The sequence below is a fragment of the Cohnella boryungensis genome (assembly GCF_042651945.1).
GTDB lineage: Bacteria > Bacillota > Bacilli > Paenibacillales > Paenibacillaceae > Cohnella > Cohnella boryungensis.
Map to the genome: position 1 here is coordinate 1 of NZ_JBHSED010000040.1, position 460,442 is coordinate 460,442.

Annotated in this window: 463 protein-coding genes, 4 tRNA genes, 1 other RNA gene, 4 pseudogenes, 1 riboswitch and 2 other annotated features (1 of these 475 running past the window's edge); of the genes and pseudogenes, 382 read left to right on the forward strand and 90 right to left on the reverse strand. The window is 55.1% G+C overall.

All coding sequences use genetic code 11. The features are described 5' to 3' along the window. The coding region (locus tag ACFO1S_RS18610; protein WP_378127327.1) for a spore germination protein at window positions 1–774 on the reverse strand (774 nt) is incomplete at its 3' end. A gap of 169 nt (window positions 775–943) precedes the next feature. On the opposite strand from ACFO1S_RS18610, the gene mobB reads away from it, so the two are divergent. Next, window positions 944–1,474, forward strand: coding sequence for a molybdopterin-guanine dinucleotide biosynthesis protein B (gene mobB / locus ACFO1S_RS18615; RefSeq protein WP_204601076.1), 531 nt, complete (start codon window positions 944–946; stop codon window positions 1,472–1,474). Continuing rightward, window positions 1,474–3,744 (forward strand): ATP-dependent helicase, encoded by a 2,271-nt coding sequence (locus ACFO1S_RS18620; RefSeq protein ID WP_204601514.1) that lies wholly within the window; start codon window positions 1,474–1,476, stop codon window positions 3,742–3,744. Before mobB ends, ACFO1S_RS18620 begins: the two co-directional genes overlap by 1 nt. Here the strand turns inward: ACFO1S_RS18620 and ACFO1S_RS18625 are convergent. From ACFO1S_RS18625 to ACFO1S_RS18635, 3 genes are read right to left on the reverse strand one after another with little or no spacing between them, the layout of a single operon-like run. Then, window positions 3,723–4,505: an ABC transporter permease gene (locus tag ACFO1S_RS18625; RefSeq protein WP_204601077.1), complete on the reverse strand. Its 783-nt coding sequence runs from the start codon at window positions 4,503–4,505 to the stop codon at window positions 3,723–3,725. The two genes, ACFO1S_RS18620 and ACFO1S_RS18625, sit on opposite strands and share 22 nt — an antisense overlap. Window positions 4,506–4,508: 3 nt before the next feature. Continuing rightward, window positions 4,509–5,312 (reverse strand): ABC transporter permease, encoded by an 804-nt coding sequence (locus tag ACFO1S_RS18630; RefSeq protein WP_204601078.1) that lies wholly within the window; start codon window positions 5,310–5,312, stop codon window positions 4,509–4,511. Continuing rightward, complete coding sequence (locus ACFO1S_RS18635; protein ID WP_378127328.1) at window positions 5,309–6,133, reverse strand: ABC transporter ATP-binding protein; 825 nt, start codon at window positions 6,131–6,133, stop codon at window positions 5,309–5,311. Before ACFO1S_RS18635 ends, ACFO1S_RS18630 begins: the two co-directional genes overlap by 4 nt. 1,124 nt (window positions 6,134–7,257) lie before the next feature. Here ACFO1S_RS18635 and ACFO1S_RS18640 point away from each other — a divergent pair. The 6 genes from ACFO1S_RS18640 (at window position 7,258) to ACFO1S_RS18665 (ending at window position 15,155) form a co-directional block, all read left to right on the forward strand. Then, window positions 7,258–9,108 carry a cache domain-containing sensor histidine kinase gene (locus ACFO1S_RS18640; protein WP_204601080.1) on the forward strand — a complete coding sequence of 617 codons (1,851 nt, stop codon included), beginning with the start codon at window positions 7,258–7,260 and terminating at the stop codon, window positions 9,106–9,108. Further along, window positions 9,105–10,736, forward strand: a complete 1,632-nt coding sequence (locus tag ACFO1S_RS18645; protein WP_204601081.1) for a helix-turn-helix domain-containing protein — start codon at window positions 9,105–9,107, stop codon at window positions 10,734–10,736. Before ACFO1S_RS18640 ends, ACFO1S_RS18645 begins: the two co-directional genes overlap by 4 nt. A gap of 12 nt (window positions 10,737–10,748) precedes the next feature. Then, the gene (gene nagZ, locus ACFO1S_RS18650; protein ID WP_204601082.1) at window positions 10,749–12,341 is read left to right on the forward strand and encodes a beta-N-acetylhexosaminidase; all 1,593 of its coding nucleotides are present in this window, start codon (window positions 10,749–10,751) and stop codon (window positions 12,339–12,341) included. A 98-nt stretch (window positions 12,342–12,439) separates the two neighbouring features. Further along, entirely contained in the window at window positions 12,440–13,681 is a 1,242-nt protein-coding gene (locus ACFO1S_RS18655) for a CapA family protein (RefSeq protein WP_204601083.1), read from the forward strand. A 61-nt stretch (window positions 13,682–13,742) separates the two neighbouring features. Next, window positions 13,743–14,498 (forward strand): glycerophosphodiester phosphodiesterase, encoded by a 756-nt coding sequence (locus ACFO1S_RS18660; RefSeq protein ID WP_204601084.1) that lies wholly within the window; start codon window positions 13,743–13,745, stop codon window positions 14,496–14,498. A gap of 3 nt (window positions 14,499–14,501) precedes the next feature. Next, window positions 14,502–15,155 carry a fumarylacetoacetate hydrolase family protein gene (locus ACFO1S_RS18665; RefSeq protein ID WP_204601085.1) on the forward strand — a complete coding sequence of 218 codons (654 nt, stop codon included), beginning with the start codon at window positions 14,502–14,504 and terminating at the stop codon, window positions 15,153–15,155. A 70-nt stretch (window positions 15,156–15,225) separates the two neighbouring features. On the opposite strand, the gene ACFO1S_RS18670 is transcribed toward ACFO1S_RS18665, so the two are convergent. From ACFO1S_RS18670 to ACFO1S_RS18680, 3 genes are all read right to left on the reverse strand, one after another. Continuing rightward, window positions 15,226–16,353 carry an HD domain-containing phosphohydrolase gene (locus ACFO1S_RS18670; protein WP_204601086.1) on the reverse strand — a complete coding sequence of 376 codons (1,128 nt, stop codon included), beginning with the start codon at window positions 16,351–16,353 and terminating at the stop codon, window positions 15,226–15,228. A 188-nt stretch (window positions 16,354–16,541) separates the two neighbouring features. Next, complete coding sequence (locus tag ACFO1S_RS18675) at window positions 16,542–17,105, reverse strand: TetR/AcrR family transcriptional regulator (RefSeq protein ID WP_204601087.1); 564 nt, start codon at window positions 17,103–17,105, stop codon at window positions 16,542–16,544. After that, a complete protein-coding gene (locus tag ACFO1S_RS18680) occupies window positions 17,102–17,821 on the reverse strand; it encodes an MBL fold metallo-hydrolase (RefSeq protein ID WP_204601088.1) in 720 nt (239 codons plus the stop codon). The genes ACFO1S_RS18675 and ACFO1S_RS18680 overlap by 4 nt, the downstream gene beginning before the upstream one ends. Before the next feature lie 180 nt (window positions 17,822–18,001). Between ACFO1S_RS18680 and ACFO1S_RS18685 the strand changes: the two genes are divergently transcribed. From ACFO1S_RS18685 to ACFO1S_RS18700, 4 genes are all read left to right on the forward strand, one after another. Next, window positions 18,002–19,399, forward strand: coding sequence for an extracellular solute-binding protein (locus ACFO1S_RS18685; RefSeq protein ID WP_378127330.1), 1,398 nt, complete (start codon window positions 18,002–18,004; stop codon window positions 19,397–19,399). A gap of 75 nt (window positions 19,400–19,474) precedes the next feature. Next, window positions 19,475–20,356, forward strand: a complete 882-nt coding sequence (locus ACFO1S_RS18690) for a carbohydrate ABC transporter permease (protein WP_204601089.1) — start codon at window positions 19,475–19,477, stop codon at window positions 20,354–20,356. Further along, window positions 20,356–21,186: a carbohydrate ABC transporter permease gene (locus tag ACFO1S_RS18695; protein WP_204601090.1), complete on the forward strand. Its 831-nt coding sequence runs from the start codon at window positions 20,356–20,358 to the stop codon at window positions 21,184–21,186. The genes ACFO1S_RS18690 and ACFO1S_RS18695 overlap by 1 nt, the downstream gene beginning before the upstream one ends. A gap of 134 nt (window positions 21,187–21,320) precedes the next feature. Further along, a complete protein-coding gene (locus ACFO1S_RS18700; protein ID WP_204601091.1) occupies window positions 21,321–21,824 on the forward strand; it encodes a DNA-deoxyinosine glycosylase in 504 nt (167 codons plus the stop codon). A 132-nt stretch (window positions 21,825–21,956) separates the two neighbouring features. Here ACFO1S_RS18700 and pepF read toward each other — a convergent pair whose 3' ends face one another. The 3 genes from pepF to ACFO1S_RS18715 all read right to left on the reverse strand — a co-directional run bounded on the left by pepF (window position 21,957) and on the right by ACFO1S_RS18715 (window position 24,452). Continuing rightward, on the reverse strand, window positions 21,957–23,750 hold the full coding sequence (gene pepF / locus ACFO1S_RS18705) for an oligoendopeptidase F (protein WP_204601516.1): 1,794 nt from the start codon (window positions 23,748–23,750) through the stop codon (window positions 21,957–21,959). A gap of 240 nt (window positions 23,751–23,990) precedes the next feature. Further along, window positions 23,991–24,170 (reverse strand): hypothetical protein, encoded by a 180-nt coding sequence (locus ACFO1S_RS18710; protein ID WP_204601092.1) that lies wholly within the window; start codon window positions 24,168–24,170, stop codon window positions 23,991–23,993. Window positions 24,171–24,218: 48 nt separating this feature from the next. Next, window positions 24,219–24,452 (reverse strand): hypothetical protein, encoded by a 234-nt coding sequence (locus tag ACFO1S_RS18715; protein ID WP_204601093.1) that lies wholly within the window; start codon window positions 24,450–24,452, stop codon window positions 24,219–24,221. Window positions 24,453–24,657: 205 nt separating this feature from the next. Between ACFO1S_RS18715 and ACFO1S_RS18720 the strand changes: the two genes are divergently transcribed. From ACFO1S_RS18720 to ACFO1S_RS18730, 3 genes are all read left to right on the forward strand, one after another. Then, the gene (locus tag ACFO1S_RS18720; protein WP_204601094.1) at window positions 24,658–25,374 is read left to right on the forward strand and encodes a class I SAM-dependent methyltransferase; all 717 of its coding nucleotides are present in this window, start codon (window positions 24,658–24,660) and stop codon (window positions 25,372–25,374) included. A gap of 99 nt (window positions 25,375–25,473) precedes the next feature. After that, complete coding sequence (locus ACFO1S_RS18725) at window positions 25,474–25,671, forward strand: cold shock domain-containing protein (protein WP_204601095.1); 198 nt, start codon at window positions 25,474–25,476, stop codon at window positions 25,669–25,671. Between the two features lie 169 nt (window positions 25,672–25,840). Beyond that, on the forward strand, window positions 25,841–26,584 hold the full coding sequence (locus ACFO1S_RS18730; RefSeq protein WP_204601096.1) for a YebC/PmpR family DNA-binding transcriptional regulator: 744 nt from the start codon (window positions 25,841–25,843) through the stop codon (window positions 26,582–26,584). A 111-nt stretch (window positions 26,585–26,695) separates the two neighbouring features. Here ACFO1S_RS18730 and mnmA read toward each other — a convergent pair whose 3' ends face one another. Further along, complete coding sequence (mnmA, locus tag ACFO1S_RS18735) at window positions 26,696–27,853, reverse strand: tRNA 2-thiouridine(34) synthase MnmA (protein ID WP_204601097.1); 1,158 nt, start codon at window positions 27,851–27,853, stop codon at window positions 26,696–26,698. A gap of 248 nt (window positions 27,854–28,101) precedes the next feature. On the opposite strand from mnmA, the gene cymR reads away from it, so the two are divergent. The 15 genes from cymR (at window position 28,102) to ACFO1S_RS18810 (ending at window position 44,360) form a co-directional block, all read left to right on the forward strand. Beyond that, complete coding sequence (gene cymR, locus ACFO1S_RS18740) at window positions 28,102–28,521, forward strand: cysteine metabolism transcriptional regulator CymR (RefSeq protein WP_204601517.1); 420 nt, start codon at window positions 28,102–28,104, stop codon at window positions 28,519–28,521. A gap of 15 nt (window positions 28,522–28,536) precedes the next feature. After that, window positions 28,537–29,682, forward strand: a complete 1,146-nt coding sequence (locus tag ACFO1S_RS18745) for a cysteine desulfurase family protein (protein ID WP_204601098.1) — start codon at window positions 28,537–28,539, stop codon at window positions 29,680–29,682. A 33-nt stretch (window positions 29,683–29,715) separates the two neighbouring features. After that, window positions 29,716–30,267, forward strand: coding sequence for a PRC-barrel domain-containing protein (locus ACFO1S_RS18750; protein WP_204601099.1), 552 nt, complete (start codon window positions 29,716–29,718; stop codon window positions 30,265–30,267). Next, the gene (locus ACFO1S_RS18755; RefSeq protein ID WP_204601100.1) at window positions 30,264–30,470 is read left to right on the forward strand and encodes a hypothetical protein; all 207 of its coding nucleotides are present in this window, start codon (window positions 30,264–30,266) and stop codon (window positions 30,468–30,470) included. Before ACFO1S_RS18750 ends, ACFO1S_RS18755 begins: the two co-directional genes overlap by 4 nt. Before the next feature lie 154 nt (window positions 30,471–30,624). Beyond that, window positions 30,625–31,695 (forward strand): AI-2E family transporter, encoded by a 1,071-nt coding sequence (locus tag ACFO1S_RS18760; protein ID WP_204601101.1) that lies wholly within the window; start codon window positions 30,625–30,627, stop codon window positions 31,693–31,695. A gap of 354 nt (window positions 31,696–32,049) precedes the next feature. Then, complete coding sequence (gene alaS, locus ACFO1S_RS18765; RefSeq protein WP_378127488.1) at window positions 32,050–34,677, forward strand: alanine--tRNA ligase; 2,628 nt, start codon at window positions 32,050–32,052, stop codon at window positions 34,675–34,677. Window positions 34,678–34,736: 59 nt separating this feature from the next. Next, window positions 34,737–35,033, forward strand: coding sequence for an IreB family regulatory phosphoprotein (locus ACFO1S_RS18770; protein ID WP_378127333.1), 297 nt, complete (start codon window positions 34,737–34,739; stop codon window positions 35,031–35,033). Between the two features lie 2 nt (window positions 35,034–35,035). Further along, entirely contained in the window at window positions 35,036–35,449 is a 414-nt protein-coding gene (ruvX, locus tag ACFO1S_RS18775; protein WP_204601103.1) for a Holliday junction resolvase RuvX, read from the forward strand. 10 nt (window positions 35,450–35,459) lie between these two features. Continuing rightward, entirely contained in the window at window positions 35,460–35,765 is a 306-nt protein-coding gene (locus ACFO1S_RS18780) for a DUF1292 domain-containing protein (RefSeq protein WP_204601104.1), read from the forward strand. A gap of 41 nt (window positions 35,766–35,806) precedes the next feature. Continuing rightward, on the forward strand, window positions 35,807–36,106 hold the full coding sequence (locus tag ACFO1S_RS18785) for a DUF1292 domain-containing protein (protein ID WP_204601105.1): 300 nt from the start codon (window positions 35,807–35,809) through the stop codon (window positions 36,104–36,106). 63 nt (window positions 36,107–36,169) lie between these two features. Next, a complete protein-coding gene (gene mltG, locus ACFO1S_RS18790; RefSeq protein WP_378127336.1) occupies window positions 36,170–37,477 on the forward strand; it encodes an endolytic transglycosylase MltG in 1,308 nt (435 codons plus the stop codon). 231 nt (window positions 37,478–37,708) lie between these two features. Then, window positions 37,709–38,533, forward strand: coding sequence for a peptidase U32 family protein (locus ACFO1S_RS18795; RefSeq protein WP_378127338.1), 825 nt, complete (start codon window positions 37,709–37,711; stop codon window positions 38,531–38,533). A gap of 19 nt (window positions 38,534–38,552) precedes the next feature. Next, on the forward strand, window positions 38,553–39,809 hold the full coding sequence (locus ACFO1S_RS18800) for a peptidase U32 family protein (protein ID WP_204601107.1): 1,257 nt from the start codon (window positions 38,553–38,555) through the stop codon (window positions 39,807–39,809). Between the two features lie 199 nt (window positions 39,810–40,008). Next, window positions 40,009–42,123 (forward strand): methyl-accepting chemotaxis protein, encoded by a 2,115-nt coding sequence (locus tag ACFO1S_RS18805; RefSeq protein ID WP_378127340.1) that lies wholly within the window; start codon window positions 40,009–40,011, stop codon window positions 42,121–42,123. Window positions 42,124–42,524: 401 nt separating this feature from the next. Further along, the gene (locus tag ACFO1S_RS18810) at window positions 42,525–44,360 is read left to right on the forward strand and encodes a peptidoglycan D,D-transpeptidase FtsI family protein (protein ID WP_204601108.1); all 1,836 of its coding nucleotides are present in this window, start codon (window positions 42,525–42,527) and stop codon (window positions 44,358–44,360) included. On the opposite strand, the gene ACFO1S_RS18815 is transcribed toward ACFO1S_RS18810, so the two are convergent. Further along, window positions 44,293–45,438, reverse strand: coding sequence for an AI-2E family transporter (locus ACFO1S_RS18815; RefSeq protein WP_204601109.1), 1,146 nt, complete (start codon window positions 45,436–45,438; stop codon window positions 44,293–44,295). The two genes, ACFO1S_RS18810 and ACFO1S_RS18815, sit on opposite strands and share 68 nt — an antisense overlap. 177 nt (window positions 45,439–45,615) lie before the next feature. Here ACFO1S_RS18815 and ACFO1S_RS18820 point away from each other — a divergent pair, with 177 nt between their 5' ends. Further along, complete coding sequence (locus ACFO1S_RS18820; protein ID WP_204601110.1) at window positions 45,616–47,073, forward strand: polysaccharide deacetylase family protein; 1,458 nt, start codon at window positions 45,616–45,618, stop codon at window positions 47,071–47,073. Between the two features lie 1,091 nt (window positions 47,074–48,164). On the opposite strand, the gene ilvD is transcribed toward ACFO1S_RS18820, so the two are convergent. Together ilvD and ACFO1S_RS18830 are read right to left on the reverse strand one after the other, a co-directional pair. After that, the gene (gene ilvD / locus ACFO1S_RS18825; RefSeq protein WP_204601111.1) at window positions 48,165–49,835 is read right to left on the reverse strand and encodes a dihydroxy-acid dehydratase; all 1,671 of its coding nucleotides are present in this window, start codon (window positions 49,833–49,835) and stop codon (window positions 48,165–48,167) included. 190 nt (window positions 49,836–50,025) lie between these two features. After that, complete coding sequence (locus ACFO1S_RS18830; RefSeq protein ID WP_204601112.1) at window positions 50,026–50,688, reverse strand: 3'-5' exonuclease; 663 nt, start codon at window positions 50,686–50,688, stop codon at window positions 50,026–50,028. Between the two features lie 203 nt (window positions 50,689–50,891). Between ACFO1S_RS18830 and ACFO1S_RS18835 the strand changes: the two genes are divergently transcribed. The 3 genes from ACFO1S_RS18835 to ACFO1S_RS18845 all read left to right on the forward strand — a co-directional run bounded on the left by ACFO1S_RS18835 (window position 50,892) and on the right by ACFO1S_RS18845 (window position 54,071). Further along, window positions 50,892–52,337, forward strand: a complete 1,446-nt coding sequence (locus ACFO1S_RS18835) for a type I restriction-modification system subunit M (RefSeq protein ID WP_204601113.1) — start codon at window positions 50,892–50,894, stop codon at window positions 52,335–52,337. Then, window positions 52,327–53,562 (forward strand): restriction endonuclease subunit S, encoded by a 1,236-nt coding sequence (locus ACFO1S_RS18840; protein WP_204601114.1) that lies wholly within the window; start codon window positions 52,327–52,329, stop codon window positions 53,560–53,562. The genes ACFO1S_RS18835 and ACFO1S_RS18840 overlap by 11 nt, the downstream gene beginning before the upstream one ends. A gap of 62 nt (window positions 53,563–53,624) precedes the next feature. Continuing rightward, window positions 53,625–54,071 (forward strand): tellurite resistance TerB family protein, encoded by a 447-nt coding sequence (locus ACFO1S_RS18845; protein ID WP_204601115.1) that lies wholly within the window; start codon window positions 53,625–53,627, stop codon window positions 54,069–54,071. 118 nt (window positions 54,072–54,189) lie between these two features. Here the strand turns inward: ACFO1S_RS18845 and sigK are convergent, their stop codons facing one another. After that, window positions 54,190–54,891 carry an RNA polymerase sporulation sigma factor SigK gene (sigK, locus tag ACFO1S_RS18850; RefSeq protein ID WP_204601116.1) on the reverse strand — a complete coding sequence of 234 codons (702 nt, stop codon included), beginning with the start codon at window positions 54,889–54,891 and terminating at the stop codon, window positions 54,190–54,192. Between the two features lie 180 nt (window positions 54,892–55,071). On the opposite strand from sigK, the gene spoVAC reads away from it, so the two are divergent. The 17 genes from spoVAC to ACFO1S_RS18935 all read left to right on the forward strand — a co-directional run bounded on the left by spoVAC (window position 55,072) and on the right by ACFO1S_RS18935 (window position 71,005). Beyond that, window positions 55,072–55,584 carry a stage V sporulation protein AC gene (gene spoVAC / locus ACFO1S_RS18855; RefSeq protein WP_204601117.1) on the forward strand — a complete coding sequence of 171 codons (513 nt, stop codon included), beginning with the start codon at window positions 55,072–55,074 and terminating at the stop codon, window positions 55,582–55,584. Beyond that, the gene (gene spoVAD, locus ACFO1S_RS18860; RefSeq protein WP_378127342.1) at window positions 55,568–56,608 is read left to right on the forward strand and encodes a stage V sporulation protein AD; all 1,041 of its coding nucleotides are present in this window, start codon (window positions 55,568–55,570) and stop codon (window positions 56,606–56,608) included. The genes spoVAC and spoVAD overlap by 17 nt, the downstream gene beginning before the upstream one ends. Continuing rightward, a complete protein-coding gene (gene spoVAE / locus ACFO1S_RS18865; protein ID WP_204601118.1) occupies window positions 56,605–56,955 on the forward strand; it encodes a stage V sporulation protein AE in 351 nt (116 codons plus the stop codon). Before spoVAD ends, spoVAE begins: the two co-directional genes overlap by 4 nt. 182 nt (window positions 56,956–57,137) lie before the next feature. Continuing rightward, the gene (locus ACFO1S_RS18870) at window positions 57,138–58,091 is read left to right on the forward strand and encodes an AAA family ATPase (RefSeq protein ID WP_204601119.1); all 954 of its coding nucleotides are present in this window, start codon (window positions 57,138–57,140) and stop codon (window positions 58,089–58,091) included. 2 nt (window positions 58,092–58,093) lie between these two features. After that, entirely contained in the window at window positions 58,094–59,335 is a 1,242-nt protein-coding gene (locus ACFO1S_RS18875; RefSeq protein WP_204601120.1) for a DUF58 domain-containing protein, read from the forward strand. Then, window positions 59,332–61,554: a transglutaminase TgpA family protein gene (locus tag ACFO1S_RS18880; protein ID WP_204601121.1), complete on the forward strand. Its 2,223-nt coding sequence runs from the start codon at window positions 59,332–59,334 to the stop codon at window positions 61,552–61,554. Before ACFO1S_RS18875 ends, ACFO1S_RS18880 begins: the two co-directional genes overlap by 4 nt. Window positions 61,555–61,698: 144 nt before the next feature. Beyond that, window positions 61,699–62,244 (forward strand): YqeG family HAD IIIA-type phosphatase, encoded by a 546-nt coding sequence (locus tag ACFO1S_RS18885; protein WP_204601122.1) that lies wholly within the window; start codon window positions 61,699–61,701, stop codon window positions 62,242–62,244. Continuing rightward, complete coding sequence (yqeH, locus tag ACFO1S_RS18890; RefSeq protein ID WP_204601123.1) at window positions 62,225–63,343, forward strand: ribosome biogenesis GTPase YqeH; 1,119 nt, start codon at window positions 62,225–62,227, stop codon at window positions 63,341–63,343. The genes ACFO1S_RS18885 and yqeH overlap by 20 nt, the downstream gene beginning before the upstream one ends. Before the next feature lie 42 nt (window positions 63,344–63,385). Beyond that, window positions 63,386–64,231: a shikimate dehydrogenase gene (gene aroE / locus ACFO1S_RS18895; protein WP_204601124.1), complete on the forward strand. Its 846-nt coding sequence runs from the start codon at window positions 63,386–63,388 to the stop codon at window positions 64,229–64,231. A gap of 107 nt (window positions 64,232–64,338) precedes the next feature. Further along, window positions 64,339–64,632 (forward strand): ribosome assembly RNA-binding protein YhbY, encoded by a 294-nt coding sequence (yhbY, locus tag ACFO1S_RS18900; protein ID WP_204601125.1) that lies wholly within the window; start codon window positions 64,339–64,341, stop codon window positions 64,630–64,632. Window positions 64,633–64,655: 23 nt separating this feature from the next. Next, a complete protein-coding gene (gene nadD / locus ACFO1S_RS18905; protein WP_204601126.1) occupies window positions 64,656–65,243 on the forward strand; it encodes a nicotinate (nicotinamide) nucleotide adenylyltransferase in 588 nt (195 codons plus the stop codon). Next, window positions 65,233–65,814, forward strand: a complete 582-nt coding sequence (yqeK, locus tag ACFO1S_RS18910; protein ID WP_204601522.1) for a bis(5'-nucleosyl)-tetraphosphatase (symmetrical) YqeK — start codon at window positions 65,233–65,235, stop codon at window positions 65,812–65,814. Before nadD ends, yqeK begins: the two co-directional genes overlap by 11 nt. 3 nt (window positions 65,815–65,817) lie before the next feature. Continuing rightward, window positions 65,818–66,162: a ribosome silencing factor gene (gene rsfS / locus ACFO1S_RS18915; RefSeq protein WP_204601127.1), complete on the forward strand. Its 345-nt coding sequence runs from the start codon at window positions 65,818–65,820 to the stop codon at window positions 66,160–66,162. Continuing rightward, the gene (locus ACFO1S_RS18920) at window positions 66,159–67,100 is read left to right on the forward strand and encodes a CvfB family protein (RefSeq protein ID WP_204601128.1); all 942 of its coding nucleotides are present in this window, start codon (window positions 66,159–66,161) and stop codon (window positions 67,098–67,100) included. The genes rsfS and ACFO1S_RS18920 overlap by 4 nt, the downstream gene beginning before the upstream one ends. A gap of 150 nt (window positions 67,101–67,250) precedes the next feature. Beyond that, window positions 67,251–68,039, forward strand: a complete 789-nt coding sequence (locus tag ACFO1S_RS18925; protein WP_204601129.1) for a class I SAM-dependent DNA methyltransferase — start codon at window positions 67,251–67,253, stop codon at window positions 68,037–68,039. A 210-nt stretch (window positions 68,040–68,249) separates the two neighbouring features. Then, entirely contained in the window at window positions 68,250–69,860 is a 1,611-nt protein-coding gene (locus ACFO1S_RS18930; RefSeq protein WP_204601130.1) for a helix-turn-helix domain-containing protein, read from the forward strand. A gap of 125 nt (window positions 69,861–69,985) precedes the next feature. Further along, window positions 69,986–71,005, forward strand: coding sequence for an ABC transporter substrate-binding protein (locus ACFO1S_RS18935; RefSeq protein WP_204601131.1), 1,020 nt, complete (start codon window positions 69,986–69,988; stop codon window positions 71,003–71,005). Window positions 71,006–71,115: 110 nt separating this feature from the next. Here ACFO1S_RS18935 and ACFO1S_RS18940 read toward each other — a convergent pair whose 3' ends face one another. After that, window positions 71,116–73,344, reverse strand: coding sequence for an MMPL family transporter (locus tag ACFO1S_RS18940; protein ID WP_204601523.1), 2,229 nt, complete (start codon window positions 73,342–73,344; stop codon window positions 71,116–71,118). A 142-nt stretch (window positions 73,345–73,486) separates the two neighbouring features. Here ACFO1S_RS18940 and ACFO1S_RS18945 point away from each other — a divergent pair, with 142 nt between their 5' ends. From ACFO1S_RS18945 to ACFO1S_RS18955, 3 genes are all read left to right on the forward strand, one after another. Further along, the gene (locus tag ACFO1S_RS18945; RefSeq protein WP_204601132.1) at window positions 73,487–74,110 is read left to right on the forward strand and encodes a TetR/AcrR family transcriptional regulator; all 624 of its coding nucleotides are present in this window, start codon (window positions 73,487–73,489) and stop codon (window positions 74,108–74,110) included. 78 nt (window positions 74,111–74,188) lie between these two features. Beyond that, window positions 74,189–74,432: a binding site (T-box leader), on the forward strand. A gap of 67 nt (window positions 74,433–74,499) precedes the next feature. Continuing rightward, window positions 74,500–76,935, forward strand: coding sequence for a leucine--tRNA ligase (gene leuS, locus ACFO1S_RS18950; RefSeq protein WP_204601133.1), 2,436 nt, complete (start codon window positions 74,500–74,502; stop codon window positions 76,933–76,935). A 170-nt stretch (window positions 76,936–77,105) separates the two neighbouring features. Beyond that, a complete protein-coding gene (locus ACFO1S_RS18955) occupies window positions 77,106–77,777 on the forward strand; it encodes a hypothetical protein (RefSeq protein ID WP_204601134.1) in 672 nt (223 codons plus the stop codon). Between the two features lie 362 nt (window positions 77,778–78,139). Here ACFO1S_RS18955 and comER read toward each other — a convergent pair whose 3' ends face one another. Continuing rightward, a complete protein-coding gene (comER, locus tag ACFO1S_RS18960) occupies window positions 78,140–78,973 on the reverse strand; it encodes a late competence protein ComER (RefSeq protein WP_204601135.1) in 834 nt (277 codons plus the stop codon). 115 nt (window positions 78,974–79,088) lie between these two features. Here comER and ACFO1S_RS18965 point away from each other — a divergent pair, with 115 nt between their 5' ends. From ACFO1S_RS18965 to ACFO1S_RS18980, 4 genes are all read left to right on the forward strand, one after another. Beyond that, a complete protein-coding gene (locus ACFO1S_RS18965) occupies window positions 79,089–79,727 on the forward strand; it encodes a ComEA family DNA-binding protein (RefSeq protein ID WP_204601136.1) in 639 nt (212 codons plus the stop codon). A gap of 92 nt (window positions 79,728–79,819) precedes the next feature. After that, on the forward strand, window positions 79,820–81,109 hold the full coding sequence (locus ACFO1S_RS18970) for a homocysteine synthase (protein WP_204601137.1): 1,290 nt from the start codon (window positions 79,820–79,822) through the stop codon (window positions 81,107–81,109). 30 nt (window positions 81,110–81,139) lie between these two features. After that, window positions 81,140–81,661 carry a deoxycytidylate deaminase gene (locus tag ACFO1S_RS18975; RefSeq protein WP_204601138.1) on the forward strand — a complete coding sequence of 174 codons (522 nt, stop codon included), beginning with the start codon at window positions 81,140–81,142 and terminating at the stop codon, window positions 81,659–81,661. 204 nt (window positions 81,662–81,865) lie between these two features. Further along, window positions 81,866–84,454 (forward strand): DNA internalization-related competence protein ComEC/Rec2, encoded by a 2,589-nt coding sequence (locus tag ACFO1S_RS18980; RefSeq protein WP_204601139.1) that lies wholly within the window; start codon window positions 81,866–81,868, stop codon window positions 84,452–84,454. A 90-nt stretch (window positions 84,455–84,544) separates the two neighbouring features. Here ACFO1S_RS18980 and ACFO1S_RS18985 read toward each other — a convergent pair whose 3' ends face one another. Continuing rightward, window positions 84,545–86,014 (reverse strand): hypothetical protein, encoded by a 1,470-nt coding sequence (locus tag ACFO1S_RS18985; protein ID WP_204601140.1) that lies wholly within the window; start codon window positions 86,012–86,014, stop codon window positions 84,545–84,547. Further along, window positions 86,011–86,544 carry an RNA polymerase sigma factor gene (locus ACFO1S_RS18990; RefSeq protein WP_204601141.1) on the reverse strand — a complete coding sequence of 178 codons (534 nt, stop codon included), beginning with the start codon at window positions 86,542–86,544 and terminating at the stop codon, window positions 86,011–86,013. The genes ACFO1S_RS18985 and ACFO1S_RS18990 overlap by 4 nt, the downstream gene beginning before the upstream one ends. Window positions 86,545–86,741: 197 nt before the next feature. On the opposite strand from ACFO1S_RS18990, the gene ACFO1S_RS18995 reads away from it, so the two are divergent. Then, window positions 86,742–87,290 carry an RNA polymerase sigma factor gene (locus ACFO1S_RS18995; protein WP_204601142.1) on the forward strand — a complete coding sequence of 183 codons (549 nt, stop codon included), beginning with the start codon at window positions 86,742–86,744 and terminating at the stop codon, window positions 87,288–87,290. A 14-nt stretch (window positions 87,291–87,304) separates the two neighbouring features. After that, complete coding sequence (locus ACFO1S_RS19000) at window positions 87,305–88,180, forward strand: anti-sigma factor family protein (protein ID WP_378127490.1); 876 nt, start codon at window positions 87,305–87,307, stop codon at window positions 88,178–88,180. Here the strand turns inward: ACFO1S_RS19000 and ACFO1S_RS19005 are convergent. After that, a complete protein-coding gene (locus tag ACFO1S_RS19005; RefSeq protein ID WP_204601144.1) occupies window positions 88,160–88,336 on the reverse strand; it encodes a hypothetical protein in 177 nt (58 codons plus the stop codon). The genes ACFO1S_RS19000 and ACFO1S_RS19005 overlap by 21 nt on opposite strands. Window positions 88,337–88,403: 67 nt before the next feature. On the opposite strand from ACFO1S_RS19005, the gene holA reads away from it, so the two are divergent. After that, window positions 88,404–89,435, forward strand: a complete 1,032-nt coding sequence (holA, locus tag ACFO1S_RS19010) for a DNA polymerase III subunit delta (RefSeq protein ID WP_204601145.1) — start codon at window positions 88,404–88,406, stop codon at window positions 89,433–89,435. Between the two features lie 126 nt (window positions 89,436–89,561). Here the strand turns inward: holA and rpsT are convergent, their stop codons facing one another. Beyond that, complete coding sequence (gene rpsT, locus ACFO1S_RS19015; protein ID WP_204601146.1) at window positions 89,562–89,834, reverse strand: 30S ribosomal protein S20; 273 nt, start codon at window positions 89,832–89,834, stop codon at window positions 89,562–89,564. A 130-nt stretch (window positions 89,835–89,964) separates the two neighbouring features. On the opposite strand from rpsT, the gene gpr reads away from it, so the two are divergent. The 5 genes from gpr to lepA all read left to right on the forward strand — a co-directional run bounded on the left by gpr (window position 89,965) and on the right by lepA (window position 97,087). Continuing rightward, window positions 89,965–90,969 (forward strand): GPR endopeptidase, encoded by a 1,005-nt coding sequence (gpr, locus tag ACFO1S_RS19020; protein ID WP_204601147.1) that lies wholly within the window; start codon window positions 89,965–89,967, stop codon window positions 90,967–90,969. Window positions 90,970–91,143: 174 nt separating this feature from the next. Then, window positions 91,144–92,355 carry a stage II sporulation protein P gene (gene spoIIP / locus ACFO1S_RS19025; RefSeq protein ID WP_204601148.1) on the forward strand — a complete coding sequence of 404 codons (1,212 nt, stop codon included), beginning with the start codon at window positions 91,144–91,146 and terminating at the stop codon, window positions 92,353–92,355. A 15-nt stretch (window positions 92,356–92,370) separates the two neighbouring features. After that, window positions 92,371–92,757, forward strand: a complete 387-nt coding sequence (locus ACFO1S_RS19030) for a hypothetical protein (protein ID WP_204601149.1) — start codon at window positions 92,371–92,373, stop codon at window positions 92,755–92,757. A 451-nt stretch (window positions 92,758–93,208) separates the two neighbouring features. Beyond that, entirely contained in the window at window positions 93,209–95,164 is a 1,956-nt protein-coding gene (locus tag ACFO1S_RS19035; protein ID WP_204601150.1) for an endonuclease MutS2, read from the forward strand. Window positions 95,165–95,269: 105 nt separating this feature from the next. Next, the gene (lepA, locus tag ACFO1S_RS19040) at window positions 95,270–97,087 is read left to right on the forward strand and encodes a translation elongation factor 4 (RefSeq protein WP_204601151.1); all 1,818 of its coding nucleotides are present in this window, start codon (window positions 95,270–95,272) and stop codon (window positions 97,085–97,087) included. A 105-nt stretch (window positions 97,088–97,192) separates the two neighbouring features. Here lepA and ACFO1S_RS19045 read toward each other — a convergent pair whose 3' ends face one another. Next, a complete protein-coding gene (locus tag ACFO1S_RS19045; protein WP_378127353.1) occupies window positions 97,193–97,558 on the reverse strand; it encodes a tyrosine-type recombinase/integrase in 366 nt (121 codons plus the stop codon). Between the two features lie 29 nt (window positions 97,559–97,587). Beyond that, on the reverse strand, window positions 97,588–97,893 hold the full coding sequence (locus tag ACFO1S_RS19050; protein ID WP_378127354.1) for a tyrosine-type recombinase/integrase: 306 nt from the start codon (window positions 97,891–97,893) through the stop codon (window positions 97,588–97,590). 212 nt (window positions 97,894–98,105) lie between these two features. On the opposite strand from ACFO1S_RS19050, the gene ACFO1S_RS19055 reads away from it, so the two are divergent. Beyond that, window positions 98,106–98,363, forward strand: a complete 258-nt coding sequence (locus tag ACFO1S_RS19055; RefSeq protein WP_204601154.1) for a hypothetical protein — start codon at window positions 98,106–98,108, stop codon at window positions 98,361–98,363. Between the two features lie 44 nt (window positions 98,364–98,407). On the opposite strand, the gene ACFO1S_RS19060 is transcribed toward ACFO1S_RS19055, so the two are convergent. Continuing rightward, window positions 98,408–98,752, reverse strand: coding sequence for a hypothetical protein (locus tag ACFO1S_RS19060; RefSeq protein ID WP_204601155.1), 345 nt, complete (start codon window positions 98,750–98,752; stop codon window positions 98,408–98,410). A gap of 244 nt (window positions 98,753–98,996) precedes the next feature. Between ACFO1S_RS19060 and ACFO1S_RS19065 the strand changes: the two genes are divergently transcribed. Together ACFO1S_RS19065 and ACFO1S_RS19070 are read left to right on the forward strand one after the other, a co-directional pair. Further along, entirely contained in the window at window positions 98,997–99,974 is a 978-nt protein-coding gene (locus tag ACFO1S_RS19065) for a hypothetical protein (RefSeq protein ID WP_204601156.1), read from the forward strand. Window positions 99,975–100,593: 619 nt separating this feature from the next. Further along, on the forward strand, window positions 100,594–100,839 hold the full coding sequence (locus tag ACFO1S_RS19070) for a spore germination protein (RefSeq protein WP_378127357.1): 246 nt from the start codon (window positions 100,594–100,596) through the stop codon (window positions 100,837–100,839). A 155-nt stretch (window positions 100,840–100,994) separates the two neighbouring features. Here ACFO1S_RS19070 and ACFO1S_RS19075 read toward each other — a convergent pair whose 3' ends face one another. Further along, window positions 100,995–101,216, reverse strand: coding sequence for a hypothetical protein (locus ACFO1S_RS19075; RefSeq protein ID WP_204601158.1), 222 nt, complete (start codon window positions 101,214–101,216; stop codon window positions 100,995–100,997). Between the two features lie 42 nt (window positions 101,217–101,258). After that, window positions 101,259–101,426: a hypothetical protein gene (locus ACFO1S_RS19080; RefSeq protein ID WP_204601159.1), complete on the reverse strand. Its 168-nt coding sequence runs from the start codon at window positions 101,424–101,426 to the stop codon at window positions 101,259–101,261. 704 nt (window positions 101,427–102,130) lie between these two features. Here ACFO1S_RS19080 and hemW point away from each other — a divergent pair. The 13 genes from hemW to ACFO1S_RS19145 all read left to right on the forward strand — a co-directional run bounded on the left by hemW (window position 102,131) and on the right by ACFO1S_RS19145 (window position 114,469). Further along, a complete protein-coding gene (hemW, locus tag ACFO1S_RS19085; RefSeq protein ID WP_204601160.1) occupies window positions 102,131–103,318 on the forward strand; it encodes a radical SAM family heme chaperone HemW in 1,188 nt (395 codons plus the stop codon). 77 nt (window positions 103,319–103,395) lie between these two features. Beyond that, complete coding sequence (locus ACFO1S_RS19090; RefSeq protein WP_204601161.1) at window positions 103,396–103,896, forward strand: N-acetyltransferase; 501 nt, start codon at window positions 103,396–103,398, stop codon at window positions 103,894–103,896. Between the two features lie 137 nt (window positions 103,897–104,033). Then, window positions 104,034–105,059 (forward strand): heat-inducible transcriptional repressor HrcA, encoded by a 1,026-nt coding sequence (gene hrcA / locus ACFO1S_RS19095; protein ID WP_204601162.1) that lies wholly within the window; start codon window positions 104,034–104,036, stop codon window positions 105,057–105,059. A gap of 49 nt (window positions 105,060–105,108) precedes the next feature. Further along, entirely contained in the window at window positions 105,109–105,693 is a 585-nt protein-coding gene (grpE, locus tag ACFO1S_RS19100) for a nucleotide exchange factor GrpE (protein ID WP_204601163.1), read from the forward strand. A 65-nt stretch (window positions 105,694–105,758) separates the two neighbouring features. After that, entirely contained in the window at window positions 105,759–107,606 is a 1,848-nt protein-coding gene (gene dnaK, locus ACFO1S_RS19105; RefSeq protein WP_204601164.1) for a molecular chaperone DnaK, read from the forward strand. Between the two features lie 88 nt (window positions 107,607–107,694). Continuing rightward, entirely contained in the window at window positions 107,695–108,813 is a 1,119-nt protein-coding gene (gene dnaJ / locus ACFO1S_RS19110) for a molecular chaperone DnaJ (RefSeq protein WP_204601165.1), read from the forward strand. Between the two features lie 244 nt (window positions 108,814–109,057). Next, window positions 109,058–109,201, forward strand: coding sequence for a YfhD family protein (locus ACFO1S_RS19115; RefSeq protein ID WP_204601166.1), 144 nt, complete (start codon window positions 109,058–109,060; stop codon window positions 109,199–109,201). Then, complete coding sequence (locus tag ACFO1S_RS19120) at window positions 109,198–109,560, forward strand: hypothetical protein (RefSeq protein WP_204601167.1); 363 nt, start codon at window positions 109,198–109,200, stop codon at window positions 109,558–109,560. Before ACFO1S_RS19115 ends, ACFO1S_RS19120 begins: the two co-directional genes overlap by 4 nt. 489 nt (window positions 109,561–110,049) lie before the next feature. After that, entirely contained in the window at window positions 110,050–111,042 is a 993-nt protein-coding gene (gene prmA / locus ACFO1S_RS19125) for a 50S ribosomal protein L11 methyltransferase (RefSeq protein WP_204601168.1), read from the forward strand. After that, window positions 111,039–111,701, forward strand: a complete 663-nt coding sequence (locus ACFO1S_RS19130) for a site-2 protease family protein (protein WP_378127364.1) — start codon at window positions 111,039–111,041, stop codon at window positions 111,699–111,701. The genes prmA and ACFO1S_RS19130 overlap by 4 nt, the downstream gene beginning before the upstream one ends. A gap of 80 nt (window positions 111,702–111,781) precedes the next feature. Next, on the forward strand, window positions 111,782–112,561 hold the full coding sequence (locus ACFO1S_RS19135) for a 16S rRNA (uracil(1498)-N(3))-methyltransferase (RefSeq protein ID WP_204601169.1): 780 nt from the start codon (window positions 111,782–111,784) through the stop codon (window positions 112,559–112,561). 2 nt (window positions 112,562–112,563) lie between these two features. After that, complete coding sequence (mtaB, locus tag ACFO1S_RS19140) at window positions 112,564–113,913, forward strand: tRNA (N(6)-L-threonylcarbamoyladenosine(37)-C(2))-methylthiotransferase MtaB (RefSeq protein ID WP_204601170.1); 1,350 nt, start codon at window positions 112,564–112,566, stop codon at window positions 113,911–113,913. A gap of 124 nt (window positions 113,914–114,037) precedes the next feature. Continuing rightward, a complete protein-coding gene (locus tag ACFO1S_RS19145; protein WP_204601171.1) occupies window positions 114,038–114,469 on the forward strand; it encodes an NUDIX hydrolase in 432 nt (143 codons plus the stop codon). On the opposite strand, the gene ACFO1S_RS19150 is transcribed toward ACFO1S_RS19145, so the two are convergent. Beyond that, a complete protein-coding gene (locus ACFO1S_RS19150; RefSeq protein ID WP_204601172.1) occupies window positions 114,466–115,440 on the reverse strand; it encodes a Na/Pi cotransporter family protein in 975 nt (324 codons plus the stop codon). The two genes, ACFO1S_RS19145 and ACFO1S_RS19150, sit on opposite strands and share 4 nt — an antisense overlap. Window positions 115,441–115,512: 72 nt before the next feature. Here ACFO1S_RS19150 and ACFO1S_RS19155 point away from each other — a divergent pair, with 72 nt between their 5' ends. The 32 genes from ACFO1S_RS19155 to rnpB all read left to right on the forward strand — a co-directional run bounded on the left by ACFO1S_RS19155 (window position 115,513) and on the right by rnpB (window position 151,132). Next, window positions 115,513–116,904 carry a class I SAM-dependent rRNA methyltransferase gene (locus tag ACFO1S_RS19155; RefSeq protein ID WP_204601173.1) on the forward strand — a complete coding sequence of 464 codons (1,392 nt, stop codon included), beginning with the start codon at window positions 115,513–115,515 and terminating at the stop codon, window positions 116,902–116,904. 136 nt (window positions 116,905–117,040) lie between these two features. Further along, complete coding sequence (locus ACFO1S_RS19160) at window positions 117,041–117,262, forward strand: hypothetical protein (protein ID WP_204601174.1); 222 nt, start codon at window positions 117,041–117,043, stop codon at window positions 117,260–117,262. A gap of 944 nt (window positions 117,263–118,206) precedes the next feature. Continuing rightward, window positions 118,207–121,746 carry a helicase-exonuclease AddAB subunit AddB gene (addB, locus tag ACFO1S_RS19165; protein WP_204601175.1) on the forward strand — a complete coding sequence of 1,180 codons (3,540 nt, stop codon included), beginning with the start codon at window positions 118,207–118,209 and terminating at the stop codon, window positions 121,744–121,746. Then, window positions 121,743–125,666, forward strand: coding sequence for a UvrD-helicase domain-containing protein (locus tag ACFO1S_RS19170; RefSeq protein ID WP_204601176.1), 3,924 nt, complete (start codon window positions 121,743–121,745; stop codon window positions 125,664–125,666). The genes addB and ACFO1S_RS19170 overlap by 4 nt, the downstream gene beginning before the upstream one ends. Before the next feature lie 70 nt (window positions 125,667–125,736). Then, window positions 125,737–126,375, forward strand: a complete 639-nt coding sequence (locus ACFO1S_RS19175) for a hypothetical protein (RefSeq protein WP_204601177.1) — start codon at window positions 125,737–125,739, stop codon at window positions 126,373–126,375. 128 nt (window positions 126,376–126,503) lie between these two features. After that, a complete protein-coding gene (locus ACFO1S_RS19180) occupies window positions 126,504–126,923 on the forward strand; it encodes a hypothetical protein (protein WP_378127366.1) in 420 nt (139 codons plus the stop codon). Window positions 126,924–127,029: 106 nt separating this feature from the next. After that, entirely contained in the window at window positions 127,030–127,401 is a 372-nt protein-coding gene (locus ACFO1S_RS19185; protein WP_378127367.1) for a histidine triad nucleotide-binding protein, read from the forward strand. Between the two features lie 146 nt (window positions 127,402–127,547). Further along, a complete protein-coding gene (gene rpsU, locus ACFO1S_RS19190; RefSeq protein WP_094041673.1) occupies window positions 127,548–127,721 on the forward strand; it encodes a 30S ribosomal protein S21 in 174 nt (57 codons plus the stop codon). Between the two features lie 15 nt (window positions 127,722–127,736). Further along, window positions 127,737–128,180 (forward strand): GatB/YqeY domain-containing protein, encoded by a 444-nt coding sequence (locus ACFO1S_RS19195; RefSeq protein ID WP_204601178.1) that lies wholly within the window; start codon window positions 127,737–127,739, stop codon window positions 128,178–128,180. 135 nt (window positions 128,181–128,315) lie between these two features. Further along, window positions 128,316–129,722: an NfeD family protein gene (locus ACFO1S_RS19200; RefSeq protein ID WP_204601179.1), complete on the forward strand. Its 1,407-nt coding sequence runs from the start codon at window positions 128,316–128,318 to the stop codon at window positions 129,720–129,722. A 58-nt stretch (window positions 129,723–129,780) separates the two neighbouring features. Then, on the forward strand, window positions 129,781–130,779 hold the full coding sequence (gene floA, locus ACFO1S_RS19205; protein WP_204601180.1) for a flotillin-like protein FloA: 999 nt from the start codon (window positions 129,781–129,783) through the stop codon (window positions 130,777–130,779). Between the two features lie 33 nt (window positions 130,780–130,812). Continuing rightward, window positions 130,813–131,292, forward strand: a complete 480-nt coding sequence (locus ACFO1S_RS19210) for a hypothetical protein (RefSeq protein WP_204601181.1) — start codon at window positions 130,813–130,815, stop codon at window positions 131,290–131,292. Window positions 131,293–131,466: 174 nt separating this feature from the next. Continuing rightward, entirely contained in the window at window positions 131,467–131,763 is a 297-nt protein-coding gene (yqfC, locus tag ACFO1S_RS19215) for a sporulation protein YqfC (protein ID WP_204601182.1), read from the forward strand. A gap of 131 nt (window positions 131,764–131,894) precedes the next feature. Further along, complete coding sequence (yqfD, locus tag ACFO1S_RS19220; protein WP_204601183.1) at window positions 131,895–133,073, forward strand: sporulation protein YqfD; 1,179 nt, start codon at window positions 131,895–131,897, stop codon at window positions 133,071–133,073. A 29-nt stretch (window positions 133,074–133,102) separates the two neighbouring features. Further along, window positions 133,103–134,068 (forward strand): PhoH family protein, encoded by a 966-nt coding sequence (locus ACFO1S_RS19225; protein ID WP_204601184.1) that lies wholly within the window; start codon window positions 133,103–133,105, stop codon window positions 134,066–134,068. 22 nt (window positions 134,069–134,090) lie between these two features. Beyond that, the gene (locus ACFO1S_RS19230; protein ID WP_204601185.1) at window positions 134,091–136,355 is read left to right on the forward strand and encodes an HD family phosphohydrolase; all 2,265 of its coding nucleotides are present in this window, start codon (window positions 134,091–134,093) and stop codon (window positions 136,353–136,355) included. Further along, entirely contained in the window at window positions 136,352–136,888 is a 537-nt protein-coding gene (ybeY, locus tag ACFO1S_RS19235; protein ID WP_204601186.1) for an rRNA maturation RNase YbeY, read from the forward strand. Before ACFO1S_RS19230 ends, ybeY begins: the two co-directional genes overlap by 4 nt. Next, window positions 136,885–137,259 carry a diacylglycerol kinase family protein gene (locus ACFO1S_RS19240; protein WP_378127372.1) on the forward strand — a complete coding sequence of 125 codons (375 nt, stop codon included), beginning with the start codon at window positions 136,885–136,887 and terminating at the stop codon, window positions 137,257–137,259. Before ybeY ends, ACFO1S_RS19240 begins: the two co-directional genes overlap by 4 nt. 27 nt (window positions 137,260–137,286) lie before the next feature. Then, window positions 137,287–137,712: a cytidine deaminase gene (locus tag ACFO1S_RS19245; protein ID WP_204601187.1), complete on the forward strand. Its 426-nt coding sequence runs from the start codon at window positions 137,287–137,289 to the stop codon at window positions 137,710–137,712. A gap of 24 nt (window positions 137,713–137,736) precedes the next feature. Then, window positions 137,737–138,639: a GTPase Era gene (gene era / locus ACFO1S_RS19250; RefSeq protein ID WP_204601188.1), complete on the forward strand. Its 903-nt coding sequence runs from the start codon at window positions 137,737–137,739 to the stop codon at window positions 138,637–138,639. Window positions 138,640–138,757: 118 nt separating this feature from the next. After that, window positions 138,758–138,907 (forward strand): YqzL family protein, encoded by a 150-nt coding sequence (locus tag ACFO1S_RS19255; protein WP_204601189.1) that lies wholly within the window; start codon window positions 138,758–138,760, stop codon window positions 138,905–138,907. A 6-nt stretch (window positions 138,908–138,913) separates the two neighbouring features. Next, window positions 138,914–139,753 carry a DNA repair protein RecO gene (recO, locus tag ACFO1S_RS19260; protein WP_204601190.1) on the forward strand — a complete coding sequence of 280 codons (840 nt, stop codon included), beginning with the start codon at window positions 138,914–138,916 and terminating at the stop codon, window positions 139,751–139,753. A gap of 340 nt (window positions 139,754–140,093) precedes the next feature. After that, window positions 140,094–140,981, forward strand: a complete 888-nt coding sequence (gene glyQ / locus ACFO1S_RS19265; protein WP_204601191.1) for a glycine--tRNA ligase subunit alpha — start codon at window positions 140,094–140,096, stop codon at window positions 140,979–140,981. Next, entirely contained in the window at window positions 140,974–143,055 is a 2,082-nt protein-coding gene (gene glyS, locus ACFO1S_RS19270) for a glycine--tRNA ligase subunit beta (protein ID WP_204601192.1), read from the forward strand. Before glyQ ends, glyS begins: the two co-directional genes overlap by 8 nt. Window positions 143,056–143,100: 45 nt before the next feature. Beyond that, entirely contained in the window at window positions 143,101–143,907 is an 807-nt protein-coding gene (locus tag ACFO1S_RS19275; protein ID WP_204601193.1) for a pyruvate, water dikinase regulatory protein, read from the forward strand. A 298-nt stretch (window positions 143,908–144,205) separates the two neighbouring features. Then, window positions 144,206–144,676, forward strand: coding sequence for a YaiI/YqxD family protein (locus ACFO1S_RS19280; RefSeq protein WP_378127376.1), 471 nt, complete (start codon window positions 144,206–144,208; stop codon window positions 144,674–144,676). 93 nt (window positions 144,677–144,769) lie between these two features. Then, the gene (gene dnaG / locus ACFO1S_RS19285) at window positions 144,770–146,593 is read left to right on the forward strand and encodes a DNA primase (RefSeq protein ID WP_204601195.1); all 1,824 of its coding nucleotides are present in this window, start codon (window positions 144,770–144,772) and stop codon (window positions 146,591–146,593) included. 31 nt (window positions 146,594–146,624) lie between these two features. Further along, window positions 146,625–147,752 carry an RNA polymerase sigma factor RpoD gene (rpoD, locus tag ACFO1S_RS19290; protein WP_204601196.1) on the forward strand — a complete coding sequence of 376 codons (1,128 nt, stop codon included), beginning with the start codon at window positions 146,625–146,627 and terminating at the stop codon, window positions 147,750–147,752. Window positions 147,753–147,834: 82 nt separating this feature from the next. Beyond that, window positions 147,835–148,668, forward strand: a complete 834-nt coding sequence (locus tag ACFO1S_RS19295) for a hypothetical protein (RefSeq protein ID WP_204601197.1) — start codon at window positions 147,835–147,837, stop codon at window positions 148,666–148,668. Between the two features lie 3 nt (window positions 148,669–148,671). After that, a complete protein-coding gene (locus ACFO1S_RS19300; protein WP_204601198.1) occupies window positions 148,672–149,484 on the forward strand; it encodes a tRNA (adenine(22)-N(1))-methyltransferase in 813 nt (270 codons plus the stop codon). After that, window positions 149,451–150,566, forward strand: a complete 1,116-nt coding sequence (locus tag ACFO1S_RS19305) for a Nif3-like dinuclear metal center hexameric protein (RefSeq protein WP_204601199.1) — start codon at window positions 149,451–149,453, stop codon at window positions 150,564–150,566. Before ACFO1S_RS19300 ends, ACFO1S_RS19305 begins: the two co-directional genes overlap by 34 nt. Before the next feature lie 151 nt (window positions 150,567–150,717). Beyond that, window positions 150,718–151,132: RNase P RNA component class A (gene rnpB, locus ACFO1S_RS19310), an RNA gene on the forward strand. A 91-nt stretch (window positions 151,133–151,223) separates the two neighbouring features. On the opposite strand, the gene ACFO1S_RS19315 is transcribed toward rnpB, so the two are convergent. After that, window positions 151,224–153,116 (reverse strand): S8 family peptidase, encoded by a 1,893-nt coding sequence (locus tag ACFO1S_RS19315; protein WP_378127378.1) that lies wholly within the window; start codon window positions 153,114–153,116, stop codon window positions 151,224–151,226. 225 nt (window positions 153,117–153,341) lie between these two features. Between ACFO1S_RS19315 and ACFO1S_RS19320 the strand changes: the two genes are divergently transcribed. From ACFO1S_RS19320 to ACFO1S_RS19370, 11 genes are all read left to right on the forward strand, one after another. After that, window positions 153,342–153,845: a YpuI family protein gene (locus ACFO1S_RS19320; RefSeq protein ID WP_204601200.1), complete on the forward strand. Its 504-nt coding sequence runs from the start codon at window positions 153,342–153,344 to the stop codon at window positions 153,843–153,845. A gap of 82 nt (window positions 153,846–153,927) precedes the next feature. Next, window positions 153,928–154,140 carry a DUF1540 domain-containing protein gene (locus ACFO1S_RS19325; RefSeq protein WP_204601201.1) on the forward strand — a complete coding sequence of 71 codons (213 nt, stop codon included), beginning with the start codon at window positions 153,928–153,930 and terminating at the stop codon, window positions 154,138–154,140. 105 nt (window positions 154,141–154,245) lie between these two features. Beyond that, entirely contained in the window at window positions 154,246–154,926 is a 681-nt protein-coding gene (locus ACFO1S_RS19330) for a lytic transglycosylase domain-containing protein (RefSeq protein WP_378127379.1), read from the forward strand. 117 nt (window positions 154,927–155,043) lie between these two features. Further along, a complete protein-coding gene (locus ACFO1S_RS19335; RefSeq protein ID WP_204601202.1) occupies window positions 155,044–156,216 on the forward strand; it encodes a cysteine desulfurase family protein in 1,173 nt (390 codons plus the stop codon). 2 nt (window positions 156,217–156,218) lie between these two features. Continuing rightward, window positions 156,219–157,448 carry a tRNA uracil 4-sulfurtransferase ThiI gene (gene thiI, locus ACFO1S_RS19340; protein WP_204601203.1) on the forward strand — a complete coding sequence of 410 codons (1,230 nt, stop codon included), beginning with the start codon at window positions 156,219–156,221 and terminating at the stop codon, window positions 157,446–157,448. 115 nt (window positions 157,449–157,563) lie between these two features. Further along, on the forward strand, window positions 157,564–158,226 hold the full coding sequence (locus ACFO1S_RS19345) for a TerC family protein (RefSeq protein ID WP_204601204.1): 663 nt from the start codon (window positions 157,564–157,566) through the stop codon (window positions 158,224–158,226). 145 nt (window positions 158,227–158,371) lie between these two features. Beyond that, window positions 158,372–158,857 (forward strand): hypothetical protein, encoded by a 486-nt coding sequence (locus tag ACFO1S_RS19350; RefSeq protein ID WP_204601205.1) that lies wholly within the window; start codon window positions 158,372–158,374, stop codon window positions 158,855–158,857. Between the two features lie 228 nt (window positions 158,858–159,085). Further along, a complete protein-coding gene (gene typA, locus ACFO1S_RS19355; RefSeq protein ID WP_204601206.1) occupies window positions 159,086–160,927 on the forward strand; it encodes a translational GTPase TypA in 1,842 nt (613 codons plus the stop codon). Window positions 160,928–160,960: 33 nt separating this feature from the next. Next, a complete protein-coding gene (locus tag ACFO1S_RS19360; protein WP_204601207.1) occupies window positions 160,961–161,263 on the forward strand; it encodes a YlaH-like family protein in 303 nt (100 codons plus the stop codon). 42 nt (window positions 161,264–161,305) lie between these two features. Beyond that, on the forward strand, window positions 161,306–161,608 hold the full coding sequence (locus ACFO1S_RS19365; RefSeq protein WP_204601208.1) for a hypothetical protein: 303 nt from the start codon (window positions 161,306–161,308) through the stop codon (window positions 161,606–161,608). 2 nt (window positions 161,609–161,610) lie between these two features. After that, on the forward strand, window positions 161,611–162,714 hold the full coding sequence (locus ACFO1S_RS19370; protein WP_204601209.1) for an LCP family protein: 1,104 nt from the start codon (window positions 161,611–161,613) through the stop codon (window positions 162,712–162,714). A gap of 183 nt (window positions 162,715–162,897) precedes the next feature. Here ACFO1S_RS19370 and ACFO1S_RS19375 read toward each other — a convergent pair whose 3' ends face one another. Together ACFO1S_RS19375 and ACFO1S_RS19380 are read right to left on the reverse strand one after the other, a co-directional pair. Further along, entirely contained in the window at window positions 162,898–163,932 is a 1,035-nt protein-coding gene (locus ACFO1S_RS19375; RefSeq protein WP_204601210.1) for an anthranilate phosphoribosyltransferase, read from the reverse strand. Beyond that, complete coding sequence (locus ACFO1S_RS19380) at window positions 163,929–164,555, reverse strand: ANTAR domain-containing response regulator (protein ID WP_204601211.1); 627 nt, start codon at window positions 164,553–164,555, stop codon at window positions 163,929–163,931. The genes ACFO1S_RS19375 and ACFO1S_RS19380 overlap by 4 nt, the downstream gene beginning before the upstream one ends. A 318-nt stretch (window positions 164,556–164,873) precedes the next feature. Here ACFO1S_RS19380 and nirB point away from each other — a divergent pair, with 318 nt between their 5' ends. The 5 genes from nirB to ACFO1S_RS19405 all read left to right on the forward strand — a co-directional run bounded on the left by nirB (window position 164,874) and on the right by ACFO1S_RS19405 (window position 169,636). Beyond that, window positions 164,874–167,309, forward strand: a complete 2,436-nt coding sequence (nirB, locus tag ACFO1S_RS19385; RefSeq protein ID WP_204601212.1) for a nitrite reductase large subunit NirB — start codon at window positions 164,874–164,876, stop codon at window positions 167,307–167,309. 33 nt (window positions 167,310–167,342) lie between these two features. Further along, window positions 167,343–167,654, forward strand: a complete 312-nt coding sequence (nirD, locus tag ACFO1S_RS19390; protein ID WP_204601213.1) for a nitrite reductase small subunit NirD — start codon at window positions 167,343–167,345, stop codon at window positions 167,652–167,654. Window positions 167,655–167,672: 18 nt separating this feature from the next. Further along, window positions 167,673–168,530, forward strand: a complete 858-nt coding sequence (locus ACFO1S_RS19395; protein ID WP_204601214.1) for a formate/nitrite transporter family protein — start codon at window positions 167,673–167,675, stop codon at window positions 168,528–168,530. After that, the gene (cobA, locus tag ACFO1S_RS19400) at window positions 168,530–169,294 is read left to right on the forward strand and encodes a uroporphyrinogen-III C-methyltransferase (RefSeq protein ID WP_204601530.1); all 765 of its coding nucleotides are present in this window, start codon (window positions 168,530–168,532) and stop codon (window positions 169,292–169,294) included. Before ACFO1S_RS19395 ends, cobA begins: the two co-directional genes overlap by 1 nt. A 99-nt stretch (window positions 169,295–169,393) precedes the next feature. Next, window positions 169,394–169,636, forward strand: coding sequence for a hypothetical protein (locus tag ACFO1S_RS19405; protein ID WP_204601215.1), 243 nt, complete (start codon window positions 169,394–169,396; stop codon window positions 169,634–169,636). Here ACFO1S_RS19405 and ACFO1S_RS19410 read toward each other — a convergent pair. Next, window positions 169,629–170,189: a YhcN/YlaJ family sporulation lipoprotein gene (locus ACFO1S_RS19410; protein ID WP_378127383.1), complete on the reverse strand. Its 561-nt coding sequence runs from the start codon at window positions 170,187–170,189 to the stop codon at window positions 169,629–169,631. The two genes, ACFO1S_RS19405 and ACFO1S_RS19410, sit on opposite strands and share 8 nt — an antisense overlap. A 200-nt stretch (window positions 170,190–170,389) precedes the next feature. Between ACFO1S_RS19410 and ACFO1S_RS19415 the strand changes: the two genes are divergently transcribed. Then, complete coding sequence (locus tag ACFO1S_RS19415; protein WP_204601216.1) at window positions 170,390–171,721, forward strand: PhoH family protein; 1,332 nt, start codon at window positions 170,390–170,392, stop codon at window positions 171,719–171,721. On the opposite strand, the gene ACFO1S_RS19420 is transcribed toward ACFO1S_RS19415, so the two are convergent. Continuing rightward, the gene (locus ACFO1S_RS19420; protein ID WP_204601217.1) at window positions 171,705–172,235 is read right to left on the reverse strand and encodes a hypothetical protein; all 531 of its coding nucleotides are present in this window, start codon (window positions 172,233–172,235) and stop codon (window positions 171,705–171,707) included. The genes ACFO1S_RS19415 and ACFO1S_RS19420 overlap by 17 nt on opposite strands. Window positions 172,236–172,377: 142 nt before the next feature. Between ACFO1S_RS19420 and ACFO1S_RS19425 the strand changes: the two genes are divergently transcribed. Next, window positions 172,378–173,682: an extracellular solute-binding protein gene (locus ACFO1S_RS19425; protein WP_204601218.1), complete on the forward strand. Its 1,305-nt coding sequence runs from the start codon at window positions 172,378–172,380 to the stop codon at window positions 173,680–173,682. A gap of 13 nt (window positions 173,683–173,695) precedes the next feature. Here the strand turns inward: ACFO1S_RS19425 and ACFO1S_RS19430 are convergent, their stop codons facing one another. Next, window positions 173,696–174,781: a coiled-coil domain-containing protein gene (locus ACFO1S_RS19430; protein WP_204601219.1), complete on the reverse strand. Its 1,086-nt coding sequence runs from the start codon at window positions 174,779–174,781 to the stop codon at window positions 173,696–173,698. A 78-nt stretch (window positions 174,782–174,859) separates the two neighbouring features. Between ACFO1S_RS19430 and ACFO1S_RS19435 the strand changes: the two genes are divergently transcribed. Continuing rightward, on the forward strand, window positions 174,860–176,053 hold the full coding sequence (locus ACFO1S_RS19435) for a class I SAM-dependent methyltransferase (protein ID WP_204601220.1): 1,194 nt from the start codon (window positions 174,860–174,862) through the stop codon (window positions 176,051–176,053). 78 nt (window positions 176,054–176,131) lie between these two features. Here ACFO1S_RS19435 and ACFO1S_RS19440 read toward each other — a convergent pair whose 3' ends face one another. Next, the gene (locus ACFO1S_RS19440; RefSeq protein WP_204601221.1) at window positions 176,132–176,368 is read right to left on the reverse strand and encodes a DUF2626 family protein; all 237 of its coding nucleotides are present in this window, start codon (window positions 176,366–176,368) and stop codon (window positions 176,132–176,134) included. A gap of 310 nt (window positions 176,369–176,678) precedes the next feature. On the opposite strand from ACFO1S_RS19440, the gene ACFO1S_RS19445 reads away from it, so the two are divergent. The 28 genes from ACFO1S_RS19445 (at window position 176,679) to sigG (ending at window position 208,155) form a co-directional block, all read left to right on the forward strand. After that, window positions 176,679–177,320 (forward strand): RsfA family transcriptional regulator, encoded by a 642-nt coding sequence (locus ACFO1S_RS19445; protein ID WP_204601222.1) that lies wholly within the window; start codon window positions 176,679–176,681, stop codon window positions 177,318–177,320. 83 nt (window positions 177,321–177,403) lie between these two features. Then, entirely contained in the window at window positions 177,404–178,324 is a 921-nt protein-coding gene (locus tag ACFO1S_RS19450; RefSeq protein WP_204601223.1) for a ketopantoate reductase family protein, read from the forward strand. A 20-nt stretch (window positions 178,325–178,344) separates the two neighbouring features. Further along, window positions 178,345–178,740 carry a DUF3397 domain-containing protein gene (locus ACFO1S_RS19455; RefSeq protein WP_204601224.1) on the forward strand — a complete coding sequence of 132 codons (396 nt, stop codon included), beginning with the start codon at window positions 178,345–178,347 and terminating at the stop codon, window positions 178,738–178,740. A gap of 157 nt (window positions 178,741–178,897) precedes the next feature. Continuing rightward, a complete protein-coding gene (gene bshC / locus ACFO1S_RS19460) occupies window positions 178,898–180,541 on the forward strand; it encodes a bacillithiol biosynthesis cysteine-adding enzyme BshC (RefSeq protein WP_204601225.1) in 1,644 nt (547 codons plus the stop codon). Window positions 180,542–180,571: 30 nt separating this feature from the next. Next, window positions 180,572–181,834: an adenosylhomocysteinase gene (locus tag ACFO1S_RS19465; RefSeq protein WP_204601532.1), complete on the forward strand. Its 1,263-nt coding sequence runs from the start codon at window positions 180,572–180,574 to the stop codon at window positions 181,832–181,834. 116 nt (window positions 181,835–181,950) lie between these two features. Next, a complete protein-coding gene (locus tag ACFO1S_RS19470) occupies window positions 181,951–182,712 on the forward strand; it encodes a MerR family transcriptional regulator (RefSeq protein WP_204601226.1) in 762 nt (253 codons plus the stop codon). Between the two features lie 65 nt (window positions 182,713–182,777). Beyond that, window positions 182,778–183,512 carry an ABC transporter ATP-binding protein gene (locus ACFO1S_RS19475; protein ID WP_204601227.1) on the forward strand — a complete coding sequence of 245 codons (735 nt, stop codon included), beginning with the start codon at window positions 182,778–182,780 and terminating at the stop codon, window positions 183,510–183,512. Continuing rightward, complete coding sequence (locus ACFO1S_RS19480; protein ID WP_204601228.1) at window positions 183,499–184,242, forward strand: ABC transporter permease; 744 nt, start codon at window positions 183,499–183,501, stop codon at window positions 184,240–184,242. Before ACFO1S_RS19475 ends, ACFO1S_RS19480 begins: the two co-directional genes overlap by 14 nt. A 72-nt stretch (window positions 184,243–184,314) precedes the next feature. Beyond that, window positions 184,315–185,460 (forward strand): DUF4349 domain-containing protein, encoded by a 1,146-nt coding sequence (locus tag ACFO1S_RS19485; RefSeq protein ID WP_204601229.1) that lies wholly within the window; start codon window positions 184,315–184,317, stop codon window positions 185,458–185,460. A 127-nt stretch (window positions 185,461–185,587) separates the two neighbouring features. Then, window positions 185,588–186,025, forward strand: a complete 438-nt coding sequence (mraZ, locus tag ACFO1S_RS19490) for a division/cell wall cluster transcriptional repressor MraZ (protein WP_204601230.1) — start codon at window positions 185,588–185,590, stop codon at window positions 186,023–186,025. A 74-nt stretch (window positions 186,026–186,099) separates the two neighbouring features. Next, the gene (rsmH, locus tag ACFO1S_RS19495; RefSeq protein ID WP_204601231.1) at window positions 186,100–187,056 is read left to right on the forward strand and encodes a 16S rRNA (cytosine(1402)-N(4))-methyltransferase RsmH; all 957 of its coding nucleotides are present in this window, start codon (window positions 186,100–186,102) and stop codon (window positions 187,054–187,056) included. 45 nt (window positions 187,057–187,101) lie between these two features. Next, on the forward strand, window positions 187,102–187,524 hold the full coding sequence (gene ftsL, locus ACFO1S_RS19500; protein WP_204601232.1) for a cell division protein FtsL: 423 nt from the start codon (window positions 187,102–187,104) through the stop codon (window positions 187,522–187,524). Window positions 187,525–187,537: 13 nt separating this feature from the next. Further along, window positions 187,538–189,811 carry a penicillin-binding transpeptidase domain-containing protein gene (locus ACFO1S_RS19505; RefSeq protein ID WP_204601233.1) on the forward strand — a complete coding sequence of 758 codons (2,274 nt, stop codon included), beginning with the start codon at window positions 187,538–187,540 and terminating at the stop codon, window positions 189,809–189,811. Window positions 189,812–189,899: 88 nt separating this feature from the next. After that, window positions 189,900–191,828: a stage V sporulation protein D gene (locus ACFO1S_RS19510; RefSeq protein ID WP_204601234.1), complete on the forward strand. Its 1,929-nt coding sequence runs from the start codon at window positions 189,900–189,902 to the stop codon at window positions 191,826–191,828. Window positions 191,829–191,915: 87 nt separating this feature from the next. Next, the gene (locus ACFO1S_RS19515; RefSeq protein WP_204601235.1) at window positions 191,916–193,403 is read left to right on the forward strand and encodes a UDP-N-acetylmuramoyl-L-alanyl-D-glutamate--2,6-diaminopimelate ligase; all 1,488 of its coding nucleotides are present in this window, start codon (window positions 191,916–191,918) and stop codon (window positions 193,401–193,403) included. Further along, the gene (locus tag ACFO1S_RS19520) at window positions 193,400–194,806 is read left to right on the forward strand and encodes a UDP-N-acetylmuramoyl-tripeptide--D-alanyl-D-alanine ligase (protein WP_204601236.1); all 1,407 of its coding nucleotides are present in this window, start codon (window positions 193,400–193,402) and stop codon (window positions 194,804–194,806) included. Before ACFO1S_RS19515 ends, ACFO1S_RS19520 begins: the two co-directional genes overlap by 4 nt. 4 nt (window positions 194,807–194,810) lie before the next feature. Beyond that, entirely contained in the window at window positions 194,811–195,773 is a 963-nt protein-coding gene (gene mraY, locus ACFO1S_RS19525) for a phospho-N-acetylmuramoyl-pentapeptide-transferase (protein ID WP_204601237.1), read from the forward strand. Between the two features lie 30 nt (window positions 195,774–195,803). Next, window positions 195,804–197,243 carry a UDP-N-acetylmuramoyl-L-alanine--D-glutamate ligase gene (gene murD, locus ACFO1S_RS19530; RefSeq protein ID WP_204601238.1) on the forward strand — a complete coding sequence of 480 codons (1,440 nt, stop codon included), beginning with the start codon at window positions 195,804–195,806 and terminating at the stop codon, window positions 197,241–197,243. 45 nt (window positions 197,244–197,288) lie between these two features. After that, window positions 197,289–198,386 (forward strand): stage V sporulation protein E, encoded by a 1,098-nt coding sequence (gene spoVE / locus ACFO1S_RS19535; RefSeq protein ID WP_204601239.1) that lies wholly within the window; start codon window positions 197,289–197,291, stop codon window positions 198,384–198,386. Window positions 198,387–198,391: 5 nt separating this feature from the next. Continuing rightward, the gene (gene murG, locus ACFO1S_RS19540) at window positions 198,392–199,501 is read left to right on the forward strand and encodes an undecaprenyldiphospho-muramoylpentapeptide beta-N-acetylglucosaminyltransferase (RefSeq protein WP_204601240.1); all 1,110 of its coding nucleotides are present in this window, start codon (window positions 198,392–198,394) and stop codon (window positions 199,499–199,501) included. A 148-nt stretch (window positions 199,502–199,649) separates the two neighbouring features. Beyond that, the gene (gene murB / locus ACFO1S_RS19545; protein WP_204601241.1) at window positions 199,650–200,555 is read left to right on the forward strand and encodes a UDP-N-acetylmuramate dehydrogenase; all 906 of its coding nucleotides are present in this window, start codon (window positions 199,650–199,652) and stop codon (window positions 200,553–200,555) included. A gap of 16 nt (window positions 200,556–200,571) precedes the next feature. Beyond that, window positions 200,572–201,846: a UDP-N-acetylglucosamine 1-carboxyvinyltransferase gene (gene murA, locus ACFO1S_RS19550; protein WP_204601242.1), complete on the forward strand. Its 1,275-nt coding sequence runs from the start codon at window positions 200,572–200,574 to the stop codon at window positions 201,844–201,846. 99 nt (window positions 201,847–201,945) lie between these two features. Continuing rightward, window positions 201,946–202,695, forward strand: a complete 750-nt coding sequence (locus ACFO1S_RS19555) for a cell division protein FtsQ/DivIB (protein WP_204601243.1) — start codon at window positions 201,946–201,948, stop codon at window positions 202,693–202,695. Between the two features lie 224 nt (window positions 202,696–202,919). After that, window positions 202,920–204,173: a cell division protein FtsA gene (gene ftsA / locus ACFO1S_RS19560; RefSeq protein ID WP_204601244.1), complete on the forward strand. Its 1,254-nt coding sequence runs from the start codon at window positions 202,920–202,922 to the stop codon at window positions 204,171–204,173. 53 nt (window positions 204,174–204,226) lie between these two features. Next, on the forward strand, window positions 204,227–205,360 hold the full coding sequence (gene ftsZ / locus ACFO1S_RS19565; protein WP_204601245.1) for a cell division protein FtsZ: 1,134 nt from the start codon (window positions 204,227–204,229) through the stop codon (window positions 205,358–205,360). 213 nt (window positions 205,361–205,573) lie between these two features. Next, entirely contained in the window at window positions 205,574–206,539 is a 966-nt protein-coding gene (gene spoIIGA, locus ACFO1S_RS19570; RefSeq protein WP_204601246.1) for a sigma-E processing peptidase SpoIIGA, read from the forward strand. Window positions 206,540–206,555: 16 nt separating this feature from the next. Beyond that, window positions 206,556–207,278, forward strand: a complete 723-nt coding sequence (gene sigE, locus ACFO1S_RS19575; RefSeq protein WP_169279871.1) for an RNA polymerase sporulation sigma factor SigE — start codon at window positions 206,556–206,558, stop codon at window positions 207,276–207,278. Window positions 207,279–207,372: 94 nt separating this feature from the next. Then, window positions 207,373–208,155, forward strand: a complete 783-nt coding sequence (gene sigG, locus ACFO1S_RS19580; protein WP_204601247.1) for an RNA polymerase sporulation sigma factor SigG — start codon at window positions 207,373–207,375, stop codon at window positions 208,153–208,155. A 530-nt stretch (window positions 208,156–208,685) separates the two neighbouring features. Here sigG and ACFO1S_RS19585 read toward each other — a convergent pair. Then, complete coding sequence (locus ACFO1S_RS19585) at window positions 208,686–209,603, reverse strand: transposase (RefSeq protein ID WP_204601248.1); 918 nt, start codon at window positions 209,601–209,603, stop codon at window positions 208,686–208,688. A 308-nt stretch (window positions 209,604–209,911) separates the two neighbouring features. Here ACFO1S_RS19585 and ACFO1S_RS19590 point away from each other — a divergent pair, with 308 nt between their 5' ends. The 9 genes from ACFO1S_RS19590 (at window position 209,912) to ACFO1S_RS19630 (ending at window position 217,981) form a co-directional block, all read left to right on the forward strand. Next, window positions 209,912–210,190 (forward strand): YlmC/YmxH family sporulation protein, encoded by a 279-nt coding sequence (locus tag ACFO1S_RS19590; RefSeq protein WP_204601249.1) that lies wholly within the window; start codon window positions 209,912–209,914, stop codon window positions 210,188–210,190. Window positions 210,191–210,248: 58 nt separating this feature from the next. Next, a complete protein-coding gene (gene pgeF / locus ACFO1S_RS19595; protein ID WP_378127392.1) occupies window positions 210,249–211,091 on the forward strand; it encodes a peptidoglycan editing factor PgeF in 843 nt (280 codons plus the stop codon). Between the two features lie 7 nt (window positions 211,092–211,098). After that, complete coding sequence (locus tag ACFO1S_RS19600; protein ID WP_204601251.1) at window positions 211,099–211,797, forward strand: YggS family pyridoxal phosphate-dependent enzyme; 699 nt, start codon at window positions 211,099–211,101, stop codon at window positions 211,795–211,797. 2 nt (window positions 211,798–211,799) lie between these two features. Continuing rightward, window positions 211,800–212,255: a cell division protein SepF gene (locus ACFO1S_RS19605; protein ID WP_204601252.1), complete on the forward strand. Its 456-nt coding sequence runs from the start codon at window positions 211,800–211,802 to the stop codon at window positions 212,253–212,255. A 7-nt stretch (window positions 212,256–212,262) separates the two neighbouring features. Next, window positions 212,263–212,529 (forward strand): YggT family protein, encoded by a 267-nt coding sequence (locus ACFO1S_RS19610; RefSeq protein ID WP_204601253.1) that lies wholly within the window; start codon window positions 212,263–212,265, stop codon window positions 212,527–212,529. Between the two features lie 15 nt (window positions 212,530–212,544). After that, on the forward strand, window positions 212,545–213,330 hold the full coding sequence (locus ACFO1S_RS19615; RefSeq protein ID WP_204601254.1) for a YlmH family RNA-binding protein: 786 nt from the start codon (window positions 212,545–212,547) through the stop codon (window positions 213,328–213,330). Between the two features lie 106 nt (window positions 213,331–213,436). Continuing rightward, entirely contained in the window at window positions 213,437–213,922 is a 486-nt protein-coding gene (locus ACFO1S_RS19620) for a DivIVA domain-containing protein (RefSeq protein ID WP_204601255.1), read from the forward strand. A gap of 67 nt (window positions 213,923–213,989) precedes the next feature. Further along, window positions 213,990–214,290: a binding site (T-box leader), on the forward strand. Window positions 214,291–214,333: 43 nt separating this feature from the next. After that, window positions 214,334–217,426: an isoleucine--tRNA ligase gene (gene ileS / locus ACFO1S_RS19625; protein WP_204601256.1), complete on the forward strand. Its 3,093-nt coding sequence runs from the start codon at window positions 214,334–214,336 to the stop codon at window positions 217,424–217,426. Window positions 217,427–217,573: 147 nt separating this feature from the next. Next, complete coding sequence (locus ACFO1S_RS19630) at window positions 217,574–217,981, forward strand: DUF5665 domain-containing protein (protein ID WP_378127395.1); 408 nt, start codon at window positions 217,574–217,576, stop codon at window positions 217,979–217,981. Window positions 217,982–217,996: 15 nt separating this feature from the next. Here the strand turns inward: ACFO1S_RS19630 and ACFO1S_RS19635 are convergent, their stop codons facing one another. After that, window positions 217,997–218,719 (reverse strand): TraR/DksA C4-type zinc finger protein, encoded by a 723-nt coding sequence (locus ACFO1S_RS19635; RefSeq protein WP_204601257.1) that lies wholly within the window; start codon window positions 218,717–218,719, stop codon window positions 217,997–217,999. Window positions 218,720–218,906: 187 nt separating this feature from the next. Here ACFO1S_RS19635 and lspA point away from each other — a divergent pair, with 187 nt between their 5' ends. From lspA to ACFO1S_RS19695, 12 genes are all read left to right on the forward strand, one after another. Next, window positions 218,907–219,449: a signal peptidase II gene (lspA, locus tag ACFO1S_RS19640; protein ID WP_204601258.1), complete on the forward strand. Its 543-nt coding sequence runs from the start codon at window positions 218,907–218,909 to the stop codon at window positions 219,447–219,449. Beyond that, window positions 219,430–220,392 carry an RluA family pseudouridine synthase gene (locus ACFO1S_RS19645; RefSeq protein WP_204601534.1) on the forward strand — a complete coding sequence of 321 codons (963 nt, stop codon included), beginning with the start codon at window positions 219,430–219,432 and terminating at the stop codon, window positions 220,390–220,392. The genes lspA and ACFO1S_RS19645 overlap by 20 nt, the downstream gene beginning before the upstream one ends. 133 nt (window positions 220,393–220,525) lie before the next feature. Further along, window positions 220,526–221,779, forward strand: a complete 1,254-nt coding sequence (locus tag ACFO1S_RS19650) for an LL-diaminopimelate aminotransferase (RefSeq protein WP_204601259.1) — start codon at window positions 220,526–220,528, stop codon at window positions 221,777–221,779. Window positions 221,780–222,083: 304 nt separating this feature from the next. Then, window positions 222,084–222,623, forward strand: a complete 540-nt coding sequence (gene pyrR, locus ACFO1S_RS19655; protein ID WP_378127492.1) for a bifunctional pyr operon transcriptional regulator/uracil phosphoribosyltransferase PyrR — start codon at window positions 222,084–222,086, stop codon at window positions 222,621–222,623. 37 nt (window positions 222,624–222,660) lie between these two features. Continuing rightward, window positions 222,661–223,965, forward strand: coding sequence for a dihydroorotase (locus ACFO1S_RS19660; protein ID WP_204601260.1), 1,305 nt, complete (start codon window positions 222,661–222,663; stop codon window positions 223,963–223,965). A 12-nt stretch (window positions 223,966–223,977) separates the two neighbouring features. Beyond that, entirely contained in the window at window positions 223,978–225,123 is a 1,146-nt protein-coding gene (carA, locus tag ACFO1S_RS19665; RefSeq protein WP_204601261.1) for a glutamine-hydrolyzing carbamoyl-phosphate synthase small subunit, read from the forward strand. After that, complete coding sequence (carB, locus tag ACFO1S_RS19670; protein ID WP_204601262.1) at window positions 225,110–228,328, forward strand: carbamoyl-phosphate synthase large subunit; 3,219 nt, start codon at window positions 225,110–225,112, stop codon at window positions 228,326–228,328. Before carA ends, carB begins: the two co-directional genes overlap by 14 nt. Before the next feature lie 86 nt (window positions 228,329–228,414). Beyond that, entirely contained in the window at window positions 228,415–229,149 is a 735-nt protein-coding gene (gene pyrF, locus ACFO1S_RS19675; protein WP_378127493.1) for an orotidine-5'-phosphate decarboxylase, read from the forward strand. Then, a complete protein-coding gene (gene pyrE / locus ACFO1S_RS19680) occupies window positions 229,146–229,793 on the forward strand; it encodes an orotate phosphoribosyltransferase (protein ID WP_378127398.1) in 648 nt (215 codons plus the stop codon). Before pyrF ends, pyrE begins: the two co-directional genes overlap by 4 nt. A 666-nt stretch (window positions 229,794–230,459) precedes the next feature. Next, entirely contained in the window at window positions 230,460–231,398 is a 939-nt protein-coding gene (locus ACFO1S_RS19685; RefSeq protein WP_378127399.1) for an ABC transporter ATP-binding protein, read from the forward strand. 1 nt (window position 231,399) lies between these two features. Then, the gene (locus ACFO1S_RS19690; RefSeq protein WP_378127401.1) at window positions 231,400–232,515 is read left to right on the forward strand and encodes an ABC transporter permease; all 1,116 of its coding nucleotides are present in this window, start codon (window positions 231,400–231,402) and stop codon (window positions 232,513–232,515) included. A 161-nt stretch (window positions 232,516–232,676) separates the two neighbouring features. Beyond that, a complete protein-coding gene (locus tag ACFO1S_RS19695; RefSeq protein WP_204601264.1) occupies window positions 232,677–232,919 on the forward strand; it encodes a hypothetical protein in 243 nt (80 codons plus the stop codon). A 422-nt stretch (window positions 232,920–233,341) separates the two neighbouring features. Here ACFO1S_RS19695 and nagZ (ACFO1S_RS19700) read toward each other — a convergent pair whose 3' ends face one another. Together nagZ (ACFO1S_RS19700) and ACFO1S_RS19705 are read right to left on the reverse strand one after the other, a co-directional pair. Further along, window positions 233,342–234,634 carry a beta-N-acetylhexosaminidase gene (nagZ, locus tag ACFO1S_RS19700; RefSeq protein WP_204601265.1) on the reverse strand — a complete coding sequence of 431 codons (1,293 nt, stop codon included), beginning with the start codon at window positions 234,632–234,634 and terminating at the stop codon, window positions 233,342–233,344. Window positions 234,635–234,705: 71 nt separating this feature from the next. Continuing rightward, entirely contained in the window at window positions 234,706–236,358 is a 1,653-nt protein-coding gene (locus ACFO1S_RS19705) for a glutamine--tRNA ligase/YqeY domain fusion protein (RefSeq protein ID WP_204601266.1), read from the reverse strand. A 233-nt stretch (window positions 236,359–236,591) separates the two neighbouring features. Between ACFO1S_RS19705 and ACFO1S_RS19710 the strand changes: the two genes are divergently transcribed. From ACFO1S_RS19710 to ACFO1S_RS19770, 13 genes are all read left to right on the forward strand, one after another. Further along, entirely contained in the window at window positions 236,592–237,392 is an 801-nt protein-coding gene (locus ACFO1S_RS19710) for an ABC transporter ATP-binding protein (RefSeq protein WP_204601267.1), read from the forward strand. Continuing rightward, window positions 237,349–238,461 carry an efflux RND transporter periplasmic adaptor subunit gene (locus tag ACFO1S_RS19715; protein WP_204601268.1) on the forward strand — a complete coding sequence of 371 codons (1,113 nt, stop codon included), beginning with the start codon at window positions 237,349–237,351 and terminating at the stop codon, window positions 238,459–238,461. The genes ACFO1S_RS19710 and ACFO1S_RS19715 overlap by 44 nt, the downstream gene beginning before the upstream one ends. Window positions 238,462–238,464: 3 nt before the next feature. Next, a complete protein-coding gene (locus ACFO1S_RS19720; RefSeq protein WP_204601269.1) occupies window positions 238,465–241,326 on the forward strand; it encodes an ABC transporter permease in 2,862 nt (953 codons plus the stop codon). 4 nt (window positions 241,327–241,330) lie between these two features. After that, the gene (locus ACFO1S_RS19725) at window positions 241,331–242,218 is read left to right on the forward strand and encodes an ABC transporter ATP-binding protein (RefSeq protein WP_204601270.1); all 888 of its coding nucleotides are present in this window, start codon (window positions 241,331–241,333) and stop codon (window positions 242,216–242,218) included. Next, window positions 242,215–243,777 carry an extracellular solute-binding protein gene (locus ACFO1S_RS19730; RefSeq protein WP_204601271.1) on the forward strand — a complete coding sequence of 521 codons (1,563 nt, stop codon included), beginning with the start codon at window positions 242,215–242,217 and terminating at the stop codon, window positions 243,775–243,777. Before ACFO1S_RS19725 ends, ACFO1S_RS19730 begins: the two co-directional genes overlap by 4 nt. A 151-nt stretch (window positions 243,778–243,928) precedes the next feature. Next, entirely contained in the window at window positions 243,929–244,093 is a 165-nt protein-coding gene (locus ACFO1S_RS19735; RefSeq protein WP_204601272.1) for a hypothetical protein, read from the forward strand. Window positions 244,094–244,177: 84 nt separating this feature from the next. Next, window positions 244,178–244,333, forward strand: a complete 156-nt coding sequence (locus tag ACFO1S_RS19740) for a YycC family protein (protein WP_204601273.1) — start codon at window positions 244,178–244,180, stop codon at window positions 244,331–244,333. Window positions 244,334–244,397: 64 nt separating this feature from the next. Continuing rightward, window positions 244,398–244,474, forward strand: a tRNA-Met gene (locus tag ACFO1S_RS19745). A gap of 30 nt (window positions 244,475–244,504) precedes the next feature. Further along, window positions 244,505–244,581, forward strand: a tRNA-Ile gene (locus ACFO1S_RS19750). A gap of 55 nt (window positions 244,582–244,636) precedes the next feature. Further along, window positions 244,637–244,725, forward strand: a tRNA-Leu gene (locus ACFO1S_RS19755). Window positions 244,726–245,245: 520 nt separating this feature from the next. Further along, the gene (locus ACFO1S_RS19760; protein WP_204601274.1) at window positions 245,246–246,325 is read left to right on the forward strand and encodes an acyltransferase family protein; all 1,080 of its coding nucleotides are present in this window, start codon (window positions 245,246–245,248) and stop codon (window positions 246,323–246,325) included. Window positions 246,326–246,895: 570 nt separating this feature from the next. Next, entirely contained in the window at window positions 246,896–248,266 is a 1,371-nt protein-coding gene (locus ACFO1S_RS19765; protein WP_204601275.1) for a cohesin domain-containing protein, read from the forward strand. A 119-nt stretch (window positions 248,267–248,385) separates the two neighbouring features. Further along, window positions 248,386–249,093 carry a uracil-DNA glycosylase gene (locus ACFO1S_RS19770; RefSeq protein ID WP_204601276.1) on the forward strand — a complete coding sequence of 236 codons (708 nt, stop codon included), beginning with the start codon at window positions 248,386–248,388 and terminating at the stop codon, window positions 249,091–249,093. Between the two features lie 68 nt (window positions 249,094–249,161). Here ACFO1S_RS19770 and ACFO1S_RS19775 read toward each other — a convergent pair whose 3' ends face one another. The 5 genes from ACFO1S_RS19775 to ACFO1S_RS19795 form a co-directional block, all read right to left on the reverse strand. Beyond that, window positions 249,162–250,052: an S-layer homology domain-containing protein gene (locus ACFO1S_RS19775; protein ID WP_204601277.1), complete on the reverse strand. Its 891-nt coding sequence runs from the start codon at window positions 250,050–250,052 to the stop codon at window positions 249,162–249,164. Between the two features lie 157 nt (window positions 250,053–250,209). Continuing rightward, entirely contained in the window at window positions 250,210–250,302 is a 93-nt protein-coding gene (gene yjcZ / locus ACFO1S_RS19780; protein ID WP_204601278.1) for a sporulation protein YjcZ, read from the reverse strand. Between the two features lie 138 nt (window positions 250,303–250,440). After that, window positions 250,441–250,593 (reverse strand): hypothetical protein, encoded by a 153-nt coding sequence (locus ACFO1S_RS19785; RefSeq protein ID WP_378127406.1) that lies wholly within the window; start codon window positions 250,591–250,593, stop codon window positions 250,441–250,443. 290 nt (window positions 250,594–250,883) lie between these two features. Further along, complete coding sequence (locus ACFO1S_RS19790; protein ID WP_204601280.1) at window positions 250,884–251,096, reverse strand: DUF3006 domain-containing protein; 213 nt, start codon at window positions 251,094–251,096, stop codon at window positions 250,884–250,886. Continuing rightward, complete coding sequence (locus ACFO1S_RS19795; RefSeq protein ID WP_378127408.1) at window positions 251,097–252,095, reverse strand: MBL fold metallo-hydrolase; 999 nt, start codon at window positions 252,093–252,095, stop codon at window positions 251,097–251,099. A 187-nt stretch (window positions 252,096–252,282) separates the two neighbouring features. Between ACFO1S_RS19795 and ACFO1S_RS19800 the strand changes: the two genes are divergently transcribed. Then, window positions 252,283–252,411 carry a hypothetical protein gene (locus tag ACFO1S_RS19800; protein WP_378127410.1) on the forward strand — a complete coding sequence of 43 codons (129 nt, stop codon included), beginning with the start codon at window positions 252,283–252,285 and terminating at the stop codon, window positions 252,409–252,411. Between the two features lie 540 nt (window positions 252,412–252,951). On the opposite strand, the gene ACFO1S_RS19805 is transcribed toward ACFO1S_RS19800, so the two are convergent. Then, a complete protein-coding gene (locus tag ACFO1S_RS19805) occupies window positions 252,952–253,515 on the reverse strand; it encodes a DUF4352 domain-containing protein (RefSeq protein WP_204601282.1) in 564 nt (187 codons plus the stop codon). 244 nt (window positions 253,516–253,759) lie between these two features. Between ACFO1S_RS19805 and ACFO1S_RS19810 the strand changes: the two genes are divergently transcribed. The 3 genes from ACFO1S_RS19810 to ACFO1S_RS19820 all read left to right on the forward strand — a co-directional run bounded on the left by ACFO1S_RS19810 (window position 253,760) and on the right by ACFO1S_RS19820 (window position 257,158). Continuing rightward, window positions 253,760–254,767, forward strand: coding sequence for a hypothetical protein (locus ACFO1S_RS19810; protein WP_204601283.1), 1,008 nt, complete (start codon window positions 253,760–253,762; stop codon window positions 254,765–254,767). Continuing rightward, the gene (locus tag ACFO1S_RS19815) at window positions 254,764–255,900 is read left to right on the forward strand and encodes an MBOAT family O-acyltransferase (RefSeq protein ID WP_378127411.1); all 1,137 of its coding nucleotides are present in this window, start codon (window positions 254,764–254,766) and stop codon (window positions 255,898–255,900) included. Before ACFO1S_RS19810 ends, ACFO1S_RS19815 begins: the two co-directional genes overlap by 4 nt. Before the next feature lie 412 nt (window positions 255,901–256,312). Continuing rightward, window positions 256,313–257,158, forward strand: a complete 846-nt coding sequence (locus ACFO1S_RS19820; protein ID WP_204601285.1) for a hypothetical protein — start codon at window positions 256,313–256,315, stop codon at window positions 257,156–257,158. Window positions 257,159–257,386: 228 nt separating this feature from the next. Here ACFO1S_RS19820 and ACFO1S_RS19825 read toward each other — a convergent pair whose 3' ends face one another. The 4 genes from ACFO1S_RS19825 to ACFO1S_RS19840 are packed head-to-tail and all read right to left on the reverse strand — an operon-like array spanning window position 257,387 to window position 259,110. Beyond that, window positions 257,387–257,530, reverse strand: a complete 144-nt coding sequence (locus ACFO1S_RS19825; RefSeq protein WP_204601286.1) for an XkdX family protein — start codon at window positions 257,528–257,530, stop codon at window positions 257,387–257,389. Continuing rightward, window positions 257,531–257,866, reverse strand: coding sequence for a hypothetical protein (locus tag ACFO1S_RS19830; RefSeq protein ID WP_204601287.1), 336 nt, complete (start codon window positions 257,864–257,866; stop codon window positions 257,531–257,533). It lies immediately after the preceding gene. Between the two features lies 1 nt (window position 257,867). Further along, window positions 257,868–258,656: a hypothetical protein gene (locus ACFO1S_RS19835; protein WP_204601288.1), complete on the reverse strand. Its 789-nt coding sequence runs from the start codon at window positions 258,654–258,656 to the stop codon at window positions 257,868–257,870. Between the two features lies 1 nt (window position 258,657). Continuing rightward, entirely contained in the window at window positions 258,658–259,110 is a 453-nt protein-coding gene (locus ACFO1S_RS19840) for a hypothetical protein (protein ID WP_204601289.1), read from the reverse strand. Between the two features lie 355 nt (window positions 259,111–259,465). Between ACFO1S_RS19840 and ACFO1S_RS19845 the strand changes: the two are divergent. Then, window positions 259,466–259,747 (forward strand): annotated as a pseudogene (locus tag ACFO1S_RS19845) (putative phage abortive infection protein); the annotation flags it as partial. Between the two features lie 156 nt (window positions 259,748–259,903). Beyond that, on the forward strand, window positions 259,904–260,383 hold the full coding sequence (locus ACFO1S_RS19850) for a hypothetical protein (RefSeq protein WP_204601290.1): 480 nt from the start codon (window positions 259,904–259,906) through the stop codon (window positions 260,381–260,383). A 530-nt stretch (window positions 260,384–260,913) separates the two neighbouring features. Here ACFO1S_RS19850 and ACFO1S_RS19855 read toward each other — a convergent pair. The 5 genes and pseudogenes from ACFO1S_RS19855 to ACFO1S_RS19875 all read right to left on the reverse strand — a co-directional run bounded on the left by ACFO1S_RS19855 (window position 260,914) and on the right by ACFO1S_RS19875 (window position 262,666). After that, window positions 260,914–261,159, reverse strand: coding sequence for a DUF2642 domain-containing protein (locus ACFO1S_RS19855; protein ID WP_204601291.1), 246 nt, complete (start codon window positions 261,157–261,159; stop codon window positions 260,914–260,916). Window positions 261,160–261,762: 603 nt separating this feature from the next. Then, window positions 261,763–261,912: a hypothetical protein gene (locus tag ACFO1S_RS19860; protein WP_204601292.1), complete on the reverse strand. Its 150-nt coding sequence runs from the start codon at window positions 261,910–261,912 to the stop codon at window positions 261,763–261,765. 26 nt (window positions 261,913–261,938) lie between these two features. After that, a complete protein-coding gene (locus tag ACFO1S_RS19865) occupies window positions 261,939–262,091 on the reverse strand; it encodes a hypothetical protein (protein WP_378127414.1) in 153 nt (50 codons plus the stop codon). A 206-nt stretch (window positions 262,092–262,297) separates the two neighbouring features. Then, window positions 262,298–262,414, reverse strand: a pseudogene (locus tag ACFO1S_RS19870) (DUF4177 domain-containing protein); the annotation flags it as partial. A gap of 176 nt (window positions 262,415–262,590) precedes the next feature. Beyond that, window positions 262,591–262,666, reverse strand: a tRNA-Val gene (locus ACFO1S_RS19875). Window positions 262,667–262,782: 116 nt separating this feature from the next. On the opposite strand from ACFO1S_RS19875, the gene ACFO1S_RS19880 reads away from it, so the two are divergent. Continuing rightward, window positions 262,783–263,058, forward strand: coding sequence for a hypothetical protein (locus tag ACFO1S_RS19880; protein WP_204601293.1), 276 nt, complete (start codon window positions 262,783–262,785; stop codon window positions 263,056–263,058). A gap of 213 nt (window positions 263,059–263,271) precedes the next feature. On the opposite strand, the gene ACFO1S_RS19885 is transcribed toward ACFO1S_RS19880, so the two are convergent. Then, window positions 263,272–264,021 (reverse strand): MBL fold metallo-hydrolase, encoded by a 750-nt coding sequence (locus tag ACFO1S_RS19885; protein ID WP_378127416.1) that lies wholly within the window; start codon window positions 264,019–264,021, stop codon window positions 263,272–263,274. A gap of 185 nt (window positions 264,022–264,206) precedes the next feature. Here ACFO1S_RS19885 and ACFO1S_RS19890 point away from each other — a divergent pair, with 185 nt between their 5' ends. The 3 genes from ACFO1S_RS19890 to ACFO1S_RS19900 all read left to right on the forward strand — a co-directional run bounded on the left by ACFO1S_RS19890 (window position 264,207) and on the right by ACFO1S_RS19900 (window position 265,589). Next, entirely contained in the window at window positions 264,207–264,407 is a 201-nt protein-coding gene (locus ACFO1S_RS19890) for a hypothetical protein (RefSeq protein ID WP_204601542.1), read from the forward strand. Window positions 264,408–264,602: 195 nt separating this feature from the next. Beyond that, window positions 264,603–265,175: a hypothetical protein gene (locus ACFO1S_RS19895; protein WP_204601294.1), complete on the forward strand. Its 573-nt coding sequence runs from the start codon at window positions 264,603–264,605 to the stop codon at window positions 265,173–265,175. A gap of 117 nt (window positions 265,176–265,292) precedes the next feature. Beyond that, window positions 265,293–265,589, forward strand: a complete 297-nt coding sequence (locus ACFO1S_RS19900; RefSeq protein ID WP_204601295.1) for a DUF1292 domain-containing protein — start codon at window positions 265,293–265,295, stop codon at window positions 265,587–265,589. 94 nt (window positions 265,590–265,683) lie between these two features. On the opposite strand, the gene ACFO1S_RS19905 is transcribed toward ACFO1S_RS19900, so the two are convergent. After that, window positions 265,684–266,103 (reverse strand): DUF1885 family protein, encoded by a 420-nt coding sequence (locus ACFO1S_RS19905; protein WP_204601296.1) that lies wholly within the window; start codon window positions 266,101–266,103, stop codon window positions 265,684–265,686. 128 nt (window positions 266,104–266,231) lie between these two features. Next, window positions 266,232–267,704: an aminotransferase class I/II-fold pyridoxal phosphate-dependent enzyme gene (locus tag ACFO1S_RS19910; RefSeq protein ID WP_204601297.1), complete on the reverse strand. Its 1,473-nt coding sequence runs from the start codon at window positions 267,702–267,704 to the stop codon at window positions 266,232–266,234. 229 nt (window positions 267,705–267,933) lie between these two features. Between ACFO1S_RS19910 and ACFO1S_RS19915 the strand changes: the two genes are divergently transcribed. Further along, window positions 267,934–269,106, forward strand: a complete 1,173-nt coding sequence (locus ACFO1S_RS19915; RefSeq protein WP_204601298.1) for an MFS transporter — start codon at window positions 267,934–267,936, stop codon at window positions 269,104–269,106. A 352-nt stretch (window positions 269,107–269,458) separates the two neighbouring features. Continuing rightward, window positions 269,459–272,476 (forward strand): efflux RND transporter permease subunit, encoded by a 3,018-nt coding sequence (locus tag ACFO1S_RS19920; RefSeq protein ID WP_204601299.1) that lies wholly within the window; start codon window positions 269,459–269,461, stop codon window positions 272,474–272,476. Between the two features lie 105 nt (window positions 272,477–272,581). Here ACFO1S_RS19920 and ACFO1S_RS19925 read toward each other — a convergent pair whose 3' ends face one another. The 3 genes from ACFO1S_RS19925 to ACFO1S_RS19935 are packed head-to-tail and all read right to left on the reverse strand — an operon-like array spanning window position 272,582 to window position 275,062. Beyond that, the gene (locus tag ACFO1S_RS19925; RefSeq protein ID WP_204601300.1) at window positions 272,582–273,226 is read right to left on the reverse strand and encodes a YktB family protein; all 645 of its coding nucleotides are present in this window, start codon (window positions 273,224–273,226) and stop codon (window positions 272,582–272,584) included. A gap of 19 nt (window positions 273,227–273,245) precedes the next feature. Then, the gene (locus tag ACFO1S_RS19930; RefSeq protein ID WP_204601301.1) at window positions 273,246–273,911 is read right to left on the reverse strand and encodes a response regulator; all 666 of its coding nucleotides are present in this window, start codon (window positions 273,909–273,911) and stop codon (window positions 273,246–273,248) included. Beyond that, complete coding sequence (locus ACFO1S_RS19935) at window positions 273,908–275,062, reverse strand: sensor histidine kinase (protein WP_204601302.1); 1,155 nt, start codon at window positions 275,060–275,062, stop codon at window positions 273,908–273,910. Before ACFO1S_RS19935 ends, ACFO1S_RS19930 begins: the two co-directional genes overlap by 4 nt. Window positions 275,063–275,224: 162 nt before the next feature. On the opposite strand from ACFO1S_RS19935, the gene ACFO1S_RS19940 reads away from it, so the two are divergent. The 4 genes from ACFO1S_RS19940 (at window position 275,225) to ACFO1S_RS19955 (ending at window position 279,268) form a co-directional block, all read left to right on the forward strand. Then, window positions 275,225–276,169: an ABC transporter ATP-binding protein gene (locus ACFO1S_RS19940; RefSeq protein ID WP_204601303.1), complete on the forward strand. Its 945-nt coding sequence runs from the start codon at window positions 275,225–275,227 to the stop codon at window positions 276,167–276,169. Between the two features lie 31 nt (window positions 276,170–276,200). Beyond that, the gene (locus ACFO1S_RS19945) at window positions 276,201–277,331 is read left to right on the forward strand and encodes an ABC transporter permease (RefSeq protein WP_204601304.1); all 1,131 of its coding nucleotides are present in this window, start codon (window positions 276,201–276,203) and stop codon (window positions 277,329–277,331) included. Beyond that, window positions 277,328–278,482 carry an ABC transporter permease gene (locus ACFO1S_RS19950; RefSeq protein ID WP_204601305.1) on the forward strand — a complete coding sequence of 385 codons (1,155 nt, stop codon included), beginning with the start codon at window positions 277,328–277,330 and terminating at the stop codon, window positions 278,480–278,482. The genes ACFO1S_RS19945 and ACFO1S_RS19950 overlap by 4 nt, the downstream gene beginning before the upstream one ends. Window positions 278,483–278,668: 186 nt before the next feature. Next, the gene (locus tag ACFO1S_RS19955; protein ID WP_204601306.1) at window positions 278,669–279,268 is read left to right on the forward strand and encodes a hypothetical protein; all 600 of its coding nucleotides are present in this window, start codon (window positions 278,669–278,671) and stop codon (window positions 279,266–279,268) included. 107 nt (window positions 279,269–279,375) lie between these two features. Here the strand turns inward: ACFO1S_RS19955 and ACFO1S_RS19960 are convergent, their stop codons facing one another. Beyond that, window positions 279,376–279,909 carry a YceI family protein gene (locus tag ACFO1S_RS19960; protein WP_378127419.1) on the reverse strand — a complete coding sequence of 178 codons (534 nt, stop codon included), beginning with the start codon at window positions 279,907–279,909 and terminating at the stop codon, window positions 279,376–279,378. Between the two features lie 166 nt (window positions 279,910–280,075). Between ACFO1S_RS19960 and gndA the strand changes: the two genes are divergently transcribed. Then, on the forward strand, window positions 280,076–281,491 hold the full coding sequence (gene gndA, locus ACFO1S_RS19965; RefSeq protein WP_204601307.1) for an NADP-dependent phosphogluconate dehydrogenase: 1,416 nt from the start codon (window positions 280,076–280,078) through the stop codon (window positions 281,489–281,491). 3 nt (window positions 281,492–281,494) lie between these two features. On the opposite strand, the gene ACFO1S_RS19970 is transcribed toward gndA, so the two are convergent. After that, window positions 281,495–281,776: a hypothetical protein gene (locus ACFO1S_RS19970; protein ID WP_378127421.1), complete on the reverse strand. Its 282-nt coding sequence runs from the start codon at window positions 281,774–281,776 to the stop codon at window positions 281,495–281,497. 126 nt (window positions 281,777–281,902) lie between these two features. Here ACFO1S_RS19970 and ACFO1S_RS19975 point away from each other — a divergent pair, with 126 nt between their 5' ends. Continuing rightward, window positions 281,903–282,436, forward strand: coding sequence for a shikimate kinase (locus ACFO1S_RS19975; protein WP_378127423.1), 534 nt, complete (start codon window positions 281,903–281,905; stop codon window positions 282,434–282,436). Here ACFO1S_RS19975 and ACFO1S_RS19980 read toward each other — a convergent pair. After that, window positions 282,433–282,738 carry a rhodanese-like domain-containing protein gene (locus ACFO1S_RS19980; protein WP_204601310.1) on the reverse strand — a complete coding sequence of 102 codons (306 nt, stop codon included), beginning with the start codon at window positions 282,736–282,738 and terminating at the stop codon, window positions 282,433–282,435. The genes ACFO1S_RS19975 and ACFO1S_RS19980 overlap by 4 nt on opposite strands. Window positions 282,739–282,819: 81 nt before the next feature. Between ACFO1S_RS19980 and ACFO1S_RS19985 the strand changes: the two genes are divergently transcribed. The 6 genes from ACFO1S_RS19985 to ptsP all read left to right on the forward strand — a co-directional run bounded on the left by ACFO1S_RS19985 (window position 282,820) and on the right by ptsP (window position 289,080). After that, a complete protein-coding gene (locus ACFO1S_RS19985; protein ID WP_204601311.1) occupies window positions 282,820–283,203 on the forward strand; it encodes a fluoride efflux transporter FluC in 384 nt (127 codons plus the stop codon). Continuing rightward, window positions 283,203–283,583, forward strand: a complete 381-nt coding sequence (locus ACFO1S_RS19990) for a fluoride efflux transporter FluC (RefSeq protein WP_204601312.1) — start codon at window positions 283,203–283,205, stop codon at window positions 283,581–283,583. The genes ACFO1S_RS19985 and ACFO1S_RS19990 overlap by 1 nt, the downstream gene beginning before the upstream one ends. Window positions 283,584–283,608: 25 nt before the next feature. Next, the gene (gene aroA / locus ACFO1S_RS19995) at window positions 283,609–284,901 is read left to right on the forward strand and encodes a 3-phosphoshikimate 1-carboxyvinyltransferase (protein ID WP_204601313.1); all 1,293 of its coding nucleotides are present in this window, start codon (window positions 283,609–283,611) and stop codon (window positions 284,899–284,901) included. Between the two features lie 45 nt (window positions 284,902–284,946). After that, window positions 284,947–285,375, forward strand: a complete 429-nt coding sequence (locus ACFO1S_RS20000) for a CoA-binding protein (RefSeq protein WP_204601314.1) — start codon at window positions 284,947–284,949, stop codon at window positions 285,373–285,375. Between the two features lie 109 nt (window positions 285,376–285,484). After that, window positions 285,485–287,329, forward strand: a complete 1,845-nt coding sequence (locus tag ACFO1S_RS20005) for a glucose PTS transporter subunit IIA (RefSeq protein WP_378127494.1) — start codon at window positions 285,485–285,487, stop codon at window positions 287,327–287,329. Continuing rightward, window positions 287,326–289,080 (forward strand): phosphoenolpyruvate--protein phosphotransferase, encoded by a 1,755-nt coding sequence (gene ptsP, locus ACFO1S_RS20010; protein WP_204601316.1) that lies wholly within the window; start codon window positions 287,326–287,328, stop codon window positions 289,078–289,080. The genes ACFO1S_RS20005 and ptsP overlap by 4 nt, the downstream gene beginning before the upstream one ends. A gap of 73 nt (window positions 289,081–289,153) precedes the next feature. Here ptsP and ACFO1S_RS20015 read toward each other — a convergent pair whose 3' ends face one another. Continuing rightward, window positions 289,154–289,675, reverse strand: coding sequence for a type 1 glutamine amidotransferase domain-containing protein (locus ACFO1S_RS20015; protein ID WP_204601544.1), 522 nt, complete (start codon window positions 289,673–289,675; stop codon window positions 289,154–289,156). A gap of 106 nt (window positions 289,676–289,781) precedes the next feature. Between ACFO1S_RS20015 and ACFO1S_RS20020 the strand changes: the two genes are divergently transcribed. From ACFO1S_RS20020 to ACFO1S_RS20040, 5 genes are all read left to right on the forward strand, one after another. Further along, window positions 289,782–290,195: a VanZ family protein gene (locus ACFO1S_RS20020; protein WP_204601317.1), complete on the forward strand. Its 414-nt coding sequence runs from the start codon at window positions 289,782–289,784 to the stop codon at window positions 290,193–290,195. A gap of 121 nt (window positions 290,196–290,316) precedes the next feature. Then, window positions 290,317–290,676, forward strand: coding sequence for a TraR/DksA C4-type zinc finger protein (locus ACFO1S_RS20025; RefSeq protein ID WP_378127427.1), 360 nt, complete (start codon window positions 290,317–290,319; stop codon window positions 290,674–290,676). A 98-nt stretch (window positions 290,677–290,774) separates the two neighbouring features. After that, window positions 290,775–291,134, forward strand: a complete 360-nt coding sequence (ytxJ, locus tag ACFO1S_RS20030; protein WP_204601319.1) for a bacillithiol system redox-active protein YtxJ — start codon at window positions 290,775–290,777, stop codon at window positions 291,132–291,134. 131 nt (window positions 291,135–291,265) lie between these two features. Further along, window positions 291,266–292,279 (forward strand): catabolite control protein A, encoded by a 1,014-nt coding sequence (ccpA, locus tag ACFO1S_RS20035; RefSeq protein WP_204601320.1) that lies wholly within the window; start codon window positions 291,266–291,268, stop codon window positions 292,277–292,279. Window positions 292,280–292,372: 93 nt separating this feature from the next. Continuing rightward, window positions 292,373–293,074 (forward strand): 5'-methylthioadenosine/adenosylhomocysteine nucleosidase, encoded by a 702-nt coding sequence (locus ACFO1S_RS20040; RefSeq protein WP_204601321.1) that lies wholly within the window; start codon window positions 292,373–292,375, stop codon window positions 293,072–293,074. 209 nt (window positions 293,075–293,283) lie between these two features. Here ACFO1S_RS20040 and ACFO1S_RS20045 read toward each other — a convergent pair whose 3' ends face one another. After that, on the reverse strand, window positions 293,284–294,477 hold the full coding sequence (locus ACFO1S_RS20045; protein WP_204601545.1) for an acetoin utilization protein AcuC: 1,194 nt from the start codon (window positions 294,475–294,477) through the stop codon (window positions 293,284–293,286). 18 nt (window positions 294,478–294,495) lie between these two features. Beyond that, window positions 294,496–295,128: a GNAT family N-acetyltransferase gene (locus tag ACFO1S_RS20050; RefSeq protein WP_204601322.1), complete on the reverse strand. Its 633-nt coding sequence runs from the start codon at window positions 295,126–295,128 to the stop codon at window positions 294,496–294,498. Between the two features lie 243 nt (window positions 295,129–295,371). Here ACFO1S_RS20050 and acsA point away from each other — a divergent pair, with 243 nt between their 5' ends. Further along, window positions 295,372–297,096 (forward strand): acetate--CoA ligase, encoded by a 1,725-nt coding sequence (gene acsA / locus ACFO1S_RS20055; protein WP_204601323.1) that lies wholly within the window; start codon window positions 295,372–295,374, stop codon window positions 297,094–297,096. 60 nt (window positions 297,097–297,156) lie between these two features. On the opposite strand, the gene ACFO1S_RS20060 is transcribed toward acsA, so the two are convergent. The 7 genes from ACFO1S_RS20060 to ACFO1S_RS20090 form a co-directional block, all read right to left on the reverse strand. Continuing rightward, a complete protein-coding gene (locus ACFO1S_RS20060; RefSeq protein WP_204601324.1) occupies window positions 297,157–300,285 on the reverse strand; it encodes a transglycosylase domain-containing protein in 3,129 nt (1,042 codons plus the stop codon). Window positions 300,286–300,607: 322 nt separating this feature from the next. Then, window positions 300,608–301,111: a ferritin gene (locus tag ACFO1S_RS20065; protein WP_378127495.1), complete on the reverse strand. Its 504-nt coding sequence runs from the start codon at window positions 301,109–301,111 to the stop codon at window positions 300,608–300,610. Between the two features lie 69 nt (window positions 301,112–301,180). After that, a complete protein-coding gene (locus ACFO1S_RS20070) occupies window positions 301,181–301,405 on the reverse strand; it encodes a DUF1450 domain-containing protein (protein ID WP_204601326.1) in 225 nt (74 codons plus the stop codon). A gap of 192 nt (window positions 301,406–301,597) precedes the next feature. Continuing rightward, window positions 301,598–302,791 (reverse strand): tyrosine-type recombinase/integrase, encoded by a 1,194-nt coding sequence (locus ACFO1S_RS20075; protein ID WP_465251302.1) that lies wholly within the window; start codon window positions 302,789–302,791, stop codon window positions 301,598–301,600. Between the two features lie 194 nt (window positions 302,792–302,985). Further along, entirely contained in the window at window positions 302,986–303,408 is a 423-nt protein-coding gene (locus ACFO1S_RS20080) for an ImmA/IrrE family metallo-endopeptidase (protein ID WP_378127430.1), read from the reverse strand. A gap of 16 nt (window positions 303,409–303,424) precedes the next feature. Beyond that, window positions 303,425–303,862 carry a helix-turn-helix domain-containing protein gene (locus ACFO1S_RS20085; protein WP_204601328.1) on the reverse strand — a complete coding sequence of 146 codons (438 nt, stop codon included), beginning with the start codon at window positions 303,860–303,862 and terminating at the stop codon, window positions 303,425–303,427. 608 nt (window positions 303,863–304,470) lie between these two features. After that, window positions 304,471–304,626 carry a hypothetical protein gene (locus ACFO1S_RS20090; RefSeq protein ID WP_204601329.1) on the reverse strand — a complete coding sequence of 52 codons (156 nt, stop codon included), beginning with the start codon at window positions 304,624–304,626 and terminating at the stop codon, window positions 304,471–304,473. 94 nt (window positions 304,627–304,720) lie between these two features. Here ACFO1S_RS20090 and ACFO1S_RS20095 point away from each other — a divergent pair, with 94 nt between their 5' ends. From ACFO1S_RS20095 to ACFO1S_RS20215, 25 genes are all read left to right on the forward strand, one after another. After that, window positions 304,721–304,993, forward strand: a complete 273-nt coding sequence (locus ACFO1S_RS20095; protein ID WP_204601330.1) for a hypothetical protein — start codon at window positions 304,721–304,723, stop codon at window positions 304,991–304,993. A 79-nt stretch (window positions 304,994–305,072) separates the two neighbouring features. Beyond that, the gene (locus ACFO1S_RS20100) at window positions 305,073–305,279 is read left to right on the forward strand and encodes a hypothetical protein (RefSeq protein ID WP_204601331.1); all 207 of its coding nucleotides are present in this window, start codon (window positions 305,073–305,075) and stop codon (window positions 305,277–305,279) included. 32 nt (window positions 305,280–305,311) lie between these two features. Then, the gene (locus tag ACFO1S_RS20105) at window positions 305,312–305,530 is read left to right on the forward strand and encodes an ABC transporter ATP-binding protein (RefSeq protein WP_204601332.1); all 219 of its coding nucleotides are present in this window, start codon (window positions 305,312–305,314) and stop codon (window positions 305,528–305,530) included. A 12-nt stretch (window positions 305,531–305,542) separates the two neighbouring features. After that, entirely contained in the window at window positions 305,543–305,797 is a 255-nt protein-coding gene (locus ACFO1S_RS20110; RefSeq protein WP_204601333.1) for a hypothetical protein, read from the forward strand. Continuing rightward, window positions 305,794–306,552, forward strand: a complete 759-nt coding sequence (yyaC, locus tag ACFO1S_RS20115; RefSeq protein ID WP_378127434.1) for a spore protease YyaC — start codon at window positions 305,794–305,796, stop codon at window positions 306,550–306,552. Before ACFO1S_RS20110 ends, yyaC begins: the two co-directional genes overlap by 4 nt. A gap of 456 nt (window positions 306,553–307,008) precedes the next feature. Further along, window positions 307,009–307,338, forward strand: coding sequence for a hypothetical protein (locus ACFO1S_RS20120; RefSeq protein ID WP_204601334.1), 330 nt, complete (start codon window positions 307,009–307,011; stop codon window positions 307,336–307,338). Between the two features lies 1 nt (window position 307,339). After that, window positions 307,340–308,329 carry a hypothetical protein gene (locus tag ACFO1S_RS20125; protein WP_204601335.1) on the forward strand — a complete coding sequence of 330 codons (990 nt, stop codon included), beginning with the start codon at window positions 307,340–307,342 and terminating at the stop codon, window positions 308,327–308,329. After that, window positions 308,330–309,520 (forward strand): metallophosphoesterase family protein, encoded by a 1,191-nt coding sequence (locus ACFO1S_RS20130; protein WP_204601336.1) that lies wholly within the window; start codon window positions 308,330–308,332, stop codon window positions 309,518–309,520. A 181-nt stretch (window positions 309,521–309,701) separates the two neighbouring features. Beyond that, complete coding sequence (locus ACFO1S_RS20135) at window positions 309,702–312,236, forward strand: sbcc family protein (protein ID WP_204601337.1); 2,535 nt, start codon at window positions 309,702–309,704, stop codon at window positions 312,234–312,236. Window positions 312,237–312,455: 219 nt separating this feature from the next. After that, window positions 312,456–312,668, forward strand: coding sequence for a hypothetical protein (locus tag ACFO1S_RS20140; protein WP_204601565.1), 213 nt, complete (start codon window positions 312,456–312,458; stop codon window positions 312,666–312,668). After that, the gene (locus ACFO1S_RS20145) at window positions 312,665–312,931 is read left to right on the forward strand and encodes a hypothetical protein (RefSeq protein ID WP_378127437.1); all 267 of its coding nucleotides are present in this window, start codon (window positions 312,665–312,667) and stop codon (window positions 312,929–312,931) included. Before ACFO1S_RS20140 ends, ACFO1S_RS20145 begins: the two co-directional genes overlap by 4 nt. Beyond that, a complete protein-coding gene (locus ACFO1S_RS20150) occupies window positions 312,928–313,080 on the forward strand; it encodes a DUF6906 family protein (protein WP_378127439.1) in 153 nt (50 codons plus the stop codon). Before ACFO1S_RS20145 ends, ACFO1S_RS20150 begins: the two co-directional genes overlap by 4 nt. 11 nt (window positions 313,081–313,091) lie before the next feature. Further along, the gene (locus tag ACFO1S_RS20155) at window positions 313,092–314,048 is read left to right on the forward strand and encodes a hypothetical protein (protein ID WP_204601339.1); all 957 of its coding nucleotides are present in this window, start codon (window positions 313,092–313,094) and stop codon (window positions 314,046–314,048) included. Next, window positions 314,035–314,385 carry a hypothetical protein gene (locus ACFO1S_RS20160; RefSeq protein ID WP_204601340.1) on the forward strand — a complete coding sequence of 117 codons (351 nt, stop codon included), beginning with the start codon at window positions 314,035–314,037 and terminating at the stop codon, window positions 314,383–314,385. The genes ACFO1S_RS20155 and ACFO1S_RS20160 overlap by 14 nt, the downstream gene beginning before the upstream one ends. Further along, window positions 314,382–315,851 carry a replicative DNA helicase gene (dnaB, locus tag ACFO1S_RS20165; protein ID WP_204601341.1) on the forward strand — a complete coding sequence of 490 codons (1,470 nt, stop codon included), beginning with the start codon at window positions 314,382–314,384 and terminating at the stop codon, window positions 315,849–315,851. The genes ACFO1S_RS20160 and dnaB overlap by 4 nt, the downstream gene beginning before the upstream one ends. Before the next feature lie 127 nt (window positions 315,852–315,978). Then, a complete protein-coding gene (locus ACFO1S_RS20170; RefSeq protein ID WP_204601342.1) occupies window positions 315,979–316,395 on the forward strand; it encodes a RusA family crossover junction endodeoxyribonuclease in 417 nt (138 codons plus the stop codon). 5 nt (window positions 316,396–316,400) lie between these two features. Next, window positions 316,401–317,420 (forward strand): hypothetical protein, encoded by a 1,020-nt coding sequence (locus ACFO1S_RS20175; protein WP_204601343.1) that lies wholly within the window; start codon window positions 316,401–316,403, stop codon window positions 317,418–317,420. Window positions 317,421–317,434: 14 nt separating this feature from the next. Beyond that, window positions 317,435–318,712 (forward strand): hypothetical protein, encoded by a 1,278-nt coding sequence (locus tag ACFO1S_RS20180; protein ID WP_204601344.1) that lies wholly within the window; start codon window positions 317,435–317,437, stop codon window positions 318,710–318,712. 447 nt (window positions 318,713–319,159) lie between these two features. Further along, window positions 319,160–319,456 (forward strand): hypothetical protein, encoded by a 297-nt coding sequence (locus ACFO1S_RS20185; protein WP_204601345.1) that lies wholly within the window; start codon window positions 319,160–319,162, stop codon window positions 319,454–319,456. A 10-nt stretch (window positions 319,457–319,466) separates the two neighbouring features. Further along, window positions 319,467–319,706 (forward strand): hypothetical protein, encoded by a 240-nt coding sequence (locus ACFO1S_RS20190; RefSeq protein WP_204601346.1) that lies wholly within the window; start codon window positions 319,467–319,469, stop codon window positions 319,704–319,706. 2 nt (window positions 319,707–319,708) lie between these two features. Next, window positions 319,709–319,939 (forward strand): hypothetical protein, encoded by a 231-nt coding sequence (locus ACFO1S_RS20195; protein WP_204601347.1) that lies wholly within the window; start codon window positions 319,709–319,711, stop codon window positions 319,937–319,939. Beyond that, entirely contained in the window at window positions 319,936–320,415 is a 480-nt protein-coding gene (locus tag ACFO1S_RS20200; protein WP_204601348.1) for a DUF1643 domain-containing protein, read from the forward strand. Before ACFO1S_RS20195 ends, ACFO1S_RS20200 begins: the two co-directional genes overlap by 4 nt. Window positions 320,416–320,419: 4 nt before the next feature. Then, window positions 320,420–321,139, forward strand: a complete 720-nt coding sequence (locus ACFO1S_RS20205) for an ASCH domain-containing protein (protein ID WP_378127442.1) — start codon at window positions 320,420–320,422, stop codon at window positions 321,137–321,139. Next, the gene (locus tag ACFO1S_RS20210) at window positions 321,136–321,531 is read left to right on the forward strand and encodes a LexA family protein (RefSeq protein ID WP_204601349.1); all 396 of its coding nucleotides are present in this window, start codon (window positions 321,136–321,138) and stop codon (window positions 321,529–321,531) included. Before ACFO1S_RS20205 ends, ACFO1S_RS20210 begins: the two co-directional genes overlap by 4 nt. A 100-nt stretch (window positions 321,532–321,631) precedes the next feature. Next, the gene (locus ACFO1S_RS20215; protein WP_378127443.1) at window positions 321,632–322,114 is read left to right on the forward strand and encodes a hypothetical protein; all 483 of its coding nucleotides are present in this window, start codon (window positions 321,632–321,634) and stop codon (window positions 322,112–322,114) included. A 59-nt stretch (window positions 322,115–322,173) separates the two neighbouring features. On the opposite strand, the gene ACFO1S_RS20220 is transcribed toward ACFO1S_RS20215, so the two are convergent. The 3 genes from ACFO1S_RS20220 to ACFO1S_RS20230 all read right to left on the reverse strand — a co-directional run bounded on the left by ACFO1S_RS20220 (window position 322,174) and on the right by ACFO1S_RS20230 (window position 323,808). Next, on the reverse strand, window positions 322,174–323,211 hold the full coding sequence (locus ACFO1S_RS20220) for a restriction endonuclease (protein ID WP_204601351.1): 1,038 nt from the start codon (window positions 323,209–323,211) through the stop codon (window positions 322,174–322,176). A gap of 252 nt (window positions 323,212–323,463) precedes the next feature. Further along, on the reverse strand, window positions 323,464–323,598 hold the full coding sequence (locus tag ACFO1S_RS20225) for a zinc ribbon-containing protein (protein ID WP_204601352.1): 135 nt from the start codon (window positions 323,596–323,598) through the stop codon (window positions 323,464–323,466). 27 nt (window positions 323,599–323,625) lie between these two features. Further along, window positions 323,626–323,808, reverse strand: coding sequence for a hypothetical protein (locus tag ACFO1S_RS20230; protein ID WP_204601353.1), 183 nt, complete (start codon window positions 323,806–323,808; stop codon window positions 323,626–323,628). Between the two features lie 88 nt (window positions 323,809–323,896). On the opposite strand from ACFO1S_RS20230, the gene ACFO1S_RS20235 reads away from it, so the two are divergent. The 4 genes from ACFO1S_RS20235 to ACFO1S_RS20250 all read left to right on the forward strand — a co-directional run bounded on the left by ACFO1S_RS20235 (window position 323,897) and on the right by ACFO1S_RS20250 (window position 326,706). Further along, on the forward strand, window positions 323,897–324,175 hold the full coding sequence (locus ACFO1S_RS20235; RefSeq protein WP_204601354.1) for a hypothetical protein: 279 nt from the start codon (window positions 323,897–323,899) through the stop codon (window positions 324,173–324,175). Window positions 324,176–324,363: 188 nt separating this feature from the next. Further along, window positions 324,364–325,026 carry a MarR family transcriptional regulator gene (locus tag ACFO1S_RS20240; protein ID WP_204601355.1) on the forward strand — a complete coding sequence of 221 codons (663 nt, stop codon included), beginning with the start codon at window positions 324,364–324,366 and terminating at the stop codon, window positions 325,024–325,026. Between the two features lie 47 nt (window positions 325,027–325,073). After that, a complete protein-coding gene (locus ACFO1S_RS20245) occupies window positions 325,074–326,366 on the forward strand; it encodes a site-specific DNA-methyltransferase (RefSeq protein ID WP_204601356.1) in 1,293 nt (430 codons plus the stop codon). A 130-nt stretch (window positions 326,367–326,496) separates the two neighbouring features. Next, complete coding sequence (locus tag ACFO1S_RS20250; protein WP_204601357.1) at window positions 326,497–326,706, forward strand: hypothetical protein; 210 nt, start codon at window positions 326,497–326,499, stop codon at window positions 326,704–326,706. Here the strand turns inward: ACFO1S_RS20250 and ACFO1S_RS20255 are convergent. After that, window positions 326,703–327,278, reverse strand: a complete 576-nt coding sequence (locus tag ACFO1S_RS20255) for a hypothetical protein (RefSeq protein ID WP_204601358.1) — start codon at window positions 327,276–327,278, stop codon at window positions 326,703–326,705. The two genes, ACFO1S_RS20250 and ACFO1S_RS20255, sit on opposite strands and share 4 nt — an antisense overlap. Before the next feature lie 69 nt (window positions 327,279–327,347). Between ACFO1S_RS20255 and ACFO1S_RS20260 the strand changes: the two genes are divergently transcribed. The 37 genes from ACFO1S_RS20260 (at window position 327,348) to ACFO1S_RS20440 (ending at window position 354,830) form a co-directional block, all read left to right on the forward strand. Next, a complete protein-coding gene (locus ACFO1S_RS20260; RefSeq protein ID WP_204601359.1) occupies window positions 327,348–328,250 on the forward strand; it encodes a phage terminase small subunit-related protein in 903 nt (300 codons plus the stop codon). Next, window positions 328,243–329,661 carry a DEAD/DEAH box helicase family protein gene (locus ACFO1S_RS20265; RefSeq protein ID WP_204601360.1) on the forward strand — a complete coding sequence of 473 codons (1,419 nt, stop codon included), beginning with the start codon at window positions 328,243–328,245 and terminating at the stop codon, window positions 329,659–329,661. The genes ACFO1S_RS20260 and ACFO1S_RS20265 overlap by 8 nt, the downstream gene beginning before the upstream one ends. 24 nt (window positions 329,662–329,685) lie before the next feature. Continuing rightward, window positions 329,686–331,185: a phage portal protein gene (locus ACFO1S_RS20270; RefSeq protein ID WP_204601361.1), complete on the forward strand. Its 1,500-nt coding sequence runs from the start codon at window positions 329,686–329,688 to the stop codon at window positions 331,183–331,185. Continuing rightward, the gene (locus ACFO1S_RS20275; RefSeq protein WP_204601362.1) at window positions 331,182–332,825 is read left to right on the forward strand and encodes a minor capsid protein; all 1,644 of its coding nucleotides are present in this window, start codon (window positions 331,182–331,184) and stop codon (window positions 332,823–332,825) included. Before ACFO1S_RS20270 ends, ACFO1S_RS20275 begins: the two co-directional genes overlap by 4 nt. After that, entirely contained in the window at window positions 332,822–332,977 is a 156-nt protein-coding gene (locus tag ACFO1S_RS20280) for a hypothetical protein (RefSeq protein WP_204601363.1), read from the forward strand. The genes ACFO1S_RS20275 and ACFO1S_RS20280 overlap by 4 nt, the downstream gene beginning before the upstream one ends. A gap of 147 nt (window positions 332,978–333,124) precedes the next feature. Further along, window positions 333,125–333,754: a phage scaffolding protein gene (locus ACFO1S_RS20285; RefSeq protein WP_204601364.1), complete on the forward strand. Its 630-nt coding sequence runs from the start codon at window positions 333,125–333,127 to the stop codon at window positions 333,752–333,754. 6 nt (window positions 333,755–333,760) lie between these two features. Further along, window positions 333,761–334,120 (forward strand): hypothetical protein, encoded by a 360-nt coding sequence (locus ACFO1S_RS20290; protein ID WP_204601365.1) that lies wholly within the window; start codon window positions 333,761–333,763, stop codon window positions 334,118–334,120. Between the two features lie 24 nt (window positions 334,121–334,144). Further along, complete coding sequence (locus ACFO1S_RS20295) at window positions 334,145–335,197, forward strand: major capsid protein (protein ID WP_204601366.1); 1,053 nt, start codon at window positions 334,145–334,147, stop codon at window positions 335,195–335,197. 49 nt (window positions 335,198–335,246) lie between these two features. Further along, entirely contained in the window at window positions 335,247–335,531 is a 285-nt protein-coding gene (locus ACFO1S_RS20300) for a hypothetical protein (protein WP_204601367.1), read from the forward strand. A gap of 5 nt (window positions 335,532–335,536) precedes the next feature. Next, entirely contained in the window at window positions 335,537–335,932 is a 396-nt protein-coding gene (locus ACFO1S_RS20305; protein ID WP_378127446.1) for a DNA-packaging protein, read from the forward strand. Continuing rightward, window positions 335,929–336,300 (forward strand): DUF6093 family protein, encoded by a 372-nt coding sequence (locus tag ACFO1S_RS20310; RefSeq protein WP_204601368.1) that lies wholly within the window; start codon window positions 335,929–335,931, stop codon window positions 336,298–336,300. Before ACFO1S_RS20305 ends, ACFO1S_RS20310 begins: the two co-directional genes overlap by 4 nt. Beyond that, window positions 336,300–336,626, forward strand: coding sequence for a hypothetical protein (locus ACFO1S_RS20315; RefSeq protein ID WP_204601369.1), 327 nt, complete (start codon window positions 336,300–336,302; stop codon window positions 336,624–336,626). The genes ACFO1S_RS20310 and ACFO1S_RS20315 overlap by 1 nt, the downstream gene beginning before the upstream one ends. Next, the gene (locus tag ACFO1S_RS20320; RefSeq protein WP_204601370.1) at window positions 336,619–337,110 is read left to right on the forward strand and encodes an HK97 gp10 family phage protein; all 492 of its coding nucleotides are present in this window, start codon (window positions 336,619–336,621) and stop codon (window positions 337,108–337,110) included. The genes ACFO1S_RS20315 and ACFO1S_RS20320 overlap by 8 nt, the downstream gene beginning before the upstream one ends. Before the next feature lie 5 nt (window positions 337,111–337,115). Further along, window positions 337,116–337,553, forward strand: a complete 438-nt coding sequence (locus ACFO1S_RS20325) for a phage tail terminator family protein (protein ID WP_378127449.1) — start codon at window positions 337,116–337,118, stop codon at window positions 337,551–337,553. Continuing rightward, window positions 337,543–337,728, forward strand: a complete 186-nt coding sequence (locus tag ACFO1S_RS20330; protein WP_204601371.1) for a hypothetical protein — start codon at window positions 337,543–337,545, stop codon at window positions 337,726–337,728. Before ACFO1S_RS20325 ends, ACFO1S_RS20330 begins: the two co-directional genes overlap by 11 nt. A 2-nt stretch (window positions 337,729–337,730) precedes the next feature. After that, on the forward strand, window positions 337,731–339,047 hold the full coding sequence (locus ACFO1S_RS20335; RefSeq protein ID WP_204601372.1) for a phage tail sheath family protein: 1,317 nt from the start codon (window positions 337,731–337,733) through the stop codon (window positions 339,045–339,047). A gap of 13 nt (window positions 339,048–339,060) precedes the next feature. Next, on the forward strand, window positions 339,061–339,528 hold the full coding sequence (locus tag ACFO1S_RS20340) for a phage tail tube protein (protein WP_204601373.1): 468 nt from the start codon (window positions 339,061–339,063) through the stop codon (window positions 339,526–339,528). Between the two features lie 31 nt (window positions 339,529–339,559). Beyond that, a complete protein-coding gene (locus ACFO1S_RS20345; protein WP_204601374.1) occupies window positions 339,560–339,967 on the forward strand; it encodes a phage tail assembly chaperone in 408 nt (135 codons plus the stop codon). 222 nt (window positions 339,968–340,189) lie between these two features. Continuing rightward, the gene (locus ACFO1S_RS20350; protein WP_378127452.1) at window positions 340,190–340,546 is read left to right on the forward strand and encodes a hypothetical protein; all 357 of its coding nucleotides are present in this window, start codon (window positions 340,190–340,192) and stop codon (window positions 340,544–340,546) included. A 57-nt stretch (window positions 340,547–340,603) separates the two neighbouring features. Continuing rightward, window positions 340,604–342,718: a tape measure protein gene (locus ACFO1S_RS20355; RefSeq protein ID WP_204601375.1), complete on the forward strand. Its 2,115-nt coding sequence runs from the start codon at window positions 340,604–340,606 to the stop codon at window positions 342,716–342,718. Continuing rightward, complete coding sequence (locus ACFO1S_RS20360; protein WP_204601376.1) at window positions 342,718–343,458, forward strand: LysM peptidoglycan-binding domain-containing protein; 741 nt, start codon at window positions 342,718–342,720, stop codon at window positions 343,456–343,458. The genes ACFO1S_RS20355 and ACFO1S_RS20360 overlap by 1 nt, the downstream gene beginning before the upstream one ends. Before the next feature lie 11 nt (window positions 343,459–343,469). Further along, window positions 343,470–344,438 (forward strand): XkdQ/YqbQ family protein, encoded by a 969-nt coding sequence (locus ACFO1S_RS20365; RefSeq protein WP_204601377.1) that lies wholly within the window; start codon window positions 343,470–343,472, stop codon window positions 344,436–344,438. Next, window positions 344,435–344,743: a DUF2577 domain-containing protein gene (locus ACFO1S_RS20370; RefSeq protein WP_204601378.1), complete on the forward strand. Its 309-nt coding sequence runs from the start codon at window positions 344,435–344,437 to the stop codon at window positions 344,741–344,743. The genes ACFO1S_RS20365 and ACFO1S_RS20370 overlap by 4 nt, the downstream gene beginning before the upstream one ends. Beyond that, window positions 344,740–345,141 carry a DUF2634 domain-containing protein gene (locus ACFO1S_RS20375; protein ID WP_204601379.1) on the forward strand — a complete coding sequence of 134 codons (402 nt, stop codon included), beginning with the start codon at window positions 344,740–344,742 and terminating at the stop codon, window positions 345,139–345,141. The genes ACFO1S_RS20370 and ACFO1S_RS20375 overlap by 4 nt, the downstream gene beginning before the upstream one ends. Continuing rightward, window positions 345,134–346,216 (forward strand): baseplate J/gp47 family protein, encoded by a 1,083-nt coding sequence (locus ACFO1S_RS20380; RefSeq protein ID WP_204601380.1) that lies wholly within the window; start codon window positions 345,134–345,136, stop codon window positions 346,214–346,216. The genes ACFO1S_RS20375 and ACFO1S_RS20380 overlap by 8 nt, the downstream gene beginning before the upstream one ends. After that, window positions 346,206–346,796, forward strand: a complete 591-nt coding sequence (locus ACFO1S_RS20385) for a putative phage tail protein (protein WP_204601381.1) — start codon at window positions 346,206–346,208, stop codon at window positions 346,794–346,796. Before ACFO1S_RS20380 ends, ACFO1S_RS20385 begins: the two co-directional genes overlap by 11 nt. After that, window positions 346,793–347,077 carry a ketopantoate hydroxymethyltransferase gene (locus ACFO1S_RS20390; protein WP_204601382.1) on the forward strand — a complete coding sequence of 95 codons (285 nt, stop codon included), beginning with the start codon at window positions 346,793–346,795 and terminating at the stop codon, window positions 347,075–347,077. Before ACFO1S_RS20385 ends, ACFO1S_RS20390 begins: the two co-directional genes overlap by 4 nt. Window positions 347,078–347,080: 3 nt before the next feature. Further along, on the forward strand, window positions 347,081–348,448 hold the full coding sequence (locus ACFO1S_RS20395; RefSeq protein ID WP_204601383.1) for a right-handed parallel beta-helix repeat-containing protein: 1,368 nt from the start codon (window positions 347,081–347,083) through the stop codon (window positions 348,446–348,448). 12 nt (window positions 348,449–348,460) lie between these two features. After that, window positions 348,461–348,856, forward strand: coding sequence for a hypothetical protein (locus ACFO1S_RS20400; protein WP_204601384.1), 396 nt, complete (start codon window positions 348,461–348,463; stop codon window positions 348,854–348,856). A gap of 1 nt (window position 348,857) precedes the next feature. Then, window positions 348,858–348,977 (forward strand): CD1375 family protein, encoded by a 120-nt coding sequence (locus tag ACFO1S_RS20405; protein ID WP_378127455.1) that lies wholly within the window; start codon window positions 348,858–348,860, stop codon window positions 348,975–348,977. Between the two features lie 34 nt (window positions 348,978–349,011). Further along, the gene (locus ACFO1S_RS20410; protein WP_378127456.1) at window positions 349,012–349,272 is read left to right on the forward strand and encodes a hemolysin XhlA family protein; all 261 of its coding nucleotides are present in this window, start codon (window positions 349,012–349,014) and stop codon (window positions 349,270–349,272) included. A gap of 4 nt (window positions 349,273–349,276) precedes the next feature. After that, window positions 349,277–349,546 (forward strand): phage holin family protein, encoded by a 270-nt coding sequence (locus tag ACFO1S_RS20415; RefSeq protein WP_204601386.1) that lies wholly within the window; start codon window positions 349,277–349,279, stop codon window positions 349,544–349,546. Further along, a complete protein-coding gene (locus ACFO1S_RS20420) occupies window positions 349,543–350,349 on the forward strand; it encodes a C39 family peptidase (RefSeq protein ID WP_204601387.1) in 807 nt (268 codons plus the stop codon). The genes ACFO1S_RS20415 and ACFO1S_RS20420 overlap by 4 nt, the downstream gene beginning before the upstream one ends. A gap of 138 nt (window positions 350,350–350,487) precedes the next feature. Next, complete coding sequence (locus tag ACFO1S_RS20425; RefSeq protein ID WP_204601388.1) at window positions 350,488–351,696, forward strand: hypothetical protein; 1,209 nt, start codon at window positions 350,488–350,490, stop codon at window positions 351,694–351,696. A gap of 604 nt (window positions 351,697–352,300) precedes the next feature. Continuing rightward, window positions 352,301–352,606 carry a transcriptional regulator gene (locus ACFO1S_RS20430; protein ID WP_378127458.1) on the forward strand — a complete coding sequence of 102 codons (306 nt, stop codon included), beginning with the start codon at window positions 352,301–352,303 and terminating at the stop codon, window positions 352,604–352,606. Next, entirely contained in the window at window positions 352,603–353,118 is a 516-nt protein-coding gene (locus ACFO1S_RS20435) for an ImmA/IrrE family metallo-endopeptidase (protein ID WP_204601391.1), read from the forward strand. The genes ACFO1S_RS20430 and ACFO1S_RS20435 overlap by 4 nt, the downstream gene beginning before the upstream one ends. A gap of 974 nt (window positions 353,119–354,092) precedes the next feature. Further along, the gene (locus tag ACFO1S_RS20440) at window positions 354,093–354,830 is read left to right on the forward strand and encodes a restriction endonuclease (protein WP_204601392.1); all 738 of its coding nucleotides are present in this window, start codon (window positions 354,093–354,095) and stop codon (window positions 354,828–354,830) included. Window positions 354,831–354,918: 88 nt separating this feature from the next. Here the strand turns inward: ACFO1S_RS20440 and ACFO1S_RS20445 are convergent, their stop codons facing one another. Beyond that, window positions 354,919–355,629 (reverse strand): hypothetical protein, encoded by a 711-nt coding sequence (locus ACFO1S_RS20445; RefSeq protein WP_204601393.1) that lies wholly within the window; start codon window positions 355,627–355,629, stop codon window positions 354,919–354,921. Between the two features lie 110 nt (window positions 355,630–355,739). Between ACFO1S_RS20445 and ACFO1S_RS20450 the strand changes: the two genes are divergently transcribed. After that, on the forward strand, window positions 355,740–355,937 hold the full coding sequence (locus ACFO1S_RS20450) for a hypothetical protein (protein ID WP_204601394.1): 198 nt from the start codon (window positions 355,740–355,742) through the stop codon (window positions 355,935–355,937). Between the two features lie 8 nt (window positions 355,938–355,945). On the opposite strand, the pseudogene ACFO1S_RS28725 reads toward ACFO1S_RS20450, so the two are convergent. From ACFO1S_RS28725 to rpsD, 3 genes and pseudogenes are all read right to left on the reverse strand, one after another. Beyond that, window positions 355,946–356,068, reverse strand: a pseudogene (locus tag ACFO1S_RS28725) (excalibur calcium-binding domain-containing protein); the annotation flags it as partial. Window positions 356,069–356,143: 75 nt separating this feature from the next. Continuing rightward, window positions 356,144–356,604, reverse strand: a pseudogene (locus ACFO1S_RS20460) (excalibur calcium-binding domain-containing protein); the annotation flags it as partial. A gap of 307 nt (window positions 356,605–356,911) precedes the next feature. Further along, complete coding sequence (gene rpsD / locus ACFO1S_RS20465) at window positions 356,912–357,511, reverse strand: 30S ribosomal protein S4 (RefSeq protein ID WP_204601396.1); 600 nt, start codon at window positions 357,509–357,511, stop codon at window positions 356,912–356,914. Window positions 357,512–357,845: 334 nt separating this feature from the next. On the opposite strand from rpsD, the gene ACFO1S_RS20470 reads away from it, so the two are divergent. From ACFO1S_RS20470 to ACFO1S_RS20490, 5 genes are all read left to right on the forward strand, one after another. Further along, entirely contained in the window at window positions 357,846–359,834 is a 1,989-nt protein-coding gene (locus ACFO1S_RS20470; RefSeq protein ID WP_204601397.1) for a diguanylate cyclase domain-containing protein, read from the forward strand. 218 nt (window positions 359,835–360,052) lie between these two features. Further along, window positions 360,053–360,763: a hypothetical protein gene (locus ACFO1S_RS20475; RefSeq protein ID WP_204601398.1), complete on the forward strand. Its 711-nt coding sequence runs from the start codon at window positions 360,053–360,055 to the stop codon at window positions 360,761–360,763. Between the two features lie 50 nt (window positions 360,764–360,813). Continuing rightward, the gene (locus tag ACFO1S_RS20480) at window positions 360,814–361,929 is read left to right on the forward strand and encodes an aminopeptidase (protein ID WP_204601399.1); all 1,116 of its coding nucleotides are present in this window, start codon (window positions 360,814–360,816) and stop codon (window positions 361,927–361,929) included. Window positions 361,930–362,013: 84 nt separating this feature from the next. Further along, window positions 362,014–362,253 carry an HPr family phosphocarrier protein gene (locus ACFO1S_RS20485; protein WP_204601400.1) on the forward strand — a complete coding sequence of 80 codons (240 nt, stop codon included), beginning with the start codon at window positions 362,014–362,016 and terminating at the stop codon, window positions 362,251–362,253. Window positions 362,254–362,491: 238 nt separating this feature from the next. After that, window positions 362,492–362,782, forward strand: coding sequence for an Fpa/YlaN family protein (locus ACFO1S_RS20490; protein ID WP_204601401.1), 291 nt, complete (start codon window positions 362,492–362,494; stop codon window positions 362,780–362,782). 93 nt (window positions 362,783–362,875) lie between these two features. On the opposite strand, the gene cax is transcribed toward ACFO1S_RS20490, so the two are convergent. After that, the gene (gene cax, locus ACFO1S_RS20495; RefSeq protein ID WP_204601402.1) at window positions 362,876–363,937 is read right to left on the reverse strand and encodes a calcium/proton exchanger; all 1,062 of its coding nucleotides are present in this window, start codon (window positions 363,935–363,937) and stop codon (window positions 362,876–362,878) included. A 185-nt stretch (window positions 363,938–364,122) separates the two neighbouring features. Here cax and ACFO1S_RS20500 point away from each other — a divergent pair, with 185 nt between their 5' ends. Continuing rightward, window positions 364,123–364,500 carry an Asp23/Gls24 family envelope stress response protein gene (locus ACFO1S_RS20500; RefSeq protein WP_204601403.1) on the forward strand — a complete coding sequence of 126 codons (378 nt, stop codon included), beginning with the start codon at window positions 364,123–364,125 and terminating at the stop codon, window positions 364,498–364,500. A 71-nt stretch (window positions 364,501–364,571) separates the two neighbouring features. On the opposite strand, the gene ftsW is transcribed toward ACFO1S_RS20500, so the two are convergent. Both ftsW and ACFO1S_RS20510 read right to left on the reverse strand, forming a co-directional pair. After that, window positions 364,572–365,765, reverse strand: coding sequence for a putative lipid II flippase FtsW (gene ftsW / locus ACFO1S_RS20505; RefSeq protein ID WP_204601404.1), 1,194 nt, complete (start codon window positions 365,763–365,765; stop codon window positions 364,572–364,574). A gap of 19 nt (window positions 365,766–365,784) precedes the next feature. Continuing rightward, complete coding sequence (locus tag ACFO1S_RS20510) at window positions 365,785–366,129, reverse strand: YugN family protein (protein WP_204601405.1); 345 nt, start codon at window positions 366,127–366,129, stop codon at window positions 365,785–365,787. A 294-nt stretch (window positions 366,130–366,423) separates the two neighbouring features. Between ACFO1S_RS20510 and ACFO1S_RS20515 the strand changes: the two genes are divergently transcribed. The 11 genes from ACFO1S_RS20515 to ACFO1S_RS20565 all read left to right on the forward strand — a co-directional run bounded on the left by ACFO1S_RS20515 (window position 366,424) and on the right by ACFO1S_RS20565 (window position 378,030). Then, window positions 366,424–367,554: an amidohydrolase gene (locus ACFO1S_RS20515; RefSeq protein ID WP_204601552.1), complete on the forward strand. Its 1,131-nt coding sequence runs from the start codon at window positions 366,424–366,426 to the stop codon at window positions 367,552–367,554. A 357-nt stretch (window positions 367,555–367,911) separates the two neighbouring features. Further along, complete coding sequence (locus ACFO1S_RS20520; protein WP_204601406.1) at window positions 367,912–369,594, forward strand: DNA repair helicase XPB; 1,683 nt, start codon at window positions 367,912–367,914, stop codon at window positions 369,592–369,594. Further along, the gene (locus ACFO1S_RS20525; protein ID WP_204601407.1) at window positions 369,591–371,531 is read left to right on the forward strand and encodes a helicase-associated domain-containing protein; all 1,941 of its coding nucleotides are present in this window, start codon (window positions 369,591–369,593) and stop codon (window positions 371,529–371,531) included. The genes ACFO1S_RS20520 and ACFO1S_RS20525 overlap by 4 nt, the downstream gene beginning before the upstream one ends. Window positions 371,532–371,596: 65 nt before the next feature. Next, complete coding sequence (locus ACFO1S_RS20530; protein ID WP_204601408.1) at window positions 371,597–372,088, forward strand: YlbF/YmcA family competence regulator; 492 nt, start codon at window positions 371,597–371,599, stop codon at window positions 372,086–372,088. A gap of 29 nt (window positions 372,089–372,117) precedes the next feature. Beyond that, the gene (locus ACFO1S_RS20535; protein ID WP_204601409.1) at window positions 372,118–372,381 is read left to right on the forward strand and encodes a YlbG family protein; all 264 of its coding nucleotides are present in this window, start codon (window positions 372,118–372,120) and stop codon (window positions 372,379–372,381) included. A gap of 226 nt (window positions 372,382–372,607) precedes the next feature. Then, the gene (locus tag ACFO1S_RS20540; protein WP_378127460.1) at window positions 372,608–373,696 is read left to right on the forward strand and encodes an ABC transporter substrate-binding protein; all 1,089 of its coding nucleotides are present in this window, start codon (window positions 372,608–372,610) and stop codon (window positions 373,694–373,696) included. Window positions 373,697–373,766: 70 nt separating this feature from the next. Beyond that, on the forward strand, window positions 373,767–374,693 hold the full coding sequence (locus tag ACFO1S_RS20545; RefSeq protein WP_204601410.1) for an ABC transporter permease: 927 nt from the start codon (window positions 373,767–373,769) through the stop codon (window positions 374,691–374,693). Beyond that, window positions 374,693–375,487, forward strand: coding sequence for an ABC transporter ATP-binding protein (locus ACFO1S_RS20550; RefSeq protein ID WP_204601411.1), 795 nt, complete (start codon window positions 374,693–374,695; stop codon window positions 375,485–375,487). The genes ACFO1S_RS20545 and ACFO1S_RS20550 overlap by 1 nt, the downstream gene beginning before the upstream one ends. 254 nt (window positions 375,488–375,741) lie before the next feature. Next, window positions 375,742–376,179, forward strand: coding sequence for a hypothetical protein (locus ACFO1S_RS20555; protein ID WP_204601412.1), 438 nt, complete (start codon window positions 375,742–375,744; stop codon window positions 376,177–376,179). A gap of 113 nt (window positions 376,180–376,292) precedes the next feature. Then, the gene (locus tag ACFO1S_RS20560) at window positions 376,293–377,195 is read left to right on the forward strand and encodes a LysR family transcriptional regulator (RefSeq protein WP_204601554.1); all 903 of its coding nucleotides are present in this window, start codon (window positions 376,293–376,295) and stop codon (window positions 377,193–377,195) included. Continuing rightward, on the forward strand, window positions 377,188–378,030 hold the full coding sequence (locus tag ACFO1S_RS20565) for a PHP domain-containing protein (RefSeq protein ID WP_204601413.1): 843 nt from the start codon (window positions 377,188–377,190) through the stop codon (window positions 378,028–378,030). Before ACFO1S_RS20560 ends, ACFO1S_RS20565 begins: the two co-directional genes overlap by 8 nt. A gap of 80 nt (window positions 378,031–378,110) precedes the next feature. Here ACFO1S_RS20565 and ACFO1S_RS20570 read toward each other — a convergent pair whose 3' ends face one another. Further along, window positions 378,111–379,862, reverse strand: coding sequence for an Rqc2 family fibronectin-binding protein (locus ACFO1S_RS20570; protein WP_204601414.1), 1,752 nt, complete (start codon window positions 379,860–379,862; stop codon window positions 378,111–378,113). A gap of 170 nt (window positions 379,863–380,032) precedes the next feature. Between ACFO1S_RS20570 and ACFO1S_RS20575 the strand changes: the two genes are divergently transcribed. The 18 genes from ACFO1S_RS20575 to spoVM all read left to right on the forward strand — a co-directional run bounded on the left by ACFO1S_RS20575 (window position 380,033) and on the right by spoVM (window position 401,341). After that, window positions 380,033–382,855 carry a calcium-translocating P-type ATPase, SERCA-type gene (locus ACFO1S_RS20575; RefSeq protein WP_204601415.1) on the forward strand — a complete coding sequence of 941 codons (2,823 nt, stop codon included), beginning with the start codon at window positions 380,033–380,035 and terminating at the stop codon, window positions 382,853–382,855. Between the two features lie 152 nt (window positions 382,856–383,007). Beyond that, window positions 383,008–384,168, forward strand: coding sequence for a phosphoribosylglycinamide formyltransferase 2 (gene purT / locus ACFO1S_RS20580; RefSeq protein ID WP_204601416.1), 1,161 nt, complete (start codon window positions 383,008–383,010; stop codon window positions 384,166–384,168). A gap of 126 nt (window positions 384,169–384,294) precedes the next feature. Beyond that, complete coding sequence (gene dapF / locus ACFO1S_RS20585) at window positions 384,295–385,128, forward strand: diaminopimelate epimerase (RefSeq protein WP_204601417.1); 834 nt, start codon at window positions 384,295–384,297, stop codon at window positions 385,126–385,128. A gap of 299 nt (window positions 385,129–385,427) precedes the next feature. Continuing rightward, window positions 385,428–387,308, forward strand: coding sequence for a bifunctional homocysteine S-methyltransferase/methylenetetrahydrofolate reductase (locus ACFO1S_RS20590; RefSeq protein WP_204601418.1), 1,881 nt, complete (start codon window positions 385,428–385,430; stop codon window positions 387,306–387,308). A 186-nt stretch (window positions 387,309–387,494) separates the two neighbouring features. After that, window positions 387,495–387,755, forward strand: coding sequence for an extracellular matrix/biofilm regulator RemA (remA, locus tag ACFO1S_RS20595; RefSeq protein ID WP_027084220.1), 261 nt, complete (start codon window positions 387,495–387,497; stop codon window positions 387,753–387,755). Between the two features lie 13 nt (window positions 387,756–387,768). Then, window positions 387,769–388,395, forward strand: coding sequence for a guanylate kinase (gene gmk / locus ACFO1S_RS20600; protein ID WP_204601419.1), 627 nt, complete (start codon window positions 387,769–387,771; stop codon window positions 388,393–388,395). Between the two features lie 14 nt (window positions 388,396–388,409). Further along, on the forward strand, window positions 388,410–388,628 hold the full coding sequence (gene rpoZ / locus ACFO1S_RS20605) for a DNA-directed RNA polymerase subunit omega (RefSeq protein ID WP_204601420.1): 219 nt from the start codon (window positions 388,410–388,412) through the stop codon (window positions 388,626–388,628). A gap of 186 nt (window positions 388,629–388,814) precedes the next feature. After that, a complete protein-coding gene (gene coaBC / locus ACFO1S_RS20610; RefSeq protein ID WP_204601421.1) occupies window positions 388,815–390,044 on the forward strand; it encodes a bifunctional phosphopantothenoylcysteine decarboxylase/phosphopantothenate--cysteine ligase CoaBC in 1,230 nt (409 codons plus the stop codon). Further along, window positions 390,041–392,536 (forward strand): primosomal protein N', encoded by a 2,496-nt coding sequence (gene priA / locus ACFO1S_RS20615; RefSeq protein WP_204601422.1) that lies wholly within the window; start codon window positions 390,041–390,043, stop codon window positions 392,534–392,536. Before coaBC ends, priA begins: the two co-directional genes overlap by 4 nt. Window positions 392,537–392,566: 30 nt before the next feature. Next, window positions 392,567–393,058, forward strand: coding sequence for a peptide deformylase (gene def, locus ACFO1S_RS20620; protein ID WP_204601423.1), 492 nt, complete (start codon window positions 392,567–392,569; stop codon window positions 393,056–393,058). A gap of 2 nt (window positions 393,059–393,060) precedes the next feature. Next, window positions 393,061–394,014: a methionyl-tRNA formyltransferase gene (gene fmt / locus ACFO1S_RS20625; protein ID WP_204601424.1), complete on the forward strand. Its 954-nt coding sequence runs from the start codon at window positions 393,061–393,063 to the stop codon at window positions 394,012–394,014. Window positions 394,015–394,173: 159 nt separating this feature from the next. Further along, window positions 394,174–395,574, forward strand: a complete 1,401-nt coding sequence (gene rsmB / locus ACFO1S_RS20630; RefSeq protein ID WP_378127463.1) for a 16S rRNA (cytosine(967)-C(5))-methyltransferase RsmB — start codon at window positions 394,174–394,176, stop codon at window positions 395,572–395,574. Between the two features lie 35 nt (window positions 395,575–395,609). Next, complete coding sequence (gene rlmN, locus ACFO1S_RS20635; RefSeq protein ID WP_378127465.1) at window positions 395,610–396,668, forward strand: dual-specificity RNA methyltransferase RlmN; 1,059 nt, start codon at window positions 395,610–395,612, stop codon at window positions 396,666–396,668. Window positions 396,669–396,674: 6 nt separating this feature from the next. After that, window positions 396,675–397,442: a Stp1/IreP family PP2C-type Ser/Thr phosphatase gene (locus tag ACFO1S_RS20640; protein WP_204601426.1), complete on the forward strand. Its 768-nt coding sequence runs from the start codon at window positions 396,675–396,677 to the stop codon at window positions 397,440–397,442. After that, the gene (pknB, locus tag ACFO1S_RS20645) at window positions 397,439–399,526 is read left to right on the forward strand and encodes a Stk1 family PASTA domain-containing Ser/Thr kinase (RefSeq protein WP_204601427.1); all 2,088 of its coding nucleotides are present in this window, start codon (window positions 397,439–397,441) and stop codon (window positions 399,524–399,526) included. Before ACFO1S_RS20640 ends, pknB begins: the two co-directional genes overlap by 4 nt. Before the next feature lie 57 nt (window positions 399,527–399,583). Continuing rightward, on the forward strand, window positions 399,584–400,489 hold the full coding sequence (rsgA, locus tag ACFO1S_RS20650) for a ribosome small subunit-dependent GTPase A (protein ID WP_204601428.1): 906 nt from the start codon (window positions 399,584–399,586) through the stop codon (window positions 400,487–400,489). 1 nt (window position 400,490) lies between these two features. Then, window positions 400,491–401,135 (forward strand): ribulose-phosphate 3-epimerase, encoded by a 645-nt coding sequence (rpe, locus tag ACFO1S_RS20655; RefSeq protein ID WP_204601429.1) that lies wholly within the window; start codon window positions 400,491–400,493, stop codon window positions 401,133–401,135. A 125-nt stretch (window positions 401,136–401,260) separates the two neighbouring features. Further along, window positions 401,261–401,341, forward strand: coding sequence for a stage V sporulation protein SpoVM (gene spoVM / locus ACFO1S_RS20660; RefSeq protein WP_041064529.1), 81 nt, complete (start codon window positions 401,261–401,263; stop codon window positions 401,339–401,341). 111 nt (window positions 401,342–401,452) lie between these two features. Here spoVM and ACFO1S_RS20665 read toward each other — a convergent pair whose 3' ends face one another. Beyond that, the gene (locus ACFO1S_RS20665) at window positions 401,453–402,733 is read right to left on the reverse strand and encodes an MFS transporter (RefSeq protein ID WP_378127468.1); all 1,281 of its coding nucleotides are present in this window, start codon (window positions 402,731–402,733) and stop codon (window positions 401,453–401,455) included. A gap of 207 nt (window positions 402,734–402,940) precedes the next feature. Between ACFO1S_RS20665 and ACFO1S_RS20670 the strand changes: the two genes are divergently transcribed. The 15 genes from ACFO1S_RS20670 (at window position 402,941) to ACFO1S_RS20740 (ending at window position 416,242) form a co-directional block, all read left to right on the forward strand. Beyond that, complete coding sequence (locus ACFO1S_RS20670) at window positions 402,941–403,531, forward strand: hypothetical protein (RefSeq protein WP_204601430.1); 591 nt, start codon at window positions 402,941–402,943, stop codon at window positions 403,529–403,531. Window positions 403,532–403,649: 118 nt separating this feature from the next. Then, window positions 403,650–403,913, forward strand: coding sequence for an acyl carrier protein (locus ACFO1S_RS20675; RefSeq protein ID WP_204601431.1), 264 nt, complete (start codon window positions 403,650–403,652; stop codon window positions 403,911–403,913). Beyond that, window positions 403,910–404,170 (forward strand): hypothetical protein, encoded by a 261-nt coding sequence (locus ACFO1S_RS20680; protein WP_204601432.1) that lies wholly within the window; start codon window positions 403,910–403,912, stop codon window positions 404,168–404,170. The genes ACFO1S_RS20675 and ACFO1S_RS20680 overlap by 4 nt, the downstream gene beginning before the upstream one ends. Then, the gene (locus ACFO1S_RS20685; RefSeq protein ID WP_204601433.1) at window positions 404,163–405,335 is read left to right on the forward strand and encodes a beta-ketoacyl-[acyl-carrier-protein] synthase family protein; all 1,173 of its coding nucleotides are present in this window, start codon (window positions 404,163–404,165) and stop codon (window positions 405,333–405,335) included. Before ACFO1S_RS20680 ends, ACFO1S_RS20685 begins: the two co-directional genes overlap by 8 nt. Before the next feature lie 4 nt (window positions 405,336–405,339). Further along, window positions 405,340–406,155: a hypothetical protein gene (locus tag ACFO1S_RS20690; protein WP_204601434.1), complete on the forward strand. Its 816-nt coding sequence runs from the start codon at window positions 405,340–405,342 to the stop codon at window positions 406,153–406,155. Then, entirely contained in the window at window positions 406,133–407,509 is a 1,377-nt protein-coding gene (locus ACFO1S_RS20695) for a class I adenylate-forming enzyme family protein (RefSeq protein WP_204601435.1), read from the forward strand. Before ACFO1S_RS20690 ends, ACFO1S_RS20695 begins: the two co-directional genes overlap by 23 nt. After that, window positions 407,506–408,846, forward strand: coding sequence for a sulfotransferase (locus ACFO1S_RS20700; protein WP_204601436.1), 1,341 nt, complete (start codon window positions 407,506–407,508; stop codon window positions 408,844–408,846). Before ACFO1S_RS20695 ends, ACFO1S_RS20700 begins: the two co-directional genes overlap by 4 nt. 4 nt (window positions 408,847–408,850) lie before the next feature. Beyond that, window positions 408,851–411,208 (forward strand): PEP/pyruvate-binding domain-containing protein, encoded by a 2,358-nt coding sequence (locus ACFO1S_RS20705; protein ID WP_204601437.1) that lies wholly within the window; start codon window positions 408,851–408,853, stop codon window positions 411,206–411,208. Next, window positions 411,205–411,816, forward strand: coding sequence for a gamma-glutamyl-gamma-aminobutyrate hydrolase family protein (locus tag ACFO1S_RS20710; protein WP_204601438.1), 612 nt, complete (start codon window positions 411,205–411,207; stop codon window positions 411,814–411,816). Before ACFO1S_RS20705 ends, ACFO1S_RS20710 begins: the two co-directional genes overlap by 4 nt. Window positions 411,817–411,861: 45 nt before the next feature. Further along, window positions 411,862–412,629, forward strand: a complete 768-nt coding sequence (locus ACFO1S_RS20715; protein ID WP_204601439.1) for a class I SAM-dependent methyltransferase — start codon at window positions 411,862–411,864, stop codon at window positions 412,627–412,629. A gap of 5 nt (window positions 412,630–412,634) precedes the next feature. Beyond that, window positions 412,635–413,366 (forward strand): phosphocholine cytidylyltransferase family protein, encoded by a 732-nt coding sequence (locus ACFO1S_RS20720; protein ID WP_204601440.1) that lies wholly within the window; start codon window positions 412,635–412,637, stop codon window positions 413,364–413,366. Window positions 413,367–413,387: 21 nt separating this feature from the next. After that, window positions 413,388–414,416, forward strand: a complete 1,029-nt coding sequence (locus ACFO1S_RS20725) for a hypothetical protein (protein WP_204601441.1) — start codon at window positions 413,388–413,390, stop codon at window positions 414,414–414,416. A 35-nt stretch (window positions 414,417–414,451) separates the two neighbouring features. After that, entirely contained in the window at window positions 414,452–414,961 is a 510-nt protein-coding gene (locus ACFO1S_RS20730; protein WP_204601442.1) for an adenylyl-sulfate kinase, read from the forward strand. Between the two features lie 201 nt (window positions 414,962–415,162). Then, entirely contained in the window at window positions 415,163–415,948 is a 786-nt protein-coding gene (locus tag ACFO1S_RS20735) for a helix-turn-helix transcriptional regulator (RefSeq protein ID WP_204601443.1), read from the forward strand. A gap of 21 nt (window positions 415,949–415,969) precedes the next feature. Further along, complete coding sequence (locus ACFO1S_RS20740) at window positions 415,970–416,242, forward strand: phosphopantetheine-binding protein (RefSeq protein ID WP_204601444.1); 273 nt, start codon at window positions 415,970–415,972, stop codon at window positions 416,240–416,242. Window positions 416,243–416,342: 100 nt separating this feature from the next. Here ACFO1S_RS20740 and rpmB read toward each other — a convergent pair whose 3' ends face one another. After that, complete coding sequence (gene rpmB, locus ACFO1S_RS20745; protein WP_204601445.1) at window positions 416,343–416,531, reverse strand: 50S ribosomal protein L28; 189 nt, start codon at window positions 416,529–416,531, stop codon at window positions 416,343–416,345. Between the two features lie 212 nt (window positions 416,532–416,743). Between rpmB and ACFO1S_RS20750 the strand changes: the two genes are divergently transcribed. The 14 genes from ACFO1S_RS20750 (at window position 416,744) to ACFO1S_RS20815 (ending at window position 431,936) form a co-directional block, all read left to right on the forward strand. Beyond that, on the forward strand, window positions 416,744–417,103 hold the full coding sequence (locus ACFO1S_RS20750; RefSeq protein ID WP_204601446.1) for an Asp23/Gls24 family envelope stress response protein: 360 nt from the start codon (window positions 416,744–416,746) through the stop codon (window positions 417,101–417,103). A gap of 24 nt (window positions 417,104–417,127) precedes the next feature. Then, entirely contained in the window at window positions 417,128–418,939 is a 1,812-nt protein-coding gene (locus ACFO1S_RS20755; protein ID WP_204601447.1) for a DAK2 domain-containing protein, read from the forward strand. A gap of 31 nt (window positions 418,940–418,970) precedes the next feature. Then, window positions 418,971–419,828: a DegV family protein gene (locus ACFO1S_RS20760; RefSeq protein ID WP_204601448.1), complete on the forward strand. Its 858-nt coding sequence runs from the start codon at window positions 418,971–418,973 to the stop codon at window positions 419,826–419,828. Then, entirely contained in the window at window positions 419,779–421,911 is a 2,133-nt protein-coding gene (recG, locus tag ACFO1S_RS20765) for an ATP-dependent DNA helicase RecG (protein WP_204601449.1), read from the forward strand. Before ACFO1S_RS20760 ends, recG begins: the two co-directional genes overlap by 50 nt. A gap of 138 nt (window positions 421,912–422,049) precedes the next feature. Further along, window positions 422,050–422,286 (forward strand): stage VI sporulation protein F, encoded by a 237-nt coding sequence (locus ACFO1S_RS20770; RefSeq protein ID WP_204601557.1) that lies wholly within the window; start codon window positions 422,050–422,052, stop codon window positions 422,284–422,286. Window positions 422,287–422,458: 172 nt separating this feature from the next. Then, a complete protein-coding gene (locus tag ACFO1S_RS20775) occupies window positions 422,459–422,899 on the forward strand; it encodes a hypothetical protein (protein ID WP_204601450.1) in 441 nt (146 codons plus the stop codon). Window positions 422,900–423,057: 158 nt separating this feature from the next. Beyond that, on the forward strand, window positions 423,058–424,149 hold the full coding sequence (locus ACFO1S_RS20780) for a glycosyltransferase (RefSeq protein ID WP_204601451.1): 1,092 nt from the start codon (window positions 423,058–423,060) through the stop codon (window positions 424,147–424,149). Further along, entirely contained in the window at window positions 424,146–426,392 is a 2,247-nt protein-coding gene (locus tag ACFO1S_RS20785; protein WP_204601452.1) for a methyltransferase domain-containing protein, read from the forward strand. The genes ACFO1S_RS20780 and ACFO1S_RS20785 overlap by 4 nt, the downstream gene beginning before the upstream one ends. Further along, window positions 426,385–427,146 (forward strand): class I SAM-dependent methyltransferase, encoded by a 762-nt coding sequence (locus ACFO1S_RS20790; protein ID WP_204601453.1) that lies wholly within the window; start codon window positions 426,385–426,387, stop codon window positions 427,144–427,146. Before ACFO1S_RS20785 ends, ACFO1S_RS20790 begins: the two co-directional genes overlap by 8 nt. Window positions 427,147–427,161: 15 nt before the next feature. After that, window positions 427,162–428,646, forward strand: a complete 1,485-nt coding sequence (locus ACFO1S_RS20795; RefSeq protein ID WP_204601454.1) for a glycosyltransferase — start codon at window positions 427,162–427,164, stop codon at window positions 428,644–428,646. Between the two features lie 57 nt (window positions 428,647–428,703). Beyond that, window positions 428,704–428,818: riboswitch (TPP riboswitch) on the forward strand. Window positions 428,819–428,930: 112 nt separating this feature from the next. Then, entirely contained in the window at window positions 428,931–430,010 is a 1,080-nt protein-coding gene (locus ACFO1S_RS20800; RefSeq protein WP_204601455.1) for an ABC transporter substrate-binding protein, read from the forward strand. Window positions 430,011–430,031: 21 nt separating this feature from the next. After that, the gene (locus ACFO1S_RS20805; protein WP_204601456.1) at window positions 430,032–430,334 is read left to right on the forward strand and encodes a thiamine-binding protein; all 303 of its coding nucleotides are present in this window, start codon (window positions 430,032–430,034) and stop codon (window positions 430,332–430,334) included. Further along, window positions 430,324–431,109 (forward strand): ABC transporter permease, encoded by a 786-nt coding sequence (locus ACFO1S_RS20810; protein WP_204601457.1) that lies wholly within the window; start codon window positions 430,324–430,326, stop codon window positions 431,107–431,109. The genes ACFO1S_RS20805 and ACFO1S_RS20810 overlap by 11 nt, the downstream gene beginning before the upstream one ends. Next, window positions 431,106–431,936 carry an ABC transporter ATP-binding protein gene (locus tag ACFO1S_RS20815; protein ID WP_204601458.1) on the forward strand — a complete coding sequence of 277 codons (831 nt, stop codon included), beginning with the start codon at window positions 431,106–431,108 and terminating at the stop codon, window positions 431,934–431,936. The genes ACFO1S_RS20810 and ACFO1S_RS20815 overlap by 4 nt, the downstream gene beginning before the upstream one ends. 96 nt (window positions 431,937–432,032) lie before the next feature. Here the strand turns inward: ACFO1S_RS20815 and ACFO1S_RS20820 are convergent, their stop codons facing one another. Next, a complete protein-coding gene (locus ACFO1S_RS20820; RefSeq protein ID WP_204601459.1) occupies window positions 432,033–432,221 on the reverse strand; it encodes a hypothetical protein in 189 nt (62 codons plus the stop codon). A gap of 152 nt (window positions 432,222–432,373) precedes the next feature. On the opposite strand from ACFO1S_RS20820, the gene ACFO1S_RS20825 reads away from it, so the two are divergent. Beyond that, complete coding sequence (locus tag ACFO1S_RS20825; protein ID WP_204601460.1) at window positions 432,374–432,742, forward strand: 4-fold beta flower protein; 369 nt, start codon at window positions 432,374–432,376, stop codon at window positions 432,740–432,742. Between the two features lie 1,315 nt (window positions 432,743–434,057). Here ACFO1S_RS20825 and ACFO1S_RS20830 read toward each other — a convergent pair. Then, window positions 434,058–434,375, reverse strand: coding sequence for a hypothetical protein (locus ACFO1S_RS20830; protein WP_204601461.1), 318 nt, complete (start codon window positions 434,373–434,375; stop codon window positions 434,058–434,060). Between the two features lie 251 nt (window positions 434,376–434,626). Here ACFO1S_RS20830 and rsmD point away from each other — a divergent pair, with 251 nt between their 5' ends. The 5 genes from rsmD to ACFO1S_RS20855 all read left to right on the forward strand — a co-directional run bounded on the left by rsmD (window position 434,627) and on the right by ACFO1S_RS20855 (window position 437,173). Beyond that, a complete protein-coding gene (rsmD, locus tag ACFO1S_RS20835; RefSeq protein ID WP_204601558.1) occupies window positions 434,627–435,241 on the forward strand; it encodes a 16S rRNA (guanine(966)-N(2))-methyltransferase RsmD in 615 nt (204 codons plus the stop codon). Continuing rightward, window positions 435,234–435,761: a pantetheine-phosphate adenylyltransferase gene (gene coaD, locus ACFO1S_RS20840; RefSeq protein ID WP_204601462.1), complete on the forward strand. Its 528-nt coding sequence runs from the start codon at window positions 435,234–435,236 to the stop codon at window positions 435,759–435,761. Before rsmD ends, coaD begins: the two co-directional genes overlap by 8 nt. Before the next feature lie 235 nt (window positions 435,762–435,996). Continuing rightward, window positions 435,997–436,716: a collagen-like protein gene (locus ACFO1S_RS20845; RefSeq protein ID WP_204601463.1), complete on the forward strand. Its 720-nt coding sequence runs from the start codon at window positions 435,997–435,999 to the stop codon at window positions 436,714–436,716. Continuing rightward, window positions 436,694–436,897, forward strand: a complete 204-nt coding sequence (locus ACFO1S_RS20850) for a hypothetical protein (protein WP_204601464.1) — start codon at window positions 436,694–436,696, stop codon at window positions 436,895–436,897. The genes ACFO1S_RS20845 and ACFO1S_RS20850 overlap by 23 nt, the downstream gene beginning before the upstream one ends. Window positions 436,898–436,924: 27 nt before the next feature. Next, entirely contained in the window at window positions 436,925–437,173 is a 249-nt protein-coding gene (locus ACFO1S_RS20855) for a hypothetical protein (RefSeq protein WP_204601465.1), read from the forward strand. Here the strand turns inward: ACFO1S_RS20855 and ACFO1S_RS20860 are convergent. Next, the gene (locus tag ACFO1S_RS20860; RefSeq protein WP_204601466.1) at window positions 437,118–438,371 is read right to left on the reverse strand and encodes a nucleoside recognition domain-containing protein; all 1,254 of its coding nucleotides are present in this window, start codon (window positions 438,369–438,371) and stop codon (window positions 437,118–437,120) included. The two genes, ACFO1S_RS20855 and ACFO1S_RS20860, sit on opposite strands and share 56 nt — an antisense overlap. Before the next feature lie 107 nt (window positions 438,372–438,478). After that, window positions 438,479–439,714 carry a nucleotidyltransferase gene (locus tag ACFO1S_RS20865; protein WP_204601467.1) on the reverse strand — a complete coding sequence of 412 codons (1,236 nt, stop codon included), beginning with the start codon at window positions 439,712–439,714 and terminating at the stop codon, window positions 438,479–438,481. 149 nt (window positions 439,715–439,863) lie between these two features. On the opposite strand from ACFO1S_RS20865, the gene ACFO1S_RS20870 reads away from it, so the two are divergent. From ACFO1S_RS20870 to ACFO1S_RS20965, 20 genes are all read left to right on the forward strand, one after another. Next, the gene (locus ACFO1S_RS20870) at window positions 439,864–440,382 is read left to right on the forward strand and encodes a YceD family protein (protein WP_204601468.1); all 519 of its coding nucleotides are present in this window, start codon (window positions 439,864–439,866) and stop codon (window positions 440,380–440,382) included. Window positions 440,383–440,430: 48 nt separating this feature from the next. Then, on the forward strand, window positions 440,431–440,604 hold the full coding sequence (rpmF, locus tag ACFO1S_RS20875; RefSeq protein ID WP_204601469.1) for a 50S ribosomal protein L32: 174 nt from the start codon (window positions 440,431–440,433) through the stop codon (window positions 440,602–440,604). Between the two features lie 193 nt (window positions 440,605–440,797). Continuing rightward, window positions 440,798–441,367 (forward strand): transcription factor FapR, encoded by a 570-nt coding sequence (gene fapR, locus ACFO1S_RS20880; RefSeq protein ID WP_204601470.1) that lies wholly within the window; start codon window positions 440,798–440,800, stop codon window positions 441,365–441,367. A 21-nt stretch (window positions 441,368–441,388) separates the two neighbouring features. After that, entirely contained in the window at window positions 441,389–442,378 is a 990-nt protein-coding gene (gene plsX / locus ACFO1S_RS20885) for a phosphate acyltransferase PlsX (protein WP_204601471.1), read from the forward strand. 10 nt (window positions 442,379–442,388) lie between these two features. Then, the gene (locus ACFO1S_RS20890) at window positions 442,389–443,375 is read left to right on the forward strand and encodes a beta-ketoacyl-ACP synthase III (RefSeq protein WP_378127480.1); all 987 of its coding nucleotides are present in this window, start codon (window positions 442,389–442,391) and stop codon (window positions 443,373–443,375) included. Window positions 443,376–443,408: 33 nt separating this feature from the next. Beyond that, window positions 443,409–444,332 (forward strand): ACP S-malonyltransferase, encoded by a 924-nt coding sequence (gene fabD / locus ACFO1S_RS20895; RefSeq protein ID WP_204601472.1) that lies wholly within the window; start codon window positions 443,409–443,411, stop codon window positions 444,330–444,332. A 46-nt stretch (window positions 444,333–444,378) separates the two neighbouring features. Then, entirely contained in the window at window positions 444,379–445,125 is a 747-nt protein-coding gene (gene fabG, locus ACFO1S_RS20900) for a 3-oxoacyl-[acyl-carrier-protein] reductase (protein WP_204601560.1), read from the forward strand. Between the two features lie 126 nt (window positions 445,126–445,251). Continuing rightward, window positions 445,252–445,485, forward strand: coding sequence for an acyl carrier protein (locus ACFO1S_RS20905; RefSeq protein ID WP_094050752.1), 234 nt, complete (start codon window positions 445,252–445,254; stop codon window positions 445,483–445,485). 99 nt (window positions 445,486–445,584) lie between these two features. Next, window positions 445,585–446,826, forward strand: coding sequence for a beta-ketoacyl-ACP synthase II (gene fabF / locus ACFO1S_RS20910; RefSeq protein WP_204601473.1), 1,242 nt, complete (start codon window positions 445,585–445,587; stop codon window positions 446,824–446,826). A gap of 103 nt (window positions 446,827–446,929) precedes the next feature. Next, a complete protein-coding gene (gene rnc / locus ACFO1S_RS20915; RefSeq protein WP_204601474.1) occupies window positions 446,930–447,631 on the forward strand; it encodes a ribonuclease III in 702 nt (233 codons plus the stop codon). 36 nt (window positions 447,632–447,667) lie between these two features. Further along, a complete protein-coding gene (smc, locus tag ACFO1S_RS20920; protein WP_204601475.1) occupies window positions 447,668–451,237 on the forward strand; it encodes a chromosome segregation protein SMC in 3,570 nt (1,189 codons plus the stop codon). Window positions 451,238–451,296: 59 nt separating this feature from the next. Beyond that, a complete protein-coding gene (gene ftsY / locus ACFO1S_RS20925) occupies window positions 451,297–452,301 on the forward strand; it encodes a signal recognition particle-docking protein FtsY (protein WP_204601476.1) in 1,005 nt (334 codons plus the stop codon). A gap of 171 nt (window positions 452,302–452,472) precedes the next feature. Continuing rightward, a complete protein-coding gene (locus ACFO1S_RS20930; RefSeq protein ID WP_204601477.1) occupies window positions 452,473–453,168 on the forward strand; it encodes a response regulator transcription factor in 696 nt (231 codons plus the stop codon). 3 nt (window positions 453,169–453,171) lie between these two features. After that, entirely contained in the window at window positions 453,172–454,416 is a 1,245-nt protein-coding gene (locus tag ACFO1S_RS20935; RefSeq protein ID WP_204601478.1) for a HAMP domain-containing sensor histidine kinase, read from the forward strand. Window positions 454,417–454,521: 105 nt separating this feature from the next. Beyond that, on the forward strand, window positions 454,522–455,208 hold the full coding sequence (locus tag ACFO1S_RS20940; protein ID WP_204601479.1) for an ABC transporter ATP-binding protein: 687 nt from the start codon (window positions 454,522–454,524) through the stop codon (window positions 455,206–455,208). Further along, window positions 455,205–457,859, forward strand: a complete 2,655-nt coding sequence (locus ACFO1S_RS20945; RefSeq protein ID WP_204601480.1) for an ABC transporter permease — start codon at window positions 455,205–455,207, stop codon at window positions 457,857–457,859. The genes ACFO1S_RS20940 and ACFO1S_RS20945 overlap by 4 nt, the downstream gene beginning before the upstream one ends. Before the next feature lie 216 nt (window positions 457,860–458,075). Beyond that, a complete protein-coding gene (ylxM, locus tag ACFO1S_RS20950) occupies window positions 458,076–458,426 on the forward strand; it encodes a YlxM family DNA-binding protein (RefSeq protein WP_204601561.1) in 351 nt (116 codons plus the stop codon). A gap of 71 nt (window positions 458,427–458,497) precedes the next feature. Then, entirely contained in the window at window positions 458,498–459,883 is a 1,386-nt protein-coding gene (gene ffh, locus ACFO1S_RS20955; RefSeq protein ID WP_204601481.1) for a signal recognition particle protein, read from the forward strand. A 52-nt stretch (window positions 459,884–459,935) separates the two neighbouring features. Next, window positions 459,936–460,208: a 30S ribosomal protein S16 gene (gene rpsP, locus ACFO1S_RS20960; protein ID WP_169279707.1), complete on the forward strand. Its 273-nt coding sequence runs from the start codon at window positions 459,936–459,938 to the stop codon at window positions 460,206–460,208. Window positions 460,209–460,234: 26 nt separating this feature from the next. After that, window positions 460,235–460,442, forward strand: partial view of a KH domain-containing protein gene (locus ACFO1S_RS20965; protein WP_204601482.1) — the 5' portion only. Its footprint extends 26 nt past the window's final position; the window shows 208 of its 234 coding nt (coding positions 1–208); the start codon lies at window positions 460,235–460,237; its stop codon lies beyond the right edge, outside the window.

Genomic DNA, 460,442 nt, shown 5'->3' on the forward strand with positions numbered 1-460,442 from the left:
CAAGGAGCGATTCGCTGGAAATTTCAAAAGTTCCTTTCCAGCCCCTCGGGGACTGGAAACTGACTTAAAGATGCTTTCAAAAGATACTATACGAGGAGAGTAGGAGGATTCCTGAATAAACTCTTCAATATAGCCGCTCTCCAATATGCCGTCGATCGAGATCCGTTCCAATCTTCGCCGTACCTCCTCCACCAGAGACGGCTCGGCAATCCCGTTGATGTACATGATGGCGACATTCGTCAGCGTTACCGAGCCGATCCGCCTTCCCTCCAGCCAAAGGCGCGAATCTTTGATCTTGCGGCGAATGAGCGCGGTATTCGTGCGGATATTTTCCGTGAATGCCTCCATGGGACCGCGCACGACGTTCTGCGAGGTCGGCTCTCCTACGTTGCGGTCCTTCCAGCCTTCCGCTCCGATGGATAGGCATTCGCGGCAATCCTCCAGCAAGAAGATGGCTTTGCCTGAGATTAATTGGCTGAAGAGCTGCTCCTTGTCCCCGAACATCTTCACATCGCCGGCGGCCAAGACGGACGCCTTGATCATGGCGAGGCGATCGCCGTCGGCTTCCTTGCGGGATTGCTGAAAGCTCAGCGTCGTATGCAGTATGACGCGCGAATCCGTTAATCCGTCTATGTAGATCAGAGCGCCGTTCCAGCCTTGGCCGCCTGTCATTTCCTTGATCATCAAGTCCTCGCTGCCGCCCATCGTGCTTTTGATCATTTCCAGATTCGCCTTCAGACTCAGCTCTAATCCGGTGTTCTTCGATGCTTGCATGGCAATTCTCCCCAACCTGTAATCATGACGTTAGCGTATCCAAATGTGAGCTTAATATGCCCGCTATAAGCCCGTGCGGAGGGCAGATTCGAATTGCCCTGCCCGAGGAAGGGGGGTACAATGGCTATTGGAGAGTAAGGACGGATCGCATTTGCAAGGAGGAATGGATATGGATGTGCTGCAGGTTGTCGGATACAAGAATGCCGGCAAAACAACGCTGGTGTGCGAGCTGCTCCGTCATTATAATGCCCAAGGACGCAGGTCGGGGACGATCAAGCACGATGCGCACGCCTTCGAGCCGGACGTTCCGGGGACGGATACGTGGCAGCATCGCCGCGCCGGGGCGGCGGCCACGGCGATTACTTCCCCGGAGAGAACGGCATGGACGATGGAGCGGCCTTCCACGCTGGATGAACTGTTGTCCGACATGGAGCGGCATTCGTTGGACATCGTTATCGTGGAGGGCTTTAAGCAGGAGCGACATAACAAGATTGTTCTGCTTAGAGGAGAAGACGACGCAGAGCTTCTGCGGTTGAGCCATGTGATTGCCGCCGCGGTGCGAACGCCAAGCGAGGAAATCGAAAGACTGGCGGCGAGTCTGGGAGTCCCGCTGTTCGTAACGGGCGAATATAATTGGTCGGCTCTTCTGGCCAAGCTGCCGGGCTTGTCGCATCGAACAACGGGGACGGTAGGAAGTTGATGAGGCAGAACGCTTCCGGCCGCGAATCCCAGTCATCGGCAGGAAGTGCCGGAACGGCCTTGAACGAAGCCCAGAACCAGGCCGCTACGCATGGCGAAGGTCCACTGCTGCTGCTGGCTTCGCCGGGATCGGGAAAGACGACCACGATGCTGATGCGCATCGGCTATCTCATCGAAGAGAAGGGCGTTCAGGCGTCGCGAATCAAAGCCGTTACCTTCAGCAAAGCTTCGGCGGAGGATATGATGTCTCGCTTCGCAAGATTGTTCCCGGCGTTGGCGGAAGGGCAGCGGGCTCCCGATTTTTCCACCATTCATAGTCTTGCTTTCGGAATTGTCCGGGAGCATTTCCGCAGCCGAGGAATCGTCTATCGCTTGATCGAAGGCCGATCCGATTCCGCTCGGGACGGGCAGACGCTTAACGAACCGCGCAACGAGCCGAGCAAGACGATCATCCTCCGGGATCTGTACCGGCGCCTTCAAGGGGAATATCCGCCGGACGACCGACTGGAGGAGCTTACGCGTTATATCGGCTTCGTGAAGAACAAGCTGGTTCCCCTTGATCGGCTGTCGGAAGTCCGCTGCGACGTTCCGAATGCGGAGGCTCTGTTCCGGGAGTATGAGCGCTACAAGCTGTCGGGAACGGATGCGCTGCTGATCGATTATGACGACATGCTGACGATTGCCCACGCGGCGCTTGCCGAGGACCCTTCGCTGCGAATGAAGGTTCAGAAGCGTTACGATTACGTGATGACAGACGAGAGCCAGGATACTTCGTTAGTCCAGCATGCCATTCTGGAGCATCTCGTTCAAGGGCACGGCAATCTATGGGTGGTGGCGGACGACGATCAAAGCATCTATGGCTGGAGAGCCGCCGAGCCGGGCTATCTGCTGGATTTCAAGCGGAAATATCCCGCTGCGAGGCTGCTGAAGCTGGAGCGCAATTACCGATCCACCCGGAGCATCGTAGACGTTGCGAACCGCTTCATCAAGCGGAATAAAAATCGCTACGACAAGAACATGTTCACCGAGCGTCCGGATGGCGATCCGATTACGATCACGGTGCTGCCGGATTATACCTTCCAGGCGAAATATATCGTGGAAAAAATAATCGACAAGGGCCGACTCGGAGAGACCGCGATCTTGTATCGCAACAACAGCTCCTCCATCCTGCTGATGAACGCGCTGGATCGGGCAGGAATCCCCTTCCGCATTAAAGACGGAGATGCGCGTTTTTTCTCCCATTGGATCGTGGAGGATCTGCTGAACTTCATGCGTCTGACCTTTAATGACCGGCGGGCGGACGTTCTGGAGAAAATCCATCTGAAATTCAACGGTTACGTATCCAAGCGGCAAATGGCCCAATTGCTGGAGCTGGAGGCGGATAGGGAAGACTCCGTATTCGACCGGCTGCTGAAGCACGTACCGCTGCAGGATTATCAAGTGAAGCCGCTCGGGGCATCCAGGGATATTTTCCGCCAAATGAGCGGAGCCCCGCCCCGGGAAGCGATCCGGATCGTCAGAGACAGACTCGGCTATGACAAGGCGATTGAGAAGACGTGCGAGCGGATGGGCTATCGCAAGGAGGCGCTTGTCGGTATTCTGAACGCCTTGGAGGAAATCGCCGAGCCGTTGGAGACGATGGAGCAGTTTGCCGCCCGGCTGAAATACCTGGAGGCGCGAATGCGGCAATCGGGAGCGAACAAGGACGTTGAAGCCGTGACCCTGTCGACCCTGCACAGCTCAAAGGGGCTGGAGTTCTCTCGCGTCTATATGGTCGATCTGGTAGAAGGCATTCTGCCCTCAGCGGATGACGCGCGCAGGTTCGATAAGGGCGACTCGGCGGAGATGGAAGAAGCGGCGAGGCTGTTCTATGTCGGGATGACTAGGGCAAAGGAGGAGCTGGAGCTGCTTGCATACGGGAGAAAAGAAGGAGAAGCGGTGCAGCTTTCCCGCTTCGTCTCGGAGGTGCGGGAGCTGCAGCGGCCCCATGCGGATCAGCCGAGCGGGAAGGCGCATTCGACTCTCCAGCCCCCTCCGACCCCCGTCGCCGCCGGAAATCCGAATGCCATACGCAATCCCGAAGCGTTAATCGTAGGCGCGCGCGTAAGGCATCCCGTATTTGGAGACGGAGAGATCATACTGAAGATCGGAGACAGCGTCGAGATTCGGTTCGGACAGGAGACCAAAAGACTGTCCGCGAACATCTGCGTTCAGAGAGGACTTCTGGAGCCGTCGCCGACCGTCCGCGCTCAGGAGCCGGTCGATCGGTAGCGGCGAACGCCGAATTGCCAGAACAGCAGGCACGGGACGAGGAACAGGCAGCCGGCCAGCGGCATCAGCATGTACAGGAAGCCGGGCCCTTCGCTCCGGTCCAGAATGTACTGCAGCGGCAAGTAATTGACGCAGCCGAACGGAATGACGTAGGTGAAAAATCGCGTCACCCATTTCTGATAAATGTTAAGCGGATACTGCGCCATTTCCCTTCCGCCGTCGGTGAAGATGCTGGACACCTCCAGCCCTTGAACCGTCCAGAAGCACATTGCGGCCATCAGGATGAAGATGCCGGCGAAGATCATCGTGCCGCTGACGATCATGAAGAGCAAGGTTGCCGCCTTCATCAGCGTCCAGTGCGCCTCGACCTGGGCGACGGCCCATACGAGAACGATCAGGCTTTGAAGCAGCCTGCCGATTCGCGTAAACTCGAATTTCGAGCCGAGCACTTGCAGGACGGTGCTTCTCGGACGCACGAGCAGACGATCGAACTCGCCGCTCACGACCAGGCCCGAGAACATGTCGAACCCCCTCGCCAGACACTCCGCGATGGCGAATGCCATATGGATAACGCCGAAGACGAGCGCAACCTCGAAAAACTCCCAGCCCCTGATCTGACCGAAGCGCTCGAACAGAAAATACAGGCCCGCAAATACGGAAAAAGGAATGAAAAATTGCCCGAAGGAGAGCAGCCAGAAAGAAGCGCGGTATTGCATCTGGGCTTTGAATAGAATCCATAAATATTTGCCGAACAAGCGCATGCGTTAACCTCCCTGAACGACGACCCTGCGCAGAGCCCGGGACATCGTGAATCTGCCTAGGATGACAAGCGCCGCGAGCCAGATCAGCTGAACGGGAATCGTCAGCAGGGCTTCGTTCGCGGCGATGTGGCCGGAATAGACGCGGAACGGAAAATCCGCGGAGAGCCGGAACGGCAGCGCGTAGACGATGGATTGAAGCCAATCGGGCATCAGCGGAATCGGGATGACCATACCGGCCAGAAACTCGCCGGCGACCCCGAACATGAGAAGAGAGCCGGCGGGAGACAGGGTCACGAAGGTGGAAATGTAGATGAGCATGGAAATGGCGACAAGGATCAGCAAGCCGAGCGCCAGCGCGATCAGGAACAGCCCGGCGGCAGCGGGATTGTGCGGCAGCGGGAGGCGGTAGGGCTCGGGCAGGCACAAGGCGACCGCGAGGATCGGCAAGCAGCGCAGCGCCGCGCTGGACAGCCGCTGCGCGAGCAGCTTGGCATACCAGAGGGCGTATATTCCGCTGGGGCGGCACAGCTCGTAGGCAATATTGCCCGTTGTAATCAGCTGGAACAGCTCGTTATCGCGAAACCAGAGCATGATCAGGGCGAGAAAGGCTTGCTGGAGCCAGACATAGGTGACAAGCTGCGATAAGGAGATTGGAGGATTGACCAGCCCGTGGCTGTAGAAGGCCTCATAGACCATGATCAGGATGAACCCCCAGAAAAACTGCGTGGCAACCCCCGCCAAGGCGGCAGACCTGTATTGAAAGCCCATGGCAAGGCGCAGACGGAAAACCGACAGGTAGCCTCTCATGTAATATCGAACTCCTTGTACATCTTGACGAGCGCGTCTTCGATGGGCGAGCCGCCTTGGGCGATTCCGCCTTCGGCATTCGCGTATTTGTCCCGCATTGCGCCCAGCTCTCCGTCATAGAGCAATCGTCCTTTGCCGATCAGAAGAATTCTTTGCGCGAGAGCTTCGATGTCGCTCATGTCGTGCGTCGTGAGGATGACGGTGACGCCCTTTTCCTTATTGATCGTCGCAATGAATTGTCTGACGGCGATCTTCGATACGGCGTCGAGGCCGATCGTCGGCTCGTCGAGGAAGAGTATGGCGGGACCGTGCAGGAGAGAGGCGGCAATTTCGCAGCGCATGCGCTGCCCGAGGCTGAGCTGGCGAACCGGGATGCGAATGATTTCCCCAAGATCGAGCGTTTCCGTCAGCAGCTTGAGATTTTTTCTGTACTCCGTCTCCGGCACATCGTAGATGTCCCGCAGAAGGTCGAACGAATCGATCACGGGCACATCCCACCATAGCTGCGACCGTTGGCCGAACACAACGCCAATATTCCGGACGTATTTGACCCGATCGAGCCAGGGCGTGTAGCCCATAATCTCGCACGTTCCGCTGTCCGGGACGAGAATGCCGCTCATGACTTTGATCGTCGTCGATTTGCCGGCGCCGTTAGGCCCGATGTATCCGACAATCTCCCCGGGCTTGATCGTAAACGAAACCTCGCTGAGCGCGGCCACTTCCTCGTATTCTCTTCGAAACAGCGACTTCATCGCGCTCCCGAGCCCCGAATTGCGCTTGGCTACCTTGAAGCTTTTGCTGATACCGCTTACGGTGATCACGGATATTGTCCTCCTAATTGAAATAAACAGAAAGGAAGAGAATGGTATCATTGCGGTAAAAGCGTTGTCAAGCCCCAAATTTGCAAGCTGTCATTGTGCTGTGATCATGTCACCCTATAACTGTTCTGAGATAATGCCACCATGGGACAGGTGACAGTGACATTGAGCAGAGCGGAATTGAAGAAGGTTTTTGTGGTGGAGAAGATCATTAGCGGACAGATGACGAATGCGGAAGGAGCAGCGGCACACGGAGCAGGTGAGGAGAAGAGTAGTGCTGCAAAGTCGAACTAACGGCCAGCACGGAGCAGGTGAGGAGAAGAATAGTGCTGCAAAGTCGAACTAACGGCCGGCACGGAGCAGGTGAGGAGAGGAGAGGAATAGTGCTGCAAAGTCGAACTAACGACCAGCACGGAGCAGGTGAGGAGAAGAGTAGTGCTGCAAAGTCGAACTAACGGCCAGCACGGAGCAGGTGAGGAGAGGAATAGTGCTGCAAAGTCGAACTAACGGCCAGCACGGAGCAGGTGAGGAGAAGAGTAGTGCTGCAAAGTCGAACTAACGGCCAGCACGGAGCAGGTGAGGAGAGGAATAGTGCTGCAAAGTCGAACTATCGGCCAGCACGGAGCAGATGAGGAGAGGAATAGTGCTGCAAAGTGGAACTAACGGCCAGCACGGAGCAGGTGAGGAGAAGAGTAGTGCTGCAAAGTGGAACTAACGGCCAGCACGGAGCAGGTATCCAGCATCCCACAAGCAAGAGCCATTCCCATGGTATCCTGTATTCTCAACATAATCGCTATGTCGATGCGTTCTGATGAGTCGCCTCGGCACCACTTGAACATGACATTTTCTCAGACGTTTGACAGCCCCAAATTTGCAAGCTCCCCTCTGGCAATCCGATTAGCCGGTATCCCTTTCGTTCAGGCGCTTTCACGGAACTCCCGACCTTCTCCCAAGCGCGCTCCCCGAAATTGTATATTTTTATCCCTCGATGATGGAAATGGCAACTTATCGCCCCGCGATCTCCTCTTTTATAATGAAAAGGTAGGATCGGCGCTTGCCGACCGATTCCGTTCCGTCTCCTGCTATAATGGAAGAATGATGATATCCGAGAGGACGGACGCCGAAAAATGAGTCTGAGCAAACGCATATTCGCCGCATTTTTCGCATTTATTATTTTGCCCTTGTTCGCATTGGGAACGATTGCTTATTTGGTATCCCAGAAGGTGACTCAGGAGAAATACGCGGAGCAGACGGAGCTTACGCTCAAGGCGATCGGACGGAATATCAACAACATGATCAAGGAAGCCAACTATTTCTCGGACTTCTGGGTCACGATGGAGGACAGCGTCGAGGTGGCCGAGCAGTCCATCGACGACGCCAACGCGGGAAGCGGGGAGGTTGCGAACGATGCGACGAGGGGCTCAGAGTCTTATTTTCAGCTGCTGGAGAAGGAGAAGCTCCGTCAGCGCGTGCTGCTGACCTACCCCGGCATTAATTCCGTCACGCTCTATCGCAACGACGACAAGCAGGTGAACGTCAATTTCTCCAAGGATACGCCGATTGCCCGAGGAGATCTGGAAGGCCATCCAATCTACCAGGAAGTGCTGCGGAAGAACGGCGCGCCCGTATGGATCGGGCCCAATGAGGACCCGAAGCTGACCGGGGAGAACAACCTGTTCACGCAAATCCGGGTTCTGCTGGATATCGATACGCTGAAAAGCAAAGGCATATTGGTCACCCGGTTTCAGATGAGCGAATTGAACCGGATATTCAGCTTCTATAACAGCCAGGGAAAGATCGACCGCCGTTTTCTCATCGTGGCGGGCAACGGAAACATCGTGTACGACAACAGCCAGCCGGCCGAAGGCAGGCGAATCGGAGACTACCTGGATACGGACAAAGGGATCGATATGGCCAGCGCGTCGGCGCAGAGCAGAACGATTGCTTTCGATGGGCATAAAAGCCTGGTATCCGTTCAGGATTTGCAGCTGCAGCGGCTGGGCGTCGGAGATTGGAAGCTGGTCATGGTCACCTCCTGGCAGTATTTGTCCGGGGATTCGGCGCTTGTGTTGCGCTGGATGATCGCGCTGACGTCCGTCTCGCTGCTGCTGGCGCTTGTATTTAACCTCATGTTTGTCCGCAGAACGGTCATTTTTATCGTGCGCGTCGTGAGGGCGATGCGGCAGGTGGAGCGGGGCGATTTGTCCACTCGGGTCGCGGTTGTCGGCAACGATGAGACGACTGCGCTCTCCCGAGGCTTCAACAGTCTGGTCAGGCGGGTATCGGAGCTGCTGGAGGACGTGAAGGAGGAGCAGTCGCGCAAGCGCAAGGCCGAGATGATGCTGCTGCAAGCGCAGATCAAGCCGCATTTCCTGTTCAATGCGCTGGAGTCGATCAATATACTGGCCGTACAGAATGAAGGTCGCAAAGTCAGCAAGATGGTGCAGCGGCTGGCGAACATTTTTCGCATTAGCATCCAGCAGAAGGAAGAGATTACGATCGAGCAGGAGCTGGAGCACCTGATGAGCTATTTGGAAATTCAGAAATATCGGTTCGAGGAGCTGTTCGAGTATACGATCGACGTTCCCAAGGAGCTGATGAGCCGAACGATTCTGAAGCTGACGCTGCAGCCGCTTGTAGAGAACAGCATCCAGCACGGGTTTGAGGGCATCGCGTATATGGGGAGGATCGAGATCAAAGCCGTTCAGGAGGATTCCGATCTTGCTTTCTACATAGCCGATAACGGCATCGGCATCCCGGAGCATCGGCTGCTCGGCCTGGCGAAAAGCGGAATCGCCGCCTTGCACGAGGAATCGCCGGAAACCGGAGAGCGGCGCGGGCTCGGCGTAGGGAATGTCGCGGATCGGCTGCGCATTCATTATGGGAGCGGCTATGGCTTGATGCTGTGCAGCGCGCCGGGGCACGGCACGATCATTAAATGCTTGATTCCGATGGAGATGAGAGGTGACTCCGCATGAGGCTCAAGGCTTTGCTGATCGACGACGAGGTCAATATCCTGAAAAATCTTCAGTCGGTGGTGCCCTGGGAGGAGCTGAATATCGAGCTGATCGGCACGGCCCGCAACGGGGAGCAAGCGCTGGAGCTGGCCAGATCCGGGAAGCCGGAGCTCATTCTGTGCGACATCCGGATGCCGGTCATGGACGGGATCGCCTTCCTCGGCGCGCTCCGGGAGTTCGATACGCTGGCCGAAGTCATCATGATGACCGGATATCAGGACTTCAAGTACGTCCGATCCGTCATCCGCTATGAAGTGAAGGACTACATTCTGAAGCCGATCGATTACGAGGAATTGATCGAAACCATTCGCCGGCTGGCCGATGGCGTCAGGGAGCGGAATCGGGAAGAGCGCTCCATCCAGCAGGAGTGGCAGCGGGTCTTCCATCTGGCGTACGAGAAGGTGCTGTACGATCAGATTATCGATCTGAGCGGGGCGGCCAGCAGGCCCTTCCTCCAGCTGGGAGAACTGGGAGGAGAGAATCTGGCCTTCGCTATGATGCTTGTTGACGTCGAGGATTATTCCAAGCGCGAGCGGGCATGGGAGGACAAGGAACGAAAGCTGTGGAACTTCGCCATTCATAACATTTTACAGGAGAACCTGGCCTCCTTCGGCGTGTCCCATTCCGTCATTCAGGTTCGCCGCGGGGAATGGTGCGTGCTGATCGAGAGAAGCCCGCCGGAGCTGTACGAGCGTCAGCAGTGTCAGTCCTGGGCGGAAAAGCTGCGGCTGGCGGTTCAAAGTTACTTGAAGCTGAGCATAAGAGTTGCGCTGCATCCGACGGAGGTTTCGTTGAAGCAGCTGTCCAAGACGTACAAAAGCTTGCAGCGCTCGCTGTATCTCGTGACCCCCTCCAATGCAGGCATCATCGTATCCGAGAGAGCCAGAGGCAATTTCGATACGTCCCAGCAGCTGTGGGATACGATCGAGGAGATGGTGACGGGCTTGAAGCGCTGCGACCGGAGGCGCACCGAGACGGCGCTGAAGGAGCTGAATGAAAGCTTCCGGGCGCTTCCGGAAAATTCGTTCGAGCGGGTGGCCCCGATTGCGCATTATCTGTGCATCCATCTGCTTCGCGAGATGAGAAGCATGGACGTGATGAGCCGGGAAGAGGAGCTTGGGATCTGGCGCGAGATCGACCGGCATCAGGGAATTCGAGAGACGCTTCATGTGGTCAACCGGCTAGTGGACCAGTCGATGGAGAGTGTTATGAAAAAGAAGACGAGCGACGTCCTGATGCTGTCGGCAAGCGATTATATTGAAAGAAATCTGTCGGCGGAGCTGAGCATCGATGCGCTTGCCGAGTATCTCGGCATCAGCGGAAGCTACTTCAGCTTGCTGTTCAAGCAGCACTTCGGAGAGACGTTCGTCGAGTACGTAACGAAGCAGCGCATGGACATGGCAAGGTCGCTGCTTGCGCTTACCGACAAGAGCGTCACCCAGGTCGGGCAGATGGTCGGTTACGCGGAAAGGCGCTATTTTACGAGAGTGTTCAGCAAATACACCGGAATGCTCCCCTCGGAATACCGGGAAAGGCAGCAGGCGAAGTCGGAGGCTACGGCCCCGGCCTGGACGAATCAAGAAGGCTGAGGAGAGAACGCGATGAAGGCGAGCAAGAGCTTCGAGCAGCTAACGTTGAAGGAAAGGATCGGACAGCTGTTTATGTGCGGCTTCGACGGCATGGAGCCTTCGGAAGACATTGTGAGGCTGATCGAGGAGTATAGTCTGGGCGGCATTGTTTATTTCCGGCGCAATGTGGCGAATGCGCGGCAGGTAGAACGGCTGTCCGGGCAACTGCAAGCCGTCTCTGCAAGCCCGCTGTTTATTGCAATCGATCAGGAGGGAGGCATGGTTGTACGGCTGGAGGAGGGCGTGACGGTAATGCCGGGAGCGATGGCCCAAGGCGCCGCCGACGACGAGGAGCTCAGCTGCGAGGCTGCCAGACTGTCGGGAGCGGAATTGCGCGCGATCGGCATCAATATGAATTTTGCGCCTTGCCTTGATGTCAACAACAACCCCGCCAATCCGGTCATCGGCGTGCGCTCGTTCGGAGAAGACCCGGCCAAAGTGGCGCAGCTGGGCGCTGCCGCGATTCGGGGGTACAGAGCCGGAGGCGTCGCGGCCGTAGCCAAGCATTTCCCCGGACATGGCGATACGTCGGCAGATTCCCATTACGAGCTGCCGCTTGTTCCGCATGATCGCAGCCGGCTGGAGGAGGTGGAGCTGCTGCCGTTCCGCCATGCGATCGAGCAGCAAGCGGATGCGCTGATGACGGCTCACGTCGTGTTTCCGGCCTTCGAGCCCGACAACACTCCGGCAACGCTATCGCAACGGATTTTGACGGGCTTGCTTCGCAGCCGCCTCGGGTTTCAGGGCGTCATCGTGACCGACTGCCTGGAGATGAAGGCGATCGCCGAGACGATCGGGGTCGCTCGCGGCGCCGTCGAAGCGATTAAGGCCGGCGCGGATCTGGTGCTGGTCAGCCATCGTCTGCATCGGCAGAAGGCCGCGCTTGAGGCGGTTATGGAGGCGGTTCTGGCCGGGGAGCTGTCGGAGGCGCGCATTGACGAGGCGGCACGCAGAATATGGGAGCTGAAGCAAGCGCGGGGGCTGTTCGGGAACGAACGGCCGGCTGCGGAGCGCGCGCAGGCAGAGGCCGTAAGGGCGGAGCTGTGCGAGCGGGCGATTACGATTGTCAGGGGCGAGAAGCATCTCCCGCTAGATCCTCGCAACAAGATCGTCGCGGTCTGGACGGAGCCGCGAGAGCGAACCGAGGTCATTGAGGTCATCGCGCAGGAATGGACTCTGGGGGCCGCCCTTGCGAAGCGGGGCTACACGGTCGAGGAAATCCGGATCGGCACCGATCCGTCCGCAGAGGAAGCGGCGGCGGTGAAGGCCGCGGCGGGGACCGGAAGCCAGGTGGTGTTCGCCTCATATGACGCGGCTTTCTCCGCTTCGCAAGCTGCGCTCATTCGCGAGCTGAATGCCGATCAGAAGCTGCCGCTGATTTGGGCGGCGACCCGTACGCCTTACGATCTGCTCTCGGTGCCCGATGCCCCAGTCTATCTGTGCGCGTACGAGAATAAGCCCGCGATGATGACCGCCCTGGCCGCACTGCTGTCCGGCAAGCTAAGGGCGCAAGCCAGGCAGCCGATCACGATTGGTCCGCATGCGCGTGCATCCGCAAAAGGCTGACAGCAGGTGAAGAACGATTTTGTTCCTTTTTCAAGGGACAAAATCGTTTTTTTATGATCCATGTTGTATAATACGGGCAGAGAAAGGAGGGAGTTAAGGTGACTTATTCGCGAACGCGAACGCATCAAGACAGGAAAACGAAGCGGCGAGGGAAGACCCGCTTGCTGCTTGTCGTGAACGGCATCTTGCTGTGTTGTATCGCCTTTGTCGTCTTTCTGGTCTGGAAGGCCAATGACGATTCGGCGAACAACGCGGGTTCCTCCCCTTCGGGCCAGGTCAGAGACTGGGAATCCGGCGCTCCCGAGCCCTCGGCACAGTCCGCGGAATCACAGGCGGGCAATGAGGCTGAGGAAGAGACGCCTTCTCCGGAGGCAAGCGCCGGGACGGAAGCCGACGGAGATACCGTTACGCTCGCCTTGGTCGGAGATATACTGCCTGCGGCGCGCGTGCTGGAACTGATGAAGATCAATGGTTACGATTATCCTTTCCGGAAGGCGAAGCCGTTGCTGGAAGCCGCCGATATTACGGCCGGCAATCTGGAGGCTCCCATTACGAAGAGAGGAACTCCGGCGGAGGACAAACAATATGTGTTCCGGGGAAGCTCCGATGCGTTGCCGGCACTCAAGGAGGCCGGATTCGATTTTCTGTCGTTGGCCAACAACCATACGCTCGATTACGGCTGGGAAGGCTTGAGCGATACGATGGACGCGCTGAGAGACGCCGGACTGAAGCATGCGGGCTCGGGCAACGACGACAAGGAGGCTTTCGAACCGGCTTACATAGAGAGCAAGGGGTTAACCGTCGCTTTCGTCAGCGTGACCCGGGTCGTACCCGTCGTCGCCTGGAAGGCGGACAAAAACCATCCGGGCGTGGCGGAGGCGTACTCGCCGGATCGGGCGGTCGCTTCGATCAAGGAGGCGAAGAAAAACGCCGACATCGTAGTCGTCATGGTGCACTGGGGCAAGGAGCGGGAGAGTATGCCGGTTCCTCATCAGAAGGATCTTGCGTATCGCTTCGTGGATGCGGGAGCGGATCTGGTTATCGGCAGTCACCCCCATGTGCTGCAAGGCTTCGAGAGCTACAAGAACAAGTGGATCGCTTACAGCCTCGGTAATTTCGTATTCTCGTCGACGACGGTTCAAGCTTCGGAGACGGGCGTGCTGAACGCCGAATGCTCCAAAGACGGGAGCTGCTCCCTGAAATTTAACCCGATGTTCGCGACCAGCTCCCAGCCTGCTCCGATGGAGGATGCCGAAGGCAAGGCGTTGTTGAAGCGGCTCTCTTCGTTATCCTTCGGCGCTATTGTGAAGGAGGACGGAACGATTGTGGCACGGAATTAAGAGCTTTACCAAAGGGCTGCGGAATTTGCCGTTCCGATTTCACTTGTTTGGAGGACACATCATGGATCAACAATCGAAAGCTTCCTTGCATCCTTGCGTGGCGCACCGGGGATTCTCGGGCAAGGCTCCGGAGAACACGATGGCCGCCTTCCGGATGGCGCTAGACATGCCGCAGGTCAACTGGATGGAGCTGGACGTTCACCTCTCCAAGGATGATGTGCCGGTCGTCATTCACGACGGCCTTCTCGACAGGACGACCAGCGCGAAAGGCCGCGTTGTCGATTACAGCGCAGAGGAGCTGGGAAGGCTGGACGCGGGGAGCTGGTTCGACGCCTCCTATGCTTCGGAAGGCGTTCCCACGCTCGACGACGTGCTTGCCCTGGCTTCGGGACGATGCAAGCTGAATATTGAGCTGAAGGGAGACGACGCGGATTTCGACCGCCTGGCGCTGCGGGCGGTCGAAACGATCCGCTCCCACGGAGGAGAGAACGAGCATGTGATTACATCGTTCCATCCGAATATTTTGCGCGCGGTCCGCAAGCACTCCCCCGCGATAAGAATCGGATTGATTATCGACGAGCGGCCGGACACCCTGGTGGAGCAATTGATTGAGCTGGATTGCTCCTATCTGTCGATCGGCTTTCGGCATATCAACGAAAAGCTGCTGCGGCAAACGGCCGACGCGGCGATTGAAACGATGGCCTGGACGGTCAATTCCGCTTCGGACTTAAGAAGGCTCGCTTCCCGGCCCGAGGCCTTTCAGCTCTGCACGAACTATCCCGACCGGTGGCTCGGGGCGATTGAGGAGGGGCGATAACGAATGGGAGAGAATAAGGAGCTTGCGCTTTCTAGCATTCGCAATATTTATTGCGTTGGGCGGAATTATCGGCTGCATGCGGCGGAATTGGGCAATGCGGTTCCCGACAGCCCGATGATCTTCACGAAGCCCAGCCATTCGGCTATCCCGATGGACGGCGGCAGTTTGTCGCTCCCAAGCGGGCGGGGAAGCGTTCATTATGAAGCCGAGCTCGTCTTTGCCGTCGGCAGGCCGTACGAAGCCGGCATTCGCTGCGACGAGCTGTTTACGGCCTATACGGTAGGCCTTGATCTGACGCTCCGGGACGTACAGGATCGCTTGAAGGAGAAGGGGCATCCCTGGCTGGCCGCCAAAGGCTTTCGCAATTCAGCCGCCCTCGGACGTTGGCTTGCATACCCTGGAAGCGCGGCAATCGATGCGGGAGCGTTCGGTTTGCAGCTGAACGGGCAGGAGGTTCAACGAGGACGTACGGGAGATATGGTGTTCGGCTTGCAGCAGCTCGCCGATTTCGTCGCCGAAGCTTACGGGCTGGGCGCAGGAGACTTGCTTTTCACGGGCACCCCGGCAGGCGTCGGCGCGCTGAGCGAGGGGGACCTCCTTGAGGTCGACTGGGAAGGCGCGAGCCTGGGCAAGCTGACGGCAACGTTCGGCAGATAAGCCTATCGAGATCAAGAGTGGAGCTGACGGAGCGCGAGTGCGCGCGGTTGGCTCCTTTTTTGCTGGAAGGCTATACGGAGTCGTCCTCGAAATCCAAGAGGCTGTCCCGGATGGCGATAAGCTTGGGCAGCTGGCCGAAAAACACTTCCACGACGGCCGGGTCGAAATGACGGCCGCTTTGTTCGCGGAAGAAGCTCTCGATCTTCTCAAGCGGCCATGCGGCTTTGTACACCCGCTCCGTGCTTAACGCGTCGAAGACGTCGGCCACTGCGGTAATTCGGCCGTAAATATGGATGTCCTCGCCCTTCCGGCCATTGGGGTATCCGGTGCCGTCCCACTTTTCATGGTGCTGCTCCGCGACAATCGAGGCGGCATGAAGCAGCTCCCGTTTAGAGCCTCTAAGTAGACGATGTCCGATTGCGGTGTGGGATTTAATGATTTCGTATTCCTCCGGCGTCAGCTTGCCCGGTTTGTTGAGGACGGCGTCGGGGATGGCGACCTTGCCGATGTCGTGCATGGGAGAAGCGGTTCGGAGCAGTTCGGAGTCGGCAGCGCTCATCCCGAGCGCAATTGCCAGCACATAGGAATATTCGGCTACTCTCTTGACGTGGTTGGCGGTTTCTTGAGAGCGGATTTCTCCGACTTCGCCCATCTTGGAAATAATCTCGCGCTGCGTATCGATGATTTCCTGATGCAGCATGACGGATTCGAGGGACTTGCCGGCGTAGGAAGCGGCCAGGGAGAGCAGCTCCAGATCGCGAGGGGTGAAATGTCCGATAGCGGTCAATTTGTTGATCGCTTGATAGGCGCCGATCATATGGCCGTCGTTGTTGCGGAAGGGCACCGTGATGATCGATTTGGTGCGGTAGCCGGTTTTGCGGTCATTTTCGGCGTTGTGTCTGTCATCTTCATAGGCGTCCTTGATAATGATCGGCTCGCCGGAGACGATTGAGCTGCCGACGAATCCGGTTCCATAGGGAATGCGAATTTCATCCACGCCATGCGCGACGGTCGTATACAGCTGATGGTTTTGTTCGTCGATCAGCCACACCGTGCATCTGTCGGCCACAATCATTTCCCGGCCCATATCGGCCATGTGCACGAGCACGTCGTTCAGATTCCGCTCGTTCGCGATTTTTGCGGTATAGTCGAAGATGATCCGCAACAGATGCTCTGGGGTCAATTCCTGTTTAGACATGCCTGCACGCTCCTTAACCAGTCCTTACGATAATTCGTGAGAATCCTGTCGATTCCTGCAAGAGCGCAAAAAAACAGCAGCTTCCGCAAAGAAGTGCTGTCCGAGCCAATCCGATTAAGTTGAAAACCTAATGTCGGCAATGCTTCCGTGCTTGCGGCAGAGCTTGCTTTGCCGCAAGGCACAGGCGGCTACTTGCGAAGAGCGCTTAATCCATCGATATAGCAGGCGATGGATTTCGACAGGCTTTCGCGCACGTTTTCCGCCAATTGAAAGCCGCCTGCCGATTCGAGAGCGGCAAATCCGTGCACCATGCTGCGCAGGCCGCGAACGGCATGGACGCGCTCCTCCTCCGGGATGCCGAGCGGCTGCATGAGGCGGAAGAACAGCTCAAGGATCAGTTCGGCGGCCTGCGCGAACCTCTCCGGCTTAGGCGATGCAACGCGGTTCATCGCCTCATACAAGCCGGGATGCTGCCGAGCGAATGCCATGAAGCATTGGCCGACCTCGATCAAGGCGGGCTTGCCGGCTTGACCGATGGCTGCGTCGCATAGCCGATCCTTCAATCGCTCGATGGCGAAGGAAGCCAATTGCTGGCGGAGATCGGGCAGGCCTTCCACATGATTGTATAGGGAAGGGGTTTTGATACCAAGACGGCCGGCTACGCTTCCCAGCGTAATCTGGTCCCAGCCCTGCAGGTCGGCGATCTCCGCTGCCGCGGCGACTACAGTCTCGGGTTTGATGCCATTCCTCATCCGATTCTCCTCCGATGGCCGCGGCGGGCTTCCTCGATCGCCAGGCTCATGGGCATGGCCGGCTGAATGAGCGCAGGACCATGACCAACGGCGAGTACGTTGGGCTGAAGCCGCAGCAGCTTTTCCGCGCTTTCGAGAGCGGTAGGTACATGCCAGGTCGCCAGCGCAGGGAAGGGAAACCGCCATCTCAAGTGTCCGGATACCGCGAGTCCTCCCTTGGTCTGGAACGCGTCTCCGGCGATTAAAGCGTTGCTTGCGGTTTCCAGAAAGCAGAAATGGCCGGGCGTGTGTCCAGGGGAGGCAATGGCGAGCAGCGGCCCGATTCGTTCCTGATCCTCGAACAGAAAATCGGGCTCGAAGGGCGCTTGCTTGGGCAGGCTGCCTCTAGGCGCACGCTGAGCCTCGTGAGGCAGCAATGAACGATCTCCCTTTAGCAGCAAGGAGTCCCTGCGGGAAATTCCGACCTGCGCCCCGGGAAACTTGGACTTTAAGTAGGGAACTGCGCCGATATGATCCTCATGGGCATGCGTGAGCAGGATTCGCTTCAAGGGCTTGCCCGTTTCTTCTATAGCGGCATGAATTTTTTTGGCGACAAAAGGCATGCAGGCATCGATCAACGTCACCCCGTCTGCCTCCTCGACAAGATAGCAGTTCAGCGGAAAAAATTTCGGCATAAAGATCAGCTGGGTAACGCAGCCCCAGGTCGTTTTGCTCATGCGGCAGGCTCCTTTCAATTAAAACTAATCTATTTCGTATTATAACTAATCTAATTAGTTTAAGCAACTCAAGATAATCTTATCCCTCGGTTAGCCGTTTGACTCCCTTACAGCAAGGGAAATTGATTCTACAATAAGGCTGTAGCTTATAATCATATTCCTTATGGGAGGGTCCTAAGAGTGAAGAAGAAACTGATTACCGCGGCTGCTTCGGTTCTCATGCTGTCCTCGATCCTGACCGCATGCGGCGGCAACAACAAAAACAGCGCGTCGCCATCCCCCAGCCAGAGTCCAAGCGCAACGGCAACGGAAAGCGCAAGTCCGAGCGATTCTCCATCCCCGGCCGCCGTCGAGAGATTCGACGTTTCCCTGCGGCACATTCAGATCGGCGAACTGCAGAAGTTCCGCAAAGCGATTCTGGACGAGGTGGTCAAGAAGTCGGAAGAGGAGGTTCCCGGAGCCAACTTCGAGATGGACGCCGTCGAAGACAGCTTTAACCGTTGGACCAAGCTTCCTGCCGAGATGGCAGCCGGCAATCCGCCGAAAATTTTCGACCTGTTCGGCGGTCCCGGCGATGGACAGAAATTCGCACGCGCCAACAAGCTGCTTGACCTGACTCCGATCCTTGCGGAGCTGGGATTGACGGACAAATTCACGGATTATTCCACATTCGTTGTAGACGGCAAGGTGTACGGACTGCCGATCGGCGCCGGCTCCGAAGGCTGGTTCTATAATGCCGAGCTGCTTGAGTCGAACGGCATTGCGGTGCCGAAGACGCTGGAGGAGCTGGAGGCGGCATTCGAGACGCTGAAGGGCAAAGGCATTACGCCGATCGCGATGGGCTCGCAAGCGGCATGGGTGCCGTTCATGCTGCTCAATACGCTGATTCCGCGGTACGCCGGCGAAGATATTCAGGCTGGCGTAGCCAACGGTTCCCGCAAAATGACGGAGCCGGAGGTCGTGGCCGCTCTGGCGAAATATGAGGAATGGGTGAAGAAGGGCTACTTTACGAAAGGCGAGCTGGGAATTGACTATGCCGGTCAAACGAATGAGTTCATCGCGGGCAAAGCCGGATTTCTGTTTGACGGGACGTGGAGAATCTCCACCTTTAACGCGGACGGCGTAGGAGGCGCGCTTAACGGCAAGGTCGGCTATTTCGCGATGCCTGCGGTAACGGGCGGCAAAGGCGATCAAACGGCGGTCAACTACAACCAGAACAACGGCTACGGCTTCTCCGCCGATGTCAACGACAACGAGAAGGCTGCCATTAAAGCGTTCATCAAAAACCTGTACACGGAAGAATATCAAATTCGCGGCTTCAAGGAGGACGGAGTGCTGCCTTCGATGAAGGTGGACGCAGCCCAATTGTCCTCCGACAATCCGGTCATGACGCAGGTGCTGGCCACGAATGCCGCGGCCGGCAAAGTGTTCCCGCATTTCGATTCGCTGGTTCCCGGAACGGTTAACGGAGAGTTCGAGAAGCAGATTCAGAATCTGATCGCCGGCAAATCCTCCCCGCAGAAAGCGGCCGAAGAGATCCAGAAGGCGATGGATGCGGAGCTTGCAGCAATGAAATAAGCTTACGAAAAGCCGGACGAAGAGGCGCCGTCCGTCCATACGGGCGGCGCCTCCCTCGTCCAGGGTGGGGGAACCATGAACAAAACGCTGCGAAATCCTTATGTATACCTGCTTTTCGTGCTTCCGACGATCGCATTGTACAGCTTGTTTTTTGTCTACCCGGTACTGCAATCGGTATTTTACGGGCTGACGGATTGGGATGGGTTATCGCCGGCGCGATACACCGGTTTCGGCAATTTCGAGAAAGCCTTTAACGACGAGGACTTCTGGATTTCTGTGAAGAACAACATGTATTTCATATTGTTTTCGGTATTCGTGCAGGTGCCGTTGATTATTGCGTTCTCGCTGTTAATCAGCGGAGTGAAGCGTCTGCAGGGCTTCTATAAGACGACGGTATTCATGCCGTCCATTCTTTCGACCTCGATAATCGGCATTTTATGGGGCTTCATGTATCACCCCAGCATTGGCTTGTTCAACAGCTTCCTCGGCTGGTTCGGGCTTGAACCGATCTACTGGCTGTCCGATACCAAATGGGCGATGCTGTCCATCCTGATTACGAACGCCTGGCAGTGGATGGGCTTCTATATCGTGCTGGTGCTTGCGGCTATTCTGGCCATTCCCAAGGAAATCAACGAAGCGGCGGAGATCGACGGAGCTACGGGCTTCCAGAGGGCATACCGAATCACGACGCCGCTCATTATGCCTGTTATATCAGTTGTCATCATGCTGTCGATCGCGGGAGCTATGAGGGTCGTAGATATCGTGCTTGTCATGACGAACGGCGGCCCGGCGGGCGCGACGGAGGTTATGGCCTCCTATATGGTCAATAAAGCGATTCGCTTCGGGCAATACGGCTACGGCACCGCGCTCTCCATCATGATCTTCATTATCGCCTTGCTTCTGACGGCGATCTACCAAATCGTCTTTGCCAGAAGACAGGAAAGGATCGAGTACTGATGCCGAGATTCGTCCGCAAAATGTTGCCTCATCTGGTGTTGCTCGTCTATGTCTTCATCATTTTGTTTCCGTTCGTGTTCGTGCTGTTCTCCTCGTTGAAGGAGACGAACGATCAGATTGTGAATGCGCCGTTCGGCTTTCCGGTGCAGCTGGCGTTCGACAATTTCGCGGATGCGTGGAGCCAGGCGAAGATCAGCCGTTATTTTTTCAACAGCGCGTATTTGTCCGTCGCCGCCGCCGTGTCGGCTATTCTGCTCGCATCGGCTACCGCCTACGCCCTCTCGCGGATGAGGATGGACAAGATCAGCAAGATCATTTACCAATTCGTGCTGCTCGGCATGCTTATCCCAGGGAACGTGCTGTTTATCGCCCAATACATTTTAATTCAGAAGATGCGCCTTCTGGACACGCATTGGGCGTTGTATCTGCCCTATACGGCGGGGGCGCTGCCCTTCAGCGTGCTGCTGATCGTCGCTTTCATGCGGGCGATTCCGCATGAGTTGGAGGAGGCAGCAGTCATGGACGGACTCGGCGTCATCCGCTCGTTCTTCCGAATCATCCTTCCCTTGGCGCTCCCCGCGTTGGTGACCGTCTTCATCATCAATCTGCTCGGCAATTGGAACGAATACCTGCTTTCGAATTTTTTTATCAGCAGCGACAAGCTCAAAACGTTGCCAACAGGCATGGTCGGCTTCCGGGATGCCTTTCAGACGAACTATCCGCTTGTGTTCACGGGAGTCATTATCAGCGTGCTGCCTATTCTGGTCGTGTATGCCTTCCTGCAGCGTACAATCATCGAAGGCTTGACGGCGGGCGGAGTGAAAGGCTGAGGCGAGTTGGCTGAATAAGAGCAGGTCAAGAGGCGCAAATTCCTTTAGGAGGAGTTTGCGCTTTTGAGCTGGAGAGGCTTATGATTGAAGCAGGAGCCATATAAGGAAATCCGCCGGGAAGAGGAGGTCGCCGCTTGAACGTACAATCGTTTCCGCCCATCATCGACGAGAATTCCCGCATCCTGATACTGGGCAGCATGCCTGGCGCGGCTTCCCTGCGCGCTCATCGCTACTATTGGAATCCCCGCAACTATATGTGGAGAATTCTGTATGCGCTGTTCGGCGACGGAGGGCTTCCCGAGGAGGATTATGACAGCCGAATCTCGTTTGCCTTAAGCCAGGGGATTGCCCTGTGGGACGTCATTGCAAGCTGCGAACGGAAGGGGAGCCTGGACAGCGAGATCAAGCAGGCTGTGCCGAACGATCTTCCCGGTCTGCTGGTCCGATATCCGGGCATCGAGACGCTCGTATGCAACGGCTCGAAATCGTTCTCGGAGCTGACGAAGCATTTCGGAGAGCATTCGGAGATTCGAAAGCGTACGCTGCTGCGGCTGCCCTCCACAAGTCCGATTCCGACGAGGGATTATCGGGGGCTGGAGGATCGGCTGGAGGCGTGGAGCAGGATAAAGTCGTGTTGATTGCTCAGGAAGAGGGGGCGTTCAGGGGGGGCGATGGGGTCTCTGTCGCGCAAATAGAAGCGGTGCAGGAATCATCCCGCACCGCTTCTTCTTTTTGTTTGTTGTAGCGCCATTCCATTAAGATCAGATAGGTTAGCCTTTCGTCAGTTGCTCCATCTGCTCGATCAGGCCTTCGAAGACGCTCATCGCTTGGCGGATCGGCTCCGGCGAAGACATGTCGACGCCGGCTTTTTTGAGAATGTTGATCGAGTAGTCCTTGCCGCCGCTCTTCAGGAAGCCTAGATAACGATCGACCGCGGGCTCGCCCTCGTCCAGAATCTGCTTCGCGAAGCTTGTGGCGGCCGAGAAGCCCGTCGCGTATTTGTAGACGTAGAAGCTCGTGTAGAAATGAGGAATCCGCGCCCACTCCATCTCGATCTCCTTGTCTACGACCATATCTTTTCCGTAATATTTCACGTTCAGATCATAATAGATGGAGCTGAACTCTTGCGGCGTCAGCGCCTCGCCCTGTTCGGCCTTCTCGTGAATGATCTTCTCGAACTCGGCGAACATAGTCTGGCGGAATACGGTGGTCCGGAACTGATCCGCGTAGTAGGTCAGCAGATACATTTTTTCCTTCACGTCCGTCGACTTCTCCAGCAGATAGTTCATCAGCAGCGCCTCATTCAACGTAGACGCCACCTCCGCGAGGAAAATCGTGTACTGCGCGTCCCGATACTCGTTGCTTTCATCCGAATAGTAGGAATGCAGCGCATGACCCATCTCGTGAGTCAGGGTAAACATGCTGTTCAGATTGTCGTTATGGTTGAGCAGGACATAAGGGTGGGTGCCGTATGCGCCCCAGCTGTATGCGCCGCTTCGTTTGCCTTCGTTCTCATAGATGTCGATCCAGCCGCCGTCGAAGCCTTCCTGGAGAACCTTGCGGTAAGCGTCCCCGAGCGGAGACAGACTGTCGTAGACGGTTTTTTTCGCTTCCTCGTAGGTGATGTTCATATCGAATTCCTCGACAAGCGGAGCGAACAGATCGTACATATGCAATTCGTCCAGCTTCAGCAGCTTCTTGCGCAGATCCATATAGCGGTGCATGAGCGGAAGAAACTCGTGAATCGTCGCAATCAGGTTATCGTATACCGACTGGGGAATGTTGTCGCCGAAGAGCGACATTTCCAGAGCGGAAGGATAACGGCGGGCCTTGGCGTAGAACAGATTTTTCGTAACGTTCGCATTTAAGGTAGAAGCCAGCGTATTGCGCCATTTGCCGTACGTGTCGTACATCGCCTTGAACGCGTCGCGGCGGACTTCCTGGTTTTTGCTTTCCAGAAATTGAATGTAGCGGCCATGCGTCAGCTCGACCTCTTCGCCTTGTTCGTTCTTAACCTTCGGAAACTTCAGGTCGGCGTTGTTGAGCATGCTGAAGATCGTGCCCGGCGCCTGGGAGACGTTCCCGACCTGGGCGAGCAGCGCTTCCTCGCTCTTGGAGAGCGTGTGCGGCTTCTGGCGAAGCATCTCCTCCAGCGTACGCTTATACTTGGCGAGCGCCGGATCGGCGATCAAGCCGGTTAATTGCGCCTCCGACAAGCTCAGAATTTCCGGCGTAATGAAGGAGGTCGCTTCGCCGACCTCCACGCTCAGCTTTTTCGATTTATCGGACAGGGCCTGATATTTGGACTCCGCGGTATCCTCATGATGGCGCATGTTGGCGTAGACGTACAGACGCTCGGTAAGCAACGAAATCTCGTCGTCGAGGTCAAAGCAGCGGGCGATGGAAGCCGCGTCCTGAAGCTTGCCTTGATATGCGGCGATCTCGCCGCTCAGCTTCTTGACTTGACTGAATTCGCGGTCCCAGGCTTCCTGGTTGGAGTAGAGGTCTTCGAGCTTCCAGCGGTGCTCCTGAGGAACATCTTTTCTCTTGGCAACTTGGTTCATGGACTTGTTCAGCCTCCTGGATAAAGGATCATGGCCGAACGCCGCTTCTTCCCGCAGGAGAGAGAACGGCGCGGCGGAGAGTGCGTGAGCGTTAACCGATGCGGACAGGCATAGAAGGGACAGCGCGGCCGCAGAGGCGGCGTAAGGCAGGACGGACTTCTTCATGGAACGCCTCCGGCACAGGAATAAGTTACCGAAGTAGTATGTCCCTGCCTGCCGGCATTATCAGAACGGGATCGATCAAGTCCCCATCTTGAAGAACGTATAGACGATCAGGAAAAAGGCGAACAGAAGAAGCACGATCGAGATCAGGGCCATCGGACGCTTCATGGGCGTGGGAATACGCTCTCGCATCATGATCAGCACGGCGGCCAGACAGAAAGAAGAGATGATAAAGATAAGACTGGCTTCGGTATTCATTCGTTTCGGGCTCCTTTGGTTTTTAGCGGTGAGCTTGCGGAAAAGCCATCAAATGCTTTTCAGCTTCTCCATGGCGGCCCGAAGGCCCTCCTCGCCATCGGGAAAATCCTCGGGCAGAAAGCGCTTCTCGGCCCAATTCATCAGCTCGGGACGACTCAGAAACTTGTGGCAGGTTTCGCCCCATTGCTCGGATATTTCGCGGACGACAAGCGTTTTGCCTTGAACTTCCACAATCAGCATATTGTAATTGTCATGCTTGTAGACGGTATGTTTAGCGAACATAGGGATCTCCTGATCTTGGGCAGCGATTGCCGTTTTTCTCATCATAGAAGAGATGAAGGGAGAAATCAACGTATGGCGGGAAATACCGGTTGACAGACTTGCGCCGATATGGGAATCTACTATGAAATTCGCTAAGCGAATTGGGCAAGAGCAGAGATGAGATGAGTCGAGACCAGAAGGATGAGCCGAGAGGAGAGTTCAAAAAATGAATAAAGAAAACGCGTTGCCCGAATATCCGCAGCTGGGGGTCGCCACGACCTGCCGATCGTTCGACGAATATTGCGCCATGTTTAACGTGGAGCCCTCCCACTGGGCGGGGCCTGTGCTGGACGTCGCCGGAGGAGCCTCTTCCTTCACGGCGCAGCTTCGGGCCAGAGGGGTAGCGGCTATGGCGGCGGACCCCTTCTATGAAGGGTTAACCGACGAAGCGATTGCGGCCGGCTATCGGGAGATCGATACGTCCGCTGCCAAAATCGCGGCGATGTCGGGCATGTACGATTGGAGCTACTACGGTTCTCCGGAGCAGCAGAGGCTGATCCGGGAGCAATCGATGGCGCTGTTCGCCGAGGACTGTCGCAAGGACGACGCGGGCAGCCGTTACTTCGCGGCATCGCTCCCGAATCTTCCATTCGAGAGCGACAAGTTCGAACGGGTCGTGTGCAGCCACTTTTTATTTCTTTACGGCGAAGCCCTGGGCAAGTCCTTCCATGCGGCCGCATTACCCGAGTTGATTCGCGTGCTTCGGCCGGGAGGAGAGCTGCGCGTGTATCCGCTGGTGACCCTGAAGTGGGAGAAGCCGGCTTATCTCTCCGAGCTTCTGAGCGAGCTTGAAGGCGTCGCAACCTGGGAATTGCTGCCGACGGGTCTGCCCTTCCTTCCGATTCCGAGTCCCTTGCTGCGCCTGCAAAAAATCGCATTTTAGCGCTTCGTCGCCGCAACGGTATATCTTGCAAAAAAGGGTAAATTCGGTTATGATATTCGTATTCGCCGACTTACGGCGAGATTTTAGGAGGTTTTTCATTTGAGAGGAACAGTTAAATGGTTTAACGCAGAAAAAGGTTACGGATTTATCTCCATCGAAGACGGCAACGATGTATTCGTTCACTTCTCGGCAATCCAAGGCGAAGGCTTCAAGACTTTGGAAGAAGGCCAAGACGTAGAATTCGAAATTACTGAAGGCAATCGCGGTCCTCAAGCATCCAACGTGGTTAAACTGTAAGTCGCGCGCAGCGCAGACTTATTCTCATATCACGCCAGCAACAGCCCTCCCGGCGGAAGCGCCGGGAGGGTTGTTTTGTCGGCGGCTCCCTTTGACCGTATAGGCGGGAAAGTGGTACACTTATTGGGAGTTTTTATTGCTACTAATCGTCTCTCGGGGGTACGAGGTTATGCCAAAATTCAAGCTTTTTGCCGGTCGCAAAGGAAAAGCGGACCAAGCCAAAAATAATCGTTTCGTCAAGCTGGCGCGGGAAATATACGTGCAGGCGCGCCGGGGCGGACCCAATCCGGAAGCTAATTACGGACTCAGAAGCGCTATTGCCAACGCACGGGCCATTCAAATGCCGGCCGATAATATCGACCGGGCGATCAAGAAAGCTTCCGGAGCGGCGGACGGCGAGGAATACGAGGACGTTCTATATGAAGGGTACGGCCCTGGAGGGGTCGCCATTATGGTGAAGTGTCTGACCGACAATCGCAACCGCACCGCTGCCGATGTGCGCTCCATCTTCGGGAAGCGCGGGGGAAATCTCGGCGAGTCCGGCTGCGTCTCGTATATGTTCGATCAGAAGGGGCTGCTGGTCATTGTGCGCGACGACGATACGCCCGATGAAGACAGCTTCATGATGGAAGCGCTGGAAGCCGGAGCGGAGGATGTCGTCAGCACGGAGGAGAGCTTCGAGGTGTTGACCGAGCCGGGAGAATTCGAAGCCGTCAAGGCCAAGCTGGAAGAGGCGGGCTACACGTTCGAAACCGCCAGCGTCCGCTGGCTGCCGCAAAACACGGTCGCAGCCGAGGGCGAGAACGCGGAGAAGCTGCTCAAGATGATGGACGCCTTCGAGGATAACGACGACGTTCAGGACGTGTACCATAACTTCGAGATCAGCGACGATGAGATGAATCGTCTGGGATAAGCTTTGCGGAGGCCGGGAGGCCTCCTTTTTTGCGCTCAGACGAGTGAAAAAAATACCGCCGATCCGTGAGGATGGCGGTATTTGCTTATTTATCGAAAGGACAGGGCAAGCTCACTTCGCCTCGGCAGGCTGGAGCATGCGGACCTTGTCGATGGTGCCGCCGCCAAGGCAGGCGTCTCCGTCGTAGAATACGACGGCCTGGCCCGGCGTAATGGCCTTCTGCGGGACATCGAAGTCCACGAGGTACGTGCCGTCGCCTTGCGGAGTAATCGTCACGCCCTGATCGGGCTGCCGATAACGGAACTTGGCCGTGCAGCGCACCGGACCCGCCGGCTGCTCGGGGCTGATCCAATTGACCCCGGCAGCGGTCAAGCCGACGGAGTAGAGGCTCGGATGGGCATCGCCTTGGACAACGTACAGCGTGTTGCTCGCCAGGTCCTTGCCCGCTACGAACCAAGGCTCGCCGTTGCCGGAGCCGCCGATGCCCAAGCCTTGCCGCTGGCCGAGGGTGTAATACATCAATCCGTCATGCCGGCCTTTCGCCTCGCCGGAGACCAGATCGACCATTACTCCCGGCTTGGCCGGCAGGTATTGGCTCAGAAACTCCTTGAAATTGCGTTCGCCGATGAAGCATACGCCGGTGCTGTCCTTCTTCTTGGCCGTCGCCAGACCGAATTCCTCGGCGATTCTGCGCACCTCGGGCTTCTGCAGATGGCCGATCGGAAACATCGCCCGCGCAAGCTGGGCTTGATTGAGCGCATGAAGGAAGTAGGTTTGATCCTTGTTCGTATCTACGCCGCGAAGCAGCTCGTACTTGCCGTCTCTGAGCTCCAGACGCGCATAGTGCCCCGTGGCGATCGCGTCCGCGCCCAATTCGAGCGCCTTCTGCAGGAACTCCCCGAATTTGATCTCGCGGTTGCACATGACGTCGGGATTGGGCGTACGTCCCCTGCGATATTCTTCAAGGAAATATTCGAATACCTTATCGTAATATTCCTTCTCGAAATTAACGGTATAGTAAGGGATTCCGATCTGATTGCATACGCGGCGCACGTCCTCGGCATCTTCCTCTGCCGTGCAGACGCCGAATTCATCGGTATCGTCCCAGTTTTTCATGAATACTCCGATCACGTCGAAGCCTTGCCTCTTCAGCAGCAGCGCCGTCACCGAGGAGTCGACTCCGCCGGACATGCCGACGACGACGCGCACCTTGGACGGTTCGGGAAAACGCGCTGCGAGAGACGCCGTATAAGCTTCCAGATGGTTCATGCGATTTGATCTCTCCTTGCGGCTAGCGATTTCGATCTCTCTATATTAGCACAAGCCCGGCTTTTCTCCTACCGGACGAGGCGGTTCATGAATATACCACGTTTTTTTTGCCCACAAAGAGAGTAGTTGTGTTACCATATAATTATTATGGGGATACCCTCATTTATTTGTCGTTGTTCATCCCTGATGACTGTGCAAACAGAAGAAAGCGACTAAAACGCTGACGTTCATGAAAGCAGGTGTTCTATTTGAAAATTTCGACGAAAGGCCGCTACGGCTTGACGATCATGATGGAACTCGCGGCTAAATTCGGCGAAGGGCCGATTTCGTTAAAAAGCATCGCAGAGAAAAACAGTCTGTCCGAGCACTATCTGGAGCAATTGATCGCTCCGCTGCGCAACGCAGGCCTGGTGAAAAGCGTAAGGGGAGCCTACGGCGGTTATATTCTATCGAAGGACCCGGAAACGATCTCCTCGGGAGATGTGATTCGCATTCTCGAAGGGCCGATCAGCCCCGTGGATTTCACGGAGGAGGACGATCCGGCCAAGCGCGATCTGTGGCTTCGCATCCGCGACAGCATCGCCGAGGTATTGGATTCGACGACGCTGCACGATCTGATCTCGTTCAAGGGCGAGGACAAGCTCAATAACTACATGTTCTACATTTAAAAGAAGGTGCGTGGCTTGAGCTTAATCTATTTTGACCATTCCGCGACGACTCCGATGCATCCGGCGGCGATTCAGGCTTACATCGACGCGGCCTCGGCGGGTCCGAGCAATCCTTCCAGCCTGCACGCGCCAGGGAGAGCGGCCAGAGAGCGGATCAGCCGGGCAAGAGATTTGTTCGCCGATCTGCTGAAGGCCTCTCCCGCAGAGCTTGTATTCACGGGAAGCGGCACCGAGAGCGACAATTCGGCTTTGTTTGGCGCGGCTCTGGCCCAGCGCAAGCGGGGCCGGAACGGAGTCGTGACGACGGCGGTCGAGCATCACGCCGTGCTTAACGCCTGCCGCCGGCTGGAGGAGCAGGGCTTCGATCTGACGGTGCTGCCGGTCGACGAATTCGGCCGGGTCAGACCGGAGGAGGCCCGCGCCGCGATTGGCGAGACAACGGCGGTCGTCAGCGTAATGGCAGCCAATAACGAGACGGGAACGCTGCAGCCCTATGCGGAGATCGGGGAATGGGCCCGTCGGCACGGCGCGCTTATGCATGTCGATGCGGTTCAGGCGATCGGCTATGAGAGCTTCGACCTCAAGGAGCTCCCGATCGATCTGCTAAGCGTGTCCGCCCACAAGGTGAACGGCCCTCAAGGCGTCGGCTTGCTGTACGTCCGCAAGGGAATTCCGTTCGTTCCGCTGCTTCTCGGCGGCTCGCAGGAGCGCAGTCGCAGAGCCGGAACCGAGAACGTCGCGGGAATTGCGGCGTTCGCCGCAGCCGCGGAGATCGCTTATGCGGAGCGGCAGAGCCGTTGGACGCATGCCGAGGGCATGAGGAACGAAACGTTAGACCAACTGACTCGACAACTGGGCCCTGATCGCTTCATCGTTAACGGCCATCCTGATCATCGGCTTCCCCATGTCTTGAATGCCAGCTTTCCCGGCATCTCCTCCGAAAGCATGCTGATGAACCTGGACCTTGCGGGAGTCGCCGCATCCGGCGGATCCGCCTGCAATTCAGGCTCACTGAAACCCTCCCACGTGTTGACGGCAATGAACCTTTCAGCGGATAGAATCGCCACAGCGGTACGTTTTAGCTTCGGTTTGGGCAATACTAAAGAGGAAGCCGAAAAAATGGCGAAAATTATTGCAACTATTTCAGCCCGTTATGCGTAATACATAACATGGAGCTGAAGTCAGGAGCCCGCGATGTTTCAAGTGGAGCGACTTCTAGGTTTGCCAGTACTGCTGGAAAGCGGCAAAAGCGTCGGCAAAGTCAAGGATTTCTGGTTCGACGAGTTTTGGCGAATCGTCGGAATCGTCTTGGACAGACATTCCAGATCCGGATTGTGGCGCAAGTCGCCCAAGATTGTTTACTGGGACGACATCGTTCATCTCGGGGAGGATGTCTTGCTGATCCGCGAAGATTCGGTTATTGTCGCCAAGGATACCCGCGAATTGCTGAGAACTTTCCATACCGGCGTTGTCCGGCTGAAGGAGATTCCGGTCTATACGGTTGACGGTCAATATTTGGGCAAGGTATCGGACGTTTATTTTAAGCCGACTGAGGGTACACAGATATTAGGATACGAGTTGACGGACGGTTTTCTCGCGGATGTATTCGAGGGAAGGCGGAAGCTATTCCTGCCGGAAGCCCTGGAGAATATTACTCTGGGCGAGGACGCCATCCTTGTACCCGCTTCTTATGAGCGGATACTTACGAGAGAACCTACGTGGAAAGTGACGGGTGAAGACGGATGATGAGATGTCCGAATTGCAGTTCCAAAGACATCGGTAAGATCGGTTCCCATCAATTCTATTGCTGGAGCTGCTTTATCGAGCTGACGGTGAATGGCGAGAAAATGTCGGTCTATCAAGTGGAGGAAGACGGTACGCTCAGCTCGCTGGACGATCTGTTTTTCGACGAGCCGATTCCGGCGCACATTCATGCCAACGGCATTTAACGCAATGCAGACGAGAACGTTCCGGTCTCTGTGGAGACCGGGACGTTTTTTTGTTCCTCCGTGGTTTACGGCTCGGGACAAGTACATATAATAACAGAGAATGACCCCCCAGGAGCGGGGCGGGAACTAGCGAGATCAGAAAGGGGAGAGGGAGATGGAGCGCTTTGCCCGAAGCCGACTGTTTACGGCGCTCGTCTATACGATCCTGGTGCTGATCGTGCTGTTTCTGATCGTGCTCGTACGTCCGATGCTCTTCTCCGTCTATGATTTCCTTAAGGCGGTGCTGGCTCCTTTTCTCGTAGCCATGATCATCTCGTACACCTTGAATCCAATCGTCAATCTGCTGCATGATCGCAAGGTTCCCAGACCGGCGGCGGTGCTGCTCATCTATGCCGTATTTATTTCGGTTTCGATCGTTATTCTGATGAATGTGATCCCGATGTTCATGAACCAGGTGGAGGAGCTTAACGAGCATATGCCGGATCTGACGATGCGCGCGCAAGGGCTCGTCGATCATTTCAATAACAACAATGTTCTGCCCGAAGCGGTCAGAGACGGAATCAATCGCTCCATCAGCACGATGGAAAAGCAAGTCGAGCAGCGGATCGCGAATTTTCTCAACAATATCGGCTCGGTCGTGAACGTGCTGTTTATCGCGATGATCGTCCCTTTTCTGGCTTTCTACATGATGAAGGATCTGGATGTATTCGAACGGGCCGCGCTCCAATACGTTCCGAGGGCCAGACGTAAGCATGCAGTGAGACTGCTGAAGGATATCGACGCCGCATTGGGCAGCTATATCCGGGGCCAATTAATCGTGTCTCTATGCATCGGGGTGCTGGCCTATATCGGTTACTTGCTGATCGGAATGCCTTATCCGCTGCTGATGGCGGGCTTTGTCTCGCTCTTCGATATTATTCCGTATCTGGGGCCGTTCTTCGGGGCGCTTCCGGCATTGATCATGGCCACTACGATCTCCTGGAAAATGGTGCTGATGGTCATCGTCGTGAATATGATCTGCCAGAACCTGGAGAGCAATGTGATCAGTCCCCAGGTGGTCGGCAAATCGATGAAAATGCATCCTCTGACCATTATTCTCGTGCTCCTGATCGGCGGGGAGCTGGCGGGCATCGTGGGCATGATTCTGGCTGTGCCGTTCTACGCCGCGATGAAGGTCGTCGTACAGCATGTATCCGCCTACTACATCCATAGAAAAACCGTTTGACAGCTTGGAAAGTCGTTGTCTATAATTTATACGATATGGAGATATGCGAACACGTTGACGGAACATAAGTACTTCGCAGTCCGCATCGCCAGAGAGAAGATTTCATGCTCAAGGAAGCCGAAGCTCGGCCGACTCGGCATGGCTGGAAAAATCTTCGTTGCGAAGGGCGCAGGAAGCTCGTTTCGGAGTGCGGATTCAAGTCCGCCGGTCAGGGCCGTTATCCCCTTCAAGAGGAGATCGTTGCCGCAAGGCGGCGATAACCAGGGTGGTACCGCGAATAGCTTCGTCCCTGATTTCAGGGGCGTTTTTTTATTTTTTTCGAGGATAATCGAGGAGGATTCCGTTATGAAACCGATGAAAGCAGCAGAAATCCGCAGCAAGTGGCTGGCGTTCTTCGCCGGCAAAGGTCACAAGATCGAGCCGAGCTCTCCGCTCGTTCCCCACAATGATCCCTCCCTGTTATGGATCAATGCCGGAATGGCTCCTCTCAAGGCCTATTTCGACGGACGGGTCATTCCCGAGAATCCGAGAATCGCCAATTCGCAGAAATGCATTCGCACGAACGATATCGAGAACGTCGGGAAGACGCGTCGGCACCATACGTTCTTCGAGATGCTCGGAAACTTCTCCATCGGCGATTACTTCAAGGAGGAAGCGATCGAATGGGCTTGGGAGTTTCTGACGGGACCCGAATGGATCGGCTTCGATCCCGAGCGGCTGTCCGTCACCGTCTACCCGGAGGATGAGGAAGCCTATCGCTTCTGGAACGAGAAGATCGGCCTGCCCGCAGAGCGGATCGTGAAGCTGGAGGACAACTTCTGGGACATCGGCGAAGGCCCATGCGGACCGTGCACGGAAATTTTCTACGATCGCGGCGATAAATACGGCGATCTGTCCGATCCCGAATGCACGCCGGGAGGAGAGAACGAGCGGTTCCTGGAAGTATGGAACCTGGTGTTCTCCCAGTTCAATCATAACAAAGACGGCAGCTATACCCCGCTGCCGAACAAAAACATCGATACCGGAGCGGGACTGGAGCGCTTTGCCTCCATCCTCCAGGATGTAGACTCCAATTTCGATACCGATCTGTTCATTCCGATCATCGAACGCGCCAGCGCGATTGCCGGCGTCCGCTACAAGAGCAGCGAGGAGAGCGATGTCGCGCTTAAGGTTATTGCCGATCATATCCGTACGGTAGCTTTCTCCGTAGGCGACGGCGTGCTGCCTTCCAATGAAGGCCGCGGCTACATCATTCGGCGCTTGCTTCGCCGGGCGGTACGCTACGGCAAGGTGCTGGGCATCGATCGTCCGTTCCTGTGGGAGCTGACGCCTACCGTAGGCGAGATTATGGGCAGCTACTATCCGGAAGTGCTGGAGAAGCGCGAGTTCATCGAGAAGGTTATCCGCACGGAGGAAGAAAGATTCCATGAGACGCTGTCCGACGGTCTGGCGATTCTCGCCGATCTATGCGCCAAAGCCCGCGCTGAAGGCAATTCGGTCATCTCCGGTCCGGACGCGTTCAAACTATACGATACGTACGGCTTTCCGTTCGATCTGACGGAGGACTACGCGACGGAGCAAGGCATGACGGTCGATCGCGAAGGCTTCGACGCGTCGATGCAGGAGCAGCGCGACCGGGCTCGCGCCGCGCGTCAGGAGACGGACAGCATGAAGGTGCAGGGCGGGCCGCTGGCCGAATACACGGAGAAAAGCGAATTCGTCGGCTATGACGCGCTGACTTCCGAGGCTCGCGTTCAGGCCATTGTGGCCGACAACCAATTCGTCGATATCGCCGGAGTCGACCAACGGGTGCTCGTCGTTCTGGACCGCACGCCTTTCTACGCGGAAAGCGGCGGACAGGTGAGCGACAGAGGCGTTCTGTTCGCAGCCGGCGTCCATGCGGAGGTTACGGGCTTAAGCAAAGCGCCGCACGGACAGTCGGTTCATCAGGTAGTCGTAACCAGCGGCGTCTTGAAGGTAGGCGACACGGTGACGGCTTCCGTCAACGCTTCCGAGCGGGGAGACATCATTCGCAACCATACGGCGACTCACTTGCTGCACAAGGCGCTTAAGGAGGTGCTCGGCGAGCACGTCAATCAGGCAGGCTCCCTGGTCGATCCCGAGCGGCTGCGCTTCGACTTCTCGCATTTCGGCGCGATTACGGCCGAAGAGCTGGCCGATATCGAACGCCGCGTCAACGAGCAAATCTGGATCGGCACCGAGCTGGACATCAGCTTCAAGCCGATCGCCGAAGCCAAAGCAATGGGCGCGATGGCTCTGTTCGGAGAGAAGTACGGAGATATCGTTCGCGTCGTGAAAGTCGGCAATTACAGCCTTGAGCTGTGCGGAGGCTGCCACGTCAAGAATACTTCGCAGATCGGATTGTTCAAGCTGGTCAGCGAAGGCGGCATCGGTTCCGGCGTTCGTCGGATCGAGGCGGTGACGGGGCGCCGCGCTTACGGATTCCTGGACGAACAATTGAGCCTTCTTAAGGGAGCGGCTGCGTTGCTGAAATGTAACGTGGGCGATGTGCCGAAGCGCGTCGAGGCGATGCAGGGCGAGGTGCGTCAGCTGCAGAGGGACAACGAATCGCTGCAAGGCAAGCTGAGTCGTCTCGAAGCGGCGGAGCTGGTATCGGCGGCCAAACAAGTCGGCAGCGTCACGCTGTTGGCCTCGCAGGTCAATGCAAGCGGCATGGACGCGCTGCGCGGCGTCGCGGACGAGCTCAAGCTCAAGCTGGGCTCTGCGGTGCTGGTGCTGGGCTCTCCGGCCGAGGATAAGGTGAATCTGGTCGTGGCCGTCACGCCGGATTTGGTGAAGCAAGGCCTGCATGCGGGCAAGCTGATCAAGGAGATCGCGGCCATCTGCGGCGGAGGCGGAGGCGGAAAGCCGGAGCTGGCCCAAGCGGGAGGCAAGGACCCGTCCAAGCTGGCTGAAGCTCTGGCCGCGGCGGAGGGCTTCGTTGCCGCCCAGATTTCCTAACCACGAATTTCCTGTCCAACCGAGATTGTGTTATGATGAAGATAAGTGCTTAGTTAGTCATGGAAAGCGAGGTGCTGGAGATGGGCACGTCGGATAAAAATCATTTCGATCAGACCGTTAAATTCGATGTCGTAGCGGATCCGCACGAGGTGTCGTCCCGGGATATTCTTTTCACGGTTCATGATTCCCTCGTCGAGAAAGAGTACAATCCGATCAATCAAATTGTCGGGTACTTGCTGTCGGGAGATCCCGCTTTTATTCCGCGTCATAACAACGCGCGCAGCTTGATTCGCAAGAAGGAGCGCGACGAATTGATCGAAGAGCTCGTTCGCTTCTATCTTCAGCAGAACCGTTAACGATGCGGGTGCTGGGACTGGATTACGGAGAGAGAAGAATCGGGGTCGCCATGAGCGACCTCTTCGGCTGGACCGCGCAAGGGGTCGAGGTGATCGATCGCAAGCTCGTGGCCGACCCCATGGCGCGCATTGCCGAGCTGGTCCGCTCGAACGAGGTGGAAAGCCTCGTCGTTGGGCTGCCCAAGAATATGAACGGAACGATCGGGCCGAGTGGGGAAAATTGCATCGCATTCGCGGAGTCCTTAAGGCAAACACTAGGGCTGCCCGTGCAGCTCTGGGATGAAAGGCTGACAACGGTATCCGCGGAGCGAACGCTGCTCGAAGCCGATGTCAGCCGACGCAAGCGCAAACAAGTCGTCGATAAGATGGCGGCGGCGATTCTGCTGCAGAGCTATCTGGATTCGATAAGGAAATGAGGGATTGTCCATGACGGATGTGCATCATAACGAAGAAGAAGCGGAATTGATTTATATTACGGACGAAGAAGGCAATGACGAGCCCTTCGAAGTGATTATGCGCTTTGAGCTGGACGACGGCACGGACCGAAAATACATGATGGTCGTTCCGGCGGAGGAAGACAGCGAGGAAGAGCAGGAAGTGTTCGCGTTCCGCTATGACGAGGAAGACGGAGAGATCAAGCTGTATCCGATCGAAGACCCGGCCGAGTGGGATATGGTGGAGGAAACCTTCAACACCTTGATCGGCGAATTCGGCGAAGCCGAAGACAAATAAGCGACGTGCAGCCGTCGAGCGAACACTCGGGGGGATGAACCATGACTGACAACAACGCGGCTTCCGCTTTAAGGCAACGCTACGGCGACAGCGTAGAGCTGTCCGACGAGAACGGAAGCACCGCAACGTATCAGATCGCTGCCGAAATCACTCTGGGCGCGAACAGGTACGCCATTCTTCAGACCTCCCAGATGCAACGCGAGGACGAGATCGAGGTCTTCCGAATTCTGGAGGGAGCCGGCGGGGAATTCGAGCTGGAATCGGTCGCTGACGAAGAAGAGTGGGAGCTCGTCGAAGAAGCCTTCGACGACCTGCAATTCGGCGACGAAGAGCAGCCATGATGACCATCGAGGAGCGGGCGACCGCTCTTTTTGCCGATGAGACGGTGCTGGAGGGGAATAAGCTTGAGCAGAGATGACGAACCGACAACGGGGTGGCGCTCCGTTTACGGGGATACAATACAGAACGAACAAGGAAAAGCGTCCGGAGAAAGGGAGACGGCTGCCGCGACCGAAACGGGCAGGCTGTCCTCGTTGTCTCGAATGCAGTCCAGGAGGGGCGATTCTCCTCGTAAAGAACCGCAGACAAGGGATAGCGCGCAGCAGGACCCATCCGTCCGCACGATTTCGGTGCCGGCGGATCGGCGGCGCAAGCCTAAGGTCGTGCTCTGGTCCTTCTTGATTGCGCTCGGATTGGTATTCGCGATGGCGGGCGGTGTGCTCTTCTACCTGTGGAACGGCCTGCGTCCGACCGCAGCGTCCGACACGCCGGTTAAAGTCACGATCAGCTCCGGTATGCGCGCCCAGAAGGTAGCCGAAATGCTGGAGGAAAATGGACTTATACGCGATGCGTTTCTTTTTAGCGGCTGGCTGAAGCTTCAAGGGGAAGGCTCGCGCTTTCAGGCCGGGGATTATGAGCTGACGAGAGGGATGACTCGCGAGGAGATCGTCGCCAAGCTTAACGAAGGCGATATTGTCGCAGCAGCTACGATCAAATTTACGATTCCGGAAGGCTTCACCGTTCAGCAGATCGCCGATCGGCTTGCCGAGAAGGCCGGCGTGGACAAAACGAAGTTTCTGGAAGCGGCGAACAACCCGGCTCTGTGGACCGGGTCGGCTTGGACGAAAAGCTTGCCGACGGATAAGAACCTGCGTTTCCCGCTGGAGGGTTACTTATTCCCGGATACGTACGAGATGAAGTCGGGCAGCACGGAGATCGAAATTATCAATCGAATGCTGTCCGAGCTTGACCGTAAGCTGGATCAACTGCCGGAGGACTGGCTGGGCACGCTTGAGGATCGCGGGCTTACCGTTCACCAGCTGCTTACAATCGCATCTCTGGTGGAACGCGAGGTTGTCGCGGATGAAGAGCGGCCAATCGTTGCCAGCGTCATTCAGAATCGGATTCGCAAAAAAATGCCGATGCAGATTGATGCGACGATCCAATATTTGCTCGATAAGCAGAAGGAACGGTTGATGGAATCCGATCTGAAGGTCAACAGTCCGTACAACACGTACCAGAATCCGGGCTTGCCGCCGGGGCCGATCGCAAGCCCCAGCTTGAAATCGATCGAGGCCGCGCTCTATCCCGAGCAGACGGATTATCTGTATTACGTAACGAAGAAGGATGGCACGAATACGCATCTGTTCGCGGAGACCTACAAGCAGCATCAGAAGAACATTAAGCTCAGCGAACAGAACAAAACCGAATAATCGGTTTCCAATTTACGCACTCGTCTGAGTGCGCGCCGACCCGGCAAGATTGTCCCTGCCTCCATTACAAGGAGTCCGGGCAAGCTTGCCGGGTCGAAGACTTCCCGGAGGTGCATTCCAATTTCAGCCGTCATACCCGAATTACTCGTATCTGCCGGATCGATCGGGCAGATTGAACGCTTTATTACCGCCGGCGCATCGGCGATTCTAATCGGCGAAGCGCGATATGGCATGAGACAGCCGGCGGATATCGAACAGCAGGATTTGCCGGAAGCGATTCAAGCGGCTCATCGACTGGGCGCCAAAGCCTATGTGAATATGAACAAGCTGTTTCGCAATCACGAGCTGGCCGGGATGCCGGAATATCTGCTGGCGCTTCAAGCCGCAGGAGCGGACGCCGTCGTCTTCGGAGATCCGGCCGTACTGATGAATGCAAGACAGCACGCGCCGCAGCTTAACCTGTTCTGGAACGCGGAGATGACCGGAACGAATTCCTCCTCCTCTTCCTATTGGGGAAGACGCGGGGCGACACGCGCCGTTATCGCGCGTGAGCTGAACGAAGAGGAAATCGCCGACTTGAAGAGCCGAGCGAACATGGAGATACAGGTGCAGGTTCACGGTATGACGAACATCTACCATTCACACCGCAACCTCTTGCAGAGCTATATGGAGCATCTGGGTCGGGAGGCGACGCTGATTCGCAAGGGACCGGACAAAGGCTTGTTTCTGGTGGAGGCGGAGCGGCCGGACGAGAAATTTCCTGTCTATGAGGACGATAACGGCACTCACGTGATGAGCCCAGGCGATATATGCCTGCTTGAAGCGCTCCCAGAGCTTATTCGCGCGGGAGTCGACAGCTTGTATGTCGAATCGCTGCTCAAGACGGACGAGTACAATGAGACGGTGCTTAGAAGCTATCGCAAAGCGCTCGACAAATGGCGGAGCGACGAGAAGGCCTATGCCTTCGAGCAGCAGTGGCTGACGGATATTCAGAAGCAACAAAGCCCGGATAGAGAGCTCGGGTTCGGATTTTTGTATAAGGAACAGGTTTACTGAGAAGGAGGATGAGCCAGGGATGAGCGAGACCGCTGTGCAAGCAAAGCCGCGTTACTCCGGGAAGAGGAATCGGCTGGCGAAGCCCGAGCTGCTGGCGCCGGCCGGAAACCTGGAGAAGCTGAAGTTTGCCGTCCATTACGGCGCGGATGCCGTGTATATCGGAGGTCAGAAATACGGCCTGCGATCGAATGCGGACAACTTCAGCTTCGAGGAAATGCGCGAGGGCGTTGAATTCGCCGCTCGCTACGGAGCCAAGGTGTTCGTCGCGACGAATATTTACGCTCACCAGGAGGACTTGGACGGAGTCGCCGATTATTTGAAGCAATTGGAGAACGCGGGAATTGCCGCTATTATTGCCGCGGATCCGGCGATTGTGGAAACGGCGCAGAAGCATGCTCCCAAGCTGGAGGTTCACCTGAGCACCCAGCAATCCACTATGAACTGGCAGGCGGTGCAGTTCTGGAAGGAGGAAGGGCTGCCGCGCGTCGTTCTGGCGAGAGAGACGACGATGGAGGAAATTGCCGAGATCAAGTCCCATATGGATGTCGAGCTTGAGGTATTCATTCACGGAGCGATGTGCTCCTCGGTATCGGGGCGCTGCGTGTTGTCCAACCATTTTACGGACCGGGATTCCAATCGGGGAGGCTGCTGCCAATCCTGCAGGTGGAAGTACGATCTGCATGCGGACGAGGAATCCGTGATGGAACAAGGGCAGAATCCTTTTACGATGGGCTCCAAGGATCTGTGCATGATCCAGCACATACCGGATTTGATCGATGCGGGAGTCGACAGCTTCAAGATCGAGGGACGCATGAAAAGCATTCACTACGTCGCTTCCGTTGTGAACGCGTATCGCCAGGCGATCGACGCTTATATGGCAAATCCGGAGGGCTACGAGCTTCGTTCGGACTGGGTCGATGAAATCGGCAAGGCGGCTAACCGTCCGCTGAATACGGGGTTTTTCTACACGACGCCGGGAGCGCAGGAGCATATCTATGAGCCGGAAGAGAAGCCGGCGCCCTACGATTTTGCCGCGGTCGTGACGGATTACGACGAGTCGTCCGGCATCGCCACGGTTCAGCAGCGCAGCCCATTTCGTCCGGGTATGGAAGTGGAGTTCATCGGTCCGGGGGGCAGAGCGTTCGTTCAGACCGTCGGGGAGCTGGCGGATGAAGAAGGCAATTCGCTTACGGTAGCCCGGCATCCGCTGCAAAAGATTCGCCTGAAAACGGATCGTCCAGTTGCCGCGCTCGATATCATGCGTAAAAGATTGTAAGAAATTGTTAGGAATAAACAAAAATATTTTCAAAGCGTTGACGAAATAAAAGGAAATATCGACGGACATGTCGAAATTGTCATACCAAGGTAAACATTGCCACGTAAGCGGCCGATAATTACTTTGTTGACATCTCGGCATGTCTTTTTCATTTGCCGCCAGGTCAGTCGTCACTACATAGTTGGAGGAGTAATCGCAGATGAAACAATCGTGGCGTGAGAAAATGGGCGCAGTGGATTGGAAAAAAGCTTCTAGCTCCGTGAGCGGATTAACCAAGCGGGTTGGAGGACAGTTCAAGGGAACGAAATTCGAGAATCCGATTCGTTCCGTCGGCATGAAGCTGTTTTTGCTTATTTTCTGCAGTATTTTAGCCTGCGTAATGTCTTTGGGCTGGTTTTCCTACTCGAAATCAAGCTCTATCATTCAAAAGAAGGTCGCGGATTCAAGCAGCCAGACCGCCGAGCAGACCGCGGGCAAGATCGCCCTTCTGCTGGAAGGCTACGAGCGCCAATCGCTTCAATTTATTACGGATTCTACTTTTATTAACCTGCTAAGCACGCTTTCAATCAGCAAAGATGATTATGAAACGTTCGATACCGCCAGACAGCTGACGGAGAAAATGAGCAGCGTGGCGATGGCCGACTCCAGCTACGAGTCGATCTCGCTCATTCCGATGGATGAGAATGGGCAGTTCATGACGACCGGCGGCTCGGTCGATAAGGCCAAGGTTGGAGAACAGCCTTTCCTGAAGACGATCGCGGAAGGGAACGGCAAAGCGATCTGGGTGCCTACGCTCGCCACGGGCCTTGACGGCAACCGGACTTCGCCGACTTTCGCACTGGGACGGATTCTGAACCAGGGCAAGCCTTACCTGCTCATTCTGGAAATCAAGATCAAGACGTTGGAAGACCAGATGAAAACGGTGGACTTCGGGGAAGGCAGCTCGGCTTATATCGTCTCCAACGACGGCACGATTGTATTCGGGGCCAATGCGGAGAAGATGGGAACGAAGTATGAGTATGAATTGCCTGGAGAAGAAGCCTCTACGACGATTACGATAGACGGCACGAAGACGCTCTCCTCCGCGGGAGTGATGAAGAACAACGAGTGGAAGGTTCTCGGGAATATTCCGGTATCCGCCCTCGTCAAAGACGCCAAGGCGATCAGCAACCTGACGTGGCTGATGTCCCTGATTGCGGCGCTCATTGCGGCAGGGATCGGAATGATCGTCATGCTGTCGGTCGGACGTCCGCTGTCCCAGCTTCGCACGCTGATGAACGAAGGGGAGCGCGGAAATCTGACGGTTCGCTCTACGATCCGGAAGAAGGACGAGATCGGGCAGGTTTCCGACAGCTTCAACCGCATGATGGAAGAAATCACCACGCTCGTGCGGCAGACGAACTTGTCCGCTCAGGAAGTGCTGGATACGGCGACTTCGCTGTCCGACGCTTCGCGCAAAACGGCCGGAGCGGCCAAAGAGATCGCCGTCGCGACGGAAGAGATCGCGAACGGAGCGACGAATCTGGCCATGGAATCCGAGAAGGGCTCCGATCTGACCATTCAAATCGGTACTCAGGTTCAAACGGTCATCGATTCCAACGTTGAGATGGGGCAATCCGCCAACGAAGTAGAGGAAGCGGGCCGGATGGGTTCGGTGTACATGGGAAGCCTGATTGACAAGACAGGCCAAACGGAAGAAATGACCCGTTCGATGGTCGAGAAGGTCGACAAGCTGAAGGACAGCACCCGTTCCATCCGTAAAATTCTCGACGTTCTCGGCAGCATGACCAAGCAAACGAATATTTTGTCTCTCAATGCTACGATCGAGGCGGCAAGAGCGGGAGCCGCAGGCAAAGGCTTCATGGTCGTTGCCGACGAAATCCGCAAGCTGGCGGACCAATCCCGTGATTCCATCGGAGTCGTAGGCGGCATCGTCGAGAACATTCAACGGGAGATCGACGAGACGGTCGGCGTGCTGTCGGATGCGTATCCGATCTTCCAGGAGCAGATTGAATCCGTACGGGAAGCCAATGAAATTTTCGTTACCGTTCAGGACAACATGGGCGGATTTATCCGGCGGCTGGAATCGGCAACATCGTCCGTGCGTCAGCTGGAGGATGCGCAAAATACGTTGTCTCTGGCCATGAGCAATGTCAGCGCGGTTGCGGAAGAATCCTCGGCAACCTCGGAAGAAGTGGCTTCGCTAAGCAACGAACAGCTCAACATCAGCGACGGCTTGGTGCAATTGTCCAATCGCCTGGAGGCGGTATCGGGCAAGCTCCGCGAATCTTTAAGCCGGTTTACGGTATCTTAACGAACAATAAGCAAACGGCAGGCAGGGAGCTTTCCCTGCCTGCTTTTTTTACCATATCAGAAAGTATAAGGTTTAGGATTTCTTATCCCATCCGATAGCGCGATACAAAACGTCTGTCACCTTGCCAAGGCCGGCGAAGCCGTTTTTACTTGCGATACAGACTTTATAAGTTTGACGCTTATTCCATCCCTGTATCGTCCCCGCAAAGCTTCTCCGGCTGTCAGAGGACGCCGAAGGCGTTTTTGCTTGAACTATCAGAAAGTATAAGCTTTAGACTCCTTATCCCAACTGATAGCGCGATACAAAACTTCTGCCGCCGTACCCAAGGACGGCGGAGCCGTTTTTACTTGATTGGGCAAATTATGGGAACAATGAGGGGAGGAACGGGAAGGAGCGACAAGATGAAGCCATTGGGATCGGGAAGAGGGTTTCGCGTATTGCTGCTGCTGGCTGCGCTGCTTGGGCTGGAAGGTGCGCGATTGGCGTGTCTGCAGTTCGGTCTGGGAGGGGCGCAGACGGCAAGCGGTTCGCTCAGCCGGAGCGCCGTGCTCCAGCACTCGGATGCTTTGCTCCTGGACAGCGGCAGAGGCCAATTCCGCGACCGCAGAGGGCGGCTCATCACCGGTAGGATCGTGCAAGGCTTGGCTGCATTTCCGGATAACGGTCTGCCGCGCGGTGCAGAGAGCGACGTGCGCAGCGTGGCGAATGCATTGGGCGTGGAGACGCGCCGACTGGATGGCTGGCTGACGGAGCTCCGTGAACCGACGGTGTGGAAGGATACGGCCTCCGGGCGGGCTTACTCGCTGACGTCCGGTCAGATTCAAACGGTGCAGAGGGCCCGACTGCTGGGCGTATCGGTGCTGCCCTATATCAACCGATATCCGACGGATTTCGCTCCCCTTCATGCGATCGGTTACTTGTCGCAGCATCCCGAACGCGTCAAGCGCATTTATAGCCGCGACATCGCCATCGGGCGAAAGAAGGCGACGGTATTGACCGGCGGAGCGGGGCTGGAGAAGTCGCTAGACCGCTTCCTTCAAGGGCAGGCGGCAACGCTCGTCAAGCAGGTCACGGATGCGTCGAGAAGACCGCTTGAGGGGCTTGGCCTAAGATTGACAGTCCCCAACAATCCTCATTTCCCGCTGCAAGTAACGACCACGCTGGATCTGGATATGCAAAGCGCTGCGGAGAAAGCGATGCGCAAATACGGCATTCGGAAAGGTGCGGTCGTCGTATTGGATGCAGCCAATGCGGACATTCTGGCCATGGTGTCCTTGCCTGCGCTTGATCCGTATCGGATTGGAGCACCGGATACGGACGAACGAAATCATGCGCTGACAGTTGCCCCTCCGGGCTCGGTCTTCAAGACGGTTACGCTGGCTGCAGCGCTTGAGTCGGGGGTTACCGATTGGAAGGAGACGTTTTATTGCGACGGCAAATACGGCAAGTATGGCTTGAAATGCTGGAAGAAGGGCGGTCATGGACATTTGACGCTGGAGCAAGCCTACGCTGAGTCCTGCAACGTCGCGTTCGCAGGCTTGGCGGAGAGGCTTGATCCGGCATGGCTACAGATTACGGCTGAGCGCCTTGGCTTCGGCAGAATGGTCGGCTGGCATACAGACTCTTTCGTTGACAAGAACCCTCTTAGGCTGCTTGGAGAGGAGGAGGCCGGAACGATATTCTTGAACAAGCGAATCGCGGAGGACGGCGGGGCGAGGACGGGAACCGGCATCGGGCAGCGGGATGTGCGGGTTACGCCGCTGCAGGCGGCAAACATGGCGGTGGCGATCGTGCACGACGGTCACGTCCTTGCTCCCCGAATCGTCAAGGAAATCCGTTATGCGGACGGAGGGCTGATGGCTTCATTTGAAACGCAGTCAGCGCCCTCCAAGCACGGTCGCATTGAGCCCGAGACCGCTGCGGCGCTGCGCCGGGGCATGCGCTCCGTCGTTCTGCACGGTACGGCCGAGCATGCGTTGAAGAACGCCGGATGGCCGCTTGCCGGCAAGTCCGGCACAGCCGAATTAAGCGGCAAGCAAAAAGCCCGCAACGACCAATGGTTTGTCGGTTACGGGCCTGTGACGGAAAGGCCGCGCTATGCGATCGCAGTGCTGATCGAGGACCAGCCTGCAGGCTTGCGCAATCGCGGCGCAACGGTATTCGGAACGATTATGGACGAGCTTCGCCTTCTGGAGAGCTCGCGTCCGCAGGCTGGGGAGCGAACGGGTGCATCGTAAATTCGTCTCTCGGGAGGCGAATCCACTTATGGAAGTAGCCTTGATCGTACAGCGCTTTAAGCAGGATCATAAGAATCGGCGCGAGAATAAGTCCTGCAACGCCGAACAGCGACAAGGAAATCATCATGAAGGCCAGCATCGTAAAGGCGGATACGCCGACCGTCTGACCGGTGATTCTTGGCTCCAGAAATTGACGGGTCAACGTGACAACCAGAAGGAGCGCGGTCAGCCAGACGGCCAGCACCGTATCTCCGGTAATGAACAAATAGATAATCCAGGGAATAAACAGCGTGTTGACGCCCAGCAGCGGAAGCACGTCGAAAATGCCGGCCAGCAGCGCGATAGAGAAAGCGTTGTTCACGCCAAGGCAAAGCAACGCAACGAAGATAACGAGAAAGGTAATGCTAATTAGCTTGCCTTGCGCTTTAAGATAGGCGCCTATGCCTCTGAACACGTTGTTTCGCAAGAAGTCGAAGGCGATTTTCAGCGTCTTCGGCGCTCTGTCTTTGCCGAGCTTCTTCCAGGTCTCGATCTCCAGGCTTAAGAAATAAGCGAGAATTATAGCGATCGAGAAATTCAAAATGAACGAAGAGAACGAGCTAAGGAAGCCTACGAGCCATTTCAGGAAGTTCCCGGCCCACTGCGCGCCCAGATCCGTGACGTAAGCGGTCGCCTGGCGAAGCTTCTCGGCAAGGTCGGGAGGAAGCGCTTCGACTTGATTTTGCAGGTTGCTTGTGATGGAGCCTACCTGGCTTTCCAGCATCTTCTGGTATTTGGGCAGATCGTCTGCGAGCTGCGTGATCTGTATCGTGAAGATATAGCCAAGCCCGAAGAAGGCGGCCAGAATGATGAGGGTGAAGAAGAGGATGCTGATCCCCGTAGCGATCGATTTTGGAAGCCCCATGCGGTTGAGCAATCGGGCGAGCGGTTCAATGATCCAGAAAATCAGGAAAGACAGGAATACCGGGGTCGCAAGGTTGTACAAATAACTGAATACATACATCGTCAGCCAGACGGTGAGGAAGATTACGCCGATATCGAAAGCGGTCCTCCAATATTTCTGATACAAAGAAAACATCGGTTAGCCATCCTTTTCTGGACATGTTATTTGATCCATCCCATATATTGTTTATTGTACACGATAACAAAAAAGATGCCTAGAAGAATGCCTATTTTCCGGCTCGTATGTTAGAATAGAGGGCAGGCATTTGAACCGTTCTCATAATTAAAACGCATTCAAGATGGTGGGGAAGGCATGGAGCTCATTCTTTGGCTCGGTTTTTATTTTTTGACTTTTTATGCGATTTTGCCGGCGGTCGTCAGCCGAATTTTCGGCTTCAGGGTATTTATGAAAGGCAAGTCGGCCGATGCCGTGGCCTTGACGTTCGACGACGGACCCGATCCCGAATATACGCCGCAGCTTCTTGATCTGTTGAAGAGCCATGGAGCCAAAGGCACGTTTTTCCTCGTAGGCGAGAACGCGGAGAAGCACCCCGAGCTCGTCGCGAGAATTCATCGGGAGGGGCACGTTCTGGGCATCCACAACTACGTCCATCATATGAACTGGTTTCTGCGCCCTAGCACGGTGAAGCGGCAAATTCGCCAGACGTCGGATCTGATCGAGAGCATTACGGGAGAGAAGCCGATGTACTACCGGCCTCCCTGGGGAATCGTGAACGTCTTCGACTATTCCAAGCTGGGACATCTGCAGATTGTACTCTGGACCTCGCTGTTCGGCGATTGGAGAAAACGGATTGGGGCAGACAGGCTGTATCGCCGAATGAAGCAGAAGCTGAAGCCCGGGCAAGTCTTCCTGCTCCACGATTGCGGAAGCACGTTCGGCGCCGATCGCGACGCCCCGGCGAATACGATTTCCGCGCTCTCCAGAATATTGGACGATGGCCGCAAGCGGGCATACCGGTTTATCGGAATCGACGAGATGATCGCCATTACGGAGCAGGCCAAGCGGAAAAAGAAGAAGAAGGATGCGAATTTGAGAGAGAACGGCGAGCGCGGCCGCAAAGCGTCCATCGGTCCGTTCAAGAAGCTTGTCGTCGGCCTGTGGATGGCATGGGAGAAGCTGTTTCACGTGTTGTTCCGGCTGCATCCGGTCGGAGACGCGCATTTCTTCAATTATCGCATTCGCAAGTACGCCGGCCCTTCGCTGAAGCTTCGGGACAATTATGAGCTGCATTCGGGCGATCGCATCATGGAGATTCATTTCGAGAATCAGATGCTGTACGAGATAGGCATGAAATCGAAGACGTCGCTGCAGCTGGCGATCCGCATCATTCGCGAGATCGAGAGAGTGCTGCCGGATATGGCGAGGGAGCTGTCTACCGCCCCGCACGGAGACCAAGTGAAGGCGCTCTACGGGGTGTCGATGATTCATCGGGGCTCGGAAAGCCTCGGCTTTGAGACCTTCGATCTGCCCAAAGGCTTGTTCAGCCGGATGACGAATATGTATCTTCGCTTCATGATTCGAATTATCCATCCGTCCGGTCGGCAACGAGTTCGGGAGCATGCCGATTCGCTGAATCCGCGCATGCTGATCATGGAGAGAGAGACGTTATTGAAGTGGGCGGACGATTCCCGACCGACGCGCAGAGTGGGACGGGATCGCGCAGGCAAACAATCGCAATCCCCTGCTTCGGAGGAGCATTCCGAAGCCGCAGCGGAATACGATGATACGTCGTTCGGCAGGCTTGTCTAGCCGGCAGGGATACGAGTTGGAAGAGCATGGATAAAGGCGCCGGGAGGTTGTTCCCGGCGCCTTTATTTGTCGTGTGCGCCCGGCATGGGCGATAACTAGGTGGCGAAAGTCCACTACAGGCTTGGCAGTAGGAGCTGTTAGCTGAAGGCAAGGGAGTCGGCCGTGAGACCGAATCTGAAGGAAGCTGAGGCAAACCCTCGGTCTGACGAACAGATAATCACATAGAAGGCATGGTGAGACGGACGAGCTTGCACACCAAAGCAATTTCAATACTGCCCGAATCTCATCATGTAGATGTGGCAGATGGATGAAGGGAAAGTTATCGCTCTTATCCGGGGAGGTCTCGCAGACTTGGAGTAGGATAAAATCCGTAAGACGGAGTAAAGCTTGCTGGAAGAAGTCAGCAGAGGCCATAGTACACGAGCTGCGACAGCGGAGAGCGGAAAGGCTGAACAATCGTAAGTCTCGAGTACAGACTGAAAGGTGAGTCGATGCGATTAAAGCAGAATACCGAAAGGGCTGCCGGCAATGGGATAGCTTGGAACGCGACGAAACTAATGCCCGCCCACGCCCCTCACTCTCGCGCGTTAGTTCGCTTTTACATAACTAATGCCCGCTCACGCCCCTCTCTCGCGCGCATTAGTTCACTTTTACATAACTAATGTCCGCTCACGCACCTCACTCTCATGCGTTAGTTCGCTTTTACATAACTATTGTCCGCTCACGCCCCTCACTCTCGCACGTTAGTTCGCTTTTACATAACTAATGCCCGCTCACTCTCCCCAAACTCGCGGACTAGTGCGCTTCTACATAAGGTTGCAGGAGCGCGGAGCATCGAAGCTCGGGAAGGAAGAGAAAGAGACGCAGCAGACGACCTGATGGAACGCATACTGAACAGAGACAATCTGAACCGAGCGTACAAGCACAACCACGGATGAGAGTGTACATCTGGAAACAGTACAAAATCCGCCACGGACCCAAGGACGGCAAAGCCGGTTTTACTCGGCGGCAGGAACCTCCCTCTGCATAAGAAGAGGCTGCAACAAAGGTCAGACAAGACCTTTCGTTGCAGCCTCTGGGATCAGATAGGCTTAGAACTTCATAACTCCGCCTTGGCTTGCATTGGTGACCATTGCGGAATAACGGGCCAGGTAGCCGCGTTTGATCTTCGGTTCGAAGCCTTTCCATTCGGAGCGACGGCGTTCCAACTCCTCATCGCTGACTTCGAGCTTGATCGTACGATTGTTCATATCCAGTTCGATCATATCGCCATCGTGAACGAATGCGATCGGTCCGCCTTCCGCCGCTTCAGGCGAAATGTGGCCAATGGCGATTCCGCGGGAGGCTCCCGAGAAACGGCCGTCGGTAATCAAGCCGACCTTGGTGCCCAGCCCCATCCCGACGATCTGGGAGGTCGGCGCGAGCATCTCCGGCATGCCGGGTCCGCCCTTAGGCCCTTCGTAACGAATGACGACAACATGACCTTCCTTGACTTTGCCTTCCGCGAGTCCTTGCAGCACCTCGTCCTGGGAGTCGAAGCAGATTGCAGGTCCCCGATGATATCCGCCGACGGATTTGTCGACTGCGCCTACTTTAATGATCGAGCCGCCTGGAGCCAGGTTGCCGAACAGTACGGACAGACCGCCTTCCTTGGTGTGCGGATCGTCAATCGGACGAATAACGGAATGGTCGGTAATCGTCGCGTCGGCGACGTTCTCGCGAAGCGTCTTCGCGGAGACGGTCAGCACTTCGCCGTTTAATGCGCCTTCCTTCTTGAACAGCTCGTTGATAATCGCGCTTACGCCGCCCGCATTGTGCAAATCTTCAATGTGGTGATCGGAAGCGGGAGCCAGCTTGGACAAATAAGGCACGCGCTTGGCGACTTCGTTGATTCGTTCGATCGGATATTCAATGCCGGCTTCGTGAGCCAGGGCCAGCGTGTGCAGAACCGTATTCGTGGAGCCGCCCATCGCCATGTCGAGCGCGAAGGCGTTGTCGATGGAATCGAGCGTAACGATATCCCGCGGCTTGATGTCCTTCTTGATCAGCTCCATAAGCTGAGTGGCGGATTTCCGGACGAAATCGCGCCGCTCGGGAGCGACGGCAAGAATCGTGCCGTTGCCGGGAAGGGCCAAGCCGAGCACTTCGGCGAGGCAGTTCATGGAGTTGGCCGTGAACATGCCGGAGCAGGAGCCGCAAGTCGGGCAGCCGTATTGTTCGAGCTCGGTCAGGCTTTTCTCGTCGATCTTGCCTGTCATATAAGCGCCGACGCCTTCGAATACGGACGTGAGCGAGATCGCGCGGCCATCGCTTGTACGGCCGGCTTTCATCGGTCCGCCGCTGACGAAGATCGTCGGAATGTTGACGCGCAGGGCGGCCATCATCATGCCTGGCGTAATCTTGTCGCAGTTCGGAATGCAGACCATGCCGTCGAACCAGTGGGCGTTTACGACCGTCTCTACGGAGTCGGCGATAATCTCCCGGCTTGCCAGAGAGTAACGCATGCCGATGTGGCCCATCGCGATGCCGTCATCTACGCCGATGGTATTGAATTCGAAAGGAACGCCGCCCGCTTCGCGAATCGCGTCCTTGACGATTTTGCCGAATTCCTGCAGATGGATATGTCCGGGAACGATATCAATGTAAGAATTGCAGACTGCAATGAACGGTTTGCCGAAATCCTCTTCTTTAACGCCGGCTGCGCGCAGCAAGCTGCGGTGCGGTGCGCGGTCGAAGCCTTTGGTGATCATGTCTGAGCGCATTTTTTTATTTGCCAACTGTAGCCCCTCGCTTTCGGTTAAACCGGAATGTCATATGCTTGATTTTAGCACAGATGCGGACGGCTTGACCAGAACGGCTTGGCATCCAAAGTCTGTGCGGCGTTGAACAGCGCGGCCCGGCAAGACAGGCAGGTGCGCTTCCAAAAAAGGTAGCCCCGGCGTCTGGCCGAGGCTACTTGCTTGAATCCGTGAAGAGATTGGCCAGTCCTGCGAACGGCAGATTCTCGTAATGCTCCGTCTTGTAGACGACTTCGCTTTCGATCTGCGTTTCATCGCTGAGCTTGTTGCGCCGGAACTGAAATTGATCGAATAGCTTCACGAGAATGCGGGCTGTGTTGATCGCATCGTCCATGGCGCGGTGATGCGTGCCGTTGAACGGAATCTCCAGCATCTCCAGAGCGGGCTTGAGCCCCATTTGCTGGTGTTTCTCCAGCTTATACACTTTGGAGAGCATTTTCTGCAGGTTGTTATGGTTGATAATCCAGTCGGTGGAAATCTGCTGCTGCCTGCACTCCTGAACAAGCTGCCGCTGATCGTCGGGTCCCCAGGCGCATAGAAAATATTCTTCAGGCCCGATCCACTCGATGAAGCTGCGGACGACTTCCGGAAGTGCGCCGGCTTCGTTGACGTCCTCTTGTTTAATGCCCGTGAATTCAGTAGTGTCGACCGTCAATTGAGGCACGATGACGGGCTTGACGAACGCTTGAAAAGTTTCAAGGATTTGCGGCTCGCCGTCGGCCAGGCCGACTTTGGCGGCTCCGATCTCGATGATCTCGGCAATCTGGCCTTTCTTGCGTCGGACGGTCATCTCCAGATCATAGACGATAATGGTCACTTCATGCACCTCTAGAACGTGGCAATAATAATTGTCGTACCTTTGTTATTATAGACCTCCTCTTGGCATTTGTCAGTCTGGAAAATAAATGCCCGCTCCGGCGGCACGAAGGAAGGGCAGGGAATCCGGCGGCATTGTCGAATTGTACGAAAGGAGTTGCGAGAACGGCGAACGGTTCTGAACAAACGGAGGACAAGCGGAACATGACCAAGGGAACAGGACTTGCAGGCATGGAAAGCAAGCTGTGGATGGCGGCGGACAAGCTGCGCGGCAGTATTGCGCCTACCCGCTACAAGGATATCGTGTTGGGTATTCTTTTCTTGAAATATATATCCGATCGTGAAAAGAGAGATGAGAACAAACGGCCGAAGTCGTTTCGGGTGCCGGAGGAAGCGCGATGGACGTATATTATGGAGCGAGCGGACACGGCCGAGATCGGCTTCACGCTGGATGAGGCTTTCCGCGCAATTGAGCGGGGCAACAAGCGGTTGTCCGGCGTTCTGCCCATTCGGTATTCAGGTGAAGAACTGGACCCGCGTAGAATCGGCGAGGTTGTCGCGGTAATAGACAGCTTCGACACGCTGACGATCGAGGAGGACGCGTTGGGACGGGTATATGAATATTTCCTGGGAAAGTTCGCATCGCTCCTTGGCCAGGGTGACGGAGAGTTCTATACCCCGGACGGCGTGGTCAAGCTGCTCGTCGAGATGATCGGGCCCGTCTCCGGGACGCTCTACGACCCTTGCTGCGGCAGCGGGGGAATGCTCGTTCAGGCGAGCCGGGCGGTTCAGGCGCAAAGCGGACGTATCTCGAATCTGTCGGTATTCGGACAGGAGATGAATGCGGCTACGAGAAGACTTGCCATCATGAACCTGACGGTGAGAGGGGTGGAAGCGGATTTAGGGCGAACCAACGGAGATACGCTCCGCGCCGATCAATTCATGGACCGAAAGTTCGATAATATTCTGGCCAACCCTCCGTTTAACGTCAGCGATTGGGGACAGGAGAGCCTTCTGGAGGACCCGCGCTGGCAATGGGGGGTGCCGGCGAAGGGGAACGCCAACTATGCCTGGTTGTCCCATACGTTGGCCAAGCTCGCTCCCTCGGGCGTGGCCGGGATCGTGCTGGCCAACGGCTCGCTTACTTCGCGCATATCGGGAGAGGGCGATCTCCGCCGGGAGATGATCGAGCGGGATAAGGTGGACTGCATTGTGTCGCTGCCCGATAAGCTCTTCTATACGACCGGCATCCCGGTCAGCCTGTGGTTATTCCGCAACGGAAAGCGCCGGAAGGGAGAGGTGCTGTTCCTGGACGCCCGCAGCCGAGGAACAATGGTCAACCGCAAGCTGCGGGAGCTGGAAGAGACGGACATCGGCGAAATTGCAGGCGCTTATCACCGGTGGCTGGCCGATTGCAAATATCAAGATAAAGCCGGCTGGTGCAAGTCGGCAAGTATCGCGGACATTCGGGAGAGAGACTATCTGCTTACGCCCGCGCGCTATGTCGGCGTGAAGGAGACGGAGGAGGGAGAGCCCTTCGGGGAGAAGATGGACAAGCTGGTGGCGGAGCTGGCCGAGCTGATGAGCCAAACTCCGATATTGGATGAGCGAATCAAGAAAAGTCTGAGGGCAATCGGCTATGAGCTATGAGCGCAGAAGGCTTGGCGATGTGGCGCTTAAGATCGGCAGCGGGGCGACGCCGGCAGGCGGAGAACGGGTTTACCGCCGGACTGGCGTAGCGCTGATTCGAAGCATGAACGTGCGGGATTATCGCTTTACGCAGGAGGGGCTGGTTTACCTGGATGCGGAGCAGGCCGGCAAGCTTCGCAAAGCCGAGGCGTTGCCCCGGGATGTGCTGCTTAATCTGACCGGAGATTCCGTGGCCAGATGCTGCATGCTTGGGGCAGAAGAGCTGCCCGCTCGCGTGAGCCAGCATGTCGCCTTCATTCGCGTCAAGCCGGACAAGGCCGATCCGGCATATGTAATGTACGCTTTGCTTCATCCCGGTACGAAGGAGGAATTGCTTTCCCTGGCATCGCAAGGAGGCACTCGCAAAGCGCTGACGACAAGAATGCTCGAGAATGTGGAGCTGCCGCTGCCCGCGCTGCCTCTTCAACGGCAAATCGCCAACGTGCTTTCCTCCTTCGATGAGAAAATTCGGCATATTGCCCAGATGAACGAGAAGCTGGAGCAATTGGTCCGGGTCGTATATGCGCAGTGGTTCGGCTCGTTCGATTATCCGAACGCAAAGGGGAAGCCTTACAGATCCAGCGGGGGCAGCATGATCTACTCCGAGGAGCTGGAGAAGGAGATTCCCGAAGGCTGGATAGCGGGCCGACTTGGGGATATCGCCGCTGTCGATAAAGGCAAACGCCCCCTCCGTCAAAGCCCCGTCAAAACAGAGAAATATCGCTATCCTCTCGTCGCTTCGGGCAGCTCCAGAGCGTTTGTTGACGAGGCGCTGTATCGGGAGCCTGTCCTGGTCGTGGGCCGCGCCGGGACGCTGGGGGTCATCCAGCGGTGCGCCGAAGCCTGCTGGCCGTCCGACAATACGCTTGTCGTGCAGAGCGATCGGTACGAGTATGCTTACCAATTGCTGAAGGACATCGATTATGCCGGTCTTAACCGTGGATCGACGCAGCCGCTGATTGCGGGATCGGATCTGAAGCGGACGCCTGTAGCGCTGCCGCCCCCCGATATCGCGGAGAAATTCGAGCGAATGGCCGGAGACTGGCTGGCCGCTTGCGAGCGGAACAACAAGGAGGCCGCCGCACTGGCGGCCGCAAGGGACGCGCTGCTGCCCAAGCTGCTGTCCGGAGAAATCGATGCCGGTACGCCGGGGCGGGCGAGGGTGTCGAATTTGATCGAGACATAGCGATAAGGTACAATAAAACCATCACAAAAACTATTGATTCATTATGATGGAGGAATGGGAAGATGAGCACTTTTTCGCAAAAGCTGGCTTCTATGCGCCAAGGTCTGAAGGACCAGGTAACGAAATTCAAAAACAAGGATTTCATGGACGCCGTCGTGGCGGGCTGTGCTATCGTCGCCGCGGCTGACGGCAAAATCGACAGCTCGGAGAAGCAAAAGATGGCCGGTTATATTAACCATAACGAAGAGCTGAAAGTGTTCGACATGTCCAAAGTCATCGAGCGTTTCAACCACTTTACGAGCAATTTCGATTTCGACGCCATGATTGGCAAAGCGGAAGCGATGAAGCCCATCATTAAATTCAAAGACAAGCCGGACGTCGCAAGGGTCATTGTCAGCGTATGCTGCGCGATCGGCGCTGCCGACGGCGACTTCGACGAGCAGGAGAAAGCCGTCGTCCGGGAAATTTGCCGGGCCGTAAACCTGACTCCATCGGATTTCGGTCTGTAGCACGCAAGCGGGTTACGAGATATCCATTAAAAATTGAGCTTTATCAATCCGAGCATGCGGTCGAGGACGACCCGCATGCTTTTTTGCATGGCGCTAGCCTTTCGCAAGGCGCGCGGAATCAGCGCTTCGCCTTATAAAACTCATGGTACAGCTTCATTAAAGCCCGCTTTTCAATGCGCGACACGTAAGATCGGGATATGCCCAGCTCGCGCGCGATTTCTCGCTGCGTTCGTTCGTCTCCGCCGCCGTCTAGGCCGAACCTTCCCCTAATCACCTCTTGCTCGCGATCGTCCAAGATGTCCAGATTGCGGTAGATTTTGCTTTTCTCAATTTTGAGCTCCACCTTGTCGACGACCTCGTCGACCTCTGTGCCGAGAATATCCTGAAGGGTGATTTCATTCCCCTCTTTATCCGTTCCGATCGGATCGTGCAGGGAGACATCCTTTCTCGTTTTTTTCAACGAACGCAGATGCATCAGAATTTCGTTCTCGATACAACGGGCCGCGAATGTCGCTAGCTTCGTCCCCTTGTTCGGCTGAAAACTCTCGATGGCTTTAATGAGACCGATCGTCCCGATAGAGATCAGGTCTTCCAGGTCCTCTCCGGTGTTGTCGAATTTCTTGACGATGTGGGCGACAAGCCGCAGGTTATGTTCGATAAGCAGGTTGCGGGAAACGGGGTTCCCCTCCGCGAGCCGCGACAGATGCAGCGCCTCTTCCTCATCGGTCAGAGGCTGCGGGAAAGCGTTGTTCTTTACATAGGAAACAAGCAGGGACAGCTGCTTCAGGAACAGGGCAATCGAGGTGATAAATGCGGGCACGGGAAGGCCACCTCCGTATTCGGGTTCGGCTTGCGCCAGAGAAGCATTACCATTGTATGTAGGTTTTCGCCCAACCGTGCCTGTTCGAACGGATTAAAGTCATTTTGTCGAATGATAAAGCCCGACTGCGGGAAATAATGAAGAGACCATGCTTCGCGATTTTCCATGGAGGTGTTAGAGATGGCTGTAAAAAGCGGCGGACGCGGTCAGGGGTCTTACAAGCCTGTATCGATGTCGTCCAAGGAGTATCAGGCGTTCGCCAAGGCGCGCGAGCCTTCCCGTTCGGTCTGGACGAATTGCTTGAAGGCTTTTCTGGTGGGGGGAATCATTTGCACGATCGGGCAAGGCGTCACCCAGTTTTTTATTACGGTGTTCCATATGTCTTCCAAGGACGCGAGCAACCCGACCGTGGCGGTTATGATTTTGCTGGCGGTAATTCTGACAAGCTTCGGGGTCTACGATAAAATTGCGCAGTGGGCGGGAGCGGGCAGCGCCGTGCCGGTAACGGGCTTCGCCAACTCGATGTGCTCGGCCGCCATCGAGCATCGCAGCGAAGGGCTCGTATTGGGCGTAGGCTCGAACATGTTCAAGCTGGCGGGCTCCGTTATCGTATTCGGGGTTGTCGCTTCCTTTATCGTGGGGATCGTCTACTGGGTGTTCGGAATCGGGGCGTGGCATGATACTACAGGGTAGAAGGTCATGGGTTTATGAGCAGCCGCCCGTCATAGTCGCAACCGGCACCGTTGTCGGGCCGGACGAAGGCCAGGGACCGCTGGCTTCCGATTTCGATCTGGTTCATCCCGATCTGGAGATGGGCCAGCCTTCCTGGGAGAAATCCGAGAGGTTGCTTATGGAGCAAGCTACGGAAATTGCGCTTGAGCATGCAAAGCTTTCCAAAGACAAGCTGAATTTTTTTGTCGGCGGAGATTTGATGAATCAGATTATCAGCACCTCCTTCGCGGTTCGTGCGCTGGAAGCTCCCTACATCGGCATGTTCGGGGCCTGCTCCACCTCGATGGAATCGCTGGCCGTCGCCTCCCTTATGATCGCTTCGGGCGCGGCGGACTATGCGATGGCGGGCACCTGCAGCCATAACTGCACGGTGGAGAAGCAGTTCCGCTATCCGACGGAATACGGCTCCCAGAAGCCGCCGACGGCCCAATATACAGTGACGGGGGCGGGAGCGTCCATCGTCGCCCGCAGCGGCGAAGGACCGGTTATTACCGCAGCCACAATCGGCAAAGTGATGGATTTGGGCATCAAGGACCCGTTCAACATGGGAGCCGCGATGGCGCCGGCGGCCGTGGATACGATTCAGGGCCATTTTCAGGATACGGGAAGAACGCCGGGCTATTACGATCTGATCGTGACCGGGGATTTGGCCGGCGTCGGCCATCCGCTCGCGCTAGAAATGCTGGGCCGCAACGGCGTCCCGATGGAGCAGACGACCTTCCGCGACTGCGGATTGATGATCTACGACGTAGAGAAGCAGAAGGTACAGGCGGGCGGCAGCGGATGCGGATGCTCTGCGGTCGTCACTTACGGACATCTGCTGAAGCGAATCCATAAAGGCGAGCTGGGGCGAATTCTTGTCGTCGCCACCGGAGCGTTGCTAAGTCCGCTGTCCTACCAGCAGGGAGAAAGCATTCCTTGCGTAGCCCATGCGGTCGCGATCGAAGCGGGGCATTCGAAGCGGCAAGGGGGTGCAAACAGATGATCTATTTATGGGCGTTTGTCGTCGGCGGAGGCATCTGCGTCGTCGGCCAGCTGCTGTTCGATGTCGCCAAGCTGACGCCGGCGCATACGATGTCGCTGCTGGTCGTAACGGGGGCGCTTCTGGACGCGGTTGGCTGGTATGATCCGCTTGTCGATTTCGCCGGCGCGGGAGCCACCGTACCGATTACAAGTTTTGGCAACGCATTGGTGCACGGGGCGTTGACCGAGCTGCAGGAGGTCGGCTGGATCGGCGTCATTACGGGCATATTCAGCATTACAAGCGCAGGCATATCCGCTGCCATCGTGTTTTCCTTTCTGGCCGCGCTGGTCGTCAAGCCGAAGGGCTAGACCCGCAGCAGCGCCGGCTCCATACGGTCGCCAACAGCCAAACAGCCAGTCCCGAAGGGGATTGGCTGTTTCTCTATTGTTTTTTGGAAGAAACTAAAATTTACGGTGCAATCCAAATTCCGGTATAATGGGAATGACACCATAAAAATGACATCAAAGTAGAGTCCATAGGAGGATTAGAAATGGATCAACATACCGCGATGCAGCTTTTGGATCAAATCAAGTTCAACATGGAATCCTGCATTTACGGCAAACGGGAAGAAATCGCTTCCATGCTAACGGCAATGCTTGCAGGCGGGCATGTGTTGATCGAGGACGTGCCGGGCACCGGCAAAACGCAAATGGTTAAGGCGTTGGCCTTGTCCATTGGCGGCGTATTTCATCGCATTCAATGCAATCCGGACTTGTTGCCGACCGATATTACCGGCGTATCGATCTATCATCCGAAATTGGAAGAATTCGTATTCAGGCCGGGACCTATCATGGCGAACCTTCTGCTGACGGACGAGATCAACCGGGCGACGACCAAAACCCAATCGGCGCTTCTGGAGGCCATGGAGGAAAGAAGAGTGTCCGTGGACGGGGAGACGCATAATCTGCCTCATCCCTTTATGCTGTTCGCCACTCAGAACCCGATTGAATTCGAGGGCACGTACAGCTTGCCGGAGGCGCAATTGGACCGCTTCCTGATGAAAATCAAGCTCGGCTATCCGGATGAAGCTTCCGAGAAGCGACTTGTGCTGGAGCCGGGAGCCAACCGGTCGGCCGAATCGTTAAAGGCGGTGGCGACGGTGGAGGATGTCGCCCAGATGCAAAAGCTGGCGGAAGGCGTACATCTGGAGTCTACGGTGGCCGATTATTTAGTTGCGCTGATTCGCGGCACGCGCCAGCACGGCTCCGTGCTGCTCGGCGCCAGTCCGCGTGCGGCGGTGGCGCTGACCTCCGCGGCCAAAGCCTACGCCTTCCTGAATCATCGGGGCTTCGTTCTGCCCGACGACGTGAAGGCGATGGCAGGCCTGGTGCTGGGGCATCGTCTTCATCTGAAGTCGGAAGCGCGCATGCAGGGCGTAACGGCCGCGCAAGTGCTGCAGGACGTTCTTCGCACGCTTCCCGTTCCCGTAGGGATGGAGCGCTGATCATGGCGCGGCTGCATGTTCCCCGCGCTTGGTGGTTAAGCGCGATCCTGTACGTTACCGCACTCTTTTATCTGCTTTTCCAGGGCGGCAAAACCTCGCTCATGCTGTTCGTAATATTAAATGCGCTAGGCGTTTACTTGATGCTGGGGCGCTGGAGCGGCATTGGCGGGGTGCAAGGTTTTCGCGTGACGGAGACGGGGGAAGGACATTCGGCGTTCATGACCGCAGGCATGCGCCTTAGAGTGAAGCTCCGCATGCAGATTCCGGGTTACTGGCCGCTTCCTTATGTGATTGTGCGGGAGAAGCTGATTCGATCTACCGGCGGAGAAGCCCAGCTATACGAAATGTCCTTCGTGCCCGATTATCGTCGCAGGGGAGAAGTGCAATTCGAGACGGCGCCTCTGCGGCGGGGCCGGTATCAATTCCAGCAGACCGATTGCTCGACGCGCGATATCTTCGGCTTGTTCGAGCATCGGGGCTCCTTCCAGCAGCCTCTGCATGTTCAGGTGCTGCCCCGAACGATAGCCCTGAAGGACTGGAGACTGTTCCGGCGCTCGCAGCGGGGCGTATTCCATCACACGTTCACCTCCTTATGGGCAAGAGAAACCACGCAGATCGACGGGGTGCGCGAATATATCCACGGGGATCGTCTTTCGAGAATTCATTGGAACGCGACGGCGAAGACGGGACAGTGGAAGTCGAAGGAGTTCGAGCGCGAGGCGCTCCCGAGAATCGTATTTGTGCTGGACCGGAACAGTTCGGCCTATCTGCACCCGGATCAATTCGAGTTGGCGGTGTCGGTCGCGGCCTCGATGCTCGAATTGACGATTGCCAAAGGAATGCCGATTGGTTTCGTTTCCGCAGGAGAGAAAACGAACTGGTTCGGCGAGGGACGAGCTCCCGTGTCCCGAAGCGAGGTGCTGCAGCATCTGGTCGACGTTGAAGCCGACGGGAAGCAGCCGCTGGGAGACATTCTCTGTCAGACGGCCGAGCGCTACGAGCCCGGCGTTCACGTCGTTGTCATCGGCTCGTCGGCGGACGATCAGACGGCTTCGGCCATGAGCGCGCTGGAAGGCAAGCGGATGGTTCCGAGCTTCGTTCATATCGGTCATGAGCGACTCTCGTCGGAAGCCTCGGCGAAGCTGCGCCATTGGCAGCTGCTGTGCCAATCGAAGCAGTGGGAGTACGTGAGCGTATCCGAGCTGGAGAAGCTTCCCCATGCGCTAGGGGAGGTGTCGGCATGATCGGGCTGCTGAAGGGCCGGCTGTGGCGGCACATCGTGCTGGAGAGACTGCATCGGCTGCTGGCGATTGTCGTTGTGCTTCAATTGATTCAATGCTTCTCCGAATATTGGTGGGAAGAAACCTACGCCATCGTTTACGGCACCTTGGCGGTTACCGCGGCAGCGGAGCTGCTTCTCTCGCGAATGCTATGGCTCAGGCTGCTTCTTCAGGCAGGGGCGGCAGCGGGAGTGATCGTATGGAAGGCTCCCGTCGAATGGCAGGGATGGCCGGAATCCTGGCGCTCCTGGGGGCAGTGGGGAGATTTTGTTACCGGGCATGCGGTGCAGTTCAGCCCCTTCTTCGAGCTGGCGGCAGGCGCCGTATTGGCCGTGCACGTGCTGGCATGGATCGGAGCGAGCAGGGCCGGAGCGGTGGCGGTCATCGTAACGACGATTGGCGGAATGGCGATTGCGGATTCCTTTTTTCCATTGGAATTATGGCACAATATTGCCTGGATTGTAACGGCCGGACTGGTATGGCTGGTCGTGCTTCATTTGCGTCAGCTGCAGTCGAGGCATCCCGACAGCTGGGAGGCGTTGGCCGAGAGGCCGCTGGATATCGCTTTTCCCGCCGTAGTGATCATTACGCTCGTGCTGCTTACGGGAATATTCATGCCCAGGGCTCCGGTCATTCTGGAAGATCCCTACACGATCTGGACGGAGGCGCAGGGGCGGGAAGTTCCCGTATTCTCCGGAGAAGGCGGCGTGCAGAAGGTCAGCGCGTCGGGAAGCAGCGGATCGTCCCTGTCCGGCTACAGCCGGGATGATCGCAAGATCGGCGGTGGATTCCAGTTCGATTATTCCCCCGTGATGACCATTTCGACTTCCCAAAGCAGCTATTGGAGGGGAGAAACGAAATCCGTCTATACCGGAAAAGGCTGGGGAGACCTGAAAGGCTCTCGGCTTGTGCAAGCTACGATAGGCCAGAACGCCGAGCCGCTCGAGCTTGATCCGCCGCGCGACAAGAACGTTCGGACGATCGAGGTCGTTCAGACGGTGACTGTAGAGCGCAAGGATAGACTGCCGGTGCTGTTTGCCGCAGGACCTGCGACCTCTATTACGGAGCTGCGAAGCGATAACAATGCCGGCTTGAGATGGGACGCCCGCGAGTGGGAGCTTCGCTGGGGCAAAACGGCGCGGGTTCAGAAATATTCGGTCATATCCGAGGTTGCCATTCTGGACGAAGAGGCGCTTCGCAAGATCGACACGGCCGAGGAGAGCAGCATCGATCTGACGCCTTATTTGCAGCTGCCGGACAGCCTGCCGAAGCGGGTAAGCGATCTTGCGGCTGAGCAAACGACCGGGTTGACAAGCGATTACGATCGCGCGAAGAAGCTGGAGCAATATTTGAAGCAAACCTATGCCTACACGAACACGCCGGATTTAACCCGTCAAACCGACCGGGCCAACGGGGATATCGTGGACGCCTTTTTGTTCGAGATTCAGGAGGGCTATTGCGATTATTTCTCGACCTCGTTCGTCGTCATGGCTCGCTCGATCGGACTGCCGACCCGCTGGGTCAAAGGGTATGCTACCGGATACGACGCCAGCGCGGCGGAGCGAGCCCGCTTCGGCGGACCCGAGCAAATTCCCGATCCGTCGGGAGCGGGAACGTATACGGTTCGCAACGCGGACGCGCACTCGTGGGCGGAGGTTTATTTTGAGGGCTACGGCTGGATTCCGTTCGAGCCGACCTCCGGCTTTACCGTACCTCAGCCCCGTCCTGCCAACGAGCCGTTGGAGCTGAATACGAACAGCCCTGCGGAGACGGCTTCCATGGAAGCCGAGACAGAGGCTGCCGGCGGCAATTGGCTGACGATCGCAGTGATCGCGGGCGTTGCTCTGGTCGCGGCAGGCGCTGCGGTGTTCTTCGCAAGAAGCCATCAAGCGAGGCGGCTGTGGAGCCATATCCGCAATAGAGGCGCTACGCCGAATCAGCGCGTCGTCAGAGAGATGGAGCGTTTGCTGTCCTTCCTGCAACGAAAGGGCTTGCGCAGGGAGCCGCATGAAACGATCCGGGAAAACTTCGGGCGGCTGGGACACAAATTCGCGTCCCTGCGAAGCGAATTCGATGGAGCATTAACCTCGTTCGAACGGGCCCGTTACGGGAATGATTCGAGGGAGACCGATCTGCTGAATAGCTTCAACGAAGCGGCGGAAAAAATCCGCAGATCGTTATAGGAAGCCGTAGTGCCGGATTGATCGTAGAATAACTGGGGAAAGCGCGGAATTTTTCCGAGCTTTCCTGTTTTTTTGCAAGGTACAATGGGGTATGGTATATTTTGAGGAAGATTAGCCCTTTAGAGACAGGAGCAATTATTGAAGATGTTCAAGCGTTTGCTGCCCGATCAGATCGTCAACACGGTATTCGACATCGATCTGAATGAATTGCATTCCCAAGGCGTCCGCGGCATCATCACGGATCTTGACAATACGCTAGTCAGCGCCCACACCCCGCTTGCGACTCCCCAACTGCTCGGTTGGCTGGATTTGGTCAAGGAGCGGGGATTTCAGGTTGTTATTCTTTCCAATAATAACAAGACGCGCGTCAGCAAATTCGCCGAGCCTCTCGGCATTCCTTACATCCCTGCGGCCAAGAAGCCGGCGGGAGGAGCGTTCCAGCGCGCCCTGAGGCTGATGGACATCGCTCCTAAGCAAGCGGTGGTGGTCGGCGATCAGATGCTGACCGATATATTCGGAGGAAGACGGGCTGGCTTGCATACCATTCTTGTTACGCCCATCGCTCCATCCGAGGAAGGATGGACAACAAGAATGAATCGCAGAATCGAGAAGATCGCCCTGGCCAACCTGCGGAAGAAAGGCCTATGGCCGCTGAAAGGAGGGGATTCGCATGACCATCGCTCCTCTTAAACCGCGTTGCGCCGGCTGCGGAATTTCCCTGCAAAGCGACGACCAGAAGAAGCCGGGGTATGTCCCGGCTTCGTCGCTTGATAAGGAAGAGGCCGTCTGTCAGCGCTGCTTCAGAATTAAGAATTATAACGAGAGCTCATCGATTACGGTCAATCAGGACGAATTTCTGAAGCTGCTTGGAGGCATCGCCTCGACGAACAGCCTGGTCGTTCATATTGTCGATTTGTTCGATTTTCAAGGCAGCTTGATTTCCGGACTGCAGCGCTTTGTGGGGAACAACCCGGTGCTGCTGGTCGTCAATAAAATCGATTTGCTGCCTCCGGTGACGAACTGGAATCGGTTGCGGAATTGGGTGCAGAAGCAAGCGCGCGAGGAAGGGCTTAAGGTCGTGGACGTCGTGCTGTGCAGCGCGCGCCGCAATATCGGCTTCGACCGGGTGGTCGAGGCGCTGAACGGTTATCGCCAAGGACGGGATGTATATGTCGTTGGCGCTACCAATGTAGGCAAGAGCACGCTGATCAACCGTCTGATCTCCGATTACAGCGATCTGAAGCGAGAGCTGACCGTATCCCGCTATCCGGGGACGACGCTTGACGCGGTGCATATTCCTCTTGATGACGGGAAGAGCATCATCGACACGCCGGGAATCGTCTATGCTTGGCGGATGTCGGAGATCGTAGCGCGCCAGGATCTGGCGGCTCTCCTTCCGGATAAGCCGCTTAAGCCGATGACCTATCAGCTGAATGCCCGGCAAACGCTGTTTATCGGCGCGTTGGCGAGATTCGATTTCGTGGAAGGGGAGCGTCAATCGTTCACGGTGAACGTATCGACCGGATTGTCCATCCACCGAACGAAGCTGGAGCGCGCGGACGAGCTGTATACGCAGCATCGCGGCGAGATGCTCAGCCCTCCGCGCGCGGAGGATCTGAACGATTTTCCCGAGTGGACCCGGCATCGGCTGAAGATTGCGCCGAATTCGAATCAGGATATTTTTATATCGGGATTGGGCTGGATTCAGGCCAACGGGAAGACGGGGGCGCTTGTCGACATTCATGCCCCGAAAGGGATTAAAGTGATGCTGAGAGACAGCATCCTATAGCCGTCGGTCTCTTATTCGCGGGAGAGGGGAAGCTAGGAACAGATGGATAGCTACACACTGCTGTACGGAGTCATCGGCGATCCCGTACGCCATTCCAAATCGCCCATCATGCTCAATGAGGCGTTCAGGGTGACACGCATTAACGGCGCTTACGCCGCTTTTCATGTTGTACCGGGATCGCTGGAGCAGGCAATTGCCGGTGTTCGGGGCCTTGGCTTCAGAGGCCTGAACGTCACGATCCCCCACAAGATTGAGGTCATGCGTTATCTTGACGAGGTTAGCGAAGGCGCGCGGGCGGCGGGAGCGGTCAATACGATCGTGAACGACAACGGCCGTCTGATTGGTTATAATACCGACGGGATCGGGTATGTTCGATCTCTCAAGGAAGAGGTCGAGCCGGAGCTGGCGGGCAAGACGATCGTGGTGCTGGGGGCCGGAGGCGCGGCAAGAGGGATTTTGTGGGCGCTCGCACAGGAGAACCCGGCGAGAATCCTCGTCGCGAACCGCACGGAAGCCAAAGCTGCCGAGCTCGCGGCTTCGTTCCCGCCGGAGCTGCGCATCTCTGCCGCTTCCTGGAGCAGCCTGCGCGACGTATGCTCCAGCGCCGATGTGGTAGTGAACACAACGTCCGTGGGTATGTTTCCCAACGTGGACGAGACGCCAATCGATCCCGAGTGGCTCAAGCCCGGGTCGGTGGCCAGCGACCTGATCTATAACCCGCTGAAGACGGCCTTTCTCCAGGAAGCGGAGAAGAGAGGCTGCCGTATTCACGGAGGGTTGGGCATGTTCATCTACCAAGGAGCATACGCCTTCGAATACTGGACCGGGCAGGCCGCTCCGGTCGACGAGATGCGCGAAGCGGTCTTGGAATCGTTAGGTCGTTCATAACGCGGAATGGATCGCAGCCTTCTCTGCCCGGCAGAGAGGATAGAGCAGTCTCGCAGCTTCAAAGAGCAGGCGGCGAGTCTACTACAATAAGGAAAGCAGGAGAAACTATGCTAACAGGGAAACAGAAGCGCTATCTTCGTTCGTTGGCGCACCACTTGACGCCGATTTTCCAAGTCGGCAAAGGCGGCACGAACGACAATCTGGTTCGCCATATCGAAGAGGCGATTGAAGTGCGCGAGCTGATCAAAATATCGGTGCTGAACAACAACGATGAGGATCCGCGCGAGATCGGAGCCGAACTGGCCGAGAAATCGCGATGCGAGCTCGTGCAGGTCATTGGCAAGACGATCGTGCTGTACAAGGAATCCGTCGATCACAAGGAGATCGTGCTTCCTAAATAAAGACGGCAGGGGGCGGGCACAGCATGCGCAAAATCGGATTGCTCGGAGGAACGTTCGATCCTGTCCACTACGGTCATCTGCTCGCCGCGCAGGTTGCGTTGGACGGATGCGGCCTGGACGAGGTGTGGTTCATTCCTACGAATGTGCCTCCTCACAAGCCTCAGCCCGGCGCGAGCTCGTCTCATAGAGCGACGATGCTGCAGCTTGCCTTAGCCGGCAATCCGGGTTTTCGAATCGAGGATATCGAGCTGCAGAAGGACGGAACCTCCTACACGATCGAGACCGTAACCGGCTTGCAGCATTCGTATCCCGAGCTGAGCTTTCTGTGGATTCTAGGCTCGGATATGATTCAGGATTTGCCGAACTGGCGGGAGATCGAGCAGCTCGCCGAGCGAATTTCCTTCATCGGACTGGAGAGGCCGGATCAGCCGAGCGACGAATCCCGTCTGCCCGACTTTATCCGCAGCCGACTGACGAGGGCGTCTATGCCTCCGATGGGCTTGTCTTCGACCGCCATCCGGCGCGCCCTCAAGACGGGACGTTCCGTTCGTTACATGCTGCCGGATCCGGTCATCGATTACATTCAAAGGAATGGCCTATATGAATCTTGACAAGCTGCGGGAAGCGACCCGCGGGCAGATGCCCGAAAAAAGATGGAAGCACACGCTGGGAGTCGTCGACACCGCCATTCAGCTGGCGAAGCGATATGACGGTGACCCGGAGAAGGCCGAGCTGGCAGCTCTGCTTCACGATTATTCCAAAGCGTGGGCGATCGGCCGGATGGAAGCCGTTATCCGCGAGCAGCAATTGCCCGCCGAGCTTCTGCTTCACGACAAGGAGCTGTGGCATGCGCATGTCGGCGCATGGGCGGTACAGACGGAGCACGGCATCGACGACGAGGAAGTGCTGGATGCGATCCGGTATCATACTTCGGGCCGGGAGGGCATGACCAAGCTGGAGAAAATCGTCTGTCTGGCCGATTACATCGAGCCGGGACGGGATTTTCCCGGAGTCGAGCAATTGCGCAAGCGGGCGAAGCACAGTCTGGAGGAGGCGCTGCTTGAGGCTTTCGATTCGACGATAGCGGTGCTTATAGAGCGAAGAAAACGTATTTTTCCGCTTACGGTAATGGCTAGGAACGATCTGATCGCACAGGTCAACTTGATGAAAGATGGAGGCTGAGACATGGCAGGCAACTCGCAACAACTATTGAAGACAGTCATTCACGCGGCGGAGGAGAAGAAAGCGCACGATCTCGTCGCCTTGAATTTACAGGGCATCTCGCTGGTGGCGGATTATTTCGTAATCTGCCACGGCAATTCGGATACGCAGGTGCTGTCGATCGCGACGGAAATTCGCAAAAACGCGGAGATGGCCGGCCACCGGGTTCGCCTGGAAGGCATGGATACGGCGCGTTGGGTGCTTGTGGACATGGGAGATGTGGTGGCTCATATTTTCCATAAGGACGAACGGGAATATTACCATCTCGAACGTCTCTGGTCCGACGCCAAAGCCGTGGAGACGGTATGAATCTGACCGCTGGAACCATACAGCACTTGTATGTTCGAAGAGAGGTATCCCCGTACGGCTGGTTTCTCGGCTTCGGCCGGGAGGACGGCCCGGAAGTGCTGCTTCCTTATGGAGAAACAGGGGGAGAACGTCTGGAGGTCGATTCCGAGGCTGACGTGTTTCTGTTCCATGACGACAAGGAGCGGATTACCGCTACGCTGCGCAAGCCGCTGATTACGCTAGGAGAAATGGCGAGGCTGGTAGTGGCGGATTTTCATCCGAGCTTCGGTTTTTTTCTGGAAATGGGAATCGGCCGCCAGCTGCTGCTGCCGCTGAAATCCTTTCCCGCGGAGCGGAAAAACGTTTGGCCGCAGCAGGGGGACGAGCTGTACGTCATCATGAAGCAGGACAAGGAAGGGCGGATGCTGGCGCGGCTGGCGAAGATCGACGATTTCGCGCCTCTCGTGTTCCGCGCGCCCTCCTCCTGGATGAACCAGTGGCAAGAGGGCTGGGTCACGGACGTGTTCCGGGACGGCGTATTCACGCTGGTGGAAGGCGGCGTTCTCGGCTTCGGAGCGCTTGGTTACATCAACGACGCCTCCATGGTCCACCCGCTCAGAATCGGCCAGAAGTTCAAGGCTCGCGTCACGCAGGTGCGCGAGGACGGTCGGGTATCGCTTAGCATTCGCGCAAGCAAGGAAGCCGGCCGGGTGGAGGATGCCGATCGCATTCTCGCTTTCCTCAGGGAGCGGCCGGGCGGCGCGATGCCGTATTCGGACCAGACAAGCGCCGAAGACATTCAGAGGCGCTTCCAGCTGAGCAAGTCCGCCTTCAAGCGGGCGCTCGGAAAGCTGATGAAAGAAGGGCTCATTACGCAGAAGGGCAACTGGACGCATTTGAAATCGGCGGAGGACGAGGCTGGAGATTCTTCCGTTTCCGCTACAGGGGAGTCGGAGTGAAACGCTCCGGCTTCCGTTTTATTTAACGATCAGATAGGAAAAGTTTCAGACTGTCTTATTCCTTAGCTGATCGCGCGATACAAAACGTGTGCCGCCGTACCCAAGGACGGCGAAGCCGTTTTTACTTGTATGGAGACAGGGGGGACCGGAATGCGTGCTTACCATCAATTCGCATCCGTATATGATCGCTTAATGGAGGAGATGCCCTATCCCGAGTGGTTGGGCTTCGCCCGCAAGTGCTGGGAGCGCTACGGCATTCCGAAGAAGGTAGTGGATCTGGGCTGCGGAACGGGCAATCTGACGATCCCCCTGGCCCGTTCGGGCTTTAGCGTGTATGGGCTGGACATTTCCTCCGAAATGCTGTCCGTAGCTCGCAGCAAGTGGGAAGGCTTGGGCAATCGGGCCGCTTACCGCGACGAGCCCGGGACCGTTCGATGGCTGCAGCAGGACATGCGGGAGTGGGAGCTGCCTTACGGAGTGGACGCTGTCATCAGCTTCTGCGATTGCCTGAACTACTTGACGGAGCCGGAGGATGTGACCGCAACGCTCCGCCGGACGTATCAAGGTCTGGAGTCGGGCGGACTATTTCTGTTCGATGTCCATTCTCCTAAGCAGCTGGAACGGTATGCGGAGGAGCAGCCGTTCGTCTACGACGAGCCCGACGTGGCTTACCTGTGGACCAGCGATTACGACGAGGAACGCCGGGAGATCGAGCACTCTCTGACCTTCTTCATTCGCGAAGAAACTTCTTCCAGAGGCAGCGGAGCATTGTACAGCCGCTTCGAGGAATCGCATGTACAGAGGGCGTATGACCCGCAATGGATTTCCGGACAGCTGAAAGCCATAGGCTTCGAACTGCTGCATCTTGTCGCCGATTTCGGCTGGAACAGTCCCGACGAAGAGTCGGAAAGATTGTTTTTCGTTGCGCGGAAGCCGTGAGGGCTCCGCCATAACATCCATTCAAACCACTTTGCTATAGAGTGGTTTTTTAGTTTTGGCGGAAATAGCCAAGGGGAGCAGGGGGATTCCGATGGGGGATATTCGAATATAAGTTGTGCATTCTTCCGTATTCGGGATAAAATCGGAACAAAAGCAATCGGCGGACATACCGGAGGGTATGAGCGCTAAGGGATTGCAGGGAGTGAAGCCATGCTTGCCATGACGGTTCTGAATCGTTTTTTATACCAGCTTAATCGGCTTCGACTCGTTCAATATCATAGCGGAGACGATGCTGGCGACCCATCCGGAGAGGGGCATACGGTTCTATTCGTAACGGAAGGGCGCGGAGATATTCATATCGACGGCGAGACGCATCCCTTGGAAGTCGGACACGTTTACTGTGCAGCCCCGGGACATCTATTGCAATTTCGCAATATACCAGAGCATTCGCTAGTCCGCGCCTACCGGATAGAATTTGAACGGTTCGGCTTAATGGAGCATTCCTCCGTTCACCGGTTGTTCCGTAAGCCGGGCTTTCATCTGGAATCCGGGGAAATTCGCGTCGCCGAACCGCATCGTGCCATGGCGCTGGCCGAAGAAATGATGAGCCTCAGCGTCGAGGAAGCGAGTCTGTTGGAAAATCGGTTCAGACAGCTGTTGGAAGAGCTGCTCGGACGAAAATCCGGGCAGGCCGACGGGCGGACGCCAACGAAAATTCAAGAAGCTATCTTGTATATGAAGGAACATTATTCCGGCAAAATCACACGGGATTTAATGGCCGGCATGTTGAAATTAAATCCCGAATATTTCTCGACGCTGTTCAAGAAGGAAACGGACGTCGGGTTCTCGGAATATTTGAACCGGCTTCGCGTCGAAAAAGCTAAGGAGCTGCTTTTTTTGTCTACGCGAGGCGTACACGAAGTTGCGCTTGAGGTCGGGTATACGGACGGTTTTTACTTCAGTCGTAAATTCAAGGAGCTTGCCGGAGAAACGCCGACCGCGTTCGCAGGACGGGAGAAAAGGATTGTCGCCTTGCAGCACTTGGGACATTTGCTTGCTCTGGGCGTAAAGCCGGTCGGCGCAGCACCGACTTATTTGACGAGATGGGGGATCGCGAACGACCGAATGACGGATATCGCTTGGATTAGCGAACAATTTCGGCTTGAAGATATCGCCGCGCTCAGGCCAGATCTGATCATTGTCCATCATCTGATCGACGATGAACAGCTCGAACGTCTTTCGTCTGTCGCCAGAACGGTTGTCGTTCCTTATAACAAGAGCAGTCCGCTGGCGCTTTTTTCATTATTTTCCGAGTTGCTCGGCAAGAAGAAGGAAGCGTCCGTATTTATGGAACGATTCAATCGCAAGGCGGAGAAAGCCAGACGGAGACTGGCCGACGCTATCCGCGCGGATCAGACGGTTGCCTATTACGAGATTTGGAAAGACCGCATTTGGCTTATGAGCGAAGCGAACGGCAGAGGCGTGGCCAACCTATATCATGCGCTGGGACTGGAGCCGCCTGCGGCTCTGAAAAGAGATGTTCTTGATCCGGGTATTCCGCTCAGTATAAGTATCGAAGAGCTTCCCGGCTATGCGGCCGATCATATGCTAGTCGGTGTTTATCGCAGCGAACAAGAAGCGGCATCCGATTCCGGTTGGTTCGAACAACTTCAGCAAAGCTGCGAATGGCGCGGGCTTCCGGCCGTCCTTCATGGTCGGGCGCGTTTTGTCGATCTGCATGCATTAGCGCCAAGCGATATGCTGTCGCTCTTTCACCAACTGGATTTGCAGGTCGATAGTCTGCTTACGCCAATCAAATAAAAGTACAAATCAAAACCCTATATTCTGAAATGGACGGTAGGGTAGCACAGTGCTACTCTTATATTTGATAATGATAATCATTATTATCATCAATTGAATCGACATTATGGATAGGGGTTATTGACATGAAGGTAGAGGTAGTCAGATCTAGAGCAATCGGTTTAATGATTTTTGCGCTGGTATTGGTTTTGATCGTGTCAGGCTGCGGCAACGGCGGCGGCAGCGGATCGGTCGGATCATCGAATAACGAAGGAACAGCGTCGGCTTCGATCGCAGGTGAAACGGAAGCTCCCGATAGCGGGCCGGCCACCAGAATATATAAAGCTTTGAATGGCGATATTGAAGTTCCAGCAAATCCTAAGCATGTCGCATCGCTCGTATTCGTAGGCGAACTACTGGCACTCGGGGTAAAGCCAATTGGAACCGGCCAAGCGTTCCTGGAAAAGGGATTGTTTGTCGAGGAGCTGAAAGGCGCCCAGCCGATCGGGGATGAACCTTCTCCCGAAAAGGTATTGGCGCTGCAGCCGGATCTCATTATCGTCCATAATTTCGTGAAGGACGAGATCGTAGAGCAATTGACGAAGATCGCGCCGACGGTTGTTATGCCCTTCAATGACAGAGGACCTATAGAGCGGCTGCGCATGTTTGCGGAGCTTCTCGGCAAGGAGAAAGAGGCAGAGCAATTTATTCAGAAATATGAGGCGAAGGCCGCTGAAGCAAAGAAGAGTCTGGAAGGAACAATCAAGCAGGGAGAAACGGTCGCCTATTACGAAATTTGGGGTAAAAGCCTCTGGGTGATGAGCGAAGCGAACGGACGTGGCGTGTACAATTTGTACAATTCATTAGGACTTGAGGCGCCGGAAAAGGTGAAGACGGATGTCATTGCAGCCGGAAAAGGCATCGATATCTCGCTTGAAGTTCTTCCCGACTATGCGGCGGATCACATGTTCGTTGGCGTCTACGCAGGGGACGGAGGCGATAAGCGAGCGGAGGAAATATTTGCAGGCGCATTGTGGCAGGGGCTTCCCGCGTTCAAAAACAAGCAGGTGTACGTCGTTGACATCGACCAGTTTGCCGCTAGCGATATTAACGCGTTGTATAAACAGCTGGATTTGCAATTGGACATCTTAAAAGGAGCGCAGTAGCCTATTTAGGATCGTATAATTCAGAGATGAAGTAGGATCATAACCACCGGAGCTTGAAAGCAGGCTGCCTCGAATGCGAGCTTGATCGCAATCGAGGCAGCCTGCTTGATTTATTTTATGGAAGAAGACTCGGCCTTAGCTTCGCTGACCGGCACGTACTTGCCCGGCCAGAACGCCCAGCGTCCGAGCAGAAGCGTAATGGCCGGCACGAGAAAAGGACGGACGACGAACGTATCGAGCAGGACGCCAATCGCGGTTATTGTACCGAACTGCACCAGCACTTGAATCGGCAGCGTTGCGAGTACGGCGAATGTACCGGCTAGTATTAGGCCTGCCGAGGTAATGACAGAGCCCGTCTCTCCGACCCCTTCGCGGATCGCTTGCTTGAGAGGCATGTGCTTACGCTTCTGCCAGATGCTTGAGATCATGAAGATGTTATAGTCCTCGCCCAGCGCGACCAGGAATACGAAGGAGTAGAGCGGAATGGCGCCTTGAATTGCCTCCGCGCCCATTCCGTAATGAACGATTATCCATCCGAGCCCCAGCGCCGAAAAGAAGGAAAGGATGACGGTAAGCACCAAGTACGCGGTCGCGACGACGGAACGCAAGTAAGCCAGCAGGAGCAGCGTAATCAAGCCGATGACGATCGGGATAACGAGTTTCGTGTCCCGCTCGCCGGTCACTTTCGTATCGTATTGCTGGGCCGTTTGCCCGCCGATCCAGACGCGTTCGGACACATTGTTCACTCCGGCCTCTGTCAGTGCCCGTTCGGCGACTGTCCGCAAGTCCGGGATATGGCCCATAGCCTCCATAGAATACGGATTCAGATCGAATTGTACGTCGTAAGCGACGATCTGCGGGTTCTCTTTGCCGTTCTGCGGCTCGGATACGACATCGAGATAGGGCAGGTCCGAGAGCGTTTGGCCAAGGTCGACCGTCTGTCCTTGCGTATCGACGATTACTTTGACGGGAGCCAGCTCGCCCGGAGTGAACTGTTCCCCGATTGTAGCGAAGCCCTCTCGGGATTCCATTTCCTTCGGAAAAGACGACAAGATATCATAGGTGAATTTGACCTGCGTGGACAAGCTGGCCAGTCCCCCGAGCAGAACGATGCAGATGCCCAGAATCCACCAAGGCTTGCTGACGACCATCCTTCCCGTCCAATTGCCGGGCTCTTTAGGCGCGGCCGGCATCGGTTTTCCTTTGCGGGCAGCCCGCTCCCGCATCATCTCAGGCGTTCTCGGCACGAAAGGATAGAAAGACGCCCGGCCGAATATTGCCAGCAACGCGGGGACAAGCGTCAGGCTGGCAATTCCCATGATCAAAATGGCAATACTGAACGGAGCTGCGAATCGATGATATGCGCCATATTCGGCGACAAGCAGGGCGAGCAGCGACAGCACGACAGTCAAGCCGCTCATGGCAATCGCGCCCGATGACCCGGTGATTGCCTTGAACAAGGCTTTGCCCTTGTGGCTTTCCACCCGAAGCAGCTGACGGAAGCGGGAGATCAGGAACAGGCAGTAATCTGTTCCGGCCCCGAACAACAGCACGGTCATGATCGAGATCGCTTGACCGTCGACGATAATCCAGCCTTCTCCCGCCATCCAGCCGAGCACCGGGCTGATGACGCCGTAAGCGAATCCGACTCCGACCAGCGGCATAAGCGCCAGAATGGGAGATCTGTATATCAGCAATAACAGAACCAGAACAAGTACAACTGTGGCGATCAGCAGGCTGACGTCGGCATTCTTGAATAATCCCGTAGCGTCAACCTGAATGCCGACCGGGCCGGTAACCCTGGCGCTGAGCTCTTCTTGCCCATCGCGCTTGGCGGCGAACGGATCGGAGCCGACGATGTCCGCGACGATGGTTCTGAATTCGACAAGGGCTTCCTTTAGCTCGTCAACCTCTGCGCTCTTGTCGAACAGAACGGGGAAGACCAGCGTGCTTCCGTCTTCGGAGAGCTGGCCTTGAAGCACGGGCGCGGGCAGCTCGTGCAGCGGAGGCACGGAAGTCTGGCGGGGAAGCGGCGATTGCGCGAGTCTCTCCGTGATTTTGCGGACATGCTCCAGATCCGTTTCCGACAATCCGTTTCCCTTATGCCATACGATCAATGCGGGAATGTCGACTCCGCTGGGGAATTCCCGTGAAGTGACGGCTTCAGCCCGGATGGACGGCTTGCCGCTGTCCAGATTCGGGGAATTGTTAATTTCCTTGCTGTTAACGGAAGGAAGCAGAGCGCTAAGCAGTCCCGCCGCCATAATCCATATAACCAACGTTACCCACTTGCTTCTTTTACCGGCAACCCATCTTCCTAGTCCGCTGCTTTCCTGCATATGCGGTATAACCTCCTTCATGAACTCGACGATGTCAATCTCTCGTATTTCAGCTATAATTCTTAATATCACTTGCGAATTAATTATATATACCGGAAGGTTAATTATGCAACGACAAAATTTCGCGCGAGGAGGCAAAGCGATGACCGCTCCTGAAACGAAACGATCTCCAGGCAGGCCCAAAAGCGGTGCGGATCAGCCGTCCATGCGGGATAAAGTGCTGTTCACGGCATCGGCATTGTTTATGGAATTAGGCTATGAGCCTGTATCGATTAATATGATTGCGGCTAAGGCCGGGGTAACGAAGGCCTCCGTTTATTACTATTTTGCGAATAAAGCTGTGCTTTTTACGGCATCGGTTACGGCCATGATGACGAGAATCAGCGGAATGACCCGGCGAATCGTCGAGTCCGATGGCGATCTTCATACCCGTCTTAGACGGCTGGCTCTGACCAAGATGTCCAAATCGCAATCCCATGTGGAATTTGAAAGCCTGATGAGAGAAGCGATGCCGTCCTTGTCGGAGGAGCAGCGGGATGACATCCGCACGGCAGAGCATCAGATTCACGAGGTGCTTGCGGATACGTTCAAGCAAGCGATGGAGGAGGGGATTATCCGGCGCGACAATCCGATGCTGCTGTCCCATTCCTTCGCGGCGCTTCTGATGGTCGGCAATCGCGAGCAGATCGGCGAGGAGGTCTACAGCGCAGAGGCTTTATCTGCTGCGATCGTCGACTTGTTCTGGCGGGGCGTTGCTGCCGAATAGCGTATGCCCTGCGGGATCGCGGGCTGCTGCACCGCCAGACTTGACATCGCTTGCGCGGATTGGCTATAATCATGGCATACTTTGGCTGCGATAAGGAGCAGTAATCGCATTGTTGTTATTCAGAGAGCCGGCGCAAGGTGCGAGCCGGTTGACGACAGCGATGAACTCGCCTTGGAGCCTCCGAGCCGAACGGGCTTATTCCTTCAAGGAACCCGACAGGCAAGGCGTTACCTCTCGTTACGAGGCAGAAGTGGGCGGAGCATCCAAGCAGGATAGCCGTCAACTAGGGTGGTACCACGGGAGATCGGCTCTCGTCCCTAGCGTAATCGCTAGGGGCGGGGGCTTTTTTTACGTTATTACGAACCTATAGGATAAGGGAGTTCATCGACATGTCGCAAGAACAAGCGCAAGGTTACCAGCCGTTAATCATTGAGCCCAAGTGGCAGAAGCATTGGGATGAGAAGCAAACGTTCAAAACGACCGAGGACGCGGGCAAGCCGAAGTTTTATGCCTTGGATATGTTTCCGTATCCTTCAGGGGCGGGGCTGCACGTCGGACATCCCGAGGGGTACACGGCGACCGACATCGTAAGCCGTTTCAAAAGGATGAAGGGCTTTAACGTGCTCCACCCGATGGGCTGGGACGCTTTCGGCTTGCCGGCGGAGCAGTATGCTTTGCAGACAGGACGCCATCCGCGGGAAATCACGGTCGAGAACATCGACAACTTCCGCCGCCAGATCAAGTCTCTCGGCTTCTCTTATGACTGGGAGCGCGAGTTCAGCACGACGGATCCGGATTATTACAAATGGACGCAATGGATTTTCATCCAACTGTACAAAAAAGGACTTGCTTATGTAGCGGAGGTTCCCGTTAACTGGTGCCCTGCGCTCGGGACAGTGCTGGCCAACGAAGAGGTCATCGACGGCCTCAGCGAACGCGGCGGACATCCGGTCATCCGCAAGCCGATGCGCCAATGGATGCTGAAGATTACGGAGTATGCCGAAAGATTGCTGGAGGATCTGGAAGAGCTGGATTGGTCCGAAAGCATTAAGGATATGCAGCGCAACTGGATCGGCAAGTCGACAGGCGCGGAAGTGACGTTCGCCATTGACGGACACGGAGAGGCGCTGACGGTATTTACGACGCGGCCGGATACCCTATTCGGAGCAACCTATTGCGTGCTTGCTCCGGAACACGAGCTGGTAGGCAAGATTGCTTCCGCCGAACAGAAAGCCGCAGTTGAGGCCTACATCGAGCAAGCATCCCGGAAGAGCGATTTGGAGCGTACCGACCTTGCGAAGGACAAAAGCGGCGTGTTCACGGGGGCTTATGCGATCAATCCCGTGAACGGCGGCAAAGTGCCGATCTGGATAGCCGATTACGTGCTCGGAGGCTACGGCACGGGGGCCATCATGGCAGTCCCGGGCCACGACGAGCGCGACTGGGAATTCGCTCGCAAGTTCGGATTGCCTATCGTGGAAGTCGTTTCGGGCGGCAATGTCGAGGAAGCCGCGTATTCGGGAGACGGCAAGCTTGTCAATTCCGATTTTCTGAACGGATTGGCGACTGTCGAAGCGATTGCCGCCATGATCGCTCATCTGGAGAAGGAAGGCACAGGGAAAGGCAAAGTGACGTACCGCTTGCGCGACTGGCTGTTCAGCCGTCAGCGCTACTGGGGCGAACCGATTCCGGTGCTGCACTACGAGGACGGCACGATGGATACGATACCGGAAGAAGAGCTACCTTTGCTGCTTCCGGATGTAGACGCCATTCAGCCTTCCGGCACGGGCGAATCGCCTTTGGCTAACGTGACGGATTGGGTCAACGTGATCGATCCCCGCAATGGGCGCAAAGCCCGTCGCGAGACGAACACGATGCCGCAATGGGCGGGCAGCTGCTGGTACTATCTGCGCTTTATCGATCCGAAGAACGAGAAGGAGATCTGTTCTCCAGAGAAGCAGCGCGAATGGCTGCCGGTGGATCTCTATATCGGCGGGGCCGAGCATGCCGTGCTTCACTTGCTTTACGCGAGATTCTGGCATAAGGTGCTGTACGATCTGGGCGTCGTGAGCACGAAGGAGCCGTTCCATAAACTCGTCAACCAAGGCATGATTCTGGGCATGAATAACGAAAAAATGTCTAAGTCTCGCGGCAATGTCATTAATCCGGACGATATCGTGAACGAATTCGGGGCGGATACGCTGCGGATGTACGAGATGTTCATGGGACCGTTGGAAGCGACGAAGCCATGGAACACGAACGGCGTAGAAGGGGTATTCCGTTTCTTGGCCCGCGTATGGCGGCTGTTCGTCGATGACAATGGCAGCCTGAACAGCAAAATCCAGAAGTTGGCTGGTGATGATGCATTCCGCCGCGTCTGGCACAAGAGCCTCAAAAAAGTCGGCGAGGATTATGAAGCGCTGCGCTTTAACACTGCGATCAGCCAGATGATGATTTTCGTTAATGAAGCCTACAAGACCGAGGTGCTGCCAGCAGAAGCCATGGCGAACTTCGTACAGATGCTGTCTCCGATCGCGCCGCATATTGCGGAAGAGCTGTGGGAGAAGCTTGGAAACTCCGAGTCCGTTACTTACGCGCCTTGGCCGGCTTATGACGTCTCGCTTACGGTGGATGCCGAGGTCGAAATCGTCGTGCAAGTGAACGGCAAGATTGCCGATCGCCTGAAGATCGCCGCCGATCTGGACGAAGAAAGCATGAAGGCCCAAGCGCTGGATTCCGCCAAGGTGCAGGAGTTCATCGCCGGTAAAACGGTTCGCAAAGTCATTGCCGTCAAAGGCAAGCTCGTCAACATCGTGGCCAACTAGCCGCATAAGCTATAACAAATATGCATCGCAATAGCGTGAGGCACACGCCGTTTGATTCGCCCGTTGGGCGGATCGGCGGCGTTTTTTGTTTTTCTCAGGGGAAGGCGAATGCAGCGGTCCCAGTAAACCCAGCAACCCCAGCCACTAATAAAATTTAAGGAGGTCAGCACATGTTTGAACAGGAATTTGAGAGTTTTTTGAGGCATCAACGGTCAGGGGCTACAGACAGAAGGCGTGAAATGCTCAGTCTGGATTTAACAGGAACAAAAAAACTGTTGGAGGTTGTTGTTTGGCCGGTACTGAGATCGTTTGAAGGAGTGACGCTAGAATTTGAACTTTCGAATTCGACCGGGGTCACGATGTACATTGATGTATTCTATGAGCCTTTAGGGATAGCTCTTGAATGCGATGGCTTCGTCTCGCATGCCGAGAAAATTACCCGAAGCCGATTTGATTTTGAAAGAACCAGAGCCCGAACGATGGCAACAAAAGGCCTCATTTATATGCCTTACAGCAAAGACCAACTGGATAAGCAGCCAGACTTTTGCCGTCAATCTATGTATGAGCTATTGGGAAAACAAACGAGCATCGCCGGAAGGAAGGTAATGGAGGAGCTGTCCGTATCCGAGAGAGAAGTCATCCGATACGGCTTACATTTGAACCGTGCACTTAAGCTTGATGATGTGAGGTATTGCTTGGGCTGTGGCTATATAAAAGCGCGTAAAGTTATTAACGACCTCGTCGAGAAGAGCTTTGTGAAAGCCGCAGGAAACACTACGCAGCGTATTCATAAGTACCAGCTCTTGCCTATTGCGAGTGAGTATATGTTGGGAAAGTTTTAATTCATCGGAGTCAGGGTCTGCACAGAGGAGGTGAGGAGCGGAATAGTGTCGCAAAGCCAAACTAACGGCCCGCATGGAGAGGGTGATGAGCGGAATAGTGATGCAAAGCCAAACTAACGGCCGCACGGAGAAGGTGTGGAGCGGAATAGTGTCGCAAAGCCAAACTAACGGCCAGCACGGAGGAGGTGATGAGCGGAATAGTGTCGCAAAGCCAAACTAACGGCCAGCACGGAGGAGGTGATGAGCGGAATAGTGTCGCAAAGCCAAACTAACGGCCAGCACGGAGAAGGTGAGGAGCGGAATAGTGATGCAAAGCCAAACTAACGGCCAGCACGGAGAAGGTGAGGAGCCCGCTCTTCCCCCTATGTGCGTTCACGGGGGAAGAGGGAGGAGTCTACGCGGTCCAAGTCTTCGGCGAACTTCTCGTGAGTCGTATACAGCACCTGTAAGAAAGCGCCGCGAGTCGATTTGCGCAGGGAATCCAGTGCAGCGGAGGTGATGCCTCCGGGAACGCTCACCTTGGCCTGCAATTCGGAAGGGGAGCAAGGGAGCTCAAGCATCAGTCTAGCGGAGCCGAGCATCATCTCGCAGGCGAGCGCGGTAGCTGTCTCGCGTTCCATGCCGGCCGAAAGAACAGCCGCATCGATGAACTGCTCAAGTAAGTAGGCCATGAAAGCCGGACCGCAGCTGGACAAGTCGGACGCTACCCGCACTTCTTCCTCCGGAATGCGGATCGGTCGACTGATGGCTGAAAAAAGGTTCCATAAGCCCTGCTGATCCTTCTCTGTCAATCGGCTGCCCCACATGACCAGCGAGGCGCCGCTGCCCACAGCATTCACGACGCTTGGAATGATTTTGGCGACTTTGCAGGGGAGAAGCTCCTCCAATGAAGAGATTTTGACGGGACTTGTAATCGAAATCACGATTTGTCCCTCGTTAAGTACGGGAGATATGTCGTCCAGCACTCTTCGAAAGTCCATCGGCTTCACGCACAGAAACAAATAATCGGCTCCTGCGGCGGCCTCTCTATTGGACGCGGCGATATGCAAGCCGGGGTACTCTTGGGCCATAGCAGACAGCTTGGCTTGCGTCCGGGAACTGACGACGACGTCATCGGGCTGCATCGCTCCGGCACGTATGAACGCACCCACCAACAAGCTTCCCATACTCCCCGCACCGATGAAGCCAATCTTCATCCATAGTCCCTCCCAAGGCAAACTCATTTATTTACATTTCAGTGTATGAATATAAGCCTGACCAACATGAATGATTTTTCACGACTTTACGAAAATAGAGCGGGGGGCTTCTTTTATGTTCAAAAATAGTGCCATTAACGTCCGCAAGCTGTTGATCGCCGGAATGCTCGTCGCTGGGGCGGCCTTGCTCGTCATTGCCCTTATCGGCGGCGATCCGCGCAATCCGATTTCCGAATGGACGCCTGTGAATGAGCCTTTGAAGAAAGCTGTCGAGAACTGGGATTCATCAGGCGACAGCGCGCGCAATTCCGAGAATGCCGATGACACCACGATCGCTTCCGGCGACGCTACCCACGTCTCGAAGGAAAACTCCAGCCCGATCGAAGCGAAGATTCCGGGGCAGGCAGAGGGGAACTCTCTGGCGCCCGACAACGCTGCAAGCATAACCGTTTCTCCCGACGCAAACGCGAATGAACCCTCGCTTGCGCTCGAACCAAGTCCATCCGTTGACGCGCAGCCTGCTTCTACGGAGGACTTTGCAGCTACGGACAAGCGAATCGATCTGAACCGAGCAACGCTCGCCGATCTCGAAACGTTACCGGGCATTGGGCCCTCGAAGGCCCAAGCCATTGTCGCTTATCGCGACAAAGTCGGAGGCTTTCGCAAAATCGAACAGCTGAAGGACGTCAAGGGAATAGGACCGAAGGTATTCGAGCGAATATCCGGTCAGGTGCGGATTGCCGCAGGAAAATAAATGCAGTCATACCTTTAACATTGTCGGCAAATATGAGAAAATAGGAGGGAGTCTATTCTATTAATCTATCCGAACTGGGAGGTTCATTCCGAATGAGCAATGAATCGTATTCTCTGGAAACGCTTGCGGTGCATGCCGGACAACAAATCGATCCGACAACGATGTCCCGCGCAGTTCCTATTTATCAAACGACATCTTATGGGTTCCGCGATACGGATCACGCTGCCAATTTGTTTGCCCTTAAGGAGTTCGGAAATATTTATACCCGGATCATGAATCCGACCTCGGATGTGTTCGAGCAACGCGTAGCGGCTTTGGAAGGCGGCGCGGCTGCGCTCGCGGTCAGCTCCGGCCAGGCGGCGATCACGTATTCAATCTTGAACATTGCGGGAGCGGGGGACGAGATCGTATCCTCGGCCAGCCTTTACGGCGGAACCTACAATCTGTTCGCCATTACGTTGCCTAAACTGGGCATCACCGTTAAATTCGTCGATCCGTCCGATCCGGAAAATTTCCGCGCGGCAATTACGCCAAAGACAAAGGCGATCTTCGCGGAGACGATCGGCAACCCGAAAGGGGATATTCTCGATATCGCCGCCGTGGCGAACGTCGCGCATGACAACGGCATTCCGCTGATTATCGACAGCACCTTCACAACTCCGTTCCTGTGCCGTCCGCTCGATCATGGCGCGGATATCGTCTTGCATTCCGCGACGAAGTTTATCGGCGGGCACGGCACCTCGATCGGCGGCATTGTAGTTGACGGCGGCAAATTCGACTGGAAGGCCAGCGGCAAATTTCCCGGCCTGACCGAACCGGACCCAAGCTATCATGGCGTCGTATACGCCGATGCGGTGGGACCTGTTGCCTATATTATTAAAATGCGCGTTCAGCTTCTTCGGGATATGGGGGCGGCGCTTGCTCCGTTCAACTCGTTCATGTTCCTGCAAGGGCTGGAAACGCTGCACCTTCGTATGGAACGCCACAGCAGCAATGCGCTTGCGGTTGCGAAGTTCCTGGAAGCCCATCCTGCGGTCGAGTGGGTGAGCTACCCCGGCCTGGAAAGCCATCCTTCTTACGAATTGGCCCAGCGCTACTTGTCTAACGGACAAGGCGCGATACTCACCTTCGGCATTAAAGGCGGAGTAGAGGCCGGCAAAAAAGTAATCAACGCCGTAAAGCTGTTCTCCCATCTGGCGAATGTCGGCGATTCGAAGTCGTTGATCATCCATCCGGCCAGCACAACGCATCAGCAGCTTAGCGAAGCGGAGCAAGTTGCTGCGGGTGTCCAACCAGGCATGATTCGTCTGTCTGTCGGAACGGAAGGAATCAAGGATATTGTTCACGATCTGGATCAGGCTCTGGCGGCAAGCCAACAATAAGGATAGGCTTCAAAGCGGGGGTAGGAAAAAATGACGTCTCTGCGCAAGGACTGGGATACGTATTTTATGGACATCGCGTTTATGGTTTCCACCCGTTCGCGTTGCCCGAGACGACATGTCGGAACGGTGCTCGTTCAGGGAAAGAAGCTGCTCGGTACCGCGTATAACGGGGCTCCAATGGGAGTTCAGGATTGCTCTGAAGCGGGCTGCATGATCGTGGAAGAGTTCGAACCCGTACAGGCAGGCTCGCCCGATGCCGGGATGATCAAGAAGCAGCGCTGCATTCGAACGATTCATGCCGAGCAGAATCTGCTGTTGTTCACGGATCGGGTCGATCGCGAAGGATCGGTTGTTTACGTCACGGATCAGCCGTGTTGGACCTGCGCCAATATGCTGGCGAACAGCGGAATCGCGGAAATCGTGTATTTCAGGCCGTATCCCAAGGATCACGGCAAAGTCGCCGCATTGATGCAGCAGCGGGGGCTGATCTTCCGCAAGCTCGATCATTACGCGCCACCTCCTGACACGGAAGTGCAAGACGATATATCGTAAACCTAGGACGATTCAATTCAAGCGAAGACCAATGAGGAAGCACCTCTTCTCCAGGCTGTACAAGCCCGGAAAGAGGTGTTTTTTTGTCGCCGTATCAGAAAGTATAAAATTTGGACTTCTTATGCCATCTGATAGCTGGATACAAAACGTCTGCCGTCGTACCCAAGGACGGCGGAGCCGTTTTTACTTGTAAGGGGGAATAGGGTGAATACTCGGCCGCTCGTAACTTTAAGCTGCTGCTGGATTTTCGGTACTTCTATACTGTCGTTATGTCAAGGGAGAACGGCCATACTGGCCTTGGCGGGGGCAATGCTGCTTTTGCTGGGTTTCGCTCGGATGTGCAAGGTGCCGCTCGGTCTTACGCTGGCTTGCGTTGCGGCATTAACGGCGGCGTTCGGACTAAGATTGGGGGCCGAGCAGGAGCAAACGACCGATCTTGCGGCCATCGTGGAAAAGGAAGGTAACCGCGGCGAGCTTCGCGGTCGGATTGCTTCCGCTGTGGAGGTGGACGGAGATCTGGCAAGCTTCAGGCTGCAGGGCAGCTCCTTCCGGCCCAGCGGGGTGGAAGAATCGGTCGCAACGAGGGATAGCTTCATAGTGAGGATCAAACTGGGCGAACGGCAGGACCAGAATAGCGCAGCCTCATGGAAGAGAGGAGCTCTTGTTCGGCTTGTCGGGACACTGGAATTGCCCGGGGAAGCGGGAAACTTCGGAGCCTTCGATTACCGCGATTATTTGCGCAAGCAAGGCGTCTTCTGGCAGTTCGCGGCGAAGGGAATGGAATCCGTCCATTACGAGGAGAAGCCGGCGCCGTTATGGATGAAGCCCTTGCGCATGCTGGATGACTTGCGGAATTCAATCGGCAGACTCGCGGATCGCTTATACCCGAGGGGAGATTCGGGGTACATGAAGGGCTTGGTCGTCGGTATTCGTTCCGATCTCGATCCCGTTCAGTTCGACAACTTTGCGCGTCTTGGACTGACCCATGTCCTTGCGATTTCCGGACTGCATGTCGGCGTCGTCGTATACATGCTGCTTCAGCTTGCAGGCTGGCTCAGGATGACAAGGGAACGCTCGCTTGAGCTGACGATTGCGATGATGCCTGTATATATGATGGTTACAGGGGCGTCCCCGTCGGCCGTCCGCGCGTGCCTGATGGCGATGATCGCGCTATGGCTGGCACGTCGGCATGCACTGAAGGACGGTCTCCATCTGCTTTGCGCTGCGGCCGTTGCGATGCTGGTCTGGAACCCGTTGCTGATCGAGGACGTCAGCTTTCAGTTGTCCTTCCTTGTCACGGCGGGCCTCATTCTTCTCGTCCCGACCTTCACGGAGTTGATTCCTCTTCGCTCGAACGGTTTAAAAGGGGCAATCGCCGTGACGTTAACCGCCCAGCTCGCATCGTTTCCCGTATCCGTTTATTATTTTCATTCGATGCATTTGCTGTCGCTTCCGGCGAACTTCGTGCTCGTCCCGTTTATCAGCTTTGTCGTTATGCCTTTGGGCATGGCCTCCCTTCTGCTGGGGGCGCTATGGAATCCTCTGGGAGTGATCCCGGCGAAGCTCGCTTCATGGGGGAACGATTTGACCTTCGGAGCCGTTGATTGGCTGAACGGATTCATCGGATTGAGAACGATCTGGCCGCAGCCGGTATTGGCTTGGACGGCCAGCGCCTATATCTTGCTGGCGTTTGCCGTGATCGGGATCAAAAGAAGCTTGAGCCGCCGGAGAGAGCGGGAGTGGTGGAGCCGACAGGCCGAGGCATATGCCGCGAATTTCCCGGACGAGCCGGTTACCGAGCCGCTGGCTGCAATGGAGCGCGAGCGCGTCGGGCCGGCGCGGTTACCCTCGCTCTTGCGAAGAGGGCTATTTGGCCTTGCCTGTACGGCATGGCTGGTGTGGGGTTATCAGCCTGCTTGGCTGGACCGATCCGCTTCTGTGTCGTTTCTGAATGTGGGTCAAGGAGACAGTATTCTGATTCGTACCGGACAGGGCAGGCATATTCTGATCGACGCCGGGGGAACGATCGGTTTTCGCAAGCCCGGCGAGGAATGGAAGGAACGCGGCGATCCGTACGAGGTCGGGCGAAAGCTGCTAGTCCCCCTGCTGCTCCAGAGGGGGGTCAGGGAGCTCGATGCGCTTGTGCTTACCCATATGGATGCCGATCATATCGGGGGCGCCAAAGCCGTAATGGACAATGTACCCGTAAGGGCCGTCCTGTTCAACGGAACAACGAAAAAATCATCGCAAGTCCTTGCTCTGCTGAGCGAAGTGCTTCAGCGGCAAATTCCGGCTTATGCCGTTCAGGAGTCCATGGTGTGGAGACCGGATCGTTCAACCGTCCTAAGCGTTCTGCATCCTGCTCAGCCCTTCGAGGGCGGGCTGTCTATTCCTAACCGGGAGGACCAGAACGATAGAAGCGTCGTGCTGCTGCTGTCGGTATACGGACGAAATTTTTTGCTGCCGGGAGATCTGGAGGAGGAGGGGGAACGGGAGATTGTTGAGCTGGAGCATGAGAAAGGCGATGCGAATCGGGGGAGCATCGACGTGCTTAAAGCGGGTCATCACGGAAGTAAAACCTCAACCTCGGGGCTATGGGTTGGATATTGGCGGCCGAGGGAAACAGTCATTTCTGTCGGCGCCAACAATTTCTACGGCCACCCGAATGCCGGCGTGATCGAGCGGCTTCAGGAGGCGGACAGCCAAGTGTGGCGGACGGACATCCATGGAGAGGTGCAATTCCGGATCAGACCGGACGGCGCATTGGAGCGCAGAAGCCTGCGGACAGAATGAGGAAGCGCCTCTCTGGCTTATTAAGCCCGCGAAGAAGCGCTTCCTCATGTGTCTTGGCATGAATATTATTGTCCGTCACTTACGCCCGCGTTAAGGGACATCGGGAGCGTAGCGAATATTGGCCGCGACGGACAGCAGGAGCGGGCGGATGTCGGCGGCATCGGCCACGTCGTACCGAATGGCTACGAACGTGCGATGCTCCGCGTCATACTCGTACACGAAATAATCGTAGCGAATCGTCTGCTTGTCGCCCCAGAACTCCGAACCCAGATAGTCGACATAAGCGGAGAGGTCTTCTTCCTTTCGCAGGTAGGGCAGGGAGCTGTCATCGGCCGGCCTTAGCTGGATGAGCGATCTTCCGTCCTCTGTGCCGTACTCGAAGCCGTCCTCGAATTTGATCGGCTTGATCCGTTCGGGAAGATAGAAGCCGAACTGTTGAAGCGGATCTTTAAACCAGAGAGCATTGTAAGCCCCGTCCGCCGTCTCCAGCTTAATCGCGTTCGTACCGTCATACAACCCCCCGATGAGCAGATAATCCGTGTCGGTGTCCATGCTCGAATCGTAGGAGGAATCGTACGAGAGAACAAGCGCGTCTTCTCCTTTTTTATATTGGTACTCCAGCGTACGGTCCGAGAATATTGCCGTAAACGTGCGCCGGTTGCCGTCGTAAACGACCGAATTCGGGTGTTCGGCGTCAAGTGCCGCATTCACGTCGGTAAACAGGATGCGTTCTCCGAACCTTTTGTATACTTGCGCCTTGCCGATGGTAGACGACTCGGAAGCGACGACTTCCGGAATTCCGTCCTCGTCGATATCGATCTCCTGGGCGTGCGCGCTGAGCCGGAAGTCGCTGATCGGAACGCCGGGTACATCTTCCTCGAAATGAATCCAGTTGTTCGTGACGCAGTTCGCTCCGCAAGCGCCGTAAATCCGGAGATGAAATTCCCCGAACAAGTTGCTCTTGGTAATCTGGACATCGTCCAGATAGGGGAGCTCGCCAACAGGGCCGATCTCATAAAGTTCGCCCAAGACGTCGCTGTCTCCGATTGGCATGCCCGCGTACAGCTGGGTGTCCCCTTCCCGCTTGACATAGACCCAATAGTTGCCTAATTGATCCACCTCTATGACCTTCTTGACGACGATGAAGGCTTTATCGATTCGAGCGGCCTGGATACGCTCAAGCTCCACGGGATAGCTGCCCAGACTGCCTTCGGGGGAGTCATAGGCCAGCTTGATCTCCTTATCCGCGATTAGCGGGGAGCTGTCGGGAGACGGACTGCTCTCGGGCGAAGCGGGAGGCGGCGATTCCAGCGTCGGCGCAGGCGTATCCGTACCGGCAGGCGATGGCGGCTCGCCAATGGACCCCAAGGGCGTGAGAAGCAGAATCGCGACTGCGCATACAGCAACGGCGGCCCCGACTGCAAGCCATAATCCGTATTTTTTGCGAGGCTCGGCTTGTTCGATGCGACGGTTGACGGCCAGCTTCATTTCCTCGGTAAATACGGCTGTCTCCAGCCCGTCTTTCGCCGATTTGTACCATTCGGGTCTGGTATCCTTCATTTTTCCCACCCCTTCAAGCGTTTCTCGACTTCCTTGCGGGCGCGGTGCAGGCGGGATTTGACGGTTCCCTCCGGGAGATTCAAGAGTTGAGCCGCTTCCTGAACGGATAATCCGTGTTCCAGATCCAGCACCAGAACCTCGCGAAGCTTCTTCGACAAGCTCATGATTATGCTCCAAATTTCCTGTTCGGACTGTCTGCCTATATAAGCCTCCTCCGCCGATGGGGACGCCTGCCCGGCATGCACGGTTTCTCTCAGCCATATTCGGCGAAAATAGCTGGAGGTCAAGTAATTCAGAGACAGATTCCTCGTAATCGCGAGAAGCCATGTGCGAAGGGAGGATTGACCTCGGAAGGTATGAATTTTACGATGAGCTTTAATGAAAACCTCTTGCGCGATATCCTTGGCTTGCTCCCGATCCTTAATGAGCACATAAGCGTATCTATACACGTCGTTGCCGTATTGATCCATAATGAGCCGGAGCTCGCGGCCGTCGACCGAATCAAGATGCTTGAGATATTCAGACTCCATGGGGTCACCTCCAACCTATTAGACCGCACGAAATGCGTCTTGGTTCCGTATATCCAAAATAAAGATTGAGACTTTTTATGAATTTTTGCTAGACTGAACAAGTATGGTTCATAACTAAACGTAAATTCCCATGGGGGGATATGCAACCTTTTTTCGGACGCTTGCGTCTGAGAGGGTGCAGGGGAGGAGGATCTTCTGTGGTGGAGCCGGCTCTGATCAAAGCCGCGCAAGCGGGCGACCGGGAAGCTCTCGTTACGCTACTCCGCGAAATCGAGAATCAAGTCTATCGCACCGCTTATTATTTGCTCAATAACGAGCAGGATGCGCTGGACGCTTCGCAGGATGCGCTTATCCGAATATATACAAAAATCGGATCTTACGAGGAAAAAGCGCAATTTCGCACTTGGGTGCAACGAATCGTGACCAATATTTGCATTGACAAATTTCGGCGCAAGAAGCCTTCCGTGTCCATCGAGGAACACGAGATGGTATTCGAAGCGGGGAATAATGTGGAGACCGAGGTTCTATCCGCATATGCCGCGGAGGAAATACGCGAGGCTATCGGTAAGCTTCCCGAGCATCATCGTACCGTGGTCGTGCTTCGGTATCTTCAGGATTTCTCTTATAACGAAATTGCCGACTCTTTGAATTTACCGCTTAATACTGTTAAATCCTACTTATTCAGAGCCCGGCAACAATTGCAAATCTTACTTCAAGATTATCAGAAAGGTGGTGTCCGGGGATGATATGCCAAGAGGTGATGGAACTCATGCAGCGTTACGTTGACGGTGATCTCAATCAGCAAGAAACATCGCTCATGCAGGATCATGCCGCTCAATGCCCTGATTGCGCCGCCATGTTGGTTAGATTGCAAAAGCTTTCAAGCGAGTTGGAGCAGTTGCCCCGCGTCTCGCCGAGATTCAGTATTGTGGATTCGATCCTGCCGGAGCTGGAGCGACTTCACGCGGCGGGCGCGATTGCCGGAGAGAGCGAGCCTTCCGCACAGACGTCGGCTTCCCCGGCGTCGACTCGCTCAGCTCGTCCCGCTCGGAATGTGTTCCGCAAAATATCCGGCGTCGTCGCCGCAGGCGTTATCGTCGGACTGCTGCTGTTCAGCCAACCGGACAAATGGCTATCGGGCGGAAACAGCAACGACGCAGCCGCTCCGTCAGTAGAGAGCAACGCTCCTCGGATGATGAAGAATGAAGCCGCGAACGAATCGAGCAGCGCCCTCAGAATTCAGGATCAATCCGGCGGCGGCGAGGGCATAAGCTCAGATCGCTTCGAAGGAGCCGAGCTTGAGCAGAAGATAATGGGGCTGGCGGATACCGCTCCTGAAGTAGGCGCCGCTCCTTCAGCAGGACAAATGCCCGTTCTTACCGCAAATCCCGCGCTTTCGACGGATTCTCCGGACGGCAAGTGGAAAGCGGTCGCACTGGAGGGAGCCGGGACTTTCCAGGTTTTCCGCAATGAGGATGACAGCGATGTCTACACCTCTCAGCCGCGGGAAGGAAGCCTCAGCTCCTTCGAATGGAATTCGGACAGCAGCACGCTATATTATACGGTTACGGATGCTCAGGGCCAACAGTCGCAATGGCAATTCGATATCGCGACTTTAACGGAATCCGAACGTTAAGCTGTCAGTCACCCTTTTCGGGTCATCCGCGTATGATGTACGGATGATGCCGACGATCGTCTCCGGACTATCGTCACGGTCGTTCGCGCCGGTGCCATGGGCCGGCCGGCGAACGTTGATATAGATGTCCGAGAACAAAGGGATCGCGCCTTGCAAAAGGTGTGATCCCTTTGTCGTTTGGTGTACAATTGTATCATAGCTTATGACGCAAGGGAGCGGCAGCATGGACGCAAAGCAGGCATTTCGATCGATCAAGCAAGAGCAGTTATTGCCGGTATACATTTGTTACGGAACCGAGTCCTATCTTATGAACGAGTTCGTCGAACAGCTTCAGGAGAAGCTCGTGCAGCCTGAGCATAAGGATATGGCCATTGTCCGTTTCGATACGGGCGAGCATGCTTTGGACACGATTATGGATGAGGCCGAGACTTTGCCGTTCCTGGTGTCCAGCAAAATCATTCTTGTTCGGGATCAGGTCCTGTTCGCGGCAGGCAAGGAATCCTCGAAGGTGGAGCATCGTCCCGAACGGCTGCTCGCTTATATGGAGCAACCGTTGGAGTCCACGGTGCTCGTCTTCCTAGTCGCCCAGGAGAAGCTGGACGAGCGCAAGAAGCTCGTCAAAGCGGCCAAGTCCAAAGACTGGGTGGTCGCCTTTGCCGCCTTGCAAGCGGAGGAGCTTCAGCGCTGGCTGCTGAAGAGGGCGTCCGGCCAGGATCGTTCCATGGGATCGGATGCCGCGGAGGAGCTGTTAAGACGGGTTGGCACGGACATGCGAGCGCTCGCGGCAGAGACGGACAAGCTTTGCTTGCACGCGGGACAGGGAGGCTCGGTAACGCTTGCTTCGGTTCGCTCGCTTGTGCCGATGGCAACGGAGCAAAACGTGTTTAAGCTGACCGAGGAATTGGCAGCCTTGAGAACCGCTGAGGCGATCAAGCTTTACCATGGTCTGCTCAAGCAGCGGGAGGAGCCGATCAAGCTGATGGCGCTGCTCGTACGTCAGTTCCGCAACATGCTGTACGTCAAGGAGCTTGGCAGCCAGGGCTACTCGCCCCAGCAGATGGCTTCCCAGCTCGGACTTCATCCCTATGCGGTGAAGATTACCGGGGAGCAGGCGCGCAAGTTCAGCCCCGAGCGGCTGGCAGCCTTGCTGGACGAGCTTGCGGAGCTCGATTACGCGATGAAAACGGGACGGGTGGACAAGGCGCTCGGACTGGAGCTGTTCCTGCTTAGAACCGGTTCGCAAGGAGCAAGTTAAGGTTCGGCGACATGAAAACATGCCAAAAGAGCCATCCTATTCGCAGGACGATTCCTGCGGAGGATGGCTCTTTCATGGCTGTCGCCCTGCGAGAGGCGAGCTGCCGCATATGTGCAGGCACAAAGCTTACGCTTGTGCGGACAATGCGTTAAGTTTCTTGGCCAGACGGGACTTTTTGCGAGCTGCAGCATTCTTGTGAATGAGGCCTTTGGTTGCCGCTTTGTCCAGCTTCTTCTGAGCCAATCCGTAAGCTGCTTTAGCAGCGTTCACGTCCGTTCCTACGACCGCTACGTCAGCGGATTTAACAGCTGTACGAAGAGCGGATTTAGCCGAAGCGTTGCGCAGGCGGCGAGTTTCGTTCGTTTTGGTACGTTTGATAGCAGATTTGATGTTTGGCATTCTTTTCACCTCCAGATCAAAGCAGAAAGTATTTCTCCACACAACTTGTAACATTCTATCATGCAAGGGGGCAAAAAGCAAGCTGATTCCCCACTTCAATCCACATAAGAAAGGGGCGTTATTTCGAGTTATGGACAAGGACTTGTCAATGTACAACATACGCACCGATCTAGCCCTGGAAGCGAAGGAAATTGCCGCGCAGGGAATGCAGTCTCCGGAAATTCCCGGTCTCTGGTCAGAGACCGAAAGCGCAGATGGAATTACCGTGACCCGAATGGAAATTCAGAATGAGCAGGCTGCCAGCCAAATCGGCAAGATGGTCGGACATTACGTCACGCTCGAAGTGCCGGACTTGAGACAGGGCGATACGGAGCTGCAGGATCGCGTGGCCACTTCGATGGCCAAGGAGTTCGAGGCTTTCCTTCGGCGCATCGGCATCACGGCGAGCAGCAGCGTGCTTGTCGTAGGACTGGGCAACGGGAGTGTAACGCCGGATGCTCTCGGCCCCATCGTAGTGGAGAATATCATGGTGACGAGACATTTTTTCGAGCTCATGCCCGATCAGGTCAATCCGGGATATCGCCCTGTCAGCGCAGTCGCTCCGGGCGTTCTTGGCACGACGGGGATTGAGTCGAGCGATATCGTGCAAGGCATCGTGGAGAAGGCGAAGCCCGATCTGATCATTGCCGTGGATGCGCTGGCCGCCAAATCCCTGGAGCGCGTAAATACGACGATCCAGATTGCCGACACGGGCATTCATCCGGGATCGGGCATCGGCAACAAGCGCAAGGGCTTGACGAAGGAAATTCTCGGCGTCCCTTGCATAGCCATCGGCGTCCCTACGGTTCTCTACGCCTCGACGATCGTGAACAACACGATGGATCTTGTGTTCGAGCATATGAAGAAGCATACGGACAATACGGCGCCCATGTTCGGGGCTTTCGGAACCATGGAGGAGACCGAGCGGCTGCAGCTTGTTCGGGAGGTTCTTCACCCGCTGGGACACGACCTGCTTGTCACGCCCAAGGAAATCGACAAGTTCATCGAGGACATCGGCAATATCATTGCCAGCGGGCTTAACGCGGCATTGCACGAGGCGGTCAATACCGACAATGTGGCCGCGTACACGCATTAAGGAGGATAACTGGGAGGAGGCTTTCGCTCAGCGAATGGCCTCCTCCCGGTTTTCTATCGGCCTCTAGCATTCTCTGTTCCCGGTTCTATCAATCTCCGTCCTCTCATAGGATGAGAGAGATAGACGACACAGAGAAGGGGCTCCTGCTGGCTGGGAGTTCCGGGAGGTAGAGCGATGAAACGGAAAATTCATGCGGTGAAAGGGTCGGCTCGCACAAGATGGCGGAGCATTCTCATTACCGGACGAGCTTTTTTTTGCCTAAGCGTAGGCTCGATGCTGCTATTTATTACGCTTGCGCTCGGGGGCATGCTGCAGAAGTCGATATCGGCATCCCCCGTGCAATCCATGAAGGGCTTGGCCGCCTCATTGTCGAGCCAGGTTTTTCAGTCGCTGCTCAGCATGGAGCTGCCGCATATGGAGGCGGCAGAGGATTCTCCCTTTCAGACTGGGCAGATGGCTGCCTTCATGCTCCGATTTTTGACGGATATGAACCCTGGAGACCCGAAGAGCCTGCTAGCGATCGAAATGCCGGGAATGGACAGGGATCATTCGGTCTTGCTGAGACCCGGTGCGGGAGAGCCGGAAGCGCCGGAGGATCACGGCCCATTGACGGAGACCGGACAAGCCGAGGACAACAGCTTGCCGGAGCGCACAGACCCGCCGGACGCCGAGCCTTCGGCTTCGCCGGAGCCTGAGGCATCGTCTTCTCCGCAAGAAATCCGCTCCACGGAGGGACGTAAAGTCGTCTTTATCTATCATTCGCACAATCGGGAGTCTTGGTATCCCGAGCTCAAGTCGGATGCGAAGGACCCTAGCTCCGGCAAAATCAATGTGACTCTGGTCGGCAAGCGGCTGGCCGGTCAGCTGGAAAGGTACGGAGTAGGCGCCTCGCATTCCTCGAAGGATTATTCGTCTACGGTTCAGGGCTATAATTGGAATAATTCGTATAAATATTCTCTGCAAACCGTGCGTCAGGCGTTGGCCACCCATAAAGAGCTGAAATTTTTCTTCGATATTCACCGCGATTCCCAGAGGCGGAAGAAAACGACGGCTACGATCAAGGGCAAGGATTATGCCCAGGTCTACTTCATCATCGGCCACCGCAATCCGGACTGGCGGGAGAACGAAGCGTTCGCCAGCGCCATTCATGAGCGGCTGGAGGACAAGTATCCGGGGCTGTCCAGAGGCATATGGGGCAAAACCGCCGCCAACGGCAACGGCGAATACAATCAATCCGTCGCTCCCGACAGCGTGCTTCTGGAGATTGGGGGCGTCGACAACACGCTGGAGGAATGTTATCGGACTGTAGACGCCTTAGCGAAGGTGATTGCCGAGGTCTACTGGGAGGAAGAGAAGGCGGTAAAGGCCAGCTTGCGATTAAAATAGAAAGGGGAGACAAGGATGCGCCGCGATAGCTTTAGATTGCTGATTTTCGCCGGGATATTGGGATTTGCCATCCTGTACGGAATGGAATTGTCTTCGAAAGGCATCGAAAGCGTGCAAGGCTCTTTAAGCTCGGAGGAGCCCTCCGGCGCTTCGGGAGAGGAAGATTGGACACTGCCCGCGACAGGGAAAGCAAGAGGGAGCGCTCCCGTCGATTCCCAAGAGGGGAAATGGTCCGATGAAGCCATCTCCCCGCAAGGCGACGAAGAAGAGCCGACCATTCCGCGCAATGACCGCGAGCCGATTGTCGACCGGGTGTCGGGCAGAACCGCAGAGGTGCTGCATGATTTGTCGCGGAACGGCATACGAATGGTGGTTTCCCTGTTCGACAAGGTGCTGGGGTGACGGAAGAGGAAATCTGGATCTCGCTTGCGCCTGCGGCATCGGAACTTGACGATCGGCTTGTCGATAAATTATGATTAAATTATTCAGCTATGAAGGGGAAATTTTAATGTTGGTCGGGGTTCTGAACTGAAATATTCAATAAGTCGCTAATCTTCATTCAAGCTTTGAGCCTTAGTTTAACAAGGTTTATTTGCTTATGATCGAAAAGCGGCCTGAATATCCAGTGAGGAACCGGTGAAGACCGCCCCTTCCGAAGCGAAGCTTTCGGGGAGATCTGCCGTGCTCGTCAGGGTACGGTTTTTTTGCGCGAATTTACGGGCTTGCGTCAAGCGGCCCGCAATTCGTCGCATCTCTTCGAGGTATTCTTTCGACAGGCTGCGAGCTTGCGCCGATGGTGCAAACTCGCAGCCTGTTTTTTTTTATTCTTATCTTGTCAGGAGGCAGAATAGCCATGAGACCGTATTCATTGAACAAATTGGAGTACCCGCGCATAATCGAACTTTTGAGCAGCTACGCCACGACCTATCTGGGAAAGAGCCGAATCCAGCGTCTTGAACCGCTGACCGATAAGGAAACGATCAGACACAGGCTGAAGGAAACCGCTGAAGCCTGTCGCTTGCTGGCAAGAGGAGGGCACCCGCCCATGCCCTCGCTTGAAGGCATGGAAACGCTCATGCCGCTGCTGGGAACGGGATACGTCCTGTCAGAGCAGGAGTTCGGGCATCTTGCGCAATTCATAAGAAGCTGCGAGCAGCTTCAGCAATATATGGCGGCGAAGAAGACGGAATCCCCGCTCGTCGCCGGATACGGGATGTCCATGTTCGATCTGAAGCCCTTGAGGGTCGCCATCGAGGCTTGTATCGATCGGGCAATAATCGTTGACACCGCTAGCTCCGAGCTGCATAAGCTGCGCAAAATCATCCGAGCGTCAGAAGAGAAGCTGCAGAAGAAGCTGGAAGGACTATTGTCGAAGCATTCCGCCTCATTGCAGGAACGGCTCGTGAGCCAGCGAGGAGGCAGATACGTGCTGCCCGTCAAGCGGGAATATCGCAAGCGCGTGCCGGGAACCGTACTGGATGAATCGGCGAGCGGACAGACGGTATTCGTCGAACCGGCCGAATTGGCGGGGCTGCAGATGGAGCTGAACGAGCTGCGGCTTCGGGAAAACCGCGAAGAGCTGCAAATTCTGGCTCGCTTAACTGGCGAAGCCGAAGCCTGCAAGCAGGAGGTTTCCGTCAATCTGGATGCGGTGGGACATTATGATTTTCTGTTCGCGAAGGCGAAGTGGGGACTGGTGGTCCAAGGGATCGCGCCTGAGCTCGACGGGGATCGGATCATAGAGCTGAAGGAAGCCAGACACCCCTTGGTGGCCGCGAAGCCGGTTCCGCTGGACATCCGCATCGGGAACGGCTATCGCACGCTGCTTATCACGGGACCGAATACCGGCGGCAAGACGGTTGCTCTGAAGACCGCCGGCTTGCTCGTCTTGCTGGCGCAATCGGGTTTGCTCATTCCGGCCGGGGAAGGAAGCCGTATAGGCGTGTTTCAATCGGTGGAAGTAGATATCGGCGACGGCCAGAGTCTCGATGCATCCCTTAGCACCTTCTCCTCGCATCTCCGGAATGTGATCGACATTCTGGCCCATGCGGGCCCGTCCACGCTGGTGCTGCTCGACGAGCTGGCTGCCGGCACCGATCCGGGCGAGGGCGTCGGCCTGTCCATTGCCGTGCTGGAGGAGCTTTACCGTCGAGGCTGCGTCGTCATGGCGACAACTCATTTTAACGAGATCAAGGAGTATGCCCGGGTATCGAACGGTTTCCGCAATGCCAGAATGGCGTTCGACGAGGAGACGTTAAGTCCGATATATCGGCTGGATATGGGGGAAGCGGGAAACAGCTATGCTTTCGTTATCGCGGCCAAGCTGGGCATCCCTAAGCCGATTATCGAACGGGCCGGCATCGTGGCGAATGCCTTGAAGTCAAGACGCGACGAGGCGGTCTTCCCGAGAGAGGCTGGCACGGAGGGAGGCTCCCCCGCTAAAGCCGAGGAAGATAAGCGTCGTCCGGCGGCTCCGACAGCCGACCGGCGAAGCAAGTCCGAGCAGTCCAAGCGCGAGCCGTCCAAGTGGTCTGTCGGGGATGTCGTTTACATTCCCCATCTGCGCAAGCCTGCCGTCGTATTCCGCCTGCCGGACGAACGGGGGAACTTGATCGTGCAAATACAAAAGCAGAAGCTGAAGGTCAACCATAAGAGGGTTCGTCCTTACATCGATAAGAAACTTCTGTATCCGGGAGAAAGCTACGATCTTGACATCGTGTTTGATACGGTGGATAACCGTAAGAAGAGACATCAGATGAGCAAACGCCATGTAGAGGGCTTAACGATCGAACGGCCTCCCGAGGAGTAGCTCCGGAGGCCCGAGCGGCGAACGCATTGATGGCGGAGAGATACGCTGTTATAATGAAGTGATCGTCATCTGACGTTATGGAACCGGCTGGAGGTACTCATTGGAATGGCAGAACTGTCTATTAAGCAAAGCCACATTCGCAATTTTTGCATCATCGCGCATATCGACCACGGCAAATCGACTTTGGCGGACCGCATTTTGGAATATACCGGAGCGCTAACCTCGCGGGAAATGCAGGCCCAGGTGCTCGACTCTATGGATCTGGAGCGCGAGCGCGGCATTACGATCAAGCTGCAGGCCGTCCGTCTGCTCTATAAAGCCGATGACGGAGAAACATACTTGTTGCACCTGATCGATACGCCCGGCCATGTCGACTTCACTTACGAGGTGTCCAGAAGTCTGGCCGCCTGCGAAGGCGCGTTGCTCGTTGTCGATGCCGCTCAGGGCATCGAAGCGCAGACGCTTGCCAACGTCTATCTCGCGTTGGACAACAATCTGGAGATTGTGCCTGTCATCAATAAGATTGACCTGCCGAGCGCGGAGCCTGAGCGCGTGAAGCAAGAGGTTGAGGATGTCATCGGACTCGACGCCAGCGACGCCGTATTGGCCTCCGCGAAGAACGGAATCGGAATCAAGGAGATTCTGGAGCAGGTCGTGCAGAAGGTGCCGGCGCCGATCGGGGATCGCGACAAGCCGCTTAAGGCGCTGATATTCGATTCTCACTACGATGCGTACAAGGGCGTCGTCTGTTATATTCGGGTAATCGACGGCACGATTCGCGCCGGCACGCGGATGAAGTTCATGGCGACAGGAGCGAGCTTCGAGGTTGTCGAGGTGGGAACCTTCATGCCTCGTCCAACGGTCGTCACCGAGCTGGGACCGGGAGACGTCGGCTTCGTCAGCGCGTCGATCAAGAATGTGAAGGATACCCGCGTCGGCGATACGATCACCGACTTGAGGAATCCGACCGTCGAAGCCTTGCCAGGCTATCGCAGCATTAACCCGATGGTCTTCTGCGGACTGTATCCGATCGATTCGACCGATTACAACGATCTGCGGGACGCGCTGGAGAAGCTGGAGCTGAACGACGCCTCCCTGCGCTATGAGCCTGAATCGTCGCAAGCGCTGGGCTTCGGCTATCGCTGCGGTTTCCTGGGAATGCTTCACATGGAGATTATCCAGGAGAGGATCGAGCGCGAATTCAACATTCCGCTCATCACCACCGCTCCAAGCGTTATTTACCGGGTTACGCTAACCAGCGGCGAGGTTGTGGAGATTTCCAATCCGGCGGACTATCCGGAGACCGGCAAAATCGACTTCGTCGAGGAGCCGTTCGTGAAAGCATCGGTCATCGTCCCGAACGATTATGTCGGCGCGATTATGGATTTGTGCCAGGGCAAACGCGGAGAGTTCATCGATATGCAGTATTTGGACACGAACCGCGTCACGTTGAAATACAATATTCCGCTGGCCGAGATCGTATACGATTTCTTCGATCAATTGAAGTCGAGCACGAAGGGTTACGCTTCATTCGACTACGAGGTGATCGGGTACAGGCAATCGACGCTGGTCAAGATGGACATCTTGCTGAATGCCGAGAAGGTCGATGCGCTGTCCTTTATCGTGCATAAGGATCGGGCCTATAACCGCGGCCGGATCATCTGCGAGAAGCTGAAGGAGCTTATTCCTCGCCAGATGTTCGAGGTGCCGATTCAAGCGGCGATCGGTCAGAAGATCGTCGCGCGCGAGTCGATCAAGGCAATGCGCAAAAACGTTCTCGCGAAGTGTTACGGGGGCGACATCTCCCGGAAGCGGAAGCTGCTGGACAAGCAGAAGGAAGGCAAGAAGCGCATGAAGCAGGTCGGAAACGTCGAGGTGCCGCAAGAGGCGTTCATGGCCGTTCTCAAGCTGGATGAAGATTAGATCGCTGATGTATCAAGCGTTTCCGCACTTTCAGGGGATTTGAAAATAGTCCGAAATGAGGGTTTGCCACCCATTTGCCACGGAATGCGCGACGCGGTGGCAAATCTACAGATCACTGGTGATGGAATCGAAAATATCGGCAGCGTCCCGAGCCATTTTTTGCGTAAGGTGAACGTAACGGTCTTCGGTGATCGCCGCTCGGCTATGCCCGAGTCTCTTCTGTACAGATTTTGTCGGGAGCTTCTGCTCGATCAACATCGTCGCATGTGTATGCCGAAGCGAATGATAGTTGAAATCGATGCTGAGGCTCTCGCTTGCTTTTCTGGTGTGGTACTTCGCAACAGCTGGCGTGATCACTTCGCCGCTCTCTTTCCGGCATACGAAATCCCCCATGTCAGACACGGCATAGAATTCCCCGTACCGCAAACGGTTTTGCTTTTGCCGCAGCTTCTCCTTCCGCAAAAACTCCATCAAGGTATTGCCGATGGCAATGGTGCGATTTAACCGGCTTTGGATTTTGGCGGGCCGACAACCCACTCCACTGTTATTTTTGCATTTTTGGCTTTCGGCTGACTGCTGTGCCTCCCAACAAGTTGTTGCTTAATGGTAATCGTTTGTGCGTCAAAGTCGATATCCCCCCATTCCAATCCGCAAACCTCACCGACCCGGACTCCTGTGTGTAGCCCGATCTGAAACGGGATGTGAAACGGATGACCCTCGTGAAAATATTTACTCAGCTCCCGAAGGTTCTCCTTGGATTGGATTTTCAAGTCCTCATGCGTAGGCTTTACTTCCGTGTCCCCCATGACCAACTCCACATGTTGCATCGGGTTCTCGCTGATAGATTTGTAAGGGTACACCGCTTGCTTGAGCGCTTTGTTTAATACGGCAACGACGGACTGATCAAACAAGGGATTAAGGATGACGGCATTAACGAGGTGGATGAGCTGGTGTTCACGCGGGAGGCTCGGCAGTATTGGGTGTTCCCGCAGCCAGTCAAAACGAGGAGGCAGAGCCAATGACAGCAGCAGAGGCAAAAGCGTTTGAGGTGTTGAGCAAAAAGGTTGACGAACTGACGAGCGCGGCGACAGTCCTGACGATGGCCGTAAAGGATGCAATGGAGGTTAAGCCAGCTCCGACGTGGTTTGTGAAGGAGTTCGGCAACGCGGACTTGGGCGGGCTCATCGATACGCCGAAGAAGACGTTGGTGGGCTGGGAGCGCATCACAATCTATGCTCGGCTGCGAGGACTAGGTAAGGGCACAAAGACCAAATAAGTAAAAATACCTGCTCATCCAGGTGGCGAGGCGGGTATTTTTATTTATTCCGAACGATCGGCTCCAATGCTGTACCCACTCAGTTTACTAAGACTTGCTTTGGAGTTTCCTAATTTCGGTGCAGAAGGCGATGGGCCTTTGTTTTCGTTGACCAACATCTGAATGTTATATGACATGTTCTCAACATGCTCCAGAAGGAACGAAAATGCGAGAATAAATATGCCGGATATTGCACCAGAAACCCATAACGCTAGTGCGATGGCCCAATTAAATTTCTCATCATCATATCTGTACTCGGGTTCTATGGCATAGACGTTCCCGCAAACTATTCCACCAATAAAAGCTAAAATAAATGTTGAGATAGCAAGAATCTTCAATGTTTTGACCATGTTGTACCTCGTTAATATGTCCTCATCGGCTGAGGTATTTGCTAAGACTTCCAGACGACATCATTTTATACTAGAAGTCTTAGTTTGGCGATATGTGGAAGTGAATCAATCAGCCCGGAGGCTACGACTTCCGGGTTTTTCCTTTTAACCCTTAAGTATATTGTAGATCCCTGTCGATTATCAGACTGCAAACTCCTGAATTTTCCTTGTATGATGGTGTCATTACATAAGAGGAGGACTTACATTGAAGAAGTTAGCCGGTCTTTTTTTAAGTGTTGCTTTAGCAATCGGACTTTTAATTCCCGCCCCTAGTGTGTCTGCATATCCTGGAGGTTTGTTGGATGGAAAACTATTAAACATTGGGCCAGATTCGACTTCTAGCGCTGTTCTCACATCCGATCAGATGACGGATAATGATGAGGCAACGTATTATTCATTACCTTCATCAACTACTACGAGTAATGTGAATGATGTGGTATGGTTCAAGTTCGATTACGCGAAAGACATTACTGGATATAAGCTAAAATCTGAATCAACTCAAAGTGTTACTGACATATGGTTCTTTGATGTATACGGCAATTCTAGTACTCTCAAAGGGATTACATCTGGAGCATCACAGACAATTTCAAAAGAAAAGATAATTAAAGTTTCTGTTCAGCAAGGTTCGGGGTCAGTTAAAAAGTTATTTGAAATTGATTTCTTTGGATTTGATTCTACATTCGATGTCCCCACGTTGAACGGTACCTTAAATATACCAAATGTTGATCTAAACTGGAGCACAGTTCTTGCAGCACCAGCGTACAACATTAAGCGTTCCACAACGCCTGGGGGGCCTTATCAAACACTGGCCACAGTAACTGGCACAACCTATACAGATACTACGATAGAAGTGGGTCAAACATATTATTATGTTGTAACGACCATCAATGGTACTGCTGAAAGTGAAAATTCAAATGAAGTTGAAATTACGTATTCGTCTCCTTCCCGCGCCCTCCTGACGATCTACATCTCCGGCGGCCAGATCAAGGAATACGACCTATCTGCAGCCGAGCTGAACGCCTTCCTCTCCTGGTACGATGCCAAGGACGCAGGCAGCGGCCCGGCTAAGTACAAATTCGTGAAGACATGGAACAAGGGCCCATTCAAAGCTCGTAGCGAATACGTGATCTTCGATAAGATTCTGACGTTCGATGTGGACGAGTACGAAGTAGAGAATCCATAACAGGGGGAAATGAATATGAAGAGATGGTCTAAAAAGGTTTGAATGTCTGCGGCGGCTGTGCTGATCGCGATTATGTCGGTGTCGGCTTTCCGGCTTCGGCCGATGTAAGTGTTCATTTTTATAATGATAACATTCTCCCCGGGATCAATAGTTTTCCTGGGTGCAATAGCACTGTTCACTATGCGGCCCAATTCGGAGTAGGGACCAACGCCTGTGGAGATCGGCCTGCATACGGAAAAATAGTAGTGGAGTCAGGGAGTGGCTGGTTTTTAGCGAATGGGGAAATCAGAGATCAACATAAGTCTGTTTCAGACATTTATTCAGATGTTCCAATCACCGTAAACAGCGGTCAACCATTCTAATTATGATCAGCCCGGGGGCTTAGGCTCTCGGGTTTTTTTTGTTTGTCGCATGATTGCCGCCTTGTAATGGATAGAATTCAAATACTACAAAATCCACGAACTCCGGACTTTGCAGCATCCCGCCTGAACCAAACAACTAATCCCTGACCGGCACCCTACGTCCATGATTGACCCCCATATAACAGATCAAGCAAAAATCATTTTCGATCACATGTGGGCAACAATCCCCATAAGATAATAATATAAATTTAATTTAAGTGGCGAGGTACATTAAATTGCCTGCAATAGTTGGAAAAATAAAAATTAATAGTGTAAGCCAGGGGTCGAGTGTACACATTGGAGATACAGCAGTCATTAATCTAACTAGTTCAAGTAAAAATTATGGAGGGGCCGCCTCGTTTTCTCCAGGTGATTCATTCGGAGGCATTAGTAACAATCAGTTAAGTAAGACGAATACAATTGATCCAGATTTGAACGATTCATCATCTTCGTCTTTAGTGTAATTTGTATCTCTATCCTATTGTCAACGTGCATCTATGTAAAGGCCAGCCATGCACGGCTAGCTCGTAGCGGGTTCCCGCGACCATCCCGGCATAGCCGGTAGGTTTCGGCCTCCTCCGCTGGAGGCCCAAGGCGCGTTATGCGCTCGTCAGGCGGGTCACTTTATACGGATTACGTCATTTGGTGGGATGCGTTGCTCGATTGTTACCTTCCCGGTCGTTTTATTTACGTTGATATCGTAGGCGATTTCGTCCACCTCGTAGCCGTATCCATCTTTGCAAAAAGACATGGGGCACTTGTCGTACTCGTCCTCATCCGGTCCGGAGTAGAAGACGGTGCCGCACTCTGCATATTTGAGCTTGTTGACTGAGATTTCCACGCTTATTCCTCCCTGGGGGTGCTCCGAAGGGCTCCGGTGATATTAATACGCCGGGTAATTGATTGGATCGGATTCTGCGGCTAGCGCTGCCTTCTTTGTCCGAAATGCATAAAGCGAATCCCCTGATTCATCGATCAAGCACCATCGCGTTGAAACAAAAAATATTTCTTTATAATTCGGAATCTCCTTCACCGACACAGCTTTCAACATCCCCATTACCTCCCTGCCCCTGTGGGGCTGCTTTATTTGCGTGCTGCCTTGACGAGTGCCGCGCCGCTAATGATTAGGGCCGCAATGCTTACGATCAGCGTTACCATCTCCATGTCGCCACCTCCGTTTATTTTTGAACCAAATATGTTAAGATTGGGGAGAGAAGGCCGGGTGCTATCCGACCTCCTCTTACAAGGAGCCTTTAACGATTGCCGGGGCGGCGACGTTTGGTTCCTTTTTTTCGTTTCCTTGCGACCTTTGATAAGTAGGATTATTACGGTAATGCACTGGATGATGGCCGTAAGGAGCGATACCCAATCTTTCATTTTTTCACCCTTCCCGAAGGCGTTTCCCTCACCTTCTATCTTAGTGTCGAGGTGATAGGTATGGCTGGAAGACCACCAAAGCCAGAAGGGAAAAAGAAGATACAACGAACAATCCAATTTGATCAAGAGGTTTTAGAGTGGTTGGAGGCGAGAGCTGCCGATAACGACCGGACGATCAGCGTGGAAATGAATCGTATACTAAAGAAAGCAAAAGAGCAGGAGGGGTAACCTCGCTGCTCTTTTATGTCGCCACCAGTCTGCCACCGCTTCTTGAAAAATGGATTAAATACGGCGAAATATGATATGATGCGTATGGCTTCGGCCCGCTTTTCTCTTTCTCAAGAGCCGTAGCTATAGCTTGCAAGCGAGGTGAATACCGTGACCAATTCCAAGGAAGCGTCCTCTGGCGCTCCGTCGCTCCACGGATGGACGCCCAGGGCGCTTTACGTTCATATTCCTTTTTGCACTAACAAGTGCTTTTACTGCGATTTCAATTCCTACGTCGCGGCTGGCCAGCCGATTGACGCGTATTTGGACGCGCTGGAGAACGAGATGATTCTCACCGTGAAGGAGCTGCCACCCGAGATCATCCACACTGTATTTGTCGGAGGAGGGACGCCGACCGTGCTGACCCCGCCGCAGATGGCCCGATTTCTGGCTGCGGTCAGGCGGCATTTTCCGCTTGCCGACAATGCGGAGTTTACGATGGAAGCCAATCCGGGCACGACGGACTTGGAGAAGCTTGCAGCGATGCGGGAGGGCGGGGTCAACCGGATCAGCTTCGGAGCGCAAACCTTCGACAACGACTTGCTTGAGCGGATCGGCAGAATCCATCAGGCCAACGATGTCGTCCAGAGCATCGCCAACGCCAAGGCGGCCGGCTTTGAGAATCTGTCCATCGATCTGATGTTTGGCTTGCCGAACCAGACGCTGGCGCAGCTTCAGGACAGCGTCAACAAAGCGCTGGAGCTGGATCTCCCCCACTATTCCCTATACGGACTCAAAGTAGAGGAGAACACGCTGTTCCATCGTCTGTATCAGCGGGACGAGCTTCCGCTGCCGGAAGAAGAGGAAGAAGTAGCGATGTACGAGTATTTAATAGAAAGTCTGACCGGCGCAGGCTATCGTCATTATGAGATCAGCAATTTCGCCCGCCCCGGCTTCGAAAGCCGCCACAACACGACGTACTGGCGCAACGAGCCTTATTACGGTCTTGGCGCAGGGGCGCATGGATATGCCCGCGGGCAGCGCCATATCAACATTAAAGGCGTTCAGCCTTATATCGATGCGGCGAATCGGTCGCTGCCGCGGCTGGAGTGCAGCAGCGTCAGCCGCGAAGAGGCGATGGGCGACTTCATGATGGTAGGCTTGCGGCTGCAGGAAGGCGTTACGAGAGCAAGCTTCGCCAAGCAATTCGATGGCGCGCAGCTGGAGGCCATATACGGCAAGGAGCTGAAGAGGCTTGTGGATCAGGGGCTGCTAGAGCTTGCGGAGGGTGAAGACGGGTATCGCCTGACCTCCCGCGGCATATTGTTGGGCAACGAAGTGTTCGGCGCTTTCGTTTGAGAAATGTCCCTTGAGGAATAATCCGATGTGTTGTATATTTATTCATACATATTCATTGTATGAGAGAAGGAATGGCTATGACGATCATTTGTCGCAAAGCGCTGCCGGAGGATGTCGAGGCGCTTTATGAACTTATACAGGGCTATGCAGCCAAAGGAATTATGCTTCCGCGCTCTCACGAGGCGCTTAGCCGCAACATCGCGACATTTATCGTAGCGCAGGACGGGGATCGGTTGATTGGCTGCGGATCGCTGTGCCGCCTCGGCAGCGATCTCGTCGAAATCCGTTCGCTCGGCATCGTGGACGGATACAAGGGACAAGGCATCGGCAGCAAGCTGGTGGACGCCTTGATCGCCGAAGCCAAGCTGCAGGGCATCCCGAAGGTGATGGCGCTCACCTACGAAGCCGCTTTTTTTCAAAAGAACGGATTTAAAATCGTGGATAAAGAGATTTTTCCCGAGAAGGTGTGGACGGACTGCGTGAATTGCGCCAAGCAGCATTGCTGCGATGAAATCGCCGTCGTCAAAATCATTGAGCCTGTGCCCGAGAACGAGCAGCTCAGCTTCGCCCAAATCTGATCCGCCAAGCCAAATCGAGCCGGAACGTTCTTGACACGACCGTACTCGATTTGGTATTTTTGTATTAGCCTTTAGCACTCACTGTAACGGAGTGCTAACGAATCGCAAGCGGAAGGACCGACAAGGAGGAGATTCGAATGCTGAGCGAACGACAACGGATGATTCTAAATGCGATAATCGACGATTACATTCGATCCGCCGAACCGGTCGGCTCCCGCAGCATCTCCAAGCGGGGAGACGTCTCGTTCAGTCCGGCGACGATCCGCAACGAGATGGCCGACCTTGAGGAAATGGGTTTGCTGGAGCAGCCTCATACTTCCGCCGGCCGTATTCCTTCTATTAAAGGCTACCGTTATTACGTGGATCATCTCGTTACGCTGGGGGTTGTAGGCGACGGGGATGCCCGCAAGCTTCGTCAGTTTTTCATGGAGAAGATGAATCACTGGGAAGGAATCATGGAGCATGCAGCCACGATCTTCTCTCAGATGACCAATTACACCTCCATCGTATTGGGACCCGAGATGTTCAATACCACGTTGAAGCATTTTCAGCTCGTTCCCATTAACGACGTATCCGCCGTTGCGATCATCGTAGCGAACACCGGACACGTGGAGCATCGGACCATTACGATTCCCGAAGGGATATCGATGGACGATATGACCAAAACCGTCAACCTTCTTAATGAAAGGCTTACGGGAATTCCGTTCTTCAAACTCAAATCCGTCCTTCATAATGAGGTTGGTAAAGAACTCAGCCGCTACGTGGAGCGCTGCGAGGAGATTCTTTCGGTAGTGGAGCAGGCGATCGCCGAAGAGCACGATCCCAAGGTGTATTTAAGCGGTGCCTCCAACATGCTCACGCAGCCCGAGTTCAAGGATGTCGATAAGGCGAAAACGATTCTGGGAATGCTGGAGGAAACGCCGCTGCTCGTGCAGCTGTTTCAATCCAATCCGGGCGGGATACAAGTAAAGATCGGTACGGAAAACTCGCATGAGGCCATTAACCAGTGCAGCCTGATTACCGCAACTTACACGTATGACGGACAATCGTTAGGCACGATCGGCATTCTGGGTCCGACGCGCATGGAGTATGGAAAAGTGATCAATTTGCTTGATTATTTATCCAAGGACATCTCTCAGTTGATGTCCCGTTGGCATAAGTAAGTGCATAGCCTCCGATAGCGGGAGGCACGGTAAGGGAGGTGAATCGTGCATGAGTACGAAGGAAACGAAGGAGCAAGCGAACATGGATGAGCGTCAAGAGGAAGTATTGGAGCAGGAAACCGTAAGCGATCCGACGGCAGAGCTTGAGGGCGAAGAGGTTGCTTCCCCGCAGCCTGCCGAAGAGGATGCGCGTCTTGTCGAGCTGCAGCGTCAGGCGGAGGACAATCAGAACCGCTATTTGCGTGCGCAGGCCGATTTCGATAATTTCCGTCGGCGGACGCAGAAGGAGAAGGAAGAGCTGGCTCAATACGCTTCGATGAAGCTGATTACCCAGTTGCTTCCCGTATTGGACAATTTCGAGCGCGCGCTGCTGACGGGCGGCGAAGCGGCGGAAGGAGATTCCTTCGCCAAAGGCGTAGACATGATCTACCGCCAGCTGACGCAAGTGCTGGATGCGGAAGGCTTGAAGCGGATGGAGGTCGTAGGACAGCAGTTCGATCCCGAGCTTCATCAGGCGATTATGCGGGTGGAAAGCGACGAGCATGAGGAAGGCACTGTGATCGAAGCCGTCCAATCCGGCTATGTATTGAAGGATAAAGTCATTCGTCCCGCAATGGTTAAAGTCAGCGGTTAACCTAGGCAGGATGACAAGCAACCTATACAACTCTTGCGCACTTATATAAAAGGAGGAAACTTACTATGAGTAAAGTAATCGGCATCGACCTCGGTACGACGAACTCGTGCGTCGCGGTCATGGAAGGCGGCGAAGCCGTCGTTATCCCCAATGCGGAAGGCAACCGCACGACCCCTTCGGTCGTCGGCTTCAAGAAGGACGGAGAGCGTGTCGTAGGCGAGACGGCAAAGCGTCAAGCGATCACCAACCCGGATCGTACGGTTATTTCCATTAAACGTCACATGGGAACGACTCACAAGGAAACGATCGAGGACAAATCCTACTCGGCTCCTGAAATCTCGGCGATTATTCTGCAGAAGCTGAAAGCCGATGCGGAAGCTTACCTGGGGCAACCCGTTACGCAAGCGGTTATTACCGTTCCTGCATACTTTAACGATAGCCAGCGTCAAGCGACGAAGGACGCGGGCAATATTGCGGGCCTGGAAGTACTTAGAATTGTGAACGAGCCGACGGCAGCCGCGCTTGCTTACGGATTCGAAAAGCAAGAGGATCAAACGATTCTCGTATTCGACTTGGGCGGCGGTACGTTCGACGTCAGTATTCTCGAGCTTGGCGACGGCTTCTTCGAAGTTAAAGCGACAAGCGGGGACAACCATCTGGGCGGAGACGACTTCGACCAAGCGGTAATGGAATGGCTGTCCGCAGAATTCAAGAAGGAGCACGGCATCGATCTGCTGAAGGACAAGGCCGCCGTGCAACGTCTTAAGGATGCTGCCGAGAAAGCGAAGAAGGAGCTCTCCGGCGTCGTGTCCACGACGATTTCCCTGCCGTTCATCACCGTTGTTGAAGGCGTTCCTCAGCACTTGGAGCTGAACCTGAGCCGTTCCAAGTTCGACGAGCTGACGGCCAGCCTGGTTGAGCGCACGATGGGCCCGACACGCCAAGCGATGTCCGATGCCGGCATGTCCCCTTCCGATATCGACAAGATCGTACTTGTCGGCGGTTCCACCCGGATTCCTGCCGTTCAGGAAGCGATCAAGAAGCTGACGGGCAAGGAGCCGCACAAGGGCGTTAACCCGGATGAAGTGGTCGCGCTCGGAGCGGCCGTGCAAGCGGGCGTTCTGACTGGCGAAGTAAAGGATGTCGTCTTGCTGGACGTAACTCCGCTGTCCCTCGGTATCGAAACCGCAGGCGGCGTTCTGACGAAAATGATCGATCGCAACACGACGATCCCTACGAGCAAATCCCAAGTATATTCCACATATGCGGATATGCAAACGCAGGTTGAAATTCACGTCCTGCAGGGCGAGCGCGCTATGGCGAAGGACAACAAAACGCTTGGCCGCTTCATCCTGAGCGAAATTCCGGCTGCTCCGCGAGGAGTGCCTCAGATCGAGGTTACATTCGATATCGATGCGAACGGTATCGTTAACGTGTCCGCTCTGGACAAAGGCACAGGAAAGACGCAAAAAATTACAATTACTTCTTCCGGCGGTCTGAGCAAGGAAGACATCGAGCGCATGCAGAAGGAAGCCGAGCTGCACGCCGAGGAAGACAAAGCTCGCCGCGAGCTGGTTGAGGCGAAGAACAGCGCCGATCAACTGATCTACAGCGTCGACAAAACGATCAAGGATCTCGGCGACAAGGTCGACGCGGGTGAAATCGAGAAGGCGAACGCTGCGAAAGAGAAGTTGACAACGGCGCTCGGCTCCGATAACCTTGAACAGATTCAGCAAGCGACCGAGGAGCTGACGGAGATCGTTCAGCAGCTTTCCGTCAAGCTGTATGAGCAAGCGGCTCAACAAGGTCAACCGGGTCAGGACGGCGGCGCCGATGCGGCATCCGGCTCCGGTCCCGCTAAGGACAACGTCGTTGACGCTGACTACGAAGTCGTCGACGAAGACAAGAAATAATCGAGGTTTGCAGCATAAACCGAAAGTCAAAGCCGATTCCCGATAGATGCGGAATCGCTTTGACTTTCCTTCATGAGGAGGTGGAGAAGTGGCGGACAAAAGAGATTATTACGAGATTCTGGAGCTTCAGAAGAACGCCTCTGCGGACGATATCAAAAAAGCCTACCGCAAGCTGGCTCGACAGTACCATCCGGACGTGAACAAAGCGGCCGATGCGGAAACGAAGTTCAAGGAAGTCAAAGAGGCGTACGATGTCCTGAGCGATGATCAGCAACGCGCGCGTTACGACCAGTTCGGCCACCAGGACCCGAACGCCGGTTTCGGGGGCGGCGGCGCGGATTTCTCGGGCGGCGGCTTCGGCGACATATTCGACATGTTCTTCGGGGGCGGCGGCCGCAGAGATCCTAACGCGCCTCAGCGCGGCAACGACCTGCAATATACGATGACGATCGAGTTCAAGGAAGCGGTGTTCGGCAAGGAGACGGATATCACGATTCCTCGCACCGAGACATGCGATACTTGTCACGGCAACGGGGCCAAGCCGGGAACGAAGCCGGAGACGTGCTCGGTCTGCCGCGGCTCCGGCCAGCAGGAAGTGGCTCAGAACACGCCGTTCGGCCGCATAGTGAACCGTCGCGCCTGTACGGCTTGTTCGGGACGCGGCACGATCATTAAAGAGCGTTGCGGCACCTGCTCCGGCAGCGGCCAAGTGAAGAAGCAACGGAAGATTCACGTCAAGATCCCTGCGGGTGTCGACGATGGCGCCCAGCTTCGCGTCAGCGGCGAAGGAGAAGGCGGACAACGGGGCGGCCCGTCTGGCGATCTCTACATCGTTCTGCGGGTGAAGTCGCACGACTTCTTCGAGCGTGAGGGCGACGATATATTCTGCGAGATTCCGTTGACATTCGCCCAAGCGGCATTGGGCGATGAGATCGAGATTCCGACGCTGACCGAGAAGGTCAAGCTGAAGATCCCTGCAGGAACGCAGACAGGCACTTATTTCCGTCTCAAGGGCAAGGGCGTTCCGAGACTTCGCGGATACGGGCAAGGCGATCAGCAAGTAAAGGTAACGATCGTAACGCCGACCCACTTGAGCGAAGATCAGCGGGATCTGCTGCGGGAGTTCGCCGCGAAGAGCGGAGAAGCGACCCATGAGCAGAGCAAATCGATTTTCGAGCGGATGAAACGCGCGATTCTCGGCGACTGAGGATTCGCTGCAAATAGCGGCCTCACAGCCCGGAATAGATACAGGTTACGATATAGATCGTCCAATTGCGGGCCTCCGCATGCGGACGATTTTTTTTGACGATACAGACTTTATAAGTTACACGCTTATTCATAAGATTCAGACCTGCCTATCCTTGGTGCATAAGCGACTCTTCCGATGAGCAGGCTATTGGCAGGATCGGGTAAGTCATTCGCACCTAGGTTAAGGAGGTTTGAACGGGATTATGACGAACGAACATGAGGAGCTGCCAGTCGTTACTGCGGAAGATGTCGAATTTTCCGAGGAGTATGCGGATATGGAGGACAAGGAAGCCGCGGAGAGAGCGAAAGCGGCGGACAAACGGGCAACCGGAGAAGGGGCGGAATGACTTTGCTGGAGATGCGGCCTTTGCAGGCTAATTTCCCATCGCAGGAGCAAGCGGAGTCGGCGATCCGCAAGCTGTCGGCTCTTAGGGGCGACCGATTTCGACTGGAGCGGGCCGCTGATGCGCCGAGCGGGGCCTTCGGCTCATCCGACGCCGGCTATCTGCAAGCCGCTGATGACAGCGGCATGATGGCGGCCCTCTCCTCGGAGGGAGCGCTCTACTCGGGAGAGCTCTCCGGCGCGGGAGACAATTGGACTGGCGGAACGCCGTCCGCCGAATTTTCTCTGTCTGTTCACATTCCGGCAGATGTGGTCGAACAAGCCCGAACAGTGATTGTTCAGGCCGGCGGCCAACTGGGTTGACTTCAAGAGAAGACGCCTTCCGCTTACGCGGAGGTGCGTCTTTTCTTTTAGGCGCTTTTTGCCGCTATCCCCTTGGCTCAGATTTGCGGCAGAAGAAGCAGGGAGCTTTAGCGTTGGCTCGTTATCCCCACGGCTCAGGTCCCCGACGGAAGAAAGCAGGCGGCCCTTTTTAGCGCAAGCGGACTATACCCATCGCTCAGATTTCCTCCGACATGCCGAAATGTTACCCCTTTGGCACGCAAGGCCGGCCAGGCAAATGGCGCTCATATCGCGACAATCGGACAACCTTCGTATGGGCGGCACACTGAGCGATGGGGATAATGGCTGTAACGGAAAGAACGGCAGACGATCCGCCAACCGGGAAAACGCGGCAAGATCGGCTAATCGGTCGCTCAGCGGAGGGCTAAACTTTTTTGCATCCAGCAAAACAGTACGTGTATAATGAGATTCATTGAATAGAGATCAGGCGGGACAAGGGAGAGGAACAGATTGCAATGGCATGAATTAACCGTCCTGGCGGCGGAGTCCTCGGAAGAAATGGTGACGCATTATTTGACGGAGCTGGGTGCCGGGGGCGTCTCGGTCGAGGAAGCATGGTCGGCCGACAAGCCGAGAGATATGAAGTACGGCGAGGTGTACGACACGCCTCTGAACGATATACGTCCAGGCTATTCGCTGTTCAAGGCCTATTTCTCGGAGGACATGGACATGGAGCCGCTGGCGGCGGAGCTTAAGACTTTGCTGGAGGGCTTGCCGGAGTTCGGCTATGATGCCGGGGAATTCACGATCCACATCGGCTCCGTTCACGAAGACGATTGGGCGAACGCCTGGAAGCAATACTTCAAGCCTGCTGCGGTTACGGAACGACTGGTCATCAAGCCGACGTGGGAGACGTATACCCCAAAGGAGAACGAGCTGGTCATCGAGCTTGATCCCGGAATGGCTTTCGGCACCGGAACGCATCCGACGACTGCGCTGTGCTTGAAGGCTTTGGATCGCGCGATTCAGGGCGGAGAGCGAATCATTGACGTCGGAACGGGCTCAGGGGTGCTGGCGATCGGGGCGATGAAGCTGGGAGCAGCGAAGGTGCTGGCGCTCGACCTGGATCCGGTAGCGATAAAATGCGCGAAGGAGAACGTCGATCAGAACGGATACGCGCAAGATATCGAGGTTAGGCTCAGCGATCTGCTGGGCGTGCTGAACGAGAGTCAGAGCGAAGCTCCGCGAATGACCGACGGAGTGCAGCCGCCCGCAGATCTGGTTGTGGCCAACATCCTCGCTGAGATTATTTTGCTTTTCATTGGCGATGTTATGGACGTGCTCAAGCCTGGCGGGCTGTATATCGCGTCCGGAATTTTCAAAAACAAAGAAATGATCGTCGAGGCTGGATTGCTCGCCGCAGGCTTTGAAATTATCGAGGTGCTGAGGCAGGAAGACTGGGTGGCGTTCGTCGCCGGCAAGCCGAAGGGGGAGGACGAGTGAACTTTTTCTGGTTTCCGATCGAGCATCTTCCGGTTATTATCCTGATCATGCTGATCGCGTTCAGCGTGCACGAATTCGCCCATGCGTGGACAGCCTGGAAGTTCGGAGACGACACGGCGTACCGGGAAGGCCGGGTCACGCTTAACCCCATCGCGCATCTGGACTGGATCGGGATGCTGTTTCTCGTCATTGCCGGATTCGGCTGGGCCAAGCCCGTGCCGGTGCGTCGGAGCAGGTTCAAAAACCCCCGCCTGATGAATATCATCGTAACGGCGGCAGGCCCGATCAGCAACTTGCTGCTGGCCTTCATTCTTCTGTTCCTTTTTTATCTGCTGCGCACCTTGAATGTTTTCGATCATGCTTCGCTGGATTTGATGAGCAATATTATGATTTTCATCAACTACTGGATTTCGATCAATCTGGCGTTGTTTCTGTTTAATCTGATTCCCGTGCCGCCGCTGGACGGCTATCGGATTGTGGAGGAATTCCTGTCCGTCAAAACTCGAATTCTGATCCAGGAGAAGAGCCAATGGATTACGTTCGCGTTTTTGCTGATCGTATTTGTCCCTCCGCTGCGCGATATGACGATCGGACCACTAATGAGATTGAGACAGCCCATCATTGAGGGAATGGTTGCGATTCTTAACGTATTTTTCTGATTGGCATCGGATCGACGGTAGCGCAAACAAGCTGAAAACGGTATGATGAAGGCTGAGAGTAAGGCAGGAGGCAGATTGGGATGCAGCGTTATTTCGTGCCGGAGGCGCAGATGGATGAGCATGCCGTCACGCTTCTAGGAGACGACGCGCGGCATGCGGCCGCCGTCATGAGATCCAGGCCGGGAGATCGGCTGATTGCATGCAACGGTCTCGGACGCGATGTAATCGCCAAAATCGTGTCCGTCGATAAAGATAATGTACAGGCGGAGATTGAGGAAGAGCTGACGTCTACCGCGGAGATGGGCTGGAGAGTCGCCGTTGCGCAGAGCTTGCCCAAAGGGGATAAGCTGGAGACCGTCATCCAGAAAGGGACGGAAGCGGGTGCGGCGTCATTCCTTCCGTTTCTCTCCAGAAGAACCGTCGTTCAGTACGATGAACGCAAGGAAGCGAAACGGATCGACCGCTGGCGCAAAATCGCGAAGGAAGCGTCAGAGCAAAGCCACAGAAGCGTCGTTCCTGTCATTCATGCAGTGAGCTCATGGAAGGCTCTTCTGGGCGCCTTCGCGAAGTACGACCTCGTTCTGTTTTGCTACGAGGAGGAGGGCCGCAGGGGCAAAGGTCTGCGTGAGACGTTAGCGGACTTTAAGAGCGGGCGGACGCCGCTTGCGACGGATGCGAATCCGGCCATTCTGCTGATCGTCGGGCCGGAAGGCGGCTTCACGGCAGAGGAAGCGGAGGCGGCGATCGCGGCGGGGGCCAAGACGATCGGCCTGGGACCGAGAATATTGCGGACGGAGACGGCCGCGCTGTATGCGCTGGCGTGTCTCGCTTACGAGTCCGGAGAGTTAGGAGGAAATTAAGCATGCCGAGCGTGGCATTTTATACTCTAGGCTGCAAAGTCAATTTTTACGATACGGAAGCGATCTGGCAGCTGTTCAAGAACGAGGGCTACGAGCAGGTCGACTTCGAGCAGACGGCGGACGTTTACTTGATTAATACGTGCACGGTGACGAATACCGGAGACAAGAAGAGTCGCCAGATTATTCGCCGCGCCGTGCGGCGCAATCCGGACGCGGTCATCGCCGTCACGGGCTGCTACGCTCAGACCTCGCCTGCAGAGATTATGGCGATTCCGGGAGTTGATCTTGTCATCGGAACGCAGGATCGCGAGAAGCTGATGTCGTTCGTAACGGATATTCAGAACGATCGCAAGCCTGTAAACGCCGTCCGCAACATCATGAAGACGCGGGAGTTCGAGGAGCTGGACGTGCCGAGCTTCACCGATAAGACACGCGCCTTTCTTAAGATTCAAGAGGGATGCAACAATTTCTGCACCTTCTGTATCATCCCATGGTCGCGGGGCCTGTCCCGCAGCCGCAATCCGGAAAGCGTGCTGGAGCAAGCCCGCTCTCTGGTGGCCGCCGGGTATAAGGAGATCGTTCTGACCGGCATTCATACCGGAGGCTACGGGGACGACTTGGAAAATTACCGGCTTGCCAATCTGCTCGCCGATCTGGACAAGATCGAGGGTCTGGAACGAATTCGCATCAGCTCCATCGAAGCGAGCCAGATCGACGAGAAGATGATTGCCATCCTGAACAGCTCGCCGAAAATGTGCCGCCATCTGCACATTCCTCTGCAAGCGGGCGATGACGATATTCTCAAGCGGATGCGTCGCAAGTATACGACAGCCGAATTCGCGGACAAAATCCGCCGTATTCAGGAAGCGATGCCCGGAGTTGCGATTACGACGGACGTCATCGTTGGCTTCCCCGGCGAGACGCAGGAGCAATTCGAGAACGGATATCGTTTTATGGAAGAGATGAAGTTTGCGGAGATGCACGTGTTTCCGTATTCGAAGCGGACCGGAACCCCGGCCTCACGCATGGAGGAGCAGGTGGACGAGGAGATCAAGCACGAGCGCGTCCATCAGCTGATCGAGCTGTCGGAGAAAATGCAGGGAGCTTACGGCCGCGAGTGGATCGGCAGCGTCGTGGAAGTCATCCCGGAACGGGACGGCAAGGCGCTCCGCGAGCCGGGCTATATCGGCGGGCATGCCGACAATTATTTGCAGGTGGTGTTCAAGGGAGACGCCTCCCTGACCGGCAAGCTATGCCGCGTTCGCATTACGGAAGCCGATGCGAACGAGTGCAGGGGCGACTTGCTCGAGGTGCTGGACGCCGGTTCCCGGCCGATCGCGCTGCATGCCTAAAAGGGTCGCAGTTTGAAGATTTCATTGCAAGGAAGGCATGCGAGAGCTACCCCTTGCGGTGAAATCTTTTTGACGTACATATGAAATCCGTAATTGCAGGATCGGAACGAAGGGAGACCAGGATATGAGGAAGGAAATATCTGCGGGAGGCGTTGTGTTCCGCAAGCAGGACGGTCGTCTGGAAATTCAACTGATCGAGGATCGGTTCGGCAAAAGGACGCTGGCCAAGGGCAAGATGGAGCCCGGAGAAACGGTGGAGCAGACGGCATTGCGGGAAATCGTCGAGGAAACGGGCGTTACGGGACGGATCGTCGAGCCGCTTCAGACGATTTCCTACCAATACGAGCACGCCGAGCTGGGCGTGGTGCAGAAGGAAGTCCACTATTATCTGGTTGAAGCCGAGGAAGGCCAGCTTCGCGCGCAGGTGGAGGAGATCTCCGGCGTAGCCTGGCACCCCCCCGCCGACGCCTGGCGGCTGCAGCGTGAAGCAGGATATGACAACAACGACGAGGTGCTGAGGCTGGCGCTGGAGCGGCTTGGGGCGGATATCTCTTAAGTCGGAGTGTTGACGCCGCGCCGCCAGATCGGCAGATAGGCGATAGGCAGCGCCAGCAAGGAGCAAAGCACGTTAAAGAGAGTCTGGGCGTGCGCGACCTGGGCGGATGGATCGTCGGGAGCCAGGAAGGAAGCGGCTCCGTGCAGAGCCCCGATCAGCGGGAAGAACAGCGCCGCTCCTCCGACATTTAATGCGAGCTGGGACAATGCGACGAAGCGCCCCCCGGAGCCGCCGCCAAGAGAGGCGACCAGCCCCGTGAAGCAGGTGCCGATGTTGGCGCCAAGCACGATGGCGATGGCCGCTTCAGGGGTGATCGCTCCCGTCGCCGCCAAGCTCATGCACATGGCGACGACTGCGGCGCTGGAATGGACGAGCGCGGTGATAACCGCGCCGCCAAGTACGCCCCAGAGCAGCGTGTCGTAGGCATGCCGCATCAGGGCTTCGAAATAGGCGTTCTCCCTCAGGGCCGGGCCGACGCTCTGGAGCAGCTTGAAGCCGACGAGCAGCAGACCGAAGCCTCCTGCAGCTACGGCGGCATGACGCAATGCGACCGCTCTCCGGGGAGGCTGGGCAGCGTCGCGCATTTCGTTGAAGGCGTAGGTGACGATCCAGCCCGCCGCGCCCAGCGCGATCAAATAAACGCCATAGCGATGCAATTGGAGGCTCATTAGTTCGGTTGTGAGGCAGGTGCCCACATTCGTGCCGAGCAGAATCCCGAAGCTGCGGGAGAAGCTCAGCAAGCCGGCATTGACGAAGCCGATCGTCAGCACGGTAACGGCCGTACTGCTCTGCAGAAGCGCGGAGGCGACGGTGCCGACGGCAAATCCCCTCGCGGGTGTCGCTGTGGACGCAGACACCCAGGAGACGAGCCTCTGGCCCGCCCAGCGCTGCAAGGACGTCTCCATGATCTTCATGCCGCAGAGCAGCAGCGCAAATCCGAGCAACGACGGGATAAGCAGTTCCGCAATCATTTTTCGCACCTCCATAGAAAAACGTATGCAAGAGCCGGACAAGTTTATGAACGGACAAGGAGTGAAAGGTCAATGAGCAATCAAGCGGCCGTATGGCTGAACAAAAGCAGAAGACCACGTCTGGAGGAAGGGCATCCATGGGTTTATGTGAACGAAATCGCCAAGACGGAAGGGGAGCCGAAGCCAGGCCAAGTGGTCGAGGTTCGCGATCATCGCGGCCAATTCCTCGCGGCGGGCTACTGGAACCCGGCATCCCAGATTACGGTCCGAATCGTAGCGTATAGCCCGTTGGAGCAAATGGACGAGACGTTCTTCCGCAGCAGATTCGAACGCGCCTTGGCCCATCGCGAGCGGTTTCTCGGTACAGGCGAATCCTGTCGTCTCGTCTATGGGGAAGCCGATTTCCTTCCCGGATTGGTCGTTGATCGCTTCGACGGCGTGCTGGTCGTTCAGGTGCTGACGCTCGGTATGGATGCGGCTCGCGAGGCGTGGCTTCCCGCGCTGATACAAGTGTTCTCCCCGCGCGGCATTTACGAACGGAGCGACGTGGGCGTTCGCACGCTGGAAGGCCTGGAGGAGAAAACCGGGCTCTTGTACGGAGAATGTCCAAAACTCGTGGAGATCGTGGAAAACGGGCTCAAGGCGCAGGTAGATATCGAAGCGGGCCAGAAAACCGGCTATTTCTTCGACCAGCGGGAGAATCGGGCGGCGATCCGGCCCCTGATTCAAGGCTGGGGCGCGCGCAGCGGCATTCGCTTGGTCGAGAAGGAAACGGAGGGCGGGGAGCTCGGAAGAGTTCCCGTCAACGAGAAAGGCAACATCGTGACCTTCCCCTACTGGGACGGGGCAACGGTGCTGGAATGCTTCGCTCATACGGGCAGCTTCACCTTGCATGCATGCGATTACGGAGCCAAGAGGGTCACCTGCCTCGATATTTCGGAGCATGCGCTTCAGACGGCCAGACACAACGTAGAGATTAATGGCTTCTCGGAGCGCGTGGAGTTCGTCGCGGCGGACGCTTTCGAATATTTGCGGAGCCAGGTGGCCGGGCGAGACGAAAAGCTGGCGAGAGCGAGCGCGCAAGCCTCCGGGGCCAAGGTGGATACGTCCAAGCCGTTGTCCTCGGAGGGCCGGACGTGGGATGTCATAATCCTCGATCCTCCGGCGTTCGCGAAGACGAAGCGGGCGGTTGAAGGGGCCTGCCGCGGCTACAAGGAGATCAACCTGCAGGCGATGAAGCTGCTGAATGAAGGCGGCTATCTGGTCACCGCCAGCTGCTCCTACCACGTTCGCCCGGAATTGTTCCTGGAGACGATTCAGGAAGCGGCGAAGGATGCCGGCAAAATCATTCGTCGCGTCGAGTGGCGCGGCGCGGGCAAGGACCATCCGCAGCTGGCTGGGGTAGAGGAAGGGCACTACTTGAAATTCGGCATTTTCGAGGTTCGCAGCCGCAAGGCGCTGTAGGAGGCGCCAGCCGCGATTTGGCAGTTTGTTAAGAAAATGTTAGCAAAAACCCGGATGATTTCCTCCCGTTTCGGGAACATTTCTAACGCCTCGGCATTATTCTTAATGCAGAGGCACGAAACGGGAGGGTTTGGACATGGTGCATGATGTCATTCTATTCGGCAAACGGGCGGTTCCGCTGCAAAACCGGGCAAAAGCTTTGAACAGCCGCAGCCGCTTCAATATTCGAATCCGAGCAATGGCGGACGACCTCGAATTTCGTCGCCGCTGGAAGCACGTTAGCTACATCGAGCTGTGGTCGGACGCGGCCATTTTCCAATATGACGACGGCAGCAAGTGGTACATGAACATTTCCTAAGAAGCTCATGATTTATTCTGAGATATGAACGAAATAGCGATCAACAGGCGCCAGGACATTCTTGGCGTTTTTTTGCTGTCTGTATCCATGCCTGTCATCTGTTTATCAAAAAATGAATATAGAAGTCCGTTGCATTCCGGCTTCAGACAACCTGTTTTGAGTTTCTTTGATGGATTAGACCAATATCGGTGAGAAACTAAAAGCCGGAACTTGCGGCAAACCATTCCCTTTCTCCATTGTCCAGCCTGCTCATAAGTTCAGACGACAAGTGGAAATAGTAACCCTTTACCGGACTGTGAGGCTGCTATTTGTTGCGAAGCCCCATTTTTGGCGGTACTTGCGGACTGAAAAGCCGTTATTAGGCTCTAAACCATTGAAATGACACTATGTTCTGGGGAATAACGGATTCACAGTCCGCAATAACTAGCAAAGGGACAAAAAATTGAGAAATAACGACCTCACAGTCCGCAACACCAACAAAGACAGCAGCGCACTAGCCAATGATGTCCATTCGACACGATAGACCCGCTTTGTGATCGGTACCTTCAGGTAATATTGGGGGGAGTATGCCAAAATCTTATATTCAACTTATATAGATGCAGAAGAAAGCTATCGTGAAACCCAAAAGAACGGAAGCCTTGTGACGATTATCCTATTGAGGTCAGCCGCGGGGGACATCGAAAGGCAAGAGTAGGTGCGTTGCCTGAGATCACTCCACCAACGGGGATAGACTTGAGAATGTACTATGACAGTGAAGCGCCAACTCCCCTTCTTAAAAAACCTTCGCCAGGATAATCAAATTATTCTGACGAAGGTTTTTCTTTTGCTTCTTTCGAACCCGGGTTCCCTGTTCAAGTAAGCGAGGCCCCTGCTCATTCTCGCGGATTTCTCAAATATGTTACAATACTCAACAAGGTTCGATGAACGGGCAAGGAGGGAGAGGCATGACGTTACGGATCATTGCGGGGCGTTCGGGAAGCGGGAAGACGCGCCTGATTCTGGATGAAATCAGGAGCAGGCTGAAAGCCGCTCCTCTCGGTTCGCCGCTAATTCTGCTAGTGCCGGAGCAGGCGACTTTTCAAGCGGAATATGCGATGGCGACGACGCCGGGGCTTAACGGGTTCATGAGGGCTCAGGTGCTCAGCTTCCGCAGGCTTGCGTTCCGCGTCATGCAAGAGACCGGCGGATCGGCGGTCGTGCCGATTCACGATAACGGGAAAGCGATGCTCTTACATAAGGTGATGGAAGCAAGAAGGGGAAGCCTCCGGTTGTTCCGCGGAGGCAAAGGAGAATCCGGGCTGATCTCGGGCATCAACGAGTTGCTTACCGAGATGAAGAGATACGGAATCGACGGGGACAAGCTTGCTCGGCATGCGGAGCAAGCTTCGCGGAGGATTGGAAACGCAGAGCAATCCGGGCTGCTCGCCGACAAGCTGCATGATCTGTCTCTCTTCTATTCCGACATGGAGCAGCAGCTTGCGGGACATTGGCTGGATGGGGAGGATATGCTGCAATGGCTCGTTCGAGGCGCAGCCGAATCGATGCTGCTGTCGGAAGCCGAAATCTGGGTCGACGGCTTCCACGGCTTTACGCCCGGAGAATATGCCGTCATCGAGGCACTGCTGCGAAAGGTCGACCGCATGCACGTCGCCTTGTGCGTCGATCGGCCTTATGGAGCAGGCGAAAGACCGGATGAGCTGGAGCTGTTTCATCCGACTGCGGAGACGTCCGCCCTATTATGCGAGCTGGCTCAAGCGGCGGGCGTTGCGGAGGAGCTAGCAACCGTGCTGGAGCCTCAGCCGGCCCCCAGGTTCCGCTCCAATCCGATGCTTGCGTTCCTGGAGCGGAATTGGGGCAATCGCAGACGCTGGACCGGCGAGCTGGAGCTGCTTGACCCTCGGCATCGCCAATGCGGAATTTCGTTGCATGGGGCGGCGAACCGACGGGCCGAGACGGAAGCGGTCGCCCGAGACATGCTGCGGCGCGTTCGGGATGAAGATGCCCGCTGGCGGGACATGGCGGTATTCGTGCGTAAGCTGGACGATTACGCCGATCTGATCGCCGCGGTATTCGGCGATTACGGGATTCCGCATTATTTGGACGGCAAAGCGTCGGTCTCTCATCATCCGTTCGTGGAATTCGTCCGCTCGGCGCTGGAATGCGTGACGGGAGGCTGGAAATCGGATGCGGTGTTCCGTTGCGCGAAAACGGACCTGCTCGGCACGCCGGATCGGCGGGTCACCCGGGATGAAGTCGATCTGCTGGAAAATTACGCGCTGGCCGCCGGCATTGACGGCTGGCGCTGGCATTCGACGAAGGCCTGGCACCCTCTGTATAGCGGGGACATCGAGAGCGATGAAGCCGCGAACGCTCAGGCCGAGGCGGCGCTGGCGAGCCTGCTGGAGGTTCGAGACGCCTTGCTGCAGCCGTTGCTTGCCATGGAGCGTCGACTGAAGGAAGCTCGCTCGGTCCGGGACATGTGCGAGAGCGTCTATCTGTTTCTTGAGGAGAGCGGCGCTGCGGATCAATTGGAGCGCTGGACGGAGGAGGACGCCAACGCCGGAAGGCCCGATCGCATGGCGGTCCATCGTCCGCTCTGGGATGGCGTGATCCATCTGCTCGACCAATTGGTGGAGCTTATGGGAGATCAGCCCCCGGAGCTTGCTCTGTTCGCGGGTATGCTCGAGTCGGGACTGGAGGAGCTCAAGCTTGGCGCAGTTCCGCCGTCGCTTGACGGCGTGCTGATCGGCAGCCCGGAGCGAACGAGGTCCGACCGCGTGCAGATCGTATATCTGCTAGGGATGAATGACGGCGTCCTGCCGATGCGAATTCCCGAGAACGGTCTTCTTGCCGAGGAGGAGCGCGATCGTTTGGCTGCCGGAGGACTGATGCTTGCGCCCGGCGCCCGCCGTCGTCTGCTGGACGAGCAGTTTCTCGCGTATTTGACATTGACGACAGCTTCGCGCCATCTCTGGGTCAGCTTCCCGGTTGCGAATGAAGAAGGACAGGCGCTGCTCCCGTCCGAGTGGATCGGCAAGCTCCGCAAGAGATTTCCCGGCATACCGGTTCAATCCGCGGCGGCCGGGCCGCAGGAGACGCATACGGAAGCCGAGCAGTTGGCGTTCGCCGCGCATCCGGGAAGGGCGATGACGCACCTGCTCGCGCGACTGCGAGGCTGGCGGCAAGGGGAAGCGCTCGGCGCCGGATGGTGGGCTGTATACAATTGGCTTCTGTCCAGCGGGGAATGGAGCGGCAGACTTCGTTCCCTCGTGTCCTCGCTGCACTACACGAACGAAGAGAGCCCGCTGTCCGCCGAGACAAGCCGATTATTATACGGAGACAGGCTGCTGGCTAGCGTATCGCGCATGGAACGGTTTATTGCATGCCCGTTTCAGCATTTTGCCGTTCACGGCTTAAAGCTTCAGGAGCGAAGGCTGTATCGGGTCGATTCTCCCGATATCGGTCAATTGTTCCATGCCGCCTTGCGCATGACGACCGAGAAGCTGTTCGCGGAAGGACCTGCGGGGCTTGATGTCTCCAGATGGCAGAATGAAGCGGCTGCCGCGGTGGACAAGCTGCTGCCGCGCGTCCAAGCGCAGATTCTGCTCTCCTCCCAACGTCATCAGGTCATGGCCCGCAAGCTACGGGATATCGTGACGCAGGCATCGGCCGTATTGGGAGAACAGGCGGCGCTGTCGGCCTTCAAGCCCGTCGGGCTGGAGCTGAGCTTCGGGCCTAACGGATTGCTCCCGGCGCTGTCGATACCTCTCGATGGAACGCGCGCGATGGACATCGTCGGGAAGATCGACCGCGTCGACGCGGCGGAATCCTCGGAGGGGCTGCTGCTTCGCATTCTGGATTACAAATCGAGCGCGATGAAGCTTAAGCTGGACGAGGTGGCGCACGGCCTGTCGCTGCAAATGCTGACCTATCTGGACGTTGTCGTCTCCCACGCGCCTCATTGGCTTGGACGACCCGCGAAGCCGGCGGGCGTGCTCTATTTTCACGTGCAGAATCCGCTGCTTCTCACGTCGAACGGGATGTCGGAGGAGGAGGCGAAGAACGCTCTCTTCCGGCAATACCGAATGCAGGGCTTGCTCTTGTCGGACGATGAATCGGTCAAGCTTATGGACGAGTCGCTTCATCGCTCGGCCAAATCGGCCGTTGTCCCCGTAGAATTCAAGAAGGACGGCGCGTTCTCGGCGCGTTCGCAGGTCGCCACCGAGAGCGAGTGGACAACGCTTCGCAGCTCGGTGCGCTCGCAGATTCGCCGAATCGGCAAGCGGATCGTCGAAGGGGACGTGGCGATTGCGCCTTATCGCTTGGACAAGAGAAGTCCTTGCACCTTTTGCGATTATCGGCCGGTATGCCATTTCGATCAACAGGTCGAAGGGAATGCCTATCAGGCCTTAAGCAAAGCGGCCAGCCGCGAGGAGCTCTGGCGCCGGATCGCGCAAGAAGCGGAAGGGGGAGAACCGGAATGAAGACGATGGCGGAATGGCCGTCCAGGCCGCCGGAGAGTCGCTGGACGGACGAGCAATGGGCCGCGATCGCGGCGGACGGCGCTCATCTGCTCGTTGCGGCTGCCGCCGGCTCGGGCAAAACCGCCGTTCTGGTCGAACGGATCATCTCCAGGATCGCCGACGAGACGCGCCCGCTGGATGTGGACGCTATGCTTGTGGCGACGTTCACCAAAGCTGCGGCAGCGGAGATGAAGGAGAGAATCCGGAGTGCGCTGGAAGACGCCCTAGAGAAAAATCCCGACTCCAAGCATCTGCGCCGTCAGATTGCGCTGCTGCCGAGAGCGTCGGTTACGACGCTTCATTCGTTCTGTCTGGAGATTGTCGAACGCTACGCGCCGCTGATCGAGCTTGATCCGGGATTTCGGATGGCCAACGATACGGAAGCAGGTCTGCTGCGGATCGATACGCTGGACGAATTGTTCGAGGAGCGCTATGCGGCGGAAGGAACGGACGGAGCGCTCTCGGCTCTGGCCGACCGGTTCGGCGGGGAAAGAAGCGACGAACCGCTGCATCGGCTGGTGCTGGAACTGCACGAATACGCGGGCAGCCACCCTTGGCCGGAGCATTGGCTGCGCGAGACTGCCGGTCAATTTCGTGTGGCGGAGGCGGACTCCCTGCTACGCTCGTTATGGGTGAAGAGCTTGCGGGACGACGCCGTTCTTCTGCTCCAGGGAGCGATTCATCTGTTGCGGAGCGCGCTGCGCACCGCTCACGAGCCAGGCGGGCCCGAGCCTTACATCGAGACGATATTTGCCGATATCGACGGACTGGAACGAGCCGCGGAGGCGTTCGGGTCGGGGTCGTGGGAGGCCTGGCAGGCTGCGGTCGGAGGAATCGCTTTCGGCCGGCTTAAGGCTTGCAAGGGAGACGATTACGATCCGGGGCTGATCGAGAAGGTCAAGGGGCTCCGCGACGCGGCGAAGAAAGCGGCGGGGAAGCTGGCCGACGACTGGCTCGTCCGCTCTCCCGAGCAGTACGCGGCGGAGCTGCGCGAGCTTGCGCCGGAGATGGAGAAGCTGGCCGAGCTTGCCATCCAGTTCGGCGAGCGTTACGAGCAGGCGAAGCGCGGCAAGGGTCTGCTCGACTTCAGCGATCTGGAGCATTATGCGCTGCGCATCCTTCGCGATTCCGACTCTGTGCCCGGCCGGAGCGTTCCTTCAATGGCGGCGCTTGGCTTTTGCGACAGGTTCGCGGAAATCTATCTGGATGAATACCAGGACACGAACGAGGTGCAGGAAGCGATCGTCTCGCTGATCGCGCGGCGCGATCCGGGCAATGTTTTTATGGTCGGCGACGTCAAGCAAAGCATCTACCGGTTCCGCCTGGCGGAGCCGGGACTGTTTCTGGAGAAATACAAGACCTATCTTCCGTATTCACCCGAAATGACCGATGCGTGGGGCTTGGCGGGGCAGGCTGGCCTGCGTATCGATCTGGCTCGCAACTTTCGCAGCCGCAAGGAGATTCTGAATGCGACCAACCATGTGTTCCGGTTAATTATGCGCGAGCCGGTCGGGGAGATGAATTACGATGAGCGCGCGAAGCTTGTGTACGGCGAAGGCTATCCGGCCGCAGGGAAGCCGAATCCGTATGCCGTAGAAGTGCTCTTGCTGGATAGGTCCTCCGGTCGGGAAGGCGATGCGGGAGCGGAGGCGGCGAGTGCGAATAGCGCCGCGGATACAAGCTCTGGCCCGGAGGCGGAGGAATCGGCTGCGGAAGGAGCCGGGGATAATGCGGAAGAGGAGCTGGAGGCCGCTCAAGCCGAAGCTCGCTGCATTGCCGATGAAATTCGCACGCTGATGGGACAAGGCAGGAGTCTAGAAGGTGAGGGGCAGCCGCCCTTTGCCGTATACGACGGCAAGAGCAAGCTACATCGTCCGGTGCAGTACAGAGATATCGTTATCCTTCTACGGGCGGTATCCGCTCTTGCTCCTACGTATATCGAGGAACTGAAGGCCGCCGGCATTCCCGCCTATGCCGATCTGGCAACGGGATACTTCGCGGCGACGGAAGTGGATATTCTGCTGTCGCTGCTATCCATCATCGACAATCCTCGGCAGGACATCCCGCTGGCGGGCGTTCTTCGTTCGCCGATCGGAGGGATGTCGGCGGAGGAACTGGCGCGTATCCGGCTGGCAAGACAGCGCGTATCCTTCTGGGAGGCGGTTAATGTCGCTGCGGGTATGCGCGAAGAAATTCCGACGATGGAGACGGGGAGCTTGCCGGAGGAACAAGTTCGCCTCCGATTGAGGGATTTCTTGCTTAAGTTGGAGCAATGGCGCGACTATGCCCGCAAGGAGCCTCTCGGCGAGTTGCTGTGGATGCTGTATCGCGAAACCGGCTATTACGATTTCGTCGGCGGCTTGCCGGGAGGCGCTCAGCGCCAGGCGAATTTGCGAGCTTTGGTCGACAGGGCGATTCAATACGAGCGCACCTCGCGGTTCCGCGGATTGTTCCGCTTTCTTCGCTTCCTGGATCGGATGCGCGATACGGGAGCGGATCTCGGAGCGGCGAGGGCGCTCGGCGAAAGCGAGAACGTCGTTCGCATTCTCTCCATCCACCGAAGCAAAGGGCTGGAATTTCCCGTCGTGTTCGCTGCCGGATTGGGCAAGAGCTTCAACCGCAGAGATCTGAACGGAGCCTTCCTGAAGCACAAGAAGCTGGGCTTCGGTCCGCGCGTTGTCGAGCCGTCCACCCGCGTAACCTATCCAACGTTGCCTCAGCTTGCCATTCGGAGGAAGCTGGCGGCAGAGATGCTAGCCGAGGAGATGCGCGTGCTGTATGTCGCGATGACCCGGCCCAAGGAAAAGCTGTTTCTGGTGGGCACGAGCAAAAACGCAGCCAGGCAGTGGGAGCAGTGGCGCGATACGGCGGCGATGTCGGAGAATGGACTGCCCGAGCACGCAGCTGCCGCCGCCGGGAAGTATTGGGACTGGCTGGGTCCCGCCGCTGTTCTGGCATCAGAGCTCGACGACCCGGAGGAAAGATGGGTATGCCGGCTCATTCCAGTCTCCTCATACTCTTCGCGGGCGCCGGACGGCGGGGACGAGCCGCGCGATTCGACACCGCTGTGGAACGCCGTCGCGAACGGGGAGCGAGCGGAAACGGAAACCTCCGATTGGTCGGATAGAGTCGAGGCTATGCTGTCCTGGACCTATCGTCACGAGAATGCCGTCCGCGTGGCGGCCAAAACCTCGATTACCGCGATGAAGAATCGGCCGAACGCGGCGGAGCTATTTATCGAAGGCGCGGAGGATGCGACAGCTCGGGGCGAATGGCAGGAGCGCAGGAACGAGGAGAGCGCAGTCGAGACGGGGGCTTTTCGACTGCGCAGGCCGCGCTTCATGTCCTCCCGGCGGCTGACTCCGGCGGAGAGGGGCACGGCTTACCATCTGGCCATGCAGCATTTGCCGCTGCGGGAAGCGATCGCGGAGGATCAGCTTGACGGGATGCTCGAAGAGCTGGTCGAACGGCGAATTCTGTCCGCGGAGCAGAGAGCCGGCATTGAAGCGAAGGCGGTGGCGGCTTTCTGCGCAACTCCGCTGTACGGGCGCATGCGCGCGGCTTCGCGCGTGTGGCGCGAGGTTCCGTTCACCTACGGGCTGGACGCCGCTGAAGTTTATCCGGGCAGAATGGAACCCGAATCGCGGGAAACCGTAATTATACAAGGAGTTATCGATTGCCTGTTCGAGGAGGAAGACGGGCTCGTGCTGGTCGATTACAAGACGGACGCGCTTAAAGGGCAGGCTGCGGGAGACGCCGCCGAGAGGCATCGCTTCCAAGTGGAGAAATACGCTGAAGCGGCGCGAAGCATACTTGGCGTTCCCGTCAAGGAGGCTTGCGTCTACTTTTTCGAAGGCGGACAAGTCGTTCGGCTCTTCTGACGGGAAGCCGGCCCAACCTCGAATCGAAGGGCGAATCGATCGCTGAACCAGATAATCGGAAGGAGTCGCCATGACGGACAACGGGGAAAATAAAACCGGAAAGAAAAGGTCTTATACGCTTGCGGTGCTGTACATCAGCATTGTAGTTTTGACAACATTGATTATTATGGTCTACTCGAAGTACATTCTGTCCGACCAGGCTCATACGACGGATAAAGGGCAACGGTTGGCGGAGAGATACGCTTATGCTCAGGTTTTCGCAGATAGGCTGCATGACTGGGCCGATACTCTGCTCGTAGCCAAGACGGAGCCGGAACGGATTCGCGCAGCCAAATTGCTCGGAGAAGCGCATCTGGCCGCCGGAGAGACGACCGGCCTGCTGATCGAAGCGGTTCATCTGGAAACGGAGCAATCCCGAGAGCAGGCGTCCGAGTCGATTCTGCCGGCTATGAATGCGATCGTCGGAGCAGAGAGCCCGATGGTGTCGATCGGCGAGCAGGAAGGGGCGCTTACGGCGGAGCAGACCGCCTTTCTGACGAACGTGCGGGACGGGGCGGAGCAGATGAACGAAGCCTTGGCGCGTTTTCGACCGCCTTCCGGCGAAGCGGGCTTCCGTCAGATGGTGACGCTGCCCGAGTGGAGGGCTCCTGCGCTTGCCGCCGCCGAGCAGCTTCAACAGCTTGCGGCGGCGTTGGCGAAGCAGCCTTAAGAAGACAGCGCAATAGGCCTGAGCAACGGGGATATCCGGCTGCTTGGGCCTATTTGGCTTATCGAGTAGCCATTCGCCCAGTTCCGCATATAATATCGGGAAAGCACGCGCCCAAGGAGGGATTGCTCATGGAAAAGAAGCCCACTCAGCCCACGCCCCATCATCCGCCGAAGCAAGCGTATCCGCAGGTTGCCGATACTGGAGCGGGAGGACAGCTCGCCTATTCCCCTCACCATCAGCCGGCAATGAAGAAGATTTCCAAAGCGCTTTGCCTCTCCCATATGTACCGATACGTTGAGGTTCAGGCCGTTGACGGCTATTGTTACGACGGTATCGTGGAGCATGTGGACGACGAATGGATCTGTTTGGCGGTTCCCGGCTCGGTCGAGCCGCTTCGCGCGTTTTTTTCACCGTTCGGCGGACCGTTCGGAGGGGGTTTTGGAGGGGGGTTCGGAGGGCCATTCTTTCCCTTTCGTCCTCGCCGGTTCAACCGGCTCGTTCTGCCTCTCGCAGGTCTGGCCGCAATCTCGCTTCTCCCGTTCTTCTGATACCCCCCGTTCATCCGCGCCAAGAGCTCCGGCAGAGACCGGAGCTCTTGGCGATTGGACGGACCTGCGGCGGATAAGGTATGATGGAGGCAAATGAGTTGAAGGGGTGCTTCCATTGTCGGATTGCCTGTTTTGTAAAATCGCAGAAGGGACGATTCCTTCCCGGAAAGTGTACGAGGACGAGGCGGTTGTCGCTTTTCATGACATTCAGCCCCAGGCTCCCGTCCATCTGTTGGTTATTCCGAAGAAACATATTGCCACGATGAACGATTGTGCGGCGGAGGATCAGGCGCTTCTCGGACACCTGCTTCTGTCGGCCCGGCAGATTGCGCAGGAAGCCGGTCTTGCGGAAGACGGCTACCGGTTGATCAATAACTGCGGCCGCGATGCCGGACAAGTGGTCTTTCACGTTCATTGGCACATCCTGGGAGGCGGCAAGCTTGGTCCGCTGAACGCCGCAGAGCAGGCGCAAGGCTGACGAAAAAGCCGATTAGGGAGCGAAGGAAAAGCTTAAGCCGAAGCAATTCAGATTTTTCCTAGGCTCAAGTTGACACTCCCTTTCCTCATCACATATAATATAGATTGATAACCGTGTTGGGTCTGTTGCGGAGGGAGGGAAAACAGGTGGCCGAAACAAAAGTACGAAAAAATGAAACAATCGACGCTGCACTCCGCCGCTTTAAGCGTTCCATTGCCAAAGATGGCGTTCTCGCGGAAGTGAAGAAACGTAAACATTATGAAAAGCCAAGCGTGAAGCGCAAGCTGAAATCCGAAGCTGCACGTAAGCGCAAGTACTAGGAGGAATCCGCACTTATGACTCTTGCGGACCGTCTGAACGATGACATGAAGCAGGCGATGAAGAGCGGAGAAAAATTCCGTCTTCAGACCATTCGTATGGTTCGATCATCGATCAAAAACCAAGAAATCGAGCTGCGCCGACCGCTTGACGAAAACGAAACGCTTAATATATTGAGCCGTGAACTCAAGCAACGTCGCGATTCTCTTCAGGACTTCGAAAGAGGTGGAAGGGAAGATCTCGTAAGCAATGTCAAAGCAGAAATTGAGATCATCTCCGAATATCTTCCGCGACAGCTTACAGAAGAAGAAATCAAAGCTATCGTTGTACAGACCATGCAAGAAACCGGTGCTTCTTCTAAAGCCGACCTCGGGAAATTAATGGGGGCGCTTATGCCCAAGGTGAAAGGCGTTGCGGATGGCAAGCTTGTCAACGCAATCGTCCAGCAATCTCTGCAATAATTCCGACATGACAGACAGGCACTCCCGAGCAAAGGGGGTGCTTTTTGCCATTCTCGTCCGGTCGGTTATTTGAAACGCAGGGAGACACCCGTCGTATTATGTAGTATGTTAGTCATAATAAAAGGAGGAGAGAGTATGGGAGCTGCGACTACCGGAGCCGTTCGCGCAGGTATTGGACGGGGACTCCGTCTAATGGCCTTGTTGATGCTGATCGTCCTTCCGCTGCTCGGGGCTTACGCCGGCAGCGTTCGCGCGGCCGACAACTCGTCGGCCGGCTCGGTCTACGTCATTCCGATCCAGCAGACCGTTCAAAGCGGCTTGGCTTCGTTTCTAGATCGTGCGTTAACGGAAGCGGAGGAGGCAAAGGCTTCGCTGATTGTGCTGGATATCGATACCCCGGGCGGCCGGCTGGATACGGCAGAGGAGATCGGGAAGCGCATTCGCGAGTCCTCCGTTCCGACCGTTGCCTTCGTCAGCGGCAAGGCCGCGTCGGCCGGCGCGTATCTGGCTCTGAACGCGAACGATATCGCGATGGCGCCGGGCACGACGATCGGGGCGGCGATGATTGTGGACGGCTCCGGCAAGCCTGTCGATCATCCGAAGCTGGTCTCGTTCTGGAGCGAGGAGATGCGCTCCGCAGCCGAGCTTAACGGGCGGGATCCGGCAATCGCGGCAGGCATGGTCGATCCGGCGCGCGTTGTCGAGCTTAAGGCCATCGGCGAGACGAAGGAGAAAGGCGAGATCATATCGCTAAGCGCCGATAAGGCGCTCAAGGTCGGCTATGCGGACAAGACAGCGGGTACGGTCGAGGAGGTTATCGCCTGGAAGGGCTTGTCCGATCGCTCCGTCGTGGAGATTCATCCTTCTCTTGCGGAGAAAATCGCCACCTTCGTAACAAGTCCGGGCATCGCCACAATTCTGCTGATTGTCGGGATTGCCGGAGTTGCGATTGAATTGCTTGTACCGGGCTTCGGCGTCCCTGGAATCATCGGACTGCTCGGGTTCGGGCTTTACTTCTTCGGTCAATCCATTGCCGGCTTCGCGGGCATGGAATCCCTCGTCGTGTTCCTGATCGGCATCGGGCTTCTGATCGTGGAGGTATTCGTCCCGAGCTTCGGCATTCTCGGCATTCTCGGCATTGCCGGCGTGATCACGGGAATTACAATGGGAGCCTACGATACGGGCAACGCGCTGCGGACGCTGGGCACATCGGTGCTTGTAGCTTCCGTCATCGTCGCGGCAGTCGCTTATCTTTTCCGGAAAAAAGGCGTCTGGAACCGGTTTATTTTGAAGGATCAGCTGACCACGGATCAAGGATATGTTCCGCAGCTGTCCAGAGCGCATTGGCTCGGACAATACGGAGAGACGGTGTCCGCGCTGCGTCCATCCGGCCTGGCTCTCATTGGCGACCAGCGGGTTGACGTCATTTCCTCGGGAGAGTTTATCGAGCAAGGCAAGCCCGTTCAGGTCGTCTCGGTAGACGGAACTCGCATTCTCGTAAAGGAAATCGAGCGGACAACCGCGAATCTTAACAAAGAGTAAGCTTTCGGGAAGAGCGTGCTCTACAGAAAACTTAAGAATATAACCTTGGAGGTACACTATGGAAAACGCAGATATTCAGCTTCTGGTCATCATTGGCGTCGTCGTCATCGCGGTTGCGGTATTTATGAGCTTCTTTCCTTTCATGCTGTGGGTTTCGGCGCTTGCTTCAGGCGTTCGAATCAGCATTATTACGCTTGTGGCCATGCGGCTGAGACGAGTTGTACCGACTCGAATCGTAAATCCGTTAATCAAGGCCACCAAGGCAGGGCTTGGCCTGAACATTAACCAACTGGAGAGTCACTTCCTTGCCGGAGGCAACGTGGACCGCGTAGTCAATGCGCTTATCGCCGCCCAGCGCGCGGACATTCCTCTCGTATTCGAACGCGCGGCTGCCATCGATCTGGCCGGTCGGGATGTGCTTCAGGCGGTGCAGATGAGCGTTAATCCGAAGGTTATCGAAACTCCTGTCGTGTCTGCCGTGGCCAAGAACGGTATCGAGGTTAAAGTCAAAGCCCGGGTGACGGTTCGCGCCAATATCGACCGTCTCGTCGGCGGCGCAGGCGAGGAAACCGTGCTTGCGCGTGTTGCGGAAGGGATCGTCAGCACCAACGGCGCGTCCGAATCGCACAAGGACGTTCTGGAGCATCCGGATCTGATTTCCAAAACCGTTCTAGCTAAAGGATTGGATGCAGGAACAGCCTTCGAGATTTTGTCGATCGATATCGCCGACGTCGATGTCGGCAAAAATATCGGCGCCCATCTCCAGACGGAGCAAGCGGAAGCCGACAAGCGGATTGCCCAGGCCAAGGCGGAGGAGCGCCGTGCCATGGCGGTCGCCCATGAGCAGGAGATGAAAGCCCGCGTCGTAGAGATGCAGGCGAAGGTCGTCGAAGCGGAGTCTGAGGTGCCTCTTGCAATGGCGAACGCGTTAAAGGCCGGAAATCTCGGAGTCATGGATTACATGAATCTGAAAAACATCGAAGCGGACACGCAAATGAGAGGCTCCATCGGCGGAGGGAGCGGCCTAATGATAGAAGACGGACCAGATAAGCCGTAAAGGGCTCGATGGCTGCATGAAGGAGGGATCGTCTTGGAGGATCTTATCTCGTTCTTGGCGAACAATTTTCACATAGTCCTGATCGTCATCGGTGTTATCTATTCAATTTTCTTTCGCAAGCGTCCCCTGGACGGAAAGCCGCCCAAGCAAATGCCGGAGTACGGACAAGGGCAAGCTCCCCAGTGGGAGGATGCATCGCCCGCAGACTCGTACCCCGAGCATGCTTCCGGAGGGGGCTGGGATCAATTTCCTGAGCCGACGCCTGCTCCCGGCTATGCGCCGGATAGTCTGCCTGCGAGCGTAATGACGAATAACGTTACGACGGGCGCGCTTCCCAGTTCCTCGCGCAAGCCGCCGGCTTTCGTGCAGGCGGACTCCCCGCTGCAGGTACAGGCTGCCCCGCGTTCGGCATCAAGCTCGACATCAAGGCTTCGCCGGGACGAGCTCGCGCGCGCGGTGCTCTGGTCCGAGATCTTAGGCAAGCCGAGAGCGCGCAAGCCGTTCCGGAGGTAAAGGATAGCATTGAATACTAGAAACGCCCAGGGTTGCTGCCTTGGGCGTTTTTCGTTATCTCGTTTATGGAAATGAAAGAGGGGTGTCGGCAGTCGTATCCCGGCTTGGACCGCGCCGTCTCATAAAAAGCTTGCGCGCCGCATATGTTGATCGTATAGGAGGGAGGACCGCCCAATGGTGCGTGTGAGTCGGAGGCTGCGCAAATGGACCGCGACGATTCTCGACCTGCCGCAGGATGTCGTGCTGGACTTGCCGCGCATCACGATGATCGGGGGCCTTCAAGTAAGGGTGGAAAATCACCGGGGCATCCTTCACTTCTCTCCGCAAAATCTCAGACTCGCCATGGACGGCGGGGAGATGGAAGTGACGGGTCAGGAATTGACGATCCGGAATATCGGGCAAGAGGAAGTGTTCGTGGAAGGAAAAATCATGGGCGTCCAGTTGCATGCCAAGGGCAAGGCATCCGGCTGAACAGGGTCGAGGATTCGGTTGTCGTCTTGCGCGCATCGGTCGTTCGGGCGAAAGCTCGGGAACGTGCGCGGCGCAGGGCGGCAGCGGTCGGTCGCAACCGGGACAAGCCTTGAGCGGGGAGGAAGCCGGGGATGAAAGCGAACTGGGTTGCGCAGGCGCGCGGCTACGTAAGGGTCAAGCTGATCGGCAAGGGCACGGAGGGCTTCGTCAACGCTGCGACGAGGGAGCGGGTCGAGCTATGGAATCTGGCGTTCTCGCGAACGGGAGAATTGACGTTCGGGGTATCGATACCGGACTTCTGGCGGCTTCGTCCGCTGCTTCGCGAGAACGGCTGCCGAACCCGAATTATTTCCCGTCACGGGCTGCCGTTCCGCATGGCCCGATTGTCCAGAAGGAAGACGTTCGCGAGCGGCATGCTTGCGTTTATTGTTGCATTATTCGTGCTTTCCACGCTGATCTGGGACGTTCGCGTGGAAGGGAATTCAACCATACCCGAGGAGAAGATACGCCAGGCCGCAAGAGCCGAGGGAATCTACGGCTATCAGTGGTCGTTTCGCCTCGGGAATGCGGCTACGCTGTCGCAGCGCCTGGCTCTGCGGCTGCCGGAAGCCGCCTGGGTCGGGGTCGACAAGCGGGGGACGTCTGTCACGATAACCGTCGTGGAATCGACGAAGCCGGAGCAGAAGGCGCTGGAGGGGCCCAGACATCTGGTAGCCAAGACGGATGCCGTCATTACCCGGATTGTCGCCGAGAACGGACGGCCGAAGGTAGAGCGCAACGATCGCGTGCGCAAGGGAGACATTCTGATTTCGGGTATTCTCGGCAATGAGCAGCACAGCAAAACAGTCGTGTCCAAGGGTAAGGTGATGGGGCTTGTCTGGCATGAATATCGAATCTTCTCTCCGTTGACGACCAAAACGAGAAATTTGACCGGAGAAACGAAGGAGCGAGGATTCTGGCTGATCGGCAACCGAGCGTTGCAAATTTCGGGCTACGGCGGTCCGGAGTTCGCCAGCTCCCAAGTGCGTACGACGATTAACCGGGCGCAGCTCTGGAAGCGGCGGCTGCCGTTTGGGACGATGAAGGAGCATGAGCTGGAGGTCGTGGAAATCGAGAAAAGGCTGACCCCGGACGAGGCCAGGGAAGCCGGTCTGGCCCAGGCTCGGGCGGAGCTGCTGGCCAAAAGCGGCCGGGATGCGACAATAAAAGCGGAAAACATTTTGCATGAACAAACCGAGAATGGTAAAGTGAAGTTAACCGTTCTTTTCGAGGTGGAGCAATCGATCGAGATAGAACGTCCAATATTCTAATGGCTACCGAAGAGGGGGAATGAGTTTTTTTGACGGAATTGAAGCAATCGACCACCATACCATTGCGCAACGCGGCCGAAGGCTTGGCGTTGTTCGGTCCGCAGGACAAGTTCCTGCGCCTGATTGAGAAGGAGACCGAATCGCTCATTCGTTCCCGCGACGCGGAAATCTATATTGAAGGACCGGACAAGGAAGTTCGCTCGCTGCAGCAGCTGTTCGACACGCTCCTCCAGCTTGTGCAGAGCGGCCTGCAGTTGAGCGAACGAGATGTCCGTTACGCGCTGGACCTGTCCCGCGAAATGAGAGCGGACGAGCTGCTCTCGCTGTTCAAGGGGGAAATCACGCTTACGTTTCGCGGCAAGCCGATCATTCCTAAGACGCTTGGTCAACGCCACTATGTGACGACGATTCGCAAGAAGGACATCGTATTCGGCATCGGACCCGCCGGAACCGGCAAAACGTACCTGGCGGTCATGTGCGCCATCGGCGCTCTGAAGGAAGGCAAGGTCAAGCGGATTCTGCTCACCCGGCCGGCCGTCGAGGCCGGCGAGAATCTGGGCTTCCTGCCCGGCGACCTGCAGGAGAAGGTCGATCCTTACTTGCGGCCGCTCTATGACGCGCTGCACGACTCATTGGGCGTTGAAGGCGTTGCCAAGGCGATGGAGCGCGGGCAGATCGAGGTGGCTCCGCTCGCGTATATGAGAGGACGGACGCTGGACGATTCGTTCGTCATACTGGACGAGGCGCAGAACACGACGCCGGAGCAGATGAAGATGTTCTTGACGCGGCTGGGCTTTGGGTCCCGGATGGTCATTACCGGAGATGTCACCCAGATCGATCTGCCCAAGGGCAAAAAATCCGGCCTGAACGAGGCCGAGCGGATATTGCGGGGGATCGAGGAGATCGGCATCGTCTATTTCACGGATCAGGACGTTGTCCGGCACGCCCTCGTACAAAAAATCATACAGGCATACAGCGCAGACAGCGAACAATAACCCTAAGGGAGGGGAGAGCCGGATGAGTCGGAAGAACAGCGGCCAGCCAAGCAATCCGCTTACCTTGTCCGGAGCAGCGGCAGGATGGAAGAACAGCGCGGCAATGCGCTGGCTCCTGCTCCTGCTTTTTGTGTTTTTATTTTATTTCAGCCTCTCTCCGAGGCTTGTTCCGCAGACCTATGATATTACGTTAAACGGCAAGGCGGACAAGGATATCAAGGCGCCGCGCCAGGAGCTGGACGAGAAGGCGACCCTGCAGGCCCAGGAAGAGGCGGCGGAGAAAGTATCGCAGATTTACTCGATCGTGGCCCTGCGCAACGAGGTGCTCGTAAACGAGCTGTTCGCGAGAATCGAAGAGCTGAACATGGACGACCAGATTACGGAAGCGGATCGGGTGGACATTTTCCGCAGGGTCATTCCGGAACGCGTAGATCAGTATGTCGCGAACTTCGTCATGACCAATCGGGGGTCGGAGACATACTCCGCGGACTTGCTGACGGAAATGCAGCGTGTCGTCGATACGCAGAAGTATGCCATTCCCGAGGAGACCTACTACAAGATTCCGCGCATGTCTCAGGAGCAGCTGCAAGAGATGAGGGCGGTCGGAAGAGATGTGGTGCGGAAGCTCACGAGCGAGCCTCTGACACAGGCCGAGACGGCGCGCACAAAGGTGGCGGAGTTCGTCAATGCCAGCTCGCTGTCCTTGAAAACAGAGCGGGAGATCGTGCAGGAGCTTGCCCGTCTCGCGATTCTGCCGAACAAGTTTTTCGATAAGAAAGCGACCGAGGATGCCAAGGTGGAGGCCAAGCAGAATACGCCGGCCGTGCTCATCAAGCAGGGAGACATCGTCGTTAAAGCCGGACAAGTCATCACGGAAAGTCTCTATGAGAAGCTTGATTCCTTGGGCTTGCTGCAGGAGCGCAAAAGCTATCTGCCGCAGCTGGGCGTGCTGCTTTTTGCCGCCATTTTCACCTTGGCGTTATACGGCTACGGCGAATTGACAGCCGCCACGTCCGCTCAGAAGCGGACGAATGCGCACTGGGTCATGATGCTGCTCATCTTTACGTTAAATATTCTGTTCATGCACCTGGTCGCCCTCGCGCACAGCGCGGATTGGCCGCTTGTCGGCTATCTGGCGCCGGTGGCGATGGGCAGCATGCTCGTCACGCTGCTGTTGGACGTGCATCTGGGGCTTGTCAGCTCTTTTCTGTTCACGCTGCTTTCCAGCGTTATTCTGAACGTGGAGCAGGAGCATATTTTCGATTTCCGCTACGGGTTCGTCACCGCCGTCGTGTCCTTCACGGCCGTGCTAGCCATTCATCGGGCGAGCCAACGGTCCTCAATTCTGAAGGCGGGCATTATGGTCAGCCTGTTCGGGTCGGTAGCCGTGCTGGCGCTGATGCTCGTCGACCCGGAGCCGAGCCGTGCGCAGCTTATCCAATCGGTCATCTTCATGCTCTTCAGCGGACTGCTTACGGTCGTCCTCGTTATCGGGCTTATGCCTTTCTTCGAGGTGACATTCGGAATTCTGTCCGCGCTGAAGCTGGTCGAATTGGCCAATCCAAATCATCCGCTGCTGCGCAAGCTGCTTACCGAAACGCCGGGCACGTATCATCATAGCCTGATGGTGGGCAATTTATCCGAAGCGGCTGCCGAAGCCGTCGGCGCGAACGGGCTGCTCTGCCGGGTCGGCTCGTTCTATCACGATGTCGGCAAGACGAAGCGTCCGCTCTATTTCATCGAGAATCAGAACGCGTCGGGCAATCCGCACGACAAGCTCGATCCGAAGGTGAGCGCCTCGATTATCATCGCGCATGCCAAGGATGGCGCGGAGATGCTGAAGGCGCAGAAGCTGCCCAAGCCGATTCGCGATATCGCCGAGCAGCATCACGGCTCGACATTCCTGAAATACTTTTATTACAAAGCGGTCAAGCAAGCGCAGGAGCAGGGGGCGGAGATCGACTTTACGGAGGACGATTATCGTTATCCGGGACCCAAAGCGCAGTCGAAGGAAGCGGCGATCGTCGGCATCGCCGATTGCGTGGAGGCGGCGGTTCGCTCGCTGAATCATCCGAAGGTCGAGCAGATCGAGGAAATGATCGCGAAGATTATCAAGGATCGGCTTGACGATCACCAGTTCAACGAGTGCGACCTGACGATGAAAGAGCTGGACAAGATCGCGCAGACGCTCAAGGAAACGGTCATCGGAATGTTCCATTCCAGAATTGAGTATCCGGACGATAAGGAATTGAAAAAAGCGAAGGAAGCAAAGGAGAATCAAGCATGACCTTGAGCCTGGAATGGATAGACGAGCGGGAAGGCGGCGCGGGCGAGCGCGAGGAACGCTGGATCGATGTACTGGAGAAGCTGTTGAAGATCGCGGGAGAGAAGGAGGGCGTCGACAGAGGCATCGTCACGCTGACGCTGACGGACGAGGAAGGCATCCGAGAGCTCAATCGCCAGTATCGCGGCTTGGACAAACCGACCGATGTCCTCAGCTTCTCCATGATCGAGGGGGAGCAGGCGGATATTCGCTATGAAGAAGAATACGAATCCTCGGGAGATGACAGCGAGGGCTGGGAGGACGAGGTTCAGGCGAACGACCCGTTCTCGGACTTGCTGGGCGACATCGTCATCTCCGTTCCCCGGGCCGAGTCGCAGGCCGAGGAGTACGGTCACAGCTTCGAGCGGGAGCTCGGTTTTCTGTTTGTTCACGGTTTTCTTCATTTGCTCGGCTACGATCATGGGAACGAGGAAGAAGAGCGCGAGATGTTCGCCAAGCAGGAGCAGGTATTGCAGGAAGCGGGGCTGACCCGGTGAAGGAGTGGCGTTCGCGCGAGGTTCGGGCGTTCCGCAGCGCAGGGGCGGGCATCTGGGAAGCATTGCGCAGCGAGCGCCACATGCGGTTTCACGCGGCAGCCGGGCTAGCCGTCGGCTTGCTGGGAGGGCTTCTTCGCGTCTCCCGCGAGGATTGGCTTTGGCTATTGGCCGCTATTGCAAGCGTATGGACGGCCGAGCTGTTCAACACGGCCATCGAACGAACGGTAGACCGGATATCGCCCGAGAAGCATCCGCTGGCAAAGGCGGCCAAGGATTCGGCGGCCGGCGCCGTGTTGATGACGGCGGTATTCGCGGCGGCTGTCGGCGCGATTGTGCTAGGTCCGCCGTTATGGCGGCTTTGCTTTGAATAGACGGGGATAATGCGGAGGGGGATGCACATGAACTTGAACAACCTTGGCGTCACGAAGGAGCAGCTCGTCGAGGAGGCGGGGAAGGCCCGCTCCAAGGCTTACGTTCCTTATTCCGGCTTCGCAGTGGGCGCGGTTGTTCTGGACGCCGCCGGAGAGCTTCATCACGGCTGCAACGTGGAGAATGCCGCTTACGGGCCGACGAACTGCGCAGAACGCACAGCCTTGTTTCGCGCTATTGCGGACGGTCGCCAGGCCGGCGAATTCAAGGCGGTTGCCGTCATCGGCGATACGGATCACCCGATCGCGCCTTGCGGCATTTGCAGACAGGTGCTGGCCGAGCTATGCGAGCCGGACATGCCTGTCATTCTTGCCAATCTGCGCGGGGATACCCGAGTGACGACGGTGTCGGAGCTGCTGCCTGGCGCGTTCACGTCGCGGGATTTGAACAAATGAACGGCAATTGAAGGAGACTAAAGCATGCAGAAGAAAGGCTTTAAATCAGGCTTCGTCGCCATTGTTGGCAGACCGAATGTAGGCAAGTCGACGCTGATGAACCAGGCGATCGGACAGAAGATTGCGATTATGTCGGACAAGCCGCAGACGACGCGGAACAAAATCCATGGCGTGTATACGACGGATGAGGCGCAGATCGTTTTTCTGGATACGCCGGGCATCCACAAGCCGAACTCCAAGCTCGGCAACTATATGGTCCGTGCGGCGGAAAGCGCGTTTAACGAGGTAGAGGCGATTCTCTTCCTGACGGACGTAACGGAGCCGATCGGCGGCGGAGACAGGTATATTATCGAGCAGCTGAAGAAGGTCAAGGATACGCCGGTCTTCCTCGTGCTGAACAAGATTGATAAAATTCAACCGGACGATATTCTGCCCGTCATCGATAAGTTCCGCAAGGTAATGAATTTCGCGGAAATCGTGCCGGTATCCGCGCTTCACGGCAACAATGTAAACGCACTGCTGGATCAGGTCTCCAAATATTTGAAGGAAGGTCCGATGTATTACCCCGCAGACCAGATTACCGATCATCCCGAACAGTTCGTCTGCGCGGAGCTGATTCGCGAGAAGCTGCTGCAGATGACGCGCGAGGAGATTCCCCATTCCATCGCGGTAGAGATCGAGAGCATGAGCGTGGCCGACAACGGCCTTGTCCAGATCGGGGCCGTCATCTATGTGGAACGCGATTCCCAGAAGGGGATCATTATCGGTAAAAACGGCAGCTTGCTTAAAGAGGTAGGCAAGCAGGCGAGGCTGGACATGGAAAAGCTGCTGGGCTCGAAGATTTTCCTGGAATTATGGGTTAAGGTGAACAAGGACTGGCGCAATCGCGAGAACGTGCTCAAGACGCTTGGATATCGCGAAGAGTAAGCCCTTAGGCAATCTTGAATCAGCCGTGTGTAAAATGTGTCAGGCATACGCCGGAAGCTCCCGAGACATGCTAATCCTTGAAGGCGCAGATCAATTCGCCTGGAGAGGATGAGGCGCTGTGCGGGATTTCACGTGGCACGTGTTTACGCAAACCGGCGATATCGAAGCATACTTGCTTTACAAGGAAATGCGCAATCTCGGTGCTGGAGAGCTCGGAGCAATAACCGGGCCGGACGAAGACGAGGGAGACGCCGCGGACGAGGAATGAGAGCCGATGCTGTATCGGACGGAAGGCATCGTTATCCGAAGTACGGATTACGGAGAAGGCAATAAAATCATCACCCTGCTTACGCCGACTTTCGGGAAGCAGGGCATTGTCGTGCGCGGGGCCAAAAAGCTGAAAAGCCGATACGGCGTGCTTGCGCAGCTGTTTACATACGGAGATTATGCTTACTACCGAACCGGCACGCTCGGGTCGTTGAACAGCGGAGAGGTTCTGGAGTCGTTTCAAACGCTGCGGCAGGGCCTCGAAGGTCCGGCTTATGCGGCCTACGCCTCCGAATTGACGGATCGCGCCATTAACGACGATGAGGCTGCGGCCTATTTGTTCCATCAATTAAAAGCTTGCCAGACCGCGCTTGCGGAGGGCAAGGACCCGCAGATCGTCGTCGGCGCGTATGTCATGAAGGTATTTGCCGCTGCCGGATATGCTCCGATGCTGGACGAATGCGCAAGCTGCGGCAGAACGGATGAATCGTATCGGTTCAGTTCAATCGCAGGCGGAGCGCTCTGCCGATTGTGCAGGCCGAAGGACCCTGCGGCGCTGGAGCTTCCGGGCGGGGTGTGGAAGCTGCTTCGGATATTCGCGGGAATGGACCTAAGGAGATTGGGCAGCATCGCGGTCGGCGACACCTCCAAAAAGCAGCTGCAGCTGGCGCTGAGAAAATGGATGGATACCCACTTGAACATCAATCTGAAATCGCGCGGTTTTCTGGATCAGCTGGAAAAGTACGGAGAGCTGATGGGGCATCGTCCTCTGGAGCAGCGCTCCATTGAATCCGCAAGGAAGCCCGATGCCGGAATCGGCGGGGCCGATGATGAAGGAACGGTTTGACAGGGCGAGCCGAGGTAGTTTAGAATATCATCATAATCGTTTGTCGTCTCGATGAAGGAGAGAGTAACCGAATACCGTTAGCAATCAGCAGCGAGCCGGGGATAGTGCAAGCCCGGAGACACGGGTCGGCGAAGGGCACTCTGGAGAGAAGAGAACGCAAGAGAGGGCTTTTGAAGCGTTAGCGCATGATCGGCGCGGCGGGATTCGAAGGCCAAGTAGGGTGGAACCGCGGGAATGCTCAGCTCCCGTCCCTATGTCTGCCAAGGCAGACGTGGGACTGGGGTTTTTTTGCACGTAAACAAGAGGCTGAAACGGATCAGCCGACAAGGAGCGAAAAGGGATGAATTTTCAGCAAATGACGCTTACGCTTCAGCAATTCTGGGCGGAGCAGAACTGTATCGTCGTACAGCCCTACGACACGGAGAAAGGCGCGGGTACCATGAACCCGATGACCTTCCTGAGAACAATCGGGCCGGAGCCATGGAACGTCGCTTACGTCGAGCCTTCAAGACGTCCGGCAGACGGCCGCTATGGAGAAAATCCGAACCGGCTGTATCAGCATCACCAGTTCCAGGTGATCATGAAGCCTTCGCCGGACAACATCCAGGAGCTTTATCTGGAAAGCTTGAAGCGGCTGGGCATAGACCCGCTGCACCACGACATCCGTTTTGTCGAGGACAACTGGGAATCGCCGACGCTCGGAGCCTGGGGGCTCGGCTGGGAAGTCTGGCTGGACGGGATGGAGATTACGCAATTTACTTATTTTCAACAGGTGGGCGGCATCGATTGCCATCCCGTAGCGGTAGAAATTACCTACGGCATGGAGCGGCTCGCTTCCTATATTCAAAATAAAGAGAACGTGTTCGATCTGGAGTGGGTGGAAGGCGTCGCCTATGGAGACGTATTCAAGCAGCCGGAATTCGAGCATTCCAAATATACGTTTGAGGTGTCCGACGCCGCAATGCTGTTCCAATTGTTCTCGACCTACGAGAGCGAGGCGAAGCGGGCGATGGAAGCGAATCTGGTATTCCCGGCTTACGATTACGTCTTGAAATGCTCGCATACGTTTAACCTTCTGGACGCCAGAGGGGCGATCAGCGTCACGGAACGGACCGGATACATTACGAGAGTTCGAAATTTAGCCCGCCAAGTGGCGGCCACATACTTGCAAGAACGGGAACGCCTCGAATTCCCGTTGCTGAAGAAGGGAGCGGCGCTCAATGGCTAAGGACTTGCTGCTGGAGATCGGCTTGGAAGAAGTGCCTGCCCGCTTCGTGCGAGCGGCAATGGAGCAGTTAAAGGACAAAACGGTGAAATGGCTGACGGACAGCCGATTGTCTTACGGAGAAGTAAAAGCTTACGCCACCCCCCGCCGCCTTGCGGTGCTGGTATCCGCGCTTGCGGATAAGCAAGAGGATGTGACGGAGGACGTGAAGGGGCCGTCCCGCAAAATCGCCTACGACGAAAGCGGCGCTTGGAGCAAGCCGGCGCTCGGCTTCGCGAGAAGCCAGGGCGTCGAGCCGGAAGCCTTGTTCCTCCGCGAGGTAGGGGGTGTGGAATACGTCTATGCGACCAAGAGCAGCCTGGGCGTCGAGACGGCGGCCTTGCTTCCTGAAGCGCTGCCGGCGCTAGTCACTTCGCTGACCTTCCCCAAAAACATGAGATGGGGAGACTACGAGCTGCGTTATGTTCGCCCGATTCGCTGGCTGGTTGCGCTGCATGGCTCGGACGTGGTGCCCTTCGAGATTACCGGGGTGGCCTCGGGCAACGTATCTCGCGGACATCGGTTCCTGGGCAAGGACGCCGTAATCGATCAGCCGAGCTCGTACGTTGAGCGATTGCTGGCCGAGCAGGTCATCGTAGAGGTGGAGCAACGCCAGAAGGAGATTGTGGAAGGCATAAACCGACTGGCCGCCGACCGCGGCTGGAACATTGCGGTAAAGGACGACCTGCTGGAGGAAGTGCTGTTCCTTGTGGAGACTCCGTCGGTGCTGTCCGGTTCGTTCGACCCTGCCTTCCTGGAGATTCCTCAAGAGGTGCTGATTACGTCGATGCGCGAGCATCAGCGCTATTTCCCGGTACTCGACGGGCAAGGCCGCTTGCTGCCGCATTTTGTGACGGTGCGCAACGGCGACAGCACGTCTATCGATGTCGTCTCCAAGGGCAATGAGAAGGTGCTGAGGGCTCGGCTGTCCGATGCGAAGTTCTTCTATGCGGAGGATAAGAAGCTGGTCATCGCCGATGCTTTGGCGAAGCTGGAGAACATCGTCTATCATGAGGAGCTGGGCACGGTAGCGGATAAGGTTCGTCGTGTGCGGAAGGTCGCGGACCGCATCGCGCAGCGCTTGCGGCTGGAGCCGGAGGCGGAAAAGGACGTCAGTCGCACGGCGGACATTTGCAAATTCGATCTGGTTTCCCAGATGGTCTACGAATTCCCCGAGCTTCAGGGCATCATGGGCGAGGATTACGCGCGGCTGGCCGGAGAACGCGAGAGCGTGGCGAGAGCGATCAACGAGCATTACTCTCCGCGCAACGCCGGAGACAAGCCGGCGGCTTCTCTGGTCGGCGCCGTGGTCGGCATTGCCGACAAGCTGGATACGATCGTCGGCTGTTTCTCGATCGGCATTATTCCAACCGGCTCTCAAGACCCGTATGCGCTGCGCCGTCAGGCTGCGGGCATTGTCAGCACGCTGCTTGCTCATGAATTGGATGTGACGCTGGAGGAGTTGTTCCGAATTGCGCTCGACGTTCAGGCGGAGCGAGGCTTGAAGCGCGAAGCTCACGACATTGCCAAGGATTTGCAGGAGTTTTTCGTGCTGCGGGTAAAAAATGTGCTTTCCGAGCAGGCGATTCGATACGACGTCGTAGATGCGGTGCTGGGAGCGGGAGCTTATGACGTGCGCCGGACGATTCTGCGGGCTCATGCTCTGCAGGCGGTGACATCCGAAGCGACGAAGGCGGATTTCCGTCCGGCGGTCGAGGCGTTCAATCGCGTATGCAACCTGGCGGCCAAGGCCGATTCGAAGCAAGTGGACGCCGGCCTGTTCGCAGACGAAGCCGAGACCAAGCTGTATGAGGCATGGCAGCAGGCTCACGGTCAATTTTTGAATGCTTTTACCGAGAAGGATATGGATGGAGCGTTATCCGCGTTATCTTCCTTGAGCTCGCCAGTGACCGCCTTCTTCGAGGCTGTCATGGTCATGGCGGAAGACGAGGCGCTGCGCCGCAACCGCTTGGCCGTACTCGCGCTCGTCGCCGACGATGTGAAGCAGTTCGCCGATTTCTCCAAGCTGGCGGGGTAATCTATTTCTTTCATTAAAATATCGCGTAGAAAGGGGGTGACCCTTGTGTCGCAAGTAAGCGTAACCGTTCAGGTCGTATCCGATTCCGCCGGAGACACGGGCGAGCTCGCGGTGCGCGCCGCCGCCGCCCAGTTTCATCCCTTGTCCGTCAATATCCGCAGAGCGGCGTTCATTCAGAAACGGGAGAGCATAGACGCTGTACTCAGAACGGCGCAAGAGGACAATAGCATAGTGCTGTATACGCTGGTTATCCCTTTTCTTCGGGACTATATGGTCGAACAGGCAAGACTCATGCAGGTGACGGCAATCGATTTGCTGGGCCCCTTGATCGACAATCTGGAAAGAGCGCTGGGGCACGAGTCCCGGCACGAGCCGGGATTGAATCATGTGCTGGACGCCGACTATTTCCGCAAGGTTGAGGCGGTAGAGTTCGCGGTGCGTTACGACGACGCCCGCGATGTGACCGGGATTCTCAAGGCGGATATCGTGCTCGTCGGGGTATCCCGAACCTCGAAAACGCCGCTTTCCATGGTTCTGGCGCACAAGACGTTCAAAGTAGCCAACGTGCCCTTGATCCCGGAGCTCGTTCCGCCGAAGGAGCTGTATCTGGTTTCGCCATCCAAGGTCATCGGGCTGACCATACAGCCGGACTCGTTGAATGCGATCCGCAAGGAGCGGCTGAAAGCGCTGGGCCTGCCGGATTCGGCGCCCTATGCCACCTCGGAGCGCATCTCGAAGGAACTGGTTCATGCCAAGCAGGTGATGGACAAGATCGGCTGCAGGGTGATAGACGTATCGAACAAGGCGGTCGAGGAAACCGCAAGCCTGATCCTGGAGCAATTGCAGCGATAGGCGCCGATCGCGCGATATACAACGTCTGCCGTCGCACCAAGGACGGTGGAGTCGTTTTTAATTGATGTCGAATTTTGTATTTTTAATGGTTATTTTGTCGCATATGCCACCGTTTTGAAAATTTTGCGTATAAGTAAATGACGACTAACGCCGTGATCTGCTTGTGAGGATTTCTCCAATCGTTTCATCTTTGCCGTTTTGGGGAACATAAAAAATGATGGGATGTCGGCAGGATTTTGATTTCCGTTAGCGTATATAATATTACGGCAAACTTTGGTTGAAACGCGTGGTGATGTCGATGAGTGTCCGGCCCTGTCGGGTCGTGGTGGACGGCGATGCCTGTCCCGTGAAGGAGGAAGTGGCCAGAGCGGTGAGGCAATGCGGCGCCACGGCGCTCCTTGTATCCAGCCACGCTCACGTATTGAATCCAGAGCCTTCCGTTGAAGTCGTAACCGTCGATGCCAGCAGCCAGTCGGCAGACCTGTACATCGCGAACGTGCTTACCAAACGGGATATTCTGGTGACGGGAGATTACGGCTTGGCCGCCCTGGGGCTGGCCAGAGGCTCTGCGGTTCTTACGCCAAGAGGCGCCCAAATTCGGGAATCCGACATTGAAGGCTTGCTGGAGCAACGCCATTTCTCGGCGCGTCTGCGTCGGGGAGGAGTTCGGACGAAGGGGCCTCGCGCTTTCACCGAAGAAGATCGCGACCGGTTTCAACAAAAACTGACAGCCCTTTTGAAGGGGATGCAGGAGAATTCCGACCTATAGCGAATTGTATTACGTGCAAGAAAACGAGATTCGCCGTCTTCCTCGGACAGCGTCTTTCAAGTATCGGGCACAAATGGAAATCGGGTGGATTTCATGAATTACGGAATGATACCTCAAGAGGTTATCGATGAAGTGCTCCGCCGCCATGAAATCTCCGAGACGGTAGGCAAGTACGTTCATTTAACCAAGAACGGCAAGTATTTAAAAGGGCTTTGTCCATTTCATTCCGAGAAAACGCCCTCCTTCACCGTAACTCCGGAAAAGCAGATTTTCCATTGCTACGGCTGCGGCAAAGGCGGCAATGTCATTAAGTTCGTGATGGAGATGGAAGGCGAAACGTTCCCGGAAGCGGTCAAGACGCTGGCGGACGAAGCCGGAATTCCCGTGACCTGGACGCATGCCGTCCCCGACGAAGCTTCTCCCTTGCAGAAGGAAAGAAGAATCGTTCAGGAAGCCCACGAGTACAGCGCCAAGCTGTACCATTACATGCTTCAAAATCTGGAAATCTCCAAGCCGGCTAAAGATTATTTGCGTTCAAGAGGACTGGGCGAGCCCTTGATCGAGCAATTCGGAATCGGCTACGCGCCTCCGAGATGGGATACGCTTACCCAGGCTTTGGCGCGCAAGGGTTACTCCGAGGCCGAGATGGAAGCCGGCGGCTTGCTGTCGAGAAGGCAGGAGTCCGACGGTTATGTGGATCGGTTCCGCGACAGAATTATGTTTCCCATACACGATGCGAGAGGCCAGACAATCGCGTTCGCCGGGCGACTGCTGTCGGACGGGCAGCCCAAGTATTTGAACTCGCCCGAGACGGCGCTGTTCAGCAAAAGCCGCACCCTATACCGCTTGCATGAAGCGCGCTCCGCGATCCGCAAATCCGGACAAGTCGTATTGCTCGAAGGCTATATGGATGTGATCAAGGCATGGTCTGCAGGCATTCATAACGGGGTTGCCACGATGGGAACGGCGTTGACGAGCGAGCATGCGGCTATCCTGAGAAGATTTGCGGACGAAGCCGTAATCTGCTACGACGGAGACGACGCCGGACAAGCCGCGGCGCAGAAGAGCATTCCTTTGCTGGAGGAAGCCGGATTCCGGGTACGCGTATGCTTGCTACCGAACCGGATGGATCCCGACGAGTACGTCTCGGCCTACGGCCCTGAACCTTTCCTTAGGGAAATCGTCGAAGGCGCGGTATCGGCGGTCAAATTTCAGCTTATATATTTAAGGAAATCCCATATACTCCTAGAAGAAGATGGAAGGATTAGGTATTTGCGCGATGCCGTCCGCATCGTAGCGCGCCGGGACTCTCCGATGGAACGCGAGCTGCTGCTTAAGGAGCTTGCCCAGGAGTTCGGAGTCGCGCTCGAAACATTGAAGCAGGAGTGCTATGAGATCAGGCAACGGGACAAATTGGAAACCCCAAGGGATATTCCGGCCGGATCGTGGAATAATGTATGGAATGGAAATCACTCCGCATCCAAGAACCCGCCGCTCGGAGCCGCGCATGTGAATGCGGAACGTCAAGTGCTCTCCTGGATGATGCAGGACAAGGATACGGCTTTAATCGTCCAACAGAAGCTTGGGGATCGTTTTCATGTAGAGGATCATGCGGCCTTGGCTGCTTATTTATATGCTTATTACGCCCGGAACAATGATCCTGATGTCGGCAGATTCGTCGCGGTTCTGCAAGATGATCGTCTTGAACGAATCGCCAGCGTAATCGCCATGATCGACATACCGTTCGGCGAACGGGAACTGGAAGATTGCATTCGAACGATCGGTCGGGCTTCCCATGAAAGGGAGGTCGAACGTTTGACCGAAGAGCAGAACCGCGCGTTGCGGGAAGGCGATAACGCGCGAGCATTACAATTGGGTATAGAGATTATCGCCCTGGAAAAGCAACGCAAGCAGTAGCGGCGGCTTTTCAGGGAGGAGGGAGTCGGCAATGACAAACGATCAACACACCGGACTGGAAACGGAATCGACACTGGAACAGGTCAAAGCACAACTAATAGAACAAGGTAAGAAGAAGTCTTCCTTGACCTATAAAGACATAATGGAGAAGCTGTCTCCGTTCGACCAGGACCCGGAGCAGATCGACGAGTTTTTCGAGCAGCTGGCGGATATCGGCATCGAGGTTTCCAACGATCACGACGAATTGGGACGCCACGGCAGCGACGAAGAAGAACGCGACGAATTCAATTTCGACGATGATCTGTCGTTGCCGCCCGGCATTAAGATCAACGATCCTGTTCGGATGTACCTCAAGGAAATCGGACGCGTTCCATTGCTTGGCGCGGATGACGAGGTCGAGCTGGCCAAGAAGATCGAGATCGGCGGACCTGACGGCGAAGAAGCGAAGAAGAGATTGGCCGAAGCCAATCTTCGTCTCGTCGTGAGCATCGCCAAGCGTTACGTCGGACGCGGCATGCTATTCCTGGACTTGATTCAGGAAGGGAATATGGGGCTGTTGAAGGCTGTCGAGAAGTTCGATTACGACAAGGGCTTCAAGTTCAGTACCTACGCGACATGGTGGATTCGTCAAGCGATTACGCGCGCGATCGCCGACCAGGCGAGAACGATTCGGATTCCGGTCCACATGGTGGAGACGATCAACAAGCTGATCCGGGTATCCCGTCAATTGCTGCAGGAGCTGGGCCGCGAGCCTACTCCGGAGGAAATTGCGGAGCAGATGGAGCTAAGCGTGGACAAGGTGCGGGAGATTATGAAAATCGCCCAAGAGCCGGTATCGTTGGAAACTCCGATCGGCGAAGAGGACGACTCCCATCTGGGCGATTTTATCGAGGATCAAGAGGCGCTTGCCCCGGCGGACGCCGCCGCTTACGAGCTGCTTAAGGAGCAGCTGGAAGACGTGCTGGATACGTTGACGGAGAGAGAAGAGAACGTGCTACGTCTGCGCTTCGGCTTGGACGACGGACGGACCCGGACGCTTGAAGAGGTCGGCAAGGTGTTCGGCGTTACGCGCGAGCGGATTCGTCAGATCGAAGCGAAGGCGCTACGCAAGCTTCGCCACCCTAGCCGCAGCAAGAGATTGAAGGATTTTCTGGAGTAATTGGAGTCGTATTTGCACACAGAGACCTTGGCCATTATGGTTGAAGGTCTTTTTGTTCAAAGGGCAGGGGAGGACCGTCGGAATGGCCGTGAAGGATGAAGAGAAACGCAATCTCATCGTGAAAGAAATCGAATCTTGGCGCCGCAACAAGCTATTGCCGGAGCAATATAGCGACTTCCTGCTGAATATCTATTTGGAAGATCTAGATGAACGGTCCAAAGGCTTTACGGGTAATCTCGTAAGGCAGATCGGTCAGGCATCCGGCAAACAATGGTTGCTTACTTTTGGAATTTTTGCCTTGATTTGTTTTGTTGTACTTCATTTTAGCGCGTTTCCTTTGCTATTGCAAATCGTCGTCACGTGCGCTGTCGCAACGGGATTTGTCCTTGTCGGCGTCCGGCAAAGAGAGAGCCGTCCCGCGCGAAGCTATGTGCTGCTCGGAGGGGGCATGGCCTTGCTCTTGGGGCTTGGCTTCGTCATCGTCCACGTCCATTGGGGAGTAGGCGGTCCGGCCCTTCTATGGCTGCTCGGCCTCTGCGCCGCCATCTGGATCGGCTGCGGGGTGTGGCTGAAGCTGGCGCTGCCCCAGTGGTTCGGATGGGTGGCGGCGATTGCGGCTTACGCGCTGCTGCTCGAACGCCATGTGACAAGCCCTTCCGTACTGGAGGTTCAGGTGTTCTGGATACCGGCGGCTTTGCTCTTCTGTTGGTTAAGCTGGTTTCTTCACGTCCGGCACAGATCGGCCGGCACCGCGATATTCGGCGCCTCTCTTGTGCTCTGGTTTATGCCCGAGATTTATTCGGCGCTGTATGTGCTTCATCAAGAGTGGATTCAAATCGAAATTTTGATCAAAATTTTAATTGTCGGGATCGGAATGTTCCGGTTGCGAAAACAATGGATGGAATGGGTTGCATAACAAATGAACGATCATACGCAGGATACAGGGACAGCGCTAAAGCTGTCCCGGCGCTTGTCCGCTCTCGCGGAGTGGGTTCCCCACGGCGCAAGCTTCGCCGATATCGGGACCGATCATGCGCTGCTTCCGGTTTTCCTGACCCAGAAGGGTCAAATACGGTTTGCCGTAGCCGGTGACGTCAATGAAGGACCAGTGAACGCAGCCAAGAAACAAGTCGCGGAAGCGGGCTTGCAGCACCTTGTATCCGTCCGGCTGGGCGACGGCATGGCCGTCCTTGAGCCGGGAGAAGTGGATACGGTGACGATTGCCGGCATGGGCGGCAGTCTGATGGTTAAAATATTGGATCAGGCGGGAGAGCGTCTGAATGGCGTCAATACGCTGGTGCTTTCTCCGCATGTCGCGGAGGATGCGGTCAGGCGCTGGCTGACGGAGCATCGGTATGCTCTGGAAGAAGAGCGGCTGCTGGAGGAAGACGGCGTTATCTACACTCTTATTCGCGCTTCCCGTATGGAGGACCAAGCGGAGGCGACGGCCCGATGGTCTGCCTTATACGACGAGAGCTTGCTTGCTCCCGCGCTGAGCAAGGTGCCTCTTGCGCTTATGTATGACATGGGGCCGATATTGCTGCGCAATCCGACGGAAGAATTTTACCGCAAGTGGGAGCAGGAAATCGGGAAGAGAGAAAGAGTCATTTTGCAGCTAAAGCTAGCTACGGCGCCCGAAGCGGCCGAGAAAGCCCGGGAGTGGGAAGAGGACATCAAGGAAATCAGGGAGGTGCTGGCATGTTTGCGCGCGGAGAAACAATCGTCCAACTGATGGAGAAGCTGGCTCCTAAGCATTATGCCGTGCCCGACGACAAAATTGGCTTGCAAGTCGGTACAGCGGCGAAGGAAGTGAAGCGGGTGCTTGTCACGCTGGACGTAACCCCCGCAGTCGTCCGGGAAGCCGAGGAGCTGGGGGCCGAGCTGATCATCGCCCATCATGCGGTTATTTTCCGCCCGCTGGCGAATCTTCGCACAGATACTCCTTCAGGGGCTTTGATCGCGCAATTGCTGCGCGACGATATCGCGGTTTATATTTCCCATACGAACCTGGACACGACGGAAGGCGGAATAAACGACTGGATGGCCGACGCGTTGGAGCTGTCCGGTCGCGACGTTCTGGAAGAGGTGCATACCGATCAGCTGTACAAGCTTGTCGTATTCGTGCCGGAGACGCATCACGAGAAGGTCCGGGACGCCATGTTCGCCGCCGGGGCCGGATGGATCGGCAACTACAGCCACTGCAGCTTCAATACATCCGGAACGGGTACGTTCTTGCCGCGGGAGGGCACCGAGCCTTTCATTGGAGAGCGGGGCAAGCTTACGAAAGCTGAGGAGATCCGCATTGAGACGGTTGTTCCTTTAAGCGCGAGGAAGAAGGTGATTTCCGCGATGCTGAAGGCGCATCCGTACGAGGAGGTCGCTTACGATCTGTACGGAATGGATCTGAAAGGCCGCTCGTTCGGCCTCGGGAGGGTCGGAAAGCTGGCCGAGCCGGAAAGCCTGGATGATTTCGCGGAACGCGTAAAAAAGGCGTTCGACGTTCCGTTCGTGCGCGTGGTCGGGGGAGGCGACAGGCCAATCCGCAAAGTCGCAGTATTAGGCGGATCGGGAGCGAGATACATTCGCCACGCGATCTTCGCGGGCGCGGATGTCCTCGTGACGGGCGACATCGACTTTCATTCCGCCCAAGACGCGCTGGCAGCGGGCATTGCGATTGTCGATCCGGGGCATCATGCGGAGAAAATCATGAAGCCGAACGTTGCCTCCTGGCTTACCGGACAATTGAAGGAAAAAGGCTATGCGACCGAGGTATTCGCCTCTCAAGTGGATACCGAGCCATTCCGGCTGCGGTAGCTCCGGTGATTTCGACAGCCTGGAAGAATGGCTAACGTGTCCCCCGGCTGCCGTCGATGAGGGGGCGCGGATCGGATAGGAATTGGGTATTCGCCAGTCATTTCCGTTGCTATCGCGGGTGATTCGCGTTATACTAATCGTTACAAACCGGAAAGTTTGACAGACAATCGCTGGCGGCTTCGCGCCGCGAGAGGAAAGTCCGGGCTCCGAAGGGCAGGATGCTGGATAACGTCCAGTCAGCGCGAGCTGAAGGATAGTGCCACAGAAATGGACCGCCGATGGCTGCTTAGCGCAGATCAGGCAAGGATGGAACCGTGGTGTAAGAGACCACGAGGGACACTGGTGACTTTGTCCCTGGTAAACCCCATCTGGAGCAAGACCGAGGAGAACGCGGGAGCCTTGCGCTCTAGCCCTTGCCCGGGGTGCGTTCGGGTTGGTCGCTTGAGCCGTGCAGCAATGTACGGCCTAGAAAGATGATTGTCGCTTCAACCTTGGGAGGAATCCGCTTATTGCGCTCCGCTTGCACCACGAGAAGTACAGAACCCGGCTTACGACAAGCTTTCCGGCTTATCTTTGCGACAATTAAATTTTTAATAAAAAGGGTGATACAGGAGCTTGCTTGCTCCTGTATCACCCTTTTGATTTTTGCGGGAACCGTTACGGCATCCCCTTGTTCAGACGCTCCAGCTCCTTGCGAACTCTCTCCGGATACAGCTGGAGGGAGTTTTCCTTGCCGTAGGCGGATTGGAGAGCCGCCATAACGTCGATCTGTCCATAGCCGTATTCGTTGTCTTTGCCACGCGCTCCCAGATCTCTAGCCGTGCTACGAAGCAGCTCCATGACCTCCTCGTTCCCAAGGTTCGGGTCTGCCGATCGAACGAGGGAAGCCAAGGCGGCGACATGCGGCGAAGCCATGGACGTACCGGACAAGGCGGCATATCGGCTGCCGGGATAGGTGCTCGGAATGGATGTTCCGGGGGCCGCTACATCAATATAATCCCCGTAATTCGAATATTCCGCGCGCGCTTCGTCCGGGTCCGTTGCGGAGACGGCGATCACTTCGGGATAGGCGGCGGGAAATCCGGGGCGATCCGTGTTGTCGTTGCCGCTGGCGGCGACAAGCACGACGCCGCGATCGTGGGCGTACTTAATCGCATCATGCAAAAATTCGGCTTGAGCGTAATTACCCAAGCTCATATTGATGACGTGCGCGCCGTTGTCCGTTGCCCAGATAATGCCTTCGGCGACGGAGTAGGTGGATCCGGCTCCGGAGCTGTCCAGTACCTTGACAGGCATAATCTTCGTATACCAGGTCATGCCCGCGACGCCTTCGCCGTTGTTCACTTCCGCCGCGATGATGCCGGCAACGTGCGTGCCATGACCGACGTCGTCCTCCGGCTCGGCGGACGGGTCGACGATGTTCACTCCCTTCACGAGACGGCCTTTGAGATCGGGATGATCCGACTGCACGCCGGTATCGAGCACCGCTACAACGATATCGGGGCTGCCCTTGCTCACATTCCATCCCGTCTCCGTGGCAATCTCGGGCAAGTTCCACTGATATTCCGCATACAGGGTGTCGTTGGGCACGATAGCAGATACGTTGCCGCTGTCCATCGCCCCAAGCGCCCCCCGATCATTTGTTAAATAAAGGTAGTGGGGCTCGGCGTACAACGGTTTCCAATGTTTGACGAAATAAGCTTTCAAATCGTTGGTTTGGTGTTTTCCGGAACGGAATACATACGTATTTCTCGTATGCCGCACGACGGTAAGCTTCAGCTCCTTGCGCAGGCGGAGCAGCTCTTTGTCGGACAGCGGCTTGCGAAACTTGACGACAATCTCGTCCACCGAATAATGGCTGGCGTTGCCGTTGTCTTCCCCGGTTCTAACGGTGGTCTCGGCATTGCTTCCGGGTACGACGGATTCAATGCGATAGCGGCCCTCTTGGGGGTACGGGATCAGTCGCATATTGCGCCGTTGGTGCCGTTCCACAGACTGTATCACCTCTGTGGAGACAAGAGCCGTCAGACTCCGCTCGCGCGAGCCGGATGTATGGGCGCGGATGCTCGTTGCAAAATAGCTCTTTCCGCCATAAGCGAACAGGGCCGTAGAGAAGCTGCCCCTTTGTTTGGCCCCGGAGCGGGCTTCGACAAGGTGCGGCTTCGCAACGCGCAGCAATTCCGGTGCCGCTTGCCCCGCTTGATGCTGCTTGCCGTCGCCATGCCATTGCGCGATAACCATTTCCGGGTGCATGACCATTAATCGCTTCAACGCCTTATCCGAAGAGAATGAGGGAGCATTGCTTTGCTCCAGAAATTTGCGGATGTCCCGGTCGATTTGCGCCCGCGAAAGCCGCTCTGTCGTTTCCATATCGTTTTTGACGGTTTGCAGCTTGTAGGCGGCCTCCCGTTCAGGGGCGGGCAGCGCCTTTTCCATGCGGTTTACAGAATCCTTCGGCCGCGCAGGGTTAAAGGAAGGGGGCAATAAAGGGATGGCGAACAGGATGACAGCTATTCCGAACAAAACTCCGATCCATTTGTAACGGCGCAAGACATACCACTCCTTTGTCCCTTGATGAGGGCAAACTTATCGCCATTAGGATGAAGGGGAGCCGTCAAAAATATACGGCACTTTTTCCTCTTGCCAGTACCTTTTGATTCGAATTTATGTTACGATAATGAAAGTTTCGCCAGTGACAAGCGGGACTATTTAGTCTTTTAGCCATCTACTCCCATAAGGATAGGTTTCTCGCACAAATGGAAAGGGGTCTATTTCATGCCAGCCACCAATCTTAAAGCGCTTGCCGAAGCCAGCCGTGAGAAACTTAAAGCGGCAATCGATCCGATCGAGCAATTTCTAAATCACCATTCGCTTGAGCAGCTCGTTCAGAGCGATCAAGCGGACAACGTCGCTTTCTACAGCGGATTGCTGTCGGATTTGCGCCATCTGCTTGTTTTCTCCGAGGTGACCTACGAGAAGCTTGGCGCGGTTCTCAGACGTCCCAACTTCGACAACGATCTGGCCGAGCGCGCGCTTTACGAGGTTTACCATAAGGGCGTGAACTCGTTTTTTTATCCGAAGAACGAGTGCTACTCCGAAGACGGCCGATACGCCTATACGGGCCAGGACGCGATCCGCTTCCGCACGAAGCCTGTTCGCGCCGCGCGCGATATCATATTGGGAATTTCCCGCGTATACGAGGAGCTTCGGGACGATCTGTCCTATTACGAAAGCGACTACCTGACGCATCGCCGCCTGCAAGGCCAATCATCGAAATAACAAATATGCCTGCAACCTCCACCCCTCTGTCCTGCATACCCGTTGTTCCAGGGTACACACTAGGCCAGGGGGGTGATTGATTATGCCGAAGGGCGTAGCTTGCAGCGTTAGCAATTGTTCATTCTGGAAAGAAGGCAATGCCTGCGGGGCGAAGGAAATTACGATCGAGGTGGACGCTCATGCGAACCGTCATTGGAACGAGGAATTCGCGGAAGAATTCGAAGGCCATCGGGACGAAGCCTCGCAATCCTCCGTTACCTGCTGCCTGACCTTTCAGCCTAAATCGCGAAAATAGGTCTCGGGTCGCGCGCGTCGTCGGTTATCGGGACTAGTCGGACTTCCGGGATTGTTGTACAATGGGGATAACTGACTACAATCTGACTAACGGGAGCCAACCGACGTGAATGTAACGACGGATCCACGCCTTCTCAAGCAATTGCTTCTTACGCAATGGATGACCGAATTGAATCCGTTAAGCCCCACTGCTGCCGACAGCGTCTCTGCGGGAAATCCGGGCGTGTTCGATCTGTTGCTCAGCCAATATTCCTCGGATGCGACACAGACTGAAACGGAAATTTCGCCGATGAATCGGCTAAGCGCTCTGTCCGCGATGTCGATGCCGTCCGTCTCCTGGGGAGGAGCTCTGGCAGGCGACAGCGGTTCATCCTCGGCCTATGACGATCTGATTACTGCCGCCGGCGCCAAGTATGGCGTTGATCCCGCGCTGATTAAAGGCGTCATCCAATCCGAATCTTCCTTTAACGCGAATGCGGTATCTTCAGCCGGAGCCAAAGGACTTATGCAGTTAATGGATGAGACCGCCAGGGGGCTCGGCGTTGCCGACTCCTTCGATCCCGCGCAGAACATCGACGGAGGCACGAGATTCCTGTCCTACTTGCTGCGCAAATACGAAGGGAATGTGTCGACGGCGCTTGCCGCCTATAATGCGGGGCCTGGGCGCGTAGATCGGCTCGGAATCGAGAACGATCAAGACGTGGCCTTGAATCTGCACAAGCTGCCGACCGAAACGCAAGGCTATATCCGCAAGGTTCTGAACGCGACCAGCCAGTGGGGCGTCTGAGTCAGCCAGCTTGCGATTCGCGGACGGCTTAAGTACAAAGGATCAAGACGGGTGGCCGCTTGGCGGCTCCCCGTCTGTGATCCTTTTATTATGACATCGCATGAATGGGGCATTGCCATGAAAACCTATTATTACGATCATTGCGCTTCATCTCCTATGCTGCCAACGGTCGTGGAGACGATGAGCGAGCTAATGAAGCTGCATTATGCCAACGCCTCGGCGCTGCACCGCTCCGGAACGGAAGCCATGAAGCTGGCCGAGAGAGCTCGGGCAAGCGTCGCGGAGAGGATGGGCGCAGACTCCGACGAAGTGGTGTTTACCTCGGGCGGAACCGAAAGCAATAACCTCGCGATCAAGGGAATCGTGGACAAGGTTGCCCGGCCGGCCAAGCATATTATCATTTCGGCGGTCGAGCATGCATCTGTGTACGAATGCGCTAGACAGCTGGAGGCTCGGGGAATCGCTCTGACGGTGCTGCCGGTTGATTCGTTGGGCCGTATCGATCCGGATGACGTACAGAAGGCAATACGCAAAGAAACCGCGCTTGTCAGCGTGATGCATGTCAACAACGAGACGGGCACGATTCAGCCAATCGCGGACATCGGGCAAATCGTAAAGCGGCATGGCCATGTCAGATTTCACGTGGACGGCGTGCAAGCCATCGGCAAGGTTCCTCTGGATTGGCATAAGTCCGGAGTGGACTTATACACGGGCTCCGGGCACAAATTCGGAGGCCCCAAAGGCTTGGGGTTCCTGCTGGTTAGAAACGGAGTCGAGCTTGCTCCGTTGCTAAGCGGGGGCAGCCAGGAGAACGGAGTGCGCGCAGGCACGCTTAACGTGCCCGGGATCGTCGCCATGTCGCAGGCGCTGAGATTGACCATGGAAGGTCGACAGGAGAGACGGCGTACGATGTATGCCATGAGACAACGGCTGCAGGAGATCGTATCGGCGATTCCGGAATTGGTCTTGAACGGAGCGGATGCCGCGGGCGGGAAGCAGGAGACGATTGCGGCGCCGCATATAGTCAACTTCTCTTATCCGGGGATGAGGCCTGAAGTGCTGATCCACATGCTGGAGAAGGAAGGCATTCTCGTCTCGACCCAATCGGCCTGCTCTTCCAAGAGCTTGAAGCCCAGCCGCGTTCTGCTGGCCATGGGACATGATGCCGATAGAGCCTCGGGCAGCATACGCGTCGGCTTCGGGGACGAGCATTCGCTTGAAGATATTGAGGTGCTCGGCGAACGTCTGATCAAGGTCGTCGCCGGATTGAAGCCGCTGGAGAGGAAATGAACATGAAATACGATCTTGTGCTGGTCCGTTTCGGGGAAATCGTCATTAAGGGACGCAATCGCAACCGATTCGAGACGATGCTGCTTACGAGGATTAAGAGCGCGCTGAAGGAAATGCCTGCGCTCGAATATATAAGAAGCTATGCCCGCGTGTATATTCAATTGAACGGAGAAAGCTACGAGGAAGTGTCAGACAGGCTCAAGGATATTTTCGGCGTGCTGAGCTTTAGTCCGGTCATCCGTTCGGCGCTTGAGCTTGAGGCGATCAGGGAGCATTCCCTTGCGCTGATTCGCGGCCTCGGCGCGGCTCCGTCCACCTTCAAGGTATCGGTTCACCGGGGCTGGAAGCAATTCCCCCATAATTCTCTGGAAATGAACCACCTTGTCGGGGCGCACGTGCTGCGCAATACGCCGGATCTCAAGGTTGACGTGCGGTCGCCCGATGTGGAGCTTAAGGTGGATATTCAGGCGGACTATGCTTATATTTATTGCGAGGTTGTGAAGGCCGCCGGGGGCTTCCCCTTGGGAATGAATGGCAAAGCGATGCTGCTGCTGTCCGGAGGCATCGACAGCCCCGTAGCCGGTTGGATGGCGATGCGCAAAGGGCTGAAGATCGAGGCGGTTCATTTTCACAGCTATCCGTTCACGAGCGAGCAGGCCAAGGAAAAGGTAATTACCCTGGCTAAGCGTCTGGCCTATTACGGCGGAAGAATCAAGCTGCATCTTGTGCCGTTTACGGAAATTCAAACAAAGCTCGTTCAATCCGGGCATGACAATCTTATTATTACTTTAATGCGGCGAAGCATGCTGCGCATTGCCGAGAGGCTTGCGGAGCAGCACGGAGCGCTGGCGATTGTAACCGGGGACAGCCTCGGACAGGTGGCGAGCCAGACGCTGGGCAGCATGAACGTGATCGGTCGAGCCGCTTCTCTGCCCCTGCTGAGGCCGCTCGTCATGGTAGACAAGCAGGATATTATCGACTATGCCGAGAGGATCGGAACATACAGCACGTCTATTCTTCCTTATGAGGATTGCTGTACGCTATTCGTTCCCAAGTCGCCTGCGATTAATCCAAATCTCAATGTCGTTGAACGCGCCGAGGCTTACATGGGGTCTGAGCTGGAGAGGCTGATCGATGAAGCGGTGCGGGAAACGGAGATTCTTCTGCTGAAGGACGATGGAGAAGTCGTTCAACAGACGCAGCAGGAGCAGAAGGAAGACGCCTGGTTCTAAGCATAGATCGAACGACCGCGAAGCGCAGTTGATGCGTTTCGCGGTTTTTTTTGTTGATGCGGACCCACATATCCTATGCGGCTTGTACATAGAACTGGTATGAGGGGGTGCCAGCATGGGAACGATGGAAACTTTGGTGGTTTTTCTGGAAATCGTGATGATCAACCTGCTGCTAAGCGGCGATAACGCCATCGTCATCGCGATGGCCGGACGCAAGTTGCCGCCCGAGCAGAGGAGGAAGGCGGTATGGTGGGGGGCCGCGGCAGCGATCGTCCTTCGCTGCGTGCTGACGTTAGGGGCGATCGCGCTGCTCAATATTCCGTATTTGCAAACGGCAGGCGCCCTGCTGCTATTCGCGATAGCCTATCAGCTCCTTATGGACAACCGGGACAACAATACACATACCCAAGCCGCAGGTACGTTGACCGCAGCCGTCTGGACGATTGTCGCGGCTGATTTCGTCATGAGTCTGGATAATGTGCTGGCTGTAGCGGCTGTAGCGAACGGAGATACGGCGCTTCTCATTATCGGAATCGTGATGAGCATTCCGATCATCATCTGGGGAAGCTCGTTTATTCTGCGGCTGCTGGACCGTCTGCCGGGATTGCTCTATCTTGGAGGAGGCTTGCTCGGCTATACGGCGTCGGAGATGGCGCTGGGCGATCCGGCCTGGAAGGCTTATCTCCATCTGCTGCCTTCGGATGCGGAAAAGCTCATCCCGCCGGCTTCCGTCGCGCTCCTGCTGATTTTCGCCCTTTGGAGAAGATGGAGAGGATGAAGCGCGCAAAGATGGCGATTTTCAAATCTTTAGGGAAAATTATGCTTTGACGAACTGGTTTTTTCCCCCGATTTCCATTAAACTAAAGAAAAATAGTCACGTTCGTAAAGTGTTCGTACGTGCAGTTAGAAGTGGGGGAGCCATCGTGAACAGACAATCCGCCGCAATCGGAATTGGCGTTGTGGCTGTTGGATTGCTAATTCTTCTAGGCAAGCTGGGTGTGTTCGCATTTATCGGGGCTGTTTTTTGGCCGCTTTTCATCTTGATTCCCGGCGTCCTCTTGCACGTCCTCTATTTCGGGAGAATGGTTCCATCCGTCGCGTTGATTCCGGCGGGGATTCTTACGGTCGTATCCATCGTCCTGCTGATCGGCAATTGGTTCGGATGGGGCTTGATGAAATATCTTTGGCCGTTGTTCCTTTTCGCCGTCGCCGCAGGGCTTTATGAATATTACGTGTTCGGCTACAGCCGCTCCAAGCAAATCTGGCTGGCCGCGATAGGGCTTGCCGTGTTGTCGCTCGTCCTGTTTGCGATGACCTTGCTCTGGACTTGGGGCATCTACTTGCTCGCAGCCGGTCTGATCGGCTTAGGGGGATGGCTTGTCCTGCGACGGCCGAAGACTTGGCGGTAGCTGCGGAGGATGAAGAAATCTGTTGGCTTTTTGCTTCGAGTAGCGTATAATAGAAGGGATGAGGACCAGCGAATTACCAGTTTCGCGCTGCGTCGATCGTACCGGTGATGTTTTCAAACGTCGGCCTCGTGTCGGCGTTTTGTTTTGTGAAAAAGAGAACCTTAAAGGCGCGAGCCTTTCCAGGGGGATCCTGATAGTCAAGCAGATATAAATCTAAGGAGTGGAACTATGCATTCAAGAGACAAAATTCGCAACATCGCCATCATTGCCCACGTTGACCACGGTAAAACAACGTTGGTAGACCAGCTGCTTCGGCAGTCTGGAACTTTCCGTGAAAACGAGCAATTGCAGGATCGCGCGATGGACTCGAACGACCTGGAACGGGAGCGCGGAATTACGATTCTGGCGAAAAACACAGCGGTCAACTATAAGGACACGCTGATCAATATCGTGGACACGCCCGGCCACGCCGATTTCGGCGGTGAAGTCGAACGGATCATGAAGATGGTTGACGGCGTTCTGCTGGTCGTAGATTCCTTCGAAGGCTGTATGCCGCAGACGAAGTTCGTGCTGCGCAAAGCGCTTCAACAGGGGCTGACTCCGGTCGTCGTTCTGAACAAGATCGACCGTCCCGCTGCGCGCCCGGTCGAAGTTATTGACGAGGTTCTTGAGCTGTTTATCGAGCTGGAAGCCTCCGACGATCAATTGGAGTTTCCGGTCGTGTACGCATCCGGCCTGAACGGCATTGCCGGCTATACGGCGGACGGGCTGCAGGAAACGATGGAGCCGCTGTACGAAACGATTCTTAAGCACATTCCGTCGCCGAAGGAAGATACGGAAGCGCCTCTGCAATTCCTTGTCACCCTTCTGGACTATAACGAATATTTGGGCCGTATCGCAATTGGCCGTGTCAATCGCGGTCGGATTCGCCAAGGCCAGGTCGTCGCGGTCATCGATCGCGAGGGACAGGTTAAGCAGGCCCGCATCGAGAAGCTGTTCGGCTTCCAGGGCTTGAAGCGGATCGAAGTAGAGGAAGCCGCTGGCGGCGATATCGTCGCGATCGCAGGCTTGAAGGAAATCAATATCGGCGAGACGATCGCGGATCCTGCGAATCCCGAGGCGCTGCCGGTACTCGCTATCGACGAGCCGACGCTGCAAATGACGTTCCTCGTGAACAACAGCCCGTTCGTCGGCAGAGAAGGCAAATGGGTGACTTCCCGCAAGCTGCGCGAGCGCTTGTTCAAGGAAATCGAGACCGACGTCAGCCTGCGCGTGGACGAAACGGACAGCCCCGACGCTTTCGTCGTAAGCGGCCGCGGCGAGCTGCACTTGGGCATTCTGATCGAGAATATGCGCCGCGAAGGCTTCGAGCTGCAGGTTTCCAAGCCTGAGGTTATCTTGAAGGTTATCGACGGAGTCAAGAGCGAGCCGATCGAAAGGCTGCTGATCGATGTGCCGGAAGAGAGCATGGGCGCCGTCATGGAAAGCCTTGGCACGCGCAAGGCGGAAATGGTCAACATGATCAATAACGGAACGGGGCAGGTGCGCCTGGAATTCCTGATTCCTGCGCGCGGTTTGATCGGATACCGCACGAACTTCCTGACATTGACCCGCGGCTACGGCGTCATGAACCATGCGTTCGACAGCTACGGTCCGATGGTTGGCGGTCAAGTCGGCGGCCGTCATCAAGGCGTGCTGATTGCAAGCGAAACCGGCAAGACCACGATGTACGGCATGCTTTCCGTCGAGGATCGCGGAATTCTGTTCCTGGAGCCGGGACTGGACGTATACGAAGGGATGATCGTCGGCGAGCATACTCGCGACAACGATATCATCGTCAATATCTGTAAAGAGAAGGCGCTGAACAACATCCGGACGGCAAACAAAGAAGAAACGGTAAAATTGAAATCTCCGCGTCTCATGTCGCTTGAGGAAGCCCTGGAATACCTGAACGACGACGAGCTGTGCGAGATTACGCCTAAGAGCATCCGCTTGCGCAAAAAAGTGCTGAACAAGAGCGAGCGCGATCGTGCCGAAAAGCAGCGCCGCATGGCGGAGTCCGGAGTCTAATTCGTCCGCAGCATCGCATAAGGAGGAAGAACGATGCAGGAATGGTTCCATGATCATCCCATCATTTCCTATTTGCTTATCGTCGCGTGTACCATCTATATTTTCAATTCCGTGTTCAGGATGGGGAAGCTCCCCATCCTGAAAGAAATTGCCGTACATATCGTCCTTGCTCTTGGCTGTTTGGTCTTGCTGCTGCTGCAGCTGGACAAGCTGCCGATCATTCAGTGCATGGGCGTGGCGGTAGCGATGATGGCGCTGCTTCGTATGCGCCAGATGTATGATAAGCGGAAGGCTTATAGAAACGGCAAGAAAACCGATTCCCCGCGAGTCGATTAGCGGTAGTCAATCCCTGCTTTCCTTGGGAGAGGAGAGGCCGTCATGTCCTTGATGGATGCTTTATTTTATTGGCTGCAGATGAAGTGGATCGTTTCCGCCCGGCCCGATGACGAGGCGGCCAGGGATACGCTCGGGTTTTTCGCGCAAATTTTGTCGGAGGATCATCGGCTTGTCTCTTATGAGATCAGCTCGGTGGATGCGGGCAGGGTGCACGTTGCCTATGCCGCGATCGAGGGAGACGTGCACACGGCATGGTTCGATCTCGAAGCGGTAGAGCAATTGCAGCGGGATATGTTCGGAGCGCCGGCCGAAGAGGATTCCGGCACAGAGGATGAGGGGGATTAGGATTGAGTCAAGATACGCCAATGCCGTCACGGAAAAAAACTCGGGCCTCAACTCCTAAAGCATCGAAGCCGCCGGGCAAAAAGGTTCGGTGGGGAAGAATTACGTTGATTCTGCTCGGCTCGGTCATTGTGGCTCTTGCCGCCTATGTGATTTATTTGTATTTTGGGTCCTACAAGCCGAATCTGGCCAAGATCGCCAAGCAGGAGGATGGAAAGGGCAGCGTTTCGGTTCCTAAGGAGCAGCGGGCGCAAGTCAAGCCCATCTCCCTGGTGCTGCTGGGACTGGACACGCGAAGCGAGACGGGCAGCATGAATACGGACGTTATGATGGTCGCCGCGTTTAATCCGCAGACCAAAACCGCGACGGTCGTATCCATTCCCCGGGACAGCGACTTGAACCTGGAAGGCTACAAGAGACACAAGGCGAACGCTTATTATGCCGCATTCTATATGAGCGGGCGGAGCAAGGAAAAGCTGGAGAAGGAGCAATTGCCCGGCTATGCCCGCGATGAAACCCGGCAAATGCTTTCGCGCTTCTTCGATATTCCGATCGATTATACGGCCGTTATCGATTTTAAGGGATTTGTTGACGTTGTTGACGCCCTCGGCGGCGTGAAGGTGACGGTAGACAAGGATATGCGTTATGTCGATACGGTCGACGATACGGATATCAATCTGAAGAAGGGCGAGCAAGAGCTTGACGGTGAACAGGCGCTCGGCTTTGTCCGCTATCGGAAGTCGAATCGGGGGACTGCGGCATCCAGCGACTTCGAGCGCAATGAGCGGCAAAGCCAGGTGCTCGGGGCAATCGTCGATCGTCTGAAGTCGTTCAGCAGTGCAACGAAGGTAGACAGCTTGCTGGATGCGGTCGGAAACAATCTGAGAACGGATATTCCGGCTGAACAGATCGAGAATATCATTACAACGTATTTCGGCATAAACCGTTCCGATATTCGCTTCATTCCGTTGGCGGGAACCTGGAAAAGCCCCTATGTCTACTTGGACGAAGCCAAGCTGGCCGAAGCCAAGAAGGCCCTTGCGGAAGAGCTGATTCCATCGGGAAGACCGTCCGCCGTCTCGGCTTCCTCGCCGTCGGCTTCGGAATAATTACTGGCCTGCGGGCTTCTAAAGAGCTGCCCCATAAGTACCTTTATGGGCAGCTCTTGCTGTTCGAGACAGCTGCCGACATGATCGCAATAAGGAAAAGACGGCGTAAGGATAAGTTCCTTTTAAGCCGTCTTTTACTCTTTATTTTTTTAGTTCGGGATAGATTATTGTGTGCCGCTTCAATCAAGCTTTGACGGCGCTGGAGAGCATGCTGCTCCACTCCTCGTATACTTCCCAGGCTCGGCGAGATTCCAGCAAGGCTTTGCAAGTGTAAAGTCCCTCTTCCACGGAGTCGACCCGCCCAGTGTGATGCAGCCGATAGGCAGCGTTGAGAACGACTTGATTGATTAGGCCCATATCCGCTTCACCCTTGAGAACAGCCTGAGTGGCTTCGACCTGGGCGGCGACCGTCCAATCCTTCTCCGGAACAGGGGTATCCAATCCCCAAGCTTCGGGGCTGACGACATGAAGCGTTGCGTTTCCTTGCTCTACAACGTAAGTGCGGGTAGGGCGATCGATGAACAGATCCTCCGAGCCCTCTGAGCCTTGAATGATGATCGACTTGCGGTAATTCAGCTTTGTCAGCAGGCGGGCCAAGCGATCGAACACGGTATTATGGTACACCCCGAATGCGAGATACGGGGAGCTACCGTAATCGATCAGCTTCTCCGCGGTGTTCAGCACGGTTCTCATGCCCAACTGCTCCCGGATCGGGCGGAGCTCCTTAAGAGGGGGGCACCATTCCTCGGCGGGGACGTAGAGAACCCGCGTCCTGCGAGCTGTATGCAGAAGGGATTCCCGGGGCAGCTCTTCGGGACGGATGCCGATTGCATGCAGCATGTCATGAAGGGTTACCCCCCACTTGGGCGGAAGAGACGGAGTGCCGTGGAGCGTCACCGGAACTTCGGCGGCGGCGAGAACGAAGGAGCAGGCGAAGGAGGCGAAGAACGCCTTCTTGCGGCCGTCGTAAGGCCCGGCGCAATCGATTCCTTCCGGCAACGCTTCGGGGCGGTAAGCGGCTTTCCGCAGCATCTCCACGAAAGCCTGGAGCTCCTCGACGCTTTCCATTTTAATGCGCTCCGCCATGAAGAAGGCTCCGATCTGGGCGGGAGTTGCGCGCTGGCTTATGATCTCGTCCGCTGCCTGCAAGGCCTCTTCATAGCTTAAATCCCGCGCTCCGCGCTTGCCGCGCCCGACTTCCTTAAGAAATGCAATCATCTGCGCTTCGCCCCCTTGTCTTTGCTTTCCTGCAGAAGCTGGTATACCTTCACAATCGAGGTTGCGACGTCGACCATCCTTTTGCGCTCGTTCATCGCTTGCTTGCGAAGAATATCATAGGCTTCCGATTCCGTTACATTTTTGATTTCGCAGAGAATGCTCTTGGCCATATCGATCCATTTCCGCTCCTCGATCCTCCCAAGAAGCTGCTGGCGCTCGTTGAGCCATTGCCGCCGTTCCATGAATTGCTTGGAAGCGAAATGGAGAGCCCAATGGATTTCGTGCCCGGACATGGAGGGAGACAGGAGACCGTCCAACGGAATATCGTCCTCGCAGGCTTCCAGCGACCGGGCGGCTCCGTCAGCGTCGCACCACCAGAGCAGAGGCATCGGCTTGATCTGCAGAAGATGGCTTCCCCAATTGCCGACGGAGGAGAGCGGAAGCTGCAGGACGGTTGCATCGGCATCCTCCGCCAGCTGGCCGGCTTTATCCATTAGACGGGTCCGAAAAACGAAATAACCATGAGAGCGCAATACGATTTCGGGGGAAAAAGTCTCGGGAGAAGCAGGGGAGGTTCTCGCCGCGGCCGGCGCCTGGTTGTGAATTACCAACAAAGAACGCATGAATAACGACCCCATTTCGTAATTTCAGCTGTCATTATTGACAATGTTACGTAATCTCACATAAATATATATCACAAATGCGGCGATACTGTCCATGATTCCGCTAAAATAAAAATTGTGTAAGATATATTGACACTGAGGTGAGGCTATAATAAGATTGAAACACAACATCATACGAAATCTTCGGGGAATACAATGGGGTATTCCGCCAAGCGGCAATGAAGCCTGCTTTCGATTCGCGAAACTGACAACAGTTTTTGCGGGACGAGGCGGGCTTTTGCATTTTCAACGGTGTTACCAAGGGAGAGGGAGTGGCGTATGAACACGACGAACAAGAAAAAACTCGTGCTTGTTGGAAACGGGATGGCTGGCGTAAGGGCGGTGGAGCATCTGTTGAAGCTTGCTCCGCAGGCATACGATATTACGATTATCGGCGCCGAGCCGCATCCCAATTACAATCGAATCATGCTTTCGTCGGTTTTGGCGGGGGGCGCGAGTCTCCGGGAAATCGTCATCAACGATTGGGATTGGTACGAGGACAACGGCATCCGTCTACTGGCGGGACACCGGGTTACGGACATTGATTCCCAAAGCAAACGCGTCTTCACCGATCAGGGGGAGACGGTCGCTTACGATTCCTTGATTCTGGCGACCGGCTCGGATCCGTTCATGCTGCCGCTTCCAGGCGCGGATAAGGAAGGCGTGATTGCCTTCCGGGACATTAAAGATTGCGAAATGATGATGGAGACTTCGAAAAAATACAAAAAAGCGATCGTAATCGGAGGCGGATTGCTCGGGCTGGAGGCGGCCAGAGGTTTGCTGCATCTCGGAATGGAAGTATCGGTCGTCCACATTCACCATTATTTGATGGAACGCCAGCTGGACGAGACTGCGGCCAACATGCTGCAGAGCGAGCTGGAGCGGCAAGGCATGAAATTCCTGCTTCGCAAAAATTCCGGCACGATTCTCGGCAAGAAACGGGTGACAGGGTTAAGCTTCACGGATGGAACCGAAGAGGCGGGCGATCTGATCGTCATGGCCGTCGGTATCAGGCCGAGCGTGGGACTGGCGAGAGAAGCGGGCATTGAGGTCAACCGCGGCATCGTCGTCAACGACTATATGGAAACGAGCGTGAAAGACGTCTATGCGGTCGGCGAGTGCGCGGAGCACAGAGGCATCGCTTACGGCTTGGTCGCGCCGCTGTACGAGCAAGGCGCGGTGCTGGCGAAGCGGCTGGCAGGCGTCGAAACTTCCGGGTATGCGGGTTCGGTTACGTCGACGAAGCTGAAGGTGTCGGGAGTAGACGTGTTCTCGGCAGGCAGATACGACGAGCCTCCGGGCTCGCGGGCAATGCGCTATCAGGACGAAATCGATGGCGTGTACAAAAAAATCGTATTGCAGGACGATAAGCTGATCGGCGCGGTTTTATTCGGGGACACGAGCGATGGCGCGCAGCTGTTCTCGGTCATTAAGAGCGGCGAATCCGTTGCGGGTCGGGAAAAGGAGCTGCTGCTCGGCCTCGCTCCGGGGGCCAAGGCCGTCTCTCCGACGGAGCGTCTGCAAGCCATGCCGGACGATGAGATTATTTGCGGCTGCAACGGCGTCTCCAAGGGCGCAATCGGGGAAGCGATTCTCGTTAAGGGCTGCAAGAGCGTGGGCGAGATCAAAGCCTGTACCAAAGCTTCCGGCTCCTGCGGAGGTTGCAAGCCGCTCGTGGAAGGCTTGCTGGCGATCTATGCGGGCGACGACGCAGTGGTCAACGCGAAGGAAGGAATCTGCGGCTGCACCTCGCTCGACCGGGATGAGATTGTGGCGGAGATCAAGCGGATGGCATTGAAAAGCATCAAGGAAGTCATGAATGTGCTGGAGTGGCGCAAGCCCGAGGGCTGCTCGAAATGCCGCCCTTCCCTTAACTACTATCTTGGCATGTTATGGCCCGAAGAATATATCGATGAGAAGGAATCGAGGATTACGAACGAAAGATATCACGCCAACATTCAGAAGGACGGCACTTACTCGGTCGTACCGAGAATTTACGGAGGGGTTACGTCGCCCTCGGAGCTGAAGAAGATCGCCGAGGTGGCGGAGAAATTCGAGGTTCCGATGGTTAAATTCACCGGAGGGCAGCGGCTGGATCTGCTGGGAGTCAAGAAAGAGGACCTGCCCAGGATGTGGGAGGAGCTTGATATGCCTTCGGGCCATGCCTACGGCAAGACGCTGCGCACCGTCAAGACTTGCGTAGGCTCGACGTTCTGCCGGTTCGGCACGCAGGATTCCATCGGGATGGGCATTCGGCTGGAGCGGGAGTTCGAACGGCTCAATACGCCTTCGAAAGTGAAGCTTGCGGTTTCGGGCTGTCCGAGAAATTGCGCGGAATCTACGATTAAGGATTTTGGCGTGGTCGCCATCGACGGAGGCTGGGAGCTGCATGTCGGAGGCAACGGCGGGGTGCACGTGCGGGCCACGGATTTGCTGTGCGTCGTCAAGACGGAGGACGAGGTGGTCGAATGGGCGTCGGCCTTCCTGCAATACTATCGCGAGAACGCGCAATGGAACGAAAGAACGTCCAACTGGATCGAGCGGGTCGGCATCGACGCGGTCAAGCGGGCGTTGGAGAGCAAGGAAGAACGGAAAGCATTGGGCGAGCGCATTCGCAAAACGCTTAGTCTGACAACGGACCCGTGGAAGCAAATCGTCAAGGACGATACCTTGCGGAAAAACTTCGAGCCGTTGACGGAACCGCAGACCGTATAGCTTCTACTTTAAGGAAAGGGCAGGTGCATGGACATGACAAAGCATTTGGTTGGCCATATCAGCGAGATTGACCCGAAAGGCTCGCGCACGCTTCGCATACGGGACAAGGACATCGCTTTGTTCAAACTGTCCGACGAAGAAGTGCTCGCAGTCGAGAATAAATGCCCGCACAAGGGAGGAGCGTTGTCCGAAGGAATGGTGTGCGGCAAGGTCGTTCACTGTCCGATGCACGACTGGAGGATCGATCTGCGCAGCGGTCGCGTGCAGGACCCGGACGAGGGCTGCGTCCATACATTCGCGGTAGAAGTGGACAAGAGCAACGGAGCAATATATGTAACGGTCTAGATCGAGGGGGAGAGCAGCATGGATTACATCAAGCCGGGGCAGGTTTTGAATCAAATGGTAGAAGCGGGGGCAGTCAAGGCGGGCTTGAGCCGAATGAACATGGTCGTTCGAGGAGCTTTGGCTGGAGCCATTCTCGCCTGCGCCACGACTTTGGCCTTTACGACCGTCGCCCAAACGAAGCTGGGCATTGCGGGGGCCGTCATCTTCCCCGTCGGGTTCGTGATCATCGTTCTGCTCGGACTGGAGCTGGTGACCGGAAGCTTCGGCTTCATTCCGCTCGCCGTGCTGAAGAAGAAAGCGTCGATGGGTCAAATGCTCGGGAATTACTTCTGGGTGATTCTTGGACATTTGCTGGGCTGTCTCGTCTATGCGGCTCTGTACGGCTTGACCGTTACGAAGATGGGCACGGATATGACTCATCCGCTCGCCCAGACGCTTGTCCAGACGGCTGAGGCGAAAACGCTGGCGTATCGGGATATGGGCGGAGAGGGGATGGCGCTTGTGTTCATTAAAGCTATTCTGTGCAACTGGATGGTAACGCTGGGGGCGGTTATGGCGTTTACCTCCAGCTCGACGCTGGGGAAGATCGCCGCGATGTGGCTGCCGATCGTTATTTTCTTCGGGCAGGGCTTCGAGCATGCCGTCGTGAACCTGTTCGTCATTCCTGCCGGGATGATGCTGGGCGCCGATGTTGGTCTGGCAGACTGGTGGCTGTGGAATCAAATTCCGGTGCTGCTTGGCAATTTCGCAGGAGGCGCGCTGTTCACGGGCATCTTGTTTAATCTGTCCCAGCGAAAAAGCAGCCGGCTTAATTCCGGGAACCCAGGTTCTCCATTGGCCCGAAGCGATGCCTCGGCAGCGGGGAAAAGCGCATGATTACAGGGAGTGTACACCTTGTTGGCGCCGGTCCGGGAGATCCCGATCTGATCACGGTCAAAGCGCTTGGTCTTATCAAAGCGGCAGATGTTCTTCTGTACGACCGTCTCGTAAGCGAAGATTTGCTCTCCTGCGCGAAGGAGGATGCGCTGCTGATCTATTGCGGCAAAATGCCGGGCGCGCATTCGATGTCGCAAGAACGCATACAGGAAGAGATGGCAAGGCACGCGTTAAGAGGCAAAAGGGTTGTGAGGCTTAAGGGGGGAGATCCGCTTATTTTCGGACGCGGCGGGGAAGAAGCGCTGGCACTGGCGGAAAAAGGGATTCCCTACGAGATTGTTCCCGGGGTAACCTCGGCGCTCGGCGCGGCTGCAGCCGGAGGCATTCCGTTGACTCACAGGGATATGAGCGCATCCGTGGCCTTCGTTACAGGCAGCCGCAGCGACGGAGCCGCAAGCGCGGTGCGGTGGGATCTGCTGGCTCAAGGCGCGGACACGCTTGTCATCTATATGGGAATAGGCCGGATCCGGGAAATCCGGGAGCAATTAATCGTCCACGGCAGAAGCGAAGACACGCCTGCTGCGATCGTCGAGCGCGGATCGACCGAGTCCCAGCGGGTGCTCGTCGGGACGCTCGGGAGTCTGGAGCGATTGGCGGAGATCGAGAAGGCGAGGAATCCGTCCTTGATTATTATCGGGGAAACGGTGAAAATTCGCGATCGGCTCGCCGCACTTGCCCGGAACGCTTCGGAGCTGGCGGGGTAAAGCGGCTTGCGTTGCCTGCAAAGCAAGCGAAAGTCCGTTGGAAACCGGAAGCCTTTATGTTATAATCTAGGCAAGCAACAACCGCTTGGGGGGCTGCTGGTGACGGAATTGAAAGCTTTTTCCATAGCCGAACGAATTTGCCCTGAAACCGACCTTTTGCTGTCCGCAAGTCGGCATTGTCGGATGAGTACGCCATCTGTCGCTTATTTGCATGCTGCCCGCACAGAGCTGCGGGTGTGCGGCATTGACGAAAGCCCAGTGAATTTCACTGGGCTTTTTGTCATTTTTTTGGGCAAAACGCGTGCCGCCGTACTCAATGACGGCGAAGCCGTTTTTACCTGAGCCGATCGACGGTGCTTGTCCCCAGATTCTCAGGGGATTTCGGGGGAATGATATTGCGCGGAATTTGCGGGATCAATCTGCCCACAATATCGGCAAGCTCGTCCGTAAAGCCGGATATCGGATGTCCTTCGCGGACGTCTGCCCGAATTTCCCGAAGTCTCTGGCCCATGTCGACGTCCGCCGTAACGAGAGCGTCAATGCCGTAAGGGTCCTTGCGGAAGGCTTCAGCCACCGCATACTTAAGGGTTCCGACTTGCGTCCGTTCCATCTTCTCGTCGACGTCGATCCCGACGATGGCGTACTTGCCGAACACAACGCAGTTGGCGTTCTTGACGCCTTGCACGCCGCGGGCGAGCGCTTCCAGATGGTCGGATACGACCTTCGGATTGCGATCTAGCGCTTTAGGAGGGACGTGCAGAGCATGGGCACGGGGTTCGTATTCGGCCGCTTTGGGCATTGAGGCTTTGCTTCCGCAGCCGGTTGTCCCGATTGTCAACGCAAGCGCCATGAGCGCTGCGATTGAACAAGCGATGCTATTCAGTTGCTTCTTCATCGTTTCACCACCCGAATTTGGAGGGATGCCCGGACAACCGTCAGTCTTCCGCGAGGTCGACTTGCGGTTAATCGCAGGAAAGGCTTTATTGCTAATGTTCCCCGCCGTTCGTTCGCTATGTAGGCAAGTTTTGGAGAAAATGATGTCCGGTCGTACGAATATCGGAGCGCCAATGCGCCTTTAACGGGAGGGAACGCCTCATGCGAAAAATTTATGTTCTGGACACAAACGTGCTTCTGCATGACCCGCTCTCCTTATTCGCCTTCGATGACAACGAAGTTGTCATTCCTTCCGTCGTGCTCGAAGAGATCGATTCGAAGAAACGTCTCGCCGATGAGATCGGACGCAATGCCCGCAATATTTCGCGAGAGCTCGATGCGATGAGAGCGTCGGGACCGCTGCATCAGGGTGTGCCGTTGCCGGGCGGAGGCGTGCTTAAGGTGGAAATGAATCATCGCCGCTTCGTCAAGGTGCAGGAGCTGTTCGGGGAAATGACGAACGACAACCGAATCCTTGCCGTAGCGCTGAATTACCATATGGAAGAACAGGAGAAGAGCGATCCGAGCCCGGTCGTGCTGGTCAGCAAGGATGTGCTCGTGCGCGTAAAGGCCGATGTGCTCGGCATTACCGCGCAGGATTATTTGTCCGATCAGGTGGTCGTCGGCTCCGATCAGTACAGCGGGCATCATACGCTGCAGGTTCATCCCTCCGTCATCGACGAGTTTTACTCCACGCGTTCCTTGACGATCAGTCAGCTCGGTCTTCGGACGAGGCTTTACCCGAACGAGTTCGTAATTCTCCGGGACGAATTAGGCACCTCCAAATCCGCGCTGCTTAAGGTGACCCCGAACGGTCAGCGGCTGGAGCCCCTTCACATGAGCAATGACCCCGTGTGGGGGATTACGGCCCGCAATGCGCAGCAGCGAATGGCGCTGGAGCTGCTGCTGAACGACGATATTCCGCTTGTCACGCTCACCGGGCGCGCCGGCACGGGCAAAACCCTTATTACGCTGGCCGCCGGTCTGCTGAAGGTGGAAGACGAGCATAAGTTCAAGAAGCTGCTGATCGCTCGTCCCGTCGTGCCTATGGGAAAGGATATCGGGTATTTGCCGGGCGAGAAGGAGGAGAAGCTGCGTCCTTGGATGCAGCCGATCTATGATAATCTGGAATATCTGTTCGATACGAAGAAGGCCGGGGATCTGGATAAAATTCTGATGGGGATGGGGAGCATCCAGGTCGAAGCGCTGACGTATATTCGCGGCAGGTCCATACCTGGACAATTCATTATCATCGACGAAGCGCAAAACCTGAGCAAGCATGAGGTGAAAACGATCGTTTCGCGCGTAGGAGAGAACAGCAAGATCGTCTTGCTCGGAGATCCCGAGCAGATCGATCATCCGTATCTCGATTCCCAGAGCAACGGACTCTCCTACCTAGTCGAGCGCTTCAAGGAGGAAGGCATAAGCGGTCACGTTACCTTGGAGAAGGGCGAGCGCTCCCGCTTGGCCCAATTGGCTACGGAGAGGCTGTAGCGGAGGCGAACCGCTCGGGCTCATGCCACTCCACGCCGCAGCCGTATGCGCGGGCGATTCTTTCCGCCAAGTCGGCAAGCTGGCGGTCGATGGCGTACAGCGGCAAGCCGTTGCAGCTCGTTCGCGCGATCAGGTGCTCTTCCAATTGCAGCAAAGCCGGGCCGGACTCCGCGCCCGGCTTTGCCGTATGCAGCGAGAACAGGGCCGAAAGACAGCAGTCCAGGTAGATACGGCCGTTTCTCGTCACAATGGCGTAATCATGAAAGGCCTCGCCGCGCTGCAAGCCGACCTCCTCAAGCTGAAGCAATTCAATGCGGCCGAAGGGCTCGCCAAGCTGTTCGAGCTGCAAGGAAGCCTGATGGAGCCGGAGCTCCGAATCGAAGACGGCCAGCTCCTCATGAATATCGGATGGACGCGCCGCTTCGGCCAGTCCGAGAAAAAGCTCGCGTGAAGCCGTCGGAGACGGGAGGGGGAAGCGTTGCAGCTCCAAGCCGAATTTTCGAACGGGATTCAATCTCATTACCTCCTTCGTTAGCCGGAATCTGATACTCCCATCATACCCGATAAAGCGCTTACCGAAAAAGCGAGACAGTAAGGACCTCTCCTGTTATCATGGAAGGAGCGATGTTCAAAATAAAAGCCAGGATAGAAAAAAGGTGAAGGCTGTGGCGCGTCGAAAGTCGGCCCTGGTGTTCCTGTTGCTCTGTGTCATGGTAGTGGTTCTGTCTCCTTGGGCGGATGCCCCTCCCCCTTCCTCTTCCTTCATTGCCGTCATGGAGGGAGAGGCCTTGGCGACCGCCGAGCCCGAGGTAGAAGAGGAAATCTCCAGCCTGCTCGTCGAGGTGGCGATGGATGAAGGGGAGTTTGCGGCTTTATCCGCGCTTAACGAGGACTTTGCGTTCAGACACCCCGATATTGAAGTGGAGCTGCGGAGGATCGCTCCGGAGGAGGCGCATGAGATTTATCGGCAGGCCGCAGAGCTCGAAGAGGCCGCGGATATTATGCTGTTCGAGAACGAGTGGGTGAAGGCGTTCGCCGCCGCAGGCTACCTGCTGCCCTCGGACGCCGCGTTCGCAGGCAAGTCCCTTGCCGAGCAGTTCGAGGCTTTGTCCGGTCCATTGAAGTGGAACGGATTTCTATGGGGCGTTCCGAAGGATATGGATCCGCTTGTTCTGGTATGGAATACCGAGCTGCTGTCGGCCTGGCTGGGGGAGGGGGTTGCGCTTCCGCTGACGGTCGAGCAGTGGACTGCGGCCGCGAAAGCCGGCGCAGAGGCGGGGGGCGCCCAGTCATGGCTGGCCATGGACGGGCATGATCCCCTTGCCTTGCTCGCCTGGATGGAGAGCGCCACGGGCGAGCGCAGCGACGATTGGTGGACGCGCGGTTCGAGCGTATGGTCCGGTACGGTTCAGGAGCAGGCGCTGGCTTTGCTCGTCCAGCAGCTGGCGGGCGTTGCCTTCACGGACGACGATCGTCAAGCCATTCAAGCCGTGCGTGCAGGCGATGTCCTTGCGGCGATCGTTCCCAACTCGGAGGCTGCGGCCCTGGAGCGCGAGCTGAACGCGGAGGGCAGCTCTGCGCTGGAGATCGATCATCGTTCGTGGAGGCTTCCCTTTACTTGGCCGCGCGGCCGCAGCTATGTCATCTCTTCGCGTACGGCTTCGGAAGAGGCCGCGAGCGTATGGATTGCCGAGATGACGGCGGAGCAGGCCCAGTTGCAGCAGATGGAGCAGCGAGACTTGCTGCCGGTTTACCGTTCGTTCTATGACGGAGACAGACAGTTGTCCAATCTGATCCCAGGCCGCGCGAATCAAGCGTTCCCCAGCCTTTCTCCCGAGCTCTCAGGGCCCGAGGCATCGGAACGCTTGCGACAGCTGGGAGAGCTATGGAGCGGATTGTCCGAAGGCCGACTGACGTTGGACGCGTGGAAGGCCCAGTGGGGAGAGGCTTTTGCCGATTGAGGCCGGCGGCGCATCAGCCGCCGATCGCAAGCTGGACGGTTAAGAATCCGTCCTCCATCTCGACGCCGGTTGCCTTGACGTATTTAATAAGCTTCTGCGGGTAGAAGCCGAGATCAAAGTCTCTTTCCAACTCGGCTCTGGTCGTATCGGGAAGAGCAAGTCCGTTAAAGACCAATTTGTCGACATGGAACAGAATGGCGTTCTCAGGCTCGTTCTGGATCGAATAACGCCCCTGAATGATCACCTGAAGATTGCCGTTGTCGCCTTCCATCGTCAGCAGGCCGTCATCGAATTTGAACGAGAAGTCATCGAAGCGGCTGTCCTCGGAACGGAGAAAATCGTTGAGCTGCTGATCGCTGAGCACCAGCTTCGCTTTCAAGCCGTTTGTTTGAACGATGCCGGGGTTGTCTTTGACGAAGTCGGGAAGATTCTTCATGGCTGCCGCCATCGCCTTGAAGTGCTGTTTGACTTCGTACAGGCCGACATTTTTCCAATAGGCTTGAAGCTCTTCCATTAGACGGAGGAGCATTTGCTCGTCGCCGCTGGCGGCCAGCGCCTGATCGACGTCGTTGCGCAAGGCTGTAATTCTTGCGCGCTGCTCGATTAATTGGCTCTGTACGGCAGACAGATCATTTTTGTCCTGCTGAAGACGCTCATAGCCTTTCTTGAGCTGCCTGTATTCCTCCGAATAGGCGTCCATCGTCTGGTGATCGGATTGAAGAATAAGGTCCATTGTATCCCAGACGCGAATGACCTTCGGCAGGGAATCGGCGCTCAGCAGCGCGGAAAGCCAGAAATCCTTGTAGCCCATATAATAGGATCGCAGCACGCGGCCCGCTTTCTCCCGCTGCGCGGCGATTGCGATCTCCCGTTCGGCCAAATGGTTTTCGCTCTGCTCGATCTGGGATTGGGTTCGGCTTTTCAGCCCGGAGATTCTCGTGATCTCCCGGTCAAGCTCCACGACGGACAAGCTTTTCTCTAGCAGCTCTCTCGTGTTTTCAGGGTAGGGCTCGGCATATACGGGCAGCAACGCCCCGCCTCGGGTCAGGCACAGAAGCAACGCCGAAACCGCAAGGACGAGCATGAGTAAGCGACGCATCGGGTCACTCCTTTCCGGCATCTTCCGATCCTATGCTATTATAAACTTTCAAATTCCCTTGGGAAAGGTGCGGTAAGCATGGAATTGTCCCGGCAGGGAGAGACGCCGCTTGCAGCCATTATGAGAGCTTGCATCTCCCGAAGCGATCGAAAGGGATTGACGGTGGACGGCGAAGTCCTGTCCGCGATCTCCTTTCATCAGTATATGACGCTTTGTCTCTATCATCCCGAATTTGGATATTATCGTTCGGGGGCTTCGAAGGTCGGACGGGAGGGCGATTTCTATACTAGCGCTTTTGTGGGCGATATGATGGGAGAAAGGCTGGCGGCAGCCTTGGCCGAGCTGGCTTACGCCCGGTTCGGCGGCGATCAGGACGTCGAGGTTATCGATTGGGGCGGAGGGACCGGAAGGCTGGCTCAGCACATGCTAAGCGCGTGGCATCCGCAGGAGGGAAGCGAGCTCGACTCTCCGGAGATTGAGCTAGGCGGCAATTCCTTCTCCGTTACCGTGATTGAAGCGAACCCTGAGCATCGCCGCCAGGCTGAAGAACGATTGAGGAGCTTTATTCAATCGGGGATGGCTCGCGTGGCGGACGATGCCGGGTGGGAGGCGCTTCTGCCTTCGGACCGTCCGGTTATCGTCGTTGCGAACGAACTGCTGGATGCGTTCCCGGTACATCGTCTCGTCAAGCAAAACGGACGGCTGCAGGAATGGGGGGTCGCCTGTCCGGATGGTCAAAATTTAATCTCCTGCCTGCTCGAAGTCGAGGACCCGCGTTTGACGCAATGGCTGGAGGAGGAAGGGTTGAACGACCTGCCGGATGGCCAGACGGTGGAAGCGAATCTGGACGGCGTCGATTGGGCAACGAAATTGATCTCGCGCCTCCGCCGGGCAATTGTTGTCTTGATCGATTACGGGGATGTAACGGAAGAGCTGACCGCTTCGCATCGGAAGGACGGCACGCTCCTGTGTTACCGGGAGCATCGCGCTCACAACGATCCTTTTCTTTGGCCGGGGCTTCAAGACATTACGGCGCACGTTAATTTCAGTCATGTCCGGCGCTCCTTAGAGGCTCAAGGGGGAGAGCTGATCTGGTATGGCACCCAGAAGCGCTTTCTGGTGGAGTCGGGGATACTGGAGCGGCTGAGCGAGCACGGAATTGCCGACCCGTTTCATCCGCTGGTTCGACGCAACCGCGCCATTCGCCAGCTGCTGCTATCGGATGGCATGAGCGAATTGTTCAAGGTGCAAATATTCGGCGTTGGAGGTTGAAAGGAAAAAGGCTGTTTCTCCGCTGACGGAGAAACAGCCTTTTTCCTTAGCGTTTAACGTATGTATTCGCCGCGAAGTTTATAGGGGCATTCCCATTTCGAACACGGACCAATACGTAAACCCGAGGAACGCCAATACCATGTAACCCCAGAAGACCATGAGGTAAGTCCGCTCGGTGAAGTTCAAATATCCGACCAGGAAGAAAACGGCAGTTTGGATGAAAAACAGCAATGCGAATTCGTACATGTCTCCTGCAAACGCCATCAGGGCGATGACCAGCGTCCAGAAGCCGAGCACTCTAAACATTCGTGCCATTGTTGATACCCCTCTCATACACGCAAAGACGATTTCTAAAGCATATTATAACGGTTGGACAAAAGCGTGTAAACCCAGCAAGTCGTGACGAATCGGCAAACTTTTCGAAGGCTTTCTGTAACATGCCCTTCCGCGCGCCGGGATATGCGCGAGAAGGCAGGGAAAGTGAAATAGGCGGCTGCGAAAGGTATAGCGGGGTGGAAAATGGATATAAATAGAAGTATCCGATAGATTCTATGAATTCTACTACGGGCATAGAAATGAAGAAAGCAGCAAAATATATGCGATATTTAAGGAGGGAAGGGCACCCATGACGGCTGTGAGACAAGACGCATGGAGTCCGGATGACGACTTGATCCTGGCGGAGGTCACTTTACGCCACATCCGCGATGGCAGCACGCAACTATCCGCGTTCGAGGAAGTGGGGCAGCGAATAGCCCGAACTTCCGCTGCTTGCGGGTTTCGATGGAACAGCTGCGTACGCAAAAGATACAACGAGGCAATCGGGATGGCGAAGCAGCAGCGTCAGAAACGGAATTATCTCAAAAAGCAGGGAATCTCGATTTCCGGAACGGAGCGATTAATCGCGGAGGAAGGGGAAAGCGGCAAACCCGAGCTGCTCTCGCCTGAATCGATGTCGCTTGAATCGATAATCCGTTATTTGCGCCAATGGAAAAATACCGTGCAGGAAATGAGCAAGCAAATCCGTCATCTGGAGAAGGAATTGAAGGATAAGGAGGAGCGGCTGAGCGAGCTCGTTGAAACGAACGATCGGCTGTCCAGGGAAGTGAACGAGGTACAGACGGACTACCAGGTCGTCAATGATGACTACAAGGCATTGATCCGCATTATGGATCGGGCGCGCCGGCTGGCATTCCTGACCGAGGAAGCGGAAGAGGACAGAGCCAAGTTCAAAATGGACGCCAACGGAAATCTCGAACGAATCGAATAGCAGCATCCCAACCCGCGGGGCTATCCTCGCGGGTTTTCCTTTGGTATCGTTATAGCAGATAGGGGAATAGAAAGGGATTGCATATGAAACCTACGATTGCGGTGCTGGGAGGAGGCTCGATCGGCTTGCTGCTGGCCGGCAGGCTTCAAGCCGCGGGACAGTCCTGCGTGGTCTGGACGAAAACCCGCAGCCAGGCCGAACGAATTCGAAGAGAAGGCTTAGGGGTGGATGAGGGGGAAGGAACGCCTTCGCAGCGTCTCTCGATTGAAGCTGTCCCATGGGAGGATGCGGATACGTTCGAAGAAGGGGTCGTTCTTCTGGCCGTCAAGCAAACCTCGCTTACGGCGGAGTTCCTGAGCCGTCTGGCCGTCGTTGTGCCGCCCTCCGCGACGCTTGTGGCTTTACAGAACGGAGTCGGCCATGAGGCTTTGCTGCGCCGGGCGCTGCCGGGAAGGACGATTATCTTGGCGGTGACGACTGAGGGCGCGCTGCGAATCGACGATACGACCGTAAGGCACACCGGCCGCGGGGACATTCGCCTGGGAGACGACGGCAAGGCGAATCCGGAAAGCCTGAGAAACGTGGAAGGAATGCTGAAAGCGGCAGGATTTTCCGTTTTTCTGTCGAAAGAGTTGGGTATCGAGGTGAAGCGCAAGCTGCTGATCAATGCTGTCATTAACCCTCTGACGGCGATTTTGCGCATTCCCAACGGAGGCCTTACGGAAACGCCCGAGCGCATGGAGCTGGCCCGTGCCTTGTTCGATGAAACGTTCAGCATATTGAGCGAGTATGGCGTGGATGAACAAGAGGCATCCTGGGACACCGTTATGCGCGTGTGCGCGGCAACCCGCGACAATCGCTCCTCCATGCTGCAGGACGCGGTCATGGGCAAGCCGACGGAGATAGATTCGATCAACGGAGAAATTGTGCGATTGGCAGCCCGGCTCGGCCGGGACGCGCCGTGGAATCGCGCGGTGACGGCGCTCGTCAAGGCGATTCATTAAACACGGAGGAGAGGTGACTAATGAGCTCCATCTGGCATGCATTGATCAAGAGCTACGCCTTGTTGGCCACGATACCGGTTGTGCCGTTTATCCTCGTCTATCAGTTCATGAAATTCAAAGGCGCGGATCGCAAGAGGGCTATCCGGCTCGCGATGGATGTTACGACCCCATTCCTGTTCGGCATCGTGGGTTACTTGCTGAACTCGCGCTTACATACAAGCTTCGGGCCTTTCTTCCTTCTGCTGGTGATGCTCATCGGAGGGGGACTGATCGGCAACGCCCAGAATCGGGTAAGAGGCAAAATCGAACCGCAAAAGCTGCTCAGAGCCGTCTGGAGGTTGTCGTTCTTCGGTATGTCGGCGTTATATCTCATTCTAATGCTGCTGTTGATTCTGTTCCCGGTCAAATCCGCTTAAGTCCGGGCCGGGGAGCGGGAAGCCGCTCTGCAAACCACGCGAGCGCGTTCCATTTTTGCAACTATGATTTTTTAAGTTGCAAACCTTTTGACGATCCGATCACACTTGTGTAAAATCGATTCTGATAGCACAACGACAGATCGGGGGAATTCTCCCTTTGAATACGACCTATTTTAAGGAAACCAATCCTGTTTCATTGGCGGAACGTTATAGATTAGAAGATCCTGAAGTTCTGGCTCTGTTCGGAAGCCATCCGGCCGCGCCCGGAGCTTGGGAAGACAGAGCCGCACGGCTGGATGCCGCGGCTGGCCGCAGAGCCGATCCTCGCCGGGTTGCGGCGGCCATCCGAGATTATCATCGCAGCCTGCCGCCTTCCGACGCCGTGGACAGATCGCTGACGAAGCTGGAGCAAGAGGACAGCCTCGTTGTCGTCGGAGGACAGCAGGCCGGGCTCTTCGGCGGAGCGCTATTGATCTACTACAAGGCTCTTAGCGTTATTCAAGCCGCGAAGGAGGCCGAGCAACGGCTCTCCAGACCCGTCGTTCCCGTCTTCTGGATTGCCGGAGAGGATCACGACTTTGACGAAGCGAACCATGCGAACGTGCAGGCGTCGGGCGGAGAGGTGAGACGCGTAAGGATCGAACGCCCGGAAGGTCCGAGGCTTGCGGTAAGCCGTACGCCGCTGACGCAGGAGCAATGGGCTTCCGCCCTTCAGGAGCTGGCCTCCCAGTTGCCGGACACCGAGTTCAAGCCCGGTCTTCTCGATCGGCTTCAAAGCCATGTGGCCGACGCGCCTTCGCTCAGTCTGGCGTTCGCGCGATTGCTGGTCGACTGGTTCGGAGGTCAAGGGCTCCTGCTGCTTGATGCCGACGATCCAAATCTGAGAACATTGGAAGGACCGATGTTCCGGGAGTTGATCGAACGCAACGATGACCTGGAAGGGGCGCTGAAGGCCGGCGAGCGCGTCGTGCTGGACAAAGGCTTGTCGCTGCAGGCCGAGATCGCCCCGGACAGCGCGAATTTATTTCTCCATCATGAGCAAGGAAGATTGCTTCTTCATAAAGAGAATGGCCGTTTCATCGACAGGAGGGGACACGTATCTTATTCCTGTCAGGAAATGCAGCAATTGACCGCGGATCATCCCGATCTGCTTAGCACCAATGCCCTTACTCGTCCGTTGATGCAAGATTATCTGCTTCCGGTGCTAGCAGCCGTTCTCGGACCTTCCGAACTGGCTTACTGGGGCATTCTTGGGCCTGCGTTTCGGGAATTCGAGCTTTCCGTGCCGCTTCTGCTGCCCCGTCAATCGTTTACCTTCGTAGAGGCCTCTATCGTGAAGCTGCTGGACAAATATTCGCTCTCCGTCCAGGAAGCGATAGAAGAGTGGGAGACGCGAAGGACCCAATGGCTGGGCGAGCAGGATGAATGGCAGCTGGAGGAGCAGTTCCTACAGGTCAAGGAGCAGTTCAAGGCACTGTACGCTCCTGTGCTGGACACCGTAAGTCAATTGCAGCCGGGGCTGGCCAAGCTGGCCGAGAACAATCAGGACAAAATCCTGGATCAGATCGAATATTTGCAATCGCGCTCCTCGGATGCGATTGCCAAGCGTCATGAGGCATCTCTGCGGCAGTGGGACCGAATCAGGCAATCGCTGACGCCGCTAGGCAAGCCTCAGGAAAGGGTATATGGAACGGTGCACTTCTTGAATCGTTACGGACCCGGTTGGCTGTCTCTATGGGAGAGCGTACCGTTCGACGCGAACGGCGGCCATCGGCTGGTTGACGCTGCGGCAGCGATCTGAAATACAAACGAATAGTTGGAGGAATGAATGATGAAAACCGCTTTGAAAAGTGTGATTACCGATCCTTCGCTCGCGCCGGAAGGCAAGCTGAAGATTGACTGGGTTCAGGCGCATATGCCCGTCCTGAACCAGATTCGCGAGGAGTTCGAGCGCGATCAGCCATTTAAAGGACTGCGAGTCGCTATCTCCCTGCACCTGGAAGCCAAAACCGCTTATCTTGCCAAGGTCGTTCAGGCAGGGGGAGCGGAAGTGGTTATTACCGGCAGCAATCCGCTGTCGACGCAGGACGATGTGTGCGCGGCTCTCGTCGAGGACGGCATCGCCGTATACGCCAAGTACAATCCGGACCCGCAGGAATACAAGGATTTGATGGTGCAAACGCTGGAAACGAAGCCCGACCTCATTATCGACGACGGCGGCGACCTCGTGTCGATTCTTCACTCCGAGCGTCAGGACCTGCTCGCGCAGGTGCGCGGAGGCGCGGAAGAGACGACAACGGGAATTCTGCGGCTGAAAGCGATGGAAAAGGACGGCTCCTTGAAGTTCCCGATGGTGGCGGTCAACGACGCTTTCTGCAAATACTTGTTCGATAACCGTTACGGAACCGGCCAATCCGTATGGGACGGCATCAACCGGACGACGAATCTGGTCGTAGCGGGCAAAACGGTTGTCGTTAACGGCTACGGCTGGTGCGGCAAAGGCGTTGCGATGCGCGCGAAGGGGCTCGGCGCGAATGTCGTCGTGACCGAGGTGGATGCGATCCGCGCTGTTGAAGCCTACATGGATGGGTTTACGGTGCTGTCTATGGCGGAAGCCGCCAAGGTAGGCGATTTCTTCGTGACGGTAACCGGGAACAAAGACGTTATTCGCGGTGCGCACATCGCCGATATGAAGGACGGAGCGATTCTCTCCAACGCCGGTCACTTCGATATTGAAGTTAATCTCGTCGAACTGGAGGCCCTCTCGGTATCCAAGAGAACCGTTCGCCGCAACATCGAGGAATATGTCCTCAAGGACGGACGCAAAATCTACGTGCTGGCGGAAGGCCGCCTCGTGAACCTGGCCGCCGGAGACGGACATCCGGCCGAGATTATGGATATGACGTTCGCCCTGCAAGCGATCGCGCTGCGATACGTCAACGAGAATTACAAGGAGATCGGCAGCAAGGTCATTAATGTGCCGTATGAGCTCGACGAGCTGGTCGCTCGCACGAAGCTGCAGTCTCTCGGCATTCAGATCGATGCGCTGTCCGAAGAGCAGAAGGCTTATTTGCAAAGCTGGACGGCTCACTGATCTTATTGGTTCGATCCTCCCGCCCGCTCCCGCGGCGCGGGTTTTTTTGTGAAAAACTCCACTATAACACCAGACTTTTGAGGGATGATACAGTAGAGGGGGAGGTGACCGGATTTATGAATACATACAAAACAGCAGAATTAGCGCACAGCGTCGGCGTTCATCCTAACACCATACGGCTTTATGAGCAGCTTGGACTTATTCCAAAGCCGGAACGGAAAGCGAATGGTTATCGCGTTTTTACGGATTTTCATATGGAGCAGCTTAAATTTGCGAGAACGGCTCTACAGGTCGAGGTATTGCAAAATGGCCTGCGTAAACAAGCAATCGAGATCATTAAGACTTCTTCTGCCGGAAATTTTGACGAAGCTATTCATCTGACGGAGCGTTATTGCCAACAAATAATAAGAGAGCAAAGAAACGCCGAAGAAGCGATAAGGATTGCAGAAAAGCTGTTGTCGGGTGAAAACCAAGAGCCGAGCGACGCTATTCTGGTCAGAAAAGAAACGGCCGATCTGCTGCAAATCTCAATAGACGCCTTAAGAAATTGGGAAATGAATGGTTTATTGACTGTGAAACGAAAGCAAAACGGTTATCGTGTGTATTCCGATGAGGATATCAGGCGGTTGAAAATCATACGTTCTTTACGCTGCGCCAATTATTCTCTTGCAGCAATCCTGCGGATGCTGAAGGCTTTGTCCAACGATCCCAAAGCGGACATACGAGAAGCAATAGATACACCCGAAGAATATGACGGCATTATCTCCGTATGCGATAAGCTGCTTACATCCCTGCAATACGCCGAGAAAAACGCTCGGATAATGCTCGCCCGCCTGGAGGAGATGAAACAGCAATTTACACCAAACCCTACACTTTAACACCAGACTTTGCTCTGGTGTTATTTTTATTTATGCAAATAGAGATTTAGGAGGGATTTGGCAACGTGGAAACCACGATCAGGGTAGAAAACTTGAGCAAGTCTTACGCCGGCGACCAAGCAGTCGATCGTCTCAATCTATCGATTGGCCGCGGTGAAGTGTTCGGCTTGCTGGGCGCAAACGGCGCAGGCAAAAGCACCGCCATCGAGTGTATGTTAGGCACCAAAAAACAGGACGGCGGAACGGTATCTATATTGGGGATGGATCCGCTTAAAGAACGAAAAGTTCTGTTCGAGAAGGTCGGCGTTCAATTTCAAGAAGCCAATTACCAAGAGAAGATAAGAGTGGCGGAGCTTTGTAAGGTCACGGCATCCCTGTACCGAGCTGCCGTGGATTATAGGAGCTTGTTAGAACGGTTTGGGCTTGCCGACAAGTTGAAAAGCCAAGTAAGCGAGCTTTCGGGAGGACAAAAGCAACGACTGTTCATCGTTCTTGCTTTAATTCCAAATCCGGAGGTTGTTTTTTTGGACGAGTTGACTACCGGGCTTGATGCGAGAGCGAGGCGGGAGGTGTGGAAAAGTCTTTCCGGCTTAAAAGCAAAAGGGTTAACCATTTTGTTGACCTCTCACTTCATGGACGAGGTGGAGGCTCTCTGCGACAGGATCATGATTCTGAAAAAAGGGAAAAGCATTTTTTGCGGGACGGTGCAAGAGGCGGTTGCGGCCAGCCCTCACGAGAAATTCGAGGATGCGTATCTTTGGTATACAGACGAGGAGGAGCAAGAAAATGAGAGCGTTTAGGGCGCTGCTCCAAACAGAGTGCAAGCTGTCGCTGCGCGGGATGGACATGTTCATCTTTGCGATCTGCATGCCTGTCGTCGCGGTGATCATCTTAGGGGCGGTTTTCGGAGATAGGCCGGCTTTCGATGGCGCAGCGTATTCCTTCCTGGAGCAATCCTTTGGAGCGGTGGCGACAATTGCGATATGCGCAGGGGGAGTGATGGGCCTTCCACTGGTGGTTTCCGATTACCGAAACCGAAGGATACTCAAACGCTTTAAGGTAACGCCGACCGGTCCCGCACTTATCCTGGCCGTACAAGTTGTCATTTACGCGATCTATTCCGTTGCTTCGCTTATCCTTGTTTATTTGACGGCAACCGTATTTTTTGGTTATCAATTTCCTGGCTCCTGGCTAGCCTTTGCAGGCGCATACTTGCTGGTCATGCTGTCCATGTTCAGCATAGGACTGCTGGTGGGCGGACTGGCGCCAAACACGAAAATCGCAAGCGCTTCAGCCAGCCTGCTCTATTTTCCGATGCTCGTTTTCTCCGGAGCTACCTTGCCTTATGAGGTTATGCCTGCGGCACTTCAGAAAACAGCCGATCTGTTGCCGCTGACACAGGGGATTAAGATGCTGAAAGCCGCTTCACTTGGCATGCCCATGGATAGCGTCATCGTTCCCGTAGTTGTAATGATCGCGCTAGCTATGATATGTACGAGTATATCTCTTCGCTTTTTCAAATGGGAGTAATCCAAGGATCGGCAACATATTCCTTTTCTGGTGCGTCTATTGGGAATAGAACAAGAAAAGGGGAGATTATGGATGAAGGGAATCAGGAGCAACGCATGGTACAAAGGGTTATGTTATGCGTTGGCGGCACTCGCTTTGCTGGCGGCGCTGACGGGATGCAGCTCGAACGCGAAGGACTCGGATGACGCCGCCGATCCCGTTGCGAATCAAGCAGCCGTGGCGGAAGCGGAGCAGCTGAGCCTCGCCGATCAGTCGTCCCGCGCGGAACCTTCCTCGGCGCCGGCCGAGGGGGCGGGGGGTGCGGCATTGTCCGAGGAGCAGAACGCTTCCTTAAGCGGCGGCGGGATCGGACCTATCGCGGATGCCAACGCGGGATACGGGCGTCAAGTGATCTATCGGGCGGATCTGGTCATGAAGGTGGAGGAGTTCAAGACCGCCGAAGAGCAGCTGCTTAACCTGATTCACCTCGGCGGGGCTTACGTTCTGCAGTTCTCCGACAGCCGCAATACGAACGAGATCGGCGCGTCGTACGTGATCAAGGTTCCTTCGGAGGGCTTCTCCTCCTTCCTGGAGAAGCTGCAGAAGATCAAAAGCTTGAAGTTCGAGCGCGAGGTCAAGGGGAGCGACGTAACGGAGGAATTCGTAGATCTGGATGCGCGGCTCAAGACCAAGAAGACGTTGGAAGCGCGGCTGATGGCCTTCATGGATAAGGCGGTGAAGACGGCCGATCTGGTGACCTACTCCAACGAGCTTGCGCAGGTTCAGGGGGAGATCGAGCAGATTGAAGGCCGGATACGGTATCTGAAACAGAATGTGGCCTTCTCTACCGTAAGTCTTCGTTTATACCAGCCATCCGGCCTGGAGGAGGTCAAGGAAGAGTCGGAGAAGAAGAGCGGCTTCGGAGAGCGAATGTCAAAGGCGCTCTCCGGAAGCCTCAGCGCTTTGGGTCAAGTGGGAGAAGGCTTGCTTGTAGCGATCGCTGCCATACTGCCGGTGCTGCTCGTTGCCGCGATCGTGGGAGTGCCTGCGTACTTCGGGCTCCGCAAGCGCAGCCGCGCGCGACGCGAGAGATCGGCGCACAATCGGAGGGCCTGGAATAGTTCCCGGGAATCAACCGAGTCCGACTCCTCCGCCGACTTGCCGACAGAGGAGTCGGAGGAGTCGCCGAGGCGAGAGTTGCCCCCGAAGATGACCGATTCGCAAGAGGAAGATCGTTAATCTCATGAAATATTTTTTTGAAAATCCTGTCCTTTGGGCAGGATTTTTATTTTTGTTCGCGAATAATCATCATAAGTGGTTCAAAGTGGTGGAAAGTGGTGAAGAATGGGGGGGGTGTGGAGAGCTTATGTTTTTGGGGGAATTTCAACATACGATCGATGACAAGGGAAGAATTATTATCCCGGCGAAATTCCGCGAAGCTCTCGGCACGGACTTCATTATCACCCGTGGACTGGACAACTGCTTGTTCGTCTATCCCCGCGAGGAGTGGGGGCAGCTCGAACAGAAGATCAAGAGCTTACCGTCGATGGCGGCGAATGCACGCGCGTTCTCACGGCTGCTGTTCTCGGGCGCGTCTGAATGCGAATGGGACAAACAGGGCAGGGTAAACGTGCCCAACCATCTTCGCGATTACGCCAAGCTCGACAAGGAATGCACCGTAATCGGCGTCTCCAGCCGGGTCGAGATTTGGGATAAAGCGACCTGGGAAGAATATTCCCGGCAGTCCGCCGAATCCTTCAACGAAATTGCGGAGAAGCTGGTCGATTTTGATTTTAACTTCTAATTCGTTAACAACATCCTTACCCTACATAAAAGAGAAAGACGGGCCCATTGTACGGGTACCGGGAGGCTTCAGCTATGTTTCACCATGTAACCGTGTTAAAGGAACAATCCGTAGAAGGGCTGAACGTCCGGCCGGACGGCATCTATGTGGACTGTACGCTGGGCGGCGCCGGGCATAGCGAGCTTATCGCGTCTAGGCTCGGGCCCGAGGGCAGGTTGATCGCGCTCGATCAGGACGATGCCGCGCTTGCGAATGCGCGTATCCGGCTGGCTCGATTCGGCGACATAGTTACTTTAGTGAAAAGCAATTTCCGGTACCTGAAAATGGCGCTGAAGAGCGCAGGCGTGCCCGAACGGGACGGCGTCCCGCAAGTCGACGGCATCTTGTTCGACCTGGGCGTGTCCAGCCCGCAGCTGGACGAGGCGGATCGCGGGTTCAGCTACAATCACGATGCCGAGCTGGATATGCGGATGGATCGCGAGCAGGCGCTCACGGCCAAGGAAATCGTGAACGGATGGGAAGAGCGGGAGCTCGCGGACATTCTCCGGGACTACGGGGAAGAGAAGTTTGCGCGCAAGATTGCCGCCAATATCGTCAAAGCCAGGGAGAAGACCCCCATCGAGACAACGGGCCAACTGGCTGAGCTGATCAAGAGCTCGATTCCGGCGGCGACGAGACGTACGGGACCGCATCCCGCGAAGCGGTCGTTTCAGGCGCTACGCATTGCGGTGAACGACGAGCTGGGGGCCTTCGAAGAAGCCCTCGCGCAATCGATCGATTGCTTGCGTCCGGGAGGGCGCGCAGCGGTCATCACTTTCCATTCTCTAGAGGACCGGATATGCAAGACGGCCTTTGCCAAGGAGGTTGCCCGGTGCACCTGTCCGACGGACTTTCCCGTATGCGTATGCGGAGGGGGAGACGGACGCTTGAGATTAACGCCGCGCAAGCCGATCCTGCCGACGGAGGAAGAGCTTGAGGTCAATCCTCGCGCTCGTTCCTCCAAATTAAGAATCGCTGAGAAGCTCGGGTAACCCCGAGACTGATATAGAACCTACTGAGAGGGGCACAAGTCATACATGGCATACTACGGTAACTTGGCGCTTCGTCCGGAGCCCAAAGAAGAGCAACAGGTCAAAAAGAATGTAAGAAACCAGACGGTCACCCAGAAAGTCGCGCGCAGACGATCCATCCCGATTGGCGAGAAGCTTTTGTATTTGCTGGCGATTGGGGTCGTCGTGTTTGTCGCCGGACTCATTATTTTCCGCTATGCGCAAATCTATCAGATCAACGGACAGCTTCAAGAGACGACCAAGGCGTTCAATCAAGCGACCGAGCAGACCAAGGAGCTTCAGGCTGAGGTGGAGCGAATGAAGGACCCGAATCGCATCAAGAAGATCGCTCAGGAGCGGGGCTATGTTCCGATCGAGGGCAACAGCATTGTCGCTTCGAAAGACGAGCAGAAGGCCGTGGCGCTGAAGTCGAAAGACGGCGCGGAATAAAGAGGGCCATGCGATGACACAAAGAATCAAACTAAGAACGCTGTTGGCGGGAGGGCTATTCACCCTCCTTTTTGTCGGTTTGATCATTCGCGTATATTGGGTTCAAGTCGTGAAGGCCGACTTCTGGACCGAGCAAGCGATGAAAATATGGAACACGAGCGAGACCATCCGGCAAGATCGCGGAATGCTGCTGGACCGGGAGGGCAATGTGCTCGCGGCGGACGCGGCTGCGTATACGATTGCCGTCAATCCGAAGCTGATCTCGGAGCTGGAAGCGAAGCATCCCGAGTGGCAGCTTGCCGACAAGATCGTCTCCAAGCTGCATGAGGTGCTGGGAACATCGGAAAGCAAGCTGAGAGAGATGATCACGGCGAAGAAGGAAAACGGGGAATACCTGCAGCAGAGGGAAATTCGTCCCGACGGCTGGAAGGTGGACAAGGCGGTGAAGGACCGCTTGTCTGAATTCCGGGACGAAATTCGCGGGCTGACGGGCATCAAGACGGACGTCGGCCTGTACTTTAAAGAAGAGCAGAAGCGCTATTATCCGAACGGCTCGCTCGCCTCTCATATACTCGGTTACGAGGACAAGGACGGAATTGCGATTCTGGGCCTGGAGAAAAAGCTGAATGAGCAGCTGAGCGGATCGTCGGGATACATCAAGTATCAGAGGGACGGGGCGAGAACGCAGCTTCCGAACGGAGAGGTGGAATACAAACAAGCGGTGGACGGGAAGAACGTCACGCTAACGATTGACCGGGACATTCAGTTCTATATCGAAGAGGCGCTGCGGGCGGGTTACGAGAAATACAAGCCGATCAGCATTACGGCCATCGCGGCCGACCCGAACACGATGGAAATTCTCGGTATGGCCAGCTTGCCGGACTTCAACCCGAACACGTATTGGGAAAAGGCGCAGGATCAGGCGTCGTTCCGTGACAATTCAATCCAATCGGTATATGAGCCCGGCTCGACGTTCAAGATCGTTACGCTCGCGGGCGCGGTGGAGGAAGGCCTGTTCGATCCGAATGCTTATTACAAGTCCGGCTCCATCGAGTACAGCAAGAAGGACAGGCCGATCAAGGACCACAATAACGGGGTCGGCTGGGGCGAGAACGGCATGATTACTTATTTGGAAGGTCTGAAGCATTCCAGCAACGTCGCCTTCGTAAAGCTGGGCTATCAGATGCTGGGCAAGGAGCGTCTGATCAAATACATTAACGATTTCGGCTTCGGTCAGAAGACGGGGATCGATCTGCCCAACGAGGTGTCGCTGCCTTACAGCCTCGATTGGCCTTCCGAGGTGGCGACCGCGACGTTCGGTCAAGGGAAGGTGCTGGTTACGCCTATTCAGCAGGTTGCGGCGGTCGCGGCGGTGGCGAACGGCGGCAGACTGATGCAGCCGCATACCGTCAAGTCGATCAGCGATCCGAATACCGGCGAGAAGGTCGTCATAGAGCCGAAGCTTGTCCGTCAGGTAATCTCCCCGGAAACATCGCGCAAAGTCGGCGAGTATCTGGAGACGGTCGTAAGCGATCGGGATATCGGAACGGGGAAAATCGTGTACACGCCGGGATACCGGATTGCCGGAAAAACGGGGACGGCGCAAAAGGTTACGAAGGACGATAAAGGCGGCTACGCCAAAAACAAATATGTCGTATCCTTTATCGGATACGCGCCGGTCGAGAACCCTAAGGTCGTGCTGTACGTCGTCGTCGACGAACCGAAGATCGACAATGCCGGGGGCGGCTCGGTCGCCGGTCCGATCTTCAAGGAGATCATGATCAAATCGCTGCAGAAGCTGGGTGTCCAGCCGGAGCTGGACGAGGAAGAGAAAGCAAAGGCGGCCGACTCCGAGAAGAAGGTAGAAAGCGGGGATTTGACGGCTAGGGTGCCGGACGTGACCGGCATGACCGTGACTCAGGCGCGCGATCTGCTTAAGCAGCACTCCTTTCCGTACGGAGTGCTGGGTAAGGGGAACAAGGTTTTGCAGCAGCTGCCGAAGGGCGGCAGCGTGCTGCCGACGTCCCAGCGGATTTATTTTCTCACGGACACGAAGAAGGGCAACGTTCCCGATTTGACGGGATTGTCGCTGCGCGACGCGCTGGAGATGTGCTCGCTGCTTCAGGTGACCGCCACGGTCGAAGGCCAAGGGTATGTCATCGCCCAGAAGGCGGTGAAGGTAGGAGACAAATGGACGCTGCAGCTGACCCTCTCCCCGCAAGGGGAACCCGCTCCGCCGTCCCCTCAGGCCGAGGATCCCGACGGGGACGCCGGCGAAGAGGAATGAGGGCTTGTTCTAACCCGCTTGCTCCGGGAATAGTCTGGAACTAGGCGAAAGCCTTGCAGACGTTCCCGGTGGAGGGGGTTTTTTCTTTATGAAGATTTCTCAGGTGACGGTTCGCAAAAGACTCTATATTTTAATGGTCTGCGCCGTCATCGCTTTCGCAGGTTTAGTGCTGAGGCTGGGCTATGTGCAACTGCTGATCGGCGGGGAAATCACGAAGAAGGCCGAGGATTCCTGGAGGCGCAATATCCCGTTCGAGGCTAAGCGGGGGGATATTCTCGACCGCAACGGCACGAGGCTTGCTTACAATATTAGTTCGCCGACGGTATATGCGATTCCGGTACAGATTACAGAGAAGCGGGAAACCGCGAAGAAGCTGTCCGGGCTGCTGGGGATGAATGAGGACGCCTTGTTCGCTTTGCTGTCGAAGCGGGCTTCCAGCGTAGAGCTTAAGCCCGGCGGCCGCAAGATGACGACGGAAAAGGCGCAGGAGATTCGGAATCTCGGCCTGCCGGGAATCGTCGTATCCGAAGACAACAAGCGATATTATCCTTACGGGAGCCTGGCCGCGCACGTGCTGGGCTTTACGGGAAGCTACAACCAGGGCTTGACGGGACTTGAGCTTCAATACGATCAGCGGCTTACGGGTTTAAGGGGCAGCGTCTCCTATTTGTCCGATGCGGCGGGCAGGAAAATGCCGCAGTCCTCCGACAACTACGTGCCGCCGCAGGACGGCCTGTCTCTCCAGCTGACGATCGACCAGACCATTCAATCGGTCGTGGAGAGGGAACTCGATCAAGCGATGCTGCAATATCAGGCGAACAGCGTCATCGCCATCGCGATGAACCCGAATACGGGGGAAATCTATGCGATGGGCAGCCGCCCGACGTTCCAGCCGGATAAGTACCAGGAGACGCCTCCGCAGGTGTACAACCGGAATTTGCCGATCTGGATGACATACGAGCCGGGGTCAACCTTCAAGATCATCACGCTCGCTGCCGCCATTGAGGAAGGCAAGGTCAACCTGGAGCACGAGCATTTCTACGATCCCGGCTTCGTCGAGGTTGCGGGGGCCAAGCTCAGATGCTGGAAGAAAGGCGGACACGGCAGTCAAACCTTCCTGGAGGTTGTGGAAAATTCCTGCAACCCGGGGTTCGTGGCGTTAGGCAACCGACTGGGCAAGGAGAAGCTTTTTTCCTATATTCAGGACTTCGGCTTCGGAAGAAAGACGGGCATTGACTTGAAGGGAGAGGAGAACGGCATTCTCTTCAAGCTTAGTCGGGTCGGTCCGGTCGAGCTGGCGACGACCGCATTCGGGCAAGGCGTCTCCGTGACTCCCATCCAGCAGATTACGGCGGTGTCCGCAGCCATCAACGGGGGCAAGCTCTACAAGCCGTTTGTCTCCAAATCCTGGGTGCAGCCGGAAACGGGCATTCTTCTGGAGGAGACGAAGCCGCAGGTGGTCAGGCAGGTCATCTCTCCTGAAACCTCGAAAAAGGTCAGGGAAGCGCTGGAGAAGGTGGTGGCCCAAGGAACCGGGGGGAAAGCCTTTCTGAACGGCTATCGGGTCGGCGGCAAGACGGGGACGGCTCAGAAGGTCGTCAACGGCCGCTATTCCAATGATGAGCACATCGTCTCCTTTATCGGCTTCGCGCCGGCGGACGATCCGCAGCTTGTCGTCTATGTGGCGGTCGACAACCCTCAGGGCATACAGTTCGGCGGCGTGGTGGCGGCGCCGATCGTGCGGAATATTATGGCGGACGCCTTGCCGTATTTGGGGGTGAAGCCGCGAACCGTTCAAGTGGAGAAGGAGTACAAGTTCGGCAGCGGCGAGCCTCGTACGGTTACTGTGCCTAATCTCGTGGGCAAAACGGTGTCGGACATTTACGAGGACATGAACTCGAACTTTCAGCTGGCTTCGTCAGGGAGCGGTACGACGGTCGTACGGCAAGCGCCGGTCGCCGGTTCGAGGGTCGAGCAGGGCTCGGTCATCCGCATCTACCTTGGCGCTGCGGATTAAACTTTTCCAATCCTCTTGAATGAAGGGCCTTCGTTGGACCATAATGAGTGTACATTGCATAACCGAACGTCAGGAGGCCGTTAATCTATGAATTTACGAGAACTGTCCGAACAACTTCTTATCTCCCGGATCGTTGGAGATTCCGAAGCGAGCATACATAGCCTGGAGGCGGATTCGCGCAAGGTTCGGTCGGGCTGTTTGTTTTTCTGTCTGCCGGGACACACCGTCGACGGTCACGATTACGCGGAGCAGGCGATCGCCGCAGGAGCGGCAGCCCTGGTGACAAGCCGGGAGCTGCCGATAGGCGCCCCCCAGCTCATCGTGCAGGACACGCGCCATGCCTTGGCGATTCTCTCGGATTACTATTACGGCCGGCCTTCCAGTAAGCTGAGACCGATCGGAGTGACGGGCACCAACGGCAAAACGACGACGACCTATCTGGTCGAGAGAATCTGGGCGGATGCGGGCGTGTCCGCGGGAGTTATCGGAACGATCGAGACCCGTTACGGGGGAAAAAGCTACCCGATGTCGGGAACGACTCCCGACGTGCTGGAGCTGCAGCGGATTTTAAACGGAATGGTGGATGCGGGGACGGAGCGCTGCGTGATGGAGGTTTCCTCCCACGCGCTGGACCAGGGCCGTGTGAAAGGCTGCGACTTCCGTACCGCGATCTTCACGAACCTTACCCAAGACCATCTCGACTATCACGGCACGATGGAGGCGTACGAGGCGGCGAAGGGGCTGTTCTTCTCCCGCCTGGGCAACGCGTATGCCGATGATCCCGCAGAGCGGAAGTATGCCGTCCTGAATGCAGACGATGCGGTGTCTCCCCGTTTTGCCAAGCTGACCGCGGCCGAGGTGCTCACGTACGGAATCGAGAATAACGCGGACCTGCGGGCTTCCGAAGTGCGGATTACCTCGGGAGGAACGTCCTTCAGGCTGGATTCCCACTTGGGCAGCCGCGAGGTTGAGCTGAGGCTTGTCGGCAAGTTCAATGTTTATAATGCGCTTGCTGCGTTGGGGGCAGCGGTCTGCGAAGGCATTGCCCTCGACGACGCGCTCTCCAGCCTGAAGGACATCGCCGGCGTGCCGGGGCGCGTGGAGCCTGTGGATGCGGGTCAGCCGTACGCGGTAATCGTGGACTACGCGCATACTCCGGACGGCCTGGAGAACGTGCTGCGCACGGTCAGGGAGCTTACGCAGGGCAGTGTCATCTGCGTGTTCGGCTGCGGCGGCGATCGCGATGCCAAGAAGCGCCCGATCATGGGGCGGATCGCGGCGGAGCTCGCCGATCGCATCATCGTGACAAGCGACAATCCGCGGACGGAGGACCCGCTGCTTATTCTGCGGGATATTCAGGTCGGTTTAAGCGAAGCGGGAGTGTCCGGGGACCGATACGAGCTGGAGCCCAATAGGCGGGCGGCAATTGAAAAAGCGGTTGAAATGGCAAGCCCCGGAGATGTAGTATTGATTGCGGGGAAAGGCCATGAGACGTATCAGCTGATCGGCGGAGTCACGCATGATTTCGATGATCGCCTCGTGGCGAAAGAAGCGATAAGGAGTCGAATGCAGTGATACAGGCAACAGTTCGCGAGTTGGCCGAATGGTGCGGAGCGGAGAGGATCGGCGGCGGTTCCGAAGACGACGGCTTGCGGCTGACCGGCGTGTCGACCGATACCCGCAGCATTCGCGAGGGACAGCTGTTCGTTCCCTTGAGGGGCGAACGCTTCGACGGCCACGAATATATTCAGGCGGCGAAGGATGCCGGAGCTTATGCGGCTCTGTGGGATCGATCCGTTCCGCTTCCGGAAGTCGAGCTGCCGCTCCTTCTCGTGAAGGATACGCTAGCCGCTTTACAGAGACTGGCGACAAGCTATCTGGACGCCGTTCTATCGGCACGGATAGTAGCGGTTACCGGCAGCAACGGCAAGACAACGACGAAGGATCTGATCTCCTCGGTGCTGATGACAAGATATCTTGTACATAAGACCGAAGGAAATTACAATAATCATATCGGATTGCCCTTAACGATACTCAGCGCCCCGGCGAATACGGAGGTGCTGGTGCTGGAGATGGGCATGAGCGGCTTCGGAGAGATTTCCTTGCTTTCGCGAATGGCCCAGCCGGATATCGCGGTCATTACGAACATTGGGGAGTCCCATCTGCTTCAGCTCGGCACGCGCAGGAATATCGCCAAGGCCAAGCTGGAGATTGCCGACGGGCTACAGCCGGAGGGCGTGCTTGTGTATTGCGGCGACGAGCCGCTAATTGCCGAGGAATTGGCTGCGCTCAAGCTGCCTGAGGGCACAAGGCGAGTGACCTTCGGGGAAAATACGGGCAACGACTGGGTTGCGCGATATATTCGCGTTACGGCGGATGGCACGCAATTTACGGCGGCCGGACAGACGGAGACGGCCTATGAGCTGCCGATTCCGGGTCGGCACAACGCGATCAACGCGATGGCTGCCATTGCGGTGGGACGGCTGCTCGGCGTGTCCCAGGAAGGGATTGCGACCGGACTCAAGCAGGCGAAGGTGACCGGCATGCGGATCGAACGCAGCGCCGCCTGGAACGGGGCGGTCATTCTGAACGACGCCTACAACGCGAGTCCGACCTCCGTTCGCGCGGCAATCGATCTGGTCGCCGGTCTGACCGGCTATCGGCGCAAGTGGGTCGTGCTCGGCGACATGCTGGAGCTCGGCGATTCCGAGGCGGGACTGCATGGCGGGATAGGCCGATATTTGGACGCTTCGAAGGCAGGGGGCGTGCTGCTGTACGGCTCGCTGTCGCGCCATACATGGGAAGAAGCGAGCGCGAATTATGACGATGGACAAGTGCGGCATTTCACAGACAAGTCCGCGCTTGCGAAAGCATTGCTAGAACAGTTGGACGGGGAAGATCTGGTTCTCGTCAAGGCATCGAGGGGTATGAAAATGGAAGAAATCGTAACGGAGCTGCAGAAAGGGGGCAGGGGATAACGGCATGGATTACACATCGGTACTTTGGACGCTGGGCGTATCGTTCGTCCTTGCGGTCTTGTTCGGCCCCCTGTTCATTCCACTGCTGCGCAGACTCAAATTCGGTCAGCAGGTTCGCGTCGACGGACCCGAATCCCATCTCAAGAAGTCGGGAACGCCGACGATGGGCGGTATTATTATTCTCGTCGCCCTTACGTTGGCGTTTCTGAGATTCGCGGACGGAGGGCTGCAATACTGGGCGCTTCTGACGGCGTGTCTGGGCTTCGGTCTCGTCGGATTTTTGGATGATTATATCAAAATTGCATTCAAGCGCTCGCTTGGCTTGACGGCCAAGCAGAAGCTTTTTGGACAACTGCTTTTTTCCGGCGTATTTTGCTTTATACTATATCGAATGGATCATAGTACGGTCGTAGGCGTTCCCGGTACCGATTGGTCGATCGATCTCGGCTGGGCGTATTATGCGCTCGTCGTGGTCATGTTCCTGGGCGCGACGAATGCCGTCAATTTTACTGACGGGCTGGATGGACTGTTGGCCGGGACAAGCGCCTTGGCTTTCGGCGCATTTGCCGTCATCGCCGTAGAAGCTACGCAGCCGCAATCGGCAGTGTTCAGCGCGGCCGTCGTCGGCGCGGTGCTCGGCTTTCTCGTCTACAATGCGCATCCCGCCAAAATATTCATGGGAGATACGGGATCGCTGGGGCTGGGAGGCGGTATCGCCGCCGTCGCGATTCTGACGAAGACGGAGCTGCTGCTGGTTGTCATCGGGGGCGTGTTCGTTCTGGAGATGCTCTCTGTTATTATCCAGGTGGCATCGTTTAAGACTCGCGGCAAGCGGGTATTCAAGATGAGTCCCATTCACCATCACTTCGAATTGTCGGGATGGTCGGAGTGGCGCGTAGTCACGACGTTCTGGTTCGTCGGCCTGCTGTTGGCGGGCGCCGGGCTGTTGCTGTTCAAAACAAGCTGAGCGATTAAAGATTAAGGGGCAGAAGATGAAATGATGCAGTTGACAAACTACCGGGGACGGCCGGTCGTCGTTCTCGGCTTGGCCAGGAGCGGCGTGGCCGCCGCCAAGCTGTTTCACGGCGTAGGCGCGCACGTCGTTGTGAATGACAAAAAGGAGCGGGATCAATGCCCCGAAGCCGATGAACTGGCGGCTTTGGGCATTTCTGTTGTGTGCGGCCATCATCCGGACGGGCTTGTTACGGAACAGACGGCTCTGCTTGTCAAAAACCCGGGAATTCCGTATTCGGCCCCGCCGATCGCCGAAGCGCTGCGGTTGGGCGTCGAAGTGGTGAGCGAGGTTGAGGTTGCCGGCCTTTTGTCTCCTGCGCCTATCATCGGGATTACCGGCTCCAACGGCAAGACCACGACGACGACGCTGACCGGCGTCCTGCTGGAGGCAGCCGGTCTCAAGCCGCTTGTGGCGGGCAATATCGGGCGTCCGCTGAGCGAGGCCGCCGGAGAGATTGCGGAGGACGGCTGGCTGGTTGCCGAATTGAGCAGCTTTCAGCTGAAGGGAACGTCGGACTTTCGTCCGCGCATCGCTTGCTTGCTCAATATCGCCGAGACTCATCTTGACTATCACGGCACGATGGAGGATTATGTCGGGTCGAAGGCGAAACTGTTCAAGAATCAGACCGCCGAGGACGTGGCGATCTACAATAGGGACGACGAAACTTGTCGGCGCTTGGCGGAATCGTTTAACGGGCGCGCGTTTCCGTTCTCGGTTACGCAGATGCTGGAGACGGGCGTGATGATCGTTCCTCCGTATGCGGAAATCCGTCCGACGGACGGTGAAGAGGACGAGGAAGCAGAGCGCTGGATCGTCAGCCGGGACGGTCAGGGCAAGGAGCAGCGTATTCTGCGCGTAGACGAGCTGGGCATTCCGGGCCGGCACAATGCGGCCAACGCCCTGGCCGCCATTGCGATTGCGCTGGCCGCAGGGGCCGAGCCCGAGCTGCTTGCCGAGCCTTTGCGCGCGTTCCGCGGCGTGGAGCATCGTCTGGAATATATTGGAGCCTATGGCGGCGTGAAGTTCTATAACGACTCCAAAGCAACCAATCCGATGGCCACGACGATGTCGATTTTATCGCTTCCCTCCCCGCTTATCCTGATTGCGGGAGGCCTGGATCGGGGCTCGGATTACATGGAGCTTCTCCCCGTATTTCGCGACCGTCTGAAAGGGCTGGCTGCGATTGGGGAGACAAGAAGGAAGATCGGACGCGTAGCGGAGCTGTCCGGTTTAGCGAACGTGAAAATCGTCGAACCTGTAGAGGACGCCGAACAAACGCTTCGTCAAGCCGTACGGGAAGCTGCAGCTATGGCCGAGCCGGGAGACATCGTGCTTCTGTCTCCTGCTTGCGCGAGCTGGGACATGTTCCCTTCCTATGAGGTTCGAGGCCGCATTTTTAAGCAATCGGCGCATACGTTGTAAGAGGGGGCATGTCCCCACTCTTGCGATTCGTGAGGTGTCCGGTTCATGGCCAAATCCCGTTCCGTACCCGATGTATGGATGATCGCCGCAACGCTCGGCATACTTGCCATCGGCGTTGTTATGGTATACAGCGCCAGCGCTGTAGCGGCTTTTCATGATTACGGGGATTCTTATTATTATGTCAAAAGGCAGTTGATCTTCGCCGCCCTCGGAATTGTTTCCATGTTCGTCATGATGAACGTGGAGTATACGTTCTGGCGCAAATGGGCCTTGCCGGCGCTGCTGGTTTGCTTCGGGTTGCTCGTCGTCGTGCTGATTCCCGGGCTGGGCGTTGTCCGGGGCGGAGCCCGCAGCTGGCTGGGCATCGGATCCTTCGGCATTCAGCCGTCCGAATTCATGAAGCTGGCTATGGTATTTTTTATCGCCAAGCTGCTGTCGGAACGCCAAAGCCAGCTCACGCATTTCTCCAAAGGTTTGCTGCCGCCTCTCGGCATATTGGGGGCGGCTTTCGCCCTCATCATGCTGCAGCCGGATCTGGGCACCGGAACCGTCATGATCGGAGCCTGTCTGCTCGCGATTTACGTTGCGGGCGCCAAGCTGTCTCACCTGGCCGGACTCGGCATGCTGGGCGTTGCGGGCCTGGTGGGCCTTATTGCGGCTGCGCCCTATCGCTTGCAGCGGATTACGGCGTTTCTGGATCCCTGGCAAGACCCGCAGGGCGCCGGCTACCAATCGATCCAGTCGCTGTATGCGATCGGACCGGGAGGGCTCGTCGGACTCGGATTGGGGATGAGCCGTCAGAAATACAATTATTTGCCGGAGCCGCAGACGGACTTTATTTTTTCCATATTGGCGGAAGAGCTCGGATTTATCGGGGGCTCCTTGCTCATTATGTTGTTCTTGCTTCTTATCTGGCGAGGCATGAGAACGGCCATTACGCTTACCGATCCTTTTGGCAGCTTCCTTGCGACAGGCATTGTCGGCATTTTTGCCGTACAGGTGCTGATCAATATCGGCGTCGTTATAGGTCTGCTTCCGGTTACGGGAGTTACGCTGCCGCTCGTGAGCTACGGAGGCTCGTCGCTTACGCTACTTCTTACAGCTTTGGGCATTTTATTGAATTTATCCCGTTATTCGAGGTGACTTTCATGCGTGTCGTGTTAACCGGAGGAGGTACCGGGGGACACATCTACCCCGCGCTGGCCATAGGCCGCGAAGTATCGGAGAGACAACCGGGCTCGTCATTGCTTTATATCGGGACGAGTCGCGGCTTGGAAGGCCGAATCGTGCCGGAGCAGGGCATTGCGTTCGAAAATATAACGATTACCGGTTTCAGACGTTCCCTATCGCTGGAGAATGTGAAAACCGTCATGCGATTTCTTAAAGGGGTACGTCGCTCCAAGGAGCTGCTTCGTCAGTTCAAGCCGGATGTCGTCGTGGGTACGGGCGGGTATGTCTGCGGTCCCGTCGTATACGCGGCCTCGCGTCTGGGCATTCCGACACTGATTCACGAGCAGAATGTCGTGCCTGGACTCACCAATAAGTTTCTTAGCCGCTATGTGGACGGAGTCGCAGTCAGCTTCGCCGAATCCGCCAGCCATTTCAAGAATTGTTCGAACGTCGTTTACGCAGGCAATCCTTGCGCGACTCGCGTGCTGCATGCAGACGGACGTCAGGGTTATGAATCCTTGGGCATGAAGCCGGGTACGCCCTTTGTGCTGATCGTGGGGGGCAGCGGCGGAGCAAGAGCGCTTAACGACGCGTTTGTTCGAATGCTGCCTTTGCTCAAGAAGCTCCCGGAGGTTCATTTTGTATTCGTGACGGGAGAAAGATTTTACAAGGATGCTGAGGATGCGGTAAGAAGAGAACTTCGCGAGGGTACGGACCGGGTCAAGGTGCTGCCCTACATCGGCAACATGCCCGACGTATTGGCGGCATCGTCTTTGTACGTGGGCCGCGCAGGAGCTTCCTTCCTGGCGGAGGTGACGTCTCTCGGATTGCCGTCGCTTCTTGTTCCGTCGCCGAATGTCACGAACAACCATCAGGAGGCGAATGCCAGAAGCCTGATGAATGCCGGGGCCGCGAACATGATTCTTGAGCGTGAGTTGAGCGGAGAGGCGCTGTTCGCCGGTATTGACTCGATCATGGGAGATCGGACGCGTAGGGATGCCATGTCCGAATCTTCTCGTAATCTCGGTATGCCAGAGTCGGCTGCCATCATTTATGATCAGATCGTTGGCTTGCAACGCAAAAGATAAACGAGCTTCTTCGGAAGGATTGCCAATGGGCGTTTGTCACCACCCCTGCCCAGCCGTCATAAGATACAGCGTGATCGTGACTGTCGACCCGAGAGTTCAGGATACGACGGCAACGCGCAGCCCCGAAGGACGTAGGGAGGATATTGTCATGCAGCAGTTGGTTGCTGAGCTGGAGCAAGCGGGAATCGGAGAAATACGCTTGAGAGAACCGTTGTCCAGGCATACGACCTGGAAAATCGGCGGACCGGCGGATTTGCTGATTATTCCGACAAGCGATGAGGAGCTTGAAGCAGCCTTGCGCCTATGCGCTCGCCATGGAGTGCCATGGACCGTGCTGGGCCGGGGGTCCAATACGCTGGTGTCAGACAAGGGAGTCCGAGGGGCAGTCATCAAGCTCGGCGAGGGCTTCGATGAGGTGCGGTTCGATGGCGATAGGGTGAGCGCGGGAGCATCTTATTCGTTCATCAAGCTGTCCGTCATGGCCGGCAAGGAGGGGCTAACCGGACTGGAGTATGCGGGAGGAATTCCAGGCTCGGTAGGCGGTGCCGTCTATATGAACGCCGGAGCTCACGGCTCCGACATTTCACGTATCTTACAGTCCGCTAGCGTCGTGTGGGAGGATGGGAAGCTGGAAGTGCTGGGAAACGAGGAAATGAAGTTTTCCTATCGCCATTCCATTCTGCAAGAACGGCGGGGAATTATTACCCGTGCGGTGTTTAAGCTCGAACATGGGGACCGCAAGGAGATTGCGGCGGCAATGGCCACGTATAAGGATCGCCGGCGTCGTACCCAACCGCTGCAGATGGCTTGCGCGGGCAGCGTCTTTCGCAATCCGCCGAACGACCACGCCGCAAGGCTGATCGAGGCGGCAGGCTTGAAAGGGCTGCGAGAAGGAGCGGCCGAAGTTTCCCAACTGCACGCCAATTTTATCGTTAACCACGGCGGCGCTAAGGCTGAGGACGTCCTTGCCTTAATCAGGAGAGTGCAGCAAATCATCGAACAAACCTATGGAATATCGCTTGTGCCGGAGGTTCTCTTGATGGGTGAGCGGTAACCCGGAGGTGAAACCCTTGGACAATCTGGTGATTGAAGGCGGCTATCCGCTTTCGGGCACCGTCCGTATCCATGGAGCCAAAAATGCCGCTTTGCCGATACTTGCCGCCAGCTTGCTTGCGGAGGGAGAGGTGAAGATTCGCAACGTCCCGAGGCTTCTAGATATCGAGGTCATGCTGGACATTTTGCGGGATCTCGGGTGCAAAGCCCGGCATCAGGATACGGTGGTGACCGTGGAGACGGCAGTTGCGACATCCTCTCACATTCCGGAAACGCTGATGCGCAAAATGCGTTCCTCGGTATTTCTGATGGGGCCTCTTCTTGCGAGATTCGGAGAAGTACAGCTTTATCAGCCCGGAGGCTGCGCGATCGGGGAGAGAAAGATCGATTTGCATCTGCGCGGCTTGGCTGCACTGGGTGCGAGGATCGAAGAGAAGGGAAGCAGGATCGTCTGTTCCGCCCGCCGTCTGCACGGAGCCGAGATCAGCTTGGATTTTCCCAGCGTCGGGGCGACGGAAAATATTATGATGGCGGCTGTGCTGGCCCGTGGAAAATCGACGATTATCGGTGCGGCCAGAGAGCCGGAAATTCAAGATTTGCAGTCTTTCCTCAATCGAATGGGCGCGCAAGTGAGCGGAGCCGGAACGGACACGATTACGGTTGATGGAGTCGAGCGGCTCTACGGATGCGATTTTCAAGTTATCCCCGATCGGATCGTGACCGGAACCGTCATGGTTGCAGCCGCGGCCACGAGGGGAGAGGTCACGCTTGAGAATACGCAGCCCGCGCACCTCACATCGCTTATTCACGTCCTAAGGCGCGCAGGTGTTCAAATCGAGGTTGGCAATGATATAATGAGTGTCGGTGCATTTAAGAGGCCGCTGGCCGTTGATCGCATCGTCACGTCGCCTTACCCGGCATTTCCGACCGACATGCAGGCTCAGGTCATGACCTTGCTGGCTTTGGCAGACGGTGTCAGTGTGCTGAAGGAAACGGTATTCGAAGGCCGATTCAAACATGTGGAGGAATTGTGCCGCATGGGGGCCGACGTGAGGGTTGATCTGAACCATGCGTTCATCCGGGGGGTTCCGCAGCTTTTCGGCACGACTGTGGAAGCGACGGATCTTCGGGCGGGAGCGGCGCTTGTCGTAGCCGGACTGGCGGCGCAAGGCCGCACAATAGTAGAGCAGGTTCATCACATTGATCGTGGATATGATCGAATCGAGGAGATGTTCCGCAAGATTGGCGGCAGCATCACCCGAGAGGTTCACAAGAGCAAGGTTTACAGCTAACGGTGACGGTCCCCTGCGGCAGAAGTCTTTTCCGCTGCGGGGCTTTTTACTAAAGTTTATAGGACAAGCAGGCGATTGACGCCGACGGGAGGGACATTCGTGAGCGAGAGAATACCTGCGTTGAAGAGAGAAGCGGAGGCGCCCAGAACCAGGCGCGGGAAGAAGCTGCTGAGACTCGTCATCGCTCTTGCGGTCATCGTTTTGATCGTGCTGTTCTTTCGGTCCTCTCTGTCCGAAATATCCGAGATTCGAGTGGAGGGCACAGAATTCGTCAGCCGCGAGGAGGTCATTCGGGAGCTCGGGGTTTCTCCTGGCGATTCCTTCTTTTTTCCCGGAACCGGGAAGCTGAAGGCGCGCCTTGAATCGCTAAAGCCGATAGAGAGCGTCCAGATTACCAAGAACTTTCCCGGCGTGCTTCGCGTCGAGGTGAAGGAGTATCCTCAGGTTGCGGTGCAACTGGCGGCGGACGGCAAAATGTCGGCAGTTCTGGCCAACGGCCTCCTGTTTCCGATGCCTGAAGGCAAGCTGCTGGATAAGCCGATCCTGTCCGGCTGGCAGCCGGGAGATGCCAACCTTACACTTCTGTGCAGCGTGTTGGTCAGTCTTCCCAATTACCTTCTGGCAGATTTGTCGGAAATTCATCCGGATCCATCGACCTCCTTCCCGGACCGAATCAAGCTGTTTACGCGTTCTCGCTTCGAGGTCACTACCGCGATTCATCTATTGGAAGATAAAATTGCGTATCTGAGCGATATCGTGCAAAACCGCGAGCCGGGCAGGATAACAATGTTGGAAGCGGACTATTATTCGTCTTATTCGGCGGAAAATGTTACAGAAGAGCCCCAGTAAGCCGATAAACTTAAGGAAAAGGGCCCTACTCAATACATAAAAAGAATGCTAGAATTTCATTTATGGGTGATTGAGGTAACATTCACAAAGCTTGATGTTCATCCAACAAGTACTAATTAAAAATATTGTTGAAAAAAGAGGGAAAGTCCCGCGAATGTGGAATACATAGAGGATGCATCCCTTGTACGCAGCTATTTTCATCGATCTACGGGAGGTGCCACCGGTTGAGCAACAACGACCTCATCGTCAGCCTGGATATCGGAACTTCGAAAATTCGGGTGATTATCGGGGAGATCAGCAACGGGGCCATTAACATCATTGGCGTCGGTTCCGCGGATTCAGACGGAATTCGTAAAGGCGCCATTGTCGATATTGACCAAACCGTGCAGTCCATCCGCAATGCCGTCGATCATGCCGAACGCATGGTCGGTATCGGTATCAGCGAAGTTTATGTCGGAATATCCGGCAATCATATTGCATTGCAGACCAATCACGGAGTCGTTGCAGTTTCCAATGAAGACAGGGAAATCGGGGAAGAAGATATCGAGCGCGTGCTGCAAGCGGCCAAGGTCGTCGCTTTGCCGCCTGAACGCGAGATCATCGGACTCGTACCCAAGCAATTTTTAGTAGACGGTCTTGCAGGCATTCAAGATCCGCGAGGCATGATCGGCGTTCGGCTTGAAGTCGAATGTACGATCATAACCGGAACGAAAGCGGCAGTGCATAATCTGATGCGCTGTGTCGAGAAGGCAGGATTGAAAATATCCGGTCTTATCTTGATGTCTCTGGCGTCGGGAATGATGGCGCTGACCAAAGACGAGAAGCAGATGGGAACCGTGCTTGCGGACATCGGAGCGGGTTCCACCACTTTGGCGATTTTCGAGGGCGGCAGCCTGTCGGCCGTCTCTACGCTTCCGATCGGCGGAGACTACGTCACGAGCGATATTTGCTACGGCTTGAAGACGCAGACGGAGCACGCGGAGAAAATCAAGCTGAAATACGGCTGCGCGCGAATTGACGATGCGGCGGAGGACCAGAAGTTTAAGGTGATGCGCGTCGGGAGCAACATGGAGAAGGAGTTTTCTCAATTTGACCTCGCGAACATCATAGAGCCTCGCATGCAAGAAATTTTTCAAATGATACGGCAAGAAGTGAAGAGACTCGGATATCATGACAAGATTAACGGTTACGTTCTGACGGGCGGATCGGTTTCTTTGCCAAGCGTTCTGCCGCTGGCTCAGATCGAATTGGAATCCAACGTCAGAATCGCCGTTCCGGATTATATCGGAGTCCGTGATCCCTCCTTCAGCAGCGGTGTCGGCATGATTCAATATGTCACGAAATACGTTCGAACGCGCGGCGCAGTCGGACCCAAACGTGCTCCTAAAGCTAAGGCGACAACGGCTAGCGGCACGGTTGCGGCACCTAAGCCTGGCATAGTTGAATGGTTCAAAAACATGTTTAAAGAATTTATTTAAGCCGCCGCTTAGGAGAGAACCATTCAAGCGAAGCAAGGAGGAGTAAGCAAATTATGTTGGAGTTTGATTTTGAATTGGAACCACTTGCGAAAATAAAGGTCATCGGAGTTGGTGGCGGCGGCAGCAACGCTGTGAACAGGATGATCGAAAACGGCGTCAAGGGCGTCGAATTTATTACCGTTAATACGGATGCGCAGGCTTTGCATCTTACGAAATCCGAGCAGAAGCTGCAGATCGGGGACAAGCTTACAAGGGGGCTTGGAGCCGGAGCCAATCCTGACGTGGGAAAGAAAGCTGCTGAAGAATCGCGAGAATTCATTACGAATTCGCTGCGTTCAGCGGATATGGTGTTCGTCACTGCAGGTATGGGTGGCGGTACCGGGACAGGGGCAGCTCCTGTCATTGCAGAGCTGGCCAAGGAGTGCGGCGCGCTGACGGTAGGCGTCGTTACCCGTCCTTTTACATTCGAAGGCCGCAAGCGTTCCACGCAAGCGGAATTGGGAATCGAGGCTCTCAAAGAGAAAGTCGATACGCTTATCGTTATTCCTAACGATAGACTGTTGGAGATTGTCGACAAGAAGACGCCGATGCTGGAGGCGTTCCGCGAAGCGGATAACGTCCTTAGGCAAGCGGTTCAAGGCATTTCCGACTTGATTGCCGTACCTGGACTGATCAATCTCGACTTCGCCGATGTCAAGACAATCATGTCCGAACGCGGCTCCGCTCTAATGGGGATTGGACAAGCTTCCGGTGAGAATCGGGCCATGGAAGCCGCTCGCAAAGCGATCATGAGCCCTCTTCTTGAGACATCGATCGAGGGTGCACGCGGCGTCATAATGAACATCACTGGCGGCTCGAATTTGAGCCTATACGAGGTCAATGAAGCGGCGGAAATCGTCATTGCCGCATCCGACCCGGAAGTGAACATGATTTTCGGAGCGATTATCGACGATAACTTGAAGGACGAGATTAAGGTTACCGTTATCGCGACGGGATTTGAGCACAAAGGCCCAGCACGCCGTTCGGTGAGCCCGGCTGCATCTGCGCCGCAGCCTCAACAGGAGCAGTCCGGCACTGCCGAACCGCGCCAGACGAACAACCTTCGCCCGTTCGGCAACTCCGGCGTCTCTAACGATCAGTTGGATATTCCGGCCTTCTTACGCAATCGGCCTCGCGGCGACCGCTAGACGGCATAATCATTAAAGCAAGCTTAGACCTCGGTTTCACTACATTGTGGAGCTGGGGTTTTTTGTTGTTCTCATCGACAAAAAAAGGCTTTGAAGCTCGGCAAGATTAGACAGACTCCGAAATCGAAAGCGGCTATACTGGGTTCATCCGTCCCGGCCTGCATATCCCGATATCCAAGCTTCAGGCGATGAAGGATGGGGGAGACTCCCGCCATGACCGTATACGTCGATCTTGTGTTTTTAACCAATTTGGCCGTTGACAGCACCGTACTAATGACAACCGCCAAGGTCAGACATCTAAGACCAACCCGAACGCGACTGTTTGGAGCCGCTTTGCTTGGGGCTCTTTATGCGGCAATGATGTTCTGGGCGAATATTCCCTACCTATACTCCTTCGGAGTTAAAATATTCGTCTCTGTTCTTATGGTGCTGCTAGCATTCGGTTACGGAGGTCCGTTGAAGTATATTCGCGTCTTTACCGCTTTCTACGTAGTTAATTTTGCGACGCTTGGCGGTGTCATAGGCCTGTCCTTCTTGCTACGCTCGGCAGATTCTCCTTGGGGGGCAATATCGTATTCGGAAAATGGGGGATTAATTCTAGAGTGGCAGATGCAGCTAAGCTTATTTGTTGTTGCTCTTCTGATCTCGATATGGATGTTTCGAAGCGCTGCCGCAACTAGTCGCAAGAGACAAGAGTTGGAACAATTATTCTGGCGAATCGAAATTCATATCGGTGACGGAAGATGGACGATGAAGGCATTGCTCGATACCGGAAATCGATTGTACGATCCTTTGACACGAATTCCCGTCATGATCGTGGAGTCGAGTGTCTGGGAAGAGCAATTGCCTGCAGGATGGGTTAAGCGGTTAAAGGATGAGCCGCCAGACCGGCTGATCTCCGAGCTTGACGTCGGTTCGCCGGAGCCCTTCGAATGGGCAAGCCGTTTGCGATTGGTCCCTTACCGGGCAGTCAACGGCTCCAGCAAGCTGATGCTGGCGATTAAGCCGGACAGCGTAACGCTGCTGCGGGATGGTCATCCTCCAATTCAGGTCAGTCGTGTGCTCATTGGTTTAGATGGAGGCACTTTGTCATCCGAAGGAACTTATCGGGCTATCATCCATCCGGATATGGCCCAGGCCGACTCTGCCTCGTCGTCGGCTCCATCTCAACCTGCGTGACAGGAGGTTAGCCGTAATGTTCGTTAACTTGAAATTGAGGTCCCAGCTATCGTTTTATCGCCTGTTATTCTGGTTCGGCTGGAAGAGCGAGGAAGTGTATTACATTGGCGGCAGCGAAGCATTGCCGCCGCCGCTCAGCAGAGAAGAGGAGGAATACCTGCTGGAGCGGCTGTCCACGGGAGATGCCGCGATTCGGGCTATGCTGATTGAACGGAACTTGCGTCTAGTCGTCTATATCGCCCGCAAGTTTGAAAACACAGGCATTCATATCGAGGATTTGGTATCGATCGGGGCGATCGGACTTATTAAAGCAGTCAACACGTTTGATCCGGACAAAAAGATCAAGCTTGCTACCTATGCCTCCAGATGCATTGAAAACGAGATTCTCATGTACCTAAGAAGGAACAGCAAGACGAGGACCGAGGTTTCCTTCGATGAGCCGCTCAATATCGATTGGGATGGCAATGAATTGCTTCTGTCAGATGTGCTTGGAACAGAGAATGATACGATTTACCGCAATATCGAGGAGCAGGTCGACCGCAAATTGCTTCATAAGGCGTTAGACAAGTTAAGCGAGCGTGAGCGAACAATTATGGAATTACGGTTCGGTCTCGCCGATGGTGAAGAGAAGACGCAGAAGGATGTCGCGGATCTTCTTGGGATTTCACAATCCTACATTTCTCGGCTGGAAAAGCGCATTATCAAACGGCTGCGTAAGGAATTCAACAAAATGGTTTAGAATTATAAGAAAATTCGGGGTTCTCGAACGTTGGAATAAAAACCCCCTTCCCGGAGATACTTTACAATAACGCTGCTCCCCGGGAGGAATTGCCTTGACCCGTAACAAAGTGGAGATTTGTGGAGTGGACACCTCTAAGCTGCCCGTTCTCACCAATACCGAAATGAGGGAGTTATTTCTCGCTCTGCAAACCCAAGGAGAAATATCCGCCAGGGAAAAATTAGTAAACGGAAACCTGCGTCTCGTGTTAAGCGTTATTCAGCGGTTCAACAATCGCGGAGAATTCGTGGATGATCTGTTTCAAGTCGGATGTATCGGATTAATGAAGGCGATTGACAACTTCGATCTGAGCCAAAATGTTCGTTTTTCCACGTATGCCGTGCCGATGATTATCGGGGAAATTCGTCGCTACCTACGTGACAACAACCCGATTCGCGTATCCAGAAGCTTGCGTGATATCGCCTACAAAGCATTGCAGGTCAGGGATCAATTGACCAACCAGCATTCCAGGGAACCGACCATCCTGGAAATCTCCGAAGTGTTGAACGTATCCAAGGAAGATATTGTCTTTGCATTGGATGCCATTCAAGATCCTGTATCGTTGTTCGAGCCGATCTATCATGACGGAGGGGACCCTATATTCGTCATGGATCAGATTAGCGACGAGCGGAACAAGGATATCCAGTGGATAGAGGAGATTGCTTTACGCGAAGCGATGCGGAAGCTAAACGATCGTGAAAAAATGATCTTGTCCATGCGATTTTTCGAAGGCAAAACGCAGATGGAAGTGGCCGACGAAATCGGAATCTCTCAAGCTCAGGTTTCACGGCTCGAAAAGTCGGCAATTCAGCAAATGCAAAAGCACGTGAAAACCTAGACAACAGCATAATTGCAGCACCAAAGGGGATGAGTTGCTCATCCCCTTTGGCATTGTCCCGGAATCCCCTGTGCCATCCTCCTTTGGGCCATTATCCCACTCGCTCAGTTTAGCCGCTCCCTGTCCCCCCCCCCTTCCCGTCGCCCCTTCTCTACCTCATTCCTTCAATCTACTCTCCCGTTTTGCAGTCTTACGGCCGTTATCCCGTTCGTTCAGGACGTAAATATGCGGCTGCGTTGCAAATCAAGTATCTGAAACCTTCAGTCGGGGCTTCCTGAGCGCATGGGCTTGCTCGGATTAGCTTCCGATCGAAGCAGAAAAACTCACTGAGGTGAGGTTTTTAACAGCTTAAAAGTCAGCCGCTTTAGAGAAATCAGATAGGTAGCTTTTCCTTTTAGATGGATAAGAAGCTAAAGCGAATACGTGTCGGTGAGTTGAGGAATCGCTTCATTATTTTGGCATAGGTTTAAGGAAGTAAATAAGCAGTCCTCCATTTGTTTGGCAGATAAATGACGCAGGCGGAGATTGCTTTAGGCGCTTCTAAGGTACTCGTGGTAGGTTATTCTCCTTTGAGCCGAAAGATCCATTCGACCCGTTAGCTGAGGGTATGTCAGGGTGGGAAAAGAGGCGCAATATGTGAGTAATACATTAAAGCAGTAAGGGTGAAACCGGAGGTTCACATTGAAGCAGAACTGATCCAGATAGGACTGCAAGTGCTTTGGACCAATACCGCTAAAGATGTAGTTCATCCAAGCAGACGCTTGTTCTCCGATTTGGATTAGCTGCCTGTGCCGATTTCGACTAAATTTCAGCAGGACGGTGTCGATATCCTTGGTTTCCGGGCTGACATGATCCCGGATAAAGAGGCGGCTGCCTAATGGAGTTACGCGATCGTGAACAAGGTGACGATCTGAAACTTGTTTGATTTTCAGATGCGTTACTTGATGCTCGTTGTCCAGCGAGGCGCCAATCAACAGAGGCTGCTCCTGCGGATGCCTAAAGATGGTGGGGTTGTAGGGCCGGCCGTAGACGCCGCAATTAATGCGAACGATTCCGCTCAGCAGCACCTTAGAGTCGGCGGACGACATCGCATGACGTATTTTGTGACACATCAGCCAGGCGGTTTTGTAGGTTGTGCCAATCAGGGTTGACAGGCGAAGAGCGCTAATCCCGTTCGGCTGGGCATGCAGAAATAGAGCCTGGAACCATAAGCGCAGCGGTGTCCTGCTGCCCTCCATTATCGTGCCGGCAATAATGGAGGTTTGCGCACGGCAAGATTGGCATTCGTATAAAGGAAGCGTTCGGGTGCGAATGAAATAGTAACCCGCATGCTGGCAGCGAGGACATCGAAAACCCTCTGGCCATCTACTGGCGAATAGGGCGTCGATGCAAGTTGATTCCTTGTTGAAGTAATCGCAAAATTGCTCGAAAGTGAGGCTGTTTTCCATGTCGACCACCACCCGAATAGGAACATTTGTTCTCTTTTATTTTATGCTAAAATATGTATTTTTACAAGAGGAAAAACATTTTAAAGTGCATTTTTAGTTGATTAAGAGAGCGGGACTCGTTCTGAGCCAACGGGATAATGGCCCCAGGGAAAAGCGGATAGACAATCAACTAGGAGAACTGAGCGAAGGGGATAATGGCCGTAAGTGCTAAACAGCTTAACGACGACTGAACAAACCGTACATTTTTTCCGAACCGATCATATATTAAAGAACAGGGTACAAATGCCCGGTCGGACGGAGGAGCGGGGATGAAAATATCCGATTTTCAGACGAAGGACGTCATTAATATCGTGGATGGCAAAAAGCTGGGGCAAGTCAGCGATCTGGAGCTGGATTTGCGGCAGGGCCGCATCGATTCTATTGTGGTGCCGACCTCAACCCGGCTGTTCGGGATGTTCGGGGGAGGCCAAGACGTCGTGATCCCTTGGCGGAATATCGTTAAAATCGGGACCGATGTGGTACTCGTCCGACTGGACGACGCCAAGGTGTACCGGCTGGAGGACGGAGAGCAGCATTCGGGAAGATAGCGGGGCGGAGGCGCTTTCTTCCGATTGCGTTCCGGCTATGGTAAACTGGGAAGCGGAGGTGAGGGGATTGGAGCCATTTCAATTACCTAACGAAGATGATCGGTCTGCCTCGCTGCTGACATTCAGTACATGGGGCGAGGGAGAGCGGATTACTGCAGGATTCACGACAAGGCATGCAGGGAATGCGGCACTGCATGTAGGCGACGATCCCGAGAAGGTCATCCGCCATCGCTCGGCGATCGCAAGCGCGCTAAACTGGAAATTCGAAGCTTTCACATGCGCCGAGCAGATTCACGGAAACGACGTTCACGTTGTGACGGCCGAGGATGTAGGGCGGGGGAGAGACAACCGGGAAAACGCGATTCCGGATACGGACGCTCTTGTGACTGCGGAGTCGGACGTCTTGCTTGCGATGTTTTTCGCGGACTGCGTGCCTTTATATTTTCATGACCCCGTTACGGGGGCACTGGGCTTGGCCCATGCAGGCTGGAAGGGAACCGTAGCTGAAATAGCCGTTAGAACGGTGGAGAAAATGACGGAGGCGTTCGGCTCCGACCCTGCCAACGTCAGGGCGGCTATCGGTCCTGCGATCGGAAGCTGCTGTTACGAGGTGGACGAGTCCGTGTTGCGGCATATTCGTCCTCTGCTGGCTTCTCTAGGGCTGCCGGAGGGGGCGACTGAAGCCAATCCGATCGTTCAACCTAACGCAATAGGAGAACGAGCGCAGCTGGACTTGAAACATTTGAACCGACAACTTATGATAAAAGCAGGAATTATGCCGAGTCGCATCGAAATATCTTCATGGTGTACAAGCTGTCGCGCCGATTTGTTTTTCTCTCACCGCAAGGAGAAGGGGAATACGGGACGGATGATGAGCTGGTTAGGCAAGAAATCGAGGTGATCTTTTCGTGGGACTGCAAAACCGACTGCAGCTGGTGGAACAACGATTGGAGCAGGCCTGTGCGAGAAGCGGCAGACGGCGCGAGGATGTGCGGGTCATCGCCGTGACCAAATACGTAACGGCTAGAACGGCTGAGGCCGTCGTGCGGGAAGGCGTGACCCATATCGGGGAAAATCGCTGGCCGGACGCGAAGGCGAAGTGGGAGTCTCTCGGAAATGAAGCCATTTTCCATTACATAGGCTCGTTGCAGACAAACAAAGCAAAGGATGTCATCGGCAAATTCGACTATATCCATTCCTTGGACCGTATCTCGTTAGCGGAAGCGATACAGAAGCGTGCGCAAGCGCTCGACCTGAAGGTATGCTGCCTGCTTCAAGTCAATGTTTCGGGCGAGCACTCCAAGCACGGATTGGCTCCGGAAGAGGTAAAGCCATTCTTGGAGGAGCTTCGCAAATACGATCGCGTTAAGCCGGTCGGATTGATGACGATGGCTCCTTATGAAAGCGAGCCGGAAGCGACGAGACCGGTGTTCAGGGCATTGAGGCTGCTAAGGGATGATTTGAACGAATCGGCCGCTCTAAGCGAGCCGCTCACCGAATTGTCGATGGGGATGTCGAACGATTTCGAGGTGGCCGTTGAAGAAGGCGCCACTTGGGTGCGTTTGGGAACCGTGCTGGTAGGGAAAGAAGAAATAGAGGAGGGATAAGGATGGGTGTTATGAATCGATTTCTCAACTATTTGGGTTTGCAGGAAGAGCAGGAGCAAGAAGTGGAGCGCGAGCGCGCGGTCGATCAGGATGAACAAGAAATTGAAACGCCGACGTTCGAAACACGTAAACAATCAAGTAAGAACAATGTCGTTAGCATACATTCCCAGAAAAACGCCCGAGTTGTGCTCGTGGAACCTCGATCTTATGACGAAGCGCAGGAGATATCGGATCATCTGAAGTCGCGACGGTCCGTTATCGTAAATCTGCAGCGCGTCAGGAGAGATCAGGCCATTCGCATCGTGGACTTCTTGAGCGGAACCGTGTATGCCCTTGGCGGAAACATTTCCAAGCTGGGATCCGATATTTTTCTCTGTACGCCGGATTCCGTAGAAGTGTCCGGTACGATTACTGAGATGCTGTCCGAGGAATCCGCCGATTATCCCAAAATGAGGTGACACCAGGTTGGATCAAATAGAAAGCTATATTGGCATTCTGTATCGCATTTACTCTTACATGATCATTATTTACGTGCTCATGTCGTGGTTGCCTTCCGTTCGTGAAAGCTTTGTGGGAGAACTTCTGGGCAAGCTGGTTGAACCGTATTTAAGGCCGTTTCGCAGGCTGATTCCTCCGATTGGCGGCATGCTGGATATCTCTCCGATTGTCGCGTATTTCGCATTGGGATTTGTCGCACAGGGTCTTATCGCGGTCCTCAGATTCCTGTTCTAAGATAGGGGGTGCCCTATGACGCGTACGGAAATTTACGAGCATTTTCACCCGGATGAAAAAGCATTCGTGGACCGCGCCTGGGAGTGGGTCGAACGAGCCGCCGAACGTCACGAGACGAAACGGACGGATTTTCTCGACCCGCGCCAGGCGCATATTTTGTTTACTCTGGCCAATCGGGAGCCGGACGCGCAAGTGTTCCTGGGCGGAGGGAGCGTTCTGGCCGAGCGGCAAAGGGCGTTCGTTGCCCCGGATTACCGCGTACTCGACGCGGACGAGCTTGGAATCGTTGTGCTTGACATCACCTCCGACGATCGCAAAATCGCCGAGCTGGATCACGGCGATTACTTGGGCGCCTTGCTCGGTCTGGGAATTAAACGAGACAAAATCGGAGACCTCCATGTCAGCGAGGAGGGCTGTCATGCTTTAATTGCCGAAGAGATTGCAGATTTTCTCATCGGTCATATGAAACAGGCCCATCGCGTTGACGTGAGTGTCTCGCTGAGACCTCTGGCGGAGCTTCGCGAGGTGAAGGTCGAACTGCAGGAGCAAGTTCTCTCGGTAGCGTCGATGAGACTTGACGGCATTGCCAGCGATGTTTTTCGGCTTAGCCGGACGAAAATCGTCGCGCCGATTAAAGCCGGGCGCTGCCGGGTGAGCTGGAAGCCTGTGGAAGACCCCTCTCATTCCCTGCGAACCGGGGATGTCGTATCGATGAAGGGGTACGGCCGCTTCAAGGTGCTGGATGTGGAGGGCGTGTCGAAAAGCGGCAGGATTCGCGTGCGGGTCGGCAAATTTGTGTAGAACCCTAGAAGGAATTTTTCAGCTTTCGTCGAATTCAATTTCTGAATAGGACTGAATAGGCGATATGAAACACAGACATGGAATACATGACCAAGGAGGTGCACCGATGCCACTTACACCATTGGATATTCATAACAAAGAATTCGCCCGCCGCCTTCGCGGTTATGACGAAGATCAAGTCAACGAATTTCTTGACCAGATTATCAAGGATTACGAGGCGATGATTCGCGAGAACAAGGAATTACAAAATATGGTCGCCGCTTCCCAGGATAAATTGGGTCACTTCTCGAACATTGAAGAAACGCTGAGCAAGACGATCATCGTTGCGCAAGAAGCCGCCGACGAATTGAGAAACAATGCGAAAAAGGAAGCTCACCTGATTGTAAAGGAAGCGGAAAAAAATGCGGATCGGATTATTAACGATTCGCTTGCGAAATCACGCAAAATCGCGCTTGAGGTTGAAGAGCTGAAAAAACAGGCGACGATTTACCGCGCCCGTTTCCGCGCGTTGATCGAATCCCAGATGGAATTGCTGTCTCAGGACGGCTGGGAATCGCTGGACGGCCGCGAGCCTCGCGGGATTGAATCCTAGAGAATAGGCGTTCGCCGTTTGACAAATCTTATTCTAGAAAGTATAACTGGGATATGCGATTAATGCAGGAAGGTCGAAGACGGGAACGAGTAAGCGCAACATCCGAGCCCAGAGAGTTGGCGGTTGGTGCAAGCCAATGCAAGGAGAGCGCCGAATATCCTCCCCGAGACGCCCGCCGAATGCTGCGAGAACGGGTGACGTTATTGCAGTGAATAAGCGGAGCCGGTTGTCCCCCGTTATCGGGAACGCGCGTAACGCAACGACGATTCATCAGCCGTTAGCGATGCGCGTAGAGAGTTGTCGCCGTACTTCCTTATGGGAGCATCGGCGGAACAAGGGTGGTAACGCGAGCCGAGCTCGTCCCTTTCCAGGGGCGGGCTTTTTTATTTTTTCCAGAAGGGATGAATCGCGATGCAAAGAGTCGACGTTAAAGAAAAAGCCAGAGCCCGCGAGAAGCGCGTACTGGAGCAATGGAAGCGGGACGATACGTTCCGGCGTTCCATCGAAAATCGGGAAGGGAAGCCCAATTTTGTTTTTTACGAGGGACCCCCTACGGCCAACGGCAAGCCTCATATCGGCCATGTGCTTGGACGCGTCATCAAGGATTTCGTCAGTCGCTACAAAACGATGGCTGGCTACCGCGTCATCCGCAAAGCGGGCTGGGACACGCACGGCTTGCCGGTAGAGCTGGGCGTAGAGAAGCAGCTCGGAATTTCCGGCAAGCAGGAAATTGAAAAGTATGGCGTTGAGCCGTTTATTCTAAAGTGCAAGGAGAGCGTGTTCGAATACGAGCGCCAGTGGCGCGAGCTGACTGAAGCGATTGCGTATTGGACCGATCTCGACGATCCCTATATCACGCTGGACAACCGATACATTCATAGCGTCTGGCATATTCTGGCCACAATTCACGAGAAAGGGCTTCTGTACCGGGGACATCGGGTTAGTCCTTACTGTCCGTGCTGTCAGACGACGCTTAGCTCTCACGAGGTCGCTCAAGGCTACGAAGACGTGAAGGACTTAACGGCAACGGCCAAGTTCCGGCTAAAGGAATCTGGCGAGTACGCGCTTGCCTGGACGACGACGCCTTGGACGCTGCCCGCAAACGTAGCGCTTGCCGTTCATCCCGATCTGGAGTATGCGAGAGTGAAGCAGGACGGAGAAGTATACGTCGTGGCTTCCGCGCTGGTCGAGAAAGTCATGAAGGGCGAGTACGAAACTTTGGGTTCGGTGAAGGGAAGCCAGCTTGTCGGTCTTTCCTATGAGCCGTTATTCCCTTACGTGACCGTCGATAACGCCTATCGAATCATTGATGCCGAGTACGTCACCGATGCGAGCGGTACCGGGATCGTACACATTTCCCCGGCGCATGGCGAAGACGATTATCGGGCGGCCCGGCAGCACGATATCCCGATGCTGATGGTCGTGAACAGCGAAGGAAAGTATATCTCTGAAGTGACGGATCTGGCCGGCCGCTTCGTCAAGGACTGCGACGTGGACATCGTCAAGATGCTGTCCGAGAGAGGCTTGCTGTTCCACAAGGAAAGAATGGAGCACAGCTATCCGTTCTGCTGGCGATGCAAAACTCCGCTGCTGTATTACGCAACGGAAAGCTGGTTTATCAAAACAACTGCGGTCAAGGAGCAACTGATCGCGAACAATAAGACGATTGAATGGTATCCGGAGCATTTGCGGGACGGCCGTTTCGGCAAATTCCTGGAGGATCTGGTCGACTGGAACATCAGCCGTAACCGCTATTGGGGCACGCCGCTGAACGTATGGACCTGCGAGACGTGCGGCAAGGAAAAAGCGCCTCACAGCATCGCGGAGCTGCGGTCGCTGGCGATTGAAGAGGTGGCGGAAGAGATCGAGCTGCACAAGCCTTATGTAGACGATATTCATTTTCGCTGCGAATGCGGCGGCGTGATGCATCGGGCTTCCGAGGTCATCGACGTATGGTTCGACAGCGGCTCCATGCCGTTCGCCCAATATTTCCACCCTTATGGGGACGAAGAGAAGTTCCAAGAGCAGTATCCGGCGGATTTCATTTGCGAAGGCATCGATCAGACTCGGGGATGGTTTTTCAGCCTATTGGCGGTATCCACGCTGTATAATGGCAGAGCGCCTTACAAGTCGGTCATATCCACCGGTCACGTGCTGGATGAGAACGGTCAAAAAATGAGCAAATCGAAGGGGAACGTCATCGACCCTTACGAAATCATCGACGAGTTCGGTACGGACGCTTTCCGTTGGTCCTTGCTTGCGGACAGCGCGCCGTGGAACAGCAAACGTTTCTCGAAGGGGATTGTCGGGGAAGCGAAATCCAAAGTGGTGGATACGCTGGTCAACACGCACGCATTTTACGTGCTGTACGCCTCCATCGACGGCTACAATCCTTCTGAGCATGCCAAGGTGAAGTCCGGCAACAAGCTGGACCGCTGGATTGTATCGCGTCTGAACACGCTCATCCAGGAGGTCGTGAAGGGACTGAACGGCAATGATTTCCTCAACCCGGCCAAAGCGATCGAAGCATTCGTCGACGAGCTGTCGAACTGGTACGTGCGTCGTTCCCGCGATCGCTTCTGGGGCAGCGGCCTGACGGAAACGAAGCTGGCAGCTTATCAGACGCTGGGAGAGGTGCTGGTCACTTTGTCCAAGCTGATTGCGCCTTATACGCCATTCGTAGCAGAGGAAATTTACGGTAACCTGGGCGGCAAGGGAAGCGTGCATCTGGCGGATTATCCGCAAGCGGACGCCGCGGCAATAGACGCGGAGCTGGAACGGGAAATGGCCGCCGTTCGCAATATCGTAGAGCTGGCGCGCAACATTCGCAACGAAACCGGCCTGAAAACCCGCCAGCCTCTGTCCGAACTGCTTGTATCCCTGAGCGAGAGCTTTGATCTGTCCGGCTACGAGGAGATCGTGAAAGACGAGATCAATGTTAAAAGCATCACGCTCGTCAGCGACGACGGCAACTTCGTCAACTTCAGCTTGAAGCTGAACTTGAAGGTCGCGGGCAAAAAGTATGGCAAAAACGTCGGTCCGATCCAAAGCGCGTTCAAGGCCATGTCGAGCGAGCAAACAAGCAAAGTCGTTCAAGCGGGCAAGTATGAGTTCGTGTCGCCGGAGGGCGAGGCTTTGACTGTCGGGCTGGAGGAAATTCTTGTAGAGAAGGAGGCGAAGACGGGCTTCGCCTCCGCATCCGGCGGTGGTCTGACCGTCGCGCTCAATACGGAAATTACCCCCGAGCTGGAGCAAGAAGGCTGGGTGCGGGAGATCATTCGTGCCGTACAGGATACGCGCAAGAAGCTCGATCTGCCGATCGAGAAGAGAATCGATCTCGTGCTCGACGTAGATGCCGAACTGGAAGCGGCTCTTCGGGCGTTCGACCACGTGCTGAAGGACAATGTCCTCGTCAACTCCGTATCGTTCGGTAAGACAGGGGAGACCGATACCGTACAGGCCGGGGAAAAATCGATCGGCGTCGCAATCGTGACGGAAGCATAATTAGACGGGCAGTAAGCTAAACATAATAAGGAAAAAGAAAGACGAGCTCCAGGGCCGAAAGCGGGTCATTCCGCGATCGGCCGGGCTCGTTTTGCATTAGACAAGGTTGATCAGACAAGGAGAAGGACGCCTGAAGGGACGTGCGAGATGGGCGACAATCCCGGCAACAAAAGCAAGCCGAACACGCTTAGGGTCAAGCTTCGTCCGAAGGAGCCCGCTGCGGATTCGGCAGAGCTCCTCGCGGAGGAAACGAAGGATTTGAAGGGAACGCTCCGATTTTTGTCCGAGAAGCTGGAGCGGCTGTCCGTCGATATGGAGAAGGCGCAGCTAAAGGAATATGTGAATCTCATGCATCGCCCGTGGCAATTGATTTTTCGCAATTTTATCGCGGGGCTGTCGCGGGGCGTTGGAATCGCCCTCGGCTTTACCTTTTTCGCGGCTACGATTGTCTATTTGCTGCAGATTCTCGGCGCGTTGAACTTGCCGATTGTCGGGGATTACATTGCGGATATCGTAAGGATTGTTCAGCGCCAGCTGGAAATCAACCCTTACTAAGTTAAACATATCCCGTTATTCAAGCTCGTCCGGCTCAAGCAGCGGGACACCTTCGTGTTCAGCCATGTACCTGTGATAGGCGCGATTGCGGACAACCGATACGTGATGCCCCGTTATGTCCGTGGCGAGAAAGCTTTCCAACGGCTCGACGTAGCCGTCATTCTCCTCGGCTTCTATAGCCATATGATCGTAATCTTCTACATTGCCGCTCTCGGCCATGGCGGGACTGTTCGAGGTACCCCACGATTCGACGATCTGCCAGGCGTCTTCTCCGTCGAACCCGTTCTGCCCTTCCCGCTCGTCCAGACTTGTTCGTCCGAAGGGAGGCGAGAGGAAGGATTCCTCTGCCGGCCGATTGCGGGAAGGCTCTTGACGGGGCTCGTGCTCGATACAGTAAATCGCGGTCGGAAGAGCTTCCAATCGAGCTGCCGGAATAAATTTGCCGCAAGCGGCGCAGCGTCCGTATTCTCCCGTATCCATTCTCTCCAAGGCGGCGTTGACCCGCTCCAACCGGAATGCTTCTTTCTCCAGCAGGGCCAGATCTTTGCTTCGTTCGAACATTTCCGTCCCCGCGTCCGCAGGATGATTGTCGATTCCGGAAAGCTCCCCGGTGGAATCCCGATAAGAAGCCGCGAGGCCGAAATGGCCGTTGTCGTGTACCCGGCGCTCCAACTCGCCTTTTTCCTGCAGCAGCCGACGTTTCAGCGAATGGATTTTATCTTCGGTGAACTGCGACATCAGTCGATCCACTCCCTTGACATAGTTGGTTGAGGTTAGTTTACTCGGGACGAGGGTCTTTTACGTGCGGGAAAGACAGGGCATGTTTGGGCTTTCTGTCGATTTTTACTTGAGCTTCGTGGACGCTCCTTGGCGCAGTATGATAAAATCAACACGCAGGAGAATGAGATGAAGGGCGGAATAATGCATGCAACGTCGGGTATGGCCGGTTTGGGCCTATTACATAATCGCGGTTGTCGTCTTCATAGTCGATTATGTAAGCAAGAAAATCGTAAGTCACAACGTCGAGCTGAACACCGAGAGGATTCCCGTGATCGGGGACTTCTTCATTCTCACTCATATCCGCAATCGAGGGGCGGCCTTCGGGATGCTGCAGGAGCAACGGCTGTTCTTTCTGACCATCACGGTCGTTGTAGTCGGCGGTATCCTCTGGTACTTGCATCGCTCCTACCGTACGGGGACGGCTATGCTGCTGATCGCGCTGGCGGTCATTCTGGGCGGTGCGGTCGGCAATTTTCTTGATCGCGCGCGATACGGCGAAGTCGTGGATTTCTTGCAATTCAATTTCGGTTCCTACACGTTTCCGATTTTCAACCTTGCCGATACCGCGATTTGCATAGGCGTCGGATTGGTGATTCTGGATGCGCTGCTGACCATGAAACAGGAGAAAGATTCGAATGACGATGGAGAACAATCCGAGAATAACCGCGATGAACGGCAAACCGTCTGAGGAGGCTGCTTCTGCCGGGGAATACGATTATGAGTGGTCGGTCGAAGAGGGCCATGCAGGCGAACGGGTAGACAAGCATATCGCTCAGGAGCTGGCGGATCAAGCCTTCTCCAGATCGCAGATTCAGGAATGGATCCGGACTGGAGCGGCCGCGGTCAATGGACAAGCGGTGAAAGCGAACGTCAAGCTGGCGCTCGGAGATCGCATTTCGATCGTTTTGCCGGAGCCGGAGCCGTTGGAAGCTTATCCTGAGAACATTCCGCTGGACGTCGTGTACGAGGACTCCGACGTGATCGTGATCAACAAGCCGAGAGGCATGGTCGTGCATCCGGCGGCGGGACATCCGAACGGAACAGTCGTGAATGCGCTTCTGCATCACTGCCGGGATCTGTCCGGCATTAATGGGGTCATGAGACCCGGCATTGTTCACCGAATCGATAAGGATACGTCCGGCTTGCTCATGATAGCGAAAAACGATCTTGCCCACGCTTCGCTGGCTGAGCAGCTTAAGGAGCATAGCGTTACGCGAAAATATCGCGCTCTGGTGTACGGGGTAATGCAGCATGACAAGGGGACGATAGACGCTCCGATCGGCCGGGCCAACCACGACCGCAAGCTGTATGTCGTAACCGACAAGAACAGCAAGCATGCCGTGACTCATTTTGCGGTAAATGAGCGGTTCGACGAATACACGCTGCTGGAGCTCAAGCTGGAGACCGGCCGAACCCACCAAATCCGCGTCCACATGAAGTATATCGGCTTTCCGCTGGTCGGAGACCCTGTGTACGGCGGGAAGAGCGGACGCACGCTCGGGATGAACGGACAGGCGCTTCATGCCGAGGTGCTGGGTTTCGTTCACCCGAGAACGGGCGAGTATAAGGAGTTCGCCGTTCCGATTCCGGAGGATATGCTGCACGCGATTGAGATTCTGAAAACGCGATAGTCTGCCGCTTTCGTGGACAGGCGCGGTGATTTCTGCAAATGATCGGCGTAAAAATCCATGGAGATGGAGCTTCTTTTCGGTCATAGTTTGAGAGAAGAATTTGAAACCTGTGACCAGACAAGGAGTGTCGAGAATGAGCGTAGACAAATACCAATCGACCTTTATTCAAGATCAATTTGCTAATCGCATCGGCGGTTCCAATTACGGTAAAGACACGAACATTTATAAATTCGAGAAGATTAAAAGGGCGAAGGCTGCCGCCAAAAAAGCACACCCCGATATGGAGCTCATCGACATGGGCGTCGGCGAGCCGGACGAGATGGCGGACGCGAGAATCGTAGCCAAGCTCGGCGAGGAAGCGGCCAAGCCCGAAAATCGCGGCTATGCGGACAACGGCATCGCGGAATTCAAGCAAGCGGCGGCGCATTATCTCAAAGAAGTGTTCTCGGTTGACGGAATCGACGCCGAGACGGAGGTTCTGCATACAATCGGCGCCAAGCCGGCGCTCGCTATGCTGCCTACCGTTTTCATCAATCCGGGGGACGTTACGATTATGACCGTGCCAGGCTATCCGGTAATGGGCACGCATACGAAATATCTCGGCGGCGAAGTGTACAATGTGCAGCTGACGAAGGAAAATAACTTCCTTCCGGATCTGGATGCAATCCCTGAGAGCATTGCCAAGCGCGCCAAGCTGCTGTATCTGAACTACCCGAACAATCCGACGGGCGCTGCGGCAACGGTGGCTTTCTTCGAGAAAGCGATCGCATGGGCGAAACAGCACAACGTCGTGATCGTACACGATGCTCCATATTCCGCTCTGACCTATGACGGGGTGAAGCCGTTCAGCTTCCTCTCCGTACCGGGAGCCAAGGATGTGGGCGTAGAATTGCACTCCCTGTCCAAGTCGTACAATATGACCGGTTGGCGGATCGGCTTCATCGCCGGCAATCCCCTTATCGTCAAAGCGTTCGGCGACGTAAAGGACAATAACGACTCAGGCCAGTTTATCGCGATTCAGAAAGCAGCAGCTTTCGGTCTGGCGAATCCGCAAATTACCGAAGCGATCTCCGCGAAATATTCGCGTCGCCACGACAAGCTCGTCTCGGCGCTGAACGAAATCGGCTTCAAGGCGGAGAAGCCGAAGGGCTCCTTCTTCCTGTATGTCGAAGCGCCAAAAGGCATTGTCGGCGGACAGCGCTTTGAATCCGCGGAAGACTTCTCGCAATATTTGATTCGCGAGAAGCTGATCTCGACCGTTCCATGGGACGACGCCGGCAAATTCGTTCGTTTCTCCGTCACCTTCATCGCACAGGGAGAGGCGGAAGAAGCGCGTGTCATCGACGAGATCAAGCGTCGTCTGACGGACGTTCAATTCGAATTTTAATCTCCGGAAATTGTTCCGGAATTCCTTGACACTTCATGTCGAACATGTGATAATTACTGTTAATGAAACGGGTACCTTTAATTCAGTCCAGAGAGACTGGCAAGGTGGCGCAGAGTTGACACATATCCCTTGTTCCGCATCGTTGCATGTGATATCGAGCCCTGAGCTTCGATATGGACATGTCATGCAGGTGCGCGCACATGGATATTCTCATCTGACTGAATCCTCCTTGCGTAATCGCAAGGAGGTTTTTTATGTGCAAACGCGTGAAGGAGGGGTCGAATTGTCGGAGTCGCGCGTTATTATGGATGAATCCGCTATTCGGCGAGCGCTGACGCGGATTGCCCACGAGATGGTCGAGAAGAATAAAGGCATTGAAGGCTGCGTGCTGATCGGAATTCGGACAAGGGGCATTTATCTGGCCCGGCGCGTAGCGGAGAGAATTCGGGAGATCGAAGGTCATCCGATTGATGTCGGCGAGCTGGACATCACTCGTTATCGCGACGATCGGCCTCATTCGCCCGATGCCGCCGGAATAAAGCCGGATGAGGAATTGAAGCTGCTCGTGAAAGATAAGCGAATTCTGCTCTTCGACGATGTGCTCTATACCGGCCGCACGATTCGGGCCGCACTGGACGCTCTCATGGATTGCGGCCGTCCGCAATCGATCCAGCTTGCCGTTCTGGTAGACAGAGGTCATCGCGAGTTGCCGATTCGTCCCGATTACGTCGGCAAGAACGTACCGACCTCTAGGCACGAGAAGATCGACGTTTCGCTAAGCGAGATAGACGATACGGATTGCGTGACGATCCTGCATCCGCGGGAAGCGGAGGTCGGACGGTAACCCACCGTTTATTACAGCAGAGGAGGCGGAAGGAATTATGGCGACATGGATTATTAATGCGAAGAAGCTCAACGCGGACAACGGCGAGCTGGAAGTCAGCCACGTTCGTATAGAAGAAGGCGTCATTGCCGAGTGGCGGGAAGGGGCGACGCTGCCCGAGACCGACGGCGCTGAAGTCATCGATGCGGGAGGCAAGCTCATCTCCCCGGGATTGATCGATATGCACGTTCACTTGCGCGAGCCGGGGTTCGAGCACAAGGAGACGATCGCAAGCGGCACGGAGTCGGCGGCGAAGGGCGGATTTACCGTTATCGCGCCGATGCCGAACACCCGCCCGGTCATGGATACGCCGGAAACGATCAAGCTGGTGCTGGACAAAGCGAAGTCGGAAGGGGTCGTACGCGTTCTCCCTTACGCGGCGATTACGAAGAACGAGCTCGGTCGCGAGCTGACGGATTTCCCGGCGCTTAAGGAAGCGGGCGCGATCGGATTTACGGACGACGGTGTCGGCGTGCAGAATGCCCAGATGATGAAAAACGCCATGGCGCTGGCCAAGTCGCTCGATATGCCGGTGATCGCGCATTGCGAGGACGACACTCTGGTGGAAGGCGCTGCGGTCACCGATGGCGCGTTTGCCCGAAAGCATGGCCTGAAGGGCATTCCTAACGAGTCGGAAGCGATTCATGTCGGCCGGGATATCCTGCTCTCCGAGGCGACGGGCGTACATTATCATGTTTGCCACGTGAGCACGGAGCAATCGGCAAGATTGATCCGACTGGGCAAATCGGTTGGCGTGAAGGTTACCGCTGAGATATGTCCGCACCATCTGCTGCTCTCCGACGAAGACATTCCGGACAGCATGGACGCGAATTGGAAAATGAACCCGCCTCTGCGAACGCCGAAGGATGTGGAAGCGTGTATCCAGGCGCTGGAGGACGGCACGATCGACATTATCGTCACCGATCACGCTCCGCACAGCGAAGAGGAAAAAGCGCGCGGGATGGATAGGGCGCCCTTCGGCATCGTCGGCTTCGAGACAGCGTTTCCGCTGCTCTATACCAAATTCGTCCGCACGGGACGATGGAGCCTTGATTTTCTGCTGCGCAGAATGACAAGCGATCCCGCCCGGATCTTCCGTCTTCCGTACGGAACAATGGAAGAGGGGGCGCCGGCGGACCTCGTGCTGATCGATCTGGATAACGAGCGCGAGGTGGATCCCGCCAAGTTCCTGACGAAGGGTCGCAATACGCCGTTTACGGGATGGAAGCTATATGGCTGGCCGGCGTTAACGATGGTTAACGGCCGAGTGGTCTGGACTGAAGAGAACGGCATTAACCGCTAAGGAGTGATTGGGATGCAAGCAAGATTATTGTTGGAAGACGGCACGCTGTTCACGGGAAAGAGCTTTGGCGCCGAAGGCGGCTCTGTGGGAGAAGTGGTGTTTAATACCGGGATTACGGGGTATCAGGAAGTGCTTTCCGATCCCTCTTACTGCGGTCAGATCGTGACCATGACGTATCCGCTAATCGGAAACTATGGCATTAACCGCGACGATTTCGAAAGCATTCGCCCTTACGTTCACGGCTTCGTCGTTCGTCGTCACGAGGACGTGCCAAGCAACTGGCGGGCCCAATATACAGTTGACCAACTGCTGAAGGAATACGGCATTATCGGAATCAGCGATATCGATACCCGGATGCTTACCCGGATTCTCCGTTTGCACGGAACGATGAAGGGCATCCTGACGACTGGCAACGAACGCGTGGAAGAATTGATGGAGCGCATGGGCGCAACCCCATTGATGCGCAATCAGGTGGCGCACACCTCGACGAAGAGCGTGTTCTCCAGCCCTGGGGATAAGGAAAGAATCGTGCTGATCGATTACGGCGCCAAGAGCGGCATTCTTCGCGATCTGACGAAGCGCGGCTGCGATGTAATCGTCGTGCCGCAAGACACGACGGCCGACGAAATTCGCAAGCTTCATCCGGACGGCATTCAATTGTCGAACGGCCCTGGAGATCCGAAGGATGTGCCGCATGCCGTTAACACCATCCGGGAGCTGCTCGGTGAATATCCGATCTTCGGCATCTGTCTGGGACATCAATTGTTCGCTCTTGCCTGCGGCGCAGACACCGGCAAGCTGAAGTTCGGCCATCGCGGCGGCAACCATCCGGTGAAGGAGCTGGAATCCGGCCGCTGCTTCATCACTTCCCAGAATCACGGCTATACAGTCGTGGAGGAATCCATCGCCGGAACCGAGCTGGAAGTTACGCACATTAACAACAACGATAAGACGATCGAAGGCCTGAAGCACAAACGCTATCCCGCCTTCACCGTTCAATACCACCCGGAGGCGGCTCCGGGACCTTACGACAACAGCTATCTGTTCGACCGGTTCCTCCAAATGATCCGCGACAACAAGACAGCCAACCCGGAACGTCCGCGCCAGGCCCAATTGTCGGAGACGCTGAGAGGAGAACTGCTGTATGCCCAGAAATAATGAACTCAAAAAAATTCTCGTAATCGGCTCCGGTCCGATCGTCATCGGACAAGCGGCGGAGTTCGACTACGCCGGTACGCAAGCTTGCCAGGCATTGAAGGAAGAGGGCATCGAGGTTGTCCTGATCAATAGCAATCCGGCAACGATTATGACGGATACGAACATCGCAGACAAAGTCTATATCGAGCCGATCAACCTTGAGTTTGTATCCCAGATCATCCGTCAGGAGCGTCCGGACGGCTTGCTGCCGACGCTGGGCGGCCAGACGGGATTGAATATGGCGGTCGAGCTGGCTCGGGCCGGCGTACTTAAGCAGGAGAACGTTAAGCTGCTCGGTACGCAGCTTGACGCGATCGAGCGCGCCGAAGACCGTGACCTGTTCCGCGAGCTGATGCGCGAGCTGGAGCAGCCGGTGCCGGAAAGCACGATTGTTACGACGGTCGAAGACGCAGTAGAATTCGCGAACGGACTCGGCTATCCGGTTATCGTACGCCCGGCCTATACCCTTGGCGGTACTGGCGGCGGGATTACGATGAACGAAGAGGAGCTTCGCGAGACGGTTGCCAACGGCATTCGCTACAGCCCGATCGGACAATGTCTGATTGAGAAATCGATCGCAGGCCTTAAAGAAGTCGAGTACGAGGTTATGCGCGATGCCAACGACAACTGCATCGTCGTATGTAACATGGAAAACTTCGATCCGGTAGGCGTGCATACGGGGGACAGCATAGTCGTCGCTCCTAGCCAAACCTTGTCCGACCGTGAGTACCAGATGCTTCGTTCCGCTTCGCTCAAGATCATCCGCGCCCTGAACATCGAGGGCGGCTGCAACGTTCAGTTCGCGCTTGATCCGCAGAGCTACCAATATTACGTCATCGAGGTTAACCCTCGTGTGAGCCGTTCCTCGGCACTCGCTTCGAAAGCGACCGGCTACCCGATCGCCAAGATGGCTGCGAAGATCGCAGTCGGCTACACGCTGGACGAGATCGTCAATCCGGTTACGGGCCAGACTTACGCCTGCTTCGAGCCGACCCTGGATTACATCGTGTCGAAGATTCCCCGCTGGCCGTTCGACAAGTTCACGTCCGCGAACCGCAAGCTGGGTACGCAGATGAAAGCGACCGGCGAAGTCATGGCCATCGGCCGTACGTTCGAAGAGTCCATTCATAAGGCGGTACGCTCCCTGGAGATCGGCGTACACCGCATCTACTTGAAGGGCGCGGACGAGCTCTCCGACGATGTCCTTTCCACCCGCTTGAACAAAGCGGACGATGAGCGCCTGTTCCTTGTGGCGGAAGCGTTCCGCCGGGGCTGGACCTTGCAGCAAATTCAGGACCTGACAAGCATCGACTGGTGGTTCCTCGACAAAATCGAGCGCATCGTGCAGCTTGAGGATGAGGTTCGCAGAGAGCCGATTCTTACGCCTGAGCTTCTGTACAAGGCTAAGAGAAACGGCTTGACGGACCGCGCCATCGCCGAGCTGAGAAGCGAAGGCCATCCGAATGCCGCCCTGACCAAGGAAGCGGACGTGCGCGCGCATCGTCTGGATCAAGGTCTGAAGCCGGTTTACAAGATGGTCGATACGTGCGCGGCCGAATTCGAAGCAACGACTCCTTATTACTATTCGACCTACGAGACGGAAAACGAAGTGACGGACAGCGCGAAGGAGAAGATTGTTGTACTGGGCTCCGGACCGATTCGGATCGGTCAGGGCATCGAGTTCGATTACTCTACCGTTCACGCTGTGTGGGCAATTCGCAATGCCGGCTACGAGGCCGTTATCATCAACAATAACCCGGAGACGGTATCGACGGACTTCAGCACGTCCGATCGTCTGTACTTCGAGCCGCTCTTCTTCGAGGATGTCATGAACGTCATCGAGCAAGAGAAGCCGATCGGCGTTATCGTGCAATTCGGCGGTCAAACGGCGATCAATCTCGCCGCGCCGCTCGCCAAAGCCGGGGTGCGCATCCTGGGAACTTCTCTGGACAGCATCGACGAGGCCGAGGATCGCAAGCGCTTCGAGGCGCTGCTTAGCAAGCTGAGCGTGCCGCAGCCGAAAGGCACAACCGTCACCTCGGTAGGCGAAGCGGTCGTCGCCGCGCAAGAGCTGGGGTATCCGGTGCTTGTTCGTCCTTCTTATGTCCTTGGCGGACGTGCGATGGAAATCGTCTATTCCGACGAAGAGCTGCTGTCTTACATGGAAGTAGCCGTGAAAATCAATCCGGAGCACCCGGTTCTGATCGACCGCTACATGCTGGGCAAGGAGATCGAGATCGATGCGATCTGCGACGGCGAAACGGTGCTCATTCCGGGCATCATGGAGCACGTCGAGCGCGCGGGCGTTCACTCGGGCGACTCTATCGCCGTCTATCCGCCGCAATCGCTCTCTGACGATATCAAGCAGCAAGCGATCGATATTACGATTAAAATCGCCAAGGAGCTCAAGACGATCGGTCTGGTCAATATCCAGTTCGTCGTCTGGCAGGAGAAGGTGTACGTGATCGAGGTCAACCCTCGCTCTTCCCGTACGGTGCCGTTCCTGAGCAAGGTAACGAAAATTCCGATGGCCAATCTGGCTACTCAGGCTATTCTCGGGAAAAAGCTCAGCGATCTGGGCTACCAGGAGGGACTGTGGCCGGAGGACGAGTTCGTTTCCGTCAAGGTTCCGGTCTTCTCCTTCGCGAAGCTGCGCCGCGTTGACCCGACGCTGACGCCGGAGATGAAATCGACCGGCGAAGTCATGGGTCGCGATCGCTTCTATGCGAAAGCCCTGTTCAAAGGCTTGGTAGGCTCCGGCATGAAAATTCCGAATTCCGGCGCGATCATCGCTACGGTTGCCGACAAGGATAAGGAAGAAGCCATCGAAATCTTGAAGGGCTTCTACAATCTCGGCTACAAGCTGTTAGCAACCGGCGGTACCGCGGACGCTCTGGAAGCGGCCGGTCTTCAAGTCCGCCGCGTCAACAAGCTGTCCGACGGCTCGCCGAATATCCTGGATCTGATTCGGACGGGACAGGCGCAATTCGTCGTCAATACGTTGACGAAAGGCAAGACTCCCGAGCGGGACGGATTCCGCATCCGCCGCGAGGCGGTTGAGAACGGCGTCGTCTGTCTGACGTCGCTCGATACGGTCAGCGCGCTCTTGAACATGCTTCAGGCGCTGCGTTTCTCAAGCGAGCCGATGCCTGCATTCCAAGCTTAAATCCAGCAAGCCGCCCGGTCCTCCAGCATGTGGGGATCGGGCTTCTATATGACAAAGACGGCCAATGAGGAGGATTTAGCGTGACATTGCTGACTCGGGATCAAGCAGCGAGCAAGATCATGGTAGCGCTGGACAAGCCGGATGCGAAATCGGCGCTGGCGGTAGCCGAGCAATTGCAGGGCTCCGGCTGCTGGGTAAAGGTCGGGATGGAGCTGTTCTATGCCGCAGGCCCTGCCGTCGTTAAGGAACTGAAGAGCAGAGGGTTCCGCATTTTCCTGGACTTGAAGATGCACGACATTCCCAACACCGTCCAGGGAGGGGCAAGAAGCATCGCCAGGCTTGGCGTCGATCTGTTTAACGTGCATGGGGCAGGCGGCCTTGCAATGATGGCGGCCGCCGCCAAGGGTGTCAGTCAAGCTTTGGAGACGGGCGACATCGACAAGGCTCCGATGGTCATCGCGGTTACGCAGCTGACGAGCACGAGCCTGCAGGTCCTGAACGAAGAGATCGGGATTTCCGGCTCGGTCGAGGACGCCGTCATTCACTACGCCAGGCTGGCTCAATCCGCAGGGCTTCAAGGCGTTGTCGCATCTCCTCTGGAAGTCGCTGCGATTAAGAAAGCCTGCGGAAGCGGCTTTGTTACAGTAACGCCAGGCATTCGTCCGCTTGGCTCGGATGTCGGAGACCAGACTCGGGTCACAACGCCTCGGGACGCCGTCGATCTCGGCACCGACTATCTTGTCATCGGACGCCCGATTACGGCTGCAAGTCGACCCGCTGAAGCTTTGGATACTATTCTTAAGGAGATGACCTTATCATGAGCAAGCCTACCGTTGAACAATTGCCGGCAGCTATCGCAGGCCACCTATTGGAGATTGGCGCAGTTCACCTCCGGCCTAACGAGCCTTTCACTTGGACGTCGGGCATAATCTCCCCGATTTACTGCGACAATCGACTTACGATGAGCTATCCGGAGATTCGGGATTCTATCGCGGAAGGCTTCGCAACGCTGATTCGCACGCATTATCCCGATACCGAGGTTATTGCGGGCACGGCTACGGCAGGCATCCCGCATGCCGCTTGGGTAGCCCAGAAGCTTAATTTGCCGATGGCCTATATTCGCGATAAAGCCAAAGGCCACGGCAAGCAGAATCAGATCGAAGGGCTGATCAAAGAGGGACAGAAGGTCGTCGTCATCGAGGATTTGATCTCGACCGGCGGCAGTTCCCTGAAAGCGGCGCTTGCGGTCATCGAAGCGGGCGGCGACGTACAGAGCGTGCTGGCCATCTTCACCTATCAGTTCGCCCAAGCCGAGCTGGCTTTCCGCGAGGAAGGCATTGAGCTGCAAACGTTGTCCAACTATTCCGCATTGGTTGAAGAGGCGCTTCGCCGCGGTATAATTACGCAGTCTGATATCAACTTGCTGCAATCCTGGAGAGACAATCCTCAGGCTTTCGGAAAATAGTTCTTGATTACCGGTTAAAACGGATGAAAAAGAAGAGGGGTTGTGCTAATATTGGTTCAATAGAACCAACTCGAATGGGGTCATCTTATGTCGTATGAACTACATGTAGCTCATTGTCCAGAGTGTGGCAACGTATTTCAGAAGAATGCCCGCAATCTATGCGCCGGCTGCGCGGAACACCAGGATACGCAGATGGCTGCGGTCCAGAAGTTCTTGCTCCGCAACCGATTCGCGACCATGGATGAGCTGGCATCTGCGACTGCCTTGACTACGGAGAAAATCCGTTCATGGATTAGACGCGGCAAGCTGCCCCTATTCGACTACCCTAATCTTTCGGACCGTTGCGACCTTTGCTCCGCGCCGATCCGCAGGGGACATCTATGTGTTTCCTGCTCATCGAGAATAAACGAGGATATTCGCCGAACGCTGGACCGGGAGCGTGTATCGAAGGAAAGATTGCGCGTGACCCACAGCTATATGCACAGAAAGTAAATTCCATCTAAGAGATCGCCGCGCGGACACCCTAACCGCGCAGGCGATCTTTTTTTCGTCCAATCCCGCTTGACTCGGTCTGGAGACCGAGCCAAAGACATCCCGAGGACGGTAGAGACGCGAGCCGGCTTGAGTTACAATGATGCTATAGCAATAGAGCTGGAAAATAGAGGAGTGAATGACTTGTCCATTCTGGAAGTGAAAGGCTTGCGGAAAGCTTTCGGCGCGGTCAGAGCCGTGGAGGAAATCAGCTTTTCGGTGGAGCAGGGAGAAATCTTCACGATCATCGGTCCGAACGGCGCTGGCAAAACAACAACGCTGGAAATGATCGAAGGCATGCAGATCCCGGATTCGGGCACGATTGAGGTTGCGGGAATGACCTGGGACAAGGACGCGGAGCGCATTAAAACGATTATTGGCGTCCAGCCCCAGTCCAGTGCGATGTTTGAACTGCTGACACTGGAGGAAAACCTCGCTTTGTTTGCTTCCTTCTACCCCCATTCCAAATCGACAGCCGAAGTGCTGGAGATGATTAATCTGACCGAGCACCGCCGGAAAAACGTGAAGTCGCTCTCGGGAGGTCAGCGTCAGAGGCTGGCTATCGGCCTTGCGATGATCAGCGATCCGCAAATCATTTTTCTGGATGAGCCGACGACCGGCCTTGATCCGCAAGCGCGCCGCAATATTTGGGACATTGTGCTGAAGCTGAAGGAGCTGGGCAAAACGACGATTCTGACCACGCATTACATGGAAGAAGCGGAGAAGCTGAGCGACCGTGTTTGCATCGTGGATCAAGGCAGGGTAGTTACGCTCGATACGCCTGCGAGACTCATCGATCGTCTGACCGAGGAGCGGGAGGTCCGGCTGTTTTTCCAGGACGGAGAAGCTGCGGCGCAGGATACGGAGCAAGCAGCTCGGCAAGATGCCACAGTCGTTCGGACATTGCTGGAGGGTTCGGCGCTTAAGCTGTGGTCCATACGCCCGGAGGAAACGCTTTACGGGGTGTTCGGCTTCACGAAGGAGAAAGGCTATAAGGTCGAGCAAGTGTCCATTCGCGAGATGAGCCTGGAAGACGTATTCATTGCCTTCACGGGCAAGGAATGGAGGGATTAGATTGAGCAACCGCAAGCAATTGGGCAAATTATTCGGCGCGCAGATCAAAATGATGTTCCGGGAGAAGCAAGTCTGGTTCTGGAACCTCTTCTTCCCGGTAATTCTGATGGTGATCTTCATGGTCATTTTCGCGGGAGGCGGAGGCAGCGATTTCAAAGCCAAGATCGCGGTCGTCAAACCTAGCGCCAACGAAACCTCCGATATGATGGAAAGCTATCTTCGTCAAATTCCGGTGCTGGAATGGGAGTCCGGGCAGCTGGTCAGCGGGGAGCAAGCGGACGCTTGGGTGAAGGAGAAGGACGTGGATGCGGTTATCGTTCTTCCCGAGGCGGAGGCTGCAACTTTACGGCTGATCGTTAACAAAGAAAACGAAACTAGCGCTACTACGCAAGCGTTGACGGGAATTCTGGATCAACTCGTGCAGCAAACGAACTATAAAGTGGCCGGAATCGAACCGATGTTCCATGTCGAGAAAACCTCCGTCACAAGCGGCAGCGAGGATTTAAGCTACGTAGACTTCCTGCTGACGGGCATGATCGCGCTGGCGATCGCGCAAGGGGCGCTGTTCGGCATGGTGGACATGGTTGAAATGAGGCGCAAAGGCTTGCTGAAGAGACTTCGGCTGACCCCCGTAAAAATGGGGCTGTTCGGAGTGGCCGGCATGATGGTGCGCTTTATTCTCGGAATCGTTCAGATTGTACTGTTGACGGCAATCGGCGTATTCGGATTCGGCGCCAACCTGCATGTGGACTTCGCTTCGCTGCTCGTTGCCTTTTTCGTCGGAGCTTTGGCCTTTAATGCAATGGGTTACTTGTTCTCGTCGTTCAGCAAGTCTATCGAAGCTTACATGGGAATGGCGAATATCGTGAACTTCCTGATGATGTTCTTGAGCGGAATTTTCTTTCCGACCAGCGGATTTCCGGAGTGGCTGGTGCCGGTATCGCATGCTCTGCCATTAACGTATTTTGTCAACAGCATTCGTGACGGCATGGTGTATGGCGAAGGAATCGCCAACAGCGATTTCTGGATGGGGATCGGCATCATGGGCGTCTGGGGGATCGTGGCGTTCCTGCTGGGGGCTCTGATTTATCGCAAAGCCAAGATCGAAGTTCGGTAACTCGAAGCCGCTCGGCAAGAGGCCTCCCGGGTGCGCGAAAGCGCCGAAGGGGGCCTTTTTTCATACGGAGGGGGTTTCGCCCCGGGACAAACGGGTAATAAAAAGGAATGGAGTTGCATACTCTATGAAGAAAAACGATAGATAGAGAGAGGTTGATTGCAATGAAACCATCCTACGAACAGTTGCTGGCTACGACCGACGACTTATTATACCGTGTACGGATATACGACAGAGAACTTCTCCATTGCGACGAAATTTTGCGCATGGACGAAATGCATGCTTCTCTGGCGCGCAACCGCTGGCTGGCGGAAAACGGGCCGATGCGAGAGCGGGCGGTCGAGACGCTGACCCGAATGAAGTACCGTCTTGTTACTCTGCTTGAGGACCTGCTGTACACCGCGTAAATGGTATCGTCTCTCCTTATTATCGCCATTATCCCTTTCGCTCAGTAAGGTTGAGCTCGGGTGAAGCCCCTATAGCTAGGCGCAGTCCCGTCTGCTTATGACCATTATCCCCTTCGCTCAGGCCGCACTCGGTCACACCATGGCTCTAAGAGGAAAACTGCCAAAAAGTTGTCGGCACTGAGCCAAGGGGATAGTGGCGATAGGAGCAGAGTATGAGAGGGGGCGAGAGATACCTTTTACTCCCAATCTGAAGCCGTAAGCAAAAGAGGGAGCCAGCTTCGTGCCGTGAGTCCGAGTACGAGAAGGACTGCTCAATTGACCTGTATGCTGCAATCTGCAAAAACCCGAAGGAACCTTGTCGAATCAAGGCTCCTTCGGGTTTTAACGTTTGCATAGCTCCTGCGATGCGGGACATAGGCGAGCTACAGCCGCTCCAGCCATGCGCGAATCTGCTCGTTGGGGAGGTCTTCGGGCTTTGGTACGGGAATGGAGGCATCGCTGAGCTGGTACTTCAGCTTCAGAGCGAGGATGCGGCGGACGCTTTCATCGATGCGAGCTTCGGATACGCGTCCTTCGCGAACGGCCTGCAGCAGCTTGTCGTACACTTGCTTCCCGGTATCGTAGCCATGGGCGACAAGAATAATATCCGTTCCGGCTTCGACCGATTTTAATGCGGCGTCCTCTATGCCGTAGTGATCGGCGATGGCGCCCATCGTCATGTCGTCGGTAATGACGACGCCTTCAAACCCCAGCGCTCCTCGAAGCTGATCTCCGATGATGATCGAAGAGAAGGAAGCGGGCGCGTCGGGATCGATGAGCGGAAATAGAATATGGGCGACCATCACCGCATCCACGCCGCTCTCTATCGCCGTTTGAAATGGAAGCCACTCCATCGCTTGTAGTTGTTCGGTTGTTTTACGGACGACAGGCAGGTCGAGGTGGGAGTCTACGGAAGTGTCCCCATGGCCCGGAAAATGCTTCACGACGGCAATTGCGCCGTTTTGCTGAAGTCCTTTCATTACGGCGACGCCCATGCTTGTAACCACATCGGCGCGATTGCCGAAGGAGCGGCTTCCGATGACGGGATTTTTCGGATTGCTGTTAATGTCGAGAACAGGCGCGAAGTCTACGTTAAATCCCATCACCTTCATTTCCGCCGCAAGCAATGCCCCCATTTCTTCCGCCAGTTTGGGATCGCCGGTCTTGCCAACCTTTGCGGCATCGGGGATGGCCGTGAAATCCTTAGGCAGCCGACTGACCTTGCCGCCTTCCTGATCCACGCTCATGAAGAGCGGAGCGGGATTGCCTTCGTTCGCTTTTTTTAGCTCGTTGACGAGACGAACGGAGCCTTCCAGGTCGGAGAAATTATTTTTGTACAAAATAATGCCTCCTACATGCTGCTCGGTAATGAGACGGTTCATCTCCTTGTCCATCTCGGTGCCGTCAATGCCGACCAGAAGCATCTGCCCGATCTTCTGCTCCAGCGTCATGCTCGTCAGAATGGCTTGTGTCGGATCTGGTTCGACAATGGGAGACTCGGCAGGCTCGGGAGACGAGGCGGACGGCGTCGCGGGGGCAGAGGAGGGGGAGTCGGTGAAGGTCGGCGCGTCGCTTGGAGAACTCCCGCCGTTCTCCTTGTTCGCACAGGCGGCGGAAAGCGCGAGCAGCAGACCAAGAACGACAATTCCCGCTCGCCGCGTCCAGAATTTGTTCATTGCGGATCAGCCTCCATTTAAGCAAAGGGCCCCCGCCCCCCGTGAATGGGGTTCGGGAGCTCCGAGTGCTGTTAAATTTCGAACGAGCTTTTTAAGGATACGATGCGGTTAAAAACCGGACGCTCAGGGGTCGAGTCCTTGGGATCGACGTTGAAGTAGCCATGACGGAATAACTGGAATTTGTCCCCGCCTGCGGCCTCCTTCATCCCGGGCTCCACGAAGCCCTCCTGCACCTGCAAGGAGTCAGGATTGAGATGATCGAGGAAGCTTTGCCCGTCCTCTTCCGATTCCGCCGTAATCAACGGCTCGTAGAGGCGGAATTGAGCCGGCACCGCATGGGAAGCCTCCACCCAGTGAAGGGTTCCCTTCACCTTGCGTCCGGTAAAGCCCGAGCCGCTCTTCGTCTCGGGGTCGTAGGTGCAGCGAAGCTCGATGACATGGCCTTCGGCGTCGTGCACGACTTCCTCGCATTTAATGAAGTAAGCGTGCTTCAGTCGAACCTCGTTGCCCGGATACAAGCGGAAATACTTCGGCGGCGGATTATCCATGAAATCGTCGCGCTCGATATAGATCTCCCTGGAGAAAGGAATGCTGCGGTGACCCATCTCCGGGTTCTCGGAATTGTTTTCGGCTTCCAGCCATTCGACCTGACCTTCCGGATAGTTCGTAATGGTTACCTTAAGCGGTTGAAGAACGGCCATCGTCCGTAGAGCTTTCAGCTTAAGATCCTCACGGATAAAATGCTCAAGCATGCGCTCGTCCACGATGCCGTAGCTCTTCGCTACGCCGATCTCCCGGCAGAAGGCCCGAATCGCCTCCGGCGTATACCCTTTGCGGCGCAAGCCCGAGATCGTCGGCATGCGCGGATCGTCCCAGCCGTCCACGGCTTTCTCGTCAACGAGCAGCTTGAGTTTTCTTTTGCTCATGACGGTATTGGTGAGATTCAGCCGGGCGAATTCGTATTGACGGGGCACCCAAGGCATCTCGCATTCGCGGATGACCCAGTCGTAGAACGGACGTTGGTCTTCGAATTCGAGCGTGCAGATGGAGTGGGTTACGCCTTCGATAGCGTCCTCAAGCGGATGAGCGTAGGCGTACATCGGATAGATGCGCCAGGCGTCGCCCGTATTGTGATGATGGGCATGCAACACCCGGTATAGGACAGGGTCGCGGAGATTGACGTTCGGCGAAGCCATATCGATCTTGGCGCGCAGCACCTTCTGGCCGTCGGCGAATTCCCCTTCCTTCATCCGGCGGAACAGATCGAGATTCTCCTCTACGGAGCGGTCCCGATAAGGGCTTGCTTGACCCGGAGAGGTCAACGTCCCCCGCGTCTCGCGAATTTGATCGGCCGTCTGGTCATCCACGTAAGCCAAGCCTTTACGAATCAGCACGACGGCCCGCTCGTACATCTCCCCGAAGTAATCGGAGGCGAAGAACAAGCCATCCCAACTGAAGCCGAGCCATTCCACATCCTGTTTGATGGATTCGACGTACTCCACGTCTTCCTTGACGGGATTCGTATCGTCGAAGCGCAGGTTCGTTCTGCCCTTGAATTCATCGGCAAGCTCGAAGTTCAGGCAGATCGATTTGGCATGGCCGATGTGAAGGTATCCGTTCGGCTCTGGAGGAAAGCGGGTAACGATCTCCGCAACCTTCCCCGATGACAGATCCTCGGATACGATGTTTCGAATGAAGTTCGATGACGACGTCTTAGTTTCCAAGCGGACCAACCTTCCTCACAATGACAAGTTATATCCTCTAATAATACACAAAAAAGCTGCTTCTTATAAAGGGAAAAGCGAAAAAAACGCGAATTGTCGCAGAGAGTCGAAAACAGGGAGAAGGGATGACGATCTTTCTTCTAAAAAAATGATAAAGATTTAATTTTTTCAGTAACTTTTCAGCGAGAACGCTCGTTATAATCATTGAAGAGTTTGGTAAGGGAGGAAATGGAATGCTGTCATGGCTAAGCCGAGGCTCCTCGGCGGCTAAAACGGATGAACAACAGGAAGCCCGGGCCAAGGAAACCGACAAGCCGTCGGCAGCGGCAAATTCGGCCGAACGAGCGCGTTCAAGCGAGCCGTTGCTGACGGTTCGTAACGTAGAACGTTCCTTCGATGTCGGCAGCCAGAAGATTAAAGTGCTCAAGGGCATTAACCTCAGCCTTTATCCTTCCCAGCTTGTCATGCTCAGAGGGCGTTCGGGCTCCGGCAAAACAACGCTGATGAATCTGATGGGGGGATTGGATACGCCGACGCAGGGCGAAATCTTTTTCCGCGATCGGCCGTTCCACAAATGGGATGACGACAAGCGCACGGAGGTGCGCCGCAAGGATATCGGCTTTATTTTCCAAGCGTTCGCCTTGATGCCTTTGCTCTCTGCTTACGAGAACGTCGAATTGTCGCTCAGAATGGCCAATACTCCCCGTTCGGAATGGAAGTCCAGGATTACGTCCTGCCTCGATCTGGTCGGACTCTCCAAGAGGATGCATCATCGACCGTTCGAATTGTCGGGAGGCGAGCAGCAGCGGGTAGCCATCGCCAAAGCGATCGCGCACAAGCCGAGCCTGCTGCTTGCGGACGAACCTACGGCGGAGCTGGACAGTCAGATGACCGCGCAAATTATGCAAGTGTTCAAGGAGGTCGTCGCGACCGAGAACGTGTCGATCTGCATGACGACACATGACCCTACGATTATGGAGGTAGCAGACCATGTCTATGAAATGGTGGACGGCGTATTCGTCGACAATAGGTAAGGGCAACGAGAGGAGACGCGGAAGCTTCAAGAAAAGCAGCGTGCTTGCCGTTCTGGCGCTATCCGTGGCGCTGACGGGCTGCAGCATGCTTCCGAGCGAGCCGGAGGAGGAAGACCTGTCGGCCATTCAGCTCCCGAAAATCTCGGAGAAGCCCAAATACGACGTAGTGACCAAGACGCTGGAGACGAAGGCCTCGGGCTCAGGCAAAGTGATGTCTACGCAGGAGAAGCAGGTCTATTTTACTTTGGAAGGCAAAAGATTAAAGAAGCTTTACATAGAAGCCGGTCAGAAGGTGGAAGCGGGGCAAACGCTCGCGGAGCTTGACGTAGACGATATGAAAAAAAATCTGCGTAAGGAGTCGCTGTCGTTCAAGCAGCTTGAGCTTGACATGAAGAAGACGCTCCGCGAGAAGGACTCGATGGACCCGATCGAGTTCGAGCAGAAGACGCTGCAATTCGAAGAGTCGCGTCAGGCGCTGTCCGATATGCAGGAGGACATCAACAAGGCGGTTCTCACGGCTCCGTTCTCCGGAACGGTTGTCTCGGTCTCCGTGCAGGAAGGCAATTCGATCAAAGCGTACGACACGATCGCCGTTATCGCCAATCCAAGCAGCCTGATCGTTGCGGCGGAGCTGTCCAAGGATGACCTCGCAAAGGTATCTCTTGGCATGGAGGTTGTCGTAGATATCAATAATGCAGGCCAAATAAAAGGAAAAGTCAAACAGCTGCCGATTCCGTCCACGAACAATCAGAATGGAAACGGCAACGGGAACGGGAACGGGGCAAAAACCGACAGCATCAACAACTATTTGCTCGTCGACATCGCCAAGCTGCCGAAGACGGTAACGAGAGGTACGCCTTTGTCCGTATCCGTTATTATCAACCGCAAGGAAAACGCAGTCGTCATTCCGCTTGCGGCGCTTCGCACCATCGGCGCGCGCACTTATGTGCAAGTGGCTGAGGCCGACGGCAGCAAGCGCGAAGTGGACGTAGAGGTCGGGCAGCAGACATCGACCGACGCCGAGATTTTGAACGGCTTAACGCCAGGACAGAAAGTCGTAGGGCGGTAAGCGATGAACGCGCTGATTCGGTTTCTCTTCCGCAAAATGTGGAACACGCGCTGGATGACGCTCAGCACGCTTGCCGGATTGTTCGTCGCCGTTGCTTTTACGACCAGCATTCCGATGTATGCGGACGGCGCTCTCAAGAGGGTCGTGTCGCAATCGCTGCAGGACAATAGCGAGGGCATGCCGGCAGGGTCGATGCTGATTCGTTACCAGTCTACAGACGGCAAGACGGATATGGAAAGCTTCAATAATGTAGACCAGTATATTCGCGAGGATGTGAGGGCCGATATCGGGTTCCCGGTGGAGGTCTCGCAACGAAGCCTGATGCTTCGCGGCTCGGAGGTATCGCCAGAGGATCCGACGAAGGTGGATGCGAGCCGTACGCGGAAGCTTACAATCGCGGCGTTCGGCGGATTGAAGGAGCAGGTAGAGCTCGCGGGCGGCAAGTGGTTCACGGATGCTTCTGAAGCCGACGGCACGATTCAGGCGGTGATGATGGAAGAAGCGATGTTCCGGAACGATCTGCACGTTGGAGACGTTCTTCTGTATCCGACGTCCGGAGGGTCCAACACCACGTTGCGGGTTCAAATCGTAGGCTCGTTCAAGCCTGCCGACGAGAACAGCGATTATTGGTATCAAGGGCTCGAAGGGCTCATCAACAATCTGTACATCGCCGAGCCGGTCTTCCTGAACGATCTGACCGGCAAGATGAAGCTTCCGATTCAGATCGCAAGCTGGTATTCCGCTTATGATCTGCGGGAGATTCAAACGAGCCAATTGTCCCCGTTAACTAGCAAGTTGAACCGGGTCGACATTGAGGTGTACAAGAAGCTGAAGGATACGCGGCTGGAGCTGAGCTTCGCCAGCATGCTCAGCGACTTCCGCCGCGACAGCATCCAGTTGCAGACGATGCTGTTCACGCTGGCGGCGCCGATGATTGCAATGGTCTTTTACTTCATCACCATGAATACTCAGCAAGCGCTGGAGAAGCAGCGTTCCGATATCGCGGTGCTGCGCAGCCGCGGCGCGAGCACGAGGCAGATATTCATGCTGTTCCTGATTGAGGGTACACTGCTTGGCATTGTCGCCTTGCTGGCGGGACCGCTCTTCGGCTGGTTTATGGCCAAGAGTATCGGTTCGGCGAGCGGGTTTCTGCAATTCGTCGATCGCAAGGCCATTCCGGTCGGATTCTCGACGGACGGCGTGCTCGCCGGAGTCGCAGCGGTCATTGTGGCCATTGCGGCCACGGTCATTCCGGCGCTGCTATTCACGCGCACGTCGATCGTCGACTACAAGCGGCAGATGGCTCGGGGAGACCGCAAGCCTTTCTGGCAGAAATGGTTTCTCGACGTTATTCTTCTGGGCGTGGCCGGCTATGGCTGGTATCTGTTTAACGAACGGCAGATGGTGTCCTTCAAGACGGGGATGACGACGGATCAGTTGAACGTACAGCCGTTTTTGTTCTTTGTTCCGGCCATTACGATCTTTGCAGCGGGGCTTTTCTTCCTGAGGCTGTTTCCGCTGCTGCTGAAGCTGTTCAATCTGATGTGGAAAAGAATTCTGCCTGTTTCGTTCTATCTGACGCTTACGCAGCTGTCCCGTTCCGCGAAGTCGTATTATCCGTTAATGATTTTGCTGATCCTGACACTCGGTCTTGGAGTGTATAATTCCTCCGCAGCTCGTACGATCGGGCTGAATTCGGAAGAGCGGATTATGTACAAATACGGGACGGACGTCGTCGTTAAGACGGTGTGGGAAGGAACCCCGGAAATCAAGACGCCTACCCAATCGCAGGGAGGCGGCAGTGGCGGGGGGCAAGGCGGCGGTGGAGGCGGAGGCAACGGCAATCGTCCAACGCCGACGAAGTTTACGTATAATAACGAGCCTCCGTTCGAGCTCTTCCGTTCCCTTCCGGGCGTCGAGCACGCCGCTCGCGTGCTGCAGACGAAGAGCAGCTTGACAGTGTCGGGCAAGACGGCAGGGCAGGCCACGATCATGGGCATCGACAATGTTGATTTTGCCCGGGTCGGCTGGCTGCGCAAGGACATGTACAAGATCAATCCTTACAAGTACCTGCAATGGCTTGGCGATGTGCCCGAGGGAGCGTTCGTCTCCTCCAATGTGGCCAAGAAATTCGATTTGAAGCGCGGGGATACGGTTCAGACGGTCATTCAAGAGCAACCGATCGAATTCATCATTCTCGATGTTATTCCTTACTGGCCTAACTTGTATCCCGATCAGGCTCCGTTCCTGATCGCGAATCTGGACTACATCTACGATCAAGCGCCGATGACGCCTTATGATGTCTGGCTGAAGATGGATCCGGATGCGAAGGTGCCGGAAATCATTCCGGCGCTGCAGGACAAGGGAGTCGAGATCGCCTCGATCAAGAGCATGCGTTCCGAGTTGAGCACGCAAAGCAAGCATCCGGCGCGAGGCGGCGTATTCGGGATTCTGAGCTTGGGATTCCTCGTGACGATAATCGTATCGCTGTCGGGGTACATTCTGTTCTGGTTTTTCAACTTGTCCCGCAGGGTTGTACAGATCGGTATATTGCGTGCGATGGGCTTATCCCGCAAGCAGCTGACGGGGATGCTGCTGCTGGAGCAAGTGTTTACCGCCGGACTGTCGATCGGCCTCGGGATCGGAATAGGCAAGCTGACGAGTCTGTTGTTCCTGCCGTTCCTGCAGACGACGGACAACTCGTCCAACCAGGTGCCGCCTTTCCGAGTCGTATTCGAAGCTACGGATACAAACAGGCTGTATATCGTCGTCGCCGTGATGATGACTATCGGGATTGCGCTTCTCATTACGCATATCAGACGCTTGAAGGTTCACCAGGCCGTCAAGCTCGGAGAGGAGCGATAAATCGATGATTACATGCGAAGGTCTTGTGAAGATTTACAAAGCCGACGATCTGGAGGTCGTTGCGCTGCAAGGCTTGAACTTATCCGTCAAGCCGGGCGAGATGATGGCGATCATCGGCAATAGCGGAAGCGGCAAGTCTACGCTGCTGAATATTCTCGGCGGACTTGACCGTCCTTCCGCCGGCCAGGTGCAGGTCGGACCTTGGAATCTGCTGAAGGTGAGCGACGATGATCTTGTCAAGTACAAGCGCGACACTGTAGGATTTATTTGGCAAAACAACGCACGCAACCTGCTGCCCTTTCTCACCGCGCTTGAAAACGTGGAAATGCCGATGATGTTCTCAGGCAAGCTTGATCGCGCCTATGCAAAGCAACTGCTGGAATGGGTCGGCCTCAAGGACCGCATGCACAACAAGCTTCAGCAGTTGTCCGGGGGCGAACAGCAACGGGTGGCCATAGCCATCTCCCTGTCGAATCGTCCCCAGCTTCTGCTGGCCGATGAGCCGACGGGGTCGGTAGACTCTCGTACCTCCGATATCATTATGGATATTTTCCGGAAATTTAATCGTGAGCTGGGCCTTACGATTGTGATCGTCACCCACGATCTGTCGCTTGCAGGCAAGGTTGACCGTGTCGTCGCGATTCGCGACGGGTTAACGAGCACCGAGTTCATCAAGAGAAATCCGAATCTAGATCATTCTCAGCCTCTTGGCGGTCAGACGCCGGAGGAGGCGCACGAAGCGTTCGTTGTCGTCGACCGCGTCGGAAGGCTGCAGATTCCGAAGGAATACTTGTCGGCGCTCGCGATCGGAGACAAAGCGACAATGGAATTCGATGGAGACAAAATCGTCATTACGAAACCTAAATCCTTAGAGGAGGATGAAACCGCATGATTACAAAATCAAGCCGTATCCGCAAATGGGTACTGACCGGAATGACCTTATCCCTATTCGTACCCCTGCTGGCCGCATGTAACACCGACAAGGGGAAGGACGATCCGGACAACCGGCGCACGCTCCGCATCGGTACGATGTATGGAAGCAAGTCCGACGAAACCTGGTTCCGTCAGCAATTTACCGACATGTTCGAATTTACGCATTCGAATATCGACATTGAAGTAGTTCCGGCAATCGATTATTCCGAAATGCAATTCGAGGACCAATCGAAGCAGCAGGAGCCGGTCGATCAGATGGCCAAGCTGAAGGAAATCATGACTGGCGCCAATCCGGTTGACGTTATGATCATCAACGATCTGTCCATGCTTGGCCAATTGTCCAACGACAATATGTTGAAGCAGCTGGATACGCTGATCAAGGAAGATAACATGGATATTAACGAATTCGTGCCGACGGTAGTTGAAGGGATCAAGGAGCAAGGCAATGGCTTCCTGTACGCCCTGACGCCAACCTTCTCTCCTTCTGCGCTGTATTACAACAAGAAGATATTTACCAAAGCCGGCGTCGATTTCCCGACAGACGGCATGAGCTGGGACGACGTGTTCAACTTGGCCACGCGTCTGAAATCGGGCACAGGCAAGGATTCCGTATTCGGCTTCTCCTTCAATCAGTGGGGAGCGGGCGATAACTTCTGGGATCTGCAAAATTTCATCGCTCCGCTGCAATTGAGAATGTTCGACGACAAGGGCGAGACGATGACGGTGAATACGCCGCAATGGCAAGCCGTGTGGGAGCGAGTCGTTCAATTGAACAAGGATCGTGTGACGCCGAAGCAGGAAGATATGCAATACGATGAACCGATGGGCGACAACTATCGTTATAATCCGTTCCAGGGCAGACTGTTCATGAATGGTAAAGTTGCGATGACGTTAGGCGATTACAGCATGATCAACGATATTCAACAGCTGAACGACAACAGCGACAAGCTGAAAATGGAGAAGCTGGATTGGGATGTCGTAACGGTACCGTTTCACGTGGGCAAGGAAGGAATCGGCGGCAACATCTACTTGAGCCAACTGGCCGGAATCAATGCTAACGCGGCCAATCCGGACGACGCTTGGGAGTTCATCAAGTTCATGAACGGCAAAGACTGGGCTAAGCTCAAGGCTCGCAGCACCTACGAGATGTCTGCGCGCAAGGAATTCATTAAAGTACGCGACGGCATGAGCTACAATGTCGAAGCCTTCACGAAAATGAAGCCGGCTCCGGTCCAGAATGCATCGCTTAAAGATCAGAATTTGCTGCGCGAGAAACCGAACTTGAATCTCATTAATGAGATGGGTTCCATGATCTACTCGCAGGTAATGCAAGGCAATAAGACCGCCAAGGAAGGCCTGGCGCTATGGGAAGAGAAGGGGAATGCGCTGCTGCAAAAAATCAAAACGAATCCGAAGGGTCAAATCGAGGATGCGTTTAACGGGATCAACGATAACGCCGGAGGCGGCGGAATCTCTCTTGAGAAGAGAGCGATCATGGAAGCGGCAGGAGTAGAGTAACAATATCCGCTGCCAAACAGGTCGAGCCAGGGGCAGAGGCGCCCTTGCGCTCGGCCTGTTTGTTTTTAGATCGATAGCCCGATAACGATTCAAATTCGGCAAAGCCGCGCATGCTATATAAAACCAGCATATGGTCAAGGGGGATTATTAAATGAAGTGGGTATATTGGTCACGACTGTACGACAGTAAATTTCAAGCGGGATGCCTCGTTCAACGGATGGAGCATGACAGTTGGGTATTCGGTCTTGACGTGCCGCAGGAGATCGAGGTGTTTCGGTCGAGGAAGGGCAAGTATGGCGTGCGTTACATGCCTTGACAGCCGCTGTGAGCCTATATTGGCAATCCATGGTGTTCTATGCTAAGCTGGTGCCTAGAAGCAGCTTAAGGGAGGAACACAGTGATGAGAAGAATGCCATTGTCGACGGAAACTGCTGTGAAGCTGGCGGAATATATGAAGGTGCCGCTCGAGCATCTAATGCACATGCCGCAGCATATTTTGTTGCAGAAGCTTGGAGAAATGGCTAAAGCGCAGGAAAATATTAAAAAAAGCGATTGACTTTAGAGCGTATTATGTAGTATATTATTACTTGTCGCCAATAATTTAGAAGTGGTAACAACGACGCGGGGTGGAGCAGCCCGGTAGCTCGTCGGGCTCATAACCCGAAGGCCGCAGGTTCAAATCCTGCCCCCGCAACCAATTCAATAATCAAACTCTGGACCTATACGGGGGCCTTTAGCTCAGTTGGTTAGAGCGGTCGGCTCATAACCGATTGGTCGGGGGTTCGAGTCCCTCAAGGCCCACCATGTGAAATCAAGAGAACATGGCAGTGAGCGTTGCCTGGAAAATATCGCTTCTCATGCCGGGGTGGCGGAATTGGCAGACGCACAGGACTTAAAATCCTGCGGTACGTGAGTACCGTACCGGTTCGATCCCGGTCCTCGGCACCACTAAGTAATTCCCGTTATAACAACGCTCTACCTAAGCTAACCCGACTGGCAAACAGAGCGAAAATGTTGGTATAAAACGGTTCGTGAAATGAAATTCCTACGGCACTTACTCCGAGATATATGTACAAAAACAAACGCCATAACCGGGTAAAATTAGCCTTCACGCTAAAATCACGGTGAAAGGTGTTTTTATTATGTCCAGAGTAAAACGTAGGAAGAATGCGGTTGCGGTGTCCGGTTATGACGCGTCCAAGCTAGCGGGCGAGTCCGAGGACTACGACGTTGCTATTACGACATTCATCCGAAACTGTAAAATCCGTAATCTGACGGAGTCTAACAAGCTCACTGATTAACGGCTGGAATGAAAGGTGTTCGCGATAGTCCACACGCGTTCCGGCATACGGGCGCGAAAATGTTTTTACGACGCCTATATCGAGGTGAGTTGGTAATGGTTGACTATTTAACTTCTACCCCCGATACTAAATGAATGTATATTAGTAACTTCGGGGGAGACTTTAAGATGGTATCAAACAGTAAATCCGCATCAAACAGTAATAATCCAGTAATAACACGCCATTATTCTCTTGATGGAATCAGAGGCATGGCGTGTTCAATGGTACTTATAAGCCATATCTTCGGCAATCAGTATAAAATGTGGTTCGGTGGACTTGGGAAAATGGGTGTTTGGTTATTCTTTGTTCTCAGCGCATTCTTACTGAGTAACTATTTCTTTTCGAAACCCAAACGTTCGCTCGATCCATTGGAATGGGTCAACTATTTTACAAGACGTTTCTTGAGAGTATTTCCGATCTTTATCATCGTTCTTGTTATTTACCGATTGGATTATTTCCTTGTAGAAAATGATCAATCATTTATCGATCACATACTTTTAAAAGTAGGAAATGGCCACTTTTGGACAATTCCAGTAGAGATGAAATATTATATACTTTTACCTATCGTAATAGTTTCAGTAATCTACTTATTCAGTTTGAATTGGCTATTTTCGGTCGTTGGTTTGGCTGTTCTTATTTGTTTGCATCAATGGTCAATTCCGGCAGAAGATACTCAGATTGCTAGTATTAGTTTGATGACTTATCTGCCTGTATTTGTTTCAGGATCAATAGCGGCGCTTATTCATACTAAGTTAATCGATATATGTATTCCCAAAAAGATAAGGCTATTCATGGATGTTATTGCTTTTATAATAATTGCTGCAATCATTATTTCTTTGCCAGCTGTTTTCTCTGAGTTTTTTGTCCAAATTCCATCTACTTTCTATGACAAAAAGTTTATTTATTATGGAATCTTATATTCGATCTTCATTCTTTGCGTCATGCATGGACAAGGGTATTCCCGAAAATTGTTTGAATCGAAAGTGTTGAGATATATTGGGATTTACAGTTTCAGTGCCTACCTAATCCATCCGATTATTTTGTATAACGTTCGCAAGTATATTCCGGATGTAACGTTAATGGGTGTCATTATCATGGTTGTCACTATTATTATTAGCTCAACCATTCTATATCATGTTTTTGAAAGACCATTCACGAAAATAAATATATTAAGTTCAAGAAAAAAGAAACTAAATATTGCACAGTAAGATCATTATGTGCAGCAAGGAAAAGTAAAATAAAATCAATATATAATTTGTGTTCAATATTGTTTATTCGCGGATCTACATCCTTCATCAGTCAAATTGTAGTTTTTTTAGATTAAAAAGAGCACATTAACTTGTGCTCTTTTTAAATTGTCATCTATTAGAAGTGTGTCATTTGTGGAAAGGTCAGTAGATAACGTTGGAATCAGTGTAAACTCAAATGAGGCTAGTGCAGCGCCAGATGGACGAGCCCTCCTTACGATCTACATCTCCGGCGGCCAGATCAAAGAGTACGATCTATCTGCAGCAGAGCTGAATCACTTCCTCTTCTGGTACGCGATGCTAAGGATGCAGGCTGCGGACTGGCTAAGTCCAAATTTGTTAAGTAATGAAAAAAATGACCGATGTATCCCTGGTCGGTTGTATTTTCCTATACTGTACATATTAGAAGAATGTGTGGGAATATTTCCCTGCTAACCTTCCAGTATATTGTAGATTCCTGTCGATTATCAGACTGTAAATTCCTGATTTTCCCTTGTATGATAGATTCATTACATAGAAGGAGGAAATAACTTGAAAAAGAAAATCAGCTTATCTGTCCTGGCTTTAGTGGTAATGCTCACAACGTTTTTTTCATCGGTTTCATTTGCTGCAACAGTAGGTCAAAAGCTCCCCAATCCCGAAGCGGGATGGCAGCGCATTGATGTCACTAATGACAAATTCCACTACTTGGATAGCTCTAAATGGTACGACGAGACAACGATAAATGGAGTTTGGGGTGGGTCACTTAAAGTTGCGTACGCTGGAGGTCAGGTCCGGTTTACATTCAAAGGGACGAAACTACGTTTGATTACTTATAACTCAAGTGTGAGGACAACTAATAATACGATCTCGATTGACGGTGTTACATATTCGTTTAGCGAGCATGCGACTTCAGCGAGCACTCAAGTTTTGAGCTTTGAAAAGCTTAATTTAGTCGATGGTTTACATGAAGTTATAGTTACAGCCGGCAATAACCCTCCGGGGTATGTTGCAACGCTTGATGCTATTGATATCGACGAAACGGGATATTTGGTTGAAATTGCTAATCCGGACATAACTGCAACAGCAGGAATTGCAAAGATTGACCTTAATTGGTCTGCGGTTACTGGAGCGATAAGTTATAACGTCAAGAAGTCAACAACTCCTGGCGGGCCGTATGTAACAATCGCTTCAAGTGTAACAGGAACTACTTATGCGGATTCGGACGTTACTCCGGGCATCAATTATTATTATGTGGTTACAGCTCTCAACGCTAATGCAGAAAGCGCCCCATCAAACGAAGTCTCTGCCTCTCTCGTTAATGAACCTGTTCTGAATGTTGTCATGGATAAAGAGAAAATCAAAGTCGGTGAGCAGTTCACTTCCGATATTGTCCTCCAGAACGTAAGCAATATTTATGCCGAGGACTTCAAGATCAATTATGACAGCAATTTGTTGAATTACGTTGGTTTCGAGGAAATTCCAGGCTACAAAGTGTATAACCAACCGACGGACGAGAACGGAAAGCTGCGCTTTATTATCGCGAGCCAAGGCGAGCAGTATGGGATTAACGGCGAGCAAGTGATTTTGAAGCTGAAGTTCACGGGCAAAGAGAAAGGAGTCGCCAAGGTTGATGCACTGGAGTGCAGAATAGCGGATACCGAGTCGGAGTACGACTTGAATGAAGAATCCTGCACGGAGGATACGATCGAAATAGAAGGCGTTAAGGATGTAAACAGAACTGGTGAATATACGCTTGTTGATTTAGCGATTGATGGATTCTATTATGGCAAAACGGCTGACCAAACAGACCGCACAAAACATGATGCTGACCAAGCCGGCGACACGAACATCAATGACGATGATTTGTTGTTCATCGTGAGCGAAATTCTAAAAAATCCAAACTATCCGTTGAATGCATAACAAATCAGCCAGGGGGCTTAGGCTCTCGGGCTTTTTTGATATTTACAGGGATAATCTATGTCGAAAAAAATAATTTTGCTATAATAGAAAAACGACAGTCAGAGAAAGCGAGGTTCATCATGACGACGCAGACCGGCTTGCTTCGTGCGCCAGGCAACGATTGGGGGCAATTGCTCGCAGAGGAAACGGAGAAGCCCTATTACAAGAAGCTTATGGATCAGGTTGCCGAGCAATATCAGATACATACCGTTTATCCGCCGACTGCGGATGTGTTTCGGGCTTTCGAGCTTACACCCTACGATAAGGTCAAAGTGGTTATTCTCGGGCAGGACCCCTATCATGGGGCGGGGCAGGCGCATGGCTTGAGCTTCTCCGTGCGTCCGGGGGTAAAGCTGCCTCCATCTCTCAAAAATATTTATAAAGAGCTGTGCGACGATACGGGCTGCTCTGAGCCCTCACACGGATTTTTAGAGCATTGGGCGCGCCAGGGCGTGCTGCTGTTGAACAATGTGTTAACGGTTAGAGAAAGCGAGGCCAACTCTCATCGCAAACTGGGGTGGGAGAAGTTTACGGATAAGGTGATCTCGCTGCTTAATGAGCGAGAGCGGCCGATCGCGTTTGTGCTGTGGGGGAAGCCGGCGCAGGAGAAAGGACGCTTTATTGATACATCGAAGCATTTCGTGCTTCAATCGGTCCACCCGAGCCCGTTGTCGGCTTACGGCGGCTTCTGGGGGAGCAAGCCCTTCTCGCAATGCAATGCTTTTCTCCGGAGCAACGGCTTCGCGGAAATCGACTGGCAGCTCCCCGAAGCTGCAGAGGATGAGTAAGGCCGATAGGTTCGTTATGAAAAAACGGATGGACGTCCAAGAGGACTGTCCATCCGTTTTATTGTAGCTTAACCTGGAAACGGTGCAGCTGGTTGAGCTTCGCCCAGCACAGGAGTAAATTCGGAAGAGATATAAGTAGAAACGGAAATATCCTTCAGCATCTGCGGATACATCATGTCCGGGTTAGGAAGCACGGCTCTGTATTGGATAACGGCCTGGCCCTTGGAGAATTGAATGCCGGTAATTTCGATGCCATATCCGGGATGAGGGACCGTGACGGTTACGGTCACTTTAGAGATGTTATCCGTAACTTTCTCGGTCGTTAGCTTGGCATTGTTCAGAACCGGATTTTCAGGTACGTATACAGGACTGTTTTCTTTAATGAACTTAACCGTCCGGTTGATCATCGTTTCGGCGGCCGAACGGGTAACAGGGCTCTTAGGGTTGAATTTTTGCTTGCTGTCCAGGGTTGCGATTTTGCTGAGGAGCAGCTTCTGAATACTGTTCATGTAGGCGCTCGAGATTTGTTTGGCATCGGCGATTTCTACGTACATGGCGATCCAGCTGAAGTCTCCTTTGTGAGAGAACGCGCCGAACAGCCAGTGGGCGAATTGCTCGCGGGATACTTTGGCGGATGGATTAATGTCCTTGGGAAGATCCAGTCCGTTAAACCGCGCGATAATGAAATCTTGCGCGTAGGAGGCGTTATCCTTCACCTTCGTGTAATAGTCGCTTGCCAGCGGCTGTTTCACAAATCGGATGTGGTTGATGTTCAAGTCGAGTCCTTTTACAATCATGCTGACCGCGGCTGCGTTCGTAATGCCGGAGTTACCTTGATAATGAGGCTTGTGGTTGTTTTTTTCATGGTCTTTTCCGTGGGCGAAAGCCGAGCTGCTCAGCAGCAAGCTGAAAACGGCCGCTAACATAAGCAGCAATAACGGTTTTCTCATCTGGGTCATTTTTTGTTCCCTCCAATTTGTTAATGGATTAATTGAGTCGCACATTATGACGCAAGTGTTTTGGTAAAGGTTGCGAAAATGAGAAAAATATCAGATCGAAAAGAAAATACATAAAAAACGCCAGGCGCTCAGCCTGGCGGTGAAGGGAGGTGCAATATTAGTATCCGGCTTTCAGGATAATGACCAACAGGATGAAGAGAACAAGAACAATAGCCGCTCCCGAGCCGCCTCCGCATACAGGATAACTCATACTATCACCGCCGTAAGGTTATTGTAATGATGGCTCATCACCTCAATAGCTTATGTCGGGGTGAATATAGGGACAGTACTATCGCACAGTTGAGTTGAAAATCCGCTCCCGCATAATCGAGCATTGCAGGAGCGGCAATCAGGCGCGCAGGTCTTTCTTATTTGCGACCACCGGTATGACCGCCAGTACGGCAGCCAGTACGGCAGCCAGTGCGTCCGCCAGTGCGACCACCGGTATGACCGCCAGTGCGACCACCGGTATGACCGCCAGTACGGCAGCCAGTGCGTCCACCGGTGCGACCTCCGGTATGACCTCCAGTGCGTCCACCAGTGCGACCGCCAGTACGACAGCCAGTGCGCCCGCCGGAGCGACCACCGGTACGACCGCCGGTACGACCATGGGAATGACCATGAGAGCGGCCGTGAGAGCGATGATGAGAGCTTTCCGCGTTATGAAGTTCCATGCTCATCGTAATAACACCTCCAGTGCGTAGATGATGGAATAGTGTATGTCGCCACGATTCCCTTCGCACTGGACAAGCGCAGGCCGAACCGAAAAGAGGTGTTAACCTGCGGGTGCAGTTATTCGAACAGTTCGTCCATCAGACGGTCGATGTCTCTTTTTCTTTTTTCTTTCGCAGCTTCGTCCAAGCGTATTTCTCCGTTTTCGATGACAATCGCATCCCCCGCCTGTGCGCCTCTTGGCAGCTTAGAACGAACGTAATCTCTCGTTGAGCCATCCACTTCAACTACGGCGATGTCCCCCTCGAATCGGTCGATAATTCCTCGTTCCACTTATTTCACCTTCAAGAAAGTTATTTTTTTGCCATCGCTTACTGCGGTTACAGTACCGTTTAAGTCGGTGCGATAGATTGTCGCCTTGGCTGCCTTGAGCCGACTAAGAAGAGAAGCGGCAGGGTGTCCGTAGCTATTCTGGCCAACGCTAATGATGGCATACTGAGGCGCTACGGCTTTTAGAAAAGGATCGGTCGTAGATGAGACGGAGCCGTGATGCCCGACTTTCAGAACGTCGGCCTTCAGCCGCACTTTTTTCGCAATCATATCGCTTTCGGATTTCTTTTCAGCGTCGCCTGTAAACAGGAACGTGTTGTCTCCATAAGCAAGATGCAGAACTGCGCTCCAGTCGTTGAGGTTGCTTCCGTAAGCGGTCGTCGGTCCGACGAAAGCCGCAGTTACTCCTTCTAGGGGCAGGGAGACGCCAGCCTTGGCCTCTTTGATCGTTAAGCCTTGTTTTTTGACTGCGAGCAGGAAATCCTTGAACGTGTCTGTCGTGTGAGAGACTTTAGGCGCATAGACGGCCTTCACCTTGAAAGCGTTCAGTACGGTATCCAGTCCCCCGGAATGGTCGGCGTCGGGATGGGTGGAGATCAGCACCTCCAGATCGTCTACGCCAAGCTGCTTCAGATAGTCGACGACTACGTCTCCCGCCTCGTTCTTGCCCGCATCGATCAGAATGTCGTCTCCCTCGGCCGTCTTGATGTAGGTGGCGTCTCCTTGCCCGACGTTCAAATAATAGACCGACAGCTTCCCCTTGCGCGGGGGCGTAATTTTGTCGGCTTTCAGCTTGCCGTTACTCCCAGACGGGGGAGTTAGCGTTGCGGAGCCGTCCGCATTGTGATAATGATACTGTCCGTCCTTTAATCCCCACTTGGCGCAATTGGTGCGGCAGGTGTGGCCGCCCTTGGCGTCGGTCCGCCCGGGATGCGCCGAGACGGCGCCTGTGCTCGACCAAATTAGTAGTAAAGCGACGATGCTGAGGCTAAGTTTGCGCACGAATGATCTGCTCCTCATGTTGTTGTTTTCTCCATCTTACATTGGAGCCTAAAGATCACAAAGGTAATTATTTTCATTTTGCAAGCATTTCCATGAGAAAAGTTAACGCTTGATTAAAAAATGCGAATCGGGTGTAATTAGACCTTGTGTAGAACAGATACATAATTCTAATAATGAGGTGATTTACATGAGTAAAATTGCGCTGCTCGTCGTGTTGATTTCCATGTTGAATCCGCAAGCCACAGTAACCGTTGCTGACAATGTGATTACGGTTGCCAAGGACAGCATCGTTTCGACAATTGTCGTAGACGAGTGATTGCCGGTTTGGGGAGTTAACTCCACAGCGTTGGAAACAGCTTCTGCAGCCCCTGTCTTCATTCGAAGAAGAGGGCTGCTTTTCGCCTGTCGGCAACGAGCGGCTTACTTTGATTTTCGCTTCGGAATTTCCTTAATGAATTTGCCATTGTCGTCGTATACCATAATACTAAGCCCCCGAATCGCCCCCTTCGTTTCGAAAAGCAAGTTCATAGCCTCATCTCTCGATAGGGGAATATTGATTCTTTTCCCGTTATATCCGAGATAATACTTCAGCTCTCAACCTCCGTACCGGACCCTAACAAGCGTGGTGGCGATCAAAATGATATTTTGAAAATGCGAAAAGCAGGGCTGCGACAGCTAGGACTAAAGGGCTCTATTATATTTATTCTAACATGTAAAATCGGTTATAAACTACATAATACATAGGTATTTAGTCATTTTATGGCGAATTATGGATGTCCGTGGAGGGAGTGGAGCGTGGAAGTAAGCCCGCAAGAAGACAGCCCCCTCTTGACGAGCCAAGAAGGGGCTAATCCTATTATTTAAGCTTCCAGATGGCTTGTCCGGATTTGAAGGGCTGCTTAAAGATGAATTCAAGGCTGGCGTCTTTCGGTACCTGGTAAGCAATTTCGCCGCGAAGCTTTCTTCCGGCGGCTACAGTTCCGTCAAAGCTGCCCTTGGCATCGTCGACAATAGTTAAGTTGTAATTGAAGCCATCGCCGTCAACGACTTCCGTCTGGAGCATCGAGGAAATGTTTTCTTCTGCATCTCCTTTATTTTCGGCAGTAACATCGACCAATATAATGATATTCCCTTCATCCGGGGTGAAAATTTGACTTTTGGATTCACGAACCCCATTAACTGTAATCACCATGTCGTCAAACTTGATCGAATCGCCCAGATTATAGATTTCGGTTTTCGGAGCTTCAGACGTTTGGCTCTCCTTGTCTTCAGCCGAAGCAGACGGAGCGGCGGATTTGCCTTCACTAGTGGCAGCCGCAGACGGGCTTGGCTTGGAATTCACCTTTTCGATGTTTGCTTCTGTGCAGGCGGTTAGGGATAACGCCAGAATGCCGACAACCCATAACTTTGTTCCTTTCATTTTCAGACCCACTCTTTTCTCTGGATGATAGTTTTGTCTGCATAAGGCTCTCAGACAACACTATTCTACATCAAAAGTCCTATTTTGGCGATATGTGGAAAGGGGCTGGGGATAAGTCGGTCAAAATCAACAAGCGATAGCTAATGCAAAACTGCATTTCTTGATAATGGGAGAAAATTGTTGATAAATGCAATATGAGGTGATAGAGTTGGGACGAACATCTATAGAAACAAGGTGAGCTAATTTGAGGAAGTTTATTGCATCTATTGTTACACTTGTTCTGCTGCTGCTTATAACTGATGTATTCGTTTCCAGGTTAACAAGCAGCGAGTTTGAGCAAGCGAATTATCGGATACCCCAACCCAATGGGACGTCCCCTTATTTTTTATCACCCTATGTCCGTTTCATCCAGAAGCACGGGGAAGCTGATTCGCTGCTCTTTTTTGGAGATTCCACAGTATGGAGCGGATCCCTTGGAAGAAAGGACACGCTCTATGCTCAAACCGCAAAGAAAACAAATAAAACGATATACAATTTATCGATACCCGGCATGGGGCTGGATGACCTTTCTATATTGATGGAATACACATTATCTCGAACAAAAAGTAAAACGGTAATAATGCCGTTTCAATATTTTTGGGGAGCGAGCAGCGCCGCCTATCCTAATTTAAAAAGCATCTTAGATGAACAAAAGGTTCCGTGGGATCTGTACAGGTATAGGTATATCATTGGCCAGCGCCTATTCGGATTAATGCCCAAAGAAAAAATAGAGGATAGATATAAACACTTAAGGTATAACGTACCTCTTGGAGAGTTCGAAGATTATGAAGAAACCAGTATTAAAGAACACAGCTACAGAACAACGGATGAAAATACGCTAAAATCGATCAAGGAGTATCATGGCTCTATATTTGTTCCCAAAAAAGTTGACGAGCAAACTTTAAATTCCTATCGGAAAATTAAGTCAATAACGGAAAAATACAATGACCGCACATTTTATTTCTACTTTCCGCCTTACCTTTTGAGCGAAGCGGAAGCGATTTCCAACCTTTCCAAGGCTGAATATGATGAATATGTCGCGTCGATATTCGAGGTATTCAAGGACTCTAATAATGTGAGGTTAGAGGATTTTAACAGTTTGAGCAATTGGGAAACGGACGAGCTTTTTGATTGGGTGCACTTAAGTTATAAGGGCGCAACGCGATTTTCATCCTATCTCTCGTCTTGGCTAATGGAGGACCTCAAGGTATGATTTTCACTAGTTTTAGTTACTTTTTTTTCATTACTATTTCGGTTTTTCTATATTACTTAGGCGGAACGAAAACAAGAAAGTTTATTCTGGCAATATCAGGAATTATTTTTTATGCTTATTTCGCGAGAGAATATATCGTTCTGCTGTTTTTGGAGTCTATAGTCATTTATTGGATGGCCAAACGAGTTTTGTGGTTTATCCCGGGGCTGATGGTTTCAATAGGAATTCTTTGTTTGTTCAAGTATCTTGAATATGCAACTAATATTATCAATCTGGTATTTGGGAAAGCCTTTATTAGCCCCCAGATCACGATTCCATTAGCGATTTCATTTTTTACCTTTGAGTTTGTTCATTACTTGGTAGATTCGTATAAAGAAAAAATTCCAAAACATAACTTTTTGGAGTATATGGGCTTTATTTTCTTTTTCCCTACAATGGTGGCCGGGCCGATTAAACGATTCCAACACTTTACTTCCCAATTAGATAAAAGAATAAATTTTAACGATTTGCAGGCCGGGTGTACCAGAATTCTGATTGGCATCGCAAAAAAGGTAGTTATTGCCGACACCATGAATATATGGCCATTGCAGTTAACGGACCAGGCTACGGCAACTGATCTTTGGATCGGGGTTGTTGCTTTCACGATAAAGATCTATGCAGACTTCTCGGCCTATTCCGATATTGCCATAGGTTCTGCAAGATGTTTTGGAATTGTTGTCCCTGAAAACTTTAATTACCCATACCTGGCAAGAAACATATCTGATTTCTGGAAAAGATGGCACATATCGCTTAGCCGCTGGATTACGGATTACATTTTCATCCCGCTTGGCGGAAGCCGTGTTGCCCTTCCTCTGATTTTAATGAATACAATGATTGCAATGGGAATATCCGGTTTGTGGCACGGTGCGGCGACTCATTTTGTTGCATGGGGCCTCTATCACGGAGCATTGTTATGTATCGTGCGGTTATATACTTTATTCGTCGTCAACCGCTTTCCTGTATTAACAAAACGTGCTTTCGGATTTTTCTCCTGGATGGTTACAATGGCATCCGTTATGTTCGGATGGATGCTGTTCAATATGCCGTTATATGATATCCTGCCTGCTCTAAAAATCATGCTGGGGGTGGGTTGAGGTGAAAGATATACTTAAAGGTGCAGCCTACGGAGTGCTATGGTGGCTTCTCATTCTAGTTTCAGTATTAATGGCGGGGAAAGGAACAGGCTTTATATACATTGATTTTTAATGAGAGAGTTAATTAACGGGACCTTTATAAACAGCGCTAATTTATTTATTAATAATATCCCAAATTTTTTATTTCGCGCTCGTCGATCGAGCTTCTCGAGCTCTTCAGTTGAACTAAAGGGAGGAAAGAGGAGGCTTACGTTCGATCAAAACAGGAGAGATAAAGCTAGTCTCTGCCATCTCAGGATGTCTTATCTTTGGGACTGCGACGGAGAAAATTGAAAATGCGAAGTTGACGAGCTTATTCCTTATGGAGTAAGCTTTTTTTGTCGATATATGGAAATCAATTGGAGGTATTTGTTTGAAATATAATCTAGATTCGTTATTGCTTGTAATTGTTTTTGTATTATTCTTTGGTTTGTTAGTAGGTTTTTTTATCAGAGGTTTGTTTATTCCAAGCAAGAAACTTGGGCTTTGGGAACGTATGTTAAATTTCGACTTGAGCACGATAAATGGGGAGTCTAGTAAGACGTGGAGATCTCAGGATTGGATCTGGGCGTTTACTTTCTTAATTTATGCTCAGGTATTTACAGTTTTATATCAAGATATGGTTATGGTGGTTGTATCATTTGTATCTACGTTCGTATCGATTACATTAGGTGCCGTTGCTATCTACATATCGTTGAAACAAGCCACAAGTGGGGATCAACTGAAAGACAAGATAAATGAAACCCTTACAGCGATGTCCTCAAAACTAAATCAGATGGATAATAAGTTTGATACATTTAATCCGAATTTTTATAATAAACAAGCTGTTGAAGAGCAAGTTAACCAGGCTAAGGAACAAGTTTTTTCTAAAGTAGAAGGTAACGACCAAGAAACGTTCTCAAAAGACGATGTAAAAAATATGATCTCCGAGCAGTTGGATAAATTGAAGACAGAAATAAAAGACTCGCTCTATAACGAAGAGAGTCCAAGGGAAAAAAATTATAATGAAGGGGTTTTAGATGAAGCGAAAACAATATTCGTAAAAATAATTCAAAACATTCCTTCAGGAACTGAATTTTCAATGAGTTATATTATAAATACTCTTCACGATAATTTAAGAGAGTTTATCCATATTTCTCATTTAACTCAATGGATGGGTTCCATGAAGAGGCTTGGATTAGTTGAGTTTCTAGATCCATATAATTACAAAAAGAAATAACTATCAGGTTGTTCTTAGTTCCGGAATTGGACACGGACGGGGGTGCTGCGGAGTCCAGAGTTTATTAAATTCGTAATTTAATAAAAGTACCCGAGAGCCGAAGCCCTCGGGTTGATTGTGGTCGTTAGTGATCGATCTTGCTTCGACTTGAGCGGTCAGACACCTTCCGTATTCGTACTCAATGGTCGGAAAATTATCGTAAAACCGATCCAATAAAATAGGTCCCGCTTATGCGGCACCCTCGTATTCCTCGCCGGTAATCGTCTCATACTGCGCCGAGCTGATCTTGCCAGCTACGACAAACTTAGCGACGTCGGCAATGCCGTAGCGCCCCGCATCGTAGTGGCGTTTGACCGTTGCATACCAATCCATCTAGATCACCTCCGCTTCGACGAGCGCTAGCAGCAGCCTGGCCTGTTCGGCCTCTGTTTGATCAAGTCGGATTTGCATATCGGCGATTTCAAGCGCCAGCAATGCGTTCTCATTTTCGAGCTGAGTGATTTGGCTTTCGGGTTCTTGCGGTACTGCTTCCAGGGCATATTCCCCTTCTGCGTTCCGAATTGCGGCATATCCGGCAGGAGTTGACAATACGATTTCGGGCAATTCTTCCTCCAGCACATAGTGAGTGCCCAGGGTGTCTAGTTCTTCGATATTTGGATTCGCCAAATAGCCCGCAACCCGCTCTCCGGCCAATATGATTGCGTACATGTTATCCCCCCTGTACCAGCGTGTACCTTAGTGATAGATTACGTATAAATGCGTTAGAACCTCTCGACTTGAGCACCAAATACGTAGGGACTTTTTCCTTTACAACGAGTGTTTTGACCACTGTTGTATAGACTGAGTTTTGCCTTGAAAATAACAGTGGATCGTTATTCCCGAATGGAGAAATCGTCGTGCCGATCGGCATTGTCCAATCACAGTCTGAGACGGCTTGAGAGGTATATGAACCCCATAACCCTGCTACGGCATATAGTTCTGACGCAGAGCCCTCTTGATTGCGAATATCCACAACAACGCGAATTTCACCGGAGTAAAACGGTATAAACTTGTGAACGATGGTACCAGTGGAACCATTGGAATACGGAGAACTGCGTTCTGTTGCATCACTGTATTGCACGACATCACTCGCAACGCTGACCGTTGTTCCTTTAATGTTGGCTATGATATAGGCCAGGCGCGAGAAGATCGAGCCGTTTAATGCGGCGGCATCGCCTGTGTTGCCCAGACGATTACCTATTACATCGTTGTTGAGTCCGTATTGTAGGGCGGCTAATTTTCCAAAAATCGATGCTACATTTACGCTATCGTTCGTAGCACCTATAAGGTCAGATTTGGCCTTAATCTGACCGGCAACAGTTTCGAGGGTATCTGTGTACTCTCTGATCTGCGCGAGCTGCGCAAATAGAGAGGATAGCCCCGCCGCATCTGTGCTTTTGCCGATCTTTTTTAGCGCATCGATCAGCAGCGCTAAGCTAGCCTTGTCTACTCCCGACATGTCAGTTTACCCCTTTCGTGATATCGACTATATTACCGTTTCCGTCTCGGTTAATCGTGCTGGTGACCGTCTTGCCGCCAGCTACTTCGACTACCGCAGCCAGCGCCCCGCCGGTGTAGTTTAGCGTCGTACGGGCCACTTCAACCGTTTCGTCCTTTTCGACTATTGCCGAGATTAATCCGCCCGTGTATTCGAAAACTGTACGGCGGGTGTCAGTTTCAAGAAGTAAGGCGACTTGATTTCGAACGGTTTGGTTGTCGCCACCCGAAGCCCCCGATATGGCCTCATGTAGCTCTGAAATCGCCCCCGCCGCGTTTTTCGAGAGCGTCGGAACCGACGCCATATGACCCATAGCCAAATCGATGATATCCATGTTTTCATTCAGTACGGAAATGTCAGCTATTTCGGTCTTCAAAGGCTTCTTCAAACCGATATGCGAGGTCATTTCAGGCATTTTCTTCAACTCCTTGCTCCAATTATTTGTCCTTTCATCTATTGGTGGCAATCGTATGACAAAAAGCTCAAGAGCTTAAGCCCCTGAACTGAAATATAACCCAACCTACGCAACGTAAAAGAACAAGCCACTCGGACGAAATCATCACGTCGTCGACATGTTGGGAGATTTAATTGAAAGAGTTGATATAATACAATTTGAATCTTGACCAATATGATACCGGAATTTTATATGTGGTTATTTCGGAGGCGGGTACATGACAGGTCAAGATATTGTTCAGAGAACCGCTTATAAGAGGGGCGGTCGATGGTGTTGAGTACGTTGGGGACGCCATTATGATCGAGGACGTTACTTAAGAAATCTATACCGCATTTACAAATTTCTTGATAAACAAGACTTGTCTGAAGAGGAGCTTGACGAATATGCGGGCATTATCAAAGCACAGCTTTCGTCCTATGAACTTGTCCTATTGTTCTATAACGGATTGAGTTCATACGGCCAGGATAGGTTTTTACCGTTAATGCATAAATACGACATGCTAGACAACCTGAATCAAGACTTGTTGATGGGTACCAGACATTATCAGTTCTATGCTGCAAGTAAATCCATATGGGAGTTGGAAAATCGGGTACCTTGAGAGGTGTGTTGATGAACATTGAAGCAACGGAATGAATACCCCGTATCGAGCCGACCAATAGGTCGGCTTATTTTTATATTTCGAATAGAAAGCAGGATTTTCCATTTCTTCTCCGAAAAATTAAAGTTTAAATTTGTCAGGGGGAAGGGAATAGAGTTGAATGAAAACGAAAGACTACATTACTTATACATTATTGGAATTTTAGTTTGGACAGGCATACTAGTTTTCGCATTCTTTTACGGTAAAGATGGTAATGAGATCGTATCATACATAGGATTTGCCGGCACTCTTGTAAGTAAAGTCCTTGCAGTCAATGAAACGAATGATAGGATGTTGTCACAGCTTAATAATACTATTGATACAGTGGTTTCTGAGATAAAATCTACAACAGATCGTTTTAACTCAGGTTTTTTAGAAGTTGCGGCTACTATAAAGGAACAAGGGCAGTATAATGCAAATATAGGGGTAAAGCTTGATAAAATGCATGAAACTCTTCAAATGGGTTCTTTTCGGCATGAATTCGTAGGTGAAGACATCGGCACGTCCACCAAAGCAGAGCTTAGATTGTTCATCAAGAATCTAGTTAAATACAGTTCAATGAGTTTTTTGAACGGCACATTGATGAAAATAATTTGAGAATAGAATAAGTCCATAGTATGTGTTATTGGAATTCCTACATGTATATTTATATCATCGAGAAATCGCACAGAGGACACCGCGGGGCGTGAACGCCTCGTCGATCGAAGCCGGCCAATAGGTCGGCTTTTTGCATAAAAAGATACATCGGTTTTCCAACCGACGAAGCCTGTCTCAAAAGATATAATGAACTTTATAGGGAGAAGAAAGGCAAAGATCATCCGAGCATTACAAGGAAGATCAAATCTTACAACGGATCACCCATCTTGAAGAGTATGGAGTGACATATCGAGATATTTTGAAGTGCCAAATTCGGAGTAACAAAGCCAACAGTAATGTTTGCTGATGAACAACCACACGGGGAGGGGCCAAACAATTAGATTTATTCGTTTTAGGATAACCAGAAAGGAGTTCGTTTTTATTAGCGACAAATCGAAGATAGAATGGACGGACGCCACCAAACCCAGGCGGGCAGCCCCAAAGTCGGCGAACAATAAAAGTCCGGATCCCTCAGGGATCCGGCCGGAAAACTATAGAGGCATCGTCCAGACAATTTCAGCTATCCGTACGCAAGCCTGTCGATTGTGTGTAAGCGCAAGTAGCACATGGTCAGGTTTAACATCCAGTATCGTACCTTCAATGGCCCCGCGGGTTGTTTCAAAGCATACACATCGACCTATTAGTCGGCAGAGGGCTTCAACAACGTATGGATCGATAGAAGAGACAGACTTTACCTGGGAAAGTAAATGGCTCGCATTAGCGTTACGTTGATACAAATTATCACTCCTTAAATATGTTCTGCAATTAGCATATGCTGATGCCTAATTCGTGGAGTAGGCATATATCCCATATCACATGGGAAGAGTTTCTGGAGGTGCAACAATGGCTACTTTATTCACAGAGCTAAAATTAGACGAAATCCCAGTTGCAATGTTCGATTGATGCCGTCTCTATCGCCAATCTTAATCACGGCTTGTTATGCGGCAATCAGACAAGCTTCGGGTGTATAAGGAGGGGGAGGCGGAGCCGACGGTAACCGGAGCCCATCGCCCAAACAACGGAGCAATCAGCGTCGCCGATCCGAAACTCTCTGATAGGGAAGGGCGGCACCTGGGGGGCACCGGATTGTTAAAGTGGACGAGCCCGGTCCGTGTGTTACAGGTGCCAATTCGGTAGCGGAGCGATAACAGTAGCCGATCCTGAATTCGGCAGCGGCGCATTCGGTTCGATACCCCGTTTTAGCCAGAGCAAAAGGTTACTGTTGCCGTACCGCATCAAAAGGAGTCGGAGGTTTGCGATTATTATTGTCCGTGTAGCGGTGACTTGAGACTCGCTAATGAACTTGGAAATTAGAGAACTACTAACACCATGAGGTGGAATTATTCATCGGGAGTTCGATCAAGGAAAAGATGTATTACCTCGGTTGCATCGCCGGCTTCAATTTCTTCTTGTGAAGCGTCCTCTTCGAGGGTGTTATGCGTGTCTATGCTTGGTGCAATTGTTGGTTCATGTTCGTGTTCATGATCCATTTGAAATAACTCCTTCGACATTTTGTTTATTCTCTGCAAATTGACCGATAGCCTTCATTTTGGTCCAGCTCATCTTCGATTAAGCTCTGTTGATTATCGTTATCCTCCGATTGCGGCGGCTCATCAGTTCGGTACTGAGGGGCAATCGGAGGATCGAGAAATTGATTGTTTTCAGTCACATGTACGACTCCTTATAGGCGGTTTAGATTTCCAGTCTAATATCGGCTCATGAACTTTAATTTATTCAAAGCAGTGGAGAAGGTTGGGCGACAGGGGAAATGGTTGAAAGAGTCATATCTCTATATGGTTCGAGCGGTACGATTATATTATGAGGGGAGGTAACGATGAATATTAGGATCAATAAGTATAATTAAAAAGCCCTTCATCAATTGAAGGACTTTTCAAAAATAATTTCAAAATATGCGGGAAAACCAGCTCCTTTAGTGGCTGGAGCAAATATTTGGACAAATCGCCATCCATCCTTTGCATGGTTAGCAATAATTTCATGGAAGGCTGTCGAACGGCTCGCCGGGATGTTCAAGGTCGGATTAGGGAAAGGAGCTATTCGGCGTGGAAAGAGCTGAGATAGATAATCTGCCGGATTCTTTGGCGTTGGCCGGGAAACGAGAAATAAAAAAGAGAGCCCTTATCGTTCTAAGGCTCTCGGTCGCTTAAGTATGGTGATCTGAACAGGGATCGAACCTGTGACCCCCACCCTGTCAAGATGGTGCTCTCCCAGCTGAGCTATCAGATCATGTTTTATTTAGCGGCGACAAGTAATATAATAACAAGTTACGGGAATGAAGTCAATACGATTTACAGAAAAAATTTAAACAAAACACGCCAATCTTTTAGGAGAATAAATGCGAAATGTGGGATGTTTTACTTCGGCTCGGCGTACACATGTATCAGCGGATATTCGGGCAGGAGGAGCGGCGCATGAGGGATGCGGCATTGCTGGTCGTGTGGCTGGTCGGTTTATTCAGCTTGATTGGCGGCGTAATGGCGGCCGTTGCGCGTGTTGTCAGACAGGATGCCGAGCCGAGCGACGACCAACTGGCCTGGGCGGCCATGGAGTCTGCGGGCGACGCCCGGAGAGAGGGGACTTCGGAGATCTCCCGCGAGGAAGGCAAGGGGCCGGAGTAAGCGAAGGAAGACGAACAAGGGGACTAGAGCCGTTAGCGGCTTCAGTCCCCCGGTGCGTCGTTATTCTTCTTCGTCCCATTTGCGAGAATAGGCTTTCTTGGTCGTCCAGAGCACGATCCAGATGAGCAGCACGGCGATGACGCCGGCAATGATAAAGGTACTTAGCAAGTCGTGACTTCCTTTCCTTGAAGCTGTTCCTTCTATGATAACGAATTATTCGGAGAATGTTAACCGTTCGACCTCGTATTCCTTCTGCTGGCTGATAAATTTCATCCGTCCAGTGCGACCTATGAATTCGGGCTGATCGTCGCCGTAGTGCATCAGATAGATTCTGTCCTGCAGCTCGTCCGGCAATGTCAGGAGCTGCGGCAGACTGGCATGAACGACTCCCGGAGAATGCAGCTGGCAATCGTGGAAGATGACCCGCACTCCGCGTTCCGAGACCAGCGATTGCAGCAAGTCCGCGTCGAACACCGTATCCCCGGAATAGAAGAAAAACCCGTTGAACAGCATCGAATAATTCGGCTTGTTTGGGATGTGGCGCGTCGGGACAAGCTCGACGCTCAATCCTGGCAGGAGCTCGTGCGATACGCCTGCGGGCAAGGGGCGAACCTCGAAGAAGTCGTGAAGCGTCTCGGCCTCGTCCTGCTGCAGGCCGCCTTTGAGCGAATGCTCCCAGAGCGGCGCGACCAGAGTGTCTGCGATATAGAGAATCGGCTTGCGGCCGTAGACGAATTTCATCTGAAAGGCGAATTCCTCCAAGCCGCCGATGTGATCGGCATGGATGTGGGTAATGAGCACCGCATGCAGGTCGTTGAAGCTGTAACCCAACTCGTGAAGAGCCCTGGGAGCCGTGATTCCGCAATCCAGCAGCAGCCTGCGGCCATCGACTGTAATAAGCGCGTTGTTATTATTGAAAGCTTTGGCGAAGGCGCTGCCCGTGCCCAGCATTTGAATCCTCACATCGTCCCCTCCTAGGAAGCCTACCGTATACGCGGACCATCGTTTTAATCAATGTACCATATATTACCTCGACACGTAAGAAGGCATGCCGAAAATCTTGCTCGAAGCCTGTGGCGGCATAGGCTGGGTTCGCATAATCTGTGAAGACGAATGCGATACCCAGCATGCGCGAAAGGAAGATCCCCATGGGCAAGGTAAATAAAAAAAAGAAGTCGGTGGCGTCGGAGCAGAAGCGGGCGCAAATGAAAATCGTGACGTCCGACGTGTGCGCCGTATGCAAAACTCCCTGCAAGCGAGGACTCGACTATTTGCGGCACCTTCAAGCTCCGGGGGCTGTCGGGCAAGGCGTTCCGTGCGTGCTGACATTGCCTGGACGCAAGGGTTAATGTTCCCGGAAGTCCGAATTTCCATTTCCCGGGGAAGCGCAGGCTTCGGCAGATTGCGACAGCAGCGTCGCCTGCGAAAATAGATTAAAAAATTTTCATTCTATTTTAACCCATGTGCGCAACTTTCGCTCGAACCGTCGGTATAAACAAATAACAAAACCAAAGCAAGACGGCGAGAAGACGGAGGAAACGAGCATGAAGGTTCGTAAACTAATCATTTTGGTTGCAGCGTTCACCTTGCTCTGCGGAAGCGTGGCTTATGCAGATACGGTATCCCAGAAGCTGCGGCTGCTGATCAATACCAAGTCTCAGGATGCTGACGGAGCTATTGTCGCGGACAACAAAGTATATATCTCTTCTCAGGTGATCTCGGATAAACTTCAGGCGATCGTGATCAAGGACGACGGGAAGGTTTCGGTGTTCAAGCCTAACGTTCATATGGTGACGAATTCCGGCAGCGATATTTTCGCTGATGTGAAGCAAGGCAAGGTGAAGTTCAACACGTTTATTCAGGTGGACTCTTTAAGGCCGGATATTAACGCGTTAAAGCTGACGATCGCCAATCCTTACGGGGAGGAAACCTTGCTTGAGCAACGCAAGTCGGGCGACAGCGACTTCCCGGACGGCAAGAACGATTTCTGGATTACGATGAAGGATCTTTCCTACAATTTCGAATCGGCGGGTGCCTATACGCTGCGCTTCGCGGTGAAGGTCAAGGGCGAATCCTCCTTCACGGTCATTTCCGAAAAAACGATCAACTCCAAATAAAGCGGCAATGAAGCCTGGACAGCTTGCTGGTCCGGGCTTTTTTTGGTTTGACCCTCGTAGGCGGAAATGATACGATACGTGAGTAGGAAAAACTAACCGATTGAACGGAGGTTCGCTATGAGCGATCATGTCCATGACGAGAATTGCGAACATGACCACGATGAAGCCGTATTCATCGTAACGGACGAGGAAGGCATCGAGCACGAAATGGTGCTTGTGTACACATTCGAAACCAATGACCGCGCGTATGCCGTTTTGTTGGACCGTAACGATCCAGAGGACGACGGCATCATTTTCCGCGTTGAGGAAGATGGAGAGGACGAGGTACTCGTCAACATCGAAGACGACCAGGAATGGGAAACGGTCATGAAGGCATATGAAGCGCTTGCCGCCCAAGAGAATCAGAACGATTAGTCTGAGCAGCTTCCGGGCGCGCGAATAAGGCTATCCTTTCCTGCGAGAGCAGGGGATGGATAGCCTTATTCGCATTGGCCGCCTGAACGCGGGCTTATTTGCGAGGGTTATAATAAATCGTTCTTCCGTTGAACAATCGAACTTCCGCTTGAAGCTGCTTGCCGATCCACTTGCACAGCTCGTTGGCTTTGGACTTGTCTCCGTGAGTGGAGTCATCCGGCAACACGAGGTGAATATAAGGAACGGATTGGCCCTCCGATTCGCGACGGCCCGTGCCGATCACGATATAACGGTAGGGATGCGAGGTGCCCTTCAAATAGAACCATTGGCCCTTCGCCTCGGGCTTATGCTCTATGCGATAAGGAAATGCGGCTTCCGCGTAATCCCAGCCGAGCTGCCGGCCGGTCAGGGCCATTTGCTCGCGGTATTTATGCAGCTGCTCCTGGACGCTGTCCAGGTCGATGTCGGCTAAGGACGATCCTTGCACAAGTGAAATGTAAGCGCTTTGACTCATCGGTTCCACCCCCACGCCCATGATAGCATTTCCCCGTTTCGTTGGCAACGGGTTCCAGTATAGGCTTCAGCCGTAAAGCATCCAAAAAAAATCCGCATCCCCGGGAACGCAAGGGATGCGGATTGCAATCAAGAGATGGCGGTCTCTTCCATGATGACCTTCACATGGGTGACGGAGCGATCCTCCGGTCCTTTGACCGGAAGCCCAACCTCCAGATGGTCGAGGATGTAATCGATATTTTCTTGCGAAATAATCTCGCCCGGCAGAAGAATCGGGATACCCGGAGGATAGACGTATATAAATTCGGCAATGATCCTGCCCGCAGACTCCTTGAACGGCACCAGCTCGGTTTCCCCGTAGAAGGCGTCTCTCGGGGTCAGCGCCAAGTGCGGAATTTCCGGAATGATCACGACCATCTCGGCAATCTCGTTCGTCTCGGCATGGTACGAGTCGGACATCGCCTGGAGCGACTCCAGCAGAGTCGAGATCGAGGCTTCGTCGTCTCCCGGAGTGACGAGGCAGAGGATATTGTACATATCGCTCAGTTCAACCTCCAGGCGGTAGTGCTCGCGCAGCCAGTTTTCCGCATCATACCCCGTAATGCCCAAGTGCCGAACATGGATCGTCAGCTTCGTCGGATCGTAATCGTAGGTGGCCTCTTCTCCCAGCAGCTCTTCGCCGAAGCAGTACAAGCCCGGAATCCGGTTGATCGCTTCCCGCGCTTGCTTGGCGAGGCGAATCGTGCGTTCCGCAATTTCCTTGCCGTTGATCGCCAGTTGGCGGCGAGCCGTATCCAGAGACGCCAGAAGCGGATATGACGTGGAAGTCGTCATCAGCAGGCTGAGAATCGTCTGTACGCGCTGCGGATTGACGAGCCCTTTGCGAACGTTAAGAATGGAGCTTTGCGTCATGGAGCCGCCCAGCTTGTGTATGCTGGTGGCGGACATATCCGCTCCAGCCTGCATCGCGGACAAAGGAAGATTGTCGGAGAAATGAATCAGCGCGCCATGCGCTTCGTCGACCAGTACCGGAATGTCATATTCGTGAACGAGGTCTACGATCTCTTTAAGATGCGTGCAGACCCCGTAATAGGTCGGATTAATGACAAGAACCGCCGCAGCGTCGGGGTGTCTCTCCAGGGCGCGACGTACGGAACGGGTCGTAACGCCATGATCGATCCCGAGGTTCGTATCGCGAACGGGGGACAGGAAGACCGGGCGAGCGCCCGCGAAAATAATGGCTGACAGCACCGACTTATGGACGTTACGAGGCACGATGATTTTGTCGCCGGTTCCGCAGACGGACAAGATCATCGTCATGATCGCCGTGCTCGTACCTTGAACGGAGAAATAAGTAGAGTCCGCGCCGAAGGCGTCTGCGGCGAGCTTCTGAGCCTCAAGAATAACGCCGACAGGCTGATGCAGATCGTCCAGCGGGGCGATGTTGATCAAGTCGATGTCCAAGAGGTTCTGTCCAATGTAGTCGCGATATTCGGGGTCCATGCCTGCGCCTTTCTTATGGCCCGGAATATGGAATTGTACCGGATTCTGCTTCGCATGGGAGCGCAATGCGTCGAAGAGCGGAGTACGATTATGATCCAATAGAAGTCCCTGCCTTTCTCACAACGTGCAACGTATCAATAGTCCAAACAAGCATGAGTATAACAAAAATGGGGGGGAAATCAACAACCGTTATTTCGAAGCGACACTTGTCACCAAAAAGACACCGGTTTCATTTGGAACTTCGCGGACGATTATGCTACCATCAATGAAGATAGCTTGTCATTGCAGCAACAGGATCATGTTTTCATAAGAGGAGAGAGACAGACTCGTGAAAAGCAAATTAGCGATCGTAGGGCTTATGCTCTTTACGATTTTCATCGGCTTCGGCATTATCATTCCCGTACTTCCCGAATTGGTGACGGAAGCGAGCGACAAGTCGGCGAACTGGCATACGGGCGTCATGCTGGCGATTTATTCTCTGATGTCCTTCCTGCTCAGCCCGCTCTGGGGCGGGCTTTCCGAGCGTATCGGCCGGCGTCCCGTCATTATGACCGGGGTGCTGGGCTTCTCGCTCAGCTTCCTGCTGTTCGGCCTGTCCGGAGATCACCTCTGGATCATGTACGCCTCGCGGATTCTGGGCGGACTGTTCTCCGGTGCGGTTGTCTCTTGTATTGTCGCCTACGTGGCGGATATTACGACGGACAAGGAACGCACGAAAGGGATGGCCGTGGTCGGCATGAGCATCGGTCTCGGATTTACGTTCGGTCCGGGCTTCGGCGGGTTCCTGAGCGAGATTACGCTTCACACGCCTTTCTATGCCGCATCGGCGCTGTCACTGATCGTCTTCATCGTCGCCTGGTTCCGACTTCCCGAATCGCTGCCTGCCGAGCAGCGCGAAGCGATGAAGAACGCAAAGCGGGTATCCCGCTGGTCCGCCTTCGAGGGCCCTTTGAAATATTTGTACGTTCTTGCATTCTTCGTGACCTTCTCTCTGGCGATACTAGAGGCTACGCTCCAGCTGTTCGGAATGGAAAAGTTCGAGGTGACGCCTCTCCAGGTGGGGATGATGTTCTTCTTCTGCGGGCTGGCGGGAGCGCTTGTGCAAGGCGGATTTGTCCGCCGGAGGATACAGGTCGGACAGGAAGGCAAATATATCGCGGTCGGTCTGTTGATCTCCGCCGCCGGATTTTTCCTTCTGCTGACCTCGACCAGTTGGGGGATGGCTACCGTGTATCTGTGCATTTTCGGAATCGGCAATTCCTTGATCAAGCCATGCGTGACCTCGCTTATTACTCAGAAGACCACGGTCAGTCAAGGGATCGCGTCCGGCCTCAGCTCTTCAATGGACAGTCTGGGCCGCATCGTCGGACCGGTGCTGGGAGCCGCTCTGCTGGGAGCCGCTTCATGGCTTCCCTTCGTCGCATCTGGCGTTCTCTCCATCGCGGCTCTCGGGCTGTTGGCCCAATTCCGCAATCAGGACCGTCAAAAGGCGAATGCTTGAAGAGGTTTGAATTTGTTGTCCCGCTTACCGAAACCGGAGGCTGCCGCCTCCGGTTTTTTGCATTTTAAAATGACTTTCGTCATCCGCCGCGCTTACGGCAAAGTGACTCGAAGCACCTGCGCGCAAACGGCGAACTCTCTACAATACACATCAGGGAAGGAAAGCGGAGAAGCGCATAGCGGGTTTCCTTGTAAGGCCAAGGGGAGGTCCAGCACGGAATAAAGCCTTAAGGTCCGGGCGGACTCCGTCCAGAGGAGGAGCGGACATCTGGTCTTAAGCCGTTTTTCGCCAAGACGCCTATCCGCTACGCTAGAGAAAGAACAATTGATGGAGTGGAAGGAGCAAGATTATTTTGAACAGTTTAATTCAAGGGGCATTTCGCAACAAGGCGGCCATGATCCTGATCGTGATCATGGTGCTTGCGATGGGAGCGTTAAGCTATTCCAAGCTTCCAATGGAGTTTCTGCCGGAGGCTGACAATCCGCAGGTCACGGTGTCGGTCATCGGTCCGGGCTACGACGCTTCTTCGATGGATCAGAAGGTTACCGGTCCTCTCGAACAAGCGTTGTCGGGAATTAAAGGAAAGACCAACGTATTCTCCTCGTCCGGAGACGGGTATAGCCAGGTTAACCTCAACTTCGATTCGGATACGAATATGAAGGATGCGAAGCTGGAGGTCGAGAGAGCGGTAAGCTCCGTTAAGCTTCCGGACAATGTTTCGCCTCCCTATGTCGTCCAGTTGAACACCTCCATGATTCCGATCTCGTTCGTCACGCTCACTTTCGCGGAAGGCGTCAGCGATGCGCAGAAGGAAATGCTGGAGCGGCAAATTCTCGACGAGTTCAAGGCGATTGACGGCGTCGGCAGCGTCCAGCTGTCGGGCAAATCGTTGCCTCGGGCCAGCATCGTGCCCGACGTTGCCAAGCTGTCGGAGAAAGGCTTGCCGCTGCAGAGCCTGTACGGCGTTCTGCAAGGGCGCGCGGCGTCCGCCACCGTCGGAGAGAGCGTGCTGGACGGCCAGGCTGTCAGCCTTAATGTGAGCGCCAGCGTGCAGGACGAGCAAACGCTGCGCAGCTTGCCTGTCGCGCCGGGGGTGACACTGGGCGAGGTCGCCAAGGTCGCGCTGAGCGACACCAAGGAGAGCCTGTTCCGCATCGACGGCAAGGATGCGCTGCAGTTCGTTATTTCCAAAGGGGCGAATTCCAACGCCGTTAACGTCGGTAAAGCCGTCAACAAAATCGTAGATGAGCATAACGAGGCGAAGGGCCCAGTTGAATTGAAGGTCATCTTGAGCACTTCGGAGCAAGTCGTCCACTCCGTCAACAGCATGATGAGAGAAGTGCTGTTGGGAGCGCTGTTCGCGACGATCGTCATTCTGCTGTTCATGCGCAATATCCGGGCAACGCTGGTTACGATCGTTTCGATTCCGCTCTCGCTGGCGATGACGCTGTATTTGCTGGATCTCTCCGGCATTACGCTGAACATTCTGACGCTCGGAGGCGTCGCCGTGGCGGTCGGCCGTCTTGTCGACGACAGCATCGTCGTGATCGAGAACATCTTCCGCAGGCTGCAGAAGGAGAAGTTCTCGCAGCAGCTCATTATCGATGCGACCAGAGAGGTCGCGAGCGCGATTACGGCCTCCACGCTGACGACAATTGCCGTATTTCTGCCCATGAGTCTGCTGAGAGGCGGTCTGCAGGCGTTCCTGCTGCCGTTCGCGCTGACGATGACCTATTCCCTGCTGTCCTCGCTGGTTGTCGCCCTAACCCTTGTTCCGTTGATGAGCGCGGGCGTGCTGCGGAATTCCAGTATTAAAGAGCATCATCCTTCGAAGCGGTTCGTTCGATTTCTGGAAAAGTGTCTGCGGTTCAAGTTGCTGCCGATAACGGGCGCGGTTGTTCTGCTAGCGGCTTCGGTAGGCACCTATGCCTCCATGCCGAAAGGCGCGATCGACTCGTCGAATGCGGAGAACGTGAATGTCACTCTGGATTATCCAGCGGATACGCCGATTGCGGATGTGCTGGAGAATGGTTCTCGCCTAGAGAGGGCTTTGATGTCCCGCGAGGATGTCGAGTGGGTGGCGATGAGCAACGGCAACAGCGCCGACTCGGCCCAATACGGCTCGGTCCTGTCCCCGACGCAAGTGACGTACATGCTGAAGATTCGTCCGGGAGAGGATGCGGAGAAGGTAATGGCCGACGTGAAGGCCGAGGCGGCTGCTTACCCGGGGGCAGAGCTCAACACGTCTGCGGGCGATTTCATGTCCAGTGGAAGCTCGACGCAAGTAATTATCGATATTACAGGCAACAATGCCGAACAAATTGCTCTGACGGCCGAACAAGTGGCGGCCAAGATTCAACCGATCAAAGACGTGCTTAAGGTCGAAAGCAATCAGCAAGTGAAGAAAACGGTCTATACGCTGGAAGTCAATCCGGCGGAAGCCAAGGCCGAGGAGATCGCGATGCAGCTGCAGGGCATGTTGAACCCGATTCCGGCCGGCTCGATGACGGTCGACGGGCAATCGATTCCGGTATGGATCGAGCCTGTGTTGAAGCCCAAGTCCGAAAGCGAGCTGTCCGGGATTACGGTCATGACGGAATCGGGACCGGAGCCGGTGTCGAACGTAGCCAAGTGGGCGAAGGCGGAGCAGTCGACGACGTTTTTCCATAAGGATGGCAACAGCTACATCCGCGTGACAGCCTCGGTCGAGCCGACGCAGCTGTCCAAGGTAGGCTCGGAGATCGACAAGCAGCTTAAGGACGTTTCGCTCCCGGAAGGCGTTAAGCTCAACGTCGGCGGCGCTTCTGCGGATCAATCGGCCGATATGATGAGCCTGTTCATGATGATGATCGTATCCGTCGGAGTCGTCTACCTGATCATGGTCTTCACCTTCAAGACCTTAAAGGCGCCGCTGGCGATTATCAGCTCGATTTTCTTCGTGCCGATCGGCGCTGTCCTCGGACTGCTGCTGACCGGAATTACGCCGGACTTCACGGCCATCTTCGGAGTCGTGATGCTGATCGGCATTGTCGTTACGAACGCGATCGTTCTGATCGACCGAGTCAAGCACAATGAAGAGCGCATGACGATTCGGGAAGCGCTGTTAGAAGCGGCGGGCACGCGGATGCGTCCGATTCTGATGACGGCGATCGCAACCGTCGGCGCTATGCTGCCGCTTGTCTTCGGCTCATCGGAAAGCGGGAGCATCGTCTCCCAAAGTCTGGCCGTTGTCGTCATCGGCGGGCTGATCGTCTCTACGCTGCTTACGCTTGTCATTGTGCCATGCCTCTATGAACTGCTTTATTTCCGCAAGTCTTCGCTTCAGCGCAAGCTCGCCGCGCAATCCGTGCAAGAGGCGGCAGCGCAGTAAAGGCGGCAACGCGTCTCCAATAGCAAGTCAAAGAAGCTTCCAGCCCTGCGGTATCGCGGGAATGGAAGCTTCTTTAATTCGGCGGTTTTCCTCATGGATTCCCGATCAGGCGAGGGCCATCCGGTATAGGGGGAGCAGCGTGCGGAACGTATCCTCGACTCGACGCAAGAAGGCTTCTCCGTCGGCGAGCAGCGGATCGCCCCGCCGAATGTGGATGCCGCAGGTTAATTCGGCAGCTTTGACCGTTCGCAGCCTTGCAAGCAGCTCCGCGAGCTCCTTGTCGGACAGTTCGCCGTGCGCTTGCCCTTCGGGAACCATATGATCCTTGGACCACACGTAGTGCGAAGGAATCGCCTTGCGAATCGATGCCAGCTCGCCCAGCGCCCGTTCGGCGAATTGCCCCTTGTGCGGGCATTCATAGATAATGGCGAACTGAATGAAGACGTGCGTAGACCAAAGCCCGACTTGGAAGTGCGGATGCGCCTTGTAGCCTCTCTTGTTATGCGCAAACGCAACCCAGGAGTCATTCGGCGGATTCACTGTCCTGCGAGCGTGCTTGGCGACATGGGTGAACATCTCTTCTCCGCACAGCTGCTCCAGAATCGGTGTCACCTTTTCCCCAAGCTGATGAAACTTCGGACGAACGCGTTCAATCAGCGCTTCCATGCGCGCTTCGAGTCCTTGTATCTCGAATACGGCAAAGTCCCGGGCGTCGAACCCTGCGAAAATGTCATTCGTAGCGATACTCATGTCTGATCTCCTTTATCGGTTACCTCTTCAAATAGAAAATTGCGATCTGCGTGCGGTCGCGCAGCTCCAGCTTGCCGAGAATCTCGGAAATGTAATTTTTCACCGTACCCTCGCTGAGGAACATGGCTCCGGCGATTTCCTTGTTGGACTTGCCGTCGGCGATATGACGGACGATCTCCTGCTCCGCCGGGGTGAGCCCTGCATTGGCGAGAGCCTGGTCGGATGCCGCATCGCCGCCTCCGGCCGGCCGGGCATCGAGCGAGTGCGGCTCCAGCAGCCCGGCCAGCTTGCGAGCGATCTCGGGATGGATGAGATGATTGCCCTCCGCGACCGACTTAATCCCGGACACAATCCGGGCGGGCGGCACGTTCTTCAGCAGGTAGCCGTTAGCCCCGCAGCGTATCGCTTGAACAATGTAATCATCGTCATCGAAGGTGGTCAGAATCAGCACTTGAGGCGGATGGTCGAGCCCCTTTAATTTGCGCGTGCCCTCTACGCCGTCGCAAACCGGCATGCGAATGTCCATCAGAACAATATTCGTCTCGGGATGAGCTTTGACGAATTGAAAGCTTTCCTCGCCATTGCCGCACGTGCCTATGACTTGTATTTCCGGGTCTAGGTCGAGAATCAGCTTTAAGCTCTCCCGGATGAACGGGTCGTCGTCGACGATTAACAATTGAATCATGAATGCTGCTCCTTCTGCGCTTGTGGTCGCTCTTGATACGGAATGATCGCCGTCAGCAAGAATTGCGGCTCAAGCGTAACCCGAAGCGTTCCCCCGATCACCGCCAGCCTATCCTGCATGCCTTTCAGCCCCATGCCGAATTTCGCTTCGGAGGGAGGCTTGCCGTTATTGGCGATCGTCATCGCAAGCCGATCCTCGGAGAAATCCAGCACTATCTGAACGGAAGTCGCTCCGCCGTGCCGTACGGCATTCGTAATCGCTTCTTGCGCATTGCGGTAAAGTACGAATTCCAGGCTTGGATAGAGAGGGAACGGCTTGCCGGAAAGCTCGAAGATCACCTCGATCTGCATATCCCGAGCCGCATCCTCGATGAGGCGATGAAGAGCGTAACGCCTCCCGTTTTTGGATTCCACGGGCTGCAGCCTGCGAACGGTATACCGCATATTGTTCATGCTTTCCTCAAGCTGGTCGCGTACTTGGGCGATCAGTTGGCCAGCTTTGTCGGGACTGTGCTCCATGATCTGAAGCGCGGCTTCCGACATCATTTTCACTCGTATGAGCCTGTGTCCGAGATCGTCGTGAAGCTCTGTCGCGATGCGTCCGCGCTCCTGTGTCTGAGCGTAATCCTCGACCTTGCGGGCGTATTCCAGCGTCCGCGCGCGTTCCTGCTCCAATTGATCCTGACTGTCCGACAGCAATTCGAGCTGCTGGTTTAGCCGGGACTGATGCCGTTCCTGGAGCGTATAGGCAAGGAGCAATAGGGCAAAGGCCAGCCACGCGAGGTTCATCACCCAGAGGGAGGTCAAGCCGTGATCGGAGCCGATCGCGTTCAGGACGATGCCCGACAGCAGAACCATGGGCCCCAGCTGAACGGGCTTTCGCAGGTGGAGAAATGCGGCGACGAGCAAGGAATACTGCAGAAAATAGAGCAAACCGCCGTACTCGCGGAAGAGCCATCCGTATCCGATCATGCCGAGCGGAAGCAGCAGTGGCGCGGCCGCGCGTGCGGCATCCGTTATTCTGGCATACAGCAGAGCAAGGAGGACGAAGGCCACATATCTGCTGTTGCTCGGAATGTCCGCTATGTAGAGGGTGGCGATCGCAGGCAGCACGACGAGCAGGTGCCGGAGCCAGACAAGCGGCAGCCTCATTGGGGCGCTCCTTTCAGGGTCAAAAGATCGATAGGAACATTATAGCACTGAAGAAATGACTTTTGTCACCCTTGCGAGGGGAACGAAGATGACTCAGTATACCTTACATGCGTCTGCCATTTTCGTATAATGAGATCAATTCGTCTGGAGGGGGACGCTGCGATGACGTTTGTACAGTTCAAAGGAGTCGTCAAGAAGTACGATACGAAAATGAGCGTAAATCATTTGAATCTAGAGATCGCCCAGGGAGAAATCTTCGGCCTGCTGGGCCCTAACGGAGCGGGGAAAAGCACGACCATTCATCTGCTGGCAGGGCTTCTGGCCGCGGATGCCGGCGAGATTATGCTTGACGGCTATTCCGTTGCCCGCAATCCTATCGAGACAAAGCGCAGAATCGGGCTCGTTCCGCAGGAGCTGGCCATCTACGATATGCTGTCGGCCAGGGAGAATGTGACCTTCTTCGGGCAGTTGTACGGATTAAGAGGAAGGCTGTTGAAGGAACGCGTAGAGGAAGCGCTGGCATTCGCCGGATTGCTCGACTTCGGGAAGGAGAAGCCCGGAACGTTCTCCGGGGGCATGAAGAGAAGATTGAACATTGCCTGCGCGATCATGCATCGGCCAAAGCTGATCATTATGGATGAGCCTACCGTAGGGATCGATCCGCAATCGAGAAACCACATCCTCGAATCGGTGAGACAGCTCAACGCAATGGGCTCGACCGTCATCTATACAAGCCATTACATGGAGGAAGTCGAAGCGATCAGCACCAAGATCGGCATTATGGATCAGGGCAAGCTTGTTGCGCACGGCACGAAAGAGGAGCTGATCAGGCAGGCCGGTCTGGAGGAGCGGTTGATGCTCGAGACGAACCGTCTGACAGACGAGGCTATCGGCGAAATTCGCGGTCATGCCCGCGTGACTTTCTTCCAGCGGCGGGAGGATTCCCAATTGGAGCTTGTTCTGCAAGAATCTCAGGCTTACCTACAGGATATTCTGTTTGTCCTGTCCAAGCACGACTTAAAGCTTCAGAAGCTGACGCGCGTCGAACCCGATCTGGAAAGCCTGTTCCTGACGCTGACCGGGCGTTCGCTGCGGGACCGGGACTAACCGGGATCAGGTACGGAAGGGAGACGATAGGATGAGACTGTCGCTGATTGTAGCTTGGAACGAAGTCGTTCGATTAACGAGAATGCGCACTGTGCTGATCATGCTGCTTGCGTTGCCGCTGCTGCTCATTTTTCTGCTCGGCAACGCTCTGGAGAGCGATATAAAGCCGGTGAAGCTATCGATTTATACAGAAGGCGGGGGACAGCTGGAAGCGGCTGCGGAAAGCTATCTTGCTTCGCCTGAAGTCCGGCAATACGTCGAGCCGCGGATACGCGGCAAGGAAGAGGAGGTCCGTCAGGATCTCGTGTCCGGCAGAGCCGAGTACGGCTTCGCCCTGACGAGCGGAACCGCGCGATACTATCCGGGACAGTTCTCCGAACGCAATTTGATCGCGGAATCCGTCATGAACCGATTCGCGCAGGAGGTTCAATTGCGCCAGTCCGCGGCAACTGTGCTTCCGAGCCTGACTGCGGAAGCGGCAGACCGCATATTGTCCGGCGAAGCGGGAAGAGAGCTTGTGCGGATCGGCAGCCTGTTGTCCCGCGAGGAAACGGTTTTCAACAGCTTCTCGGCCTTGCAATATTATTCGGTCGCGTACCTGATTATGTTTCTTATGTATTCGGGAATGTCGGTAGCGCTGGGCCTTAACGAGGCGAGAGAGAACGGAACGCTTCTTCGTCTGAACGCCATGCCGGTATCCGCCAATGTCTTGCTGCTCGGCAAGCTGATGGGCGCTGCTTTCTTTTCCTTGCTGCAGGCAGCAATTATCATTGGCTTTACCCGATGGGTATACGGTGTCGACTGGGGCAACGACTACGGCGGGATTGCGGTCGTCTGCGCGCTTGTGTCGCTGTCAACCGTCTGCTTCTCCGTGATTATGGCATCCTTCCTCCGCAGTCGGCGGGCGATCGAATCGGTGTTCAGCCTTGTCATTACGCTGATGACCTTCCTTAGCGGCGGCATGATTGCGGATCTTGGACCGACGATCAGGACAATGGGCCAATTCACGCTTAATCATTGGGCCAATGATGCGATTCGCCACCTGATGGCGGGCGGCGCTCTTCAGGGCGCCTGGCAGGCATTTGCGGTTCTGGCCGCTATTCTGACGGCCCTGATGGTCGCGGCAATGCTTAGATTCAAGAAGGCGGTGGCGTTGACATGAACAGCTGGATATTGGCAAAGCTTCATCTTCGCAGAATGCTGCTCGGACGCAAAGGCATTCTCCTTCTCATCGTTCCGATTCTCATTATCTCGGGCATTGTCGGCCTGTTCGGCAAAGCGTCCGATGTGCAGGTTCGGATTGCGGTGTGGAACGAGGATGGAGGCTGGCTGGGCGAGCGGGTGATCCAATCTGTTCGAACAGTCGGACTATACGAATTAGAAGTGCAGGACGAAGCCGGCGCTTCGCTGGAAGAACTCAAAGAAGGCGTATACGATGGGCGGTGGGGGGCGCTCGTCCACATTCCGCCGAGCTTCAGCGAGACGATGCTGGCAGGCGGGGAGACGCAGGTCGGCTTGTATCGGAAGAACGAGCAGCAATGGAGCGTCGCCCTTGGGTTCACCTTGACGGAAACGGCGGATCGGCTTGCGGGAAGCATTGCGCTGGCCGCGGCTTCGACGAGCGATGCCAAGGCACGGGAGGCCATCGTTCAACAGCTGCTGGATCTCCAGGAAACGGGCGGACTTCAGATCGAGAGTCAAAGCCTGGTGCACCGGAACAGCAATTCTTTCGTGCTCGTCATCGGACTTGCGCTGATGTTCATCATGATCTTGGTCAACCAGTCGATTCATGGAATTATAGAGGATCGGAGCAACCGCACAATAGCAAGAATATATTCCGCGCCTGTACGGGCATGGGAGATCGCGCTTGGCAATTTTCTGGGCTGCTTCTTGATCGGCGCATGTCAGGTGCTTCTGATCTTGACCATTACTCGCTATGTGATCGGCTTCGATCTGGGTATCCCGTTCGGTACGCTCGCTGTCGTTATGCTCTGCTTTCTGCTCGCTGCGGTCGGCGTCATGTCCGCCGCCGCGGCTCTCGTCAAGAACGCCGCGCAGCTCGGCAATATCATCAATCTGATCGTAATCCCGACCAGTATGCTCGGAGGCTGCTTCTGGCCCGTCTCGATGATGCCGGACTTTATGCAGAAGCTTGCGAATTTTACGCCGCAACGATGGGCCATTATCGCCTTGGAGCAGGCTTCTTCCGGAGAGTCGTTGTCCTCGCTGGGGCTGCCGCTGGGCGTGCTCCTCCTGTTTGCCGCGGTGCTGCTCTCTTTCGGCTCTTACGTCCTGAGGCCCGCGGAGAGGTAATCTCTCTCCGCGGCTGCGCCCGACGGAAGAGTTGAGAGGTCTTTCGCAAAAAATAGGACCGAAATTAGTCAAGAAACCAAGTTGCCATAACATAAGATGGAGTATAAAATATAAGCAAGCCGCAATATTCAGACAATTCGGTCAATATCTCGAGCCGCGCTTTGGACGCAGGAGGGAGGGATGGCCGTGAACCGCAGTCATGAAGTGGAATACTGCAATCTGGAGCTTCGTTTCGACCGCCGCCAGATTCAGAACATGATCAGGGAACTTATACAGAACGGCTATTCCTTGTACTGGAACGAAAGCGAGCATCACTTTCTCGTATCCGTCAGAACAGGACGCAAGCTGCTCAAGCTCCGGTTCGTGCGGACGCTGGGGAGGTACAGGATGGTCGGAGATTACCTGGTCAGGGACGAGAAGCTGTCGCAGTGGCTTGAGAAGCTCATCAACGATTCCCGCGGCCACGCCGTCGTCAAGAGGATTCACGATCGTCAGGTGTTAAGGATCGAGAATATCATGTTCGGCGAAATTATCCGTCTCGTGGAGGTGTCCGGCATGGAGCATCGCATTATTTTTCAGAAGAGGCCGCAGATTACGGTGGAGGATATGGTCCAAGCGTTCAGGTCGAACAGGGCCGAGCTGCGGGCGGGCGTGTTAAGGCTGGAGATCGATTACGAGCTCGCCGTCCTGCACGAGGCTTTGGCGAATGAATGGCAGGATGCCGCGGAGGCAAGCAAGGAGAAATTAAAGGGCATGAGGACCGAGGCGCTGCTGCTTGAGCTATGAGTTGAGCCGTGGGACGGGAATCATCAAGATAACAAAAGCGGGACATCGTCTATGAAGAGGATGTCCCGCTTTTTGCAGTCTGCGGGCCGCGAATGACGCGGCGGCAATCAAGCCTGCGCGAATTCGAGTTCGACGTGGATTTTAATTGCGTCGCCTACCAGGAATCCGCCCGTTTCCAGCGCGGCGTTCCAAGTCAAGCCGAACTCCGAGCGGCTGATTACGCCGTCTCCGACCACGCCAAGCTTCGTATTGCCCCAAGGGTCTTTGGCCGGACCGGAGATTTCCGCATTAAGCGTAACGGATTTCGTTACGCCCGCGACGGTGAGATCGCCGGTGAGGGAGTAGTCGTCCCCGCCCTTGGAAGAGAGCGAGGTTTTCTTGAAGGAGATTTGCGGGAATTGCTCGGCGTTGAAGAAGTCCGGGGATTTCAGGTGGCCGTCCCGGCCTTCGTCCTTCGTGTCGATGCTGGCTACGTCGATTGTCAGCGAGGTTTCCAGGCTGGACAAGTCTGCCGGATCGGCGGTCAACTCCGCGTCGAACTGATTGAAGCTGCCCCGAACGTTCGTGATCATCATGTGACGCACGCTGAAAGTAATACCGCTGTGAGATTTGTCGAGATTCCAAGTGCTTGCTGCCATCATTCACACATCCTTTATATTTTATATTAACTATTAAATAATAAGTAACGGAAAAAATCAAGAACAAATTTGCCTGAGCTTGGAATTGCAAATGATGGTTTTCATCTCCGCCCAAAAAGAGTACAATAGCTTTATTGTGAAAATTTTGCGCTAAAGGATGAAGAAAATCATGTCGAAAGCAAATATTGGCGTCGTCGGCTTAGCCGTGATGGGCCGTAACCTGGCACTTAACATCGAAAGCCGCGGTTTTACCGTAGCTGTATACAACCGTTCCAGAGAGAAAACGGACGATCTGTTGAACACGGAGGGCAAGGGCAAAAATCTTGTCGGAACCTTCTCCGTCGAGGAGTTCGTCAATTCCCTGGAAAAGCCGCGTAAAATTTTGATCATGGTTCAAGCGGGAGCGGGAACGGATGCAACGATCGATTCCCTCGTGCCTCATCTGGACCAAGGCGATATCATCATCGACGGAGGCAACGCCTATTTCCCGGATACCCAGCGCCGCAGCAATGATTTGACGGCTAAGGGCTTCCACTTCATCGGAACGGGAGTTTCCGGCGGCGAAGAAGGCGCGCTTAAAGGCCCTTCCATCATGCCGGGCGGACCCGAAGAAGCTTATCGCCTCGTAGAGCCGATCCTGACCGGCATTTCCGCCAAAGTAAACGGCGATCCTTGCTGTACGTATATCGGACCGGATGGCGCGGGCCACTACGTCAAGATGGTTCACAACGGCATCGAGTACGGCGATATGCAGCTGATCTGCGAAGCTTACCAATTGCTGAAGGACGTGCTCGGCGTATCTACGGACGAGCTGCACTCCATCTTCGCGGAATGGAACAAGGGCGAGCTGGACAGCTATCTGATCGAAATCACGACCGACATTTTCGCGCAGAAGGACCCTGAGACGGGCAAGCCGATGGTCGACGTGATTCTGGACGCCGCAGGACAGAAGGGAACCGGAAAATGGACAAGCCAAAGCGCGCTGGATCTCGGCGTACCGCTGTCCATTATCACGGAATCCGTCTTCTCCCGCTTCCTCTCCGCGATGAAGGAAGAGCGCGTCGCTGCCAGCAAGGTGCTGAAAGGACCGCAAACGAAGCCGTTCCAAGGCGACAAGGCTGCGTTTATCGAGAGCGTGCGCAAAGCGCTGTTCGCGAGCAAGATCTGCTCCTACGCCCAGGGCTTTGCCCAAATGCGCGCCGCTTCCGAGGAGTACGGGTGGAATCTGCGTTATGGCGATATCGCGATGATCTTCCGCGGCGGCTGCATTATCCGCGCGCGTTTCCTGCAAAACATCAAGGACGCGTACGATCGCGAGCCCGAGCTTCGCAACCTGCTCTTGGACGAGTATTTCCAAGGAATCGTTCAATCTTACCAGGATGCATGGCGCGAAGTGGTATCGACCGCTGTCGCCTACGGCATTCCCGTTCCTTCGTTCGCCAGCGCGATCGCTTACTACGACAGCTATCGCTCGGAGCGTCTGCCTGCGAACCTGCTTCAAGCGCAGCGCGACTATTTCGGCGCCCACACGTTCAAGCGTTTGGACAAGGAAGGCACGTTCCACCACAACTGGATTAATTCCTAAGTTTCAGTCTCGCGGCAGCAGGTCGCGCAGCATCGCCCGAAAGCATTCGGTTTCCTGAAGGCTTGGGCTGCGACGATGCAGAAGCAGCAAGGCCATATCCGCGAAACAGGCAAAATGAGCAAGCAGCTGTGGCCGATCGAGTCCCGACCATTCGGGAGCTCTATCGGCCACTTTTTTCTTGATAAAGCCAAGCGCCCACAGAACATCCTCCCGGCACAACGGATAGGAAGGATCAAGCAGGCGGCGGAGCGGCTGCTCAAGCGGCGTCGATCGGTTGTCGTTCACGGCGGCATCCCCTTCGGCAATGGGATTGTTCACTATCAAACTTACGGATAAACTCGTCGTTTTATACCTTTGAAGCGATATGCTATGATAGAAAAAGCTTATGTAATGAGGGAATGGGGAACTTCTGTGAACGGAAGGGAAGCAAGCCGAAACATTGTCGTGGTAGGCTTCATGGGTACCGGCAAATCGACGGTCAGCCGACTGCTGTCCGAGCATCTGGGCTGGGACAGCAAGGACACGGACGAAGAAATCGTAAAGGCGGCGGGCAAAGCCATCCCCCGCATCTTCGAGGAAGACGGCGAGAGCGCTTTTCGCGACTGGGAGAGCCGCGTGCTTCAAGGCGTGCTGAGCCGGGAGCGGCAGGTCGTCGCCACCGGAGGCGGAGCCGTGCTCCGCGAAGGCAATCGCGAAGAGATGCTGCGGCGGGGATGGGTCGTCGCGCTGACCGCCGACAAGGCGAGCCTGCTTCGTCGCGTAACCGGCGCCGAAGCGGGGGCAAGGCCGTTGCTGGCCGGCGATGCGGAGGAGCGGATCACCGCGCTGCTGGAGTCGAGGCGTCATGCCTACGACTTCGCGAATGCGACGGTGGATACGTCCGATCGGACGCCGGCCGAAGTGGCCGAAGCAGTGGTGCGGGGCCTGCCCCCGGAGTGGTTTTAAGGAAGCTGATTCCAGGCAAGCATGCCGCCGACCAGATTGGCGACGCCGGCATGACCGAGAGAGGATAAATACTGGCAGGCCTGATCGCTGCGGTAGCCGCTGCGGCAGATGAAGATGACCTCTTCGTCCTTCGGGATGGCGGCAAGCTGGTGCGGGATTTGCCCCAGCGGCAGATGAAGGGCGCCCTCGATCATGCCCTGCGCAACCTCCTCGTCCTCGCGGACGTCGATCATGCGGGGCTGCTCTCCGGCCTCCAGACGGGCCTTCAATTGTTCTACGGATATGGTGTGATAGGTGCTCATGACGTTTCCAGCCTTTCCTTGAAATATAGGTTCATCATAAGAAACTGCGCATGGCCATGTCAATGTAGGAGCGGAAAGACGATGAAAATCGCGATTGGCGTCCTGGTGGCCGGCTTCCTGGGAGCGCTGGCCCGCTACGGGATTGGTTTTTTGTTTCCCGAAGCCGCGTCTCCGTCAAGCTTTCCATGGGCGACTGCTTTTATCAACCTGTCAGGGTCCTTGCTGCTGGGCATTCTGACCGGATTGGCGCTTCGCAAGGCAACGCCCGGTTGGTTGAGCGAGGTCGCCGGAACAGGCTTTCTGGGCTCGTACACGACCTTCAGCGCCTTTAACGGCCAACTGGTGCAGATGCTGGAGCATCGCGCCTATGCCGGCGCGGCGGCTTATGTGCTGCTCAGCGCATTGGTCGGCTGGGGCATGGCGGCGATCGGGCTTGCGCTTGGGAAGGGAAGGAATACGCGTTGATGAACGGAATGTGGCTCGCTTGCCTGGTCGGCATTGGCGGCGCGGCCGGCACGTTGCTTCGTTACGGAGTCGGGCGTCTGCTTCTGGCGAAAAACAAGCCGGGATACTACGGCACGTTAAGCGTGAATTTGGCGGGTTCTCTGGCTATGGGCCTGCTGATCGGTTTAAGGCTGGAACAGGAGAATGCGGCCGCTTATGCGCTGACGGGAATCGGTTTTCTCGGCGGGTTGACCACCTATTCCACGTTAAACGTTCAGAAAGCGACGCTCAGCGGAGGCGGTTCCAGAAGAACGCTGACGCTATATCTGGGCGCGACTTATATCGGCGGCCTGGGGGCTACGGCCTTGGGCTTTGCCTTAGGAACTTATCTGCATACCTAAAAGCTAGAAGGAGCGTGCTTCATTAATGGATATGATCGTTACCCCGACAGGCCGTTTGAACGGCGAAATTCAAGCCTTATCCTCCAAAAACTATACGACGCGTTATCTGCTTGTTTCCGCGCTGGCGGAAGGCACGAGCACGATTCTGTATCCCGCTCACAGCGAGGACGGAGAGGCGATGCGCCGTTGCATTCGCGATCTGGGCGCGGTTGTCGAGGAAGACGACGAGAAGATTGTCATCACGGGCTTCGGACGTCATCCCCGCCCGACCAAGGAGCTGGACGTCGGTAACGCCGGAGCGGTGCTGCGGTTCGTTATGTCGATTGCGGCGCTGCTGCCTGAGGTTCATTTCGTCAACAGCTACCCGGCATCGCTGGGCAAGCGTCCGCACGACGATCTGATCGCGTCATTGGAAAGTATGGGCGTACGGATCGAGCATCAGAACGGCCGTCTGCCGATGACGATATTCGGCGGAGCTCCGCGCGGAGGCAAAATCCAGGTGTCCGGCAACGTGAGCTCCCAGTTTCTTAGCTCCTTGCTGTTTCTGACCCCGCTGCTTGACGAGGACAGCGAGATCGAGGTGCTTCACGATCTGAAGTCCAAAGTCGTCATCGGGCAAACGCTGGAGGTGCTCGCGCAAGCGGGAATCGTAATTGAAGCTTCCGACGACCTGATGCATTACCGCATCCCCGGCAAGCAAAAATATAAAGCTCAGACGTATACCGTACAGGGGGATTATCCCGGCTCCGCGGCGATTCTGGCTGCCGCTTCCGTTACGGAGTCCGACGTTGTCGTGCATCGGCTGATAGAGGAGAGCAAGCAGGGAGAGCGGGCCGTCGTGGACGTGCTGCGCGCGATGAACGTGCCGCTGACCCATCGGGACGGCATTGTGCACGTCAAGGGCAACGGCCGCTTGACTGCCGGGGAGTTCGACGGCGACGAGTTCACGGACGGCGTGCTGGCTATGGTTGCGGCAGCCGTGTTTGCGGAAGGCACTTCCCGATTCTATAATGTCGAGAACCTGCGCTACAAGGAATGCGACCGCATTACCGACTACCTGACGGAGCTGCGCAAGGCGGGCGCGCGCGTGGAAGAGAAGCAGGACGAGATTATCGTTCACGGGCGCCCCGAAGGCGTCGAAGGCGGCGTAGAGATCGACGCGCATTACGATCATCGGGTCATCATGGCGCTCACGATCGTCGGTCTGCGCTCCGCCCGTCCGATTCGCATCAAGGATGCGCACCATGTGGCCAAATCGTATCCGATTTATTTCGATCATCTGAAATCGCTTGGCGCGCAAGTCGAATGGACAGACTAAGCATCGGTTCAGACGATCATCAGATAAATGCGGGAGGCATGCCGAATGACATACGTTCATCCGACGCGAGAAGAAATTAAGCGAATTTTGCAAAATGCCGGAACGATTGCCGTCGTCGGCTTGTCGGACGATCCGTCCAAGACGTCGCATATGGTTTCGGCGGCCATGCAAAGCAAAGGCTACCGGATCATTCCGGTAAATCCCAACGCGTCCGAGATATTGGGAGAGAAGGCTTACGCTTCGCTTAAGGACATTCCCGAGCAGGTGGATATGGTGAACGTGTTCCGCAGACCGGAGCATACGCCGCCCATCGCGCGGGAGGCTGTGGAGATCGGAGCCAGGACATTGTGGCTCCAGCTCGGAATCAGCAACGAGGAAGCGGCGGCGATCGCATCCGATGGCGGGCTTAACGTCATTATGGATCGCTGCATCAAGGTGGAGGACTCCATTCTTCTTCCGAACGGCAGAGGCTAACCTTGCGGCCGAATGAGATGACTTCGATTGGGGCCGGCTCTGCGACTCTTTCGAGAAGGAAGGGATAAGGTTGTACGGAATCGGTTACCTCCAGAGGCTAGGCCGGGCCATGATGCTGCCGATGACGGTGCTCCCGGCCGCAGCCATCTTTCTTATGCTTGCCCGCCTGCCCTGGGAGTCGTTCGGATGGCCCCAGGCGCCGGATATGCTGCATGCGGCGGGCATGGCTATTTTCGAATACATTCCCTATGTTTTCGCCATAGGCATAGCCCTCGGCATGTCCAACCAGGCTGCTACAGCGGGCATGGGGGCGCTCGTGGGGATGTTTATTTTCCATGTCGTCACCCATACCTACGATCCGAACGGGATTCAACCTTCGATGTTCGCGGCTGCGGTTATCGGCATTGCCTCGGCGTGGGCCCACGAGAGATTCAAATCGTTCCAGCTGCCGGAGTATTTGCAGTTTCTAGGCGGATCACGGTTCGTCCCCCTCTTCATGAGCATCCTGACATTGGGGTTTGCCTGGCTGATGATCGGCCTGGGGGAGGGAATGGCGAGCTGGGCGGCGTCTTCGGGAACCCTCGTGTACTCGGCAGGCGGCTTCGGCGTGTTCCTGTACGGCTTTCTTCACCGGATCCTCGTAGCCTTCGGGCTGCATCATCTGCTTAATCATTTTTTCTGGTTTCAAGTGGGGGAATATCAGGGGGCCGAAGGGGTTTACTTCGGAGATTTGCCTCGCTTCTTCGCGGGGGATACGACTGCGGGCATTTTCATGGCCGGCCTGTATCCGACGATGATGTTCGCGCTGCCGGCCATTGCCTTTGCCATCATCCACGAGGCGCGAGAAGATTTGAAGCCGAAGACGCGCAAGCAATTCCGTATCGCCGCGCTAAGCTCGTTCTTCACCGGAGTTACCGAGCCCGTGGAGTTCGCGTTTCTGTTCGTTGCCCCGTACTTGTTCCTCATTCACGCGCTTCTGTCCGGGGGCATCATGTGGCTGGTCTACGAGCTGGACATCCGTCACGGCTTTACGTTCTCGGCAGGCGTTCTTGAATACGTGGTGAACATGCCGCTCGCTTACAAGGGCTGGCTGCTGCTGCCCATCGGGATCGCGGCGGGACTGGTCTACTACGTGCTGTTCCGATGGAGTATTCGCCGCTTCCAGCTGGCGACGCCCGGACGCGAGGACGCGACACGGCTGGACGATTGGGCGGGGGATATTCCTTATCGGGCTCCGCTCATTCTTCAGGCGCTGGGGGGCAAGGAAAACATGGTTCGCCTAGAGGCATGCATCACTCGTCTGAGGCTGACGCTGGACGACGATCGGAAGGTCGACGTGCAGTCTCTGAGGCATCTCGGCGCGGCCGGGGTCATCCGGCTGGGCGGCGGACATGTGCAGGTCGTATTCGGAACGTTCTCCGAGCTGATCCGGGAAGAAATTCACAAGATCATGCAGACGGACGTTCAACAGATTCAGTTTCATTCCCCGGTACAGGGCCGGATGATTCCTCTGGAAGAGGTGGACGATCCGATATTCGCCCAGCGGCTTGTCGGCCGGGGCGTCGCATTTATACCGGACAAAGGAGAACTGGTCGCGCCCGTACAGGGCAAGATCATTCATATCCATCCTTCGCTGCACGCGATCGGGCTTGTGACGAAGGACGGCTTGGAGGTGCTGCTGCACGTGGGCATTAACACCTCACATCTGGAAGGTAAAGGGTTTACAATGCTCGTACAGATGGGGGACGAGGTGTCTCCGGGTCAGCCGTTGCTGAAATTCCATCTGCCTACGTTAAAGCAGCATGCCAAATCATTGGAAACGCCCATGGTCATCACCAACAGCGATATCGTTAAAACATGGAGGTTCGCGCCTTACAAAGCGGTCAAAAAGGGTCAGGCCGCGGTCATGTCGGTAGTTGTGCGGGAGAGAGAGAACAAGGGGGCGGAAAAATGATACAGGCTTTGGGGGCATCGCAGGGAATCGCCATCGGCAAAGCGTTCGTGCTTCCGCATTGGGAGTGGGAGCTGCCGGAGCAGAAAATCGATGTGGCCGATCTGGCCAAGGAATTCGAACGGCTCTACGAAGGCATTCGCCGCTCCAAGACGGAGATTAGCCAGATGAAGACCGAGCTCGACGAGGTGGTTGGCTCCGAGGAGGCGAGCATCTTCGACGCGCATCTGGCGATCCTGGAAGATCCGGTGTTCATGAATGAGATTCAGGGAATTATCCAACGGCAATACAAGGTTGCGGAGGTCGCCGTCAAGGAAGCGATCGACCATTTCGTCACCATGTTCGATCTTCTGGACGACGAATATATGAAGGAGCGGGCGCTCGACATCAAGGATGTCGGCAATCGTCTGCTGAAGCACCTGCTTGGCGCGCCGGAGATTTCGCTGCCGGAGGACACGCAGCCGTTCGTTCTTGTCGTGCGGGAGCTGTCCCCGTCCCAGCTCGTCCATCTGAAGCCGGAGCTGGTGCTGGGCATCGTCACGATGGTCGGAAGCCCGACGTCGCATTCCGCGATTATGGCCAGAGCGTTCGGCATTCCTATGATCATGGGCTTGGAAGGCAAGCTGGAGGAGCCGATCGGAACCGGCGATCTGCTCATTATCGACGGCGAGAACGGTACGCTGCAGATCGAACCGACTTCGGAGACGGTTGCGCGATATACGGAGATGCGCAAGCAGTTTATCGCTCATCGCGAGCAATTGCAGAAGCTCGCGGAGGTGCCCTCCGTAACGACGGATGGCGTGTCGCTTACCCTGGCGGCCAATATCAGCTCGCTGAAGGAGCTCGAAGCCGCGCTAGCCAACGGCGCGCAAGGCGTCGGCTTGTTCCGGACGGAGTTTCTGTACATGGACCGCAGCCATTTTCCGACGGAGGATGAGCAGTTCGAGGTGTATCGCATGGCCGCCCAGAAGCTGAAGGGACAGCCTCTGACCATTCGAACGCTCGATATCGGCGGAGACAAGCAGCTCGATTATTATCAGATGCCGGAGGAGGAGAATCCGTTTCTCGGCTTTCGGGCCATCCGCTTCAGCCTGGAACGAAAGGATCTGTTCAAAACCCAGCTGCGCGCCATTCTTCGCGCTTCCTGCTACGGAGACGTCAAGATCATGTATCCGCTCATCACCTCAGTGGAGGAAGTCCGGGAAGCGAATGAGGTATTAGCCGAAGCCAAGCAAGAGCTGCTGGCCGAAGGCGTGCCTTGCCGCACGGATGTCAAGGCCGGAATTATGGTGGAGGTTCCTGCCGCCGTGGCGATTGCCGAGCTGCTGGCGGATGAGGTTGCCTTTTTCAGCATCGGCACGAACGATCTGATTCAGTTCACGCTCGCGGTCGACCGGATGAACGAGCAGATCAGCCATCTGTACGAGCCGTTTCATCCCGCGATCATTCGGATGATTCGCACTGTCGCCAATGCCGCCCAAGCGCAAGGCATCCCGGTAAGCATTTGCGGAGAAATCGCCGGCGACGTGAACGCATTGCCGATATGGCTGGGGCTTGGAATCGAAGTGCTCAGCCTGTCCGCGCAGGCGATTCTGCCGGTCAAGCAACGGGTTCTTTCCTCCAGGGCAGCGGATAGCCGCAAGCTGTTAGAGGAGCTTTTCCGCTGCAGAACGGCCAAGGAGACGAGGACGCTCGCCCATCAGTTCCATGCGGAGGCGGCGCTCGCTTCGGGCAAGGCGTCCCCGCTCATCTGAGCAAATACAAGCGCCGAAGCCCGACCCTGCCTCTCGGCGGGGTTGGGCTTCGGCGCGCGTCGTCAGGCTTGGTCTAGCGGTTGAACAGCAAATCGCAGAACGCTTTCGCATAGGGCGGGAGATCGGGCGGTCTACGAGCGGAGACGAGGTTGCGATCGATAACGACCGCCTCGTCCAGCCATACGGCGCCTGCATTCTCCATGTCGTCCCGAATGCCCGGCGTCGAGGTAACGGTTCTTCCCTGCAAAATTTTCGCCGAGACGAGCACCCAGCCCGCATGGCAGATTTGCCCGATGGGCTTGCCGGCGGCATCCATGCGGCGCACGAATTCCAGAACCTTGACGTCTCTGCGAATTTTGTCCGGCGCCCAGCCTCCGGGCACGAGCAGTCCGTCGAAGCTGTCCGCGTCCAGCTCGTCGTAAGAAATATCCGCCACCGCCGGAACGCCGTATTTGCCGATATGCTTGCGTCCCTTCTCAGGGCCGGCGTACACGACCTCGGCGCCTTCCTCGCGAGCGCGATAGACGGGGTACCAAAGCTCCAAATCTTCGAATTCATCATCCAGCAGGCACACGACTCTTTTGCTTGCAGTCATAGATAGATTTCCCTCCATTCCATAGCTTTTCATGATCAGCAACCATTGTACCAGAACTTTGCCCTTCCTTCACGTCCGTGACAGGGAACAGAAAGGTGTGAGTTTCATGAAAGGAAAGCTGAGATATGCCCCGGCCGTGATTTGCATGCTTGCGATCTTCATCTCCTCGTCGAGAAGCGGGGAACAGTTGGACAGCGTTCTGCCATGGTTTCAGGAGTGGCTCCCTTTCCTGACAGACTTTAATCCAATGCACTATGTCGCCTACTTCATCCTGGCGTTAACGATTTCCTACGGAATGGGCAAGCGGGCGGGCACCTGGAAAGGCTGTCTGCTTAATATCGCGCTGTGTGTGCTATACGGAATCACGGACGAATGGCATCAATCCTTCGTGCCGATGAGAAGCCCGGATCTGCTCGACCTGCTCCACGACGGCATGGGAGCCGCTGCCGCGAGTCTCCTTGTGCTGCTGTTTTATAGCCTATTTAATAGGCGGCGTACCAGAAATTACAGCACTCGCTGAGCAGGAGTTCGGAGGCATCGGCACGAATAATATTTCGTGAAAGCTCTTTTGTCGTTAGGAGAGAATGCCGTTGCTCAAACGCTGCTCATGCGGTAGGGAGATGAAACTGGAGCTCCGCACCGTGATATTTGCGAAGAAGGTCAATATTTACAACGTTCCGGTGTACCATTGCGCCATATGCGGCAGGAATGACGTATTTCCCGGAGTGAAGAACGATGTCGGCAAGCTTGTGGGTCAATTGGGAAGTCGTCCGGCCCCTGGAATTATTCCTTTTGACCAGGTCCATGAATGGGCGGGAGTTCTTTCGCAGGCGCTCGATCGGTCGGAGTCGCTCCGGGCAACGGATATCGCCAGGGCAACCGAAGAACGGATAGATGAATTGCTCGATTTGTGGCTTGTGGCTTCGTCGCTGGAGGATGAAGTCTGGATGAACGAAATACATACGCGTTTGTCCCAATTGAGCGGCCAGTTCGTCTCATAGCGGGAACGGAGGGGGGGCTCCCCCTCCTTTTTTGCGATTGGTGACGTTTTCTGCTACGATAATCATTAGGATTGATAGATGAAGGAGGCGACGTCCGAATGGCAGCCCTGCAACAACTCACTTCCCTCGAGCAATGGAAGGAAGCGCTGGATCGCACCTCGAACAAGCCGTTGCTCGTATTCAAGCACAGCACGAGCTGTTCGGTCAGCGCCGGCGCTCACGAAGAAGCAACGCATTATATTCAGGACGACCAAACGGGCGATGTAGACTATGCGATCGTTCATGTCATCGAGGACCGTCCGGTCAGCAATGAGATTGCGGAGCGATTGGGCGTCAAGCACGCTTCTCCCCAGATCATTCTGGTGAAGGACGGCGAGGCGGTGTGGGATACTTCCCACTGGCGGATTACTTACGATTTCTTGTCGGAAAAGCTGGGGCCTTCTGCAAGCCATTCCTAAGCTCGATTTCATGAGCGGTATAAACCATATGTTGCATTGCTAATCATACGGTTTTGTCGTATGATTACCTTAATAATCCATGACTGGACAGACTCTTCGTTTGCCGGTCACGAACATTGGAGCGAATCATAGTGACGGTAACCATTTATGACGTGGCACGGGAAGCGGGCGTTTCGATGGCGACGGTATCTCGCGTCGTCAACAATAATCCTAACGTCAAGCCGCAAACCCGGAAGAAAGTATACGAGGCGATCGAACGTCTCGGTTATCGGCCGAACGCGGTAGCGCGCGGTTTGGCGAGCAAGAAGACGACAACGGTAGGCGTCGTCATTCCCGACATCGCCAATGCGAATTTTGCCGAGGTGGCCCGGGGAATTGAAGATATTGCCAATATGTATCACTACAATATTATTCTAAGCAACGCGGACAAGCGCAAGGACAAGGAAATCCGTGTCATTAACACGTTGCTGGAGAAGCAAGTGGACGGTCTGCTGTTCATGGGCGGAGCCGTTACGGAGGAGCATATCCAGGCGTTCAAGACGTCCAACGTTCCTATTGTGCTTTGCGCCACGACCGACGATAAGGGGACAATCCCTTCCGTTGACATCGACCACGAATCTGCGGCTTTCGACGCCGTTAGCCGATTGGTCAGCGAAGGGCATCGTTCGATTGCCATGATCAGCGGAACGCTGCAGGATCCGGCGAACGGCTACGCCCGTTATCAGGGCTACAAGCGGGCGTTGGAGCAAGCCGGCTTGCCTTACCGTGAAGATTATGTACGGGTAGGCAACTACAAGTATGAATCGGGCATCGATGCCATGCAGTATTTTCTTGAATTGGCCGAGCCTCCGACAGCCGTTTTCGCGGCCACGGATGAGATGGCGATTGGCGCCGTCCATTGCATTCAGGACTCCGGGCTGAGCGTGCCGGATGACGTGTCCGTGATAAGCGTGGATAACAGCCGGATTTCTTCGATGGTTCGCCCGTTATTGACGACAGTCGCGCAGCCGATGTATGACATCGGCGCGGTATCGATGAGATTGCTGACGAAGCTGATGAAGAAGGAAGCCGTGGATAATGCCAAAGTGACGCTTCCGCATGAATTGATTATCCGTCGCTCCGTCGCAGGACCGAAGAGCAAGTAACTATCCGCTATGAAGCCGACCCTGCCGGGTACAGAAACTGCCGGCAGGGTCTCTTTATGAGAAAACGGGAAGAGGAAAGGGTGGTCGTCCGCTATGACATTCGCAACGATCGGAATTATTGGAGCCATGGAGGAGGAGATCAATCTTCTCCTTGCGGGAATGGATGACAAGCAGACAGAGCAGCACGCGGGAATCACCTATCATCGCGGTTTTTTTCAAGGGAAGAAGGTTGTACTGACGCGCTCGGGGGTCGGCAAAGTCAATGCGGCGGTATGCACCCAAATCTTGATTGACCGTTACCGCGCGGAAGCGATTCTGTTTACGGGAGTTGCAGGAGCTGTCGATCCGAAGCTGAATATCGGGGACATCGTGATCTCCGCCAGTTCGCTCCAGCATGACGTGGACGTGACCGCTCTCGGCTTCCCTCGCGGAACGATTCCTTACCAGGACGTGTCCGAGTATGCTGCGGACGCGTTCCTCATCGCGGCAGCGTCGGAAGCGGGAGAGCGTATATTCCCCGGCCGCTGCTATCAGGGCAAGGTTTTGTCCGGAGATCAATTTATCGCCGAACGCGGTGTCGTACAGAGTCTGTACGAGCAATTCGGCGGCGCCTGCACGGAGATGGAAGGAGCCGCCGTGGCGCAAACCTGCTTCATGAATGGCATTCCTCACGTGATTATCCGTTCGATGTCGGACAAGGCGGACGGTTCCGCGCACGTCAACTTCGCCGAGTTCACCGTGGAAGCATCGAATCGCTCCTACGCGATCATCGAAGAGATGATGAAGTCGCTGTAAGTGCGACGCAGCTTGGGCGTTCTTATGCCCGTTATCGCCATTATCCCCCTCGCTCAGGCGGAAGAAAACCCGTCAGACCTGAGGGAAGGGGATAGTGGCCGTACGCCGCGCTCCTCGCAAGCAAATCAAAGCCTCAAGCAGCGTGCAAGCTGCCTGAGGCTCCTTTGATTTTGCCCAAATGCCGGATAAGCCGGCGCTCCCGTCGGCCGTCAACCGATATGCTGGAGGGCAATCTCCAGGTTTTTGGCGTTCTTCACGGTAATTTCCGCCCTGCGGGGCATCGGCGTCCAGGATTGGACGTCATCCAGCCAGGAAGAGGGCAGAGGGACGTCCGGCTTTCGATGCAGCGCGACGCTAGGCCACAGGGACGGGAGCGGACCGCCGTCCGCGCTGGCATCGATGGAGGAGAGCAGAGGATGGTTGCTCATCTCCAGCCAGAGCAAGCTCCAGGCTCTCGGAACAACCCGCCAGTGATCGTAACCGCCGCCGCCCAGGGCGACCCAGCGACCGTCCGCGTACTGCTCGGCAACTGCACGGATCATCCTGGGCATTTCCCGATAGATCCGCATGCTGCAATGGATGTGAGCGAGCGGATCGAAGGCGTGCGCATCGCAGCCGTGCTGACTGACAATAATGTCCGGCTGGAATACGCGAGCGGCCCGCAGCAGGGCTTGCTCGAAGCAGGCCAGCCAGGAATCGTCCTCCGTGTACGGCTCCATGGAAATGTTCAGGCAAGCGCCATAGCCTGCCGAGTCGCCGCGTTCGTACGGGAAGCCGCTTCCGGGAAACAAAAACTTGCCGGTTTCGTGGATGGATAACGTAAATACGTTAGGGTCGGTATAGAAAAACCATTGCACGCCGTCTCCGTGATGCACATCGGTATCGATATAGAGCACGCGAGCCCCATATTTCTCGCGAATGAACGCAATCGCGGCGGCGGCGTCATTGTAAACGCAGAAGCCGGCGGCGCGATCGGGAAAGGCGTGATGAAGCCCTCCGGGGAGATGCAGCGCCCTGGTCGCACGGCCGGACATAACGGCGTCAGCGGCGGACATAGAGCCCGCGACCAGCCCTGCAGCGGCTTGATGCATATTCGGAAAGTGCGGCGTCTCTCCGTCCGTCTCCAGGCCGTATTGCGGGGCTTGACTAAGCGCTCCCGCGGAGGGTGCGGCCCGGCTGAGCTCCATGACCGTTTGAATGTAATCCGCGCGATGAATCCCGTGAATGATCCGCTGCGCCTCGTCGTGAAGGCCGGGAGGGACCATGAGGCTTCGATCCAGCGCGCCGCTTGCGTTCAACAGATTTTCCGTCAGCTCCAGCCGTACGGGATGAAAGGGATGATCGTCGGAAAACCGATAGGCGTCTGAAGCCGTATTGTTAATCCATATCGTATTGGAAGCCAGAGAAGGTCGCCTTCCTTTCTAATACATGAAACGCTGTCTAAAGCGAACGCGGTCGAATTGCTCCGCCGATGACAGCGGAACATCCTTGCCGATGCGGACCATCAGGCAATTGGCGGGATGCGCGCAGATTTCCGGATCGTCTGTCGCGAACCAGACCATGCCGACCGATTTCATCAGCCGCTCCATCATTTCGCGATACTCCCATACGTTAAGGCCGCTGGACTCCAGATCCCAGTGCCAATAATACTCTGTCGTGAATACGATCATATTGTCAAGCTGACCGTCTTCGAATGCGGCGGAGATAAGAGCCTTGCCCAGCCCGAAGTTGCGGTAGTCGTCCGCCACCTCGATTGCTCCCAGCTCTACGAGGTCTTCCATGCCGCCCTCGGACCAGCGTTCCATCTCGTCCGGATAGTGAAAGGTGACGTAGCCGACGATCAGATCGCCGTCCAAAGCCGCGATAATCCGTCCTTCGGGCAGCTCGGCGATTTCAACGAGCGCTTGATGCTGCTCCAGAGGTCTTCGAAAGGCATCCAGCTTGGGATGCATCTGCAGATTGCGAAGCGCTTCCGGCGCAATGGGGCCTTCTACGCTTAGGGACCGGCCATGCCGTTCAATCGTATGCCGGACAAACCTTTTGATATGCTCCATGCCGCCCTCCCCTTAACCGATGCCGAGCTTTGTTCATTATAGCATCTATGACGCCGGCGGAGGAGATTTTGCTTGGAGATCAAAGGAAATTTGTCCTTGGCGTGGCGTAAAATGCCCCCCGGAGCTATGCGCCTCCCGGGTACGCTGTGGTATAATGGCTGTGGCAGAGGAGTTTCTCTCCTCCACATCATGAAAGCGCATTCGCAGCGGGTTGCCCGCATTTCAATGGGAAGGTGATGGATAGTGACTTTGCAATCGGACGAAAAATTGGCCGTAACGGCAACCGAATCTAACATGGCATCTTACGAGGAAGCGGTAAAGAGCTTTAGCTGGGAGGCCGTTGAGAAGACGTTCTCCTGGGCTGCAACGGGCAAGGTGAACATGGCTTACGAGGCGATCGATCGTCACGTAGCGGCCGGACGGGGCGAGAAGACAGCCCTGCACTATAGCGACAATCACCGGGAGGAAAGCTATACCTTCGCGGAGATGGCCAAGCAATCGAACCGCTTCGCCAACGTGCTGCGCGGTCTGGGCGTCGATAAGGGAGACCGCGTGTTTATCTTCATGCCGCGGACGCCGGAATTGTACTTTAGCTTGTTAGGCACGCTGAAGGTCGGGGCAGTCGTCGGTCCGCTGTTCGAAGCGTTTATGGAAACAGCCGTCAGAGATCGTCTGCAGGATAGCGGAGCGGTGGCGCTCATTACGACTCCCGCGCTGCTCTCGCGTGTTCCTCGCCAAGAGCTTCCGGACTTAAAGCATATTATCGTTTTCGGGGAATCCGTCGAAACGGCAGACGGACTCGTAGATTATCGTGCCGCGATGGCCTCGGCCTCCGATGAATCTGAGGTCACCTTCCTGGATCGGGAGGACGGCTTAATTCTTCATTATACTTCCGGATCGACGGGCAAGCCGAAGGGCGTGTTTCACGTTCAGAACGCGATGCTCCAGCACCTCCATACCGGTCGCGTTGTCCTCGATCTGCGCGAGGATGACGTCTACTGGTGTACGGCCGACCCGGGCTGGGTAACGGGTACGTCCTACGGCGTATTCGCGCCATGGTTGAACGGAGTGACGAACGTTGTGCGCGGCGGACGGTTCAGTCCTCAGGATTGGTACGCCACGATTGAAAAGTATAAAGTAACGGTATGGTACAGCGCTCCAACGGCGTTTCGCATGCTGATGGGAGCCGGGGACGACGCGGTCAAGCCGTTCGATCTGTCCAGCCTGCGCCATGTGCTCAGCGTCGGAGAGCCGCTTAACCCGGAGGTCGTTCGTTGGGGAAATCGGGTCTACGGCCAGCGGATACACGATACCTGGTGGATGACGGAAACCGGCGGACAGTTAATCTGCAACTACCCAAGCATGGAGATTAAGCCGGGATCGATGGGGCGCCCCGTACCCGGCGTGCAGGCGGCCATCATCGACGATCAAGGAAACGAGCTTCCTCCGTTTCGAATGGGCAATCTGGCGATTCGAACGCAGTGGCCGTCCATGATGCGCAAGATCTGGAATAACCCGACGAAGTATGCGGAATATTTTCACATTCCAGGCTGGTATGTCTCGGGCGATTCCGCGTACAAGGACGAAGAGGGCTACTTCTGGTTCCAAGGCCGGATCGACGATGTGATTAACACATCCGGCGAGCGGGTAGGTCCTTTCGAGGTCGAGAGCAAGCTGGTCGAGCATCCTGCGGTCGCGGAAGCGGGCGTAATCGGCAAGCCCGACCCGCTTCGCGGCGAGATTATCAAAGCGTTCATCTCGCTTCGCGAAGGCTATGCCCCTTCCGACGAGCTTAAGGCGGATATCGCCAAGTTCGTGAAGGAAGGTCTGTCGGCTCATGCGTCTCCGCGCGAGATTGAGTTCAAGGATAAGCTTCCCAAGACCCGCAGCGGTAAAATCATGAGAAGGGTGCTCAAAGCCTGGGAGCTGAATCTTCCAACCGGAGATCTATCGACGATTGAAGACTAACCAATAAAAAGCACCCGCATTCGTCCTTGGACGCTTGCGGGTGCTTTTTAGTTATAGCTTTTATCCGCCCGAGCCGACTTGAACGGTGTTTGACGGAGAGGATTCCCCGGAGGAGTTGATCGCCGTGATCCGATACCAGCCTGCGGCCATCGGGGCGATATACTCAAAGGACGTTGATTCGGTCGTGCCCAGCAGCTTGTACTTGTCGTTTTCCGAGCTGTACCATACCTGGTATTGCGTTACGCCTTCCCCGGCAGGGTTGGCGTTCCAGTTCAACGTAACGCCGATCTCTGTGCTCTGAGCGCTTAGACCGCCCGGAGTAGAAGGCGAATGGCTGTGGTTGTCTCCGCCGACCGGAGTTTCCGGATTCCCGGACGACGTGCCCGGATTGGATGTCCCTGGGCTGGCATTGCCCGAATCACCGTTGCCGGGCAGCGACGGATCTACGATAATGCCGCCATCGGGAGAAACGATCGCGCTTGCCGCCGATTCGTTGCCGGCGACATCAACCGCGGTCACATAATAGTTATAGCTTTGGCGCGAGCTGATGTAATTAACGAATTTCGAATCGTCGCCGGCCGGAACCGAGGCTTCGATCTTCTGATACGGTCCTCCGTTCACAGAGCGGTACAGCCGATATCCGGCAACATCCGCCTGCGGCGCGGGGGTAAACGTAATTCGAGCCAGGTTGTTCAGTACCTCTACCGCAACGTTCTTCGGCGATCCCGGAGCGGCTCCATCCTCGACGCGCGGATCAATCTTGGAAGGCGCGCTTTCGGACGCATCCTTGGGAAGGTAGTAAGAAAGCGCTCGGCGGTTTTGGGCCGATACCTTGCCAAGCTTCGCCTTCAGCTCCTCGATCAGTGTGTCGAGAGGCGTCTCGCGCACGACCATCACCGATTCCCTCAGCAGATCCTCAGGCGTTCCGTTCTGCGGCAAGTAATTGACGCCATTGTACGAAATGTATTTGACCCTGACTAGCCCATCGTCCGACTCCGTCGGGATGAATTTGCGATTAAAGATATCGCTGACGAGCTTGCCGGCAGCTCTCGTCAATTCCGTAGGCAGCTTGCCGCTGACGCTGGATACCGTCATCGATACAATGCCGTCCGGCTTCTCGAACGACTTGGTCGGGAACAGCTCAGGCCGCGCCTCGGTCACCTCGTTCATGATTTTGGCCCAGATCGCTTTAGCGCGGCCGTGGCTGTCCGAGGACAAGGTATGGATGACCTTCTCGTATCCGGCCCATACGCCAAGCGTAATGTCGGGCGTGTAGCCCTCGAACCAGACGTCGCTGTAATTTTGCGTCGTGCCGGTTTTGCCGACGATCGGAATGCTCTTGTAATTTTTGAATTGCGAGGTCAACGATGTCGCCGTTCCGTTCGTTACGACCGTGCGAAGCATGTCGGTCATCAGATAGGCGGACTGCTCGGATACGACCTTTTTCGGGTTTAGCTCGTGCTTGTACACAATCTGATTGTTGGTATCGCGAATGCTTTCGATAAGATAAGCGTCGTTGAAGACTCCTTTGTTCGCGATTGCGGCATAAGCGTTGGTCAGCTCCTCGACGGAGGTTCCGTATTTCAGACCGCCGATGACACCCGTCTGCGCTTCGTCGTCTTCCTTGACGAGCGTTGTAATCCCGAGGGAGCGAACAAACTTCCAGGACTCCTTGATTCCTACTTTGTTCAAGAAAATTTTCAATGCCGGAATGTTGTAGGAATTGTTCAGGGCCTGACGGGCCGTAACGAGTCCGGAATAGCGATTGTTGGAGTTTTTCGGAATATGGTAACCGCTGCCGCCATTCTTAAGAATGACCGGCGAGTCGTCCAGAATGCTGCCCGGTTGAATTAAGCCTTTGTCGATGGCCGGCAAGTAAGCGCCGATCGGCTTCATCGCCGAGCCGGGCTGCTTGACCATCTGGGTAGCGAAATTCATCTGTTCGATGTGGAAGTCGCGACCTTCGATCATGCCCAGTATAGCGCCTGTCTTATGATCGATCATCACGGCGGCAATCTGCTCGACACCTTTGACCGGATGGTCTGGAGCGAAATTATCCGGATTTTCCGCGATTCCGTGCATCAGGTTGTAGATTTTCTTGTCGATCGTCGTCGTGACCTTATAGCCGCCGCGCAGAAGCTGCGCGCGCGCATCCTCGATCAGGGCCGAGTTTTCCTTTTTCTTCAGGTCTTCGCGCTTAAGATCGGGATTTTGCTTCAGCACCAGCAGCTCTGCGGCTTGACGCTCTACCTCAAGCATCAGGTAAGGATAAGTGTTGTAAGCTTTCTCGCTCGGCTTGGCCAGCGAGCTGTAGAGGTCGAAGGCGAGAGCTTCTTCGTACTGGGCTTGCGTAATTTTCTTCTCCTCCAGCATGCGGCTGAGAACGAGCTTCTGCCGCGTTACCGCGCGCTTGAAGTTTTTCTCGTTGAACTCTCCTTTGCCGTTAAAGGCGGAGTAGAGGGAAGGGAGCTGCGGGACGCCCGCCAGATAGGCGGCTTGGGCAATGTTGAGCTTGTCCAGCTTCTCGATGCCGAAGATGCCCTTGGAGGCGGCTTTGATGCCGAATACCTGATAGCCGTTCGAACCGTTGCCGTAAGGCACTTTGTTCAGATAGGCAGTCAAGATTTCTTCTTTCTTCAAATATCTTTCCAAACGCAGGGACAGAAAAATTTCCTTGGCTTTGCGGCTGGAGGTCTGATCCAGATTGAGGAATACCCTCCGGGCCAATTGCTGCGTAATCGTACTTCCGCCCGTCTGCACGCTTTCGTTCAGCAATTGCTGCTTAACCGCACGGAACAAACCATTGGTGTCGACGCCTGGATGAGTGAAGAAGTTTTTGTCCTCTATGGCGATGACCGCATCGACAATGGTCTGCGGGATTTGGTCGTAGGTAACCGGGCGGCGATCCTCTTCGGAGCGCAATTGGCCGATTGGCGTTCCATCGTTGAAATATACGAAGCCCGTAATCGCGTTCTCGTTAATCTTCTCCTCGATCAGACTGGCATCGCGGATCGGATCGTCGTGCACGAGGGATGCGACGAAGCCCGTTACCGCTCCGGCTCCGACCAATCCGGCCAGCACTCCGAAAAGAATCAGCCACAATACGGTGAAGCCGGCGATTTTACTCGCTGTTTTGAAGCCCTCTCCCTTTCGTTTAGGCTCGGATGGGGGATGTTTAGTCGTGGTCATTAAGAAAGCCTCCTTAAACAAACAGAACCATTATAGCACATATACCCATTGTTTGGCTTCCTTGGAAAGCTATCTGCCAGATCAGCAATCAGGAGCAAAACGATTGGATATGCCAGACTGCGCCTTGCTTTCGGCATGTCTTGGGAACCGATCCTTCTCTTGAAGCGCGAGCGGCGGAAGGACTCCGATTACATTATACGCATGAAAACGTCTGCGGTTGTGTTTGAGACGACGGGAACGTGCGGCATGCGCCAAAATCAAAAACGGCCGAGCACGAGAAAATCTCGGCTCAGCCGTGTGTCGGTCGATCAAGGCATCCTTCTTACAGGGCGGGAGGCGTAAACGTCCGCGCCGCAAATTCGGAATCCATCATGAAGAAGGCATTGCTGTCCTTGTCAATCCGCTTGAGCTTGTTGATGATGCTGTCGAACATCGATTCTTCCTCAACCTGCTCGTCGATAAACCATTTCAGAAATTGAATCGTAGCATGCTCGCGATCGTTCAGCGCAAGGTCGGACAGGTCGTAGATGCGGCGGGTGACTTCCTGCTCGTGGGCGTAGGCGTGCTCGTAAGCTTCCAGCACCGACGAATATTCGTTGTTCGGCGTATCCATGCCCGACAGGCGAACGCGGATGCCTCTGTCGTTCAAGTATTTATAAATTTTCATCGCGTGGAACTTCTCTTCCTCGGCTTGCACGGTGAAGAAGTTGGCGAAGCCGTCGAGACTTTCGCCCGAGCAGTAGGCTGCGATGGCCAGGTATACGTGAGCGGAATAAAGCTCAAAGTTGAGTTGATCGTTCAGGGCTTTGCTTAACGTTTCGTTTATCATCGGCCAGTCACTCCTTAAATATGGATATCTGTAGAATCTACCCGAATTGTACCACAAATACGCGGGTCATCCTATCCGATGCTTTAATTTTTCGTATAGCGCTTCGGGAGAAGGGGCGACGATAATTTCCGTTTTGCCGATCAGGGCCATGCACTGCTTCGTGCACAGCTTGCAGACGCCGAGGCAATCTTTTTTCTTGCGCTTGAGCTCAGGATATTCGGTTTTAAGCGTTTTGTATACCGACTTGGAGCCATGCTTGAAGTTCCTGCAGCAAAACTTGATCTTCTTCATGTCCGCACCGGCTTTCTCGCATAGAATAACTGCCCCTTCAAATGATAGTAATTCTCATTATCAATGTCAATCGGTCAAACGAAAAAAACCACCCCGTCATTCGGGGTGGTTCTGCGGAAGAACGATTAACGGCTGTAACACTCGCAAACGACAAAAACCCCAGTATTATAGCAGTCTCCGGGCATTTATTGATCAATTAGCCCCACTTGTAGCCCCACTTGCCCCAAATGTCAGAGTGCTTCCGAAAGCGGATACGGCCATCAATTCATATTCCTTGAAAGAATGTGAGTACACTTTTAGGATCACGGCTACCGTGTTGCCCAGACGTTTAGCAATTGTCTTGACGGGTATTCCTTGATTAATCAAGATGGTTGCATGCGTGTGACGAAGTCCGTGAGGAGATATTTTATTTACTGGCGTTTTCTGGTCAGTAAGAACCTTGTGCACACGATTGAAAGAGTAGTGAGGCATGTTTTCTGCGATAGGCACCCCATCTTGGTAAGAGATGAAAATGAGGTCATTCTTCTTGTCCACTTTCAGGCCGAACGAGAATTTCTTCTCCACACACCAACGTTGATAAGCAAGAAGTTGATCGACCAACAATTTATCAATCGGGATCATGCGATAGCTGTTTTTCGTCTTGGGCGGCCTGCACCCATGCCGATCACGAGTCCAGTCAACGGTGAGTGTTTTATTCTCAAAGTCGATGTGTTTCCATCGCAATCCAAGCGCCTCACCTTTTCGAACGCCGGTAAAGGCGAGTAATAAAATGAGTGTGTAGTTCGTGATATTCTCATGTTCTTGTGCCGCTTCTAGAAATAAATCCAACTCGGATGCCGTAAGGACATTCTCAAGTTCGTCGTCGATCTCGACAGAGACTTTTCGAAATCGATTCCGGGGAATAATCTCATCTTCTACAGCAGCGTTAATAGCGATTTTAAACAAACGATGAAACAATGCTACTGTGCTATCGGCGTACTTCTGTTTGAGGACATTGATGTACTCTCGGATATACGTCGTCTTGTCCAAAGAAATGAGCTTATATTTGCCGAGCAGTGGCTTCATTTGTAACTCGATTGCATTTTTACGCTGCAGCCTAGTAGTGATTTCCCAACTACTGTTGTATGTTTCGTACCAAATGTCCAGCCACTGGGATACTGTCATCTGGCTATGCTCGACCTGCTTGACTTGCCCACGCAGCAAAGTGGCCTTAACCTCAATAAGCGCCTTCAGCGCAGCCTTGTCCGTCAAGAAGGAGCTTTTCTTCTTTTCCTTCCTTTTACCACGTGCATCATTATACTTGTGGCGATACATAAATCGTTTCTCGCCATTCTTCAATAGATAATAGTAAATTTCATCGTCAATCTTCGACTTATGCAATTTCAAATTTACCATCCCTTTAGACGTGGGTAGACGCATTTGGGGGATTGGTTTGTTCAAGCCATGCGCCCGCGAAGTGTGCGGACGTAACAATTTTTTAACTAATCACCTCCGTAAAGGGAATGTATGTTCTGTATTTGTGTATGATGAACCGCCTCGCGGCGGGGAAGCGCGAGTTGATCTATGTATTGAGTTGATGATCATCTTGGTATCTTCTTGAGGTACGCCAGTTCAACCGGTACTCCGGAAACTGTGGCTGCTTCGTAAATCGTTAATCCGTCCAGAAGGAGATCATCCTCGATCAGTAGTTCGACAGCAAATTGGTTTGCTTCCCGTTCGATGCGCTCGATCGAATGCAGCGTGTTAGATCGTAGAAAGGGTACATTGACATTCGGATGCAGAATACGATGACCTAGTTCATGAGCAATTACAAAACGTTGAAGAGCTTCATTCAAGTTGGCGTTCACATGAATCATCATGGTTCTTCGGCTGGAATTGAAATAGCCCCAAATGTTTTTAAAATTCTCGTAGAAGATTAAGATTTGCTTTTGTGAAGCGATCTGAAGTGGGTCGTTGGTGTCGTATTTATCGGCTATTCGCTTCACCATGCTCTTAATTCGCACGATGATCCCCTCGCTGTTAGTTTCTGTATTTCTTCGGTGTGAATTTCTTCTTGGCCATCTGTCTTGCAACAATCAAAGAGTTCTCCAACGAACGACGAAGAAGCTCGCGATCCTCGTCGTCAAGTGGTTCGCCGTGGAAGGCCAATGCTTCCTTGCTGTCCAGGTCGGCCATAATCCGTTCTAAGTCTTTGGCGATATCACGCTCGTCCTTGGAAGTGAGTGCATAGTAGGGTTGGGTTTTATCGTTTGACCAGTTTTCTGGATCTGCGAGTAATTCCGGAGGAACATCTAGAACCTTACATATTAATAAAAGGTTATCAATAGATGCGTTCGACAGATCACGCTCAATCATTGATCTGATCGTCGTATACGGGACACCCGAGGCTTTAGCTAAGCTCATGTTATTGAATCCCTTTTCTGCGATCACTTTAGATAGAAACTCACCGCGCTTCATCTCTTTCCACCTTCCGAATATCCAATATTACGATAATCCGTAATTTAACTTTAATTTAGCATCCGAAATAGCATTTGTAAAGCGGGAAAGTGCGATATAAAGTAACTTTCTTTCTCATACCTGTTGACAAGTTGCTTTTTGTCGTATATATTCAGAGCACACCTACGATATATAGTAACAAAGGGGTGATGAAATGTATCCTAACTTAGATGCCGAAATGGCAAGGCGTGGGTTAAAGAGGAAGGACTTAATTGTAATTTTTAAAGGACGTAGTGCAACGGTGTCCGACAAACTCAACGGAAAATCCCCCATGTTGATTGACGAAGCAAAATCGATCCAAACTATGTTTTTTCCGGATTTTACTCTCGACTACTTGTTCAAAAAGACGGATGCAGAGGTTAGCTGACTCTTTAACGTAGAAAAATTATGAAACATGAAACTCTAGACTGACGAGGTCTGTTGGGGAAACGAGGTGAGAGGGTGGACAAGCGAGCGACTGTAATTGAAGCCTTAGAGGATTGGGTCATACACATCATTTCAAAAAAAGAACTAGCAACTCCAGAAGAGATTACGGCTCTTCCGGAAGTTGCTAGGCTCTTACTCGACAATTACTCTTTTCCTTTTTCGTCCGTCAAAAAAGAATAGATTTCTTGCATGAAGTAATTGACTTCTTCAGGAGTAATCCATTTGTCAGTTGATTGGATGTTGATCTTCGCTAACTCAACCGCCGTTTTTATGGCAAATTCCTTATTAGTTTTTAACATACGTTTTCACCTCCTTTCTCGAATGGATAGTCTGGATAACTACCATTTTACCCGAGGAGCAGGAAATATTCGACAGAAAGCGAGGTGAAACCTATTGATTCCCGCCGCCAAGGTTCACATCGAAGTCGATCAGAAAGAAATTGCGCGGATTATTGAGGAACAAATCAGCAGACAGGTTCATCAGCAATTGTTGCTCCTGGACATTAACAAAATCGCCGAATTGACATCAATGTCCGTGCGATATCTGGAAGATGAGATTCTATCTGATCCGCGTGTTCGGATGTATGAGCGAAAGAAACAACGTAAACGCTGGTGGCTGGCCCAGCCGACGTTGAAAGCAATCGAAGAAATTGTTTCGAATTGGTAGCCAAATAAAATGCGTGGGTAGACGCAAAGGGACTTATTGTGCACATTTCTGTCAGTTAAATGAAGGGAGGTGAGCAAGGGTGCAAATGAGCGTATTGGTTGGCAAGCCGATTATTCGCGAGACAGCGGACATGCTGATTGTCCAGGAGGGTGATCGGCTCGATAGCTACAATCGCAAGTATTATCGGCAAGTCGGCGATACCGGGGAGCCGGTCGCGTTAGTCATCACGCGAAAATTGCCAGTCCGGATCGTAACCGGACTGCACGGTGTACTGGTGCCGGTCTAATCTTTCAAATTAGCAGAATGGAGTGCGAAGCGATGAACGCAGCTGAGGAAATTCAGGAATCGGTGCTGGCATCCTGCAGGCGCCAATTGATCGAAGAGGGCAAGTTGGTACTTACGGATGCGGGATATCAGTTGACGGAACTGGGGCAGAAAGCTGTTCAGAAGGAGTTCCGACGCTACGAGTTCAGGCCGGCGATGCTGGTCATGATCGAAACTTACGTGCTTAATCTGCACGAATGCCCGAAGTGGTAGGAGGGAAGCCATTTGTTACCTCTCCAGGAACGAATCGACGAGCTCGACGGTTGGCTGACGTTGACGGTAGTGCATCCGGAATGGTTCGCAAATGCGCGACGGGTGCAGCGGGGAATTGAAAGACGCATTGCGCTGCTCGAGCGCTTGCAGCTCGCAGAAATAAAAAACAGCCGCCTGGCGGGGCGACTGAATTCAAAGGCAAATCAAAATGTAGTTGTTCCTATTGTACCGCAGTGGAGACGCGTAGGCAAGGAGGAGTCAACGTGATCGAGGCAATGACGAAATTGGCAAAGGAATATTCACCGGATCAGATCACCTTCTTCTGCATCGGCACTGATCGATCGACCGGGGATGCGTTCGGCCTGCTCGTTGGGTCTCGTTTAACAGAACTCGGATATAACGTTGTCGGCACCTTGGATGATCCGACTCATGCCGAAAATCTGATGTTGCGGTTGCTTGAAGTTCCTGAGGGGCACGTGGTCGTCGCGGTTGATTCATGTCTGGGGCACCCTTCAAATGTTGGTTGTGTTCGCTTCAAATCAGGTCCGCTGCGTCCCGGCGCGGGGGTCGGAAAGAACTTACCGTCGGTCGGTGATTACAGTCTCATTGGCATTGTTAATGTCGGCGGGTTTATGGAATATCTTGTTCTGCAGAACACAAGGCTGAGTCTTGTCATGCAGATGGTACAGCAAGCAGTTGAAATAATTTCTGCAGCGATTCCGCTGCCATCTAATGCCGCCGAAGTTGCGGCCACAACGGAGGATTTGAATATGAAAGCAACTGGAATTGTTCGCAAGATGGACGAGCTTGGACGTGTGGTGCTGCCGAAGGAACTGCGGCGCACACTGGGGATTTCGGAAGGAGATCCGCTTGAAGTCTTTGTACAGGGGGAATTGATCCTACTGCGCAAGTACGTCCCGGGCTGCATCATAACGGGGGCGCTTGATGATCTGATCGAATTTCAAGGCAAGCAGTTCAGCCGAACTGCAATTGGGGAGTTAGCCCGGAAAGCCGGCGTGTAATTCGGACAAGCCTACCGGCCGGGGCAATCGGCCGGTAGGGCTGTCAGCCATATCCGCAGACGTGCGAGTGGGCCTCTCCCAGGCTCGGGGTCAGTAGCTCGTGCGTTTCCAGATGCGGCTGACGCATCAAGCGATCGCTAGAAGTCGTTGTGATCGCCCAAATACATACGGAAGGAGGGATGGCATGGGCGAAGCTGCTGAAGCTGTGTTGGATGGGCTGTATTGCCAAGTCTGCGGTGATCTGATCGACGGTGAGGAGCCGGGGTATCCGCGGAATTGTGATGGTTGCGAGGAATGAAAAATAGCCCGTTGCAGCGGGCTATCCGAAAAACCAAATCTGCCGCCATTTTACCATGATGGCGGCTCCCCTACAAGGTTTCAATCCACATTCTTCATGTGAGGAACTACTATGTCATCCATATAGCATAGCTATCAATGATAATCCAAGGAGGACTTATGGACAAACAATCGATTATCAATCGCCTGCTGACCCTGCCGACGGAAATTTCCGAAGCGGAGGAAGTCGTTCTTCAGGCAAATGGACGGCTCGTTGTGGCGAAGGAATCCCTGCAAGCAAAGGAGGATTCTTTGCTGCTCGGAAACGTGATCGACGGCAAGAACGCTGAAATTCGTGCAGCTCAAATCCGCCAGTACACGGAGCATGAGCGCGAAGCGTTGTCCGACGCTGAACTGAACTTGAAGAATGCGGTTGCTCGGCTTGGTAAGGTGCGCGACGAGTTTCGCGCGCTCCGTGCTGTGGCCGAACTCATGAAGGAGGCGGCTTAATTTGTCCGAGGGAAACCTTTCCGTTCTGCCTCAGTCCTCCGGCGGTAACGCCGGAGGTGGGGCGATTGTCGATCTCGAATTCGGCAGCGTCGCCGACTTTAAGCGGAGGCTGACCGACATGAAAGCCAAATACGATTTTCTACAAGAGTTCTTCAAAACGATCATGGTCAAGGATGAGGACTTTGGCGTTGTCCCCGGGACGCAGAAGCCGACGTTGTACAAGCCGGGCGCAGAAAAACTTTGCGAACTCTATGGGTTCGCAGCGATCGTTAAGAGTAAGGAAGAAGAACGTGATTTTGAAACAGGTTACTATCGCGTCAATCATACTCTGCAGCTCGTTCACCGCGCATCGGGGATTGTAGTCGGTGAGGGCGTGGGCGAGTGCAGCACGTTCGAGTCGAAATATCGTTACCGTTGGGTGAGCGAGAACAAGGTTCCAACGCACTTGGAGAAGGCTGACCTTCTCTTCGAAGAAAAAGAGGGTCAGTACGGAAACTACAAACAGTACCGCATTCCGAATGAAGACTTGTTCTCACAGTGGAACACGGTGCTCAAGATGGCCTATAAAAGGGCCTATGTGGGCCTGACGTTGCAGTGTACCCGGTCCAGCGGCATCTTCACACAGGACGAAGGCGATATGGACGAATATGCCGATGTGCCCGAGGAAGATCGTAAAAAGGCCAAGGGGCGAACGGCCAACGCGAACAGTGGGCGATTTCAGGGTGGTGCCCATCAAAGCGGTGGCCGTTCCGGTAGCGGCCAGCCTACCGGGACGGTTCAGAAGAACCGTGTCTTGAAGCTTATGAAGGATTTTGAATTGGGCTGGGATGGATTGGCTGAGGCAGCCAGTATGGCGCTCGGGCGGCAGATTGTGAAGGTAGTCCAGGATGTCAAGGCGGAGGCCGAGTGGAAGAAGGTCGGCGACTTCCTTGAACAAAAACCGGACGGGGGCGCTGGCTTTGACCCCGCTGATCTGCCGGAGGACCTGTAAATGAAGATTGCACATGTTGCAGATAGCCATTGGGGCTTCGGGTATCCCGGCCCCACACCGGCATCGCGCTTCGAAGACATTACCCGGACGATGAATTGGGTGGCTGATCGCATCATCGATGAGGGGTGCGAACTGGTGCTGTTCTCCGGCGACGCATTTAAGGATTCCCGAGTGTTCATCGACCGGGCGACGGCGGAGATTCAGGCATTTGTCGCCTGGCTTCGTCGGTTCTCCGAAGCCGGGATTGAGGTCGCCGTTACCAGTGGTACACCGTCGCATGACGCAATCAGTGCCTATCATCTGATTCGCGAGATGCAGATTCCACGCGTACAAGTCCTAACGGAGCCAGGGATTGTTTCGCTTCCGAGCGACGGAGAGGTGATTGTCGCCTGCCTTCCGGGCATGAACCGCTCGTCGTTCGCACTGCAAAACGACTTCGCTGGGCTTCCGCCGCACGAGTTTCATTCCAAGATGACGGATTGGATCACGGCGACGTGTCGCGAGCTTCGTGCTCAAGTCGGCGGAGCGCCCGTCATCCTCATGTCCCATTTGACCTACGACCTTGCTGATACCGGCTTCGAAGATGCGTTGCTCCAGAACGAACCGATCCTAACGAACGAGGCGGCCCGTATGTTCGATCTCGTCTGTCTCGGCCACATTCACCGCCCGCAGTTCGCAGGCAGCAACGTCTACTACAGCGGAGCTCCAGAGCGACATAACTTCGGTGACGAGCATACGACTCCAGGTTTCTGGATTCATGATTTCGACGGGATTAATCTTTCTGGTCCCATTGAAGGCGTGAAATCGCAATTTATTGAAACGCCGGCGCGCCGATTTAAGACGATTGACTGGTGCGATATGGATGTGGCCGCCTGGTTGGATGGCCAAGTAGATGACTTTGCTCACGTCCACGACGCAATCATCCGGGTGCGTTATTCCTGCAGCGAAGAGTTGCAGAAGCGGTTCGATCGGCGCTCGCTTGAGCGGGCGCTATACGACGCCGGTGCGTTTTTCGTCGCGGAGATCCGCGCGGAGGTTGAGCGCACGGAGCGTGTCCGGGACGCCGAGGTGACGGAGGGGCTGACGCCGCTCGCGGCGCTGGCAGCTTGGGCTAATAATGAAGGGATTTCCGAGACGGAGAGTGTTGAACTGCTGGCCATAACGGAAGCACTGATGGGGGTGGGGCTGTGAAGATCGGAACGAAGGTAGTTATAGTGAATTGTTTCGAAGCGCGGAAATACCCGAATAAAGTCTGGACGATTCGGAGCGAGCCGTGGGAGCTTGGAGATGGCCAAATGGTCGTGTTGCTCGAAGGCAAGTCTGGTGGCTTCGCTGTTGACTGCTTGAAAGTGGTAGAGGGGGCACCTCCAGTATGATTCCTATTCGCCTCATCATTAACAATTTTAGAGCCATCGAGCACGCCGACATTGATTTGTCGGCGGTTTCCTTGGCCGCGATCGCCGGTCGCAACGGGGCGGGCAAGTCATCCGCCTTCACGTTGGCGCCGCGCTTCGCTCTCTTTGGCGACGTGATCAGCGGTGTCAGTTTGGACGCCCTTGTCCGCAGTGGCATGTCGGAGATGTCTGTCACCTTCGAATTCGAGCACCAAGGCAGTGTGTTCCGGGCGATCCGGACCCGTAGCACGAAGGGAAAAGGTAAATCGACGCTGGAGTTTCAACAGCGTGTTAGCGATCGATGGGAGAGTCGGTCCGCGGAGAAGATTACTGACACCGAAGCTGTAATCCGGTCCCTTCTCAATCTCGACGACGAGACGTTTACGGCCAGCTCCATGATCCTGCAGGGTCAGGCCAACGCCTTTACCGGTGCAACTGCCGGCACGCGTAAGGAAATCCTGTCGCAGATTCTTGGGCTCAACATTTATCCGGAGCTGCAGGAGCGCGCCCGCCAGCGGGCCGGCTTGCTGAACATCGAAATCGAGAAGGCGAAGGACAAGCTGCTGACACTGGATGAACGTCTGGCCGGCCGAGTAGTGAAGGAAGTGGAACTGCGGTCGCTGGAGTCGCAGCACAGCGATGTGTTGGCGGCTGTTGTGCAGGCTGAACATCAGGTTAAGACGGCAGAGTCAAAACTTGCCGTACTCGAGGTCAAGCGAACCCGCATCGAGCAAATCGACCGCGATCAGGCCGTCATCAGCGACGAGATCGCGACGTTATGGACCGAGCATCTCGGACACACTGGTCGCCTTGAACGATCGGAGAAGATATTGGTCAATGAAACAGCTATCTTGGCCAAGTCCACGGAATTGGAGCAAATCAACCATCGGATTACTTCTCTCGAGTCCCGGAAGCCCGAGCTGGAGAGATTGAGGTGTGATCTGGCGGGGACGGAAGCGGAACTGGTCCAGTTGGGCGTAGATATGGGGACGCTGTCCAGCAGGATTTCGACGTTGCAGCAGCAACTCGCCGTGCGGGAAGCGCTCCGGCAGCAAACGGAGGCATTTGAAACGGAATCTCAGCGTCTCCGAACCTTCGAGGATAAGGCTGAACGGTGGAATTTGTTACAGGGTGAACTGAGCACACTTTTTTCGCAACGTGATCGCGAGGAAACCCGAATAAACCTCGAAAAGCGAAGTTTGTCAGACAAGATCGCCGCGCTTGAGCAGCAGGAGGTACACATCCACGACAACGGCTGCTTGCCGACATGCAAGTTTCAACAAGCGGCCGCAGCAGCCGTCGCGGAACTGCCGAAACTTCGCCGGAGCTTGGAAGAGTTGGACTGGTCGTTGCTCAATCAATTGGTGCAGTCGATAGCGGAAAAGCAGACCGAGCAGTTGGAGATCGACTACGATTTTGCCGCCCATCGTGCTTGCAAGGTCCGAGTGGATGAGCTTCGGGAAGCTGCCATCAAATTCGCCCAGCTCGCCGGCAAGGATGAGTTGCTGCAGCAATTGGAGCGGCAGCATCTCGAGCAGCAGGCTCGGAAGACGGCGAGCGAACAGCGACAGCAAGACCTTCAAGGGCAGTTGACTGCGGTTGACGCCGCTTTGGCGCCGCTGCTCAATCTGACGGCGCAGGCAACCGAATTGCAGCGCTGGGCACGGCTCAAGGATGAAATCGGTGCGGCCCGAACGGATGCCACCAACGCACGCGAGCGCATCGCGGCAATCGATCGGGAGCTCGCCAGTAAACAGGAACGACGGGATGGGCTTGAGCAAGAGCGTAAAGATCTCTTCCTCGATACGCTGGAATACGATGTGTTGCAACTCGATCTTGGTCGCTTTCAGGTGGCGCAGCAGCAGCGGCGGAGGGAACAGGCGGCGCTGGTCGAGCAGATCGGCGGCATCAAGGCGGTCCTGACAGCGCTCGACGCCGACCAGCAGGAACGTGACCGGATCTCCAGCGAGCTCGAGCCGAAGGCATTGCGTTGGGTCCGTTACCAGACGCTCATCAAGGCGTTCGGCCGCGATGGAATCCCGGCGCTCATCATCGAGAACGCCGTACCGCAGCTCGAGCGCATCGCCAACGAGATTCTCGGGAAAATGTCCAAGGGCAAGCACTACGTCCGCTTTGAGACGCAGCGAGAACTCAAATCTCGCGCCGGCGTATCCGAGACGCTGGACATCATGGTCGGAGACTGGACGGCAGAGCGGCCATACGAGACGTTTTCAGGCGGCGAGCAGCTCCGTATTGACTACGCGATTCGCTTCGCGCTGGCCGAACTGCTTGCGCAGCGCGCCGGCAGTAAGGTCGAATGGCTGACGATTGACGAGGGACTCGGCTCCCAGGATGCGGAGCACCGCGCGCTTGTTCTCGACTCTATCAAATCAGTGGCGAGCCGGTTTAAGAGAGTTCTCGTCATCACCCACATCGAGGATGCCCAGGCTGCATTCGATCAAGTGATCCGCTTCGATAACGCGGATGGCGGGGTTGAGGTCTGTGTCGCATGATTCAGCGGGGCCGGTTGGCCCAGTGTATGACGATGACGGTATACTCTTGACGCAGTCCGGCATTTCGGAGCGTGTATGGGCGCTGTATCATACGGATCCAGCGGCCTTCCGGCGGGAAGTCAAAGCTTACTTCGCGCTCGGGTATCCGGGTTGGGTAGCACGTAAGGTGTCCTACAAGCAACGGATTATCTGGATACGAGACGATAGGGGGCGAACCATTTGACGGTGGAGCAGCTTTTGCTATTTTCAGAACCGTCCGGGCCGAAGATCATCGTTGTTCGTCCCATCGTCCTCAATGGATTTTATTATGAGCAGAGCAGCCATAAATTCGTTTCCTTTGTTCAAGGCCGGCGCTATTACGAGATTCTCGCGTCCCGGTGCAAATTTGATAGGGATTGGCAGGACAAAATTAAGAGGGAGCGATCGATTTGACAGAAAAAATGAGGGTCATGGACAAGTGGTTGGAAGAGGCATTAGCAGAGGGTGAAGAGGCCGCCAAGGCCCATCTGAACGCGGTTGCACGCATTGTCGGCGGCCACATTGCTAGAATAAGCGAGCCGAATGCTGTCCCTCCTACAATTGCCCGGACCGTTGAGGAGATGGGGAAGGGTGTTACTGCGGGGATGCTGCTTCATCACGGAAGCGCCGGTGTCATGACCGTTGAAATGCATAGTATCTCTCGGAGTGGCCGATGAAGCACGGCAAGCGCCCAACAAGGCGGCAAGCGCTTCAGATTAAGGCAGCTGGACTTAATGTGGATAATTGGCTGGTAGCCAAGAGTCTGCCGACGCAATTGCACCTCATCCATCGTTATACGAGCACGATCAAGATAATTGCAATATAGGGGTTGAGCGGATGCCTCAGACCAGCTATCCGTTTCCAATGTACTCCGGTCTATTGGAGCCAGGACATTACAAAAATATAGGCAGCGCGATCTGGCTTTTCCTGTGGTGCGTCAGCGCGACGACAACGGAGAAGGAGAAGGATGGAATCGTCTGGGGCATCGTCCTCGGGAACAAGCCAGTTAAAACGGAGGAACTCGCTGCTCGCTTTGAAGTGAGCGACCGTACCATTCGCGACTGGCTGAAGGTGTTGAAGGATCACGAGTACATTCGCGTAACTCGCGCCCCTTCCGGGCTGATTTTGACAGTTCGAAAGTCTAAGAAGTTCCTTCACAGACCGGAAGAAAACTTCCGATCTGATCGGCAGAATTCTTCCGATCACTCGCCCGGAAATGGGGGTGATCGGAAGAAAAGTTCCGATCACTTTGCAGAGAGACCGGAAGAAAACTTCCGATCCAATAAAGATATTATAGCCTTTAAAGATCTTGCTGTTGTTGTTGTAGAAGATGATGACCCTAGTAAATCTGATGACGAGGGTATGCTGTTACCCAGGCATGGTGCCGCCCCCGCTGCCGCTGCTGACCCGGATGCCGACTCCGGGCAGTCAGGAGTATCGTTCACAGATTATCGTCGGATCATCACCGACAAGTTTATTTCCCGCCGAGCGAAGGGGACGTTTCTGTCTCCGAAGGACGAGTCTGCGCTTGATGAGATCGTCGCTTGCAAAATCCCCCTCGATACCGTCTTGCGAGGGATCGATAAGGCATATGACGAGTACAAGCCAAAGCACTATCGTGATGCGGTTCGCACACTGGACTTTTGCGTCCCAATCATCCTTGATCTGCATGTATCAGAGCAGCGAAAGCGTGAAACGTCAATAACGAAAACGCCGCGCAAGTCAAAGCAGCAACTGGAACTTGAAGACTTGCGGCGAAAACGAGAGGAGGCGCGCCAACGTGACCAGAGATGAGCTTTACGAAATTTTCGAGGAGATCAAGTCTGAGTATCCCTTTTTCGACGTGGGCGAAGAAAACTTCGAGCGTCATTGGCGTTATCTGCAAGATTTTTCATTCGAGGACGCACTGGCCAACGTTATTCAACACATCAAGACGACTCCTCGAAGACAGCCGGGCATCGGAGACATACGTGGCCAATTGGGTGACATGGTGGACAGTCAACGGAGCAAGGATGAAACGGCTACCTATTTCGGTAAGCTTGAGCAATGGAGCCGTAATAGCAGTCCGCCGCCGCCCGGGTTCATGGATGAGATCAGGGCGAAGGTGATGGGAGACACGGGTACGGTATGAGCATGATGGACGAATGGATGGACATGCCGGCGCCGGTAGACATGGAGGCAGAGCTTTCTGTTCTTGGTGCAGTCTTGCTTGAGTCCGAGTCATTTGTTACAGCTTCGGAAATTCTGCGTCCAGAGTGCTTTTACAGCGTCGCGCATCAGCGGATTTTTCAGGCAATGGCCGCGCTCAGTGAAGACGGAGAGCCAATCGACTTGACCACGTTGACCGCAAAGCTCCGGGACAGCAAGCACTTGGGTGAAGGTATTGACGTGCTTTACCTGACGCAGCTGGCCCATGCGGTTCCGACTGCAGCAAACGTGTCGTTCTACGCTGAACGTGTGGCGGAAGTGTATCGGCGTCGGAAGGCGATCGAGGTATCCACGAAGATCATGCGCAAGGCCATGGATCAGCCGGAGTCGGGCGAGTTTCTCTCAGCGCTGGAGACGGAGTTGACGGTGCTGGTCGAGCAATCGGCATCGAAAAAAGAGTTCCGGACGGTTCGTGACGTAGTCATGGATGTCATGGAGGACGCCGAGCACCGTTTTGTCAATCGCCAGATTAACCGTGGCGTAACCGGCATAGCTTCGCAATTTCCTGATCTTGATCGGATGACAGCGGGTTTCCAGAAGGGCGACCTGATCATTGTTGCAGCCCGACCATCAGTGGGCAAGACGGCTTTCGCGCTGAACATTGCTCAGAATGTAGCGGTGAATAGGGTAACGGACAACGACGTGATAGAGCTAGGGAAATCGGTGGCCATCTTCAGTCTCGAAATGTCTGCGGCACAACTTGTTCAGCGTATGGTATGTGCGCAAGGCAATATCGACGCAAGCCGTATGCGGACGGGCTACTTCGAAGGTGATGATTGGGAGAAGATGTCTCACGCTGCCGGAGAGTTAGGGTCGGCCAACATTTTCATCGACGACACTCCTGGCATAAGGGTTAACGAGATTCGTGCTAAGTGCCGACGGCTGAAGAAGGAAAAAGGGCTGGATATGATCTTAATCGACTATCTACAGCTTATCCAAGGCAGCGGCCGCAGCGGTGTGAATAGGCAGGAGGAAGTCTCTCAAATCTCCAGGACTTTGAAGCAGATTGCACGAGAACTAGAAGTGCCGGTCATTGCGTTGTCCCAGTTGTCGCGGGGGGTTGAGCAACGGCAGGACAAACGACCGATGATGTCCGATCTCCGGGAGTCTGGAGCCATCGAGCAGGACGCCGATATCGTTGCATTCTTGTACCGGGACGACTACTACGACAAGGAGAGCGACAGGAAAAACGTCATCGAGATCATCATCGCCAAGCAGCGGAACGGTCCGGTCGGTACGGTGGAGCTGGTATTCCTGAAGCAGTTCAACAAGTTCGTCAGTTTGGACCGCACATACAGCACCAATCCAGAGCCACCAGATCCGGGGGCGCCGCAGAACAGAGGTGGCCGCGTTCCAGATATGTATCGGAGGGGGAACAAAGGCGCATGAAGCCACAGCGAATTGACAATCTGTATCAAACCAAGCGCCGGCAGCTCATTTGGCACCGCGGCCGGATTGTCGGTGAAGTTTACACGCTGCCGCGGCGGCGGCGCCAAGGAAGGAGACTCGCAAAGAGATGATCGAGTTTACCGTTTTTGGCGAGCCGGTCGCGCAAGGGAGACCTCGTGCGAGTACTAAGAGCGGCTTTGTTCGGATGTACGATCCAGCCAAATCGCGAGACTACAAGGACTATGTCCGCCTTGCAGCTGCCGAGTACGCGCCTGCCAAACTCTTGGAAGGCCCACTGGCCGTCATGGTTATCGCATATCGCTCTATTCCCAAGAGTTTCAGCAGACGAAAGGCGACCGCCGCAGAAGCTGGTGAGATTTACCCGACCAGCAAACCGGATGCTGATAACTACCTTAAAGGCGTGAAGGATGCCTTGAAGGGCGTTATGTGGGTGGACGACAGCCAAGTCGTAGATGCTTATGCCCGCAAGCGTTATAGCTTTAAACCTCGCATAGAGGTCAAAATCAGACAAATGGGAGCGTGAATAGCATGGCTTACACTGAATTCAAGGCACTGTTGAAAAAGATCAATCTTAAGCCGAAGGGTGTAAAGGAGATCGTGCTGGAGGTTTCAGATGGCGCACTTTACGGGAAAATCGATATGCTTTCCGAAATGCTTGACGGAAGGGTTGCGATCGCCATCGATGCGGAAGTTGTCCGGTATAACGTCCAAATCAATACCCGGACCGAGAAGCCGATCAAATCGTACCGTGTCGACGAGCAGGGCGTCGTGTCCGAATACAAGCCGGAAGGCGAGCAGATTGAAATGGATTTGGATGTCGCCAAGCGTAATGATCTGATCGAGGTCGTCCCGGAGGAAATCAGTCGCGAAGTGGTAGATGACTTTATTCTTTCCGGGTTGGCACCGCGTCCGGAGAAACACTGGTATCCCATCCATGAGTGGGTCGCCCGCTTGGCTGCCGGCGAGACATATCTCAAATTGGCTAACGAAGCCGGCATGAGTAGCGGCCGTGTTGTTGATCTGATCGACGGGTACCGCGAGGACGTCGCGCCTTTGGCAGCCAAATGGGACGAGTGGTGCAAGAACAGGGCGGAGCAATTGGGTGCAGAGCCGGCGGACGACGAAGACGATGAATCCGACGATCCACATGGGATTGGCGACGAGGATCTGGACGACGGCGTCGGTCCCAATCACATCGATGACGAGTCTAGTGACGATGCTGAAGAGTTGGAGGATCTCGACAAGGTGGGCGATCCGGAAGACACGATTTCCGAATGGGAGCGTCAAGTCCTTGAAGGGAATGCTCCGAAAAGTGAGGGAGCATCCGAAAAGGGGAACGATCAGGCTGACATTGACGCGATCATCCTGTCCGAGCGCCCTAAATTTGAGGATATTCCCTATGACTTCCCGGCGTTACTTGAGCGTCGTAAGAGCGGAGAAACATGGGTTGAAATCGCCAAATCGATCGGTACGCGCAGTACGATTTTGTCGGCAGCTTGGTTGAAATATAAAAAGCGTGTCGCTGAGCAACGGGGCGGCGCCGCTTAATCTGGAGGTTCGTCATGAGCGATATCAAGAAGCGTCAGGCTACGCCCGAGGAGATCGCAGATTTGGATCGTAGGTTGCGTCTGAAATACGAAGGACCACCAGTTAAGCGGTGGGAGCCGATTCTGACCAAGGAACAGTATTTCGACAAAAGGGCCGCCGGCGAGCATCGGGAAGACCTCATTCTGAAATACTTCAATAACGAAACAGATAAGCTTGTGAAACAACTTCGAGGATGGGGCATACGATCGTGGAAAGAAGAGATGGCGGAGGTGGAGGCGTTGACCAATGGGAGCAGTACGGTTGCTACGATTACTAAGGAAGAGTATCTGCAGCGGCGACTTACTGGCGAAACCAGAACAAGGATCATGCGCTTGATCGGTGGTGCTCAGCCTAAATTCTATAAATTGCTGGAGTCTTGGGGCATTCGCGAACTGGATGCGGAAGAACGGGCGTTGGAGTTGCTGGCACCCATCAGGACAGCCAGCGAGGTCGATTGCCGGACTGCGGAACTCTTGGAGCAAAAGGCAACCGCTCGCGGGCTTATCGAATTAAATGCGCAGAATCAGCCAGCAGCGTCTCCGGAAGATGCAGCTTCCGCGGAAGCGAAGGAGGGGGAGCCGGCTGACGAAAAATCGGTTGGTCAAGAGATCCTCAAGCGCGTTGAGCAACGAGTAGAGGAGAAAGATCAAGCCCTTGCTCAGTTGCAGGCTGAGCGTAATGCTCTTAAGGCGGAAGTGGATAAAGCTGTTGAAGAAATCAGCAAACTGCTCGACAAACGCGGGGAAGATCTCGTTCGCTTCGAGAAAGCGACAATCAAGATTCAAGAGCAGGAAGAAAGAATTCGTGAGTTAGAGGATGATCTTTTGGAAGCTGGGGCGAATCATCTCGAGGCAGTAAACGAGGCACAAAACGGTCATGACCGCATTCAGGAGCTGGAAGAAGAGCGTAATATGTTGCTCCGGACGATCGAGGCAGCTGCGCTGGAGACTAACGAAGTCGGCTTTGTTACGATCCGGATGCCCGTCCTTCCTGTTTCGACGGCCAACGCCGAGCGGGCTCGCATCTACGATGCTGTTGAGGCGCTTGGAGCCGGAGTCGAGGCAGCCGAGATCGATCGGGAGCGTGTAATGCGGGAATTGTTCCTGCTTCTGCAGCGCGCTGTCAGTTTCGTCACGGCCGATCTGGCGGAGCTGCTCCCAGGGCAGGACGTAAGCGAACATGTCCAGAGATTCTTTCAGGCGCATAACGTTCGGCACAATGCGAGCGTAACGGCAATGCAAGAAGCGGTGTGACCACTAAAAGGGTGTTCAACATACATACAGAGGAGAAATTGACTATCTCTCCTCTATATGAGCTTAATATTATCCTCGGACGCCACCACCGGCACGGTTGCCTCTATGGTGGTCAGAGTCGTGATCTCGATCTCTATTTCGTTCGATTTCTCTATGAATGTCCCGCTCTATCCAACTCGGCTCTCTAGGTTCACGTCCTGACCGTGGACCAGCACCGGAATCACCACGAACCGGTGAATTAACTTTCTCAACATTGTTTGAATTATTTGTCGGCATTTTCTCAGGCTCCTTTGGATTAAGGTAGTTGTTCACTAATATGATGTGCAGAGTTTTATTGATTATCCAGGGATCTAATGGCGATCACAGGCTTCGGGGCGAAACGAACGGCTCTGGAACGGATCACCGGATCCAGTGGCCAGCCTGCGCACGGTATGAGGAGGGATCATCTTGAACACTGAGGAATGTATAGAGTTTTTGGGATACAAACTCGACAGGATTGACCAGCAGATGGTCGACCTGGCCGTGACGATCTTCAGCGGAGTAACCGCAACAAACGGGGGCATACAGGTAAATCTTAATCGTTTGGCCAGAATGGCCATTCCCAACCACCAATTGAAACAGGTGAAACGAGCGTGGGTAGTAGTCATTTGGGACGATACGAATGCCTATGGGACCTCGAAATTTGAGAATAGATCGTTAACCAAAGCACTCCGAGCGGCAGTGAAGTATGTGAAGAAGAACTAGGGGCTGCGAAATGAACGTCGATACAGGAGAATTGGTTCGGTTGAAGGAGCAGGAGCGTAAACGGCTTGTTTGCGGTGAATTCGAGCCGATCCCCGCGGAGCTACGGGCGGCTGCCGAGAAGAAGATGGCAGGGAGTGATTCCGCTGTCATAAGCCTGTCGTCGGGCGGCAAGCTGTCCAAGTGGGCGCGGCAGCAACGGAAGAAGAAACGGAAGTCTGCGCAGGACTCGCGCCGGCGGAATCGGGGGTAGCGATGGTCAGGATTACAATTCATTACGACGACGGCCGTCTGGACGAGGTTTGCGATGCAGCTCAGTTCATTCTTTTCCACGTTCCGCCGAGCGATAAAGTGGAGCAGCTCGTTATGACGGCGCAGTGTTCAGCAGAGTTTCTTTGGCAGTCCATAACCGAAGAGAATGCGCGTGGATATTACAAGCAAGCGTTCAAGGCGATGAGCCGGAAGCGACTGGGGGAGCGGCAATGAACGTGGGAGCGGTTATGGATCCAACTGACACATACAGATATTCGTTATGGCGAATTTGGAATGCAGATTTGCCGACGGTCCTCTTTATCATGCTGAATCCGTCAACAGCCGATGCAAATAAGGATGATCCAACCATTCGCCGCTGCATTGGATTTGCAAAAGCTTGGGGATTTGGAGCATTGGAAGTCAGAAACTTGTTTGCCTATCGCGCGACTGATCCGGATGAACTGAAACGTTGTGCTGATCCGATCGGTCCTGATAACGACAAGCACATACTCGAGGGAGCGCGGATAGCAGATAAAATCGTTCTTGCCTGGGGAACGAAAGGTTCATTGCTGGGACGCGGCCAAGCTGTTTATCAGATGATTGCCAAGTATGAGCCGGAATGTCTGGCTATCTCTGCTGATGGCCATCCGAAGCATCCGTTGTACATTAGAGCTGATCAACCGGCAATAGTTTATTCGAGGGGAGGGTAATATTTTGCACTGGTCTGATAAATACCCGCACGACCTATATGCCAGCGTATTGCTGCTAGACGGCAAGATCGAGAACTGGAAGGTTGTCGATTATCCGAAGAAAACACCGGGCATATTCTCAGGGTTTTGGAAGCGAGATCGTCTTAAGGATTATACTGTTCAGACGCAAAAGTGGACCGTGAACAACTTTCTTGAGTCTCAGGACGCATTCAACAAACATGCGCCTGCATGGTTCCGTCAGTGGCCGCATGCGGACGATTACATCGGTTTCCCGGCTTACGGTACACCGATGCAAGCCATCACCGTCTGGCAGCCTTGGGCGACACTGATCGCGCTGCGGATTAAGAGATTCGAGACGAGGGGCTGGCTGACGAAGTATCGTGGCCCACTGGCCATTCATGCAGCAAAGCATGTCGATCTGAATGCCAGCAGAGAGGACGCAATCAGATCAGTGTTGTCGGAATATGGATTTACATCGGACAACCTTCCTACAGGAGCAGTAGTTGCGACGGCCGTTTTGAATGATTGTGTGAAATCGGTAGACACCTGGACGGATGGATACATTCTCGAAAACGGAGTTTATGTCTATTCGCCTGAGTATGAATTTGGTGATTTCACACCTGGCCGCTTTGCGTGGGAGCTTACGGAAGTCGCGGCGCTGCAGAAGCCGATCCCGGCTAAGGGAAAGCAGAGGATATGGAATTGGGATGGAGGGTTCTTATGACCCAATCTAACGCACAACCATTATCGCGGGTGCAACGGCAAGCGTTGGAGTTCATCGAGATGTTCATCGCGAAAAACGGATATTCTCCTTCAACCAGGGAATTGGCTAGCGCAATGAAATACGAATCCTCTTCCACAGCTCACTACCTCTTGGAACGGTTGGAACGAAAGGGGTACATCAGTAAGGAGGCTTCAGGGCCTCGGACGATCCGACTGCTTATGCCCATTGCTCCGTCCGGAAGCGATTTGAATAATGAGGAAAATCGCCTTCGAAAAGAAAATGCCATTCTTATTCAGCAACTGGTAGTGATTGCAGAAGTCGCGACAGAAGAAACCGTTAAAGGTGCTGCTCGGCAGACTTTGAGGGACATCGGAGTCGAAATAGATAAATAAAAAGAATCCCCCGTGTATGCCTGGCAGCGACGCGGGGGAATTCATGGTTAACACTCGCCATCATTATAGCACAGACGGAGGATGGTGAGGAGGAATGGCAATGGTATGGCAGTCGGAGCTATTTCCGAAAGCAACTAAGGTTGAGATCCAGCGTACGAAGTTCCTGCTCAGCAAATACAGAAGCATGGAGCTGCTGATGGCGGATTTCGAAAAGCATGAAGAGGACATGCGTCAGGTGGCCGTTGACGGAGAGATCGCCCGGCGCATCGATCAGGAGGATTTACACGCCGACAAGACAGCGAATGCCGCGGTGCTTGCGGAGAAGCAGCGCTGGGTCTATCAGCAATACAGGTTCTACACACGACATCTTCAGCGGGCAGCCGTGCTGATCCATGACGAAGAGGCGCGGAAGGCAATCGAATTCCGATACCTGAAGGGATATTCCTTCACGGAAACCGTTTTGTTCTTCCGGAGCAGCATGAGCGACAGTACAATCCAGCGCAGGCTGACGGAGGGGACGGAGTCGATTGCGAATACGCTGAAGCTGTTGGGGTTCTTTGAGCGGGATGATGTGAGGTTTTGATATAAGGAACCAGCGGCAGTTCAGTACATATGTGCCCTAGCTGCCGCTATTGCATTTCATTATCTCTTTTTGGCTTGAGACAGTTCAAAATATCTAAAATCATAATATTGGCTCATGTAATCATTCCAGGAGAGATCTTCTTGTATTATGGAGAGTTCCTTAATGAGTACTGTCCTGTCCCAAAGCGCTACGTTTAATTTCTCAGCTAAATTTCTAGCTGGTTCGGTAAACCAGGAATTTGTTACCACTAAAGCCTCATCGCAGTCATAGAAATCCTTACCCGAATAAGCCTCTTGGATCGCTGAATTGTTTACTTTATTCTTGTAACGTTTGCATTGAACGCCGATTTTTGTTCCTTTCCTTGAAATAATCAAGTCGAGACCATCATCTCCGGATGCCGGAGTAAGCTGTACATTATACCCTATCCTTCTAAAAAAAGATGCCATGAATTCTTCAAATGCAAAACCGTCAAGCTTGTCTATTGTTTGAATTGATGATGTAATCTCTAAATAAGTCTGATAGTGATTTCGTACAAATTCACGTACTTTATGCTTTTCTATTTCTCGAATTCGCTCTATTTGTTCTCGAGCTGATGAATTGTAATCTTCCGTCGTATTTGACTTCTTTTGCTCATTTTGGATTACAAATAAAGCAATAGTTCCAACGACCAAGAATTGAATGATGACCAAGATTACGTCAAATACAAAAATGTTAAACTTTAACTCGTAATCGTTGCGATCTAGAAAGGTGTTTATCCAATTGTATAAGTATCCTCCAAATATCGCAGCGAGAAATATGTAAATGATGATTCCCGTAGAACTTTTTTCGAGAAAAGCTTCAAATTGCTCAGTTCGGGCCCTCTTACGAAACATCTTCGCATTTTGAACATAATAATCACGTCTGCGATCTGCTTCCTTCTCAACCTCACACGAAATGCAATAGAGCTGGATCTGATTTTCGGCCACTCGCTTAACCGCTATTTCGTTATGGATTTTGCATGTTCGCGTATGATTAGTTTTTGGAACGGCATTCTTAAAGCTAGACTCTCCTTGCCACTTAGTGCTTGTATATCCATAGTTTCTTCTTTTGTAATACAAGAAGCACACCACCTTGATGACAATTATTGCTATATACCGTATCATACACTGCAATCGATAATAGGGGAATGAAATGTCTGAACTTGACCGTACCTCGAACGCAAGTTGAACATCATCTGACGCTCTATCCGTGGTACATTAATAGCATGCCATACGAGGTTGACCACCTCACTCCTCTGTCGCCGCTCCGAAAGGGGCGGCAGTTCTTATTTATGTTAAAAGAAAAAAGGCAGCCATTTGGCTGCCAGTAAACTATGGTCTGTATTCAGTGCCAGAGCATTTAGGGCAAGGTGGAAGCCTGTCCGAATTATCGTCGAGAAGAACGCTTGTTCCACAATTTTTGCAAGTGTAAATTCCTATTCCTGGTTTTTCACCTGTTGTTGACATCAGTATCACCTCTTCTTTGTGGCATGTTTATTTATTGTGCTTGGTCTTATCTACGGGGACCCAAGTATTTCCGGGTTTGCTGGTGGGAGGCAGTGGCTTGCCTTCTATACCAGTAATCTCGGTCTTTCCGACAATACCGCCACGCGGCCCTGCTTCTTTGAATTGAGCGGAATCTGGCGGTTTTTGTCCAGGTCTGTACTTCTCAGCCATGACTTTTCACCTCCTTCTATGTACCTATTACGTCAGAAAAATAGAAGAGTTTCATAAATATTAACAAGAATGGATATGGGGAACTGTGTTGGAAAATGTGAAAATAGGTTGTCAGATCTATCGAATTATTGAAGTCGGGTGTGTCAGCAAATACGAACCTAGGAAAGGTGAGATCGATCTATATCACAGAGAAATCCGGATTGATAGGGGAATGACAAAGCTGGATAAAAGAGAAACGCTGATTCATGAAATAATCCACGGAATTGATGAATTTATGGGGATTAAATTAGAAGAATCGCAAGTGCGGAAACTTGGTGCGGGGTTAGCCATGGTGTTTCAAGACAATCCCGATTTGTATACAGACTAATCCGGACTCATCATCCCGCCATTGTCAGGCACTGTACTACTTGATGACCGAAAGTCGCGCTGAAAGCCTGAGAGGCTATTTTCAGCGCGCCCCATCCAAATCCGACATAACACAAGCATTTTCTTGACCATCGTCTAAAAATGTCTGATACTGGAAGATGATGTTTGATTATGGCGGGGGGCTGTAACATGAATAAGAATTCAAGAATTCAAAATCCTTTGACTGTAATCGCTATATTTGCAGGTCTTGCAGAAACGGCGGGCACAATTGTGTTGCTGGGACTCCCTCTTGAGATTCAACAAGTATTTGTATGGTTTGTAATGCTACTTCCGGTGTTGTTAATAGTTTCGTTCTTTTTGGTATTAATTTTCAAACATAAGGTGTTATACGCACCAAGTGATTTTTCAAATGATCAATATTTTATGGATTTATTGGAGTCAAAAGATAAGAAACTTCAAGAAGTTGCTTTAGCAGTTGAAGAGACTAAGTCTCTCGCTGAATCAATGTCACCAACTGATGCTGATAATATAAATGAATTGAAAAAGAAGCTTGAGGAAATTGAAGATACGGTACATAGTGCAAAAGAGGGTAACACATCTGAGTTTGAATTTTCGTATAAACTATATAAGAAAAATACTGAAGAAACAGAAAACACACTAATACAAATACTTAAATCGAAAGCACCTGCTGGATTAACTTTGGATGATATATGTATGAACATCGACAAAAGTCGTAGATTTGTAAGCATTATAATTAAACGACTAATAACCAAAGGGCTTGTGGTAAGAAGAGATGAAAAATATTTTATAACAAAGCATCATGCAAGTGCTTTTGATGAAGAATTAGTTTAGTTACCATTAAAGCATCCATTGGATGCTTTTCTTTTTGGAGGTGCACCATGAACATTCAACTCATTTCGCTCGACCGAATCAATCTGGCAGCCTACAATCCCCGCATCGATCTGCAGCCGGGCGATCCGGAATACGAGAAGCTGCGCCGCAGCATCGAAGAGTTCGGCTACGTCGAGCCGATCGTCTGGAACGAGAGGACAGGGAACATAGTCGGCGGCCATCAGCGATATAAGATTCTAAGGGCACGTGGCGATCCCGCAGTGGAAGTGTCCGTTGTCGACCTGGACGATCAGCAAGAACGGCTGCTGAACCTCGCGCTGAATAAGGTGTCCGGCCGTTGGGACGAGGAAGCATTGGCCAGGCTGCTGGATGAGCTGCAGGCCGGCGGCGCCGAGCTGGATCTATCCGGATTCGAGACTGAGGAAATCGGCGAACTGATCAGCGGGCTCCCGGCCGACTCAGATGTAGCAGAGCCGGTTGGCGAAGATGATTTCGACGTTGACCAAGCACTCAAGCAGATCAAGGTACCGGAGACGCGCTGCGGCGATGTGTGGCAGCTCGGACGGCATCGCCTGGTATGCGGAGACGCAACGGATCCGGAAGACGTGGCCATGCTCATGGACGGCGCCCGCGCAGCGCTGGTCGTGACGGATCCGCCGTACAACGTAGCCGTGGAGAGCGATTCGGAACGGCTGGCCGCCGACGGCCGTAGCTCCATATTGAACGACGACATGCCCGCGGAGGAATTCGCGGGCTTTCTTCATGCCGTCTTCCAGCGGTACGCCGTCATAATGGCACCGACTGCGGGGATCTACGTCTTTCATCCATCTTCGTATCAGAGACAGTTCGAGGATGCTATGGAGGCGGCCGGCATTGCCATTCGGAGCCAATGCATATGGGTCAAGAATGCCGCTTCGTTCGGATGGAGCCAGTACCGCTGGCAGCACGAACCCGTCTTTTACGCTCATCTCCGCGGGAAGGCCCCGGCGTGGTATGGCGACCGGCGGCAGACGACGGTGTGGCGTGCCGGATTGCCCGTGGAGGAGCCGGAGCCTTCGACCGTGTGGGAGGTTTCCCGCGGCGACGTCGGCAAGTACGTCCATCCGACGCAGAAGCCGTTGGAGCTGCTAGCCATCCCGATCGGGAACAGCAGCCAAGCCGGCGACGTCGTAGTGGATCTCTTCGGCGGATCCGGCAGCACGCTTATGACCTGCGAGCAAATGGGGCGGGAGTGCCGAACGATGGAGCTGGATCCGGTTTTCTGTGACGTAATCAAAGAAAGGTTCCGGACGGCGACAGGCATTGAACCGATGCTGATCCATCGTTCCGCGACAAAATAAAAAGGAGAGGCGCGCTAACGCCCCTCCCATCCGACCGGAAACACCCCGGCCGAGATCATGTACAGCCGTGGCCACGGTTACGAACACATGATCTCATATTCATCATAATGGGTGCCGAGGTGTTTGACCAATGCCGAATCAAGATGATTTGCTGCAGCAGCATGAGCTCGAGGTGTTGCTTGGCATTATGGAGACAAAGGAGCAGTATAGGAAGATCATTAAAGCGGCTGTCGCGCGCTGGGTGAAGGACTTCCAGGACAATCGGATCGAGATAACAACCGTCGACGATCTGCGGAAGCTGATTGAACTGGACATCGAGCTGCAGAAGGGAGAGCTCTAGTTTGTAGCTCGTCCTTCTGCACGAGAGACCTCTTCTGCAATTAGTAAGTGGGATATGATTTGAGTAAGCACCTTATTATTTATTCTCAGCCTGACGGCACTAAGCGAAAAAACAGAGTATAGACATACTGCTAGGAATATCAAGAAAAAGGTAGTCGCCCCATAAACGTCCCAGAGTAAACTCTGGTTCTCGGGAATTGTATTATCTCCACGAATTAATTCAATGGTAAGTGAAACAACAATTGGCATAAAGGTTATTAGGGGAATGACTAAGGAACTCGTTTGACTCACGGAATCAGCTATTGGGAGTTTCCGCTGTTTTTCCATGATTTTTAGATTAAGTAATGAATTTTCGAATTTATCTCCGTTCGATTCCTTTAATATTTTATACGCGCTTTTTAACCTGATAACGTCTTCGAAATCTTCAAGTTCATTATCATGAACTATTCTTGCAATGGGTTTGTCTAGCTTTATTAATTCTTTGTTTACAGATCTTCGTTCATAAATGAAGATGGCTAAAGTAAACCCAACAAGAAATACAATAGCTCCATACGCGATCAGTGGTATGTTCATTTGATCCCTCCTTCTAAATAGTATCGGTAATAAATCCCAAATAGTTTAGTGCGGGGGTGGTGGTATGTAGTGGGTAAAGAACGCAGCCCGAATAGAGACAAAGCAAAACAGATGTGGCTAGAAAGCGGCGGCAAGATGTTACTGAAACACATCGCCGCCGAGCTGGGAATCGGCGAGACGCAGGTCCGGAAATGGAAGAGTCAGGACAAGTGGTCCACCTATCTGAATAGTAACGTTACCGTTGAAACTAATAGTAACGTTACCAAACGAAAGGGAGCGCCCATAGGCAATCGAAATGCAGTCGGCAACAAGGGCGGCGCGCCGAAGGGCAACCAGAATGCCAAGGGGAACCGTGGCGGCGCCGGTGGCCCGCACGGGAACAAGAAAGCGGTCCGGACAGGCGAGCACGAGACGATCTGGTGGGATATGCTTGCTGATGACGAGCAGGAGCTGCTGGCGGGGATCGACACTGATCCCGTTGCCCAGGCTGACGAAGCGATCGCTCTGCTCTCTATCCGAGAGCGGCGTATGCTCGGACGCATTCAGCGCTTGACGGATGGTCTAACGGAGGAGCAGCGAAGCGTGCTTCGTGAGCTGCGGACCGTGAAAGAGGCGAAGCCGATTACCGATCCGAGAACCGGCAAAGAAACGACGGTCGTCACCGAGTCCGAGAAAATGGTTGTGTCCAAGATCGAAACGACAACTATTCGCATCCTTGAGGACATCCTCCGCATCGAGGATGCCCTAACCCGCGTTCAGGCGCAGAAACTGAAGGCGATCGAGCTGAAAAATAGGTTCGTGGCCGTGGACGAAGAAAAGCAAGTCCGAACGGCCATACTGCAGATCGAGCTACAGAAGCTCCAAGGCGGCGCCGGTGCAACGCAGAGCTGGACCGAGGCGCTTAAGCAGATTGCGGAGCGGCGTAAGGCAAATATGGCTGAGAAAGCTGCGGCGGTGACCGGCGATGAGTAAGCCGTACAACGTCGTATCGGATCTGGTTCATCTTCTCGACTTGTATTGGGACGATCCGGTTTCCTTCGCGCAGGATATGCTCGGAATGGATCCGGACGATTGGCAGCGCGAGGTCATGATGGACGTTGCGCAGTACCGATTGACCAGCGTTCGGTCAGGCCAAGGCGTCGGGAAGACAGGCGCGGAGGCGGCGCTTGTCATTTGGTTCCTGTGCTGTCGGCCGAACCCGAAGGTCGTCTGCACAGCGCCGACACGGCAGCAGCTCTATGACGTGTTGTGGGCGGAGGTCGCCAAGTGGCTCGAGTCGTCCATGGTTAAGAACTTGCTCAAGTGGACGAAGACGAAGGTCTACATGGTCGGCCACGAGGAGCGCTGGTTCGCGACGGCCAGGACAGCGACTCGTCCGGAGAATATGGCCGGCTTCCACGAAGACCACATGCTGTTTATCGTGGACGAGGCCTCCGGCGTAGCCGATCCGATCTTGGAGACGATTCTCGGTACGTTGACCGGGGAAGACAATAAGCTTGCGATGTTCGGAAACCCCACGCGGACTGCTGGGGTTTTTTATGATTCGCATAACCGGGACCGGGCGCGTTTTTGTACGCACAAGGTCGACAGCCGCGATTCAAAGCGGACGAGCCGTGAGAACATCCAGATGCTTATCGACAAGTACGGCGCCGAGAGCGACGTTGTACGCGTGCGGGTGTACGGGGAGTTTCCGAAGGCGGAAGCCGACTCCTTCATTGCGCTCGAGTTGGCCGAGTTTGCAGCCGGCGCGACCGTTGAGGAGGCGGGAGATACGCTGCACTTGGGTGTCGACGTCGCGCGCTTCGGTGATGACGAAACCGTCATCGCCCCGCGGATCGGTATGAAGGTCTACAAGCTCCGTTGTTACAACAAGCAGGATACGATGGTCACTGTCGGCTGGGTCATTTCGACAGCTCGCGAGATGCTGCGGAAGTATCAGCAGCTCCGGAAAGTCGAGATCAAGATAGACGACAGCGGCGTCGGCGGCGGGGTGACGGACCGGTTAAACGAAATCGTCTTGGAGGAACGGCTGCGGGGATGGCGGGTCACGCCGGTCATCAACGGGAGCAGTCCCACCAAGCATGCGACGGAGCATTATGAAAATCGCGGCACGGAGACCTGGGCGGATCTGCGCGATCTGCTGCAGGAGTCCCTCTCCAAGTACATTCAAGGGAAGCCGGCGGCGCTCGAGCTTCCAAACGACGATCGGCTCGTCACGCAGCTCTCGCAGCGGAAGTACCGCATGACCAGTAAGGGCAAGCTCGCTCTCGAGCGTAAAGAAGATATGAAAAAACGTGGACTGGATTCGCCTGACCGGGCGGATGCGGTTGTTTTAGCGTTCGTGGAGCCTGCGCGCAGCGGGGTCTATTTCCCGGATGCCTGATAACGAGAGGAAGGAGGAAATCACGTGTCATTGTCATTATGGCCAAACGGCGAACAACAGCGCGAGCTCGAAAATATCATCATCCGCGGCGCGCGGACGGCCGCAACGTTGGAGCAGATCATTCAGCTCGAGATCGGCGATTGGCGGAAGTCCGATAAGCGAAAGTGGATGGAGATCGGCGAGCGCTACTACCGCAATAAGACGGACATTAACGATCGGCAGCGAACAGCGATCAGTGCGAGTGGGGCCAAAGAGATTGTCGGTAACCTGGCCAACAACAAGCTGGCCAATGCGTTTGTCAGAAAACTGGTCGATCAGAAGACCGGCTATCTGCTTGGTAAGCCACTGAGTGTACAGACGGATAAAACGGCTTATGCAGACGAGTGGAAAGAGATATTCAAGCCGGATATGTTCCGCCGGCTGCAGAGTACCGGTAAGCAGGCCGTAAATGCTGGCGTTGCGTGGTGGTTTGTTCACTACGATGATGCCGGTACGTTGTCATTCCGCAAGATGAAGAGCCCGGAGATCATCCCGTTATGGGCCGACGAAGCTCATACCATCCTGGATGCTGTCATCCGCGACTACGAGGTCATCGTGTACGAAGGGCTTCAGCGTAAAACGGTCCGGAAGATTGAATGGTGGGATACCAGCGGGGTACGTCGATATGTAGCTGGCGGTACGGGGCTTATCCCTGACGTTGAGGCCGGGGCGGTCAGCTCCCACTTTACTGTCAAAGTTGACGACAAAGAGCATGGGATGAACTGGGAGCGTGTGCCGTTCATCGCTTGGAAATACAACGAGGAAGAGCAGCCGCTTGTCGAGATCATCAAGTCGCTTGTCGATGACTACGACCGGAATAAGTCCGATAACTCAAACAACCTAGAGGATCTGCCCGACGCGATCTTCAAGGTTAAGAATTTCAGCGGGACTGACCCGTCTGCGTTCAGAAAGAACTTAGCCATCTACCGTACAGCTTTTGTTGACGGCGACGGTGACGTTGATACGGTAAACCTCCATATCAATGTCGAAGCCTACAAGACGCATCAGGAGCAGGCTCGGAAGGACATTTATGAGTTCGGTCGCGGCGTCGATACGCAGGGCGTGGATATCGGCAGCGCGCCGTCGGGCATTGCGTTGAAGTTTCTGTATTCCGACCTTGATCTGGACGCGAGCATGATGGAGACCGAATTCCAAGCATCACTTGAGCAGCTCCGCTGGTTCGTCGACACGCATCTTTACAATAGCACTAAGGTGGATTACAGCGGTGAGGACCTATCCTTCATCTTTAATAAGGACATGCCGATCGACGAGACAGCAATCATCACGGCTATTAAGGACAGCGTCGGCATCCTATCCGACGAGACGCTTGTTGCGCAGCATCCATGGGTTAAGGATGTGCTGGCCGAGCTCGAGCGCATCAAGAAGCAGAAGGAAGAAGCCCTAAAGCGAATGGCCGACGGCTACGGTGGGCTCAAGCCTGATTCCGATCCGGACGGGGACGGGGGCGGCGGTGACGACGAATGAGGTCGGAGGATTACTGGGCGAAGCGGATGGAGGCGCTGAACGAGGCGGAGCTGCGGAAAGGTGAGGATTACCTTCGGAAACAGCAGACAGAGTACGACAAGGCAAAGGCCCGGATTAAACGGGACACGGAAGCTTGGTATGCGCGCCTGGCCCGAAACAACGGCCTAAGTATGGCCGAAGCCCGAAAGCTTCTGACGGCGAGTGAGCTGAAGGAGTTCCGCTGGAGCCTGGACGAATACCGTGAAGCCATCATCAAGCACGGCGGGGATCCGCGGTGGCGCAAGGCTATCGAGAACGCTCGAGCGCGGATCCATATCAGCAAACTGGACGAGCAGCACATCCGGATGCGTCAGGAGATCGAGTTGTTGGCCGCCAAGCGTGTCAAAGGCACGACCGATACAATGGGCCGCATCTACAAGGACGGCTACTACCGCGGCATATACGAGATGCAGCGCGGCAATGGCCGGGGTGTTCCGCCGACGCAATTGGACAAGCGGCAGATCGATCGCGTGTTGTCTAAGCCCTGGGCGCCCGACGGGAGCAACTTCTCTGCGCGGATCTGGATGGACAGAACGAAGCTTATTGCGGAGTTGGAGACGTCGCTCGAGCAGCACATCATCCGCGGCGAACAACTGCCGACGGTCATCATGGATTTTTCGAACAAGATGGATGTCAGCTTGCGAACGGCAGAAAGACTGATCCGCACGGAGGCGGCTTACTTTTCCGGACAGTCCCGTCTGGACGGTTACCGGGAGGCGGGCGTCGAACGGTACAAGTATGTCGCGACGTTGGATCACCGGACATCCGAGAAGTGCGAGGGCATGAACGGGAAGGTCATCCTCGTCAGCGAAGCGCGGGCAGGCGTCAACTATCCACCGTTGCACGCGTACTGCCGTTCGACGACGATTCCGTTTTTCGGAGACGTGGAAGAGACGAAAGAACCGGATGAGGCAAAGGAACCGGAAGCATTAAAGGATATGCTGGATGGCAAGCAGGCGAAACAGGAACAGGATCCTGAACCTGTTGATCTGGAAGCCTATGACGTGCCTCCTGAAGATACATTCAGCGATTGGGCGGAGAAGCACGCTCCGGTTGCGACGGAGAAGCCGGAAGCGTCGGAACCTCCATCCCCGGTTACGACGCCACAGGTAAAGGCTACAATTCCGGAACCTCCCCCGGCACTGACCCATGATGAAGAAGCTGCGGTCACGCGCTACATCGGCGGACAATCATATACGCTCAACGACAAATTGCGCCGAGGCGAACCCCTCGACAGCAACGAGATGCAGTGGGTCGAGAACTTGGACAAAGCAATCAGCAAACTGCCGAAATATAGCGGTGATGTGTCCCGATCGCTTCATTTCGCTTCGAGTGCAGCCTTGGCCACATTCATGCGAGACGTCAAGCCTGACAGCGTGGTACAATATTCTCAATACATCTCGACGACAGCGGGCGCATTGTACACTCCAGGAGCGCAGGTTCATTTCTATATCCTAGCGGCAGCGCTTGGCTCAGATCTTCGACAGATCAATTCGGGCGAATTGGAAGTACTGTATGGCCGTGACTTTCCGTTCAAGGTGCTTGAGATCGAGCAGATTAATGGAGTGTACCACATTCTGTTGCAGGAGCTGATGAAGTGAGCGACGATAAGAAGCCGTTTTCTGATCCTCGTTGGAACGATACGTCAAAGCCGAAGGTAATTGGTCATTTCGATCGCACTGATGAAGAGCGTGCTACGGATAAGAAGAAATTTCGAGAACACCTGAAGAAAATAGGCGTTTTGAAAGAGTGAGGCACTCCCGCATACGCGAGGGTGCTTTTTTTGTGGGCTCCGGCTGAGACTGCCGGGGCCTAATCGTCGTTGCCTGCGGCGCAAAATAAGAGGCCATCACCGGTCGCAACCGGGACACCAAGCGAAGATGATAGGGAGGAAATTGGCGTGAATAAGGAGCAATTTGTAGCACTGGGCTTGTCTGATGAACAGGCGGAGAAGGCTGCGGTGGCATCCGCTGAGGAACTAAAGGGGTTTATTCCGAAGGCGCGTTTCGACGAAGTGAACACGGCCAAGAAGAAAGCCGAGGACGATCTGAAGGACCGCGACAAGCAACTGGAAGATTTGAAGAAGACCAACGGCGATGCAGCGGAGCTGACGAAGAAAATTGAGACGCTGCAGGCAGAGAATAAGGCGGCCAAGGAGAAGTATGAGGCTGAGGCGAAGGACATGCGCTTGAACACGGCGATCGACAAAGCGCTGGCCACGGCGAACGCCAAGCATTCGGATCTTCTGCTAGGCAAAATCGACAAGACCAAACTTGAGCTACAGGAAGACGGCACAGTGAAAGGGCTGGAAGACCAAGTCAAAACGCTGAAGACATCGTACAAAGAGCTGTTTGTAGAAGAGTCTGCCGGCCAATTCCAGTTCCGCGGCGCGAACCTGTTCGAAAGCGGCGGTTCCAGCGGCGGTGGTGGCGGAAAGGACAAGGCGGCTGACTTCGGGAAGAAGATCGCCGACTTTGCAAAGGCCAATTCTGCCACGAGTGATGCACAGAAATCTTATTTTGGAGGTTGATAGGCAATGAGCAAATTTGTCACTACGACATACGGCAACCGGAAGGAGATCCTCAAGTTCCCGGATCATTACGTCAATATGCCCGTCACTGTCGATGATGCCGGCGTGACGGCGAATGCGGACGGCAAGAAGATCGTTCCCGCCGGCACCATCATGGGTGGTGGTGTAATCGCCGATCCATCGAAGTTGGTCATCAAGTCCAACGATGCAAATGCTGAGGGTGTACTGTTTGACGACGTTGATGTTTCTTACGGACCTGCGCCGGGTGCGTTGACGATTCATGGATTCATCGATCTAGCCAAGCTGCCGGAAGCACCGGACGCCGCTGCTGTCACAGCGCTGACGCAAATCGTATTTATCGCCTAACGGCGGAAAGGGGATCAAGCAAGCATGCCTACTATTTTTGATTATGTGACTGCGCCGGCACTCGCCGCCTACATCACCAACAACCCGAGCAACAACATTCCGTACCTGGGGGCGACGCTGTTCCCGCCGAAGAAGAAGCTCGGACTTGATTTGTCCTGGATCAAGGGCGCTCGCGGCGTACCGGTTTCGCTGCAGCCTTCTGCGTTTGACGCTAAGGCGACGCTGCGTGATCGTATCGGCTTCAGCAAAGTCGAGACGGAGATGCCGTTCTTCCGTGAAGCCATGAGGCTCGGTGAAAAAGATCGCCAGGAACTGCTCCGGCTGCAGGACAACAGCAATGACCAGTACATTATGCCACTGATCACGCAGATTTTCGACGATCGCGCTCAGCTTGTAGCCGGTGCGCAAGTTATTCCGGAGCGTGAGATCATGCAGTTGCTGTCCAGTGGGCAAATTCGGATTACGTCAGCTCAAACTAGGCAGGATTACGACTATGATTATCAGATGGACAGTGATCACATGGAGACGATCACGGATAATGCTCAAAAATGGAGCAATCCGACAGCACCGATCGCGGAACTCATCCCTGAATGGCAGGATACAGTTGAAGGAGATACGGGCACTCGGCCGGTTCGAGCGATCTGCACTCGGAAGACCTGGGGCTACATCATGAAAAACCAGGGTTTCCTTAAGGACATGAACCCGGTCGGCTGGGAAAACGTTATTGTGACCAATGACATGATGCGGAAATACCTGCTGGACAAATTCGGACTGACGATCGCTGTGTACAACAAGAAATACGCTTTGCTCGACGGCAGCACTCATTTGTTCTACCCGGATGACTACTTCACGTTGATCCCGGACGGTAATCTGGGGAACACCTGGTATGGCACGACGCCGGAGGAGGCTGACTTGATGGCCGGCGCAACGGCTGCCGAAGTACAGATCGTCAATACGGGCGTGGCAATCACCACGATCAAGGAACCACATCCGGTTAACGTGGAAACCATCGTCTCCGAGATCGTGCTGCCTTCGTTCGAAACGATCGATACGATCTTTATCGCGAAAGTTGCTTAAGGGAGAGGCTTCGGCCTCTCTTTAATAATGAAGGAAGAAGGAGATAGACATGAGGAAACCCAAAGAAGGAGACCCCAACGCGGAACAGCAACTATTACCGGGAACTGGAGACCAACCTCCGGTCGACCCGTTGAACGGAGGTGCCGCCAATGGAGAAGGGACAGCGGGCACGGCCAGCGCGTCTCTGGAATTGCCGTCGGCGCTCATTAACGTGGTCTTGCTGAAAAACATCCGTCGTCAGGATCGTGTTTGGAAGAAAGGCGAAAAACTGCCCGTCTCTGAAGATGAAGCACGTGTACTCATCGGTGCGAAGCTGGCCAGGTTGCCGGAGTAAACACCATGATCACGACAGTGGACGTCTGGCCGATTGTTAAACTTCGTCTCGACCTTCCGGACGACGCAAGGAAGCCGCTCGTCGATACGTACATTGCCGAGATAGAGCGGCGGATATTGCACGATATCAATCATCGCAGGATACCAGAGGGCCTGCTGTACGTTTGGGCTAGCATGGTCGTGGATGCCGTGCGTGTCGATCTGCCTCATGTCGACGAGGTCGACGCCACGGTCGGGGGTCCAGCCGGAAGCATCAAGGTGGGCGACACGTCCGTCTCCGGCGGAGGTGGATCCGGAGGCGGCCTGGCCAATACGGCCAAGTCCGTTATTGATCAGGTCGTATTCAACTATCGCGCCGACTTGAATCATTACCGCCGAATGACATGGGGGATGGGCCGATGATCAATTACCGCCGACACCGCCGAGCAATCGAGCGCATGTATGAAGACCGGGCGACGATTAGCCGCCATACGCCGGAGAAGGATCCAGTGTCGAAGGAGACCAAACAGGTGCTGCAGCAAGTCTACGAGGACGAGCCCTGCAAGCTTTCGCAGACCGGTCTTCCGCGAAATGGCCAGACGGAGGCGCAGAATGATATTCGGTACGATGTGAAGCTGTTCATTGCGCCGGAGTTGGAGATTCGGCAGGGCGACGTCATCGCTGTGACGCGAGTAGCTACCGGACAAGTGGAGAAGTTCTCCGCAGGCAAGCCGTTCCCTCCTTATTCATCTCATCAGGAAATCTACCTGACAGCTAAGGGGTGGGCGTGATGCATGGGATTATGGATTCTCGGCCTCCCGCAGCGGCGGCCGTCATCACCTTGAAGATTCATATGGTTGATGGAAGCACCTTCGTACAGGAGTTACCTGTTGATGACGCTGATGGCGTACAGGAGTTTCTGGATTGGTTCCGACAGCCCGGCCGAAATAAGGTTTGGACATGGCAAGTTCCGAGCAGCGTTTCCTTGCATGCTCTGCATCATCCCCACATCATGGCGGTGGACGTCGACGGCTATGTCGAGCCGGACGGCCGCACTTCCCGGTGGTATGAGAGGCTGCTGGATCGGATCAGCCTTTGGTGGCGATTCCGTGGCTAACCTGGGGAGCTTCGATTTTTCAGAGATGGTGAAATTTCGCGACAAGCTGGTCGACATGCAGAGGCACTTTCCCGAGTTTATGCGGAAGTGCCTTTTTCGTTTGGCCAGTGAGCTAATGGAAGAGGTTGTCCCGCGAACACCATCCAGCAACGGAGATCTGCGCCGCGGATGGACGCTCGGGGAGCTGCGCCCAGCCGGAGACGGGTATGAAATCGAGGTCTATAACACCGAAGAGTATTCATTTTACATCGAAAATGGATTTGCGGCCCACTGGGTTCCCGGTAAATGGGTGGGCAATACCTTCTATTATATTCCGAACTACAGCCCGCCGAAGGGCGAGCCGGCGGGGATGTACGTCGGCCCGAGAAATGGATGGGTTGAGGGCAAGTTTATGCTCCTGATCTCAAGCGAGCTGCTCAAGCGAAGGATACCCGCGATTATGGAGCGCGAGATGCAGCGATTTATCGAGCGGTTTATGAGGTGATGCCATTGTCGCAAGTCAGTTTTAACTCTGTCCGGTACGCGGTTCACGCTGCGTTGGATGACACCTTTCCGGAGATCCCGATTTCGGGAGAGGAGATCCCGCAGGGGCTCGAGGCGCCGTATTTCTACGTCCGACTTCTAGAGCCCGGCCACACGCGGGAACTGGGGCGGCGGTATAAGCGCCGGTATCCATTCGTGATCCGTTACTTTGCCATAGATCGGCAGAATGACGCGATGTACAGCATGGCCGAGCAACTCACGGAGGCGTTGGAGCGGATCACGGTTGGCGGGTGCCCGTGCGATGGACATGATATACGGTTCCAAATCGAGAATGAGGTGCTCTATTTCTGGGTCACGTATTCGCTGTTTGTGTGGAAGCCGCGGCCGGATGATCCGAAGATGGAGACGCTCGAACAGCATGGAGGGATTAAGGATGAGTCGTAAGGAAGAAGCCAGCGCACAGCCGGCGAAGCATAGCAAAGCTAGTCTGCTGCAATCTAAGCGGTTCACGCCGCAGCAGAAGGACTATCTGCGGGCGTTGCTGCAGGACGGCGAGATGTACAGCGTCGTCGAAGCCGAGCAGCTGCTTCAGAGATATTTGAAACAGGAGGCGAAGTAAAAGTGGCTGGAGGCACATGGACTGTACAAAATAAAGTGCGCCCGGGCGTCTACACGAACATCGTGACCGCACCGAAAGCATTGGGCACGTTAGGCGAACGCGGCATAGTGTCGATCCCGTTGCTGCTGTCGTGGGGCGCGCCGAAGGTAATCACGACGATCGAAGCCGGCGAGGATACGGTGGACAAGCTTGGCTATCCAATTACGGACGCTTCGTTGCTGCTTGTCAGGGAGTCGCTGAAGCGTGCGCAGAAGCTGCTCCTTTACCGCGTCAACACCGGTACGAAAGCAACGGCCACCGGCGGCAACCTGACGATCACGGCCAAGTGGGGCGGCGTGCGCGGGAACGACTTGACGATCGTCATCGCGGAGAACGTCGATGACGAGAACTTGTTCGACGTGAAGACGCTCCTGAACGGAGATGAGGTTGATTCTCAGTCCGTGGCCAACATTGCGGGCTTGATTGCGAATGACTGGGTCGTTTTCGGCGGTACCGGGGCGCTCGCGGCTTCGGCTGGCATCCCATTGACCAGCGGTGCCGACGGCAGTGCCACGAACCAGGATTATCTCGACTATCTGGCCGCGATCGAGGCGCAGGACTTTAACACGATCGCGCTGCCGTCGACGGACGTCACGGCGAAAGGGGCATTCACGTCCTTCGCCAAGCGGCTGCGGGATGACGAGGGGAAGAAGATTCAAGTTGTTCTGGAGAATTACCCGTTCGCGGACTATGAGGGCGTGATTTCGGTCAAAAACGGCGTTATCCTAGACGACGGCACGACGCTAACAGCTGCGCAGACCACGGCGTGGGTGGCTGGTGCGACGGCTGGCGCCAACGTAAATGAATCGCTCACGTATGCGGCATACGAAGGTGCAATAGATGTGGCCACGCGATACACCAACAGCCAGATCATTGCCGCTCTGCAGGCGGGCGAGTTCGTGTTCACGCCGAACAATGGCCGGGCCGTTGTTGAGCAGGACATTAATTCGCTGACAACGTTCACACCGGACAAAGGTAAGCCGTTTAGCAAAAACCGCGTCATTCGTGTGCTGGACGGCATCAACAACGACTTCGTCCGTATCTTCTCGCAATTCTACATTGGCAAGGTGTCGAACAATACTGATGGCCGGAATCTGCTTCGAGCGGAATGCGTGAACTACTTGACCTCGCTCCAGAACATCAACGCTATCCAGAACTTCGACAGTCAGACGGATATTGCCGTTGCGGCGGGCAGTGATGTGGATGCTGTCCTGATCGAGGCGGACATTCAACCGGTGGATAGCATTGAGAAAATCTATTTGACCATTACGGTCCAATAAAGGGGGCCTTCGAGTGACTTTTTTCAGAGAGAATGACGCAATCAGCGGCAAGCAGGCCCGGGCGATCGCTACTATCGGCGGAAGAGTTGAAGAACTCTTCTACGCCAAAACCATCGAAGCGACGATTGAGAAGAACAAGGTCGATGTTCCTGTTCTTGGTCGTACGAATACACCGCAGCGCTCGGCCGGCTGGAAAGGGAGTGGCACACTGACAGTATATTATGTGACATCGGTATTCCGTCAGCTCATGCGTGATTTCGTCAAAACTGGCAAGGACTTTTGGTTTGATTTGCAGATCATCAATGAAGACCCGACATCGGGAACCGGCAAACAGACTGCCATGCTGCTTAAATGCAACCTCGACAGCGTCATCGCAGCCAAGTTTGATGCGACGTCCGACGACATGATGGACGAGGAAATGCCGTTCACGTTCAGCGATTACGATCTGCCTGATTTGTTCAATTCGATCTCGGGCGCTTAACGACGCCCATTTATGATAAGGAGTGATTACAATGAGTTTACAAGAATTTCTGAACGCGAACCCGGTCGATAACTTGACCGATGAAGTGGTGGTGTCCCCGCGGTTTAAGGACGGAGAAGGCCGTCCGTTGAAGTTTACCATCCGTGCAATGACGTCGCAGGATTTTGATGGAATTCGTAAAGCGAGCACGGAGATCCGAAAAGGCCGCAAGGTTGAGTTTGACGCGCAGCGCTTTAATCTAAAGACGGTTATTAACCATACGGTGGTCCCTGATTTTAAGGATGCGGCCAGCATTCAGAAGCTAGGCTGCCGCACACCTGAAGAGTACGTGCAGCGCGTGTTGCTTGCTGGCGAGGTGACGACGCTAGCCAGCGAGGTTCAGAAGCTCAGCGGTTTTGACGTTGAGATGGAAGACTTGGTAGAAGAGGCAAAAAACTGATTCAGGAGGGCGATAGCGACGCGAACTATGCGTACTATGCCCTCCATAAGTTCCATAAATGGCCAAGTGAATTTCTTGGACTATCGCGCGAGGAGAAGGCTTTTGTTATGGCTGCCATTGATGAACGGATTGATAAGGAAAAGAGGGAGGCAGCGAAAGTGAAGAGGAAATAGCCCAGACTCGCTTTTTGTGGTAATATGTAGAAAAAAAGGGGGTCGCAAGGTGAAGAAGGGATTTATCTGGTGCTTACTTCTTTCTTTGGTCTTGGTTGTTGGATGCTCGAAAACGGAACCACAAGAGAGCCAACTTACTTTGAACGATGTCATTCAGACATTCAAAGAAAAGGGATATGAAGTGGATTCAAGCGAAAAGCCGATGTTTCAAGCCATTGGAGCTGATGATGGTGTCATTTTTTACATCGAAAATTCTCCAGTAAAAATCTATCAGTATCCGTCGACAAAGGATTTGGACAAAGCCAAATCTAGCAATAGTCTTTTAAAGGATTGGCCTTTCAATGGTCGGTTCTTGCTGGAAACAAAAAATGAGGATGCTATTAAAATTTTCAGCGATTTAAAATAGAGAGATCGTAAATCCACACCCTTCGGGGTGTTTTTTATTTTTCGGGAGGTGCGACAGGTGCCTACGATATCAACGACTTTGCGCTTGATGGACCGATTTGCACAACCGTTGCAGAAGGTTACAAATCAAGTCAACACAGTGATTGTAGCGCTTGAGCGAATGAGGCGGCTGATCGAAAGACCGGCCAACCTTAATTTGAACATCAATACGGCAGCAATCAATGCAAGACTAAGTGGTATCCATGTAGCTCCGATCAATGTGACGGTAAGGTTAAATACCGCACTAGCATTGGCGCAAGCCGCTACGCTAAGGGCGCAGATCATAGCCCGGATTGGCACGATAACTGCTACAATTCAGCTCAGTAGCAACATCACATCCTTACTCAATCAACTTATTACGCTCGTGCGGCAATTATCAGAAGCGGTGCGTGATATTCGACCTCCATCAGGCGGTGGAGGCGGAGGAGGTGGAGGCGGCAGTGGTGGTGGCTTTGGATTTGGTGGTCTGGGTGGTCTTGCCGCCGGGTATCTCTCGTTCGCTGGAGTCGGGTCAGCAATGCGTATCAGCGATGAGTACGTAAACACAAAGGCCCGGCTGGACTTAATCAACGATGGGCTGCAGACGACAGACGAGCTTCAATCCAAGATATTTGCGGCAGCCGATCGCGCTAGGGGTAGCTATGCCGACATGGCCGGCGTTATTGGTCGTATGGGGACGCTTGCGTCGGATGCCTTCACAAGTAACGATGAACTGATCGCTTTCTCTGAGCTTATGCAGAAATCCTTTCGAGTGGGCGGATCGAGTACCATGGAGCAACAAGCCGGCATGTACCAGCTCAGCCAAGCGATGGCTGCTGGAAAGCTGCAGGGGGATGAGTTCCGGTCCATTATGGAAAACGCGCCTATGCTAGCCGCAGCAATTGCTGATTTTACCGGGAAGAGCAAAGGCGAACTCAAAACGATGTCTGCGGAAGGTACCATTACAGCCGACATCATCAAGGGCGCAATGTTCGCCGCAGCTGACGACATCAACCGTAAATTCGAAACAATGCCGCGGACGTTTGGGGACATTTGGAATGAGGTGAAAAATTCCGCTTTACAGTCGTTTGGTCCTTTGATTGAGAGGGTTAATGCTTTTCTGAACAGTGATGCGGGTGTTCAGTTTGGAAATAGCCTTAGCCAAGCGATTCAGAGAGCAGCGGAAGTGATCGACATGCTTTTAACGGCAATGTCCAACGTATACACTTTTGTCTCTTCGAACTGGTCGACAATTGAGCCGGTCATGTGGGGCATCGTTGGAGTGATGGGGGCCTACCTGGCTATTACCAGAGCTATTACGATTGCTGAGGCGATTAAAAACGCAGTGATGAATGCAAACCCCTATGTACTGATCGCGACAGCGATTATTGGATTGATCGTTTGGCTCGTGAAGCTTTGGCAGACCAACGATAGATTTGCCGCAGGACTCTACCGCGCATGGAATTCCATTCTCGGCTTTTTTGACCAGGTGCCAATTTTTTTTGCGAAGGTCGGTTATGGCATCGCTAACGCGTTCCAGGACGCTAAAGTTAAAAGCCTCCAAATCATGGAGGACATGATTAACGGAATCATAGACGGCATCAACTGGATGATTGAAAAACTCAATCAAATCCCCGGCGTAAGCATGAAAGCGATTGGTAACGTCGAATTTGCATCGCAGGCAGCGGCAGAGGCCGAGGCGATTCGCCAAGCCGGGGAAGAGGCTGTGAAGACAATGCAGGGTAAAGCCGCAGAAAAAGCAGCTGCTCGTGAGCAGAAAGTGCAAGATATGCTTAATGATCGCCAGGCCAAACGTGCAGCTGAAGAAGCCGAACAGGCCAAACGGGATGCTGAAAAAGCCAATGAATCAACCTTTAAATTTGGTGGCGGTGGCGGTGGAATGCCAAACATCAACAAGGTGGGTGAAGTCGGCAAGATTCGAGATACTGTCGATATCTCCAGCGAGGACATAAAGATGATGCGAGAACTGGCGGAAATGAAGAACATTCAGAATTTCGTGACGTTGACGCCTCAGGTTAGCTTTGGCGACACGCACGTTCGCCAGGATGGCCGATCAGTCGATGAGATCATTGCCAACATCAGCGACCAAATGACGGAGGCTATTGCTTCTGGAGCAAGAGGAGTGTATGCGTGATGACCTATGGTATCTGGCTATCTTATAACAACCAGCAAGAAGGTTTCCAACTCCCCCTCAATCCGAGCAGCATCGAGGTCAGTGACGGAAGCAAAGGGGCGACCTACGATATCGTTAAATTGGGCGAAATCAACGTGATCAAGAATCCTAAGCTAACAACCTATCGGTTCAGCAGCATTTTCCCATCACCAAATGCACGCAGTTACTTTGTGGGTGATCGATATGTGGATCCGCTTACGAGTGCTCCGATTCTTACATCCGCTCGAACAGGCGCGTCTGATGGATCTGTAAAAGTCAAAGTGAATCCCTATGTGGATTATTTAACAAGATGGATGGCGACTAAGCGGCCCATACGTTTTGTTTTTACAGGGGATACATTCGATATTAACCAAGCTGTCAGTATTGAGTCGTTTGAGTGGAAGGAAGCGGCCGGTAGTTCTGGAGATATCGAATATACGCTCACATTGAAAAAGTACATTTTTTACGCCGCGAAGCGCGTGATCGTTAAGGCAGCGGCAACCGGTGGAGGAAACAAGATAGCTAATGCAGACAATCCCCGTGCTGATGACCGGGAGAAGCCGAAGACGTACACGCTTCGTGCCGGAGACACGCTTTGGAAAATCGCTAAGAGTGTGCTCGGGAACGGGGAGCGGTGGAGAGAGATCCAGAAGCTCAACGGCCTGACCGATGCACAGCTTAAGTCACTGGCGGTTGGGAAGGTGCTGAAGTTGCCGACGTAGGGGGGATCATTGTGATTAAGCTGCTGATGGACAATAAGGACGGCGAGCTATGGGATCTTTCCGGTATCGTATCGGATATCTCTTGGAAAACGACGCGGATCGGCCGACCTGGCAGTTTGGAGTTTACTCTTGTACGGAATGGCATTTATCAGGCAAAGGATTTTAAGATCAACACCGGAGACGTGGTAAGCTTTCGCTATGATGGCGCAAAGGTCTTTTACGGTTACGTGTTCAAGATCTCTGAGAGTGACGACGAAGCAGTAAAAATCCTTTGCTACGATCAGATTCGGTATTTGCAAAATGCCGGCACATACGCATTCGCGAATACGACGGCTTCGGACGTGTTGCGCCGGATCGCCAGTGACTTTGAGCTCAAGCTTGGACATCTCGACGATACCCGGTACGTCATACCTACGTTGATCGAGGACAACCAAAAGCTGATCGACATCTTTTGTAAAGCACTCGACCTGACGTTAATCAACGGGGGGCGCACTTATCTTTTGTACGACGACTTCGGCGCGCTATCGATTCGAGATTCCGAGAATATGCTGCTTGACTTTGTCATCGGAGACCGCAGCCTCATGACCGGTTATGGTGCTGAGCGCTCAATCGATAGCGACACGTACAACCGCATTAGACTGTACCGAGACAATAAAACGTCAGGCAAACGAGACGTGTACATCACACAGGACAGCGATAGTATCGCTAGATGGGGGCTGCTGCAGCTCTCGCAATCCGTTGACGAGAACATGAATAAGGCTCAAATCACCCAGTTGCTAGATTCGCTTATCGCGGTCAAAAACCGGGAAACCCGCACGCTGAAAATTGATGCAATTGGCGATATCAGGGTGCGCGCCGGCTGTTATGTGTCAATCGTTATTAGTGAGAGAGGAATTAACCAGCCTTTCCTGGTCGATTCTTGCAGTCATCGGTTTGACGGAGGCTCCCATACCATGTCTTTGGAGTTGAAGAACGTATGAGTATTGAAAAGCTGATGGGCGCGATTAAGCAGGCGAGCATGGGAGTGGTAGAGGCGGGGGCGCCGGTCGCCGTTCGGGTCGGCACGATCAAGAGCGTATCGCCGCTCGCGGTAACCATCGACCAGCGGCTGACACTTACGTCCGAGTTTTTGCTCCGGACCACTTCCACGCTGCCGTTGAAGGTGACGATAGGCGGCACGGACTACCCGGTGCGAGATGATCTGCAGGCTGGCGATAGGGTCGTTCTGCTTCGCGTCCAGGGTGGCCAGCAATATGTCATATTGGACAAGGTGGTGGACGGATGATACCTGTTGGTGCATCGATCGCGGACATGGTGACGGAAGAGGTCGCCCAGCCTTCCCGCACGTATAAGCTGGACTTCGTGCGCGGGCGCATTGCTGGCATGACGGATGGCCTGGATGCGGTGAAACAGACCGTGGTTAAAATTCTGCAATCGGATCGTTTCCGCTATGCGATTTATTCGTTTGATTACGGCCATGAACTCGGCGCGGTCTTGGGCGGAAATCCTCAGTACGTCCGCTCGGAGGTGTCACGGATTATTCAGGAGGCGTTGCTTCAGGACGACCGCGTTATCGCGGTACAAAATATGCAAGTGACCGTTGAAGGAGACAGCCTGACGGCGTCTTTTCTTGTCGTTTCTACGGAAGGAAGTTTTGAACAAGAGGTGAGCCGAAATGTATGAGCACATGACGTTTGACTTTATTCTGCAGCGGATGCTCTCCCGGGTGTCGGATACGATCGACAAAAGGGAGGGCAGCGTTATTTATGATGCATGCGCGCCGGCGGCCGCCGAGCTGGCACAAATGTATATCGAGCTCGACGTCAATTACAACCTCTCCTTTGTGGACACGGCGAGCGGCGAGTACCTGAGCAGGAGGACATCGGAGTTTGGCGTTAACAAGGCTGGGGCGACGCCGGCCGAACGCAAGGGGCTGTTTTACGGCACGGGGAATACGCTGATGGACGTGATGCTGGGCGGCCGGTACGCGATCGGGGATCTGACCTTTGCTGTCAAAGAGCGCATCAGCGCCGGCACGTATCGGATGGCGTGCGAGACGCCGGGTACGGTCGGCAACGAACAGTTCGGCGCGCTGCTGCCGATCGATTACGTCGCCAACCTATCCAGGGCGGTACTGGTCGAGGTGCTGGTGCCGGGCGAAGATGAGGAATCGGACGACGCGCTCCGGCAACGGTTTTATGCCGCCGTCAACGAGCCGGCATTCGGCGGTAACGTCTCAGATTACAAGCAGCGGGTCAACAGCATTCCGGGCGTCGGGGCGACCAAGGTCTACCCAGTGTGGCAGGGCGGCGGGACCGTCAAATGCACGATCATCGCCGCAGACTGGACACCGCCGTCGCAAACGCTGGTCGACGAGGTGCAGACGATCATGGATCCGACGGTCAACGGCGGGCAGGGGATCGGTCAGGCGCCGATCGATCATCTCGTGACCATTGCCGGCGTGACGGGTCTTACAATCAATGTGGAGACAACGCTTACGCTGGCGGCCGGCGTGACGCCAGGTCAGGTGCAAGCGGACGTCGAAGCCGTCGTTGCATCTTATCTCCTTGAGCTCCGGCGGGATTGGGCCAACCAACAGCAGCTTATTGTCCGGACCGCTCAGGTTGATGCGCGCATCCTGACCGTGACCGGTATCGAGGACGTGGCCGGAACGGAGATCAACGGGGATGCCACGAATCTGACCCTCGGAGCGGACGAGATTCCCACGGCGGGGACGGTGACCATCCATGGCGGATGATCGCATACTGATCCATCTCCCAGCGTTTTATTTGGGGCTCGAAGACTTCGTCGAGCTGGCTAATACCGAAACCATTGAGCTCAATCTCATGCAGGTATCGGTTGATCAACTCTTTGGCGACCAATTCGTAGAGACATCCGGGCTGCAGGCAATCAGGAGACGAGAGCAGATGCTCGGTATCAAGGCGGACCCAACTACGGAGACACTGGAGTTCCGGCGACGTCGGATCCTCAACCGGTACCAGACAAAGCCGCCGTTTACAATCCGTTACCTGCAGCAACAACTGGACATGCTCGTGGGCCTTGGGATGACGATCGTGTCTGTAGACTACGCCAACCGCGTATTGACGGTGACGGCCAATATCGACAATGCCAGCGTGTTTCGCGAGGTCTTGCATACGATCGAAACGATCAAGCCGGCCAATCTGGTTTACCAGCAAAACACAGCACTTGAGGGCGGAATAGAATTGGAAGAACATATCGGCATGAAGCTCATTACCTGGAATTACAAAATGGATGGATCGTGGCAGCTTGGGGAGAAAACGTTTATGACATTAGGACCGGAGGTGCCAATCAAATGATAGACGCCGGACTATTGCACGACTTGACCGAATACATTAACGGACGTGTGGACAAGGTCGTCATTAACGGAACCTATGAGATTACCAGTCTTCAGGTTAAGCAGGTCACGGATAATGTACTGGCGTTGAACTATATCGTTCCAGCGGCGGAGGTGTCACTGATCACGCTGGTCGAGTTGAAAGACGCTGTCAATGTGACACTAACTTCTAACACCGTCAATGTACCGATCACAGCTGACCACTTAATGCTGCAGACGATTACGGTGAGGGAGGGAACCTGATTCATGGCAAAGATAGATTGGCAAGCGAGCGACACAGTCCGTCCAGCGGACATGAACCTAATCGGGCAGGAGATCAATGAAAAAGTGGACAAGGTCGCTGGGAGAGGGTTGTCGACGGAGGATTACACAACCGCGGAGAAGAACAAGCTGGCAGGAATTGCGGTTGGAGCCAACAATTATGTGCATCCTGCCACGCATCCGCCGTCCATTATTACGCAAGACGCCAATAACCGCTTTATGACGGATGCAGAAAAGACGAAGCTCGGCGATATTGCAGCCGGGGCACAGGTGAACCGAGCGATTGCCACACAGACACAGGCGGAGGCTGGGACGGACAATTCAACGGATATGACGCCGCTGCGGGTAGCGCAGGCAATCGCAGCGCTATCCGTTGGACAACGCACCGCTACGCTTGTTGTAGCAGCCAACAACAGCAGCGCAAAGTCCAAGACTGGTGCAGATTACGTCTGTTCAGGCTTCAGTGACCAAACGACCATTAATAACGCGATCAATACACTGCCTGCGAGTGGGGGCAAAGTGCTGCTCATGGAAGGCTTGTATACCGTGAGCGGAAGCATACTGCTGAATAGTAATGTAACGTTGGAAGGTGTGGGCGCGGCCACGGTTATCAAGTTACGGAACAGTCACAATGCAAACGTGAATATCATATCAAACGCCGACACTACTAACGGTAACAGAAACATTCTAATTCGGGATTTGCTAATTGACGGGAATAAAGCGAATCAGACATCCGGTACCATGCTCGGAATTTATTTATCTATTGTTGAGTACTGTACTGTCGAGCAGACAAAGATTACGAATTTACGCAACGACGGCATCTCTATCAGCGGCAGCAACTACAACACCATTACCGGCAACGCGTGCAGCAGCAACACCACCGCTGGCATCACTATCAGCAGCGGAAACAACAACACCATTATCGGCAACACATGCATCAGTAACACTGGCAACGGCATCTATATCTTCATCGGCAACAACAACACGATTACCGACAACACTTGCAGCAGCAACACAGCCAACGGCATCAATGCCAGCGACGGCAACAACACCATTACCGGTAACACGTGCAGCAGCAACAACAATGGCATTACTAGTGTCGGAAACAACAACACCATTACCGGAAACGCGTGCAGCAGCAACACCACCGCCGGCATCACTATCAGCGGCGGCATGTACAGCAATATCCAAGGAAACACAGTGAGGAAAGGCACGGCATCGCCTACTTATGGCCTCCGAATTAGCACTGGCGTGGGCCACTACGTCACCAACAATGATTTGTACCAAAGCGGCACAACCGCGTTTTCTGACAATGGCACCGGTACTATAACTACCGCAGGAAATCGCACATAAGGAGAGACTAATATGCGCTTTAGACTAGACGACGGAAAGCCCATGTGGGCGATTGCGACCGCGCAAATAGAGCGCGAAGCGCTGGATGAGCAGGGGCAGCCGACAATTGTCACGGAGACGATTTACCTATACGACCCCTCAGAGATGGCCGAGTATCCCGACCCTGTGCTGCTCGATCAGCCGACTCCGGAGATTCTGGCACGAGGGGCAGAGATTGAGGGGCGCACCCTATCGCGGTCGGAATTCGAGCGAATGCTCTTCGAAAAGACACCGGAAGATTTGCGGCTGGAAGAAGAGACAAAGATACAACTGGCACTCGCAGAACTCGCGGAAGCACAGGAAGCTGATAAAACGGCGATGCAGCGTGCTCTTGTGGAGCTTGCAGAACTTTACATGGGAGGCACTTAACATGGCTAAGATCTACTACGAACTGATCCAAAAGGGCTTGAAGGCAATCGACGATGTGCCTATCCGCTGGCGGGCAGATGTGCAAGTGTTGCTGGATGCAGATACGCAGGGCTCCGCATAAGCGGGGCTCTTTTATATTAAGGAGGGTGGGGCAGTTGTCAGGTAATGAGGCGCAGGTTTTATCAGAGATTCGAGAGCGAATCGTCAGAGTGGAGACAAAGATCGATGCAATGACGGATGTCCGGGATACAGCGGACGAGGCAAAGGACAAGGCAGTCGAAGCTCTGGACAAGTCAAAGTCGGCACATCATCGTATCGACGACATCGCAGACAATCAACGTTGGTTATGGCGTACCGTTGTCGGAGCGATTATTGCAGTTGTAGTAGCGGCAGCAACAAAATTTAATGGGAGCTGATCATATGGATTGGAACACTATCGCAGGATTTATTGACACAAGGTTGGTTATCGTACTGGCGGCTTGCTGGGTAATTGGGTACGGCCTCAAGCGGACGCCGAGCGTACCGGACTGGAGCATTCTGTACATCGTTATCACCGCTGCGGTGCTGCTGACGGGCGGCGTGATCGGCTACACGGTAGAGGCGATTGTTCAGGGCATCATCGTCGGCGCGGTGGCCGTTGCGGGTCATCAGGCGTTCAAACAGGCGAGGGAGGGGGCCGTCGGTAAATGACTGTCTATTACAGCCAAGAGGACAAGGGATGGGCCAATATTCCCTACACGATCCGCAACGACCCCAAGCAGACGATAGGCACATCCGCTTGCGGCCCGACATGCTTCGCGATGGTCGCCAGCACTTTTGGAGACAAGCCCATACTGCCCCCGGAGGCTGCTAAGTGGGCCGTAGACAACGGCTACCGCACAGCGGACAGCGGAACTAAGTGGAGCTACTTCGCCGCTGCCGCCAAAAAGAACGGACTGACTTGTTTGCAGACGAGCAATCTGGCGACGGCTAAACAAGCTCTAGCAGCCGGTGCGCTCGTTATCGTATCGATGGGACCCGGACACCTGACAGGGGGAGGGCATTACGTCCTCATGGTCAGCATCAAAGGAAAATGGATAGAGGTCTATGACCCTAACCATGACAACAGAAAATACGGCAACGACGGGTTGATACGGCAGGGTGTAAAGGACGATGGCATTATCGAGGCGGACGAGCTGGTATTTGTGCGGGAGGCTCGGCAGTATTGGGTGTTCCCGCAGCCCGAGCCAACCAAAAACGAGGAGGACGAAGCGATGACAGATACGGAGCGCAAGCAATTTGAGGCAATGAGCAAAAAGGTGGACGAGTTGACAAGCAAAGTCACGACACTGACGATGGCTGTCAAGGATGCGACGGAGGTTAAGCCAGCGCCTGCGTGGTTTGTGAAGGAGTTCGGCGAGGGTGTTCTGTCTAAGATCAACAACCCGACCGGAACGTTGGACTTCTGGCGCTCCCTGGCTGTGTCGTTGCGGGTCATGGGTTTCAAGATTTAATCATTCGCCCGGAGGTTACGGCTTCCGGGTTTTTCCTTTCAACCTTCCAGTATATTGTAGATTCCTGTCGATTATCAGTCTGCAAATTCCTGAATTTTCCTTGTATGATGGTGGCATTACATAAGAGGAGGAACATAAATGAAGAGAGCTTTAATTCTCACGGTATTGCTGTTTCTGGGTTTTTCAAGCTTGTCGGTAACCTCTGCGAGTGCTGCTTCACCTAATGACGTTGGTTTGTTAAGGGGAAAAACTCTTAACGTATTAAATTCTTCTGGAACTCAATTGGCAACAACGGATGTTGTGACGGATGGGGTTGCTTCAACCTACATTGAGTTTCCAAAAGTGACGAGTACGTCCCAAAGCGTCTTATCGTATACATTTGATGAGCCTCAATCGATCACAGCTTTTAAGTTAAGTGCCCTTTCTTATAGATCTGGGACTTCGGATATTCCATACATAACTGTAGGTTTTTATGATTCATCGAATGTGTTAGTAGCAGAAATTGCAAGGCCATCCTTCTACGGCTCATTACAAATACTTAATGTCGCTGCTGAGAACATTACAAAAATAACATTGAAAAATACTCATACAACAAATCCTACTAGAATTTTCGAATTTGATCTTTTTAATAAGACATTCGAATCCCCACAGTACCTTGGTGGACTACTTGATAACAACTTTATGAATATTATCTCGCCAGTCTATCCCAATATGACAACAACAAATGTTATAACTGATGGAAGTTTAAGCACAGGTATGACATTTGGGAAGAGCGGCACAACCAATACAGGGGTATACCTCGACTTTCCAACAAGTGCTACAGTAAACAAATATCAAATCAGCGCAAACGTGAGTAAGTACGATGCCAGTCACCCAGCTTATAATTTTTCCGCACTATCATTAGAGTTCTATGGTGAAGATGGAAGTTTGTTATCGTCTATATATATGCCATCATCGTCAGGCCATGTCATAGAACTTGCTTCACCCGTTTCAGGAGTAACGAGGATTAAACTTTCTAGCGGAACCGCACTTGGCACAACGGTAGTCAATGATTTTAATGTGTTTGGTTTTTTTGAAGAGCCGGAAGTTCCTGTTGAACCAAGCTTTGAACGCGCGCTCCTTACGATCTACATTTCCGGTGGCCAGATCAAAGAGTACGACCTGTCTGCAGCCGAACTGAACGCCTTCCTTTCCTGGTACGATGCCAAGGACGCAGGCAGCGGCCCAGCCAAATACAAATTCGTGAAGACATGGAACAAAGGGCCGTTCAAGACACGGACCGAATACGTGATCTTCGATAAGATATTAACGTTCGATGTGGACGAGTACGAAGTAGAGAATCCATAACGATCAGCCAGGGGGCTTAGGCTCTCGGGCTATCTATAAAGAAAACCCCACTCAGCAGGTTAGTGGGGTTTTTCGATATTCGCCATCACATAATCCGGGAAGAAAATACAGTGGGGTGATTCTTAGTAGATCCCTGTTCCTGCGCGCAAGATGATAACCAACAAGATAAAGAGCACAAGAACAAAGGCTGCTGCTTGCATGCCGCCATGTCCGCCGCAGCTTCCGCCATACCCACCTACTACTCCGCTCAAGGAATTCACCACCTGTTGATTATTGTGATGTTCATCACCCGATTAGTTTATGCATGGATAAGCGTACGGTCAGTGCATTTAACCATATCGATCCATAATCCGCATCTGTAATAGACTTATCAGCCCGAGGCTTAGGCTCTCGGGCTTTTTTATGTGGCAAAAAAGATGTCCGAAAAATTAACAAAAAAACTGTTGATTTATCGGGCGGTTTTGTAGTACATTAAAGGAGGAGGAAAGATCTGGTCGCTTTTTTGCTGAGGTTTACATTCTGGAAGGAGGAACAATCCGTGTTGACCCTTTTTGGGAAATTCTGTAGGAAACTGAGAATTGACACAGGAGAGTTGCTAAAGGAAATGGCAGATAAATTGGAGGTAACCTCTTCTTACTTATCCGCCGTGGAAAACGGCAAGCGCAACGTCCCTAAGGATTGGGTGAATATATTGATTAACGAGTATTCACTGAATGCTGACGAGCAAAGAGAATTGCTCCAAGCGATTGAGGGATCTAAAATATCGAACAAGATCGATATGAAAGGCTACGGCAATGAAGACAAAACTTTGATTATGGCATTTGCACGAGAATTAAAAGATCTGGACGAGAGCAATAAGATGAAAATTCGAGAAATTCTCTCGAATCATAATAAGGGAGGATCTCGATGACCCTATACGTCGCCCAGCCGCTATCTAGGTTAAAAATTAGGGATCTTGCTGCTGATATGCGAGATGCTTTAGGAGCAAAAGATGTGAAGGAATTCCCCGTTATGGAGTTCCTGGAACACATCCTACCTCAAGTTGATCCAGATTTTATTTACCATATAATGCCCATTCATGAGATGGGTGGGCATTATGGTCTTGCTATTCCTCAAGATCATACGATTCTTTTAAGAGAAGATGTTTATGATGGGGCGGTAAAAGGAATGCCTAGACATCGGTTTACAGTTGCTCATGAAATAGGACATTATTTTTTACATACTCCGAGCAGGGTAGCATTTGCTAGGGGGAGTGCTGCAAAAAATGTTCCCCCTTACTTAAACCCGGAATGGCAAGCAAACACGTTTGCAGGTGAATTGCTTGCACCGCCCAATGTAATTAAGGGAATGAATATATTTGAGATAATGTCTCAGTGTAAGGTATCGAGACAAGTTGCAGAGATTCAAATGCGAGATTGTTAAGAGTATGTAAATGGTGGAGAGGGGGATAAGACATGAGGCTAGAAAAAATAAAATACCGCAGGCCTTGTAGAGGGCCTACGGCATAGCCGACTGTAGGTTTAGACAACCAAAAGTGCGGCCGATACATAAAAAGCTTCGACAACTTTAATGTATCACTACTGGTTGTCCTTCTGCAAGGTTTTTTTCGGTACAACCTTCGGAAGGAAGTTGATAAACATGCTAGTTTGTACACCTTTTATTACGCTACGAAATGGCAGAAAGCTGTTCGCATATGAAAAAGGACTTGAGGCATTTTGCTTTGAAGTCACCGAGGAACAGCACAAAAAGTACACCGAGAAGAAGCAGAAGCAAGAAAAAGCAGTAGACAAGAAAGACGAAAACTAAGCACTAATCTGATATCCCCACGGCTGGGGGATATTTTCATAAAACATATAAGATTGTTGGGAAGGAGGATGCTTCATGGCTCAAACTAAATCCAGCGTTAGAGGAAAGCAGACTAAGAAAATTGTACCTGTCAAACCCTACACAAAGAAAGATGGAACTAAGGTTCCCGGGCATAGAAGGTCTACTCCCAATTAATTAGCCTTTTGGCATCGTTGTAAGAAGTCTCAGCTAACGCTGAGGCTTTTTTAAATTCAACTTTACCTCACACCCCACCTTAAAGTAATAATCCCCATCATCCAGCTGAATAAAATCCCTCGTATGCTCTACGATCCGCCCGCTGCAGAACCAAATTCGCAAACGTTTGCGAATATCAAATTGTCCAAAGAGCATCTATGTAAAGGGGAGATTTCGCGTCGCTCCCTCGTAGCGGGTTCCTGCGAAAAACGCCATAACGATATCAGCTTTCGGTTTTCTCTGCTGTAGCCTCACGGGCGCTTAGGCGCCTGTCATGATTATACCGTATTGTCATAAAAGGTAAAATTATGTATCCTTGTAACTAGTCTGTATTACCTATTATAAGGAGAGTTATTATGGCTAGAAGAAGAAAGAAGCAGACTGATCCTGTTCAGGCCCTTATGGGGCTATTAATGTTAGGTTCATTCTTTGGGACAGTTTATTTGACACAATCATTTATTGCTGGATTTATCGCGATTGTGGTTGTATTTGCCATTCTCTTCATGATTATGTCCTTTGTGAATCAAGCAAGGCAAGAGCGGCTAAAGAAGTCCGGGATTGCTGATATCGACAAGATGAGTGGTCGGCAGTTTGAACTTTACCTGGGACATCTCTTCAAATCACATGGCTACTCCGTTAACGTCACTCAAGCTGCTGGAGACTTTGGAGCCGACTTGGAAATTACGAAGGATGGGCGTAAGATCGTTGTCCAGGCAAAACGCTATTCGAGGAATGTCGGGATCAAGGCTGTTCAAGAAGCGCAAGCTTCTATAGCTCATTATGGAGCCGTAGAAGCATGGGTAATCTCAAACAGCGGTTATACAGAAGCGGCTATCACGCTGGCGAAATCAAATAACGTTAGATTGATCGACCGTGAACAATTAATTGAAATGAGTCTTAAGCTAAACGCAGGGCAGACCTCTGTAGCCGCTCAAGTGGTTCAGCAGGGGCCGAAGGAAGAGGAGACAACATGTAACCGCTGCGGATCACCTATGGTCTTGAGAAAAGGGTCTAGGGGAGAATTCTGGGGCTGTTCGAACTTTCCGAAATGCAGGAACATAGTAGCAAAGCAAAACGAGGCCCGGTCTATGTGACCGTGTCTTTTTGTATTACCTTGAGGTAATATCCCCATCATCAAGCCAAAATAAAAAGCACCCGAAGGTGCTTGAGTGATTTTATTACTTAGTATGCAAAAATATCAGCCAATATCAATTCCCCAGGCTCTTCTCTCGAAAACTTGGAACTGCTGCCTAACGATGATTTTACCCTGATCTGAACTTCCTTCGAAGCTCCAATATCTATATCTTGACCGATTACACCGCTATTCGCATCAATCTTAAACTGATTGTAAACTAAGCCACTTTTTTTATCACTTACGATTACCGTGAACGGTTCTTCGCCCGATTTTACAACTGCCTTAAAGGTTAACTTTTGGAATTTTTCGTTGGTAGTCAGGTTAATAAAATCTTCATTATACCCGCTCGTAATAAGTGCATAGAATCCAGATTTATATGTCTCCCCACCTGCTGTCAGCAAATCAGGATCTGTTGTTGGGCTACCCATCGAATAGCTCTGAAAATATTTACCTTTGATTAGATCCGTCTTTCCGCTCTTTTCCCCTACAACCAAAGAGTTATTCTTAAACTCAGAAGCAAATCCTAAACTGTTCGCGAATTGAACTGCTGGAACATAGATACGTCCGTTATAAGTAATTGGGCGAATTTCTTTTCCTTTATCATCTTTAGGCGCAAAGCTTTTGCCGAGAATCTTTGTTGTAATGGCATAGTTAATTGTAGCCTTTATATTTTCAATTTTCGCTGCCGCTGTTGCTGAAGCCACCCCCAAAGCAAATACCGTAATTAATGATAAAAAAAGCACTGACTTCTTACCCAAATCAGATTCCTCCCAATTAATACATTTTTTGATTTCTTTCTAGTTATTTCGACTAATTGAAGGGTAATCCTCCTAAATGTCGAAATAATTTGAAATGGGAGGAATGGTCAATGTTTAAGAGGGGATTTTTGCTTGATACGTATGAAAAGATCCATGCTGCGATACACAACAAAACACCTGTTATGGTATGGCTCGAAGATCAGATAGTTGATTATGGTGGGATTCTTGTTGATCAAGATGAAGATGCTGTGCGATTTGAGGACGGTTCCTATATGCTTAAGGAGCCACATGATTTTCGAATTCGGTAGTTACTAGACTACTCACATGCTAGGCCGTCACCGTCGCGGTCCAGCTTTTTAGAATAACCAGGATCACTTCTATGCAGCGGGGACTTCCCAGCCTCGCGGACAGCCGCACAGTTTGGATAAATTACATTGTCTTCGTCTGTAGGTCCTACATCCTTCGAAGGGCTTGCCGGATCTGGCTGCTGCGGAAACAGCACCTTCGGCTTGTCCACGATGAACAAGATCCTCATACCATCCTCATACGCCGATAGCTGATGCCCGACCCAGCTGCCAGCTCCCCGATTATCACTCGAATCGATGTAACACTGGCGCCCTTGCCGCCCTCCGCACACATAGCCATCGGCCATTCGTCGCGGTCATAACCGTCGCGCGTATCGATCCCGGCCAGAGACTCTTTCCTGTTTTCTTCCGCGCCGTCACGGTCGATTGTGCAAACGTCAGAATAGCCCTGCTCAATAGCACCGCGAATATGTAAGGCTGTCTCCGGGTATTTATCGCTCGGAAAGATTAATTCGTAGTCATATTCATCGTGTACAGTTTGGGCTGACGCTGGAGATTGAGTCGCTATTTGCGTGGGCGCTACCGATTCTTGGGGAGGAACCACAACACTGCTGCAGCCCGACATGAACAGTGAAATAATAAGTGCATAAAGGATATGTAGTCGTTTCATAGAACTGCACCTCTCCAAATAAAACCATTTTACAATATTCCCAAACGTTTGCGAATATCAAACGGTGATGAGCTGATCGAATAACGGAAGAAAGCCCTGGTGAATTTTGACCGGGCTTCCTTTCGCTCTTCAAGCTCAATAGTGAAGGGGATAGCGTCTACCCACGTAATATTTAGCCCCAATTAGCCCCACTTCGGCGCATTTTATTGCATTATCCTGCATTTTATCGATACCGACAAAAACCCCGGAATCCCTTTGTTATAAGGGACTTCGGGGTTTTTTAGAACTAGTTTGCGATTAGCCGAAATTAACGGCTGTAGAATTCGACGATTTGTTTAACGTCGATGTCTTGGGACAGCTCGCCGCGATCCGGAAGACGAGTATACTTGCCTTCCATAGCGTTGGCATCATATTCAAGGTAGCCTTGGATGTGATGACGGCCTTCCAGTGCTTCCTTAATCGACTTCAGGGAGCGGCTACGCTCGCGAAGGCCGATTTTGTCGCCCACTTGAACCGTGTAGGAAGCGATGTCGACTTTTTTGCCGTTTACCGTTACGTGGCCATGCGATACCAGCTGGCGGGAGCCATAGCGGGAGTTCGCCCAACCGAGACGGTAAACGAGGTTGTCAAGGCGGCTTTCAAGCAAGAACATGAAGTTCTCGCCGGCGATACCTTGTTGCTTCGAAGCGCGGTTGAACAAGTTGCGGAATTGCTTCTCGTTCAGGCCGTACATGTGGCGAAGCTTTTGCTTTTCTTGCAATTGCATGCCGTAGCCGCTGATTTTGCGGCGTTGGTTAGCGCCGTGCTGACCCGGAGGGAAAGCGCGCTTCAATTCCTTGCCCGATCCGCTCAGGGAGATGCCAAGGCGGCGGCTTAACTTAAACTTAGGACCTGTATATCTTGCCATGTGTGAGAAAGCTCCTTTTTCAAAATGAGAATTTTTGAAAATGGGTCTCGTTGCGCGGATTCACCATAACCGACACATCGGTTCCAGCAGGGAGTTCAGCCGCTGCCCGCTGGCGGATCATCCGAGAGGGTGCCACAAGATCTAAGCCCAGTATTCAACTAAATATATTATAGGGGATCGGGCAATATTGTCAAGAGCGGCAGGAGGAAACGCAGGCAGGGAGAGGGACTTCAAAAATAAGTCGCAGGGCCATAGACTTCCATCCAGCTAGTGCAAAAATCACTGTTTCATTGTATAGTAAAAGAAAGAGACATCGGGGACGGAGGTGTCGGGCATGGTCCAAAAGTGGAAACCGCTGCAATGGCAAGAGGCGCAAGAGTATAATGACAATCCATCCCGCCCCCGTCAGCAACTGCCGCAATGGCTGCAGAAGCAGGAATTAACAGAGGCGGATTTGCCCTATATCCACGAGCTGCTGGCGACCGGCTTCGCCGAATGGTTGGAGGAAGCGGATGGTTTTCCCTGGCTGGGAGGCCCCCTTGCGCTGCTTCATTCCGACGGGAGCAACGTGTCCGCCGGGACGTTAGCCGAAGACGACGAGAGCGAGTTCGCTTCCTGGAGGGAGGAGGACATAGGTCCTACTGCCGCAAGCAGGGCGCTTCATACTTGCCGGCCGACGCTGATGAGAGCCGAGGAGCATCGGCTTGCCCGGCTGAAATCGTTCGATACGCTGGCGGTTCCGATCTTCACCCGGACAACCGGATTTCCTTGCGCGGTCGTCGTCTGCTTGCTGGCGGCGGGAACTGCCCAAGCGGGCGATCTGAAGCTTCTGCAGGCAGCGGCGCTTCACATTCGGAGCTGCATCTATCGAGGGTTTGAAAACCTGTTCGTAGGCGGCTTGCTCATGGAGCGCAAGCTATCCAAGAAAGAGGAAGCGCGAAGAAATATTTTGTTCGACGTGATGCGCAGGCTGAACGACCATATAGACGTAGAGAACGTATTGGCGGAAGTGCTGGACAGCCTTGAGCAGCTTTATCCGATCTGCAAGGCCGACTTGTTCCTGTCGCAGGATTATTCGAGCCCGAACGAGAAGGTCAAGCCGCTGGCTTTCCATCTAAGCGATATGGATTTGTGCAAAGCGGCGTTTCTCGACGGGCGCATGAGAGAGGAGCTGTCGGATGGCAGACATCGGCTCGCCCTGCCCTTGTCCGGCAAACAGGGCGTATACGGGGTGCTGCGTCTGGACATGCCGGAAAGCCAGTTCGACGAAGCCGATACGAGCTTCCTGACGATGCTTGCGGGAGCTGCGGGAGCTGCGTTCGAGAAAGCCAAGCTTCACGAGCAAGCCAACGTGCTTGTGGGAGAGCTTCGTTTGATTAACGAGCTGACCCAGCGCCTCAACAGCAGTCTGAAGCTGTCGGAAACGATGCAATTTGCCTCTGCGGAGCTGCTTGGAATCTTCAAATCGGACTTCTGCTGCATTTTGCAATATGATATCGTTACCCAGCAATTCATCGTCATGTCCGCGAACGTAGCGGAGATGATCGGGGAAACCTACTCGAAGAGCTACGGCTTCTGCGGAGTCATGTGGTCGACGAAGGAACCGATTATTTTGTCGGATTATTGTTCGGCGACACCCGTTACCTCCAAGCTAATGGACGTGACGACCTCCCGTTCGCTGCTCGCGTCGCCATTGCTGCTTAATGGGCAAGTGATCGGCGCGGTGATGATCACCAAGCGGGAAGCGAATCATTTTTCCTACGATAATTACAAGCTGCTTCAGGTGCTGTCGGCCCATCTGGGGCTTGCGATCTCCAATGCGACGCTTCACGCCGAGGTGCGGAGGATGGTCATTACAGACAACTTGACCGGCCTGTTCGCCCGGCACTACTTGAACGAAAGAATCGGCCGCAAGCAAATGAGAGACAGCTCCGGTTCGCTTATCCTGGTCGACATCGACCATTTCAAGAAGATCAACGATACATTCGGCCATCAGGTCGGGGACGACATTCTGATTCAGGTGAGCGATATCGTCAAATCCTCCATCCGCGACAGCGACATTGCAGCGCGATGGGGAGGCGAGGAACTGGCCATCTATTTGCCGCTCATTGATCTGGAGCAGACAGAGCGAGTCGCCGAAAGAATTCGCCAGCGGGTCGAAGCGGAGACGAGCCCTCAGGTTACCGTCTCGTGCGGCATCTCCGAATGGAGCATGACCGACGACAAAATCAGCGTAGAAACGTTGTTCTACAAGGCGGATATGGCTCTGTACGAAGCGAAGCACCACGGAAGAAACTGCATTGTCGTCGGAGAAAGACATTAATCGAATCTGACTTGCCCGAAGCTGCGGCTCCGGGCAGGTTTTTTTGACGATACATGCTTTATAAGTTTCACGCTTATCCTTCTCTGAATCGTCTCCGTAAAGCTTCTCCGGCTGTCGGAGGACGCCGAAGGCGTTTTTGCTTGTATAGGCAAAAAACGGAGCTTGCATGAATAGCGGGAGCGTACGGGGAGACGATACGAATGCGAAGGGGGATGACGATGGGAAAGCTCGTAAGCAAGGCGGCCGGTTTATGCGCAGGACTTGCGCTGCTGATTGGCGAAACGTCCTGCATGGGTCCCGGGACGGGAATGGCGGCGGAGCAGGCCTTTGCCATGTCCGCTTCAGCGCTGTCCGGAGCGGAGAGCTACGGCCTGGCAGGGGAAATTGCCCTCTATGAGCCCGGCGGAAAGCTCGGGAGCAAAGCGGCTTATAAGGGAGAGGTTAGACAGCACGGGAACGTGAAGCTGAGCTGGAGAACGCCGGGCGCGTTGACGGCGAACGCCAAGAACGCCTACCGACCCGCAGGTTACCGCCCTTTGAAATTGCTGGAGGTCATGAACGGCCGCAACGCTGCTATGGCCTTCGTCGGGGGGACGTCCGCAGACGGCTCCGTTCGTCTTCGGATCAAGCTCAACGACAAGACGGCCAAAGACAGAATAGCCGGCGAGCTCAGGCAGGAGATAGAGAACCTGCGCACCGGCAATCTGGCTGGCGGCAGTCGGGAGAAGGAATTGCTTGCGACGGCGGAGCGTCGTCTGGAGGAGGCGCTAGCCACATTAAGCGTAGACACCGTCGTCTACTGGACCGCCGATTCCAAGAGCTGGTTTCCCAAGCGTATGAAAGAGGAGACGGCGCTGTCCTATCGATGGAAGGGCAAAGCCTTTAGCGAGAAACGGATTTGCCTGACGAATTTTCTTGCTTCCGGGTAAGTGGTACAATGTAGGCGAAGGAAAGTAAGACAGAAGGAGAGAAATCAATTATGCGCGATCCGCGAATTCAACAGTTGGCCGCAAATTTGGCGGGATACTCGGTTAAGGTGCAGCCGGGAGAAAACGTACTCATCGAAATGATTGGCTCGGAGCGTGAATTGCTGAAGTGTCTGATCGAGGAAGTCGCCCGACTCGGCGGCAATCCGTTTGTCGAGATCGAAGATCGCTCCGTCCTGCGCACGCTGCTGCTTCACGGAACCGATGAGCAATTGGAGACTTGGGCCGCTTATGACCTTGAACGAATGAAACGGATGGACGCCTACATCGGCATTCGAGCGGGAGAGAACCCGAATGAGCTGGCGGACGTGCCGTCTGAACGGATGAAAGCCTTCGACCGAATTCATCGTCATCCCGTACATATGGAGCAGCGGGTTAAAAGGACCAAGTGGGTAATTTTGCGTTATCCGAACGCCTCTATGGCGCAAGCCGCCAGCATGAGCACGGAAGCGTTCGAGAACTTTTATTTTGACGTGTGCAATCTGGACTACGCCAAGATGGATCGGGCCATGGACCCGCTGCAGCAGCTCATGTCGCGCACGGACAAAGTGCGAATAGTCGGTCCGGGAACGGATCTCCGGTTTTCGATCAAAGGGATCGGCGCGCAGAAATGCTCGGGGGAACGCAATATTCCCGACGGAGAAGTGTATTCTTGCCCTGTGCGCGATTCCGTCAACGGCACGATTTCGTACAACACGCCCAGCGTGTACAACGGGTTTACGTACGAGAACGTCAAGTTCACGTTCTCAAGCGGCAAGATCATCGAAGCGACCGCTAACGATACCGAACGCATCAACGCCCTGTTGGATAGCGATGACGGAGCGCGGCATATCGGGGAGTTCAGCTTAGGCTTTAATCCGCATATCCTTCACCCGATGAAGGATACGCTTTTCGATGAGAAGATTGCCGGCAGCCTTCATTTTACTCCAGGGCAAGCCTACGAGGTAACCGATAACGGGAACCGCTCCTCCATTCATTGGGACCTGGTGCTGATCCAGAGACCCGAGTACGGGGGCGGGGAAGTGTACTTCGACGACGTGCTGATCCGCAAAGACGGTTTGTTCGTGCTTCCGGAGCTGGAAGGCCTGAACCCGGATTCCTTGAAATAATGTTTTTTCCCCTTGCATGCGCTCGGGGGAACAAGGTATGATGTGGGTGAGATTTGCTATGCCTAAATTTTAGGAGGGTATCCTATGTCGAACAATGCGGCTATTGTAGAGTTGTCCCAAACCGCGAACAAGTTCCGTTCATCCATCGTTCTTCAAGCAGAGAATAAGTACATTGACGTTAAAAGCATTTTAGGATTGTTTACTACGCTTGTAGGCAACCTTTCCTATGAGCTTCACGTTCACGGACCGGATGCGGAGGAAGCGAAGAAAGAACTCGGAGCGATCTTCTCCAAGCATGGCCTGAACGTTACTGTGGTGGAATAACTCCGCAGGGACTCCAAAGTAACAGCGAATAGCATCCCGTTCATCCGAACGGGGTGTTTTTATGTGTGCAAATCCCTTTTTATTGAGGAAAGTTTCGGGAAAGGTGTGCCCTGTCCTTGTGCTTCTGAGCAATTTCGTCTAATATAAAAGTGATAGCTAGAAACAACAGGCGTAAGACTTTCCATCGACATACAGCAGCTCGCTTATGAATGGGAGTATGGGCACAGGGGGAGTGGGAATGGCAGCATCGGATACTACAATCGATCTGAACGAAAAAGCGCAGAGGCTTCTTCAGGAAGATGCCGATAAAATCGAGAAGTTGATCGCCATCCAGATGGAAAACCTAACGACTCGTAAATGCCCGTTATACGAAGAAGTGCTGGATACCCAGATGTATGGCTTCTCAAGGGCTGTTGATTTCGCGGTGCGTACAGGATTGGTGGATGAGAATGCAGGGAAACTGCTGATCAGCCAGTTGGAACGCAATCTGGCGTTGTTATACGAAGCGTTGGAAAAGAAAGAAGAGTAGCACCCTGACAGGGCAGGGCTGCTGCTCTTCTTTTTTTGACGATGCAGACTCGGCTGTCAGAGGACGCCGAAGGCGTTGATGCCTGGTGCAGGGCTATACGAAGTAGAACGACACGCCGAGAATGAGGTAGACGAACAGCAGCAGCATCCCCTCGAACCAGGTCGTCGAGCCGTCTCGGGAGATGGATGTCGCGATCAGGACGGCTACGCCGATGGCGGCAATCTCGATCGTGGTAAAAATCAGGTTCATTTCACCGCCGAACAGAAGGCTGATGAAGACGAGTACAGGGGCAACGAACAGGGCGATTTGCAGACTGCTTCCGACAGCGATCTCGACCGCTGCGCCCATCTTGTTCTTCATCGCAAGAACGATGGCCGCGCTATGCTCCGCCGCATTGCCGACGATGGCGACCACGAACGCGCCAACGAACAATTCGGACAGCCCGAACCGGGACGAGAACGTATCCAGCGTATGAACGAGCCATTCGCTGATAAAGGCGACCATCACCGTAGCGACGACAAGCAGAAGGACGGACAAGCCTTTGGACCAGGGGGCGGCTTCGCCGTGATCGGCCTTCGTATCGACGTGATCCTCCAGCAGATCCTTGTGCGTGATCATCGAATAGATCAGCCAACCGATATAGGCGAGGATGAGGAAGGCGGCAACCACGATACTAATTGTCATCGTGTCATGCTCTGAGATATGCTCAGTCTTGACGAAGATGGCGGGGATAAACAGCGCGATCACTGCGAGCAGCATTAATGAGGCATTCTGTCCTGCGGAGTGGATGTTGAATTTCTGCTCCTTGAACTTCAATCCGCCGACCAGGGCGCTAGCGCCCAGAACGAGCAGCAGATTGCCGATAATCGCCCCGGTCAAGCTGGCCTTGACGATGTCGTAGAGGCCCTCCTTGATCAGGAATATCGCGATGATCAGCTCCGCGGCGTTGCCGAACGTCGCGTTGAGAAAGCCGCCCAGCCTCTGGCCCGCATAATGGGCCACGGATTCCGTAGCTTTGCCGAGAAGGCCTGCGGCAAACAGAATAGCGATGCCCGCGAAGGCGAATTCGAGCTCTGCGCCCCAGTGGAGGTAGTGGGAGATCGCGCTCAAAACAAAGGTGACGACTAGCAAGGGGAAAAACAGTTTTCTCAGCAAGGGGACACCTCATCCTCAGGGTGATGTACAATTTTCATCAAATGGCATTTATTACTATACCCAAGATAGGTTCTTTCGTAAACGGTTCTTCACGAGAATGACAAATCGCATCCTGCTGCGCAGTTGATTATGGGCTTGTCTTCCATTACAATGGAAGCATAATAGCTTGGGGAGAGTGGGCCGCTATGACGGAAGAAATACAACAAGGTTTAATTCGGATCTCCGATGATGTCGTCGCTACAATTGCCGGATTAGCGGCATTGGAAACCCCCGGAATCGCTGCGATGTCCGGAGGGATTTCGGAAGGATTGGCCAAAAGGCTAAGCGGACGAAACGCCCAGAAGGGTGTGTCCGTCGAGGTGGGGCAAGTAGAAGCCGCCATCGATCTGAGAATTGTTGTGCAATACGGCATTCCCATTCAAGAGGTTAGCCGCAGGCTCCAGGAGAACGTGCGGGAAGCCGTTGAGAACATGACCGGACTTACCGTCATCGAGGTCAACGTTAAGGTAGAGGGCGTAGCCTTTAAGGACGAAGAGACCGAGGAACCTCATCGGGTTAAATAAGCGATCATGCAATAAGAAAAAAAACGTGAACGACAGCCGAAGAGCCGTCCGTTCACGTTTTTTTTGATTCATTATGGTCTATGGATCCCGACCGCTGTAGGGCGGGAGGGTGCTGGCTTCTCCGCCGGTTTGCCCACTCGGTTGTATTCTCTTGAGATGCTTAGCAGGATGCCCATGCCGGCAAGCAGCGTAAGCATGGAAGAGCCGCCGTAGCTGACGAACGGAAGGGTAACCCCCGTAATGGGAATGGCCCCGCTTACGCCGCCCATGTTGATGAGCGCCTGAATCGCGATCAAGGAGACGAGGCCAATGCCTACGAGCGTGCCGAAGATGTCCGGACAGCGCAGCGAGACGATCAAGGCTCTCCACAGGAAAAGCACGTAACAGAGCAGGAAAATCGTAGTTCCGATAAAGCCGAGCTCCTCGCCGATTACCGCGAAGATGAAGTCGTTGTAAGCATAGGGTAGATAAAACAGCTTCTGTATGCTGTTGCCGAGGCCAGTTCCCGTAAGACCTCCGTGGCCGAAGGCTTCAAGCGATCTCGACAGATGGTATCCGCTGCCTTGCGAGTCGGCGAGCGGATCGAGGAACGCCGTAAATCGATCGCCCCGAAAGCCGAAGCCCGCATCCGGATTGAACAGGAAGTAGAAGCTCATTCCGAGCGCCGCCAGACCTAGCAGCACGGCGGAGGACAGCAGAATGTGCTTGAGATTCGAGCCTCCGGCAATGACGATGGCCGAGGCGCACATGACCAGAATGGCGCAGGAGCCGAAATCGGGCTGGAGCATGATGAGGAAGGCGAAAAAACCGACGACAATCATTACCGGGAGCAGCCCCCGCTTGAAGTCGCGGAATTTCTCATCCTTCTTGGCGATGATCGCCGCCAGATAGAGGATGATGGCCAGTTTGGCGAATTCGGTAGGCTGCATGCCGAACACCCAGCTTGTGGCGCCGTTTCTCGTATCCCCGATAATGGGCACCAGCACGAGCAGGACAAGCGTGCCGATAAAGAAAAGCAGGAAAAGCTTCTTGTACTTCTGATAATGAATGTTCATCAATACGAGCATAGCCAACGCGCCAAGCCCGACCCACATCAACTGACGCTTCAGGAAGTAGAGGGCGTCGTTGTTGTAGGCGGGCTTGGTGACGGCCATACTGGAGCTGGCGCTGAACACCATGACAAGACCGAAACCCACGAGCAGAAGCGTCAGAATCAGCAACATAAAATCTGGCGTGCCACGCTGGCCGCTGGCCGGAGTTTTCATCCCTGTACCTCCCAAGCCGTTAGGACAGCAATTTCTTCAAGTCCTGCGCGCGCTGCTTGGCGGCATCCAAGACGGGCTGAGGAATTGGCGACTCGTAGTCCAGACCGTGAGGGAAGGTGGCGCGGCCGATGTAGACAGCCTCGACCTCCAGGATCGCGTCGGGATTTTCCAGCTTTCCTTCGATGGCGCGTGTGGAGATCCGCAAGTAGTAGTCTTGTCCGCCGGAGCGGTCATGCAGCTTCAAATCATAGGTGGCGCGGCGGTATTCCCACTGCCAGCGCACAAAGCCGACTTTATCGCCGGATTCGTCGAAGTGTCCCAGATCGGACCGAATCCCGTTAAGTCCTGTATTATCGAGTAGCATGATAATCCTCCTTATGTAGGTACGATTTCACCGATCAGCGTCCAGGACGTCTGCGGTTCGTCGTCGTTTGAGCTCAAACAAGCGTCCCTTCCATGATAGTCGGTTTACATGCCTTCTGCAAGCCCGGAGCGCGCTTAAGTTCGAACGTTCATTGACATTTCATGGCTGCGTCGCGGCAAGGTTACAGAGGCAGAATCTTTCTGATACAATAGTGTAAATACAATACGCGGATCAAGGAAAGGGGTCGTCGCCGTGACAATCCACGAACAAACGTTACAGTCTCTGTACGGAGACATGGTGAAGTGGCGTCGGCATCTGCATCGGCATCCGGAGCTTTCCTTTCAAGAACGGCAAACGTCTGACCTGATCGCGGGGCTGCTGGAGCAGTGGGGGCTTGAAGTCAGACGCGGAGTCGCCGGGACGGGAATCGTCGGCAGGCTCCGGGGAGGGCTGCCCGGCCGCTCGATTGCGCTGCGCGCCGACATCGACGCGTTGCCGATCCAGGATGCCAAAGACTGCGAGTACCGTTCCTCCGTACCGGGAGTCATGCACGCATGCGGGCATGACGGCCACACGGCGCAGCTGCTGGGCGTTGCGCGCTATTACAGCCTTCATCGCGAGGAGACTGCGGGAGATCGCGTATTTCTGTTTCAACCGGGAGAAGAGGTGCTGCCCGGCGGCGCAATCCAGATGATCGCGGACGGCGCTTTGGATGAAGTCGACGCGATCTATGGCGTGCATCTTTGGTCTCCGTTTCCTTACGGAACGGCAGCGACGCGGGCCGGCGAGTTCATGGCGACGCCGGATGAATTCGAGATCGAAATCCTTGGCCGGGGAGGACACGGAGGGCTGCCCCACGAATGCAGGGACGCCTTGCTGGCGGGGGCGTCTTTGATCGTAGCCCTTCAGACGATCGTCTCCCGCAGCGTTAATCCGTTGGAGGCGGCGGTTCTTTCCGTCGGCCGATTCGCCGCAGGTTCGGCAAACAACGTGATTGCGGAGAGCAGCCGCCTGACCGGAACGGTGCGTTCCTTCAATCCGGACGTTCGGGCGCTCGTTCGAAGCCGGATGGAAGAAATCGTGAAGCATACCTGCGACATGCACGGCTGCGAGTACCGATTCCGCTATTTCGAGGGATACCCTCCGGTAGTGAACGATTCTCGGGAGGCAGCGAGGGTGCTGCGTTACATTGCGGAGCAATTGCCCGATTCCGGAGAAGGGGCTTGCGAGCGGATTATGGCTGGCGAAGATTTTTCTTATTATCTCCAGCGCAAGCCCGGCTGTTTCTTCTTCGTCGGGGCCGGAGGCCCGGAGGGTGATTCCCCGCCTCATCATCATCCTCGCTTCGATATTCAGGAGGAAGCCATGCTCCATGCGGCGCGTCTTCTTATCGCCGTTGCGGACGATTCCGCTCTCGACGGTTGAGCCTTCACGGGCGGGCTGCGCTCGCCGGGCATCTCGTCCGAGCCCGCCGGCTTGCCCCGAGCTCACCGTCGCAGCGAGGTATTTAACCTGCCAATCCCCTTTAGTCGCTGCCGTAACGGCACGAGTTCTTTTCTCCTCAGGTTCTCTCGGCTATTCCGTTCCGCTGCGCTTGCGCATGTCCGTTGCCGAGCAACAGTATCCGCTTGCTCCAGCTGCTCTTCGATTTTCCTCCTGCCTCTATTTCGTAACGTAAGCGTAGATTCGTTCATTCAGTCGTTGTACCTCCCGGCTCTTCCTTCCCATGCATGAACAATTAGGCAAAAGGGGAAGGCTTGTAACGACAAGGGGGTCATCTAGATGGACAGATTACGTCCGCTTTGGGTGCAGTCCGACGGCACGCTGCTGCTGGATGAGAGACATCCTCAATATGAAGAAGCACGGGATATGCTGCGGGAGATCGCCCTTCTTCACAAGCGTCCCGGCCATTGGCATACCTACAAGCTGACCCCGATAACGCTGTGGAATGCCGCCGCATCGGGCTGGACGCCATGCGGGGTCCTCCGGCGGCTGGCGGAGCTGTCGCGCAACGCTCTTCCCGGCACGGTGGAGGAGGAGGTCCGGGCGACGATGGGGAGCTATGGCCGGATTCGGTTTGTCCAGGATCAAGGCTCGCTGATTATGATTGCCGATACGGAAGAGCTGATGGACAGGCTGTGCCGGGAGGAAGCTATCGGATCATGTTTGTCGAGCAGGGCGGACGGGCTCCGTGCGATCGTGCGGAGAGAGGCGAGGGGCTGGCTGAAGCGTGAGCTCGCCGCGAAGGGCTATCCCGTGAAGGACGAGGCGGGCTACCACCCGGGCCAGCCGCTGACGGTTGCGTGGCGAGTTCATTCCCGCGATGGGGGGCCGATCCAGCTGAGGGACTATCAGCTAGCCGCGGCGAACGCCCTGGTCGGTTCGGATGGCGGAAGCGGTGTTGTCGTGCTGCCCTGCGGCGCGGGAAAGACCTGGGTAGGCATAGCGGCGCTGGCCCGGCTTCAATGCGAAACGCTGATTCTGACGCCCAACGGCGTATCCGTATCGCAATGGATCGCCGAGCTGCTGCGGAACACGACGCTCGCCGCAGACGAGATCGGTGAGTATTCCGGCCAGTCGAAGGACGTCAAGCCGGTTACGGTGGCGACCTATCAGGTGCTGACTCATCGTCGCAGCAAAAGCTGCGAATACCCTCATATGCAGCTGTTCGTCAACCGCGATTGGGGGCTCATCATTTATGATGAGGTTCACCTGCTGCCGGCGCCCGTTTTTCGCATGACCGCAGACATCCAGGCGACGAGAAGGCTGGGGCTTACGGCGACTTTGGTCCGGGAAGACGGACGGGAAGGGGACGCTTTTGCGCTGATCGGTCCGAAGAGATTCGAGCTGCCGTGGAAAACGATGGAGGACTCGGGCTGGATTGCGGAGGCATCCTGCACGGAGGTGCGGATTCCGCTCGAATCGGCCGCTTCGCTCCATTACCATGCGGCGCCCAAAAGCCGAAGAAATCGGATTGCCGGCGAGAATCCCCGCAAAGCGGAGGTTGTCAAGGCGCTGCTGGAGCGGCACTCCGGGACGCCGACGCTCGTAATCGGTCAGTATCTGGACCAACTGCACAGGCTGGCGGGCGAGCTGTCGTTGCCGCTCGTTACCGGGGAAATGCCATTGAGCCGCCGCAGGCAGCTGTTCGATCGCTTTAAGCAAGGGGAGCTCGGCGTATTGCTCGTCTCCAAGGTAGCCAACTTTGCCGTCGATCTTCCCGACGCCGCAATCGCCATTCAGGTGTCTGGCAGCTTTGGCTCCCGACAGGAGGAAGCCCAGCGGCTCGGACGAATTTTGCGTCCCAAAAAAGACGGCGCGAAAGCAAGGTTCTATACGCTGGTCAGCGAAGGCACCGACGAGGTGGAATTCTCCCGCAATCGGGGGCGCTTTCTGCTGGAGCAAGGTTACCCTTACGAAATTCACGAATGGACGCCGTCTGGGCTGAAGGAGACGAAGCCATGAGGGCGAAGCTGGCTATCGACCGACTTTCGGAGGAGATGAAGCGGGTCATTTTGAGAGACCCCGCGCTTAGGGAGCGCGCTTTCTCGGCGGAAGAGCTGCCGAGCATTCTGACCGATGCCGAGTGGGCGGCCGCATGGACGCGGGAAAGCGCAGATCCGGCGCAGCGGGCTGTGCTGCGAAGCATCGTAAGCCGTTATGCCGGACTGCCGTTCGAGGCGGATCGGCTCATCAGGCAGTCGGAGGAGCAGTTCGGGCTGACCGGAGCGGAGACGCACGTCGCGCTGGCCAAGCTCCGCAGAAGCGGAATCTTGTTCGCCGTGCGCAAGGCCTGGGGCGATCGGCTTCTTTTCCTGCCGAGCGACGCTATCGCTGTGTGGCAACCCCTGGTCCATCCCGCGGACAATCTGCCGCTGCAGCGGGACGAAGCGGCTGCCGTTGAGAGGCTTGCGAAGAACGCCCCGATTGCCTTGACGTTTGAGCTGCTGCAGGCTTGGCACGAAATCGCAAGGCAGCCGGTCGAGTTTACGGCCAAAGGCGCGCCTCACCGCGCTTCAGTCGCCCGGGTTGTCGCAGCTTCGGGATTGGCCTCCCTGCGGTTAACCGATCTGGAGCTGCGCTTTCCATACGCGGAGCAGGTGCCGCTTCCCGCCGCGTTTATCTTCGATCTGGGCCTGTCCTGCGGCGTGCTGCAGCTTGACGGATCCGGCATCCGGATTCGGCGGCCGGGGCTGGCGCGCTGGCTGTCTCAGCCGCTTGCGGCTGCGGAGCGCAGCCTGAGGGAGCTGGTGATCGAGCGTTACTGCTCGGCCGATGCCGGCTTTCATCTGACGACGGCGGCGATTTTTAATCTGGAGGAGGAGCGCTGGTATACGGAAGGCCGACTGGCCGATTGGCAAAGCTTCGAGCAGAAGGAAGCCCGGCTCGGGGTCTTGGAAGCTCTAGGCTGGATTGAGCGCGGCCGATGGAAGGGACGGGACGTTATTCGCCGAAAGACGGCTGCCGCCCTAGGGGACGCTCCGGCTCCGCTGATCTTGCAGCCGGACGGGGAAATTCTCGTCCCCCCCGAAGCCGACCTGAACACGCGCTGGACCTTGCAGGACGTGGCGGAGAAACGGGCAGCGGATCTATTCTTCGTGTACCGCATCACGTCTGCTTCCTGCGAGAAGGCCTATAAAGCGGGCTATTCCTTGGCCGGCGTTGAGGGCTTTCTCAAGCAAGCCTCGGGGGAAGCGTTGCCGGCTTTGGTGGCGGCGCTGCTGCGCGACGGCTTCGGAAGGCTGGGCCGGACCAGGCTGACTCCGGCGACGCTGCTGCGAACCGAGAGCGCCAAGCTCGCGGACGAGCTTATGGGCAATCCCGAGCTGTCTCCTATGCTTCTGGAACGCATCGGCGAACGAGATTTCCTCGTTGATACAGCTTCGGCCAAGCTTCTCCGCGCCAAGCTGAGCCGCTATGGCTATCCTCCGGAGGAGAATGAGGAGAATGCGTCTTTGCGCGGCGAGGGAGAGACCTCCGAGTCGGAAGAGTCGGGGATGTCGGGGAAAGCGGGCTGGATCGAGCGCAGGCATGACGTCTCCCTGTTCGAGACAGACAGAACGCTGCAGGAAATCGACGATCTGTTTCCCGGCCTGGGAGACATTCCCGCCGCCTGGATTACGAAGGAAAGAAGCTACCATCCCTCTACGAGCAGGGAAATGCTGCAGCGGGCGATTGCTTGGCAGACGGCCGTGCAAGTGACGATCGAAGGAGAGACGCGGTTCTTCGTCCCGAAGAGCATCCGGGAGGAAGACTCGGGCTGGTCCGTTGCGGGAAGCTGGCAGCTCGCGGACGCATCCGGGAACGGGGCTTTCGTCTGGCAGGAGGCCCGCTTGCGAGCCGACGAAGTCGCAGGCTTGAGGATTGTTGTACCGGATCTGGAACCGCTTGAAACGGATTGACCGCAGAAGGCCCAGTTATGTTATGATAATAAGGAAATACTAAGCCGAATGGTGAGGTGAGGCCGATGGCCGCAATAACGCAGTTCCTCCCTGCGGCTGAGCAAGACGCGAAGGAGTTCGCGCCTGCCGATATGGCAACGCTGATCTCCCGCGCCTTCGAGCTCGGGGATTCTCTTATACACTCCGCCTTCGCTGCGGAATACGCTTATTGGAAAGACCGGGTCGTTCAAGATTCCGAGGCGCAGAGCTTGAAGCGCGAGTTCGCGAAAGCGAAGGAAAAATTCGAGGAATGCGAGAGGTTCGGAAGATTTCACCCGGATTACAACGCCGCTTTAGAAGAAGTATACGAAGCGCAGAAGCGTCTGGACGACGTGGAGTCCGTTCGCAGATACAAGGCAGCCGAGAGCTCGCTGGACGAGCTGCTCAACGACATTTCCAGAACGCTCGCTTACGCGGTATCCGATACCATTAAAGTTCCGGACAACAATCCCAATCCCAAAGCCTCCGGCTGCGGGAACGGGGGAAGCTGCTCCTGCGGAAGCGGCGGCTGCGGTTGACCGATTTCAGTTCAGACCGGAGGTAGGACATGTTTGCCGAACGGATAGGCTATATCGTATGGTTCAGCGATTCGAAGGCCGCCAGAGGCCTGGACAAGTATGGAACGCTGCACTATTTGTCCCGCAAGATGCATTACGCGGTAATGTACATGAACGCCGATGTGGCGGAGGAAACGGTGCGCAACCTGCAGCGTCTGCCCTTCGTTCGGAAGGTGGAGCGTTCGTACCGAAACGAAATCAAGACGGAATACGAGAAGAACGTTCCCGACAAAACGCGGTTTTACGGCCTGTAAGGGGCAATCCCGCAAGTCTGCGACGATAAGGAAAAAGTCTCCGGCAACGGAGGCTTTTCTGTTTTTAGCGGACAATGTTGTGAAAATTCTCCAAATTTAAGTAAACAATTGACGAAATGCGAAACCGACTATTACACTAAAGTCAATTCATTTATCGCTTTGCTTGGAAGAAGCATTCCAGCTTAACTGCGGCATGAAATCAAACAAAAAAAAGGGGAAATGAAACGTGAAAAAGAAATGGCTTTCGACACTGATGGTAGCGACGGCAACCTTGGTGGCGCTCGCGGGCTGCGGCAGCAAGAACGAAGGGGGCAAGGCTTCCGAGACGCCTTCAGCCTCGCCGTCGTCTTCCGCATCGGCTAGTCCGTCCGCATCCGCATCCGGCTCCAATGCCGAAGCGGGCAATTACACGATCGCAATTTCTCAGATCGTCGAGCATCCTTCCCTGGATGCTACGCGCGAAGGCTTTCTGGCTGCGCTTAAGGACGCCGGAATTACGGAAGGCGACAACCTGAAGGTCGACCTGAACGTCGCGCAAGGCGACTCCACGAACAACCTGTCGATCGCCCAGAAGATCGCCTCCGGGAAGTACAATCTGGCGCTGGGAATCGCAACTCCGTCCGCGCTGGCTCTAGCTCAGAACGTCAAGGACATTCCCGTCCTGTTCGCGGCCGTTACGGACCCTCTGGCGACCAACATCGTGACCAACCTGGAGAAGCCGGGCGGCAACGTCTCGGGCGCGTCCGACACGAACCCGGAAGCTATCGTACAGCTGATGGATTTTATCGCCAGCAATTTCCCGAACGTGAAGAGCGTCGGCATCGTCATTAACGAGGGCGAAGAGAACGCGGTTATTATGGCGAAGAAGGCGGAGGAGGCTCTGGCTTCTCATGAGATCAAGCTGGTCAGGGCGGCGGTCTCCAACACATCGGAGGTCAAGCAGGCCGCCGAATCGCTTGTCGGACGCGCAGACGCGCTCTACATCACGCTGGACAACACCGTCGTCAGCGCGGTAGATACGATTATTCAGGTTGCCAATGACAATAAGCTCCCGTTCTTCTCAAGCGACCGAGATACGGTCGAGAAGGGCGCGTTCGCAACGGTTGGCTTCAAATATTTCGATCACGGCTATCAAGTCGGCCAAATGGCGGTAGAAATTTTGAAAAACGGCAAGCTGCCTGCGGATATGGCCGTTACAATGCCTGACAAGCTGGACCTGATCTTGAATCTGAAAGCAGGCGAAGCGCAAGGAGTTACTGTGACGGACGCCATGAAGGATAAAGTGAAAGACAAAGAAAATAATATTATCCAATAGAGAAATCTTGACCAAGGGGTGGACGGCTCCCGCCGTACGCCCCTTTTTCTCTCTCCAGGAGGCTTAATCGATGCTTGAATCCATTTATGGCGCGATTGCGCTGGGGCTCCTCTATGCGTTGATGGCCCTCGGCGTGTACATTACATTCCGCATTCTGGATTTTCCGGATTTGACGGTGGATGGCAGCTTCGCGACCGGCGGAGCGATCGCGGCCATCATGATCTCACAGGGCTATCACCCGGCATGGGCGACTTTGGCCGCGTTCGGCGGAGGGTTTGCTGCGGGGGCTTGCACGGGGCTGCTGCACACGAAGGGCAAGGTGAACGGGCTGCTTGCCGGCATTCTGATGATGATCGCGCTTTATTCGATCAATATCCGCATCATGGGCAAGCCGAACGTCTCCATCGTCAACATGGATACGTTGATCTCGCCGATCATGAAGCCTGTCGGACTCTTCATCCTTGTGATGTCCATTGCCGTTCTCGCCGTCAAGCTGCTGCTTGACGCCTTCCTGCACACGGACATCGGTCTGGCGCTGCGAGCGACGGGCGATAACGAAAGAATGATTCGCAGCCTCGGGGCGAATACCGACCGGACGAAAATTCTCGGAATCAGCCTGTCCAACGGTCTTGTCGCGGTCTCGGGCGCGCTGATCGCCCAGCAGGGCGGCTTCGCCGATATTTCCATTGGCGTGGGAATGATCGTTATCGGGCTTGCATCGGTTATTATCGGGGAAGCGATCTTCGGAGCCAGATCCGTGTTCATCGCCACGCTGGCGGTTGTTCTCGGCTCGATCATTTACCGGATCGTAGTCGCTCTGGCGCTTCGGGTCGAGCTGTTCAAGTCCTCGGATTTGAAGCTGGTGACCGCGTTGATCGTCATCATCGCGCTTGTCGTTCCTTATCTTCATCGTTTGTTTAAACAGAAGCGGGTTGCCCGCAAGCGAAGCGCCGAGCTGATGGGCACGGTTTTTCTCGATAAAGGAGGAAAAGCCTGATGCTGGAGCTGAACAACATCTCAAAGCTGTTTAATCCGGGAACGCCGGACGAGAAGATCGCGCTGATGAACGCCAGCTTGAAGCTCAAGCCTGCGGATTTCGTAACCGTAATCGGCAGCAACGGCGCGGGGAAATCGACGCTGATGAACGTCATCTCGGGGGTTATGAAGCCCGATATCGGAGAAGTGAAAATTGAAGGGAAGCTGATCCAGCAAGCCCAGGAGCATGTGCGCAGCCGTTGGATCGGGCGCGTATTCCAGGATCCGATGGCCGGAACGGCCCCGCGGATGACGATCGAGGAAAACTTGACTATGGCCTTCAAACGGGGCAAGAAGAGAGGGCTCGCCTGGGGGGCGACCGCTGCGAAGCGGAAGCTGTTCCGCGAGCAGCTGAGCCGGCTCGGCATCGGTCTGGAAAACCGGATGAGCGCCAAGGTCGGGTTGTTGTCCGGAGGAGAACGTCAAGCGCTCAGTCTCTTGATGGCGACGTTTACCCAGCCGCAAATTTTGCTGCTGGACGAGCATACGGCCGCTCTCGATCCCGCGCGAGCGGAGCTGATTACCCGGTTGACGGAAGAGATCGTTCGGGAGATGAAGCTGACGACGCTGATGGTCACTCATAACATGGAGCAAGCGATCCGGCTTGGCAATCGCTTGATCATGATGGACAAGGGGCGCATCATTCTGGATATTCCGGAGGAGCGCAAAGCCAATCTGACGGTCTCTCAGCTTCTTGGCGAGTTCGAGCGGATTAGCGGACATCAGCTTTCGGACGATCGCGTCGTATTGGGCTAGTTCCCGGATAGAAGTACATTAAGGTCGTCAGAAGAGCTCTGACGATCTTTTTATCACCTGCGGAACGACCCCGTACATACGGTTCTTTCGCCTCGTCGCGCGCTCAGAACCCCAGCGTCTGACCAAAAGGAAGTGTTAGCGTTTTAATTAATTGTTGAATCATGGGGAATAAATGCTGTAAAATGAACTTGAGTTCCTAGGTGCGTGTTGGAATGATGCGTCTAAAGACCTAGTATCGGGAAGGGGATGGCCCGGTGAAGGATAAGCATACGGAGCGTTGGAGTACTTACGAGCCCTTTCATGTCGTGTTAGGGGACAAAAGGGTCGTCGATATTATTATTACCAATCATGCGCGTACACGCTGGACCGATCGGGTAGAATCCGAGAAGACCGGTTATTCCGATATTGCCGAATACATGTGGGAATGTCTTAAGGAAGGACGGATTGTGCCTTACTATCGCAATGAGCAGGACGTTTACACCATTGACGACGATCTCGTTTTCGTAGCTGAATTTTCCATCAGCGAGACGGATACGGACCTGCTGGGCAATCCGTTGCACAAGATGATAGTCGTGACCTTCCTGGGGAGAATGTCGGAGACGATGGAGCTTCGGGATTTGAAAACCTATTATTCATGGCTGCGCCATTCGAGGCGCATGACGTTAATTAAAAATAACCGCAAGCGGCGCTAAGGCGCATCGCGGGCGGCCGCAACAGCCGGGCAGGAAGCGAACCGCTTCCCCCGGCTGTTCTCATGATGTGTTATAATGCGAGAGAAACTTACGGACGGAAAGGCGGAACGAACATGGCGCTGAACGTGCACCAGCTTCATATTTTCTATACCGTAGCGGAGAGGGGCAGCTTCTCGGGCGCCGCCCAGACGCTGCATATGACGCAGCCTGCCGTTACGATGCAGGTGCAGGCGCTGGAGGAACGTTTCGGAACGAAGCTGTTGAACCGTACGACGAAACGGCTGCAGCTTACGGAGGCCGGTTATCGGCTGCTGCCGCAGGCTCGCAAGGCCGTGGAGCTCATGCAGGATACCGATCTAATGATGATCAAATATATCGAGGAGCTTAAGGGCAGGCTGCAGTTCGCCGCCAGCCTGACGATCGGCGAATATGTGCTGCCTCGGCTGCTGGGGCCGTTTCTGCGGAGATTTCCGGACGTTTCCGTTGACATGAAGGTCATGAATACGACCGAGATTATTGAGGCCATTGCGCATCAAGGGCTTGATTTTGGTATTATCGAAGCTCCGTGCGACGTGCCGGGCTTTGATGCCCAAGCGGTTATGGACGATGAGCTGCTGTTGATCGCGCCTGCGAATCATCCGTTCGCTTCCCGCGAGCAGGTTACGCTGGAGGAGGCGATTCGCGAGCCGATGGTGCTGCGGGAGAAGGGCTCCGGCACCCGGCAAATTATGCAAGAGGAGCTGGAGCGGCATGGCATAACGGAGGACCAATTGCGCGTCGTCAGCGAATTCGGCAGCACGGGCGCGGTCAAGTCGGCGGTGGAAGCAGGTCTTGGCTTATCGCTGCTATCCGTCTGGACGATTAAGCATGAACTGGCGCTCGGCCTGCTGAAGCCCGTCAGGATCGCCGGCGTCAGCTTCAGAAGACAGTTCTTCTCCGTTCGCCTGCAGTCCGCGCTTCTTCCGATTCCGGCAGTGGCTCTGCTTAATGAGCTAAGGGAGCTGTCACATGAATAACCGGGCGGATCTTCACACGCATACGACAGCGTCCGACGGCATGTTTCCGCCGGAAACGAATGTTCGGCTGGCCAAGGAAGCCGGCCTTGCGGCGATAGCGATTACCGACCACGATACGATAGCGGGCATTCCCGAAGCTCTCCGGGCGGGGGACGTCTACGGAATGGTCGTCGTTCCGGGCGTTGAGCTCAGCACCTGGACCGGCGACAAAGACATTCACATCCTAGGTTACGGCTATGCGCTGGACGATGCCAGATGGCTGGAGAGGCTGCAATCGCTTCGCCAAACCAGGAATCGCCGCAACGAGCGAATTCTGGCTAACCTGGAGCGTCTGGGCATGCCGATCACCCCTGAAGAGCTTGCCGCGGCTGCGGGCAAGACTGAGCGCAAGGACAAATCCGTCGGACGGCCGCACATCGCTCAAGCAATGCTGGACAAGGGCTACGTCTCCGATCTGCGGGAGGCGTTCGATCGTTGGCTCGGAGAAGGATTGCCCGCGTATGAGCGACAATCCCAGCTATCGTCCGTCGAGGCGATCTCATGGATTCAGCAGGCGGGCGGAACCGCGATTATCGCCCATCCCGGGCTCTACGGAGACGACGCCGCAGTGCTTGCCCTTCTGGACGGGGGCGCGGACGGTCTGGAAGCGTTCCATTCCGAGCATCACCCGGATGAGGAGCGGCGTTACGCCGAATGGGCGGCCTTACGGGGCAAGCTTGCGACCGGAGGTTCCGATTTTCACGGGATAAAGGACGGAAGGGCGTATCACGGAGCGATCGGAAGCCGAACGGTAGAAGCGGGGATCGTCCAGCTGTTCGGACGGAGCCTGCGGTGAACCTGGGGTGAACGGACCGGGCACTACAACAAACGAGGCTTCGCCTGCGGCAATAGACCGCGGGCGAAGCCTCGTTTGCGTTATTTGATCGCGGAGGGCATTTGTTGAATGCGGCTTTCCTCGGGCGTGACGAATAAAGTGCGCTGTCCATCGTAAATAACGAAGCCCGGCTTGGCGCCGTTCGGCTTGCGAACGTGACGAATGAGCGTATAGTCGACCGGCACGCTGCTGGAGGACTTGGCTTTGCTGTAGTAGGCGGCCAATACTGCGGCTTCCTGCAGGGTCGCGTCGCCGAACGCTCCGCCGCGTATGAGCACGTGTGAGCCCGGGATGTCCTTCGTATGCAGCCAGGTGTCGGATGCGGCCGCAAGCCGATTCGTAATGTAGTCGTTCTGGGTGTTGTTCTTGCCGACATAGATCGGTATGCCTTCGCTCGATGTATAGCAGAGGATGACGGGGCGGTCATTCTTTTTCTTCTTCGCCCCCCGTTTGGCGCCGCGTTGCCGGATATAGCCCTGCTCGATCAGTTCCTCCCGAATTTCCGCGATATCATCGGGAGAAGCCGATTCCAAGCCCTGCAGGACGGAGGCCAGATAGGCAAGCTCGTCTTGCGTGGCGACGATTTGGCCGGTGACCACTTCGCGGCTGTTCTTAAGCTTGTTATATTTGCGGAAGTACCGCTGGGCGTTCTCATTAGGCGTGAGCAGCGGGTCGAGCGCGATCGTCACCGCAGGCTGCTCCTCCTCGTAGTAATCGATGACGTCAACGGAGGTGTCGCCTCGTTTGCATGCGTAGAGGTTCGCGGTCAGCAGCTCGCCGATCCGGCGAAAGCGGTCTGCTCCGGACGCTTCATCGAGCGTCTCTTGCAGCTTGATCAGCTTTTTCTCGTTTTTGGCGGTTTCATTAACCAGAAAGCGATTCAAATCCGTCGTTCTTTGCCGGACCAGATCGCGTGAAGCCTTGTCCCGGAAGAATGCCTCCAGACATTCGTGCATCGCGGGAAATGTGTGCGCCGCCCCGTCGACATGCGACAGGGGAATGGCGGAGAACACGGCTTTGCCATCCTCCTGCAGGACGAGATTCGGTTCGTACTCGTTGCGCGCAATCCGCTCCATCAGGCTGCGGAAGACGGCCCACAGCCCTTGCGGCTGCAGGGTTGCGCGGTGAGCGATCTCGCGGGAGAGCAACGGGCTCAATCCGGTAAAAGCCGCAAGCAAGGCGGAAGAGGCTTCCTTCTCGAAGGCGGCATCGCTCGGTTCGGGAAGACGGCCTTCACGCGGCACAAGGGAGGAGAAGTCCTGCTCGGAGACCGTCAGCGGGTCTACTTTGTTCTGCTCCGGCGGCGAGACGTACGCGCTTCCGGGCAATACGACGCGGTAGCTGCTGATCGCCGGAGTGACGTGGCGGATGCCGTCATGGATGATCCCGGTGGCCGGGTCCAGCAAGATCAGGTTGCTGTGCCGTCCCATAATCTCGACGACGATTCTTTTCAGCGAGGCGTCTCCGAGCTCGTCCCGATGGCGGATATCGAACTCGACGACTCGCTCCAGACCGATCTGACGCACCGCTTCGATCACGCCGCCCTCGCAATATTTTCTCAGGAGCATACAGAACATCGGAGGCTCGGGAGGGTTGGCCCAGGGCTGCTCTGTCCAGTGCAGCCGGGGCATGGACGGATGGGCGGACAGCAGCAGCTTGCCGTTCACGCCCTGTCCGCGAATGTGTAGAATCAGTTCGTTGTCCGTAGGCTGATAAATTTTATGAATACGCGCCTTGACGCAAGCTTGCAGCTCGTGCACCAGCGCCTTGACGACAATACCGTCCAATGACATGGCAGTGGCTCCTCATTTTTCCCGTGAGGGGTTATTTTCCGTCCTCCTATGATGCCACACATCGGGGCAAAGGGGAAGCTTCGGCCGCGCGCTTAACGCGGGGATATTTCCCGGCTTGTCTGAATACATATAGATCAGTAATGCGGAATAGACGGAAGGGGTTGACGTACTTGGAAGATCAGGCATGGCACCAGTTGGGCGAGGAGCAATTGCTGAAGGTTCTGGGCTCCGATCGCGACGGCGGATTGACGCGAGAGAAGGCGGAGGAGCGGCTTCAGACGGAAGGGCCGAACGAGCTGGCCGAGAAACGCGGCGAATCGCCGCTGAAGCTGTTGCTGAATCAATTCAAGGATTTTATGGTGCTCGTGCTGCTGGGGGCGACGGTCATCTCCGGCCTGCTCGGCGAAATGCTGGACGCCCTCACGATTGTTGCGATCATACTTATTAACGGCTTGCTCGGCTTCTATCAGGAGTATCGGGCGGAGCGGTCCCTGCGGGCGCTCAAGGAGCTGTCCGCTCCTTCCGCGAAGGTTCTGAGGCACGGGGAATCGCTGCAAATTCCCGCGCGCGAGCTAGTGGCCGGCGATATCGTGTTCCTCGAGAGCGGCGACCGGGTGCCTGCGGACCTGCGGTTCCTCCAATGCAACGAGCTCTCCGTGGACGAGTCGGCGCTGACGGGGGAATCCGTTCCGGTCGTTAAGACGGCCGGAAGGCTCGAAGCGCAGGATTTGCCGCTCGGGGACCGGAGAAACTGCGGCTACCTCGGCACGATGGTGACGAGAGGAACGGGAAAAGGGATCGTCACCGTAACGGGCATGAAGACGGAGATGGGCAAAATCGCCGATCTTATCCAGAAGACCGAAGAGGCGGATACGCCGCTGCAGCATCGTCTGGAGCAATTGGGCAAAATTCTGATCGTCGTGGCGCTTGCGCTTACCGTCGTTGTCGTGCTCGCGGGCATTCTGCACGGCCAGCCGATCTACGAGATGTTCCTGGCCGGAGTCAGCTTGGCCGTCGCGGCGATCCCCGAGGGGCTGCCTGCGATCGTGACGATTGCGCTCGCGCTGGGCGTGCAGCGGATGATCAAGCGCCGCGCGATCGTTCGCAAGCTTCCCTCCGTGGAGACTCTGGGATGCGCCTCCGTCATCTGCTCGGACAAGACCGGCACGCTGACGCAAAATAAAATGACGGTAACGCAGCTCTGGCTCGCGGGCAGGTCGATTGAAGTGACCGGAGAAGGCTACGAGCCGGTGGGCGTCTTGAAGGAAGGCGGCAAAGGGATCGACGCGAGGGGCGACGCGGCGCTTCGCAGGCTGATGCAGATTGCGGCTCTGTGCAATAACTCGGAGCTGACGCAGCAGGAGAAAGCCGACGACGAGAAGAAGCGAAAGCCGGCCAAGGGCGAGCCTGCCGCTGCCAATGCCTCCGAGTGGACGATCAAGGGGGACCCGACCGAGGCGGCGCTGCTTGTGGCGGCGGCCAAGACCGGATTGGTCAAGTCGACGCTGCAAAGCCTGTACACGAGAGAAAAGGAGTATCCCTTCGATGCGGAGCGCAAGCGAATGTCCGTCCTTGTATCCCATCAGGGCGGCAAGCTGATCTGTACGAAGGGAGCGCCGGACGTGCTTGTCGGGCAGTGCGCCTATGTCTTGTGGGATAACCAGGTCGTTCCCTTCACGGCGACGCTAAGGCAGAAGGTGCTGTCCGCCAACGAATCCATGGCGAAGGCGTCGCTGCGCGTGCTGGGCATGGCTTACAGAGACGTAAAGGCTCATGAAGCCTGCGAGCGGGGCGAGCAGGCGGAGAATGGACTCATCTTCGTCGGGCTGGCCGGGATGATGGACCCGCCGCGCAAGGAAGTGAAGGAAGCGATCTACAAGTGCCGCCAAGCGGGCATCAAGACGGTCATGATTACCGGGGATCATGGCACGACGGCGGAGGCCATCGCCAAAACGCTCGGCATCATGGGCCGCGAGGGGCGCGCCGTGACCGGAACCGAGCTGACGGCGATGAGCGACGAGGAGCTGGACAAGATCGCCGAGGAGGTTCAGGTGTACGCCCGCGTATCGCCCGAGCACAAGCTGAGGATCGTCCAGGCGCTGCAGCGGCGCGGACATGTCGTCGCGATGACCGGCGACGGGGTCAACGACGCGCCGGCCGTTAAAGCGGCGGATATCGGCATCGCCATGGGCATTACGGGAACGGACGTCACGAAGGAAGCGTCGTCGCTCGTCCTGTCGGATGACAACTTCTCCAGCATCGTCGCAGCTGTGGAAGAGGGACGGGGCATCTATGAGAACATCCGCAAGTTTATCCGTTACCTTCTCGCCTCCAACGTAGGCGAAATTATGACGATGTTCCTGGCCATGATGGCCGGATTTCCGCTCCCGCTCGTGCCGATCCAGATTTTGTGGGTCAACCTGGTGACGGACGGCTTGCCGGCGATGGCGCTAGGAGTCGATCAGGCGGAGAGCGATCTCATGCAGCACAAGCCGCGCTCGGCCAAGGAAAACATCTTCGCTCGCCGTCTCGGCTGGAAGATCGTCAGCCGGGGCATCCTGATCGGAATCTGCACGCTGGGCGCATTCGTGATCGCATTGAAGGCGGGGGCCGGTCATCCGCAGCAGCTCGTTCATGCGCAGACCGTTGCGTTCGCAACGTTGGTCATGGCGCAACTGATCCACGTGTTCGATTGCCGGAGCTCCCGTTCGATCTTCCATCGCAGGCTGCTGGAAAACAAGTTTCTCGTCTTTGCCGTCCTGTCTTCCTTGCTGCTGATGCTTGCCGTCCTGTACGTCGAGCCTTTGCAGCCGGTATTCAAAACCGTGCCGCTGGATTTGCGCGATTGGGCGTTGATTCTGGTCGCTGCGGGCATTCCGACGTTCGCGATGGGCATCGGAAGCGTTCTCGGCTCCTCCAGACGCAGAAACGGAGGCCGCAAAATCTCTTACGGCGGTAATTCGGCCTCCGCCAAATTGGTCAGAACGCGTTAAGGCTTCGCACGCTTGGCTGTTCCAAGGCTCCGCCCCCGGCTGATCGACCGGAGGCGGAGCCTTTGCGATTGAGGCGGGACACTGTGCATAACCGAGCTCTCGTGTATAATGGACGTTATGGAATTCAGAGTCTGTCGGGAGGAATGGAAACGATGTACATCAGCCAAAAACTGCTGCTGCTCGGCTCGGGGGAGCTCGGCAAGGAAGTCATCATAGAAGCGCAGCGCCTTGGAATCGAAACCGTCGCGGTCGATCGCTACGAGGGGGCGCCCGCGATGCATGCAGCCGATCGCAGCTATGTGATCGACATGCTGGACAGGCAGGCGCTTCGGGAGGTAGTCGAGAAGGAAAAGCCCGATCTGATCGTACCGGAGATTGAGGCTATCGCGACTGCCGAGCTGGTGAAGCTGGAGGAGGAGGGCTACCGGGTCATTCCTACCGCGCGCGCTGCGCGGCTGACGATGGATCGGGAGGGCATCCGCAGGCTGGCTGCCGAGACGCTGGGCTTGCCGACGGCCGCATATCGGTTCGCCGATACGTTCGAGCAGTTCTCGGACGCCGCAAGAGCAATGGGCTTTCCATGCGTCGTCAAACCGTTGATGAGCTCCTCGGGCAAGGGGCAGAGCGTGTGCCGCTCCGAAGCCGATCTGGACCGCTGCTGGACGATTGCGATGGAGGGCGGCCGTGTGCAGCAAGCGAGGGTCATCGTTGAGGAATTCATCTCGTTTGAATCGGAGATTACTCTGCTGACCGTCCGGTCGGCGAGCGGAACTTCCTTCTGCCCGCCGATCGGCCATGTCCAGAAGGACGGGGACTACATCGAGTCCTGGCAGCCGCATGAAATGACGGAGCAGCAGACGAAGGAAGCCGAGTTCATCGCCAAGGCGATTACCGACGAGCTGGGCGGAGCGGGCATTTTCGGCGTCGAGCTGTTCCTGGCGAAGGACAAAGTATATTTCAGCGAGGTTTCCCCGCGCCCTCACGATACGGGGCTCGTGACGCTGGTCAGCCAGAACCTGTCCGAATTCGCGCTTCATGTGCGCGCGATCCTCGGCTATCCAATCCCGGAGATCGTGAACGTCGCACCCGGCGCGAGCCGACCGCTTAAGGCGGAAAGCGAGCTGGACGACTATCGGATCGGAGGCATCGGCGACGCGCTGTCCGTTCCTTGCACGCAGCTGAGGGCGTTCGGCAAGCCGGTAACCAAGCCGGGTCGCCGGATCGCAGTAACGCTGTCCACGGGCGAATCCGTAGAGGAAGCCCGCGACAGGGCAAAGAAGGCGCTGGACTGCTTGACGATTCACGAGGCTTAATTCGCTCGCCTAGTCGAAAAGTGCAAATAAAAGCGGAATTGCTGTATGCTCATCCCGGGGCGTGGCCGTTATGATAGGTGTAGAGTGTTTGTCAACACGGTTTGCCTATCACGGGAGGTAGCGAATATGGAATTTACGAAAATGCACGGCCTGGGCAACGATTTTATCATCGTGGCGGGGGAGACCGCTCTTCCGGATAACGCGGCGGAGCTGGCCGTTCGTCTGTGCAACCGGTTTTTCGGCATCGGAGCGGACGGCTTGGTCTACATTCTGCCTTCGGACAACGCGGACTTCCGCATGAGAATCATCAACTCGGACGGCTCGGAAGCGGAGCAATGCGGCAACGCCATCCGCTGCGTGGCCAAATATGTGTACGATACCGGCCTGGTCGGCAAAACGGAGCTGACGATCGAAACGCTGGGTGCGGGTGTCCAGCCGGTGCGGCTGAGCATCGAGTCGGGCAAAGTCGCGCAGGTTACCGTCGATATGGGCGAGCCGATCCTGAACGGACTTGACGTGCCGACGACCATCGATGCGAATCCGGTGCTGGGCCATACTGTCGAGGTGGAGGGACGCGAATTTAAGTTCACCGCAGTATCCATGGGCAATCCGCATTGCGTCATTTACGTGGATGACGCCGTCGGCTTCGATCTGGCGGCATGGGGGCCCAAACTGGAGAAGCATCCGTTGTTCCCGCGCAAGATCAACGTGGAGTTCGCGACCGTCAACTCTCGGGAGCAGGTGGACATGAGGGTTTGGGAGCGCGGCGCCGGACCGACGCTGGCGTGCGGCACGGGGGCCTGCGCCACGCTTGTCTCGTCGGTGCTGAACGGGCTGACCGGGCGCGAGGCGACAATCTCGCTGGCCGGCGGCGATCTGCGTATCGCATGGAACGAGGACAACAATCGCATTTACATGACGGGGCCGGCCGCGTTCGTATACTCGGGCACGCTGGCGTAAGGCGAATACGGGACGAGCAGCGCTTGGGCGCGGCTCGTCTTTTAATCTCGGAGGGGAAGTCGGCTCGGAGCGCGGCAGTGTCGGAAAGGCCGAACGAAATGCCTGCGAGGTGCCGTACCGGAGCTTCTCAGCTTGGCTGGAACTTCTGAGCGGAACCGCCGCGCCGACAGTACCGTTCGCCCGAAATGGACAAAATTCCCCTCAACCCGATCGAAATTGATCTCTTTTTCCATTTTCCCCGGATGAAAATTATGCTACATTAAGTATACTTTATCACAGTGGAATGGATGGGGAGCTTGATGAAACCGGATTTGCGAACGGCGCTTGCCCGTAAGCCGCTCGTCGGCGACGGCGCAATGGCGACTTATTTATACCAGCTCGGACTGCCCGTCGGAGTAAGCTTCGAAGAGTTCAATTTGCTGAAGCCCGACGTCATCGCGGACGTGCATCGTCAATACGCCGCGGCCGGGGCGGAGATTATCGAGACGAATACTTACTCGGCGCAGCATCATAAATTGTCACGGTACGGCCTGGAGAAGAAAGTCGAAGAGATCAACGCCGCAGGCGTCGCGATCGCCCGCAAAGCGGTCGGTCAGAACGCTTATGTCGTCGGATCTATCGGAGCCGTGCGCGGAGGAGCGGGCAAAAATATTCGCACCGCGACGGTGAAGCGCGACTTCGAGGAGCAGATCGGCGTGCTGCTGGATTCCGGCGTGGATGGCCTGCTGCTGGAAACTTTCTTCGATCTGGATGAACTGTCCCTGGCCTTGTCGCTCATTCGCCGCAGAAGCGATATCAGCGTCATCTGCCAATTCGCGGTGGAGGATGCCGAGAGAACGCACGACGGCATTCCGCTGCCGGACGCGTTTCGCCGCTTGAAGAGCGAGGGCGCGGACGTGATCGGCTTCAACTGCCGCAGCGGTCCGGCCGGCATCTTGCGCGCGCTTGAGATGGTTCCGCAGAATCTGGATATTCCGCTTAGCGTGTTTCCGAATGCAGGGATTCCCGATTATGTCGACGGCAAGGTCGTCTATTCCGCGACGCCGGAATATTTCGCGTCTTCCGCCCGCCGCTTCGCGGATGCGGGAGCCAAGCTGATCGGAGGCTGCTGCGGAACGACGCCCGAGCATATCGCGGCGATCTCCCGGGCACTCAAGGACTATTCGCCGACCGTTCCTTCGATCCCGTCGTCGGAGGCCGTACGTCCGCCGATCGTTATAGAGGGCGCTCCCGAAGCGTCCGCCGAAGCCGTCGGCGCACCGCCGCAGCAAGCAGAGCCGAGCATCGTCGATCTGGTGCGCAAGCGCCACACGGTTATCGTCGAGCTTGATCCGCCGCGCGATCTGGACATCACCAAATTCATGGCAGGGGCTCAGGCGCTTAAGGATGCCAAGGCGGACGCCCTCACGATGGCGGACAACTCGCTTGCCGTCACCCGAATGAGCAATTTGGCTCTGGCCGCTTTGCTTAAGGAGCGGGTCGGCATCCGGCCTTTAGCCCATATCGCTTGCCGGGATCGCAACCTGATCGGCACCCAATCGCACATGATGGGGTTCGATGCGCTGGATATCGATCACGTATTGGCGGTGACGGGAGATCCGGCCAAGTTCGGCGATCTGCCGGGCTCGAGCTCGGTCTACGATCTGACCTCCTTCGAGATCATCCGGATGATCAAGCAGTTGAACGAAGGCATTGCCTTCTCCGGCAAGCCGCTCAAGCAGAAGGCGAAATTCGTCATCGGTGCCGCCTTCAACCCGAACGTCAAGCATCTGGACAAAGCGGTGCAGCGTCTTGAACGCAAGATTTCCGCAGGCGCGGATTATATTATGACTCAGCCGGTCTACGATCCGGAGCTGATCGAGCGAATCGCGGAGATGACCCGTCATCTGAGCGTGCCGATTTTCCTCGGCATTTTCCCGCTCGCCAGCGGGCGCAACGCGGAATACCTTCACAACGAGGTGCCGGGCATCCAGCTTTCCGATGAGGTGCGCCGGCGGATGAGCGGGCTGGAAGGGGCTGCGGGCCGCGCGGAGGGCGTGAAAATCGCGGAGGAACTGCTGGACGTCGCGATGGCCCATTTTAACGGCATATATCTGATGACTCCGTTCATGGCTTACGAGATGACCGTATCGCTCACCGAATACGTCCGCAGCAGATGCGGCAGCCTGGCGGGGAACTAAGCCTTTAGTTCCTCTTGTCCCTCCCGGGGATTTGAAGTACAATAAAGCAATATATCGATAGATGTACAATACAGGCATTTTGGGCCTGCAGTATGCGGGAAACCGCTTTCGGCTACACTGAAAGCGTAGCTCGGCTAGCGATCCAATGCTGCTTGGTAGGAATGACCGGGGGGAAAAGTGCAGACCATGGCGATCAAGCTGATTAATATCGGATTCGGCAACATCGTGTCCGCGAATCGGATTATTTCCATCGTGAGTCCGGAGTCCGCTCCGATCAAGAGGATCATTCAGGAGGCGCGGGATAGGCACATGCTGATCGACGCGACCTACGGTCGCCGCACGCGCGCGGTAATCATTACAGACAGCGATCACGTCATCTTGTCGGCCGTTCAGCCGGAGACGGTTGCTCATCGGTTGTCTACCAAAGACGACGAACATGACGAATGAATTGGGGAACACGATGAAAAGAGGCATTTTGTTCGTACTATCCGGACCTTCGGGAGTAGGCAAAGGCACGGTATGCGCCGCCCTTCGCGGCAAGCAGCCCGAGCTTATCTACTCCGTGTCGGCGACGACCCGTTCGCCTCGCGAGGGCGAGCAGGACGGCGTCAACTACTTCTTTAAGACGCGCGAGCAGTTCATGCGCATGATTGAAGCGGATGCCCTGCTGGAGCACGCGGAATACGTGGGCAATTATTATGGAACGCCGCGCGAATTTGTGGAGAAGACGCTGTCGGAAGGCAAAGATATTATATTAGAGATCGAGGTTCAGGGAGCCATCAAGGTGCGGGAGAAATTCTCCGAGGGCGTCTTTATTTTCCTGATGCCTCCTTCGCTTAACGAACTGAAGCAGAGAATCGTCGGCAGGGGAACCGAGTCTCAGGCCACGATCGATCATCGGCTCTCGGTCGCCGTCGAGGAGATGAATCTGCTTCATCATTACGACTATGCGGTCGTGAATGACGAGATTGATCAAGCCTGCGCTAGAATCGGGGCCATCATGACGGCGGAGCACTGCAAGCGGGAACGATTTCTCGGCGAGCTGTTCCAACAGTTCGAAACCGTCCAAACGGCGGAAAACGGCTGAAAGAGGTGAAGTTCATGTTATATCCATCCATTGACGAGCTGGTCAAAAAGGTCGACAGCAAGTACACGCTGGTCGTAGCGGCCTCCAAGCGGGCGCGCGGCTTGCGCGAGGGCGTGATGTGCAATTTGGGAGCGCCCAAATCTCACAAGTTCGTCGGCGTCGCTCTTGAGGAAATCTTCCACGAAGCGATCAAGGTCGAGCATCTGAAGCCGGCCGTCGAGAGCGAAGAATAGTATCTTCCAATCAGATAAGCCCGGCAAGAAAGACAACCCCAGCGGTTGTTTTTTTTCTACGATCAGATAAGGACAGCTGCGGATATCTCTGTCTGATCGCTCGATGCAAAACGTGTTCCGCCGACCGGAGGACGGCGAAGCTGTTTTTATTTGTACGATCGGAAACATTCGGGGGAGGGGAAAACGATGAATAAGCCGCTTTCGGGCAAAACGATATTGCTGGGCGTTACGGGAGGCATCGCGGCATACAAGGCTGCGACCTTGTGCAGCCGCCTTGTCGGCCTCGGAGCTTCGGTGCGCGTCATGATGACGGAGGGCGCGACGAAGTTCATAACGCCGCTTACGCTGCAGACGCTTACCCGTCATCCCGTGGCGACGGACGTCTTCGACGAACGGGATGCGGCGATCGTTCAGCATATCGACTGGGCGGATGCGGCGCATCTGGTGGTAGTCGCTCCGGCGACGGCGAATATGCTGTCCAAGCTGGCGAACGGACTGGCGGACGATATGCTCAGCACGACGCTGCTCGCGACGACCGCTCCGCTGCTGATCGCGCCGGCCATGAACGTGCATATGTGGGAGCACCCGGCCGTTATCGACAACGTGAACAAGCTGGCGTCGCGCGGAGCCGTGTTCGTGGAGCCGGGAACCGGCCAATTGGCTTGCGGCTATGTCGGCAAAGGAAGACTCGCCGAGCCGGACGAGATCGTCGAGGCCGTGCTGGCCATGCTCGTCGGACCGAAGCCGCTTGCGGGACAACGCGTGCTTATTACCGCGGGGGGCACTGTGGAAAGAATCGATCCTGTCCGTTATATTACGAACGATTCCTCGGGCAAAATGGGCTTTGCGATTGCGGAGGCCGCCCGGGATCAAGGAGCAGACGTTACGCTTGTCTGCGGCAGAACGGATGCGGCTGCGCCCGGCGGCGTGAAGGTCGTCAAGGCCGAATCCGCCGCGGAGATGCACGACGAGGTGATGAAGCGGCTGCCGGAGACGGATATCGTATTCAAGGCCGCGGCTGTCGCGGACTACCGCCCGCTGCGCAAGTCGGAGCACAAAATGAAAAAAACGTCGGCTGAGCTGAGCCTGGAGCTGGTTCGAAATCCCGATATTTTGCAGGCGATCGGCGAGTGGAAGGAAGCGGGCGGAGGCGGTCCGTTCGTTGTCGGCTTCGCGGCGGAAACGACGGAGCTCGAGAAGCATGCGCTGGACAAGCTGCAGCGCAAAAAGTGCGATCTGATCGTCGCCAACGACGTTGCGGCGGAGGGAGCGGGCTTCGGCTTGGAGACGAATATCGTCAGCGTATACGGCGCCCGGGGATTCGCGGAGCATCTTCCCCGGATGACGAAGAGAGCGGTAGCAGAGCGATTGCTGAATATCGTTCGCGAGCTTAAGGAAGGAATGGAGAAGCGATGACGGTAGCCCGCGTGATCGTCGACGTCCCCAGCCGGGACACCGACCGGACGTTCGACTACGCGATTCCGGAACGGCTGGCGGCCTGGGTAGAGGTCGGAAGCCGCGTTGCGGTGCCGTTCGGCCCTCGCAAGCTGCAAGGAATCGTCACGAGCCTTGCGGCCGACGCCGAGGTGGATAAGGCCAAGCTGAAGCCGCTGGAGGAAGTGCTCGACGCGATTCCTCCCTTGTCCCCCGAGCTGGTGTCGCTAGGCGAGTGGATGAGCCGTCGATGGTTATGCCCACTTACGGTTGCGCTTCAGGCGATGCTGCCGGCCGCGTTGAAGGGTCGTTCCGAGAAATACGTGGTCCCCGCCTCCGGAGCGGCATGGACCGAGGAAGAGACCGCCCGAAGCGGCGGTCTCTTGCTTGCGCTCGGCAAAGGCAAGCCGCTTAAGCTCGCGGCGCTGCTTCAGCAGTACCCCGAGCAAGGCCAACTGCTCAAGAAGTGGCTGCGGGAAGGCCGTCTGGAGGAGAGGCAGCGCGTCGAGGACCCTCTGTCGGTCAAGACGGTGCTCACCGTATATCCGGCCGAGCCGGCGCGTCTGCGGGAGGCTGCGGGCGCCATTCCGGCGAGAGCGGGCAAGCAGCGCGAGCTGGCGCGGCACCTCGCGGAGCGCAACGAACCCGTCGCGCTGGCCAGGCTGACGGAAGCGATGCAGACGACGAGCGCCACGATTCGTTCGCTGGAGGAGCGGGGGCTTGTCGAAATCCGGGCGGTGAGAGAGGATCGGGACCCGTATGCGGACCGCGAATTTCCCGCTTCGGCTCCGCTCAGCCTGACCGAGAAGCAGGCGGAGGCTTTGGCTCCGATTGTGCGGGCGCTGGATGAAGGCGTCAGCCGCACGTTCCTGCTGCACGGCGTCACCGGAAGCGGAAAAACGGAAATATACTTGCAGGCGATCCAGCGCTGCCTGGAGTCGCGGCGCGAAGCGATCGTGCTCGTGCCGGAGATTGCTTTGACTCCGCAGATGGTCGAGCGGTTCAAGAGCCGTTTCGGAGCGAGAGTGGCCGTGCTGCACAGCCGCCTGTCCAACGGCGAGCGCTACGACGAATGGCGCAAAATCCGCGAGGGCCGCGCGCAGGTGGCCGTCGGGGCGCGGTCGGCGATATTCGCGCCGTTTACGAGCATCGGCTTGATCGTAATCGACGAAGAGCATGAGACATCCTATAAGCAGGAAGAAAGTCCGAAATATCACGCCCGCGACGTCGCGGTGGAGAGAGCCCGCGTGCACGGCGCCGCCGTCGTTCTCGGCTCGGCGACCCCGGCGCTGGAAACCTACGAAGCGGCGGCCGGCGGCGGACGCCGGGCAGAGCCGGAGGAGCCGTACTATATCGCCTTGCCGGAGCGGGTTGCCAACCGCCCATTGCCCAAGGTTCATATAGTCGACATGCGAGAGGAGCTGAAGCTTGGCAATCGCGCGATGTTCAGCCGTTTGCTGGCGGACGGTATTCGCGCCCGGCTGGCCCGGCAGGAGCAGATGGTGCTGCTGCTTAATCGCAGAGGCTACGCCACCTTCGTCATGTGCCGCTCCTGCGGCTATACCGCCGCCTGCCCGCATTGCGAGATCGCATTGACCTATCACCGCGGCTCGCATAATTTGCGCTGCCATTACTGCGGGTACTCGGAGGCCGAGCCGACAACGTGTCCAAGCTGCGACAGTCCGCACATCCGCTTCTTCGGGACGGGCACGCAGAAGGTGGAGGAAGCGCTGGCCGCCGCGTTCCCGGGCATCCGGGTCATTCGGATGGACGTGGATACGACGACGGAGAAGGGCTCCCACGAGCGCTGGCTGACGGAGTTCCGCGAGCGGCGGGCGGATGTGCTGCTAGGCACCCAGATGGTCGCCAAGGGCCTGGATTTTCCGCATGTGACGCTGGTCGGCGTGCTGGCTGCGGACGCGGCGCTCCGCTTACCGGATTTCCGCGCATCCGAGCGGACGTTCCAGCTTCTAACGCAGGTTGCGGGACGCGCCGGCAGGCACGAGCTGCCCGGCGAGGTGATTATCCAAACCTACGATCCCGAGCATGAATCGATTACTTTCGCTCAAGGCCATGATTATACGGGGTTCGCGGAGCGGGCGCTTGTGCTGCGCAAGCAGCTGGGCTATCCTCCGTACGGCAGGCTGATATCGATTACCTTCGCGCATGAGTCGGTGCCTATGCTGCTTTCGATCGGGGGGGAATTCGCTTCGGGACTTCGGGGAAAAGCCGCTTCGGCGGGCATCGGCAAGGATTTCGATGCAGGCGGACGTGCGGCGCTGGAGGTGCTCGGGCCGGTAGCTTCCCCGATCGCGAGATTGAAAGATCGCTACAGGTTTCAATGTATGGTAAAATATCGGGGAGACTTCGATGCGAGCCTGCTGGTATCCGGCGCGCTCGGCGCAATTGGAGACGCGGTTAAGCGCGGCGGCGTGCAAGTGAGCGTCGACGTTGATCCGCAAATGCTGCTTTAAACCTTAGGAACGAAAAGGAAGGATGCCGTTATGTCCATTCGGTTAATCGTGAAACACCCCGATCCCGTGCTCCGGGAAAGAGCGCAGGAAGTGACGAAATTCAATGCCAACCTGCACAAGCTGCTGGACGACATGGCGGATACGATGTACGACGCCGACGGGGTCGGGCTGGCTGCGCCGCAGATCGGAATATTGAAGCGAGTCATCGTCGTCGACGTGGGAGACGAGCACGAGCTCATCGAGATGGTGAATCCCGAGATCGTAATCTCGGAAGGCGAACAGCTGGGTCCGGAAGGCTGCTTGAGCATTCCGGGGCTGCAGGGAGACGTTCGCAGGGCCAATCGGATCGTGATCCGGGGACAGGACCGCAACGGCAATCCGATTCAATATGACAGCACGGAGTTTCTGTCCAGAGCCTTCCAGCATGAGATGGATCATTTGAACGGAGTGCTGTTTATCGATACGGCGGAGTCCGTCTACGAGGCTCGCAAGCCGGAAGACCAGCAGCAGGATGGAGAGTAAGCATGAAAATATTGTTTATGGGAACGCCCGATTTCGCGGTGCCTTCCCTTGAGGCTTTGCTTAAGCAAGGCTACGAGATTGCGGCGGTCGTCACGCAGCCCGATCGGCCAAAAGGCCGCAAGAGGGAGCTGACGCCGTCGCCTGTGAAAGTGTTCGCGCTGGAGCGGGGGCTTCAGGTTCTGCAGCCGGAAAGGCTGCGTTCCCCGGAGGGCGTCTCCGAGGTGGCGGCCATCGCTCCGGACCTGATCGTAACGGCGGCATATGGACAGATTTTGCCGAAATCCGTCCTGGACATGCCGCGTCTGGGCTGCATCAACGTGCACGGCTCGCTGCTTCCCGGCTATCGGGGCGGAGCGCCGATCCAGCGCTCGATCATCAACGGGGAGAAGGTTACCGGCGTAACGCTCATGTACATGGCGGAAGGGCTGGACACCGGGGACATGATCGCCAAGGTCGAGGTTCCTATTGCGGACGAGGATACGGCGGGCTCGATGTTCGGCAAGCTCAGCGAATCGGGCGCTGCGCTGCTGCTTGAGTGGCTTCCGCGCATTGTCGACGGCACGGCCGGACGCACGCCGCAATCCGAGGAGGAGGCCTCCTACGCGCCGAATTTGACCCGCGAGGACGAGAAGCTCGACTGGAGCCAAAGCTCGCGGCGCATCTTCGACCGCGTGAGAGGGCTCAATCCGATGGCGGGCGGCTTCACCTATCTGGACGGCGAAGTGTTCAAGGTATGGGGATGCGACATCCCCCAAAGCCCGGACAAGGGGTTGCGGCGGGAATGGGAGTCGCTTGCGCCCGGGTCCGTATTGGAGGCGGACGCGATGGGCATCCGCGTTCGAACGGGAGACGGCACGCTCGTATTGACGGAGGTGCAGCCCGCCGGCAAAAAAGCGCTCAAAGCAACGGAGTTTGCCAAAGGAGCGCGGCTGGCTCCCGGTAAGGTGCTCGGGTAACCCCGAGCTTTTTTGCAATATCAGAAGTATAGAATTTAGTCTTTTTTTATCCCAACTGATAGCGCGATACAAAACGTTTACCGCCGTCCCCCAGGACGGCGAAGTCGTTTTTACTTGCTTGTCGGGGAAGAACGAAGAAATACGAGGATAAGGATGCGAATGATGAAAAGAACGAATCGTTTGCCCGGAGGCAAACCGCAAGGCGCGCGCGAGGTTGCGATGAGCGTGCTGCATAACGTAGAGACGCAGGGGGCGTACAGCGGCCTGGAGCTGAATCAGGCGCTGCAATCCGCGGGGCTGGAGCGTCCGGACGCGGCGCTGGCGACGGAGCTGGTCTACGGAACGATCCAGCGCCTGAATACGATCGACTACGCCTTGCAAAGCCGGGTGAAGGGCTGGCCGAATAAAATAGAGCCGTGGGTGCGCGCCCTGCTGAGAATGAGCTATTACCAGCTGAGATGGCTGACCCGCGTGCCTGCTCACGCGGCAGTAGACGAAGCTGTGCGAATCGCGAAGAAGCGCGGGCATGCGGGGATCGGCGGTCTGGTCAACGGCGTGCTGCGCGGGTTGCAGCGCGAAGGCTTCGAGGCTCCGCTGCCGGCCTCGTTGTCTCCCGCCGAGCGTCTGGCGCTCACGCACAGCCATCCTCTGTGGCTGGTCGAGCGCTGGATCGCGGAATTCGGCGAGTCTGCGGCTGCGCAGATTTGCGCTGCCAACAATGAGCCGCCGCATGTGTCGGCGAGAGTCAACGAGCTGCAGAGCACCCGCGAGCAAGTGCTCGCCGAGATGAAGGCCGCGGGAATCGAAGCGGCGCCTTCGCCGTTGACGCGGGAGGGAATCGTTGCCGTCAAAGCGGGCAATCTGGTCCATACCGATTGGTACAAGCAGGGCAAATTCACGGTACAGGACGAAAGCTCGATGCTCGTCGCGGCCGTGGCCGATCCGAAGCCGGGCATGGTGGCGCTCGATTGCTGCGCGGCTCCGGGCGGCAAATCGACGCATCTGGCAGAGCGGATGCGCAACGAAGGCAAGGTGATCGCCAACGATGTGCATCCTCATAAAGAAGCTTTAATCCGGCAGCAAGCCGAGCGACTCGGCCTGACCTGCGTGCAGACGATGGCCAGCGACGCGCTGGAGCTTGCCGGGAAGCTTGAACGGGGCTCGTGCGATCTCGTGCTGCTGGACGCGCCGTGCTCGGGGCTCGGCGTTATTCGCCGCAAGCCGGAGATCAAGTGGAACAAGACGGCTGAGGATATCAAGAGTCTGTCGGAACTGCAGGGGCGCCTATTGGAGCAGGCCGGCACGCTCGTAAAGCCGGGAGGCACGCTCGTATACAGCACCTGCACGATCGGGACGGAGGAGAACGAGAACAGAGTTCGGGCTTTTCTGGAGCGCCATCCGGATTTCTGCCTGGACCCCCAGTGGCCGGATGAGACGTTGGCGCCGCTGCGCGAGGCCGGCAGCCTTCCGGAGTCGTTCTCCGGGATGCTCCAGCTCCTTCCCAACCAGTTCGGCAGCGACGGCTTCTTCATTGCCCGTATGCGAAAGCAAAGCCGATAAATTTATGGTAAAATGAACGAATGGTGGTGACAAAGTTGGAAAACGAACAAAGCAAGCCTTTTATTTACGATTTATCGCTGGAACAGATTCAGGAGTGGGTTAAGGAGCAGGGAGAGCCAGCTTTCCGGGCAGGGCAAATCTTCGATTGGCTTTACGTGAAGAGAGCCGGAGCCTTCGCTGAGATGAGCAACCTGTCGAAGTCGCTGAGAGAGAAGCTGGAGGCTCATTTTCGCTTCGTCACGCTGACCGAGATCGCCAAGTTCGAGTCGAAGGACGGAACGGTGAAGTTTCTGTTCGAGCTGCAAGACAAGCACGCGATCGAAACGGTTATCATGAGACACAACTACGGCAACAGCGTTTGCGTTACGACGCAGGTCGGCTGCCGGATCGGCTGCACGTTCTGCGCCTCCACGCTGGGCGGCCTCAAGCGCAGCCTGACGGCGGGGGAGATCATCGCTCAGGTCGTGCAATCGCAAAAAATTCTCGATCCCTTCAATGAGCGGGTTTCGAGCATCGTCATCATGGGGATTGGCGAGCCATTTGAAAATTACGACGCCACGATGCAGTTTCTGCGGACGATGATTCATCCGAAAGGACTGAACATCGGGGCGAGACATATAACGGTGTCGACGAGCGGCATCGTGCCGAGCATGATCAGGTTCGCCGACGAGAATACGCAGATCAATCTGGCCATTTCGATCCATGCGCCCAACGACGCGCTGCGCTCGAAGCTGATGCCCGTCAACCGGAGGTTTCCCTTCGCTGATGTCATTAACGCCTGCAAGTATTATATCGAGAAGACGGGACGAAGAATTACGTTCGAGTACGCGCTGATCGGCGGGGTGAACGACCAGGCGGAGCATGCGGAGGAGCTCGGCGACGTGCTGAAGGATATGCTCTGTCACGTCAATCTGATTCCCGTCAACTACGTGCCCGAGCGCAACTACGTGAGAACTCCCCGGGATGCGATTTTCGAATTTCAGCGTGTGCTGCAGAAGAAAAACGTTAACGTCACGATTCGCAGAGAGCAAGGCCACGATATCGCGGCGGCATGCGGCCAGCTGCGGGCGAAGCATATGGAGACGACGGGGTGATCTTGGGTGAAAACGGTATTGCGAAGTCATGTGGGCAAGGTGAGGCAAGTGAATGAAGATCTGGCTTGGAGCGGCGGCTTGACCGACGGCTTGACCGCGGCAATTGTCGCGGACGGCATGGGCGGCCATCGTGCCGGAGACGTGGCCAGCTCCTTGGCTATCGACAGCTTGGTTCAATCGCTGAAAGCCTGGGGCGGGGCGGAATCCGTCGCGAACAGCGCTCCCGCGCTTAGGGAGCTCATTCGCAAGGCGAACAAGGTCGTTTTCGAGACGGCGTCGCTGAACGAACAATACCACAATATGGGGACGACGGTCGTGCTTGCGCTGCTGGATGGCAGCGCGGGCTTGATCGGCCACATCGGAGACAGCCGGGCTTATCGGCTGCGCGGAGGGAAGCTGGAGCAGTTGACGGAAGACCATACTCTTGTGAACGAGCTGGCCAAGTCGGGCCAGATCAGCCCGCAGGAAGCCGCTCATCATCCAAGAAGAAACGTGCTGACAAGAGCGCTTGGCACGGACCGGGACGTAGAGCCCGACGTTCAAGCGATCGAGTGGCAGCCCGGAGACGTGCTCTTGCTGTGCAGCGACGGGCTTAGCGGGCTGGTGGAGCCTGCGGATCTGCAGGCTGCGCTGCAGCAGGCTGATTCCGAATTGGAGCAGCAGGCGCAGCGACTGATCGATATGGCCCTGGATGCGGGCGGAGACGACAATATTACCGTCGTGCTGGTTACCGACGACGGGCAGGCATACGCTGCGGGAGGGGAATCGGCATGATCGGACATACGCTAAGCGGACGTTACGAGCTGCTGGCTCGCGTAGGCGGAGGCGGCATGGCATTGGTCTACAAGGCGCGTGATTTGCTATTGAACCGTTTTGTGGCCGTGAAGGTGCTGCGCCAGCAGTTTACCCATGACGACGACTTCGTGAAGAGGTTCCGCCGCGAGGCGCAGGCAGCCGCTTCTTTGTCGCATCCGAATATCGTGAGCATCTACGATGTCGGACAAGTCGACGATACACACTATATCGTCATGGAATTTATCGATGGGGCCAATCTGAACGAAATCATTCGCGAGCGCGCTCCTCTGCAAGCAGACGAAGCGGTCAGAGTCGCTTCGCAAATCTGCGATGCGCTGGAGCATGCCCATCAGAATCAAATTATTCACCGCGATATTAAGCCTCATAATATTCTAATCGGCAATAACGGCCGGGTGAAGGTCACGGATTTCGGGATCGCCCGCGCGGTGACGTCCTCCACGATCACCCAGACGGGCTCGGTCATGGGCTCGGTTCATTATTTCTCTCCCGAGCATGCCAAGGGCGTGGCGACAGGCGAGAAATCGGATCTTTATTCCCTGGGCATCGTGCTCTACCAGATGCTGACGGGCCGGCTTCCGTTCCTCGGGGAAAGCCCGATCAGCGTTGCGCTGAAGCATCTGCAGGAGCCGTTCGAGCAGCCGCGCAAAGTAAATCCGTATATTCCGCAAAGCGTGGAAAACATTATTTTGCGGGCCATGCGCAAAAATCCTCACGAGCGTTACCAATCGGCTCGCGAGATGCTGCGCGATCTGGAAACCTGCATGCAGCCGCAGCGGCTTAACGAGCCTGCGCGCCATTACGAAAGCGACGAGGAGGACGAGGAAGACAAGACGAAGATCGTCCCCGCGATTCGCCCGGACATGCGCAATACGCTGGAGGCGCCCGCTATCAAAGTGTCGGCCTCCGAGCAGAGCTGGAACGAGGACGAGACGGGGGGACGCAAGCGCAAGTGGGTGCTTCCCGTCATACTGGGCTCCATGGCCGTCATTCTGATCGCGGTGCTGATCTGGGCCGTGTCCGCGCTGCGAGGACAGATCAGCAACGAGGACGTGATGGTTCCGAACGTGATTGGCAAAGAGGAATTACCGGCCATAGAGGAATTGAAACAAGCCGGCTTTGTCATCATGGAGCCCATCTTGCGAGAGGTGGTCGAGGATAAGGAGGAAGTCGGCAGGGTTATCGCTCAATCCAAGAAGGACATGGAGGCGAAGGAGGGCTCGGCGATCCAGCTGACAATCGGCCAAGCCAAAGACTTGCCGGAGATGCCTCCGCTTAAGGGACTGAAGTACGAGGCCGCGGTCGAGATGCTTAAGGAGATGGGCGTTGACGAGAACAACATTCTCCCGAGCGAGAAGCACGACCAGAGCGAGCCCGGAACGATATTGGATCAGTATCCTGCGGCCAAAGCCTCGTTCGATCCGGCCTCCGATACGAAGATCACGCTTACCGTCAGCAAAGGCGAGGAAGCCTTCCCGATGCCGGACCTGATCGGCAAGACGGAAGCGGAGGCGAAGGCTGCGATCGAGCAAGCCAACCTGAAGCTGCCTTCCGGCAAGATCATTCGCGAGCCGAGCTACTCCCAGGCCGGAACGGTCTTTAAGCAATTCCCGCTGGAGAAGAACGAGATGGTGACTCCGCAGACGGAAGTGACGATCTGGGTCAGCAACGGGTATCCGGACGATTCCAAGGTGCAGAGATTGGATGTAACCGTGTCTCCGGCCGTAGAAGGGCAGACCAGCAAAATCAGAATCGTTTACTCCGACGCGACGGGGGACAACATGGAAATTACGAAAAACATCAAGTCCACTACGTCAATCCCGGTTACGCTTATTTTGTCGCCGACGAAGGACGGTCAGATTACGATCTATCGCGACGGTCAGTTTATACAAAAAGAGCCGGTGCCTTATCTGGTCATTCCGGCAAGCTCATCCCCTGATCCTTCTCCGAGCGGCGGAGAAGAGGAAAGTCCTCCTCCCGACGCTTCTTCCGGCACGGTGGACGGCGGAGATCCACTGACCGGGGAGAATGAAGAAGGTCAATAGGACTTTGATTTTTGTCCATGGATTTCGAACGGGGTTGACCTAAAGGAGCTGTATGCTGTGCCCGAAGGTATTATCGTTAAAGCGTTAAGCGGTTATTATTACGTCCAAGGCCCGGACAACGAAGAACCGGTGCAATGTCGGGGCAGAGGCATCTTCAAGAAAAGGGGCGAGTCGCCGCTGGTCGGCGACCGCGTCCGTTATAGCCATACCGAGAACGGCGAAGGCACCGTCGAGCAAATATTGCCGCGCTCCTCGGAGCTTGTCCGTCCGCCGATCGCGAATGCCGATCTGGCGATTCTCGTTTTTTCGGTCATTCGGCCGGAGCTCAGCTTGATTCTGCTTGACAAGTTTCTTGTACACATCGAGCATGCCGGCATGGATGCGATCCTTGTTTTCTCCAAGCTGGACCGCATCCCGGAGGGGGACGAAGGCGATCGCATTCATCGCGAGATGGAGGCGGCGGAACGGCTCTATTCGACGATCGGCTATCAGGTAGTGAAGACCAGCGCTCATTCGGGGGAAGGCATGGAGACGCTAAGAGCGGCGCTGGCTGGGCACATCAACGTGCTGGCCGGCCAATCCGGCGTCGGCAAGTCCTCTTTGGTGAATGCGCTCGTGCCGGGACTCCAGCTGGAAACGAACGAGATCAGCGACAAGCTGGGACGAGGCAAGCATACGACGCGGCACGTAGAGCTTATCCTGCTGGCCGGCGGAGGTTATATGGCGGATACCCCCGGATTCAGCCAGCTGGATTTCGCCGAGCTTGGCATCGATGAGATCGGTTCCTGCTTTCGTGAATTTACGGACTATTCCCAGTCGTGCAAGTTCCGGGGCTGCACGCACACCCATGAGCCCCATTGCGCGGTCATAGAGGCGCGGGACTCGGGCCATATCGCGTCAAGCCGTTACGACAACTATGTCGGCTTCATGGCGGAGTGGAAAGAAATCAAGCGGAGGTACTAACATGACGATTATCGCACCCTCCATTCTGGCTGCGGACTTTGCCGCGCTGGGAGAAGAGATTCGCAGCATCGAGGCTGCCGGAGCGGATTGGATACATATTGATATTATGGACGGACACTTCGTGCCGAATCTGACGTTCGGACCGCCGGTCGTGTCGATGATCCGTTCGGCGACAAAGCTTCTGTTCGACGTTCATCTGATGGTAGACAACCCGCAAGCGCTGTTTCCTGCGCTCGCGGCAGCCGGAGCGGATCGCGTGACGATTCATCCCGAGGCGTGCGTTCATCTCCATCGCGCGTTGACGGAGGCCCGGGCGCTAGGCATGAAGGCAGGGGTTGCCTTGAACCCGCATACGCCTTTGTCCGTGCTGGAGTATATGCTGGAGGAGATCGATCTGGTGCTGATCATGACGATTAATCCCGGCTTCGGAGGACAGAGCTTCCTGCCGGCCATGCTGCCCAAGCTTCGCGAGCTGCGGGAGATGCTGAAGCGGCACGGACGGGACGATATCCATGTGCAGGTCGACGGGGGCATTAATCCCGAGACGGCCGCACTCGTAAGAGAAGCCGGAGCGAACTCGCTGGTGGCGGGAACCTACGTCTTCAACCACGCGGATCGGAAGGCCGCGATTGCTTCGCTGAGATAAGCTATACCGCCCAATTGCGGGTTGTCAGGTATAGGACAAAATGTCCTCCGCATACATTGGAATCAGTAGCGGGCTTCGATGGAGGAAGCCTGCAAGGGTTCAGCCTGCGGAGGAGGGATGGGACGATGAAGTTTTACACCATCAAGCTGCCGAAATTTTTGGGTGGCTTCGTCAAAGCGATTCTCAATACATTTCACAAAAATTGACGCCTTGTAGGCTCATACAGACGACAAGAAGCCTGACCCGAGGCCATGATAGGACGATCATGGCAGGGCAGGCTTCTTTTTTGACGGCTCTTTTGCGGCAGGAAGCGCGCCTCAGGCGCTCATCGAAGAGGCTGCCCCGGTATCGCGCGTCTCCGACAGCTTGATTCGGAACATAAGCGAGATAATTCCCGTGGCGACCAGAAACACGATGCCGGAGAAGATAAACATGCCCGCCAGCGGAATAAACGTATTTAACCAGCCGGACAGCGAGGTCATTAGGACAAGCATCCCCATGTAGATCGGACCGAAGATGCCGTTGACCCGACCGACAAAGGCTTCTTCGGACGCCTTCAGCACGATCGTATTAATGCCGACCTGCACGAATGGCAGCACGAAGCCGCGGATGAAATGAAAGAACAGCGACCAGAACAGCAGCGTGGTTAAGCCGATGGCAATCGAGGTGATCGCGCAGAACAGATTGCCGATGGCCAATATGACTTGCGGCGTTATTTTTTTGGACACCCCGACGACGAACGCTCCGCCGACAACCATCGCTACGACGTTGACGACCGCAAACCACTGATAGAATTCCTTGTCCAGGTGCAGGCGATCGACCACGATAAAAATCCCGAGCGACTGCGTCAAGCCCACGGCAATGCCGCCCAGGCCGAAGGCGATCCCCATGAGTCTCAAGATCGGGCGCTTGACGACGTATCGAAAACCGTCCCGCAGCTCCAGCCAAATGTTGGCCTCTTGCTTGTTCTTCTCTACGGATCGATCGGCAGGCAGCCGCAGAAGCAAAGCCGCCGAGATCAAGAAGCAAATTCCGACCAGCGCGATGGAAACGTAAATGCCGTAGGATTTGAATACAAGCGTGCCGATAGCCGGACCTCCGATCATGAAGATGGAGATCGTCGCTTGATATAAGGCCATTCCCGTCTGAAGCTGATCCTCCGGCACATGCTGCTTGAACAGCTTCATGCCGGACGGCTGGGAGAACTGCGAGAGGATGGCCGACAGGAATGTCGTGAAGAATATCGCCTTCCACGAAGCGCCTGCAAGCGCGAGCAGAATCAGGAAAATGGACAATGCGCTTAGCAGGTCGCAGATGACCATTGTTTTCTTGGGGCGCCAACGGTCCGCAAAAGCGCCGCCGATGACGGAAAAGACGAGAATCGGCGTAAATTCGGCAACATAGAGCCAGGAAACGGCAACGGAGTCGTTGTTCGTCTTTTCCATTACGAAGAGCAGTACGGCGAAGTTTCGAATCCAGATGCCGATCTGCAAAAACAGATTCGAAACCAGAATGACTCGGATAAACGGGTTGCCGAGAAATCCCCCGGGCGCAACGACTCTTCTCAAGCGCGACAGCATATTAATGCTTCTCTCCATCCTCTGATCTGACTTGTAACCTTGAGCAAAATCCCTAATTTACCCAACATAGCATGTCCATGATGAAGGTTCAACAAAATATGTAAAATTAAATAAAATATTAAATAATCGCACAAGAGCAAGAAGAGAAGCCCTCTCGCAGTATTGCGAAACCCCATGGCGTCGGATAGTATCTTAGCCAGACTTTTGAACGAGAGGGTGGTTGAGATGCAGGCAGAACTGCAGCGGTTCAAAAAGCTCGTTTTCCAGCTGCTGCTGGCCTCGGAGAACCGAACGACGGATATGCTGGAGCTTGTGCTCCAGGACAGCTTGATCCCTCGTGTGCTGAGCCAGTCTTTTCAAGAGAACCGGCTTCCGGAAGTCGATCCGCAAGGGAAGGACATCTTGCTGAGAGAGTCCTGCTTGCTTGCGGAAAGGAGCGGAATGCAGGTCTCCCAGAATATCGCGGTCATCTACCCGCAGCAGGTTCCGGAGGATGTCTACGACAGAATATCGCAGAAGCGGGAGGGGATCGGACATATGATCCGCGCGGGAAGCATCGCCAACGGCCGCAGTCTGCTGCGCTGCGGGTGGCGTGAAGGCCGAACGGTCGTCGATTTGTTCGGGAACCCGTATGAATTGCTGTTCCGCGAGAAATTCAGGGAGGTCCCTTACAAGGAATATACGATTACGTTCGCGGCTTACGAATCGCCTGGCATTCATCTGCTCGAGTATTTCAATCCGCGCCTTCTGGAGGCGGTCCCGATCCAGCTTCCGGAAAGCCCCGCCGCGATCGGTACGACGCCGGGCGGAATTTAAAGGCGAGGTTCAATCCTACATATTCTATTGAAACGCGAGCGCGCGGGGTGATACTTTCATTAGCACATAGCCGGGAGTCGATGCCGGTTTACGAAGCTGCCAGAGGAGGCCGATGGAAATGACGGAGAAGAATGTGCAGGAGATATTATTGGATGTGATAGAGAACAAGCTGAACATTCCGCTTGAACGCGAGAGGATTGACGGGAACACGCTTCTGGGCGATGAAGGGCTGTACCTGGATTCCATTCGGTTGATCGAGCTGGTGGCCAGAATAGAGGAGCAATTCGGTGTCGTCATTCCTGATCATGAGCTCGCTGAGCTCGCCAATGCCAATCTAGAGCGGCTTGTCGCCATCATCGTCGGCCGCGCGGAGGTTCGATGACCGCGATGCCCCGCGTGACGAAGGAGGATTTAAAGCAGCTGCTGCTGGAGCGGGACTTGTTTTCGAGCATTGCGGGGGAGCTGGACGAAGACACGGAGATCGTGCTGGATTCGCTTGCTCTGCTGTGGTTTCTGGAGGGCTTGGAGAAAAGGCTGATCCCTGGCGTTCAGTGGGCGGACGAGGACTATGCCAAATTTCGTTCGATTAACGAGATATACCGATTAATCGAAGAAAAAGCGGGAGGCAGCGGTGATTAATAGAGTGGCAGTGACGGGAATCGGGATCGCGACTCCGTTCGGCTTCGGAGAAGCGGCTGTCGTTCGTTCGATCCTCGCAGGCCGGCACGGCTTTCGACCGGTGAGCCGCTTCGATACCCGCCTATTCCGCACAAGCTATGCGGCGGAATCGGAATTCGACGGGAGCTTGGCGGAGCTGGGCATTCGCTGCGCGGAGGAGGCTCTTCAGGATGCCGGCTCTCCCGACATAAGGGATGCGGCATTGGTGCTGGGCATCGCGGGTGACTACGATGCGCTTCAAGCCTATTGGCGCAGCAAGCAATCTGCCGAGGAAACGGATCGGCGCATTCTGGAGTTCATGCCCGCGTACCAGGCGAACTTGCTGGCCTCGCGATTCGGCATGGTCGGGGCGGGGCAGAGGATATGCCTCAATAATGCCTGCATCGCTTCAAGCAATGCGATCGGTCTCGCCTATGAGCTTATTGCGCAAGGGAAGGCGGATATCGTGCTCTGCGGGGGCTATTCTCTGGTCACGGAGGAAATGTTCGCCAAGTTTAATTCGGGACGCGCCTTCGCCGCGGACGGGAGAGTGCGCGCGTTCTCGGCCAATCGCAGCGGCATGCTGCTCGGCGACGGGGGGGCGATGCTCGTTCTGGAAAATCTTGCGCGGGCAAGGCAGAGAAAAGCGGCTATAAAAGCCGAGATGATCGGCTGGGGACTGTCGTGCGACGCTTTCCACGTATGCCAGCCTCATCCCGAGGGGGCGGGCATGGCGCATGCGATCTCCAAGGCGCTGGCCAAAGCCTCCATAACAAGCCGCGAGCTGGACTATATTAACGCGCACGGCACGGGAACGCTTCATAACGATCGAAGCGAAACCTTGGCGCTGAAGAAGGCATTGGGAGAAGAAGCCTACCGAATTCCGGTCTCGTCTACGAAATCGATGACCGGTCACATTCTGGAGGGCACCGGCGCCGTTGAGACGGCGATTTCCATCATCGCCATGAACCGCAACATCATTCCGCCTACGGCCGGTTATGAGCAGAGGGACCCGCAGTGCGAGCTGGATTACGTTCCGAATGAGCCGAGACCGAGCAGCCTGAATACGGTGATGAACGTCAACGCTTCCTTTGGCGGCAACAACATTGCCATCGTGCTGCAAAAAATAAATGCGGAAAAGGAATGAAACCATGAGCTTAGCCATCGCTTCGATTTGCTCTATCGGGCCTTGGGGCAGAACGTCGGACAAACTGGGCGAGTGGCTGGACGGCACAGAAGAGGCCCTCGCAAGGTCGGCGGAATTGCCTGCGGTGCCCGGGTTTATCGAATCCGGCTTTAACCCCCTCGTTCAGCAATGCTTTGCTCCCCACTTCGCGAACGGGAAGGTAAAGGATCCGCGGAGGCTGGCGGTCGTGCTTGGCAGCACCTTCGGAGACACGACGACGGCGGATTTGGCCAGTATGAATCTGCTGCAGGGCAAAATCCATAATGCTCTGCTGTTCTACCAATCGGTCCCGAACTCGATCCTAGGTTATTTGTCGCGGGAACAAAGCTTGACGGAGATGTTCACCTGCTTCGCGGGATACGGGCATACCGCATACGCCGGTTTGTCCTTGGCGGAGCTGTATCTGGGGATGGATTCGGTCGAGCAGGTGCTTGTTATCGGAGTCGAGACCCGCTCGGACAGAGCGGATGAGATGTTCGCATGGCTGAATACGGACGAGCCCGGGGGCGTCTCCTTCGATTGGGCCGTTTCGCTCTTGGTGGAAAAGGCGCAGGAGGAGGAAGAGCTGTCCGTGAGCTCCGGCCAGACGTTGATCGCATGCGCTGCCGCCTCTGAACAGGAGGCTAGCCCGGGCTTTGGCCGATCCTGCCCGGCGCTGCTGGAGATCGCGAGGACCGTTGCCGATCTGGAGGCGGACAGGGGCGGAGCCACGCGTCGGCAGACGCTGATCCGCGAAAGAGATTTCGGGGGGAATGGTTATGAAATCAGGCTTAGCAGATAACGGCGATTTCTATTCGCGGCTGTTTCCAAGCGCGCCGGACCTCGACAGGCTGGCGTTAAAGCATCAAACGGGGATTACGTACGGAATGCTGGAAGCGGAAATCGAGCGCTGGCGGAGGAGACTGGCGGATCAAGGTGTTCGCCGGAACAGCCTTGTAGCCATGAGCCTTCCGAACTCTTTTACCTTTGTCTATGTCCTGTATGCCCTATGGAAGCAAGGAGCTCAGGCGATGCTGATCGATCCTCGCCTGAAGCGTGCGGAAGCAGACGATATTATCCAATCGCAGAGACCGAATTTCTTTATTCACCCCACGGAGGCACCTTCGCCGCTTGGCGGATTCAAGGAGGAAATCGCGGTTGGTGTGGATCAACTGCATGAAGAGGAAAGCCCGCGAGTATATGCGCTGCGGCTATTTTCGTCCGGGTCTACCGGGAAACCGAAGACGATCGGCCGCAAAGCGGAAGCGCTGCTGCTAGATATGCGGAAGCTGTCGGGAGGGCGCTATCTGGAAGAGAAGGATCGCGTGCTCGCGCTGTCTCCGCTATGCCATACGTACGGCTTGCTGAACGGCCTGATGCAAACGCTTTGCCGCGGGGCCGCTTTGCATTTTGCTTCGGTCAATCTGAGCAAAAGTCTGCTGAAGACGATACGGGAGGACAGGATCACGGTCATTTACGGCGTGCCGTTCCATTACCAGCTGCTGCTGGAATCTCCGGACGATCAGCCGCTGCCGGATGTGAGAGCGGCGATATCCGCGGGAGAGCCGCTATCCATCGAGCTGTACGAGCAATTCGCCGCCAAGTATGGCGTCCGGATCGGACAGCAATACGGCACAAGCGAGACCGGCGTGCTCGCAATGGATTGGAAGGGCGAGCATCCGGGAAGCGTCGGATGCGTGCTGGAGGGCGTCGAGCTGTCTATGGCCGGGGAAGAGGAGATTGCGGTGCGATTGGCGGAATGTCCTTATCTAGACGAACAAGGCGCGGAGCGCTACCGCGAGGGAGCTTTCCATACGTCCGATAGAGGAGAACGGCGGGATGGCTTGTTATACGTGCACGGGAGGATGGATTCGGTCATGGCGATCGGAGGCCTGAAGGTCGATCTGCTGGAGATTGAAGCGAAGCTGCGGCAATTTCCCGGAATCGCGGACGTGACGGTCTATGCGGACAGGCAGGCGGGAAGCGTCGGCGCTTACGTTCAAGCCAAGGACGGCTGCAAGGAGGAAGAGCTGCTGTCCTGGTGCAGAACGAATATGGCTGCTCACAAAATCCCCCAGGCTCTCTATTGGGTCGATGAGCTTCCTCGGACCTCGACCGGAAAAGTCATTCGCAGACGGCTGGAGGGAGCGCGATGAGCGAGCGGGCAGAGCTGCTGCTGCGGCATGCGGGAGAGTACGAGCGGAGCGGAAAGCTGTTGGAAGCGAACGATGCCTACCTTAGAGCACTGCGCCATGCGGACGAGATCGAGGAAAGGCAGGAGGCGGAGCGGGGGGCTGCGCGAATGAGCCGGGAGCTGGACAGACGAACCCCGTCTCCGGCCGAATGCGCGAAATCGATGAATAAGGCGATAAGCCTGTATTGCTACGGGAGAAGCGGCACTCATTTTCTCAAAAGCCTGCTGGACGGGCATCCCCAGATTGTATTGACGATGCTGGACGGGACGAAGCTGCTCGAATTGTGGGAGGAGAAGCTGGAGCGCAGTCTCCCGCTGAACTCCGATGCCATCGCGGATGCGGTCATGGAGAAGCTACCGTTCGAATTTAACGAGGGCCGCGTCTACAAGGAGCCCCAATTAAACGGGATGTGCTCGATGGGGGAGTCCCAGGACTATGTATTTCGCATCGACCGTATCCGGTTCAGGGAGGGGCTGAGTAAGTTTCTGGGGGCGGAAGAGGCTCCTGATGCGAAGCTGTTCTATCAAGCGGTCCAATTGGCGGCAGCCTACGGGCTGGGCAGAACCTACGACTTCCGCAAGGGGATTCCGACCATCGTCGAGGGAGGCATTCATTTCGGCCTCTATATAAAGGAAACCGAACGGCTGCTCGCGCTGTTTCCCGACCTGCGGCTGCTCTATATGGTTCGCAGACCGGATATCGCCTTCGCTTCCGCGCTGAAGTTTCAGCTGAAATCCGGGCAAGCCAATATATACAATCTGTGCTTTCAGCTTAAGCTTGTGCTGCAGCATACGCCGGCGATGCCCCAATGGGTCGACAGAACGCTGGCGATCCGGCTGGAGGACTTGCATCGCGGACCGCATACCATCTTGAAGTCGCTGTGCGACGCGCTTGATCTCGATTGGAGCGATACGCTGCTCAGCAGCACCTTCGGGGACGTGAAGTGGTGGAATACGACGACCTCGGCGGCCGTATCGGGATTCAATACGATTACGACCTCCAACGAGTATGGGGAGCTGCTTTCCGACGATGACAAGAAGCGGTTGGAGCGCTTCCTATGGCGGAAATTCAAGGCATGGGGCTACGCGGACGCTTCCCCTGCGGAGGACGAGGATTTGCCGGAACTGCTGAGCGTTCCATTTAAATTCGAAGCTCAGTACGGAGCGAGTCCAAGCGAGCTTGGCACGAACAGAATGATGATCAGACGAATTCTTTCCCAATTCGCGCTTGAAGATCGAGCTTTGGATCGGAGCAATGCCGACCTGCGCCAGGTGAAACCAATCTGTCTTTCGGGGTGAGTCGATGAACAAGCTGGAGCGAGGCGATATCGTCCTCCAATTCGGCAGCAAGGCGGAAACGCTAAGCCGCCTGGAAAACGTTGTTCAAGCGGCGGTTGTGCTGCCGCAGTACGCGCTCAGTCTGGCGCAATGGCGATCCGACCGCGAAGGGACGCTGGCTGCGCTGGAGCGTCTGTCGTGGTTTAGGCGGCCCGTCATCGTCCGAAGCAGCGCGCGGGACGAGGATGGAGAGCATGCTTCGCTGGCCGGGAAATATTTGTCGATCCCTCAGGTAAAAGGACGGCTGCAGCTTCGCGATGCCGTGGATCGGGTATTCGCCTCCTACGGGGAGGCTTCCGCGGAGCATCAGGTGCTGATTCAGCCGATGCTGCGGACGATCGCGATGAGCGGGGTCGCTTTCAGCCTGAATCCCAACAACGGCGGCAACTACAGAGTCATCAATTACGATGGGATTACCGGCTCCGCTTCTTCCATCACCTCGGGGAGCGCGGCCTATTCCAGAACTTATTATTGCTTTAGGGACTCGCCGGTTCCGGCGCCGCAGCCTCTGGACCGAATTCTCGCATTGATCGAAGAGCTGGAGCGGCTTTTTTCATCGGATCGGCTGGACATTGAGTTCGCGACGGATCGGAAAGGCGTTCTGTACCTGCTGCAGGTCCGGCCTTTGATCGTCTCCTTTCCCGTCCCGGAACGCAAAGTTCAAGCCGGGATCTTGTCGCGCGTCTACAGCAAGGTCGCCCAATCGCAAGGAAACAAGCCGTATCTGTACGGCAAGCGCACGGTATACGGCGTTATGCCGGATTGGAATCCCGCCGAAATCATCGGAGTCCGTCCGAGACCGTTGGCGCTGTCGCTGTATAAGGACCTTGTGACAGACAGCATCTGGGCGTATCAGCGGAACAATTACGGATACAAAAATCTGCGAAGCTTTCCGCTGCTGATTCATCTGGGCGGGTTTCCCTATATCGACGTGCGCGTAAGCTTCAATTCCTTCCTGCCGGAGCAATTCGAGGACGCCCTCAGCGAGAAGCTGATCGATTATTACGTGGATAGGCTGGCGGAGGAGCCGGAAAACCATGACAAGGTCGAGTTCAATATCGTGTTTTCCTGCTATACCTTCGATCTCGGACAGCGCATTCGGGCGCTGGGCGCTCGCGGCTTCTCCGAACGAGAGCTGGATGCGATCTGCGAAGGGCTCAAAGGGCTGACGAATCGCATGCTCGATATGGAGTCGGGATTGCTGCGCAAGGATTTGGACCGAATCGAGGAGCTGGAAGGAAAACGGGAGAAAATCGTGCGCAGCTCGCTCGACGCCGTCTCCAAAATCTATTGGTTGCTGGAGGATTGCAAGCGATACGGAACGCTGCCCTTCGCCGGCTTGGCCCGGGGCGGCTTCGTAGCTGCGCAGATGCTGCGCTCGCTCGTGAGCGTGGAGATTTTGTCGGAATCGGATTACCACGATTTCATGCACGGTCTGGAAACCGTCAGCTCCAAGATGGGCCGGGACTTTACGGAGCTGGACATGGATAGCTTTCTGACGAAGTACGGTCATCTCAGACCGGGTACTTACGACATCTTATCGCCCAGATATGACGAAGCCCCTGACAGATACTTCAGCTTCGGCAATCGGGAGGCGCGGCAAGAAGCGGCGAACGCTAGACCGTTTATGCTGTCGCTTGCGCAATTCAACAAAATCCGCAGCCTGCTGCTTAAGCACGGCTTGTCCGGCGATGTGCTGCAGCTCTTTGATTTCTTCAAGCTTGCGATCGAAGGAAGGGAATACTCGAAGTTCGTGTTCACGAAAAGCCTGAGCGAGGCGATCAGCTTATTCGCTTCGCTGGCGGAGGAGCACGGATTAACGAAAGAGGAAGCCTCTTACGCGGACATTGGAGTCATCAAGCAGGCGTATGAATCGGAGTGCGATGTGCGCGAGCTGCTGCTGCGCAGCTCGGCCAAGGGGAGGGAGCGCTACGAGTCGACCTTGCAGCTTTGTCTGCCCCCGGTCATTGTCGAGCCCTCCGACGTATGGGCCTATCACCAGCTCGAATGCGAGCCGAACTATATTACGCTCAAGCAGACCTCAAGCAACGTCGTATTCATGGACGATGGCAATCCCGACCGCCTGCAGGGAAGCATTTTGTTCATTCCCAGCGCAGACCCCGGATACGACTGGATTTTCTCCAGAGAGATCGCCGGCTTCGTCACCATGTACGGAGGGGCGAATTCCCATATGGCGATTCGTGCGGGCGAGCTGTCCATTCCGGCGGTTATCGGCGTTGGCGAGAAGCTGTACGAGCGTTACGGACAAGCCCAGGTGCTGGAGATCGATTGCGCAAGCCGGCAGATGAGGATCATTCGATGAAGCTGATCGGGGTGACGCAGAGAACGATCCGAATCGAGGCTTACCAAGAAACGAGAGACAGCCTGGATCAGCGCTGGTCTCCGTTGTTGTCCGAATGCGGTCTGCTTCCGATTGCCCTGCCGAACCATGCTCCGACGGCGCGCCGCTTGGCGTCGGAGCTGCCGCTGTCCGGTTTTCTGCTCACGGGAGGAGATCATCTGGCGGCGTACGGGGGAGGGTCCCCGGAGCGGGACGAGGTCGAGCTTTTCCTGCTGGAACGCGCCTTGGCGCTGAATGTTCCGCTGCTTGGCGTGTGCCGGGGAATGCAAGTGATTCTGCACTACTATGGCGTCCGGCTCGCAGCGGTGGAAGGCCATACGGCATCCCGGCACAGGGTACTGAGCTTGGAAGGCGGAGAGCCGGTACGAGTGAAAAACAGCTACCATGCCTACGGGACCAAAGAGATCGCGGAGCCGCTGCGGGTATTGGCAAGAGCGGCGGACGGGGTGGTGGAAGCCATCGGCCACCGGGAGAAAAGGATCAGCGGCATGATGTGGCATCCCGAGAGAAACGGGATTCCTGATGAAGACGACATCCGCTGGATCAAAGCTTGCTTCGATCACGGATAAGAGAGCCGCTTCACCAAATCAATAGATATCAGGAGGAATAAGCACATGAAGCATGGGGATTTTACGGCGTTGGCTACGCATTACATTAACCGCCCGGGTTACTCCGAGAGGGTGCTTCGCGCGCTGATGGCCCATATTGGGGCAGGCGGCGACTCTTGGCGGGTGGCCGATGTGGGGGCGGGTACGGGCAAGCTTACGGAAATACTCACGGAGCTGGGCATGGAGGGCTACGCGGTGGAACCGAACGATGCGATGAGAAGCGAAGGCGTCGGAGCCGGAGTCGGCAGGGGGAGCTTCGTCTGGTCCAAGGGCTTCGCGGAGGATACCGGTCTGCCTGCCAACTCTGTCGATTGGGTGTTCATGGCCTCTTCCTTCCACTGGACGGACAAGCCTGCAGCATTAAAGGAATTCCACAACATCCTGAAGCCCGGGGGGCATTTCACCGCGCTCTGGAATCCCCGCGATGTAGAGAGCAATGAGCTTCATCAGGAGATCGAAGGCTTGATTCGGAGCTATGTGCCGGAGTTGAAGCGAGTCTCATCCGGTCTCGGATCGAACATGTCCGGCGTAGACGAGGACCTGCTGTCCTCCGGGCTGTTCGAGGATTTGATTTTCATGGAGGCGCCCCATGAGGTGGAGATGACGAAATCCCGCTACCTGAACGCATGGAGATCGGTGAACGACATTCAGGTGCAAGCAGGTCCGGAAAGGTTCGAGAAAATCATGAGCGGCATCGAGAGCATCCTCGGCTCTGCGGATACGATCGTTGTCCCCTACAAAACGCGAGCCTGGACGGTTCGGGCGAAACGGTGAACGGGATGAGAGCGATTATTCTGGCCGCCGGCAGGGGCAGCCGCATGGGGGCATTGACGAACGAGCGCCCCAAATGCCTAACGCCGTTTCACGGGCGAACGCTGCTGGATTGGCAGCTCGGGGCGCTTCGCCAGGCCGGCATACGCCATATCGGAATCGTGAGAGGTTATCAGTCTCACCGCATCGATGCGGAGGGGGCGACCTTTTTCGAGAATGCGCATTGGGAACGGACCAATATGTTCGCCAGCTTATGCAAAGCGGCGGAATGGCTTGAGGAAGAGGCATGCCTGGTGAGCTACTCGGACATCGTGTATTCTCCTGAAGCCGTTCGCTTGCTTGCAGAGGCGAAGGAAGCTATCTCGTTGACAAGCAATTTGAACTGGCGCGCGTTATGGCAGGAGCGCTTCGCGGATCCCTTGTCCGATGCCGAAACGTTCAGGACGGATGAAGAGGGCTGGCTCACGGACATTGGACGAAAGGCCGCGTCGATCGAGGAGATTGGCGGGCAGTTCATGGGCTTGCTGAAGTTTACCCCGGAAGGCTGGGCCGCCGTAAAGCGCGTTACCCGCGCCTGCGGGAGCGAGGAGATCGCTCGAATGGACATGACCGGCTTGCTGTCACGGCTGATTGCCGACGGCGTCCGCATTCGCGCGATTCCCTATGACGGCTTGTGGCTGGAGGTCGATTCGGAGAGGGACCTGCGGTTGTCGGAAGGCCGATATGAAAGCTTATTCTAACCAAGAGGGCGAGGGACGAGCTTGGTGAAGCTGGAGATTACTCCCTATAATCGCAACTGGCTCGATTGTTATCTGAACAATCTTATTGCGATTCTAATGACGCGCAATGCCAAATACGAGCAATTGATCGGTTATGTCAGTTCCCGTTTCGAGATGCCCTTACCCGCTGCCGGCAAGTTGACGGACGAGGAGTATACTGGCTACCGTGGAGCCGGCGCCTACTTGCCCCATATTCGCAAGGGCATATCGGAAGCGCTTCTGCAGCGCTATCTCGACAGCGAAGAAATCGCGATTACGCCGGATACGGACATCATCGGCACGGTAAAAGAACTGCTGCGAGACGGACGGTATTGCTTCGTGAGGGTCAATCGTTATTATTACCCGGGCTGCTACGATTACATGACCCAGCGTCTAATTCATCCTTCTTTTATTTACGGCTACGACGACGAGGCGCAAAAGCTGCTGCTGATCGAGGACTATATTCAGGTCGGCCGCTTCGAGCGCTACGAAATCTCCTACAACGATTTTCTCATTGCCTATCGCTCGATTGAGCCGGAGGAACGATTCGCGCTTGCGGTCAGCGCCTCCGAGGCCGAATTCGAAGCGCCGTTAGAGCTTCTTAAAGCCAACATCGACGCCCAGCTTACGGATGAAGAGGCAAGCGACGATCATTTCGTCTATTACAAAGGAGTCGGCGGAATCCGGCGTTTCCGCGAGCATTTCTTCGAATCGATCGCCGGCGTAACCGACGTATCGACCAATGTGTTCAATCGGGTCTCAACGCTTGTTTTCTATCCGGACAGGAACAGAATGCTGATTCGCGATCTCCGGGCTGCAGGGCTGCTGGATTCCGGGGACGGGGAGCAACTGGCCAGCGGCTTTGACGATCTGTATCGGCTATGGGGCGGCATTCGGGCGAAAATCCTTCAGTACTACATGAGGGACAACAAACCGGACCTGCATTCCTATTTTGCGAATGTGGACGCCTCGTTGCGAGAGTGCGAAGCGGAACGGGAGCTGCTGGAGCGATTGCGGAAAAAGCTGGGCTAGCCGAGGACAAGCGATGAACGGGAGGGAACCAGGCAATGACGGCGGATGGCACGGTCTATTGGATTACAGGATTGGCGGGAGCCGGAAAGACGACCATCGGCTCGCAAGTCTATGCTCGGCTCAAGTCCGTGAAAAGCAATGTCGTCTTCCTCGACGGGGATGTGCTGCGGGAGGTGTTCGGTCACGATCTGGGATACGCCCCGGAAGACCGCAAGCGGAGCGCATCCCGAAATTCGCGGCTATGCAAAATGCTGGCGGAGCAAGGCCTAGACGTCGTCTGCGCGACAATCTCGCTGTTCCACGAATGTCACGACTGGAACAGGGCCAACCTGCGGCAATACCGGGAGATCTATGTGCGCGTTCCGATGGAGGTGCTGTCCGCCCGTAATCAGAAGGGATTGTACGCCGGGGACGAGCGGGAGGAAAGGGGTCATGTGTGGGGCATCGATCTTGCTTGCGAGCTGCCTCGAAGTCCGGATTTGATCGTCGACAACGACGGAACGAGCAGTCCTGAAGAGATAGCCGCGCGCATTGTGACGCTGTGAGTTGGACGCTGAGCGGATCGTGCAATTCCAAATCTTGAGTTAATCGAGTAACTCCTATACTTTGCAGGTTGTGTAGGAGCTTGTTTAATTTTAAAATCAAATCACGACTCAAATGTAAACGGCTACATTGAGACGCATTCGGATCTGCAGCAGGTTCATCCGCAGCCGTTCATTCGAGCAAACCGCAGGGGAGGGAAAATCATGAAATATCGCTTTTACTCCTATGTGCCTCAACAGATGCTTGCAGCTAACAGCAAGATCAACTTCTCTTATATGGAGAACAAAGTGCTTGTCATCGAAGCGCTCTCGGAGCTGACCCTAATCCAGTCGGGGCAATCCTACGAAATCCGCCCGGGGGCGCTCATCCTTGCAGAGGGACCCGAAATCGCGAATCCGGGCCCCGAGGTCGGTTATTTCCGCTTTATGGCCTTTGACGGCGGAGAGAAGAGGCCCGAAGGTCCGAGATCCGCCCGCGTCATACTTGACAGAGGCAAGCCGGAGTTCATTCTAATTCGCCAGATCGTTAATTATCCGATATACCGGAAGCGGGATATCGAGGAGGTAGAAAAGCTGTTCGACGAGGTGTGCTTGGCGGTAACGGAGACGGAGCGGACTGGGAACGGAATGCCGTCGAACCTGCACGGTCCGATTGACCCCCGGCTGCTTATCGTGAACAGATATATTCGCAAAAACTACCATCAACCGCTGTGCCTGCAATACTTATCCGATTTGATCGGCTGTCACCCGGTCTATCTAAGCAATATGTACGCCAAAGTGTTCAAGATGGGCCCCATGCAGCATCTGCAGCGGATTCGGATGCAAATCGCGAAGCGTCTGGTCGCGGACCCGCATACTCCGATCAAGGAGATTGCGCGAAGCCTCGGGTATGTGACTAGCTCGCAATTCGGCGCCGTCTACAAGAAATACTACGGAACGACTCCGCATAAAAACCGCATAAACGAAATGAGCGAGGGAACGGCTATTTAACCAAGTCAGGGGGGAATTGATTTGCTTGGACGTTTGGATATGGATAGCGTGACGGCAACGGTGAAGGAGAAGCTGCGGCACATTCTGGGGCTGCGAGACCCGCTAACCGCGGATTTGGAGCTGGAAACGGTCGGATTGAGCTCGCTTACGGTCATCCAGCTTCTGGCCGAGCTGGAGGATGCGTTCGATCTGATCTTCGAGGGGAGGGAGCTGCGGTTCGAAAACTTCGCGACGGTTCGGCTCATCGCGGATACGGTGGCGCTCAAGCTTTCCGCGGCTCATGGCGCGCATTGACAAGCGACTCATTAAGGAGCGATCTATTCAAGCACAAAAAAGAGGTTGCCGACTAAGGGATCTTAGGAGGCAGCCTCTCTTCTTTGTTTTCATTACGTTGTTACACGCGCGTTACCGCTCCGGACTTCAGAGCTTTAGCGCTTACGTATACGCGCTTCGGCTTGCCGTTCACCAGAATGCGCACTTTTTGCACGTTAACCCCCCAAGTACGGCGGGTAGTGTTGTTCGCGTGAGACTTGTTGTTGCCGGAACCTGGCTGTTTCCCTGTGACATAACATTTACGAGCCATTAAAAATACACCTCCCTGCCACGTCCATACAAATACTTCACTATAATATCACAAGCCCGATCTTCCATGCAATGAAAATGCGCATTTTCGCGGCTTTTGGATGATAATCCCGAGATTTGAGCTTAAAACGGGAGAGAACGGCTTCATTCTCCCGTTTTTTTATAGTACAATGAAGTATGGCCCATAATAAAGGCATAAAGGAGTGATTTTCCATGCCTCTGCAGCTTGCTTCGGAGAACGGAAAGATAGATGTGGCGGATCAGGTCATCGCGATGATCGCCGGTTCGGCGGCGCTGGACTGTTACGGACTGGTCGGAATGGCATCCCGCAAAGGGCTGAAGGACGGAATCGCTGAGTTGCTTGGGCGAGAGAACTTGTCCCGGGGAATCGAAGTCCGTCACGAAGGCGAACAGGTCCACCTTGACCTCTATGTCGTGGTAAGTTACGGAACCAAGATTTCCGAAGTTGCCCATAACATTCAATCTAAAGTCAAATACGTGCTTGAAGAAGTCGTCGGCCTGAAGGTCGATCAGGTGAACGTTAATGTTCAGGGAGTGCGGGTTTTAAAGTAGCTAATAGGGAAGGGGAATTTGTCATTGAGCAAGCGCTTCTTGAACGGAAGTGAATGGACGGCCATGGTCCTCCAAGGCGCGAAAATGTTGTCCCTCCACGAGGAGCGGGTCAATGGCCTGAATGTGTTTCCCGTACCGGACGGCGATACGGGCACGAACATGAATTTAACGATGTCGGCCGGCGTAGCCGAATTGAAAAATAAGCCTTCGGAGGAAGTCGGAAAAGCGGCGGAAGTGTTATCCAAGGGGCTTCTGATGGGGGCGAGGGGCAATTCCGGCGTTATCCTGTCCCAGCTGTTCCGGGGATTCTCGCGCGCCATTGCCGGACAGCGCGAGCTAACGGTGCCGTTGTTCGCCAATGCTCTCCAACAGGGAGTTGATACCGCTTACAAGGCGGTGGTCAAACCGGTGGAAGGCACGATTCTTACCGTGGCCAGGGAGGCGGCGCGGCACGGGCTTGCAGTGTCCCGACGCACGTCGGACCTGAAGGAACTGATGAACGAGGTGCTGAACAAGGCTCGCGAAACTCTGTCGCGCACGCCGGATATGCTGCCTGTACTGAAGCAAGTCGGAGTCGTCGATTCCGGCGGACAAGGTCTTGTCTACATCTATGAAGGCTTCTACCTGTATTTGAATAATGGAGACTTGATGGAGTCGAGCGGTCCTGAAGCCTCCGCCCGCGCGGTTTCTTCGCCTGCGGAAGTAAACGCCTCCGCCCGCCCGACCGCAATCGCTTCATCGTCCGCCCAATCCCGGATTGCGACCGAGAGCATTACATTTCCGTATGATATGGAGTTTTTCATTCAACGTCATCACGTTTCCGCGCCGTTCCCGGAGGCGGCGTTCCGGCAAGCGCTGGAACGCGACGGGGACTCGATCATCCTCATTGAGGACGAGTCGATCGTCAAGGTGCATGTCCATTCGAGGCGGCCCGGAGACGTGCTGAACCTGGCGTTGACTCATGGCGAAATCACCCATATTCATATTCTCAATATGCAGGAGCAGCATAGAGAACTGCTGGAGCAGAAAGACGATGCCCGTGCGCTGTCATCGCCGGAGTCTGGGATGCCGGAGACGAGCGCTCCTGTCGTCGATTATTCCTTGCCCGGCGTGGTCGATCTGCCTGCGGTGACCGCCTCGCCCGAAAGCGAGCCGAATCCGGACGTCTATGAAATGGCCTCTTACGGCGTGGTGGCCGTAAGCGTCGGCGAGGGCAACGCGGAGCTGTTTGCCAGTCTTGGCGTCGATATCGTGCTGTCGGGCGGTCAGAGCATGAATCCGAGCACGGAAGATTTGCTTGGAGCGATTACGTCCTTATCTGCTCATCATATTATCGTGCTTCCTAACAACCCGAATATCATTATGGCGGCGAAGCAAGCCGCCGAGCTTGCCGAAAGGCCGGTCACCGTGCTGCCTACCCGCACGCTGCCGCAAGGGATGGCGGCGATGCTGGCCTTCCAGGAGAACGATTCGGAAGCGGCGAATCTGGAACGAATGACCAAAGCCTTCGAGCGCGTCGTCACGGGAATGGTGACGAACGCGGTTCGCGATACCGAGATGGATGGCGTTCAGATTAAGCAAGGCCATTATATCGGAATCAAGGACAAGACGATTGTCGTGTCCGATCCGGGGCTGCTTGAAGCCAGCCAAGCGCTCTTGAGCGAGCTGATGACGACGGGCGGCGAAATCCTGACCGTTCTTACCGGAGAGGGCGCGGATGCCGAGCAGAGCGAGGCGCTGGAGCGCTGGCTGGCGGAACAGTACCCTGATGCGGAAGTCGAGGTTCATGAAGGCGGACAACCTTTGTATCCTTATTTGTTCGCTGTAGAGCCTTAATAATATATGAGGTGATGGAGGAGACAAGCCCATGGCATCGGTTGTTCTGGTCACGGATAGTACGGCGGATATTCCGCTCGATACAAGAAAGAAGCTTGGCATCGAGATGGTGCCGCTGAAGGTCAACTTCGGCGAAGAAAGCTTCCTGGACAACATCACGCTTCAGCCCGCGCAATTTTACGAGAAGCTGATCGCCTTCGGCAAGCTGACTACGACTTCGCAGCCTTCTCCCAATGACTTCTACGAGGTATACAAAAAATTAACCGATCAAGGGCATTCGGTCATCTCGATCCAGCTTTCCGGCGCAATGAGCGGGACGTACCAGTCGGCTACCATTGCTCAGTCCATGCTGGACGAGGGAGCCGACGTGACGGTAATCGATTCGAAGTCGGCTTCTTACGGATGCGGGAGCATCGTCGTGAAGGCGGCCGAGATGGCGCAAGCCGGCGCAAGCAAGGAGCAGATTATCGCCGAGATCGGGCGGATGCGATCGCAGCTGCGTCTTTACTTTCTCGTGGATACGCTGGAATACCTGCAGAAGGGCGGGCGGATCGGCAAAGCCTCGGCCGTGCTCGGCTCCCTGCTGAACATCAAGCCGATCTTGTCGATCGACAACGAGGGCTTTGTGTTCCCGTTCGATAAGGTAAGAGGGCAGAAACGGGCGATGGCGCGGATCGCCGAAGTGCTGGAGAGCGACTTGCGGGACACGCCGGTGGGCTTGATTATCGCTCTGACGCCAGGACACACGGAAGGCTCGGCGGAATTGATCGCGCTATTGAAAAACAAGCTGAACGTACAAAGCTACGAGGAGTCGGAGATCGGTCCGGTCATCGGCACCCATGCCGGTCCCGGAACGATCGGAGTATTCGTATTCCCGATTCAAGAGTAACAGGCAAAGCACATCTAAAGAGGTTGGTCTCATGTCTAATCATCTGTTCCAGGTGCCTCTGACGAAACTTCAAGGCGTGGGCCCCCAGAAAGCGGGGGAGCTCCACGCCTTGGGCATTTCCACGGTGGGCCACCTAATCGAATATTATCCGTTCCGCTATGAGGATTATCGGGTTCGCGAGCTGCGCGACGTGAAGGACGGAGAGCGAATTACGATTCAGGGAACGATTGCCGCGCCCCCTGCCATGCAGAGGTACGGAGGCAAGACGCGCCTGATCTGCCGGGTGACGGTGGATCAAACGCTCGTCACGGCCGTATGGTTCAATCGGGCGTTCCTGAAGGAGCAACTCGTTGTCGGACGGGAAATTACGCTGACGGGGAAATGGGATCAGCGGCGCAAGCATCTGACGGTAGCCGATTCGGAGTTCCCCGACCGGGGTGCGGCGAAGAGCGGAACGCTGCAGCCGGTCTATTCGGTAGGCGGCAATATTACCCAGGCCGCAATGCGGAAGCTGATCGCCAAGGCGTTGTCTCAATTCGGCGCGCACATCCCCGAGATTCTGCCTCCGGAGCTGTTGGAGCAGCACGCGCTTATCGCGCGCGCGGAAGCGATCTCGGGCATCCACAATCCGGACAACACGAAGAACGGGCAGGAAGCCAGGCGCAGGATGGTGTACGAGGAGCTGTTCCTGTTCCAGCTCACGCTGCAGGCCTACCGGGCTACGCATATGAAGAAGGCGGACGGTCTCGTGCACAAGGTCAACAATGAAGAGATACGCGCCTTCGTCGGGCAGCTGCCGTTCGCGTTGACCGACTCGCAGAAGCAGGTGATTAACGAGATTCTGCACGATATGAAGCAGCCCTTCGTGATGAATCGCCTGCTGCAGGGAGACGTAGGCGCCGGCAAGACCGTCGTGGCCGCCGTCGCCCTGTATGCGACGGTGCGGGCGGGACATCAAGGAGCGCTGATGGTGCCTACGGAGATTTTGGCCGAGCAGCATGCCCGTTCGCTGGGCAAGCTGTTCGAGCCGCTTGGCATTCAAATCGGTTTGCTGACGGGCAGCTTGACGGATCGCAAAAGGCGCGACCTGATCGCTTCGCTGCAGATGGGGCTGCTCGATATCGTCGTCGGCACGCATGCGCTGATTCAGGAGGACGTATTCTTCCGCAGTCTTGGGCTTGTCGTCACGGACGAACAGCATCGCTTCGGCGTAAACCAGCGCAGCATCCTCCGACGCAAAGGAATGAATCCGGACGTCCTGTCGATGACCGCAACGCCGATTCCTCGCACGCTGGCGATCACCGTGTTCGGGGATATGGAGGTATCCACGATTCGCGAACGCCCGAAGGGCCGCAAGTCGATCAAGACTTATTCGGTCAAGCACGAGATGATGGATCGGGTGCTTGGGTTTATTCGCAAGGAGGCGGAGCTGGGCCGCCAGACGTTCTTCATCTGTCCGCTGATTGAGGAGTCGGAAAAGCTGGATGTGCAGAATGCGATCGATCTGCACATTCAATTGTCTCTAGCGCTGCCTCAACTGGCGATCGGTCTGCTGCACGGTCGAATGAGCGCGGCGGAAAAAGAGGAGACGATGGCGGCGTTCGCCTCAGGCCGCACGAACGTGCTCGTCTCTACAACGGTGATCGAGGTAGGCGTGGACGTTCCGAATGCGACGCTCATGATCGTAATGGACGCGGATCGATTCGGTCTCTCCCAGCTGCACCAGCTTCGGGGACGGGTCGGACGGGGCGAGCATCAATCCTATTGCATATTGATCGCCGATCCCAAGTCGGAGAATGGTCAGGAAAGAATGAGGGCGATGACCGAGACGGACGACGGCTTCGAGATTTCCCGGAGAGATCTGGAGATAAGAGGACCGGGCGAGTTTTTCGGAACGAAGCAAAGCGGCATGCCGGAGTTCAGACTGGCCAATCTGCTGAACGACTTCGAGGTGCTGGAGCAAGCGAGAGACGACGCGGCGGCTTTAACGTCGAAGGAGGCTTTCTGGTCGTCGCCAACCTATGCACCGTTAAGAGACTATCTGGCGCGGGAGGCTCGGCTTCGGGAGGAGCCGCTTGATTAACCCGCAGGGTCTATTGTCATCCGCGCTCTGCCGCCGGCATATGATGTACCGAGGCGGCAGCCGGAAGGAGCGTGACCCGAAGTGAGTTCAAGCTGGCAGAAATACGGCATCAAGGCGGAATTCGTCGAACGCGTCAAAATGAAGATGAAAAATCCCGCCGTGAAGGAGCGGATTAAAGGGCTTCTGGACGGCGTGACGAAGTATGATCTGCAGGATCGCGTCAAGGTTCGCAGGTGGGCGAAGACGTTCGCCAAGATTCTGAACGAACCGTTGACGGAGACGCAGGAGGATCAGCTCGTGAATTTTATCATCGCCCAGAAGATCGACCCCAACAACATGCTGCATCTGATCAAGCTGTATACGATGTTCAAATAGCGTCATACCGGGAGACTGCCGTCCGATTCGTCGGGCGGCAGTCTCTTTCTGCCGCGGCATCCCCAAGCGTTCCCTTCATGAAAATGCACGGCTACCCCCGTGAGGTCTGTCCAAACATTATGAAGCAAAGGACATACACTATACCAACTTCACAATGAAGGAGGGAATCAGCATGGGTGAATTTTTGGATCTTCGCAGCTCGATGAACTCCGGCTCTACCGGCTCGCCGGGTGTAGCCGTCTCGGCCACTCCAGCGCTCTTCGGAGTCATCGGCTTACAAACGAACAATGTCGTGAACAAGGTTATAACGCTGACAGGGATGGTCGGTGTCAGCGCCCTGGGAGTGGGCAGCACGTTCGCCATTCAAATCTGTCGCGGCACGACAGTTTTCAATCCTGCCAACGTCATCTATACCACCGTACAAGGCGTCCGCGTATCCGCATTTTCGGAAACCTACACGTTCACGGCGCAGGATCTGCTCGCGCCAGCCTCTGCGGAAACGATCTATTCCTCGTTTATATCCGGCGGCAGCTTGCTAGGATTGTTGTTCACGGGAGAAAGAACGGGACCGGAAGTGTTCTGGGGTATCGCATCTCAAAGCGCTCCGGACTGACCGCACTACGCTTTATGCAAGAAGCCGGCAGTTTGTTGCCGGCTGTTTTGCATGCGCGGCAGCCTCTATTCGGGATTGTTCTCGCAGCAACTGTCCAAGCGGAGCGGCAAGTCTCGTCATAAACTGGGACAGAGGTCGATTGCAGAGGGAGGATAAGCGTGACGACGATCAGTCTGTGCATGATTGTGCGCAACGAAGAGGAAGTGCTCGCTCGTTGCCTGGATTCGGTTCGCGATCTGGTCGATGAGATCGTAATCGTGGATACCGGCTCCGAGGATAGGACGAAGGAGATCGCCGCGGGATATACGGATCGGATCTATGATTTGGAGTGGACCGATCATTTTGCGAATGCGCGCAACTATTCTTTCTCATTGGCCACGCAGGACTATATTATGTGGCTGGATGCGGACGATTACATCAAGGAGAAGGATCGCCAGAAGCTTAAGGCGTTAAAGCAAACCTTGGAGGATGACGTGGATTCGGTTGTCATGGAGTACCATTTGGCGTTCGACGGCTATGACAATCCGATTGCCATGTCCCGCAGAAACCGCATCGTGAAAAGAAGCAGGCAGTATCGCTGGCACAATCCCGTTCATGAATATTTGCTGGTGGAAGGCAACTATTATTTAACGGATATCGCCGTTTCGCATGGCCGGGTGCACGAGAATACGGGGAGAAATCTGCGCATTCTGGAGCAGATGGCGGAGAGAGACGGAGAAGTAACGGGGCGAGACGTGTTTTACTATGCCAACGAGCTCTCCGATGCGGGAAGGTTCGCCGAAGCGGCGGAGCAATACAGACGGTTTCTCGACAGCTCGGCCGACTATTTCGAGGATAATTTGACAGCGTGCGCAAGACTGTCGGCCTGCTATCACCAGTTAGGCCTGCCGGACCTGAAGCTGAGTTCGCTGCTTCAGTCGATGGCCTACGACGTTCCGCGCGCAGATTTCTGCTGCTCCATCGGCCAATGCTTCGTCGAGCGGGAGGATTTCGTCAAGGCGATCTATTGGTTTAAGCTCGCTTTAACGCAGGAGCGGCCGCCGGATCACCATTTTGGCGTGCTGAATCTCATCTGCTGGACCTGGCTTCCCCATTTTCAGCTATGCATCTGCTACGGTTTGACCGGAGAGCTTGAATTGGCCCACGAGCATAATGAGAAAGCGCTGGCTTACCTGCCGGAGGATATCAACCTGCTGCAAAACAAATCCAAAATCGAAGCCGCGCTGGGAATGGAGGCGGGGCTGGAATGACCGTCAGCATCCTTATGGTGACCTACAACCAGCTGGCGATGACCAAGCGTGCCGTTGCCAGCATTCGCAAGCATACTCCGGCTTCCGCCTACGAGCTGATCGTTGTCGATAACGCCTCTGCGGACGGGACGGTAGAATGGCTGCGGGCGCAGCCGGACATTATCCTGCTGGGGCAGCAGAAAAATCTGGGCTTTCCGGCCGCCTGCAACATCGGCGCGCTTCAAGCGAAGGGCGACAAGCTGCTGCTGCTTAATAACGATACGGTCGTTACGCCCCGCTGGCTGGAGCAGTTGACGCTCGCGCTGGACAGCGATGAACGGGTGGGGGCGGTCGGTCCGCTGACCAATTTTGCGGGCTACGGCCAGACGGTCGAAACCTCGTATCGCACGATGGAGGAGATGCAAAGCTTCGCGGACGCCTTCAACGCGACCGCACCGGAGCGCTGGGAGGAAAGGGCGAAGCTCATCGGCTTCTGCCTGCTGATCAAACGCGCGGCCTGGGAGGCGGCGGGACCTCTGGACGAAGGATACGGCGTGGGCAACTACGAGGACGACGATTGGTGCATGAGCGCCCGGTTAGCCGGTTACAAGCTGCTGCTTTGCAGGGATACGTTCATACACCACGAAGGTCATGCTTCCTTCAAGAACGCCAAGGACGCGTATCGCAAGGCGATGCTTCAGAATGAGAAGAGGTTCATCGGAAAATGGGGCTTCCACCCGCATATTTCCGTCAATGCGAGGGACGATCTGCTCCGGCCGCTGCACTTCATCAAGCCGGGCATGAGCGTGCTGGAGATCGGCTGCGGCTGCGGGGCGACGCTGCTGGAGCTGCGCAACCGCTGCAAAGACGTGCGGCTGTTCGGCTATGAGAGCGGGAGCTCGGCCGCGCGAGTTGCCGCGCTGGTCGCGGAGAAGGTATGGAGCGGCGGGGAGGAGGTGGCCGTGCCTTCGGGAACGACCGGCTTTGACGTCATCGTGTTAAACGATATCTTATCCAATCCTGCGCCTATAAGCTTACTCAAAAAAATTCACGGCTGGCTGCGTAATGGCGGTATCGTAGCGACGAGCGCCCCCAATCGGCATTATGTCGAATATGTCAAAGCGTATTTGAAGCCGATCAATCGGGTTCCGCAGGAGGCGCTGCTCTCGAAGCAGGAAATTCTGCAACGGTTTCGTCAAGCGGGCTTCTCCGACATCGAGATCGAACGGATTCCCTCCGATACGGTCGCGAAGCCGGAGCTCGACGCGCTCGGCATGCTGGCAGGCGAAGCCGGCAAAGAAGAGCTTGCGGTGATCTACTATATCGTCAGCGCCGTTAAGAGGAAAGGCGGAGAGCTCCCGGAGAGTCTCCGGAGCAACGCTTCGGGCGGAGCGCAGAAACACGGCCAAGCGAAGGGAAATCCGCCCAAGCCTTCGTCCCCGTCCCCGTCTTCGTCACAGGCGATGGCAGAGCAAAGGATGAGCTCCTTGCCCAAAGCGCAGGAGGATGTTGCTTTTACAGGCGAAAGACTCATCCTGAACTCGGCAGTCTCGGGCTCTCATCCCGATGTGCTGGCAGAGCATATATACCGCTATCGGCTTGCTCGCCTCCATTGCGCAGGCAAGGATGTGCTCGATGCGGCCTGCGGAGCGGGATACGGCGCGCGTATGATCAAGGACGCAGGGGCAGCCAGCGTTACGGGCGTCGATATCGAGCCGGAGACGATTCGTCTGGCCGACCGCGACTATGGAGGGGAGGGGGTGAGCTTCCAGGTCGGAGACGCGCTCAAGCTTGCCTTCGCGAAGGAATCGTTCGATGTTGTCGTCTCCTTCGAGACGATCGAGCATGTAACCAGCGGATCGGCCTGGCTGAATGAGGCGGCGCGCGTGCTGCGTCTCGGCGGCCGTCTGATCATCTCCACGCCGAATCGGGAGGTGACCAATCCGGACAGACAATTCGACCAGCCGGTTCGTAATCCGTATCATAGCTTCGAGTACAGCCTCGGCGAATTCATCGGAGAGCTGTCCGTTCTATATGATATAGAAGCGATCTACGGCCAAACGTTCGTCGGCCCCAGAGGCATTGTCGCGCCGGATTGGACGGACATCGTCGAAGCGGTCGGGAACGACACGGCGATGGCCGGACTTCATCCCGAGACCGTCCGTCATTGCGGCCCGGTGTCGCTCAGCCGAGTGAAGAGCGCCAGACCGGCCTACGTCATTGCAATATGCCGGAAAAAAGGGAGGACAAACGCAGATGCCTAGCCGCAAGCGACCGATGGCGGCCATCGACCGCCATCATTCCGGGCGGGATCGGCAAGCCCACCGGCTGGCGGAACGCGCATTCCGCTCGTCGCAGACATCCCTGATCAACAAGCTGGAGGCTTTTCCGAGGTTCGCGACGAAACGGAGCGTTGCCCGATTCTTGGCCCGGTATGAAATTTACCGCGAGGTCCAGAAAGTAACCGGAAGCATCGTAGAGTGCGGCGTGTTTAACGGCGCGGGCTTCTTCTCCTGGGCGCAGTTCGCCAATATCTTCGAGCCGGCGAATCACACTCGGAAAATTATCGGCTTCGATACGTTCGCAGGCTTTCCCGAGCTGGCTGCGGAGGACGAGGATGATCAGCGTACCTTCTCCGCCGGGGACATGCGCGGGGATACGGCGGAGCAGATTCGTCAATCCATCGCCAAGTACGAGGCGGAGAGGCACTTGTCGCACATTCCGAACGCGGAAATCGTCCAAGGCGATTTTATGTTAACGGCGGAAGCCTATCTGAACGCCCGCCCGCATCTGCTCGTCGCGCTGCTGTATCTGGATTTCGATCTGTATGAGCCTACCCGCAAGGCGCTTGAGCTGTTCCTGCCCCGGATGCCCAAGGGGGCGATTGTCTGTTTCGACGAGTTGAACTGCGCCGCCTTCCCCGGAGAGACGGCGGCGATGCTGGAGATGCTTCCGATTCGGGAAACGGAGCTCATCCGGTTTCCGTTCGATCCCTGGATATCGTACTGCCGAGTATAAGGGAGGGAAACGAGGGTGAATACGGAGAATCGGCAGCACGCCCCGGCCTTTTACGCTTGGGGCGAAGGCGCGAGGATGGAGACCTCCGGTCTGATCCACGGGGCAGAGGAAATCTCGATCGGGCAGGAGGCGATGATCAGCGCAGGCTACCGGCTAATCGTCACATCGGAAATCAGCGGCGTGCGCCCCAAGCTGATTATCGGGGACGGGGTGCAGGCGGACGTCGGGCTGATTGTTACAGCCCATCATCATGTGGAGCTGGAGCGATCAGTCTGGTGCGGCCCCCATGTCGTCCTGGCGGATTCGGAGGCAGAGTACCGGAAGGCGGGACTTCCCGTCTCCCGGCAAGGCGTTCGGGAGAATGGCGACAAGCGGCTGGTCATCGGCGAAGGCTCGTATCTGGGGCCGCATGCGGTCGTGGAAGGCCCGATCCGGATCGGCAAAGGCTGTGTCGTCGGCGCGGGGAGCGTCATTCGTGCGGACGTGCCGGATTATTGCGTCGTGGAAGGCGTTCCGGCGCGAATCGTGGAAATGTTCGACACTGTCGCGGAGGATTGGCTCAAGGTAGAGGGGGAAGAGGAGGTTAGGGATGTGCTTCGGCGGCGGCGGGAGCGCCCGCTGCTTTCGATCTGCATCCCTACCTTCAATCGGAGCCGCGAATTGGCGGAATGTCTGGATACGCTGCTCCCGCAGACGAGCCTGAACGGGCTGATCGAGGTCTGCGTCTCCGACAATGCCTCCGACGATGCGACCGCGGCCCTGTTGTCGCGTTACGCTGCGAGCTACCCTCAATTGCGAACGATCAGGCAACCGATGAACATCGGGGGTGAACGCAATTATCTAGAGATACTGAAGTTTGCGCGCGGGAAATACGCCAAGCTGCACGGGGATGACGATTATTTCGTGCCCGGCTCGGTTCAGCCGATTCTCTATGCGCTGCTTGCGCACCGGAGCCGTTTTCTATTCATCGACGTGCTGCGCAATGACGGAACGGTCGAGCAGCTGGAAGGGATGGACACTCTTATTCGCGAGCTGTCTCTTGCCTCCGGCTTCATTACCTCCATCGTCGTTGACCGCGAGGCGGTTCTGCGCCTGCCCGCTCCGGATCGGTTTATCGGCACGAGCTTGAATCATATTTATTGGCTGCTCGCATTGCTGCAGGAGGACAGCCGGTTCTCGCTGCTTAAGCTGTCGATGTTTCGATACGCGTTCAACGCGCCGAGAGGCTACAATTACGGAGATGCGGCGATCCGCGGTTACCTGGAAATTCTACGCTATTTCGTAGGCCGGGGATTGTCTGAGCAGATCTATACGGCGGAGAAGAAGGTGGTGCTGGACCGCTTTGTCCTGCCGCGATTGGAAATGATGCTGGAGGTTGGCTTCGAATTCGATTACGAGGGCTTCGAGGCGGTCTTCACCGAGCATTACGAGCAGGAGCCTTACTACGAAACCTACTTGGCGGAAGTTCGAAGAATCATTTCATTGCGGGATCGGGGATAGACAACTCGACTTCGTTTGCTATAATAGGGAATGTGCGTAGCGGGTTTCGAACAATCGAATAAGCCCCGGGGGAGCTGGATGAAGGCTGGCTGAGAGTGCATCCTGTAGAAGATGCAGACCCTTATAACCTGATCTGGTTAATACCAGCGTAGGAAGGCGGGAACACGACGTTCGTTCGTCGTGCAATTGTCCTTATTTGCGAATTGGACGCCCTCCGGAATCGGGGGGCTTTTTTTGATGCTTGAGAAGCCTGTTCGCCAGAGGATGAGGAGAGGGAGAGACAGATGAAAACAACGGGTAAAACAAGCAAAGGATTGGGATTGACCTTGCTGGCGGCAGTATTGCTGCTGGCAGGCTGCGGAGACAAGAAGGGCTCGGAGGCCTCCGAAAGTCCGGCGGCCACGGCATCGGCGACTTCCAGCGCCCAGCCGTCAACTTCCGCTCAGCCGGAAAATCCGGCAGAGCTTCAGGAAGTTACGCTGGTGCTCGATTGGACGCCGAATACGAACCATACGGGGCTCTATGTCGCGCAGGAGCAAGGGCTGTGGGAGAAGCACGGGCTTAAGGTCAATCTGATTTTGCCGCCCGAAGCGGGTGCCAGCGCGCTGGTGGCCAATGGAAAGGCGGAATTCGGGGTCGGCGCCCAGGAGAGCATGATTCTCGCTCGCGAAGAGGGCTTGCCGCTGGTGTCGATCGCACCAATCATCCAGCACAATACTTCCGGCTTCGCTTCGCCGGTGGACAAAAATGTGAAGGAGCCTAAGGATTTCGAAGGCAAAACATACGGCGGCTGGGGCTCCCCGGCGGAACAGGCCGTAATCGAGTCGATCATGAACGTGCAGAATGCCGATGTGAGCAAGGTTAATTTCGTCAATGCGGGCTCGGCGGATTTCTTCACGGCGGTGAAAAAAGGCATCGATTTCGAATGGATCTTCTACGGATGGACGGGCATCGAGGCGGAATTGCGCAACGAACCGGTCAATATGATTTATCTGACCGATTACAGCAAACAGCTGGACTACTACACGCCGCTGCTAATGACCAACGAGAAGACGATCAAGGACAAGCCTGAGCTGGTTCGCGCATTTCTCGCAGGCGCCGCCGAAGGGTATCGGTTCGCCATCGACAATCCGGAGGCTGCCGCGGACATTCTGATCCAGGCGGTTCCCGAGCTTAACGCCGAGCTGGTCAAGGCAAGCCAGCAATGGCTGAGCCCGAAATATCAAGACGATGCTCCGCGTTGGGGGGAGCAGAAGCGGGAAGTATGGTCCGGATACGGCGATTGGCTGAAGGAAAACGGGCTCATGAAAGCCGACCTGAATTACGACGAATTGTTCACGACCGAGTTTCTGCCGCAATCATAAGCGGAGAAGGGAGAGCTGATCATGGCTCAGGCGCTGCTTAGCATACAAATTTTGCCGAAAATCAATCCCGGGGAAGAGGTTATTCCTTACGTGGACGAAGCCATCTCTATCATCAAGGCATCCGGAGTTCCTTATCGGGTAGGGCCTCTGGAGACGACAATGGAGGGCGAGCTCGATGAACTGCTCGATATCGTCAAACGGATGAACGCCGCAATGATCGAACGGGGCAGTCCGTCCGTCATGTCGCAGATTAAGCTGGTTGTCGACGCGCAGGCTCAGGCTTCAATTGCCCGTCTGCTGCAGAAGTACCCCGATGGGCAATAAGCGGATTCGGGGAATCGCGCTGCCGATAGCCACGATGCTTGTCCTGACGGGCGTCTGGCAAGCGGTCTGCATGCTGTTTGAAATCGAAATTTATACGCTGCCGGCTCCGTCGGATATTGCGGCCAAGATGTATCAGGATTCAGGCGGACTGTGGGAGCATGCCCGGGCGACGTTCGGTCTGGCTCTTGCCGGACTGGCGCTGGGAACGGTCATCGGGATTGTCGTAGCCATTGTGCTGCACCTTGTGCCGCTGCTCAGAGAAGCCTTCGCCCCGTTGCTTGTCTTGTCGCAGAATGTGCCGTTGATCGCCCTGGGACCCTTGCTCATGATCTGGTTCGGGTTCGGGCTGACGCCGAAAATGATCCTGCTTGTGCTTGTATGCTTTTTCCCTGTTGCGCTGTCGGTGCTGGTTGGACTCGGACAAGGAGAACCGCACTTGCGCGAATATTTGGGCATGATCGGAGCGACTCGCTGGGAGCGCCTGAAGCGTCTGGAGTTTCCTGCAGCGCTATCCTACCTGTTCTCGGGACTGCGAATTGCGGCTACCTATGTCGTATCGTCCGCTATCGTCGCGGAATGGCTTGGCGCGAATAAGGGAATTGGCTATTACCTGAAGCTGAAGTTCAACGGCTTCGAGCAATCGGCCGTCTTCGGTTCCATCGTCTGCATCGTCGCCCTGAGCTTTATGTTTTATTATGCCGTTGTCGTGCTGGAGCGGTTGGTGATGAGATGGAGACCGCGTTCGGAGGACAATTGGAAGGGGGCCTCCTCATGAAGTCATCGGACGAGCGGGAGAATGCCGATCGGGGCGCAGAAGGAGTCGGCGGCAGCGGAAGCTCGCTGAAGCTTGTCGAGATCAGCAAAGCTTATATGCGAGGCAAGGAAAGAGTGCCTGTACTAAACAACGTGTCCCTGACCGTGGAGGCGGGAGAGTTCGTCTCGCTGATCGGGCCTTCGGGCAGCGGCAAATCTACGCTGTTCCGGCTGATTGGCGGCGTGGAACGGCCGGATCGCGGACAGGTGCTGATGGACGGCCGGGAAACGACGGGACAAAGCGGCCGAATCAGCTACATGCCGCAGCAAGCGGCCCTGTTTCCTTGGCTGAAGGTGGCGGATAATATTTCTTTCGCGCTGGTCTCGGCGGGAACGCCAAAGAAGGAAGCGAAGAGGCAGGCTATGGAGTGGCTGGAGCGCATTCGGCTAGGCAGCGTGGCGAACGAATATCCTCATGTGCTGTCAGGCGGCATGCAGCAGCGGGTCAGCTTCTTGCGGGCATTGCTTATGAAACGCAGTGTCATGTGCCTGGATGAGCCGTTCGCGGCGCTGGACGCCCTGACGAGATCCGATATGCAGCGCTGGCTGCTGGAGCTATGGGAGTCGGACCGGCGCTCGGTGCTGTTCGTCACGCACAGCATCGAGGAGGCGCTGGTGCTGTCCGACCGGATTTACGTCCTGTCCGCGGCTCCGGCGACCGTACTGCGGGAAATAAAGGTGCCGTTCGAGCGGCCGCGCCGTCCCGACGTGTGGACTTCTCCCGAATTCGTGGAGATGAAGCAGGAGGTGCTGCGGCTACTGCAATTCGGCGGTTCCGATGCACGTTGAAGGTTGGGCAAGACCAATGAGAAAACCCGCAAGCCGTCGCGGCTGCGGGTTTTCGCGTATCGGCGGCTCTTGGCGCGGAAGGTCCCGCTTCCGGCTTTAAGCGTGATACCTTCCCAGCGGGGCGTTAAGCACCCACTCCAGCAGCGTCATCTGCTGCTCAAGGCTTTCGATTCGGGCTTGAAGAACCTCCGGGGAGGACGAGTCCTCGATAGCGCTTAATTCCAGCGCTTGCTTGCGCATCGCTAAATCGTTGTATTTCCGCTTGATTTGATCTTCCGTACGCATGGACGTCTCTCCTAGTCTTGGCTAATCTGCTGTTGTTACTATCCTATCAAACTTCGCCCGAATGATGAAGCTATGCTGCGGTTTGTCGGTGAGTCCTCGAGCAGACCGTGATATAATGGACAAAATAAGGAAATCACGGAGGGTGTCAGCCAATGAACGAGTGGTATTTTGATCGATATGGCCAGGCGGCGTTTATTGTTGTCGACAAGGAGCGTTTCGTCAGCCGCAACGGGAGAAACCTCGGCTGGATTCACATGGAGAAGCAAATCTTCAGCTTAACCGGCCAGCCGCTTGGATGGATCGATAAGGGGGCGGTAAGGGACCGGGCCGGGGGGTTGATCGGGTTTACCCGCGCCGCGAGCGGTACACTGTCCTCCATTCCCGGCATGAGCGGAGAGCCCGGAGCTCCGTCCATTCCCGGTCGTCCGGCCAAGCCGGGCTTTGCCGGTTCAATCAGCGATCCGGGCAGCAACGGTTGGTCGAGCAAGTCGGTGCGCGATTTTTTTGGAACGGACGTGTAGTTTAATTTGAAGCGGTACTTCCTTGGCCGTCTTCATCCTCGCGCTCTTCCTTCTCATCGTGGAATTCGACTTCGGCAGACAGGGTCTCATGAAGACGAGGCTTTTGTTAAATTTTTTCCGCCGCTGCGTATATTTTCTTCCGGCTAAGCCCACAATGAAGATACCGGCACCGAGAGGTGTCGGGGACAACCGCGGAGAAGACTTACGTTTCCCCATAAGCTCTTCGTCCGGTTTCTCCTCTCCCATGAAGGCCCTCGTCGCGAGACGGGGGTCGACTTTTTATTTTGTCCACCATTTTTCGCAATCGGTCTTTTCTTAATCGGTATTTCGTCGAATGTAGCAACGTGGCGTTGTCCAGATCGATTCTATCCCAATCCAGACCGGACAGTTCCCCACGCCGGAGCGTAGTTGTAAATGGCAGAAAGACCATGACGCGAATTTCCGAGGGCTTTGGTATTCCGGTTATAGGATTCTCTCAAAGATATCTTTCCGCTGCCAGGAACTTGAATAAGCTCTTAAGTGTTCCGCCTGAAAAAGCGAATCGTGCCATATTTTAGACGGGAATGGGTAGACGAGCTCACGCCTAAGATGATCAACGACTACCTCCACAAGCTGCAGGCCTCGGATGCTCGCTCTGAAGGAGGGTTAATCCGCTGCTTGGCGGTGTGACGGCGAGCTTTAATTCGACTTTGAAAAACTAACTGGTTGCTCGGTGGTGGTACGGCGAGCTTTAATTCGACTTTTGAAAACTAACTGGCATGCTCGGTGGTGGTACGGCGAGCTTTAATTCGACTTTTGAAAACTAACTGGCTGCTCGGTGGTGGTACGGCGAGCTTTAATTCGACTTTGGAAAACTAACTGGCTGCTCGGCGGTGGTACAGCGTGCTTTAGTTCGACTTTGAAGAACTAACTGGCTGCCGGGCTATGGCGCTCACACGGAGGAGGGTCGGTTCCTCGACCTTGATCGTCTTGGTCGTCTGCATTCTCTTTCCCCAGAGCTTCACGTTCAAGCTCAAGCGTGAGTTTGGTAGAAATTCATTCCGCGCTGCTTACAACTAGACATGGATTCGACCTCCTTTGAGTTAATAATGTGGAAAAGAAAAGCCCGAAGGGGGCTTAAAATTCAATAAGTTCCTTAGAATAAGTTTGAGGTCTTTATAGTCATGTGCAGCTGCAGAACCATGGCGTTCGATAAAACCACTTATAGTCTCTGTCCAGTTGCTCGTGCGCCCTCAGTCGATTAGACTGGGGGCGCACGAAGATCTATGGATGTGACAAAAATAGTCTCATTGGAGGCGCCCGAACCTACAAAAAACTAGAAAAATGATTGATCTTCAGCAACGGCAGTTGCCGCAAATGAATCATCAGAAACTCCCCGTTGTACAATGTTATAATGTGCCTTGACTCGATGGGTACATCTCCACTTTTTGGGTTTCAAAGGGCTTCCGCCCCATGTTTTAGTTTCTCTTCCGAGATCCTCGAACTCTAGATCGGTAATTTTCCAGTCAGGGCCATGTCGAGTTTCGACTGCTGCAAGACAAGCTTCACACGCTTTTTGGTAAGACCATGCATGGCTTTCAGAGCTTGGTTTTACAGTCGTCCAAGCGTGCTCGAAAACATGTTCATGTTCCACAATACCCCAGCCTCCAATTTAAAATTTCAGATTTAATGCAACGTTATTATTTGCTGTTCTAACTCATCTTATTACGATAAAAAATCATTTTGGGGCCTTGTCGCAACACGGAAAAATACAGTCAATCCCGAAAACTTATATTGGGCAGATTTACGGTGCGCATGTCTCGACGGACTTTTGCAACGCGGGAGATTGTGGTAACATAACAGCGTTAAGAGGACGGATTCGTTAACGTATCAAATCATCAGGGGCTGAAGGAATTGCGCGTCATATCAGGACAAGCCAAGGGTCATCCGCTTAAAGCGGTGCCCGGGAGCGGGACGAGGCCGACGACGGACAAAGTAAAGGAAGCTTTGTTCAGCATGATCGGACCTTATTTCAACGATGGGGAACGGGTCCTCGATCTGTTCGCCGGCACTGGAGGTTTGGGCATCGAGGCGCTTAGCCGAGGAGCGGACAGCGCCGTATTCATAGATTCCAGTCCGCAAAGTATTGAGATTGTTCGCCGAAACCTGGAATCCACCCGGTTGGCGGGTCGTGCCGCGGTGTATCGCAATGAAGCTCGTCGGGCCTTGAAGGTGCTGGCGAGGGCCGGCGAACCGTTCGACCTCATTTTTCTCGATCCTCCTTATGCGATGAAAGATTGCGATGCCATTCTTATGGAAATGGCCAAGCTGGCCTTGACGGCCGAGGGGGCATTCGCGGTCATCGAGCACCATCCGGATGTCGTATATGCCGATGCATTCGGCGGGTACACGCGATCGAGATATGCGGTGTACGGCGAAATTGCGGTATCCATATACCGTTATGCTGCGGAAGAAGCAGATCCATCCGAGGAAGAGCAGGAGGCGAACGCGAATGAATAAGCCGTTATCCGGTACCGAGAACGAGTATCGCATCGCTGTCTATCCAGGCAGCTTCGATCCGGTTACGCTCGGCCATCTCGACATTATCCAGAGGGCTGCCAAGCAGTTTGATCGGCTGATTGTCGCGGTTCTGAACAATACGACGAAAACTCCGCTGTTCAGCGTAGAAGAGCGAAAAGCGCTGCTTGCAGAGGTCACGAAAGAGATGCCGAACGTGGAGATCGACAGCTTTCGCGATTTGCTTGTTCGCTATATGCGCTCCCGGCATGCGAGGGTGATCATTCGCGGAATTCGCTCGGTAACGGACTTCGAATACGAGCTGCAAATGGCATCCACGAATCGGCAGTTGGACGAAAGCATTGAGACGGTGTTCATGATGACGAATCCGAAATACTCCTATTTGAGTTCCAGCATCGTCAAGGAGATCGCGAAGTTCGACGGTCCCGTGCATGATTTGGTGCCTCCGGCTGTTGAAGCCGGCTTGAAGGGGAAGTATAAATCGCCGCAGTCGGCGGACTAACGCAAAATCTCAAAAATCAGCATCGCGCATACAAATTGATCACTCAGGCGAATCGGAATTTTTTTCCGTTTTGTCTTTTTTTATTTATGAATGTACCCTGGCGGCGCATCCTTTCAGGGTATTCGCGGACATTTCGCAAACTTGGACGAATCGCCCCTTCCATCCGCCTTTCGGGACGATAAGATATATCAACCTTGCTTAAAGAGGGCGATGTCAAGAGAGGAGGTCATGCGGGATGCGAGGAAGAATCAGAGCAAGCCGGGCCCGCAGGCAGGCGGGCATTCAGGCGAGGATCAGCAGGGCGCTTTTGCGCAAGCGTGGACGCCGAGTTAGGGCCGCAGGCTGCATGCCGGCCAGGCGTCGTCCGAGTTGCAGCATCGGGCGGAGAGGCTTGACGGTCAGAGAAGCGTGCCGGCCAATCTCCCGCAGGCCCAAGCGACACAGAATACGGGGGGCGCAGGGGCCAGCAGGGGCAAACGGTCCTCAAGGCTCCCCGGGGCCGATCGGACTCCAAGGCCCACAAGGTCTCATGGGACCGCAAGGGCTTGCGGGTATTCCAGGGACTGCCGGAGAAGCGGGAGGGCAAGGGATTCCTGGAGCAGCGGGTCCGCAAGGCGCTCAAGGATTGCAAGGCGTTCAAGGTCTGCAAGGCTTGCAGGGAGAGCCTGGTCAGCAGGGGCCGCCGGGACCACCGGGAGGAGAAGACTATACCGAGATGATCGCGCTGCTGCAAGGTTATCTTGATACGCAAGCGGATATTGTCGTGATGACGGCTGGACAGCCGCGAGGGTTTGCGGGCACGGTAGTCAGTCTGGGAACCGCGCTGGCGAATTTCCTGACGAACGCAGGAACGACGATGACAATCCCGTACGGCTACATTGCAAACGTTGAAGCCTTACAGTCGGGAGTTCTATCCGGAAGGGAGGCCGCCGATGTCGACGACGCTGTCGGGTGATCTGATTCCGCTGATCGGTCAGGACGTCTATGTCGCCACGAACGGCGCGGGCGGCCTGGCGGTTACGGGGACGTTAACGCGGGTAGGAAACGATTATATTCTCGTTTCGTTTACACAGAATGATGTGTTGTTCGAGCTGCGAATCTTTTTTGCAAACATTATCTACGTGCACAAGAACTAGCGACAAGATTGCGGGAGGAGGACTGGAATGGCCGTAGAGAACACCGCCAATCCGTTGGCTCCGGGCACTCAGCTGGGAGCCTTGCTGATGGCAAATGCGGGCCGAGCGATTGCGATTACGACTGCGGCGGGAGAAATGACGGGAACGCTGGAGTCGTGCAACTCAACCTATATTCGGGTGGCGGACGATGAAGGAACGAAGTATGTGTTGTGCAGCCAGATTATCGCCGTTTCTTTCCCCGATCCTTCTTCGAGGCAGGCGGATTCGGCCGAATAAGCGCCGCAAGCAAGGCCAGCAGGAGGAACACCGCGAAGCTCGCGGCGGCGACCGCGACGTTCGCGGACAGTAGTCCCCATCCGTTGGGCAGGATGCCGCCATCTGCGGCCCAGACCTCTAATGGGCCCGGGGAGAAAAGCCGGCTGCCCTCCGCGAAGCTTTTAACGGGAGCGGACATTGCCGCCAGCGCCAAGGGGTAGACGATCAACAGCGCAAGCGCGCTGTGGAGCAGACGGCCGGCAATGACTTTAAGCCAAGGGAATGCTGTCTTGAGGCCGAATGCCGCTCTGGCCTGAAGCAGGCCGACCCAGCCGCTCCAGGCCAGCGCCGCCGCCATAAGCGCGCAGGCCGACGCAGGGTTCGCGGCGAACAAGGCGGACTGACTGCTCTCGTAAGCGCCCAGATGAAGCTCGTAAATGCCGGGGACAGTCAGCCATAGATCGTTGCCGGGAATAAACAGCTGCAAGAGCCGTATTATCACGGCCCCCATCATAATCAGTCCTCCGACATTCATTAAAGTCCCGACAGCGCTTGTGACGGAATCGGCGAGCAGCTTGCCCAGCGGTCGTCCATCGTCCTGACGGGCGTCCGTCATCGCACGCAGCGCCCGGAGGACGATGGCTCGAGGCTGGTTAAGAGGCAAGGGAGGAACCTTGGGTCTTGCAGGCTTGCCGATTCTTGCCCAGACGATGCCGGAGAGAATTGCGGACAGCCAGAGGCCGAGCGCGATCGCCCAGCCCAGGGCGGGAGATTGAAGGAAGCTGTAACCGATCACGAGCACAATGAGAAAAGGGTTCGGGACATGGGAGACGAGAAGGACGGTATCGACGTCCTCCTCAGGAAGCATGCCGTTGTTCCGAAGCCTTGCGGCTTCTTTGGCGCCGGCCGGTATTCCGGCCGACCAGCCGAAGGCGATCGCCCATCCCGACGCTCCGGGAAGGCGGAACAGGCTTCGAGTAAGCGGCTCGGCCAGAGCGGCCAGGCCGTGAAGCAGCCCGGAAGCGGCCAGAAGCTCGGCCAGAATCAGCGGAGGCAGCAATCCGGGGAAGACATTCTGCCACCAGATCTGGAGTCCGGCCAGCGAGGCGCGAAACGCTTCTCCGGGAGAGTGGACGATTCCAGTCACGACAAGCAGGGCGGACAGGCCCAGGATCAAGGAAAGGAAGGCCGCGCGAAACCGATTGGATGAATTGGACACAGCTTACCGCCTCCCGTGCGCAGTTACTTTACCATACGCCGGGAGCGAAGCGGTTAGACCTTCTTGTCCGAATTCCGGCGGTCGCGACCGCCGGAATTCGGACAAGCTCATATTCGGATGGGAGGCTGCGTGAAGTCGCGCATGGCCAGGGAGGGATCGCGATCGCGGAAAGCCAGGGAATAGACGGCGGTCGCTCGGGCATCCATAGCTAGATACGGCGAATCGCTCTTTGCCGCAGAGGCAACGACGGGTGCTTGGGCAACGCCGCGCATCCTGTGAAGCAATTCCCGCCCGCTGTCATTGAAGCCGAGCACGCGAATATAATCGATTCCGGAGGCCAGACGTTCGGGGCTCAACAGCTCCTTGCGATGGCCGAGGAGGATGCGCAGAAGCGTCCGCTGCAGCTTCGTGCGGGTGTACCTTTTCGTTTTCAGCGCTTCCAGCAGAGAGGAGACAGAACGGTCGGGAAGGTCGGCCAGCACGGACCGGATGCGGTTTTCCAGCCCTTCGGAGACTTCGGCGAACGCCCCGATGTCGGACGGCGCTTGACGATACAGCTCGTGGAAGAGCGGCATGGCGAAATCCTCCCAATGAACGGGAGCTCTTCCGAGCTCGGTTTCCCTGCGGAGAATATCCAGCGTCGATGGCGGGACGTAGGGCGCAAGCTGCGACAACGATCCGGATTCGCCCATCAGCACCTTGCGCAGCGCCGTAGCGCTGGCAATACGAGCGTCCGATATGTCGGTTTGCCCGTATTCGGATTTTTCCCTGCGCACGGTATAAGGCCTGATGGAGCTGCCGGTTTTGCGCAGGGCCATCAGGTAATGCAAGCCGAGCGTGTGATTCGGCTGAGACAGCGAGAAAGCGTGCTCGCTCTTGCCGATCCGCCGCAAATAGCCCTCTGCCGCAGCGGTGAAGGCGGAAGGATAAGGCAAGCCTCGTTTCAGCTGCTCGGCGATCAGGGCGGAGAAGCTGTCCGGCTCTTCGGTCAACAGCTCAGCAGCAAGGCTCAGCGCCTCCAGATCTCCGCTCTCGCTGCCGAAGCACAGGGCGTCCGCGACCCCCGTGGCATTCAGAAGGGCTACGGCTCCGTAGGCAAACCATTGCGCGGGCTGGGAGCTGTAGGCGACGGGAAGCTCAAGCACGAGATCGCAGCCCGCACGGAGGGCCATCTCCGTTCGCGCCCATTTGTCGGCCAACGCGGGTTCGCCGCGCTGGAGAAAATGACCGCTCATTACCGCGATGACCCGATCGGCGGCCGTTATTTTTTTGGATTGCTGCAAATGATAGAGATGACCGTTATGTAAAGGGTTATATTCGACGATAACGCCGACTGTGGACATATTATCACCTTGAATCCGTTAGGGTTTGTCTGCCACAATATAACATGAGGGAGAGATCGAAGAGAAGCTTGTCCGAAAACTCGCTGAAAATGTTGACAAAAGAACGGAGATCTCGATATAATAAATTTTGTTTGTTTGGAGTGATGGAATTGTTGCTGAAAGTGCAAGAGCTTGTAGCCCGGCAGCAGCCGGTCGATCTGCAAGGCGCTCTGGATTTAACGGAATTGTTCCGGGATAATCCCGAGTATCGCCCACTCGCTCCGATGCAATACGACGTGAAGGCGAAAGCCGCCGACGATCGTATCGTCGTGTCGGGCCAGCTTTCCTGTGATGTCGGCATGCGCTGCTCGCGTTGCCTGGAGACGATCGAAGAGACGATCCGGGTTCCGTTCGAGGAGACGTTCCGCGTCGTCGGGGAAGACGCCGAAGCGGACGAAGAGGATGACGAAGCCGTACCCGTGAAGGAAGAGAGGATTGATCTTGCTCCTTATTTGCTTGAGGAGTTCGTCGTCCAATTGCCCTATGCACCCTTGTGCAAGGAAGATTGCCAAGGACTGTGTCCCGAGTGCGGAACAAACCTGAACGAACAATCGTGCGGTTGCCAGACGGAGAAGATCGATCCCCGTATGGCTGCGCTTCAGGATTGGTTTAAATCTCAGAAGGATTAGGTCCGGCTAAGGCTGAGACTTGATCGGACTGATAAGGAGGTGGCAGCAATGGCAGTCCCTTTCGCGAAAACATCGAAAGCCCGCAAACACAAACGCCGGACGCACTTTAAACTGGTGGTTCCTGGTATGGTGAAATGCGTGCAATGTGGAGAGTTGAAAGTGTCGCACCGCGTGTGCAAGGTGTGCGGTACGTACAAGTCCCGTGAAATCATCAAGCAATAAGTCCTAACGCGTCTGGAATCACGACGGGGAAACGCTTACGGCCGCCCAACGGCGGCAGGGGCGCGATCTTGCGGTCGTTGCTTGCCAGCGCGTTTTTCTTTATACTTGAATTGGCACCTGGTATTAAAGGTTATCTATAAATCAAGCGAACCCAAACGAGGGTGATTCGAGCCCGTCAGGGAGGTGGAGAGGCATGGAACGGCTTCCCAAAAGGCAGAGACACCAGCAATTGAGCAAGCTTCTGGAGGAAAACCCGTTTCTCACCGACCGGGAATTGACTCGGCTGCTCAAGGTAAGCATACAGACCATTCGGCTGGACCGGCTCGAATTGGCGATTCCTGAGCTAAGGGAACGGCTGAAGCTGATGGCGGAGAGGTCGTATGATCCCGTTCGTTCTTTGCCTTTGCACGAGGTGATCGGCGACATTCTCGATCTGCAGCTCGACAAAAGCGGCATCTCCTTGTTCGAGATCAGCTCCGAGCACGTCTTTTCCCGATCCGGCATCGCACGGGGACATCACGTATTCGCTCAAGCCAATTCCCTTGCTGTCGCGGTGATCAACGACGAGATCGCGTTGACGGCCTCTGCGGATATCCGCTTTATCCGACCGGCGAGGCTTGGGGAGAAATGCATCGCGAAAGCCTATGTTCGCTCAAGCGGGGCCCAGAAGGGGAAGGCGAAGGTAGAAGTGTTTACATACGTCGGCGAGGAAATGGTGTTTCAAGGTAACTTTATTATTTATAGATCGGCCAGTGAAATCTAATCGAGAAGGAGCGTGCAGCTCATGCGGATTGCAATTGATGCGATGGGCGGCGACCACGCGCCGCGAGCCCATGTCGACAGCGCATTGGCCGCGGCAGCCGAATGGCCGGATACGCAGCTGATCTTGGTCGGCAATCCGGAGAAGATCCAGCCGCTGCTGGGAAGCGATGCCCCCGGCAACATCTCCATTGAGCCTGCATCGGAAGTCATTGAAAGCGACGATGAGCCCGTGAAGGCGGTTCGGCGCAAAGCGGATTCTTCCATGGTCGTGGCAGGCCGCATGGTGAAGGAAGGCCGGGCCGACGCGATGATTTCCTCCGGCAATACCGGCGCCCTTATGGCTACCGGCCTCCTCGTCGTCGGTCGAATGGCCGGGATCGAAAGGCCGGGACTGGCCGCGATGTTCCCGACGTTGGACAATCGGGGCTTGCTAGCGCTTGATATGGGCGCGAACATGGATGCCAAGCCTGAGCAATTGCTGCAATACGCGCTTATGGGCAGCATCTACCGAAGCAAGGTGCATGGCATCGCCAAGCCCAGAATCGGCTTGCTGAACGTAGGTACGGAAGCGGCCAAGGGAAACGAGCTTACCAAGGCGGCGTTCGACCTGTTCGAGCAGGCGCCGATCAACTTCGTCGGCAACGTCGAAGCGAGGGATGTGCTCGAAGGCGTATGCGACGTCATCGTATGCGACGGCTTCTCGGGCAATATTTTGCTGAAGGCGCTGGAGGGAGCCGCGTCTTCGATCTTCAAGCTGCTGCGGGAGGAATTGACCTCGTCGCTGAAAGCCAAGCTCGCCGCAGCCGTCCTTAAGCCCAGCTTCCGCAGGGTGAGGGACAGGATGGATTATAACGAATACAATGGCGCGCCGCTGCTCGGCATTAAAGGGCTCGTTGTCAAAGGGCACGGGTCTTCGGACGCTAAAGCCATGAAAACCGCGATCCGTCAGACTCGTACGGCAATCGGCAACCGGTTAATCGCATCGTTGGCTGACGAATTCAGCGGAAAGTGAGAGAAGACGTATGAATGGAATTTCCGTGGGCATTCTGGGAACGGGCAAATACGTTCCGGAGCGCCGTTTAACGAATCACGAGCTTGAACAAAGGGTCGAGACGAACGATGAATGGATCGTTACGCGCACCGGAATCCGCGAACGCAGAATCGCGGCCCCGGAGCAAGCGACATCCGACCTGGCTTACGAAGCGTCCATGCAGGCGCTGCAGGCTGCGGGAATTACCGCAGAGCAGCTTGACTTGATTATTGTCGCCACCATTACGCCGGATATGTTCTTTCCTTCCACGGCCTGCATTCTGCAGGAAAAGCTGGGCGCGAAGAAAGCGGCGGCCTTCGATCTGTCGGCGGCTTGCTCCGGATTTATTTACGGGCTGGCAAATGCATCCGGGTTTATCTCTACGGGAGTATACAAGCATGTCCTCGTCGTAGGCGCAGAGTGCTTGTCGCGCATTACGGATTACGAGGATCGCAATACCTGCATTCTGTTCGGAGACGGCGCGGGAGCGGTCGTGCTCGGGGAAGTGCCCGCAGGACGCGGCTTCAAATCGTTTAAGCTGGGAGCGGACGGCGCGGGCGGAGAGCTGCTGCGCATTCGCGGAGGGGGCTCGCGCACTCCTTCGACGGAGCAGTCGATCGCTGCTCGTCACCACTTCATCGAAATGAACGGACGAGACGTGTTCAAATTCGCCGTTAGAGTGATGGGAAGCGCGGCGGAAGAAGCGCTCGCCAGCGCGGGATATACAAAAGCCGATATCGATCTGCTGATTCCTCATCAGGCGAATATCCGTATTATTCAGTCCGCTTTGGAAAGATTGGACTTATCTGAAGACAAAGCCATGATTAATCTGGATCGTTACGGCAATGTCTCGGCAGCTTCCATTCCGCTGGCTCTGGCCGAGGCGGTGGAGACCGGCCGCGTGAAGGAAGGCGATTGCCTGGTGCTGGTCGGCTTCGGCGGAGGATTAACCTGGGGCGCGACCGTGTTGAATTGGTAATGACGCTTTCCGAACGGAACAGGAGGAACGATATTGGGTAAAATTGCATTTGTATTCCCCGGACAGGGGGCGCAAGCCGTCGGTATGGGGAAGGATGCCTACGAGAGCAACGAATCCGCAAGAGCGATATACGTTCAAGCAGACGAAGCGCTGGGCTTCTCCATCGCAAAGCTTTCCTTCGAAGGACCCGAGGAGGAGCTGCGCCAAACGGCGAACACGCAGCCGGCCTTGCTGGCGACTAGCGTAGCTTTGCTGGAAACGTACAGAGAGCAAGGCGGACTGAAGCCGGACTATGTGGCGGGCCATTCGCTGGGCGAATACAGCGCGCTCGTGGCTGCGGGCGTTCTGGGCTTCTCCGATGCCGTTCGGCTCGTCCGGGCTCGCGGCCGATTCATGGAAGAGGCCGTTCCGGGCGGGCAGGGCGCGATGGCTGCGGTTCTGGGCGCGGAGCGTTCGGCCTTGCAGGCGCTGTGCGCGGACATCTCGGCCGCGGGAGCGGTCGTAGAGCTGGCAAACGTGAACTGTCCGGGGCAGATCGTGGTGTCGGGCTCGGCGGAAGGCGTCGCTGCGGTCGTCGAGCGCGGCAAAGAGGCCGGAGCCAAGCGGGTGATCCCGCTTGAGGTCAGCGGTCCGTTCCACTCCTCGTTGATGCAGCCTGCCGCAGAACGATTGGCTGCGGAGCTGGAGAAGGCGGAGTTCCGCGAGGCCCAGGTGCCTGTCGTGGCGAATGTTCACGCCAGACCCGTAACAAGCGGAAACGAGCTGCGCGAGCTGCTTGTCAAGCAAGTTGTGTCGCCCGTACAATGGGAGGACACGATTGCGTTCCTGATCGGGGAAGGCGTCGATACGTTCGTCGAAATCGGCTCCGGCACCGTGCTGGCGGGGCTGATCAAGAAGATCGACCGTTCCGTCAAGGTGATTTCGGTCAACAGCGCTGCCGCGGCAGTCGGACAATAAGCTGCAAAGGCGACTTAGAGGCTGGGAGGTTGGATAAGCGATGGCAATGTGGAATCTAGAAGGCAAGAGCGCTTTGGTAACCGGCGCTTCGCGGGGAATCGGCCGGGCGATCGCGATCGCGCTTGCGGAGGCGGGCGCGGATGTGGCGGTCAACTATTCCGGCAGCGAAGCCGCAGCGGCGGAAACCGTGAAAGCGGTAGAAGCGCTCGGACGCAAAGCCGTGATGATCAAAGCGAACGTAGGCAAGCCCGGCGAGTTCGACGAGATGGCGTCGACCGCGCTGGAAGCTTTCGGCAAGCTGGACATTCTCGTGAATAACGCCGGCATTACCCGGGACAATCTGATTATGCGGATGAAGGAAGCCGAGTTCGACGAAGTGATCGAGACGAACCTGAAGGGCGTGTTCAACGGAATCAAAGCCGTGACTCGGCCGATGATGAAGCAGCGCTCCGGTCGGATCATCAACATCTCTTCCGTCGTGGGCGTTCTGGGCAACGCCGGACAAGCCAATTACGTAGCCGCCAAGGCCGGGGTTATCGGATTGACGAAGTCGGCCGCGCGGGAGCTCGCTTCCAGAGGCATTACGGTGAACGCGGTTGCGCCGGGATTCATCGAATCGGATATGACGGACAAGCTTCCGGCCGAGTATCGCGACAAGCTTCTCGGGGAAATTCCGATGGGCCGCATGGGCCGGCCTGAAGACATCGCATCGATCGTCGTCTACTTGGCATCGGACGCAGCCGCCTATATGACGGGCCAAACCGTCCATGTCGACGGCGGCATGTACATGTAGCAGATCAAGTACGGCGCGGGTTCGCCGACAGAATGCGCGGCTCGCTGGAAGCGCTTGGACTCATACAAGCCCTCTATGGCTTTTTGTCCATGATTCACGTATAATACGTTAAGGGAGGTGAACCGGATGTCCGATGTACTAGATCGTGTAAAACGCATCGTTATCGAACGCCTGGGTGTAGAAGAGGCAGAGGTAACACCCGAAGCATCTTTCAAAGACGACTTGGGCGCTGATTCTCTGGATGTGGTAGAGCTCGTTATGGAACTCGAAGACGAATTCGACTTGGAGATTTCTGACGAGGATGCAGAGAAGATCACAACGGTGGGAGAAGTCGTTAAATACATACAATCTCATGCGTAATGATCGACGGGTCCCGTTATTGCGACGGGACTTCTGCATATTCTCACGCAGCTTCACATTGTGAGGCGCGTATGAAATAGCCTGAAGAGGTGAATAGGTTTGACACAGCGTGTTGTCGTTACTGGAATGGGGGTCGTCACGTCCCTCGGAACCGATTTGCCTACGTTTTGGAGCAATCTGTTGGAAGGCAAATCGGGAGTTAGTCTGATCGAAGCCTTCGATACAGCGGATTACACAACGAAGATAGCAGCGGAAATTAAGGGATTCGATCCCGGCTTATATAACATCGACAAGAAAGATGCCCGCAAGATGGACCGTTTCGTACAGTTCGGCGTTGCGGCCAGCAAGCTTGCCATCGAGGATGCCAAGCTCTCGATCGGCGACAATGCCGACCCCGAGCGCGTAGGCGTTGTCGTGGGCTCCGGAATCGGCGGCTTGGGCACCTGGGAAGAGCAGCATACGACGCTGATGGAGAAGGGCCCGCGCAGAGTCAGTCCTTTCTTCATCCCGATGATGATCGCGAACATGGCCAGCGGTCAAATCTCGATGAGCACGGGAGCCAAAGGGCCTAATACGGCGGCTGTGTCGGCATGCGCGACCGGAACGCACTCCATCGGCGACAGCTTCAAAATGATTCAACGCGGCGATGCCGACGTCATGATCTGCGGCGGCGCGGAAGCGACGATTCGCCCGATCGGGATGGCCGGCTTCTGCGCGATGAGAGCAATGAGCACGCGCAATGACGAGCCGGAGAAAGCCAGCCGTCCGTTCGACGTAGATCGCGACGGATTCGTCATGGGCGAAGGCGCCGGCGTCCTGATTCTCGAATCGCTTGAGCATGCGCAAGCCAGAGGCGCGCATATCTATGCGGAGGTTATCGGGTACGGGATGAGCGGCGACGCTTACCATATGACGGACCCTGATCCGGACGGAGCCGCGCGTTGCATGAAGAAAGCGATTAAGGACGCTGGCATCGAGCCTGAGTCCATTCAATACATTAACGCGCACGGGACCTCTACGGGTGCCGGCGACAAGTCCGAAACGACGGCGATCAAGAAAACCTTCGGAGAGCATGCGTACAAGCTGGCCGTCAGCTCTACCAAGTCCATGACCGGTCATCTGCTTGGAGCGGCCGGCGGCGTGGAAGCGGTTATTCTCGGCTTGACGCTGCAGAACGGCATCGTTCCTCCGACGATCAATCTGGATCAACAGGATCCGGAGTGCGATCTGGATTACGTGCCGAACAAGGCTCGTCCGGCAGACGTTCAAATTGCATTGTCGAATTCCTTCGGCTTCGGAGGACACAACGCAACGATCATCATGCGGAAATACGAAGGCTAAGCCGACAACGGCATACGAAACCTAATAAGCGCGTGAACGTCGACGCAGGCGGCAGTAGCTGTCTGCGTCGGTTGTGTATCAGGCGCAGTCGAGGTGAGGGACGATGAAGGAACAATTTCAACAGCTGCAGCAACGGATCAATCTGACTTTTCGCAATCCCGCGCTGTTAAAGCAAGCATTCACGCACACCTCCTACGTCAACGAGCAGCGGGGCGCGCGAATCCCGCATAACGAGCGTCTGGAGTTTCTGGGCGACGCGGTGCTGCAATTGACCGTATCGGAATATTTGTATCGTCTCTACCCGGATTCTCCGGAAGGGGAGCTAACTCGTTTGCGGGCCAGTATCGTCTGCGAACCTTCGCTTGTCCGTTTTGCCGAGGCGCTCGAATTCGGGCAGGTCGTGCTGCTCGGCAAAGGGGAGGAGCAGACTGGCGGCCGCACGCGGCCATCGTTGCTTGCCGACGCGTTCGAGGCTTTCTTGGGCGCGCTTTATTTGGACCAGGGCCTGGAGGCCGCACGGGATTTTCTTGAAAGGCATATGTTCTCGCAGCTTCCGAGAGACGGCCAAGCGCCGCTGAAGGATTACAAGACGGAGCTGCAGGAGAAGGTGCAGCAGATGTCGATGGGCGCGCTCGATTACCGCATCGTAGAGGAGCGGGGACCGGCCCATGACAGGGAATTCGTCGCCGTCGTCGGAATCGGCAAGCAGCAGCTCGGTCAGGGAGTCGGACGCTCGAAGAAGGAAGCGGAGCAGCAGGCGGCTTCCGAGGCGTTGACCGTATTTGCGAAGCATTATTCAAGCTAATAACTTACCGACACGCCGAGAGGAGAAACTGTCCTTATGTTTTTGAAAAGAATCGAGCTGGCGGGGTTTAAGTCGTTCGCGGACCGGACCGAACTCGAATTCGTTCGCGGCATTACCGCAGTCGTCGGGCCTAACGGCAGCGGCAAGAGCAATATCTCGGACGGCATTCGCTGGGTGCTGGGGGAGCAGAGCGCGAAATCGCTGCGCGGCGGAAATATGCAGGACATTATTTTCGCGGGCAGCGATTCCCGCAAAGCGGTTAACTTCGGCGAGGTGTCGCTTACGCTGGATAACGCGGACAAGGCGCTCCCGCTGGACTTTACCGAGGTGACCGTGACCCGGAGGGTGCACCGGAACGGAGAAAGCGAGTATCTGATCAACAAGCAAGCATGCAGGCTTAAGGATATTACGGAGCTGTTCATGGACACCGGGATCGGCAGAGAAGCTTATTCGATTATCGGTCAAGGCCGCATTGAAGAAATTTTGAGCACCCGTTCCGAGGATCGTCGGGGAATATTCGAAGAAGCTTCGGGAATTGTCAAGTACAAGAGCCGGAAGAAGGAAGCGCAGAAGAAGCTTGAGGACACGGAGAACAATTTGCTTCGGATTCACGACCTCGTCAGCGAGCTCAAGGGACAGATCGAGCCCTTGAAGGAACAGGCCGAGAAGGCGGAAAGCTACAAGACGCTCAAGGAGCAATTGAAGCATAAAGAAATCGCGCTTTACGTTCACCAGATCGAAGGCGTGCATACGTCCTGGTCGCAGACGAACGAGCGGCTGGATGCGCTGCGGAAAGAACAGCTGGACCTGTCGACCTTCGTGAGCAAGCATGACGCGATTCTGGAGGAAGAGCGGCATGCGCTGGCGCAGCTGGAGGAGCTGCTGGAGACGCTGCAGGACGAGCTGCTTCGCTGCAGCGAGGAAACGGAGAAGTCGGAAGGCTACGTTGAACTGCTGAACGAGCGGCGCGGCCATCTGGAGCGCACCCGCGACGGGTACCGCCAATCTCTGGCGTCCGCAGAGGAGCGGTTCGCGCTCGCCTCGGAGGAGGAGCAGGCGCTTCAGGCCAAGCGCGTCCAGCTTGAAGCCGAGCTGGAGACGTCTCTGGCGAAGCTGAAGGATGAAGAGGAACGGCTGGCGTTGGCCGACGGCAGCACGGAAGCGGAGGAGCGTCTTAAGGCGGAGCTCTTCGACACGTTGAACGCCATGGCGCAGGCGCGCAATGACATTCGCTATGGCGAAGGCCAACGCGAAGTTCTGGAGCGCCGAATGACGCGCATTGCCGAAGAAGAGAAGAAGTGGCGAGAGCAGATGAACGCGCTGACAGACAAGCGCGACCGTCTGGAGGAAAGAATCGCCGAAGTTACGCAGTCGCTGAACGAAGTGCGCGATCGCTACGTTGCGGAAGGCGCGCGCTCCTCGGAGCTTCAGCGCAAGCTGGAGGAGAGCCAGGCGTTCGTGCGCCGCCACGAGCAGAAGAAGGAAGCGCTCGTATCCCGGCGGGACACGATTAAAGAGCTGCAGAACGATTACGACGGCTTCCAGCACGGCGTCCGCGAGGTGCTCAGAGCCTCGAAGCGGGGGACGATGCTAGGGGTTCACGGCGCGGTCGCCGAGCTCGTCAGCGTGCCGGGCCATCTGGAGGTGGCGATCGAGACCGCATTGGGCGCGGCGCTTCAGCATATCGTGATGGAAGACGAGAAGAGCGCGCGCACCGCGATTGCCTATCTGAAGCAGAGGCAGTCGGGAAGAGCGACCTTCTTGCCGCTGGACGTCATTCGGCCGAGGCACATTTCCGACAGCGATCGCCGGGCGTTGGGCGAAGCCGAAGGCTTTGTCGGCGTGGCCTCCGAGCTGGTCGGCTGCGATGCGAAGTATTCCGCCATCGTCAGCAGCATGCTCGGCAACGTCTTGATCTCGGAGACGCTGGAGCAGGCGAATCGAATCGCCTCCAGGCTTCAGTACCGGTTCCGCGTCGTGACCAAGGACGGGGATATCGTTAATGCAGGCGGGTCCATGACGGGCGGAAGCCTGCAGAAAAAGTCGTCCAGCCTGCTCGGCCGGCAGCGGCAGCTGGAGGAGCTGGACAGAGAGATCGCGGAGGCCGAGAAGGCCCGCGAACGCGCCCGTGCTGAAGCCGACGAGCTGAAGAAGCAATTGGCCCAGACGGCGCAAAACATCGAGCAACTCCGCCATCAAGGCGAGCAGGAGCGGCTGAAGGAGCAGCAGGTTTCGGGAGAAGGCGCGCAATTGGAGCAGGAGGAAAGACTGCTGGAGGAGCAGCGTGCGGCCATGCAGGGAGAGAAAGCGGCCTTCGATACGGAGGCGGGTGGACTTAACGCCAGCAAGGAGGAGGCGGAGGCTCGCCTGGCTCGTCTGACGGAAGAGGAGGCGCGCATTCAGGACCGCATTCGCGAGGCGGAGGAGCTTCGCCGTCAAAGCGCGTCCGCAAAGGAAGAGCTGCAGGCGGCGTTGACCGAGCTGAAGGTCGCCATCGCGCGGATGGAGCAGGATCGTTCGGCGCTGCACGAGCAATTGGCCCGCCATCGTTCGGAGCTGGCTCGGCTGACGGCCGAGCGCAAGCAGCTTAAGGAATCGCTGGAGCACAATGAAGTGGAAGCGGAGCGGACTCTCCAGGAGTCCGTCGTCCAGCGCGAGCGCTTAAACGAGCTGCGAATTCAGAAAAAGCAATTGACGGAGAACATTGAATTCAAACGCGCGGACCGCGCGGAGAAGCAACGCGAGCTCGAACGCAAGGAAGGCGAGACGAAGGATCAGCGGACGAAGCTGAGAAGCGTGGATGAGAGCCTGCGTCAGGCGGAGATCGCCGTCAACCGGATGGATGTGGAGCTGGACAACCTGCTTCGCAAGCTGACGGAGGAATACGAGATCGGCTTCGAGCTGGCGAAGGAGCGCTATCCGGTGCCGGAGGATGTCGCCGCGACCCAAGCCGAGGTTCGGGAGATGAAGCGCAAGATCACCCTGCTAGGGGATGTCAATCTCGGCGCCATCGAGGAGTACAAGCGCGTATCGGAGCGATTCGGCTTCCTGTCGGAGCAGGAGAGCGACTTGATCGAAGCGAAGACGAAGCTGCACGGGATTATTCGCGAGATGGACGAGGAGATGTCCAAGCGCTTCCGTTCGACGTTCGACGAGATTCGCAAGCATTTCGTCGTGGTGTTCTCCCGCATGTTCGGCGGAGGCCGGGCGGACCTCGTCCTCGTCGAGCCGGATAAGCCGCTTGAAACGGGGATCGACATCGTGGCTCAGCCGCCGGGCAAGAAGCTGACGAATCTGCAGCTGCTGTCCGGGGGAGAACGGGCATTAACGGCCATCGCTTTGCTGTTCGCCATTCTGCACGTCAAGCCGGTGCCGTTCTGCGTGCTGGATGAAGTCGAGGCGGCTTTGGACGAAGCGAACGTAGCGCGTTATGCTCAGTACATGCGCGAGTTTTCCGATTCGACGCAGTTTATCGTCGTCACGCACCGCAAAGGCACGATGGAGGAAGCCGACGTGCTGTACGGGGTTACGATGGAGGAAGGCGGCGTCTCGAAGCTCGTATCGGTCCGTCTGGAGGATTCGGAAGAGATGACGGCGACCGCATAGCGTAGCGAATAAGGCGGAACAGCAGCAATCAGGCAAAGAATCAGGTTGGAGGAACAAGGATGAGCTTTTTTAAGCGACTTAAGGAAAGCATCGCTTCCAAGACGGAGGCGGTTACGAGCAAGTTCCGCGACGGGCTGGCGAAGACGCGCGACGCGCTGGTGGGCAAAGTTGGCGAGCTGTTCAGCCGCCGCAAGAAGATCGACGAGGAGTTCTTCGAGGAGCTCGAAGAAATTCTGATCGGCGCGGACGTCGGCGTGAATACGGTTATGGCGTTGATCGACGAGCTTCGAGACGAAGTGAAGAAGCGCAAGATCGAGCAGCCGTCCGAGCTGCAGCCCATCCTGTCGGAGAAGCTCGTCGAGATGCTTCGGGGCTCGGACGACGAAATCGGCATCAAAGAGAATCCGAACGGCATCACCGTTATTCTGTTCGTCGGAGTGAACGGAGTCGGCAAGACGACGACGATCGGCAAGCTGGCCTGGCATTATAAGCAGAAGGGCAAGAACGTGCTTCTGGCGGCCGGAGATACGTTCCGCGCAGGCGCGATCGAGCAGCTTGAAGTATGGGGCGGACGCGTCGGCGTGGATGTCGTCAAGCAGGATTCGGGCTCCGATCCGGCGGCCGTTATGTTCGACGCCGTGCAAGAGGCCAAGCGGCGGAATGTCGACGTGCTGATCTGCGATACGGCAGGGCGATTGCAGAACAAGCACAATCTCATGGAGGAGCTGGCCAAAATTCATCGAGTCATCCAACGGGAGATTCCTACAGCGCCTCATGAGACGCTGCTTGTGCTCGATGCCACGACAGGCCAGAACGCGCTTCAGCAGGCGAAGCTATTCGGCGAGAAGAGCGGCGTGAGCGGACTCGTTCTGACCAAGCTGGACGGTACGGCCAAGGGCGGGATCGTCGTTGCGATTCGCAACGAGCTGTCGCTTCCGGTGAAGTTCGTCGGTCTCGGCGAGAAAATGGACGACCTGCAGCAGTTCGACCCGGATCAATTCGTGCATGCCCTGTTTGCGGGCATGGCCGCATCCGATGAGAAGGAAGAGACAGAGTCGAACTAAGCGCGAACGCAAGAGCGGGTCCCCCCGGGGACTCGCCATTGAATGCGGATGGCTTCAGAGGAACGACGTTGTTGGATGACCCCTATACTCGCTAGGGGTCGTCTTTTTTTATGCTCCGCTGAGGTATAATAAAGCTATACTGCAAAGTAATTTCGTAGGATGAGGTGCGCGATGAAACGAATATTGCTGGTTGAAGATGATGCGAATCTGGTATTCGGCATTGAATACACCTTATCCGGCGAAGGGTATACTGTTATTCTTGCCGCTAGCCTAGAAGAGGCCAGAAAGGCGCTGGAGGCAGGTGACGTCGATCTTGTTTTGCTAGACGTCAATTTGCCGGATGGCTCGGGCTATGAATTATGCAAGGAAATCCGGAGAGCGTCTCAGGTTCCGATTATCTTCCTGACGGCTTTGGATGAGGAGGCTAACGTGGTTGCCGGACTAGACCTCGGGGCGGATGATTATATGACCAAGCCGATCCGCACCAAAGAGCTTCTCTCCAGAATGAAAGCCGTATTAAGGCGCAATCCTGTGAATATGGAAGAAGCGAATGTATGGAAATCCGATGATATTCAGGTACGGGTGCTTGAAGGAACCGTCTTCAAAAACAATAAGGAGCTGATATTGACGGCGCTGGAATATCGGCTGTTGTTGATGCTGATCACCCACCCCAAGCAGATCTGCAGCAGAACCGCTATCCTCGGCAATCTGTGGGACATGTCGGGAGAATTCATCGATGACAACACGCTCTCGGTTCACATAAGAAGATTGAGAGAGAAGATCGAGGATGTTCCCGCGGCGCCCCAATACATCATTACCGTTCGAGGAGTCGGATACAAATGGAACGCGGAAGTATCGGGGAGATGAATCATGATTGAGGTTATCCGGAATCCGGAGTGGAAGTCCATCGCGGTCAAAATGCTTGCCTTTCAGCTGATATTGTCAATCTTCATGTTCCTTTATATGAATCATCAGGTCGGAAGCATAAACAAGACGATCATTGACCAGAACGCGGCTCTGATCGGATATATGCTGAAGCAGCAGCCGCAAGCCGAAAATGAAATTGTTCGCTATATCACCCAGGGGGCGCAAGAAACAGACGTCGCAGAGGGCAAACGGATTTTGGCGCAGTACGGCTACAAGGAGGGGATGTCGGCAGAGGATCAGCCAGCGCTTGCAGGAATGGCGTTGCCCATGCAAACGGGTAGCCTGATTTTGCTTTTCGCCATTCCGTTGCTGCTGCTGTTGCTATGGGAATATCGAAAATTATTCAGCAAGATCAGAATCATTTCCTTTGCCGCGGAGCAGGTCGTAGAGCGTCAATATCACAATCCGTTGCCGGAATCCGATGAAGGCGACTTTGGCTATTTAGGGCGAAGCTTCAACGCCATGGCAGATAGACTAAGCAATAGTCTTGAACAGCTCAAGCAAGAAAAAACCTTTCTGCGCAACCTGCTTTCCGACATCTCCCATCAGCTCAAAACTCCGCTGGCTTCGTTGATTGTGTTCAATGAAAATCTGCTGAACGATCCCGCGATGAAGGAGGACATGAAGGTTGCATTTCTGGAACGAAGCCGGCAGCAGCTCGACCGAATGGAGTGGCTTATTGTCAGTCTGCTGAAGCTGGCTCGAGTCGAAGCGGGTTCGATTCTGTATCGCAAGGAAGAGATACAATTAAGAGAAATTGTCGATAATGCCGTACATTCATTGCGATTGTTGACTGAGCAAGGCGCTCAGAGGATTGTTGTCCGCGGCGGAGAAGATATGCTCGTGCAGGCGGACGAGGAATGGCTGACAGAGGCATTCCTTAATTTAATTAAGAATGCGCTGGAGCATACCCCGAAAGAAGGGGAGATCCGGATTGATTTGGAGGAAAATTCATTATTTTATACGGTCAGCATTCGAGATCGTGGCGAGGGGATCTCCCCAGAGGATCTGCCTCATATTTTCAAGCGATTTTACAGAGGCAGGGACACAGCAAAGCCTCACAGCATAGGTATCGGTTTGTCTTTATCCAAGTCCATCATTGAAGGCCAGGGCGGCATGATCACCGTTGCGAGCAGGCGTGGAGAGGGAACTGAATTCGGAATCTCCTTCTCGAAAGGGAACAAGTGAAGAGGAAGCTTGCGAAAACGTAAGCTTCCTCTTCACTTTATCGTAAGCTTCCAAGCTTATAATAGCCCTCAAGCATCGTTAATCAAAAGCCTGGAGGTAAGACCAATGGAAATTCTGAAAACCGTTAACTTGTGCAAAGCTTATGGAAGCGCCGAAGCCAGGATTGAGGCATTGAAGAATGCCAATCTATCCGTCAATAAAGGAGAATTCGTGGCCATCGTGGGCGCCAGCGGCTCTGGAAAAAGCTCCTTGCTGCATCTGCTCGGGGGAGTGGATCGGCCGACAGGCGGCCAAGTCATCATTAATGGCGTTGAGCTTTACACCAAAAGCGAAGAAGAGCTCGCTCTGTTCAGAAGGCGCGAAATCGGCTTTATCTTTCAATCGTATAATCTGATTCCGGTCCTGACCGCAGAGGAAAATATCAAGCTGCCGATGCTGCTTGAGAACAAAAAAGCGGATGAAAATTATGTTGAGGAATTAATGGGCATATTAGGTCTGACCGAGCGAAGGAGACATCTCCCCTCTGAGCTCTCCGGCGGACAACAGCAAAGAACCGCAATCGGCAGAGCCCTGATCAATAAGCCCTCTATTATACTGGCTGATGAGCCAACGGGAAACCTGGATAGTAAGAGCAGCAAGGAAATTGTCGATCTTCTGACCTTCTCCGTCAGAAAATACAACCAAACGCTTGTGATGATCACGCACGATATTAACGTCGCCCAGAGAGCGGATCGGGTCGTGAAGATAGAAGACGGTCTCCTCCTGCAGCAGAAGGAGGCGGACGGACATTGAACAAGTATACCGAGCTTACAGAGAAATATTTAAGGGGTCAGAAAAAAAGATCGCTGCTGACGATACTCGGCATTGTACTGTCGGTTACGCTGCTTACGTCGATCGGCACGATCGGCATGAGCTACAGGGACAAGCTGGTTAGACAGACGATAGACAACTACGGAGACTATCACGTTTCCTTCAATAGCATTCCAGGAGAGGCTGTGCCGAAAGTCGTCAACAATGCGACGATAGCAACCGCCGGAGTGATCAGTCGAGAGGGATATGCGGTAATCCGTTCGACCGACGAGAAAGAAAAGCAGGAAAATCCGTTCGCCGCGCCCTATCGTTACTTGAATGTAAAAGGATACGATGCGAATGCGATGAACATGCTCCGGGTGCAACTGGACTCGGGCAGGCTGCCGGAAAATCCGAATGAAATTATGCTGTCTACATGGAGCCTGGATCATTTTCAGAAAAAACCGGCGCTTGGAGATCGCATCAGGCTGGATCTCGGAGTCCGGAAGGCAGCATCGACCGGTAAAGAAAAAAAGATAAACGGCATGGGCGACTTCGGCTGGGATCTGGATGAAGCGTTTCAAGCTCAGACGCAAAGCGAGTTCACCGTCGTTGGCTTAATGAAGCCAAGCAGCCACAGCACCTGGTCGTCCGCCTTCATCTTCCCGGGCATCACTTTCAATGGCAATCAGTCGATCGATCCCAAGAAGAAGTACTTCGTCTACACCAAGATGAAGTCGTTGGATCAAATGAAAAAGAAGACGGAAGAAATCGTATCTTCGCTGCAAATCGGCAGCTCCGACGAAGGCTCTGCCATAGAGCTGAGTCGGGATAATAGCATTCAAAATTCGAGAGTGGAATACAACAACGAGCTGCTAAAGCTGTATGGCAAGAGCACCTATGCAGGCGTGAATAGAAGTGCGATACTGGCCTATGCCGCGATCATCGCGATTGTTATGATGTGCACCGTTGCGGTTATTTATAATACGTTTCATATTTCCGTGCTGGAGCGCGTGTCCCAATTTGGAATTCTTCGATGCATTGGAGCTACGCCGGCGCAAATTCGCAAAATCGTATTTAAAGAAGCGGCATTGCTGAGCTTGATCGGCATTCCCATCGGTCTGTTGACGGGTACTGTTTTCATGAAGATATTGTTCTATGGCATCAGCTTTTTGACATTGGGGTTTCTAAATGACATGAGAATGGTTGTTTCTTTGCCGATCTTGGCCATCGCCGGTTTATTGGGGGTTGTGACCGTCTATCTCTCCGCGATCGGCCCCGCAAGACAGGCAGCGCAGGTATCCCCTATGGAGGCCATTAGAAGCTCGGGCAGCACGCCGGCGGAGAATATCACCTCGATCAAGAAGTCCCTGCTGATTAAGAAGCTGTTTGGCTTCGAGGGGCAGTTTGCCAGACGGAACCTGCAGCGGAACAAGAAGCGTTTTCGCATTACGGCTTTCTCTATGATAATCAGCATCACCTTGTTTATCGTATTTAACGGCCTGGTCGACTTCTTGAAGCAGACGACGCCATCAGGCATTCAATATTCCTATTCGATTGCCTACGAAGGACCCTCGAAGCGAATCCATGATTCTGTCTACGATGATCTTCTCCGCCTTGACGCGGTGCAGCAAGCCTACAAGTTCTATAATCAGCAGGCCATGGCTATCATTCCGAAGCGCAAGATTAATCCCAAATATTACGAGCTTAGGAAAGAACGCTACGTGGTCGAAGCAGGAGATGGATATCGTACGGACAACAATTTCCTCCAATCCTACGGGGATAACGGCTTAGATGCCCTGCAAGCCAAGCTAACGGCCGGGACGATCGACAAGGAGCAAATGAACCGGGACAACGGGGTTGTCGTGGTTCAAAAAATAAGCATGACAACGGAGCAAGGCCAAAAACTCATTATCGATCAAACCGACTTCAAGGTCGGGGATCAAATCAAAATACGCGCTGTCGAAGGAAGCCAGGCTCAATATCAGGCGGTAACAGTAGTCGGCATTGCCGATCAGGATTTGTTGTCGAAAGGATATCATGAAAGCGCCACTCTGGGGTTCATTACTACGCCGGAGGTATTTGCGAAGATTACGGGAGACGATCGTTACTCCAGAATATTCATACTCGCCAACTCCGATCTTCCGAACGAGCCCATCGCGGATTATCTGCAGGCTTTAACCAAAGAAGACGGCGGTTACAGCTACAGAGACAGAGTGACGGAGTTGGCGCAAGCCAAAAACGACGCGACGACCGCAAGCCTCTTTTTTTACGGCTTTATCGGCGTCATTGTCTTGATCGCCTTCCTGAACATTCTGAATACGGTGAGCACGAATCTGATTCTGCGAAACAAGGAGTTTGCCGTTCTGAAGGCTATCGGCATGACGCAGAAGGAAATCGGCAAAATGATTATATTAGAAGGGATCTTCTACGGTTTATTCGCCGCAACGTACGGAATTCTGATCGGGACGGCTCTGAGCTACGGAACCCACCGTCTGCTCGCGGATGCGGTGTATACGGAGTGGGCGATTCCCTGGGGCAGTGTCGGCATTGCTTTTGCGGGCGCGCTTCTTACCGCGCTCGTCGCAACGATATGGCCGATGAACAGGCTGAACAAAGCCAATATCGTCGATTCGTTAAGGAAGGAAAACTAGAGTCGGCGGGGATAGCGAAATGCAATTGCTTTGTATACAAGGCAATTGCATTTCGTACGATCAGGAAGAAACAGCAACAGTACAACACGTGTGCTGCCGCAACTCAAGGATGACGAAGCCGGTTTACTTGTGTTAAGGTATTTCCCTTGACATCCTTTTCTGTTTTCGGTAAGATAGGCAATGTGAAACGGCAGAGGAGTGAAGGGAGCAGCCATTGTGCACGGGGAGAACGCTTTGGAGAAGACGAACCGAATCAATGTGCTGTTTGATTTTTACGGACCTTTGCTAACCGACAAGCAGCAGACGTTCCTGAAATGCTACTTTCAAGACGACTATACGCTGGGAGAAATCGCGGCCGATTTTCAGATCAGCAGGCAGGCGGTTTACGAGCATTTGAAGAGGGCCGGGCAGGTGCTGGAGGATTACGAAGCCAAGCTGGGCTTGGCGGATCGGCATAGCCGCCTGCAAGCGGGCATCGATCTGCTGGAAGCACAGATCGCCGGATTGCCGGCCGAGTGGCGCGAGCCGCTGAGCGGCACGGTCGCGGTGCTGCGGGGCGCGGAGTAGCCCGGACGCAGAGGCCTCTTAAATAGAGAATCGAGCTTAAGAGATTACCGTTCCGAAGGAGGGATGGGAAGATGGCATTCGAAGGATTAACTACCCGGCTGCAGAACGTGTTCGGCAAGCTGAAGGGCCGGGGCAAGGTTTCGGAGGACGACGTTAACGAAGCGATGCGCGAGGTTCGTCTGGCCCTGCTGGAAGCGGACGTTAACTTCAAGGTCGTCAAGGATTTCATTGCGAAGGTGAAAGAGCGCGCGCTGGGACAGGAAGTGCAGAAGAGCTTTACGCCCGCGATGGTGATCATCGACATCGTCAACAAGGAATTGACCGAGCTGATGGGCGGCACGCAGGAGAAGCTGGCGAAGGCGAACAAGCCGCCGACCGTTATTCTCATGGCCGGCTTGCAAGGCGCAGGTAAGACGACGCTGACCGGCAAGCTTGCCAAGCTGCTTCAGTCGCAGAATCACAAGCCGTTGCTTGTGGCGGGCGATATCTATCGTCCTGCGGCGATCAAGCAATTGCAGGTGCTGGGCGATCAGATCGGCGCGCAGGTATTCTCGCTCGGCGATCAGGTCAGTCCCGTCGAGATCGCGAAGCAGGGCTTGCAGCTCGCGAAGGAGCAAGGCAACGATTACGTGCTGATCGATACGGCAGGCCGCCTGCAGATCGACGAGGAATTGATGCAGGAGATCAAGGATATCCATACTGCAGTCAAGCCCGACGAAGTGCTGCTTGTGGTCGATGCCATGACGGGGCAGGAAGCGGTGAATGTGGCGAAGAGCTTCCACGAGCAGCTTGCGCTGACGGGTGTGGTGCTCACCAAGCTAGACGGGGATACGCGCGGCGGTGCAGCCCTGTCGGTTAAAGCCGTGACGGGCTGTCCGATCAAGTTCGCCTCGACAGGCGAGAAGATCGACCAGCTTGAAGCGTTCCATCCCGATCGGATGGCTTCCCGAATTCTCGGCATGGGCGATATGCTTTCGTTGATCGAGAAGGCCCAGACCAACATAGATGCCGAGAAAGCGGCGGAGATGGAGCGCAAGATGCGCACCGCGGACTTTACCTTCGACGATTTCCTCGAGCAGATGGAGCAGGTTCGCAACATGGGGCCGCTGGAGCAGCTGCTCGACATGCTGCCGGGCATGAACAAGCTTAAGGGCAATCCGAATTTCAAGATCGACGAGAAGCAGATCGCGCGTACCGAAGCGATCGCCAAGTCGATGACGAAGGCGGAGAAGAAGAAGCCCGACATCATCAACTACAGTCGCCGCAAGCGGATCGCGGCTGGCAGCGGAACGACGCTGGCCGATGTCAATCGGCTGCTCAGGCAGTTCGAGGACATGAAGAAGATGATGAAGCAATTCTCGGGCATGATGGGACCGAAGGGTCCCAAAGGCGGCATGAAGGCGCTGAAAGGCATGTTCGGCGGCAAGGGCAAGAATAACATGAAATTCCCGTTCTAGAAGCCTTGACGGCCGAAGAACGCTCTTATTTCTGTCAAGGAGGTGAAAGTTCATGTCAGTTCGCATTCGTTTGAAACGGATCGGCGCCCACAAGGCTCCATTCTATCGCGTAGTCGTATCGGATTCCCGTTCCCCGCGCGATGGCCGTTTTATTGAAGAGATCGGCCTGTACAACCCGGTTGCTCAACCGGCTCAAGTACAGATCGACGAGGAAAAAGCTTTGAAATGGCTGCAAAACGGCGCGCAAGCGTCCGATACCGTTCGCAACCTTCTGAGCAAAGCCGGCGTTTTGAAGAAATTCCACGAATCCAAGCTCCAGAAGTAATCGCCATCTAACCGGAGGGCTGAGCCATGGAACAATTGATTCGGGTCATTGCCCGAGCGCTTGTGGATCATCCGGAAGACGTGCAGATTCAGGTCAAGGAAGACGCGAGAGGCCTGGTGTACGAGCTTTCCGTTCATCCCGACGATGTCGGCAAAGTGATCGGCAAACAGGGACGTATTGCTAAAGCGGTACGTACGGTAGTCTCTTCCGCTGCGGTTAAGGAGCGGAGGCGCG

Bases quoted from the DNA above. Each gene is read 5' to 3' on its own strand.
- mobB (WP_204601076.1), top strand. From the start codon at position 944: ATGGATGTGCTGCAGGTTGTCGGATACAAGAATGCCGGCAAAACAACG.
- ACFO1S_RS18620 (WP_204601514.1), top strand. From the start codon at position 1,474: ATGAGGCAGAACGCTTCCGGCCGCGAATCCCAGTCATCGGCAGGAAGT.
- ACFO1S_RS18625 (WP_204601077.1), bottom strand. From the start codon at position 4,505: ATGCGCTTGTTCGGCAAATATTTATGGATTCTATTCAAAGCCCAGATG.
- ACFO1S_RS18630 (WP_204601078.1), bottom strand. From the start codon at position 5,312: ATGAGAGGCTACCTGTCGGTTTTCCGTCTGCGCCTTGCCATGGGCTTT.
- ACFO1S_RS18640 (WP_204601080.1), top strand. From the start codon at position 7,258: ATGAGTCTGAGCAAACGCATATTCGCCGCATTTTTCGCATTTATTATT.
- ACFO1S_RS18645 (WP_204601081.1), top strand. From the start codon at position 9,105: ATGAGGCTCAAGGCTTTGCTGATCGACGACGAGGTCAATATCCTGAAA.
- nagZ (WP_204601082.1), top strand. From the start codon at position 10,749: ATGAAGGCGAGCAAGAGCTTCGAGCAGCTAACGTTGAAGGAAAGGATC.
- ACFO1S_RS18660 (WP_204601084.1), top strand. From the start codon at position 13,743: ATGGATCAACAATCGAAAGCTTCCTTGCATCCTTGCGTGGCGCACCGG.
- ACFO1S_RS18665 (WP_204601085.1), top strand. From the start codon at position 14,502: ATGGGAGAGAATAAGGAGCTTGCGCTTTCTAGCATTCGCAATATTTAT.
- ACFO1S_RS18670 (WP_204601086.1), bottom strand. From the start codon at position 16,353: ATGTCTAAACAGGAATTGACCCCAGAGCATCTGTTGCGGATCATCTTC.
- ACFO1S_RS18675 (WP_204601087.1), bottom strand. From the start codon at position 17,105: ATGAGGAATGGCATCAAACCCGAGACTGTAGTCGCCGCGGCAGCGGAG.
- ACFO1S_RS18680 (WP_204601088.1), bottom strand. From the start codon at position 17,821: ATGAGCAAAACGACCTGGGGCTGCGTTACCCAGCTGATCTTTATGCCG.
- ACFO1S_RS18690 (WP_204601089.1), top strand. From the start codon at position 19,475: ATGAACAAAACGCTGCGAAATCCTTATGTATACCTGCTTTTCGTGCTT.
- ACFO1S_RS18695 (WP_204601090.1), top strand. From the start codon at position 20,356: ATGCCGAGATTCGTCCGCAAAATGTTGCCTCATCTGGTGTTGCTCGTC.
- pepF (WP_204601516.1), bottom strand. From the start codon at position 23,750: ATGAACCAAGTTGCCAAGAGAAAAGATGTTCCTCAGGAGCACCGCTGG.
- ACFO1S_RS18710 (WP_204601092.1), bottom strand. From the start codon at position 24,170: ATGAATACCGAAGCCAGTCTTATCTTTATCATCTCTTCTTTCTGTCTG.
- ACFO1S_RS18715 (WP_204601093.1), bottom strand. From the start codon at position 24,452: ATGTTCGCTAAACATACCGTCTACAAGCATGACAATTACAATATGCTG.
- ACFO1S_RS18720 (WP_204601094.1), top strand. From the start codon at position 24,658: ATGAATAAAGAAAACGCGTTGCCCGAATATCCGCAGCTGGGGGTCGCC.
- ACFO1S_RS18730 (WP_204601096.1), top strand. From the start codon at position 25,841: ATGCCAAAATTCAAGCTTTTTGCCGGTCGCAAAGGAAAAGCGGACCAA.
- mnmA (WP_204601097.1), bottom strand. From the start codon at position 27,853: ATGAACCATCTGGAAGCTTATACGGCGTCTCTCGCAGCGCGTTTTCCC.
- ACFO1S_RS18750 (WP_204601099.1), top strand. From the start codon at position 29,716: ATGTTTCAAGTGGAGCGACTTCTAGGTTTGCCAGTACTGCTGGAAAGC.
- ACFO1S_RS18755 (WP_204601100.1), top strand. From the start codon at position 30,264: ATGATGAGATGTCCGAATTGCAGTTCCAAAGACATCGGTAAGATCGGT.
- ACFO1S_RS18760 (WP_204601101.1), top strand. From the start codon at position 30,625: ATGGAGCGCTTTGCCCGAAGCCGACTGTTTACGGCGCTCGTCTATACG.
- alaS (WP_378127488.1), top strand. From the start codon at position 32,050: ATGAAAGCAGCAGAAATCCGCAGCAAGTGGCTGGCGTTCTTCGCCGGC.
- ACFO1S_RS18770 (WP_378127333.1), top strand. From the start codon at position 34,737: ATGGAAAGCGAGGTGCTGGAGATGGGCACGTCGGATAAAAATCATTTC.
- ruvX (WP_204601103.1), top strand. From the start codon at position 35,036: ATGCGGGTGCTGGGACTGGATTACGGAGAGAGAAGAATCGGGGTCGCC.
- ACFO1S_RS18780 (WP_204601104.1), top strand. From the start codon at position 35,460: ATGACGGATGTGCATCATAACGAAGAAGAAGCGGAATTGATTTATATT.
- ACFO1S_RS18785 (WP_204601105.1), top strand. From the start codon at position 35,807: ATGACTGACAACAACGCGGCTTCCGCTTTAAGGCAACGCTACGGCGAC.
- ACFO1S_RS18795 (WP_378127338.1), top strand. From the start codon at position 37,709: ATGAGACAGCCGGCGGATATCGAACAGCAGGATTTGCCGGAAGCGATT.
- ACFO1S_RS18800 (WP_204601107.1), top strand. From the start codon at position 38,553: ATGAGCGAGACCGCTGTGCAAGCAAAGCCGCGTTACTCCGGGAAGAGG.
- ACFO1S_RS18805 (WP_378127340.1), top strand. From the start codon at position 40,009: ATGAAACAATCGTGGCGTGAGAAAATGGGCGCAGTGGATTGGAAAAAA.
- ACFO1S_RS18810 (WP_204601108.1), top strand. From the start codon at position 42,525: ATGAAGCCATTGGGATCGGGAAGAGGGTTTCGCGTATTGCTGCTGCTG.
- ACFO1S_RS18815 (WP_204601109.1), bottom strand. From the start codon at position 45,438: ATGTTTTCTTTGTATCAGAAATATTGGAGGACCGCTTTCGATATCGGC.
- ACFO1S_RS18820 (WP_204601110.1), top strand. From the start codon at position 45,616: ATGGAGCTCATTCTTTGGCTCGGTTTTTATTTTTTGACTTTTTATGCG.
- ilvD (WP_204601111.1), bottom strand. From the start codon at position 49,835: ATGCGCTCAGACATGATCACCAAAGGCTTCGACCGCGCACCGCACCGC.
- ACFO1S_RS18835 (WP_204601113.1), top strand. From the start codon at position 50,892: ATGACCAAGGGAACAGGACTTGCAGGCATGGAAAGCAAGCTGTGGATG.
- ACFO1S_RS18840 (WP_204601114.1), top strand. From the start codon at position 52,327: ATGAGCTATGAGCGCAGAAGGCTTGGCGATGTGGCGCTTAAGATCGGC.
- ACFO1S_RS18845 (WP_204601115.1), top strand. From the start codon at position 53,625: ATGAGCACTTTTTCGCAAAAGCTGGCTTCTATGCGCCAAGGTCTGAAG.
- spoVAC (WP_204601117.1), top strand. From the start codon at position 55,072: ATGGCTGTAAAAAGCGGCGGACGCGGTCAGGGGTCTTACAAGCCTGTA.
- spoVAD (WP_378127342.1), top strand. From the start codon at position 55,568: ATGATACTACAGGGTAGAAGGTCATGGGTTTATGAGCAGCCGCCCGTC.
- spoVAE (WP_204601118.1), top strand. From the start codon at position 56,605: ATGATCTATTTATGGGCGTTTGTCGTCGGCGGAGGCATCTGCGTCGTC.
- ACFO1S_RS18870 (WP_204601119.1), top strand. From the start codon at position 57,138: ATGGATCAACATACCGCGATGCAGCTTTTGGATCAAATCAAGTTCAAC.
- ACFO1S_RS18875 (WP_204601120.1), top strand. From the start codon at position 58,094: ATGGCGCGGCTGCATGTTCCCCGCGCTTGGTGGTTAAGCGCGATCCTG.
- ACFO1S_RS18880 (WP_204601121.1), top strand. From the start codon at position 59,332: ATGATCGGGCTGCTGAAGGGCCGGCTGTGGCGGCACATCGTGCTGGAG.
- ACFO1S_RS18885 (WP_204601122.1), top strand. From the start codon at position 61,699: ATGTTCAAGCGTTTGCTGCCCGATCAGATCGTCAACACGGTATTCGAC.
- yqeH (WP_204601123.1), top strand. From the start codon at position 62,225: ATGACCATCGCTCCTCTTAAACCGCGTTGCGCCGGCTGCGGAATTTCC.
- aroE (WP_204601124.1), top strand. From the start codon at position 63,386: ATGGATAGCTACACACTGCTGTACGGAGTCATCGGCGATCCCGTACGC.
- yhbY (WP_204601125.1), top strand. From the start codon at position 64,339: ATGCTAACAGGGAAACAGAAGCGCTATCTTCGTTCGTTGGCGCACCAC.
- nadD (WP_204601126.1), top strand. From the start codon at position 64,656: ATGCGCAAAATCGGATTGCTCGGAGGAACGTTCGATCCTGTCCACTAC.
- yqeK (WP_204601522.1), top strand. From the start codon at position 65,233: ATGAATCTTGACAAGCTGCGGGAAGCGACCCGCGGGCAGATGCCCGAA.
- rsfS (WP_204601127.1), top strand. From the start codon at position 65,818: ATGGCAGGCAACTCGCAACAACTATTGAAGACAGTCATTCACGCGGCG.
- ACFO1S_RS18920 (WP_204601128.1), top strand. From the start codon at position 66,159: ATGAATCTGACCGCTGGAACCATACAGCACTTGTATGTTCGAAGAGAG.
- ACFO1S_RS18925 (WP_204601129.1), top strand. From the start codon at position 67,251: ATGCGTGCTTACCATCAATTCGCATCCGTATATGATCGCTTAATGGAG.
- ACFO1S_RS18930 (WP_204601130.1), top strand. From the start codon at position 68,250: ATGCTTGCCATGACGGTTCTGAATCGTTTTTTATACCAGCTTAATCGG.
- ACFO1S_RS18935 (WP_204601131.1), top strand. From the start codon at position 69,986: ATGAAGGTAGAGGTAGTCAGATCTAGAGCAATCGGTTTAATGATTTTT.
- ACFO1S_RS18940 (WP_204601523.1), bottom strand. From the start codon at position 73,344: ATGCAGGAAAGCAGCGGACTAGGAAGATGGGTTGCCGGTAAAAGAAGC.
- ACFO1S_RS18945 (WP_204601132.1), top strand. From the start codon at position 73,487: ATGACCGCTCCTGAAACGAAACGATCTCCAGGCAGGCCCAAAAGCGGT.
- leuS (WP_204601133.1), top strand. From the start codon at position 74,500: ATGTCGCAAGAACAAGCGCAAGGTTACCAGCCGTTAATCATTGAGCCC.
- ACFO1S_RS18955 (WP_204601134.1), top strand. From the start codon at position 77,106: ATGTTTGAACAGGAATTTGAGAGTTTTTTGAGGCATCAACGGTCAGGG.
- comER (WP_204601135.1), bottom strand. From the start codon at position 78,973: ATGAAGATTGGCTTCATCGGTGCGGGGAGTATGGGAAGCTTGTTGGTG.
- ACFO1S_RS18965 (WP_204601136.1), top strand. From the start codon at position 79,089: ATGTTCAAAAATAGTGCCATTAACGTCCGCAAGCTGTTGATCGCCGGA.
- ACFO1S_RS18970 (WP_204601137.1), top strand. From the start codon at position 79,820: ATGAGCAATGAATCGTATTCTCTGGAAACGCTTGCGGTGCATGCCGGA.
- ACFO1S_RS18975 (WP_204601138.1), top strand. From the start codon at position 81,140: ATGACGTCTCTGCGCAAGGACTGGGATACGTATTTTATGGACATCGCG.
- ACFO1S_RS18985 (WP_204601140.1), bottom strand. From the start codon at position 86,014: ATGAAGGATACCAGACCCGAATGGTACAAATCGGCGAAAGACGGGCTG.
- ACFO1S_RS18990 (WP_204601141.1), bottom strand. From the start codon at position 86,544: ATGGAGTCTGAATATCTCAAGCATCTTGATTCGGTCGACGGCCGCGAG.
- ACFO1S_RS19000 (WP_378127490.1), top strand. From the start codon at position 87,305: ATGGAACTCATGCAGCGTTACGTTGACGGTGATCTCAATCAGCAAGAA.
- holA (WP_204601145.1), top strand. From the start codon at position 88,404: ATGGACGCAAAGCAGGCATTTCGATCGATCAAGCAAGAGCAGTTATTG.
- rpsT (WP_204601146.1), bottom strand. From the start codon at position 89,834: ATGCCAAACATCAAATCTGCTATCAAACGTACCAAAACGAACGAAACT.
- gpr (WP_204601147.1), top strand. From the start codon at position 89,965: ATGGACAAGGACTTGTCAATGTACAACATACGCACCGATCTAGCCCTG.
- spoIIP (WP_204601148.1), top strand. From the start codon at position 91,144: ATGAAACGGAAAATTCATGCGGTGAAAGGGTCGGCTCGCACAAGATGG.
- ACFO1S_RS19030 (WP_204601149.1), top strand. From the start codon at position 92,371: ATGCGCCGCGATAGCTTTAGATTGCTGATTTTCGCCGGGATATTGGGA.
- ACFO1S_RS19035 (WP_204601150.1), top strand. From the start codon at position 93,209: ATGAGACCGTATTCATTGAACAAATTGGAGTACCCGCGCATAATCGAA.
- lepA (WP_204601151.1), top strand. From the start codon at position 95,270: ATGGCAGAACTGTCTATTAAGCAAAGCCACATTCGCAATTTTTGCATC.
- ACFO1S_RS19045 (WP_378127353.1), bottom strand. From the start codon at position 97,558: ATGGAGTTTTTGCGGAAGGAGAAGCTGCGGCAAAAGCAAAACCGTTTG.
- ACFO1S_RS19050 (WP_378127354.1), bottom strand. From the start codon at position 97,893: ATGGGGGACACGGAAGTAAAGCCTACGCATGAGGACTTGAAAATCCAA.
- ACFO1S_RS19055 (WP_204601154.1), top strand. From the start codon at position 98,106: ATGACAGCAGCAGAGGCAAAAGCGTTTGAGGTGTTGAGCAAAAAGGTT.
- ACFO1S_RS19060 (WP_204601155.1), bottom strand. From the start codon at position 98,752: ATGGTCAAAACATTGAAGATTCTTGCTATCTCAACATTTATTTTAGCT.
- ACFO1S_RS19080 (WP_204601159.1), bottom strand. From the start codon at position 101,426: ATGTTGAAAGCTGTGTCGGTGAAGGAGATTCCGAATTATAAAGAAATA.
- ACFO1S_RS19090 (WP_204601161.1), top strand. From the start codon at position 103,396: ATGACGATCATTTGTCGCAAAGCGCTGCCGGAGGATGTCGAGGCGCTT.
- hrcA (WP_204601162.1), top strand. From the start codon at position 104,034: ATGCTGAGCGAACGACAACGGATGATTCTAAATGCGATAATCGACGAT.
- grpE (WP_204601163.1), top strand. From the start codon at position 105,109: ATGAGTACGAAGGAAACGAAGGAGCAAGCGAACATGGATGAGCGTCAA.
- dnaK (WP_204601164.1), top strand. From the start codon at position 105,759: ATGAGTAAAGTAATCGGCATCGACCTCGGTACGACGAACTCGTGCGTC.
- ACFO1S_RS19115 (WP_204601166.1), top strand. From the start codon at position 109,058: ATGACGAACGAACATGAGGAGCTGCCAGTCGTTACTGCGGAAGATGTC.
- ACFO1S_RS19120 (WP_204601167.1), top strand. From the start codon at position 109,198: ATGACTTTGCTGGAGATGCGGCCTTTGCAGGCTAATTTCCCATCGCAG.
- ACFO1S_RS19135 (WP_204601169.1), top strand. From the start codon at position 111,782: ATGCAGCGTTATTTCGTGCCGGAGGCGCAGATGGATGAGCATGCCGTC.
- mtaB (WP_204601170.1), top strand. From the start codon at position 112,564: ATGCCGAGCGTGGCATTTTATACTCTAGGCTGCAAAGTCAATTTTTAC.
- ACFO1S_RS19145 (WP_204601171.1), top strand. From the start codon at position 114,038: ATGAGGAAGGAAATATCTGCGGGAGGCGTTGTGTTCCGCAAGCAGGAC.
- ACFO1S_RS19150 (WP_204601172.1), bottom strand. From the start codon at position 115,440: ATGATTGCGGAACTGCTTATCCCGTCGTTGCTCGGATTTGCGCTGCTG.
- ACFO1S_RS19155 (WP_204601173.1), top strand. From the start codon at position 115,513: ATGAGCAATCAAGCGGCCGTATGGCTGAACAAAAGCAGAAGACCACGT.
- ACFO1S_RS19160 (WP_204601174.1), top strand. From the start codon at position 117,041: ATGGTGCATGATGTCATTCTATTCGGCAAACGGGCGGTTCCGCTGCAA.
- addB (WP_204601175.1), top strand. From the start codon at position 118,207: ATGACGTTACGGATCATTGCGGGGCGTTCGGGAAGCGGGAAGACGCGC.
- ACFO1S_RS19170 (WP_204601176.1), top strand. From the start codon at position 121,743: ATGAAGACGATGGCGGAATGGCCGTCCAGGCCGCCGGAGAGTCGCTGG.
- ACFO1S_RS19175 (WP_204601177.1), top strand. From the start codon at position 125,737: ATGACGGACAACGGGGAAAATAAAACCGGAAAGAAAAGGTCTTATACG.
- ACFO1S_RS19180 (WP_378127366.1), top strand. From the start codon at position 126,504: ATGGAAAAGAAGCCCACTCAGCCCACGCCCCATCATCCGCCGAAGCAA.
- ACFO1S_RS19195 (WP_204601178.1), top strand. From the start codon at position 127,737: ATGACTCTTGCGGACCGTCTGAACGATGACATGAAGCAGGCGATGAAG.
- ACFO1S_RS19200 (WP_204601179.1), top strand. From the start codon at position 128,316: ATGGGAGCTGCGACTACCGGAGCCGTTCGCGCAGGTATTGGACGGGGA.
- floA (WP_204601180.1), top strand. From the start codon at position 129,781: ATGGAAAACGCAGATATTCAGCTTCTGGTCATCATTGGCGTCGTCGTC.
- yqfC (WP_204601182.1), top strand. From the start codon at position 131,467: ATGGTGCGTGTGAGTCGGAGGCTGCGCAAATGGACCGCGACGATTCTC.
- yqfD (WP_204601183.1), top strand. From the start codon at position 131,895: ATGAAAGCGAACTGGGTTGCGCAGGCGCGCGGCTACGTAAGGGTCAAG.
- ACFO1S_RS19230 (WP_204601185.1), top strand. From the start codon at position 134,091: ATGAGTCGGAAGAACAGCGGCCAGCCAAGCAATCCGCTTACCTTGTCC.
- ybeY (WP_204601186.1), top strand. From the start codon at position 136,352: ATGACCTTGAGCCTGGAATGGATAGACGAGCGGGAAGGCGGCGCGGGC.
- ACFO1S_RS19245 (WP_204601187.1), top strand. From the start codon at position 137,287: ATGAACTTGAACAACCTTGGCGTCACGAAGGAGCAGCTCGTCGAGGAG.
- era (WP_204601188.1), top strand. From the start codon at position 137,737: ATGCAGAAGAAAGGCTTTAAATCAGGCTTCGTCGCCATTGTTGGCAGA.
- recO (WP_204601190.1), top strand. From the start codon at position 138,914: ATGCTGTATCGGACGGAAGGCATCGTTATCCGAAGTACGGATTACGGA.
- glyQ (WP_204601191.1), top strand. From the start codon at position 140,094: ATGAATTTTCAGCAAATGACGCTTACGCTTCAGCAATTCTGGGCGGAG.
- glyS (WP_204601192.1), top strand. From the start codon at position 140,974: ATGGCTAAGGACTTGCTGCTGGAGATCGGCTTGGAAGAAGTGCCTGCC.
- ACFO1S_RS19280 (WP_378127376.1), top strand. From the start codon at position 144,206: ATGAGTGTCCGGCCCTGTCGGGTCGTGGTGGACGGCGATGCCTGTCCC.
- dnaG (WP_204601195.1), top strand. From the start codon at position 144,770: ATGAATTACGGAATGATACCTCAAGAGGTTATCGATGAAGTGCTCCGC.
- rpoD (WP_204601196.1), top strand. From the start codon at position 146,625: ATGACAAACGATCAACACACCGGACTGGAAACGGAATCGACACTGGAA.
- ACFO1S_RS19295 (WP_204601197.1), top strand. From the start codon at position 147,835: ATGGCCGTGAAGGATGAAGAGAAACGCAATCTCATCGTGAAAGAAATC.
- ACFO1S_RS19300 (WP_204601198.1), top strand. From the start codon at position 148,672: ATGAACGATCATACGCAGGATACAGGGACAGCGCTAAAGCTGTCCCGG.
- ACFO1S_RS19305 (WP_204601199.1), top strand. From the start codon at position 149,451: ATGTTTGCGCGCGGAGAAACAATCGTCCAACTGATGGAGAAGCTGGCT.
- ACFO1S_RS19320 (WP_204601200.1), top strand. From the start codon at position 153,342: ATGCCAGCCACCAATCTTAAAGCGCTTGCCGAAGCCAGCCGTGAGAAA.
- ACFO1S_RS19325 (WP_204601201.1), top strand. From the start codon at position 153,928: ATGCCGAAGGGCGTAGCTTGCAGCGTTAGCAATTGTTCATTCTGGAAA.
- ACFO1S_RS19335 (WP_204601202.1), top strand. From the start codon at position 155,044: ATGAAAACCTATTATTACGATCATTGCGCTTCATCTCCTATGCTGCCA.
- thiI (WP_204601203.1), top strand. From the start codon at position 156,219: ATGAAATACGATCTTGTGCTGGTCCGTTTCGGGGAAATCGTCATTAAG.
- ACFO1S_RS19345 (WP_204601204.1), top strand. From the start codon at position 157,564: ATGGGAACGATGGAAACTTTGGTGGTTTTTCTGGAAATCGTGATGATC.
- typA (WP_204601206.1), top strand. From the start codon at position 159,086: ATGCATTCAAGAGACAAAATTCGCAACATCGCCATCATTGCCCACGTT.
- ACFO1S_RS19360 (WP_204601207.1), top strand. From the start codon at position 160,961: ATGCAGGAATGGTTCCATGATCATCCCATCATTTCCTATTTGCTTATC.
- ACFO1S_RS19365 (WP_204601208.1), top strand. From the start codon at position 161,306: ATGTCCTTGATGGATGCTTTATTTTATTGGCTGCAGATGAAGTGGATC.
- ACFO1S_RS19375 (WP_204601210.1), bottom strand. From the start codon at position 163,932: ATGATTGCATTTCTTAAGGAAGTCGGGCGCGGCAAGCGCGGAGCGCGG.
- ACFO1S_RS19380 (WP_204601211.1), bottom strand. From the start codon at position 164,555: ATGCGTTCTTTGTTGGTAATTCACAACCAGGCGCCGGCCGCGGCGAGA.
- nirB (WP_204601212.1), top strand. From the start codon at position 164,874: ATGAACACGACGAACAAGAAAAAACTCGTGCTTGTTGGAAACGGGATG.
- nirD (WP_204601213.1), top strand. From the start codon at position 167,343: ATGACAAAGCATTTGGTTGGCCATATCAGCGAGATTGACCCGAAAGGC.
- ACFO1S_RS19395 (WP_204601214.1), top strand. From the start codon at position 167,673: ATGGATTACATCAAGCCGGGGCAGGTTTTGAATCAAATGGTAGAAGCG.
- ACFO1S_RS19410 (WP_378127383.1), bottom strand. From the start codon at position 170,189: ATGAAGAAGCAACTGAATAGCATCGCTTGTTCAATCGCAGCGCTCATG.
- ACFO1S_RS19415 (WP_204601216.1), top strand. From the start codon at position 170,390: ATGCGAAAAATTTATGTTCTGGACACAAACGTGCTTCTGCATGACCCG.
- ACFO1S_RS19430 (WP_204601219.1), bottom strand. From the start codon at position 174,781: ATGCGTCGCTTACTCATGCTCGTCCTTGCGGTTTCGGCGTTGCTTCTG.
- ACFO1S_RS19435 (WP_204601220.1), top strand. From the start codon at position 174,860: ATGGAATTGTCCCGGCAGGGAGAGACGCCGCTTGCAGCCATTATGAGA.
- ACFO1S_RS19440 (WP_204601221.1), bottom strand. From the start codon at position 176,368: ATGGCACGAATGTTTAGAGTGCTCGGCTTCTGGACGCTGGTCATCGCC.
- ACFO1S_RS19445 (WP_204601222.1), top strand. From the start codon at position 176,679: ATGACGGCTGTGAGACAAGACGCATGGAGTCCGGATGACGACTTGATC.
- ACFO1S_RS19450 (WP_204601223.1), top strand. From the start codon at position 177,404: ATGAAACCTACGATTGCGGTGCTGGGAGGAGGCTCGATCGGCTTGCTG.
- ACFO1S_RS19455 (WP_204601224.1), top strand. From the start codon at position 178,345: ATGAGCTCCATCTGGCATGCATTGATCAAGAGCTACGCCTTGTTGGCC.
- ACFO1S_RS19465 (WP_204601532.1), top strand. From the start codon at position 180,572: ATGAAAACCGCTTTGAAAAGTGTGATTACCGATCCTTCGCTCGCGCCG.
- ACFO1S_RS19470 (WP_204601226.1), top strand. From the start codon at position 181,951: ATGAATACATACAAAACAGCAGAATTAGCGCACAGCGTCGGCGTTCAT.
- ACFO1S_RS19480 (WP_204601228.1), top strand. From the start codon at position 183,499: ATGAGAGCGTTTAGGGCGCTGCTCCAAACAGAGTGCAAGCTGTCGCTG.
- ACFO1S_RS19485 (WP_204601229.1), top strand. From the start codon at position 184,315: ATGAAGGGAATCAGGAGCAACGCATGGTACAAAGGGTTATGTTATGCG.
- mraZ (WP_204601230.1), top strand. From the start codon at position 185,588: ATGTTTTTGGGGGAATTTCAACATACGATCGATGACAAGGGAAGAATT.
- rsmH (WP_204601231.1), top strand. From the start codon at position 186,100: ATGTTTCACCATGTAACCGTGTTAAAGGAACAATCCGTAGAAGGGCTG.
- ftsL (WP_204601232.1), top strand. From the start codon at position 187,102: ATGGCATACTACGGTAACTTGGCGCTTCGTCCGGAGCCCAAAGAAGAG.
- ACFO1S_RS19505 (WP_204601233.1), top strand. From the start codon at position 187,538: ATGACACAAAGAATCAAACTAAGAACGCTGTTGGCGGGAGGGCTATTC.
- ACFO1S_RS19510 (WP_204601234.1), top strand. From the start codon at position 189,900: ATGAAGATTTCTCAGGTGACGGTTCGCAAAAGACTCTATATTTTAATG.
- ACFO1S_RS19515 (WP_204601235.1), top strand. From the start codon at position 191,916: ATGAATTTACGAGAACTGTCCGAACAACTTCTTATCTCCCGGATCGTT.
- mraY (WP_204601237.1), top strand. From the start codon at position 194,811: ATGGATTACACATCGGTACTTTGGACGCTGGGCGTATCGTTCGTCCTT.
- murD (WP_204601238.1), top strand. From the start codon at position 195,804: ATGATGCAGTTGACAAACTACCGGGGACGGCCGGTCGTCGTTCTCGGC.
- spoVE (WP_204601239.1), top strand. From the start codon at position 197,289: ATGGCCAAATCCCGTTCCGTACCCGATGTATGGATGATCGCCGCAACG.
- murG (WP_204601240.1), top strand. From the start codon at position 198,392: ATGCGTGTCGTGTTAACCGGAGGAGGTACCGGGGGACACATCTACCCC.
- murB (WP_204601241.1), top strand. From the start codon at position 199,650: ATGCAGCAGTTGGTTGCTGAGCTGGAGCAAGCGGGAATCGGAGAAATA.
- ftsZ (WP_204601245.1), top strand. From the start codon at position 204,227: ATGTTGGAGTTTGATTTTGAATTGGAACCACTTGCGAAAATAAAGGTC.
- spoIIGA (WP_204601246.1), top strand. From the start codon at position 205,574: ATGACCGTATACGTCGATCTTGTGTTTTTAACCAATTTGGCCGTTGAC.
- sigE (WP_169279871.1), top strand. From the start codon at position 206,556: ATGTTCGTTAACTTGAAATTGAGGTCCCAGCTATCGTTTTATCGCCTG.
- ACFO1S_RS19585 (WP_204601248.1), bottom strand. From the start codon at position 209,603: ATGGAAAACAGCCTCACTTTCGAGCAATTTTGCGATTACTTCAACAAG.
- ACFO1S_RS19590 (WP_204601249.1), top strand. From the start codon at position 209,912: ATGAAAATATCCGATTTTCAGACGAAGGACGTCATTAATATCGTGGAT.
- ACFO1S_RS19605 (WP_204601252.1), top strand. From the start codon at position 211,800: ATGGGTGTTATGAATCGATTTCTCAACTATTTGGGTTTGCAGGAAGAG.
- ACFO1S_RS19615 (WP_204601254.1), top strand. From the start codon at position 212,545: ATGACGCGTACGGAAATTTACGAGCATTTTCACCCGGATGAAAAAGCA.
- ACFO1S_RS19620 (WP_204601255.1), top strand. From the start codon at position 213,437: ATGCCACTTACACCATTGGATATTCATAACAAAGAATTCGCCCGCCGC.
- ileS (WP_204601256.1), top strand. From the start codon at position 214,334: ATGCAAAGAGTCGACGTTAAAGAAAAAGCCAGAGCCCGCGAGAAGCGC.
- ACFO1S_RS19630 (WP_378127395.1), top strand. From the start codon at position 217,574: ATGGGCGACAATCCCGGCAACAAAAGCAAGCCGAACACGCTTAGGGTC.
- ACFO1S_RS19635 (WP_204601257.1), bottom strand. From the start codon at position 218,719: ATGTCGCAGTTCACCGAAGATAAAATCCATTCGCTGAAACGTCGGCTG.
- lspA (WP_204601258.1), top strand. From the start codon at position 218,907: ATGCAACGTCGGGTATGGCCGGTTTGGGCCTATTACATAATCGCGGTT.
- ACFO1S_RS19645 (WP_204601534.1), top strand. From the start codon at position 219,430: ATGAACGGCAAACCGTCTGAGGAGGCTGCTTCTGCCGGGGAATACGAT.
- ACFO1S_RS19650 (WP_204601259.1), top strand. From the start codon at position 220,526: ATGAGCGTAGACAAATACCAATCGACCTTTATTCAAGATCAATTTGCT.
- pyrR (WP_378127492.1), top strand. From the start codon at position 222,084: ATGGATGAATCCGCTATTCGGCGAGCGCTGACGCGGATTGCCCACGAG.
- ACFO1S_RS19660 (WP_204601260.1), top strand. From the start codon at position 222,661: ATGGCGACATGGATTATTAATGCGAAGAAGCTCAACGCGGACAACGGC.
- carA (WP_204601261.1), top strand. From the start codon at position 223,978: ATGCAAGCAAGATTATTGTTGGAAGACGGCACGCTGTTCACGGGAAAG.
- carB (WP_204601262.1), top strand. From the start codon at position 225,110: ATGCCCAGAAATAATGAACTCAAAAAAATTCTCGTAATCGGCTCCGGT.
- pyrE (WP_378127398.1), top strand. From the start codon at position 229,146: ATGAGCAAGCCTACCGTTGAACAATTGCCGGCAGCTATCGCAGGCCAC.
- ACFO1S_RS19695 (WP_204601264.1), top strand. From the start codon at position 232,677: ATGAAACCATCCTACGAACAGTTGCTGGCTACGACCGACGACTTATTA.
- nagZ (WP_204601265.1), bottom strand. From the start codon at position 234,634: ATGAACAAATTCTGGACGCGGCGAGCGGGAATTGTCGTTCTTGGTCTG.
- ACFO1S_RS19710 (WP_204601267.1), top strand. From the start codon at position 236,592: ATGCTGTCATGGCTAAGCCGAGGCTCCTCGGCGGCTAAAACGGATGAA.
- ACFO1S_RS19715 (WP_204601268.1), top strand. From the start codon at position 237,349: ATGTCTATGAAATGGTGGACGGCGTATTCGTCGACAATAGGTAAGGGC.
- ACFO1S_RS19720 (WP_204601269.1), top strand. From the start codon at position 238,465: ATGAACGCGCTGATTCGGTTTCTCTTCCGCAAAATGTGGAACACGCGC.
- ACFO1S_RS19725 (WP_204601270.1), top strand. From the start codon at position 241,331: ATGATTACATGCGAAGGTCTTGTGAAGATTTACAAAGCCGACGATCTG.
- ACFO1S_RS19730 (WP_204601271.1), top strand. From the start codon at position 242,215: ATGATTACAAAATCAAGCCGTATCCGCAAATGGGTACTGACCGGAATG.
- ACFO1S_RS19735 (WP_204601272.1), top strand. From the start codon at position 243,929: ATGAAGTGGGTATATTGGTCACGACTGTACGACAGTAAATTTCAAGCG.
- ACFO1S_RS19740 (WP_204601273.1), top strand. From the start codon at position 244,178: ATGAGAAGAATGCCATTGTCGACGGAAACTGCTGTGAAGCTGGCGGAA.
- ACFO1S_RS19760 (WP_204601274.1), top strand. From the start codon at position 245,246: ATGGTATCAAACAGTAAATCCGCATCAAACAGTAATAATCCAGTAATA.
- ACFO1S_RS19770 (WP_204601276.1), top strand. From the start codon at position 248,386: ATGACGACGCAGACCGGCTTGCTTCGTGCGCCAGGCAACGATTGGGGG.
- ACFO1S_RS19775 (WP_204601277.1), bottom strand. From the start codon at position 250,052: ATGACCCAGATGAGAAAACCGTTATTGCTGCTTATGTTAGCGGCCGTT.
- yjcZ (WP_204601278.1), bottom strand. From the start codon at position 250,302: ATGAGTTATCCTGTATGCGGAGGCGGCTCGGGAGCGGCTATTGTTCTT.
- ACFO1S_RS19800 (WP_378127410.1), top strand. From the start codon at position 252,283: ATGAGTAAAATTGCGCTGCTCGTCGTGTTGATTTCCATGTTGAATCCG.
- ACFO1S_RS19805 (WP_204601282.1), bottom strand. From the start codon at position 253,515: ATGAAAGGAACAAAGTTATGGGTTGTCGGCATTCTGGCGTTATCCCTA.
- ACFO1S_RS19815 (WP_378127411.1), top strand. From the start codon at position 254,764: ATGATTTTCACTAGTTTTAGTTACTTTTTTTTCATTACTATTTCGGTT.
- ACFO1S_RS19825 (WP_204601286.1), bottom strand. From the start codon at position 257,530: ATGGATTGGTATGCAACGGTCAAACGCCACTACGATGCGGGGCGCTAC.
- ACFO1S_RS19830 (WP_204601287.1), bottom strand. From the start codon at position 257,866: ATGTACGCAATCATATTGGCCGGAGAGCGGGTTGCGGGCTATTTGGCG.
- ACFO1S_RS19835 (WP_204601288.1), bottom strand. From the start codon at position 258,656: ATGTCGGGAGTAGACAAGGCTAGCTTAGCGCTGCTGATCGATGCGCTA.
- ACFO1S_RS19840 (WP_204601289.1), bottom strand. From the start codon at position 259,110: ATGCCTGAAATGACCTCGCATATCGGTTTGAAGAAGCCTTTGAAGACC.
- ACFO1S_RS19860 (WP_204601292.1), bottom strand. From the start codon at position 261,912: ATGGATCATGAACACGAACATGAACCAACAATTGCACCAAGCATAGAC.
- ACFO1S_RS19880 (WP_204601293.1), top strand. From the start codon at position 262,783: ATGTGGGATGTTTTACTTCGGCTCGGCGTACACATGTATCAGCGGATA.
- ACFO1S_RS19890 (WP_204601542.1), top strand. From the start codon at position 264,207: ATGGGCAAGGTAAATAAAAAAAAGAAGTCGGTGGCGTCGGAGCAGAAG.
- ACFO1S_RS19895 (WP_204601294.1), top strand. From the start codon at position 264,603: ATGAAGGTTCGTAAACTAATCATTTTGGTTGCAGCGTTCACCTTGCTC.
- ACFO1S_RS19900 (WP_204601295.1), top strand. From the start codon at position 265,293: ATGAGCGATCATGTCCATGACGAGAATTGCGAACATGACCACGATGAA.
- ACFO1S_RS19905 (WP_204601296.1), bottom strand. From the start codon at position 266,103: ATGAGTCAAAGCGCTTACATTTCACTTGTGCAAGGATCGTCCTTAGCC.
- ACFO1S_RS19925 (WP_204601300.1), bottom strand. From the start codon at position 273,226: ATGAGTATCGCTACGAATGACATTTTCGCAGGGTTCGACGCCCGGGAC.
- ACFO1S_RS19930 (WP_204601301.1), bottom strand. From the start codon at position 273,911: ATGATTCAATTGTTAATCGTCGACGACGACCCGTTCATCCGGGAGAGC.
- ACFO1S_RS19935 (WP_204601302.1), bottom strand. From the start codon at position 275,062: ATGAGGCTGCCGCTTGTCTGGCTCCGGCACCTGCTCGTCGTGCTGCCT.
- ACFO1S_RS19940 (WP_204601303.1), top strand. From the start codon at position 275,225: ATGACGTTTGTACAGTTCAAAGGAGTCGTCAAGAAGTACGATACGAAA.
- ACFO1S_RS19945 (WP_204601304.1), top strand. From the start codon at position 276,201: ATGAGACTGTCGCTGATTGTAGCTTGGAACGAAGTCGTTCGATTAACG.
- ACFO1S_RS19950 (WP_204601305.1), top strand. From the start codon at position 277,328: ATGAACAGCTGGATATTGGCAAAGCTTCATCTTCGCAGAATGCTGCTC.
- ACFO1S_RS19960 (WP_378127419.1), bottom strand. From the start codon at position 279,909: ATGATGGCAGCAAGCACTTGGAATCTCGACAAATCTCACAGCGGTATT.
- gndA (WP_204601307.1), top strand. From the start codon at position 280,076: ATGTCGAAAGCAAATATTGGCGTCGTCGGCTTAGCCGTGATGGGCCGT.
- ACFO1S_RS19980 (WP_204601310.1), bottom strand. From the start codon at position 282,738: ATGAGCACCTATCACACCATATCCGTAGAACAATTGAAGGCCCGTCTG.
- ACFO1S_RS19985 (WP_204601311.1), top strand. From the start codon at position 282,820: ATGAAAATCGCGATTGGCGTCCTGGTGGCCGGCTTCCTGGGAGCGCTG.
- ACFO1S_RS19990 (WP_204601312.1), top strand. From the start codon at position 283,203: ATGAACGGAATGTGGCTCGCTTGCCTGGTCGGCATTGGCGGCGCGGCC.
- aroA (WP_204601313.1), top strand. From the start codon at position 283,609: ATGGATATGATCGTTACCCCGACAGGCCGTTTGAACGGCGAAATTCAA.
- ACFO1S_RS20000 (WP_204601314.1), top strand. From the start codon at position 284,947: ATGACATACGTTCATCCGACGCGAGAAGAAATTAAGCGAATTTTGCAA.
- ACFO1S_RS20005 (WP_378127494.1), top strand. From the start codon at position 285,485: ATGATGCTGCCGATGACGGTGCTCCCGGCCGCAGCCATCTTTCTTATG.
- ptsP (WP_204601316.1), top strand. From the start codon at position 287,326: ATGATACAGGCTTTGGGGGCATCGCAGGGAATCGCCATCGGCAAAGCG.
- ACFO1S_RS20015 (WP_204601544.1), bottom strand. From the start codon at position 289,675: ATGACTGCAAGCAAAAGAGTCGTGTGCCTGCTGGATGATGAATTCGAA.
- ACFO1S_RS20020 (WP_204601317.1), top strand. From the start codon at position 289,782: ATGAAAGGAAAGCTGAGATATGCCCCGGCCGTGATTTGCATGCTTGCG.
- ytxJ (WP_204601319.1), top strand. From the start codon at position 290,775: ATGGCAGCCCTGCAACAACTCACTTCCCTCGAGCAATGGAAGGAAGCG.
- ACFO1S_RS20040 (WP_204601321.1), top strand. From the start codon at position 292,373: ATGACATTCGCAACGATCGGAATTATTGGAGCCATGGAGGAGGAGATC.
- ACFO1S_RS20050 (WP_204601322.1), bottom strand. From the start codon at position 295,128: ATGGAGCATATCAAAAGGTTTGTCCGGCATACGATTGAACGGCATGGC.
- ACFO1S_RS20060 (WP_204601324.1), bottom strand. From the start codon at position 300,285: ATGACCACGACTAAACATCCCCCATCCGAGCCTAAACGAAAGGGAGAG.
- ACFO1S_RS20070 (WP_204601326.1), bottom strand. From the start codon at position 301,405: ATGAAGAAGATCAAGTTTTGCTGCAGGAACTTCAAGCATGGCTCCAAG.
- ACFO1S_RS20085 (WP_204601328.1), bottom strand. From the start codon at position 303,862: ATGAAGCGCGGTGAGTTTCTATCTAAAGTGATCGCAGAAAAGGGATTC.
- ACFO1S_RS20090 (WP_204601329.1), bottom strand. From the start codon at position 304,626: ATGTTAAAAACTAATAAGGAATTTGCCATAAAAACGGCGGTTGAGTTA.
- ACFO1S_RS20105 (WP_204601332.1), top strand. From the start codon at position 305,312: ATGAACGCAGCTGAGGAAATTCAGGAATCGGTGCTGGCATCCTGCAGG.
- ACFO1S_RS20120 (WP_204601334.1), top strand. From the start codon at position 307,009: ATGGACAAACAATCGATTATCAATCGCCTGCTGACCCTGCCGACGGAA.
- ACFO1S_RS20130 (WP_204601336.1), top strand. From the start codon at position 308,330: ATGAAGATTGCACATGTTGCAGATAGCCATTGGGGCTTCGGGTATCCC.
- ACFO1S_RS20135 (WP_204601337.1), top strand. From the start codon at position 309,702: ATGATTCCTATTCGCCTCATCATTAACAATTTTAGAGCCATCGAGCAC.
- ACFO1S_RS20150 (WP_378127439.1), top strand. From the start codon at position 312,928: ATGAAGCACGGCAAGCGCCCAACAAGGCGGCAAGCGCTTCAGATTAAG.
- ACFO1S_RS20155 (WP_204601339.1), top strand. From the start codon at position 313,092: ATGCCTCAGACCAGCTATCCGTTTCCAATGTACTCCGGTCTATTGGAG.
- dnaB (WP_204601341.1), top strand. From the start codon at position 314,382: ATGAGCATGATGGACGAATGGATGGACATGCCGGCGCCGGTAGACATG.
- ACFO1S_RS20170 (WP_204601342.1), top strand. From the start codon at position 315,979: ATGATCGAGTTTACCGTTTTTGGCGAGCCGGTCGCGCAAGGGAGACCT.
- ACFO1S_RS20175 (WP_204601343.1), top strand. From the start codon at position 316,401: ATGGCTTACACTGAATTCAAGGCACTGTTGAAAAAGATCAATCTTAAG.
- ACFO1S_RS20180 (WP_204601344.1), top strand. From the start codon at position 317,435: ATGAGCGATATCAAGAAGCGTCAGGCTACGCCCGAGGAGATCGCAGAT.
- ACFO1S_RS20190 (WP_204601346.1), top strand. From the start codon at position 319,467: ATGAACGTCGATACAGGAGAATTGGTTCGGTTGAAGGAGCAGGAGCGT.
- ACFO1S_RS20195 (WP_204601347.1), top strand. From the start codon at position 319,709: ATGGTCAGGATTACAATTCATTACGACGACGGCCGTCTGGACGAGGTT.
- ACFO1S_RS20200 (WP_204601348.1), top strand. From the start codon at position 319,936: ATGAACGTGGGAGCGGTTATGGATCCAACTGACACATACAGATATTCG.
- ACFO1S_RS20210 (WP_204601349.1), top strand. From the start codon at position 321,136: ATGACCCAATCTAACGCACAACCATTATCGCGGGTGCAACGGCAAGCG.
- ACFO1S_RS20215 (WP_378127443.1), top strand. From the start codon at position 321,632: ATGGTATGGCAGTCGGAGCTATTTCCGAAAGCAACTAAGGTTGAGATC.
- ACFO1S_RS20225 (WP_204601352.1), bottom strand. From the start codon at position 323,598: ATGTCAACAACAGGTGAAAAACCAGGAATAGGAATTTACACTTGCAAA.
- ACFO1S_RS20230 (WP_204601353.1), bottom strand. From the start codon at position 323,808: ATGGCTGAGAAGTACAGACCTGGACAAAAACCGCCAGATTCCGCTCAA.
- ACFO1S_RS20240 (WP_204601355.1), top strand. From the start codon at position 324,364: ATGAATAAGAATTCAAGAATTCAAAATCCTTTGACTGTAATCGCTATA.
- ACFO1S_RS20245 (WP_204601356.1), top strand. From the start codon at position 325,074: ATGAACATTCAACTCATTTCGCTCGACCGAATCAATCTGGCAGCCTAC.
- ACFO1S_RS20250 (WP_204601357.1), top strand. From the start codon at position 326,497: ATGCCGAATCAAGATGATTTGCTGCAGCAGCATGAGCTCGAGGTGTTG.
- ACFO1S_RS20255 (WP_204601358.1), bottom strand. From the start codon at position 327,278: ATGAACATACCACTGATCGCGTATGGAGCTATTGTATTTCTTGTTGGG.
- ACFO1S_RS20265 (WP_204601360.1), top strand. From the start codon at position 328,243: ATGAGTAAGCCGTACAACGTCGTATCGGATCTGGTTCATCTTCTCGAC.
- ACFO1S_RS20275 (WP_204601362.1), top strand. From the start codon at position 331,182: ATGAGGTCGGAGGATTACTGGGCGAAGCGGATGGAGGCGCTGAACGAG.
- ACFO1S_RS20290 (WP_204601365.1), top strand. From the start codon at position 333,761: ATGAGCAAATTTGTCACTACGACATACGGCAACCGGAAGGAGATCCTC.
- ACFO1S_RS20295 (WP_204601366.1), top strand. From the start codon at position 334,145: ATGCCTACTATTTTTGATTATGTGACTGCGCCGGCACTCGCCGCCTAC.
- ACFO1S_RS20300 (WP_204601367.1), top strand. From the start codon at position 335,247: ATGAGGAAACCCAAAGAAGGAGACCCCAACGCGGAACAGCAACTATTA.
- ACFO1S_RS20305 (WP_378127446.1), top strand. From the start codon at position 335,537: ATGATCACGACAGTGGACGTCTGGCCGATTGTTAAACTTCGTCTCGAC.
- ACFO1S_RS20310 (WP_204601368.1), top strand. From the start codon at position 335,929: ATGATCAATTACCGCCGACACCGCCGAGCAATCGAGCGCATGTATGAA.
- ACFO1S_RS20315 (WP_204601369.1), top strand. From the start codon at position 336,300: ATGCATGGGATTATGGATTCTCGGCCTCCCGCAGCGGCGGCCGTCATC.
- ACFO1S_RS20330 (WP_204601371.1), top strand. From the start codon at position 337,543: ATGAGTCGTAAGGAAGAAGCCAGCGCACAGCCGGCGAAGCATAGCAAA.
- ACFO1S_RS20345 (WP_204601374.1), top strand. From the start codon at position 339,560: ATGAGTTTACAAGAATTTCTGAACGCGAACCCGGTCGATAACTTGACC.
- ACFO1S_RS20360 (WP_204601376.1), top strand. From the start codon at position 342,718: ATGACCTATGGTATCTGGCTATCTTATAACAACCAGCAAGAAGGTTTC.
- ACFO1S_RS20370 (WP_204601378.1), top strand. From the start codon at position 344,435: ATGAGTATTGAAAAGCTGATGGGCGCGATTAAGCAGGCGAGCATGGGA.
- ACFO1S_RS20375 (WP_204601379.1), top strand. From the start codon at position 344,740: ATGATACCTGTTGGTGCATCGATCGCGGACATGGTGACGGAAGAGGTC.
- ACFO1S_RS20380 (WP_204601380.1), top strand. From the start codon at position 345,134: ATGTATGAGCACATGACGTTTGACTTTATTCTGCAGCGGATGCTCTCC.
- ACFO1S_RS20385 (WP_204601381.1), top strand. From the start codon at position 346,206: ATGGCGGATGATCGCATACTGATCCATCTCCCAGCGTTTTATTTGGGG.
- ACFO1S_RS20390 (WP_204601382.1), top strand. From the start codon at position 346,793: ATGATAGACGCCGGACTATTGCACGACTTGACCGAATACATTAACGGA.
- ACFO1S_RS20395 (WP_204601383.1), top strand. From the start codon at position 347,081: ATGGCAAAGATAGATTGGCAAGCGAGCGACACAGTCCGTCCAGCGGAC.
- ACFO1S_RS20400 (WP_204601384.1), top strand. From the start codon at position 348,461: ATGCGCTTTAGACTAGACGACGGAAAGCCCATGTGGGCGATTGCGACC.
- ACFO1S_RS20405 (WP_378127455.1), top strand. From the start codon at position 348,858: ATGGCTAAGATCTACTACGAACTGATCCAAAAGGGCTTGAAGGCAATC.
- ACFO1S_RS20415 (WP_204601386.1), top strand. From the start codon at position 349,277: ATGGATTGGAACACTATCGCAGGATTTATTGACACAAGGTTGGTTATC.
- ACFO1S_RS20420 (WP_204601387.1), top strand. From the start codon at position 349,543: ATGACTGTCTATTACAGCCAAGAGGACAAGGGATGGGCCAATATTCCC.
- ACFO1S_RS20425 (WP_204601388.1), top strand. From the start codon at position 350,488: ATGAAGAGAGCTTTAATTCTCACGGTATTGCTGTTTCTGGGTTTTTCA.
- ACFO1S_RS20430 (WP_378127458.1), top strand. From the start codon at position 352,301: ATGGCAGATAAATTGGAGGTAACCTCTTCTTACTTATCCGCCGTGGAA.
- ACFO1S_RS20435 (WP_204601391.1), top strand. From the start codon at position 352,603: ATGACCCTATACGTCGCCCAGCCGCTATCTAGGTTAAAAATTAGGGAT.
- ACFO1S_RS20440 (WP_204601392.1), top strand. From the start codon at position 354,093: ATGGCTAGAAGAAGAAAGAAGCAGACTGATCCTGTTCAGGCCCTTATG.
- ACFO1S_RS20450 (WP_204601394.1), top strand. From the start codon at position 355,740: ATGTTTAAGAGGGGATTTTTGCTTGATACGTATGAAAAGATCCATGCT.
- rpsD (WP_204601396.1), bottom strand. From the start codon at position 357,511: ATGGCAAGATATACAGGTCCTAAGTTTAAGTTAAGCCGCCGCCTTGGC.
- ACFO1S_RS20470 (WP_204601397.1), top strand. From the start codon at position 357,846: ATGGTCCAAAAGTGGAAACCGCTGCAATGGCAAGAGGCGCAAGAGTAT.
- ACFO1S_RS20475 (WP_204601398.1), top strand. From the start codon at position 360,053: ATGGGAAAGCTCGTAAGCAAGGCGGCCGGTTTATGCGCAGGACTTGCG.
- ACFO1S_RS20480 (WP_204601399.1), top strand. From the start codon at position 360,814: ATGCGCGATCCGCGAATTCAACAGTTGGCCGCAAATTTGGCGGGATAC.
- ACFO1S_RS20485 (WP_204601400.1), top strand. From the start codon at position 362,014: ATGTCGAACAATGCGGCTATTGTAGAGTTGTCCCAAACCGCGAACAAG.
- ACFO1S_RS20490 (WP_204601401.1), top strand. From the start codon at position 362,492: ATGGCAGCATCGGATACTACAATCGATCTGAACGAAAAAGCGCAGAGG.
- ACFO1S_RS20500 (WP_204601403.1), top strand. From the start codon at position 364,123: ATGACGGAAGAAATACAACAAGGTTTAATTCGGATCTCCGATGATGTC.
- ftsW (WP_204601404.1), bottom strand. From the start codon at position 365,765: ATGAAAACTCCGGCCAGCGGCCAGCGTGGCACGCCAGATTTTATGTTG.
- ACFO1S_RS20510 (WP_204601405.1), bottom strand. From the start codon at position 366,129: ATGCTACTCGATAATACAGGACTTAACGGGATTCGGTCCGATCTGGGA.
- ACFO1S_RS20515 (WP_204601552.1), top strand. From the start codon at position 366,424: ATGGTGAAGTGGCGTCGGCATCTGCATCGGCATCCGGAGCTTTCCTTT.
- ACFO1S_RS20520 (WP_204601406.1), top strand. From the start codon at position 367,912: ATGGACAGATTACGTCCGCTTTGGGTGCAGTCCGACGGCACGCTGCTG.
- ACFO1S_RS20525 (WP_204601407.1), top strand. From the start codon at position 369,591: ATGAGGGCGAAGCTGGCTATCGACCGACTTTCGGAGGAGATGAAGCGG.
- ACFO1S_RS20530 (WP_204601408.1), top strand. From the start codon at position 371,597: ATGGCCGCAATAACGCAGTTCCTCCCTGCGGCTGAGCAAGACGCGAAG.
- ACFO1S_RS20535 (WP_204601409.1), top strand. From the start codon at position 372,118: ATGTTTGCCGAACGGATAGGCTATATCGTATGGTTCAGCGATTCGAAG.
- ACFO1S_RS20545 (WP_204601410.1), top strand. From the start codon at position 373,767: ATGCTTGAATCCATTTATGGCGCGATTGCGCTGGGGCTCCTCTATGCG.
- ACFO1S_RS20550 (WP_204601411.1), top strand. From the start codon at position 374,693: ATGCTGGAGCTGAACAACATCTCAAAGCTGTTTAATCCGGGAACGCCG.
- ACFO1S_RS20560 (WP_204601554.1), top strand. From the start codon at position 376,293: ATGGCGCTGAACGTGCACCAGCTTCATATTTTCTATACCGTAGCGGAG.
- ACFO1S_RS20565 (WP_204601413.1), top strand. From the start codon at position 377,188: ATGAATAACCGGGCGGATCTTCACACGCATACGACAGCGTCCGACGGC.
- ACFO1S_RS20570 (WP_204601414.1), bottom strand. From the start codon at position 379,862: ATGTCATTGGACGGTATTGTCGTCAAGGCGCTGGTGCACGAGCTGCAA.
- purT (WP_204601416.1), top strand. From the start codon at position 383,008: ATGTACATCAGCCAAAAACTGCTGCTGCTCGGCTCGGGGGAGCTCGGC.
- dapF (WP_204601417.1), top strand. From the start codon at position 384,295: ATGGAATTTACGAAAATGCACGGCCTGGGCAACGATTTTATCATCGTG.
- ACFO1S_RS20590 (WP_204601418.1), top strand. From the start codon at position 385,428: ATGAAACCGGATTTGCGAACGGCGCTTGCCCGTAAGCCGCTCGTCGGC.
- remA (WP_027084220.1), top strand. From the start codon at position 387,495: ATGGCGATCAAGCTGATTAATATCGGATTCGGCAACATCGTGTCCGCG.
- gmk (WP_204601419.1), top strand. From the start codon at position 387,769: ATGAAAAGAGGCATTTTGTTCGTACTATCCGGACCTTCGGGAGTAGGC.
- rpoZ (WP_204601420.1), top strand. From the start codon at position 388,410: ATGTTATATCCATCCATTGACGAGCTGGTCAAAAAGGTCGACAGCAAG.
- coaBC (WP_204601421.1), top strand. From the start codon at position 388,815: ATGAATAAGCCGCTTTCGGGCAAAACGATATTGCTGGGCGTTACGGGA.
- priA (WP_204601422.1), top strand. From the start codon at position 390,041: ATGACGGTAGCCCGCGTGATCGTCGACGTCCCCAGCCGGGACACCGAC.
- def (WP_204601423.1), top strand. From the start codon at position 392,567: ATGTCCATTCGGTTAATCGTGAAACACCCCGATCCCGTGCTCCGGGAA.
- fmt (WP_204601424.1), top strand. From the start codon at position 393,061: ATGAAAATATTGTTTATGGGAACGCCCGATTTCGCGGTGCCTTCCCTT.
- rsmB (WP_378127463.1), top strand. From the start codon at position 394,174: ATGATGAAAAGAACGAATCGTTTGCCCGGAGGCAAACCGCAAGGCGCG.
- pknB (WP_204601427.1), top strand. From the start codon at position 397,439: ATGATCGGACATACGCTAAGCGGACGTTACGAGCTGCTGGCTCGCGTA.
- rpe (WP_204601429.1), top strand. From the start codon at position 400,491: ATGACGATTATCGCACCCTCCATTCTGGCTGCGGACTTTGCCGCGCTG.
- spoVM (WP_041064529.1), top strand. From the start codon at position 401,261: ATGAAGTTTTACACCATCAAGCTGCCGAAATTTTTGGGTGGCTTCGTC.
- ACFO1S_RS20665 (WP_378127468.1), bottom strand. From the start codon at position 402,733: ATGGAGAGAAGCATTAATATGCTGTCGCGCTTGAGAAGAGTCGTTGCG.
- ACFO1S_RS20670 (WP_204601430.1), top strand. From the start codon at position 402,941: ATGCAGGCAGAACTGCAGCGGTTCAAAAAGCTCGTTTTCCAGCTGCTG.
- ACFO1S_RS20675 (WP_204601431.1), top strand. From the start codon at position 403,650: ATGACGGAGAAGAATGTGCAGGAGATATTATTGGATGTGATAGAGAAC.
- ACFO1S_RS20680 (WP_204601432.1), top strand. From the start codon at position 403,910: ATGACCGCGATGCCCCGCGTGACGAAGGAGGATTTAAAGCAGCTGCTG.
- ACFO1S_RS20690 (WP_204601434.1), top strand. From the start codon at position 405,340: ATGAGCTTAGCCATCGCTTCGATTTGCTCTATCGGGCCTTGGGGCAGA.
- ACFO1S_RS20695 (WP_204601435.1), top strand. From the start codon at position 406,133: ATGAAATCAGGCTTAGCAGATAACGGCGATTTCTATTCGCGGCTGTTT.
- ACFO1S_RS20700 (WP_204601436.1), top strand. From the start codon at position 407,506: ATGAGCGAGCGGGCAGAGCTGCTGCTGCGGCATGCGGGAGAGTACGAG.
- ACFO1S_RS20705 (WP_204601437.1), top strand. From the start codon at position 408,851: ATGAACAAGCTGGAGCGAGGCGATATCGTCCTCCAATTCGGCAGCAAG.
- ACFO1S_RS20710 (WP_204601438.1), top strand. From the start codon at position 411,205: ATGAAGCTGATCGGGGTGACGCAGAGAACGATCCGAATCGAGGCTTAC.
- ACFO1S_RS20715 (WP_204601439.1), top strand. From the start codon at position 411,862: ATGAAGCATGGGGATTTTACGGCGTTGGCTACGCATTACATTAACCGC.
- ACFO1S_RS20720 (WP_204601440.1), top strand. From the start codon at position 412,635: ATGAGAGCGATTATTCTGGCCGCCGGCAGGGGCAGCCGCATGGGGGCA.
- ACFO1S_RS20730 (WP_204601442.1), top strand. From the start codon at position 414,452: ATGACGGCGGATGGCACGGTCTATTGGATTACAGGATTGGCGGGAGCC.
- ACFO1S_RS20735 (WP_204601443.1), top strand. From the start codon at position 415,163: ATGAAATATCGCTTTTACTCCTATGTGCCTCAACAGATGCTTGCAGCT.
- rpmB (WP_204601445.1), bottom strand. From the start codon at position 416,531: ATGGCTCGTAAATGTTATGTCACAGGGAAACAGCCAGGTTCCGGCAAC.
- ACFO1S_RS20750 (WP_204601446.1), top strand. From the start codon at position 416,744: ATGCCTCTGCAGCTTGCTTCGGAGAACGGAAAGATAGATGTGGCGGAT.
- ACFO1S_RS20760 (WP_204601448.1), top strand. From the start codon at position 418,971: ATGGCATCGGTTGTTCTGGTCACGGATAGTACGGCGGATATTCCGCTC.
- recG (WP_204601449.1), top strand. From the start codon at position 419,779: ATGCCGGTCCCGGAACGATCGGAGTATTCGTATTCCCGATTCAAGAGT.
- ACFO1S_RS20770 (WP_204601557.1), top strand. From the start codon at position 422,050: ATGAAGATGAAAAATCCCGCCGTGAAGGAGCGGATTAAAGGGCTTCTG.
- ACFO1S_RS20775 (WP_204601450.1), top strand. From the start codon at position 422,459: ATGGGTGAATTTTTGGATCTTCGCAGCTCGATGAACTCCGGCTCTACC.
- ACFO1S_RS20785 (WP_204601452.1), top strand. From the start codon at position 424,146: ATGACCGTCAGCATCCTTATGGTGACCTACAACCAGCTGGCGATGACC.
- ACFO1S_RS20790 (WP_204601453.1), top strand. From the start codon at position 426,385: ATGCCTAGCCGCAAGCGACCGATGGCGGCCATCGACCGCCATCATTCC.
- ACFO1S_RS20800 (WP_204601455.1), top strand. From the start codon at position 428,931: ATGAAAACAACGGGTAAAACAAGCAAAGGATTGGGATTGACCTTGCTG.
- ACFO1S_RS20805 (WP_204601456.1), top strand. From the start codon at position 430,032: ATGGCTCAGGCGCTGCTTAGCATACAAATTTTGCCGAAAATCAATCCC.
- ACFO1S_RS20810 (WP_204601457.1), top strand. From the start codon at position 430,324: ATGGGCAATAAGCGGATTCGGGGAATCGCGCTGCCGATAGCCACGATG.
- ACFO1S_RS20815 (WP_204601458.1), top strand. From the start codon at position 431,106: ATGAAGTCATCGGACGAGCGGGAGAATGCCGATCGGGGCGCAGAAGGA.
- ACFO1S_RS20820 (WP_204601459.1), bottom strand. From the start codon at position 432,221: ATGCGTACGGAAGATCAAATCAAGCGGAAATACAACGATTTAGCGATG.
- ACFO1S_RS20825 (WP_204601460.1), top strand. From the start codon at position 432,374: ATGAACGAGTGGTATTTTGATCGATATGGCCAGGCGGCGTTTATTGTT.
- coaD (WP_204601462.1), top strand. From the start codon at position 435,234: ATGAATAAGCCGTTATCCGGTACCGAGAACGAGTATCGCATCGCTGTC.
- ACFO1S_RS20845 (WP_204601463.1), top strand. From the start codon at position 435,997: ATGCGAGGAAGAATCAGAGCAAGCCGGGCCCGCAGGCAGGCGGGCATT.
- ACFO1S_RS20850 (WP_204601464.1), top strand. From the start codon at position 436,694: ATGTCGACGACGCTGTCGGGTGATCTGATTCCGCTGATCGGTCAGGAC.
- ACFO1S_RS20855 (WP_204601465.1), top strand. From the start codon at position 436,925: ATGGCCGTAGAGAACACCGCCAATCCGTTGGCTCCGGGCACTCAGCTG.
- ACFO1S_RS20865 (WP_204601467.1), bottom strand. From the start codon at position 439,714: ATGTCCACAGTCGGCGTTATCGTCGAATATAACCCTTTACATAACGGT.
- rpmF (WP_204601469.1), top strand. From the start codon at position 440,431: ATGGCAGTCCCTTTCGCGAAAACATCGAAAGCCCGCAAACACAAACGC.
- fapR (WP_204601470.1), top strand. From the start codon at position 440,798: ATGGAACGGCTTCCCAAAAGGCAGAGACACCAGCAATTGAGCAAGCTT.
- plsX (WP_204601471.1), top strand. From the start codon at position 441,389: ATGCGGATTGCAATTGATGCGATGGGCGGCGACCACGCGCCGCGAGCC.
- ACFO1S_RS20890 (WP_378127480.1), top strand. From the start codon at position 442,389: ATGAATGGAATTTCCGTGGGCATTCTGGGAACGGGCAAATACGTTCCG.
- fabG (WP_204601560.1), top strand. From the start codon at position 444,379: ATGTGGAATCTAGAAGGCAAGAGCGCTTTGGTAACCGGCGCTTCGCGG.
- ACFO1S_RS20905 (WP_094050752.1), top strand. From the start codon at position 445,252: ATGTCCGATGTACTAGATCGTGTAAAACGCATCGTTATCGAACGCCTG.
- rnc (WP_204601474.1), top strand. From the start codon at position 446,930: ATGAAGGAACAATTTCAACAGCTGCAGCAACGGATCAATCTGACTTTT.
- smc (WP_204601475.1), top strand. From the start codon at position 447,668: ATGTTTTTGAAAAGAATCGAGCTGGCGGGGTTTAAGTCGTTCGCGGAC.
- ftsY (WP_204601476.1), top strand. From the start codon at position 451,297: ATGAGCTTTTTTAAGCGACTTAAGGAAAGCATCGCTTCCAAGACGGAG.
- ACFO1S_RS20930 (WP_204601477.1), top strand. From the start codon at position 452,473: ATGAAACGAATATTGCTGGTTGAAGATGATGCGAATCTGGTATTCGGC.
- ACFO1S_RS20935 (WP_204601478.1), top strand. From the start codon at position 453,172: ATGATTGAGGTTATCCGGAATCCGGAGTGGAAGTCCATCGCGGTCAAA.
- ACFO1S_RS20940 (WP_204601479.1), top strand. From the start codon at position 454,522: ATGGAAATTCTGAAAACCGTTAACTTGTGCAAAGCTTATGGAAGCGCC.
- ffh (WP_204601481.1), top strand. From the start codon at position 458,498: ATGGCATTCGAAGGATTAACTACCCGGCTGCAGAACGTGTTCGGCAAG.
- rpsP (WP_169279707.1), top strand. From the start codon at position 459,936: ATGTCAGTTCGCATTCGTTTGAAACGGATCGGCGCCCACAAGGCTCCA.